At 72.4% G+C, this 457,065-nt stretch carries 391 protein-coding genes, 11 tRNA genes and 6 pseudogenes (1 of these 408 running past the window's edge); 196 read left to right on the forward strand and 212 right to left on the reverse strand.

Annotated features, from left to right (window positions below; translation table 11 throughout):
- The 14 genes from AC4BDD_RS19240 to AC4BDD_RS19305 form a co-directional block, all read left to right on the forward strand.
- A protein-coding gene (locus AC4BDD_RS19240) for a beta-ketoacyl synthase N-terminal-like domain-containing protein (RefSeq protein WP_490686688.1) crosses the window boundary here: on the forward strand, nt 1–391 show its 3' end. 548 nt of this gene lie to the left of the window's left edge; 391 of the gene's 939 nt are visible here — the last part of the coding sequence; its start codon lies beyond the left edge, outside the window; it ends in the stop codon at nt 389–391.
- An 88-nt stretch (nt 392–479) separates the two neighbouring features.
- On the forward strand, nt 480–1,274 hold the full coding sequence (locus tag AC4BDD_RS19245) for an SDR family oxidoreductase (RefSeq protein ID WP_490686689.1): 795 nt from the start codon (nt 480–482) through the stop codon (nt 1,272–1,274).
- 11 nt (nt 1,275–1,285) lie between these two features.
- Nucleotides 1,286–2,227, forward strand: coding sequence for an alpha/beta hydrolase (locus AC4BDD_RS19250; protein WP_490686690.1), 942 nt, complete (start codon nt 1,286–1,288; stop codon nt 2,225–2,227).
- The gene (locus tag AC4BDD_RS19255; RefSeq protein WP_490686691.1) at nt 2,220–2,546 is read left to right on the forward strand and encodes a hypothetical protein; all 327 of its coding nucleotides are present in this window, start codon (nt 2,220–2,222) and stop codon (nt 2,544–2,546) included. Before AC4BDD_RS19250 ends, AC4BDD_RS19255 begins: the two co-directional genes overlap by 8 nt.
- Before the next feature lies 1 nt (nt 2,547).
- A complete protein-coding gene (locus AC4BDD_RS19260; protein WP_490686692.1) occupies nt 2,548–2,955 on the forward strand; it encodes a hypothetical protein in 408 nt (135 codons plus the stop codon).
- A gap of 2 nt (nt 2,956–2,957) precedes the next feature.
- Nucleotides 2,958–3,401, forward strand: a complete 444-nt coding sequence (locus tag AC4BDD_RS19265) for a hypothetical protein (protein WP_490686693.1) — start codon at nt 2,958–2,960, stop codon at nt 3,399–3,401.
- Nucleotides 3,402–3,454: 53 nt separating this feature from the next.
- Nucleotides 3,455–4,615: a beta-ketoacyl synthase N-terminal-like domain-containing protein gene (locus tag AC4BDD_RS19270; protein ID WP_490686694.1), complete on the forward strand. Its 1,161-nt coding sequence runs from the start codon at nt 3,455–3,457 to the stop codon at nt 4,613–4,615.
- Between the two features lie 81 nt (nt 4,616–4,696).
- On the forward strand, nt 4,697–5,629 hold the full coding sequence (locus AC4BDD_RS19275; RefSeq protein WP_490686695.1) for an ACP S-malonyltransferase: 933 nt from the start codon (nt 4,697–4,699) through the stop codon (nt 5,627–5,629).
- 71 nt (nt 5,630–5,700) lie between these two features.
- Nucleotides 5,701–5,955, forward strand: coding sequence for an acyl carrier protein (locus AC4BDD_RS19280; RefSeq protein WP_490686696.1), 255 nt, complete (start codon nt 5,701–5,703; stop codon nt 5,953–5,955).
- A gap of 3 nt (nt 5,956–5,958) precedes the next feature.
- Nucleotides 5,959–6,363, forward strand: a complete 405-nt coding sequence (locus AC4BDD_RS19285; RefSeq protein ID WP_490686697.1) for a 3-hydroxyacyl-ACP dehydratase FabZ family protein — start codon at nt 5,959–5,961, stop codon at nt 6,361–6,363.
- Nucleotides 6,360–6,860: a 3-hydroxyacyl-ACP dehydratase FabZ family protein gene (locus AC4BDD_RS19290; protein ID WP_490686698.1), complete on the forward strand. Its 501-nt coding sequence runs from the start codon at nt 6,360–6,362 to the stop codon at nt 6,858–6,860. The genes AC4BDD_RS19285 and AC4BDD_RS19290 overlap by 4 nt, the downstream gene beginning before the upstream one ends.
- Before the next feature lie 8 nt (nt 6,861–6,868).
- On the forward strand, nt 6,869–7,651 hold the full coding sequence (gene fabG / locus AC4BDD_RS19295) for a 3-oxoacyl-[acyl-carrier-protein] reductase (protein WP_490686699.1): 783 nt from the start codon (nt 6,869–6,871) through the stop codon (nt 7,649–7,651).
- A gap of 82 nt (nt 7,652–7,733) precedes the next feature.
- Entirely contained in the window at nt 7,734–8,666 is a 933-nt protein-coding gene (locus AC4BDD_RS19300) for an alpha/beta hydrolase (protein ID WP_490686700.1), read from the forward strand.
- A gap of 48 nt (nt 8,667–8,714) precedes the next feature.
- Nucleotides 8,715–10,478 carry an acetyl/propionyl/methylcrotonyl-CoA carboxylase subunit alpha gene (locus AC4BDD_RS19305; protein WP_490686701.1) on the forward strand — a complete coding sequence of 588 codons (1,764 nt, stop codon included), beginning with the start codon at nt 8,715–8,717 and terminating at the stop codon, nt 10,476–10,478.
- A gap of 109 nt (nt 10,479–10,587) precedes the next feature.
- Here AC4BDD_RS19305 and AC4BDD_RS19310 read toward each other — a convergent pair whose 3' ends face one another.
- On the reverse strand, nt 10,588–11,541 hold the full coding sequence (locus tag AC4BDD_RS19310) for an alpha/beta hydrolase (protein WP_490686702.1): 954 nt from the start codon (nt 11,539–11,541) through the stop codon (nt 10,588–10,590).
- Nucleotides 11,542–11,782: 241 nt separating this feature from the next.
- On the opposite strand from AC4BDD_RS19310, the gene AC4BDD_RS19315 reads away from it, so the two are divergent.
- Nucleotides 11,783–12,598 carry a 4'-phosphopantetheinyl transferase family protein gene (locus tag AC4BDD_RS19315; RefSeq protein ID WP_490686703.1) on the forward strand — a complete coding sequence of 272 codons (816 nt, stop codon included), beginning with the start codon at nt 11,783–11,785 and terminating at the stop codon, nt 12,596–12,598.
- 104 nt (nt 12,599–12,702) lie between these two features.
- Here AC4BDD_RS19315 and AC4BDD_RS19320 read toward each other — a convergent pair.
- From AC4BDD_RS19320 to ehuB, 6 genes are all read right to left on the reverse strand, one after another.
- Nucleotides 12,703–12,776 (reverse strand) — tRNA-Lys (locus tag AC4BDD_RS19320).
- Between the two features lie 74 nt (nt 12,777–12,850).
- On the reverse strand, nt 12,851–13,612 hold the full coding sequence (locus AC4BDD_RS19325; protein WP_490686704.1) for an IclR family transcriptional regulator domain-containing protein: 762 nt from the start codon (nt 13,610–13,612) through the stop codon (nt 12,851–12,853).
- A 235-nt stretch (nt 13,613–13,847) separates the two neighbouring features.
- Complete coding sequence (gene ehuA / locus AC4BDD_RS19330) at nt 13,848–14,633, reverse strand: ectoine/hydroxyectoine ABC transporter ATP-binding protein EhuA (RefSeq protein WP_490686705.1); 786 nt, start codon at nt 14,631–14,633, stop codon at nt 13,848–13,850.
- The gene (gene ehuD, locus AC4BDD_RS19335; protein ID WP_490686706.1) at nt 14,623–15,273 is read right to left on the reverse strand and encodes an ectoine/hydroxyectoine ABC transporter permease subunit EhuD; all 651 of its coding nucleotides are present in this window, start codon (nt 15,271–15,273) and stop codon (nt 14,623–14,625) included. The genes ehuA and ehuD overlap by 11 nt, the downstream gene beginning before the upstream one ends.
- Entirely contained in the window at nt 15,270–16,016 is a 747-nt protein-coding gene (ehuC, locus tag AC4BDD_RS19340; RefSeq protein WP_490686707.1) for an ectoine/hydroxyectoine ABC transporter permease subunit EhuC, read from the reverse strand. The genes ehuD and ehuC overlap by 4 nt, the downstream gene beginning before the upstream one ends.
- Nucleotides 16,013–16,921: an ectoine/hydroxyectoine ABC transporter substrate-binding protein EhuB gene (ehuB, locus tag AC4BDD_RS19345; RefSeq protein WP_490686708.1), complete on the reverse strand. Its 909-nt coding sequence runs from the start codon at nt 16,919–16,921 to the stop codon at nt 16,013–16,015. The genes ehuC and ehuB overlap by 4 nt, the downstream gene beginning before the upstream one ends.
- 168 nt (nt 16,922–17,089) lie before the next feature.
- Between ehuB and AC4BDD_RS19350 the strand changes: the two genes are divergently transcribed.
- Nucleotides 17,090–17,614, forward strand: coding sequence for a DUF3830 family protein (locus AC4BDD_RS19350; protein WP_490686709.1), 525 nt, complete (start codon nt 17,090–17,092; stop codon nt 17,612–17,614).
- 96 nt (nt 17,615–17,710) lie between these two features.
- Here AC4BDD_RS19350 and AC4BDD_RS19355 read toward each other — a convergent pair whose 3' ends face one another.
- Both AC4BDD_RS19355 and AC4BDD_RS19360 read right to left on the reverse strand, forming a co-directional pair.
- Complete coding sequence (locus AC4BDD_RS19355) at nt 17,711–19,135, reverse strand: amidase (protein ID WP_490686710.1); 1,425 nt, start codon at nt 19,133–19,135, stop codon at nt 17,711–17,713.
- Nucleotides 19,136–19,188: 53 nt separating this feature from the next.
- Entirely contained in the window at nt 19,189–20,166 is a 978-nt protein-coding gene (locus AC4BDD_RS19360) for a D-2-hydroxyacid dehydrogenase (protein WP_490686711.1), read from the reverse strand.
- 163 nt (nt 20,167–20,329) lie between these two features.
- On the opposite strand from AC4BDD_RS19360, the gene AC4BDD_RS19365 reads away from it, so the two are divergent.
- The 3 genes from AC4BDD_RS19365 (at nt 20,330) to AC4BDD_RS19375 (ending at nt 23,413) form a co-directional block, all read left to right on the forward strand.
- Nucleotides 20,330–21,391, forward strand: a complete 1,062-nt coding sequence (locus tag AC4BDD_RS19365) for a maleate cis-trans isomerase family protein (protein ID WP_490686712.1) — start codon at nt 20,330–20,332, stop codon at nt 21,389–21,391.
- A gap of 31 nt (nt 21,392–21,422) precedes the next feature.
- The gene (locus tag AC4BDD_RS19370) at nt 21,423–22,202 is read left to right on the forward strand and encodes a maleate cis-trans isomerase family protein (protein WP_490686713.1); all 780 of its coding nucleotides are present in this window, start codon (nt 21,423–21,425) and stop codon (nt 22,200–22,202) included.
- 110 nt (nt 22,203–22,312) lie between these two features.
- Nucleotides 22,313–23,413: an LLM class flavin-dependent oxidoreductase gene (locus AC4BDD_RS19375; RefSeq protein WP_490686714.1), complete on the forward strand. Its 1,101-nt coding sequence runs from the start codon at nt 22,313–22,315 to the stop codon at nt 23,411–23,413.
- 74 nt (nt 23,414–23,487) lie between these two features.
- Here AC4BDD_RS19375 and AC4BDD_RS19380 read toward each other — a convergent pair whose 3' ends face one another.
- Both AC4BDD_RS19380 and AC4BDD_RS19385 read right to left on the reverse strand, forming a co-directional pair.
- Nucleotides 23,488–24,264 carry a response regulator transcription factor gene (locus AC4BDD_RS19380; RefSeq protein ID WP_490686715.1) on the reverse strand — a complete coding sequence of 259 codons (777 nt, stop codon included), beginning with the start codon at nt 24,262–24,264 and terminating at the stop codon, nt 23,488–23,490.
- Entirely contained in the window at nt 24,261–25,514 is a 1,254-nt protein-coding gene (locus AC4BDD_RS19385) for a sensor histidine kinase (RefSeq protein ID WP_490686716.1), read from the reverse strand. The genes AC4BDD_RS19380 and AC4BDD_RS19385 overlap by 4 nt, the downstream gene beginning before the upstream one ends.
- Nucleotides 25,515–25,775: 261 nt before the next feature.
- On the opposite strand from AC4BDD_RS19385, the gene AC4BDD_RS19390 reads away from it, so the two are divergent.
- Both AC4BDD_RS19390 and AC4BDD_RS19395 read left to right on the forward strand, forming a co-directional pair.
- Nucleotides 25,776–26,420: a DUF998 domain-containing protein gene (locus tag AC4BDD_RS19390; protein WP_490686717.1), complete on the forward strand. Its 645-nt coding sequence runs from the start codon at nt 25,776–25,778 to the stop codon at nt 26,418–26,420.
- Between the two features lie 107 nt (nt 26,421–26,527).
- Nucleotides 26,528–28,465, forward strand: coding sequence for an Ig-like domain repeat protein (locus AC4BDD_RS19395; protein ID WP_490686718.1), 1,938 nt, complete (start codon nt 26,528–26,530; stop codon nt 28,463–28,465).
- A gap of 93 nt (nt 28,466–28,558) precedes the next feature.
- Here AC4BDD_RS19395 and AC4BDD_RS19400 read toward each other — a convergent pair whose 3' ends face one another.
- Nucleotides 28,559–30,361, reverse strand: a complete 1,803-nt coding sequence (locus AC4BDD_RS19400) for a putative bifunctional diguanylate cyclase/phosphodiesterase (protein WP_490686719.1) — start codon at nt 30,359–30,361, stop codon at nt 28,559–28,561.
- Nucleotides 30,362–30,801: 440 nt separating this feature from the next.
- On the opposite strand from AC4BDD_RS19400, the gene AC4BDD_RS19405 reads away from it, so the two are divergent.
- Both AC4BDD_RS19405 and AC4BDD_RS19410 read left to right on the forward strand, forming a co-directional pair.
- Nucleotides 30,802–31,974 carry a M6 family metalloprotease domain-containing protein gene (locus AC4BDD_RS19405; protein ID WP_490686720.1) on the forward strand — a complete coding sequence of 391 codons (1,173 nt, stop codon included), beginning with the start codon at nt 30,802–30,804 and terminating at the stop codon, nt 31,972–31,974.
- A gap of 417 nt (nt 31,975–32,391) precedes the next feature.
- Entirely contained in the window at nt 32,392–32,997 is a 606-nt protein-coding gene (locus AC4BDD_RS19410) for a response regulator transcription factor (protein ID WP_490686721.1), read from the forward strand.
- A gap of 64 nt (nt 32,998–33,061) precedes the next feature.
- On the opposite strand, the gene AC4BDD_RS19415 is transcribed toward AC4BDD_RS19410, so the two are convergent.
- The 3 genes from AC4BDD_RS19415 to AC4BDD_RS19425 form a co-directional block, all read right to left on the reverse strand.
- A complete protein-coding gene (locus tag AC4BDD_RS19415) occupies nt 33,062–34,312 on the reverse strand; it encodes a sensor histidine kinase (protein WP_490686722.1) in 1,251 nt (416 codons plus the stop codon).
- A 102-nt stretch (nt 34,313–34,414) separates the two neighbouring features.
- Nucleotides 34,415–36,766: a TOMM precursor leader peptide-binding protein gene (locus tag AC4BDD_RS19420; RefSeq protein WP_490686723.1), complete on the reverse strand. Its 2,352-nt coding sequence runs from the start codon at nt 36,764–36,766 to the stop codon at nt 34,415–34,417.
- 17 nt (nt 36,767–36,783) lie between these two features.
- Nucleotides 36,784–36,975 carry a hypothetical protein gene (locus AC4BDD_RS19425; protein WP_490686724.1) on the reverse strand — a complete coding sequence of 64 codons (192 nt, stop codon included), beginning with the start codon at nt 36,973–36,975 and terminating at the stop codon, nt 36,784–36,786.
- 255 nt (nt 36,976–37,230) lie between these two features.
- Here AC4BDD_RS19425 and AC4BDD_RS19430 point away from each other — a divergent pair, with 255 nt between their 5' ends.
- Nucleotides 37,231–38,055, forward strand: a complete 825-nt coding sequence (locus AC4BDD_RS19430) for an AfsR/SARP family transcriptional regulator (RefSeq protein WP_490686725.1) — start codon at nt 37,231–37,233, stop codon at nt 38,053–38,055.
- An 89-nt stretch (nt 38,056–38,144) separates the two neighbouring features.
- Here the strand turns inward: AC4BDD_RS19430 and AC4BDD_RS19435 are convergent.
- The 7 genes from AC4BDD_RS19435 to AC4BDD_RS19465 all read right to left on the reverse strand — a co-directional run bounded on the left by AC4BDD_RS19435 (nt 38,145) and on the right by AC4BDD_RS19465 (nt 45,207).
- Nucleotides 38,145–38,218: transfer RNA gene (locus AC4BDD_RS19435), tRNA-Lys, on the reverse strand.
- 123 nt (nt 38,219–38,341) lie between these two features.
- Nucleotides 38,342–39,019 (reverse strand): bifunctional DNA primase/polymerase, encoded by a 678-nt coding sequence (locus AC4BDD_RS19440; RefSeq protein ID WP_490686726.1) that lies wholly within the window; start codon nt 39,017–39,019, stop codon nt 38,342–38,344.
- Between the two features lie 132 nt (nt 39,020–39,151).
- Nucleotides 39,152–39,517: a DUF8844 domain-containing protein gene (locus AC4BDD_RS19445; RefSeq protein ID WP_490686727.1), complete on the reverse strand. Its 366-nt coding sequence runs from the start codon at nt 39,515–39,517 to the stop codon at nt 39,152–39,154.
- A gap of 93 nt (nt 39,518–39,610) precedes the next feature.
- Nucleotides 39,611–40,963 carry an AAA domain-containing protein gene (locus AC4BDD_RS19450; RefSeq protein ID WP_490686728.1) on the reverse strand — a complete coding sequence of 451 codons (1,353 nt, stop codon included), beginning with the start codon at nt 40,961–40,963 and terminating at the stop codon, nt 39,611–39,613.
- Nucleotides 40,960–42,561: a hypothetical protein gene (locus AC4BDD_RS19455; RefSeq protein ID WP_490686729.1), complete on the reverse strand. Its 1,602-nt coding sequence runs from the start codon at nt 42,559–42,561 to the stop codon at nt 40,960–40,962. Before AC4BDD_RS19455 ends, AC4BDD_RS19450 begins: the two co-directional genes overlap by 4 nt.
- Entirely contained in the window at nt 42,552–44,174 is a 1,623-nt protein-coding gene (locus AC4BDD_RS19460; RefSeq protein WP_490691843.1) for a hypothetical protein, read from the reverse strand. The genes AC4BDD_RS19455 and AC4BDD_RS19460 overlap by 10 nt, the downstream gene beginning before the upstream one ends.
- On the reverse strand, nt 44,155–45,207 hold the full coding sequence (locus AC4BDD_RS19465; protein ID WP_490686730.1) for a phosphatase PAP2 family protein: 1,053 nt from the start codon (nt 45,205–45,207) through the stop codon (nt 44,155–44,157). The genes AC4BDD_RS19460 and AC4BDD_RS19465 overlap by 20 nt, the downstream gene beginning before the upstream one ends.
- 352 nt (nt 45,208–45,559) lie before the next feature.
- Here AC4BDD_RS19465 and AC4BDD_RS19470 point away from each other — a divergent pair, with 352 nt between their 5' ends.
- Nucleotides 45,560–46,153, forward strand: coding sequence for a histidine phosphatase family protein (locus tag AC4BDD_RS19470; protein WP_490686731.1), 594 nt, complete (start codon nt 45,560–45,562; stop codon nt 46,151–46,153).
- A gap of 241 nt (nt 46,154–46,394) precedes the next feature.
- Here the strand turns inward: AC4BDD_RS19470 and AC4BDD_RS19475 are convergent.
- Both AC4BDD_RS19475 and AC4BDD_RS19480 read right to left on the reverse strand, forming a co-directional pair.
- Nucleotides 46,395–47,441, reverse strand: a pseudogene (locus AC4BDD_RS19475) (NsdA family TPR-like regulatory protein); the annotation flags it as partial.
- Nucleotides 47,442–47,942: 501 nt separating this feature from the next.
- Nucleotides 47,943–48,323: pseudogene (locus AC4BDD_RS19480) on the reverse strand (tetratricopeptide repeat protein); the annotation flags it as partial.
- A gap of 305 nt (nt 48,324–48,628) precedes the next feature.
- Here AC4BDD_RS19480 and AC4BDD_RS19485 point away from each other — a divergent pair.
- Together AC4BDD_RS19485 and AC4BDD_RS19490 are read left to right on the forward strand one after the other, a co-directional pair.
- Entirely contained in the window at nt 48,629–49,078 is a 450-nt protein-coding gene (locus AC4BDD_RS19485; protein ID WP_490686732.1) for a hypothetical protein, read from the forward strand.
- Between the two features lie 132 nt (nt 49,079–49,210).
- A complete protein-coding gene (locus tag AC4BDD_RS19490) occupies nt 49,211–50,080 on the forward strand; it encodes a spermidine synthase (RefSeq protein ID WP_490686733.1) in 870 nt (289 codons plus the stop codon).
- Between the two features lie 138 nt (nt 50,081–50,218).
- On the opposite strand, the gene AC4BDD_RS19495 is transcribed toward AC4BDD_RS19490, so the two are convergent.
- The 4 genes from AC4BDD_RS19495 to AC4BDD_RS19510 form a co-directional block, all read right to left on the reverse strand.
- Nucleotides 50,219–51,655 (reverse strand): GH1 family beta-glucosidase, encoded by a 1,437-nt coding sequence (locus AC4BDD_RS19495; protein WP_490686734.1) that lies wholly within the window; start codon nt 51,653–51,655, stop codon nt 50,219–50,221.
- 104 nt (nt 51,656–51,759) lie between these two features.
- Nucleotides 51,760–52,602, reverse strand: coding sequence for a carbohydrate ABC transporter permease (locus tag AC4BDD_RS19500; protein WP_490686735.1), 843 nt, complete (start codon nt 52,600–52,602; stop codon nt 51,760–51,762).
- A 41-nt stretch (nt 52,603–52,643) separates the two neighbouring features.
- On the reverse strand, nt 52,644–53,696 hold the full coding sequence (locus AC4BDD_RS19505; RefSeq protein ID WP_490686736.1) for a carbohydrate ABC transporter permease: 1,053 nt from the start codon (nt 53,694–53,696) through the stop codon (nt 52,644–52,646).
- Nucleotides 53,693–55,039 carry an ABC transporter substrate-binding protein gene (locus AC4BDD_RS19510; RefSeq protein ID WP_490686737.1) on the reverse strand — a complete coding sequence of 449 codons (1,347 nt, stop codon included), beginning with the start codon at nt 55,037–55,039 and terminating at the stop codon, nt 53,693–53,695. The genes AC4BDD_RS19505 and AC4BDD_RS19510 overlap by 4 nt, the downstream gene beginning before the upstream one ends.
- A gap of 318 nt (nt 55,040–55,357) precedes the next feature.
- Between AC4BDD_RS19510 and AC4BDD_RS19515 the strand changes: the two genes are divergently transcribed.
- On the forward strand, nt 55,358–56,416 hold the full coding sequence (locus AC4BDD_RS19515) for a LacI family DNA-binding transcriptional regulator (RefSeq protein WP_490686738.1): 1,059 nt from the start codon (nt 55,358–55,360) through the stop codon (nt 56,414–56,416).
- A gap of 107 nt (nt 56,417–56,523) precedes the next feature.
- Here AC4BDD_RS19515 and AC4BDD_RS19520 read toward each other — a convergent pair whose 3' ends face one another.
- Nucleotides 56,524–58,986 carry a SpoIIE family protein phosphatase gene (locus AC4BDD_RS19520; RefSeq protein WP_490691844.1) on the reverse strand — a complete coding sequence of 821 codons (2,463 nt, stop codon included), beginning with the start codon at nt 58,984–58,986 and terminating at the stop codon, nt 56,524–56,526.
- 322 nt (nt 58,987–59,308) lie between these two features.
- Nucleotides 59,309–59,647, reverse strand: coding sequence for a hypothetical protein (locus AC4BDD_RS19525; RefSeq protein ID WP_490686739.1), 339 nt, complete (start codon nt 59,645–59,647; stop codon nt 59,309–59,311).
- 146 nt (nt 59,648–59,793) lie between these two features.
- Here AC4BDD_RS19525 and AC4BDD_RS19530 point away from each other — a divergent pair, with 146 nt between their 5' ends.
- Nucleotides 59,794–60,522: a hypothetical protein gene (locus AC4BDD_RS19530; protein ID WP_490686740.1), complete on the forward strand. Its 729-nt coding sequence runs from the start codon at nt 59,794–59,796 to the stop codon at nt 60,520–60,522.
- A 128-nt stretch (nt 60,523–60,650) separates the two neighbouring features.
- Here AC4BDD_RS19530 and AC4BDD_RS19535 read toward each other — a convergent pair whose 3' ends face one another.
- The 3 genes from AC4BDD_RS19535 to AC4BDD_RS19545 form a co-directional block, all read right to left on the reverse strand.
- Nucleotides 60,651–61,049, reverse strand: a complete 399-nt coding sequence (locus AC4BDD_RS19535; RefSeq protein ID WP_490686741.1) for a hypothetical protein — start codon at nt 61,047–61,049, stop codon at nt 60,651–60,653.
- A 127-nt stretch (nt 61,050–61,176) separates the two neighbouring features.
- A complete protein-coding gene (locus tag AC4BDD_RS19540; protein WP_490686742.1) occupies nt 61,177–61,839 on the reverse strand; it encodes a response regulator in 663 nt (220 codons plus the stop codon).
- Nucleotides 61,836–62,990 carry a sensor histidine kinase gene (locus AC4BDD_RS19545; RefSeq protein ID WP_490686743.1) on the reverse strand — a complete coding sequence of 385 codons (1,155 nt, stop codon included), beginning with the start codon at nt 62,988–62,990 and terminating at the stop codon, nt 61,836–61,838. Before AC4BDD_RS19545 ends, AC4BDD_RS19540 begins: the two co-directional genes overlap by 4 nt.
- A 286-nt stretch (nt 62,991–63,276) precedes the next feature.
- Between AC4BDD_RS19545 and AC4BDD_RS19550 the strand changes: the two genes are divergently transcribed.
- Nucleotides 63,277–64,740 (forward strand): alpha/beta hydrolase family protein, encoded by a 1,464-nt coding sequence (locus tag AC4BDD_RS19550; RefSeq protein ID WP_490686744.1) that lies wholly within the window; start codon nt 63,277–63,279, stop codon nt 64,738–64,740.
- A 232-nt stretch (nt 64,741–64,972) separates the two neighbouring features.
- Here AC4BDD_RS19550 and AC4BDD_RS19555 read toward each other — a convergent pair.
- The 3 genes from AC4BDD_RS19555 to AC4BDD_RS19565 form a co-directional block, all read right to left on the reverse strand.
- Nucleotides 64,973–65,045, reverse strand: a tRNA-His gene (locus tag AC4BDD_RS19555).
- A 109-nt stretch (nt 65,046–65,154) separates the two neighbouring features.
- Nucleotides 65,155–65,760: an oligoribonuclease gene (orn, locus tag AC4BDD_RS19560; RefSeq protein WP_490686745.1), complete on the reverse strand. Its 606-nt coding sequence runs from the start codon at nt 65,758–65,760 to the stop codon at nt 65,155–65,157.
- Nucleotides 65,761–65,765: 5 nt separating this feature from the next.
- Nucleotides 65,766–67,220 carry a helix-turn-helix domain-containing protein gene (locus AC4BDD_RS19565; RefSeq protein ID WP_490686746.1) on the reverse strand — a complete coding sequence of 485 codons (1,455 nt, stop codon included), beginning with the start codon at nt 67,218–67,220 and terminating at the stop codon, nt 65,766–65,768.
- A gap of 1,105 nt (nt 67,221–68,325) precedes the next feature.
- On the opposite strand from AC4BDD_RS19565, the gene AC4BDD_RS19570 reads away from it, so the two are divergent.
- Nucleotides 68,326–68,847 carry a universal stress protein gene (locus AC4BDD_RS19570; RefSeq protein ID WP_490686747.1) on the forward strand — a complete coding sequence of 174 codons (522 nt, stop codon included), beginning with the start codon at nt 68,326–68,328 and terminating at the stop codon, nt 68,845–68,847.
- 277 nt (nt 68,848–69,124) lie between these two features.
- Here AC4BDD_RS19570 and glmS read toward each other — a convergent pair whose 3' ends face one another.
- The 3 genes from glmS to AC4BDD_RS19585 form a co-directional block, all read right to left on the reverse strand.
- On the reverse strand, nt 69,125–70,939 hold the full coding sequence (gene glmS, locus AC4BDD_RS19575) for a glutamine--fructose-6-phosphate transaminase (isomerizing) (RefSeq protein ID WP_490686748.1): 1,815 nt from the start codon (nt 70,937–70,939) through the stop codon (nt 69,125–69,127).
- 57 nt (nt 70,940–70,996) lie between these two features.
- Nucleotides 70,997–71,278 (reverse strand): hypothetical protein, encoded by a 282-nt coding sequence (locus AC4BDD_RS19580; RefSeq protein ID WP_490686749.1) that lies wholly within the window; start codon nt 71,276–71,278, stop codon nt 70,997–70,999.
- A gap of 65 nt (nt 71,279–71,343) precedes the next feature.
- The gene (locus AC4BDD_RS19585; RefSeq protein WP_490686750.1) at nt 71,344–72,246 is read right to left on the reverse strand and encodes a DUF4429 domain-containing protein; all 903 of its coding nucleotides are present in this window, start codon (nt 72,244–72,246) and stop codon (nt 71,344–71,346) included.
- Nucleotides 72,247–72,447: 201 nt separating this feature from the next.
- Here AC4BDD_RS19585 and AC4BDD_RS19590 point away from each other — a divergent pair, with 201 nt between their 5' ends.
- Nucleotides 72,448–74,133: a beta-N-acetylhexosaminidase gene (locus AC4BDD_RS19590; RefSeq protein ID WP_490686751.1), complete on the forward strand. Its 1,686-nt coding sequence runs from the start codon at nt 72,448–72,450 to the stop codon at nt 74,131–74,133.
- Between the two features lie 202 nt (nt 74,134–74,335).
- Here the strand turns inward: AC4BDD_RS19590 and AC4BDD_RS19595 are convergent, their stop codons facing one another.
- From AC4BDD_RS19595 to AC4BDD_RS19610, 4 genes are read right to left on the reverse strand one after another with little or no spacing between them, the layout of a single operon-like run.
- The gene (locus AC4BDD_RS19595) at nt 74,336–75,496 is read right to left on the reverse strand and encodes an acyl-CoA dehydrogenase family protein (RefSeq protein ID WP_490686752.1); all 1,161 of its coding nucleotides are present in this window, start codon (nt 75,494–75,496) and stop codon (nt 74,336–74,338) included.
- Between the two features lie 5 nt (nt 75,497–75,501).
- Complete coding sequence (locus AC4BDD_RS19600) at nt 75,502–76,443, reverse strand: hydroxymethylglutaryl-CoA lyase (RefSeq protein WP_490686753.1); 942 nt, start codon at nt 76,441–76,443, stop codon at nt 75,502–75,504.
- Nucleotides 76,443–78,521 carry an acetyl/propionyl/methylcrotonyl-CoA carboxylase subunit alpha gene (locus tag AC4BDD_RS19605; RefSeq protein WP_490686754.1) on the reverse strand — a complete coding sequence of 693 codons (2,079 nt, stop codon included), beginning with the start codon at nt 78,519–78,521 and terminating at the stop codon, nt 76,443–76,445. Before AC4BDD_RS19605 ends, AC4BDD_RS19600 begins: the two co-directional genes overlap by 1 nt.
- 14 nt (nt 78,522–78,535) lie before the next feature.
- A complete protein-coding gene (locus AC4BDD_RS19610; RefSeq protein ID WP_490686755.1) occupies nt 78,536–80,179 on the reverse strand; it encodes a carboxyl transferase domain-containing protein in 1,644 nt (547 codons plus the stop codon).
- Between the two features lie 167 nt (nt 80,180–80,346).
- Between AC4BDD_RS19610 and AC4BDD_RS19615 the strand changes: the two genes are divergently transcribed.
- Both AC4BDD_RS19615 and AC4BDD_RS19620 read left to right on the forward strand, forming a co-directional pair.
- Nucleotides 80,347–81,075 (forward strand): SACE_7040 family transcriptional regulator, encoded by a 729-nt coding sequence (locus AC4BDD_RS19615; RefSeq protein ID WP_490686756.1) that lies wholly within the window; start codon nt 80,347–80,349, stop codon nt 81,073–81,075.
- An 83-nt stretch (nt 81,076–81,158) separates the two neighbouring features.
- Nucleotides 81,159–82,316, forward strand: a complete 1,158-nt coding sequence (locus tag AC4BDD_RS19620; RefSeq protein ID WP_490686757.1) for an acyl-CoA dehydrogenase family protein — start codon at nt 81,159–81,161, stop codon at nt 82,314–82,316.
- Between the two features lie 49 nt (nt 82,317–82,365).
- Here AC4BDD_RS19620 and AC4BDD_RS19625 read toward each other — a convergent pair whose 3' ends face one another.
- Nucleotides 82,366–83,175: a phosphatase gene (locus tag AC4BDD_RS19625; RefSeq protein ID WP_490686758.1), complete on the reverse strand. Its 810-nt coding sequence runs from the start codon at nt 83,173–83,175 to the stop codon at nt 82,366–82,368.
- A 145-nt stretch (nt 83,176–83,320) separates the two neighbouring features.
- Between AC4BDD_RS19625 and speB the strand changes: the two genes are divergently transcribed.
- The 6 genes and pseudogenes from speB to AC4BDD_RS19655 all read left to right on the forward strand — a co-directional run bounded on the left by speB (nt 83,321) and on the right by AC4BDD_RS19655 (nt 94,434).
- Nucleotides 83,321–84,310: an agmatinase gene (gene speB / locus AC4BDD_RS19630; RefSeq protein WP_490686759.1), complete on the forward strand. Its 990-nt coding sequence runs from the start codon at nt 83,321–83,323 to the stop codon at nt 84,308–84,310.
- A 204-nt stretch (nt 84,311–84,514) separates the two neighbouring features.
- Nucleotides 84,515–87,268: a discoidin domain-containing protein gene (locus tag AC4BDD_RS19635; protein ID WP_490686760.1), complete on the forward strand. Its 2,754-nt coding sequence runs from the start codon at nt 84,515–84,517 to the stop codon at nt 87,266–87,268.
- A 12-nt stretch (nt 87,269–87,280) separates the two neighbouring features.
- Complete coding sequence (locus tag AC4BDD_RS19640) at nt 87,281–88,267, forward strand: pyridoxal-phosphate dependent enzyme (RefSeq protein WP_490686761.1); 987 nt, start codon at nt 87,281–87,283, stop codon at nt 88,265–88,267.
- A 92-nt stretch (nt 88,268–88,359) separates the two neighbouring features.
- A pseudogene (locus AC4BDD_RS19645) lies at nt 88,360–88,633 on the forward strand (helix-turn-helix domain-containing protein).
- A 184-nt stretch (nt 88,634–88,817) separates the two neighbouring features.
- A complete protein-coding gene (locus AC4BDD_RS19650) occupies nt 88,818–92,801 on the forward strand; it encodes an ABC transporter ATP-binding protein (RefSeq protein WP_490691845.1) in 3,984 nt (1,327 codons plus the stop codon).
- Between the two features lie 208 nt (nt 92,802–93,009).
- Nucleotides 93,010–94,434 (forward strand): S28 family serine protease, encoded by a 1,425-nt coding sequence (locus AC4BDD_RS19655; protein ID WP_490686762.1) that lies wholly within the window; start codon nt 93,010–93,012, stop codon nt 94,432–94,434.
- A gap of 82 nt (nt 94,435–94,516) precedes the next feature.
- Here AC4BDD_RS19655 and AC4BDD_RS19660 read toward each other — a convergent pair whose 3' ends face one another.
- From AC4BDD_RS19660 to AC4BDD_RS19670, 3 genes are all read right to left on the reverse strand, one after another.
- Complete coding sequence (locus AC4BDD_RS19660) at nt 94,517–96,349, reverse strand: glycoside hydrolase family 3 protein (RefSeq protein ID WP_490691846.1); 1,833 nt, start codon at nt 96,347–96,349, stop codon at nt 94,517–94,519.
- 252 nt (nt 96,350–96,601) lie between these two features.
- On the reverse strand, nt 96,602–97,123 hold the full coding sequence (locus AC4BDD_RS19665) for a hypothetical protein (RefSeq protein WP_490686763.1): 522 nt from the start codon (nt 97,121–97,123) through the stop codon (nt 96,602–96,604).
- 255 nt (nt 97,124–97,378) lie between these two features.
- On the reverse strand, nt 97,379–98,311 hold the full coding sequence (locus AC4BDD_RS19670; RefSeq protein WP_490686764.1) for a LysR family transcriptional regulator: 933 nt from the start codon (nt 98,309–98,311) through the stop codon (nt 97,379–97,381).
- Between the two features lie 151 nt (nt 98,312–98,462).
- Between AC4BDD_RS19670 and AC4BDD_RS19675 the strand changes: the two genes are divergently transcribed.
- The gene (locus tag AC4BDD_RS19675) at nt 98,463–99,455 is read left to right on the forward strand and encodes an EamA family transporter (RefSeq protein WP_490686765.1); all 993 of its coding nucleotides are present in this window, start codon (nt 98,463–98,465) and stop codon (nt 99,453–99,455) included.
- On the opposite strand, the pseudogene AC4BDD_RS19680 reads toward AC4BDD_RS19675, so the two are convergent.
- Together AC4BDD_RS19680 and AC4BDD_RS19685 are read right to left on the reverse strand one after the other, a co-directional pair.
- Nucleotides 99,445–100,125, reverse strand: a pseudogene (locus AC4BDD_RS19680) (sugar phosphate isomerase/epimerase family protein); the annotation flags it as partial. The gene AC4BDD_RS19675 and the pseudogene AC4BDD_RS19680 overlap by 11 nt on opposite strands.
- Nucleotides 100,126–100,340: 215 nt before the next feature.
- Entirely contained in the window at nt 100,341–101,522 is a 1,182-nt protein-coding gene (locus tag AC4BDD_RS19685; protein ID WP_490686766.1) for a LacI family DNA-binding transcriptional regulator, read from the reverse strand.
- 275 nt (nt 101,523–101,797) lie between these two features.
- On the opposite strand from AC4BDD_RS19685, the gene AC4BDD_RS19690 reads away from it, so the two are divergent.
- From AC4BDD_RS19690 to AC4BDD_RS19700, 3 genes are all read left to right on the forward strand, one after another.
- Nucleotides 101,798–102,931 (forward strand): Gfo/Idh/MocA family protein, encoded by a 1,134-nt coding sequence (locus AC4BDD_RS19690; RefSeq protein ID WP_490691847.1) that lies wholly within the window; start codon nt 101,798–101,800, stop codon nt 102,929–102,931.
- Between the two features lie 118 nt (nt 102,932–103,049).
- Entirely contained in the window at nt 103,050–104,228 is a 1,179-nt protein-coding gene (locus tag AC4BDD_RS19695; protein ID WP_490686767.1) for a dihydrodipicolinate synthase family protein, read from the forward strand.
- A complete protein-coding gene (locus tag AC4BDD_RS19700) occupies nt 104,228–105,094 on the forward strand; it encodes a sugar phosphate isomerase/epimerase family protein (protein ID WP_490686768.1) in 867 nt (288 codons plus the stop codon). Before AC4BDD_RS19695 ends, AC4BDD_RS19700 begins: the two co-directional genes overlap by 1 nt.
- Nucleotides 105,095–105,253: 159 nt before the next feature.
- On the opposite strand, the gene AC4BDD_RS19705 is transcribed toward AC4BDD_RS19700, so the two are convergent.
- The 4 genes from AC4BDD_RS19705 to AC4BDD_RS19720 form a co-directional block, all read right to left on the reverse strand.
- Nucleotides 105,254–106,000, reverse strand: a complete 747-nt coding sequence (locus tag AC4BDD_RS19705) for a protein-tyrosine phosphatase family protein (protein ID WP_490686769.1) — start codon at nt 105,998–106,000, stop codon at nt 105,254–105,256.
- A 236-nt stretch (nt 106,001–106,236) separates the two neighbouring features.
- Nucleotides 106,237–107,220: a hypothetical protein gene (locus tag AC4BDD_RS19710; protein WP_490686770.1), complete on the reverse strand. Its 984-nt coding sequence runs from the start codon at nt 107,218–107,220 to the stop codon at nt 106,237–106,239.
- Entirely contained in the window at nt 107,217–109,394 is a 2,178-nt protein-coding gene (locus AC4BDD_RS19715; protein WP_490686771.1) for a PEP/pyruvate-binding domain-containing protein, read from the reverse strand. Before AC4BDD_RS19715 ends, AC4BDD_RS19710 begins: the two co-directional genes overlap by 4 nt.
- Nucleotides 109,395–109,898: 504 nt before the next feature.
- Complete coding sequence (locus AC4BDD_RS19720; RefSeq protein WP_490686772.1) at nt 109,899–110,807, reverse strand: ribokinase; 909 nt, start codon at nt 110,805–110,807, stop codon at nt 109,899–109,901.
- A gap of 115 nt (nt 110,808–110,922) precedes the next feature.
- Here AC4BDD_RS19720 and recD2 point away from each other — a divergent pair, with 115 nt between their 5' ends.
- Complete coding sequence (recD2, locus tag AC4BDD_RS19725; RefSeq protein WP_490686773.1) at nt 110,923–113,187, forward strand: SF1B family DNA helicase RecD2; 2,265 nt, start codon at nt 110,923–110,925, stop codon at nt 113,185–113,187.
- 170 nt (nt 113,188–113,357) lie between these two features.
- Entirely contained in the window at nt 113,358–114,647 is a 1,290-nt protein-coding gene (locus AC4BDD_RS19730; RefSeq protein ID WP_490686774.1) for a citrate synthase, read from the forward strand.
- 490 nt (nt 114,648–115,137) lie between these two features.
- Here AC4BDD_RS19730 and AC4BDD_RS19735 read toward each other — a convergent pair whose 3' ends face one another.
- From AC4BDD_RS19735 to AC4BDD_RS19755, 5 genes are all read right to left on the reverse strand, one after another.
- Nucleotides 115,138–115,398, reverse strand: coding sequence for a heavy-metal-associated domain-containing protein (locus tag AC4BDD_RS19735; RefSeq protein WP_490686775.1), 261 nt, complete (start codon nt 115,396–115,398; stop codon nt 115,138–115,140).
- Nucleotides 115,399–115,608: 210 nt separating this feature from the next.
- Nucleotides 115,609–115,806 carry a helix-turn-helix transcriptional regulator gene (locus tag AC4BDD_RS19740; RefSeq protein WP_490686776.1) on the reverse strand — a complete coding sequence of 66 codons (198 nt, stop codon included), beginning with the start codon at nt 115,804–115,806 and terminating at the stop codon, nt 115,609–115,611.
- A gap of 188 nt (nt 115,807–115,994) precedes the next feature.
- Nucleotides 115,995–117,026 carry a Gfo/Idh/MocA family protein gene (locus tag AC4BDD_RS19745; protein ID WP_490686777.1) on the reverse strand — a complete coding sequence of 344 codons (1,032 nt, stop codon included), beginning with the start codon at nt 117,024–117,026 and terminating at the stop codon, nt 115,995–115,997.
- A gap of 87 nt (nt 117,027–117,113) precedes the next feature.
- Nucleotides 117,114–118,133: a Gfo/Idh/MocA family protein gene (locus AC4BDD_RS19750; RefSeq protein ID WP_490686778.1), complete on the reverse strand. Its 1,020-nt coding sequence runs from the start codon at nt 118,131–118,133 to the stop codon at nt 117,114–117,116.
- A 29-nt stretch (nt 118,134–118,162) separates the two neighbouring features.
- Nucleotides 118,163–119,119: a sugar phosphate isomerase/epimerase family protein gene (locus tag AC4BDD_RS19755; protein WP_490686779.1), complete on the reverse strand. Its 957-nt coding sequence runs from the start codon at nt 119,117–119,119 to the stop codon at nt 118,163–118,165.
- 188 nt (nt 119,120–119,307) lie between these two features.
- Here AC4BDD_RS19755 and iolC point away from each other — a divergent pair, with 188 nt between their 5' ends.
- The 6 genes from iolC to AC4BDD_RS19785 all read left to right on the forward strand — a co-directional run bounded on the left by iolC (nt 119,308) and on the right by AC4BDD_RS19785 (nt 126,697).
- Complete coding sequence (gene iolC / locus AC4BDD_RS19760; protein ID WP_490686780.1) at nt 119,308–120,369, forward strand: 5-dehydro-2-deoxygluconokinase; 1,062 nt, start codon at nt 119,308–119,310, stop codon at nt 120,367–120,369.
- The gene (locus AC4BDD_RS19765; protein WP_490686781.1) at nt 120,366–121,253 is read left to right on the forward strand and encodes a Cgl0159 family (beta/alpha)8-fold protein; all 888 of its coding nucleotides are present in this window, start codon (nt 120,366–120,368) and stop codon (nt 121,251–121,253) included. The genes iolC and AC4BDD_RS19765 overlap by 4 nt, the downstream gene beginning before the upstream one ends.
- A gap of 29 nt (nt 121,254–121,282) precedes the next feature.
- Nucleotides 121,283–122,191, forward strand: coding sequence for a 5-deoxy-glucuronate isomerase (gene iolB / locus AC4BDD_RS19770; RefSeq protein ID WP_490686782.1), 909 nt, complete (start codon nt 121,283–121,285; stop codon nt 122,189–122,191).
- On the forward strand, nt 122,188–124,086 hold the full coding sequence (iolD, locus tag AC4BDD_RS19775) for a 3D-(3,5/4)-trihydroxycyclohexane-1,2-dione acylhydrolase (decyclizing) (RefSeq protein WP_490686783.1): 1,899 nt from the start codon (nt 122,188–122,190) through the stop codon (nt 124,084–124,086). The genes iolB and iolD overlap by 4 nt, the downstream gene beginning before the upstream one ends.
- A gap of 19 nt (nt 124,087–124,105) precedes the next feature.
- Nucleotides 124,106–125,611, forward strand: coding sequence for a CoA-acylating methylmalonate-semialdehyde dehydrogenase (locus tag AC4BDD_RS19780; protein WP_490686784.1), 1,506 nt, complete (start codon nt 124,106–124,108; stop codon nt 125,609–125,611).
- A gap of 192 nt (nt 125,612–125,803) precedes the next feature.
- Nucleotides 125,804–126,697 (forward strand): LysR family transcriptional regulator, encoded by an 894-nt coding sequence (locus tag AC4BDD_RS19785; RefSeq protein WP_490686785.1) that lies wholly within the window; start codon nt 125,804–125,806, stop codon nt 126,695–126,697.
- Nucleotides 126,698–126,774: 77 nt separating this feature from the next.
- On the opposite strand, the gene crcB (AC4BDD_RS19790) is transcribed toward AC4BDD_RS19785, so the two are convergent.
- From crcB (AC4BDD_RS19790) to AC4BDD_RS19820, 7 genes are all read right to left on the reverse strand, one after another.
- A complete protein-coding gene (gene crcB / locus AC4BDD_RS19790) occupies nt 126,775–127,149 on the reverse strand; it encodes a fluoride efflux transporter CrcB (protein WP_490686786.1) in 375 nt (124 codons plus the stop codon).
- Nucleotides 127,146–127,505 carry a DUF190 domain-containing protein gene (locus AC4BDD_RS19795; RefSeq protein ID WP_490686787.1) on the reverse strand — a complete coding sequence of 120 codons (360 nt, stop codon included), beginning with the start codon at nt 127,503–127,505 and terminating at the stop codon, nt 127,146–127,148. Before AC4BDD_RS19795 ends, crcB (AC4BDD_RS19790) begins: the two co-directional genes overlap by 4 nt.
- Entirely contained in the window at nt 127,502–127,906 is a 405-nt protein-coding gene (gene crcB / locus AC4BDD_RS19800) for a fluoride efflux transporter CrcB (protein WP_490686788.1), read from the reverse strand. Before crcB (AC4BDD_RS19800) ends, AC4BDD_RS19795 begins: the two co-directional genes overlap by 4 nt.
- 21 nt (nt 127,907–127,927) lie before the next feature.
- Nucleotides 127,928–129,010, reverse strand: coding sequence for a polyprenyl synthetase family protein (locus AC4BDD_RS19805; protein ID WP_490686789.1), 1,083 nt, complete (start codon nt 129,008–129,010; stop codon nt 127,928–127,930).
- A gap of 227 nt (nt 129,011–129,237) precedes the next feature.
- On the reverse strand, nt 129,238–129,984 hold the full coding sequence (locus AC4BDD_RS19810; RefSeq protein WP_490691848.1) for a succinate dehydrogenase/fumarate reductase iron-sulfur subunit: 747 nt from the start codon (nt 129,982–129,984) through the stop codon (nt 129,238–129,240).
- Between the two features lie 35 nt (nt 129,985–130,019).
- Entirely contained in the window at nt 130,020–131,969 is a 1,950-nt protein-coding gene (locus tag AC4BDD_RS19815; RefSeq protein WP_490686790.1) for a fumarate reductase/succinate dehydrogenase flavoprotein subunit, read from the reverse strand.
- 2 nt (nt 131,970–131,971) lie between these two features.
- Nucleotides 131,972–132,679 carry a succinate dehydrogenase gene (locus tag AC4BDD_RS19820; protein ID WP_490686791.1) on the reverse strand — a complete coding sequence of 236 codons (708 nt, stop codon included), beginning with the start codon at nt 132,677–132,679 and terminating at the stop codon, nt 131,972–131,974.
- A gap of 349 nt (nt 132,680–133,028) precedes the next feature.
- Here AC4BDD_RS19820 and AC4BDD_RS19825 point away from each other — a divergent pair, with 349 nt between their 5' ends.
- The 3 genes from AC4BDD_RS19825 (at nt 133,029) to AC4BDD_RS19835 (ending at nt 137,333) form a co-directional block, all read left to right on the forward strand.
- Nucleotides 133,029–133,454, forward strand: coding sequence for a hypothetical protein (locus tag AC4BDD_RS19825; RefSeq protein ID WP_490686792.1), 426 nt, complete (start codon nt 133,029–133,031; stop codon nt 133,452–133,454).
- Between the two features lie 79 nt (nt 133,455–133,533).
- Nucleotides 133,534–135,909, forward strand: coding sequence for an FAD/NAD(P)-binding protein (locus AC4BDD_RS19830; RefSeq protein WP_490686793.1), 2,376 nt, complete (start codon nt 133,534–133,536; stop codon nt 135,907–135,909).
- Nucleotides 135,906–137,333, forward strand: a complete 1,428-nt coding sequence (locus AC4BDD_RS19835; RefSeq protein WP_490686794.1) for a nitrosuccinate lyase — start codon at nt 135,906–135,908, stop codon at nt 137,331–137,333. The genes AC4BDD_RS19830 and AC4BDD_RS19835 overlap by 4 nt, the downstream gene beginning before the upstream one ends.
- 71 nt (nt 137,334–137,404) lie before the next feature.
- On the opposite strand, the gene AC4BDD_RS19840 is transcribed toward AC4BDD_RS19835, so the two are convergent.
- The 42 genes from AC4BDD_RS19840 to AC4BDD_RS20045 form a co-directional block, all read right to left on the reverse strand.
- Entirely contained in the window at nt 137,405–138,517 is a 1,113-nt protein-coding gene (locus tag AC4BDD_RS19840) for a tetratricopeptide repeat protein (protein WP_490691849.1), read from the reverse strand.
- Nucleotides 138,518–138,522: 5 nt separating this feature from the next.
- Nucleotides 138,523–139,911, reverse strand: coding sequence for an ATP-binding protein (locus tag AC4BDD_RS19845; RefSeq protein ID WP_490686795.1), 1,389 nt, complete (start codon nt 139,909–139,911; stop codon nt 138,523–138,525).
- Nucleotides 139,912–140,177: 266 nt separating this feature from the next.
- Complete coding sequence (locus AC4BDD_RS19850; protein WP_490686796.1) at nt 140,178–140,624, reverse strand: hypothetical protein; 447 nt, start codon at nt 140,622–140,624, stop codon at nt 140,178–140,180.
- 1,568 nt (nt 140,625–142,192) lie between these two features.
- The gene (locus AC4BDD_RS19855) at nt 142,193–143,317 is read right to left on the reverse strand and encodes a methyltransferase domain-containing protein (RefSeq protein WP_490686797.1); all 1,125 of its coding nucleotides are present in this window, start codon (nt 143,315–143,317) and stop codon (nt 142,193–142,195) included.
- Complete coding sequence (gene tgmB / locus AC4BDD_RS19860) at nt 143,314–144,279, reverse strand: ATP-grasp ribosomal peptide maturase (protein WP_490686798.1); 966 nt, start codon at nt 144,277–144,279, stop codon at nt 143,314–143,316. The genes AC4BDD_RS19855 and tgmB overlap by 4 nt, the downstream gene beginning before the upstream one ends.
- A 39-nt stretch (nt 144,280–144,318) precedes the next feature.
- A complete protein-coding gene (gene tgmA / locus AC4BDD_RS19865; protein WP_490686799.1) occupies nt 144,319–144,633 on the reverse strand; it encodes a putative ATP-grasp-modified RiPP in 315 nt (104 codons plus the stop codon).
- Nucleotides 144,634–144,842: 209 nt separating this feature from the next.
- Nucleotides 144,843–145,328, reverse strand: a complete 486-nt coding sequence (locus tag AC4BDD_RS19870) for a hypothetical protein (RefSeq protein ID WP_490686800.1) — start codon at nt 145,326–145,328, stop codon at nt 144,843–144,845.
- Nucleotides 145,325–145,765 carry a hypothetical protein gene (locus AC4BDD_RS19875; protein WP_490686801.1) on the reverse strand — a complete coding sequence of 147 codons (441 nt, stop codon included), beginning with the start codon at nt 145,763–145,765 and terminating at the stop codon, nt 145,325–145,327. Before AC4BDD_RS19875 ends, AC4BDD_RS19870 begins: the two co-directional genes overlap by 4 nt.
- A gap of 55 nt (nt 145,766–145,820) precedes the next feature.
- A complete protein-coding gene (locus tag AC4BDD_RS19880) occupies nt 145,821–147,050 on the reverse strand; it encodes a helix-turn-helix domain-containing protein (protein ID WP_490686802.1) in 1,230 nt (409 codons plus the stop codon).
- 192 nt (nt 147,051–147,242) lie between these two features.
- A complete protein-coding gene (locus AC4BDD_RS19885; RefSeq protein ID WP_490686803.1) occupies nt 147,243–147,494 on the reverse strand; it encodes a hypothetical protein in 252 nt (83 codons plus the stop codon).
- The gene (locus tag AC4BDD_RS19890; RefSeq protein ID WP_490686804.1) at nt 147,491–147,724 is read right to left on the reverse strand and encodes a hypothetical protein; all 234 of its coding nucleotides are present in this window, start codon (nt 147,722–147,724) and stop codon (nt 147,491–147,493) included. Before AC4BDD_RS19890 ends, AC4BDD_RS19885 begins: the two co-directional genes overlap by 4 nt.
- A gap of 29 nt (nt 147,725–147,753) precedes the next feature.
- The gene (locus AC4BDD_RS19895; protein ID WP_490686805.1) at nt 147,754–148,509 is read right to left on the reverse strand and encodes a CHAP domain-containing protein; all 756 of its coding nucleotides are present in this window, start codon (nt 148,507–148,509) and stop codon (nt 147,754–147,756) included.
- Entirely contained in the window at nt 148,506–148,688 is a 183-nt protein-coding gene (locus AC4BDD_RS19900; protein ID WP_490686806.1) for a hypothetical protein, read from the reverse strand. Before AC4BDD_RS19900 ends, AC4BDD_RS19895 begins: the two co-directional genes overlap by 4 nt.
- A gap of 72 nt (nt 148,689–148,760) precedes the next feature.
- A complete protein-coding gene (locus AC4BDD_RS19905; protein ID WP_490686807.1) occupies nt 148,761–151,289 on the reverse strand; it encodes a right-handed parallel beta-helix repeat-containing protein in 2,529 nt (842 codons plus the stop codon).
- 12 nt (nt 151,290–151,301) lie between these two features.
- The gene (locus tag AC4BDD_RS19910; RefSeq protein WP_490686808.1) at nt 151,302–151,925 is read right to left on the reverse strand and encodes a hypothetical protein; all 624 of its coding nucleotides are present in this window, start codon (nt 151,923–151,925) and stop codon (nt 151,302–151,304) included.
- 12 nt (nt 151,926–151,937) lie between these two features.
- Nucleotides 151,938–152,867, reverse strand: coding sequence for a hypothetical protein (locus AC4BDD_RS19915; RefSeq protein WP_490686809.1), 930 nt, complete (start codon nt 152,865–152,867; stop codon nt 151,938–151,940).
- On the reverse strand, nt 152,864–154,012 hold the full coding sequence (locus AC4BDD_RS19920; protein ID WP_490686810.1) for a phage tail protein: 1,149 nt from the start codon (nt 154,010–154,012) through the stop codon (nt 152,864–152,866). The genes AC4BDD_RS19915 and AC4BDD_RS19920 overlap by 4 nt, the downstream gene beginning before the upstream one ends.
- A complete protein-coding gene (locus tag AC4BDD_RS19925; RefSeq protein WP_490686811.1) occupies nt 154,012–154,902 on the reverse strand; it encodes a hypothetical protein in 891 nt (296 codons plus the stop codon). The genes AC4BDD_RS19920 and AC4BDD_RS19925 overlap by 1 nt, the downstream gene beginning before the upstream one ends.
- 7 nt (nt 154,903–154,909) lie before the next feature.
- Entirely contained in the window at nt 154,910–159,235 is a 4,326-nt protein-coding gene (locus AC4BDD_RS19930; protein WP_490691850.1) for a phage tail tape measure protein, read from the reverse strand.
- 2 nt (nt 159,236–159,237) lie between these two features.
- The gene (locus AC4BDD_RS19935) at nt 159,238–159,645 is read right to left on the reverse strand and encodes a hypothetical protein (protein ID WP_490686812.1); all 408 of its coding nucleotides are present in this window, start codon (nt 159,643–159,645) and stop codon (nt 159,238–159,240) included.
- Between the two features lie 35 nt (nt 159,646–159,680).
- Nucleotides 159,681–160,004: a hypothetical protein gene (locus tag AC4BDD_RS19940; protein WP_490686813.1), complete on the reverse strand. Its 324-nt coding sequence runs from the start codon at nt 160,002–160,004 to the stop codon at nt 159,681–159,683.
- A 101-nt stretch (nt 160,005–160,105) separates the two neighbouring features.
- Nucleotides 160,106–160,750: a phage tail tube protein gene (locus AC4BDD_RS19945; protein WP_490686814.1), complete on the reverse strand. Its 645-nt coding sequence runs from the start codon at nt 160,748–160,750 to the stop codon at nt 160,106–160,108.
- A 78-nt stretch (nt 160,751–160,828) separates the two neighbouring features.
- Complete coding sequence (locus AC4BDD_RS19950) at nt 160,829–161,233, reverse strand: hypothetical protein (protein ID WP_490686815.1); 405 nt, start codon at nt 161,231–161,233, stop codon at nt 160,829–160,831.
- The gene (locus tag AC4BDD_RS19955; RefSeq protein ID WP_490691851.1) at nt 161,233–161,502 is read right to left on the reverse strand and encodes a hypothetical protein; all 270 of its coding nucleotides are present in this window, start codon (nt 161,500–161,502) and stop codon (nt 161,233–161,235) included. The genes AC4BDD_RS19950 and AC4BDD_RS19955 overlap by 1 nt, the downstream gene beginning before the upstream one ends.
- Before the next feature lie 2 nt (nt 161,503–161,504).
- Nucleotides 161,505–161,858, reverse strand: coding sequence for a hypothetical protein (locus AC4BDD_RS19960; protein ID WP_490686816.1), 354 nt, complete (start codon nt 161,856–161,858; stop codon nt 161,505–161,507).
- Nucleotides 161,855–162,271: a hypothetical protein gene (locus tag AC4BDD_RS19965; protein ID WP_490686817.1), complete on the reverse strand. Its 417-nt coding sequence runs from the start codon at nt 162,269–162,271 to the stop codon at nt 161,855–161,857. The genes AC4BDD_RS19960 and AC4BDD_RS19965 overlap by 4 nt, the downstream gene beginning before the upstream one ends.
- 4 nt (nt 162,272–162,275) lie before the next feature.
- Nucleotides 162,276–162,608, reverse strand: coding sequence for a hypothetical protein (locus AC4BDD_RS19970; RefSeq protein ID WP_490686818.1), 333 nt, complete (start codon nt 162,606–162,608; stop codon nt 162,276–162,278).
- Nucleotides 162,609–162,622: 14 nt separating this feature from the next.
- On the reverse strand, nt 162,623–163,657 hold the full coding sequence (locus AC4BDD_RS19975) for a major capsid protein (protein ID WP_490686819.1): 1,035 nt from the start codon (nt 163,655–163,657) through the stop codon (nt 162,623–162,625).
- A gap of 16 nt (nt 163,658–163,673) precedes the next feature.
- On the reverse strand, nt 163,674–164,063 hold the full coding sequence (locus AC4BDD_RS19980; protein ID WP_490686820.1) for a head decoration protein: 390 nt from the start codon (nt 164,061–164,063) through the stop codon (nt 163,674–163,676).
- Nucleotides 164,064–164,080: 17 nt separating this feature from the next.
- A complete protein-coding gene (locus AC4BDD_RS19985) occupies nt 164,081–164,815 on the reverse strand; it encodes a hypothetical protein (protein WP_490686821.1) in 735 nt (244 codons plus the stop codon).
- Nucleotides 164,816–164,867: 52 nt separating this feature from the next.
- The gene (locus AC4BDD_RS19990; RefSeq protein WP_490686822.1) at nt 164,868–165,689 is read right to left on the reverse strand and encodes a hypothetical protein; all 822 of its coding nucleotides are present in this window, start codon (nt 165,687–165,689) and stop codon (nt 164,868–164,870) included.
- The gene (locus tag AC4BDD_RS19995) at nt 165,686–167,110 is read right to left on the reverse strand and encodes a phage portal protein (RefSeq protein WP_490686823.1); all 1,425 of its coding nucleotides are present in this window, start codon (nt 167,108–167,110) and stop codon (nt 165,686–165,688) included. The genes AC4BDD_RS19990 and AC4BDD_RS19995 overlap by 4 nt, the downstream gene beginning before the upstream one ends.
- A 19-nt stretch (nt 167,111–167,129) precedes the next feature.
- Nucleotides 167,130–168,821, reverse strand: coding sequence for a Terminase (locus AC4BDD_RS20000; RefSeq protein WP_490686824.1), 1,692 nt, complete (start codon nt 168,819–168,821; stop codon nt 167,130–167,132).
- Nucleotides 168,811–169,323, reverse strand: coding sequence for a phage terminase small subunit (locus tag AC4BDD_RS20005; RefSeq protein ID WP_490686825.1), 513 nt, complete (start codon nt 169,321–169,323; stop codon nt 168,811–168,813). Before AC4BDD_RS20005 ends, AC4BDD_RS20000 begins: the two co-directional genes overlap by 11 nt.
- 53 nt (nt 169,324–169,376) lie before the next feature.
- Complete coding sequence (locus AC4BDD_RS20010) at nt 169,377–169,955, reverse strand: bifunctional DNA primase/polymerase (protein ID WP_490686826.1); 579 nt, start codon at nt 169,953–169,955, stop codon at nt 169,377–169,379.
- 249 nt (nt 169,956–170,204) lie between these two features.
- The gene (locus AC4BDD_RS20015; protein ID WP_490686827.1) at nt 170,205–170,768 is read right to left on the reverse strand and encodes a hypothetical protein; all 564 of its coding nucleotides are present in this window, start codon (nt 170,766–170,768) and stop codon (nt 170,205–170,207) included.
- Nucleotides 170,769–170,854: 86 nt separating this feature from the next.
- Nucleotides 170,855–171,151, reverse strand: a complete 297-nt coding sequence (locus AC4BDD_RS20020; RefSeq protein WP_490686828.1) for an HNH endonuclease — start codon at nt 171,149–171,151, stop codon at nt 170,855–170,857.
- Nucleotides 171,148–171,312: a hypothetical protein gene (locus AC4BDD_RS20025; RefSeq protein WP_490686829.1), complete on the reverse strand. Its 165-nt coding sequence runs from the start codon at nt 171,310–171,312 to the stop codon at nt 171,148–171,150. Before AC4BDD_RS20025 ends, AC4BDD_RS20020 begins: the two co-directional genes overlap by 4 nt.
- Nucleotides 171,309–171,668, reverse strand: a complete 360-nt coding sequence (locus AC4BDD_RS20030) for a hypothetical protein (RefSeq protein ID WP_490686830.1) — start codon at nt 171,666–171,668, stop codon at nt 171,309–171,311. Before AC4BDD_RS20030 ends, AC4BDD_RS20025 begins: the two co-directional genes overlap by 4 nt.
- A gap of 807 nt (nt 171,669–172,475) precedes the next feature.
- A complete protein-coding gene (locus tag AC4BDD_RS20035; RefSeq protein ID WP_490686831.1) occupies nt 172,476–173,048 on the reverse strand; it encodes a hypothetical protein in 573 nt (190 codons plus the stop codon).
- 201 nt (nt 173,049–173,249) lie between these two features.
- Nucleotides 173,250–174,488 carry a DUF2637 domain-containing protein gene (locus AC4BDD_RS20040; protein WP_490686832.1) on the reverse strand — a complete coding sequence of 413 codons (1,239 nt, stop codon included), beginning with the start codon at nt 174,486–174,488 and terminating at the stop codon, nt 173,250–173,252.
- An 87-nt stretch (nt 174,489–174,575) separates the two neighbouring features.
- The gene (locus AC4BDD_RS20045) at nt 174,576–176,105 is read right to left on the reverse strand and encodes a hypothetical protein (protein ID WP_490686833.1); all 1,530 of its coding nucleotides are present in this window, start codon (nt 176,103–176,105) and stop codon (nt 174,576–174,578) included.
- 85 nt (nt 176,106–176,190) lie between these two features.
- On the opposite strand from AC4BDD_RS20045, the gene AC4BDD_RS20050 reads away from it, so the two are divergent.
- A complete protein-coding gene (locus tag AC4BDD_RS20050; RefSeq protein WP_490686834.1) occupies nt 176,191–176,412 on the forward strand; it encodes a prevent-host-death family protein in 222 nt (73 codons plus the stop codon).
- Nucleotides 176,413–176,476: 64 nt separating this feature from the next.
- Here the strand turns inward: AC4BDD_RS20050 and AC4BDD_RS20055 are convergent, their stop codons facing one another.
- The 20 genes and pseudogenes from AC4BDD_RS20055 to AC4BDD_RS20150 all read right to left on the reverse strand — a co-directional run.
- The gene (locus tag AC4BDD_RS20055; protein ID WP_490686835.1) at nt 176,477–177,415 is read right to left on the reverse strand and encodes a hypothetical protein; all 939 of its coding nucleotides are present in this window, start codon (nt 177,413–177,415) and stop codon (nt 176,477–176,479) included.
- Nucleotides 177,416–177,511: 96 nt separating this feature from the next.
- Entirely contained in the window at nt 177,512–177,649 is a 138-nt protein-coding gene (locus tag AC4BDD_RS20060) for a hypothetical protein (protein WP_490686836.1), read from the reverse strand.
- Nucleotides 177,650–177,904: 255 nt separating this feature from the next.
- Entirely contained in the window at nt 177,905–178,153 is a 249-nt protein-coding gene (locus AC4BDD_RS20065; protein WP_490686837.1) for a hypothetical protein, read from the reverse strand.
- Nucleotides 178,150–178,611 carry a hypothetical protein gene (locus tag AC4BDD_RS20070; RefSeq protein ID WP_490686838.1) on the reverse strand — a complete coding sequence of 154 codons (462 nt, stop codon included), beginning with the start codon at nt 178,609–178,611 and terminating at the stop codon, nt 178,150–178,152. Before AC4BDD_RS20070 ends, AC4BDD_RS20065 begins: the two co-directional genes overlap by 4 nt.
- Nucleotides 178,612–178,625: 14 nt before the next feature.
- The gene (locus AC4BDD_RS20075; protein WP_490686839.1) at nt 178,626–178,862 is read right to left on the reverse strand and encodes a hypothetical protein; all 237 of its coding nucleotides are present in this window, start codon (nt 178,860–178,862) and stop codon (nt 178,626–178,628) included.
- Nucleotides 178,862–179,476 (reverse strand): zinc finger domain-containing protein, encoded by a 615-nt coding sequence (locus AC4BDD_RS20080; protein WP_490686840.1) that lies wholly within the window; start codon nt 179,474–179,476, stop codon nt 178,862–178,864. Before AC4BDD_RS20080 ends, AC4BDD_RS20075 begins: the two co-directional genes overlap by 1 nt.
- Before the next feature lie 2 nt (nt 179,477–179,478).
- Complete coding sequence (locus AC4BDD_RS20085; RefSeq protein ID WP_490686841.1) at nt 179,479–180,423, reverse strand: hypothetical protein; 945 nt, start codon at nt 180,421–180,423, stop codon at nt 179,479–179,481.
- Nucleotides 180,424–180,432: 9 nt separating this feature from the next.
- Nucleotides 180,433–180,723 carry a hypothetical protein gene (locus AC4BDD_RS20090; RefSeq protein WP_490686842.1) on the reverse strand — a complete coding sequence of 97 codons (291 nt, stop codon included), beginning with the start codon at nt 180,721–180,723 and terminating at the stop codon, nt 180,433–180,435.
- 59 nt (nt 180,724–180,782) lie between these two features.
- A complete protein-coding gene (locus AC4BDD_RS20095; RefSeq protein WP_490686843.1) occupies nt 180,783–181,217 on the reverse strand; it encodes a hypothetical protein in 435 nt (144 codons plus the stop codon).
- 5 nt (nt 181,218–181,222) lie between these two features.
- Entirely contained in the window at nt 181,223–181,477 is a 255-nt protein-coding gene (locus AC4BDD_RS20100) for a hypothetical protein (protein WP_490686844.1), read from the reverse strand.
- Nucleotides 181,478–181,485: 8 nt separating this feature from the next.
- Nucleotides 181,486–182,097, reverse strand: a complete 612-nt coding sequence (locus tag AC4BDD_RS20105; RefSeq protein ID WP_490686845.1) for a hypothetical protein — start codon at nt 182,095–182,097, stop codon at nt 181,486–181,488.
- Complete coding sequence (locus AC4BDD_RS20110; RefSeq protein ID WP_490686846.1) at nt 182,094–182,555, reverse strand: phiSA1p31-related protein; 462 nt, start codon at nt 182,553–182,555, stop codon at nt 182,094–182,096. Before AC4BDD_RS20110 ends, AC4BDD_RS20105 begins: the two co-directional genes overlap by 4 nt.
- Nucleotides 182,552–183,355 (reverse strand): exonuclease domain-containing protein, encoded by an 804-nt coding sequence (locus AC4BDD_RS20115; RefSeq protein WP_490686847.1) that lies wholly within the window; start codon nt 183,353–183,355, stop codon nt 182,552–182,554. The genes AC4BDD_RS20110 and AC4BDD_RS20115 overlap by 4 nt, the downstream gene beginning before the upstream one ends.
- The gene (locus AC4BDD_RS20120) at nt 183,352–184,425 is read right to left on the reverse strand and encodes a recombination directionality factor (RefSeq protein ID WP_490686848.1); all 1,074 of its coding nucleotides are present in this window, start codon (nt 184,423–184,425) and stop codon (nt 183,352–183,354) included. Before AC4BDD_RS20120 ends, AC4BDD_RS20115 begins: the two co-directional genes overlap by 4 nt.
- Nucleotides 184,426–184,427: 2 nt before the next feature.
- Nucleotides 184,428–185,258 (reverse strand): hypothetical protein, encoded by an 831-nt coding sequence (locus AC4BDD_RS20125; RefSeq protein ID WP_490686849.1) that lies wholly within the window; start codon nt 185,256–185,258, stop codon nt 184,428–184,430.
- Between the two features lie 37 nt (nt 185,259–185,295).
- Entirely contained in the window at nt 185,296–185,664 is a 369-nt protein-coding gene (locus tag AC4BDD_RS20130; protein WP_490686850.1) for a hypothetical protein, read from the reverse strand.
- The gene (locus AC4BDD_RS20135) at nt 185,657–186,169 is read right to left on the reverse strand and encodes a hypothetical protein (protein ID WP_490686851.1); all 513 of its coding nucleotides are present in this window, start codon (nt 186,167–186,169) and stop codon (nt 185,657–185,659) included. Before AC4BDD_RS20135 ends, AC4BDD_RS20130 begins: the two co-directional genes overlap by 8 nt.
- The gene (locus AC4BDD_RS20140; protein WP_490686852.1) at nt 186,166–186,519 is read right to left on the reverse strand and encodes a hypothetical protein; all 354 of its coding nucleotides are present in this window, start codon (nt 186,517–186,519) and stop codon (nt 186,166–186,168) included. Before AC4BDD_RS20140 ends, AC4BDD_RS20135 begins: the two co-directional genes overlap by 4 nt.
- Before the next feature lie 94 nt (nt 186,520–186,613).
- Nucleotides 186,614–186,952 (reverse strand): hypothetical protein, encoded by a 339-nt coding sequence (locus AC4BDD_RS20145; RefSeq protein WP_490686853.1) that lies wholly within the window; start codon nt 186,950–186,952, stop codon nt 186,614–186,616.
- 124 nt (nt 186,953–187,076) lie between these two features.
- Nucleotides 187,077–187,229, reverse strand: a pseudogene (locus tag AC4BDD_RS20150) (helix-turn-helix domain-containing protein); the annotation flags it as partial.
- A gap of 252 nt (nt 187,230–187,481) precedes the next feature.
- On the opposite strand from AC4BDD_RS20150, the gene AC4BDD_RS20155 reads away from it, so the two are divergent.
- On the forward strand, nt 187,482–187,874 hold the full coding sequence (locus AC4BDD_RS20155) for a hypothetical protein (protein WP_490686854.1): 393 nt from the start codon (nt 187,482–187,484) through the stop codon (nt 187,872–187,874).
- Nucleotides 187,875–188,304: 430 nt separating this feature from the next.
- On the opposite strand, the gene AC4BDD_RS20160 is transcribed toward AC4BDD_RS20155, so the two are convergent.
- Complete coding sequence (locus AC4BDD_RS20160) at nt 188,305–189,276, reverse strand: tyrosine-type recombinase/integrase (RefSeq protein WP_490686855.1); 972 nt, start codon at nt 189,274–189,276, stop codon at nt 188,305–188,307.
- A 113-nt stretch (nt 189,277–189,389) separates the two neighbouring features.
- Nucleotides 189,390–189,462: transfer RNA gene (locus AC4BDD_RS20165), tRNA-Arg, on the reverse strand.
- Between the two features lie 390 nt (nt 189,463–189,852).
- Here AC4BDD_RS20165 and AC4BDD_RS20170 point away from each other — a divergent pair.
- The 7 genes and pseudogenes from AC4BDD_RS20170 to AC4BDD_RS20200 all read left to right on the forward strand — a co-directional run bounded on the left by AC4BDD_RS20170 (nt 189,853) and on the right by AC4BDD_RS20200 (nt 199,415).
- A complete protein-coding gene (locus AC4BDD_RS20170; RefSeq protein WP_490691852.1) occupies nt 189,853–191,466 on the forward strand; it encodes a dynamin family protein in 1,614 nt (537 codons plus the stop codon).
- Between the two features lie 230 nt (nt 191,467–191,696).
- Nucleotides 191,697–193,685, forward strand: coding sequence for a GTPase (locus AC4BDD_RS20175; RefSeq protein ID WP_490691853.1), 1,989 nt, complete (start codon nt 191,697–191,699; stop codon nt 193,683–193,685).
- A 260-nt stretch (nt 193,686–193,945) separates the two neighbouring features.
- Complete coding sequence (locus AC4BDD_RS20180) at nt 193,946–194,398, forward strand: single-stranded DNA-binding protein (protein ID WP_490686856.1); 453 nt, start codon at nt 193,946–193,948, stop codon at nt 194,396–194,398.
- Between the two features lie 202 nt (nt 194,399–194,600).
- The gene (locus AC4BDD_RS20185) at nt 194,601–195,998 is read left to right on the forward strand and encodes a Cys-Gln thioester bond-forming surface protein (RefSeq protein ID WP_490686857.1); all 1,398 of its coding nucleotides are present in this window, start codon (nt 194,601–194,603) and stop codon (nt 195,996–195,998) included.
- A gap of 335 nt (nt 195,999–196,333) precedes the next feature.
- Nucleotides 196,334–197,998 carry an energy-dependent translational throttle protein EttA gene (ettA, locus tag AC4BDD_RS20190; RefSeq protein ID WP_490686858.1) on the forward strand — a complete coding sequence of 555 codons (1,665 nt, stop codon included), beginning with the start codon at nt 196,334–196,336 and terminating at the stop codon, nt 197,996–197,998.
- Nucleotides 197,999–198,000: 2 nt separating this feature from the next.
- A pseudogene (locus AC4BDD_RS20195) lies at nt 198,001–198,423 on the forward strand (acyl-CoA thioesterase); the annotation flags it as partial.
- A gap of 158 nt (nt 198,424–198,581) precedes the next feature.
- On the forward strand, nt 198,582–199,415 hold the full coding sequence (locus AC4BDD_RS20200) for a DUF8010 domain-containing protein (protein WP_490686859.1): 834 nt from the start codon (nt 198,582–198,584) through the stop codon (nt 199,413–199,415).
- A 27-nt stretch (nt 199,416–199,442) separates the two neighbouring features.
- On the opposite strand, the gene AC4BDD_RS20205 is transcribed toward AC4BDD_RS20200, so the two are convergent.
- The 12 genes from AC4BDD_RS20205 to AC4BDD_RS20260 all read right to left on the reverse strand — a co-directional run bounded on the left by AC4BDD_RS20205 (nt 199,443) and on the right by AC4BDD_RS20260 (nt 216,360).
- Nucleotides 199,443–199,847 (reverse strand): globin, encoded by a 405-nt coding sequence (locus AC4BDD_RS20205; RefSeq protein ID WP_490686860.1) that lies wholly within the window; start codon nt 199,845–199,847, stop codon nt 199,443–199,445.
- A gap of 158 nt (nt 199,848–200,005) precedes the next feature.
- Nucleotides 200,006–201,364 carry an FHA domain-containing protein gene (locus tag AC4BDD_RS20210; protein ID WP_490686861.1) on the reverse strand — a complete coding sequence of 453 codons (1,359 nt, stop codon included), beginning with the start codon at nt 201,362–201,364 and terminating at the stop codon, nt 200,006–200,008.
- A 53-nt stretch (nt 201,365–201,417) separates the two neighbouring features.
- Nucleotides 201,418–202,737 carry a vWA domain-containing protein gene (locus AC4BDD_RS20215; protein WP_490686862.1) on the reverse strand — a complete coding sequence of 440 codons (1,320 nt, stop codon included), beginning with the start codon at nt 202,735–202,737 and terminating at the stop codon, nt 201,418–201,420.
- A 119-nt stretch (nt 202,738–202,856) separates the two neighbouring features.
- Complete coding sequence (locus tag AC4BDD_RS20220; protein ID WP_490686863.1) at nt 202,857–204,260, reverse strand: PP2C family protein-serine/threonine phosphatase; 1,404 nt, start codon at nt 204,258–204,260, stop codon at nt 202,857–202,859.
- 3 nt (nt 204,261–204,263) lie between these two features.
- Nucleotides 204,264–207,053: a serine/threonine-protein kinase gene (locus AC4BDD_RS20225; protein WP_490686864.1), complete on the reverse strand. Its 2,790-nt coding sequence runs from the start codon at nt 207,051–207,053 to the stop codon at nt 204,264–204,266.
- On the reverse strand, nt 207,050–208,381 hold the full coding sequence (locus AC4BDD_RS20230; protein ID WP_490686865.1) for a coiled-coil domain-containing protein: 1,332 nt from the start codon (nt 208,379–208,381) through the stop codon (nt 207,050–207,052). Before AC4BDD_RS20230 ends, AC4BDD_RS20225 begins: the two co-directional genes overlap by 4 nt.
- Nucleotides 208,382–208,555: 174 nt before the next feature.
- Nucleotides 208,556–209,557 (reverse strand): glutamate ABC transporter substrate-binding protein, encoded by a 1,002-nt coding sequence (locus tag AC4BDD_RS20235; protein WP_490686866.1) that lies wholly within the window; start codon nt 209,555–209,557, stop codon nt 208,556–208,558.
- Between the two features lie 23 nt (nt 209,558–209,580).
- Nucleotides 209,581–211,014 (reverse strand): GlnX family signal transduction membrane protein, encoded by a 1,434-nt coding sequence (locus AC4BDD_RS20240; protein WP_490691854.1) that lies wholly within the window; start codon nt 211,012–211,014, stop codon nt 209,581–209,583.
- 511 nt (nt 211,015–211,525) lie between these two features.
- Nucleotides 211,526–212,542: an N-acetylglucosamine kinase gene (locus tag AC4BDD_RS20245; protein WP_490691855.1), complete on the reverse strand. Its 1,017-nt coding sequence runs from the start codon at nt 212,540–212,542 to the stop codon at nt 211,526–211,528.
- Between the two features lie 47 nt (nt 212,543–212,589).
- Complete coding sequence (locus AC4BDD_RS20250; RefSeq protein ID WP_490686867.1) at nt 212,590–213,852, reverse strand: 6-phospho-beta-glucosidase; 1,263 nt, start codon at nt 213,850–213,852, stop codon at nt 212,590–212,592.
- 70 nt (nt 213,853–213,922) lie between these two features.
- Nucleotides 213,923–215,128: an ROK family transcriptional regulator gene (locus tag AC4BDD_RS20255; protein ID WP_490686868.1), complete on the reverse strand. Its 1,206-nt coding sequence runs from the start codon at nt 215,126–215,128 to the stop codon at nt 213,923–213,925.
- 173 nt (nt 215,129–215,301) lie between these two features.
- Complete coding sequence (locus AC4BDD_RS20260; RefSeq protein ID WP_490686869.1) at nt 215,302–216,360, reverse strand: mechanosensitive ion channel family protein; 1,059 nt, start codon at nt 216,358–216,360, stop codon at nt 215,302–215,304.
- 331 nt (nt 216,361–216,691) lie between these two features.
- On the opposite strand from AC4BDD_RS20260, the gene AC4BDD_RS20265 reads away from it, so the two are divergent.
- A complete protein-coding gene (locus AC4BDD_RS20265; protein ID WP_490686870.1) occupies nt 216,692–217,228 on the forward strand; it encodes an HNH endonuclease in 537 nt (178 codons plus the stop codon).
- Nucleotides 217,229–217,345: 117 nt separating this feature from the next.
- On the opposite strand, the gene AC4BDD_RS20270 is transcribed toward AC4BDD_RS20265, so the two are convergent.
- On the reverse strand, nt 217,346–220,072 hold the full coding sequence (locus tag AC4BDD_RS20270) for a glycoside hydrolase family 84 protein (protein WP_490686871.1): 2,727 nt from the start codon (nt 220,070–220,072) through the stop codon (nt 217,346–217,348).
- A gap of 394 nt (nt 220,073–220,466) precedes the next feature.
- Between AC4BDD_RS20270 and AC4BDD_RS20275 the strand changes: the two genes are divergently transcribed.
- The 4 genes from AC4BDD_RS20275 to AC4BDD_RS20290 all read left to right on the forward strand — a co-directional run bounded on the left by AC4BDD_RS20275 (nt 220,467) and on the right by AC4BDD_RS20290 (nt 225,128).
- A complete protein-coding gene (locus AC4BDD_RS20275) occupies nt 220,467–220,796 on the forward strand; it encodes a hypothetical protein (protein ID WP_490686872.1) in 330 nt (109 codons plus the stop codon).
- Between the two features lie 25 nt (nt 220,797–220,821).
- On the forward strand, nt 220,822–223,320 hold the full coding sequence (gene malQ, locus AC4BDD_RS20280; protein WP_490686873.1) for a 4-alpha-glucanotransferase: 2,499 nt from the start codon (nt 220,822–220,824) through the stop codon (nt 223,318–223,320).
- Nucleotides 223,321–223,465: 145 nt separating this feature from the next.
- The gene (locus AC4BDD_RS20285; RefSeq protein WP_490686874.1) at nt 223,466–223,696 is read left to right on the forward strand and encodes a hypothetical protein; all 231 of its coding nucleotides are present in this window, start codon (nt 223,466–223,468) and stop codon (nt 223,694–223,696) included.
- 457 nt (nt 223,697–224,153) lie between these two features.
- Nucleotides 224,154–225,128, forward strand: coding sequence for an acyl-ACP desaturase (locus tag AC4BDD_RS20290; protein WP_490686875.1), 975 nt, complete (start codon nt 224,154–224,156; stop codon nt 225,126–225,128).
- A gap of 95 nt (nt 225,129–225,223) precedes the next feature.
- On the opposite strand, the gene pepN (AC4BDD_RS20295) is transcribed toward AC4BDD_RS20290, so the two are convergent.
- The 3 genes from pepN (AC4BDD_RS20295) to AC4BDD_RS20305 all read right to left on the reverse strand — a co-directional run bounded on the left by pepN (AC4BDD_RS20295) (nt 225,224) and on the right by AC4BDD_RS20305 (nt 232,593).
- A complete protein-coding gene (pepN, locus tag AC4BDD_RS20295) occupies nt 225,224–227,785 on the reverse strand; it encodes an aminopeptidase N (protein WP_490686876.1) in 2,562 nt (853 codons plus the stop codon).
- Nucleotides 227,786–228,019: 234 nt separating this feature from the next.
- The gene (locus AC4BDD_RS20300) at nt 228,020–229,045 is read right to left on the reverse strand and encodes an aspartate-semialdehyde dehydrogenase (protein WP_490686877.1); all 1,026 of its coding nucleotides are present in this window, start codon (nt 229,043–229,045) and stop codon (nt 228,020–228,022) included.
- A gap of 233 nt (nt 229,046–229,278) precedes the next feature.
- The gene (locus AC4BDD_RS20305) at nt 229,279–232,593 is read right to left on the reverse strand and encodes a S8 family serine peptidase (protein ID WP_490686878.1); all 3,315 of its coding nucleotides are present in this window, start codon (nt 232,591–232,593) and stop codon (nt 229,279–229,281) included.
- Nucleotides 232,594–233,112: 519 nt separating this feature from the next.
- On the opposite strand from AC4BDD_RS20305, the gene AC4BDD_RS20310 reads away from it, so the two are divergent.
- A complete protein-coding gene (locus AC4BDD_RS20310) occupies nt 233,113–234,834 on the forward strand; it encodes a TIGR03767 family metallophosphoesterase (protein ID WP_490686879.1) in 1,722 nt (573 codons plus the stop codon).
- Nucleotides 234,835–234,907: 73 nt separating this feature from the next.
- On the opposite strand, the gene AC4BDD_RS20315 is transcribed toward AC4BDD_RS20310, so the two are convergent.
- Both AC4BDD_RS20315 and pepN (AC4BDD_RS20320) read right to left on the reverse strand, forming a co-directional pair.
- Nucleotides 234,908–236,107, reverse strand: a complete 1,200-nt coding sequence (locus AC4BDD_RS20315) for a hypothetical protein (RefSeq protein WP_490686880.1) — start codon at nt 236,105–236,107, stop codon at nt 234,908–234,910.
- A gap of 166 nt (nt 236,108–236,273) precedes the next feature.
- Nucleotides 236,274–238,904, reverse strand: coding sequence for an aminopeptidase N (pepN, locus tag AC4BDD_RS20320; RefSeq protein WP_490686881.1), 2,631 nt, complete (start codon nt 238,902–238,904; stop codon nt 236,274–236,276).
- A 261-nt stretch (nt 238,905–239,165) separates the two neighbouring features.
- Between pepN (AC4BDD_RS20320) and AC4BDD_RS20325 the strand changes: the two genes are divergently transcribed.
- Nucleotides 239,166–239,738: a mycothiol-dependent nitroreductase Rv2466c family protein gene (locus tag AC4BDD_RS20325; protein WP_490691856.1), complete on the forward strand. Its 573-nt coding sequence runs from the start codon at nt 239,166–239,168 to the stop codon at nt 239,736–239,738.
- Between the two features lie 203 nt (nt 239,739–239,941).
- On the opposite strand, the gene AC4BDD_RS20330 is transcribed toward AC4BDD_RS20325, so the two are convergent.
- The 3 genes from AC4BDD_RS20330 to AC4BDD_RS20340 all read right to left on the reverse strand — a co-directional run bounded on the left by AC4BDD_RS20330 (nt 239,942) and on the right by AC4BDD_RS20340 (nt 243,783).
- Complete coding sequence (locus tag AC4BDD_RS20330) at nt 239,942–240,583, reverse strand: superoxide dismutase (RefSeq protein WP_490686882.1); 642 nt, start codon at nt 240,581–240,583, stop codon at nt 239,942–239,944.
- A gap of 189 nt (nt 240,584–240,772) precedes the next feature.
- Nucleotides 240,773–242,203 carry an amino acid permease gene (locus AC4BDD_RS20335; protein ID WP_490686883.1) on the reverse strand — a complete coding sequence of 477 codons (1,431 nt, stop codon included), beginning with the start codon at nt 242,201–242,203 and terminating at the stop codon, nt 240,773–240,775.
- A 170-nt stretch (nt 242,204–242,373) separates the two neighbouring features.
- A complete protein-coding gene (locus AC4BDD_RS20340) occupies nt 242,374–243,783 on the reverse strand; it encodes an amino acid permease (RefSeq protein ID WP_490686884.1) in 1,410 nt (469 codons plus the stop codon).
- 413 nt (nt 243,784–244,196) lie between these two features.
- Here AC4BDD_RS20340 and AC4BDD_RS20345 point away from each other — a divergent pair, with 413 nt between their 5' ends.
- On the forward strand, nt 244,197–244,796 hold the full coding sequence (locus AC4BDD_RS20345; RefSeq protein ID WP_490686885.1) for a biotin transporter BioY: 600 nt from the start codon (nt 244,197–244,199) through the stop codon (nt 244,794–244,796).
- 81 nt (nt 244,797–244,877) lie between these two features.
- Here AC4BDD_RS20345 and AC4BDD_RS20350 read toward each other — a convergent pair whose 3' ends face one another.
- On the reverse strand, nt 244,878–246,341 hold the full coding sequence (locus AC4BDD_RS20350) for an amino acid permease (RefSeq protein WP_490686886.1): 1,464 nt from the start codon (nt 246,339–246,341) through the stop codon (nt 244,878–244,880).
- A 226-nt stretch (nt 246,342–246,567) separates the two neighbouring features.
- On the opposite strand from AC4BDD_RS20350, the gene AC4BDD_RS20355 reads away from it, so the two are divergent.
- Together AC4BDD_RS20355 and AC4BDD_RS20360 are read left to right on the forward strand one after the other, a co-directional pair.
- Entirely contained in the window at nt 246,568–247,056 is a 489-nt protein-coding gene (locus AC4BDD_RS20355) for a ribose-5-phosphate isomerase (RefSeq protein ID WP_490686887.1), read from the forward strand.
- 19 nt (nt 247,057–247,075) lie between these two features.
- Nucleotides 247,076–247,885: an Fpg/Nei family DNA glycosylase gene (locus tag AC4BDD_RS20360; protein WP_490686888.1), complete on the forward strand. Its 810-nt coding sequence runs from the start codon at nt 247,076–247,078 to the stop codon at nt 247,883–247,885.
- A gap of 41 nt (nt 247,886–247,926) precedes the next feature.
- On the opposite strand, the gene AC4BDD_RS20365 is transcribed toward AC4BDD_RS20360, so the two are convergent.
- On the reverse strand, nt 247,927–249,162 hold the full coding sequence (locus AC4BDD_RS20365) for a GNAT family N-acetyltransferase (RefSeq protein WP_490686889.1): 1,236 nt from the start codon (nt 249,160–249,162) through the stop codon (nt 247,927–247,929).
- Nucleotides 249,163–249,290: 128 nt separating this feature from the next.
- Here AC4BDD_RS20365 and AC4BDD_RS20370 point away from each other — a divergent pair, with 128 nt between their 5' ends.
- Complete coding sequence (locus AC4BDD_RS20370; RefSeq protein WP_490686890.1) at nt 249,291–250,430, forward strand: PP2C family protein-serine/threonine phosphatase; 1,140 nt, start codon at nt 249,291–249,293, stop codon at nt 250,428–250,430.
- A gap of 99 nt (nt 250,431–250,529) precedes the next feature.
- Here the strand turns inward: AC4BDD_RS20370 and AC4BDD_RS20375 are convergent, their stop codons facing one another.
- Nucleotides 250,530–251,720, reverse strand: a complete 1,191-nt coding sequence (locus AC4BDD_RS20375; protein WP_490686891.1) for an acyltransferase family protein — start codon at nt 251,718–251,720, stop codon at nt 250,530–250,532.
- Between the two features lie 576 nt (nt 251,721–252,296).
- Between AC4BDD_RS20375 and AC4BDD_RS20380 the strand changes: the two genes are divergently transcribed.
- Nucleotides 252,297–252,491 carry a hypothetical protein gene (locus AC4BDD_RS20380; protein ID WP_490686892.1) on the forward strand — a complete coding sequence of 65 codons (195 nt, stop codon included), beginning with the start codon at nt 252,297–252,299 and terminating at the stop codon, nt 252,489–252,491.
- Nucleotides 252,492–252,659: 168 nt separating this feature from the next.
- Here AC4BDD_RS20380 and AC4BDD_RS20385 read toward each other — a convergent pair.
- Nucleotides 252,660–252,733 (reverse strand) — tRNA-Gly (locus tag AC4BDD_RS20385).
- 173 nt (nt 252,734–252,906) lie between these two features.
- On the opposite strand from AC4BDD_RS20385, the gene AC4BDD_RS20390 reads away from it, so the two are divergent.
- The 5 genes from AC4BDD_RS20390 (at nt 252,907) to clpX (ending at nt 257,662) form a co-directional block, all read left to right on the forward strand.
- A tRNA-Pro gene (locus tag AC4BDD_RS20390) sits at nt 252,907–252,983 on the forward strand.
- A gap of 173 nt (nt 252,984–253,156) precedes the next feature.
- Nucleotides 253,157–254,560, forward strand: coding sequence for a trigger factor (tig, locus tag AC4BDD_RS20395; RefSeq protein ID WP_490686893.1), 1,404 nt, complete (start codon nt 253,157–253,159; stop codon nt 254,558–254,560).
- 298 nt (nt 254,561–254,858) lie between these two features.
- A complete protein-coding gene (locus AC4BDD_RS20400; protein WP_490691857.1) occupies nt 254,859–255,461 on the forward strand; it encodes an ATP-dependent Clp protease proteolytic subunit in 603 nt (200 codons plus the stop codon).
- Nucleotides 255,462–255,522: 61 nt separating this feature from the next.
- Entirely contained in the window at nt 255,523–256,200 is a 678-nt protein-coding gene (locus tag AC4BDD_RS20405) for an ATP-dependent Clp protease proteolytic subunit (RefSeq protein ID WP_490691858.1), read from the forward strand.
- Between the two features lie 178 nt (nt 256,201–256,378).
- The gene (gene clpX, locus AC4BDD_RS20410) at nt 256,379–257,662 is read left to right on the forward strand and encodes an ATP-dependent Clp protease ATP-binding subunit ClpX (protein WP_490686894.1); all 1,284 of its coding nucleotides are present in this window, start codon (nt 256,379–256,381) and stop codon (nt 257,660–257,662) included.
- Between the two features lie 751 nt (nt 257,663–258,413).
- On the opposite strand, the gene AC4BDD_RS20415 is transcribed toward clpX, so the two are convergent.
- The 3 genes from AC4BDD_RS20415 to AC4BDD_RS20425 all read right to left on the reverse strand — a co-directional run bounded on the left by AC4BDD_RS20415 (nt 258,414) and on the right by AC4BDD_RS20425 (nt 261,520).
- Nucleotides 258,414–259,409, reverse strand: a complete 996-nt coding sequence (locus tag AC4BDD_RS20415) for a hypothetical protein (RefSeq protein WP_490686895.1) — start codon at nt 259,407–259,409, stop codon at nt 258,414–258,416.
- A gap of 39 nt (nt 259,410–259,448) precedes the next feature.
- Entirely contained in the window at nt 259,449–260,477 is a 1,029-nt protein-coding gene (locus tag AC4BDD_RS20420; RefSeq protein WP_490686896.1) for a hypothetical protein, read from the reverse strand.
- Between the two features lie 65 nt (nt 260,478–260,542).
- The gene (locus AC4BDD_RS20425; protein WP_490686897.1) at nt 260,543–261,520 is read right to left on the reverse strand and encodes a hypothetical protein; all 978 of its coding nucleotides are present in this window, start codon (nt 261,518–261,520) and stop codon (nt 260,543–260,545) included.
- Nucleotides 261,521–261,674: 154 nt separating this feature from the next.
- Between AC4BDD_RS20425 and AC4BDD_RS20430 the strand changes: the two genes are divergently transcribed.
- The 19 genes from AC4BDD_RS20430 (at nt 261,675) to obgE (ending at nt 287,314) form a co-directional block, all read left to right on the forward strand.
- Nucleotides 261,675–264,308, forward strand: coding sequence for a valine--tRNA ligase (locus AC4BDD_RS20430; protein WP_490686898.1), 2,634 nt, complete (start codon nt 261,675–261,677; stop codon nt 264,306–264,308).
- 126 nt (nt 264,309–264,434) lie between these two features.
- Nucleotides 264,435–265,949 carry a bifunctional tetrahydrofolate synthase/dihydrofolate synthase gene (gene folC / locus AC4BDD_RS20435; RefSeq protein ID WP_490686899.1) on the forward strand — a complete coding sequence of 505 codons (1,515 nt, stop codon included), beginning with the start codon at nt 264,435–264,437 and terminating at the stop codon, nt 265,947–265,949.
- Nucleotide 265,950: 1 nt separating this feature from the next.
- Entirely contained in the window at nt 265,951–266,295 is a 345-nt protein-coding gene (locus AC4BDD_RS20440) for a DUF4233 domain-containing protein (protein ID WP_490686900.1), read from the forward strand.
- A gap of 161 nt (nt 266,296–266,456) precedes the next feature.
- Entirely contained in the window at nt 266,457–266,870 is a 414-nt protein-coding gene (gene ndk, locus AC4BDD_RS20445) for a nucleoside-diphosphate kinase (protein ID WP_490686901.1), read from the forward strand.
- A gap of 285 nt (nt 266,871–267,155) precedes the next feature.
- Nucleotides 267,156–268,175 (forward strand): rod shape-determining protein, encoded by a 1,020-nt coding sequence (locus tag AC4BDD_RS20450; RefSeq protein ID WP_490691859.1) that lies wholly within the window; start codon nt 267,156–267,158, stop codon nt 268,173–268,175.
- 133 nt (nt 268,176–268,308) lie between these two features.
- The gene (gene mreC, locus AC4BDD_RS20455; protein ID WP_490686902.1) at nt 268,309–269,253 is read left to right on the forward strand and encodes a rod shape-determining protein MreC; all 945 of its coding nucleotides are present in this window, start codon (nt 268,309–268,311) and stop codon (nt 269,251–269,253) included.
- Between the two features lie 6 nt (nt 269,254–269,259).
- Nucleotides 269,260–269,961 carry a rod shape-determining protein MreD gene (gene mreD, locus AC4BDD_RS20460; RefSeq protein WP_490691860.1) on the forward strand — a complete coding sequence of 234 codons (702 nt, stop codon included), beginning with the start codon at nt 269,260–269,262 and terminating at the stop codon, nt 269,959–269,961.
- A gap of 43 nt (nt 269,962–270,004) precedes the next feature.
- Entirely contained in the window at nt 270,005–272,143 is a 2,139-nt protein-coding gene (mrdA, locus tag AC4BDD_RS20465) for a penicillin-binding protein 2 (protein ID WP_490686903.1), read from the forward strand.
- Complete coding sequence (gene rodA, locus AC4BDD_RS20470) at nt 272,140–273,342, forward strand: rod shape-determining protein RodA (protein WP_490686904.1); 1,203 nt, start codon at nt 272,140–272,142, stop codon at nt 273,340–273,342. Before mrdA ends, rodA begins: the two co-directional genes overlap by 4 nt.
- A gap of 194 nt (nt 273,343–273,536) precedes the next feature.
- The gene (locus AC4BDD_RS20475) at nt 273,537–274,187 is read left to right on the forward strand and encodes a hypothetical protein (RefSeq protein ID WP_490686905.1); all 651 of its coding nucleotides are present in this window, start codon (nt 273,537–273,539) and stop codon (nt 274,185–274,187) included.
- Nucleotides 274,188–274,213: 26 nt separating this feature from the next.
- On the forward strand, nt 274,214–275,158 hold the full coding sequence (locus AC4BDD_RS20480; RefSeq protein ID WP_490686906.1) for a hypothetical protein: 945 nt from the start codon (nt 274,214–274,216) through the stop codon (nt 275,156–275,158).
- 105 nt (nt 275,159–275,263) lie between these two features.
- A complete protein-coding gene (locus AC4BDD_RS20485) occupies nt 275,264–276,949 on the forward strand; it encodes a CYTH and CHAD domain-containing protein (RefSeq protein WP_490686907.1) in 1,686 nt (561 codons plus the stop codon).
- A gap of 73 nt (nt 276,950–277,022) precedes the next feature.
- On the forward strand, nt 277,023–278,945 hold the full coding sequence (locus AC4BDD_RS20490) for a TIGR03960 family B12-binding radical SAM protein (protein ID WP_490686908.1): 1,923 nt from the start codon (nt 277,023–277,025) through the stop codon (nt 278,943–278,945).
- Between the two features lie 193 nt (nt 278,946–279,138).
- Nucleotides 279,139–279,822: a hypothetical protein gene (locus AC4BDD_RS20495; protein ID WP_490686909.1), complete on the forward strand. Its 684-nt coding sequence runs from the start codon at nt 279,139–279,141 to the stop codon at nt 279,820–279,822.
- Nucleotides 279,823–279,960: 138 nt separating this feature from the next.
- Nucleotides 279,961–280,743 carry a TIGR03936 family radical SAM-associated protein gene (locus AC4BDD_RS20500; RefSeq protein ID WP_490686910.1) on the forward strand — a complete coding sequence of 261 codons (783 nt, stop codon included), beginning with the start codon at nt 279,961–279,963 and terminating at the stop codon, nt 280,741–280,743.
- Nucleotides 280,744–280,965: 222 nt separating this feature from the next.
- Complete coding sequence (locus AC4BDD_RS20505) at nt 280,966–284,793, forward strand: Rne/Rng family ribonuclease (protein ID WP_490686911.1); 3,828 nt, start codon at nt 280,966–280,968, stop codon at nt 284,791–284,793.
- Between the two features lie 362 nt (nt 284,794–285,155).
- Entirely contained in the window at nt 285,156–285,476 is a 321-nt protein-coding gene (rplU, locus tag AC4BDD_RS20510) for a 50S ribosomal protein L21 (RefSeq protein ID WP_144383587.1), read from the forward strand.
- A gap of 14 nt (nt 285,477–285,490) precedes the next feature.
- Nucleotides 285,491–285,745, forward strand: a complete 255-nt coding sequence (gene rpmA / locus AC4BDD_RS20515) for a 50S ribosomal protein L27 (protein WP_490686912.1) — start codon at nt 285,491–285,493, stop codon at nt 285,743–285,745.
- A gap of 132 nt (nt 285,746–285,877) precedes the next feature.
- Nucleotides 285,878–287,314, forward strand: a complete 1,437-nt coding sequence (gene obgE / locus AC4BDD_RS20520; protein ID WP_490686913.1) for a GTPase ObgE — start codon at nt 285,878–285,880, stop codon at nt 287,312–287,314.
- A 94-nt stretch (nt 287,315–287,408) separates the two neighbouring features.
- On the opposite strand, the gene AC4BDD_RS20525 is transcribed toward obgE, so the two are convergent.
- A complete protein-coding gene (locus AC4BDD_RS20525; RefSeq protein WP_490686914.1) occupies nt 287,409–289,487 on the reverse strand; it encodes a hypothetical protein in 2,079 nt (692 codons plus the stop codon).
- Nucleotides 289,488–289,890: 403 nt separating this feature from the next.
- Between AC4BDD_RS20525 and proB the strand changes: the two genes are divergently transcribed.
- The 5 genes from proB (at nt 289,891) to AC4BDD_RS20550 (ending at nt 295,156) form a co-directional block, all read left to right on the forward strand.
- Nucleotides 289,891–291,033, forward strand: coding sequence for a glutamate 5-kinase (proB, locus tag AC4BDD_RS20530; protein ID WP_490691861.1), 1,143 nt, complete (start codon nt 289,891–289,893; stop codon nt 291,031–291,033).
- A 250-nt stretch (nt 291,034–291,283) separates the two neighbouring features.
- A complete protein-coding gene (locus tag AC4BDD_RS20535; protein WP_490686915.1) occupies nt 291,284–291,808 on the forward strand; it encodes a DUF8830 family protein in 525 nt (174 codons plus the stop codon).
- Nucleotides 291,809–291,985: 177 nt separating this feature from the next.
- Nucleotides 291,986–293,284 (forward strand): glutamate-5-semialdehyde dehydrogenase, encoded by a 1,299-nt coding sequence (locus AC4BDD_RS20540; RefSeq protein WP_490686916.1) that lies wholly within the window; start codon nt 291,986–291,988, stop codon nt 293,282–293,284.
- 127 nt (nt 293,285–293,411) lie between these two features.
- A complete protein-coding gene (locus AC4BDD_RS20545) occupies nt 293,412–294,023 on the forward strand; it encodes an SCO2584 family spore wall biosynthesis protein (RefSeq protein ID WP_490686917.1) in 612 nt (203 codons plus the stop codon).
- 53 nt (nt 294,024–294,076) lie between these two features.
- Nucleotides 294,077–295,156, forward strand: a complete 1,080-nt coding sequence (locus AC4BDD_RS20550; protein ID WP_490686918.1) for an SCO2583 family membrane protein — start codon at nt 294,077–294,079, stop codon at nt 295,154–295,156.
- A 46-nt stretch (nt 295,157–295,202) separates the two neighbouring features.
- Here the strand turns inward: AC4BDD_RS20550 and AC4BDD_RS20555 are convergent, their stop codons facing one another.
- Nucleotides 295,203–296,360 carry a M48 family metallopeptidase gene (locus tag AC4BDD_RS20555; protein WP_490686919.1) on the reverse strand — a complete coding sequence of 386 codons (1,158 nt, stop codon included), beginning with the start codon at nt 296,358–296,360 and terminating at the stop codon, nt 295,203–295,205.
- Between the two features lie 92 nt (nt 296,361–296,452).
- On the opposite strand from AC4BDD_RS20555, the gene AC4BDD_RS20560 reads away from it, so the two are divergent.
- The 7 genes from AC4BDD_RS20560 to AC4BDD_RS20590 all read left to right on the forward strand — a co-directional run bounded on the left by AC4BDD_RS20560 (nt 296,453) and on the right by AC4BDD_RS20590 (nt 301,008).
- A complete protein-coding gene (locus AC4BDD_RS20560) occupies nt 296,453–296,608 on the forward strand; it encodes a hypothetical protein (RefSeq protein ID WP_490686920.1) in 156 nt (51 codons plus the stop codon).
- A gap of 164 nt (nt 296,609–296,772) precedes the next feature.
- Entirely contained in the window at nt 296,773–296,937 is a 165-nt protein-coding gene (locus AC4BDD_RS20565; RefSeq protein ID WP_490686921.1) for a hypothetical protein, read from the forward strand.
- A 62-nt stretch (nt 296,938–296,999) separates the two neighbouring features.
- On the forward strand, nt 297,000–297,611 hold the full coding sequence (gene nadD / locus AC4BDD_RS20570; protein ID WP_490686922.1) for a nicotinate-nucleotide adenylyltransferase: 612 nt from the start codon (nt 297,000–297,002) through the stop codon (nt 297,609–297,611).
- Nucleotides 297,612–297,621: 10 nt separating this feature from the next.
- Nucleotides 297,622–299,505, forward strand: coding sequence for an LCP family protein (locus tag AC4BDD_RS20575; RefSeq protein ID WP_490686923.1), 1,884 nt, complete (start codon nt 297,622–297,624; stop codon nt 299,503–299,505).
- A 183-nt stretch (nt 299,506–299,688) separates the two neighbouring features.
- Nucleotides 299,689–300,129 carry a ribosome silencing factor gene (rsfS, locus tag AC4BDD_RS20580; protein ID WP_490686924.1) on the forward strand — a complete coding sequence of 147 codons (441 nt, stop codon included), beginning with the start codon at nt 299,689–299,691 and terminating at the stop codon, nt 300,127–300,129.
- On the forward strand, nt 300,126–300,779 hold the full coding sequence (locus AC4BDD_RS20585; protein ID WP_490691862.1) for a histidine phosphatase family protein: 654 nt from the start codon (nt 300,126–300,128) through the stop codon (nt 300,777–300,779). Before rsfS ends, AC4BDD_RS20585 begins: the two co-directional genes overlap by 4 nt.
- 156 nt (nt 300,780–300,935) lie before the next feature.
- Nucleotides 300,936–301,008: transfer RNA gene (locus AC4BDD_RS20590), tRNA-Ala, on the forward strand.
- A gap of 102 nt (nt 301,009–301,110) precedes the next feature.
- On the opposite strand, the gene AC4BDD_RS20595 is transcribed toward AC4BDD_RS20590, so the two are convergent.
- Complete coding sequence (locus AC4BDD_RS20595) at nt 301,111–302,088, reverse strand: helix-turn-helix transcriptional regulator (RefSeq protein WP_490686925.1); 978 nt, start codon at nt 302,086–302,088, stop codon at nt 301,111–301,113.
- A gap of 94 nt (nt 302,089–302,182) precedes the next feature.
- On the opposite strand from AC4BDD_RS20595, the gene AC4BDD_RS20600 reads away from it, so the two are divergent.
- From AC4BDD_RS20600 to AC4BDD_RS20640, 9 genes are all read left to right on the forward strand, one after another.
- The gene (locus AC4BDD_RS20600) at nt 302,183–303,676 is read left to right on the forward strand and encodes an MFS transporter (protein ID WP_490686926.1); all 1,494 of its coding nucleotides are present in this window, start codon (nt 302,183–302,185) and stop codon (nt 303,674–303,676) included.
- A 129-nt stretch (nt 303,677–303,805) separates the two neighbouring features.
- Entirely contained in the window at nt 303,806–304,039 is a 234-nt protein-coding gene (locus tag AC4BDD_RS20605; protein ID WP_352137407.1) for a hypothetical protein, read from the forward strand.
- A gap of 102 nt (nt 304,040–304,141) precedes the next feature.
- Nucleotides 304,142–304,214, forward strand: a tRNA-Ala gene (locus AC4BDD_RS20610).
- Between the two features lie 246 nt (nt 304,215–304,460).
- The gene (gene leuS / locus AC4BDD_RS20615; RefSeq protein ID WP_490686927.1) at nt 304,461–307,349 is read left to right on the forward strand and encodes a leucine--tRNA ligase; all 2,889 of its coding nucleotides are present in this window, start codon (nt 304,461–304,463) and stop codon (nt 307,347–307,349) included.
- A 304-nt stretch (nt 307,350–307,653) separates the two neighbouring features.
- Nucleotides 307,654–308,403 (forward strand): hypothetical protein, encoded by a 750-nt coding sequence (locus tag AC4BDD_RS20620; RefSeq protein WP_490686928.1) that lies wholly within the window; start codon nt 307,654–307,656, stop codon nt 308,401–308,403.
- A gap of 103 nt (nt 308,404–308,506) precedes the next feature.
- On the forward strand, nt 308,507–309,352 hold the full coding sequence (locus AC4BDD_RS20625; RefSeq protein WP_490686929.1) for a DegV family protein: 846 nt from the start codon (nt 308,507–308,509) through the stop codon (nt 309,350–309,352).
- A 275-nt stretch (nt 309,353–309,627) separates the two neighbouring features.
- Nucleotides 309,628–310,479, forward strand: coding sequence for a ComEA family DNA-binding protein (locus AC4BDD_RS20630; RefSeq protein ID WP_490686930.1), 852 nt, complete (start codon nt 309,628–309,630; stop codon nt 310,477–310,479).
- A complete protein-coding gene (locus AC4BDD_RS20635) occupies nt 310,476–313,169 on the forward strand; it encodes a ComEC/Rec2 family competence protein (RefSeq protein ID WP_490686931.1) in 2,694 nt (897 codons plus the stop codon). Before AC4BDD_RS20630 ends, AC4BDD_RS20635 begins: the two co-directional genes overlap by 4 nt.
- A gap of 75 nt (nt 313,170–313,244) precedes the next feature.
- Nucleotides 313,245–314,036 (forward strand): arylamine N-acetyltransferase family protein, encoded by a 792-nt coding sequence (locus AC4BDD_RS20640; protein ID WP_490686932.1) that lies wholly within the window; start codon nt 313,245–313,247, stop codon nt 314,034–314,036.
- A gap of 45 nt (nt 314,037–314,081) precedes the next feature.
- Here the strand turns inward: AC4BDD_RS20640 and AC4BDD_RS20645 are convergent, their stop codons facing one another.
- Complete coding sequence (locus tag AC4BDD_RS20645) at nt 314,082–314,330, reverse strand: hypothetical protein (protein ID WP_490686933.1); 249 nt, start codon at nt 314,328–314,330, stop codon at nt 314,082–314,084.
- A 143-nt stretch (nt 314,331–314,473) separates the two neighbouring features.
- Here AC4BDD_RS20645 and holA point away from each other — a divergent pair, with 143 nt between their 5' ends.
- The gene (holA, locus tag AC4BDD_RS20650; protein WP_490686934.1) at nt 314,474–315,466 is read left to right on the forward strand and encodes a DNA polymerase III subunit delta; all 993 of its coding nucleotides are present in this window, start codon (nt 314,474–314,476) and stop codon (nt 315,464–315,466) included.
- A gap of 79 nt (nt 315,467–315,545) precedes the next feature.
- On the opposite strand, the gene AC4BDD_RS20655 is transcribed toward holA, so the two are convergent.
- Both AC4BDD_RS20655 and rpsT read right to left on the reverse strand, forming a co-directional pair.
- A complete protein-coding gene (locus tag AC4BDD_RS20655) occupies nt 315,546–316,628 on the reverse strand; it encodes a hypothetical protein (RefSeq protein WP_490686935.1) in 1,083 nt (360 codons plus the stop codon).
- A gap of 317 nt (nt 316,629–316,945) precedes the next feature.
- Complete coding sequence (gene rpsT / locus AC4BDD_RS20660; protein ID WP_490686936.1) at nt 316,946–317,212, reverse strand: 30S ribosomal protein S20; 267 nt, start codon at nt 317,210–317,212, stop codon at nt 316,946–316,948.
- 222 nt (nt 317,213–317,434) lie between these two features.
- Here rpsT and lepA point away from each other — a divergent pair, with 222 nt between their 5' ends.
- The 3 genes from lepA to hemW all read left to right on the forward strand — a co-directional run bounded on the left by lepA (nt 317,435) and on the right by hemW (nt 322,737).
- Nucleotides 317,435–319,303, forward strand: coding sequence for a translation elongation factor 4 (gene lepA, locus AC4BDD_RS20665; protein ID WP_490686937.1), 1,869 nt, complete (start codon nt 317,435–317,437; stop codon nt 319,301–319,303).
- Nucleotides 319,304–319,522: 219 nt separating this feature from the next.
- Nucleotides 319,523–321,409 (forward strand): AMP-dependent synthetase/ligase, encoded by a 1,887-nt coding sequence (locus AC4BDD_RS20670; RefSeq protein ID WP_490686938.1) that lies wholly within the window; start codon nt 319,523–319,525, stop codon nt 321,407–321,409.
- Nucleotides 321,410–321,504: 95 nt separating this feature from the next.
- Nucleotides 321,505–322,737, forward strand: a complete 1,233-nt coding sequence (hemW, locus tag AC4BDD_RS20675) for a radical SAM family heme chaperone HemW (RefSeq protein WP_490686939.1) — start codon at nt 321,505–321,507, stop codon at nt 322,735–322,737.
- Between the two features lie 135 nt (nt 322,738–322,872).
- Here the strand turns inward: hemW and AC4BDD_RS20680 are convergent, their stop codons facing one another.
- Nucleotides 322,873–323,694: a DUF3097 domain-containing protein gene (locus AC4BDD_RS20680; protein WP_490686940.1), complete on the reverse strand. Its 822-nt coding sequence runs from the start codon at nt 323,692–323,694 to the stop codon at nt 322,873–322,875.
- A 33-nt stretch (nt 323,695–323,727) separates the two neighbouring features.
- A complete protein-coding gene (locus AC4BDD_RS20685) occupies nt 323,728–324,474 on the reverse strand; it encodes an MBL fold metallo-hydrolase (RefSeq protein WP_490691863.1) in 747 nt (248 codons plus the stop codon).
- A 224-nt stretch (nt 324,475–324,698) separates the two neighbouring features.
- Here AC4BDD_RS20685 and hrcA point away from each other — a divergent pair, with 224 nt between their 5' ends.
- From hrcA to AC4BDD_RS20720, 7 genes are all read left to right on the forward strand, one after another.
- Nucleotides 324,699–325,715 carry a heat-inducible transcriptional repressor HrcA gene (hrcA, locus tag AC4BDD_RS20690; RefSeq protein WP_490686941.1) on the forward strand — a complete coding sequence of 339 codons (1,017 nt, stop codon included), beginning with the start codon at nt 324,699–324,701 and terminating at the stop codon, nt 325,713–325,715.
- Nucleotides 325,716–326,852 carry a molecular chaperone DnaJ gene (gene dnaJ, locus AC4BDD_RS20695; RefSeq protein ID WP_490686942.1) on the forward strand — a complete coding sequence of 379 codons (1,137 nt, stop codon included), beginning with the start codon at nt 325,716–325,718 and terminating at the stop codon, nt 326,850–326,852. It abuts the gene before it with no gap.
- A 176-nt stretch (nt 326,853–327,028) separates the two neighbouring features.
- A complete protein-coding gene (locus AC4BDD_RS20700; RefSeq protein ID WP_490686943.1) occupies nt 327,029–328,117 on the forward strand; it encodes a nitronate monooxygenase in 1,089 nt (362 codons plus the stop codon).
- Complete coding sequence (locus tag AC4BDD_RS20705; RefSeq protein WP_490686944.1) at nt 328,114–328,857, forward strand: 16S rRNA (uracil(1498)-N(3))-methyltransferase; 744 nt, start codon at nt 328,114–328,116, stop codon at nt 328,855–328,857. The genes AC4BDD_RS20700 and AC4BDD_RS20705 overlap by 4 nt, the downstream gene beginning before the upstream one ends.
- Before the next feature lie 145 nt (nt 328,858–329,002).
- A complete protein-coding gene (locus AC4BDD_RS20710) occupies nt 329,003–329,455 on the forward strand; it encodes a hypothetical protein (RefSeq protein ID WP_490686945.1) in 453 nt (150 codons plus the stop codon).
- A 186-nt stretch (nt 329,456–329,641) separates the two neighbouring features.
- Complete coding sequence (locus AC4BDD_RS20715) at nt 329,642–330,001, forward strand: histidine triad nucleotide-binding protein (RefSeq protein WP_490686946.1); 360 nt, start codon at nt 329,642–329,644, stop codon at nt 329,999–330,001.
- A gap of 5 nt (nt 330,002–330,006) precedes the next feature.
- Entirely contained in the window at nt 330,007–330,945 is a 939-nt protein-coding gene (locus tag AC4BDD_RS20720; RefSeq protein ID WP_490686947.1) for a ribonuclease Z, read from the forward strand.
- Here AC4BDD_RS20720 and AC4BDD_RS20725 read toward each other — a convergent pair.
- Complete coding sequence (locus AC4BDD_RS20725; RefSeq protein WP_490686948.1) at nt 330,893–331,372, reverse strand: ATP-binding protein; 480 nt, start codon at nt 331,370–331,372, stop codon at nt 330,893–330,895. The genes AC4BDD_RS20720 and AC4BDD_RS20725 overlap by 53 nt on opposite strands.
- Nucleotides 331,373–331,738: 366 nt before the next feature.
- Here AC4BDD_RS20725 and AC4BDD_RS20730 point away from each other — a divergent pair, with 366 nt between their 5' ends.
- The 7 genes from AC4BDD_RS20730 to era all read left to right on the forward strand — a co-directional run bounded on the left by AC4BDD_RS20730 (nt 331,739) and on the right by era (nt 338,528).
- Nucleotides 331,739–332,899, forward strand: a complete 1,161-nt coding sequence (locus tag AC4BDD_RS20730) for a carbohydrate kinase family protein (protein ID WP_490691864.1) — start codon at nt 331,739–331,741, stop codon at nt 332,897–332,899.
- A 152-nt stretch (nt 332,900–333,051) separates the two neighbouring features.
- On the forward strand, nt 333,052–334,059 hold the full coding sequence (locus AC4BDD_RS20735; RefSeq protein ID WP_490686949.1) for a PhoH family protein: 1,008 nt from the start codon (nt 333,052–333,054) through the stop codon (nt 334,057–334,059).
- Between the two features lie 10 nt (nt 334,060–334,069).
- Nucleotides 334,070–334,567 carry an rRNA maturation RNase YbeY gene (gene ybeY, locus AC4BDD_RS20740; protein ID WP_490686950.1) on the forward strand — a complete coding sequence of 166 codons (498 nt, stop codon included), beginning with the start codon at nt 334,070–334,072 and terminating at the stop codon, nt 334,565–334,567.
- The gene (locus AC4BDD_RS20745) at nt 334,564–335,856 is read left to right on the forward strand and encodes a hemolysin family protein (protein WP_490686951.1); all 1,293 of its coding nucleotides are present in this window, start codon (nt 334,564–334,566) and stop codon (nt 335,854–335,856) included. The genes ybeY and AC4BDD_RS20745 overlap by 4 nt, the downstream gene beginning before the upstream one ends.
- Nucleotides 335,857–335,976: 120 nt before the next feature.
- The gene (locus AC4BDD_RS20750; protein ID WP_490691865.1) at nt 335,977–336,339 is read left to right on the forward strand and encodes a cytidine deaminase; all 363 of its coding nucleotides are present in this window, start codon (nt 335,977–335,979) and stop codon (nt 336,337–336,339) included.
- A gap of 222 nt (nt 336,340–336,561) precedes the next feature.
- On the forward strand, nt 336,562–337,497 hold the full coding sequence (locus AC4BDD_RS20755) for an aldo/keto reductase (protein WP_490691866.1): 936 nt from the start codon (nt 336,562–336,564) through the stop codon (nt 337,495–337,497).
- Nucleotides 337,498–337,586: 89 nt separating this feature from the next.
- Nucleotides 337,587–338,528 (forward strand): GTPase Era, encoded by a 942-nt coding sequence (gene era, locus AC4BDD_RS20760; RefSeq protein ID WP_490686952.1) that lies wholly within the window; start codon nt 337,587–337,589, stop codon nt 338,526–338,528.
- A 44-nt stretch (nt 338,529–338,572) separates the two neighbouring features.
- Here the strand turns inward: era and AC4BDD_RS20765 are convergent, their stop codons facing one another.
- Nucleotides 338,573–338,842 (reverse strand): protealysin inhibitor emfourin, encoded by a 270-nt coding sequence (locus AC4BDD_RS20765; protein ID WP_490686953.1) that lies wholly within the window; start codon nt 338,840–338,842, stop codon nt 338,573–338,575.
- Nucleotides 338,843–338,909: 67 nt separating this feature from the next.
- Nucleotides 338,910–339,974, reverse strand: a complete 1,065-nt coding sequence (locus AC4BDD_RS20770) for a M4 family metallopeptidase (protein WP_490686954.1) — start codon at nt 339,972–339,974, stop codon at nt 338,910–338,912.
- 287 nt (nt 339,975–340,261) lie between these two features.
- Between AC4BDD_RS20770 and leuA the strand changes: the two genes are divergently transcribed.
- The 5 genes from leuA to AC4BDD_RS20795 all read left to right on the forward strand — a co-directional run bounded on the left by leuA (nt 340,262) and on the right by AC4BDD_RS20795 (nt 347,582).
- Nucleotides 340,262–342,049, forward strand: a complete 1,788-nt coding sequence (gene leuA, locus AC4BDD_RS20775; RefSeq protein WP_490686955.1) for a 2-isopropylmalate synthase — start codon at nt 340,262–340,264, stop codon at nt 342,047–342,049.
- Nucleotides 342,050–342,280: 231 nt separating this feature from the next.
- Complete coding sequence (locus AC4BDD_RS20780) at nt 342,281–342,991, forward strand: TerB family tellurite resistance protein (protein ID WP_490691867.1); 711 nt, start codon at nt 342,281–342,283, stop codon at nt 342,989–342,991.
- A 159-nt stretch (nt 342,992–343,150) separates the two neighbouring features.
- The gene (locus AC4BDD_RS20785) at nt 343,151–345,247 is read left to right on the forward strand and encodes an MMPL family transporter (protein WP_490686956.1); all 2,097 of its coding nucleotides are present in this window, start codon (nt 343,151–343,153) and stop codon (nt 345,245–345,247) included.
- Between the two features lie 53 nt (nt 345,248–345,300).
- Nucleotides 345,301–346,845, forward strand: coding sequence for a sensor histidine kinase (locus AC4BDD_RS20790; protein ID WP_490686957.1), 1,545 nt, complete (start codon nt 345,301–345,303; stop codon nt 346,843–346,845).
- Nucleotides 346,842–347,582, forward strand: coding sequence for a response regulator (locus AC4BDD_RS20795; RefSeq protein ID WP_490686958.1), 741 nt, complete (start codon nt 346,842–346,844; stop codon nt 347,580–347,582). Before AC4BDD_RS20790 ends, AC4BDD_RS20795 begins: the two co-directional genes overlap by 4 nt.
- Here AC4BDD_RS20795 and AC4BDD_RS20800 read toward each other — a convergent pair.
- Nucleotides 347,527–347,895, reverse strand: a complete 369-nt coding sequence (locus AC4BDD_RS20800) for a hypothetical protein (protein WP_490686959.1) — start codon at nt 347,893–347,895, stop codon at nt 347,527–347,529. The two genes, AC4BDD_RS20795 and AC4BDD_RS20800, sit on opposite strands and share 56 nt — an antisense overlap.
- 96 nt (nt 347,896–347,991) lie before the next feature.
- Nucleotides 347,992–349,071 carry a glycoside hydrolase family 18 protein gene (locus AC4BDD_RS20805; RefSeq protein ID WP_490686960.1) on the reverse strand — a complete coding sequence of 360 codons (1,080 nt, stop codon included), beginning with the start codon at nt 349,069–349,071 and terminating at the stop codon, nt 347,992–347,994.
- A gap of 199 nt (nt 349,072–349,270) precedes the next feature.
- Between AC4BDD_RS20805 and AC4BDD_RS20810 the strand changes: the two genes are divergently transcribed.
- Nucleotides 349,271–352,285 (forward strand): NACHT domain-containing protein, encoded by a 3,015-nt coding sequence (locus AC4BDD_RS20810; protein WP_490686961.1) that lies wholly within the window; start codon nt 349,271–349,273, stop codon nt 352,283–352,285.
- A gap of 18 nt (nt 352,286–352,303) precedes the next feature.
- Here AC4BDD_RS20810 and AC4BDD_RS20815 read toward each other — a convergent pair whose 3' ends face one another.
- Together AC4BDD_RS20815 and AC4BDD_RS20820 are read right to left on the reverse strand one after the other, a co-directional pair.
- On the reverse strand, nt 352,304–353,260 hold the full coding sequence (locus AC4BDD_RS20815; protein ID WP_490686962.1) for an SDR family NAD(P)-dependent oxidoreductase: 957 nt from the start codon (nt 353,258–353,260) through the stop codon (nt 352,304–352,306).
- Between the two features lie 43 nt (nt 353,261–353,303).
- On the reverse strand, nt 353,304–353,816 hold the full coding sequence (locus AC4BDD_RS20820; RefSeq protein ID WP_490686963.1) for an ATP-binding protein: 513 nt from the start codon (nt 353,814–353,816) through the stop codon (nt 353,304–353,306).
- Between the two features lie 92 nt (nt 353,817–353,908).
- Between AC4BDD_RS20820 and AC4BDD_RS20825 the strand changes: the two genes are divergently transcribed.
- The 4 genes from AC4BDD_RS20825 (at nt 353,909) to AC4BDD_RS20840 (ending at nt 356,702) form a co-directional block, all read left to right on the forward strand.
- Nucleotides 353,909–354,760 carry a helix-turn-helix domain-containing protein gene (locus tag AC4BDD_RS20825; protein ID WP_490686964.1) on the forward strand — a complete coding sequence of 284 codons (852 nt, stop codon included), beginning with the start codon at nt 353,909–353,911 and terminating at the stop codon, nt 354,758–354,760.
- Between the two features lie 11 nt (nt 354,761–354,771).
- Nucleotides 354,772–355,041, forward strand: a complete 270-nt coding sequence (locus tag AC4BDD_RS20830; RefSeq protein ID WP_490686965.1) for a DUF397 domain-containing protein — start codon at nt 354,772–354,774, stop codon at nt 355,039–355,041.
- Nucleotides 355,042–355,045: 4 nt separating this feature from the next.
- Entirely contained in the window at nt 355,046–355,792 is a 747-nt protein-coding gene (gene recO, locus AC4BDD_RS20835; RefSeq protein ID WP_490686966.1) for a DNA repair protein RecO, read from the forward strand.
- 64 nt (nt 355,793–355,856) lie between these two features.
- Complete coding sequence (locus AC4BDD_RS20840) at nt 355,857–356,702, forward strand: isoprenyl transferase (protein ID WP_490686967.1); 846 nt, start codon at nt 355,857–355,859, stop codon at nt 356,700–356,702.
- Nucleotides 356,703–356,790: 88 nt separating this feature from the next.
- Here AC4BDD_RS20840 and AC4BDD_RS20845 read toward each other — a convergent pair whose 3' ends face one another.
- The 4 genes from AC4BDD_RS20845 to AC4BDD_RS20860 form a co-directional block, all read right to left on the reverse strand.
- The gene (locus AC4BDD_RS20845) at nt 356,791–357,216 is read right to left on the reverse strand and encodes a Fur family transcriptional regulator (RefSeq protein ID WP_490686968.1); all 426 of its coding nucleotides are present in this window, start codon (nt 357,214–357,216) and stop codon (nt 356,791–356,793) included.
- 107 nt (nt 357,217–357,323) lie between these two features.
- On the reverse strand, nt 357,324–358,226 hold the full coding sequence (locus AC4BDD_RS20850) for a metal ABC transporter permease (protein ID WP_490686969.1): 903 nt from the start codon (nt 358,224–358,226) through the stop codon (nt 357,324–357,326).
- Nucleotides 358,226–358,993, reverse strand: coding sequence for a metal ABC transporter ATP-binding protein (locus AC4BDD_RS20855; protein WP_490686970.1), 768 nt, complete (start codon nt 358,991–358,993; stop codon nt 358,226–358,228). The genes AC4BDD_RS20850 and AC4BDD_RS20855 overlap by 1 nt, the downstream gene beginning before the upstream one ends.
- Before the next feature lie 49 nt (nt 358,994–359,042).
- A complete protein-coding gene (locus tag AC4BDD_RS20860; RefSeq protein ID WP_490686971.1) occupies nt 359,043–360,026 on the reverse strand; it encodes a metal ABC transporter substrate-binding protein in 984 nt (327 codons plus the stop codon).
- Between the two features lie 140 nt (nt 360,027–360,166).
- Between AC4BDD_RS20860 and AC4BDD_RS20865 the strand changes: the two genes are divergently transcribed.
- Nucleotides 360,167–361,549 carry a glycine--tRNA ligase gene (locus AC4BDD_RS20865; RefSeq protein ID WP_490686972.1) on the forward strand — a complete coding sequence of 461 codons (1,383 nt, stop codon included), beginning with the start codon at nt 360,167–360,169 and terminating at the stop codon, nt 361,547–361,549.
- A 252-nt stretch (nt 361,550–361,801) separates the two neighbouring features.
- Here the strand turns inward: AC4BDD_RS20865 and AC4BDD_RS20870 are convergent, their stop codons facing one another.
- The 3 genes from AC4BDD_RS20870 to AC4BDD_RS20880 form a co-directional block, all read right to left on the reverse strand.
- Nucleotides 361,802–362,476 carry a TetR/AcrR family transcriptional regulator gene (locus AC4BDD_RS20870; RefSeq protein WP_490686973.1) on the reverse strand — a complete coding sequence of 225 codons (675 nt, stop codon included), beginning with the start codon at nt 362,474–362,476 and terminating at the stop codon, nt 361,802–361,804.
- 8 nt (nt 362,477–362,484) lie between these two features.
- Nucleotides 362,485–363,504, reverse strand: coding sequence for an aldo/keto reductase (locus AC4BDD_RS20875; RefSeq protein ID WP_490686974.1), 1,020 nt, complete (start codon nt 363,502–363,504; stop codon nt 362,485–362,487).
- 129 nt (nt 363,505–363,633) lie between these two features.
- A complete protein-coding gene (locus AC4BDD_RS20880) occupies nt 363,634–365,226 on the reverse strand; it encodes an MFS transporter (RefSeq protein ID WP_490686975.1) in 1,593 nt (530 codons plus the stop codon).
- Nucleotides 365,227–365,327: 101 nt separating this feature from the next.
- On the opposite strand from AC4BDD_RS20880, the gene AC4BDD_RS20885 reads away from it, so the two are divergent.
- Nucleotides 365,328–366,173, forward strand: a complete 846-nt coding sequence (locus AC4BDD_RS20885) for a helix-turn-helix transcriptional regulator (RefSeq protein WP_490686976.1) — start codon at nt 365,328–365,330, stop codon at nt 366,171–366,173.
- 132 nt (nt 366,174–366,305) lie between these two features.
- Here AC4BDD_RS20885 and AC4BDD_RS20890 read toward each other — a convergent pair whose 3' ends face one another.
- Complete coding sequence (locus AC4BDD_RS20890; RefSeq protein ID WP_490686977.1) at nt 366,306–367,766, reverse strand: MFS transporter; 1,461 nt, start codon at nt 367,764–367,766, stop codon at nt 366,306–366,308.
- A 166-nt stretch (nt 367,767–367,932) separates the two neighbouring features.
- Here AC4BDD_RS20890 and dusB point away from each other — a divergent pair, with 166 nt between their 5' ends.
- The 7 genes from dusB to AC4BDD_RS20925 all read left to right on the forward strand — a co-directional run bounded on the left by dusB (nt 367,933) and on the right by AC4BDD_RS20925 (nt 382,008).
- Nucleotides 367,933–369,069, forward strand: a complete 1,137-nt coding sequence (dusB, locus tag AC4BDD_RS20895; protein WP_490686978.1) for a tRNA dihydrouridine synthase DusB — start codon at nt 367,933–367,935, stop codon at nt 369,067–369,069.
- 112 nt (nt 369,070–369,181) lie between these two features.
- A complete protein-coding gene (locus AC4BDD_RS20900; protein WP_490686979.1) occupies nt 369,182–370,552 on the forward strand; it encodes a hypothetical protein in 1,371 nt (456 codons plus the stop codon).
- Nucleotides 370,549–372,789 (forward strand): VMAP-C domain-containing protein, encoded by a 2,241-nt coding sequence (locus AC4BDD_RS20905; RefSeq protein WP_490686980.1) that lies wholly within the window; start codon nt 370,549–370,551, stop codon nt 372,787–372,789. Before AC4BDD_RS20900 ends, AC4BDD_RS20905 begins: the two co-directional genes overlap by 4 nt.
- A gap of 13 nt (nt 372,790–372,802) precedes the next feature.
- Nucleotides 372,803–373,777 (forward strand): AAA family ATPase, encoded by a 975-nt coding sequence (locus tag AC4BDD_RS20910; protein WP_490686981.1) that lies wholly within the window; start codon nt 372,803–372,805, stop codon nt 373,775–373,777.
- On the forward strand, nt 373,777–377,325 hold the full coding sequence (locus tag AC4BDD_RS20915; protein ID WP_490686982.1) for an SAV_2336 N-terminal domain-related protein: 3,549 nt from the start codon (nt 373,777–373,779) through the stop codon (nt 377,323–377,325). Before AC4BDD_RS20910 ends, AC4BDD_RS20915 begins: the two co-directional genes overlap by 1 nt.
- Nucleotides 377,326–377,748: 423 nt before the next feature.
- The gene (gene ppdK / locus AC4BDD_RS20920; protein WP_490686983.1) at nt 377,749–380,463 is read left to right on the forward strand and encodes a pyruvate, phosphate dikinase; all 2,715 of its coding nucleotides are present in this window, start codon (nt 377,749–377,751) and stop codon (nt 380,461–380,463) included.
- 447 nt (nt 380,464–380,910) lie between these two features.
- A complete protein-coding gene (locus tag AC4BDD_RS20925; protein ID WP_490686984.1) occupies nt 380,911–382,008 on the forward strand; it encodes an ArsR/SmtB family transcription factor in 1,098 nt (365 codons plus the stop codon).
- Here the strand turns inward: AC4BDD_RS20925 and AC4BDD_RS20930 are convergent.
- From AC4BDD_RS20930 to AC4BDD_RS20960, 7 genes are all read right to left on the reverse strand, one after another.
- Nucleotides 381,974–383,134, reverse strand: a complete 1,161-nt coding sequence (locus AC4BDD_RS20930) for an alkaline phosphatase PhoX (RefSeq protein ID WP_490686985.1) — start codon at nt 383,132–383,134, stop codon at nt 381,974–381,976. The two genes, AC4BDD_RS20925 and AC4BDD_RS20930, sit on opposite strands and share 35 nt — an antisense overlap.
- Nucleotides 383,135–383,338: 204 nt before the next feature.
- The gene (locus AC4BDD_RS20935; protein WP_490691868.1) at nt 383,339–384,175 is read right to left on the reverse strand and encodes a carbohydrate ABC transporter permease; all 837 of its coding nucleotides are present in this window, start codon (nt 384,173–384,175) and stop codon (nt 383,339–383,341) included.
- Between the two features lie 30 nt (nt 384,176–384,205).
- Nucleotides 384,206–385,117, reverse strand: a complete 912-nt coding sequence (locus AC4BDD_RS20940) for a carbohydrate ABC transporter permease (protein WP_490686986.1) — start codon at nt 385,115–385,117, stop codon at nt 384,206–384,208.
- On the reverse strand, nt 385,117–386,373 hold the full coding sequence (locus tag AC4BDD_RS20945) for an ABC transporter substrate-binding protein (protein ID WP_490686987.1): 1,257 nt from the start codon (nt 386,371–386,373) through the stop codon (nt 385,117–385,119). The genes AC4BDD_RS20940 and AC4BDD_RS20945 overlap by 1 nt, the downstream gene beginning before the upstream one ends.
- Before the next feature lie 139 nt (nt 386,374–386,512).
- Nucleotides 386,513–386,899, reverse strand: coding sequence for a nitrite reductase small subunit NirD (gene nirD / locus AC4BDD_RS20950; RefSeq protein WP_490686988.1), 387 nt, complete (start codon nt 386,897–386,899; stop codon nt 386,513–386,515).
- Nucleotides 386,896–389,571 (reverse strand): nitrite reductase large subunit NirB, encoded by a 2,676-nt coding sequence (nirB, locus tag AC4BDD_RS20955; protein ID WP_490691869.1) that lies wholly within the window; start codon nt 389,569–389,571, stop codon nt 386,896–386,898. The genes nirD and nirB overlap by 4 nt, the downstream gene beginning before the upstream one ends.
- 13 nt (nt 389,572–389,584) lie before the next feature.
- The gene (locus AC4BDD_RS20960; RefSeq protein WP_490686989.1) at nt 389,585–391,141 is read right to left on the reverse strand and encodes an NAD(P)/FAD-dependent oxidoreductase; all 1,557 of its coding nucleotides are present in this window, start codon (nt 391,139–391,141) and stop codon (nt 389,585–389,587) included.
- Between the two features lie 172 nt (nt 391,142–391,313).
- Here AC4BDD_RS20960 and AC4BDD_RS20965 point away from each other — a divergent pair, with 172 nt between their 5' ends.
- From AC4BDD_RS20965 to AC4BDD_RS21000, 8 genes are all read left to right on the forward strand, one after another.
- On the forward strand, nt 391,314–392,102 hold the full coding sequence (locus AC4BDD_RS20965) for a TSUP family transporter (RefSeq protein ID WP_490686990.1): 789 nt from the start codon (nt 391,314–391,316) through the stop codon (nt 392,100–392,102).
- A gap of 88 nt (nt 392,103–392,190) precedes the next feature.
- Nucleotides 392,191–392,715: a GNAT family N-acetyltransferase gene (locus AC4BDD_RS20970; RefSeq protein ID WP_490686991.1), complete on the forward strand. Its 525-nt coding sequence runs from the start codon at nt 392,191–392,193 to the stop codon at nt 392,713–392,715.
- Nucleotides 392,716–392,810: 95 nt separating this feature from the next.
- Nucleotides 392,811–393,020: a hypothetical protein gene (locus AC4BDD_RS20975; RefSeq protein ID WP_490686992.1), complete on the forward strand. Its 210-nt coding sequence runs from the start codon at nt 392,811–392,813 to the stop codon at nt 393,018–393,020.
- On the forward strand, nt 393,013–393,540 hold the full coding sequence (locus tag AC4BDD_RS20980) for a DUF6879 family protein (protein WP_490686993.1): 528 nt from the start codon (nt 393,013–393,015) through the stop codon (nt 393,538–393,540). Before AC4BDD_RS20975 ends, AC4BDD_RS20980 begins: the two co-directional genes overlap by 8 nt.
- A 29-nt stretch (nt 393,541–393,569) precedes the next feature.
- Entirely contained in the window at nt 393,570–394,418 is an 849-nt protein-coding gene (locus AC4BDD_RS20985) for a helix-turn-helix domain-containing protein (protein ID WP_490686994.1), read from the forward strand.
- A 19-nt stretch (nt 394,419–394,437) separates the two neighbouring features.
- On the forward strand, nt 394,438–395,043 hold the full coding sequence (locus tag AC4BDD_RS20990; protein WP_490686995.1) for a DUF5753 domain-containing protein: 606 nt from the start codon (nt 394,438–394,440) through the stop codon (nt 395,041–395,043).
- 118 nt (nt 395,044–395,161) lie between these two features.
- Nucleotides 395,162–395,404: a DUF397 domain-containing protein gene (locus tag AC4BDD_RS20995; protein ID WP_490686996.1), complete on the forward strand. Its 243-nt coding sequence runs from the start codon at nt 395,162–395,164 to the stop codon at nt 395,402–395,404.
- Between the two features lies 1 nt (nt 395,405).
- Nucleotides 395,406–395,795, forward strand: coding sequence for a hypothetical protein (locus AC4BDD_RS21000; RefSeq protein WP_490686997.1), 390 nt, complete (start codon nt 395,406–395,408; stop codon nt 395,793–395,795).
- Between the two features lie 55 nt (nt 395,796–395,850).
- Here the strand turns inward: AC4BDD_RS21000 and AC4BDD_RS21005 are convergent, their stop codons facing one another.
- Complete coding sequence (locus AC4BDD_RS21005) at nt 395,851–396,039, reverse strand: DUF397 domain-containing protein (protein WP_490686998.1); 189 nt, start codon at nt 396,037–396,039, stop codon at nt 395,851–395,853.
- Nucleotides 396,040–396,042: 3 nt separating this feature from the next.
- Nucleotides 396,043–396,894, reverse strand: a complete 852-nt coding sequence (locus AC4BDD_RS21010; protein WP_490686999.1) for a helix-turn-helix domain-containing protein — start codon at nt 396,892–396,894, stop codon at nt 396,043–396,045.
- A 190-nt stretch (nt 396,895–397,084) separates the two neighbouring features.
- Here AC4BDD_RS21010 and AC4BDD_RS21015 point away from each other — a divergent pair, with 190 nt between their 5' ends.
- Both AC4BDD_RS21015 and AC4BDD_RS21020 read left to right on the forward strand, forming a co-directional pair.
- Nucleotides 397,085–397,498 carry an ATP-binding protein gene (locus AC4BDD_RS21015; RefSeq protein WP_490687000.1) on the forward strand — a complete coding sequence of 138 codons (414 nt, stop codon included), beginning with the start codon at nt 397,085–397,087 and terminating at the stop codon, nt 397,496–397,498.
- 100 nt (nt 397,499–397,598) lie between these two features.
- A complete protein-coding gene (locus AC4BDD_RS21020; protein ID WP_490691870.1) occupies nt 397,599–398,519 on the forward strand; it encodes a hypothetical protein in 921 nt (306 codons plus the stop codon).
- A 105-nt stretch (nt 398,520–398,624) separates the two neighbouring features.
- Here AC4BDD_RS21020 and AC4BDD_RS21025 read toward each other — a convergent pair whose 3' ends face one another.
- The gene (locus tag AC4BDD_RS21025; RefSeq protein ID WP_490687001.1) at nt 398,625–399,560 is read right to left on the reverse strand and encodes a LysR family transcriptional regulator; all 936 of its coding nucleotides are present in this window, start codon (nt 399,558–399,560) and stop codon (nt 398,625–398,627) included.
- A gap of 92 nt (nt 399,561–399,652) precedes the next feature.
- Between AC4BDD_RS21025 and AC4BDD_RS21030 the strand changes: the two genes are divergently transcribed.
- A complete protein-coding gene (locus tag AC4BDD_RS21030) occupies nt 399,653–401,362 on the forward strand; it encodes an AMP-binding protein (protein ID WP_490687002.1) in 1,710 nt (569 codons plus the stop codon).
- On the opposite strand, the gene AC4BDD_RS21035 is transcribed toward AC4BDD_RS21030, so the two are convergent.
- On the reverse strand, nt 401,346–401,690 hold the full coding sequence (locus AC4BDD_RS21035; RefSeq protein ID WP_490687003.1) for a cupin domain-containing protein: 345 nt from the start codon (nt 401,688–401,690) through the stop codon (nt 401,346–401,348). The two genes, AC4BDD_RS21030 and AC4BDD_RS21035, sit on opposite strands and share 17 nt — an antisense overlap.
- 132 nt (nt 401,691–401,822) lie before the next feature.
- Here AC4BDD_RS21035 and cutA point away from each other — a divergent pair, with 132 nt between their 5' ends.
- Nucleotides 401,823–402,146, forward strand: coding sequence for a divalent-cation tolerance protein CutA (gene cutA, locus AC4BDD_RS21040; RefSeq protein ID WP_490687004.1), 324 nt, complete (start codon nt 401,823–401,825; stop codon nt 402,144–402,146).
- A gap of 127 nt (nt 402,147–402,273) precedes the next feature.
- Here cutA and AC4BDD_RS21045 read toward each other — a convergent pair whose 3' ends face one another.
- A complete protein-coding gene (locus AC4BDD_RS21045) occupies nt 402,274–402,855 on the reverse strand; it encodes an RICIN domain-containing protein (protein WP_490687005.1) in 582 nt (193 codons plus the stop codon).
- Nucleotides 402,856–403,542: 687 nt separating this feature from the next.
- Here AC4BDD_RS21045 and AC4BDD_RS21050 point away from each other — a divergent pair.
- Nucleotides 403,543–404,712, forward strand: coding sequence for a serine hydrolase domain-containing protein (locus AC4BDD_RS21050; RefSeq protein WP_490687006.1), 1,170 nt, complete (start codon nt 403,543–403,545; stop codon nt 404,710–404,712).
- Here the strand turns inward: AC4BDD_RS21050 and AC4BDD_RS21055 are convergent.
- Complete coding sequence (locus AC4BDD_RS21055) at nt 404,707–407,067, reverse strand: molybdopterin oxidoreductase family protein (RefSeq protein WP_490687007.1); 2,361 nt, start codon at nt 407,065–407,067, stop codon at nt 404,707–404,709. The genes AC4BDD_RS21050 and AC4BDD_RS21055 overlap by 6 nt on opposite strands.
- A 160-nt stretch (nt 407,068–407,227) precedes the next feature.
- On the opposite strand from AC4BDD_RS21055, the gene AC4BDD_RS21060 reads away from it, so the two are divergent.
- From AC4BDD_RS21060 to AC4BDD_RS21080, 5 genes are all read left to right on the forward strand, one after another.
- Entirely contained in the window at nt 407,228–408,034 is an 807-nt protein-coding gene (locus tag AC4BDD_RS21060) for a sirohydrochlorin chelatase (RefSeq protein WP_490687008.1), read from the forward strand.
- Nucleotides 408,035–408,092: 58 nt separating this feature from the next.
- Entirely contained in the window at nt 408,093–409,472 is a 1,380-nt protein-coding gene (locus AC4BDD_RS21065; RefSeq protein WP_490691871.1) for a deoxyguanosinetriphosphate triphosphohydrolase, read from the forward strand.
- 447 nt (nt 409,473–409,919) lie between these two features.
- Nucleotides 409,920–411,182 carry an NAD(P)/FAD-dependent oxidoreductase gene (locus AC4BDD_RS21070; RefSeq protein ID WP_490687009.1) on the forward strand — a complete coding sequence of 421 codons (1,263 nt, stop codon included), beginning with the start codon at nt 409,920–409,922 and terminating at the stop codon, nt 411,180–411,182.
- A gap of 139 nt (nt 411,183–411,321) precedes the next feature.
- Complete coding sequence (gene dnaG, locus AC4BDD_RS21075; RefSeq protein ID WP_490687010.1) at nt 411,322–413,253, forward strand: DNA primase; 1,932 nt, start codon at nt 411,322–411,324, stop codon at nt 413,251–413,253.
- A gap of 152 nt (nt 413,254–413,405) precedes the next feature.
- Nucleotides 413,406–414,713 (forward strand): RNA polymerase sigma factor, encoded by a 1,308-nt coding sequence (locus AC4BDD_RS21080; protein WP_490687011.1) that lies wholly within the window; start codon nt 413,406–413,408, stop codon nt 414,711–414,713.
- A gap of 68 nt (nt 414,714–414,781) precedes the next feature.
- On the opposite strand, the gene AC4BDD_RS21085 is transcribed toward AC4BDD_RS21080, so the two are convergent.
- The 3 genes from AC4BDD_RS21085 to AC4BDD_RS21095 form a co-directional block, all read right to left on the reverse strand.
- The gene (locus AC4BDD_RS21085; RefSeq protein ID WP_490691872.1) at nt 414,782–415,603 is read right to left on the reverse strand and encodes a pentapeptide repeat-containing protein; all 822 of its coding nucleotides are present in this window, start codon (nt 415,601–415,603) and stop codon (nt 414,782–414,784) included.
- 468 nt (nt 415,604–416,071) lie between these two features.
- Complete coding sequence (locus AC4BDD_RS21090) at nt 416,072–417,514, reverse strand: FGGY family carbohydrate kinase (RefSeq protein WP_490687012.1); 1,443 nt, start codon at nt 417,512–417,514, stop codon at nt 416,072–416,074.
- A gap of 115 nt (nt 417,515–417,629) precedes the next feature.
- Complete coding sequence (locus tag AC4BDD_RS21095) at nt 417,630–417,917, reverse strand: YtxH domain-containing protein (protein WP_490687013.1); 288 nt, start codon at nt 417,915–417,917, stop codon at nt 417,630–417,632.
- A gap of 245 nt (nt 417,918–418,162) precedes the next feature.
- Here AC4BDD_RS21095 and AC4BDD_RS21100 point away from each other — a divergent pair.
- From AC4BDD_RS21100 to AC4BDD_RS21115, 4 genes are all read left to right on the forward strand, one after another.
- Nucleotides 418,163–418,235 (forward strand) — tRNA-Asn (locus AC4BDD_RS21100).
- A 5-nt stretch (nt 418,236–418,240) separates the two neighbouring features.
- Nucleotides 418,241–418,313 (forward strand) — tRNA-Asn (locus AC4BDD_RS21105).
- Between the two features lie 177 nt (nt 418,314–418,490).
- A tRNA-Ile gene (locus AC4BDD_RS21110) sits at nt 418,491–418,567 on the forward strand.
- Between the two features lie 231 nt (nt 418,568–418,798).
- On the forward strand, nt 418,799–419,950 hold the full coding sequence (locus tag AC4BDD_RS21115) for a glycine amidinotransferase (protein ID WP_490687014.1): 1,152 nt from the start codon (nt 418,799–418,801) through the stop codon (nt 419,948–419,950).
- Here AC4BDD_RS21115 and AC4BDD_RS21120 read toward each other — a convergent pair.
- On the reverse strand, nt 419,938–423,174 hold the full coding sequence (locus tag AC4BDD_RS21120; RefSeq protein WP_490687015.1) for an AfsR/SARP family transcriptional regulator: 3,237 nt from the start codon (nt 423,172–423,174) through the stop codon (nt 419,938–419,940). The genes AC4BDD_RS21115 and AC4BDD_RS21120 overlap by 13 nt on opposite strands.
- Before the next feature lie 190 nt (nt 423,175–423,364).
- On the opposite strand from AC4BDD_RS21120, the gene AC4BDD_RS21125 reads away from it, so the two are divergent.
- Entirely contained in the window at nt 423,365–424,183 is an 819-nt protein-coding gene (locus AC4BDD_RS21125; RefSeq protein ID WP_490691873.1) for an NAD(P)-dependent oxidoreductase, read from the forward strand.
- Here the strand turns inward: AC4BDD_RS21125 and AC4BDD_RS21130 are convergent.
- Nucleotides 424,180–424,437: a hypothetical protein gene (locus AC4BDD_RS21130; RefSeq protein ID WP_490687016.1), complete on the reverse strand. Its 258-nt coding sequence runs from the start codon at nt 424,435–424,437 to the stop codon at nt 424,180–424,182. The two genes, AC4BDD_RS21125 and AC4BDD_RS21130, sit on opposite strands and share 4 nt — an antisense overlap.
- A 232-nt stretch (nt 424,438–424,669) precedes the next feature.
- Here AC4BDD_RS21130 and AC4BDD_RS21135 point away from each other — a divergent pair, with 232 nt between their 5' ends.
- From AC4BDD_RS21135 to AC4BDD_RS21150, 4 genes are all read left to right on the forward strand, one after another.
- Nucleotides 424,670–425,197 (forward strand): calcium-binding protein, encoded by a 528-nt coding sequence (locus tag AC4BDD_RS21135; protein WP_490687017.1) that lies wholly within the window; start codon nt 424,670–424,672, stop codon nt 425,195–425,197.
- A 199-nt stretch (nt 425,198–425,396) separates the two neighbouring features.
- The gene (locus tag AC4BDD_RS21140; RefSeq protein WP_490687018.1) at nt 425,397–425,792 is read left to right on the forward strand and encodes a TOBE domain-containing protein; all 396 of its coding nucleotides are present in this window, start codon (nt 425,397–425,399) and stop codon (nt 425,790–425,792) included.
- A 28-nt stretch (nt 425,793–425,820) separates the two neighbouring features.
- The gene (modA, locus tag AC4BDD_RS21145; RefSeq protein ID WP_490687019.1) at nt 425,821–426,630 is read left to right on the forward strand and encodes a molybdate ABC transporter substrate-binding protein; all 810 of its coding nucleotides are present in this window, start codon (nt 425,821–425,823) and stop codon (nt 426,628–426,630) included.
- Between the two features lie 128 nt (nt 426,631–426,758).
- Nucleotides 426,759–428,900 carry an ABC transporter permease gene (locus tag AC4BDD_RS21150; protein ID WP_490687020.1) on the forward strand — a complete coding sequence of 714 codons (2,142 nt, stop codon included), beginning with the start codon at nt 426,759–426,761 and terminating at the stop codon, nt 428,898–428,900.
- Between the two features lie 178 nt (nt 428,901–429,078).
- On the opposite strand, the gene AC4BDD_RS21155 is transcribed toward AC4BDD_RS21150, so the two are convergent.
- Entirely contained in the window at nt 429,079–429,405 is a 327-nt protein-coding gene (locus AC4BDD_RS21155) for a chaplin (protein WP_490687021.1), read from the reverse strand.
- A gap of 254 nt (nt 429,406–429,659) precedes the next feature.
- Between AC4BDD_RS21155 and AC4BDD_RS21160 the strand changes: the two genes are divergently transcribed.
- The 3 genes from AC4BDD_RS21160 (at nt 429,660) to AC4BDD_RS21170 (ending at nt 432,164) form a co-directional block, all read left to right on the forward strand.
- Nucleotides 429,660–431,090 carry a S8 family peptidase gene (locus AC4BDD_RS21160; protein WP_490687022.1) on the forward strand — a complete coding sequence of 477 codons (1,431 nt, stop codon included), beginning with the start codon at nt 429,660–429,662 and terminating at the stop codon, nt 431,088–431,090.
- 105 nt (nt 431,091–431,195) lie between these two features.
- Nucleotides 431,196–431,576, forward strand: a complete 381-nt coding sequence (gene trxA / locus AC4BDD_RS21165) for a thioredoxin (RefSeq protein ID WP_490687023.1) — start codon at nt 431,196–431,198, stop codon at nt 431,574–431,576.
- Between the two features lie 162 nt (nt 431,577–431,738).
- Nucleotides 431,739–432,164, forward strand: coding sequence for an OsmC family protein (locus AC4BDD_RS21170; protein ID WP_490687024.1), 426 nt, complete (start codon nt 431,739–431,741; stop codon nt 432,162–432,164).
- Here AC4BDD_RS21170 and AC4BDD_RS21175 read toward each other — a convergent pair.
- The 9 genes from AC4BDD_RS21175 to pgfA form a co-directional block, all read right to left on the reverse strand.
- Nucleotides 432,145–432,783: a hypothetical protein gene (locus AC4BDD_RS21175; RefSeq protein ID WP_490687025.1), complete on the reverse strand. Its 639-nt coding sequence runs from the start codon at nt 432,781–432,783 to the stop codon at nt 432,145–432,147. The two genes, AC4BDD_RS21170 and AC4BDD_RS21175, sit on opposite strands and share 20 nt — an antisense overlap.
- A complete protein-coding gene (locus tag AC4BDD_RS21180) occupies nt 432,780–433,016 on the reverse strand; it encodes a Trm112 family protein (protein ID WP_490687026.1) in 237 nt (78 codons plus the stop codon). Before AC4BDD_RS21180 ends, AC4BDD_RS21175 begins: the two co-directional genes overlap by 4 nt.
- Nucleotides 433,013–434,140, reverse strand: a complete 1,128-nt coding sequence (locus AC4BDD_RS21185; RefSeq protein WP_490687027.1) for a hypothetical protein — start codon at nt 434,138–434,140, stop codon at nt 433,013–433,015. The genes AC4BDD_RS21180 and AC4BDD_RS21185 overlap by 4 nt, the downstream gene beginning before the upstream one ends.
- 2 nt (nt 434,141–434,142) lie before the next feature.
- A complete protein-coding gene (locus AC4BDD_RS21190; protein WP_490687028.1) occupies nt 434,143–434,994 on the reverse strand; it encodes a class I SAM-dependent methyltransferase in 852 nt (283 codons plus the stop codon).
- Nucleotides 434,991–436,382: a condensation protein gene (locus AC4BDD_RS21195; protein WP_490687029.1), complete on the reverse strand. Its 1,392-nt coding sequence runs from the start codon at nt 436,380–436,382 to the stop codon at nt 434,991–434,993. The genes AC4BDD_RS21190 and AC4BDD_RS21195 overlap by 4 nt, the downstream gene beginning before the upstream one ends.
- Before the next feature lie 643 nt (nt 436,383–437,025).
- Nucleotides 437,026–441,687: an alpha-(1->3)-arabinofuranosyltransferase domain-containing protein gene (locus tag AC4BDD_RS21200; protein ID WP_490687030.1), complete on the reverse strand. Its 4,662-nt coding sequence runs from the start codon at nt 441,685–441,687 to the stop codon at nt 437,026–437,028.
- The gene (locus AC4BDD_RS21205) at nt 441,684–442,409 is read right to left on the reverse strand and encodes a class I SAM-dependent methyltransferase (RefSeq protein WP_490687031.1); all 726 of its coding nucleotides are present in this window, start codon (nt 442,407–442,409) and stop codon (nt 441,684–441,686) included. The genes AC4BDD_RS21200 and AC4BDD_RS21205 overlap by 4 nt, the downstream gene beginning before the upstream one ends.
- A gap of 3 nt (nt 442,410–442,412) precedes the next feature.
- Entirely contained in the window at nt 442,413–443,807 is a 1,395-nt protein-coding gene (locus tag AC4BDD_RS21210) for a glycosyltransferase family 4 protein (protein WP_490687032.1), read from the reverse strand.
- A 165-nt stretch (nt 443,808–443,972) separates the two neighbouring features.
- On the reverse strand, nt 443,973–444,926 hold the full coding sequence (gene pgfA / locus AC4BDD_RS21215; RefSeq protein ID WP_490687033.1) for a cell envelope lipid trafficking protein PgfA: 954 nt from the start codon (nt 444,924–444,926) through the stop codon (nt 443,973–443,975).
- 237 nt (nt 444,927–445,163) lie between these two features.
- On the opposite strand from pgfA, the gene AC4BDD_RS21220 reads away from it, so the two are divergent.
- The 3 genes from AC4BDD_RS21220 to AC4BDD_RS21230 all read left to right on the forward strand — a co-directional run bounded on the left by AC4BDD_RS21220 (nt 445,164) and on the right by AC4BDD_RS21230 (nt 447,397).
- On the forward strand, nt 445,164–445,325 hold the full coding sequence (locus AC4BDD_RS21220) for a hypothetical protein (protein ID WP_490687034.1): 162 nt from the start codon (nt 445,164–445,166) through the stop codon (nt 445,323–445,325).
- 2 nt (nt 445,326–445,327) lie between these two features.
- On the forward strand, nt 445,328–446,602 hold the full coding sequence (locus AC4BDD_RS21225) for a PucR-like N-terminal domain-containing protein (protein ID WP_490687035.1): 1,275 nt from the start codon (nt 445,328–445,330) through the stop codon (nt 446,600–446,602).
- A gap of 69 nt (nt 446,603–446,671) precedes the next feature.
- Complete coding sequence (locus AC4BDD_RS21230; RefSeq protein WP_490687036.1) at nt 446,672–447,397, forward strand: SCO2400 family protein; 726 nt, start codon at nt 446,672–446,674, stop codon at nt 447,395–447,397.
- Nucleotides 447,398–447,478: 81 nt separating this feature from the next.
- Here AC4BDD_RS21230 and AC4BDD_RS21235 read toward each other — a convergent pair whose 3' ends face one another.
- On the reverse strand, nt 447,479–447,904 hold the full coding sequence (locus AC4BDD_RS21235) for a MarR family winged helix-turn-helix transcriptional regulator (RefSeq protein ID WP_490687037.1): 426 nt from the start codon (nt 447,902–447,904) through the stop codon (nt 447,479–447,481).
- Nucleotides 447,905–447,991: 87 nt separating this feature from the next.
- Here AC4BDD_RS21235 and AC4BDD_RS21240 point away from each other — a divergent pair, with 87 nt between their 5' ends.
- The 3 genes from AC4BDD_RS21240 (at nt 447,992) to AC4BDD_RS21250 (ending at nt 450,211) form a co-directional block, all read left to right on the forward strand.
- Complete coding sequence (locus AC4BDD_RS21240; protein ID WP_490687038.1) at nt 447,992–449,011, forward strand: NADP-dependent oxidoreductase; 1,020 nt, start codon at nt 447,992–447,994, stop codon at nt 449,009–449,011.
- Nucleotides 449,012–449,092: 81 nt separating this feature from the next.
- Complete coding sequence (locus AC4BDD_RS21245) at nt 449,093–449,920, forward strand: EI24 domain-containing protein (protein ID WP_490687039.1); 828 nt, start codon at nt 449,093–449,095, stop codon at nt 449,918–449,920.
- 84 nt (nt 449,921–450,004) lie between these two features.
- On the forward strand, nt 450,005–450,211 hold the full coding sequence (locus tag AC4BDD_RS21250) for a hypothetical protein (protein ID WP_490687040.1): 207 nt from the start codon (nt 450,005–450,007) through the stop codon (nt 450,209–450,211).
- A gap of 115 nt (nt 450,212–450,326) precedes the next feature.
- Here the strand turns inward: AC4BDD_RS21250 and AC4BDD_RS21255 are convergent, their stop codons facing one another.
- A complete protein-coding gene (locus tag AC4BDD_RS21255; RefSeq protein WP_490687041.1) occupies nt 450,327–451,058 on the reverse strand; it encodes a carbon-nitrogen hydrolase family protein in 732 nt (243 codons plus the stop codon).
- Nucleotides 451,055–452,368: a pyroglutamyl-peptidase I gene (locus AC4BDD_RS21260; protein ID WP_490687042.1), complete on the reverse strand. Its 1,314-nt coding sequence runs from the start codon at nt 452,366–452,368 to the stop codon at nt 451,055–451,057. The genes AC4BDD_RS21255 and AC4BDD_RS21260 overlap by 4 nt, the downstream gene beginning before the upstream one ends.
- A 297-nt stretch (nt 452,369–452,665) precedes the next feature.
- Between AC4BDD_RS21260 and AC4BDD_RS21265 the strand changes: the two genes are divergently transcribed.
- On the forward strand, nt 452,666–453,070 hold the full coding sequence (locus AC4BDD_RS21265; protein WP_490687043.1) for a hypothetical protein: 405 nt from the start codon (nt 452,666–452,668) through the stop codon (nt 453,068–453,070).
- A 215-nt stretch (nt 453,071–453,285) separates the two neighbouring features.
- Complete coding sequence (locus tag AC4BDD_RS21270; protein WP_490687044.1) at nt 453,286–455,880, forward strand: beta-glucosidase family protein; 2,595 nt, start codon at nt 453,286–453,288, stop codon at nt 455,878–455,880.
- Here AC4BDD_RS21270 and AC4BDD_RS21275 read toward each other — a convergent pair.
- The gene (locus AC4BDD_RS21275; protein ID WP_490687045.1) at nt 455,855–456,916 is read right to left on the reverse strand and encodes an SGNH/GDSL hydrolase family protein; all 1,062 of its coding nucleotides are present in this window, start codon (nt 456,914–456,916) and stop codon (nt 455,855–455,857) included. The two genes, AC4BDD_RS21270 and AC4BDD_RS21275, sit on opposite strands and share 26 nt — an antisense overlap.
- Nucleotides 456,917–457,065: the final 149 nt, after the last annotated feature.

The raw sequence follows: 457,065 nt of genomic DNA on the forward strand, positions 1-457,065 counted from the left end.
GGAGCGCGCCGCCGCGGTCACCGCGCGCGGCGACCGGGCGCTGGGGCGGATCGCGGTGCGCTCCGGCTTCCTGCCGCCGCGGCTGGCCGCCGCCGGCGACGGGCCGCGGCGCGCCGCCGCGCGGATCGAGGACGCGGTGGCGGCGCTCGGCCACCCGAAGGGCGGCCGACTCCCCGTCACCGCCGTGCTCGACGACTCCCCGGTGGGCCGGGCCGTCGCCGCGGCGCTGGGCGACCGGGCCGAACTGGTGCCGGCCGGCGCGGGCTGCCTCACCCCGCTGCTGCGCGCCGCGGCCGGGCTGAGTGATCCGAGCGCCCCGCCCGCGCTGGTGGTGACCGCCGCGGCCGAGGGAAACATCGCGGTGTGCCTGACGACCGGAGCCGAGCGGTGAGGCGGATGACCCGAGGCGTGAGGCGGATGACCCGAGGCGTGAGGCGGATGACCCGAGGGGTGAACGAGATGGCCGAGGGAGGAGCGAGATGACCACATCACTCGACGGCAGCTGGGCCCTCATCCTGGGCGCCTCCAGCGGAATGGGCCTGGCCACCGCCCGGGAGCTGGGCCGGCAGGGCGTCCATATCGTCGGGGTGCACTTCGACACCGCCGAGGGACAGGAGAAGGCCGCGGTCGCGGCCGAGGAGATCCGCGCCGGTGGCGTCCAGGCGCACTTCTTCAACGCCAACGCCGCCGCCCGGCGCACCCGGGACGAACTCGTGCCCGCCATCGCCGAACTCACCGGCGACCAGGGCGTCAGGATCTTCCTGCACTCGCTGGCCTTCGGCACGCTGCTGCCCTTCCTGCCCGCCGAGGACGGCCCCGCGATGGAAGCGCGCCAGCTGAACATGACGCTCGACGTCATGGCCCACTCCCTCGTCTACTGGACGCAGGACCTGGCCGCCGCCGGACTGCTCCGGCGCGGTTCCAAGATCTACGCGATGACCAGTTCCGGCGACTCCCGGGTCATGACCAGCTACGGGGCGGTCTCCGCCGCCAAATCCGCGCTGGAGTCCCATGTCCGGCAACTGGCCGTCGAACTCGCTCCCACCGGCGTCGCGGTCAACGCGCTGCGCGCCGGGGTGACCGCCACCCCCTCCCTCGCCCGCATCCCGGAGAGCCCCCAGCTCATCGAGCAGGCGATCCGGATCAACCCGCACCGGAGGCTGACCCGCCCCGAGGACGTCGCCGAAGCCATCACCCTGCTCTCCCGCACCGACTCCTCCTGGATCACCGGCAATGTGATCGGAGTCGACGGCGGCGAGCACCTGACGGCCTAAAAGGACATGTGATGACCCTGCCGCCCCCCGTCCTGCCGCTGGCCGCCGTCGGTCAGGGGATCCGGGACGCGCACCGGCTGTTCCACCCCCCGGTGCCCACCGGGCCCTCCCGCACCCCGGCCGGCAAGCGGCTGCCGGTGCGCGCGTGGACAGTCACCGCCTCGATGGACGCCATCCCGCTGCACGCCTGGGTGGTGCCCGGCAGGGGGCCGCACACCGTCATCGCCTGCCACGGCATCGGCCGCACCAAGTCGATGACGCTGGGCCATGTCGAGCTGTTCCACCGGGCCGGCCACCATGTCGTCGCCTACGACATGCGCAACCACGGGGAGAGCGGCACCGACCGCGCGGCCAGCCGGATGGCGGACCGCTTCACCAGCGACCTGCGGGACGTGCTGCGGGCGGTCGCCGACGACCCGCGGGTGGGCAGCGGCCGGATCGCGGTGCTCGGCTGCTCGCTGTCCACCTGGCCCGCGCTGCGCGTCCTGGCGCACTCCGAGGTGCCGGTGGCCGCGGTGATCTGCGACAGCGGCCCGGCCTACGACGTGGTCGGCGGACTGGGCCACTACGCGACGCTGCGCCGGGGCGCGCTGCCCGAACAGTTCCGCGAGGGCGTGGCGTTCGCCGTCTACCGGCGCGCCTTCCAGCGATGCGCCATGAGCATGCTCGACCTCGGCCCCTGGCCACCGGACCTGACCGGAGTGCCCACCCGGCTGATGTTCATCGGCAGCGCGGCCGACACCGTGGTCGCCGCCGACCAGGTCCGGCGAGTCGCCGAGCACTATCCGCGGGCCCGCTACTGGCAGGCGCCGGACGCGGTGCACCTGAGCGCGCTGCGGCTGGCCCCGGAGGAGTACCGCGGCCGCGTACTGGGGTTCCTGGCCGAGGCGTTCGGCACCGAAGCCCCCGAGGACACCCGCACCCGCCCGGCGGAGACGATCGGCTGTGACTGAACACCTCCTCATCGAAAGCGGTGGACCCGCCTCCGGTCCCGCCTGCGAGCGCTTCCTGCGCGACGCGGCGCGGCTCGCCTCCGGCGGCCACCCGGTGGTGCTGGTCCTCATCGAGAACGGCGTGGCCGCGGCCCTCCCGGACGCCTCGCCCGCACTGACCGAGCTGCGGGAGAGCGGCGGCCGGCTGTGGGTCGACGCCTTCTCGCTGACCCAACGGGCCCTGGAGCCCGCCGATCTGACCCCCGAGGCACGGCTGGTGGAGATGGACGACGTGGCCGCCAAACTGCTGGAGCCGGCGGTGCGGGCGGTGTGGCACTGAGATGCCCGGACCCATCCCGCACACCGACATCCTGATGATGGTCTTCGGTGCCCCGCACCAGAACGAGCACGTGATGTCCGCACTCCGGCTCTCCACGGCGCTCCTGGAGCGCGGCGCCCGGGTGCAGATCTGGACCTGCGGCGACGCCACCGGGCTCACCTGGGCCGGACTCGGCGACAGCAAGCCGCGCAACCCCGGCGACTGGGACCGCGACTACCCCTCCCTGCCCCGGATCGTCAGCGGGCTGATCGCCGACCATCCGGACCGTCTGTACTGGTACGTCTGCCGGGCCTGCTCCGACGACCGGGGCACCGCCGACCAGATCCCGCAGGTCCGCCGCCGCTCGCCGTACCGCTTCGCCGAGCACGTCCTCGCCGCCGACAAGACCCTCTCCCTGGGGGTGTGCTGACCATGGCCGACCCGACACCCGCACCGGTCCCGGCCCCCGCCCAGGCCCCGTCCGCCGCCGCCGAGCGCTGGCTGGTGGTGGTGGACCGCGCCTACCGGGGAGCGGTCGAATCGCAGTACGGCGACGGGCTGTACTTCGTCCAGGACCTGCACCGGCGCAGCGGCGGCTGCGATCTGGCGCTGCGCGGGCTGGCCGTCGGCTACGCGCTGCGCACCGGCTTCGAGCCATCGGTACGCATCGGCAGCCGCACCCTCGACACACTCCCCGACCCCCGGGCCGCGGTCCGCGGCATGCTGGCCGACGGCATGACGGTCATGGTCGACGCGGAGGACCTGGCCGCCCTGGGCCGCACCGCCGCGGATCGGCTGCTGGACGGCGTACGCGTCGTCCACGGCGACGACCTGGCGGCGAGCTGGCCCGACTACACCCAGGTGTGGTTCATGTGACCCCGCCGCCCGCCCCCGACACCCCCGCCGCCCGGACAGGAGCCCATCCGACCATGGCCACTGCCACCGCCACCGGCGGCCCGCTGATCTCCGCCTGGGCCGCCGTCTCCCCCTGGGGGCTGCGCGGCGCGGACTTCGCCGAGGGACTGGCCTCCGGCCGCCGCACCGAGTCGCCGGTGGATCCCGGCGAGTGGGCCGTGCCGCAGCGCACCGCCTGCCTGGTCCCGGAGTTCGCCGTCAAGGAGCTCCTGGGCCGCAAGGGCACCCGCACGATGGACCGGGCCACCGGCCTGGCGGTCACCACCCTGCGGCAGCTGCTCACCGCGGACGCGCCGGACGACACGCCAGGCGGCGGCACCGCCGGCGCGGCCGGTGGCAGGCCCGCCGCCGGGCGGCTGGCGGGGGTCGGCGAGGACACCGGCCTGGCACTCGGCACCAGCACCGGCAGCGCCCAGAGCAGCATGGACCTGACCCGCGAGTCGCTGGTCAACTCCCGGCCGTTCTTCGTCGATCCGGCCCGGGTCCCCAACTCGGTGATGAACTGCGCCACCGGCCAGTCCGCCATCTGGCACCGGCTCAAGGGCCCCAACGCCACCATCGCCGGCGGCCGGGCCGCCGGGCTGCTCGCCCTGCGGTACGCCCTGCGGCTGACCCGGGCCGGCCGTGCCGACACCGTGCTGTGCGGCGCGGTCGAGGAGTTCTCCGCCGCCCGCGCCTGGCTGGACTGGCACTCCCGCCCGGCCGGCCAGGAGGCCGCGGTGCTCGGTGAGGGGGCGGCCTTCTGGCTCATGGAGCCGGCCGGGACGGCCCGGGCGGCCGGGCGCCCCGGCCTGGCCGAGGTCGCGGGGCTGGAGTTCGGCTTCGCCACCGGCCCGGAGATGACCCGGCCGGTCCTCGCCGAGGTCCTGACCCGCCTGCTGGCGGGCGCCGGAGCCGGGCCCGCGGACATCGCGCTGGTCGCCGACTCCCGGGCCCCGGGCGCCGAGGGCGAGGCCGAGCGCGCCGCACTGGCGGACGTCCTCGCCGCCCACCGGCCGCGCCCGGTGGCGCCCGCCGAGTCCATCGGGGACACCTGCGCGGCCTCCGCGGCGTTCCAGGTCACCGCGGTGCTCGCGCTCGCCCAGCGCGGCACCGTGGCACCGGGCAGCCTCGCCCTGGTCACCTCGGCCGACCGGGACGGCGTCGTCGGCGCCGCCCTGCTCCGTACCCGGTGAGGGCTCGAGGTGGCGTGGTCACTGTGAACGGGAACCGCACGCTCACGCGGGTAACCGCGACACGACCGAGGAGTCGATGAGATGACGACCAACGTCCGCACGGCGCTGGTGTTTCCCGGGCAGGGGTCCCAGAAGCAGGGCATGGGGGAGACCTGGCGGGAGACCGGGTCCTGGTCCCTGGTACGGGAAGTGTCGGAGCACACCGGCATCGACGTCGCCGAGCTGCTCCTCAAGGCCGACGACGCCACCCTCAAGCGCACCGACCTGGCGCAGATCGCCGTGTTCACCACCGAGGTTCTCGCCTACCGCGAGGCCCACGCCGCCGGGGTGCTGGGCGAGGTGACCGCCTGCGCCGGGCACAGCCTGGGAGAGTACACCGCGCTGTACGCCGCCGGGGCGGTGGAGCTGGCCGACGCCGCGCGGCTGGTCGCCGCCCGGGGCCGGGCCATGCGGCAGGCCGCCGAGCGGTCCCCGGGCACCATGGCCGCGGTGGTCCGGATGGACGCCGCCACCGCGGAGGAACTCGCCGCCACGGTGCGGGAGTCCGGGCAGCGCGTCTGGCTCGCCAACCTCAACGCGCCCGGCGCGGTGGTCGTCTCCGGCACGGCCGAGGGCGTGGACGCGCTCGCCGAGCTGGTGCCCGGCGCGGGCGGCAAGGTGATCCGCATCCCGGTCGGCGGCGCCTTCCACAGCCCGCTGATGGAGGAGGCCGCCACCGAGCTGGAGACCGCGCTGAAGGAGGTGGCCTTCGCCCCGGCGCACACCACCGTGGTGGCGAACGTCGACGCCCGCCCGTACACCGGCGGCGAGGTGTGGCCCGGCCTCGAACTGCGCCAGCTCACCAGCCCGGTGCGCTGGGAACACAGCGTGCGCACCCTCGCCGGGGAGCTGGGCTGCACCCGCTTCGTCGAGCTGGGCCCCGGCCGCCAGCTGACCGGCATGATCCGCCGGATCGCCCCGGAGGTGAAGGCCGTCGCCGTCGAGGGACCGGCGGCCCTCGCCGAGCTCACCTGAGCCAAGCACCACCGGCACAACACCGCCCAGCGGCCGTCCGGCCGCTGGGCACAACGGAAAAGGAGACCCCCATGTCCGACTCCAGCGCCGTCCTGGACCTCGAGGATCTGCGCACCCTGGTGGCCGACGTCCTCGATGTCGACGAGGAGGACCTGACCGACGACGCCGAGTTCGTGGCGGACCTCGGAGTCGACTCGCTGATGGCGCTGGAGGTGATGGTCGTCCTGGAGAAGAAGTACGGGATCAAGCTCGGCGAGGAGGAGCTGAAGAAGATCACCTGCCTGCGGGCGGCGTACGAGCTGATCGCCGAGAAGCTGGAGAAGTGACCGATGCCGATCACGCGCAGCACCCCGGTGGACGGTGTCCCCGAGGTCGTCGATCCGGGCGCCGGGGACGGACCGGCCAGGACCGTCGTCGTCATCGCACCCTCGGAGCGGGTGTTCGCCGGCCACTACCCGGGATTCCCGATCTTCCCCGGCGTCTGCCTGGTCGAGTACGTGCAGCACAGCGCCCTGGCCACGCTGCCGGACACCGACGGCTCCTGGTCGCTGGCGGCGATCGAGTCGACCCGCTTCGTCAGCCCGGTCTTCCCCGGTGACACCATCACCACCGAGCTGACCTGGTCGAAGGTGCCGGAGGATCCGACCGCCTGGCGCTGCCGGGCGGTCGCCTCCTCCGAGCGCGGCAAGGCCGCTCAGCTGCGGCTCCGCTTCGAGGCACGGAGGCCCCGTTGACCGTCCTGGGACCCCACGACTTCAAGCGGATGGTGCCGCACCGCTATCCCATGCTGCTGATCGACCGGATCATCGAGCTGGTGCCGGGGGAGCGGGCCCGCGGGCTGAAGGCCATCACCCTCAACGAGCCCTGGTACGCGAACGTCCCGGACGACGCGCCCGCCGAGGACTACCACTACCCGTGGACCGTGCTCACCGAGTCCTGGGGCCATGTGGCCGGGATGCTCGTCGGCTGGGGGAACCCCAACCCGGACGCCCGGGCCGGCCGGGCGATGCTGCTGGGCGGCATGGCCGAGGTGGAATTCCACCGCCCGGCCGTCCCCGGCGACGTGGTGGAACACCGGGTGCGGGTGGCCCGCGTCGTCGGCGACACCTACATCTTCGAGGGCGAGAGCGTCATCGGGGACGAACCGGTGATGACGATCGGCCGCATGGTGACCGCGATGCGCCCGGCCGCGGAGCTGACCGGGGCCGCCCCGGACGGACAGGCGAAGTGAGGACCGACATGACCCAGACCCCCGATGAGAAGGCCCCCGAAACGCAGCGCCCGGAGGCGCCCCGCCGCGTCGCGCTGGTCTCCGGCGGCTCCCGCGGCATCGGCCGGGCCACCGTACTCCGGCTGGCGAAGGACGGGTTCGACGTGGCTTTCTGCCACTCCTCCAGCCCGGAGGCCGCCCGGTCGCTGGAGAAGGAGGCGGCCCAGCTGGGCGGCGGCAGGGTGATCGGCCGGCAGGCCGATGTCGCGGACGCCGACTCGGTGCGCGAGCTGGTCGCCTTCGTCCAGCAGGAGCTGGGCGACATCGAGGTCGCGGTGACCTCCGCCGGGATCACCCGGGACAATCCGCTGCTGCTGATGAAGGACGAGGACTGGCGGCAGGTCCTGGACGTCAACCTCAGCGGCACCTACCACGTCTGCCGCTCGGTGATCTTCGAGATGATGAAGCGGAAGTCCGGCTGCATCGTCAACATCTCCTCGGTGGCCGGGGTGCACGGCCACGCGACGCAGACCAACTACGCCGCGTCCAAGGCGGGCATCATCGGCTTCACCAAGTCCCTGGCGAAAGAGGGCGGCCGCTACAACATCCGGGCCAATGTGGTCGCCCCCGGCTTCATCGAGACCGATATGACCGCCGACCTCTCGGAGAAGGTCAGAAAGGAAGCGGAGAAGGGAATCCCGCTCCGCCGGTTCGGCCGCCCCGAGGAGGTCGCCGACATGGTGGCGTATCTGGTGCGCGCCGACTACGTCACCGGCGCGGTCTTCCAGATCGACGGCGGCATCATCGTCTGAGGACCGGACCTCCTGCCCGCGCCGCGCCGTGAACCGTACCCCCGTCTTCGATGGTCGCCCTTCCACCTCCCGGAGGACGCAGATGCCCGAGCCGCACACGGCTCAGCCTGCCACGCTCGGAAACCGGATCCTGTCGGTCGCCGCGCTGCCGCTGGCGCCGCTGTACGGAGCGTTGCTGGCGTATCTCGCCTACCACCCCAGGCGCAGCGCGGAGCGAGGGCATCCACGGGAGTACGGACTGCCCAGCACCGAGCTGAAGATCCCCTTCCAGCGCCGGAAGTACATCCACGCCTGGCTGTGTCCGGGTGCCACCGACCGGGTGGTCGTGGTCGGCCACAGCCTGGGGCTCAGCAAGGTGCGCGCCCTGGAGCACGCGAAGTTCCTGCACGACGCCGGATACACCGTCTGTCTCTTCGACCACCGCAACCACGGGGAGAGCAGCCAGGATCCGGCCTGGCGGGGCCTGGGCGACCGGTTCGCCGGCGACATCGTCTCCGTCGTCGGCCACCTGCGCACCGCCGGTGGCTACGGCGCCGCGCGCTTCGCCGTCTACGGCTTCTCCTTCTCCTGCTTCTCGTCGATCTGGGCGCTCAACCAGGCGGGTTTCGAGGTCGACGCGGTGGTCTGCGACAGCGGCCCGGGCCACGATGTGGCACCGCTGCTGCGGAACTTCCTGGAGGCCGAGTCGCTGCCGCTGCCCGGCTGGCTGCGCGGCGAGCCCTCCCGGTCGGTGGTGACCGGGGTGCTGTGCGCGCTCGGCCCGGCGATGGCCCGGGCCTCGCACGACCAGTGGCCGCCACCGGCCACCGGCGCCTTCGCCAAGGTGCCGCTGCTGTTGCTGTCCGGCGAACTCGACCCGGTGGTCCCACCGTCCTCGGTCGACGCGTTCGCCGAGCGTTTCCCGCAGGCGGAGACGCATGTACTGCCGGGCGCCGGGCATCTGCTGGGGCTCAGGACCGACCCTGAGGCATACGCGAGTGTCGTCCTGGACTTCCTCAAGCGTGCACTGCGGTAATGCATCGACCCGGCCAGGATGGTTCCAATCGGAAAAGGAAGTGGGAGCATGCGTAAGGTGCTCATCGCCAACCGTGGCGAAATCGCTGTCCGCGTTGCCCGTGCTTGTCGGGATGCGGGGATCGCGAGTGTGGCGGTGTACGCCGATCCGGACCGGGACGCGGTGCATGTACGCGCGGCCGACGAAGCTTACGCGTTGGGTGGTGACACCCCGGCGGCGAGTTATCTGGATATCGCGAAGGTGCTGGCCGCGGCGGCGGAGTCGGGGGCGGACGCGATCCACCCTGGTTACGGCTTTCTTTCCGAGAACGCGGAGTTCGCGCAGGCGGTGCTGGACGCGGGGCTGATCTGGATCGGTCCGCCGCCGCAGGCGATCCGGGATCTGGGTGACAAGGTCGCGGCCCGGCATATCGCGCAGCGGGCCGGTGCTCCGCTGGTGGCCGGTACTCCGGATCCGGTGGCGGGTGCGGAGGAGGTGGTGGCCTTCGCCAAGGAGCATGGTCTGCCGATCGCGATCAAGGCGGCTTTTGGTGGTGGTGGGCGTGGTCTGAAGGTGGCCCGCACCCTGGAGGAGGTCCCGGAGCTGTATGACTCCGCGGTGCGGGAGGCGGTGGCCGCCTTCGGCCGGGGTGAGTGCTTCGTGGAGCGCTACCTGGACAAGCCGCGGCATGTGGAGACCCAGTGCCTGGCCGACAGCCACGGCAATGTGGTGGTGGTCTCCACCCGTGACTGCTCGCTGCAGCGCCGGCACCAAAAGCTCGTCGAGGAGGCCCCCGCGCCGTTTTTGTCGCCCGAGCAGAACGCGGAGCTGTATGCGGCGTCGAAGGCGATTTTGAAGGAAGCCGGTTACGTCGGTGCCGGGACGGTGGAGTTCCTGGTCGGTATGGACGGCACGATCTCCTTCCTGGAGGTCAACACCCGCCTTCAGGTGGAGCACCCGGTCACCGAGGAAGTCACCGGCATCGATCTGGTGCGGGAGATGTTCCGGATCGCCGACGGCGAGGAGCTGGGCTATGACGACCCGCCGGTGCGCGGGCACTCGTTTGAGTTCCGGATCAATGGTGAGGACCCGGGCCGGAACTTCCTGCCCGCCCCCGGCACCGTGACCGTGTTCAACCCGCCGACGGGTCCGGGTGTGCGGCTGGACGCAGGGGTGGAGTCGGGGTCGGTGATCGGTCCGGCGTGGGACTCGCTGCTGGCCAAGCTGATCATCACCGGTGCCACTCGTGAGCAGGCGTTGCAGCGGGCCGCGCGGGCGCTGGGCGAGTTCCAGGTGGAGGGCATGGCCACCGCCATCCCCTTCCATCGTGCCGTGGTCACCGATCCCGCCTTCGCCCCCACCGACGGCAGTGCGTTCACCGTGCACACGCGGTGGATCGAGACCGAGTTCGTCAACGACATCCCCGCCTTCGTCGCCCCCGCGACCGATGAGGCCGAGCCGGATGTGCGGGAGACGGTGGTTGTGGAGGTGGGGGGCAAGCGGCTGGAGGTGTCGCTGCCCGCCTCGCTCGGTGTGGTCTCGGCCGGGGCCGCGGCCGCTGCCGGGGGGAAGAAGCCGAAGCGGAAGGCGGCGAAGAAGTCGGGGTCGGCCGCGTCGGGTGATGCGCTGGCCTCGCCGATGCAGGGCACGATCGTGAAGGTCGCGGTCGAGGAGGGTCAGGTCGTCGCGGAAGGCGAGCTGATCGTGGTCCTGGAAGCGATGAAGATGGAACAGCCGCTCAACGCCCACCGGGCCGGGACCGTCAAGGGCCTTGCCGCCGAGGTCGGCGCGTCCATCACCTCCGGCGCCGTCATCTGCGAAATCAAGGACTGATCGGGATCGAGGACTGATCGGGATCAAGGACTGAGCCTGATCAAGGTCGAGAGCCGTACGGCCTCCTCCGCACCACGGGGGCAGGGGAGGCCCGGCACGACCGTCCGTCTCAGTTCTTGAGCGTGCGCCGGAGGAAGTCCAGCACGGTGTCGGCGTACCGCTCGGGGTGCTGCTTGATCCCCAGCAGGTGCCCGGTGTCCGGAAGTTCCCGCACCTCGGCCCTGGGATACCGCTCCGCCAGCGCCCGCACCTCGTCCGCTGGGACGATCACGTCCTGCTCGCCGGTCAGGAAGAGCATCGGCGTGGTCGCGTACGCACCCGAGGCGGGCGGCGGCCAGTCCGCCTTGAGCATCGCGACGGCGGTGGAGGAGAAGACCTTGCCGACCACCCTGCCGGAGATCCCGCCGCGCAGCGCACGCGGCACCGGCAGCCCGTCGGCGTCGACGAAGTTGCGGAGCAGCGCCCCGAGATCGTCCGCCGGGCCGCTGTCCAGGACGACCGCGTCGATCGGGCACTCGGCCGCCCGGCGCAGCATGTAGAAGGCCGGGAAGGTGGAGATGGAGAAGCCGTAGACCGCGAACCGCGCCGCGGCGTGCTCCGGCTGCCGCCGCATGTACCCGATCACGGCGAGCAGGTCGTCGGTGTGCCGCTCGCTGACGTTCCAGAAGGTGCGGTCGGTGAGGCTCTTGCCGTGGTTGCGCTGGTCGAAGAGGGCGACCGTGTAGCCCGCCTCGTTCAGCAGCCGGGCCTGGCCCAGGCTCGCGGACTTGCTCAGCCCGAGCCCGTGGCCCATCACCACCACCCGCTCCGGGTCCCCGGGGCACAGCCAGAGGTGAAGACCCTGGCCCCGGCGCCCGCCGGTCGTCTCCACCACCACCTCGGAGCTGGTGAGGCCCAGGTCGGCAGGGGTCTTGTGATGCCTCTTGCGGGGCGGGTGGTAGGCCAGGTAGGCGAGGGCCGCGCCGTAGAGGGGGGCCAGCGGGAGGGCCGCCAGCGAGGCCACCGAGCTCCCAGGGCCCCGGGATGAGGTGTCCGCCGACTGCCCCGTACGATCCGTCGCCATGTGCTGGGCCCCTCCCGAACAGGTTGAGCGAGACGTGCGCGATCGTAGTGGGACGGTCACGCGGCCGTACCGGACCCGGCGGGAACGTGGCCTAATTCACCGCCCCGATTCACCGCATGGGATTCAGCGCGGTTGCAGGGCGGAGGGAAGGCGACCGCCGTGGGACCCCTGTTCCCGGCACCCCCTAAGCTCACCGGGGACGTGAGGGGAATCGGTGCCGGACGGGCGGGGGAGCGGAATCATGCCATGGAACACACCGGCGGCCGCCGCTGCCGCCTCCGGCCCCGGGTCCTGGGGCCCGGCGTCACCGCTGCCCGGCCCCGGGGATCGGCCCGCCGCCGGTGAGGTCGCCGTCTGGCTGCTGCGGATCCCCGAGTCGGCGGCTGCCGCCACCGCCCTCGCCGGAATGCTGGACGCCGAGGAGAGCCGGCGCGTCGCCCGGCTGCGGGACGACACCGCCCGCGAGCGCTACCTCACCTCTCATGTGGGCTTGCGGACGCTGCTCGGCGGATACCTGGGGACGGACCCCGCCGAGATCGCCTTCGCCCGGGAGCGGTGCGGGATGCCGGAGTGCGACGAGCCGCACGGCCGCCCCGCCGTCCTCGGCCACCCGGAGCTGCACTTCTCCATGTCGCACGCCGGGGACGCCGCGCTCTACGCGGTGGCCCGCAGCACCGTGGGCGCGGACATCGAGACGCTTCAGGCCCGGCGCGGTGGGGTGGACCTGACCGGTCAGCTGCACCCCGATGAGCAGGCGGCCATCGCCGCGCTCCCCGCCGGGCTGCGCGAGACGGCGTTCCTGAGCTGCTGGGTGCGGAAGGAGGCCTATCTCAAGGGGATCGGGACGGGGCTGCCCGGCGGCATCGGCACTCACCACGTCGGCCTCGCCGAAGGTCTGGCGCCGGCCGGTCCGCCCGGCCCGGAAGGCTGGTCGCTCCTCGATGTGGACGCGCCCGACGGCTACCGGGCCGCGGTGGCGGTCCGTACCGGCGCGGTCACCGCCGCCCGGCCGGTGGTCATGCTCGCTCGGCTGCGGCTGGCCGCCCCGGCGTGCTGACCGGCCCGGAGCACCGGGCCGTCCCAGCGGTCCCGGGCCGGAAATCCTGGACATACGACAGCGGGCGTTCCCGGAAGACCGGGAACGCCCGCTGTGCTGTGAGGTGCGCCGCCAGGGACTCGAACCCCGGACCCGCTGATTAAGAGTCAGCTGCTCTAACCAACTGAGCTAGCGGCGCCCGCCGACGTTTCCGCCTGAGCGGCTGTCGTCGAGGTAAATACTACCTGGTCCCGAGCGGTGCTCCTGACCGGATCAGATCGCCAGCGACAGCAGCACCGGTCCGGCCTCGCGATTGAGGGTGTGCGCCGCCTTGCGGAGCCGGTGGGCGTGCTCGAGCGGGAGCAACAGGGCCAGGCAGCCCACCGAGGAGCCCGCGGTGATCGGCACCGCGGCACAGACCGTGCCCACCGCGTACTCCTGGAGATCGAGCACCGGCACGGTGGCGGGTTGGCTGTCCAGCTTGTTGAAGAGCACCCTGGCGTTGGTCGTGGTCCGCGAGGTCAGCCGGACGATCTTGTGTCGCGAGAGGTGATCGCGCCGCCCGTTGTGATCGAGCTGGGTGAGCAGACACTTGCCCGCCGCCATGGCGTGCGCGGCGGACCGGAAGTCCACCCACTCGTTGACCTTGGGCGTGCGGGGACTGTCCGCGTACTGGGTGACCTTGATCTCGCCGTCGATGTAGCGGGTGAGGTACACCGCCGCGCCGATCGAGTCCCGCAGCGAGCCCAGGTTCTGCTGGAGCTTCTTCTGCAGGGCCACCTCGCGGTCGGGTCCGGCCGTGCCGAGCAGCAGCAGGGAGTCGCCGACCACGTAGGAGCCGTCCGACTGCTGCTCCACATAGCCTTCGCGGCGCAGCATCCGGAGCAGGTCGGCGAGGTGGCCCGCCGGCAGTCCGGTGCGGCGGGCGATCTGGGCATCGGTCACCCCGCCGGTGTTCGCGGACACCATTTCCAGCACGCGCAACGCGTACGGCACCGAGCGGAACGGCGCGATCGACTCTGGCTTCAGCGCCACGGTTTCCCCCTCAGAGGTTGCTACCGCTTGCGTCGTCATCGGGGCAGCACGCATGGCAGAGCTGACGCGCTCACCACTCCGGGCTGCCCGGCGTCTACCACGGTAGCGGCCAATCGGGTCATCGGGAGCGGGTGTTGGACATATTGGGGACCCGTTCCGGGCCGATAACCAGGGACGCGTACCTCTGGCATATGCCCCTGGTATAAGACCGGGTCTGGGACGGCCGATGGTCCGTCTACAACACCGCACTCAGGAACTCCCGAGTACGCTCGTGTTCCGGCTCGGAGAAGATCTTTTCCGCCGAACCGGACTCGATCACCCGGCCCCCGTCGAACATCAGAACCTCGTCCGAGATGTCCCGGGCGAAATTCATTTCGTGCGTCACACACAGCATCGTGATGTCCGTCGAACGGGCGATGTCGCGCAGCAGATCCAGCACCCCGGCCACCAGTTCCGGGTCGAGCGCGGAGGTCACCTCGTCCAGCAGCAGCACCTTGGGCCGCATCGCCAGCGCGCGGGCGATGGCCACCCGCTGCTGCTGCCCGCCCGACAGGCGGGTCGGGTAGTCGTTGCACTTGGCGCCCAGGCCCACCAGCTCCAGCAGCTCCCGGGCGCGCTCCTCGGCCTCGTCCTGGCTCATGCCCAGCACGTTCACCGGGGCCTCGGTCACATTCCGCAGCACCCGCATGTTCGGGAAGAGGTTGAACTGCTGGAAGACCATGCCGATCTTCTTGCGGACCTCGCGGGTGTGCTTCTCGCGCGCCGGGACGAGCTTGCCGCCCTTCTCCTGGTGGGTCAGCAGGTCGCCGTCGACCGCGATCGTGCCCTGGTCCGGCTTGATCAGCGTCATCAGCAGCCGCAGGATCGTGGTCTTGCCCGAGCCGGACGGGCCGATCAGCGTCACGTGCTTGCCGGCGGACACCGAGAAGCACAGGTCGTCCAGGACCGTGGTGCCGCCGAAGCGCTTGGTGACCTTGTCGAAGCGGATGAGTTCGTTCTCGGTGCGGATGTCAGTGGGCAAGACGACGCTCCAGGGCTCGCAGCAGGAAGGATGCCGGGCAGGCGATGAGGATGAAGGCGATGCCGACCATGGTGTAGGGCTCGATGTACTGGAAGGAGGACGCTCCCTCGGAGCGCGCCTCCTGCAGCATGTCGACCACGCCGATGAGCGCGAGCAGCGGAGAGTCCTTGAGCATCGCGATGACGTAGTTGCCCAGGGCGGGCACGACGCGGCGGACCGCCTGCGGCAGGATCACCGCCAGCCAGGTGCGGCGGCGGGTCAGGCTCAGCGCGGTGGCCGCCTCCCACTGCCCCTGCGGCACGGCGTCGATTCCGGCCCGGTACACCTCGGCGGTGTACGTCGAGTAGTGCAGGCCGAGCGCGACCACCCCGGTGGTGAGCGCGGAGAAGGTGATGTCCCACTCCGGCAGCACGTAGTAGAAGAAGAACAGCTGCACCAGCAGCGGGGTGTTGCGGATGAACTCGACCACCGCGGTCACCGGCCAGCGCACCAGGCGGGTCGGCGAGCGGAAGGCCATCGCCCACACCAGGCCCAGCGCGAAGGAGAGCGCCGAGCCGAGCGCGGTCGCCTCCAGCGTGATCAGCAGCCCGTCCAGCAGATGGGGAAGGAAGTCACGGGCGACATCCCAGTGCCAGTTCACTGCGCACCTCCGGGGAAGGCCATGTTCGAGGCCTGGGCGGTCTCCTGGGCGGCCGGGAGTTTGCGGGTCACTCCGGGCGTGCGCCGCGGCGGCTCCTGCCCGACGGCCGCCTTCGCCCGGCGCTCCAGCAGCCGCATCAGCCGGGTGAGGACGAAGGCCAGCACGAAGTACAGGCCGAGCACGATCGCGTAGATCTCCAGGCTCTCGCCCGTCGCCAGCCGGGACAGCTGGGCGGCGAAGGTGATGTCCGCGACGCTCACCGCCGAGACCAGCGCGGTGCCCTTCAGCAGCTCGATCAGCAGATTGTTGAACGGCGGGATCATCTCGGGCACGGCCTGCGGCAGGATGACCCGCCGCATGCGCTGCGCGGGGGTGAAGCTCAGGGCGATGGCCGCCTCACGCTGCCCCGGGGCGACCGCCGCGATCGCGCCGCGCACGATCTCCGATCCGTACGCGCCGTAGGTCAGCCCCAGGGCCAGCACCGCCGCCCACATCGGGAGGAGCTGCATCTCGAATCCCAGCGGCATCACGTAGAAGAGCCAGAACATCAGCACCAGCGCCGAAGTGCCGCGGAAGATCTCCACATAGCAGCCGGTGAGGAAACGGACGATCCACAGCCGCGAGGTCCGCGCGATGCCGATCGCGAAGGCCACCACGGTCGCGAAGACCGCGCTGTAAAGGGTCAGCTGGATGGTGATCCAGATACCCGGAAGAAGCCAGTGTTGCCACAGTCCGGCGGTCATCGCCCGCACAACTCCTCGGCGGTCAGATCGGTCATCTCTGCCTCGGTGAAACCGAAAGGCCGCACGATGCGCAGCAGCTCGCCGCTCTTCTTCATCTTGTGCAGCTCGACGTTGAACGCGTCGCGCAGATTCGTGTCCTCGCGCCGGAAGGCGAAACCGCCGGCGCCGATATCCGGCTTTCCGTCCAGCATGGGCTGGAAGGGTTCGGTCGCCTCCGCCTTCCGGCTGCCGGTCTGCTTGACGACGTTGTGCACCGTCACGGTCGTGCCGGCGAACACGTCGACCCGGCCCTGCTCCACCGCGAGCAGCCCGGCCAGCTGGTCGGGCAGGACCGCGATGTCGTCTTCCTTGATCCCGGCGTTCACCGCGTAGCCGATCTCGGCATAGGCCGTGCCGCTGGCCATCTTGGCCCCACTGGCGAGGATGTCCTCGTAGCGGTGGAGCTTCTTGGGATTCCCCTTGGCCACGATGAAGGCGTCGAGCATCTTGTAGTCCGGATCGGAGAAGATCACCTGCTGGCAGCGCTCCCGGTTGATGTACATCCCGGCTGACACCACGTCGAACTGCTGCGCCCGCAGCCCGGGAATCAGGGAGGCGAATTCGGTCGGCACGGGCTGCACGTGGTCCACGCCCAGTCGCTTGAAGATGACCTTGGCGATCTCCGGCGCCTCGCCGGTGAACTCTCCGTCCTTGTCGATGTACCCGAAGGGAATCTCACCCGCGATTCCCAGCCGGACCGTGCCCTGCGACCGCAGCCGCTCCAGCAGGTTTCCCCCGTCCTTGGCATCTGCGCTGGAAACCCGGCTGCAACCGGCCGCGCCCAGCACCCCCAACGCCGCGCCGCTCGCCAGCAGCGACCGGCGGCGCATCATGATTCCGCTGTCTTTACCTCGTGGTGGAGCCATGGGCGCGCGGCTACCCGACTTCCCGGAAGATATGCAGATCCTTTTCAGCCCCGGACTTCGCTGTCGACCGGGCGGCCCCGGGTAGAAGGTGATGAAACGACGGAAACAACCGACCCGGGGAACGAGCCGGGAAACGGCCCGGAACGGCCCCGGAACGGGAGGTATGCGATGGAATCCGCAAGCGGCCGGACGCAGGCCCGGCGCCATGTCGAGATCTCGCTCGACAAGCGCGACGTGAGCTGCACCGCGGTGCTGCTGGAGGACCGCGCGCCGATCACCTGCGAGGCGGTGTGGCAGGCGCTGCCGCTGAGCGGGGACGTCTACCACGCGAAATACGCCCGGAACGAGATCTACACACTGCTGCCGCCGTTCGCCCCGCAGGAGCCGCCGCTGGAGAATCCCACCGTCACCCCGATCCCCGGCGACCTGTGCTATTTCACCTTCTCCGACACCCAGTTGGGCACCGCCTCGCACGGCTACGCGTCACACGCCGAGCACCGGAGCAGGCGGCAGACCATCGACCTCGCGCTCTTCTACGAGCGGAACAACCTGCTGATCAACGGCGACACCGGCTGGGTGCCGGGCATCGTCTGGGGAGCGGTCGTCGAGGGCCTGGACCGGATGGCCGCCGCCTGCCAGGACCTATGGCGCGCCGGCGCCCTCGGCGAAACCATGAGCTTTCGCCGCGCCTGAGCCCCCACCTCCCGCTTTGTCCTCAATCGCCGGACGGGCTGGATTTTCCAGCCCCTCCGGCGATTGAGGAGCGGGGTCCGGGGCAGAGCCCCGGGGTCAAGGCATCGGCAGCGGCACCGCGTCCGCGACCCCCGCCTCGTACAACGCGTGCGCCACCCGCAAGACCACCCCATCCGCATGCCGCGCCCCCACCAGCTGCACCCCGATCGGCAGCCCCGTGCCGTCCACCCCGCACGGCACGGTCGCCGCCGGCTGCTGGGTCAGGTTGAACGGATAGGTGAACGGCGTCCACCCCGTCCACCGGGCGAGCCCGGACCCCGCCGGCACCTCGGCCCCGGCCTCGAAAGCGGTGATCGGCAGGGTGGGGGTGACCAACAGGTCGTACGTCGCGTGGAGGCGCCCCATCGCCCGGCCGAGCGCCACCCGGACGTCCACGGCCGCAAGGTAGTCCAGTGCGCTGAACGCCGCGCCCCGCGCGCAGATCTCCCGCAGCCCCGGGTCCAGCAGCTCCCGGTCCCGCGGCGCCAGCGGCTGCACCAGCCGTGCCGCCCCGCTGAACCACAGCACGTGGAACGCCTCCACCGGGTCCTCGATCCCGGCGTCGACCTCCTCCACGCGGGCTCCCAGACCGGCCAGCAGCTCCACCGCCGCCCGCACCGCCGACGCCACCTCGGGCCGCACCGTGGCGGACCGGACCGGCGCCGGGCTGAACGCGACGCGCAGTCCGGCCACGCCCGCACCACCCGCCGCCACCGCCGACCGGAAGCCCCCCGCCACCGGCGGCAGCTGCGACCAGTCGCGCCAGTCCGGACCGGTGATCACATCCATCAGCAGGGCGGCGTCCGCCGCGTCCCGCGTCATCGGCCCCACATGGGCGAGCGTCCCGAACGGGCTGGCCGGATAGTGCGGCACCCGCCCGTAGGTGGGCTTCAGCCCGAAGATCCCGCAGAACGACGCGGGGATGCGGACCGAGCCACCGCCGTCCGTGCCAAGACTCAGCGGACCGGCGCCCAGCGCCACCGCCGCCGCGCTGCCCCCGCTGGAGCCGCCCGCGGTGCGCCGCGGATCGTGGGGATTGCCGGTCACCCCGGTCAGCGGGCAGTCCGTGACACCCTTCCAGCCGAACTCCGGAGTGGTCGTCTTCGCCACGAACACCGCGCCGCTCTCCCGCAGCCGGGCCACCGACGGCGCGTCCTCGTCCCAGGCCGCGCCCTGGGCCCGCACCGTGCGGGAGCCGCGCAGCGTCGGCGCGCCGCGCGTCAGCAGCACGTCCTTCACCGTGACCGGAACCCCGTCCAGCGGCCCGGCGGGCTCGCCGCGCCGCCACCGCGCCGCGGACCGCTCCGCCTGGCCTACGGCCTCCTCGGCCATCACCCGGGTGAAGGCGTTGACCGCCGGCCGGGTGCGTTCGATGGTCGCGATCCGGTCCAGTACGGCGCGGGTCGCCTCCACGGGGGAGAGCGCGCCGGAGGCGTAGTGGTCCAGGAGCTGTGTCGCCGTCAGGTCCGCGGGGTCGGTCACGGGGCCTCCCATCGGTGTCCATGCGTGTTCGGCGGGCAAACCGCCCGCAGAGGTCAGTCCACGGGCACGTACCCGAGCCGTTTGTCGACCACGTTGAACAGCGGTTCGCCCGCCGCCCAGCGGTCGTAGTTGTCCTGGAACTGCGCGGCCAGCTCGTCCCGCCAGCCGACCGTGTCGCCGCTCATGTGCGGGGAGATCAGCAGGCCGGGCACGTCCCACAGCGGGTCGCTCGCGGCCAGCGGCTCGGACGGGAAGACGTCCAGCGCCGCTCCGGCCAGCCGCCGCCCCACCAGGGCCGCCACCAGGTCGCCCTGGACCACCAGCGGGCCGCGCCCGACATTGACGAACCGGGCGGACGGCTTCATCAGGGCGAACGTCTCCCGGTCGAACATGCCCCGGGTCCGCTCGGTCAGCGGCGCCGCGCACACCACCCAGTCGGCGTCCGGCAGCAGTCCGGGCAGCCGGTCCGCGCCGTGCACCCCGGGGCGCTCGGTCCGCCCCACCAGTTCGGTGCGGACGCGAAGGGCGGACAGCGCGGTGCCGATCGCCTGGCCGATGGGGCCGGCGCCGACGATCACCGCGCGGGTGCCGGCCAGCCGGAGTGTCTCCCGGTGCCGCCAGCGGCGCTGCCGCTGGAGCTCCCAAGTGCCGGGGAAATCCTTGGCCATGGCCAGCACCAGCCCGGTCACATACTCCGCGATCGGTTGTTCGAATACGCCTCGGGCGTTGGTCACCACCGTCTCCGAGGCGGCCAGCTCCGGGCACATCAGCCGGTCGACCCCGGCGCTGGCGGTGTGCACCCAGCGCGGCCGGGGTCCACCGCCGGGCCACGCGGCGCGTACCGCGTCGGAGGTGAAGTCCCAGACCAGCAGGGCATCGGCGGCGGGCAGCAGCTCGGGCAGCGACTGCTCGTCGCAGACCAGCACCCGGGCCCGGCCGGCGAGCCGGTCGAGCCGGGCGGGCGGATCGTCCCCGAAGACGACGACGGTGCTCATCGACGTGGGCGCCATCGGCATGGGCGTCATCGACATGGGCGGTAAACCGTTTCGACGAGTGCCGGAGATGTGAGGATTGACCACGCTAGGCACCGGAAACTACCGTCGTCAACAACGGCATCTGTCCCGACGTCCCGGCGCTCGAACCGGCTTAAGTCTCAGGTCATTCGTTCAGCCCTCCGTCGTATTGGGGCCCGACATGGACGTCTCGTTTCTCGGTGGTCCGCAGCCGCAGCGCGGGGTGGGCGTGGTCGCGCCCTTCGACTTCGCCCTCGACCGCGAGTTGTGGCGCTGGGTGCCCGACGACGTCTCGCTCCATCTGACCCGTACGCCCTTCGTGCCGGTCGAGGTGAGTCTCGATCTGGCCCGGCTGGTCAGCGAGCACGAGACGTTGCGCGACGCCGTGCGGGCGCTGAGCGCGGTCGCCCCGGAGGTGGTGGCGTACGCCTGCACCTCGGGCAGCTTCGTCGGCGGGCCGGCCGGGGAGCGCGCGATATGCGCGGCGATGGGCCAGGCGGGTGAGGTGCCCGCGCTGACCACCTCGGGCGCGCTGCTTCAGGCCCTGGACGAGATCGGCGCCGGGCGGATAGCCGTGGTCACGCCGTACACCAGGTCGGTGACCGACGCGTTGGAGGAGTACCTCGGCGAGGCGGGGGTCGAGGTCACCGGCCGCGCCTACCTCGGGCTGACCCGGCACATCTGGAAGGTGCCCTACCGCGATGTGGTCGACATGGCCCGGCAGGCGGTGGTCGGGGCCGCCGACGCGCTCTTCATCAGCTGCACCAACCTGCCGACGTACGACGTGATCCCGCAGTTGGAGGCGGAGCTGCGGATGCCGGTGCTCTCCGCCAACCAGGTGACCGTCTGGTCCGCGCTGCGGGTGATCGGCGCCTGTGCCGTCGGCCCGTACCAGGCGCTGCTCGACCTGGCCGCGCGATCCGGCCCGGCGGGCATGGCGGCCGCGGCCCCGGACCGCCCCGCGGCGCCCGGCCCGGTCGCGGGTCCGCTGGCCGGCGCCGGGCTGGGCGCGGACCCCGATCCGGTCGCCGGGCCCGGACCGGTCCTGGATCCGGTGGCCGGCCCCGGGCTGGGCGCCGGCCTCGGCCCGGTCGTCGGCCCCGACGCGGCGCTCGGTCCGGTCGTCGGCCACGAAGCGGCGCTCGGCCCCGAGGCGGCGCTCGCGGGGCCGCCGGCCCCGGCCGAACCGGAGCCGGGGGAGGGCTGGGACGGCCACGACGCGGGCGCGCCGCCGCCCGTGTGAACCCCGTATGCGACCGAGAGCGAGGCCATGGATGACGGAACCGAACACCGGGCCGACGTGGGCGGAAGGGGAGACGGCCGGTTGCCTCGGCGGGGACGCCGTCGGGTTCCTCTACCCGGGCCACTCCGCCGAGGACGACTACCCGCGGCTGGAGGCGCTGCTGGGCGGCAGGGTCCGGCTGCCGCTGGTGCACACCGACATCGGCGAGGACGCCCACCGGGTCGACGCCCTGCTGGAGATGGGCTCGGCCGCGCGGCTGGCAGCCGGGGTCGCGGAGCTGACCTCCGGCGGCGTGGGCGCCGTGGTGTGGGCCTGCACCAGCGCCAGCTTCGTCTTCGGCTGGGAGGGAGCGCACGCCCAGGTCAGGGAGGTGGCCGCGACGGCCGGACTGCCCGCCTCCAGCACCTCCTTCGCCTTCGTCCACGCGCTGCGCGCCCTCGGCCTGACCCGGGTGGCCGTCGCCGCGACCTACCCCGAGGACGTCGCCGGGCACTTCACCGCCTTTCTGAAGGCGGCGGGCGCGGAGGTCGTCGCCACCCGCGGCAGCGGCGTCATCACCGCGGCGGAGGTCGGCACCTGGGGCCGCGAGGAGGTGCTGCGGCTGGCCCGCGGCGGCGACCACCCCGCGGCCCAGGCGGTGCTGCTGCCGGACACCGCCCTGCACACCGCCGCCTGGCTCGGTGATCTCGAAGCGGCACTCGGCAAACCCGTCCTGACGGCCAACCAGGTCACGGTCTGGGAGGGGCTGCGCCTGCTGGACCGGCTGGATCTCCCGCCCGCCCGCTCCGACCTGGGTGTCCTCTTCCGCTGATCCGCCGCGCGCCGGGAATAACCGGAGAAACTCTCCGGTTGGGCCGGTGAGACGCGAAAGGCATGCGGGTACCGGGGCGTACGCGCGAGGACGCAGGGAGGCGGGCCACCGTGGCCGACCAGCAGGACGACACCATCCGGGCCAATCCCACCGGCAGCGCACCCGTGCCGCTGTCGGTGCTGGACCTGGCCGTGGTCGGCGCCGGGCTGACCGCCACCCAGGCGCTGCGGACCACCACCGAGCTGGCCAAGCTCGCCGAGCGGCGCGGATTCCACCGGTTCTGGGTCGCCGAGCACCACTCGATGCCCGGTGTCGCCAGCTCCTCGCCCGCCGTGATCCTCGCCCACCTCGCCGCGCACACCGACCGGATCCGGCTCGGCTCCGGCGGGGTGATGCTGCCCAACCACGCGCCGCTGGTGATCGCGGAGCAGTTCGGCACCCTGCAGGCCCTGGCGCCCGGCCGGGTGGACCTGGGCCTGGGCCGGGCGCCCGGCACGGACGGCGCGACCGCTGCCGCGCTGCGCCGCACCCAGACGCTGAACGAAGGCGCGGACGACTTTCCCGAGCAGCTCGCGGAGCTCACCCGGTTCCTGGACGACGACTTCCCCGACGGCCACCCCTACGCCCGGATCCACGCCGTGCCCGGCCCGGTCCAGGGCAAGGTGCCCGGCGGCGTGCAGTCCGCCGACCGCCCGTCGGTGTGGCTGCTCGGCTCCAGCGGCTTCAGCGCCCGGCTCGCGGGCCTGCTCGGGCTGCCGTTCTCCTTCGCCCACCACTTCTCCGCCGCGAACACCGTCCCCGCCCTCGATCTCTACCGGCAGAGCTTCCGGCCGTCGGCGGTGCTCGACCGGCCGTACGCCTCCATCGGCGTCTCCGCGTTCGCCGCCGAGGACGAGCGGGAGGCCCACCGCCAGGTGCTCACCGGGGCGCTGTCCATGCTCCGGCTGCGCACCGGCAGGCCCGGCCTGATACCGACCCCGGAGGAGGCCGAGCGGTACGACTTCAGCACCGTCGAGCGGGACTTCGTCGACAGCTGGCTGGCGAACGTCGAGTACGGCACCCCGGACGCGGTCCGTGACGGACTGAACGACCTGGTCAAGCGCACCGGCGTGGACGAGCTGAAGATCACCACGACCGGCCACGGCCGTGCGGCGCGGCTGCGCTCCTACGAGCTGATCGCCGACGCGTACGACTTCCCCGCGGGCGGCTAGGGGGCGTCCGGCAGCGGTCGGGAACCGTCGGCCGCAGCGGTCACGAACCGCCGACCGCTGCCGCGCGGCCGCGGCTACCAGTCCTCCGCCCCGGAGCCCACCAAGCCCGCCTCGTACGCCAGCACGACCGCCTGGGTGCGGTTGTTCGCGCCGAGCTTGGTCAGCACGTTGCCGACGTGCGTCTTCACCGTCTCCAGGCTGACCCGCAGCCGGGTGGCGGTCTGCTGGTTGGACAGGCCCTTCGCCATCAGCCGCAGGACCTCGGTCTCGCGGCCGGTGAGCCCGGCCGCACCACCGGTGGCGGCGTCGCGCGGCACGGGCCGGCCGGCGGCAAGCCGGCGGACGGCGTCCGGGAAGAGCACGGAGTCACCGGAGGCCACCAGGCGGATGGCGTGGGCGATCTGCTGGGACGGGGCCCGCTTGCGGATGAACCCGCTGGCGCCTGCCCGCAGGGCGTCATAGACGTGTTCGTCGTTCTCGAAGGTGGTGATCACGATGACCTTCGGCGGATCGGGCAGCGCGGACCGGAGCCGCCGGGTCGCCTCGATGCCGTCCATCCGCGGCATCCGCACGTCCATCAGGACGACGTCCGGGCGCAGCCGCTGGACCAGGGGGAGCACGTCGGCGCCGTCGGCGGCCTCGCCGACCACGTCCAGGTCGGGCTTGGCCGACAGCAGGGCGCGCAGCCCGGTACGGGTGAGCTCCTCGTCGTCCGCGATGAGGACGGTGACGACGGGCTCGGCGGCCGGGGCCGGCCGGCCGGGATCGGCGGCCGCTATCCGGCCGGGATCGGCGACCGGGGTCGTCCGGCTCGGGTCGGCGGCCGGGGCTGTCCCGCTGGAGGAGCTCATGGCGCCGACCGTAGCGGTATCCGTGCCGACAGCCGCCAGCACCTGCGGCCCTGGTCGTCGGCGGGCCCCGCGGACACCTCGCCGCGCAGCAGCCGTACCCGCTCGCATATCCCGGTCAGCCCGTGACCGCCCTCCCGGCCGGGCCGGAAGGTCACGGTGGCCTCGATCGGATTGAGGAGTTCCACCTCCAGCCAGCCGTCCGCCACGACGACCCGCAGGCTGATCCCGGCCTTCCCGCTGTGCCGCAGGGCGTTGGTCAGGCCCTCCTGGACGATCCGGTACGCCTCCCGCGACACGGTGGCCGGTACCCGCGCGAGGTCTCCGATGGTCTCGACGCTCAGCTCGGCACCGGCCTGCCGGACTCGCTCCACCAGGGGGCCGAGGTGGTCGAGGGTGTGCTGCGGTGTGGTGGGCGACCGGCCTTCCCGCAGCACGCCGAGCACATGGTCCAGGTCGTCCATGGCGGCGCGGGACGTCTCCTCGATGCTGTTGAGCGCGCGCCGGGCCGCCTCCGGATCGCTGTCCATCAACTCCCCCGCGACGGCGGCCTGGATGGTGGCTGCCGTCAGGGTGTGCCCGATGGAGTCGTGCAACTCCTGGGCCAGCCGGTTGCGCTGGGCCAGCCGATCCCGCTGCTCCTCCGCGGCGGCGAGCCGCTCGGCGGTACGGAGGCCGAGCAGGGAAGGGGCGAGCAGCCGCATCGCCGCCGCGCCGCCGAGGGTGGCGTACCCCGCGAGCAGCAGGCATCCGGCGGAGACGACAGCCGCCCACAGGCCCTGCCACCCGTGCTCCACCCGCAGGTCGCCCCCGAAACTCGCCACCGGGCCACCGCCGCTCAGCCAGACCGAGGGGAACACCACGGCCGCGAAGACCGAGAGGAGAGTCACCGCGGTCACCGCCGCGCCGACCGCCGCGTGGGCGGCCAGGTACGCCGATGTCCGGAGCCGGTCCGTCCAGGGGGAGACCGGGGTTTCCGGCGGGGCGGAAAGACCGGTCTCCAGCAGCCGGTTGGCCAGCCGTACGGATGCCTGACGCGCCGCGCGCGGGGCGCCCATGGCCACCAGAACCGCGCACACGGCGACCCCGAAGCCCACCGCACGCAGCGCCGCCGGCCACTTCGGCGGCGCCGCGACGACCGCGAGAACCAGGGGCGGCAGGCTCAGGGCCGCGCCGAGAAACGCGTATATCCCACCCCGGTACGCGGTTCTGCCGGACAGCGGCCGAATCAGCGGCCGGATCAATGTGCTCACGGACCGCACCGTACCTGCGGGTCCGCGCGGCGCACCTCCCCCGAAGGAGCCAGAGGGGATGCCGCATACGGGGGAGGCGATTTCCCCCGGGACAGCGATGTGCGGGCCCGTCCTCGCCTGCGAACGTCATGGCCACGGAAGTGACCCGATTCGCCGTTCCGGAAGGCCAGCGTGAACTCCAGCGTGAACTCCAAAATCCTGGAATCCCGACCCGCTTCGCACCCCGCGTCGCGCTCTGAAAACCGCCGCACATCCCTTGCCGTGAGAATCGGTGCGGCCGCATGGCTGGTCGGCTCCGTCCAGTTCCTCGTCGTCCAACTGGTCGTCCAGTCCGGCTGGCGAACGCCCTACAGCTGGGCCGAGAACAACATCAGCGACCTGGGCAACGTCCACTGCCAGACCTGGGACACCTCCCGCCCCCGCTATGTGTGCTCGCCTCTGCACGACGCCATGAACACCTCCTTCGTCGTCCATGGGGTACTGCTCCTCGCCGGCACCCTGCTGACCGCGACATGCTGGGGCCGTGGACGGATATCCGTGAGTGCCCGGATTCTCTTCGCCATCAATTCCGGCGGCTGGGTCGTGGTGGGTCTGGTCCCCGCGGATGTCAACGAGGACCTTCATGTCATGGGCGCGCTTCTCATCATGGGACTGGGGAATTTCGGGCTCATCTGGGCCGGATTCACTCCGCGGGCTTCGCTCTTCGGCGCGATGCGCGCGCTGACCCTCTGCACGGCGGCCACCGCGGTGGCCGCCGCGTGGATGTTCTTCGGCCGGCACGATCCGGGCATCGGGCTGGGCGGCTTGGAACGGATCGCGGCCTTCGCCCCCGGCGCGTGGGCGCTCGTCATGGGGCTCGCCATACTCCGCGCGCTCCGGCCCGGCATGCCTTACTCTGCCCGATAGCAGCCGCGCCCCGCGTGTCACCGCATCTCGGCGGTCACCCCCGGGCGTTGCGCGGCGCTCTCATCTCCCGGCCATCCACCGGGTTTCCTTGTGGGGGTAACAGCACTGTGCGCACGCGCAGCATCTCGACCGCGACAGCGCTCGCGGTCCTCTTCAGCTCGGCGGCGCTGACCGTCGCCGCGGCCGGATCCGCCTCGGCCGCTTCCACCGCCGTCGCCTCACCCGGCGGCATCGTCGCGGACGGCGCCCTGCAGCGGGTCTTCGTCGGCGACCGAACGGCCGGGAAGATCCTGGCCGCCGACTACTCCGGCGACCTCGTCGACTCGGTGAGCGGCATCAGCGGGGTCTCCGGCCTGGCCCTCTCCGACGACGGCGCCACCCTGTACGCGGCCGCCGAGGGCAGCCACGAGATCGTGGCCCTCGACGCGGCCACGCTCGACGTCAAGGCCCGCTACGCCGTCGCCACCGATGAGGGGCCGCGCCACATCGCCTTCGCCGGCGGCAAGGTGTGGTTCTCCTACGGCGACCAGTGGGACGGTGACCTGGGCTCCATCGACCCGGCGGGCGGCGCCGAGGCGGTGACGCTCAAGCAGTTCCCGGAGGGGCACTCGGGCATCTGGGACCCGGCGCTCCTCGACACCGCCCCCTCCGCGCCCGGTCTGCTGGCCGTCGGTGAGACCGGCCTGTCCACGGACTCGATGGCCGTTCTCGACGTCACCGGCCCCACACCGCGGTTCCTCGCCTGGCACGGCGGCGACTACTCGCTGAACGACGGGATCGGGGACATCGACCTCGTCCCCGGCGCCCCCCAGGTGCTGGTCAACGGTACGGACCGGGACGCGTACGCGGACGGGAAGTTCACCGCCGCCGGCGCCTACCCCTCCGGGCAGCGCGCCGACATCGCGCCGAACGGACTCGTCGCCCAGGCAGGAGGCGGCAAGGTGGCGGTCTACCGGCCCGGCGCCGCCCGGCCGCTCCGCACCTACGACACCGGTGCGTCCGGCACGGCCGCCGCGCTGACCTGGGCACCGGACTCCTCACGGGTCTTCGCGCTCGTGGGGGCCGACGGCGGATACACCCTCAAGGCGCTCACCGGCCCGACGCTGAACGTCCCGAGCCTGACGGTGAACGCCCCGCAGACCGCCCAGCGCGGCAGGCCGCTCACCGTGACCGGGAAGCTCTCGGCGACGGTCCCGCTGCCGAGCGGCGTCTCGTTGCGGGTCACCCGTACCGACCTGGAGAGCCCCGGCGGCAAGGCGCTGGCCGATGCCGTGGTGCAGGCGGACGGCTCGTACTCCTTCACCGACACCCCGCCGGCCGGCGGCAACGTCACGTACCAGGTCTCCTACGCGGGCGACGCCGAGCACGCGGCGGTCAGCGCGTCCGGCAAGGTCACGGTCTCCCGTACGGCGCCGGCACTGACCCTGAACAACAACGGCAAGGTCTACGACTACGGCGCCGATGTCTCCTTCACCGCGCACCTCGGCTCTACGTACAAGAACCGCACGGTCGAGATCTGGGCGAACCCCTACGGCGGCGACAAGCCCGACAAGCTGCTGAAGACCGGGACGGTCAACTCCCGTGGCGACATCTCCGCGACGGTGGACATGCGGCGGGACACCGTCGTCACCGCGGTCTTCAAGGGGGACTCCCGCACCGCGCCCAAGACGGTGAAGTCCACGGCACGCGCCCGGGTCCGTATCTCCACCGCCGTCTCCCGGCACTACCGGACGGCCAGGATCGGCTCCACGACCTACTACTGGTTCCACAAGAGCACCGACCCGGTGCTCACCACGACCATGACCTATCACCAGGGCCGTGAGCAGCGCTTCGACGTGCAGGTCCACGCGGGCGGCGCCTGGCGTTCGACCGGCTCGCAGTACTTCCCGCTCGGCGCGGACGGGAAGTCGGCCATCCGGCTGGAGGCGCCGGGGCAGTCCGGCGTCAAGGCGCGGATCCGCTCGGTGTACGTCGACGGGTCCTCCGGCGACAACGTGAACACGACGACGTACGGCGGCTGGAAGTACCTGTACTTCTCCAACTGAGCGACGTCCGGCGTCCGGCAGCGACAGGCAACCGTCGACCGCCGCGGTCGGCAGCCACCGACCGCGGCGGTCATGGACCGCCGGCCGCAGTGGTCAGGAGCCACCCACCGCCGCCGCACAGCCGCCGATCATCGCCGAGATGTACTGCGCGGGCACCGGCCGGGAGTAGAACCACCCCTGGCCGGTGTCGCAGCCGATCCGGGCCAGCCGCTCCGCCTGCTCGGGGCTCTCCACGCCCTCCGCGGTGACCGTCAGGCCGAGCCGGTGCGCCAGGTCCACCAGTGCCTCGACGATCGTCTGGTCGGCCGGGTTGGGCTGCTCCTCCGCCCGGAAGCCCCGCACGAACGAGCCGTCCAGCTTGAGCGTGGAGACCGGCAGCCGGCTGAGGTAGGCCAGGTTGGAGTAGCCGGTGCCGAAGTCGTCGATGGCGATGGCCACCCCCATGTCGCTGAGCTGCTGCAACGCCTCCAGCGGCCGGCCGGCCGAGCCCATCACCGCCGACTCGGTGAGCTCCAGCTGGAGCAGTCGCGGCGGCAGGCCGGTGCGGGCGAGGATCGCGGCGACATCGGCCACCAGGTCCGAGTCCCACACCTGCCGGACCGCCACGTTGACGCTCACCACCAGCGGCGTCCGGGGGTGTTCCAGCTGCCAGCGGCGACCCTGGCGGCAGGCGGTCTCCAGCACCCAGCGGCCCAGCGGCACGATGGCGCCGTTCTCCTCGGCCAGCGGGATGAACCGGTTCGGTGACAACCTGCCGAAACGCGGATGCTGCCAGCGCACCAGCGCCTCCACGCCCCGGACGACGCCGTCGACCAGCCCGACCAGCGGCTGGTAGTCGAGGACGAACTCCTCCCGCTCGACCGCCGGGCGCAGCGTGCTGGACAGCGCCTGACGGGTCATGCGGTGCGCGTTGCGCTCGGGGTCGAACAGCGTCCAGCGCGCCCTGCCGTCCGCCTTGGCCCAGTACAGCGTGGTGTCGGCGGCCTGCATCAGCCAGGTGGCGTGGGTCTCGGCGGCGGGCCGCTCCACCACCCCGATGCTCGCGGAGACCGAGAGCCGCTGGCCGCCCACCTCGAACGGCTGCTGGAGCGAGAGGAGGACGCACCGGGCCAGCTCGCACAGCTGCTCGGTGCCCCGGGAGTTCTCCACCAGCAGCGCGAACTCGTCGCCGCCCAGTCGCGCCACCAGATGGCCGCCGGGGGTGGCGCACTCGGTCAGCCGCTGGGCGACCGCGACCAGCAGCCGGTCGCCGACCCGGTGGCCGAGGGTGTCGTTGACCGCCTTGAAGCCGTCCAGGTCGAGGTAGCACAGTCCGATGCGTCCGGTGGAGCCCTCCGGGGCGCGGGCCGCCTCCTCCAGCGCGGCGGCCAGCCGCTCGAAGAACAGGCCGCGGTTGGGCAGCAGGGTCACCGGGTCGTGCATCTGCAGATGCCGCAGCCGGGCGTGCAGCTCCCGCTGCTCGCTGATGTCCACCGCGGTCAGCAGCACACTGCCGCAGCCGGGCACCGGCTCGATGCCGATCTCCGCCCACCGGGGCTCGCCGTCGGCCGGTTTCAGACAGCGGGTGCAGCGCAGCCCGGGCCGGTCGCCCCGCAGCACCTCGCGGTACTGCTCCCACAGCTCCGGATCACCGCGCAGATCGGTGAGGTCGGCGACGCTGCGCGCGGTGAGCAGCGCCGGATCGGTGCCCAGCAGGGCGCCGAGCGCCGCGTTGGCGTCGAGGACCAGGCCGTCGTGCCCGACGACGGCCATGGCCAGGCCGGCGGCGTGGAACGCCGCGCGATAGTCGCCGGGGGTCGCCCCACCACCTGCGGTACGGGTCTCGGGATGACGCCCCGGATACGTCGGCGGCGTGGTGCGGGGCGTGCGACCCTGGCCGTCAGGGGATCCGCTCACCGTTCGCTCCCGCGTGGTGTTCGTGTCGTACAGGTCCTCTGCATATCTCACACCGGGCTTCGGGCGGACGGTGAAGTGCCACCCGAGGAGGGAATTCCCGCTGGAAATGCGGCGATCATAGAGGCATTTACTCCAGGCGTTCCAGCAACGAATCCGGGGCCCTTGGGGTCGCGATCATATGTCTGGCCATTTCTGCTCAGCTCTGCACGGACTCATTGTGTCGATGACCGACTGTGACCGTCAGTTACGTACCCGGAAGCCGGCCATTTCACTCGACCGGCTCAGCGGAACAGGGCGCGCCACCCCATTTCAGCCCACGGTGGTGAGGGTGACCCGAACCTGTCCGGGAGGTCGTTGTGGTGCGTCGGCAGGTACCCGTGCGAGTCGACCGGCCGTCCAGGCTGCGGCGTGCCGGGGCCCAGCTCACCTCGCTCACGGCGATGATCGCGACCACCGTGATTACCGGGCCCGCCGAGGCCATCGGCGCGGGCGGCCCGTGCGCCCTGCCCCGGGCCGAGGTCCACCACTCCGAGGGGCTGGACACCTGGAACGGCGGCTACCCCCGGCCCACGCGGTCGCTCAACGCCCTGATGGTCTTCCTGTCCTTCCCGGACTCCAAGCCCTACACCAGCCCCTCCGAGCTGGTCGCGGACCACTTCCCGGCCACCTCGGACTTCTTCCGCCGCGCCTCCTACGGCCAGTTCGACCTGCGCGTCCACCCCGTCGAGCGGTGGATCCCCATGCCGCACGACTCCACCTCGTACGCCATACGGCGCGACTGGGACGCGAGCCGCCGCACCGCCTACCTCCGCGACGCCGTCGCCGCCGCGGACCCCAGCGTCGACTTCGCCCGCTACGACGTCGTCTATCTGGTCGCCGACCCCGACGCCCCCGGAATCGACGCCGACGCGACCAAGGTCGTCAACTTCGACGAGCCGCTGCGGGCCGATGACGCAGAGCTGCGCCGCCTGGTCACGGTCTTCGAGAACCACCCGCCCGACCAGCACGTTCTCGCCCATGAGACCGGGCACGTCTTCGATCTGCCGGACCTCTACCACCGGCCCACGGACGGCAGCGGTGACTGGGACACCCGGGTCGGCGACTGGGACCTGATGGGCAGCCAGTTCGGCATGGCTCCGGACCCCCTCGGCTGGCACAAGTGGAAGCTCGGCTGGCTCGGCGAACGCCAGGTCGGGTGTGTCAGCGAGCCCGGCACCACCCTGCACACCGTCGAGCCCGTCGGCGCGCCCCTGACCCCCGGGGTGCCCGGCACCGACACCCGCACCCGCCTGGTCGTGGTCCGCACCGGCCCCCACCGGGCGCTGGCCATCGAGGCACGCGGCCGTTACGGCAACGACGCCGGGCTGTGCGCCGAGGGAGTGCTGGTCTACCGGGTGCGCAGCGACGTCGCCTCCGGTGACGGCCCGGTGGAGGTGCTCGACGCCCACCCGCACAGCGAGGGCTGCCCGGACGAGTCGGTCTACCCCAAGCTCGCGGACGCCCCGCTCGGCGCCGGCGAGAGCCTGACCATCGAACCGGACGGGGCGCGGGTCCAGGTGCGCGGCCGCACCACGGGCGGATCCTGGACCGTCCAGGTCACCCGCGAGGGTTAGGGGCCGGAGGTCATCACCAGGGCAGTGCCGGGCGAAGCGCGTACCCGCGATTACGCCGGGCGCGTGGCCCCGGCCCGGGCGGGCCGGCCGACCTCGCTTACGCCCCGCGCATCGGCCCGCATCGGTCGAATGGCCCGCACCGCTCCATCAGCCCGAACGAATTCCATATGGTCGAACGCGCATTCCTCAACTTGGCGGGTTTCGGCTGGCCTGAAACCATCAGCATGGCTGATTCGCTGAGGGCGTGCTGGAGCGGTCAAGAGGATTTGGGAATAATCGTATGCGAGATGGAAGGCAGGGGTACTGACGTCTTCCCGGGGGAGAACCGCCGGACCGAATCCGGTCGGAAGCACTGACCGATGAGCCGGTTCGGAAAGTCGGTGTGCGGCGAACCAGAGCGACGTCCGGGGGGCAGATGTGGTCAGGGTTCTCATTGCCGAGGACATGCGGATGTTGCGCCAGGCGCTGGTCGCCCTGCTGGAGCTCGAACCGGATATCGACGTCGTCGCCGAGGTCGCCAATGGCTCGGACATCCTGCCGCGCGCCCGCGAACTTCGGCCGGATGTCGCCGTCCTCGACATCGACCTGCCGGGCATGGACGGCCTGACCGCGGCCGCCGCCCTGCACACCGCGGTGCCCGAATGCCGCACCATGATGCTGACCAGCCTGGGGAGGCCCGGGAATCTGCGCCGGGCGCTGGCCGCCCGGGTCTCCGGCTTCCTGCTCAAGGACAGCAGTCCGGACACGCTCAGCGACGCGATCCGGGCGGTGGCCAAGGGAGAGCGGGTGATGGACCCGCAACTGGTGCTGGCGGCCCTGGACGACGAGCCGCAGCCGCTGACCCCGCGCGAGCGGGAGGTGCTGCTGCTCGCCTCGGAAGGAGAGGGAGCGACGCAGATCGCCGCCCGGCTCTACCTCTCGGCGGGCACCGTGCGGAACTACCTGACCTCCGTGGTGACGAAGCTCAACGCACGCAACCGGGTGGACGCCATCCGGATCGCCCGCGAGGCCGGCTGGCTCTGACGCCGCACCGCCGCGTCAGGCGGTGACCGCCGAAGCCGGGGCAGGCAGCGGACGTCGAAATCGGTCAGGCGGTGACCGCCGGGCCGAGCTCGTCCTCCGCGCCCCGGTCGCCGCCGTCCCCGTCCGCCTCCTCGGTCAGCTCCAACTCCGCGGAGAGCTCGAACCAGCCGTCCGCCGGGCGCACCCCGGCCCGCACCCGCCCGCCGAGCTTGCCCACCCGCACGCCGAGATTGCCCAGCCCGCTGCCGCCGTCCGCGCCACCCTGGACGTCCGTGCCCAGGATCGCGGAGTGCTTGCCCACCCCGTCATTGGCCAGCACCAGCCGCACGGTGCCGCCGGTGCGCAGCCCCTCGATGGTGCAGTGCTCCGCCTTGCTGTGCCGCAGCACATTGGTCAGCCCCTCCCGCAGGACGGTGGCCAGCACGGTGTCCACCAGCCCCGGCAGCTCCCCGCACTCCAGCCGGGTCGTGGTACGGACGCCGACGGCGGCCAGCATCGACTGCGCGGTGCCCACCTCGGCCGACAGCGACATCCGGCGGTAGCCGCGGGCCACCGACCGCACGTCCGCCAGCGCCTGCCGGGAGGTCTCCAGGATCTCGGTCAGCTCCTGCTGAGCCCGGGAGTCCTGCCGGGGCACCAACCGGTGGACCAGTTCACACTTGAGGGTGATGGTGGAGAGGCTGTAACCGAGCAGATCATGGACATCGCGGGCGAATCGCAAACGCTCCTGGGCGATGGCCAGCCGGGCCAGCTCGGCGCGTGAGCGGTAGACCTCCGAGACCAGCCCGGTGAGCCGCGAGAGCCCGAAGACCACCAGGCCGGTGAGGGCGGTGGAGACCGTGGTGTACGCGACCTCGCCCCAGCCGAAGCCGACATGGAAGAGCAGCGCGTCGGTGCAGACCAGTACCGAGCCGAATGCCAGCCAGGACAGCGGCGTCCGCAGGACCAGCAGCGTCGAGCCCGCGAGGAAGCCCGGCATGCCCAGCCAGGCGTGCTTGAAGACGACGAACGGCAGGAAGGTCAGCACCGCCTGGAGGGCCAGCGTCCAGTGCCGGGCGCGGCTCACCCGTGGTGCGAGTCCCGGGAAGGAGTGGGCCAGTTGGAGGGCGAGCAGCACGGTGAGCGAGGGCACCAGGGCGAGAGCCAGCAGCGCCGCGTCGAGCGCCCCCGGGGAATGGTGCGCGTCGGCCACATAGACGATCGCGACACTGAAGTAACCGAGGAGCACAGCCACGGTGATGACCACGGCGATACGCGGTGCGAGGTCGTTCCGATGCCTCTCCGCGTCGCGCCCGGCCTCGTCGGGCAAGGGCATGCCCTGCACTGATCCTCCGGATACTCGGGCCGTATGAGGTAGCTTGCCCGAGAGTATCCGAATCTCTACCGGCCCGGAGCGGGATTCGACCGATGCCCGCCTTCACAGGAAGAGCGGAAGCGGATTGAGGTCCTCATAGCGTGTGGGGGTGGCAAGTCGCCGCAGACTCACCGGAGTTTCGAAGAGACGGCCCGGCGCGAAGCGGGCCCAGTGCGGGCGCAGTCCCGGGACGAAGACCTTCACCACCGGCAGCCCGACATCGGGCCGCGTCTGGTCCAGCACCAGCATCTCCATACCCTGCCGACGCACCAACTCCACCACCGCCGCCACCCGTTCGACCGGATCGCTGCCGGCCGGCAGCCCGAAGCGTGCCCCGCCGGGTGCCGCCTCGGCCGCCGGATCAGCGGTCAGATAGGGCTGGTTGGCGACGGTCGCGGTAGTGAACCAGCGCAGCGCCTCCGGATCCATGCCCTCGTATTCCATGCCGTCGTATCCCGCGCCCTGCGCCCCCCGCCCGCCCGGGCCGGTGACGCGGATTTCGGCCAGTGGCGGCAGCATCTGGTTGAGCTCGGTGAGCGCGCGGCGCAGCGCGGTACGCCGGTCGAAATGCGCACCGAAACCCAGCGTGATGTCCTCGGAGGGCCGGTCGACGCGGCGGGAGAGGGCGGCGACGACCGGGATGCCGAAGTCCGTGGTGAGGTCCAGCGCCCACACCTCCCGGCCCAACTCGGCGTGCACACACCGCAGCCGGTCGATCCAGGCCCGATCGCCCCCGTCGCCGGGCTCGCCGCCGTCACCGGATTCGCGGCCGTCGCCGGGCTCGCCGTCGAGCGACAGGCCGGGCTGCCGGGTGCGGTTGTACCACCACAGGGCGACCGCGTCCCGCTCCACCAGCTCCAGAAACCCGCGCAGCACGGCGTCGGCCGTGGCGCGCCCCGCGGCGGCCCCATGGGAGGTGGCCAGGCAGTAGCGGCGGCCCGGCGGCTGCGGCACGTCGTAGTAGAGCAGGGCCGTCGGCATCAGCCGATGCCGCTCCCCGGTGAGCGACCAGACCGGGGTCCAGTCGATCTCGGCGTCCTCGTCGAAGGGGTCGCACACCCGGTGCTGAGCCGAGTGTCGCGCGTTCCAGTGGTCCCGCTCCTCGAACTGCCGGGCCGCGTACAGCTGCACCTCGTCCGGGTGTACGGCCGCGTCGGGCCCGAGGTCGCGGTAGCGGGCGCGCTGCCGCGGCTCGTCCCCCTGGTGGTATCCGCTGTGGTGCTCCAGCGCCTCGTACAGGGCGCTGGCCCGGGCCTGCTCGGCGGTGACGCCCTTGCCGTGCGCGGCGGCGCGCAGCCCGGCCCGTACCCCGTCCAGGCCCGGCGGGCCGGGGGCCGGGCGGTAGCGGGCGTGGAAGCAGTTGAGGAACTCCGGGCCGCGCGGATCCCGTCGGATTTCGGCCACCAGACCCGTCACCCGGCTCACCAGGTGCGCGTAGTCATCCGGGGCCGGGGCCGGGGCCGGGGCCGGGGCCGGGGTCGGGGCCGGGGACGCGACTGGAGATGCGACTGGAGATGCGGGCGGGGCCGGTGCCAGGGACAGCGGCGCGCGCACCCGCTCGGCAACGAGACCGGGGTCACCGCACCGCGCGCACTGCGGACGGCGGCGCACCGGATGCCGCTCGCCGGCCGGGTCCAGCGGGTCCAGCGTCCACAGCTCACCCTGCGCCGGGTGCCGGTGCCCGGCCAGCCAGCCGGCCGCTTGCACCGCGGCGAGGTGCAGGGCGGCGGCGCGGCTCGCGGGCAGCGCGGCGGTGGGCCGCGGCAGCGGCCCGGAGCGGCCCAGCCGGCGGACGAGATGGGCCTCGGCCCGGCGCCCGCGCCGCAGCCGTTCGGCCAGACAGGACCAGCACGGCCCGTCCGGCGCGCCCAGGAAGGGGCCGATCCAGAGCTCGGTGCCGACCGGTTTGACGGGCAGCCAGCGCCGTCCCGCCGCCCGGTGCGCGGCGTCCAACGCGCCCAGTCCCGGGTCGAGGTAGTCATCGCAGGCCACCAGCGTGAGGGGGGCCGCTGCCGGCTCACCGGCGGCGCGCACCCCGGCGGCCAGCAGGGCGTGCCGCACCTCGGCCGGGTCGGTGGAACCCAGGGCGACAAAGGCGGCGGCGTCCGGTGCGGGGCCCGGCCCCAACCCCGCCAGCGACCAGTACGCGTCCCCGGCGCCCGGCGGGCCGTCGGCCTCGTGCACCAGGCCGGCCGCCCGCAGTTGTTCGACGATCCGGCCGCACTCCCGGGCGGACACGGCCGGGGCCGCGTCGGCCAGAATCCGCTCCAGATCCCTGGAGCCGTCCAGGAGCGGCGCCAGAGCGGCGATCGAGCGGCCGTGCAGCGCGGTGACGCCTCGCTCCGACACCAGGTAGACGGCCTCGCCCGGCACCGCCTCGACCCTCACATGCGGCGCGAAGCGCAGCGTCCCCATGCGTCAGCGGTGATCCGTCAACGACCGGCGGCGGTGCAGATGCAGATACCCGCGGGGAGGACCGGCCAGTACCGCTCGGTGAGATCCTCGATCAGGAGACCACCGGTTTCCGTGGACGCATCGAGTGCGGGCGCGCCGGCCGGCCCCTCGTCGCCGGCCGTCTCCGGGGCGGCCAGATCGGGCTGCGGGACTGCGATGGCGCTGTTCATAGGGGGTTCTCCTCGACGTGCAAGGCGGTCGTGGCAAGGAGTCTGCTGCGACGAACGCACGGCAGACCAGTGACCCTTTCATCACCAGGGTGTGAGCTTGTCACGGTGGCCGCCACCCAGGATTCATGCCCAGGACAGGAACATGGCACTGGTCCGGAACCGCACCCCCGCGCGAGGCTCGTAAATGCCTCAATGGCAAGTCCGCGGCCAAGGGGCATCCGACGGATGTGTGACGGGTGACGGAGGTACGGATCCATGGACATCAAGCTGTTGGGCCCGCTCAGTGTCGAGGCGTGCGGACACTCGATCGTGCCCAGCGCCGGCAAGCCGCGGCAGATCCTGGCACTGCTGTCCATCTACGCCAACCAGATACTGCCGGTTCCCACCCTGATGGAGGAGATCTGGGGCAGCGCGATGCCGCGGAGCGCGCTGACCACCCTGCAGACGTACATCCTCCAGCTCCGCCGCCGGCTGGCCGCCGCCTACGGACCACAGGCCCCGGACGCGTCCAAGGCCGTGCTCGCCACCCGCTACGGCGGATATCTGCTGGAGGCCGAGCCCGGCGCGATGGACGTGCACGAGTACGACCGGCTGGTCGCCGCGGGGAACGACGCGCTGGACGCCGGCGACGACGAGGAGGCGTCGCTGCTGTTCCGCGAGGCGCTGGCGGTCTGGCGCGGCCCGGCGCTGGTGGACGTGCGGGTCGGGCCGATCCTGGAGATCGAGGTGGCCCGGCTGGAGGAGAGCCGGCTGGGCGTGCTGGAGCACCGGATCGAGGCGGACCTGCGGCTGGGCCGGCATGCCTCGCTGCTGACCGAGCTGACCGAGCTGACCGCCCGGCACCCGCTCCACGAGGGACTCCACGCCCAGTACATGGCCGCGCTCTACCGGGCCGGGCGCCCATGGCAGGCCCTGGAGGTCTACCAGGGGCTGCGCGGCCGGCTGGTGGAGGATCTCGGGCTGGAGCCCTCGCCGCGGCTGCAGAAGCTCCAGCAGGCCGTGCTCGCCTCGGACCCGGCGCTCGACTTCGATCTGGGCAGCGGCTGGCGGCGTCCGGTGCTGGACCTCTTCGCCGCCTGACGCCGGGCCCTGTGAGGCAGGTGCCCCTATGAGGCTGGTTCCCCCATGAGAGAAGGCCCCCACCGAAGTGGGGGCCTTCTCTTTGTCTGTGCGCCGCCAGGGACTCGAACCCCGGACCCGCTGATTAAGAGTCAGCTGCTCTAACCAACTGAGCTAGCGGCGCCTGCTGACGTAGAAGACCTTAGCACCCGGATCCGGCGGAACGAAAATCCATACGCCCCACCCGCCGGCGCACCCCCGCCTCAGCCCCGGCTCGCCCTCACCCGAGGCCCGGCTCAGCCCTGCCTCAGCGCGGTGACAGCGCGGTTTCCCTGGTCACGGCGGTGTGCGGGGCGGTCGCCGAGCCACTGCGAGCGGCCCGCACGCAGGCCCACAGGAGCACGTCGGCGCCCGGCAGCCAGGGGTCGCGGACATCCGGGGCGACCAGCCAGCGGGAGCCGGGCGCGGCCTCGGATCCGGCGTCGAGGGGATCCGGCGCGGCGCCCAGGCCGAGCCCCGGGGCGGCGGGAAGGGCGGGGCTCTCGCCGGGCGCGGCCTCGGGCCGGCGGGACCGGGGCTCTGGCCGGACGGCGTCCGGGGGAGGGACGGTCACCGCGTCGCCCGTCCCATGGCACAGCAGCGGCGGAGCGGCCGATCCCCACTCCTCCCAGCGCAGCAGGGCGGGCAGCCGCTGAGCGGTGCCGGGCGCGGCGAACATCAGCACCCGGCCCCGCTGCGTCGCCACCGGGCCGGTCCCCGGGCCGTCGGCCCACAGGCGGCTCACCATGCGGCGGCCGAAGACCCCGGGAGCGCTGATGACGTCGAAGACGGTGCCGCACGGCAGCACGACGGAGGTGCCGGGGCACTCCGCCCACAGGGCCCGCACACTGCGCGGGAAGGGGCTGGCCGAGGCCAGCCAGGCGGCTCCGGCGGTGGTGACGTGCGCGGGGGTGCGGTGGGGAGATTCCCGAGGCCATCTGTTCATGACCTCAGATGTAGCGCTGGGTGAATTTCCGGTTGCGCTGAATGATGAAAGCGGGGGCAGAGTCGGGCGGGATGGAGTATCTTGCCCCGAACCGGCGCGGGTGCTCGGCGCGCGTCACCCCGCCCGCAGGGGTCAGTCCGGCTGGTCGTCCGCGCGCAGCAGCTCGCGGCCGAACTCCACCATCTTCTTGGCGTAGTCCTCCGTCCAGTCCGCGCTCTCCGCGATCAGCGCCGGCGGCAGCCGGTCGAAGCGGCCCGGGTCGGCGAGTTGGGCGGCGGCCATCGCCTGGTACTCCATCGCCCGGTCGGTGGCGGCGCGGAAGGCCAGGGCCAGCTCGGTGGAGCGGGCCAGCAGCTCGCGCGGATCCTCGATCGACTCCAGATCGAAGAAGTGCTCGGGGTCCGAGGCGGCCTCGGCGGGTTCGAAGAGCAGCGGTGCGGGTTTCAGCCGTCGCTCGGGGCTGGTGCGCGGGCGTGGAGCCGAATGCGGCTCGGACATCTACGTACCTCCTGTTGGTCTGCCGCATTCCATTGTCCCGCCGTGCGCAAGTGGCCCCGGCATCTGCCGGATCGGCGCGTAGCCTCTCCCGGTTCAGGGCTTCCAAGGGACCCGGTGTTCGGCCAGCTGGGCGAGGACGGCGTGGTGTGCCTCCCAGCCATCGGGGAACTTCACCGTCACGCCCAACCGCACCGGCTCGGTCGACGGATGCTCGTCCAGCAGCTCGGCCACCCCGGCCCGGCAGACCACCACACAGGCGTGGCGGTGCCGGGAGGCGAGGACGCACAGCCTGCCGGTCTCCAGGTGGAACGCCGTGGCGTCCGGCCGCCCGGACAGCGGATGCAGCACCACCGTCACGTCGAACTCGCGGCCCTGGAGGCGGTTGGCCGTGTCCACCGTCACCCCCGTCACACCCAGCTCGGCCAGCGCGGCGCGCACGGCCGCCGCCTGGTCCCGGTGCGCGGTGCCGACCGCGATCCGGTCCCCGGTCACCGGCACCGGGCCGGACGACCGCTCGCTGATCGCCACCCCGCCCCGGTCCAGCAGCCGCCGCACCACCAGGGCCACCGCCCGCACCGCCTCCGGGTCGGTGCGCGGCGTGTGGCGCGGCGGCAGCTCCAGCAGCCCCCAGCCGGACTCCGCCGCCTCGTCCAGCACCCGGTCCGGCCCCGAGCCGTCCGACGGCACTGCGAAGGACAGCCGCCGGTCACCGGGGCCGGTGCCGCTGCGGAAGGGCGTGTACGGATAGAAGGCGCCGGAGACCAGGGGCGCCGCCGAGGCGGGCAGCCGCCAGGACACCGGCAGCCGGTGCTGGGGAAGCTGCGGATTGTGGGCGAGCAGGGTGGAGACCGCGCTCGCCGACGGGTCGTACGACAGGCCCGCCCACTGCTCGGTGCCCACCACGCTGAACGGGTCCAGCTGCCCCGGATCCCCGACGAACAGGGCCCGCTCGAAGAGCCCCGCGACGGCGAGCAGCGCGTCCGAACGCATCTGGTACGCCTCGTCGACGATCGCGTGGCTCCAGGGCTCGACGTCCCGCACGTGCGCCCACTTGGCCGCCGTGGAGATCACCACGTCCAGCCCGGCGAGATCGGCCACCTTCGCGGACTTCACCACCTCGGGATGCCGGTCGAGCACCGGATCGTAGGGGCGCGTGTCACTGCTGTGCAGCCGGCCGATCGGCAACCGCGGATCCTCCCGGGCCAGCCGGTCCACCAGGTCGTCCACCTGGGCGTTGGTCTGCGCGACCACCATCAGCGGCCGCCCGGCGGCGGCCAGCTCCCGGGCGGCCCGCACCACCAGCGTCGACTTGCCCGCGCCGGGCGGGGAGTCGACGACCACGCCGCGGTGCGCGCCGTGCAGCGTGTCGCGCAGGATGGCGTCGGTGGCGCGCGCCGCGGCCGCGCCGGGATCGAACACCGGGGGCCGCTCGGCGTGGCACGTCACAGCAGGTCCTCCTCGGTGACGGGGTCGGGGGTGCTCGCGGCGACCCCGGCGGAGACGGCCGGGGGCCCGCCGTGCGTCCAGGGCGTACGGTCCGGGTCGGGCAGCTGCGGGCCGCCGCGCGGCGCGTGCTCGAACAGCGTCCAGCACACCTGGTCGCCCTCGACCGGAACCGAGCCCGGGTCCGGGTTCCTGCCCCGGCCCATGCCGCCGGTCAGCCGCACCACCAGGCCGCCGCCGGGCGCGTACCCGGCGAACTCGGCGGTCTGCGTCCGCCCGTCCGGCAGCGCCCGGTACAGCTTGGCCTCCTCGGTGAGCTGCGGCTGGTCCTCGGTGATCACCGTGATCAGCGGCCGCGGCCGGGGCACTTTCGCCTCCGACCAGGCCATCACCACCTCGCCGACCTTCCCCGCGAACGCCTCGCCGGCCAGCCGCCGCCCCGCCATCACCAGCGGGTCGTCCAGCGCCTGCTCCGCGTCCAGCTGGGCCTGCGCGGTCTCCCGGGCCATCAGCTTCCCAGCCGCCGTCACGGCGTCGTCCCACTTGGGCTGCGGCGGCTCACCGGCCCGGACGCGATCCCGGTGCCCGGTGTACGACCAGCGGTCACGGGTCCAGCGGCCGGCCACCCGGGAACCCACCGGGAGGGCCGACAGCAGGTCCACCGCCCGCCACACCATCTCCCAGGTCGGGCGCAGCTGCGAGGCGACCAGCCCGCGCAGCTCCTCCTCGGCCTGCCGCAGCCGCACCGGCGCGCCGGGCACGCCGGCGGCCACGGCGGCCCGCGCCGCGTCGTACGCCTTCATCGCCGGAGCCAGCCGGGTGTTGTCGAACACCGGGTCGGTGGCGGGCCCGGCCGGCGGGCACTCCAGCAGCCCGTCCGGGCCGCGTCGCAGCTCGGCCCGGAGCGCGGCCTCGGCACCGGACACGCCCTCCTGGGGAGTGGCTGGGGGAGGGTCGATCCAGCCCAGCAGCGCCCCCAGGTGCTGGTCCTCCAGGGCGCTCTGCCCGGTCGCCCAGTGCAGGCCCAGCAGCTCGGTCAGCGAAAGCAGCAGCGAGGAGCCCGGCACCCGGGACCGCTCGCCGTAATGCGTCAGCCAGCGGCCCAGCAGCGGCACCCGAGGGGGTGCGGGGTGCGGGGTGTCCGGATCCTGCTCGGCGGTCCGGCGGAACCGCATCGAGCGGCCCAGCAGCCGGACGAACTCCGCGCCCGCGCCGCTGGGCACCAGCAGCTGCGGGGCGTCGGCGCAGAGCTCGACCTGGACCGTGACCTTCTTCCCGGTCTCCGGATCGGTCTCCTTGCGCTCCACCGGCTCGACCTCGTCGGCGTACCCCTCGAGGTACGGCAGCATCTCCTCCGCCAGGTCGGCGAGGAAGGCCGAGCGCAGATCCCGGTCGCGCGGCTGCGCCACGACGAGCAGCCGGGGCGCGGTCCGCTCGGTGCCGACCAGCGCCCCCAGCGGGGCGCCGACCTCGCCGGCGGTGGTGAGCGGGACGAACACCATCGGGCGGGCGGACAGATGCCGGTGCCGGACCGTGGCCGCGGGCTGGGCGCGGCCCTCCCGGACGGCTTCCATCCGGGCGAGGGTGGTGATCAGCGACATGGCGACTCCCGCGGGGCGGGAACGGCAGCCTCTTGAGGGACCTGCTCCCGCTGAGCTTCCTGGTCCCGCTGAGCCTCCTGGTTCGGCTGAGCTGCCTGATCCGGGCCGGCCGTCTGGCTGGGGGCGACGGCGGCCTCTTCGGGCGCGTGGGCGGTCTCGGGGGCGGTAGTCGCGGGGGCGGGGGCGCTAGTCGCGGTCGCGGGTGCGGCGTCGGCGCAGGCCGCGGCTCCGGAGGCGGCGGCTCCGGCGGCGGCCAGCGCTTCGGCGCGCAGGGCGGCGGCCCGCCGGAGGGCCTGGGCGGCGGGCGAGTCACCGGGGTCGGGGAGGGGTGGGTCGCCGGGGCCGGGCGGGCCGGGCGTGTCGCCGTGGGCGGCGGCCAGCACGTCCTCCACCGTCGTGAGCCCGCCCAGCTCACCGCGCACGCCGCGTCCCAGCACCTCCACAGAACCGGCCGCGCGGGCCTGGGTCCGGCAGTGGTACGCCAGCTCGCAGGCGGCCAGGCACTCAGGCGCGTACGCCGCTTCCACCGCGTCGACCGCGTCCCTCAACTCGTCGGCCGGGCGGGTGACGGTGCGACCGTCGTCCGAGAGCCGCAGGTCGAAGGTGAGGTGTTCGGGCAGTGCCCGGGCGATCTCCTCGACCCGGGTGAGCCGGGCCAGCTGGCGCCGGGTGACGGACAGCTGCTTGCGGACGTCCACCAGTTCGGCGGTCGGCAGATTGGAGAAGTCCTTCGGACACACCAGCAGCACCCGGTGACGCACCCGCCCGCCGGCACCGGAGCCGGAGCCGGAACCGGAACCGGACACAGGGGTAGAAACGGAACCGGCATCGGGGGCGGGGGCAGGAGCGGCACCGGCATCGGCACCGGCGGCCGGGGCATCCGTAGCGTCGTCCGCCGCGCCGGCCGCCCGGCCGTCCGCCGTGACGATCCGCATCGCCACCCGCTCCAGCGCCAGCACGTACACCGCCGCCTGCCGGGCCGCCGCACCCACCTTGGCGGGGTCGGCCGCGCCGTCCACCACCGGGAACGACTTGATCTCCACCACGGTCCAGCCGCCGTCCGGGTGCACCACCACCGCGTCCGGTTCCAGGAAGGCGGGGGACCCGGCGACGTCCAGGCTCACCATGGGGTGGTCCAGCAGCGTCCACTGCCCGGACTCGGCAGCGGCGGCGGTCGCCTCGCGCAGGGCGAGTGCGGTGCGGGCGGTGCGGCCCTCGGGGCCGACCGCGGTCAGATCGGGGGTGCGGACCTGGCCCGGGACGGGCGCGGGCAGTCCGCTCGCCGCGCCGCCGAGGCGCTCGTGGAGCAGCCGCAGGAGCTCGCCGCCGCCGTCCGCTTTGGCCCGGGCTTCGAAGGTGTGGCCCCGCTGGTGGGCGAAGTGCGACTGTCCGAAGGTCGCGGGTGAACCCAGCGCCCGGGCCAGCGCGCGCTTGTCGATCCCGGCGCCGTCCAGCAGGGTGCGGCGGCGGCAGCCCGGGTTCGCGGCGAGCGCCGCGAGCGCCCGGGCGTCCAGCGGCTTCGGCGGTACGGCCGGGCCGCGCAGCTCGGCGAGGTTTCGCCGGGCTCTCGGCCCAGCCTCAGATGCTCGCGGCTCAGCTCGAGCGGGAGAAATCCCGGCTGGCGGCGGTGTCGTCGGCCAGGTCGGCGCTGCCGACCCGCTCGGTGCCGGCGTCGCCGCGCTCGCCGTCCGTGCCCCTGCCGGCGCCGTGCTGCCGGGGGATGGGTGTCCGTTCACGCGCCGCAGTCTCGCATCCGGCACCGACAGCCGGGGCGCTCTCACCGCTTTCCGGGGCGGATCCGTCGCCGGTCGGGACCGCGCCCGTGGCTCCGGCCGCCGTGCCCGCCGCCGCGTTCGCCGGCTGCGGCTGGGCCCCACCGCGGAAGCGGGCGACCGCCCGGTCCAGGGTGCGCAGCGCGGGCCGGGCCAGCAGGTAGCCGATGCCCATGACGGCGGCGCCGGCCACCGCGTCCAGGAAGTAGTGGTTGGCGGTGCCCATCACCACGAGCGCGATGCTCAGCGGGTAGGCCACCGCGAGGACCTTCGTCCACTTCGACCGCCCGTACCGCCAGAGCGCCACCCCGCACCACAGCGCCCAGCCCACGTGGAGGCTCGGCATGGCCGCGTACTGGTTGGTGAAGCCGCCCATCCCGCGCGGCGCGCTCGCCTCGCCGCCCCACCAGCCGTACGAGCCGTACTGCGCCATCGTGTCGACGAAGCCGTGGCTCGCGTCCAGCAGCCGGGGCGGGCAGGTCGGCATCAGGGTGAAGCCGATCAGGCCCATCAGCGTGGAGAGCAGCAGCCAGGTGCGCATCACGCGGTAGTTCGCCGGGCGGCGCCGCCACAGCCACACCAGGATCAGCGGGGTGAGCAGGTAGTGCAGCGAGGCGTACGCGAAGTCCGCGGGTATCCCGATCGAGGCGTGCTCGGTGAAGACGCGGTTGAGCGGCGTCTCGAAGTCGACGTTGAGGCTCTGCTCGAGGTGGAGTATGCCCAGGCCGTGATCGACGGCGGTGGACACGTCGCCGCGGGCCAGCAGGCGGCCGGCCGAGTAGGCGCCGTAGACCAGAGCGATCAGCGGCAGCTCGGTCCACCAACGTGGCCGAGCGCCCTTCGATGCTCCGGTGAGGGGCACTGTGTGGGGCATCCGGACGCTCTCCAAAGAATCAGGCGGGCCACAGTTGACGCGCACCAAACCGTACGGCGTAGGCGGTGCGCCATGCGCACCGCCCCCGAGATGCGCCCGCGTGCGGCACCTCGTGACCAGGGGGCATACCCCCCGGAAACGGCACGATTCCTCGCTTCCGAAGCTTCCTCGGCAGAGCCGGCCGTGTGAGGAGAGACGCCGGTTCCGGCCCCCGGGTTGCCTCTCGATCAGGTGAGCGATGATGGAGGAGCGGCGGAAACGGGACCTGCCGCGCACCCCACCCGGGACTGAACCGGAATCCGGACCTGGTCCGAAGCGGAACCCAGCCCCCGAATCAGGCGAAAGGCCACTCATGGCACCGCGCATCCTGCTGGCCCGGCATGGCCAGACGCAGTGGTCGCTGGCCGGTAAGCACACCGGCCGGACCGATATTCCGCTCCTGGACGAGGGGCGGCGCGGCGCCAAGCTGCTGGGTGAGCGGCTGCACCGTGCGCCGTGGGCTGGGCTGCCGGACGTCGAGGTGCGCACCAGCCCGCTGGTCCGGGCCAAGGAGACCAGCGAGCTGGCGGGCTTCGGGGACCGCGCGCAGGACTGGGACGCGCTCATGGAGTGGGACTACGGGGCGTATGAAGGCATGACCCCGGACGAGATCAAGGCCACCCGCCCCGGCTGGCTCATATGGCGGGACGGCGTGCCGGAGGGCGAGACGCTGGCGCAGCTCTCCGCGCGGGCGGACACCGTGGTCGAGTGGGCGCGCTCCGCCGATCGCGACGTGCTGGTCTTCGCGCACGGCCACATCCTGCGCACGCTGGCGGCCCGCTGGCTCGGCCTCGACGCGTCCTTCGCGGCGCGGCTGCGGCTGGATCCCACCTCGCTGTCGATCCTGGGCTGGGCGTACGGCGACCCGGCCGTCGAACGCTGGAACGACACCGGCCACCTCGCCTGATCCGCACCGGGCCGCCCGCCGTCCGCAGGGGGCCCGTCGTCCGTACCGGGCCCGTCGTCCGTACCGGGCCCGCTGTTCGTACAGGGCTTGCCGTCCGCACCGGGCCCGCAGTCCGCACGGGGCCTGCCGTCCGGACTGGGTCGCCTGCAGTCCGCACGGGGCCCGCCATCCGCACTGGGCCCGCTGCCCGCACCGGACCCGCCGTCCGCGCCCGGTCCGCCCTCTGGGCCGGGCCCGGCCCTCAGACCGGGCGCTCGTAGGACACATGGCCTTGGCCGCGGAGCGGCGCATGGCCGCCGAGGGACGCGTGGCGGGCGAGGAAGTCGGCGACGGCGGCGTTGCGCCGGTGCGGGCGCAGCGCACGCGCCGCGCCGTCGAGCATCGCCCGGATCCGTCCTGACCGCACCTGGCCCAGCAGATCGAGGGCCCGGCCGCCCGCCGCGGCCGCTTCGTCGGGCCGCCCGCAGCCCGCGAGATCACCGGCCAGCTCCGCGGTGAACAGCGCGATGTTGCGGGTGAAGTGCTGGTCTTGCAGGGCCACCGCGCGGCGGGCGTGCTCGGCCGCGCGCTGCCACTCGCCCAGCGCCGCCCAGCACTGCGCCTCCAGCCCCGCCAGCTCGGCCTCTCCGTAGAAGGTCATCCACTCCGGGTCGGCCGGTGCCGGGCCGCGGCCGAAGAGGGTGTGCGCCCGGCGGAGCGCGTGTTCGCAGGCCGCACGGTCCGCGAGACCGGCCCAGCCGCCGGCTTCTCGCAGCGCCAGCAGGGACAGCAGCCGGGGTGAGTCCAGCCGCCGGGCGGCGCCCTGGGCGGCCTGCGCGGCACGCACCGCCTCCCTGGGCCGCCCGGCGTCCCGGGCGAGGAACGCCATGTTGCAGAAGGCGTGCGCCTCCAGCGCCCGGTCGTCCGCGACCCGTGCGGTGGCCAGGGCCTCGGCGTAATAGGAGCGGGCGTCCTCGAAGCGGCCGGAATCGTGTGCCAGCCAGCCCACCGAGATGGCGAGTTCGCCGGCGCCGGAGTGCAGCCGGTCGCTCACCACCTGCCGGTGGGCGCCGGCGTCGAGCAGGGCATAGGCGGCACGCAGTGGCTGGGCGGAGCGGGTGTACAGCCCGTCCGCGCCGAACCGGTCGTCGAACAGCCGGATACGGCGGACCGCCTCTTCGACGGCGGCGGCCTCCGGCTCGCCGACGCGACGGGGACCGCGGGTCGGTCCACCGTCCCAGGACGGGGCGGCCACGGCGGCCGGGCCGCCGGTCATGAACGCGCGACGCAGCACGTCGCTCTCCTTGCACAGATCTGAGGGGCACGCGCCGCCAGGACACGGCCCGGATGAGCATGAGACGGGTGAAGACGGGCCCCAGGGACCAGGGGCGGTGGGATGGGGGACGACGGGACTGGAGGCAGAGGGGTCGGGGGCGGAAGGACGAGGCGCGGAGGGACAGGGGGCGGTGTGCCCCGGGACGGAGGGGCTCGGGGCGGAGGGGCTCGGGACGGACGGGCCGGGCTGGTACGGGATGGAGAGCCGGACGAGCGAGGTGTCCAGCGGCCCGGGCGCCCGGCCCGCGGCCCGGCCCGACCCCCGGCCGGTCCCGAGCCCGGGCGCCGGGCCCGGCCCCGAAGCGGCACCCGGCCCGCACCCAGGCCCGGGACCCGGCCCGCCCGCCCCGGGGCCCGACCGCGGTACGGAAGCCGGAGTGGCACCCGGCCCCGTACTCAGGCCCGGCCCCGTACCGACCCCCAGGCCCAGGCCCGGCTCGTCACCAGAGCCCGGTCGCGTGCCCAGCCCCGGCCGGGGATCCGGATCCGGTGGTGGCGCGGGCTCCGCCGCCGCGTCCGGCCCGGCGACGGCGGCGGGTGCGGCCGGTGGCCGGCGCCCGCCCGCGCGCGCCGCGGCGCCCCGCACCTCCTCGCGTGGCGCGAAGCCGAGGTCGGTCAGCGACCGGCCGGGAAACATATGGCGGAAGACCCGCTCATAGGCGTAGTTGGGGCAGCGGATCGCACCGGACTCCACCCGCCCGATGTAGCGGGCGTCGCAGGAGACCTGTTCCCCGATCTCGCGGGCGGCCCGCCGGACGGCCGCGGCGAACTCCGCCGCGGAGAGCGGCCCACGCAGCATTCGGAAGACCGTGTTGGGGCGTTGCGCCCCCGACGAAGACCCGGGCACCGGCGTCATGGCCAGCCCTCTCCCTGCGGTGATGCTGCGGTGATGCCGTCTCGGTACCGATCGGTACCGATCGATGCCGGCTCGACGACGTGGCGCGCCGACGCCCCCTCGCACCGGTGCCGCCGCGTATCGGCGGACATGAACCGTACCGTCCATCTCCCTTTCAATACCGGCAGTTTGGCTACAAAACCGGATATCTCGCCCCTGATCTGCCATGAACTGCCACCCTTTGTGGCGGCATTGCGCCGTAGCCGTTGACATGGTTGGGCGTTGAACACTTCGACGTACCTGGCACGGCGGAGGAGGGGTTTCCCTTGGTGAAGGCCGGAGTGCACAGCGGTGGTCCGCGGGCAGCGGATCGGTATCCGCCCGACAGGGAGTGCGGTGATCTTCCGGACGGCGGCGGACTCGTCAAGCGATGCGATCTGGTCACGGTGCCCGCCCGCCAGGGCCTGGAGGCGGTGGACATCCTGCGGCTGCGGGTCGGCGTCGGCCCGGTGCTGCACGACGGCAGCTGCGACACCCTCGGCTTCCTGGTGCCGCCCGGCACCGCGGACGGCTGGGACATGCCCGGTAGCGCGTGTACGCAGACCTTCGGGCGCGAGACCGCCACCGGCGGCTTCTCCACCGAGCCGCCGGTGGTCGGCACCGGCTGGCTGGTCCCGCCGGACGCCGCCGTCACCGAGGCCACCGACCCCCAGGTGCTGCGGGAGGCGCTGGGCGAGGCGGCCCGCACCATCGAGGCCGTCGACCGCTGCCAGTGAGCCGCATCCCGTCAGTGATCAGCCATCCCCGCCAGCCAGGCGCCCACCAGTCAGGCGCACATCCGCCAGGCATCCATCGGCCAGGAACCCGCCGGACGGAGACCATCCGCCGCCGCGGGCGATACTGGAACGATGGCGAAGGACAGGCGGAAGAGCGGGCGCGGGCGTGCCCCCGAGCCGGTGGCGGCACCGGTCGGCGGCGGGCGTGCCGAGCTGGTGCCCGACCGCGACCGCCCGCGCGGCTGGACGCTCCTGCTGGACGGCGCCCCCCAGTCGCATGTGGACCTGGACGATCCGTCCTACCTCGACTTCGAGTACCAGCGCAGGCTCGGGCACATCGCGGATCTCGCGGCCCCGCCCGGCCGGCCGGTCCACGCCGTCCACCTGGGCGGCGGGGCCTTCACCCTCGCGCGATACATCGCGGCCACCCGGCCCCGCTCCACCCAGCAGGTCGTCGAAGTGGACACCGCGCTCATCGAGTTCGTACGGACCCATCTGCCGCTGGACCGCGGCTGGCGGATCCGGGTGCGCGGCGATGACGCCCGGGCCGGGCTGGCCAAGGTGCCGGACGGCTGGGCCGATCTGATCATCGCCGACGTCTTCAGCGGGGCCCGCACCCCGGCCCACCTCACCAGCGCCGAGTTCGCCGGACAGGTGCGGCGCGCGCTGCGCCCCGGCGGGCTGTACGCCGCCAACATCGCCGACGGCGCGCCGCTGGCCCACCTCCGGGCGCAGATCGCCACGGTCCGCACCGTCTTCCCCGAGCTGTGCCTGATCGCCGACCCGGCGGTGCTGCGCGGCCGGCGCTTCGGGAACGCCGTGCTCCTCGCCTCCGACCAGCCGCTGCCGGTCGCCGAGCTGACCCGGCGGGCCGCCGGTGACCCGCACCCCGCCCGCGCCGAACACGGCCGCGCGCTGACCGACTTCACCGGCGGCGCGACCCCGGTGACGGACGCGACCGCGGTGGCGTCCCCGGCGCCCCCGCCCGACGCCTTCCACTGACCTGCCCCCACCGCGCCCACCGCCCGCACCGCCCGCACCGCCGGTGCCGGCCGGGCCCCCGCCCGCGCCGCCCGGCCGGATCCGGCATCCCACGGCCGCCCGAGGACCCCGGCCGCCGGCCGGCCGGCCCGCGCGGCCTCAGGACGGCTCGGGCGGCAGCACGCCGGTCCGGGCCACCCGGGCGTACCAGGCGGCACTCGACTTGGGGATACGGGCCTGGGTGGCGTAGTCGACGTAGACCGCGCCGAACCGCTTGCTGTAGCCGTAGGCCCACTCGAAGTTGTCCGTCAGCGACCACAGGAAATAGCCGCGCAGATCCGCGCCGTCGCCGATGGCGCGGTGCGCGGCCGCCAGATGCGACCGCAGATAGGAGATCCGCCGCGGATCGTCGACCACCCCGTCCCCGTCCGGCTTGTCGTCGCAGGCCGCGCCGTTCTCGGTGATGTACAGCGGCAGGCCCGGCGCCTCCCGGGTGTAGCGCATCAGCAGCTCGTACAGGCCCGACGGGTCGATCGTCCAGCCCATCTCGGTCTGCTCGCCCGGCGCCTGGTGGAACATCACGTCCTCCGCGCCCGGCCAGGGAGAGGCCGCGCTCGCGCCATGACCGTCCCGGCGCGGCGCGGGGCGGCCGGAGGCGGCCGACACCAGCGACGGCGTGTAGTAGTTGATCCCCAGCGCGTCCAGCGGCTGCCCGATGGCGGCCAGGTCCGTGTCCCGGACGAAGGACCAGTCGGTGAGGTGGGCGGTGTCCCGCAGCAGGTCCTCCGGGTAGCCGCCGCGCAGCAGCGGCCCGGTGAAGACCCGGTTCGCCAGCGCGTCGATCCGCCGCCGCGCCTCCAGGTCCCCCGGCTCGCCGGTACGCGCCCTGACCACCGCGGGGTTGAGGCTGATGGACACCCGGGCCCTGCTCGGCAGCACGGCCCGCAGCGCCTGGACGCCCAGTCCGTGGGCGAGGTTGAGGTGGTGGGCGGCGCGCAGCGCGGCCACCGGGTCGGTGCGCCCCGGGGCGTGCACCCCGGACCCGTACCCCAGGAAGGCGCTGCACCACGGCTCGTTGAGCGTGGTCCACATCCGGACCCGGTCCCCCAGCGCCTCACCGACGATCCCGGCGTACTCCGCGAACCGCCGGGCGGTCTCCCGCTCCGGCCAACCGCCCGGCGCGCCCGCCGCCGTCTCCCCGCCGGGGCCGGACTCCAGCTCCTGCGGCAGGTCCCAGTGGTAGAGGGTCACCACCGGCTCGATGGAGTGCGCCAGCAGTTCGTCCACCAGCGCGCGGTAGAAGTCGAGCCCGCGCCGCGCGGCCGGGCCGCGCCCGGTGGGCTGGACGCGCGGCCAGGAGACGGAGAAGCGGTAGGCGCCCAGGCCCAGGCCGGCCATCAGCCGCACATCGTCGCGGAACCGGTGGTAGTGGTCGATGGCGATGTCGCCGGTGTCGCCGCCGAGCACCCTGCCGGGTGTGCGGGCGAAGGTGTCCCAGATGGAGGGGGTGCGGCCGTCCTGCCGCGTCGCGCCCTCCACCTGGTACGCGGAGGAGGCCGCGCCCCAGAGGAAGTCCGGCGGAAACGAAAGGGTCATCGAAGCGCTCCCGAGGGGTGAGGGAAAGCGGGGGTGAGGAGGAAGGCGAGGGGTGGGAGAAGGGTGAAGGGAGTGGGGAGTCAGGGACCGGGAAGGCGGGGCGGTCAGCCCTTGACGGCGCCCTGCATGATCCCGCCGACGATCTGCCTGCCGAAGAGGACGAAGGCGAGGAGCAGCGGCAGGGTGCCCAGCAGCGCGCCCGCCATGATCACCGACTGGTCGGGGATATAGCCGCGGCCCAGCCCGGTCAGCGCGACCTGCACGGTCGGATTCCCGGTCTGGGTCAGCGCGATGATCGGCCAGAAGAAGTCGTTCCACGCCTGGACGAAGGTGAGCATGCCCAGCACGGCCATGGCGGGCCGGGCCGCCGGGAAGACGATGTGCCAGACGATCCGTATGCTGCTCGCCCCGTCCATCCGGGCCGCCTCGATCAGCTCGCCGGGCAGCGCCTGCGAGAGGTACTGCCGCATGAAGAACACCCCGAAGGCGCTCACCAGGGTGGGCAGGATGACGGCCTGCAGCCGGTCGCTCCACCCCAGCCGGGCGACCGTCATGTAGAGCGGCACGACGCTGAGCTGGGGCGGCACCATCATGGTGCCGATGGTGAGGGCCAGCAGCGCGCGCCGGCCGCGGAAACGCAGCTTGGCGAAGGCGAACCCGGCGATGGTGGAGAACAGCACGGTGCCGGCCGCGACGATCCCGGCCACGATGGTGGTGTTCAGCAGGGCCGCGCCCATGTTCGCGTCGGTCCAGGCCCGCTCCATGTTGGTGAGGAGATTGCCGCCGAACCAGAACGGCGGAGGGGTCTGGGCCAGCCGGCCGTTGTCACGGGAGGCCGCGACGGCCGTCCAGACCAGCGGGAAGAGCGAGACGATCGTGAACACGATGAGCACCGCATAGGTGGCCTTGCCGCCGTGCAGCTGCCTGCCGGCACGTCGAGCGGACATGAGCCTTCCCCTCTTTCCCTCGCATGTGGTGTGCGTTTCCCTCACCCGCTCCTGCGCAGCCGGCGGACGACCACCGCGTTGACCGCGGCGATCAGCAGCAGAATCAGGAACATGGCCCAGGCGATGGCGGCGGCCCGGCCCAGGTGGAGGTTGATCCAGCCCTGCTCGTACAGGTAGAGGCCGAGCGTCTGGTACTGGTGGTCCGCCCCGCCGGTCGCGCCCGCGCTGCCGCTGAAGAGCAGCGGCTCGCCGAACAGCTGCGTCGCCCCGATCGTCGAGACGACCACCGTGAAGAGGATGGTCGGCCGCAGCGAGGGGATGGTGACGTGGCGGAACTGCTGCCACCGCGAGGCGCCGTCCAGCGCCGCCGACTCGTACAGATCGTGCGGCACGGCCTGCATCGCGGCCAGGTAGATCAGCGCGTTGTAGCCCGTCCAGCGCCAGATCACGATGGTGGAGACGGCGATCCGTGAGCTCCAGGTGCCGTTCTGCCAGTCCACGGCGTCCAGCCCCACACCCTCCAGCGCCCAGTTGACCATGCCGTAGTCGCGGCCGTAGAGCAGCACGAAGACCAGCGTCGCGGCGGCGACCGAGGTGGCGTACGGGGTCAGGATCGCCACCCGGAAGAACATCGAGCCGCGCAGCCGGTAGTTGAGCAGATGCGCGATCCCGAGCGCCATCAGCAGCTGCGGGACGGTGGAGAGCACCCCGATGGTGAGGGTGTTGTGCAACGCGTCCCAGAAGAACTCGTCGTCCCACAGCCGCCGGTAGTTGCGCAGCCCGACCCACTCCATGTGGGTGGGGTCGGTGAGTTCCACCCGGTGCAGCGACGCCCAGCCGGTGTAGAGCAGGGGAAAGAGCCCGAAGACGGCGAAGAAGAGGAAGAAGGGCGTGACGAAGGCGTACGGAGACCACCGCACGTCCCGCCGGTAGCGGCGGCTGCGCCGCTCCTGGGCCGCCGTCCGCCCGCCGCTCCCGGAGCGCCGCCCGGTCGCCGGGGCCGGGTCGGGCGTGGGCGCGGGTGCGGGTGGCGGAGAGGCCGGGGCCGGAGTCGGGGCGGGTGGCGGGGGCGGGGGCGTCCCGTGCGCGGTCACTGGTCCAGGGCGTTGTCGATGGTGCGGGTCGCGGCCTTCCAGCCCTCCTCGGGTGACTTGCCCTGCTGCTCGACCTGGAGCACGCCGATGTCGACGATGTTCTGACCGATCAGCAGGTCCTTCGGGCCCAGGACCTGCGCCGGGACTCCGCGCGCCGCCGCCGCGAAGATCTTCCCCGTGGGCGCGTCGCCGAAGTAGGGATGCCGGGCGCCCGCGACCTGCGGAAGCCGGTAGGCCGCCTGCGAGCTGGGGAAACTCGCCTGCCGCGCGAAGAGTTCGGCCTGCTGCTCGGGCGCGGTCAGCCAGGCGGCGAGCCGTGCGGCCTCCTCCCGGTGCTTGCCGGCCCTCGGCACGGTGAGGAAGGAGCCTCCCCAGTTGCCGGGCCTCGGGGCCGCGGCCACGTCCCACTGGTCCGCGGCGCCCTGCCCGGCCTTCTCCTTGATGTAGCCCAGCATCCAGGGCGGGCAGGAGACGGTGGCGAACCTGCCGTTGGCGAACGCCTGGTCCCAGGACTTCTGGAACTGCTGGAGCCGGGCGGTCAGCTTGCCGGTGGAGGCGTCCATGGCACGGTCCCATGCCTCCTTGACGGCCGGGCTGTCCTTGTAGATCAGCTCGCCGCCCGCGTCGTAGTAGCGCTCGCGGCTGCCGGCGATCACCGCGTTGTAGACCCCGGCCGCCGAGTCGGTGAAGGAGGTGCCCTCCGGTGCACGCCGCCGGTACCGCTCGCCGGTCTCCAGGTACTTCCGCCAGTCGCCCGCCCACAGCCGGCCCACCCGATCACGGTCGGTCGGCAGCCCGGCCTTGGCGAACAGGTCCTTGCGGTAGCAGATCGCCATCGGGCCGATGTCCGTGCCCAGGCCCACGGTGGCGCCGTCCCGGGTGGAGGCCTGCGCCCACTTCCAGGGGAGGAAGTCCTCCTTCCGCACCCCCGGTGCCTTCGAGAGGTCGACGAGCCGGTCCGCCTGGGTGGCGGTGACCTCGGCGATGTTCGCCACCTCGACGGCCTGGATGTCGGCGAGTCCGCTGCCGGTGCCGAGATGGGTGAGCAGCTGCGGGTAGTAGTTCTCGTTCCGCTCGATCGACGTCTCCTTGATGGCGATGTCGGGGTGGAGCTTCATGTACCGGTCGTACAGGCCGGCCTGTTTGTAGCCGAAGACGCCGAAGACGCCGACGGTGATGACGGTCTTTCCCCTGGTGTCGGCATTGCCGGAGCCACCCGCGGGGCTGTCGCCGCCGTCGTCGGCGCAGCCGCCGAGCAGACCGGCGCCCAGCGCGGTGACGGCCACGGCGGCCAGTGCCCGGTGCGTCGCCCGGCTTCGGAACGTGCCAGAACTCCTGCGCATATGTCCTCCTTGCCCGCCTATGTGCCACTCCCGGCAAAAATAAGGGCAGCTCAGGTGGTTTGCCGTGCATCGGCTCGACCGGCGGACGTACGGGTTGTGTCAGCAAGAGACGTGCGGGTCGTGTCAGCAAGAGGTGCGGTCAGCAGCGCTATGGGAGCGCTCTCATCTGTGACGGGTTGAAGACTTGCCCGTCCTCCCGGGGGTGTCAAGGGCGGCGACACGACAACTTCCGGTTACCGCACTGCTGTTGAATGGGCCGGCAGCGATCACGCCCCCGGGCGCGACGGCATCGCTGGTACGGACGGCTGGAGGCGGAAGATGGCAGCAACCCGGCCGCGGCGCGGTGGCCGCGGCAGACCCACTCTGGAAGAGGTCGCGGCCCGGGCGGGCGTCGGCCGAGGCACCGTCTCCCGCGTGATCAACGGCTCGCCGCGGGTCAGCGAACGGACCCGCGCCGCGGTGGAAGGCGCCATCGACGAGCTGGGCTATGTGCCCAACCGCGCCGCACGCGCCCTCGCCGGGAACCGCACCGACGCGATCGCCCTGGTCATCCCCGAGCCCGAGACCCGGCTCTTCGCCGAGCCCTACTTCTCCGACATCATCCGCGGGGTGGGCACCGAGCTCGCCGACACCGACCTCCAGCTGCTGCTCACCCTCATCCGTACGCCCAAGGAGCGGCAGCGGCTGTCCGACTACCTCTCCGCGCACCGGGTGGACGGCGTGCTGGTGGTGTCCGTCCACGCCGACGACCCCCTGCCCGACCTGCTGGAACGCATCGAGATGCCGGCCGTCCTCGGCGGCCGCCGATCGGCCGGCGAGACCGTGCCGTACGTGGACTCGGACAACACCGGCGGGGCGTGCGCCGCGGTGGCACACCTCCTCGCGCGCGGCCGGCGGACCATCGCCACCATCACCGGACCGCCGGACATGTACGTCGCCCAGTGCCGCCTGGACGGCTACCGCGAGGCGCTCCGGGCGGCCGACCGGGAGGCCGACCCGGGGCTCGCCGAGACCGGGGACTTCACCGAGGAGGGCGGCCGCCGGGCCATGCGCACGCTGCTGGAGCGCAGGCCCGCCCTCGACGCGGTCTTCGCGGCCTCGGACGTGATGGCCGCGGGCGCCCGCCAGGTGCTCCGGGACGCCGGCCGCCGGGTCCCGGAGGACGTCGCGCTCGTCGGCTTCGACGACTCGGTGATCGCCCGGCACATGGACCCGCCGCTGACCAGCGTCCGGCAGCCGACCGAGGAGATGGGACAGGTCATGGCCCGGGCCCTGCTGGAGCAGATCGAAGCCGGCCGGGGGCCCCGCGAGCGCGGCACGCCCCTCCACCGCCGGCTGGTGCTCCCCACCGAGCTGGTGTGCCGCGAGTCGTCCTGACCCGCGGAACCCGCGGTGGTCGGCGGTGGTCGTGCCGCGGGTACCGCGCCCCACGCGGGCATGCCCCGGATCCCGCGCCCCGGGCAGGCGGGCCCCGGGCCCGTGGCTCACACCACCGCCGGGTGCCGCCCGTCCGCCTCCGCCCCGGGCAGGTCCTGCTCCGCCCAGATGAGCTTGCCGCCCGGTGTGTAGCGGGTGCCCCAGCGCCGGGTCAGCTGGGCCACCAGGAACAGCCCGCGGCCGCCCTCGTCCGTGGTGCGGGCATGCCGCAGCCGCGGCGAGGTGTTGCTGGCGTCGGACACCTCGCAGATCAGCACCGCCTGCCGGATCAGCCGCAGCCGGATGGGCCCGGCGGCGTGCCGGATGGCGTTGGTCACCAGCTCGCTCACCACCAGCTCGGTGGTCATCGCCAGCTCATCCAGCCCCCACTGGGCGAGCTGACGGTTGGTCATCGCCCGGGCGCTGCTGACCACGGCCGGATCGGACGGCAGGTCCCAGGAGACGATCCGGTCCGCCGCCAGCCCCTGGGTGCGGGCCACCAGCAGCGCCACGTCGTCCTCCGGCGGACCGGGCAGCAGCGCGTCGACCACCGCCGTGCACACCTCCTCCAGCGGCAGCTCGGGCTGTGCCAGCGCATGGCTGAAGCGGCGCAGCCGCGCGTCCACGTCCTCGGCGGTGGAGGAGATCAGTCCGTCGGTGTAGAGCGCGACCAGGCTGCCCTCGGGCAGCTCCAGCTCGGCGCACTCGAAGGGCAGCGCGCCCAGCCCGAGCGGCGGACCCGCGGGAATGCCGGGGAAGCTCACCGTTCCGCCGGGGTCGACGATCGCGGGCGCCGGGTGCCCGGCCCGGGACACGGTCAGCCGCCGGGTGACCGGGTCGTAGATCGCGTACAGGCAGGTGGCGCCCAGGACGGCGGTGGCGACGGACTCGTCCTGTTCCTCCTCGGTCAGCCGGATGACCAGGTCGTCGAGGTGGGCCAGCAGCTCGTCGGGCGGCAGGTCCATGTCGGCGAGGGTGTGCACGGCCGTACGCAGCCGCCCCATCGTCGCCGCCGCCGTGATGCCGTGCCCGACCACGTCCCCGACCACCAGCGCGACCCGGGCCCCGGACAGCGGGATCACATCGAACCAGTCGCCGCCCACCCCGCCCTGGATGTCGGTGGGCAGATAGCGGGTGGCCACCTCCAGCGCCATCCCGCCGGTCAGCTTGTGCGGGAGCAGACTCCGCTGGAGGGCCAGGGCCGCGGCGTGCTCACGGGTGTAGCGGCGGGCGTTGTCCACGCACACCGCGGCCCGCGCGACCAGCTCCTGCGTCAGCAGCAGGTCGTCCTCCTCGAACGGCGCCGGGCTCCGCGACCGTACGAAGGTCACCACGCCCAGCACCGTGCCGCGGGCCCGCAGCGGCACCCACAGGCCCGAGTGCATGCCGAACTCGCGGACGGTCTCCTGGCGCGCCGGGTCCTCCTTGAGCCAGGTGGGGCTGGGCCACTGCGGGTCGATCCGCCCCAGGTGGGACCTGCCGTCGGCGACACACTGCTCGTACGGTGCCGCTTGGGGTGCGGAGATCGGGTCGCCGATCGCCACCACCGACTCCGGACACCCCTCGTGGATCGACAGCTGGGCCGCCCGGCGCAGCTGCCCGCGGACCCCGGCGGGACCGGCGGCCGGCTCGTCTCCGCGGAGCACCGCCTCCAGGAGATCGACGGTGACGAAGTCGGCGATCCGCGGCACCGCCACCTCGGCGACCTCCCTGGCGGTGCGCAAGACGTCCAGGGTGCTGCCGATCCGGGCCCCGGCCTCGTTCAGCAGGGCCAGCCGGGCTTGCGCCTGCCAGCGGTCGGTGACGTCCATGATCAGGTAGTAGACGCCCATCACCTGCCCGTCGGCGTCCTCCAGCCGGAAGAAGGAGGCGGAGTAGGCGCGCTCCTGGTGCGGGGCGGCGAGCGTCCAGCCCTGGTACTCGTAGTCGATCACGGGTTCGCCGGTGGCCAGCACCCGGCGCATCATCGCCTCCAGCGCCTCGGTGTCCAGCCCCGGCAGGGCGGCGGCCATCCGGCGCCCCAGCCGCTTCTCCCGCGGCACTCCGCTGAACCGCTCCAGGGTGTCGTTGAGCCAGACGTAGCGCAGTTCCGGGGTGAGGACGGCCATGCCGAGCGGTGAGCGGGTCAGGAATCCCTCCAGCACAGAGCCGCTGACCGCCCAGGACGGCGTGCTGGCCAGGTCGATGGCGGAGATCAGCCAGCGTTCGCGGCCCTCCGCGTCGGCGACGGCGGAGACCCGCAGCCCCAGCTCCACCCGCCGGCCGTCCTGGTGCCGGGCCGCCACCAGGCCCGCCCAGCACTCGCCGTTCCGGCACTGCGCGGCGACGGACGCGGCCCGCGCGGCGTCCTCCGCCGAGGCCAGCAGCGTCCTGGCGGGCTTCCCCAGCACCTCGCCGGCCCGGTAGCCGAGCAGCTTTTCGGCGGCGGAGGTCCAGCCGACGACGGCGCCCGCGCCGTCGATCATCACCCAGACGGCCGGCGCCATGTCGAACGGCGCGTGCATCGACTCTACGTACCCGGGCCCGCCCATCACGGAGTCCTGTTCCTGCCCCCCCGCTGCCTTCATGCTAGGGGGTCTCCGATGGGTCTGCGCGGCGTCGCGGCCCTCCCCCGGCCAAGGCTGGGTGGGGGTACCCTCCGGCGAAGCCAGGGGAGTGCCCCCGGGCGCCCGCGCTCGCGGCGCTGTCGTCACCCACCCCCGGGCGCATCCCACTCACGTAAGAGGCACAACCGCCAGGAGCCCCCTACGCCCGGGTCCTCGCATCAGCCGCCCGGACCCGCGCCCCGCTCCCTGTCTCCCGGCGACCGCCGCCCCGCCCGGCCCGGACGGAGCAGCGGCGGATGACGCGGGATCAGCTCTCCGACGGCACCGCCACATCCACCGTGGCGGCTACATACAGCGCGCCGTCCTCCTCGCTGACCTCGTAGCCGATGTCCACCTTGCGGACCACCAGCGGCCCGTGTCCGTGCAGGTGCACCGTCTGGCCGACGGCCGGCACCGGCACCGGGCTCTGCGCGCCGAACCGGGCGATGGTGCCGGCGCCCTTGCCGTCGTGGTCGTAGACGAACTCGATGTCATAGCGCGCCGGTCCGGTCGGCCTCCCGAGGTCCAGCCGGTCCAGCTCGCCGCGGGTGGCCTCCTTCTCGGCCTCGGCGATTTCGGAGATCACGTGGGGCAGCTCAATGCTCATGACCTTCATCCTGCCAAACACTCCGGCCACGACCCGGCTCCGTGGGACTTTGTGGGTCAGGGACGAGTGGCCCACCGCTCCCTGAAGACCGGTCACCTCGGCGAGATGGGGGCCGACGACCGATCGCCTCGGCGACACTGGGGAGCATGTACGTCCACCGGAACCCGCCCCCGTCCGTCTACGGCCGCCTCCGTGTCGAGCGGCGCGACCTCGCGCCCGCCCGCTGGCTGGAGCAGCGCCCCCTCGGCGCCGACGGATTCGGCACGGTCGCGGCGGTGTGCGCCCCCGGCTTCGAGGCGTACGCGCGGATCCTCCACCCGGCCCGGCTCGGCGAGGAGCCGGTGCGCTGGGACCGGGCGGCCACCGCGTACGGCCGGACGGTGTCCGCGCGGACGCGCTGGCACGAGCTGATCGGCGCGGAGGACCGCTTCCTCCACCGCAACGACGACACCCCGGCCGTCCCCGGCGTCTGGGACGAGCACCCGGTCGAAGGCCCGACCCCCGCCGACGTGGCCCGCACCCTGATACCCGTGCTGTCCCGGCACACCCGCACCGCTGACCGCTGCTGGTACGGGCTCTGGGAGGGCTACGGCCACTACGACTGGGACGGCCTCCCCGTCTTCCACACGCCGGGCCGTGACGAGATCCTGCTCTCCGGCCCCCTCGGCGACGCGGACTCGCCCGCGCACGACCCCGGCGAGGAGTGGCTGGAGATCCCCGACCTGTGGTGGCCGCAGGATCGCGCGTGGTGCGTGGGCGGCGACGTCGACCTGGTGAGCACCTACGTCGGCGGCTCGGCGGCCTGCATCGCGGACCTCCTTACAACCCCCGGCCTGGAGGCGTACGAGGTCGCCGAAACGTCCCCGGTCGACTGACCCGCCCCCGGACGGCGGCCGTCTGGACGGCCACCTTGGCTGTCAACGCCTCGGTTCGAGGCCGGAAGGCGAGGAACAAGCTGATGGCCTGCCGCGTGTCCACGCGGCAGGCCGTCAGTTCAGAAACCTCAGAGCTCGTTGTAGAGGTCGCACGAGGTCCAGTCACCCGGTTGGCTCACGGGCACCTCGCACTGAGCCATCCGGTACTCCGGTCTGCCGTCCGGGGTGTCGTACCGAACGCCGTAGACGATGACGACCCCCTTCCACCAATAGCCGGGGAACGAGGTCCACGTGTCGGGGCTCGGCGTGTAACCGGTGCAATCGAAGTCACCGTTCTGGTTGCCACCGCACACCGAGATCTGATCCGAGTAGTGGGTGGCGATGGAGACCTGCTGGCCATTGCTGCCCGCGGACGCCGGGCCCGCGCCCGCTATCAGGCCGCCAGTGGCAAGCACCAGGCCTGCGGCGGCCATGCCTGCCTTACGTGGTGCTCCCGAGGTGACAGCACTGCTCTTGAGTCCGAGCAAGGGGTTCCTCCCGTGCATAGTGCGCAATCATGATCTTGAACGCCCTCATTCTGCACCGACTGCCCCATCGGGGCCCGGGGTTTTCGCAGGCCGCGGTCTGGCCGCTGTTCCGAGCCCTCGGCCGGCGTCAGGCCGGGGGGAGCAGGCGGTTCTCGTGGGCGAAGACCACGGCCTGGATCCGGTCGCGGAGTTCCAGCTTGAGCAGGATCCGCCCCAGATGGGACTTCACCGTCGCCTCCGCGAGGTACAGCGCGGCCGCGATCTCGGCGTTGGACAGGCCGCGACCGACCTCGACGAGCACCTCGCGCTCCCGGGCGCTGAGCCGGTCCAGCCGCTCGTCGCGGACGGCGGTGCCCCCGTCGGCCAAGTGCGGACGGAAGTCCTCCAGCAGGCGCCGGGTGATCCGCGGGGAGAGCACCGCGTCGCCCGCCGCGACGTTGCGGATCGCGGTGAGCAGCTCCTCGGGCCGGGTGTTCTTCAGCAGGAAGCCCGAGGCCCCGGCGCCGAGCGCGGCGAAGGCGTACGCGTCCAGGTCGAAGGTGGTCAGGATCAGCACCCTGCTCCCCGGGGAGACCTCGACGACCTGCCGGGTTGCCTCGATCCCGTCCGTCCCGGGCATCCGGACGTCCATCAGGACGACGTCGGGCCGCAGCTCCCGGGCGAGGCGGACGGCCTGGGCGCCGTCCGCGGCCTCGCCGACCGGCGCCATGTCGGGCTGGGCCCGAAGGACCGTGCCGAAGGCCATCCGGAGCAGCGCCTCGTCGTCGGCGATCACGATGCGGATCGTCATACGGCGCCCGTCCCGCCGCTGCCCAGCAGGAGCCGGGTCCGCACACCCCAGCCGCCGCTCGGAAGCGGTCCGGCCCGCAGCGTCCCCCCGTAGGCGGCCGCACGCTCGCGCATGCCGGGGATGCCGTGGCCGGACGGCACGGCGGCGGGAAGCGCCGGCCGGGGACCGCTGTCGGTGACCTCCACGCCGACGCTCCCGGCCGAGCACTCGACCAGGACCGTCGCGCGGGTGCCGGCGGGGGCGTGCTTGAGGGTGTTGGTCAACGCTTCCTGCACCAGGCGGTAGACGGTGAGTTGTGCGGTGGCCGGCACATGGGCGTGGCCGCCGCGGACCTCCAGGCCGGTCGGCAGCCCGGCGGCGGCCATCTGGTCGGCGAGCGCCTCCAACTGGGCGATGCCGGGCAGCGGGTGGCGCTCGGCGTCCGGCTCGTCGGCCCGCAGGACGCCCAACGAGCGCCGCATGTCGGTGAGGGCCTGCCGGCCCGTCTCGGAGATCTGCAGCATCGCGGCGGTGGCCCGGTCCGGGGACCTGTGCTGCGCGTAGACGGCGGCGTCGGTGAGCGCGACCATGACGGACAGGTTGTGGGTGACGATGTCGTGCATCTCGCGGGTGATCCGGGCCCGTTCCTCGGCGACGGCCAGCAGCGCCTGCTGCTCCTGGTGCAGCGCCAGCCGTTCGGCCCGCTCCTGCACGGCGGCGAGGTAGGCCCGGCCGGTCCGCACGTTCACCCCGAGGACGGCGGCGGCGACCACCGTCGCGGAGAGCGCGACGAACGGGGTCAGGAACGCGCCGTTCGGTGCCCAGCGCAGGCAGGCCAGCACGGCCCCGCCCTCCACGACGGCGGCGGCGAGCAGCGTGCCGCGCCGGCCCGTGTGCGCGGCCGCCGTGTACAGGGCCACCAGCAGGGCGATGTCCGCAGGCAGTTGGACGTCCGCCAGCCACTGGACGAAGGCCGCGGCCACCACGGCGGCGAACACCGCGAGCGGGGCCCGGCGCCGGCACACCAGGGGCAGCGCCAGGGCGGCGGTGAGCGCCGCCGCCACCGGCAGCTCCCGGGCCGGGTACGTGGTCACGACGTTGAGCAGGAGCAGCGCCGGCAGTACGGAGTCCCACACCAGGGGCGGTACCCGGTCCCGGTGGCGCACCGTCACACCTCTCCGCCGATCGGTCGTCGCGGCGGCCCGGCCGGGGCCGCCACCGCGTACAGCCGCAGCCTAGGCCGCGGGTCCGCGCCGCACATGAGCCCGGCGTCGGAGCGCACCAGGCAGGGGTACGACCACAGGAGGAGACCCGCCACCTCCCGCGGTCGCAGGCCGGCCGCCGGTCCGGGGCGCCCGGTTGCCACTCCGGTCGCACCGCGGCCCTCCCCGGTTGCCACCCCGGTCGCGGTCGGCGGCGATCCCGGGCCGATGCGGCGGCGCGGGCCCGGCGCCGAGCATGAGCCGGGTGACCGAAACCATCCCGGGGCTGTACCTGTCCCTTCCGGAAGTCCTCGTCCTGCTGGGCGCCGTCGCGCTGCTGGTGGCGCGCTGGCTCCCCCCGGCCGCCCGCCGGCCCGGCACCCTCGCGGCCGGGGCGGTCCTCCTACCGTCGGCGATCGTGCTGGGCATCGTGGGGATCCGCTGGCAGATGCTGCCGGTCCTGGCCGGCGCCGCCGTCACCTCGGCGTTCGCCCTCCCGTCCCTGCTGCGGCGCCGTACCGGCCGACCGGCGCGGCGGGCCCCCTGGTGGCTGGCCCTGCCGGGATCGCTGGCCTGCGCCGGCCTGATCGCCGCCGGCCCGGTGGCCGCCTGGGCCTTCCCCGTGCCCGTCTTCCCCGAGCCGACGGGCGACTTCGCGGTCGGCACCCGGGTGGTGCAGTGGACCGACCCGCACCGCCCCGTGAGCTTCACCGCCGATCCGGACGACCGGCGCACGGTCGTGGTCCAGCTCTGGTACCCGGCGCGGAAGAGCCCTGCGGGCGTCCCCCGGGCCCAGTACCTGGGACGCACCAAGGACGAGGCGCGCACCGTCTCCGAGGCCCTCGCCGACGGGGTCGGCCTGCCCGGCTTCCTGGTCGACGGCGTCCCGAGGGCCCGCAGCCGCGCGGTCTTCGACGCCCCGGTGGCCGGCGGGGGAGAGCGGTTCCCGGTCGTCCTCTTCTCCCCGGGATCGGGCGGGGTGCGGACTCAGAACACCGCCTGGGCCGAGGAACTGGCCAGCCACGGCTACCTGGTCGCCGCCCTCGACCACCCGTACGACTCCACCGTCGTCGTCCTCGCCGACGGCCGCACGATCCGCGCCACCACCGCCTCCACCGGGGACCGCGACAGGGACGAGGAGCTGGCCGCCGGCTGGACCGCAGTCCGGGCCGCCGACCTCGGCTTCGTCCTCACCCGACTGGAGCGCCTGGACCGCGGGAAGACCGCCGACCCGCTGACCGGACGCCTGGACACCGGCCGCGCCGCGGTGGCCGGCCACTCCCTGGGCGGAGCCGCCGCACTGCAGGCGGCCCGGCAGGACCGCCGGTTCGCCGCCGTCGTCGACCTGGACGGCTACCCCCACGGCCCCACCTCGCCCGACCTCGAGCAGCCGGCGCTCGCGCTCACCCAGGAGATCACCGCCGCGACCGACCCGCGCTACCTGCCCCGCCTCACCGACGCCCTCGAGCACACCACCGCGACGAGCTACCGGCTCACCATCCCCGGCGCCGCGCACCTCACCTTCATGGACGGCCCGCTCTACCTGCCGCCGGTGCCCTCGATCGTCGGCACCCTGGGCCGCGCCAAGAGCCCCCGCATCGTCGCCGCGGCCACCCTCGCCTTCCTGGACGCCACCCTCCGAGGCCGCCCCGGCGACTTGACCGCCACCCTCCGGGCCTACGGCACGGTCTCGTCATCACCGGCTCGGGCAGGCGGATGACAGCGGTGGTGCGGCGGGTCGTGCTCCGAGATCAGCTTGATGGCTGTGAAGGTGTCGGAGGCTCATATGCGAGCAACGGTTGGGGACACCGTCCATGTCCGTTCACGTCCGTGGGTCTGGCAGATCGACAGGGCGAGATCGTCATCAGGCGGAACGGGTAGTTCTCGCGGAGGTCCCTAACAATCAAGGCCCCTGGCCGGGTTTCCCCGAGCCAGGGGCCTTGATCATTCAGGGTGAGTAACGGGACTCGAACCCGCGACATCCTGGACCACAACCAGGTGCTCTACCAGCTGAGCTATACCCACCATGACCGGTGCTTTTGTGGTTCTCCGTACCGGCCGAGAAAAAGTGTACAGGGTCCGCGGGGGTGCTCGCTCCCGGCTTTGCGGGTGCCGGGAGCGAGCCTGGTCACTCCTACTGCTGCGCGGGCAGCACGTGCTTCGCCGCGATGGCCTTGGCGGTGTCCGAGTCCGGGCCGGGGTGCGGGACGAAGACCGCCTCCCGGTAGTAGCGGAGCTCGGCGATGGATTCCCGGATGTCGGCCAGGGCCCGGTGGTTGCCGTTCTTCTCGGGACTGTTGAAGTAGGCCCGCGGGTACCAGCGGCGGGCCAGCTCCTTGATCGAGGACACGTCCACGATCCGGTAGTGGAGGTAGCTCTCCAGCGTCGGCATGTCGCGCAGCAGGAAGCCGCGGTCGGTGCCGACGGAGTTTCCGCACAGCGGAGCCTTCCCGGGCTCGGAGACGTACTCGCGGATGTACGACAGGACCCGCTGCTGGGCATCCTCCAGCGTGGTCCCGTTGTCCAGTTCCGCGAGCAGCCCGGAGGCGGTGTGCATCTCGCGCACCACCTCGGGCATGGTCACCAGCGCCTCGGCCGGCGGGCGGATCACGATGTCCACGCCGTCACCGAGAATGTTCAGCTCCGAGTCGGTGACGAGCGCGGCCACCTCGATGAGCGCGTCATCCGACAGCGAGAGCCCGGTCATCTCGCAGTCGATCCACACCATGCGATCGTTCATACGTCTCACCCTACGGGGCGTTCCCGCTGGCCGGGCAGGGTCGGACGTCCCGGGCCCCGGCCGGCGGCCTGCTCGGGGAGCCGGGGGGCGTAGGCGTCGGAGTCCGGTTTGCCCGGCTCGCCGCCACCGTAGCCGCCTCCGCCGCCCGGATGGCCGCCGCTGCCCGCATAGCCCCCGCCGGGACCGTAGCCCCCGCCTGGGCCGTGCTGACTGTGATGGCCCGGGTGCCCGGAGTGACCGCCGTTGCCGCCGTGCCCTCCGTGGCCGCTGTGGCCGGGCGCGGGGGGTCCCGCCGGGGAGCCGGGCGACGGCGCCGGGTGGTGGGCCGCCAGGTGCGGGTGGCCCGGATGGGACAGCGGTCCGCCCGGGCGCCGCAGTGCCTGCGAGGGCTCCACGGCGCGCTGCTCCGCCGACTCGGCCCGCTCCGACCGGTCCACTCCGCTCTGCGGCCGGCGCGCCCGGTACGCCGCCCGGTAGGCGGCCGGGGAGGACCCCAGCTGCCGCCGGAAGTGGCCGCGCAGGGCGACCGGCGACCGGAAGCCGCAGCGCCCGGCGACCTCGTCGACCGAGTAGTCGGAGGTCTCCAGGAGCCGCTGCGCCTGCAGCACTCGCTGGGTGATCAGCCACTGGAGTGGAGCGCTCCCAGTGAGCGAACGGAACCGCCGGTCGAAGGTGCGGCGGCTCATATAGGCGCGGGCGGCCAGTGCCTCGACGTCGAACTGCTCATGGAGATGTTCGAGCGCCCAGGCGACGACCTCGGCCAGCGGGTCCGCGCCGATCTCTTCTGGTAAAGACCTGTCGAGGTAGCGCTCCTGTCCTCCGGAGCGGCGCGGCGGCACCACCAGGCGGCGGGCCAGTGCCCCCGCCGCGTCGGCGCCGTGGTCGGTCCGCACCACATGGAGGCACAGGTCGATCCCGGCGGCGGTGCCCGCCGAGGTCAGCACGTCGCCGTCGTCGACGAACAGCTCCCGCGGGTCCACATGGACCGAGGGATACCGCTTGGCGAGCGTCGGTGCGTACATCCAGTGGGTGGTCGCCGGCCGGCCGTCCAGCAGGCCGGCCGCCGCCAGCACGAAGGCCCCCGTGCACAGTCCGACGATGCGCGCGCCCTCCTCGTGGGCACGGCGCAGCGCGTCCAGCGCGGCGGCCGGTGGTGGCTGGGTGATGGAACGCCAGGCGGGGACGACGACGGTACCGGCTCGGGAGAGTGCCTCCAGGCCGTACGGTGCGGTCAGTTCCAGTCCGCCGGTCGTTCGCAATGGCACATCCTCGCCCGCGCACACGAGCAATCGGTATCGCGGGACGCCGGCGTCCTGTCGATCGATACCGAAGACGGAGAGCGGGATGGAGCTCTCGAATATAGGGCCGCCGCTGAAGAGCAGCACCGCGACGATTTCTCGTCGGCGGCGCCCGGAGAGCTTGCGCGAGGTCTCCGGTACGGTTGTGGAGTCCTGGCTCATGGAACTAAGCCCCCCTCGGTGGTCGCGTCCTCTCGGTCCTGCACGTTTCCCCTAGGTCCTGAACGGTTCCCCCGCCGGTCATCGCCAAGATCGAATCTACTGTGTCGCGTGTGGTCGCCGTGACCAGTTCACCACCCACTCCCAAGTCGATAAGACAACTTGGCGCGAAGCATTCGATCACGAAGCGTTGCACTCGGAGCGCCAGCTGGGAAGTGCGCCTAGGCCCGATGCCCACTCCGCGTAGGGGGTCCGCGCCGCCCTGACCCCTTTCTCCGCTGGTCGGAAGGGGGTTGGGCGTGCTGTTTGCCAAGGAAAGAAGTGCTGCGCGAAGTTGGCCGAAAAGAAGTGGAAGCACGGGGGTGGGAAGACGTTTTGGGCGGCGCGCGCCGACCGTTCACGCGGGCGCCGGAGCGTCTCCGTGCGCCCCGGATCGCGGCCCCGCCGTCCGCCGGTGACGGTCACTCGCTCCCGCCCTCGGGTCGGGCCGGGCCGGACCCGCAATCCGGTGCGCTGACCTGTTTCTGAGCGCATGGCGCGGCTCTCGGCGCCCGCTCCGAGGGCCAGCCGGGCGGTGTCGGCCCAGCCACCCCCGTCCGGGCCTCCCAGGGCCCTCTGTGGCGCCTCCCGGGGCCTACGGAGGGTTCCCGGGGGTGCACGCACCGCGACGGGTCGTGCGGGGTCGCCGAGCGCCCGTGGGTCGGGTTCCGGCCCCCGTCTCAGGGCCCGCGAGGCCGCGTCCATCCGGGTGACACCGGTCCGGCGGCGGAGTCGGCCGGCAGGGGTCCATCCGCTGGGATCGGTCACTCGTCCCTCGCCCGACCGCCACTCGCTGTAGACCGGTGGGCCACTTGAAGGCATTGCGCTACGGCCCGCCCTCCGGCATGCTCCGGGGAACGCCCTGGGTGGTCCGCCGCCGGGGCGGACTCTGGGCAGGCGAGGACTGGGGCCGTACCCTTAGGGGTAGGGGCTTGGAAAGATGAATCCCGGACGGATTTCGTCCGTTCGATTCGACTCCGCCAAGCCGCCCGAGCCACCCAGCCGACGACAACTCCAACCAGAGCCCACGCCGATCCCTCCGCACGAGGACTTGTCTGCCGAGACACCGATGGCCGGTCACGAATTCCCCGAACCCGCGGACCGCAGGAGGGTCGCCGATCATGAGGCGCACCCCGAAGCGGCGGAAGAATCACGTCATTCCTGCGATCCGGCGTTCCAGCACGGCGTCGTCGTCGGATTCGACGGTTCCACTTCGAGTGAACGTGCGCTCGCGTACGCCATCGGGATGGCCCGGCGGTCCGGCTCCGGTCTGATCATCGTGCATGTGGCCAACCGGCTGCCGACCACCGTCTGGGCGGGCTGCGAGCCCCCCGTCTTCGTGGACGTGCCCGACCACCGCACCGAGGTGCTGGGCCTGGAACTCGCCTGCGCCGACCACCTGTCCGAGGTGCCGTGGATCCTGGTCGAGCGCGGCGGGGACATCTGCCATGAGCTGGAGGAGGTCGGCCGGGAGTACGCGGCCGACGCCATCGTGGTCGGCTCCACCCACGGGCTGGTCGGCCGCATCTTCGGCTCTGTGGCGGGCCGGCTGGCGCGCCGCGCGCAGCGTCCCGTCGTCGTCATTCCCTGACTCCGGCTCGCCTGACTCCGAGCCGCAACCCGCCGTCCCCGTACGGGAGATGGGGCTGCCCGAGCGCGCTCAGGTCGACAAATCTACTTGCGCGTAGAGGTGGATTGCGCCCTGGTGACGGGTACACAGGGAACACCTTCGCGTGCCGCCGTCCGGGTGTGACGGACGCCGGGCAGGCGGCTCACCGCCGGCGTAAGGGCGACGCCGGCACCAGGGGAGGCGGGGCCCCGCGTGCGTGGTGGCACACGCAGGGCCCCGCCTCCCGTATGGTCCGGTGCTACTCCACCGTCACCGACTTGGCGAGGTTGCGGGGCTTGTCGATGTCCCGGCCGAGCGCCAGCGCGGTGTGGTAGGCGAGCAGCTGGAGCGGGATGCCCATCAGGATCGGGTCCAGCTCGGTCTCGTTCTTCGGTACCACGATCGTGTGGTCCGCCTTCTCCTGCTCCCGGTGCGCGACCGCCAGGATCCGACCGCTGCGCGCCTTGATCTCCTCCAGCGCCGCGCGGTTCTTCTCCAGCAGGTCGTCGTCGGGGACGATCGCCACGGTCGGCAGCGCCGGCTCGATCAGCGCGAGCGGGCCGTGCTTGAGCTCCGAGGCCGGGTACGCCTCGGCGTGGATGTAGGAGATCTCCTTCAGCTTCAGGGAAGCCTCCAGGGCGACCGGGTAGCCGCGGACCCGACCGATGAACATCATGCTCTTTGCATTCGCGTATTCCTGCGCGAGCTTCTCGATCTCCGGCTCCAGCGCCATGATCTCGGAGATCTGCTCCGGCAGCTTCCGCAGACCCGCGATGAGCCGCTTGCCGTCCGCCACCGACAGGTCCCGTATGCGGCCGAGGTGCAGGGCCAGCAGGGCGAAGGCGACCACCGTGTTGGTGAAGCACTTGGTGGAGACCACGCAGACCTCCGGGCCGGCGTGGACGTACACGCCGCCGTCGGTCTCGCGGGCGATCGCGGAGCCGACCACGTTGACCACGCCGAGCACCCGCGCGCCCTTGCGCTTGAGCTCCTGCACCGCGGCGAGCACGTCGTAGGTCTCACCGGACTGGGAGACCGCGACGTAGAGCGTGTCGGGGTCCACCACCGGGTTGCGGTAGCGGAACTCGGAGGCCGGCTCGGCGTCGGCGGGGATGCGGGCCAGCTCCTCGATCAGACCGGCGCCGATGAGGCCGGCGTGGTAGGAGGTGCCGCAGCCCAGGATCTTCACCCGGCGCACCCCGCGCGCCTCGCGGGCGTCCAGGTTGAGCCCGCCCAGTCGGACGGTGGAGAAGCGGTCGTCGATCCGGCCGCGCAGCACGCGGTCGACGGCGTCCGCCTGCTCGCTGATCTCCTTGTGCATGTACGTGTCGTGGCCGCCCATGTCGTACGACTCGGCCTCCCACTCCACGGTGGTCGGCGTGGCGGAGGTGCGGGAGCCCTCGGTGGTGTACGTGCGGAAGTCGTCGGCCTTGAGGGTGGCCATCTCGCCGTCGTCCAGGGTGACCACCTGGCGGGTGTGGCTGACCAGGGCGGCGACGTCGGAGGCGACGAACATCTCCTTCTCGCCGATGCCCAGCACCACGGGCGAGCCGTTGCGGGCGACGACGATGCGGTCCGGGAAGTCGGCGTGCAGCACGGCGATGCCGTAGGTGCCCTCGACCAGGGCGAGCGCGGCGCGGACCTTCTCCTCCAGGGTCTCGGCCTGCGAGCGGCCGATGAGGTGGGCCAGCACCTCGGAGTCGGTGTCGGATACCAGCTCCACGCCGTCGGCGGCGAGCTTGGCGCGCAGGTCGGAGGCGTTGTCGATGATGCCGTTGTGGACGATCGCGACGTTGCCGTCCGCGTCCTGGTGCGGGTGGGCGTTGATGTCGTTGGGCGCGCCGTGGGTGGCCCAGCGGGTGTGCGCGATGCCGGTGGTGCCCGCGAAGCGCTTGGGCAGCTTGCTCTCCACCTCGCGGACCCGGCCCTTGGCCTTGGCGGTCTTCAGTCCGCCCGACTTGCCGTGGATCGCGATGCCCGCGGAGTCGTACCCGCGGTACTCCAGCCGCTGCAGCCCCTCCAGCAGCAGCGGGGCGACATCACGTTTCCCGATATATCCGACGATCCCGCACATGTTCTCTGTCCCTCCCGGATGGTTCGTGAATGCTCGGCCATGGGCTCAGCCGTGGACTCAGCCGTAGACGATGCGGCGCAGCTGCCGGAGCGAGAGCTCGGGCGGCGCCACGGCGCGGTGCGGCAGCTCGGCCGCGATCCGCTCGAAGATCTCGGTGTTGGTCAGCCCGCCGGACTGCAGGTCGCGGTGGCGGCGGCGGACGAACTCCTCGGTCGTCTCGTCGAAGTACGCCAGCACGTCCAGCACCACCCGGGCGGCCTCGCCGCGATTGAGCGGCGTGCTGCGCACCAGGTGGTCGAGGAGGTCCTCGTGGGGTGACGGTGTACGGCGTTCGAGCACCCGTAGATACTGAGGGGAAACGCAGAGTTTCGCAAGAATCCTGCCCGATATCGGGCAGGCGGCCGTTAGAAGCGGCGGAGTACGGCCTGCTTGGCCGCAGTGAACTCCTCCTCAGTGAGCACTCCGGCCTGCCGCAGCTCGCCGAGCTCCCGCAGTCTGCGCAGCAGCGCGTCATGATCATCGGCCTCGGCGGCCGGACCGGCCGTCCCGGGCGTCCCGGCGGGGCTCGCGCCGGACGCCGGCGCCGGAGCGGCGGGCTCCGCGGGGGCCGCCGGATGCGGCATCCGGGCGATGACGGCGGCGGCCACCAGCGCCATCAGCGGGTCCTTCCGGAAGCCGTACAGCTCCACGGCGTGCGGGTCGTACTTCGGCGGCGCCTTGGTCGACGCCGCGGCGACGACGAAGCGCAGATAGCCGTTCTCCAGGCCCATGGCCGGCAGCCACTCCACCGCGTCGAGATCGCCGAGTGCGATGGTGCGGGTCCCGGCGGACTTCTTGGACTCCTCGGTCTTCCAGTTCCACTCCAGCCGGATCCGCTCGCCGTCGAAGGAGGCGGTGCCGTCGCCCGCCGAGGCCGACAGCGGGACACCGGGGCCCGGCAGCAGAAAGCGGTCGCAGGGGTCGCTGGGCACCTGCTCCAGCAGGAGCGCGTTGCGCACCTCGTCCACGAAGTACTCGGCCACTCCGGTGCGGTCCGGCTCCACGCTCAGCTGGTACGGATCGGCGGCGTCCGGCAGCTTCCCCCGGCTCGCCAGCAGCAGCGGGTCGGCGCCCTCGCGCAGTCGCAGACGCAGCCGGCCGGCCTTCCGGCCCGGCTCGTAGGCGATGCCGGCCAACGCCTGGAGCGGCACGGAGACTTCGCCGAGCGTCTGGCGCGCCAGGTGCACACCCTTGTCGCGGCCGGGCACGATCCGCACCGCGTCGCCCTCGAAGGTCCACGTCCCGTCGCGCTGGATGATTTCCGCCATGGAGTGAATTCTGGCAGGCAAATGGGCGGCTAAGTGCCCGTCAGCCAGCCCGAACCTTGATCGCCGGGGGGCCGCGCGGTACCCAAGGGGATGGACCGGTCATTTCATCCTCTTGTCGTCCACATCCTCAAGCGGATGGCCGACCGCACCGTCCACGCCTTCTTCCCTCACCCCCCACGCAGCTCGTTGAAGGGACCATCCGTGAGACGACGACGCAGCGCTCGGCATCTCCCCCCACGACCATCGACCCGCCCCTTCCGGCTGCTCGGCGCCCTGCTGCTGGCCGCCACCGCCGCCGGCACCGGAACGGGCACCGGAACCACCGCTCTGGCCTCCCCCCAGGCACAGCCCCAGGCGCCCACACAGGCCCGCCCGCCAGTGCCACGGGCCGCGACCGACCCGCTGCGCCGGGTCGTGCCCGCGCCCGCCACCGTGACCAGCGGCAGGGCGGGGTACACCATCGGCAAGGACACCCGCATCCGGGTGCCCGGCGGTTCGGCCGAGGCCCGGCAGGTCGGCGACTATCTGGCGGGCCTGCTGCGCCCGTCCACCGGATACGGACTGCCGGTCACGACCGCTGCGGGCATCAACGGCATCCGGCTGAGCCTGGCCGCCTCCGGGCCCGAGGCCCAGGGGCTCGGCGCCGAGGGCTACCGGCTGGAGGCGGACGCGCAGGGGGTGACCCTCACCGCCCGCGCGCCGGCCGGGCTCTTCCACGGCGTGCAGACGCTCCGTCAACTCCTGCCCGCCACCGTCGAACGCCGCTCCGCGCAGCCCGGGCCGTGGCAGGTACCCGGCGGCACCATCGTGGACAGCCCGCGCTACGCCTACCGCGGCGCGATGCTGGACGTCGCCCGGCACTTCTTCACCGTTCCGCAGGTCAAGCGCTATATCGATCAGCTCGCCCTGTACAAGATCAACAAGCTCCATCTGCACCTCTCCGACGACCAGGGCTGGCGGATCGCCATCGACTCCTGGCCCCGGCTGGCCATCCACGGCGGCAGCCGCCAGGTCGGCGGCAAGGCGGGCGGCCACTACACCAAGGCCGACTACCGCGAGCTCGTGCGCTACGCGCAGAGCCGCTTCATCACCGTGGTGCCCGAGATCGACATGCCGGGGCACTCCAACGCGGCCCTCGCCTCCTACCCGAAGCTCAACTGCGACGGTGTCGCCCCGCCGCTGTACGTCGGCACCAAGGTCGGCTTCAGCTCACTGTGTGCGCGCAAGGAGGTGACGTACGACTTCGTGGACGATGTGATCCGCGAGCTGGCGGAGATGACCCCCGGCCCGTATCTGCACATCGGCGGCGATGAGGCGCACGCCACCAGCCGCGCGGACTACGCCGCCTTCATGAGCCGGGTGCAGCCGGTCGTCGCCAAGTACGGCAAGACGGTGATCGGCTGGCACCAGCTGACCTCGGCCCGGCCGGCGAGGGGCGCGGTCGCGCAGTACTGGGGGCAGGACGGCAAGGAGAAGGCGGTCCTGAGCGCCGCCAAGGCGGGCACCAGGATGATTCTCTCCCCGGCCAACCGCGCCTACCTGGACATGAAATACACCAGGGGGACCGGGCTGGGCGCGATGTGGGCCGGCATGGTCGAGGTGAAGCAGTCCTACGACTGGAACCCCGGCGGCTATCTCGCCGGCGCCCCGGCCAACGCGGTCCTCGGCGTCGAGGCGCCGCTGTGGACCGAGACCGTCTCGACCAGCGCGAACATCGAGTACATGGCCTTCCCCAGGCTCCCGGGCATCGCCGAACTCGGCTGGTCCCCGGCCGCCCGGCACGACTGGAACGTCTACCGGCAGCGGCTCGGCGCCCAGGGGCCGCGCTGGACGGCCATGGGCATCAACTACTACCGCTCGCCCCAGGTGCCCTGGGCCAAGCCCTGACCCCAGGACGGTGCCGAACGGGGGACCGTGCTGAACGCAGGACGGTGCCAAGCGGGGGACCGCGCTGAAGGGGGACCGCGCTGAGCGGGGGATGCGGGGCCCGTCCGGCGTCCGAGGATCTCGGACGCCGGACGGGCCCGCGGCTCTGCCGCCTGGCGGCGTCCAGCTCCCTACAGGCCCAGCTGCCTACAGGCCCAGCTCCCTACAGGCCCAGCTCCCGGGCGATCAGCATCCGCTGCACCTCGCTGGTGCCCTCGCCGATCTCCAGGATCTTGGAGTCGCGCCACATCCGGGCGACCGGATACTCGTTCATGAAGCCGTATCCGCCGTGGATCTGGGTGGCCTCGCGGGCATTGGTCACCGCGATCTCCGAGGAGTACAGCTTGGCGAGCGCCGCCTCCTTCTTGAACGGCTCGCCGTGCACCAGCCGGGAGGCCGCGTCGCGCCAGGCCAGGCGCGAGGTGTGGGCGCGCATCTCCATGTCGGCGATCTTGAACTGTATGGCCTGGTTGGAGCCGATCGGGCGTCCGAACGCCTCCCGCGTCCTGGCATACGCCACGGACTCGTCGACGCAGCCCTGGGCGAGCCCGGTCGCCAGCGCGGCGATCGCGATACGGCCCTCGTCGAGGATGCGCAGGAACTGCGCATAGCCGCGGCCCTCCTCGCCGAGGAGGTTGGCGGCCGGGACGCGGCAGTCGGTGAAGGACAGCTCGCGGGTGTCCGAGGCGTTCCACCCGACCTTGGAGTACGGGGCGGCGACGGTGAACCCGGGGGTGCCGGACGGGACGATGATCGAGGAGATCAGCGGGCGGCCGTCCTCCTTGCGGCCGGTCACCGCGGTGACGGTGACCAGCCCGGTGATGTCGGTGCCGGAGTTGGTGATGAAGCACTTTGTTCCGTTGATCACCCACTCGCCGGTGGCCTCGTCGAGGCGGGCCGTGGTGCGGGTGCCGCCCGCGTCCGAACCGCACTCCGGCTCGGTGAGGCCGAAGGCGCCGAGCATCTCGCCGGAGCAGAGCTTCGGCAGCCACTCCTCCTTCTGCGCCTCGGTGCCGAAGTGCAGGATCGGCATGGCGCCCAGGGAGACGCCTGCCTCCAGGGTGATGGCGACCGAGGAGTCGACGCGGGCCAGCTCCTCCAGGGCGATGCCGAGGGCGAGGTAGTCGCCGCCCATGCCGCCGTACTCCTCGGGGAAGGGCAGCCCGAACAGACCCATCCGGCCCATCTCGCGGACGATCTCGTAAGGGAACTGGTGGTTCTCGTAGAAGTCGCCGATCTTCGGGGCGACGACCTCGTGGGCGAACTCCTCGACCGTGCGGCGGAGTTCCTCGTGTTCAGTGGTGAGGCGGTGGTCCAGGGGCATCGGGGTCACTCCTTGTGGGAGAGGGCGCGGACGGTCCGGGATGGGCTGGGTCGGCCCAGGCGGTCGGCCATCCACACGCTGGTGGCGGTGAGAAGGCCGAGGTCGACCCCGGTTTCTATGCCGAGGCCGTCGAGCATCCACACGAGGTCTTCGGTGGCGAGGTTGCCGGTGGCGCTCTTGGCGTACGGGCAGCCGCCGAGGCCACCGGCCGAGGCGTCCACGGTCGTCACCCCGTGTTCCAGTGCTGCCAGGGTGTTGGCCAGTGCCTGGCCGTAGGTGTCGTGGAAGTGCACCGCGAGCCGGTCGGTGGGCAGGCCCGCCTCGTTCAGCCGGGTGAGCAGCTGGCGCACATGGCCGGGGGTGGCCACGCCGATGGTGTCGCCGAGGCTGAGCTCGTCGCAGCCCAGCTCCATCAGCCGGCCGGCGACGGAGACGACCTGCGGGACGGGGACGGCCCCCTCCCAGGGGTCGCCGAAGCACATGGACAGGTAGCCGCGCACATGCAGCCCGGCCTCGCGGGCGCGGTCGACGACCGGCTCGAACATCGCCAGCGACTGCTCGACGGTGCGGTTGAGATTGCGCTGGGCGAAGGTCTCGGTCGCACTGCCGAACACGGCGATCCGGCGGACGCCCAGCGCGATCGCCCGGTCCAGCCCGCGGGCGTTGGGCACCAGCACGGGCAGCTCGGCGTCCAGGCCGTCCAGCAGCGGCATCAGCTGCTCAGCGTCGGCCAGCTGGGGCACCCACTCGGGGCGGACGAAACTCGTCGCCTCGATGGTGGTCAGCCCGGCCCGGGACAGCCGCCGGATGAACTCGGCCTTCACCTCCACGGGGACGACCGTCTTCTCGTTCTGCAGGCCGTCCCGGGCGCCCACCTCGTGGATCCGCACCCGGGCCGGCAGGCCGGTGCCCGGCACGGCCATGGGAAGTCCGTCGGGCAGGGACATCACGCCTCCTCCTCGCTGTCGTGCGGGGTGACCACGGCCAGCACCTGGTCCATGGCGACGGTGCTGCCCGCGGTCACGTCCAGCTCGGTGACGGTGCCGTCGTGCGGGGCGGAGATCAGGTGCTCCATCTTCATCGCCTCGACCACCAGCAGCCCCTGTCCCGCGCTGACCTGGTCGCCCACGGCCGCCTTGACCAGCGTCACGGTGCCCGGCATCGGTGCGGTCAGCGCCCCGGCATGGCCCGCGGCGCCACCGCCGCGCAGCGCGGCCTCGACCGGATCGTGGTCGGCCACCCGCCAGGCGTCGCCGTCCCGGCCCAGCCAGGAGCCCTCCGGGCCCTGGGCGGTGGTGAAGTGGTGCGTGACGCCGCCCCACTCGATCGTCGTCCGGCCCGAGGCGGGGGACAGCAGCCGGGCGGCTGTGCCGGCGGCCCGGTCCGCCGGGCCGTCACCGCCCGCGTCCGGGCGCTCGATGCGGACCTGGGCCTGCCGCGCCCGGCCGCGCACCCGGACCGTCACCGGCTCATGGCCGGGCACTCGCAGATGGTGCACCGTCCATGCGGGCTCCCCTATCCGCCAGCCGGTCGGCACCGAGAACGGGTCGACCCAGCCGCCCGGCCCCGCGGGCTCCGGCTCCAGGGCGGCCTGACGCAGCAGGGCGGCCGCGGCGTAGACCTCGTCGGGGACGGTGGCCGGCACCAGGCTCGCCGCGTCGCGGTCGACCAGCCCGGTGTCCAGGTCGCCGGAGACGACAGCGGGGTGGGCGAGCAGCCGGCGCAGAAAGCCGATGTTGGTGTCGACGCCGAGGACGGTGGTCCGGGCCAGGGCGCCGCTCAGCCGCCGCAGCGCGGTGGCGCGGTCCGGCCCGTAGGCGATGACCTTGGACAGCATCGGGTCGTAGGAGGTGCCGACCTCGGTGCCCTGGAGCAGCCCGGAGTCGGTGCGCACGCCCTCGGTGTCCTTCGCGGACGGCTCGTGCAGCATCCGCACCGGGCCGCTGGAGGGCAGGAAGTCCACCCGCTCGCCGTTCCCGGCGACCCGGGCGGTCTCGGCGCAGACCCGGGCCTCGACGGCGTGTCCGGTGAGGGTGATGTCCTGCTGCCGGAAGGGCAGGGGCTCGCCGGCCGCCACGCGCAGCTGCCACTCGACGAGATCCAGGCCGGTGATGAACTCGGTGACCGGGTGCTCGACCTGGAGCCGGGTGTTCATCTCCATGAAGTAGTACGAGGAGGGGTCGCCGCCGGGGACGATGAACTCCACCGTGCCGGCGCCGCTGTACCCGCAGGAGCGGGCGGCCTGGACGGCGGCCTCGCCCATCGCGCCGCGGATGGCCTCGTCCAGCAGGACGCTCGGCGCCTCCTCGATGATCTTCTGGTGCCGGCGCTGCAGGGAGCACTCGCGCTCGCCGAGGTGGACGGCATTGCCGTGGCCGTCGGCGAGGACCTGGATCTCGATGTGGCGGGGGCGGTCGATCCAGCGCTCGACGAGCAGGGTGTCGTCGCCGAAGGAGCCGCGCGCCTCGCGCCGGGCGGCGGCGATCTCCTCGGCGAGCAGCGCCTCGGCCCGGACCAGCCGCATGCCCTTGCCGCCGCCGCCCGCGGAGGGCTTCAGCAGCACCGGCATGCCGATCTCGCGGGCGGCCTCGGTCAGCTGGGCGTCCGTCAGCCCACTGCCCGAGGAGCCGGGGACGACCGGGACGCCCGCGGCGCGCACGGTCTCCTTGGCGCGGATCTTGTCGCCCATCAGCTCGATCGCCGAGGCGGGCGGGCCGATGAAGACGAGACCGGCGTCCGCGCAGGAACGGGCGAAGGCGGCGTTCTCCGCGAGGAAGCCGTAACCGGGGTGGACGGCCTGGGCGCCGGTGCGGGCGGCGGCGTCCAGCAGCCGCTCGATGGACAGATAGCTCTCGGTGGCGGCGGCGGGGCCGATCCGCACGGCGGTGTCGGCCTCGCGCACATGGCGGGCGTCGGCGTCCGCGTCGCTGAAGACGGCGACCGAGCGCACCCCCAGCGCGCGCAGCGTGCGGATCACACGGACCGCGATCTCGCCTCGGTTGGCGACCAGAACGGTGTCGAACATCGTCCTTCTCCCCGTCACATCCGGAAGACGCCGTAGCCGGGCGCCGCAGGGTCTTTTTCGGGCAGCGGGGCGTTGGCGCAGGCGGTGAGCGCCAGCCCCAGCACCGTCCGGGTCTCCAGCGGGTCGATCACGCCGTCGTCCCACAGCCGGGCGGTGGCGTAGTACGCGTTCCCCTGGGTGTCGTACTGCTCGCGGATGGGGGCCCGGAAGGCGGCCTCGTCCTCCGCGCTCCACTCCTCGCCGCGCGCTTCCAGCTGATCGCGCTTGACGGTGGCGAGCACCGAGGCGGCCTGCTCGCCGCCCATCACCGAGATCTTGGCGTTCGGCCACATCCACAGGAAGCGGGGGGAGTAGGCCCGCCCGCACATGGAGTAGTTGCCGGCGCCGTACGAGCCGCCGATCACCACGGTCAGCTTGGGCACCCGGGTGCAGGCCACCGCCGTCACCATCTTGGCGCCGTGCTTGGCGATGCCGCCCGCCTCGTAGCTGCGGCCGACCATGAAGCCGGAGATGTTCTGCAGGAAGACCAGCGGGATGCCGCGCTGGTCGCACAGCTCGATGAAGTGCGCGCCCTTCTGGGCCGACTCGGAGAAGAGAATGCCGTTGTTGGCGACGATGCCCACGGGGTGGCCCTGGATCCGCGCGAACCCGGTCACCAGCGTCGTCCCGAACTCGGCCTTGAACTCCGCGAACCGCGAGCCGTCGACCACGCGCGCGATGACCTCGCGGACGTCGTAGGGGGTGCGGGAGTCGACCGGGACCGCGCCGTACAGCCCGGAGGGGTCGACGGCGGGCTCCTCGGCCGCCCTCACCTGCCACGGCAGCTGCCCGCGCTGCGCGAGCGAGGGGGGGAGCGTGGAGACGATGGAGCGGACGATGCGCAGCGCGTGCGCGTCGTCCTCGGCGAGATGGTCGGTCACGCCGGAGACCTTGGAGTGCACCTCGCCGCCGCCGAGCTCCTCGGCCGTGACGACCTCACCGGTGGCGGCCTTCACCAGCGGGGGCCCGCCCAGGAAGATCGTGCCCTGCTCGCGCACGATGACGGCCTCGTCGCTCATCGCCGGAACATAGGCGCCGCCCGCGGTGCATGAACCGAGCACCGCCGCCACCTGCGGGATCCCCGCGCCGGACATCCGCGCCTGGTTGTAGAAGATGCGGCCGAAGTGCTCCCGGTCGGGGAAGACCTCGTCCTGCATGGGCAGGAACGCGCCGCCGGAGTCGACGAGGTAGAGGCATGGCAGGCGATTCTCCAGGGCCACTTCCTGGGCGCGCAGATGCTTCTTCACCGTCATCGGGTAGTAGGTGCCGCCCTTGACCGTGGCGTCATTGGCGACCACGACCACCTCGCGGCCCGCGACTCGCCCGATCCCGGCGATCACTCCGGCCGCCGGGGCCTGGTCGCCGTACATCCCGTCGGCCGCCAGCGGCGCCAGCTCCAGGAACGGTGAGCCGGGATCCAGCAGCGTGTCGACCCGGTCGCGCGGCAGCAGCTTGCCGCGCGCGGTGTGCCGGGCGCGCGCCTTCTCGCCGCCGCCCAGCCGCGCCAGCCCGAGCTTCTCGCACAGCTGCTTCACCAGCTCGCGGTGCGCCGCCTCATTGACGCGCCAGGCGTCGGACGCCGGATCGGCGCTGGTGTGCAGCACCGGTGCCTGCTCCATGGCTACGAGCCCCCTTGCTCGGTCCCACCGGACCGCCGAGGCGCCGACGCGCCGATGCCCCGAGGTCCTCGGGGGCGGCGCCGCGCCCAGCCAGTCTTGTTAATGAGCGTTAACCTGCCGTGACATCACGTTAACGCTCATTAACGCCGCTGTCTAGAATCAATTTCATGAGCACGCACGCGCCCGCCGAGACCCGTCGTGAACAGATCCTCCGGGAGGCCGCCCGACTCTTCGCGGAGCGCGGCTTCCACGGCGTCGGAGTCGACGAGATAGGTGCCGCGGTCGGCATCAGCGGCCCCGGCCTCTACCGGCACTTCGCCGGCAAGGACGCCATGCTCGCCGAGCTGCTGGTGGGGATCAGCGGACGGCTGCTGACGGGCGGCAAGCGCCGGGTCTCCGAGGCCGCCGTGGCCGGTCAGGGGCCCGCCGCCTTGCTGGACTCCCTCATCGAGGGGCACATCGACTTCGCGCTCGACGACCGCCCGCTGATCACCCTGCACGACCGGGAGCTGGACCGGCTCCGGGAGAGCGACCGCAAGCTGGTGCGCCAGCTCCAGCGGCAGTACGTGGAGCTGTGGGTCGAGGTGGTGCGCCAGGTCTACCCGGGGCTCGCCGAGTGCCCGGCGCGGGCCGCCGTGCACGCCGTGTTCGGGCTGCTCAACTCCACCCCCCACCTGGGACGGCCCGGCGCGCTCCAGGGGCGTGAGGCCACCGCCGACCTGCTGCACCGGCTGGCGCTGGGGGCGTTCGGCGCGGCGGCCGGGGTCCCGGAGTGGGGCGACGGCGCCGCCGACGGCTCCGGGCACGCCGACGGCTCCGGGCGCGGTGACGGCTCCGGGCAGGGCGACGGCGGCTCCGCGGGCGGCTCCGCGCGCGGCTCTGGACACGCCGACTGACCGACGGGTAGCTTTCCCCGGGAGTCAGCTGAGCAAGCGCTTAGCCAGCAGGCGGTCGGGTCCAGCCCAGCGAGGAGTCAGCCATGCGTCGGACCGTGTTCAACGAGGACCACGAGGCGTTCCGCGAGACCATCCGCGACTTCATCGCGGCCGAGGTCGTGCCGTACTACGACGAGTGGCGGGAGGCCGGTCAGGCACCCCGCGACTTCTACCGGAAACTGGGTGAGCTGGGCGTCTTCGGGATCGAGGTGCCCGAGGAGTACGGCGGCGCGGGGGAGCGCAGCTTCAAGTTCAACGCCGTGATCACCGAGGAGATCGCGCGCGCCGGCGTCAGCTTCGGCGGCAGCGGCGTGCACACCGGGCTCTGCCTGCCGTACCTCCTCAAGTACGCGACCGAGGAGCAGAAGCGGCGCTGGCTGCCGCCCTTCGTCAGCGGCGAGATGATGACCGCCATCGCCATGACCGAGCCCGGCACCGGCTCCGACCTGGCCGGCATGAAGACCACCGCCAAGCTCTCCGACGACGGCACCCACTACGTCCTCAACGGCGCCAAGACCTTCATCACCGGGGGCGTGCTCGCCGACCGGGTGCTGGTGTGCGCCCGCACCGCGCCCGCCACCCCCGACAACCGCCGCGGCGGCATATCCATCCTGGTGGTGGACACCACGAGCGAGGGCTACGCGGTCGGCCGCAAGCTGGAGAAGCTGGGTCTGAAGACCTCCGACACCGCCGAGCTGTCCTTCACCGACGTGAAGGTGCCGGTGGAGGACCTGCTGGGCGAAGAGGGCAGGGCGTTCGAGTACCTCACGCACAACCTGCCGCAGGAGCGCCTCGGCATCGCGGTCGGGGCCTACGCCCAGGCGGCCGCTGCCGTGGAGTTCGCCAAGGCGTACGTCCGGGACCGCACCGTCTTCGGTCAGGCGGTGGCGTCCTTCCAGAACACGAAGTTCGCCCTGGCCGACTGCAAGGCCGAGGTGGACGCGATGCAGGCGGTCGTGGACCGGGCGCTGGACGCGCACGACGCCGGTGAGCTGACCGCCGCCGACGCCGCCTCCGCCAAGCTCTTCACCACCGAGCGGGCCGCCGTCGTCATCGACCGGTGCCTCCAGCTGCACGGCGGCTACGGCTACATGATGGAGTACCCCATCGCCCGGCTGTACGCGGACACCAGGGTCACCCGGATCTACGGCGGCACCAGCGAGGTCATGCGCTCCATCATCGCCAAGTCGATGGGGCTGTGAGCCACCTCACCGGCGCCCCGCGCCGCATGTACAACGGACGATGTCAGGGTCAGAAGCCCGTGGTGAGGCCGGCCGCCTCCAGCAGGTAGCCGGTCATCGGGTCGTAGAACCGCGGGTTGGTGACGTGGTCGTCCAGCGGCACCACCACCGACAGCGTGCCCTCCGCCTCGCCGAGGAAGAGCGCCGGATCGTTGCAGTCCGCGTAGCCGACGGCATCGATCCCGCGCTGGCCCGCGCAGCCCGCCCAGCCGTGGTCGGCGACGACCAGGTCCGGCAGCGGCCGGCCCTCGCGCAGCAGCCCGTCCAGGATCGCCGCCATCGGGGCGGGGGAGTGGGTGTGCCACAGCGTGGCGCCGCGCTCCAGCACCGCCACGTCGGCGAACTGGAAGACATAGCCCTCGTCGGCGGTCAGCCCGCCGGGGATCTCCACGATCTCGCAGCCCGCGGCCCGCAGCGCCGCGGCCGTGGCGCGGTGCACGTCCAGCAGGCCGCCGGGGTGCCCGGTGGCGAACAGCACCCGCTGCCGCGCCTCGGCCGCCTTGCGCAGCACCGCCGCCATCCGGTCCAGGGCGCCGACGGTCAGCTCCGGGTCGATGGTGTCCTGCCCGGTGCGGTGCCCGGGGTCGTCGACCACGCCGCAGCGCTCCGCCATCACGGCCAGGACGTCCTGCTCATCGGCCCAGCGGTCGCCCAGCTCCAGGCCCAGCCAGTAGTGCCGATCACCGTTGGCCAGCGCCCGGTAGTGCGAGAGGTTGTTGTCCCGGGGAGTGGCGACATCACCCGCGATGCGGGTGCGGACGAGGTGGTCGATCAGCTCGGCGCGGCTCGGGGCAGGGCTCGGTATCGGCATGAGGCCCATTGTCTCCCCTGCGGCAAGGAAATGGACGTGGTGTCCAAATAGCCGTGCTTGGTCCTCGGGAACGTACATGTGCGGATTCCGTGCCGCTGCTTACGCTCGTATGCCGTAATCCCTGAACCCGCACCCGCCGAGAGGCAGCAGCCGCATGAGCACGGACGCCCGTCAGCCCGGTCAGCCCGCCGGCCCCGTTGGGCCTGTCGATTCCTCCCGTATACCGCGCTACGCGGGGCCCGCGACCTTCGCCCGGCTGCCGCGCCTGGACGAGGTCGGCGGCGCCGCTGACGTCGCGGTCGTCGGCGTGCCCTTCGACACCGGGGTCTCCTACCGGCCGGGCGCCCGCTTCGGCGGCAACGCCATCCGTGAGGCCTCCCGGCTGCTGCGCCCGTACAACCCGGCGCAGGACGCCTCTCCCTTCGCGCTGGCGCAGGTCGCCGACGCCGGTGACATCGCCGCGAACCCGTTCAACATCAACGAGGCCGTGGAGACCATCGAGGCGGCCACGGACGACCTGCTGGGCACCGGTGCCCGGCTGATGACCCTCGGTGGCGACCACACCATCGCGCTGCCGATCCTGCGCTCGGTGGCCCGCAAGCACGGTCCGGTCGCGCTGCTCCACTTCGACGCGCACCTGGACACCTGGGACACCTACTTCGGCGCGGAGTACACCCACGGCACGCCGTTCCGGCGCGCGGTGGAGGAGGGCATCCTCGACACCTCGGCGCTCAGCCACGTCGGCACCCGCGGCCCGCTCTACGGCAAGCAGGACCTGGACGACGACGCCAAGATGGGCTTCGGCATCGTCACCTCCGCCGACGTGATGCGGCGCGGCGTGGACGAGGTGGCCGACCAGCTCCGCCAGCGCATCGGCGACCGGCCGCTGTACATCTCCATCGACATCGACGTGCTGGACCCGGCGCACGCCCCCGGCACCGGCACCCCCGAGGCCGGCGGCCTCACCTCCCGCGAGCTGCTGGAGATCCTGCGCGGGCTGGCGTCCTGCAACCTCGTCTCGGCCGACGTGGTGGAGGTCGCCCCGGCGTACGACCACGCCGAGATGACCTGCGTCGCCGCCTCCCACACGGCGTACGAGTTGACCACCATCATGGCCCGTCAGATCGCCGCCGCACGTGGCTGAGACGCCCGGTGGGGCAGCGGCTCACCGGCCCGGACCGCCGAGTCGCCACGGGCGCTGACGTCACCGGCCCCGGGCGCTGAGCGCGCGGCCATCTGACCGTTGAGCCAAGAGAGTTCATCATCTGAACACACCGCATCGTCCATTGACGCGGTGTGTTCATCTCTTTATGGTCGCCTAGACCCCCGGCGATCACTGAGGAGAGCGATGAGGCACTCCCGGAACCTCTCACGGCCGCGCCGCCCCGCACGGCTGCTGGCGCCACTCCTCGCGGGCGCTCTCGCCGCGGCGGTCCCCCCGGTGTCGGCCGCCACCGGGCATCGGACCGCGCAGGCCGGCGCGGGCAGCGGCTCCGGCGCACCCTGCGCGGACGCCGCCCCCGGCCCCTGGGCGCCGACCGCCACCCGGATCGATCCCAAGGACAGCCACCACGCCTTCGTCGGCAACGGCTACCTCGGTCAGCGGGTGCCGCCCAACGGCGCCGGATACGCCGAGTCGGACGCCAAGACCGGCTGGCCGCTCTTCACCCCCCGCTACGACGGCTCGCTGGTCTCCGGGCTGTACGCGCACACCCCCGAGATCACCGAGAACCGGCAGGTCATCGCGGCTCTGCCGACCTGGACCACGCTCGATGTGCGCACCGGCGGCGAGGGCGCCGAGACCTTCGGGGCCGGCACCGGAGCAGGCCGGATCTCGCACTACCGGCAGACCCAGTTCCTGCGCTGCGGGCTGGTGCGCACCTCCCTCACCTGGACCGCCGCCGACGGTCGGGCCACCGACCTGGTCTACGAGGTGCTCACCGACCGCAACGCCGCACACACCGGCGCCGTACGGCTGCGGATGACCCCGCACTGGAGCGGCCACGCCACCGTCACCGGCGCCCTCGACGGCCGCGGCGCGCGACGGCTGACCCAGACCGGCGGCGGGGTGCGGCCGGGCGACCGGACCGTGGACGTCACCTTCCGCACACAGGGCACGAACACCGCCGGAGCGGTCGCCTCCACCCTGCGCCACGGCCCCGAGGTGCGTACAGAAGCCGAACGCCAAGAGCTTGCCGGCAAGGGGAGGTTGACCGCGCACCAGGCGCTGACCTTCCCGGTCGAGCGCGGCCGTTCCTACGAGATCACCAAATACGTCGGCGTGGACACCGCCCTCACCTCACGCGACCCGCGCGCCACCGCCACCGACGCCTCCCAGCGGGCCGCCCGGCGCGGCTGGGACCAGCTGCTCGCCGAGCACACCGCCGCCTGGCGGCAACTGTGGCGCGCCGACATCGAGGTGCCCGGGGCGCCCGGACTCCAGGCGTGGCTGCGCGCGGCGCAGTACGGGCTGCTGGCCAACACCCGCGCCGGAGCCCGCAACAGCATCGCGCCCACCGGGCTGACCAGTGACAACTACGCCGGGCTGGTCTTCTGGGACGCCGAGACGTGGATGTTCCCCGGGCTGCTGGCCGCCCACCCCGACCTCGCCCGGACCGTCGTCGAATACCGCTACCGGACCCAGACGGCCGCCCGCGCCAACGCCCGCCGACTCGGCTACCAGGGGCTCTTCTACCCCTGGAACAGCGCCAGCCGCGGCGATCTGCCCACCGAGTGCCACAGCGTCGACCCGCCGCACTGCCGCACCCAGATCCACCTGCAGAGCGACATCGCGCTGGCCGTCTGGCAGTACTACCTGGCCACCGGCGACATCGACTGGCTGCGCCGGCGCGGCTGGCCGGTGCTCAAGGGCATCGCGGAGTTCTGGACCTCGCGGGTCAGCCGCAACGCCGACGGCAGCTACTCCGTCAAGGACGTGGCCGGGCCCGACGAGTACAGCAACGGCGTCGACGACGGGGTGTTCACCAACGCCGGCGCGGCCACCACGCTGCGCCACGCCACCCGCGTCGCCCGGCTGCTGGGCGAGCAGGCCCCGGCCCACTGGGACCGGATCGCCCGCTCGCTGCGCATCCCCTACGACGCGAAGCGCCAGGTCTTCCAGCAGTACGCGGGCTACCAGGGCTCGTTGATCAAGCAGGCGGACACGGTCCTGCTGATGTATCCGCTGGAGTGGCCGATGGCCCGTCAGGCCGCCGTCAACACCCTGGACTACTACGCCGCGCGCACCGACCCCGACGGCCCGGCCATGACCGACTCGGTGCACGCCATCGACGCCGCGGCCATCGGCGAGCCCGGCTGCTCGACGTACACCTATCTGGAGCGCTCCATCCGGCCGTTCGCCCGCGGCCCCTTCCACCTGTTCTCGGAGGCCCGGGGCGACGTGGCGGGGGCGGCGGACCCGCTCGCGGGCTCCCCGGCACAGGACTTCCTCACCGGCAAGGGCGGCTTCCTCCAGGTCTTCACCCACGGTCTGACCGGGCTGCGGCTGCGCGAGGACCGGGTGGAGCTCGACCCGATGCTGCCGCCGCAGCTGCCGCACGGGGTCACCCTGCGGGGCCTGCGCTGGCAGGGCCGCACCTTCGAGATCGCGCTCGGCGCACACGAGACGGCGGTGCGGCTGACTGCCGGGGAACCCTTCCGGATCCAGACCCCGCAGGGCGAACGGGTGGTCAGCGCGGAGGCTCCGGCCGTGCTCAAGACCCGCCGTCCGGACCTGGAGCCCACCACGAACCTCGCCCGCTGCACCTCGGCGAAGGCCGATTCCGAGGAGCCGGGGATGTACGCGGGCGCCGCGCTGGACGGCAGTACCGCCACCGCCTGGGTGCCCGACGGGGTGCGCGGCAGCCTCACCGCCGACCTCGGCGCGGTGCGGTCGGTCTCCTCCGTCACCCCGGTGTGGACCACGGTGCGGCCCGCCGACTACCAGGTGCGCGTCTCGGTGGACGGCAGGCAGTGGACCACGCCGCCCACGCCGCGCACCGCCGCCGCCAAGGCGCGCTACGTCAGGGTGACGCTGCGGTCGGCGGACGACAAGAAGCGGGCCGGTGTGGCGGAACTGGTGGTGCGCCGGGCCGGGCCTTGATAACGCTCTGCCATGACCAGCCCAAGGATCACCCTCGACGATGTCCACGCGGCCGCGGCCAGGATCCGCGGCGTCGCGCACCGTACCCCGGTGCTGACCTCCCGGATCCTGGACGAGCGCGTCGGCGCCCGGACCTTCCTCAAGTGCGAGAACTTCCAGCGGGTGGGCGCCTTCAAGTTCCGCGGCGCCTACAACGCCATCGCGCAGCTGACGCCCGGCCGGCTGCGGCGCGGGGTGGCGGCCTACTCCTCCGGCAACCACGCCCAGGCGGTGGCGCTGGCGGCCCGCATCCTCGGCACCTCGGCGACCATTCTGATGCCGGAGGACGCCCCCGAGGCCAAGCGGGCCGCGACGCTCGGCTACGGCGCCCAGGTGATGAGCTACGACCGCTACACCGGCGACCGGGCGGCGATCGGCACCAAGCTGGCCGCCGACCGGGGGCTGACGCTCATCCCGCCGTACGACGACCCGCAGGTCATGGCCGGCCAGGGCACGGTCGGCCTGGAGTTGATGGAGGAGGTCGAGGGGCTCGGCGCGCTGATCGCCCCGGTCGGCGGGGGCGGCCTGATGGCGGGCTGTGCCACCGCGGTGCGGGGCCTGGACCCGGCGATCCGCACCATCGGCGTCGAGCCGCAGGCGGGTGACGACTACAAGCGGTCGCTGGAGGCCGGGCACCGGGTGCGGATTCCGGTGCCGCGCACCATCGACGACGGGCAGGCACTGGAGATGCCCGGGGAGCTGACGTTCGCCGTCAACCAGCGGCTGCTGGACGAGGTGGTGCTCGTCAGCGACGAGGAGATCCGCACCGCGATGGCGGTGGCCTTCACCTACCTCAAGATCGTCATCGAGCCCAGTGGGGCCACCGGGCTGGCGGCGCTGCTGGCGGGCCGGATCAAGGACCTGCCGCCCCGGGTGGGGGTGGTGATCTCCGGCGGCAACGTCGACCTGGCGCGCTTCACCCGGCTGCTGGGCGAGGGCGCCCAGGAGGGCGAGGGTTAGCGGGGGCGAGGGCCGGCGGGGCGCCGATGGTCAGCGGGCGCATCGCCGGCGTCACGGGAGTGTGAGCACCCGGGCGCCGTCGTCCGGCCCCGCTGGAACGCGAACGCGGCCGCTACCTGGGCATCCTGTTGCGGCAGGCGCGCGGCGAGCGCAGCATGGCAACGGTCGCCCCGGCGGCCGGCATCTCCGCCGAGACCCTCCGCAAGATCGAGACCGGTCGGGCCCCGACAACCCGCCTTCTTCACCGTCTCGGCGCTGGCCTCCGCCCTCGGGCTCGCCTTGGACGACGTGGCTGCGCGCTGTGCCGCGATCACGGTCGTGCCGGACGAGGACTCCGCGAGCGGGGCCGAGGCGCGCGTCGCCTGACCCACGCCGCCGGCCTCGCTCCGGGCGGCCCCCGGGGCCATGGACCTGGGTCCCGACTCCGACCATCGACCGAGTTTTGTTGCCGCAGGATGAAATCCGAACACCCGCGCGTTGCAGCATCCGGTGGCATGAGCCGCGGGGTGGAGCCGAGGGACCAGGAGGTCACGGGGTGGCAAGCGCGTCGATGGGGGACGGGGAGCAGCAGGGCTGGGTGAGGAGGCTGACCCGGTACTGCTGGCGGTACCGGCGCAATGTGCTGCTCTCGCTGGGCGCCTCGCTCGCCGGAATGGCGGTCATGGCCCTGGTGCCGCTGATCCCGAAGCTGATCATCGACGACGTGATCGTCGATCAGGAGCGGTCGATCACCCCCTGGGCCACCCTGCTGATCGTCGCCGCGGTCGCGGTGTACGTCCTCACCTACATCCGGCGCTTCTACGGCGGCCGGCTCGCGCTCGACGTCCAGCACGACCTGCGCACCGAGATGTACCAGGCGATCACCCGGCTGGACGGCAGACGTCAGGACGAGCTCAGCACCGGCCAGGTCGTCGGCCGGGGCACCAGCGATCTCCAGCTCATACAGGGCCTGCTCTTCATGGTCCCGATGATGATCGGCAACGTCCTGCTCTTCGTCATCTCGCTGATCGTGATGGCGATCCTCTCGCCACTGCTCACCCTCGTGGTGGTGGCCGTCGCCCCGGCCCTGTGGATCCTCGCCGGCCGCAGCCGGACCCGGCTCTTCCCCGCCACCTGGTACGCCCAGGGGCAGGCCGCCGCGGTGGCCGGCGTCGTGGACGGCGCGGTCACCGGCGTGCGGGTGGTCAAGGGATTCGGGCAGGAGGCCCAGGAGACCGGCAAGCTGCGCGCCGCCGGCCGCGAGCTGTTCGCCGCCCGGCTGCGCACCGTCCGCCTCAACTCCCGCTACACCCCCGCCCTCCAGGCCGTGCCCGCGCTCGGCCAGGTCGCCATGCTGGCCCTCGGCGGCTGGATGGCCAGTCGCGGGCAGGTCACGCTCGGCACCTTCGTCGCCTTCTCCACCTACCTCGCCCAGCTCGTCGGCCCGGTCCGGATGCTCACCATGATGCTGACCATGGGCCAGCAGGCCCGGGCCGGCGTCGAGCGGGTCTTCGAGCTGATCGACACCGAGCCCGCCATCAGCGAGCGGCCGGACGCCCATGAGCTGCCCGCCGACGCCCCCGCGACCGTCGAGTTCGACCATGTCAGCTTCGGGTACGACCCCGAGCACCCGGTGCTGGACGACGTCTCGCTGCGCATCGAGCCGGGGGAGACGCTGGCCGTGGTGGGCGCCTCCGGAAGCGGCAAGTCGACCCTCTCGTTGCTGCTGCCCCGCTTCTACGACGCGACCGGCGGTGCGGTGCGGATCGGCGGCCACGATGTGCGCGATCTGACCTACGCCTCGCTGCGCGCGGCCATCGGGCTGGTGCCGGAGAGCAGCTTCCTCTTCTCCGACACCGTCCGCGCCAACATCGCCTACGGCGCGCCGGACGCCACCGAGGAGCAGATACGGGCGGCGGCCCGCGCCGCCCAGGCCGATTCCTTCATCACCGAGCTGCCCGACGGCTACGACACCGAGGTCGGCGAGCAGGGGCTCACCCTCTCCGGCGGCCAGCGCCAGCGCATCGCTCTGGCCCGGGCCATCCTCACCGACCCCCGGCTGCTGGTGCTGGACGACGCCACCTCGGCGGTGGACGCGCGGGTCGAGCACGAGATCCATGAGGCGCTGCGCGGCGTCATGGCCGGCCGCACCACCCTGCTCATCGCCCACCGGCTCTCCACCCTCGCCCTCGCCGACCGGATCGCGGTGCTCGACGGCGGGCGGGTGGCCGACGTCGGCACCCATGACGAGCTGCGGGCCCGCTGCGCTCTGTACCGCAGGCTGCTCACCGACCCGGACGAGCTGAGCGGGATCACCCGTGACCCGGCCGGTCTCGCCGGCGGTCTCGACGGCGGCCCCGGCGGGTCCCCGGACGGCGACGGCCGTGCCGATCGGGACCTGGACCTCGATTTCGAGCTGGAGCTGGACGTCGAGGCCGAGGCCGAGATCGACTACGAGCCGGTCAACGCGCGGCGCCGGGTCGCCGACGGCGTCACGCCGGAGTTGTGGCAGCGCGCCGGCGACAAGGACCGCGGCCGCCACGGCGCGGGCGGCCCCGGCACGGCCCCCGCCGCCCCCGCCGCCACGGCGGCCGCCGCCGGGCAGCCCGGCGGAATGGCGGGCGCGCTGGCCGGCATGCCGGCCACCCCCGACCTGCTGGCCAAGGTGGCCGCACTGCCGCCGGCCACCGACACCCCCGACATCGACGAGGAGGCAGCGCAGCGGCCGGAGAAGGCGTACGGCCTGCGGCAGTTGCTGCGCGGCTTCGGGGTGCCGCTGCTGTTCGCCCTGCTGCTGGTGGCCGCCGACGCGATCGCCGGACTGCTGCTGCCGGTGCTGATCCGGCACGGGATCGACGAGGGGGTGCAGCGCGCCGCGCTCGGCGCCGTGTGGGCCGCCTCCGGCCTCGCGCTGCTGGTGGTGCTGGGCCAGTGGGCCGCCCAGATCGGGGAGACCCGGCTGACCGGGCGCACCGGTGAGCGCGTGCTGTACTCGCTCCGCGTCAAGATCTTCGCGCAGCTCCAGCGGCTCGGCCTCGACTACTACGAGCGCGAGCTGACCGGCAAGGTCATGACCCGCATGACCACCGACGTGGACGCCCTGTCCACCTTCCTGCAGACCGGCCTGGTCACCGCCGTGGTCAGCCTGCTGAGCTTCGCCGGCATCCTGGTCGCCCTCTTCGTCATCGACGTGCAGCTGGCGCTGGTGGTCTTCGCGACCCTGCCCCCGCTGATACTCGGCACGATCTTCTTCCGGCGGCAGAGCGTCAAGGCGTACGAGCTGGCCCGGGAGCGGATCAGCGGGGTCAACGGCGACCTCCAGGAGAGCGTCGCGGGCCTGCGGATCGTGCAGGCGTTCCGGCGCGAGGACACCGGCCGCCGCCGCTTCGCCGAGCGCAGCGACGACTACCGGCAGGCCCGGGTGCACGGCCAGTGGCTGATATCGGTCTACTTCCCCTTCGTGCAGCTGCTGTCCTCGGTGGCCGCCGCCGCGGTGCTGATCGTCGGCGCACACCGGGTCGGCGACTCCACCCTCACCACCGGCGCCCTGGTCGCCTACCTCCTCTACATCGACCTGTTCTTCGCGCCCGTGCAGCAGCTCTCCCAGGTCTTCGACGGCTACCAGCAGGCCTCCGTCTCGCTGCGCCGCATCCAGGAGCTGCTGCGCGAGCCGACGACCACACCGGCCGCCGAGTCGCCCCGCGAGGTGAAGGAGCTGCGCGGGGAGATCGTCTTCGAGGACGTGCACTTCCGGTACGGCGGTGCCGGCGCCGCCGATGCCACGAGTGCCGGTGCCGCCGGTGCGGAAGGCGGCGTCGGTGCCGAAAGCGTCGAGGCGGCTGCCGGGAGCGCCGAGGTGGCCGCGCTCAGCGGCATAGACCTGCGCATACCCGCGGGCCAGACGGTGGCGTTCGTCGGCGAGACCGGAGCGGGCAAGTCCACCCTGGTCAAGCTGGTCGCCCGCTTCTACGACCCGACCTCCGGGTCGGTCCGGGTGGACGGCACGGACCTGCGCGAGCTCGACATGACCGGCTACCGGCACCGGCTCGGGGTGGTCCCGCAGGAGTCGTACCTCTTCCCCGGCACGGTCCGCGACGCCATCGCCTACGGGCGGCCGGACGCGACCGACGCCGAGGTGGAGGCGGCCGCCCGCGCGGTCGGCGCGCACGCCATGGTGGCGTCGCTGGACGGCGGCTATCTGCACGAGGTGGCCGAGCGCGGGCGCAACCTCTCCGCCGGGCAGCGGCAGTTGATCGCGCTGGCCCGCGCCGAGCTGGTGAACCCGGACATCCTGCTGCTCGACGAGGCCACCGCCGCCCTGGACCTGGCAACCGAGGCACTGGTCAACCAGGCGACCGACCGGCTGGCGGGCAGGCGCACCACCCTGGTCGTCGCGCACCGGCTGACCACGGCCGCCCGCGCGGACCGGGTGGTGGTGCTGGACCACGGCCGGGTCGTGGAGGACGGCACCCACGAGTCGCTGGTGGCGAGCGACGGCCGGTACGCCGAGCTGTGGCGGACGTTCACCGGCGAGGCCGAGCCCGCGGTGGTCTGAGCGGCCGCGGCCGCGAGGTGCTCAAGCCCGGCCCGCAAACCCGGTTCCCGAGCGCGGCCCTTGAGCGGCGCCCGCCACCGCCCTGACGAGCGGGGCGGGCCGGGCGGGCGGCAACTCTCCGTGTCCGCAAGGGTGCCAATCAGGTCTGGCGGGCCGGGTGTGACTTGGGTAGGTTCGCCGCGACCTTTGCGAACCCAGGGGAGGGCGTATGCGCAAGGCGCTCAGATGGCTGCTGTCGCTGGTGGTGCTCATAGGCACCGTCAGCGTCGGCGCCGCGTCGGCAACAGGAGCGGCGACCGCCGCCGAGCCGGACATCAAGGACAGGCTCCTCTCCATCAAGGGGATGACCTTCGTCGAGGAGAAGCCGTATCAGGGGTACCGCTTCTTCGTCTTCACCTACAAGCAGCCGATCGACCACCGGCACCCGTCCAAGGGCACCTTCGAGCAGCGGATCACGCTGCTCCACAAGGCCACGGACCGGCCGACGGTGTTCTTCACCTCCGGCTACAACCTCAAGACCACCCCGCGCCGCAGCGAGCCGACGCAGATCATCGACGGCAACCAGCTCTCGATGGAGTACCGGTTCTTCACTCCGTCCCGGCCGCAGCCCGCGGACTGGTCGAAGCTCGACATCTGGCAGGCGGCCAGTGACCAGCACCGCCTCTACAAGGCCCTCAAGCCGATCTACGGCAAGAACTGGCTGGCCACCGGCGGCAGCAAGGGCGGCATGACCGCCACCTACTTCCGCCGCTTCTACCCGAACGACATGGACGGCACCGTCGCCTACGTCGCGCCCAACGACGTGGTGAACAAGGAGGACTCGGCCTACGACCGGTTCTTCTCCCACGTCGGCACCCCGGAGTGCCGCGCCAAGCTGAACGCCGTGCAGCGTGAGGCCCTGGTGCGCCGCGACGAGATCGTGGCCCGCTACCAGAAGTGGGCCGACGAGGAGAAGCAGACCTTCGAGGTCGTCGGCAGCGCCGACAAGGCGTACGAGAACGTCGTCCTGGACCTGGTGTGGGCCTTCTGGCAGTACAGCCTGGAGAAGGACTGCGCCTCCGTGCCCGCGCCGACCGTCTCCACCGACGAGCTGTACACCTTCATCGACAACATCTCCGGCTTCTCGGCCTACACCGACCAGGGCCTGGAGACCTACACGCCGTACTACTACCAGGCGGGCACCCAGCTGGGCTCTCCCACCTTCGAGACCCCGCACCTGGACGGGCTGCTGCGCTACCCGGGGATCTACGACCCGCGCAGCTACGTGCCGCGTTCCATCCCGATGAAGTTCCACCCGTCCGCCATGCGTGACGTGGACCGCTGGGTCCGGCACAACGCCGAGCAGATGATGTTCGTCTACGGGGAGAACGACCCGTGGGGCGCGGAGCAGTTCCGCCTGGGCAAGGGCGCCGAGGACAGCTACGTCTACAGCGCTCCGGGCGCCAACCACGGTGCCAACGTCGCCGGTCTGATCGCCGGCGAGAAGGAGAAGGCCACGGCCGACATCCTCAAGTGGGCCGGTGTCGCCCCGGCGGCGGTGCGGGACGGCGAGAAGCCGGCCAAGCCGCTGGCCAGGTACGACTCCAAGCTGGACAAGCGGGAGATCGAGCGCGAGCCGCTGCTGCGGCCGTAGCCTTCCGATCGACCGGCGGTCTCCGGACGGGCTCACCCGAGCCCGTCCGGAGACCTTTTTCACGCCACTCCGCAGAGCCCGTTCAGTACGTCAGTCCGTGTCCGACCGGGTAGAGCACGCGGGCCGGGTCATCGGCGCTTGGGACGGAGACCGGCAGTCTGCCGCGCGGACGGGTCCGCCCGGCGATGACCCGGGCGGCGGCCCGCATCTCCACATCCGTCCAGGAGTAGCAGGCCAGGGAGGCCGCGAGCCCGGCCCCGGTCAACTGGGCGATGTCGTACGGGTTGCGCAGCGCGAGATGGATCACCGGTACGCCGGTCGCGGTGAGCGCGGCGACCAGGGCGCGCTGGCTGGAGGCACGGCCCACGTTGTACGTCGCCACGATCACCGCGTCCCGCGTGCGGGCCGCCGCGACCGCCGCCTCGATCCGCTCCGGTGCCGGATCCGGCTTGCCGCCGGTGCCGGTGGACAGCGCCTCGGCGGTGAAGCCGAGCTCGGTGAGGGCGCGGGCGAGCACGGCGGTCGGTGGACCGCCGGTGCCCGAGGGCGCGGCCGGATCCACGCCGACCACGAGCAGCTCGCGGTGGCGGCGGCGGGAGAGCGGCAGCACCTCCCCGTCATGGGCGATCAGCGTCGTGGTGTGGCCGGCGATCCGGTCGGCGGCGGCGCGGTGCGAGCGGGTCCCGACGACCCGGTCCACCTCCTCGTCCGTGGTGTACGCGTCGGCGAACAGCCCGCGGCGCGCCTTCAGTTCCAGGATGCGCAGGATCGATTCGTCCAGTCGCGCCTCGCTGATCTCGCCGCTCTCCACCGCCGCGCGCAGGCCCTGCCAGGCGGTCGGCAGGTCCGGCGGGTTCAGCAACTGGTCGGCGCCCGCCTTGACGGCGAGCACCGGCACCCGGTCGTCGCCGTACTTCTCCCGGACCCCGGCCATGCCGAGCGAGTCGGTGACCACCACGCCGTCGAAGCCGAGTTCGCCGCGGAGCACCCCGGTGAGGATCGGCCGGGACAGGGTGGCCGGGTCGTCGACCGGGTCCAGGGCGGGGAAGAGCAGATGCGCGGTCATGATCGCTTCGATGCCGGCATCGATGGCGGCCAGGAACGGCGGAGCGTCCAGCCGTTCCCACTCCTGCCGTGAGTGGGTGATCAGCGGCAGCCCGACATGGCTGTCGACGGAGGTGTCGCCATGGCCGGGGAAGTGCTTGGCGGTCGCCGCCACCCCGCCACTGCGGTAGCCCTCCACCTGCGCCGCGACCAGCTCGGCGACGGCCCGCGGATCGGCGCCGAAGGACCGTACGCCGATCACCGGGTTGGCCGGGTTGACGTTGACGTCGGCCACCGGCGCGTAGTTCTGCCGGATGCCCAGCGCGGCCAGCTCCCGCCCGGCCACCCGGGCCGCGGCGCGCGCGTCGGAGACGCTGCCCCCGGCGCCCAGGGCCATCGCGCCGGGGAAGAGGGTGGCGGGTGCGCCGACCCGGGCGACGATGCCGTGTTCCTGGTCGGTCGAGATGAGCAGCGGCAGCGGTGTGGGCTGGGCGAGCCCGGCGCGCTGGATGCCGTTGGAAAGCCCGGCGATCTGGTGCGGGTCGCGGGTGTTGTGCGCCCAGGCGAAGTAGATGATGCCGCCCACGTGGTACCGGGCGATGAGCTCGGCGGCGTTGGCGACCCCCATCTCCTTGCGGTTGGACTCGACATCGGCGGGGTCGGGCTCGGTGGCGGAGTGTCCGTACACCCGCATCACGAAGAGCTGCCCGATCTTCTCCGGCAGGGTCATCCGGGCGATCAGTGCCCGGAGCTGCTCGCGACTGGGGCAACCGCGCCCGGCGTCGTCCCGGTCGGCGGCCCGGGCGGTGCCCTGCCCGGCGCCGTGGACGAGGGCGGCCCCGGCGGTGGCCGCCGCGGTCGCGGTGAGCACAGCCCGCCGGGTGGGTGGGCGGGAGGCAAGCCGCGTGGGCGGGTCGGCGGCGGGCCGCGCGGACGGGTGCGATGCGGGCTGCGCGGGCGGGTGGGCCGCGGGCTGCGTGGGTGGGTGGGAGGCGGGATCGTGCACCGTGCGCTCCTTCCGGAAAGGGGCAGGCTCATGGCGCGCGTCGAGCGGACGGCGGCGCCGCTCAGCCGGTGCCATGGCAATGCTCATGACACGGCATAGGCGCAGAGCCCCGGCGGGTCAATGGGCGAAGCGCGGCTGCTCCGGCATCCGTTGGCTCGGCACCGTGAAGACCGCCACGGCGTGGAAGGGCGCGAAGCACTCCGGCGGCGGGGGCTGGTGCTCCCCGGCGACCAGGCGAAGCGTGTCGCCCGAGCGGTGCAGCGTCGCGGACGGCCACTTCGCACATCCGGTCGTCACCGACCAGCCGACCAGGGTGAACCGGGAGAAGTCGGTGGCGTCCGCGCGCTCGTTGATCTTGACGCCGGCCGCCCCGAACCGCTTCGCGAAGGCGGCCAGTTGCGTGCGGTTCCGGATCACCTGGCGCACGTCCGGCACCGCGCCGGTGCCGGAGTCGAAGGAAGCGAGCCCGGTGTCGATCCGGCCGCCCTGCGAGGCGGGCGCGGAGTCGTCGGTGCCGGTGCCGGTGCCGGTGCCGGACGGTCGGCTGCCGGGCGAGTCGGCGTCGGCGGGCTGCTGCCCCTGACCGCAGGCGGCGAGCAGCGTGGCCAGCAGCAGGCTGGGCAGGGCGATCCGCGCCACCGCGCGAAGGGCGGTGCGCGTACGAGCGCGGGTGCGGGTGCGGGCGCGGTCGTGAGGCGTCGGGCGAGCTCGGCTGGTCGGCACACCGCTGGGACGTCCGGCGGCCCGGCCCGGTTCCGTATCGGGGCACATGCGCCCATGGTGCGCCGCGCGCCTCGCCCCCGCCCGCCGCCGCGCCGCGTGGCCCGGCCGGCCCCGCGGTCGCCGTAGCCATCCCAACCGTCCCCCAGTCGTAGCCGTAGCCGCGCGAGGGTGTCAGCCGTCGCGGTGGGGCCAGTGCCGCTGGAGGGTCCGGACCGTCTCGGTGATCGCCGGGCGGCGGGCCGCGCCCGGGCGCCACAGGGCGTACAGCCGCCGCACCGGAGTCGGCTCCAGTGGGATGGCGACCACCCCCGCCGGTATCGGGCCGCGGCCGAGCCGGGGGACCAGGGCGATGCCGAGCCCAGCGGCCACCAGCGCGATCTGCGACTGGTACTCGGCCACCTGGTAGGCGAGGTCCGGCTCCTGGCCGCAGGCGCGCAGGGTCCGGATCAGCCAGTCGTGGCAGACCGAACCGGGCGGTTGGCAGATCCACCGCTGGGCGGCCAGGTCGGCGCGGTCCAGGGTGGTGCGGGCGGCCAGCGGGTGACCGGCCGGGACGAGAACGTCCGAGGGGTCGTCGCCGATCACCGCCCGCTCCACGCCCTCCGGTGCGGGCAGCGGCGAGATGTCCCAGTCATGGGTGACCGCGACGTCGATCACCCCGCGCGCCACCAGGTCGGGCGACAGATGCGGGTCGACCTCCACCAGCCGGGCGTCCAGCGCGTCCGGCCCGGGGCCCGACCGGGGCCGCCCCCAGCGGTCGGTCAGCTCCGCCAGGACGGACGGCAGCAGCCCGCGCGCCGCCGAGGCGAAGGCGCCTATCACCAGCCGGCCGGTCGGCAGCCCGCGGCGCTCCTCCAGGGCGGTCTCGGCCCGCTCCACCATGGCCAGCAACTCCTCGGCGGTCTGCGCCAGTTGCGCGGCCGCGTCGGTCAGCGCCACCCCGCGGCCCCGCCGCTCCAGCAGCTTGGTGCGGGTCTCCCGTTCCAGCTTGGCGATCTGCTGGGAGACCGCGGACGGGGTGTAGCCGAGCGCGACCGCGGCGGCGCTGACCGAACCGTGCACGGCGACCGCGTGCAGCGCCCGCAGCCGGGACAGGTCCAGCATGCTCCACTCCTCACCCGCGGCCCGTTCGCGCGCGGGAGTCCCGCGCTCCGGACACCGCCGCCCGATGACCCGTTCTTGTAGCGTTGCTGCATCCAATCATGAAGAGATCCGCGCTGGTGCTTCACGGTCCAGGGCCGGGATCGTGAAGTCCATGCGACCCGTCCATCTCCTCCTCGCCGTCCTCACCACCGCCATCTGGGGTGTCAACTTCGTCGTCATCGAAGTCGGACTCGACCACTTCCCGCCGCTCCTCTTCTGCGCCCTGCGCTTCCTGGCCGCGGCGCTGCCCGCGGTCTTCTTCGTCGGCCGGCCGCAGGTCGCCTGGCGGTGGATCCTCGGCGTGGGAGTGGCGCTCGGCGTCGCCAAGTTCGGGCTGCTCTTCATCGGCATGCGGCAGGGCATGCCCGCCGGGCTCTCCTCGCTGGTGCTCCAGATCCAGGCGGTCTTCACCGCGCTCGCCGCCGCCCTGGTCCTCGGCGAGCGCCCCACCCGGGTGCGGCTGCTGGGCATGGCCGTGGCGCTCGCCGGCATCGCGGTGGCCGCCGTCGACGAAGGCGCCTCCGGGCCGGTCCTCGGCTTCACCCTGTGCGTGGCCGCCGCGGCGTGCTGGGGAGTGTCCAACGTGCTCACCCGGCGTGCCGCCCCGCCCGACGCGCTGCGCTTCATGGTCTGGGTGAGCGTGGTGCCGGTGCTGCCACTGCTGGTCCTCTCGCTGATCTTCGAGGGGCCGGCCGCCGACCGGGCCGCGCTCGCCTCCCTGGACTGGGGCGGGACCGGCGCCATCCTCTACGTCGCCTGGGTCACCACCCTGCTCGGCTTCGGGATCTGGGGCCATCTGCTGCGCACCTACGATGCCTCGGTCGTCGCCCCGTTCTCCCTGCTCGTCCCGGTCTTCGGGATGTCCTCGGCGGCGCTGCTGCTGGACGAGGCGATCAGCCCGCTGCGCTGGCTGGCCGCCGCGCTGCTGGTCGGCGGGGTGGCCCTCACCTCGCTGCCCGGGGCCTCGGTCGTCAGGCGGCGTCGGCGAGCAGCCGCATCAGATGCTCCCGCCCCGGACCGAGGAGCTCCGGCAGCGGAGCCGCCTCGGGGTGCCAGCGCCGCTCGTACTCCCAGCACAGCCAGCCTTCCCAGCCCGCGCGGCTGAGCAGTTCCACGCACTCGCCGAGCGGCAGCACCCCCGCTCCCAGTGGCAACGGACGCGTGTCCTCCGCGGAGGCGATGTCCTTGACCTGCACATGGCCCGCCTCCAGATGGGGGGCGAGCGCGGCGAAGGTGTCGGCCGGCTCCTCGCCGCCCAGCCAGGGGTGCATCACGTCCCAGATCGCCCCCGCCCCGCCGCCCGGAACGGCGTTCAGGACCCGGGCCGTGGCGGCGCCGGTGCGGTGCGAGTCATGGGTCTCCAGCAGCAGCCGCACGCCCCGGTCGGCGGCGTGCGGCGCGGCCGCCGCCAGCCGCAGGGCCGCCGCCGCGTCGGCCTCGGCGCCGGGCTTCTCCCCGGCGCCGGGGAAGACCCGCACCGCGGGCGCGCCCAGATCTCCGGCGAGGTCGGCCAGCTCCCGCAGCCCGGCCAGGACCGGCTCGTCCGGGCCCGCCTCGGCCACCCGCACGTACCCGGCGACGGCGAGGATCTCCACCCCGGCGTCGGCGAACCTGGCGGCCACCTCGGCCCGTTCGGCCGCCGCCAGCCCCGGATGCACCGGTTCCTCGGGGTGGGCGCGCAGCTCCACGCCGTGGTAGCCGTGCCCGACCGCGAGCCGGACCACCTCCGGCATGGGCAGCCCGGGCACGCCGAGCGTCGAAAAGGCCAACTTCATCAGGCACCTCGCTGAGCGGACGGTGGCTCCCCGGGCCACCTCCGCGGACTCCGCCCCGGGCGGTGCCGTGAGGAGGGCCCAGGCCGGACGTTAGGCAGCCGGGGCGTCGATCAGCCCCCGCGGCGCGGGCGGCGCGCCCTTCGGCTCACCCGCTTGGGCGCAGGGGGCGGCCGGTGGGTCTTGGCCGGCGTCGCGGAGACCGACCGGACACCCCCTTAACCCGCGCCGCCGGGACGCGGCGGAGCGGTGGAGGACCGGGCCATCAACTCGGTGCGGATCATCGCCACGCCGCCCGGCGGCAGCGGCTCCCGGCCGAGCGCCAGCCGCCCCGCCCGCGCACCGGCCTCGTGCAGCGGCAGCCGTACGGTCGTCAGCGCCGGGACCGCGTCGGCGCTGAACGGCAGGTCGTCGAAGCCGGCCACCGAGACGTCCTGCGGAATGCGAAGCCCTTGATCGCGCAGGGCCGCGCAGACCCCCAGCGCGATGGTGTCGTTGGCGGCCACCACGGCGGTCAGGTCCGGGTCGCGGCGCAGCAGTTCCAGCGCGGCGTCATAGCCCGACGAGCGGTCGTAGGAGGCGAAGACGGTCAGCCGATCGGCCTCCGCGCGCACCGCGCCCCCGCCGGGCCCCGCGCCCCCACCGGCCGGGACCGCGCCGCCGGAGGCGATCGCCGCGCCGCGGGCGTCCGCGCCCTCCGGGCCGCCGGCATCCCGGTACGCGACCGAGCCGCCCGCGGTCCGCGCGGCCAGGGCGGCGCGGTGGCCCTCCAGCCGATGCCGGGTGGTGGTGCGCTCGGCCGGGCCCGCCACATAGCCGATCCGCCGGTGGCCGAGGGCCAGCACATGCTCGGTCAGCCGCCGGGCGCCGCCCCGGTTGTCGAAGGTGAGGGTCACCGCGCCCGGCACCGGTGGCCGCCCGCACAGCACCACCCGGGTGCCGGTCGCGGTGAGCCGGGCGACCTTCGCGGCGACCGCGGCGGCGTGCGCCGGGTCCTCCACCGCCCCGCCGGTGATGACGACGGCGGCCGCGCGCTGGCGCTGGAGCAGCGTGAGGTAGGTGAGTTCGCGTGCCGGTGCCCCGGCGGTGCTGCATATGACGGCCAGCTTCTCGCCCGCCCGGCCCGGCACCCCGCCCCGGCCCATCTCGCCCTGCACCGCGCCCGCCAGGATGCCGAAGAAGGGGTCCGCGATGTCGTTGACGAGGACGCCGACCAGGTCCGAGCTGGCGGCCGCCAGAGCGCTGGCCGGGCCGTTGACCACGTACTCCAGTTCGTCGACCGCGCGCAGCACCCGCGCCCGGGTCGACTCCGCCACCGGGTAGTTGCCGCTCAGCACGCGCGACACCGTCGCCGCCGAAACCCGAGCCCGTGCCGCCACATCGGCCAGGGTCACTGCCATGGGTCCTCCACTGGTGAGCGACGTGGGCGTGGCGGCGGTCCGGACGCGTGCGGCGCGGGCCGCACCGGAACACCCCGGACACGCCGGGCGTGATGGGCGTACATGCTCTCACCCGGCGGTGCGGCGGCAAGAGGCCGTGCGCCGGATGCCTTGTCCGGCGGGCGGCGCGGCGACTAGCGTCGACGGGCTGAAAGCGCTTACTGACTTACCGGGGCCACCAACGGCATGCCGAAGCAGGAGGAAGCGACGTGAGGCGCAGACGAGTGCGGATCGCCATGAACGGCGTGACCGGCCGCATGGGTTACCGGCAGCACCTGGTCCGTTCGCTGCTCGCCATCCGGGAGGACGGCGGCCTCGATCTCGGCGACGGCAGCGTGCTGTGGCCCGAACCGCTGCTGGTCGGCCGGCGCGCCGCCGCGCTGCGCGCCATCGCCGAACGCCACGGCCTGGACCCGGAGGCCGATGTCGCCACCGACCTGGACGCGGTGCTGGCCGACCCCGGGGTGGACCTCTACTTCGACGCGCAGATCACCGCCGCCCGCGAACCGGCCCTGGCCAAGGCCATCGCGGCCGGCAAGGACGTCTACACCGAGAAGCCCACCGCGGACGGCCTGGCCGGGGCGCTGGAGCTGGCCCGGCAGGCGGACGCGGCCGGGGTGCGGCACGGGGTCGTGCAGGACAAGCTGTTCCTGCCGGGCCTGCGCAAGCTGAAGCGGCTGATCGACGGCGGATTCTTCGGCCGGATCCTCTCGGTGCGCGGGGAGTTCGGCTACTGGGTCTTCGAAGGCGACTGGCAGCCGGCGCAGCGCCCCTCGTGGAACTACCGCGCGGCGGACGGCGGCGGGATCGCGCTCGACATGCTGCCGCACTGGGAGTACCTGCTGCATGAGCTGTTCGGCCCCGTCCGGACCGTCCAGGCGCAGGTCACCACGCATCTCCCGCGCCGCTGGGACGAGCGGGGCGACGCCTACCAGGCCACCGCCGACGACGCGGTCTACGCGACCTTCCGACTGGACGGGGGGATCGTCGCGCAGATCAACTCCTCCTGGGCGGTACGGGTGCACCGCGACGAACTGGTGGAGTTCCAGGTGGACGGGACCGAGGGCTCGGCCGTCGCCGGGCTGCGCCGGTGCCGGGTGCAGCACCGTTCCGTCACGCCCCGGCCGGTGTGGGACCCGGATCTGCCGGTGACCGAGGACTTCCGCGGACAGTGGCAGGAGGTGCCGGACAACGGCGCCCTGGGCAACGTGTTCCGCGCGCAGTGGGAGTTGTTCCTGCGCCATGTGGCGCTCGGCGAGCCCTGGCGCTGGGACCTGCTGGCCGGCGCGCGCGGGGTCCAACTGGCCGAGCTGGGCCTCGCGTCGTCCGCGGGCGGGAGCCGGCTGGACGTCCCGGAGCTGACGCTGTGAACGGCGGCACCGGCGGCACCGGCGGCACCGGCGGTATCGGTGCCGTCGGGGGTCCCGGCGGCGTCGGCGGTCCTGGCGGCCTGAAAGGCACGCGTTCCGGCCGGGCGGGGGAGGGGCGGTGAGCGGCGCGACGACGACCCTGCGACTCCCCGACCCGGGCGGGCTGTTGCGCGGATACCGGCCCCGCTCCGAGCCGGTGCTGCCCGCCCCGGGCGCCGCCCCGCTCGCCTCCCGTGCCGTCTTCGCGGCGGCGCACGTGGTGGCCGACCCGTTCGCCGACACCACCGCGGACGGGCCCGCCGCCGTCGACTGGGACGCCACCCTCGCCTTCCGCCGCCATCTGTGGTCGTACGGGCTGGGCGTCGCGGAGGCGATGGACACCGCGCAGCGCGGCATGGGCCTGGACTGGGCGGGCGCGGCCGAGCTGATCCGCCGCTCGGCGGCCGAGGCGGCGGCCGTAGGCGGCCGGATCGTCTGCGGGGTGGGCACCGATCAGCTGACCGGGCCCGGGCCGGTGCCGCTCGCCGAGGTGCGCACGGCCTACGAGGAGCAGCTCGCGCTGGCCGAGGCGGTGGGCGCGCGGCCGGTGCTGCTGGCATCCCGGGCACTGGCCGCCGCCGCGCGCGGCCCCGAGGACTACCTGGAGCTCTACGACGGGCTGCTGCGGCAGGTGAGCGGCCCGGTCGTGCTGCACTGGCTCGGCCCGATGTTCGACCCGGCGCTGGCCGGCTACTGGGGCGGCGCGGACCTCGACGCCGCCACCGAGAGCTTCCTGGAGGTCATCGCCGCGCGCCCGGCCATGGTGGACGGCGTGAAGGTCTCGCTGCTCGACGCCGAGCGGGAGATCGCCCTCCGCCGCCGCCTCCCCGAGGGCGTCCGCTGCTACACCGGTGACGACTTCCACTACCCGGAGCTGATCGCCGGGGACGGGCGCGGCTTCAGCCACGCCCTGCTCGGGGTCTTCGACCCACTGGGGCCGATCGCCGCCCAGGCGGTGCGGATCCTGGACACCGGGGACGTCCCAGGCTTCCGGGCGCTGCTCGACCCGACCGTGCCCCTGGCCCGGCATCTCTTCCAGGCCCCCACGCGCTTCTACAAGACGGGCGTGGTGTTCCTGGCCTGGCTGGCCGGGCACCAGGACCACTTCACCATGGTCGGCGGCCTCCAGTCGGCGCGCTCGCTGCCGCATCTGGCGCGCGCCTACGAACTGGCCGACCGGATCGGGCTCTTCCCGGACCCGGCGCGTGCCGCGGCCCGGATGCGGCAGCTGCTGGCCCTGCACGGAGTGGAGACGTGATGACCGGACCCGCGGCGCACCCGCCCGACGCCGGGGCGGCGGAGCTCGCCCGGCTCAGCATCAACCAGCAGACCGTGCGCCAGTGGTCGCTGCCGCAGCTCGTCGCCGGGTGCGCCCGGGCCGGGGTGCCCGCGGTCGGGCTGTGGCGGGAGCCGGTGCGGGAGTTCGGGGTCGCGGCCGCCGCCCGGCTGGTGCGGGACGCCGGGCTGGCCGTCTCCAGCCTGTGCCGGGGCGGGTTCCTCACCGCCACCGACCCGGCGGAGCGGGCCGCCGCCCTGGCCGACAACCGGGCGGCGGTCGACGAGGCCGCCACCCTGGGCACCGGCACCCTGGTGCTGGTCTCCGGCGGCCTCCCGGCCGGCAGCCGCGACCTGGCCGGGGCCCGGGAACGGGTCGCCGACGCGCTGGCCGAGCTCGCCCCGTACGCCGCCGGGCGGGGCGTGCGGCTGGCCGTGGAGCCGCTGCACCCGATGTACGCGGCCGACCGCTGCGTGGTCTCCACCCTCGACCAGGCACTCGATCTCGCCGAGCGCTTCCCCGCCGGCCAGGTCGGGGTGGTGGTGGACAGCTACCACCTGTGGTGGGACGACCGGCTGCCCGGACAGCTCGGCCGGGCGGGCGCGCAGGGCCGGATCGCCGTCTGCCAGCTGGCCGACTGGGTGACCCCGCTGCCCGAGGGCGTCCTGCTGGGGCGCGGGCAGCTCGGCGACGGCTCGATCGATCTGCGCGGTTTCCGGGAGCGGGTGGAGGCGGCCGGCTACGACGGGCCGGTCGAGGTGGAGATCTTCAACCCGCGGCTGTGGGCCCGGGACGGCGCCGAGGTGCTGGCGGAGGTGACCGCCCGCTACCGGGCCCAGGTTCGCTGAGCCGCCCTGGATTGGGGGGCTGAGGCCCTGGGTTCGGCGGGAGGTAGGGCAAAGGGCCCCGACGACGGCTGTCGTCGGGGCCCTTTCGCGGGTCGCACCCGGAGGCGGGACGCGCCTGGCAGGCTCCGGCCGTGGCCGGGTCCCTGCCGCCGGTCACGGTCAGAAGTACGACATGATCCGGCGCGGGGCGTCGACCAGGCGGCTGACCGCCTGCACCGGCGCCGGCGGCTGGTCCGCGTGCTCGCGGTCGAGGTTGAACGCGTAGTAGATCTGCTCGATCGACGGCGGGCCGACGGCGAGGTTGCTGCGGACCGCGTCCGGGCCGCTCTTCTCACCGGTACGCACCAGGTAGGCGGCGGCCATCGAGCCGGTACGGCCCACGCCGGCGCCGCAGTGCACGTACACCGGTCCGTCGGCCGTGCGGACGACGTCCAGGAAGCGCTGGACCTGCTGCGGAGTCGGGGTCTGCCCGTCACGGATGGGGAGCCGGACGACCTTCAGGCCGGCCCGCTCCGGGGCGGCGAGCTGGGAGGCCGACAGGTCCTCGGCGCGCAGGTCCACCACGGTGGAGAACTTCTTCTCCGCCAGCGCCGCGTATCCGGCCGCGGAGGGCGCGGAACCGCGCCACAGCCGGTGCTCGCTGTCGACGGGCTGGAAGTGGTTGATGCCGGAGACGGTGACGGTACCGGTCGGCGGGGGAGTCTTGCTGCCCACCCACTGGGAGGCCACCAGGATGCCCAGGGCACCGACGGCCCAGAGGGCCAGATAGCCGATCGCGGTGAAACCGAGGACACGGAGCCCCAGGCGGAGCCGGCGGCGGCCCTTGCTCGGGGCGGGAGCGGTGTCGGTGACGGGGGTGAAGGGGGACCGGCTGCTGCGCCGGAGGAGCGGCGGGGAGACTGCCATGAAGTGTGGCCCGGGGGGGTCGGGGACAAGACGCCACGCGAGAAGCTGCGCGGAAATGGGATATTAGCCCGAATTCTCGCTTTTGGAAGTGACCTGCGTCTCACCGGAAGCCTGCCGGCCGCCCGCCCGGCCCTTGTCCGGCACCCGCCCGGAAGCCTGCCGGTCGCCCGCCCGGCACCCGCCCGCAACGCTCCTGGCACCCGCCCGGACCCCTCCCGGCACCCTCCGCGTCCGCGTCAGTCGGCTTCCGGATCGGTCTGCCCGATGCTGATGACCTCGAAGTGGGTGCGGTCCACCCCGGTGTCCTCCAGGCAGCCGCGCAGCCGCAGCCGGTCGTGGTCGGTCAGCGCCGGGTGGATCACCCCGGCGTACAGGCCGTCGCCCAGCTCGCCCAGGGTGGCGTGGCGGAGCAGCACCGAGGTGGAGTCCCGGCAGCGCTCCCACACCTGGTGGGCCGCGAAATCGGCCCGCTCCGGCGACGACTCGTTCCGCAGCACGACCTTCACCAGCACCGAGGTCGCCGCCGCCTGGCTCTCCTTCTCCGTCCTGGTCTGGGTGAGGTCGGCCAGTCCGACCACGCCGGCGCTCAGCAGTCCGACCACGGTGAGGGCCACCGCGCCGACCGCCCACGGGCTGCGCCCTTGTCCCAGCGGGGGCCCGTCCTCCAGCTCGGGCCCGCCGTCCCCGGCGTCCACCGGGGGCGCGGCGAGCGGCGCCAGCCGCCCTGCCAGCCGGTGCTCGGCGGCCGGCCGCACCGTGGACTCGGCGATCTTCTGCACCACCCACGCCAGGCCGGTGAGCAGCACTCCGGTGACCATCAGCACCGGCACGAACACATGGGTCCGCTCCACCCGCGGCTCGTCGGCCTCGTTCAGCCAGCGGAATCGCGGCCGGCCCGGCCCGGTGGGATGTCCGTCGACCGTCCCCCAGCCCCTTCCCGCGGACTCCGTCCGGGAGTACCCCAGGTGGGGTGTCGCCGGCCGCAGCCGGGCCAGCACATCCGCCCTGCGGCGGTCGTCGGCCATGCCGCGGTCGATGCGCTGCTCGAGCCGGGAGATCCGGCCGAGCACGGCCAGCCCGAGCAGCAGCACCTCGACGACGAGCAGCAGCACGCCGCAGAGGATCGCCCGCTGCCACTGCCAGCGGTAGAGGTAGATCACCACGTACGAGGCCGCGCCGATGGCGGCGGCGCCGCCGAACAGGAACGCCAGATGTCTCACCGGTCCACCTCCCGCCGCCGTTCGGCCGCGCGGCCGCCGTCCCGCTGCCGCCCGACCGCGTCCCCCGCCTCCCTTGTCCGCCCCGCGTGTCCGCCGCCGGGCCCGTCCGCGGCCGCCTGATCGGCGCCCGGTCCCGGGGGTTCGCCGCCCGGCTCGCCGTCGACCTCGCCGGTGGTCCCGTCCAGGGTGAGGTGCGAACCGGGCGGGAACCGCCGCACCGCGTCCCGCACCCCGACCACCGCGGGCAGCCGGAACTCGCGGGCCAGCACCGCCAGGTGGGAGAGCGGGCTGCCGTTCTGCGCGACCAGCCCCGCGACCGTGGGCAGCAGCGGGGCCAGGGCCGGGTCGAGGCTGCGCACCACCAGCACCGCGTCCGGCGGCCGCGTCCCGGACCCGTCCCAGGCCACCCCCCGGGCCCGGCCGGCGGAGACGCCCTGACCGGTCCCGTCCGCCGGGTGCCCGGTGCGCTCGGGGACGACCGTGCCGCCGTCCGCGAGCCGGAAGGCGTCCGGAAGCGGCGCGGACGCGGTCCGGGCCAGCCGTTCGCCGAGGTCGGTGGGGAGCGGCTGGTGCCGCAGCGCGGCCACCAGCTCCGGCCAGCGCAGCAGGGCCACCCGGTCCGGCTCCGCCAGCCCGCCGTTGAGCACCAGCCGGCGGGCCGCCTCCCGGACCAGCCGGGCCTGGAGCTCCTGCACCCAGCGGATCCGCAGCCGCAGCCCCTCGCGCACCGGCAGCGCGGCGACGCCCCTGCCGAGCCCGGTGCCGCCGCCCGGGTCCGCCGGCCCGTCCGGCAGCCGAGGCGGGCTGCTCAGGCTCGGCGGGACGAGTGCGAGCACCACCGGCGCGGAGGCGATGACCTCCGTGTCCGTCAGGCCACGCTCCCGGCCGTCCAGCAGCGCGGCGAGCGCGTCACCGGCCGCAGTGCCGCCGCCCGGCTCGTGCAGCAGCGCGCCCGCCAGCGCCTCCTGGGCGTGCAGCGCCACCAGGACCGCACGGCCCCAGCGCAGCAGCGCGATCAGCTCGGAACGGTCCAGCGCGCCAGGGGCCGGAGTCTCGGCGAGCCGGCGGTCCACGTCGGCGAGCAGATCGAGGGCCAGGTCGGGCAGCACCGAGCGCAGCCGTCCCACCCGCCAGGCGGCGGCCAGCCTGCGGGCCCCGGGCAGCGGGTTGAGCACCGCCAGGAAGCGGTGCCGGGGCGGCACGGCGCCGAGCAGCTCCAGGTCGGCGGCCGGCCGCCCGCCGACCGTCACCACCACCGGCGCACCACGCAGCCTGCGCCGCGGCACCGTCGCCCCGATGTCCAGCGCCGCGGCCAGCCCGCGCGACATCGGCGCCACCCACAGGTCCTCCTCCAGCGGCTGGAGGGCGTCCGGCAGGGTCTCGGCGACCGGGCCCGGCCCCAGCAGCCGGGCGCCGCGCGCCGGGCGGGCGGCCATCGCGGTGATCGGGCGGCTCTGCAGCAGCCACAGGCGCCCGTCGTGGTCGAAGGCGAACTCGATGTCCTGCGGTCCGCCGAAGAGCTGCCGGGCGCGCCGGGCCAGCCGCGCCAGCCGGTGCAGCTCGCCGCGGTCCAGCACCTGCTCGGTGCCCTGGTCGGCAGGCTCGGTGCGCAGCAGCCTGCCGTGCCGGGTGACGTGGTAGTCGGTGCCGGACCGCTCGCCGCTGACCAGGGTGTCCGGGCCGCCCAGGACCGCGCTGACCAGCATCCGGTCGTCCCGGCCCTCGATCGGGTCGGCGCCGAACAGCACCCCGCCGCTGCGCGCCTCCAGCATGACCTGGACCAGCACGGCCATCGCGTCGGGAGACCGGCTGCCCGGGCGCCTGGCGGAGTCCAGCACGGTGCGCACCGCCGCCTGGAATGCCTCCCGGCCGCGGACGTCGAGCACGGAGGTGAACTGCCCCGCCATGGAGGAGTCCTGAGTGTCCTCCTGGGACGAGGAGGAGCGGACGACCAGGGCGCGCGTTCCGTCCGCGGACAGCTCACGCCAGGCCCGTTCCACGGCCGGGGAGTCGGGTTCGGCGCCGTAGGGGATGACGAATCCGGGGAGCACCGGCAGTCCGGCGTTGGCGGCGCGGGCCAGGTGCGCCGCTTTGGCACCCGCCGATCCCGGGCGCTGGGCCTCGGGCTGCTCCAGCGTCACGGTCTGCGGGGCGCGTTCCTCGATCGTCGTCATGACATCCTCCCGCTTCCAGCCGCCAACAGGGGGGACGCGCGGGACCTGCCCGACGCCTGACAGCGGGACACAGGACGGGGGCGAGCCGGGCCGGCGGGTGAGGCCGGCACGGGACTCTCCACCCGTTGAAAATGGTCGCACCCGGTTCGCGGTAAGGCCAGGTCGCGGACGGTTGCCGGCCGTCACGCAGGGAGTTGGGCCTCCTCGACGCCTCAACGTTGAGTAAAGGATCAATAACCCTGCGGACTCGTGCAACCCTTCCGCGGCGACGCGTGTCGTATCAGGCACCAGGCTTTCCGGGGGTGGATCCGGGGGGATTTCGATGGAAAGCCTTGGGGGGAGAAACAGGGGGGCAACACGAGGGGCCCGGTCTTCTTCACCGGGCCCCTCGAAGCGCGTCCGGCTGCCCGCGGCCGTACGTCAAGAATCGGCAAAAGGTTCATAACGGTCGATGTGACTCAGAGCGGGCGGGCGTGCCGGGAGCGGCTCGGCCGGCCAGTCAGCTCACCCGCCGGGCAGCTCCTCGGCGGTGGGGTAGGACGCCTGGGCGCCGGCCCGGGTCACCGCCGCCGCGCCCACCCGCACCGCGAACCGCACAGCCGTTTCCAGATCGTCCCCGGCCCCCAGCCGGCTCCCCAGCGCCCCGGTGAACGCGTCGCCCGCGCCGGTGGTGTCCACCGCCGTCACCCGCGGACTGGGCACCAGCACCGTGCCGCCGGGGCCCGCGACCAGCGCGCCCGCCGCGCCCAGGGTCACCACCACCGAACGCGGCCCCCGGGCGAGCAGCGCCTTCGCCCACACCGCGGGGTCGGCGGCGCCGCCCGCCGGATCGCCGTCCAGCAGCACCCGCGCCTCGTGCTCGTTGACCACCAGCGGATCGCAGGCGGCCAGCACCGGGGCGGGCAGCGGCGCGGGCGGGGAGGGGTTGAGTACCACCCGGGTGCCGGGGCCCACCGTCCGCACCACCTCCGCGACCGTGGCCGGCGGGATCTCCAGCTGGAGCGAGACCACCCGGGCCGCCGCCAGCAGGGGTCCGGCGGCCCGGACGTCCTCGGCCGTGAGGTGGGCGTTGGCGCCCGGCGAGACGACGATGCTGTTGTCCCCGGAGCGGTCCACCGTGATCAGCGCGACGCCGGTGGGCGCCCCGCCCACCAGCACGCCCCGGGTGTCCACGCCCGCCCCGCGCAGCGACTCCAGCAGCAGCCGGCCGTGCGCGTCGTCGCCGACCCGCGCCAGCAGCGCCGTGCGCGCGCCCAACCGGGCCGCGGCGACCGCCTGGTTGGCACCCTTGCCGCCGGGGTGGATCGCCAGATCGGAGCCGAGGACGGTCTCCCCGGCGGCCGGCCGGCGGTCCACCCCCACCACCAGATCGGCGTTGGCCGAGCCCACGACCAGCAGGTCGACGTCGTACATCGGATCCGCCCCTCTCTGAAGCTCTCATGCCGCGCCCCGCGGGCTGTCCACAGGCTGCCCCAAGGCTTTTCCACAGGCCCGCGCGGGTGTCACATCCCGCCGGTACGGTCGGACCATGCTCAAACTCGCGGTGGTGGAAGGGGTCCTGGAGCGGATCACCTACGCCAATGAGGAGAACGGCTACACCGTCGCCCGTGTCGACACCGGCCGGGGCTCCTCGGAGCTGCTCACCGTCGTCGGCTCGCTGCTCGGCGCGCAGCCGGGCGAGTCGCTGCGCATGGAGGGCCGCTGGGGCTCCCACCCGAATTACGGCAAGCAGTTCACCGTGGAGAACTACACCACCGTGCTCCCCGCCACCGTGCAGGGCATCCGCCGCTATCTCGGCTCGGGGCTGATCAAGGGCATCGGGCCCCGGATCGCCGACCGGATCACCGAGCACTTCGGCGTCGACACCCTCGACGTCATCGAGCGCGAGCCGGAGCGGCTGGTCGAGGTGCCCGGGCTCGGCCCCAAGCGGACCAGGCTGATCGGCGCGGCCTGGGAGGAGCAGAAGGCCATCAAGGAGGTGATGGTCTTCCTCCAGGGTGTCGGCGTCTCCACCTCCATCGCGGTGCGGATCTACAAGAAGTACGGCGACGCCTCCATCTCCGTGGTGAAGAACGAGCCCTACCGGCTCGCCGCCGATGTCTGGGGCATCGGCTTCCTGACCGCCGACAAGATCGCCCAGTCGGTGGGCATTCCGCACGACAGCCCGGAGCGGGTCAAGTCCGGCCTGCAGTACGCGCTCTCCCAGTCCACCGACAGCGGCCACTGCTACCTGCCCGAAGAGCAGCTGATCGCGGACGCGGTCAAGCTGCTCCAGGTGGACACCGGCCTGGTCATCGACTGTCTCGGCGAGCTGGCCGAGGACCCCGAGGGGGTGGTCCGCGAGCAGCTGCCCGCGGCGGAGGGCCAGGAGCCGGTCACCGCGGTCTACCTGGTGCCGTTCCACCGCGCGGAGGTCTCGCTCGCCGGGCAGCTGCTGCGGCTGCTGCGCACCGAGGAGGACCGGATGCCGGCCTTCGGGGAGGTGGACTGGGAGAAGGCCCTGGCCTGGCTGGCCCGGCGGACCGGCGCGGATCTCGCCCCCGAGCAGCGGGACGCGGTCAGGCTCGCGCTCACCGAGAAGGTCGCGGTGCTCACCGGCGGGCCCGGCTGCGGCAAGTCCTTCACGGTCCGCTCGGTGGTGGAGCTGGCCCGTGCCAAGAAGGCCAAGGTGGTGCTGGCGGCCCCCACCGGCCGGGCGGCCAAGCGGCTCTCGGAGCTGACCGGAGCGGACGCCTCCACGGTGCACCGGCTGCTGGAGCTCAAGCCCGGCGGTGACGCGGCGTATGACCGGGATCGCCCGCTGGACGCCGATCTGGTGGTGGTGGACGAGGCGTCCATGCTGGATCTGCTGCTCGCCAACAAGCTGGCCAAGGCGGTTCCGCCGGGCGCGCATCTGCTGCTGGTCGGGGATGTGGATCAGCTGCCCTCGGTGGGCGCCGGCGAGGTGCTGCGCGATCTGCTGGCCGCAGGCGGGGCCGCGGGTACCGCGTCGGACAGGGGTGGTGGTCGGGCGGCGGGTGGGACAGTGCCGTCGGTGCGGCTGACCAGGATCTTCCGGCAGGCCCAGCAGTCCGGGGTGGTCACCAACGCGCACCGCATCAATTCCGGGGTGCCGCCGCTCACCCAGGGGCTGGCGGACTTCTTCCTCTTCGTCGAGGAGGACACCGAGGAGGCCGGGCGGCTCACGGTCGACGTGGCGGCCCGCCGGATCCCCGCGAAGTTCGGTCTGGACCCGCGCCGGGACGTCCAGGTGCTGGCTCCGATGCACCGGGGCCCGGCGGGGGCCGGGGCGCTCAACGGCCTGCTCCAGCAGGCCATCACGCCCGGCCGGCCGGAGTTGCCGGAGCGGCGGTTCGGCGGCCGGGTCTTCCGTGTTGGCGACAAAGTCACCCAGATCAGAAACAATTATGAAAAAGGCGCCAATGGCGTGTTCAACGGCACGGTCGGCGTCGTCACCGCCCTGGACAACGACGAGCAGCGGCTGACCGTGCTGACGGACGAGGACGAGGAGGTGGGGTACGACTTCGACGAGCTGGACGAGCTGGCCCACGCCTATGCGGTGACCATCCATCGGTCGCAGGGCAGCGAGTATCCGGCCGTGGTGATCCCGGTGACCACCGGAGCCTGGATGATGCTCCAGCGCAATCTGCTGTATACGGCAGTGACCCGGGCCAAGCGCCTGGTGGTGCTGGTCGGGTCGCGGCGGGCGCTCGGGCAGGCGGTGCGGACCGTCTCCGCGGGGCGCCGCTGCACCGCGTTGGCTCACCGGGTCGGCGGCGGTGTGCGTTGCTGACGGGTTTCCGAACAGTGACGAAGGGGGCAGGATGGGCATGATGGGCGGCACTGAGTGCCGCCTACCGGCCCTTCGGCCGACCCCGAGTGCACGTTCATCGACCAAATGGGGGAAGGTAGGGGGAGTCAGGGCACCTCGAAGAAGAGAACCAGACGTCGGTGAGGGATGACGTGAGTGACAACTCTGTAGTACTGCGGTACGGGGACGGCGAATACACCTACCCGGTGGTCGACAGCACTGTCGGCGACAAGGGCTTCGATATCGGTAAGCTCCGCGCCCAGACCGGTCTGGTGACCCTGGACTCGGGTTATGGCAACACCGCCGCGTACAAATCCGCGATCACCTATCTCGACGGTGAGGCGGGCATTCTGCGCTACCGGGGCTACCCGATCGAGCAGCTGGCCGAGCGCAGCACCTTCCTGGAGACGGCCTTCCTGCTGATCAACGGTGAGCTGCCGACCGTCGACCAGCTGGCGACCTTCCGTGAGGAGATCACCACCCACACGCTGCTGCACGAGGACGTCAAGCGCTTCTACGACGGCTTCCCGCGTGACGCGCACCCGATGGCGATGCTGTCCTCCGTGGTCAGCGCGCTGTCGACGTTCTACCAGGACAGCCACAACCCGTTCGACGAGAAGCAGCGCCACCTCTCCACGGTCCGGCTGCTGGCCAAGCTGCCCACCATTGCCGCTTACGCGTACAAGAAGTCGGTCGGCCACCCGTTCGTCTACCCGCGCAACGACCTGGGCTACGTGGAGAACTTCCTCCGCATGACCTTCTCGGTGCCCGCCGCCGAGTACGGCCTGGACCCGGTCGTGGTCAGCGCCCTGGACAAGCTGCTGATCCTGCACGCGGACCACGAGCAGAACTGCTCGACCTCGACGGTCCGTCTGGTCGGCTCCTCGCAGGCGAACATGTTCGCCTCCGTCTCCGCGGGCATCAGCGCCCTGTGGGGCCCGCTGCACGGCGGCGCCAACCAGAGCGTGCTGGAGATGCTGGAGCGCATCCAGGCCGAGGGCGGCGACGTCGACTCCTTCATCCGCAAGGTGAAGAACAAGGAAGACGGCGTGAAGCTCATGGGCTTCGGGCACCGCGTCTACAAGAACTTCGACCCCCGGGCGAAGATCATCAAGTCGGCGGCGCACGATGTCCTCTCCGCGCTCGGCAAGAGCGACGAGCTGCTCGACATCGCGCTCAAGCTCGAAGAGCACGCGCTGGCGGACGACTACTTCGTGGAGCGCAAGCTCTACCCGAACGTCGACTTCTACACCGGCCTGATCTACCGGGCGATGGGCTTCCCGACCGAGATGTTCACCGTGCTCTTCGCGCTCGGCCGGCTGCCCGGCTGGATCGCCCAGTGGCACGAGATGATCAAGGAGCCGGGCTCGCGCATCGGTCGTCCGCGCCAGATCTACACCGGTGTCGTCGAGCGGGACTTCGTCCCGGTCGAGGAGCGCTGACCGCTGCCCGACGGGCCCTGACGCCGCACCACAGGGCCTCGTCGGCGTCCTCAGGCGCCGACGGCCCTGACGCGCGACACGAGAAAGCGCCCCGCTTCCGATCCCCCCACGGGTCGGAGCGGGGCGCTTCCCGTTCCCCGGTACGGATTCCCCCCACGGGATCCGGCCGGGTGTCCATCGGCCGTGGATCGCTCCACGGTCGCGACCTGCCGGGACGCGTACGTACGGGAGGGCCGCTCAAAGCTCCCCGGGTACGTGCCCCGGCCACGCGTGGCTGGAAACGTCCCCCAAGACGTGTCAGCCGCAGGGTTAGACTCTCGACCCCCCTCAATGGTTACGTTGACTTGGGTGTGATCTGCGTCTCTTGCCATATGAGACGTAAAAGGGCAAGAGCCACGATCTGGAGATCCAGTCACCGGTGTAGGGGTGTTGCGCGGCTTATGGGGACCTGGTGAAGCTGTGAGGGGGATGTGAAGAAACGCGGCCGCGATCAGGCGCGGCCGGTCAGCTCGTATCCGGCCTCGTCCACGGCGGCGCGGACGGCCTCGTCGTCCAGCGGGGCGGCCGAGACGACGGTGACCTTGCCGGTGGCGGCGACGGCCGCCACGGAGCTGACCCCGGCGATGGCGGAGATCTCCTCGGAGACCGCGCCCTCGCAGTGACCGCAGGTCATCCCGGTCACCTGGTAGACGGTGGTCACGGAGCCCGCCTCGGTGCCGGCAGCTGCGTCGGTGTTCGCCTGGGAGGTCATGACTTCTCCTGTGTGAGTGGGTAAGCGCTGACGCGCCGGAGGCCGGGTAGGGCCCCGGGGTGCTCCGGCGCTGCCAACTGTATACCCCCAGGGGGTATGAATCCACTGTTGGCGCCGTGTCCGTCGCGCCAGGTGTGTCCATGGCCGTTCGTGGACGGATGCGCGGACGGGGCGCGCGGACGGGTCGCGCGGACGGTCATGCGCGGACGGTCATTCTCGGCGGGAGCGGTTGCCGGGGCGGCGGGCCACCCAGGCCCGGATGGTGTCCGCGAACCAGAAGGGTTTGCCCCGCTCGACCGTGTCGGGTGGCGGCAGGTGCCCGTGTTTGCGATAGGAGCGCACGGTGTCGGTCTGCACACCGATGTGTGCGGCGATCTCCTTGTAGGACCAGAGCTTCCGGTCGGTCATCCCTCGCGCCTTTCCTGCAGGCGCCGCGGACCTGGCCCGGTGGAACGGGTAGTCAGGCGCCGCGGCGCGACCGCTGAGCTGATCACACAGCCTGTCCCCGTTCGGCGGCACATTGCGGGTGGATACGGGCGGTTGTCGCATGCTTGTAACAGAAGATCCGCATCAGCATGACTTTGTTTCGGATGTGTTCAGCGAGGTGACGGATCCGCCATGCGGTCGGTGATCTCGGCCAGCGGCACCACCCGGTGCTCCCGCCGGGACAGCTCGCACGCCTCGGCGACCGCCAGCGCGCTGAGCGCTTCCGCGCCCGGGCAGGGGTTGGGGGCCTGGCCGCGGGCGGCGGCCACGAAGGCGGCCAGCTCCGCCCGGTAGGCCCCTTCGAAGCGGTCCCAGAAGCCGGTCCAGGGGCGAGCGGGCGGCGCCGGGCCGCCCGGTTCGGCCGAGGTGAAGGGCGTCCGCTCGCCCAGCCCGACCACGAACTGGTCGCGCTCCCCGGCCAGTTCCATCCGCACGTCGTATCCGGCCCCGTTGCAGCGGGTCGCGGTCGCGCTGACCAGGGCGCCGTCGTCCAGGGTCAGCAGGGCGGCGGCGGTGTCCACGTCGCCCGCCTCGCGGAAGACGTCCGCACCGCCGTCCGCCCCGCGGGCGAAGACCTCCACCACCTCGCGGCCGGTCAGCCAGCGCACCGCGTCGAAGTCGTGCACCAGGCAGTCCCGGATCAGCCCGCCGGAGAGCGCCAGGAAGGCCGCCGGCGGGGGAGCGGCGTCCGAGGTCACCGTCCGGATGGTGTGGACGCGCCCGAGCCGGCCCGACCGGTAGGCCGCCCGGGCCGCCAGGTAGCCGGCGTCGAACCGCCGCTGGAAGCCCATCTGCAGCAGGGTGCCGGCCGCCTCGACCTCGGCGAGCGCCCGCAGCGTGCCGGGCAGGTCCGGCGCGATGGGCTTCTCGCAGTAGGCCGGGAGCCCGGCCCGCGCGGTGCGGGTGATCAGCTCCGCGTGCGAGGTGGTCGTGGTGGCGATCACCACCGCGTCCACCCCGGCCGCGAACACCGCGTCCACCGACTCGGCGGCCCGGGCCCGGCCGCCGATCCGGCCGGCCAGTCCGGCGGCCCGCGCGGGGTCCGCGTCGCCGATCAGCACCTCCCCGACCCCGTCGGTCTCCGCCAGGACGCGGGCGTGGAAGGAGCCGATCCGGCCCGCGCCGAGAAACCCGATACGCATGCGCACTCCCCGACTCCGTCGGCCTCCGGGCCGGCCCCGGCGGCTCGCCCGCCGTTCGCGACAGGGTCGCCGCCGGTCGCGGCAGGTCTACAGGTAGAGGGCCGGGCGCTCGATCAGCTCCACCGGGGCCCGCTCCCCGGTGGCCTGGGCCCGCACGCCCGCCTCGCAGACCGCGGCCGCGGCGTAGCCGTCCCAGGCACTCGGGCCCTCCACCGCACCGGCGCGGGTGGCGTTCACCCAGCCCTGCACCTGGCGGTCGTACGCCTCCCGGAAGCGGGTCACGAAGTCCGGTGCGATCTCGCCGCCCCACCTCCCGGCGCGGTTGACCAGCATCCCGTGCACGTCGCCGACCCGCGCGGTGCCGCGCTCGCAGACCACCTCGGCCTGCACCTGATAGCCGAATCCGCAGGTGGCGAAGATCTCCACGTCCACCAGCACGCCGCCGTCGGTCTCGAAGATCACCAGCTGCGGGTCGCCGATCCCCTCCGGGGCGTGCCCGGTCGGCCGCGGCCGCAGCACGGTCACCGCGGTGATCTCCTGCTCCAGCAGCCAGCGGGACTGGTCCATCTCGTGCACCACCGAGTCGTTGATGAGCATCGACTCGGTGAAGAAGGACGGCACCGAGGCGTTGCGGTGGCGGCAGTGCAGCAGCAGCGGGCGGCCCAGCTCCCCGCCGGTCAGCAGCGACTTCAGCCGGGCGAACTCGGGGTCGTACCGGCGCATGAAGCCCACCTGCACGCGCCGGTGGCCCAGCCGCTGCTCGGCCTCCAGCACCCGCAGGGCGGAGGCCGCGTCCGGGGTGAGCGGCTTCTCGCACAGCACCGGAAGGTCGTGCCGGAACGCCTCCAGCAGCGCCTCCTCGTGGGCCGGGCCAGGGCTGGCGATCAGCACCGCGTCCACCTCCGAGGAGGCCATGGCGGCGGCCGGATCGGTGTAGGCCGCGCAGCCCTCGATGGAGTCGGCCACGGATTTGGCCCGCTCGGCGTCGATGTCCACCACCGCGGCGACCCGCGCCCCGCTGGTCACCTCGTGGATGCGGCGTGCGTGGTCGGCGCCCATCCGGCCGGTCCCGATCACGGCGACGCCGAGCGTGCCCTGCTGCGTCATGGGTGTGTCTCCTCGTGCTTGGCCGTGCCTCAGGCGCCGCAGGCGCGCAGGTAACGCCGGGTGCGCCGGGCGATGGGGAAGGGCTGGTCGGGCGGGCAGGGGTACATGTCCTGCTCGACGATCGCGAACAGGTCGACGTCCAGCCGCTGGGCGGCCGCCAGCACCGGCTCCAGGGCCGGGACGCCCTTCGGCGGCTCGCACATCACCCCGCGCCGGACCGCGGGCCCGAACGGCACCTCGTCCCGGACCACCTCGGCGAGGATCCCCGGATCGACCTGCTTGAGGTGGAGGTAGCCCAGCCGCTCGCCGTAGGTCTCGATCAGCTTGACGCTGTCGCCGCCGCAGTAGGCGTAGTGCCCGGTGTCCAGGCAGAGGCCGACCAGCGCGGGGTCGGTGGCGTCCAGGAAGCGGGCCACGTTCTCCTCGGTGTCGATGTGGGTGTCGGCGTGCGGGTGGACGACGATCTCCAGCCCGAACCGCTCGCGCACCTCCCGGCCCAGCCGCTCCATCCCGCCGGCCAGCGCGCGCCACTGCTCGGCGGTCAGCCGGGGGCTCTCGATCAGTTCCGCAGTCTTGTCGTCCCGCCAGAAGGAGGGGATGACGACCAGATGGCGGGCGCCCATCGCCTGGGTGAGGGTCGCGACCTCGGCCACATGGGCCCAGGTGGCGTCCCAGACCGCGGGTCCGCGGTGCAGGGCGGTGAAGACGGTGCCGGCCGAGACGGTGAGGCCGCGCCGCGCGGTCTCCTCGGTGAGCCGGGCCGGGTCGGTCGGCAGATAGCCGTAGGGGCCCAGCTCGATCCACGCGTAACCCGCCTGCGACACCTCGTCGAGGAACCGCTGCCAGGGGACCTGATGTGGGTCGTCGGCGAACCACACCCCCCAGGAGTCGGGGGCGGACCCGATCCGGATGCGGTCCAGCGCGGGTGCGGGGGAGGCGGCGGCAGCCGGGGAGGTGTCGGCGGTCGGGGAGGTGTCGGCAGTCATGGAAGCGGGGCTCCTCTCGCCGGTCTTTTCGGCAGCTTCACCGCCCGGGCGGGCGGCCGTCAAGAGTAAGTCAGGACATACGGACGTAATGACGCGGATGAGGGAAGCGGCATGTGTCCGAATGTAAGGACAAAACCTTGACAGCGGGCGTCGGCATGTTTAGAAGGGTGCTTCAGGAAGGGGTGCGCATGACTGAGCCGTACGACCTGATCACCATGGGCCGGATCGGGGTGGACATCTACCCGCTCCAGACCGGCGTGCCCCTGGCGCGGGTCGAGACCTTCGGGAAGTTCCTCGGCGGCTCGCCCACCAACGTGGCGGTCGCCGCCGCCCGGCTGGGACGCCGCACCGCGGTGATCAGCCGCACCGGATCCGACCCGTTCGGCGACTACCTCTGCCAGGAGCTGCGCGGCTTCGACGTCGACGACCGCTGGGTCACGCCGGTGCCCGCGTACCCCACCCCGGTCACCTTCTGCGAGATCTTCCCGCCGGACGACTTCCCCCTCTACTTCTACCGGCAGCCCAAGGCACCGGACCTGGAGATCCACCCCGGCGAACTCGACCTCGGCGCCATCCGCGCCGCGCGGATCTTCTGGATGACCGGGACCGGACTCTGCCAGGAGCCCAGCCGGGCCGCGACCCTGGCCGCACTCCGGGCGCGCGCCAAGGCCGGGCCCACGGTCTTCGACCTCGACTGGCGTCCCATGTTCTGGCAGGACCCCGACCAGGCGCGCCCGCACTACGCCGAGGCCCTGCGGTACGCCACCGTCGCCGTCGGCAATGTGGAGGAGTGCGAGATCGCCACCGGGCTGCGGGAACCGGCGGCCTGCGCCCAGGCCCTGCTGGACGCGGGCGTGGAGCTGGCCGTCGTCAAGCAGGGGCCCAGGGGCGTGCTCGCGGTGCACCGCGACGGGAGCAGCGCCGAGGTCCCGCCCGTCCCCGTCGAGGTGGTCAACGGGCTGGGCGCCGGCGACGCGTTCGGCGGCTCGCTCTGCCACGGGCTGCTCGCGGGCTGGGAGCTGGAGCGGGTCATGCGGCACGCCAACGCCGCGGGCGCCATCGTCGCCGCCCGGCTCGCCTGCTCCTCGGCGATGCCCACCGGCCAGGAGGTGGCCGCCGTCCTGGCGGGCGGCCCGATCAGCGCGCAGCAGCCACCCCGCGCCCCGGGCCCGGCCGCCGCTCAGGGCCCGGCGCGCACCCGGGATCCGGCCCCCGCGCGGGCCCCGATCAGGGCGGAGGGGCGGCCGTGAGCCTCACCATCCGGGACCTCACCACGGTGCGCGCCCGACACCCCGAAGCGATCGCCGAGGCCGCGGCCCGGCGGGTCCGCCGCCCCCTCGTCGGCGAGAGCGGCCGGCTGATGATCATCGCTGCCGACCATCCGGCGCGCGGCGCGCTCGCTGTCGGCGACCACCAGCTGGCCATGGCCAACCGCGCCGAGTTGCTGGAGCGGCTGTGCCGGGCGCTGGCCCGCCCCGGCGTCGACGGGGTGCTCGCCACCGCCGACATACTGGAGGACCTGCTGCTGCTCGGCGCCCTGGAGGGCAAGGTCGCGGTCGGCTCGATGAACCGCGGCGGACTCGCCGGAGCCTCCTTCGAGCTCGACGACCGCTTCACCGGCTACCGGCCCCAGGACCTCGCCCGGCTGCGGTTCGACGCGGGGAAGGTGCTGCTGCGCATCGACTACGCCGACGCCGGCTCGCTGAGCACCATGGCCTCCACCGCCCATGCCATCGACGAGATGGCCGAACGCGCGCTGCCCGTATTCGTCGAGCCGTTCATCACCCGCCACCGCGCGGGCCGGGCGGTCAACGACCTCAGTGCCGAGGCCGTCACCCGGTCCATCGCCATCGCCTCCGGGCTCGCCGGAACCTCCGCCTACACCTGGCTGAAGGTGCCGGTCACCCACGACGCCGCCGACATGGCCGCCGTGATGGAGACCTCCACCCTGCCCGCGGTGCTGCTCGGCGGCGAGGTGGGCAGCACCGCGCGCGATCAGGAACTCGCCTACGAGAAGTGGCGCAAGGCGCTGCGGCTGCCCACCGTGCAGGGCCTGGTCGTCGGCCGCTCGCTGCTCTACCCGGCGTACGGCACCGTCGAGACGGCCGTGGACACCGCCGTCGGTCTGCTCTAACCGGACCCGACCAGGGAAGACTCACCCCCATGACCTCCAGCAACTCGAAGACATCCGACTTCCATCTGCCGGCGGGCAAGGCGGCGGCCGGTCCGTACGCCGTGGACATCGACCCCGCACGGGCCGGCTGGGGCTACTCGTCGCTGCGCGTCCTTTCGCTCCCGCCCGGTGGCTCGCACTCGCTGGCCACCGGCGACAGCGAATGGATCGTGCTGCCGCTCTCCGGCGGCTACAGCGTCCAGACCGACGAGGAGATCTTCGAACTCCACGGCCGCGAGGACGTCTTCGGCGGCGTCACCGACTTCGTGTACCTGCCGCGCGACGGCCACGCCCGGATCACCAGCGGCGCCGGCGGCCGGGTCGCCCTGGCCGGGGCCCGCTGCGAGCGGCGGCTGCCCGCCCGGTACGCACCGGCCTCGGCCGTCCCCGTCGAACTGCGCGGCACCGGCAACTGCTCCCGCCAGGTCAACAACTTCGCCGCGGCCGGGACCTTCGAGTGCGACCGGCTCATCGCCGTCGAAGTCCTCACCCCCGGCGGCAACTGGTCCTCCTATCCGCCGCACAAGCACGACGAGTGCCGCCCGGGGGAGGAGTCCGAGCTGGAGGAGATCTACTACTTCGAGATCGCCGAGGCGCACGGCACCGAGGGCGTCGGCTACCAGCGCGTGACGCCCTCCGGCCCTGGCAGGGGAACGGACGTGCTCGCCGAGGTGCGCACCGGCGACGCCGTGCTGATCCCCGACGGCTGGCACGGCCCGTCCATCGCCGCCCCCGGCCACACCATGTACTACCTCAACGTCATGGCCGGGCCGGGAGCGGAGCGCCAGTGGCTGATCCGCGACCACCCCGACCACACCTGGATCCGCGCCACCTGGCCCGACCAGCCCGTCGACCCCCGCCTGCCGCTGTACCAGGCCCCGACCGAAGAGGTGCGATGACCCCCGCGACGACCCCCGCGAAGACCCGCCGGCTCACCGTCGCCCAGGCCCTGGTGGAGTTCCTCGGCCGGCAGTACACCGAGCGGGACGGGCGGCGGCACCGGCTGATCACCGCCTGCTGGGGCATCTTCGGCCACGGCAACGTGGCGGGCCTGGGCCAGGCGCTGCTGGAGTCCGGCCCCGACACCCTGCCCTTCCTCCAGGGCCGCAACGAACAGGCCATGGTGCACGCCGCCGTCGGCCACGCCCGCCACCGCGACCGGCTCTCCGCGCAGGCCGTCACCACCTCCATCGGGCCCGGCGCCACCAACCTCGTCACCGGCGCCGCGCTCGCCACCGTCAACCACCTGCCGGTGCTGCTGCTGCCCGGCGACATCTTCGCCACCCGCCCCGCCGACCCGGTGCTCCAGCAGCTGGAGGTCCCCTACGCCGGCGATGTCTCGGTCAACGACTGCCTGCGCCCGGTCTCCCGCTACTTCGACCGGATCACCCGGCCCGAGGCGCTGATCCCCGCCGCCCTCCAGGCGATGCGCGTGCTCGCCGACCCGGCCGACACCGGCGCGGTCACCCTCGCCCTGCCGCAGGACGTCCAGGCCGAGGCGTTCGACTGGCCGGCGGAGTTCTTCGCCGAGCGGGTGTGGCAGGTACGCCGCCCCGCGCCCGACCCCGCCGCGCTCGCGGAGGCCGCGCGCGCCATCCGCGCCGCCCGCCGGCCGCTGATCATCGCGGGCGGCGGCGTTCACCACAGCGAGGCCGAGGACGCGCTGCGCGCCCTCGCCGACGCCACCGGCATCCCGGTCGCCGCCACCCAGGCCGGCAAGGGCTCGCTCCGCCACGACCACCCGGCCGACGTCGGCGGCATCGGCCACACCGGCACCGCCACCGCCGACGAACTGGCCCGCACCGCGGACCTGGTCATCGGCGTCGGCACCCGCTACACCGACTTCACCACCGCCTCCGCGACCCTCTTCGCCGAGCCCGCGGTGCGCTTCGTCAACCTCAACATCGCCCCCTTCGACGCGCACAAGCTCAGCGCCACCGCCCTGGTCGCCGACGCCCGCGCCGGACTCACCGCGCTCACCGAAGCCCTGACCGGATATCAGGTCGACGCCGTCTACCGGGCCGGCTACCAGGCCGGCAAGCGGCGCTGGGAGAGCCTGGTGGACGCCGCCTACGCGGCCGACGACGCCTCCGCGCGCCCCAGCCAGAGCCAGGTCCTCGGCGCCCTGGACGCGGTGGTCGGGGATGACGACGTGATCATCAACGCGGCCGGCTCCCTCCCCGGTGACCTGCACAAACTCTGGCGCGCCCGGTCCCGGCGGCAGTACCACCTGGAGTACGGCTACTCCTGCATGGGGTACGAGATCCCGGCCGCCGTCGGGGTCAAGCTCGCCGCCCCCGAGGCGGAAGTCTGGGCGCTGGTCGGCGACGGCACGTATCTGATGATGCCCACCGAGATCGTCACCGCGGTCCAGGAGGGCCTGGCCATCAAGGTGGTGCTGCTGCAGAACCACGGCTACGCCTCCATCGGCGGGCTCTCCGAGCAGACCGGGGCCGAGCGCTTCGGCACCGCCTACCGCTTCCGGGCCGCCGACGGCTCCTACACCGGGGAGCCGCTGCCGGTGGACCTGGCGGCCAACGCCGCCTCGCTGGGCATGGACGTCCTGCGCGCCGCCACCGTCGGCGAGCTGCGGACCGCGCTCGCCGCCGCCCGCGCCTCCGACCGCCCCACATGTGTCTATGTGGAGACCAAAACAGCCGACACAGTGCCGGGCGCGCCACCGGCTCAGGCGTGGTGGGATGTGCCCGTCGCCAAGGCCGCGACCCGCCCGGCCGCCGTCAAGGCCCGTGAGGAGTACGACCGGCAGGCCGGCGCCCGCCGCCGTCACCTGTGACCGACAGAGAGGCCCACTCATGAAGACCGTCAACCACTGGATCGGTGGCAAGCACACCGAGGGCGCGTCCGGTCAGTACGGGCCGGTCTACAACCCGGCGACCGGCGCGCAGGACACCCGGGTCGCGCTGGCCTCGGTGGACGAGGTGGACGCCGCCGTCGCCGCGGCCAGGGAGGCGCACCGCACCTGGGGCACGGTGTCGCTGGCCAAGCGCACCGCCGTGCTCTTCAAGTACCGCGAGCTGCTGGACGCGCACCGGGACGAGATCGCCGCGCTGATCACCGCCGAGCACGGCAAGGTGCACTCCGACGCGCTCGGCGAGGTGGCCCGCGGCCTGGAGATCGTGGAGCTGGCCTGCGGCATCCCGCAGAAGCTCAAGGGCGAGCTGTCCGTCGAGGTGGCCGGCGGGGTGGACGTCGCCTCGATCCGCCAGCCGCTCGGCGTGGTGGCCGGCATCACCCCGTTCAACTTCCCGGCCATGGTGCCGATGTGGATGTTCCCGGTCGCCATCGCCTGCGGCAACACCTTCGTCCTCAAGCCCAGCGAGAAGGACCCCTCGGCCGCCATCCGGCTGGCCGAGCTGGCCGCCGAGGCGGGCCTGCCGGACGGTGTGCTCAATGTCGTCAACGGAGACAAGGTCGCCGTCGACCGCCTGCTGGAGCACCCGGACGTCGCCGCGGTCAGCTTCGTCGGCTCCACCCCGATCGCCCGGTACATCCAGACCAAGGCGGTCGAGCACGGCAAGCGCGTGCAGGCCCTCGGCGGCGCCAAGAACCACATGCTGGTGCTGCCCGACGCCGACCTGGACGTCGCCGCGGACAACGCCATCAACGCGGCCTACGGCTCGGCCGGCGAGCGCTGCATGGCGGTGTCGGTGGTGGTCGCGGTCGGCGAGATCGGCGACGACCTGGTGAAGAAGATCGCCGAGCGGGCGGCCAAGCTGCGCATCGGCCCCGGCACCGACCCGGCCTCCGAGATGGGCCCGCTGATCACCCGGGCCCACCGCGACAAGGTCGCCTCCTATGTGCACGGCGCCGCCGCCCAGGGCGCCGAGGTCGTCGTGGACGGCACCGGCTACACGGTGGAGGGTCACCCGGAGTGCGCGGACGGCTTCTTCATCGGCGTCTCGCTGCTCGACCGGGTGGACACCGACTCCGACGCCTACCGCGACGAGATCTTCGGCCCGGTGCTGTGCGTGGTCCGCGCCGAGACGTACGACGAGGCCATCGAGCTGATCAACAGCTCCAGGTGGGGCAACGGCACCGCGATCTTCACCCGGGACGGCGGCGCCGCCCGCCGCTTCCAGCTGGAGGTCGAGGCGGGCATGGTCGGCGTCAACGTCCCGATCCCGGTCCCGGTGGGCTACCACTCCTTCGGCGGCTGGAAGGACTCGCTCTTCGGCGACCACCACATCTACGGCAACGACGGCGTGCACTTCTACACCCGGGGCAAGGTCGTCACCAGCCGCTGGCCGGACCCCAGCGACGGCGGCGGCATCAACCTGGGCTTCCCCCGCAACCACTGAGCCCTGACCGCTCCTCTTCGACCCTCTCCCTCCCCCCGAAGCGACCCCCGTCCGGCCCCCGCCGGGCGGGGGTCGCTCGCCTCACGGCGACCGTCCGGCCGATGCCGGCCGGCCGTCATGCTCAGGACACGCCATCGATACGCCAGGGACATCAAAGCGCGCATATCGATAGAGGCTGGCTATCCTGCCTCGGTGCAACTGCATCAGCTCCGCTATTTCACCGCCGTCGCGGACACCCGGCACTTCACCCGCGCCGCCGAGCTGCTGCATGTCGCCCAGCCCTCCCTCTCCCAGCAGATCCGCACCCTGGAGCGGGAGCTGGGCGCGGACCTCTTCCACCGCGCCCGGGGCAACATCACACTGACCGACGCCGGCGAGGCGCTGCTCCCGCTGGCCCGCCAGATCCTCGCCGACACCGAGACCGCGCATCGCGAGGTCCAGGAGGTGGCCCAGCTGCGGCGTGGCCGGGTCCGGCTGGGGGCGCCGCCCAGCCTGTGCGCCAGCCTGGTCCCCGACGTACTGCGGGCCTTCCACGACCGCTACCCCGGCGTGGAGCTGCTCATCGACGAGGGCGGCTCGCAGGACCTGGTCCGCACCCTGACCGCCGGCGGCCTGGACCTCGCGCTCATCATCACCCCGCTGGCGGGCGGCGCCCCCGCGCTGGCCACCACCGAACTCCTCGGTGAGGACCTGGTCGTGGTCTCCGCGCCCAGCGCACCGCCCCCGGTGCGGCGCGCCCGGATCCGGATCACCGATCTGCGCGACCAGCCGATCGTGATGTTCCGGCGCGGCTACGACCTGCGGGAATTCACCACCACCGCCTGCCAGTCGGCCGGTTTCGAGCCGGTCTTCACGGTGGAGGGCGGCGAGATGGACGCGGTGCTGGGCTTCGTACGCGCCGGACTCGGGCTCGCCGTGGTGCCCGGCATGGTGGCCGCCCGCTCCGGGCTCCGGGTCACCCCGTTCGCGGCCGACGAGGGCATGCGGCGCACCATCGCCGTGGCGCACCGCAAGGACGTCGCCCCGACCCGGGCGGCCCGGGAGCTGCGGAAGGTGCTGCTGGGCCACCTCGGCGCGGGCGACTGAACCGCCGCCGCACGCCTTCGCTCACCGCCGCCTTCACGCGCCTCCCCGATCGGCCGGGGCCCGGCCAGGCGGGCCGGTCAGCCCCAGATCGCGTCGGCCAGCGCCACGCCGCCGAACGCCGCGCCCAGGCCCGCCGCCACGCTGCCCAGCGCGTTCGCCACCCCGAGGAGACCGGCCCCGTCCTCGGCCAGCCGCAGCGTCTCGTAGGAGAAGGTGGAGTAGGTGGTCAACGCCCCGCACAGCCCGGTGCCGAGCAGCAGCTGAAGCCGGGAGGAGGCCGCGCCCGCGCTCGCCGCGCCGGTCAGCACGCCGAGGACCAGGCAGCCCACCACATTGACCAGGAACGTCCCCCAGGGGAAGACGGAGTCGTGCCGGCGCTGCACGGCCCGGTCGGTGAGATATCGCAGCGGCGCCCCGACCATCCCGCCGGCCATGACCAGCAGCCAGTTCACCGGCCGCCCTCGGACTCAGGCACCGGCAGGACCACCTCGACCTCTTCCAGCGTGACCAGTCCGCCGTCCAGGATCTCCGTCAGCTCCGCGAGGAAGGACCGTACCCGCTCCCCGGCGTCCACGATCACCACCGCCACCGGCAGGTCCTCGCTCAGCGACAGCAGCCGTGAGGTGTGGATCCGGGAAGAGGCCCCGAAGCCCTCGATGCCCCGGAAGACGGACGCGCCCGCCAGCCCGGCCCGGTGAGCCCGGTGCACGATCTCGGTGTACAGCGGCCGGTGGTGCCACTGGTCGCTCTCCTCGACGACCACCGTCAGCCGCAGCGCCCGCGTGGGGACCTGCCGGCCCGCCGTCATGACCGCCGCCCCGCGACCAGGCGCCGAGTGGCGCTCGCCGCCAGCCACACCGCCGCCAGCGCCGCGGCCAGGGTGGTGGCGAGGTAGAGCAGCCCGGTGGCTGCCTGGCCCCGGTCGGCCAGCCGCTGGACGTCCACCGCGTAGGTGGAGAAGGTGGTGAAGCCGCCGAGGACGCCGGTGCCGAGGAAGGGGCGCACCAGCGGGTGGGCGGAGCCGGTCTCGGCGATCAGCACCAGCAGGACGCCGATCGCCGCGCATCCGGCGGCGTTGACCGCCAGGGTGGTCCAGGGGAAGGCGCCCGGCGCCGTCGGCCACAGCCGCCCCGCCGCGTACCGTGCCACAGCGCCCGCGCCGCCGCCGATCGCCACCGCGATCACCACCTGTGTCTGCGCCGTCCTCATGCCATCCTCGCCGCGGCGGGGCTACTTGTCGCGGTGGACCGCGGCCTCGGCCATCTCGTGCAGCTGGGCCGCCCACTTTGGGGCAAGCGCGGAGTCCACCGCTTCACCGGCGGCCTTCAGCCGCTCGGTGATCACTGCCTCGACCCGGTCGCGGATCCCGGTGCGGATCAGCAGCGCGTGCAGCTCGTCCGGGTCGGTGCCCGGCAGGTCGTCACCGACCAGGGCGCGCACCTCGGGCTCGTCGCTCAGCGCGAAGGACATCAGCAGCGTCATCTTGTGCTGCTTGAAGTCCAGCCGGGCCGGCTTCCCGGTGACCTCGGCGCTGCCGAAGGCGTCCAGCAGGTCGTCGCGGAGCTGGAACGCCTCGCCGACCGCCAGCCCGTACGCCTCGAAGGCCGCCTGGAGCTCCGGGCTGCCGCCGGCCAGCGCGGCGCCGAGCGCCAGCGGCCGGGAGACCGTGTAGCGGCCGGACTTGAACAGCGCGATCCAGCGGGCGAGGGCGACGTCCGGCTGGAAGCGGGCCGCGGCGCGGACATCGAGGAACTGCCCCACCATCAGCTCGGTGGACAGCTCACCCCAGATCCGCCGGCCCGCCTCGGAGCACCCGGCCAGCAGCCGCTCCGCGTAGACCAGCGCGAGGTTGCCGGCCAGCACCGCGACGCTCTCGCCGTACCGCCTCGCCTCGCCGTGCCAGCCCCGCTCGGTGTGCAGCGTGGCGTGCCGGATGTGCGCGGTCGGCTCGTTGCGGCGCAGCTCGGAAGCGTCGAAGACATCGTCGTGCAGCAGCGCCGAGGTGTGCAGCAGCTCCAGCGCGGCGGCCGCGTCCACGGCCATCGCGGAATCCGGGTCGCCGCCCGCCGCCAGATACGCGGCGATGCAGAAGGAGGGGCGCAGCCGCTTGCCGCCGCTGGCCACCATCGTGGCCACGCAGTCCACCAGCTCCACCGCGTCCGGGTTCAGCCCGGCCCACACCTTCCGCTCCTCGGCGAGGAAGTCGGCGAGCCGCGCCTCCACCCGGACCAGCATGGCGGCCCGCTGTTCGCTCGGGGCGCCCGCGGCCACGCCCGCGGCGGTGGCGGTCGGCCGGTGCTCGGTGTCGATCAACGCACACTCCCTGGCATGGAGAAGGCGACGCCCGCTCGGCGTCGGCGCCCCGGAACCCGGTGCTGGATCTTTAGGCCCCGGGATGACGCCGACCAGCATAAGCCGTCCGTGACCAGCCGCTGACTCAAGATCACTGGAGCCGGCCGGCGCGCCTCGCCATGCCACGACACCGGGTCCGCCCCTCCTCGAAGACCAAGGGGCGGACCCGGTGGGGAGACGAGCAGCGGTCAGCGCTTGACCTTCACGGTGGCCCGCAGGAACTCCTTGTTCATCGAGGTGATGGAGGACAGCGGAATGCCCTTGGGGCACGCCGTGGCGCACTCACCGGTGAGGGTGCAGCCGCCGAAGCCCTCCGCGTCCATCTGCGCGACCATGTCCAGCACCCGGGTCTCCCGCTCCGGGGCACCCTGCGGCAGCACGTTGAGATGGTTGATCTTCGCCGAGGTGAAGAGCATCGCCGCCCCGTTGGGGCAGGCCGCCACACACGCGCCGCAGCCGATGCACTCGGCGTGCTCGAAGGCGAAGTCCGCGTCCGGCTTGGGCACCGGCGTGGCGTGCGCCTCGGGCGCCGAGCCGGTGGGCGCGGAGATGTAACCGCCCGCCTGGATGATCCGGTCGAACGCGGTCCGGTCGACCACCAGGTCCTTGATCACCGGGAACGCGGAGGCCCGCCACGGCTCGACGTCGATGGTGTCGCCGTCCTTGAAGGACCGCATGTGGAGCTGGCAGGTCGTGGTGCGCTCCGGGCCGTGCGCGTCGCCGTTGATGACCAGGCTGCACGCGCCGCAGATGCCCTCACGGCAGTCGTGGTCGAAGGCGACCGGGTCCTCGCCCTTGAGGATGAGCTCCTCGTTGAGGGTGTCGAGCATCTCCAGGAAGGACATGTCCGGAGAGATGCCGTCGACCTCGTAGACGGCCATGGCGCCGGGTGCGTCGGCGTTGCTCTGCCGCCAGACGCGTACGTTGATGGACATCGGGGGTACGGGGGTCGCCCCCCGGGAGACTGCAGTCATGCGTAGCTCCGCTGAGTGGGGTGGACGTACTCGAAGATCAGCTGCTCCTTGTGGAGCACGGGGGCGTCGCCGGTGCCGGTGAACTCCCAGGCGGCCGCGTACGAGAACTCCTCGTCCTTGCGGGCCGCCTCGCCCTCCGGCGTCTGGGACTCCTCGCGGAAGTGCCCGCCGCAGGACTCGCTGCGGTGCAGCGCGTCGAGGCACATCAGCTCGGCGAGCTCCAGGTAGTCCACGATCCGGTTGGCCTTCTCCAGCGACTGGTTGAACTCCTCGCCGGTGCCCGGCACCTTGATCCGGCGCCAGAACTCCTCGCGGATCTGCGGGATCCGCTCCAGCGCCTTGCGCAAGCCCTCATCGGTGCGCGCCATACCGCAGAACTCCCACACCAGCTCGCCGATCTCCCGGTGGAAGGAGTCGGGGGTGCGGTCGCCGTCGACCGCGAGCAGCCTGGCCAGGCGCTCCTCGGTCTCGCGCAGCGCCTCGACGGCCGCCGGGTGGGAGGCGTCGACCTCGTCCTTGCGCGGATGGCGCGCCAGGTAGTCGTTGATCGTGGACGGCAGCACGAAGTAGCCGTCGGCCAGGCCCTGCATCAGCGCGGAGGCGCCGAGCCGGTTCGCGCCGTGATCGGAGAAGTTGGCCTCGCCGATGGCGAACAGGCCGGGGATGGTGGTCTGGAGGTCGTAGTCGACCCACAGCCCGCCCATCGTGTAGTGGATCGCCGGGTAGATGCGCATCGGCACCTCGTACGGGTTCTCCGCCGTGATGCGCTCGTACATGTCGAAGAGGTTGCCGTACTTCTCGGCGACCTTCTCCTTGCCCATCCGCCGGATGGCGTCGGCGAAGTCCAGGTAGACGCCCTGACCGCCGGGGCCCACGCCCCGCCCCTCGTCGCAGACGTTCTTCGCGGCGCGGGAGGCGATGTCCCGGGGCACCAGGTTGCCGAACGAGGGGTAGATGCGCTCCAGGTAGTAGTCGCGCTCGTCCTCCGGGATCTGCGCCGGCGGCCGGGTGTCGCCCTTGGCCTTGGGCACCCAGATCCGCCCGTCGTTGCGCAGCGACTCACTCATCAGCGTCAGCTTCGACTGGTGGTCGCCGGAGCGCGGGATGCAGGTCGGGTGGATCTGCGTGAAGCAGGGGTTGGCGAAGTACGCGCCCCGACGGTGCGCCCGCCATATCGCGGTCGCGTTGGAGTTCATGGCGTTGGTCGACAGGTAGAAGACGTTGCCGTAGCCGCCGCTGGCCAGCACCACGGCGTCCGCGAAGTACGTGGAGATCTGGCCGGTGACCAGGTCCCGGGCCACGATGCCGCGGGCCCGCCCGTCCACGACGATCAGATCCAGCATCTCGGTGCGCGCGTGCAGCTCCACATTGCCCGCCGCGATCTGCCGGGACAGCGCCTGGTAGGCGCCGAGCAGCAGCTGCTGGCCCGTCTGGCCCCGGGCGTAGAAGGTGCGGGAGACCTGGACGCCACCGAAGGACCGGGTGTCCAGCAGGCCGCCGTACTCACGGGCGAACGGCACACCCTGCGCCACGCACTGGTCGATGATCTCGACCGAGATCTGCGCCAGCCGGTGCACGTTGGACTCGCGGGCGCGGAAGTCGCCGCCCTTGACGGTGTCGTAGAAGAGGCGGTGGATCGAGTCGCCGTCGTTGCGGTAGTTCTTCGCGGCGTTGATACCGCCCTGCGCGGCGATGGAGTGGGCCCGGCGCGGGGAGTCCTGGTAGCAGAACTGCACGACGTGGTAGCCCTGCTCGGCCAGCGTGGCGCCGGCCGCGCCGCCGGCCAGACCGGTGCCCACCACGATCACGGTGTGCTTGCGGCGGTTGGCCGGGTTGACCAGCTTGGCCTCGAAGCGCCGGGTGTCCCAGCGCTCGTGGATCGGCCCGGCGGGGGCCTTGGTGTCGGCGATCGGCGCGCCGGTGGTGTAGTCGGGGTACGCGGTCATGGTCAGTCAACCAATCCGGTCATGACGCCCACGGGGACGGAGATGAAGCCCGCGGTCAGCACCAGCGCGAGCAGGTTGGCGATGGCCTTCAGGGCGCGGTCACGGCTCCGGCTGCCGGCGCCCAGGGTCTGGGCGGCGCTCCAGAAGCCGTGCCGGACGTGCAGGCCCACGGCGAGCATGGCCGTGATGTAGATGACGTTGCCGTACCAGGTGGAGAAGGTGTCCACCACGTTCTCGTACGGGTGGCCCTCCTGGAAGCCGCCGCTGTGCACGTCGCCCGTGGTCAGGTCCAGCACGTGCCAGATGACGAACAGCGCCAGGATCACCCCGCCCCAGCGCATGGTGCGGGTCGCGTAGCTGGCGCGCGCCTTGTTGTGGACGTACTTCTGCGGCCGGGCCTTGATGTCTCGCTTGCTCAGCTGGTACGCGGAGACGGCGTGCAGGACCACGGCGGCGAGCAGCACCACGCGGACCATCCACAGGGCCCACTTGTAGTGCAGGAAGGGCTCGCCCATGGTGCGCAGCCAGTGCCCGTACTCGTTGAACTCCCCGGCTCCGAAGAAGATCTTGAGGTTCCCCAGCACGTGGGCGCAGAGATACCCCAGCATGATCAGGCCGCTGACGGCCATCACAGCCTTCTTGCCGACGGTCGAGTCCCAGAAATTACGCACCATCGACGGCCGTCGGTCCGTCCGCGTTGCCAATGCCATGAACACGACGGTAGAGCCGGGATTATCAAAAGATCCAAGATATGAAACGGATCATCTCGATAGTCAGCCCCTATCGTCGCGGCTCGGCGCCCGTGCGGTGGGCGTGGCCACGGCGGGGTCGAGGCCGGTGCGCGGGCGGTGCGCGGCCGGTGTGCGGGCAGCCACCGGTGCCTTGGCTCGACTCGCAGTCGAGCACACGCAGGCATACCTGTAATCACGACATCGGGGTCAGGCATATGACATGCCGCGACCCCGTGTCCCCCGGCTTCGTGACACGAAACGTCCGATATCGCACGGCGCGACCCGCACGGCGAGTGACGACGACCACTGAACGACGAGGACAGGAAGCATGATGAACTCTCCGGACGCCGACGGCCGCGTCCTGCACGCGATGCGGGCGGCCGGCCGGCTGGGCCCCGACCGATTGCCCGAGGGACTGCCCGACCAACTGACCGATGGACTGACCGACGACGGACTGCCCGACCGGCAGGTCGCAGGCGCGCCGGGCGTCCCCACCCCGCGCGCCGAGCCGCGCCACCCCCGCCCGGCGCGCGCGCCGCGCGGGGAGGCGCACGCGCTCACCCCCGAGGGCGCCGAGCGCGCCACCGCACTGCTGACCGGCGGACCGGCGCGGCTCAACGGCCCCGGGCGCGCCGCCCTGGCCGAGGTGCTCGCCACCCTCGAAGCCCACGACAGCGCGCTGAAGCGGCTGGTGACCGGCGGTCAGACCGGCACCCAGGACACGGTGGGCGGGCAGGGGCTCCACCACCCCTGACCCCCGTCCTGGCTCAGGCGACCCCCACCCGGCAGCGGCGCCGGGCACCGTGAACCTGGATGGCGGAGGCACACATCTCATGATCAGTAGTCATAAGGCGATATGCGTCATCGGCGCAGGACCCCGGGGCCTATCCGTACTGGAGCGGCTGTGCGCGAACGAGCGGGCGGGCGGAGCACACTCCGCGGTGACGGTCCATATGGTGGATCCGTGCGAGCCGGGAGCGGGCGCCGTATGGCGCCCCGATCAGTCCCGCCATCTGCTGATGAACACCGTGGCATCGCAGATCACCGCCTTCACCGACCACAGCTGCTCGATCGAGGGCCCCATCGAGCCGGGACCGAGCCTGTACGAATGGGCCGCCGGCCTGACCGGCCCGGGCGCCGAGACCTCTGACGACGCGACCCCGTGCGCCTTCGACGACCAGACCCTGGCCGAGGCGCGAGCACTGGGCCCCGACACCTACCCCACCCGCGCCCTGTACGGGACGTACCTGAGCGCGATGTTCCAGCGGGTGGTGAGCCGGGCGCCGCGGCACGTCACCGTGGAGGTGCACCGGACGCGCGCCGTCGCCCTCACGGACGGTCCGAGCAACCCGGGCGGCCAGGGCCGGCGGACCGGACAGGGCATGCCCCGGACCGTGCTGGACCCGACCGACCTCAAGGGCCTGGACGACCTGGACGACCTCAGCGACCTGCCGCAGAGCGTGTGGCTGGAGGACGGCAGCTGGCTCTGCGACCTCGACGCCGTCGTCCTGGCGCAGGGCCATGTGCCGGTCCGGCCGCTGCCGCGCGAGCAGCTGACGGCCCATCTGGCCCGGATCCACGGCCTCACCTACATCAGCCCGGCGAGCCCCGCCGATCTGGACCTGAGCGGCATCCGGCCGGGCGAGCCGGTGCTGCTGCGCGGTCTCGGCCTGAGCTTCTTCGACTTCATGGTGCTGCTGACGGCCGGTCGGGGCGGCACGTTCGTCCGCGAGGACCGAGAAGACGGAGCAGGGCGAGAAGGCGGAGAAGCGCGAGAAGGGGCGGAAGGGGCAGGGGAGGGGGAGGGCCGGCTGGTGTACCGGCCCTCGGGCCAGGAGCCGAAGCTGTACGCGACCTCCCGCCGCGGCATCCCGTACCACGCGCGGGGCAAGAACGAGAAGGGCGTCTCCGAGCGGCACCAACCCCGGCTGCTCACCCCGGAGCTCATCGACGAGCTGCGGGAGCGCACCGAGAAGGGCGAACCGGTCCGCTTCCTGGAGGAGCTGTGGCCGCTGATCGCCGCCGAGGTGGAGAGCGTCTACTACGCCACCTGGCTGCGCGCCCGCGGCCTGGACACCGGACGGCCGGAGTTCGCCGAGCGCTATGTGACCGCCGCGGACGCCACCGGGCGGCAGGCGCTGCTGGACGAGTACGGCATCGACCCCGCCGAGCGGTGGGACTGGGAGCGGCTCTCCCGGCCGTACGCCGGGCGGGAGTTCGCCGACCGGGAGGAGTTCCGGGCCTGGCTGCTGGAGTACCTCGCCCGGGACGTCGAAGAGGCCGATGCCGGTAACGTCAGCGGCCCGTTGAAGGCCGCCCTGGACGTCCTCCGCGACCTGCGCAACGAGATACGGCTGGTGGTCGACCACTCCGGCCTGGAGGGCGGCTCCTACCGGGACGAGCTCTCTGGCTGGTACACCCCGCTCAACGCCTACCTCTCCATTGGTCCGCCCGCCTCCCGCATCGAGGAGATGATCGCGCTCATCGAGGCCGGCGTCCTGGAACTGACCGGCCCCGGAACGGAGATCCGCGTCGATACCGGCGAAGGTCCCGAAGACGGCACCGATTCCGGCCAGATCCTGGGCACGCCCCCCGGAACCGCGCCGGCCACGGCCGCCGGCACGGGCTCGGCCGCCGGCACGGCCACGGCCGCCGGTGACGGGCTCGGCTCCGGCGACAGGCGGGGCTCCGGCGCGGCTGCCGGGACCGGCGGCGGGCCGGGCTCGGGCCCGGGCACGGGGGCCGGCCCCCGTGCCGGCGACGGGCGCCGCCGTCCGGCGTTCGTGGCCCGGTCCAGCACGGTGCCCGGCCCGCCCATCCGCTGCACCGCACTCATCGAGGCGCGGCTGCACGAGCCGGACCTGCGCCGCGCGGCCGACCCGCTGCTGCTGCAGATGCTGAGCACCGGCCAGGCCTCCCTCTACCGCATACCGGAAGCGGACGGCACGAGCTACGAGACCGGCGGTCTCGCCGTCACCGGCCGTCCCTACCGGATCGTGGACGCGCGGGGCCACGCCCATCCGCGCCGCTTCGCCTACGGCGTGCCGACCGAGTCGGTGCACTGGGTGACCGCGGCCGGTACCCGCCCCGGCGTCGACTCGGTCACCACCGGGGACTCGGACGCCATCGCCCGGGCGGTCCTCGATCTGCCGCCCCGCACCGGCGCCCTGGCCGGCTCGCCAACCGTCTCCCTGGGAGTGATCGTATGACCGACCGCGTCGGAAACCCCGGAGCCGGCGCCCCGGTGGACGCCGGCCTGCTCTCACCTGTCCGGGCCGGCACCCCCGTCGAGCGGGTGGTCGACGACACCGCGTGGCTGCAGGCGATGCTCGACGCCGAGGCCGCGCTGGCCCGGGCGCAGGCGGGCCTGGGAACCCTGCCGCCGCGGGCCGCCGAGACCATCACGGCCGCCGCGCGGGCCGAGCGGCTCGACCTGACCGTCCTGGCGGTGGCCGCCCGGGAGTCGGCCAACCCGGTGGTGGCGATGGTGCGGATGCTCACCGAGGTGGTGGCGGAGGACGACCCGCAGGCGGCGGAGTACGTGCACCGCGGCTCCACCAGCCAGGACATCTTCGACACCGCCGCGATGCTGGTCTCCGCCCGGGCGCTGCGACTGATCCGCGCGGACCTGGCCGCCACGGCGGCCGCCCTCGCGGCGCTCGCCGCCGAGCACCGCGACACCGTGATGGTGGGCCGCACCCTCGCCCTGCACGCGGTGCCGACCACCTTCGGCCTGAAGGCCGCGGGCTGGCGGCAGTTGGTGCTGGACGCCGAGGCGCGGCTGGCGCGGGTGGCGGAGACCGGGCTGCCGGTCTCCCTCGGCGGCGCGGCCGGCACCCTCGCCGGGTACCTGGAGTACGCCCGGATCGACGCCCCCGGCTCGGACGCCGACCCGCTCGCCGACTACCCGACCCGGCTGGCCGAGGCGTTCGCCGCCGAGACCGGCCTGGCCCGGCCTGCCCTGCCCTGGCACGCGCTGCGCACCCCGATCGCCGACCTCGCCGCGGCGCTGGCCTTCACCGCCGGAGCCCTCGGCAAGATCGCGGTTGATGTGCAGACCCTGGCCAGGACCGAGATCGGGGAGCTCGCCGAGCCCGCGGTCGCCGGACGGGGCAGCTCCTCCGCCATGCCGCACAAACGCAATCCGGTCCTGGCGACCCTCATCCGCAGCGCGGCCCTCCAGGTCCCGGCCCTGGCCGGGAGCCTGACCCAGCTGCTGGTCACCGAGGACGAGCGGTCGGCCGGCACCTGGCACGCCGAGTGGCAGCCGCTGCGCGAATGCCTGCGTCTGACCGGCGGCGCCGCGCACACCATGGTGGAACTCGCCGCCGGGTTGGAGGTGCGGCCCGAGCGGATGCGCGGCAACCTGGCCCTCACCGGCAGCCAGATCGTGTCGGAGCGGATCACCGCCGTACTCGCCCCCCGGCTGGGCAAACTCACCGCCAAGCGGGTGCTCACCGAGGCATCGCTGAGGACCGAACAGACCGGCAAACCGCTGGCCGAGACCCTCTCCGAAGCCCCCGAGGCGGCAGGAGCCTTCACCGCCGAGGAACTCTCCGCCCTCTGCGATCCGGCCCACTACACCGGTGCCGCCCGGACGCTGGTCGACCAGGCGACAAGCGTCCGCCCCTGACGTGGCCGACCCTGGCCGTCTGCCGGACAGCGCGGGACAGCCCTGGGAACCCCCGGGGCTGTCCGCCGCGCCTACCGCCTCGTTTTCCGGTCGAACAACACCGTCGCCAGTGTGGGCGCCATGCCCGCCCAGAACAGCACCTGCGGAACGGTGCGCTCCGTCCAGGGCACCTGCGAGATCAGCAGGGCGCAGCACATGGCCCAGGCCGCCTGGGCGAGCACGATGCGGGCCCAGCGGTCGCGACGCACCAGCGACCACACGTTGAGCCGCACTCCGGTGCGCAGCTTCCGGTAGCGGCGCCAGGCGCCGAAGGCCCACAGCGCCGACATGGGGACGAGGGCCCACAGGCGCTGCCCCAGGGACACCGGCAGATCTCGCTGCGTCTCCCCCTCGACGGCGAAGAGGTCGATCATGACCCCGGCGGCCGCCACGCAGATCAGGGCCAGCCAGCGGATGCCGCGCAGCAGCCGGTAGGTGGCCTGGTCGAGGTCGCGCCGCAGCTCCCGGCTGTCGGGGTCGGCGGCGAGCGCGTCCGCGTACAGCTCGGCGGCCTCCGCGGCCCGGACGCCGGGGGCGTCGGCCGCCTTCTTGGTGTACCGGGCCAGGGCGGCCGGGTGGTTGGGGTCGAGTCGGAGGATGGAGCGGTCCAGCATGTCGGCGACGGTCCGGTTGCCGGCCAGGTCGGCGATCATCCACGCCACCTCGTACGCCACCAGCTCCTCGGGGCCCAGCCGCAGCGCCTCCTGGACGATGTCGGCCGGCTCCCGCAGGAGGTGGTCGAGGACATGGCGGTTCATCTGGCCGCCGTTGGCCTGGCCGTGGCGCACCAGGCGGGCGCGGCAGACGAGGTCGGCGAGGATCGCGTAGCCGTACCAGTCGTCGGGGTACAGCCGCACCAGTTCCCGCAGGGTCGCCTCCGCCTCCTCGAACCGGCCGCCCACGTGGCGCAGCGAGCGCCCGCGCAGGATGAGCGCCTGCCGGTCCTCGGGGTCCAGCTTGAGCGCCGTGTCGGCGGCGTCGAGCGCCTCCGGGTAGCGGTCGGCGTTGAAGTGGCAGCGGGCCAGCGCGCCCCAGGCGCGGACCTCGTCCGGCTCCTCGGCCAGACGCTGCCCGAGCATGGCCGCGGCCTCGTCGTACCGGCCCAGATCGATGAGCGCGTGAGCCCGCTCCACGGCCGCGGACATCGTGCTCACAGCTTCCGCTTCTTCTTCAGGTAGGTCACGAGGTCGTCGTACATCCCGCCCTCGTTGGCGAACATGGCCACATTGCGGGCGGCGGCGAACCACGGCTCGGTGGACGGCACGATCGTCTTCGCCGCGGCCAGCAGGTCCCTCATGCCGATCATGCGGACGGTGCCGGTGCGCGCCGAGTCCAGCAGGGCCATCTCGGCCGCGGACTCGCACACATGGGCCAGGTCGGCCCCCGAGAGGCCGTCGGTGACCTTGGCGAGCTTGGCCAGGTCGACGTTCTCGATGGGGCGGTCCCGCAGGTGGTAGCGGAGGATGGCCTCCCGCGCGGGGGCGTCCGGCGGCAGCACCAGGAGGGTGCGGTCCAGACGGCCGGGGCGGCGCAGGGCGATGTCCACGTCCCAGGGCACGTTGGTGGCCGCCAGGACGAAGACGCCCTCGTTGGCCGCCGCGTCGATGCCGTCCAGCTCGGTCAGCAACTGGTTGACGGTGTTGCGCATGCCGCTGCTCTGGGTGCGGCTGCGCTTGCCGCCGAGCGCGTCCAGTTCGTCGAGGAAGACCACGCAGGGTGCCTGGCGGCGGGCGGTGGCGAAGATCTCGTGCATGTTGCGCTCGGAGTTGCCGATCCACATGTCCAGCACGTCGTTGACCGACACCGACAGGAAGCTCGCGCCGAGTTCACCGGCGACGGCCCGGGCGATGAAGGTCTTGCCGCAGCCGGGCGGCCCGTACAGCAGCAGTCCGCCGCGCAGGCTCTTGCCGTACAGCCGGCGCAGTTCCGGGTTGCGCATCGGCGCCAGGAACGCGGCCTCCAGGCGGTCCTTGACCTCCCGCATACCGCCGACGTCCGCCAGCCGCACGGTGCCGGGCGCGTCCACCTCCCAGGCGGCGGCCTCCCCCGGATCCCCGCTGCCGTCCACGGTGAGCGGGGCCTCCACGTACCGCGGCGGAACGACATCGCCGACCTGGTTCTCGGCGGCCTGCCAGTCGAAGCCGGCGCGTGGAGCGTGAGGCGGTGCCTCAGCACCCGTGCATTCGGCGCCCGGGGCTTCAGCGGCCGGGGACTCGGCGGCCGGGGATCCAGTGCCCGGGGACTGGATCCCCGTGGGTTCGGCGGCCGGCGCCGTGCTCGGCTGCCGGGGCTGCGACGGGGCCTCCGTCGGCGCCCCTGTCGACGCCCCCGCCGGTGCCGTCATCGCACGGACCATCAGCTCCCGCGCCCCCGCGTCACCGGGCGCGTGCTGGAGGGCGGCGGCCACCTCCGCGACGGCCGCGTCCTGCCGCCCCTCCTTGAGAAGGAGTTCCGCCAGGTGCAGCCGCAAGGGCACGTCACCGGGGGCCGCCGCGACGGCGGTACGCAAGCTCTGTATCAGGGGCGGGTCCTCCGACATGGGCCACACTGTACGGAGGTGATGATCGCGACCGGCCGTCACCCCTTGTGCCCGGCGCCCTCCGGCGCTCCCGCCCCCACCGCGGCCGACCCGGCCCTCACACCGGCTCCACGCCGAAGCCCGCCAGTCCGCCCTGACCGGCAAAGACCGCACGCCGCCGCAACTGGTCGGTCCGCCCCGCCCTCGGTACGGGCTGGGCGCCGGTCACCACGAACGCCGACGGGCCCGGTGCCGACCTGCTCGGCGCCGGACCCGCCGGAGAGCGCCTATTCCTCGTTGAGCGGTCGTACGAACTCCAGGGTCCACGTCTCCTGGAACTCCGGCTTGGGCGGTACGAGTTCGAGCTGTGCGCCGCGGTGTCCGGCGCGCAGAGCGAGCCCCTTGTCCGACAGGAGCTTGAGCCCGCCGATGACGCGTTCGAAGGTGAACCTTGCCCATTCGGGGCGCGGAATGCTGTTGACCCAGAGCTTGTCCTCGTGGGTCACAAGTCCGGCCTCTTCGTGCGCGGCGAGGCGGATCACATAGGGCGCCCCCGGCTCGGGTTCCGCCGGCTCGATGATCCATTCCTGTTCGATCGGGAGGGGGTTGAGACGGTCGGTGATGACCGGGGCGCCGTACTTGAGGGCGTGCTCAGTGGCCGTCAGTAGGGACGATGGGCCGATGATGTGGGCGTGGATCTTGTAGATGCCAGGCTTTACCGGGATCGGAGGCACGTGTGGGGATTCCTCTCTCGCGGTCCACTTTCACCGACGGCAGGGCGCCATCAGCGCATGTCCCACCATGAGGGCGTGCTCCGCCCCAGGAAAGGTGCAGATAAGGCCAAGCCCAGTCTGACCAGGACTAATCGTCGATACTTGCGAATCTCGGACGGAATGCCGGGAAGGTTGCATCCGGGGCGCCGCGTATGGCTGTGCCAGCGGCGCACGAAGGGGTGCCGGGGCACAGCGGCGAAGGTCTCGGCCCACTGGGCGGTGTGCCCGGCCCGGCCCTTACACCGGCTCTACGCCGCCCCCGCTAACGTGCCTCTGGCCAGCAAAAAAGCCCTTCCCGAAGGAAGGGCTGGGTGGTGCGCCCCCGGCAGGACTCGAACCTGCGGCCAAGCGCTTAGAAGGTGTGCGAGGTTAAGCGATGTGCTGACCTGCGTCTTTGCTGGTCGCGCCGGACCAATCTAAGGAAAGGCGCTTGGTCTATTTCTCCGCCGGATTTGACGCGATCCCGACCCCAGAATAGGGGACGCCCCGGACGCCCACTTTCAGGGCGCCGGGGCGGCCGGGACGCGGCCCCGCCATCTGGACGGAGCGGAAACCTCGCGCGTGAGGAGAGCCTGCCGCGCCCCGCTCGTGAACCGTTACCGATGAGTAGGAAACTGGTTCACCACTGACATGACGGATGCGGGGCAGGGAATGTGACCGAGCTCGGCCGGACACGGCTCGTCGTCGCGGCGCGGGCCGCCGGGGACGGTGGCAGCACAGTGCCCCCGGTGGGTGTGACGTCCCTTGCCGAGGGCACTGCGGTCTGTGGTGCGGTGGGTCAGCCGTGCCTCGTCATGGCCATCTCCCTGGAGAGCGGGCGAAGGGAGAGGGAAGGTGCGGCGGACATTCGGCGAGTTGTGGAAGGGAGCAGGTGGGTGCGTGCTGGGGGAGTCTCGTTCCGAGTGATCAGGCGCTCGTCTTCGGGGAGGAGGCCTTCCACCGCGAGCGTGAGGCGGAACATGTGGCACTGAGCCTCGCCGTCGTTCCTTGCGCGGGCGTTGAGCTGCCAGAGCGCATAGTCAATCGCTGTCGCGAGCCGGTGGCCCCCCGCGCCCTCTGACAGGCTGCGCAGTGTGGCCTGTGCTGGCGAGAGCAGTGCGACCAGGTGGGCTCGTAGTCGGGTCGAGATTTCGGCCACTGCTGCGGGGCTGGGCGCGTCGCCGAACATGTCGCGGGCGGCTCGCACGTCGGCGGTGATCTGCTCTGTGTTGGCGATGTAGGGGCGGGCGAGGCTGGTTTCCTCTCCGGCGAGAGGTTCGCTTCGCGCGCGTACGTGGTCGGCCAGGGGGCGGCGGGCGTATGCCGGGCACGGGGGGAGTACGGGCTTTGGTGCTGGCGGTGGCGGTGGACTGATCCAGTTGCGGGCGTGCCGGTAGGCGGTGTGCAGGGTTCGGCGTAATCCGGGTGTTAACCAGATGTGGAGGCAGGCGATAAGGTCGCGCATGCTGTCAGTTCCTTGATTCAGCTGGTGGCGTTCTGCCTCGGCGACCGTGGGCGCGGTCGCCGAGGCGTTTGTATGTGGGGCCTCGCTATGCGGGGAGGGCCCAGCGGTGGCCGTCGTCGAGCTGTAGCGAGTGGCGCCGGCTGGGGTGGACGGTGAGGGTGTAGGCGTCGGCGCCGGGTGTGCCGGCTTCGGCCCAGTGGGTGAGCAGAGGGGCGCGCTCGTCCCAGAGAGCGCGGGGACCACCGGCTTCGAGGCGGGCGCCCCCGTCGTCGCGAGGGGTGATCCGTGCCCAGGAGCCCGAGGCGGCGTGCGCGAGGCCGTGTACCTGCCGGCCGTTGTCGTCGGCGAGGGTGAGCTCGACGACATCGGGCTGAATGAGCGAGCCGAGGAACTGAGGCATCTCCGCTGTGAGGTCGACAGGCAGGTCGATCTCACGGGAGGGGCCGACGGCGGTCGCCAGTTGTCCGGCGTAGCTGCGGGCGGGCGTAGTGACGGTGATGGGGTTGGGCCTGGCGGTCATGAAGGCGGCGAGGGTGGGCAGGAAGCGGCCGGCGGCGCGGTGGTCGTCGTCGACGGTGAGGGCGACGAGTCCGCAGCCCACGTTGGCGACGATGCTCCCGCCAGGGTGTACCTGCGCGGTCCATGCTCGGGGGATGCGACCGACGCCGCATGTGGCGATCAGCGCGGCGAACGGGCAGTGACCGGGGCACCCGAGGGCACCGTCGCCGGCCATGAGGGTGGGGGTGTATCCGGCGGCGGTGAGGCGGGTGCGGGCGGCTTCGACGAGGTTGGGGTCGACGTCGAGGGAGACGACGCGGCCGGGGCCGTAGCGGTGTGCGAGGACGGCGGCGTTGTAGCCGGTGCCGGTCCCGACTTCGAGCACGGGACCCTCGTCGAGGGGCGCGAGCGCTTCCAGCATGATCGCCATCATGGTCGGGCGGGTTGACGAGCTGGTCGTCGTGCCGTGCGCGTCGTGCTGCGTGAGCAGCGAGGCGTCGCCGTAGACGGCGTCGAGGTATCCAGGATCACCGGCGCGGTAGGTGGTGCGGATGCCGTCGGCGGTGCGCACGGTGAATTCGGGCACGAACATCTCGCGCGGGACGTTGGCGAACGCTGCGTGCCATTCGGGGGAGCGCAGGGCGCCCTCGGCGGCGAGCTGGTCGACCATGCGGCGGCGTAGCTGCTCGGCCGATGCGGTGGCGGTGGTCATCGGTCACTTCCTTCGAGTAGATCAGCGAGGGCGCGTGCGATGGGGTCGCGCAGTTCGGGGATGAATCCGAACTGTCCGTTCGGGTTGACGTCGACGAGGTACCAGCCGCCGTCGTCCTGGTTAACGAGGAAGTCGCACGCGGCGTAGTGCAGCCCGAGCTCGCCGAGGAGTCCGTACATGCCGTCGGCGATCTGCTCGGGGACTGTGCAGGGCCGGTAGGTGAGGCTGTCGTAGTCGGTCCGGAAGTCGATGCGGGCGGCTTCCGAGCCGGCGTGGATCTCGGCGGCGAACATGCGGTCGTCGACGGCGGTCAGCCGCACCTCGTATGCCTTGGGGATCCACTGCTGGAATTGGTGCGCGGTGAGGCTCACCGACTCGTCGATGTCGTCGGCGCGTACCTGCGTGGTCCACAGGGCGTACGGGTTGCCGGAGTAGGCGGTGGGTCCGCCCGGGCCCAGGGATTTGTACGCGGCCGTCTTGCCCGGCAGGCTGTCGATGAACGCGCGCGCCTGTGCCGGGTCGTTGGTGATGAGGGTCTGCGGAACGGTCAGCCCATAGCGGCTGGCGGTGGTCAGGGCGACCGGGGCAAGGGCCGCATAGGCGTTGCGATGGGGATGGTTGACCCATGTGCAGTCGAGCGAGGTGAGCAGTCCTCCCAGGCCGGCGCGGGCCTCGGACTGGGCCCATGCTGCGTCGTCGGCGGAGAGGGCTGGGGCGAGCTTGTGCGCGGACGGGCGCCGGTAGTAGACGGCGTGCACGTCGCCTAAGTTCAGGTCCTGGTGCCGCCCGCGCAGAACGCCCTCCCACGTATCGCGGCGGGGGTCGGTGCGGGCGCCGATGGTGAGGTGCTCGGGGAAGTCCCCGGGGTCGAGCCGCACCAGGGGCACGGCGCGCTCGTTGAGTTCTCCGATCACCAGGTCGGCGACCGCGTCATTGGCGCGGGTCAGCACCAGGACCGTCACGGGTTACCTACTTCCTGTCGGTGTTCGGTTGCTCGTCGGTCAGTCGGTGTCGTTGTCGGTGTCGGTCGCGAGCTGGTTGTCTTCCTTGGTCGTCGACTTCGTCGTGAACGCCGACTTCATCGACGGGGCGTGGATGAACGGGGTGCCGTCCGCGGTGACGTTGATCTGCCGCTCGGGGCAGAGGGTCAGGGCCGGGCCGATGTCCTTGGGGTCGGCGGTGACGGGAACGGCGCGGGTCAGTCCGAAGGGGCGGACAGCGGAGACTGCGGGGCGCAGCTTGGCGTCGTCGACGGGATGTGGGAACACGGGCGGGGCCAGGGTGCCGGGTCCGGCGAGGGTGATGTTTGCAGCCATGGCTGGTGTTCTCCTTCTTCGTGATGGTGGTCTCACTCGCAGTCCGCCCGCGGTGATCAGATGCGGGCGGGGTGGTGCCACCCGTCCCCGCGATGCGCGAGGACGGGAGTCAGAGAGCGGTGCGCCATATGAGCCGCGCGCCGGGCGGGTTACGCTCGAAACTCAGCGGGTCGGCCCGGGGTCTGCCTTACTCCGGGGCGGCCTGCCTCTTACGCCGGGACGACACTCCCGTGCGTGGCGTATGTCGTTCCCCAGGCCATGTCGCCGCGGACGAAACAGCGCCGCAGATGCGTGTCGAGCTGTTGTTGTCCAGTCGTGTCGCAGATCGGTTCGAACAGGACGCAGATGCGGATGGGCCCGCCGGCCTCTGCCAGTTGGATCCATGAATCAGCCGTGGGCAGGCACAGCACGTATTCCTCGTCGCCGTAGTTGAGCCACGCCTCGCGGCGCAACAGGCGGATGCGGCTACCGATCATGGGCGGGTCGACGTCGGGGGGCCCGAGGCGAAGGGCTTCGGCGAAGTCGCGCATTCCGGCCCGGATGCCCTTGGGGGACTCGTGTCTCAGACGGGCCGGCACGTGGTGGGCGAGGACCTGGGCCACGCTGTACGCCGGGGTCTGGTGCACCCCTGTGGCGAGTCGGATGCCGGCGACGAATCCCGGGCCAGGCGGCACCTGGGCGGTTCGCGACGTCACGTGTCCTCACCCGCCAGGGCCTGCTTCCGACGCGCAATGATCTGTCCGAGTTGCAGGTGATACAGCTCAACTTGCCCGGGGGTGAGGATGAGCAGCGACTCGGACGTTCCCCCATCCTCATGGTGAACCGTGATCGGCAGGCCAGTCTGTTCTGCCCGGTGGTCGTAGATCGCATCCCATTTCTGGGGCGTGACGTGCGTGACGGGTACGGGCACGGGGCGCAGGGTGGTCCCGTCGGATCTGGCTCGCCAGTCCTGCCCGCCGCCCGGCGGACGTAGGTGATACGACATCGAGCTGTCGCTCGGCAGGGCCACGACGACCCCAATCTGCCTGCCTTTGGCGAGATCGAGGGCGAGGTCGCCGAGCCGTGGGTGAAACGGGGCGTTCGAGCCTAACTCGGCGCCCAGGGAGCGTAGTTGCGAGTTCTCTTCGGCCATGCATCGAAGCTAGGAGGAAGTCAGCAGCCGAATATGAACCGGAGGAATACCACCCTTATCCGTCGAGGTGAAAGCGGTCTGACATGCGGCGCAGCTTCTCGCGGGTGGTCGCTCGCTCGGCGTACACGATGCTACGCAGGGTTGACCTGGCGATGGGATGGTTGCGGATGAGCTGGGGCGCGATGCGCTCGGCCGTCTCCAGTTCCTTCAGCGCCATGTCGCGGTTGCCGTCCCACAGCCAGGCTCGGGCGAGGTCCATGTGGTGATGCCCCTGCCTGGAGTTGGGCAAGGAGGTCACCAGGGCCTTGGGGACACGTCGGCTTATGCCGAGGGCCTTCCGCTGCTCGCGCATCTCCAGAGCGACGCTGACAGCGTGAATCACGACGTTGCCGGGTGAGAAGGTGAGGGAGTGGCGGTCGTACACCGGCGGGCCGGCATACTCGACCAACCGGTCGGCGGCGGTTTTGGCGTGCCGAATGCGGTCCCTGGCTTCCGATCGACGTCCGCCCCGCGCTGCCGATACCGCCGCGCGTAGTTGCAACGATCCCCAGACGCGGACGGCGAGCGGCTCGCCCCGGTCGTATTCCTGCTGCACGCTCTTGATGGCCTTGTCCGATAGGGCGATGGCGTCGTCCCAATCTGCGGTCGCCCACATGTCCCAGACGCGCATCCAGTCGGAGACGGCCGGCATGAGGGGATCACCCGATTGCTGTGCAGACCAGGCGGCCCGCTCGCAGGACATGGCGACGAGTTCGGGGTGCCCGAGGGCGTGTGCGGCGGTGTGCGCGAACTTGCAGCACACGGTGTAGATGGCAAACGCCTCTTCCCGTTCGTGCCCGGTGGACACTTCGGCGAGGGCGCGAGCCTCGCGGAACAGGTCGGGAAGCACCGCAATGATCGCCACATTGGCCGCGGCATCGCGTAGGCGGTGCAGACGGGTGGTCTCCTGCCAGAGTTGGGAGGCTGGTCGTGGAGTGCCGTTGAAGACGGGCGCGAGGTCGTAACGGCGCAGCTCGCGCATGATGGACGCTGCGGCGACCTGCCACTGATTCTCTGCCGGCGAGCTGTTGTACGGGCGTCCGATTAGGTCGTTGGGATGTACGTGCAGCTCCGAAGCAAGCAGATTGAGCAGGCCGACACGGTCAAGCTCGATGTGTCCCCGCTCCATCTTGGAGACCCACCCCTGCGTTTTGCCAAGGGCGGTGGCGAGGTCGGCCTGCGTCATTCCGAGGCGGAGACGGGCACGACGCACGCGGCGGCCGATCTTCTCGGCTTCATCCAGCATCAGCGCACCCCCATCTTCTGTGAGGCTCCGGCAGTCATGTGGGGGCGAGGCATCGGTGCTCCATCCGTTGGGCTTCCACTCATGAAGGTACCGAGGAGGCGCGCCGGGTGTGGAGTGATACCGGTCAGGAAACATCCCGCACACGACAAAGGCGCCCCCACCCGGCCGTGTGGCCGTGTGGGGGCGCTGGTCTCACTGGGTGTACTGCCATAGGGATAGGGCAAGGCTGAACACAGCGACCAGAGCGGCCACTGAGGGAAGCGGCCACCGGGACCGTTCGATGTTGTCGAGGCGCTGCTCGTGATCCTCCAGCCGACGGTCGGTCTGGTCCGAGCGCTGCACCAAGAGTGCCAGCTGGCCATCGATGCGGGCCAGACCGACGTCTACCGAGCGGCGCAGCTCGGCCAGCTCCAGCGCGACGGTCTGGTGGTCCGGCGGCGTCACCCGTCGGCCCCCGAGGCTGGGTCGGTTTGTGCGGGCAGGGTCGAGGCGGTGCCCCGGCGGCCGAGCCGCCCGGCGACCCACCCCTTCGCCGCGGCGAGCACGAGCGCCAGGGGCGCGGCCCACCACATCGACACGTCGGCGAGATCGGCGATCAGCACGGCGAGGGCGCCCTCGGCGCCGGTCCATACTGCCCGCTCGGCCACGTCGAACCTGAGCTTGCTTCCGTACATCGGGTGATCTCTCTTCCTGGTGGTCGCGCTCAGGCGACGGTGAACCCGTGTCGGGTGCCGAGCTTCGACAGCGAGCTCTTGCCGGGGATGCCGTCGGCGTCGGCGCCGGTGAACGCGCCGCCGGCCTTCGAGCGCTGCCACCGGGCGTATGCCTCGACCGTCTTGCTCCCGAAACTGCCGTCGACCCAGCGGGCGGCGAGCAGCCCCTCGGCGACGAGTGCGCGCTCGACGACCATGACTGAGGTCTTGTGGGTGGTGGCGCCCTGCGGGGCGGCCGGGTCGCGCTTCGCCGCGGCGGCGACGTCGGCGAGCTTTACCCGTGTGCCGGTGGGCTGCTTGTACTTCGGTCGGCCGTACCCGGCGATCGTGTCGGCGTGCCGGACGCGCCGGGCGCACGAGTCGAGGGTGTTGCCCTCGATCGTGAACACGTTGCTGCCCGAGACACCGGTGACGATCCCTATGTGGTCGATCTTCGCGATCTCGTTCGTGCCCGCCCAGTCGAAGAACACGATGTCACCGCGGCGGATCCCGGCGACGTCGGTGTGCCACTGACCGGCCGTCTTGAAGCGCTGCGCGTGCCAGACGGTGTACGCGAAGTCGGTGCCGAAGCACACCGACTGGAACTCGCCCGCAGACCGGGCCCAGAAGGTCACGGCCATGTCGCACCATGCGGCATTGGCGAAATAGGCGCCGTTCCGCTCGGCGTAGGAGCGGGTGATGTAGTTCGGCCGGCCCGTCAGCCCGAGGCTCCGCTCGGCGGCCGCGACCATCCCTTCGAGGCTCATGCGAGATCACCCCCGGAAACCTCGCGGTAGACGCCGGCCATGTCCGCCGGGCCGAACTCCGCTTCGAGCAGCGTCGTCTCGTTGGTGACGGTCGGGCCGTTGCCGGTGTCGACGAGATGCTCGTGCTGCGCGTCCTGGTCGGTCGAGTCGCCCTCGACCGGCCGTGCCTGCTTACTCATGGGTGAGCCCTCCTTCGGGCATGAGAAAAGCCCCGGCCGGACGGCGCGGGGCGAGCTGTGTGCGGGCCGGTGCTACGCGGCGACGCGCTGCATATGGGCGGCTGCCGCCGTTGCGGTGTTGCTGGCGGCGGCAGCCGACCATTGCGCGGTGACGACGAGGTTCTGCTGCACGGTGCTGTCGCGGGTCACCGTGCCGTCGGTGATCTCGGTCGCGCCCTGCCCGGCCGTGCTCGTCAGGTGGTGAGTCAAGGCAGCGGTAGCCGCCCACGTGCCGGACGCCCCGGCGGTGACGGCGTGCAGGGTGCCCTCGACACGCCACCCGCGGCCGGTGATTCCCGAGCTGGTCGTGATGGCGGCGAAGGCGGCGAGGACGGTGCCGGAGATGCCGCCTAGCCGCACGCGGATGGTCAGGTTCGGGGTGCCGGTGGTCGACGCCGATCCGTGCGCTGCAAACCGGTACGCAGCCTGAGCTGTGGCGTCGCCGCCGGGGATCGCGAAGGTGGCGAGCGCTGTCTCGACGGTGGTGTTCGCCGCGGTGGCGGTCGTGCCCGCCCCTGTCAGAGACGAGAGCCGATCCTGCGCCGTGGTCGCTGGTGCGGTGCTGTCGTCGCCGAGCGGGCCGGTCGTGCCGGATCCGGCGAGGTCGTTACCGAACCGGCGGATGTTGGTGCAGGTGCTCGTGATGCTGAGCCCGAACGCCGCTTCGTTGCCGGACCCGTTCGGCCGCACGGTGTTGCCTGCGATCGTGATGCGGTCCGCTGAGCTGGACACCCGGATGCCGTAGCTTCCGGCTGCTGCGCGGCTCGGGCTTCGGATGATGTTGTTCAGCACGCTGACCTCGGCGCTGGCGAGGACGTGCACGCCGTTGACCCCGGCGTCGCGGACCGTGTTGCCGTCGATCAGGATGCCGGTCCCGGTGTCGCAACTGATCCCGGATCCTCCGGGGCCGATGACGCGGTTGCTGGACACCACGCCGCCGGCTACCTGCTCTTGGCTGATGCCGGTTCCGCCTGCGCCACGGATCGTGTTCCCGGTGACGGTGTACTGCTCAGCGTGCTCCAGCCGGATTCCGCTCTGTCCCCCGCCGACGGTCTCGATCACGTTGCCGGTGACGGTGACACCGGTGAGCTTTCCGGCCGGCTCGCCACGGACCTGGATCGCCTCGTCATAGCCGGTCAGGTCCCGGAATGTGTTTCCGGTGACGGTGGCACCCTTGGTCTCTTGGCTGGCGCCGGTCTGGACGCCGGCCGCGTTGGTGGTGGCGTTCGCGTCGGTGGTGTCGTTCGTCCACAGCCGGACGCCGGCACCCTGCCCGGTGACGGTGCAGCTCTCAACGACCGCGTCCTGCCAGGCATACGCACCGATCGCGTACTGCGCGCCGCCTTCGACTGTGCAGCCGACCACCTTGATCCGCTTGTGCCACCGGTCGATGGTCGCGGAGTGCGAGCCGAACCCCCGCGGCCACGCGGTCGCGCCAGCGGTGCCGGACGGGCCGACGTAGCAGCCCCTGATCGTGATGTCCTCACACGGCGTGTGGTCGTACGGCCCGAATCCGCCGAAGACGCTCGCAGCCTTGGCGAGGTCAATCTGCACCGCTTCGGAGAAGGTGCGGCCGCCGGGGTCGATGTAACCGCGGAAGGCACAGGAGTCGACGAGTGCGTTCTTCGTGCTGTTGAGCTCGATCCCGTGGAAGCCCGGGACGTCGCGCACCTCAAGATCACGGATCGTGACGTTGCGGGCGTGGCCGATGCTGATGCACATCGCGCTCGCCGTCAGACCCGCGGCGGTCCCGCGCATGTCCCACACGCCGCCCTCGACCGTGATGTTCCCGTGCCCGGTGTACCCGCCGTATGTCTGGTCGGCGTCGCCGTTGAGCAGCAGCGTCGCGGCGGCCGCGCGCACGAACACCGCCCCGGGCATGAGCGTCAGCCGGATGTTGCGGCGGATCCGCAACGGCAGGGTGGCGAGCCGGTATGTGCCGGGCGGCACCAGCACCCAGCCGCCGCCCGCGGCGAACGCCGCGTCGAGCGCTGCCTGCACGGCGGGCGCGTCGTCCTGGACGCCGTCGCCTGCCGCGCCCACCACGCGCGGGTTGTACAGCCTCATTCCGGCGAGGGACAGTGACGCCGGGGCGAAGAGTCCGCCGACGGTCATGTCGCCGGTGACGGCGAGTTCGTCGACCGTGGCGCCGCCGGTGACGGCGAGCCCGTCCTCGACGGTCAGCCCGCCGGCCGCCGTGAGCGGCCCGGCGACCGTGCCGCCGTCGGCCCGCGAGAGGGAGCCGAGCGCCGCGGCGAGCGCTTCCTGCGCGAGCTCGCGGCCGGCCCCGTACCAGCGGACCGGGGTGCCGCCGGGCCCGTTGTACTCGAACTCGATCGCGGGCACGCCGCACTTGAAGGGCCGGATCGCGCCCGGCTGCGGCGACGTCGCCGGGTTGCTGCGCAGCTCGCCTATCGGGGTGACTCCGTCGATCTCGTACAGCGCGGTGACGAGCTGCCCAGTCCCGGCCACGCGGACGAGCAGCGGGAAGTCGGGGACGACGTCGCCGGTCGCCGTGGTCAGTACGTCGGCGGGGGTGCCACCGAAGGTGTAGAGCGCCATCGGGAACCCCTGTCAGTCGAGCCAGTAGTCGCCGGAGATGTTGACCCAGGGCGTGCCGCCGGATACCGCGCCGTCTTGCGACCACCACAGGATCGCGCCGGGGTCGCCGAGCGAGCTCGCGGTGCCGACGTCGAGCACTTCGAGCTTGCCGACGCCGATCACCACGTCGCCCGCGAGCGACGAGGTCGCGGCGTACGTAGCGATCTGCGTCTGCGGGATGCAGTCGGCCGGGACCTTGGCGATCGCGGTGCCCTGATTGGGAATCACGGTCCCGTCGGTGCGCTCCAGCCGGCCGCGCAGCCACACCCGCTTGCCGATGCGGCGCACCTGCGGGGCGTAGGCGCCACCCTGGTAGCCGGTGAGCGGCTCGACCGGCCGCCACGCCGGTTCGGGCTCGTAGACGGTGGCCCACGTGTTCGTGGTCGCGCTCGTCTTGATCCACAGCGCGCCGTTCGCGGCGGTCACGATGGTGTGCAGCGGCGCGGCCGCGTAGGTCGCGTCGCGCTCGGCCTGGTCGGCGACGTGCTGCACGAGGTGCGGGTCGATGTCCTCGGCCATGGCGGCGAGCGCGCCGGGTCCGGCCGGGGCGTCCCCGCCGCCCGGGATCGTGATCTTGGCGTAGCCGAACTCTGCCATCCGGCAGCCTCCTTACGAGAACGTGATCGTGATCGAGCCGCCAGTGAAGCTCGCGTAATCGCGGCTGCCGCGGGCGTAGATCGCGAGCCCTTTGCGGTTGCCGCTGGCGAGCTTCGTGCGCCAGTCGGCGGGCAGTGTCGCGACGCCTTGCGCGCCCACGCTGAGCGAGAGCAGCTCTTCGGGACCCTCGTCGAGGTGGAGGGACGACGGGGGCGAGGTGTGGTCGTGCAGGTACAGGTGCATCGGGCGGCGGGCGTTGGCGCCGGCCCCGCGGCGCCGGGTGAAGGCGACGGTCATCTTCGCGACCGTCTTGCCCGCGCATGCATCGGCGATCTTGTTGCCGTAGAACCAGCCGCCCCGCAGGTTCCCGCCACCGGTGTAGTCCCCTTGAAAGGGGTAGTCCCGGTAGTCGTCGCGGCGCCCGTTGCGCCACGATCCCGAGCTGTTCGCCGCGACCGTTACGGGCTTCGGTGCCCGGCCGGGCGGGGCATCCGGCGACGGGTCGGTCTCGCTCACGAGCTGCCCGTACAGCTCGACCTTGCCCTCGGCGCCCTTACGGAGAAACAGGGTCTGCACCTGCTGCCAACCCGAGCCGGACGGCGCCGCGGTGCCCCATGTCGCCGCGCGCAGCACCTGCTCGTCGAGCGCGACTTCCTTCGCCAGCGCCCGTATCGACGCCTCGTCGGTCGCCCCGGGGTCGTCGCCGAGCCGCCACATCACCACCGGGCGGGCGCCGGGCCGGACGGCGACCCAGTCGCCCACCTTGCGGTTGCGGTAGCTGTCGACGCACGGCACGTCGGTGACCAGCGCCCCGGCGAGCATCAGATTCACGCCCGCGTCGGTGATGTCGATCACCTCGGCGGAAACCGTGCCACCGCTGCTGCCTGCGCCGGCCATCGCGCGGGCGAGGTCTTCGCCGAGCCGGCGCGCTGCCTCGGTCATGTGGTGAACCTCCGCGTGGTCGTCCTGGTCGTGCAGGTCATCGACACCGCGCCAAGGTCGTACGGGCACGAGTCGATGATGTGCCGCTGCCACTCGCCCGGCCGCACCTCGACGTCGACGACGTCGCCGGGTTCGAGTCCGGGGTGACAGACGCTGGTGAACGAGAGCGAGCTCTGTACGCCGAGCGAATCGGCGAGCTTCGCCCGGCCGACGGTGTCTGCCTGCGCCACGTTGGTGATGAGCGGGGACGCGTACCGTTCGACCCGCAGCCGGACGGCGAGCCCGAGGCGCTGCGGGGCGAGCGGGTCTTCGACGGGGTCTGGCCCGGCGTAGGTGAGCGAGCCGGGGTCGTCGTCCCACACGTAGACGGGGCCGACCGCGGGCGCCCCGTCGCCGCCGTCGCCCGAGATCGTCCACAGGTTCACGAGCCCGTCGGCTGACTGTTCCTCGGCCGGCTTCACCATGGCGAGCCCGTACGGCACCCGCCAGACGACCGGGTCGGAAAGGGTCGGCACCGGGGCCACGGTGACGACGCCGCGGGCGTCGACATAGATCTCGCCGCCGAGCGCCGCGGCGATCCCGGTCTTCGCGCCCGAGCTGTCGCTGCCTGAGCTGAGCGCCTGCCATCGGTCCTGATCGACGACGAACCGCGGCACGGTGGTGCCCGGGTCGATTCCGGTGCGCCACGAGATCGGTGCGGCCGGCAGCGCCTCGCCGACCAGGACCGGCACGATCGCGGCGGCGGTGTCCGGGCCGATGGTGCGCGGCGTCGGGAACGCGGCGGAGCGGATCGCGTCTTCGAGCCCGAGCAGCTCGCACTCGACGCCGAGCCGGGTGCGCCGGGCCCGGTCGACGACGTAGGCGCCGGCCGGGACCCACTCGACGTCCATGCGCGGGCCCGCGATGCCTTGCCAGAGACGCACCTGCGTCGCCTCGGTGTTGATGCCGTCGCGCCCGTACGGCACGTCGACGAGCTCGGCCGACCCGCTGTACCGGCACTCGGCGTTGCGGTCCGGTGAGACCCGGGCGTCGCCGCACAGCGCCGGGTGCCAGGTGCGGCCGCCGTCGTTGGACCATTCCGCGCGCCGCGGCCGCCGTGCCGCGCGGTGCAGCGCCTCGAACGCGGCCGCCGATACCGGCAGCACTACACGACACCGTTCGTGGACAGCGACGCCCACGAGCTGTAGCTCGCGGCCACGGCGTTCCAGTCGGCGAACTGCTCGGCCACCGTGTCCCATGACCACGCCGGCAGGCGCATCGGCTGCCCGGCGGTCGCCGGCTGGGCGATCGGCTCGATCGTGAACGTGAACCGGTACCCCTCGGACGATCCGAGCTTGCCGGTCGGGGTCGGCCCGGTGATGTCGCCGGGCACGAAGTAGGCGTCAGGGGTGAGGTACCCCGGACGCACCTGCGCGAGCAGCACCCCCGAACGCAGCAACTTCCGGGCCCGCTCGACCCGGTCGGGCGGCACGTCGATCGTGACCTGCACCGCCTCGGCGCCGTGCGTGTCGTACGCGACCGCCCGGTACGGCGATCCGGCGACCTCGGCCGTGTCCTGCCGCCCGGCCGCCGTCGCCCCGGGCCACTCGACGACCATGCACCGAGTCGACAGCCCCGGCTCGTCGAGCGACTTGAGCCACAGGTCGTCGTCGGCACCCGGCGCCGGCGCCGGAACCATGACCGACAGGGACGACGACGGGCCGGTGCTGCCGTCGGCGTAGACCGGGGTGGCGGTGTAGACGACGGCGACGCCGAGCGGCGCCTCATGGTCGTACGCCGTGCCGGCACCCTCGATCGCCCACGCCGGGTCGGCGCTGCGCACCGGGACGGGCGCGGCCGGGCCCGGGTCCTGCCGCGCGATGCGGACGCGCCGCACGGTCGCCGCGCCGGGCAGGGCTGTGCCCGCGGTGTAGTCCACCGACAGCACGACGCCCGCCCATGGCTCGTCGACGATAGCGGCGACCCAGCCGTCGGGCGAGGTGACCCGCGCGGGCGGTGTCACCGGTGGCGCGCTCGGGTCGACGATCATCGGCATCCGGTGCTCACCTTCCCTTCACTCCGGCCCGGCTGCGCTGCCGGGCCGTGGTCAGCCCGGCGTCGACCCGGGCGTCGACGTAGGCGTCGAGCTGCGTGCCGTCCGCCAGCACGAGCGCGATCTGCTGCCCGTCCTGGAGCCCGACCGGGGCGCCGGCCGGGCCGGAGGTGACCGGGACCGGGACCGCGGCGGCCGCCATGCGCACCGCGGCGCGGTCGATCTGCGGGAGGGTGGAGACCATCCCGCCGACGAGCCCGGCGCCGACCTGGGCGCCGACCTCCCCGGTCACCCGCGACGGGGATTTGATCTTGAGCTCGCGTTTGATCGCTTTCACGAGCCCGGCGCCGAGCTTGTTCATCTGCTTTTGCAGCTCGGCCTCTTGCGCCTTGAGCCCGGTGAGGAACCCGCGGCCGGCCTGCGACCCGGCGTCGTACATCGCGTCGGCCATCGTCCGGCCGTACCGGTCCGAGAGCTTCGCGCCGCTCTTCGCCAACGCGTTGAGCTCTTTGATCTGCCCGGAGTTCGCACCCGAGACGAGCCGGGCGAGGTCGCTGTCGGGCCCGGCCGCGACGAGCTGCTGAATCAGGCGCTGATCGACTCCCTTCTTCTGCGCCGTCTTGATCTGCGACTCGAACGTCGCGACGCTCGCCTGCCGCGTCTTGAGCCCGCCGATCAGGTCGCCGACCGACGTCGGGCTGCTGATGTTCGACAAGCTCATGTAGTCGCCCGCGGACTTCTTCTGATCCGCGTACGCCTGCCGCGCCACGGCGAGCCGGCCGCTCACGCTGTCGCGCCGCTTGGCGAGCGCCTGCAACTTCGCCGAAGCCGCGAGGGTCTGCACTGCGAGCTTCCGGCCGGCGCCGCCGGTCTTCCGCAGGTCGTCGGCGAGTGACCGCGCCGCCTGCGAGATGTCGGCGGCCGCCCCGGTGAGCGACTTCGAGAACGAGGTCAGATCACCCGGGATGTCTCGTCGTGCCGCCCTCGCAGCCTTCGCATTGCTGGTGCCCTTGGCGAACCCGCGCAGGCCGTGCCCGGCGGCCATACGCAGCGACGTCGGACTGTCCCACACGACCGACCGGCCCGAGCCGAACCGTACGAGCTCGGGACCCTCCTCGCCGACCCACGCGATCTCGCCCGGCCGCGGCCGACCGCCATCCGCGTACCCGCCGGGGCGGTTGTACGCCCGGGACAATGAGCCGTACGTCGCGAGCGCATACCGCATCGAGGCGTAGAGGTTGGCGAGCGGGTCCCAGACGCCGCGCCCCCGCAGCTTGCCCGCGTAGGCGCTGAACGTCGGGTCGATGACCTGCATCAACCCCTTCGAGGGCGTGCCTCGGCGGGCGTTGATGTCCCAATTGTTGATGGCGCGCGGGTTGCCGCCGCTCTCCTGGTTCATCCGGCGCAGGACGACCGGCAGCAGCGACGCCGGCTGTCCCACCATGTTGAGCGCCTGCAAGACCACCGGCGTCCAACGCTTCACACCCGAACCGCCGATGTTCGCCGCGATCTTGGCAAGTCCGCTCGTGCCTCGGGTGAGGAACGACGACGCCGCGTCGACGAGCTTGTCTTTCAGCCCTGAGAGCATCTTCAACGGCAGTTTGGCCAGGACCCGCGCCCACTTCGACGAACCGATCTCCTTGATCTTGCTGCGGACGAACCCCGTCGCTTTCTCCCACATCTTCGAGGGCTCCGACACCAGACCGGCGCCGTCCATGATGACCCCGCCGATCTTCTTCGCCTTGTCGCCGACCCATCCCGTGATGTCGCCGAGAATTCCACCGTCGGCCATCAGCTGCGTGCCCGCCGCCCGCCACAGTGACCGTGCTCGTCCGCGGTACTTCGGATCCGTCGGGATCACGTACTCGGGATGGCGCGGGTTGCCCTCGCCTACGATCGCCGTCGGGCGGTTGACCTTCATCGGCTCGGCGGGGCCCCAGGGCCCGACTGTGCCGCCGGCCGCCAGCAGCTTCGGCGCCGCCGGCAGCTTGTCGAGCCCGACGAATCCCGCGACCTTGTCCCAAACCGCCTTGATGCCCTTGGTGTAGACCCATTCGATAATGAAGTTCACGGGCTCCGCGGCGATCTTCTGCACCTGCCCCCATGCCTTGTCGATCGCCTCCTTCGCCGTGTCGAAGGCGCCGCCGAAGAGCCCGAGAGCTTGCTTCCCACTGTCGAGCGCCGGTTTCAGCGCCTTGGCGTACAGCCACGACGCAGTCGCCCCGATGCCCTCCAACGCCGGCTTGATGACGCTGCGATACACCCAGGAACCCGCCGCGCCCAGCGCGCGCAGCGATGCCCCGCCGAGCTGCATGGCCGGCTTGATGGCGCTCTCGTACAGCCACGTCGCGACAGCGCCGATCCCCCGGAACGCAGGGGACAGTGCGCTTCGCCACAGCCACGAACCGGCGGCACCCAGCGCGCGCAGACTCGCCACGCCGCCGCTGGCCACCGGCCGCAGCCCCGACTCGTACAGCCACAGCGCAACCGAGCCGATCCCCCGGAACGCGGGAGCGATCGCGGCCGACCACAGCCAGGACGCGACAGCGCCGAACGCCCGGAACGCGATCACGATCGGCGCGACCACAGCGGTCACCACGATCGCGACCAGCACCTTCGCCGCGATGCCGATCGCCGAGAACACAGGCGACAGGACCGTCGACCACAGCCACGACGCCGCGGAACCGACAGCCCGCAGCCCGGTCATCAGGTAGCCGAGGCCCGGTTTCAGCGCGGAGTTCCACAGCACGTCCCATCCGGCTTTGATCCCTGACCAGGTGGCCTGAACGATCTTCCGGAAGCGGTCGGACTTGTTGTAGGCGATGACGAGCAGCGTTGCCAGCGCCGCAACACCCGTGAGGATCAGGCCGATCGGGTTCGCACGCATGGCCGCGTTCGCGAGGCCCTGCGCAACGGCGAACCCGCGCGTCGCGGCGGTCGCCGCCAGGGTCACACCGCGGTAGACCGAGAACACCGCGATCGTCGCGCCGGTTGCGATCGCCGAGGCACCCATCGTGAGCGTGAGCCCGGCGACAGCGACGCCGAGCGGGATGAGCCACGCCCCGTACTCCTTCACCCACCGGACACCGCTGGCGAGCGCCTCGCCCGTGCCCTTGACCGCGGGCACCAGGACGTCAACGAGTGTGCCGCCGGCGGTGCGCGCGGGTGGCAGCACGTACCGGTTGAGGAACCCGCCCAGCCGAAGGAGCGCTGGTAGCGCGTACTTGTCGGAGAAGGTGGCCAGACCTTGTAGCGCTTGCCGCTTGAACACCTCGATCGGTCTCGTCGCGGTGTTGTGCAGGGTCTTGCCCATCTTGTCGGCCGCGCCGCCGACTCGCCCGAGCGCGCCTTCGGCCTTGCTCGGGTCGAGCGCGAACAGGCTTTTCTGCAAGTCTTCGGCCTGCGTGCCGAAGAGCAGAATCGCCGTCTGCGACCGCTTCGCCGGATCCTCGATCGCGCGCAGCCGGTCGAGGATGGTGTCGAGCGCTCTCGCGGCGCCGGGCCCGCCCTTGGCGAACGTGGTCGCCATCTTGTCGGCCGACAGACCGATCGCGTCGAACCCTTCCTTAGTGGTGTCGCTGCCGTCCTTCGCCCGGATGGCGAATTCCTTGAGCGCGTCCGCGACGATGTCCGCGTCGCGCGCGCCCGCGGCGAGCCCCTGCGTCAGCAGCCCGACCGACTGCTTCCCGGTCAATCCGAGGTCGCGAAATTGCGTGCTGTACTCATTCAGGGTGTCGAGGAGATCGCCGGCCTTGTCGGCGCCGAGCTGGAACCCCCGCGTGATGAGGTCGAACGCCTCGCGGGCGTCCTTCACCATCCCGGTACGAATGAGCTGACCGGCCGCGCGCGCGGAGTCGGATACGTCGACCTCGAAGGTCTCGGCAAGATTGAGTGCCGCCTTCGACAGCCCGGCGAGTGCACGCTTCGGCGCGGCGAGCGAGGCGACACCGTTCTGCGCCAGCGCCCGCAACGAGTCGTTGACCTGATCGATCGACTCGCCGTAGCCGGCCGCGTAGACCTTCCCGGCGACCTTGCCGAGCCGCGCCGATTCCTTCTCGCTGAGGCCGAGCTGCGCGCTGAGCTTCGCGTTCGCCTTGTCCTGCTCCACAGCCTTGACGAACCCGGCGGCGAAAAGCGCCCCGGCACCAGCGGCGACTGCGGCGACCCCGCCCTTCACGGCGCCGCCGACCCCGCTGAGGAAGCCCCGACCGGAGTGCCGCCCCGCCGCCTGCCCTGCCTGGGCGGCCGGGCCGTTCATCTGCTGGGTGATCATGCGGCCGAACCCGCGCATCTCCGGGACGACCGAGACGTACCCGACGCCGACCTCGACCGACATGGTCATCCCCCCTTCACCTGGGTGACGATGTGCTCGTAGGCGGCACGCGCCTTGGTGCGCTTCGCCTCTTCATCAGCGGCGGTGTCCTCGGGCAGCGGGTCGCCCGGCCGCCACGACGGCGCCGGCCATGAGATCGGCGACGTCTTCGGGGCGCGGTTGGCGTTGATGAACGCGACGAGCAGCAGCTCGACGAGGTCACGCGTGTCCGCGGCGGCGTAGTCCGCGTGCGTCCAGTGGTGCCCGGCCGCAGCACGACCGGTCGCCGAGTCGGGCGGCAACGCCTCGACCAGGACGCGCAGCTTGCGCAGGGAGATCTCGCCCCGCCAGTAGGCGGCGAGAGGGTCGCCGCCGTAGTACCTGATCAGGTCCGCCTCGACGGCCTCGGGGTGATCGCCGAGGACGTCGAGCACGGTGTACGTGTAGGTCTCCGGCTCAGCGCCGGCACCTACCTCTTCGTAGGGCGGTGCCTGGCGACCGTGTCCTGCATATCGGTCCGGGCCGCGACGTAGACGAGCATCAGCGAGTTGCCGTCGCCACCGCTGTTGACGAAGTCTGACCACTGGTCGCCGAGCAGCACGCGCGCCTTCGCGTCGTCGCCCTCGGCCGCGTCGATCTCCTTCGCGAGGTCGTCCGGGGTGAACAGCGGGTGCGGGAACGTCCACACCTTCCCGTCGTCGGTCTCGACCTCGACGAGCTCGCCGCCGACCGCCTCGACGTACGACGCCTTGACAGCGGACAGCCTGTACCGCGCCTTACCGGGCTTGCTCATGATCTTGCCTCTCTCCGGGTGAGCAGTGGGTGAGCATGCGCCAGGGCGAGGGACGGTCGGGGCCCACCCAGAACCGCCGTCCCCCGCCCGATCAGGGGGCGTTACGGGGTGGTGTCGAAGGCGCGCCATCCGGGCCCATCGATCCACGTCCGGCACGAGGTGTTGAGCGTCGTGTCCTTGTACGCGGTGAACGTGGTGGGGCGCTGCGTCTCGGTGGCCCGGTTCCACGCCTCGTCGTCCTTGCTGGTGAGCCGGGCCCGCGGGAAGAACCGCACGATGTAGATCTCGGCGCCGGCGTCGTTGTAGTCCAGACCGATGAACAGCAATCTGCGGAACGGGTTCTTCGGGATCGCCGGCCGGTCCCATGTCCACGCGGCGCCGATCTCCGGCAGCGCTCCCGTGCCGGACAGGGGCAGCCCCTCGTACAGAGCGACCGTCGCCGCGTTCGTCTCCTGCGCCACCCACTGCGCCGAGAGCACGTCGGACTCGACGTCACTGCGGGTCGGCTCGACCGACTGCGACGAGGTTACGTCGGCCATGGACAGATCGGACGTGTACGTCACGCCGTCGTCGGTGGTGTAGCCGACCGGAACGTACCCGGCCGGCAGCGCGGCGAGGCTGCCGTCGGCGGCACTCAGCGGCGCCGTGACCGCGCCGGCGGTCATGTCGGCGGCGAACACCGCGTTCGAGAGCTGCTTTCGGATCAGCTCGTTGCGGAGTCCCGAGATCGAATCGAAGGTCACCATCTGCTCGTACCTCTCATGGAATTGCCCCCGGGCCGGGGTGCGGGCGGGGGCGCGCTGTCAGGGTGGGTGAGCCTGTGCTCAGGGGGCGAGGCTCGTGCCCCGCAGCGAGAGCTCGACGGCGAGCGCGTACCGCGGCGAGCTCGTCGCCGGGTCGGGCAGCTGGTTCGGCCCGCCGACCTCGGCGACGTCGTACGCGGCCGCGCCCCGCCATCCGGGGAGGGCGGCGAGCAGCGCGCGGGCGAGCTGCATGAGGTCGTGTGCGGCTTCCTCCGTCGGGCCCCAGCAGTGAACGTCCAGCCGGGGCCGGTCGGTCACCCGGTCGCGCTGCGTACCGCCGACGCGCTCGATCCGCACGAACTCGTCGGGGCGTGGCGACGGGACGCGGGTGCCGACCGGGACCGGGCGCCCGCGTGCTGCCAGGGACGACCGCAGGTAGTCGGCGACGAGCGCCGCGGCGTCGGGGAAGACGATCGGTGGCGGCATCAGTCGCCGCCCCGCGCCCCGTCGAGTCCGCGCAGCAGCGCCCGGCGGGATACCTCTGGGTCGCTGGTGGAGTAGTCGCCGATGACTGCGCCGCGCACCCGCTTGTCGCCGGTTTCGACGTCGATGCGGAACTGCCCGTCGGCCTCGGACGCTGCGGCAGCGGCCCGTTCGATGTCGCGGGTCGTGCGCTCGATCAGCGCCCGCGTCTCCGGGGCGGTGAGGAACGTCGCGATGTTCTGCCGGTTGGGACGGAACGCCGGGCGTGCCATGGTCACCCCTCCACTGTCTTGAGCCTGATCTCGTAGTGGTGCAGCTCGGCCGGCTCGTATGCCGGGCCCGGTGGCCCGATCACCTCGAAGTGCAGCCCCTGCCAGTGCACGCGGGCCTCGCCGCGCACCGTGAGCGGTCCCCCGTCGGTGTCGGCCGGGTTGCAGAGCATGAGCCACTCGCCGATCTGCGCCGAGCGCTGGTGGGTGTCCTCGGCGCCGGTGGTCTGCTGCATCCACGCGCGTACTGCGGTGTGCGTTGAGGTCGTCCAGTCGTCGACCTGGTTGCCGTACCGGTCCGTTGTCCGGCCCGGCTGCTCGACGTCGACTAGGTGCGGCAGTAGGTCGTCGGGGATCACCAGACACCGCCCGGCCAGCAGCCGGCCGGCGGGTCCGGCCGCCAGCCGGGCAGCCCGTCGTCGCGCAGCCCGATCGAGTAGGCCGCGTCGGCGCCGGGGTCGTCGAGCGTCTCCGGCTGCAACTGGGCTTTCTCGTCGTCGGTGAGGTAGAGCCCGCCGTCCTCGCCGAGGGTCTCGGCGTACTGCCCGATGCTCCTCTGCCTGTAGCCGCCGGGGTTCGCCATGACCCGGCGGGTCACCGCGACGGCGATCGCTGTAAGTGTGCCGGGGTCCGGCTGGTACCCGGCAGGGATGTGCCGTCGCATGAGCGCCGATGCGTCGTCGAGGTACGCCTCGACCTGCGCCCGCTTCGCGCCGGTCAGGGTGACGGCGGCGCGCGCCTCGTAGTCTGCGACCGTCGCGAACGCCGCCATCCCCTCACTCCTCTCGGTCGATGACGCCGGCCGCCTCGCATGCCGCGATGACGTCCTCGCGGGTCGAGTCCTGGTCGACGTCGATGCCCCGGCGCTCGGCGAACTCCCGCCAGGCCTCGACGCCCGAGCCGCGGCCGGAGCGCGGCGGCGGCTCGGCGCCCGTGGTCTGGTCGCCGCCGCTGTCGTCCGGCGCCGTCGCCTGCGTGTCGCGCCACGCCTTCGGGTTGGTGATCTGCCGGATCGCCCACGCTGGTACCGCGTCGCCGGGGCCGAACGCGCGCGGCCGGCCCTGGAGATCGCGAACGTGCACGGTCGCGACGAGCTGCTGCTCGCTCATGCGGCTCACTCCTCTCAGGCGACGTCCGCGCAGAACGTCAGATCGGGGTTGGCCAGCACCGGCAGACCGATCGCGGCCGCCTTCGTCCACAGCGTCGGCGGGTCTTTCTCGGCATAGACGCCCGAGACGATGCCTGGCTCTTCGCCGTCCTCGATCCCGAAATCGCCGTCGAGTGACTCGGCGGTCGTGCCCCACAGCGTCGCGCCGAGGTCGGTCGACTCCGGGTCGGACGGGTCGCCCGGCGAGGGCAGCAGCAGAACCCGGTCGTCGGGGATGATGCGGGTCGCGGCGCCGCCGACGCGCACCTGCGCCTCGTAGGTGGTGATCGGCGGCAGACCGTAGGCGCGCAGCACGCTGTTGATCTGGTCGGTGCTGACGACGGACGGCTGCGAGACGCCGCCGGCGTAGACCAGGGCGCGCAGCTCGTCGTTCCGCATCATCAGCGCGACGACCCGGTCGCTCGTGAGGATCGCGCCGGGCATCTCCCCGTTGGTGGTGACGTATGTCTGCTTCCACGCCATGAGATCGGCGAGGATCTCGGCGGCCGCGTTCGTCCATGCGGTCGCGGCGACGACGGTATGCGACGCCTTCCGCCCGAAGTCGACAGTCGCGACGATGCCGTTCTCGGCGAGTTCGAGCTTGCCCTTGTACAGCGCCTCGCCGCGGGCGAGCTCCATACGCGCGGACACCGCCCGCGTCATGCGCAGCGCGTCGCGCATCAGAGCGTTGCGCACCTGCCCGTCGAGGCGCCGCTGCCGTAGCCGGTCGTACTCGCCGAGCCTGATCTTGCGGGAGATCGGCGGCAGCTCACCGGAGACCCGGGCGATCCCGGGCCGCGCGGCGATCGGCGACTCGGCGTCGTAGCTGCGGAACGTGGCAGCCTCGACGAGCCCCTCGCCGCCGCGAGTGAACCTGTACTCCAAGTCGTCGATCTCGTTGTTCGGCAGCCACCGGGCCAGCGAGAACCGGTTCGCCGCGCGGTCGGCCTCGCCGGCGCGCACGTAGCCGGTGAGCTCGGCGGGGGTGATGTAGTCGTTGTTGATCAGCACGGGTTACTCACCCCTCTCAGAAGTACGTGATCCGGCCGGCGACGTCGGTCTTCGCCGCGGCGTCGACGGGTCGGGGCAGCTTGGCCTCGACGACGGCGCCGTGCCAGAAGAGCGCGCCCTGCGGGTCGATCGTGTTGACGGTCGGCGCGGGCACCGCGGTGAACAGGTGCCCGACGAGGGTCTCGCGCCCGTCGCTGGCGGTGTTGTCGTAGGGCCCGTAGAGCCCGGTCGCGGTGATGCGGCCGAGCGGCAGCCCGCTCGGGAAGTGCCCGTTCGGGTAGTGGGTGGCAGGCGTGAACGCCGAGGTGTCGAGCGTGATCGTGCGCGCGGTGTTGGTGCCGTGCGCGGACGCGAGCCACGACTGATCGTCTTGACCGAAGGTCTCGGTCGTCTGTGTGAGGTTCATCGGGGAGACTCCCGGTGTCAGGTGTTGGTCTTGTTGCCGTGCCGCTCGGCCCACAGGTCCCGGCCGGCGGCGACGCTGCCGCGGCGGCTGTCCTTCGAGCGGCCGCCCCGCGCGCCCTGGTCGAACCCGCGCCGGTCGCGGCCGCCGCGGCGCGTGTCGCGCCCGTCGTCGCCGTCGTCGTGGTCGTCGTCCGTGCCGGATGCCTTCGGGGCGAGGCGCTTCACGAGCTCGGCGAGCCCGTCCTCGTCGACCTCGCCGTCGTCGTCGACGTACCGGCCGAGTTGGACGTCGTCGGCGACCTCGGCGGCGTTCGGGATCAGGCCCTTCGCCGCGGCGAGGAACGCCTGCCGCGCGAGCTTCGAGCCGGTCTTCGACCGCTCCTCGGCGAGCGCCTTCGCGACCGCCTCGTCGATCTTCCGCTCTTGTTCAGGCATGCCCTCGCGCTTGAGCCGGGCAGCCTCGCGCGCGGCCGCGGCGTTCTCCTTGGCGCGGGTCTCGTGCTTGCGCGCCTGCGCCTTCCACTTCTCGGCCTCGGCCTTCCAGTCCTTACCGTCGTCGACCTCGCCCTTGTCGGGCGGGTCGCCGTCGTCGTCCTGGTCGCCGTGGTCGCCCTGGTCGTCGTCGCTGTCGTCCTCGGCGCCGCCGAGGATCGGCCAGATCGGTTGCATCCCGTCCTCGCCGGGGCGCGGCTTGCGCCAGCCGAGGGCGAGCTGCCCGGTACGGGCGTGACGGGGCAGAGTGCGCGTGCGCATGGGGGTGTCTCCCGTGTCGGGTGTGGGTGAGCAGTGGTGCGCCGTGTCGGCGTCAGTCCGTGCCCTGGTCGTCTCTGTCTGGGACGTCCTTCGGGCCGGTGAACTCGTGTCGGCGGACCGCCAGGAGCGGGCCGATCTCGCCGTGCTCGCGGGTGATGATCACCTCGCGGTAATCCGGCTTGCGGCCGCCGCGGTCCGACTCGCCCAGGTCCCGGGCGATCGCGTCGTGCGCCTCGTTCAGCAACCGCTCGTCGATGATCTGCCCCGGGTCCCGGTCGCCCGGCAGCGGCTCGGGGCGGCAGTGGCAGCCGGGGTGAATCGGCATGAGCTTCTCGACCCGGTACCGCTGAGTCGAGGCGATGACGCACAGCGCGCAGTTCTTCGAGCCGGACAGTCGGCGCCGGAAGAACTTCGCTCCGCTACGCCGCATCGTCTGCCGGGCGGCGTGCGTGCGGGCGAGCTGCATGTCGGTCTCGGTGATACTGCGCAGCCGGACCCGGCCGGCTGCGACCGCCTCGGTCATGTCCCTGCCTTCGGCCAGCGCCGACCAGACCGAGACGAACGGCCGGGCGTAGACCTCGGCCGGCGGTGTGCCGCGCAGCGCCTCGTCGAGCTGGACGCCGACCGGCGCGGCCGCGCCGCCGAGCATGTCGGCGACCATGCTTGCGAGGTAGGCGTCGGTGAGCGCGCCGATCTGCTGCTGCGCGCCGAGCACGACCGGCAGCACCTGATCGACGAACAGTGCGGCGTCGGCGTCGCGGTAGCTTCCGAGCGAGTCGAAGGCGTCCAGTACGAAGCGCAGCAGCCGCTCGCGCAGCCGGGTGTCGACCGCGTCGTACTGCTGGGTGAGCGCTGCCTGCGTCGCCTCGCTCACGGCGCCGCACCGGTGCCTGGGTCGGCCGGTACCGGTTGCCCGGTGCCGGGCTGCGGCGCCTGCGGCAGCAGGGAGGCGCCGAGCAGCGCATCGGCTGCGGCGCCCGCGGTGATGCGCCGCACGCGCTGCGGTGACTCGCCCATGTCTTCGGCGAGCACGCCGAGCGGGTAGCCGATCCCCTTCTTCTTCACCGCGGCGTCGGCCATCACGGCGGGGTTGAGCTGTCGCGGGTCCTGCCAGCGCACCTCAGCCTCGGTGAAGTCGCGCTCGACGCCGGCCTGCCGCGCGCACAGGGTGAAGACGTCTTCGAGCGCCTCGCCGAAGAACGACATGTGCTCGCCCACCTTCGCCAGATGCAGCACGTCGAGCGCCTGCACGGTGTCCGCCGAGATGTTGATCAGGTCGGTCGCGAAGTAGTAGGCGGGGGTGACGCTGATCAACAGAAGGTTCCGGATATCCGCCTCGTGCTCTTTCAGGAACCCGCTCAGGTCGGTCGCGTCGAGCTGCCCGAAACGGGTCTGCTCGCCCTCGCTAGCCCACACGGCCGATGGCGAGGGAACGAAGGGCTGCTCGACGACTTCGAGCCCGCTGATCGGATCGACCCGTTTGCGGAACTTGTGACCGGTCACGTACTTCTGTCGGAATGCGGAGTAGCGTGCCGCGGTCATCCGGTTGAGCACGCCCAGGTTCAGCCGGTCCTGAATGTCGATCACGCCCGCGAACTCCGGCTCGGGATCCTCGCCGAGCTCGGGCCGACAGGGGAAGTCGACGAGCGGCACGGTACCGAGGTCGTGCTGCTGCTCGCCGCCATCCTGCTCCCAAGCCTGCCGTCCCCAGGGCAGCCGGCCCGGCCCGCGCTCGCGGGTGCGGTACCGCACGAGGACGTCGGGCAGGTAGACCGTCGCCCGGCCGACCCGCTCGACCTCGTCGTACCACGCTTTGAGCCCGGCTCGGCGCTCGCCGGTCGCCGGGTCGTGCTCGACGATGCACTCGCGCGGTGTCTCAGCGGTGATGAGCGGTGACGGGGCGCCGTTCGGCTCGGCTCGGGACGGGTGCGGGCCGACGAGCATGTACCCGACCGACTGCGACAGGGCGGTGCGGAACACCTGCTTCTGCCGGCTGTCGAGTCGGTTGATCTGCCACCACCGGGCGGCGTCGTCATCCGGGTTCCCGTCGCCGTCGGTGATCCCCAGTGCCCGCAGCCGGTGCACAGGCGCGCTCGCCACCATCCCCATGAAGTTGGTACGGCTCTTGCGCTGGAAGTCCCGGAACGCCTCGCCCACGTTGCGTGGAAGCTCGGGCAGCGGGTGCCGACCGCGGTAGTAGTCCCACCACGTGTCGAGGTCCCGCTGCCGGTCGCGCATCTGGCGCCCGAGACGCAGCAGCCACCAGTCGGGCGAGTCGACCTCGTCGCTCAGCATGTCGCCCCCTCTCGGGCTGTCAGAACGTGAACCCGCCCATGGGCTCAGCCGCTTCGGCGAGCCCCTTCGCGACCGCCTGCGACCGCGCCTCGAATGCGAGGATGCTCGCGACCGCGGCGTCGATCTTGCGTGGCGAGTCGGGGTGTTCCTTCGCGATCTGGATGCCGGTGCGTCCCTCGCGGCGGCGGGCATTGAGGAAGTGCCGGGTCAGCGCGTACGAGCCGTCGTACGTCACCTCGCGTTCGAGGATGGCGTCGAGTAGGCGCTGCGTCGCTCGGACGATCTGAATCGCGCGGCCGCCGGTCATCCACCATTCGACGGGGTGATCGCGGGTGGCCTTGACCGGCAGGCTCGCGCCGTACCGCGCTTCCCACCCGGTCACGTGCTCCTGCCACTTCGCCGGGTCGGCGAAGAACCCGACCACCTGCCAGCGATCGAAGGCGCTCTCGACCGCGGCGAGCACCCCGGCCTTCGGCACCTCCCAGTTCTCACCCGCGGCGCCGGCCGGCTGCTCCCACACACCGATCTCGAAGAGGTGCCCGTCGGACACGCGGCAGCCGATCAGCGCCGTCGCGTCCGTCACCTTCCGCGAGCGCTTCCGCGAGCCGTCGAACCCGAGCGTGATCACGTCGCCGTCGGCGACGACCTTGTCGAGGTCGCTCACGGCGATCAGCTCAGGCTCGGCGAGCCACGCGTCGGCGGCCGCCTCGGCGAGGTTGAAGAAGTACCGGCGTGAGTCGCTCGGCGAGTTCCGCGGGTCGAAGATCTCATCGACGATCCGGTCGAGGTCCATCACCGCGGCGAAGTCGCCGTAGCTCTCGACGAGCGCGGCGCGCACCGCAGCCTCGTCGGTGAGGTCGACGCCCTCGGGCGCCTGCCGGTGGTCGAAGAGCAGCCGCTCGCGCCTCGTCTTCCCCTCGCGGATCAGCTTCGCGAGCGTGTGCGTCTCCTCGGCGACGGACCCCTCGCCGGGCGCGTACATCGTCGACGTCTCCAGCGACCAGGGCGAGGCGCCCCTGCGCTTCGCCATGTTGCGGCGCACCGTCGCGTACATGCGGCGCAGCTCGGGCAGCACGTACAGGTGCGTCTCGTCGAAGACGACGAAGCTCTCTTTCCCGCCGTCCTTCGCGGCGTTGGACGCGGTCGACGGGACGATCTCGCCGCCGTCCGGCAGGATGACGCGGGTCACGCCCGCGGCGTCGCCGGGCAGATCCTCGCCGAGCGGCCCGTCGGTCAGGTTGAACAGAACGTTGTCGTAGGTGTTGCCCGCCTGCCCCTCTTCGGTGGCCAGGCACCGAATGAACGGGTAGGTGACCGGTCGGCCCATGGGCTCGCCGGGCTGGTACTCGTACTCGAAGTCGCGCCACCGATAGACCTCGCCGCCCTCGGCCCATCCGGCGAATCGGCATGGGCCGAATGCCTCGAAGAGCACGAAGCGGCCGGCCGTGCCGCTCTTGTCGCGCCCCTTCGCCCGGGAGAAGAACGCCGAGTCGTATAGCCGGCGCCCGGCCCTGTCGAGGGCGTAGGCGTCGACCGTCAGTGCGGCGAGCTCGTCGTCGAGCGGGATGCCGTCGGGGGCGTCGGGGTCGAGCGGCCGGCCCTGGATGTCGCCGGGCCCGTGCACGCAGAAGTGCTCTTTCCACGCGAGGGCGAGCCATCCGAGCGAGCGGTGCCGGTCGTGGTTCCGGGCGCGAACGAGCTCACGGGGCATCGGTCAGCCGGCGGCGCCGGTCGGCGAGCCGGGTCACCGGGCGCGGGTCGGCGGCCGCGGCCGCCGCGGTCGGCTGCTCGTCGTCCTGGTCGACGTTGTCCTTGGCTGGCACGTACCGGATGCGCAGATCTCGCCGGGCGTCGACGGTCGTGCCGAGCACGCGCTCGCGCTGTCGCAGCTCGCCCGCGAGCCGGACGTCGCCGGCGAACACCGCGTCGGCGACGAGCGCGGTCGTCACTGCGTACTGCCAGTCGGCGTCAGACCAGAGCACGCAGTGCGGCATCGCGGCGATCCGGTCCCACCATGCCCGGGTGAGCTGCTGCAACGGCTGCATCTCGGAGCACCGGCCGAGCTCGCGTTCGGTCCACTCCACTCGGCGGGTGTCGGGCAGCTCGGGCCGCCGCCCCTGGTAGGGCTCGTCGGCCACGGTCGTCCACTCGTGCACCGCGGCGACGCGGTTGCGCTTCGGCCCGTCCTTCGGTTTCCGCCCGGTGACAGCCATCGGTCTACCTCCCGTGTCGGGGTGTGCCGCAGCGCCCCCGTGTCGGGCGGCAGCTACAGCAGTTGCTGAATGACGGCGGACAGATCGCCCAGCCTGCGGGGCGTGTCGCCCCACGTGTCGCCAGTGACCGCGATGTACCGGCCGGTGCCGTACAGCTCGACCGTGCCGGGCCCGACGCTGATGCGCCGGCCGCGCGGCAGCTCGCCGAATCCCCAGATGTGCAGCCCGTCGCCGGACACCGAGCGCTCGACCCATGTCGGGCCGGCCTCGTCGAGGATGCGCTGCGCCCAGGGGGCAACGCGGTCGCCGTACAGGCAGTGGTCGAGGTCGAGCACGACGACGCCGTCGCCGTCGAGGACGAACCCGAGCCCGGCGCCGACCGTCGAGCGGGCGGCGTCGCGGTAGCGCGACCAGGCTGCGGGGTCGGTGCTCGACGCCTCGCTGCCGTCGACCGCGATCGGCACCTTCCGGGCGGTCCGGCGGATCCAGCGAGGGCGGCTCGTGAGCTCGTCGGGCAGGGTGCGGCGGGCACGATGCGCCGCGACGCGGCAGCGCGGCGAGCAGTACCTCGCGTGGCGCCGCGCGGTGATGCGCAGTGCCCCGTCGCAGTGCTCGCAGCACGGTGTCGTCATGCCCACCATGATACCGCAGATGTAACGCTTTCAGCGCTCTGACCTGCGGATACTGTACCCATTGAATGGGGTCGAGGGGGTGAGAGGCGCTGTGCGGCGCCCACCCGCCGCGCCGTCAAATCACCCTCCCCGCCCCCTGCCCGCCCGCCAGCGGGCAGCCAGGGGGCGCCATGGCCCGAAAATCTGGGGTTTCATACGCGCTGGCAGCCGCAGCACCTCCCGGGGCTCCGACGGGGGCAGGGAGGGGAGTCACCCCCCACCCGACGGGGATTCGAAAAAGAGGGATGCGCAGGGCGAGACCAGGAACCATGCGCCCAGACCCTTGCCGACGTCGGGCAGGGAGAGCGCGAACGCCACGATCATGCTGAGGAAGAGCACTCGGCAGCGCGCCCGCTGGTCGAGATCTCCAGGTGTCCAAACGGAGTCGCGGAGATTCCTGATCTTCGATTCCAGTGTCGCGCTCTCGGAGACGCTGTCGCTGCTCAGACCTTGGATGGATTGAGTCGCCGCCTGACTGATCCCAAAGGGGCTTGGCCGTACGACGTGATTGGGCAGCTCGGCCAACATGAACGCTTCGAAGGCTCGTTGCGCGTGCGCGTGAACGTACACCTCGATCTGCCTGAGTGCGCCCTTGTGCGTGAGGCGACGCCACGCGTCGAGTAGCGACTCACCAACGGAAGCGACGTCCTGCATCTCTCGGGGACTCATGTGGTCGGCGTTGAGTTGGCGCGTCCAAAGATCGTCCAGAGTCAGTAGGTTGAACGCTCCAATGAGCCAACCCTGCGCCGTTGCATCCCCGTGCAAGCCGTTCACCTTGGCACTCCCGCCGTCGCGCTCCCGCCTACTACGGAACATGTGGGCGGGAGACCCGGCTACCGGGGGTCGGCCGTACGGGGGTATCAGATCAGCCCGGGATGGCGCTCGACCGGCCGCCAGCGGGTGACGCGCGGGACGGCGTTGCCTTCGCGGCTGCTCTTGATCGCGTGGTGGTCGGTGCACAGCGCTTGCAGGTTCTCGGGCCGGTGGTCGTTGCCGGGTCGGATGTGGTCGACCTGGTTCGCCCATCGGCCGCACACCTCGCCGTGCTCGCGCCATCGGCAGCGGTGTTCGTCGCGGTCGAGGACGAGGGCGCGGAGTGTCGGCCAGTTGCCGGGCAGTTCGGATCGGCGGTTGCTGCCTGCCCATCGCCCGGTCACGTGTCGCCTGTCGTCGGGTCGAGGTAGTCGGCGACCGCGCGCAGGAAGCGGGCGAGTGCCGGTCGTACGTCGGGCCCGTCGAGGTCGAGTTCGCCGATCTCGCGCTCGGGTCCGTCGCCGACTCGGATGCGGACGGGCATGGTCACGATCGTCTGCGTCATGTCTCGTCGTCCTCCTCGTCGAGTTCGGTGTCGTCGTCCTGGTCGGCTCGCTCGATGGTGGAGTCGAGGGCGACTCGGTCGAGGTCGAGCTGCCTGCCGAACCCGAAGCGCCGGGCGGCTGGCTTGGCGTCGAGGGCGGTGAGCAGCCGGCGGGCGGTGCGTTCGATCTGCCGGAGTAGGGCGGGGTCGTCGATGAGGCGTACGCGTATGGGTGGGTGACCCTTCGGCAGGGGCGGGCGCGAGGGTGGGGAACGCGAATGCCCCCCGGGTGGTGTGAGCCGGGGGGCATTGGATGTTGGTGTCCGGGCATGGCGGACTTGCCGACAAGGGTGCGACACGTGGTCGCTGATCGTCAAGTGGCGGGCGTTCAGAGAGAGTCGAGCTCGTGCGTGTGCGTGGTGCTGCTGGTACGTGCTGCTCTCTCAGCCACCCCCGTCTTATGGAGTGGAGTGGAGTGGTGCACGCGCGCGCGAGGTCGCCGGGGAGTCCCCCGGGGACAGAAGAGGTTGACCTGCGACAACTCCCATAGATCACGAACGATTCGCGACTGAATCGGCGCCGAATCATCAATGATTGCTGAGCGAAATCGTCGCTGAACGCTCGCGGTTCCTTGGCATCGTCGCCCCCCTGCCGCGGCAGGGTGACCGGGCTGAGCGGCGCTGCCCTCGAAGGTAGACCGCTGCGCGGCGGGGACATCGGTCCAGCCGGGGCGCCGTGGGGCTAGGTCGGCCAGTCTCCCGCCTGTTCGGCCGTCTCGATCTTCGAGGCGATCTCTTGCGCGAGTCGCTCATAGGATTCGGTCAATTCGCGGGGGATGGTGATTGCATGGATACTTAGATCGCGCACCAGGTCCTGTATTTTTCCAGTCAGCTTTTGATTAGTTACAATCACCCCTTCAATGGTTCTATGAATGGGGGATCGACTAAGGGACTCGACTGCGGATTGGATTCGCGCTATAGTGCCAAAATGTACTGGGTCTCGGCCAAGTTCAAGATCTACAGCCCATGTAATCTTTTCCCCGTGTACGACTAGATCTGGTTGAGTGTCGCCGACGATGGGTCGAGCCTCCGCCTTGATCCCTGCATGAGACAGCTTGTCGACTGCGCTTCTCGTCGTGGAGGACACGAGGCTTTCATAGGTGGGTCGCCTGCTGGGCATTGGCATCAAATCCTCGGCGTGCTCCACACAATCTTGGTGGCGCGCGCATCTTTGATGATCAAAACTAGGCTCACGGCTCCAGCGATCCAGGCGGGAACCTGAACCGCAGCCGTGCTGGCGCCGAAGATTACGATCATGATGGCTGCGATGGCGACAAGGATGGGAACAATCCTTGGGATGTCCTTTGATATTGCCGCTTTTGCGCCTATGTTTCCTATCGCGTAAGGCATCCCATATTTGTCTTCAAGTTTGGCACTCGACAGCTTTGGCTTATAGTTCTTCAATGTTGAGTTAATGCCGTCCCATGTGCTTTGCGTGACATGGTATGGCTCTCCTCTGAGGTGGCAGACCATGACCATAAGCTGAGTCTGGGATTGATGAAAGAAAATCACCGCACGGTCATTGAGCTTGCACCCGTAAAGCACGCTACCCTTCATCTCGGCTGGCAACTTCGCCGCTTTGATGGCCTCCGTGGTGGCGTCAGTGCCAGGTCGGGAATAATTGTGTTCGAGCAGGGACTTCAGGGTGTCTGGGTGCAACCCGCTGTGATCAATTGTCAATTGAGCATTGGCTTCCATCCTGCCCTCCGATGGAATTACCCGGACCGCAACATCTACGCTCGCAGTACTTCGGCCAGTTGTCGGCACTACTGCCAGGATGCCTCGGCAAGTTCTCCGCAGCGATCGCAGGCAGTCATTTGAGCAGCGCCGCTGAGCAGCGCCGCGACGCCCGCTGTAGAGAGCGAAGAATGCGGCTGCGATCACAGCGGGCCCGCGCGGTCAGAGGTAGGGGCCGGTCGACCGGCGGTCGAGGGTCTGCTCGGCCGGGGCCTTCGGCTTCGGCTTGCGGTCGCGCGAGAGCACGGTGCGCACGTAGCTGTCGGTCGTGTTGACCCCGTGCCGGTGGAGGTGCGTGGCGACCTGCTTCGAGCTCAGTCCGGGCAGTGTCTGTTGCACGAGACGCACGGCATCGGCCTTCGAGCCGGCCCCGGCGAGGGCGTCGTCGACGATGCGCTCGGTGCGACGCTGCTCGTCGAGGCCGGGCTGCCGCTTGGACCCCGCGGGGGGCCCGTCGGGCGCGGGCGTGGCCTCGGCGTCCTGTTCGGGCGGCGGTGTCGGGCCCGCTGCTGCGGTGATCGCCTCGGGCTGCTTCACGGTGATCACGAGGTGATGCGGGGCGGGTGCCTGACTGTGCTGCGGGCCCGCATCGGCCCGGGTGAGGGTGACCTCGGCGGGCCGGGGCAGGCGGTCGAGGACGATCGCGACGTCGAGCTCGGTTACCTCCTGCCCGTACTGCCGCAGCACCTCGGCGAGCTGCGCCGGGGTGAGCTCGGGCCGCGCCTCGCGGATGATTCGGATCGCCTTGGTCGGCGGCAGGTCGGCCAGCTCGGACGCGAGCAGCTCGCCCGGCTCACGCGCGGCCGCCGCCGGGGCGAGGTCGCTCTCGGCCGACTTGCCGGTGACGTGCTCGACGGCGCGCTGCTTGGTCGCGTCCCAGGCTTGTTCGCTGGCGAGCAGCCACCCGAGCCACCCGAAGACGGGCAGGCGCATCGGCCGCTCGCCGCGGGCGATCCGGTGCCGGGCGCGGGTCGCGCTCCATGAGAGGTCGGCGAGCAGCAGCAGTGCGCCAGTGGGTGCGGCGAAGAGCAGCGTCGCGCCCATACCGCCGTTGATGTGCACCGCGTGCAGCCGGTTCAGGTACATGGAGATCGCGGCGAGTAGCAGCGTCGCGAGGCGGGGCCCGAACGCCGAGCGGTTCTCGCGCACTGCCTCGCTCGCGAGGTACAGGCAGGCGATCGCGGTGCCGTCGAAGCACGCGGCGACCAGCACGGCGAGACCCTTCGGGACGCCGTACATGTCGTGCGCGACGACGTACAGCGACCACGCCACGATGCCCGCGGCGGCCGGCGCGATGATTGCGATCCCGATGCGCCACCCGAGCCGGGTGCGCCACCGGGGCGGGGTCTTGCTGGGGCCTTCGGGATTTAGGGCCGGGTGTGCCCGGCTGCGATTCGTCACGGATTCTGTTCCTGTCGCTTTGCGGCTGCGGGGGCGGGATCTGTCGCCCCGGCCGGTGTTTGGGGCACCGGCCGGGGCAGCTTTGTGTCAGCCTTCGTCGGGCTCGGCGAAGCACTCCTCGCAGGTGTCGGCCGCCTGTTCCTCGTGACCCGGGCACACGATCTTGACGACGTACTGCGTGGCGCCGTCGTCCTCGGCGGAGTAGTCCAACGCGTCGTTCGCAGCCTCGACGGCGCAGTCGAGCGCTACGAGCGGCCCCTCGTCGCCGAACACTCCGTAGGAGTGGCCGAACTCGCAGGGGATCAGCAGGGTCGCGCCGGGGCGGAGGGTACGGCCGTGCGGGCACTTCGCGTTCGGCGCCGGCGCGGTGGGCGACTCGCCCGGCCCAGTGACGCCCGCGGCCGCGCGCACCACGGCGTCGACCCGGTCGATCACGTTGACCGCCGGCGGTTCCGGCTGCTCAACGATACGAAGGCTCTCGGTGTACACGGCGTCGACGCCGCGCTCGTTGCTCACGGTCGTCGACCGGCGGTTGATCGTCCACGGCTGCCGGTCGACGCGCACCTCGATACGCCTCGGGTGCGTGCTCGCGATGACCGCCTCGACGAGCGCGCCGGGCTTGATCTCCTCATGTGCGGCGGGGCGTTCTGGGGCGAGCAGCACCTCGTCAGGGGCGACGACCGGCCAGTCGCGCGGGGCGTCGTCGGTCGTCACCGTCTCCAGCAGGATGCGGTCGCCGTGGTCCAGTGCGCGCAGGACCTTGACCGGCCGGCCGCCGTCCGTGAGCCATCCGATCCGATCGCGGAGTGCCACCTCGACCGGGTCGCCGGTGCAGCCGACGCACAGCACGTGTCCGCGCGGGGTGGCGGTCGTCTCGACGAGCGGGGCGCCACAGCGGCCGAAGGCGACGTAGCCGGCTGCCACGGGCACGCCGGCGTTGGGGTCGACGACGCATGCGCTCGCCCAGTGCCCGGCGTTGCCGTACGCGACGGGGGTCTTCTCGATCCGCCCGTGCTCCCAGTTCGGGCCCGCGATGTATTCGAGGTCGCCGATCAGCTTCCAGCCGTGGACTTCCAGCGTGGTGCGGCTGTTGCGGTCACCGCGGTAGGGCAGGAAGAAGCGCTCGATCGGGTCGGCGAGCCCACGCTGAAAGATCGTGTAGCGGTCCTGGAAGACGCGCGGCCGGGCCTGGATGTGGCGTTCGATCTGCACGTAGAACTCGGCCGGCTCGGCGGACGGCGCCGGCTCGGTGAGGGCATCGACCTTCGCGCCCCACTCGGCGACTTCGGTCGCAAGTTCGTCGATCTCGGCGCCCAGTGCGCGGAAGTCGGCGAGCAGTTCGTCGGCGTCGGCGTTCTGCCGCTTGAGATCGGCGGCGAGTTCGTCGAGCCGGCTCGACTGCTCGTTCTTCGGCGTCTCGATCACCGCGGCGACGGCGGCCGCCCGGGTGTCTTGACCGCGGACGACGGCCGTGCGCTGCTTGCCCTCGATCAGGTCGACGTTCCAGGCGCCGGCGCCGGACGCGAAGCGATTCGCCTCGTACGTCTGGCCGTTGTGCTCGAAGCGGTAGGCGGGGTGTCCCTCGGTGGCGATCTTGGTGAACTTCGGCATCTGCATTGGTGGCCCTCCCGGGTTCCTTGATGCGTCTTAATGTACAACAAGCCTTTATGTACATCAAGCCTGGTTGGTTAAAGTAGACGCCATGGACACGAACGACGCTGATCACGCGATTGCCGAAGCGCGGGCGAACTTGAGCGAGCTGCTCGCCTCGGTTCGCCTGCTACGGCGTACGAAGTTCCTGACGAGCCGAGGGAAGCGGCAGGCAGCGCTCATCCCTGCCGACCTCGGCGAGCTGATTGAGAAGGCGGGCGGGCCGGAGGCGGCGACCGCGATCCTGTCGCAGCACGTCACGCCCCCCAAGTAGCCGGCCTACCGCTTCCCTTCGAGCGCCGCTGTCGCCCGCTGCGGGGGCACCGGCGCTCTCGTCATCACGCGGCGGCGCCGCTTCCCCTTGCCGCCGCACGCTGCCGCCGCCGGGCCGCGGCCCGCTTCCGGCGGCGCTCCGCCGCGCCGAGCGCCGCTTCGAGCGCGGCGAGCTCGTGCGGCGCTGCCCAGGTGCGACGCCCGTCGACCACCGGCACCGGCGCGCGGCAGTCGAGCCCCTTCTCGCAGGTCACACTCGCCGCATCACTGCCGATGCGGTGCATCGTGAGCGCGGCGCCGCACCACGGGCACGGCCGGTCGTCCGGCATCCGGTCGTGCCGCTGCTCGGCGCCGATGGTGCGCTCGACCCGCCGCGCCGCCACCCGGGCCACAGCCGCAATGCGTACGCGCTGCTGCCCGTTGATCGGGTCGCAGATGCCGGGCTCGTCGAGCCACCGGGCGAGCAGCCACTCGGCCGCCCGCAGCGTGGTGCGGCCGGTGCGGGTGTAGTGCCAGCGCCGCGGGTCGGCGGCGTCGACCTCGACCAGGGCGAGCCGACGCTGCCGGTCGGCGGGCGACCACGTCCGGTCGGGCGCGCTGATGATCGGGCGCTGCACCTCGGCGGCGATCTCGTCGGCGAGCTCGCACAGCGCCGTCTCGATCGCGGTGCAGGTGTCGAGGACGTGCAGGCGCACGGGGGCAGGCTGCTCGGCGAGCTGCGTCGCGCCGCGGTCTTCGCGGATGGGGTGCGCGCGGCCTTCGCCGACGTAGTTGCACAGCGCGCAGCCGTACGCCACCCGGCCGTGCTCGTCGGTCCGGGTAACGAGGCGCTGCGGGTGAGACAGGGCGAGGGGCAGCTCGTCGGCGTCGCCGAGCTGGTTGTCGGTCCCCATGGCGGGTGGCCACACGTCCGGCGTCGTGCTGTCGAGCAGCGCGCGAAGGTGCGGCCAGTAGGCGGCGACGAGGCGAAGGTCCTCGGCTGCGGTGCGGGCGGTGTGCGGCATGTCGGGCGCTCCTGGTGGTGCGTCGGGGCGTATGGTGATCACACCGCGCGGGGCGCCCCGGACATCTGGCCGGATGGGGGGCGCCCCTTCGTCGTGCTACGGGTGGGCGAGCTCGCTGCCGATGGCGCGCGCGGCCGCGTGGACGAGCTCGTTGTGCGGGCCGAGTTCGTCGGCCCGGTACCGGTCGACCGCGCCCCGGATTGCTGACCGGCGCGGGAGCGCCCCCGTCGCCATTTCAGGCGCGGTCGAGCGCGTCGAGCACAGCGCGTGCTGTCCGCGCAGCGCCTTCCTTGATCAACAGTCGGCGCGAGTGCGTTCCGACTGCGTCTCTCGGTGCGAGCGTCAGTACGAGCTCGCAGACCGCCCGAACGAGCGCTTCCTTGGCTCTCAACCGCTTCAGTTCGGCATGGATGCACCGGCCGGGGCACAAGCGCATCTCGGCGCATTCGGGCCCGCACTTCGTCTCGCCAAGGGCAGTGAATATGTCCGTCATTGGTTCCTCACAATGGTGCGGGCGGGCAGTTCGAAGGTGTCGAGCGGCGGAAGGTTCACGAGGCGGCGGTGCGGGTCGATGACCGGTGGTCGCCGATTGGCCGGTCGGCCGTAGTCGGCGAGCAGCACGAGCTCGGGCTCGCCGTCTTCCTGGTCGCCGAAGAGCTCGGCGAGTTCGTCGTCGTTGAGCTCGTTGAGCTCGTTGAGGTCGTCGAAGGTGGCGGAGTGGTACTCGGCGGCGCTCACCTGGGGTTGCCTTCGCCGTCCAGCGGCCGCAGCCACGGCCGGATGGCGGCGAGGATCGCCTCAACCCGGCCGTCGGTTCGCGGCGCGAAACAGCGGCAGACCGTCAGCCGCTCGCACTTCGGGCACGGCACGGACTTGTTGAGCGCGATCTCGACGACTCGGCGCAGCCGGGCCGACTCGGCCTCGGCCGTGACCGCCGCCAGCGTCCGCCCGCGAACGGGCACCGTGGCGGGCATCTGCTCGGCGTACTCAGCGAGCAGCGAACCGGCGAGGCGCATCCCGGACCGGCGGAATACCGAGTTGTCGCTGTAGTTGTTCGGGTCGAGCTGCTCGGCCGCGACGTCGATCGCGCGGTGCCAGGCGCGGCCCAGCTCGCGCCGGTAGGCGAGGACGAGTCGGCGCCGGGCCTCGTCGGAGTCGGCGTTGATGACGCTCATCAAGTCGTCGTGCACGGTCATGGTGGTGCCCCTTTTCAGTGGCGGGTGGGCGTTCGGGCGTGCGCGGGGGTCCTGGGCTGCGCGGGGGCGTCGTTGGTGCTCTCCGGGGTGCACAGCGGCCCCGAGGCGATGTGCCAGCCCAGCGAGCGCAGTTCGCGGACGGCGAGCCGGCCGAGCGCTTCGGGGCAGGCGTTCGGGTTCTCGCGGGCGACGGCGGCGATCACCGCGGCCACGGCGTCAGGTACCTGCGATCGCTCGGTGCGGGGGAACATCACGCGCTCACCTGCCCGTCGGCGGTCGCGGCGGCGTGTGCGTCCTGTCGGCTGGCGTGCGTGCCGCGCAGGACGCGGCCGCGGTGCAGGGTCTTGCATGGCCGGTGCGTGGACGCGCCGCACGCCGGGCACCGCACGGCGAGTTCGGGCGGTCCGGCGGGGCGGTCCTTGGGGTAGATCGCGGCCTTCGCCGCGAGGTAGCCGGGGTTCGCTGGGGCCGGGTCGATGGCTCGGCCGACGCCGCCCAGCAGCGCGCGGACCGGGGCGGGCGGCTCGGCGCCGGTGACGACTGCCTGTCGTCCGGAGCGCAGCGCGTGCACGTAGGCGTCGACGTTGTCCGGGTCGACGTCTGGTGCGCGCCGCTCGGCGTGCCGCGCCATCCGGTCGCGGGCGACTGTGCGCCATCGGGCGGTGATGTCCTTCGGCATGACCGGATAGGCGCTCTCGGCGTAGTGCCTGCCGACCGCCTCGCCGGCGAACTCGTATGGCACGTTGATCAGCGCGGCTGCCCAGAGCCGGACCTGCGCGAGCTGCTCGGCCTGGTCCGTCTTCACGACCCGGTCGTCGACGAGGCTGATCTCGGCGAGCAGCTTGATCACTTCTCGGGTGTCCATCGTCAGACCTCCCCGGTCTGCATGAGCAGCGCGAGTCCCTCGCGCTGCTGCTGGCCCTTGCTCTGCTGCGAGCTGCCGCCTGGGGCGAACGGGACGACGACGCCCCCGGCCCCGCCCGGCTCGATGCGCTCGCGCTCGGCCCATTGCTGCCAGCGGCCGCCCCATGCGGCGGCGCGGGTGCCGTCGTCGAGTTGCCTGCGGACGAACTTGCGCGTCACTGCTGCGAGCTGCGGCTGCGTGAGCTGCTCGCGGCCTGCGGCGGTGCGGGCGAGCTGCGCGGCGGCGACGTCGTCCTCGCTGGGCTGCCAGTCGGCGGGGATCAGAGAGAGGGGCGGCTCGTGCGCGCGCCCGCTACTACCTGCACCGTGCTCTCTCTCAGTAACCCCCCTCTTAGGGAATGGAGTGGAGTGGAGTGGTTCGCGCCCGCGTGAGGTCCCGAGGGAGTCCCCCGGGGACGGGTCCGACTGACCTGCGGCTTCGTCAGAATCCGGCGGAGGAAACGAAGGCGAATCGTCGCCGATTCCGCTCGGATCCGGCTGCGAATCGTCGTCGAAGAGTGGGGGATTCGGCGTCGGTCCGGGCTGCGGTCGGGCGCCGGCGGCGCGCTGCTGACGCTTCTTCTCGGCAGCGCGGGCGCGCTTCTGCTGCACCTCGGCGCGCGAGGGGTTGCCGCTCTCGCGGTAGTCGTGCATGTAGTAGTCGCCCGGTCGCGGCTGGGGGCAGCGGGGACAGGTGTGCCCGTTCTCGTGCCACAGTCCGACTGCGAGCAACTTCTTGATCTGCGGGCCGGTGCCGTACATGGTGGCTACCTGGCCCGGCACGTGCCCGTCGGTGAGGTGCTGCGCCACATACGAGCCGATGCGGACCCACAACCCGACGGCCGCGTTGGTCGCCCGCACGAGCTTCGGGTGCGAGTGCGCGCCGTCGTCGACGACGAAGAAAGGCATCGGGTCTCCCTAGAGCGTGAGCTGCCCGTGCGGGACGGGCGTTGTGCGGTTCCTGCGCGGCGCCGGTGCGGCGGTGGGCCGTGCGGGGGCGGTGCATGCGTGGTCGATCACGTGCGGGTGAGGGCAGTCGGGGCGGTGCGTGCCGTCCAGCCACCGAAGGTCGAGCCCGCCGCCGACCGTGCGCAGGCACCAGTCGAGGCGGTTCGGCTCGCGCAGCGCGGCGGCCGCGGCCGGGCTCATCGGCTCGGCGTCGGCGGTGACGTCCAGCGCCGCACGCCGGCCGACGAGCTGCCGCAGCACCGTTCCGCCACAGCGGGGGCAGCGCGTGCGCCGCGCCCCGCCGCCGCTGCCTGCCCGTGTCATCCGTGCGACTCGGCCCGTCCGCGGCGGCGCCGTGTCTGGTGCGCCTCGTACTGCGCCTCAGTGGGGTGCTCGGCGAGCGCCTCGGCGACGGTGGCCTCGACGTCATGCGCGCCGGGGCCGAGCTCGTCGAGCGTGTCGTTCATCTTCCGGCGGCGCATCATCGCGCGCATGACCTCGGCGACCTGTGCCGCCTGCCGGTCGTCGACGGCGATCTCGGCGAGCGTGACCCTGAGCTTCACCTGCGGGTCTTTGTCCTCGCCTTCGGCGTGACCGACGTAGCTCTTCGCGGTGAGCTGCACGATCCCGAACACGCTGGTGCCCGGCCGCTCGAAGAGCCCGCGGCGCATCTCGGCCGGTATCGCGGCGTGCAGCATCGCGGCACCCGAGTCGAGCTTCACCTCGACCTCGGCGTCTTTGTCGATCTTGGGCATGGGGTTCACTTCCTTCGCTTCGCGGGCGGGTGCTCCCGCCGGTGCTTGCGCTGGGCTGCCGCCTCGCGCACGGCGGGGATGGGGCAGTCGGTGAGTTGGTGGCGGTCGAAGCGGGCGACGAGCGCGGTCACCTCGTCGCCGGTGACGCCCTCGGCGTGTCCGCAGGGGCAGTTGAAATCGGCGATCGCGAGTGCGTGCGGCCCGTCCAGCCGGACCCGCAGCCCGAACCCGGGGTTCGGGCCACAGATCGTCGGCGTCACGGCAGCGCTCACGCCGGGTGCCGCCCGTAGCGCTGCCGGTAGGCACCCGGCCACTTGCCCTTCGTCAGCCGGTCGCGCTGCACCTTCGGCAGCTCGAACAGCGGGAGCCCGCACCAGTCGTGGCCGGCCGCGCGCAGCCACCACGCGTCGCACTGGTCGCCGCCCGGGTCGTCGGGGAACTCAGCGCCCGCGGCGAGGAACGCGGCTGCCGCCATGCGGCTCTTGTCGGCGCTGCCGTGGTCGCAGGCGTAGCTCTTGAGCGTCGCCGGGGCGATCAGCGCGTACGGCACACGGGCCTCGACGAGCTCGGCTCGCACGACCCCGTGCACCATGGCCGTGATCCCGGCCGCCATCGCGTGCTTCGGCAGGTCTTCGAGCACGGCGAGGTGCGGCCGGTGCTCGGCGAGGTCGTCGCGGACGTCCGACCGGATGTGCAGCAGCCGGCGGTCGCCGTCCTTCGCCCGGGTCTTGATCCGGTACGTCGTGCCGTCCGGCAGCGCGACCCCGGTGCTCGTCAGCGAGAGGTCGAGCCCGATCACCCGGAGTCCCGGCACGGTGAGGGCGTCGGCGAGCGGCGACGGGGCGCCCGGGGCGACCAGCCCGGGGACGGTGGTCGTCATGCCGCACCGACGGGAAGCGGGGCGATCGGGCCGTACAGCGCTCGGACGACGTCGAGCGGCTCGTGCTCGCTGCTGTCGGCGGTGCGCATCATCGGCGTGCCGACGCGGTCGAGCATGCCCGTCCAGCGCCACGCCCGGTCGGTGACGTCCCCCCACGTGAGGGACAGGTCCCACCGGTGCCCGCGCCCGTCGGTCCACACCGCCCGGTCGACGTCGAGGACACCGTGCCGCCCGTCGAGCGGCTCGTCGACTCCATCGTGCTGCGGCTCGGCCTCGGCGCCCGGCGTGCAGGGGTACGGCGGGTGCGCGGCGATGAGCTGGTCGGCGATGCTGCGCAGCACGGCGGCCGCGGCCGCGTCGCACATGCGCGGGTCGATCACCTCGACTTCGCCGGTCGTGCGCATGGTGACGACGAGGGCGTACTCGTCGAGGTCGAAGAGTCTGATCTTGGGGGTCATGCGGTCTCACCCACCCAGGGACGGAGCGGCCACGACCGGTCGACGACGGCGGTCGGGTCCGACTTGCGGAAGTAGGCTTCGAGCCCGGCCGCCTGTTCGCTGGCGAGCCGGATTTGCAGGTGATGCAGCGCTTCGAGGTCAAGCCCGGCGAAGTCGGCGAAGCGCTGCCGCCGGTCGGCGCGAATGTGCTCGGGCCAGTGCTCGGGCGGGGTGTGGGCGAGCCACCCGATCCGGTAGGCGATCCGGGCTGCCTGCAACGCGTCGTACTCGCAGCCGTGCGCGCCCTTGTCGTCCCACGTGAACCCGTAGACGCCGGCGAGGGTCTTGAGCACGCGCGCGCCCTGGTCCTTCGAGACCCGGCGCCGGTATGGCAGCGCGTGAGTGTCGAGCACCCGTGTGTCGATCACGGGCCACAGCACGTCGTCGACGACCCGGTCGAGCAGCGTCGGCAGCTCGTACCGGCGGCACTCGCGATCGAGCAGCGTGAGGTCGTAGACGACGTTGTGCCCGACGATCGGCACGCCCTGCCTGATCTGGATCGTCAGCGTTCGGGCGACTTCTTCGACGACCTTTGCCGCGGGTGCACCGTGCGCTCGGGCGTACTCGGTCGTGATCCCGTGCACCGTGGCCGCCTCGGCGGGAATCTCGACGCCCGGGTCGGCCAGCCACGACGCCGGCTCGGTGCCATTCGAGCTGCCGAGCCCGATCACGGCTGCTGTCACGATGCGGTCGGCCTCGACGTCGACGCCGGTCGTCTCAAGGTCGAAGGCGCACATGCGCCAGAGGTGCCAGTGCGTCACCGGGCACCCCCGCCCGGCTGTGCGACCTCGGGCCACGCGGCCGCCGGGTACGCCGTCGGCGGCTCGCTGCCGTCCTCGACGATCTCGGCCTCGTACGCGCCGTCGTCGTCCGGACCGTCCTCGTCCGGACCGTCCTCGTCGTCCTGGTCGCCGATCTCGCCCGTGTGCGGGTCGACGCCCCGCGCGATGTCCGTCGCGATCTTCTTGAGCTGGTCGAGCAGCTCGGGCGAGCCGTGCCCGGCGGTGTCCGCCCGGCGCCACAGCGCCTGTACCTCGCCCTTGGTCCGGCACTTCCGTGCCTCGTCGAGGTAGTCGGGGCGCGGCGCCTCGATCGCGGGCCGGTCGACCAGCGTGCCGGGATCCAGGGCGGCCGCCGTCGACAGCGGCCCGGCGAGGGCGTGCCGCAGCTTCGGCAGCGACGGCACGACCTTGACGACCGGGAACTGTTTCGTCTTGCCGTTCCGCACGGCCGTGTGCTGCTCGATCCACATGCGGACGGGCATCAACGACTGCCCGCCGGTGGCCCGCAGCACGGTGTCGATCCCGCCTGCCATGGCATCGGCCGCGTAGTAGCTCTTGGATTCCAGCCGGTAGACGCCGAGGTCGGGCAGGTCCGGCAGCATGACGTTGATGCGGCTGGTCGGGCGGCAGACCTCCCGTGGGGACCGCAGGTGCCAGTCGTCGCCGTACTGCGCCAGGCACAGGCACGGGCGTCGGCTGAGCTGCTCGGTCTCGCCGTCGCAGCGCCGGGCACAGCCGCCGCCCGACCACATCTCGTACGCCTGCGACAGCGGGTCGCCGGCGGGCAGGATCGCCTGAAGTTCGGTCGCCTCGGTGATGACGCGGTACTGCGCGATGGTCTGGTTCTGCGGCGTCCACTGCTCGACGCTGCCGCCATACACCTCGGCCGCCCGCACCATGTACTCGCGGGAGTGCGACGAGAGCACGAACGTCTTGCTCTTGACGGGGATCGGCCGCTTGTCGGGGTCGGAGTTCGGCCGGCTGTAGCCGGTGCGGATCCGGCCGAGCTCAGCCGCCTGCCGCTTCATGGTGACGATTCGCGAGCCCATGATCAGGCCGCCTTTCGGATCAGCCGACCCGCATGCGCGGGCGGCATGACGACGGGGTAGTCGGCGGGGGCGCCGTGCAGGTACGCCGTCGTCCGCAGCGCGCCCAGGAAGGCGCGGAAGACGGGGCGGCCGCTCGGCAGCTCGACGAGGGCGTGCGAGCGGGGCCGCAGGTTGAGCACGCCGGTCCGGTGCGGCCGCAGCGCGGGCACCTCGGAGTCGTCCGCCAGCAGCGCGACCTCGGCATGCCGGTAGGCGGCGAGCTGAAAGGCTTGCTCGGGGTAGACGCTGGTCGCAGGGCGCTTCGCGCTCGTCTTGTAGTCGATCAACCAGAGCTGCCAGCGCCCGAAACGGCCGGTCGGCAACCACACCCACAAGTCGCCGGTCCCGGCGTACCCGTGCTTCCGGTTGAGCACGGTCGTCTCGATGGCCTCGACGTCCCGCTCGAAGTCGATCCGCCAGAGACGGAACCACCGTGCGAGCTGCTGCGCGTACGGCTCGACCTCGGGGTCGGCCGGGTACGGCGTGCCGAGCACGATCGCCGTCGCCCGATGGTGCACGCGGGTGCCCAGGTTCGCCGCGCGGTCCCGGTGGCGATTCGGCTGCGCGACGAGCTCGCGGCGCAACGCCGTCCGCTCGGCGCGGGCGCGGCGCGCGACCGAGATCGGGTTCGTGATCACGTAGTCGGCGACGAGTCCGGCGCCCCAGGGCACCAGGGCGGGTTTCGCAACGGCCGTGCTGATGACGTTGGTTACCGAGATCAGGTCGGTTCCGCCGGCGGGGTCGGTGTAGAACCGACCCCGCTCGGTCGCCACGGCGTGACGAGGATCAGTCATCGCGTACCGCCGTCGCGGTCGGCACCGCTTCTGGAACTCACGCGGCATCACGCTCCGGGGCGGCTCGCCCGGCGCCCGGCAGGTTCTCGCCCCGCTCCCGCAGTCGATCGGCCAGCCGCAGCACCTGCACCCCATAGACAGGCACACGCGTGCCGACACGGTCCGTCAGATCGGCGACGAGCTGCTCGAAGAGAAGCTCGGCCGGGCGCTGCACCGTGTGCCGGTCGGCCGGCTGCGCCTCGTTGATCTCGTCGAGGCGCTCGGCGAACTCGTCGCCGAGCAGCAGCTCGACGGCGTCGTGCATCACCGACTGCACGAACGGCTCGATGCCGAGGGTCACGCCCGCCGAAATCGGCTCGACGGTGATGCGGAACGGCCCTTCGGCCGTCGTCGTCTGCTTATCCACGTTGACCGCCCTTCGAAGCGGACCGGGGCAGCCGGTCGCCGAGCAGCGCGGGGACACCAACGCCGACGATCCGGGCGCGGACCCCGCGGTACGTGAAGCGGGCAGTCATGACGGTGCCGGTGCTGTGCGACTGCGCGTCGTCGATCCCGAGCGAGAGCGTCCAGTGCTTCCAGTCGGTGAGCGATCGCGGCTGGACGACGAAGCGGACTTCGCCACCGGCCGCGGTTACGGACGGCTCGCCGGGCATCTCGACGACCTCGGTGCGGGCGGTCTCGGCCGCGGCCTTCGCCCTGCGGCACTCGGCGAGCGCGGCGAGGGCGGCCGGGCTCGGCGCCGGGCGGTTCCGGCCCGGGACGGCGAACGGGTCGGCTGCCGACGGGTGGGTGAGCAGCGCGGCGTCGTCGAGCGCCTGCGCAACTTCGAGGGCGATGTCGGCCGACGTGCCGTGCACGAGCGCGTGCGCGATGACCTGCGCCGCCCGGTCGATGTTCGGGTTCCGGCTCATGCGGTGACCGCCTGCCGGACGGCGACGAGCACCTCGTCGCCGTCGACGACGACGGCGTGCACCAGGACCGTGACCGTCGAGCCGTCGTTGCGGGCGGGCGTCGTGGTGTGCAGCGTCCACAGCGCCGCGCCGTCCGTGCTGGGGCCGCGCCGCACGTCGCCGCCGAGGGCGAACACCCACGCGCCAAGGTCGTCGACGTCGGTCACGGTGATGTGCACCGCGTCGGGCCGCGGGACGGTGGTCGGGGCGGGCAGGGAGAGACGGTTGAGCATCGCCTCGACGGCGATCCGGTTGTCGCTCTTCCTGGCGAAGTCCTTCATCGAGGGGTGTTCGATAGGCTGAGCACTCACGGCTCTCGCCTCACTTTCTGACGGTTGGTGGGGTGCGAGCCGACAGGGGTCGCTCCGGATGCCGGTCCGGGTCGGCCCCGACTCGCGTCAGGGACTACGCCGCGATTGCGCCGCTGTTCTTGGTGGCCTGGTACTGAGCGAGCTCGTCGAGCTGCTGCCGCCGGCGGGCGGTCTTCGCGTTCTCGCGCTTGATCCGCCGCGCCTGCGCCGACTTGAGGGAGAGCTCGGTGTAGTGCGCCTTGCGCAGCGACTCGGCAACCGCCTCGATCTGCGCTTCACTCGCGTTCGGGTGCAACTCGCGCGCCTTCGCCAGGAACCGTGTGTAGTGGCTGGCGCGTCGGGCGGGGGCGGTGCGGGCCGACCGGTCCGTCGTGCTCGCCCAGCTCTTGTGAGCTGCGAGCCTCATGCGCATCGATCGCTCGGTCGCGTTCATGCTGCTCTCCTCCGATCTGGTTGCCCTCGCCCGTGGGCGTGGGCAGTGGCTGAAAAAAGAGCGCGCGCTCATGTACTTCGAGTGCAGCGCATATGCGCTTAGCAATGTCGGGCGTCACGGTCGCGCGTTCACCCGACAACAGGGCGCCGATCTTGCTCTTCGAGGTGCCTGTCTGATCCGCAAGCTCCCGAATGGTCATCTGCCTGCCCTTTGGTGCCCAGCGCATCAGTAGCCGCAGCAGATCGCTGTCGGTCAGACGGAGCCGGGCAGGGTTCATCAGGGCGCCTCCGAGGTGCTGTCCACGATCGTGGACACCCTCACTAAAGCACACCGCTCATGCGCTGTCCACGATCGTGGGCAGGTAACTGTCGCGGCACTTTTGCGCCGGAGTTCGCCCCTGACGGTCCACTGCCGCCCTCGATCGTGGACAATGTCACGCGGGGCCCGGAAGGTTGTGCCCCTGATCAGCGAATTTCCCTACACACCCCCACGGGGGGCGTGGACCACATATGTTCGGAGAGGCGGGAGGATGCCTGAGCAGCGCGACGCACTCACCGAACTTGTGCAGCAACAGGTCGGGGCGGGGAAGCGGCGGAGTACTCGCGAGTTCGCCGCCGTCGCCGTGGACCCTGATACCGGGTGGGCGCCGAGTAAGAGCATGATTGCGAAGATCGTCGCCGGGCAGAACTACGTCATCACGCCGGCGCTCGTCTCGGCCCTCGCGGCCGGCCTCGAACTGCCCCGCGAGGTCGTCGCCGCCGCGGCGCATCTCCAGGCGATCGGCTATACAGCCGAGGAGCTCAAGGGCGGCGCCCCAGCGACGGTGCTGCGAGCCCTCGCGGTCGAGCCCGGCTCGGATGCAAAGGCTCGGGCTGTGGCGGAACGCTGGGCCGCCGAGGAAGACCGTGCTGCCGGAGCGTGACAACCCTTGGTCTGATCCAATTCTTCACGAAATTATTACAACCAACCGGTAACCCATCGCTACGCGTGTGAGCGCTGTGGCAACACGGGCATCGGGCGTATGGTGGCCTGACCTCGCGCGTTTCGAACGCAAGTGCGATCCGGGCTGTCCGGAGAGCCACGCGGGTCAGGGGGTCTGTTGACGCATGTTCGAGTCGAATCGGTCGACCTCGACGAGGGAACGCCCGTGATGTACCGGGATTGTGGGACGCACATCAGGCTCGCTCATGATCCTCGGCAGATCGACGAGGCTGCGGCGCTCGCACTGCTGTGTGTGCAAGTGCCGCATCTCGCGGGCCACCTTGAAGTAGAGCGGCGAACTGCCTAGCCGCCGCGGCGGCGTGAGTGCCTAACCCCCCACCAACGCCGCCGCATGACGCCCTGGTGCCGGCTCAGTCGAGCCGGTCGCCGGGGCTCAGTCGTGCATGGGCTGCCCGCGCCCGCTCTGCGCCGGCCGACGCCGCGTACCGCGAGAGCATCTGGCGGGACGACCATCCGGTGATCCGCATGAGGTCGTCCTCGTTGCCTCCGTTGACCTTCCATAGGTGCGCGAAGGTGTGCCGGAACTGATGCGGGTGAATGTGGTCGATCCCCGCTTCCTTGCAGCGTCGTTCGACCATGGTGCCGACACCCCAAATGGTGAGCCGATGCATCTTTTTACGGTCGCCCCACCACAGCCACATGTCGTCGGTCAGTGGCTTGCCCTTGTGCTTCGCCGCTGCCCGCAGGTACCGGTCGAAGGCGGTCGCCGTCGCCCGCCCGAACGGCACGCTGCGAACCTTGTTCTTCTTGCCGAGGACCTGCAAGACCATCAGATCGAGGTCAAGGTCGGCGACTCGCCTGTCGGTGGCTTCCGAGAGTCGCACCCCTGTGTCGAGGAACAGCATCAACAGGGCAGTGTCGCGCCGGTCGGCGTACGTCTTGCCCTTGCAGGCCGCGAACAGCCTCTTGAGGTCTTTCTCGGGGATGACGGACACCTCCTTCTCGGTGACCGTCGGCGGCTTCATGGTGCGCATGGGCGAGCGGTCGAGCTCCTCCTCGTCGACCATCCAATTGAACATGGTCTTTATCGCCCGAAAGTGGTTGTGCGCGTTGCTCGCGCTGGTGCGCTCCATGGTCGCTGTGATGTACGCCTCAACGTGCTCACGGTGAATCTCGTCGAGGTCGGTCGGCGCCGGCCTGCCCTCGTTGCCGTCCTGGTCGGCTGCCGGGCGGTAACCGTCCTCGGCGTCGAGCAAGAACGCGGCGAACTTGCTCGCGGCGTTCCGGTAGATCCGGATGGTGTTGTCGGACTTGTTCTGTGCCCTCAGCGACCGCAGCCAGGACGTGACCATGGGGCCGAGGTTGTACCGGTTCTCGTCCATGGGAGAACCATGGTGCCCACGATCGTGGACAGTCAAGGCGCTTGCTCTAAGAGCGATGTGCTTCCGGACATGAAAGAGCCTCACCGGCGTTTCCGCTGGTGAGGCATTGTTTGCGCCCCCGGCAGGACTCGAACCTGCGGCCAAGCGCTTAGAAGGCGCCTGCTCTATCCACTGAGCTACGGGGGCCGGTGGGTGGTGGCCGTGACCGCTGAATGCCCCCGGTCGTCTGCGGTTCCGCGCCGTGCGGGCCGTAGTGCCGTGGCCGGGTTCGGCGGATCCGTGACCTTGCCGGGGACAAGAATAGGGGTCCGTACACCTCGTCCCGGTTGCTTCACCTCCGTGGCACGTTGTGGAGGTTCGGTGAAGCGGTCCTGATAATCGCAGGCAGGTACGAATCCTGCATCGTTTTTCACCCCTCTAGGGGCGGGTGTTGTGTAGTCGTTATGCCTGGGACTCTCTCGTTCCTGCCCCTGGTGCCCTGCCTGCGGTGATCCGGGCGGGTCGCATTCGCCGCGTGTGGGCCCCCATACGCTTCAAAACGCCACCAAAATTGTGCATTCTGCACACGTGGCGATCTTGGACGTACGGCCCCGACTGCTCGACACGCTGTCCGCACTGCGCGACCGCGTCGACGCCGCACGTTTTCCACTCCCCCTGCCCGACGCTGCCCGCGCCCGCCGGAACCGGGCCGAGCTCCTCGCCCAGCTCGACGACTACCTCGTGCCCCGGCTGCGCAACCCGGAGGCACCGCTGCTGGCGGTCATCGGCGGCTCGACGGGGGCGGGCAAGTCCACCCTCGTCAATTCCCTCGTCGGGCGGCGTGTCACCGAGGCCGGGGTGCTGCGGCCCACCACACGGGTCCCGGTGCTGGTCTGCCACCCCGACGATCACCACTGGTTCTCCGGGCAGCGGGTGCTGCCCGAACTCGCCCGGGTCTGGGTGCCCGCGCAGACCGACGCGAACGACGATGTGTACCCCGACGATCACCCGGCGGACGCCGGCCAGCGGCAGATCCGGATCGAGAGCGACAAGGCGCTGCCGCGTGGGCTGGCGCTGCTCGACGCCCCCGACATCGACTCGCTCGTCGCACACAACCGCGAACTCGCCGCCGAGCTGATCTGCGCGGCCGACATCTGGATCCTGGTCACCACAGCCACCCGCTACGCCGACGCCGTGCCCTGGCATCTGCTGCGCACCGCCAAGGAGTACGACGCGACCCTGGTCACCGTCCTGGACCGGGTGCCGCACCAGGTCGCCGCCGAGGTCTCACGCCAGTACGCCGCCCTGCTCACCGCCGCCGGACTCGGCGACGTACCCCGCTTCACCATCCCCGAGCTGCCCGAATCCGCGGGCGGCGGCTCCGGCTTGCTGCCCGCCACCGCCGTCGCCGCGCTGCGGAGCTGGCTCGCCCAGTGCGCCGGGGACCCCCGGGTGCGGGCTACCGCGGCGGAGCGCACCGCCGTCGGAATGATCACCTCCCTGCGCTCCCGGATGCCCGCCCTCGCCTCGGCCGCCGCCGCCCAGTACGCCGCGGCGGTCCGCCTGGTGCAGCGGGTGGAGGACGCCTACGGGGCGGCGGCCGAATGCGTGCGGCGGGAGTTCGACTCCGGCGCGGCGCTCGCCGGCGGTGCACTCACCCACTGGCACGGATATCCGGCCGACAGCACAGCCGACGAACTGCTCACCGCCCTGACCGACGCCCTGGCCACGCTGCTGCGCAGCGCGGCCGCCGCCGCCGATGAGCAGATCGCGCGCGCGGGCGGCCGGGACCCCGTCGCCCGGGCCGGACTCGCCCCGCGCGATGCGGCCGGGGCCGCCGAACGCATCGGCGTGGTGGCCCGCCGCTGGCGGCGCTGTGTGGAGGAGCTGGCCGAGGAAGAGGTGCGGGAGGCCCGCGCGGCGGACCGGGGCGGTGCTCTCGCCCCGGAGGCGATCGCCGCCCTGCTGGCCGCCGCCCTGCTCGGCGGCCGCCGGGCCCGCTCGGCGGGCGAGACCCTCGCCGAGACGCTCGGCGTGCATGGCGCGCTGCGGCTGCGTGACCGGGGCGGGCAGCTCCTCGGCGACTGCCTGGGGCAGGCGCTGGAGGCCGAACGGGACCGCCGGCTCGGGCCGCTCGACGCCCTCGAGATCACCCCTGAGCACCAGGTCCGGCTGATCGCCGCGCTGTCCGTACTGCAGAAGGAGAGGTGACCCTCGTGACGGCCATGGGTCCGCGCCCGGGTGACCGGCTGCCCGGAGACGACCTGTCCGGCGATCGGGCTCCGCACGACTGCCTGCCCGGTGGCCTGGCCCCCGAGGAACGGGCCGGGATGACCGAAGGCTCCCTGGGCGGCGGGGCCGGGGAGCAGAGCAGGGACGAGACGGCCGAGACGACGGAGGGTCCGCTGCCGGGGTATGGGGGAGCGCCCTACGGCGGGGAGATGCTCGGCACCGACGCGGTCGGCGGGGACACACTCGGGCGCGGGGCGCCGCACGACGGACCGTCGGGGCCCCTGGGCGCCGCCGACCCGCCTGGTGTGGCGGAGGGAGTGGACGCGGGCAACACGGCGGGCGTGCCCCGGACCCGGCTCGGCGACGATCCCGCCGCGTCCCTCCCCCAGGCGGCGCCGCATGGCTGGGACGACGGCCTGATCGCCCGGCGTGCCACGCCCCCTGCCGTTGTCGAAGCGGACGGTGGCGGCCCGCCGACGACCACCGCACCGAACGATTCCGACGACAGCGAGCCGAGGGCCCCCGGCTGGGCCCGAACCCAAGGCCGCCCGGACGCGGCCCCGCCCGGGCCGGGCAGCCACCACCACCACTGGGGCGAGCTGGACGGAGGCGGAAGCGCCTTCGGCGTCTACGACCCGCACCCCCGCGCGGCCGGCACCACCAAGACGCTGCGGCCCCGCCTGGACGCGCTGCGCGAACTGGTCGGGCTCTCCCGCAGCCGCCTGGACCGCCGGGCGCTCGCCGAGGCGGGGCGGGTGCTCGACGAGGCGGCGGCGCGCGGCCGCTACTCGCTGGGCCACACCGTGGTCGCCCTCGCCGGAGCCACCGGCAGCGGCAAGTCCACGCTGTTCAACGCGCTGGCCCAGGCGCCGCTGTCCGAGGCGGGCGTCCGGCGGCCGACCACGGCCGAGCCGCTCGCCTGCACCTGGACCGACCACGCCGACGGGCTGCTCGACCGGCTCGGCATCGCCCCGCACGCCCGGCTCCGCCCCGCCGACCCCTACGACGCGGGGCTGCGCGGACTCGTCCTCCTCGATCTTCCCGACCACGACTCGGCGGCGAGCGGACACCGCGAGCGGGTCGACCGGCTGCTCGGACTGGTCGACGCGGTGGTGTGGGTGCTGGACCCGGAGAAATACGCGGACGCCGTGCTGCACGAGCGCTATCTGCGCCCGCTGGCCGGCTACGCCGAGGTGACCTTCGTCGTGCTCAACCAGGTCGACCGGCTGCCCGGCGACGCCGCCGATCAAGTCCTGGACGATCTGCGGCGACTGCTGGACGAGGACGGCCTCGCCCTCGGCGAGCACGGTGAACCCGGTGCGACGGTCCTGCCGGTGTCCGCCCTGACCGGCCGGGGCATGGGCGAACTGCGCGAGACACTCGGACGGTTCGTCGGCGAGTGCGCTGCCGCGGAGCGCCGGCTGACCGCCGATGTGGACGGGGCCACCGAGCGGCTGCGCCCCGCGTACGTGGCGGACGGGGGCCGGGCCGGACTCACCGAGCAGGCGCGCAACGACTTCGAGGACCGGCTGGCCGACGCGGCCGGGGCGGCGGCGGTGGGCCGGACCGCGGAGCGCGTCTGGCTTCGCGAGGCGGGCCGCGCCTGCGGAAGGCCATGGCCGCGCCGGCGCTCGGAGGCCAAGGAACCGGGCGGCGTGGCCACCGAACCCGTCGCGGCCCGGCCGGCGGTGGACGAGGCGGTCCGCGCCCTCGCCGACGAGGCGGCCACCGGGTTGCCCGCGCCCTGGGCGCAGGCCGTGCGTGAGGCGGCGCGCCGCGGCGCCAAGGGTCTGCCGGAAGCCGTCGATGAGGCGATGGGCGCCGCGGCCCCCAGCGGGCGGCTCGCCCGCCCGACCTGGTGGACGGTGGCGGCCTCGCTCCAAGTGGCGCTGCTGGTCGTCCAGGTGGTGGCGGTCGGCTGGCTGCTGACCTCGGTGACCGGTGTCTTCGGCGGGGCGTGGTGGCTGCCCGCGCTGCTGCTCGCGGCGGGCGTGGCGGGCGGCCCGGCCCTGGCCTGGGGCTGTGCGCTGGCGGCACGCGGACCCGCCCGCGCATACGGGGAGACGGTGGAACGGCGGCTGCGGGACGCGGTCGCCGGCTGCGGGCGGGCGCGTGTGCTGGAGCCGGTGGCGGCGGAGCTCCTGCGCTACCGCGAGGTGCGGGAGAAGTACGCCGTCGCGGCGGGCGGAGTGAGCTGACGGGAAGTCGGTCATACCTTCGCAACGCCGGCATCGGCGCGATGGTGATGGCCGGCCCTGCGTACTCCCCTGATCGTGCGGCCGAGTTGTCCACAACCGCGCCCTTGTCCACAGGTCCCCGCGAGGTGTGGCGGACGTCGGCACCATGAGGCGCATCAGGACGTCGGCGCATCGCGAGGACGGCAGTGCACCGCGAGGACGTCGGCGCACCCGCAAGGACGTCGGTGCGCCGCAGGAGAAATGAAACGGGGGGCGGTCCGGTGAACGAGACCTTGGTGACGGTGGTGGGAAATGTGGCGACCCGGCCGGATTTCCGGGAGACGGCGTCCGGTTCGGCAGTGGCGCGCTTCCGGATCGCGGTGACCGCGCGTCGCTGGGATCGGGCGCGCGAATCGTGGGTCGACGGACCGACGAGTTTCTACACGGTTTGTGCGTGGCGGAATCTGGCGGCGAATGTCGCGGCCTCGGTGACCATCGGTGAACCCCTGGTGGTGCACGGGAGGTTGCGGGTCCGGGAGGAGCGGCGTGACGTGCCCGAATCCCGTGGCGCGCCGGAGCCGAGCGGTGCGAAGACCGGCGAGGGGGCGGGCGCTCGCTGGGTCTCGGCGGAGATCGACGCGGTGGCGGTGGGCCATGACCTCGCGCGCGGCACGGCGGCGTTTCGGCGGGTTTCCCAGGCCAAACCGCAGCTGACCGGGGCAACCGCCCCATGATGACCGGAGATTTATCGATAACGTCAGGTCACGGATCGGTTCTGGCGATAACGATTCCGATTCGGATCGGTTAGCCGCTCGTCTGCGTGGGGACCGGCTGGTTCTTTCTCCCTAGGATCCCTGAGTGCCAACGGGGCTTATGGAGTTTTGAGTTCGCCGGCGAGGCACAACCGACGACCTGTGCTCGCCCGAAGGGGAAATCATGATCGCTTCAAGGAGGCGGGGCGCTGCCCGCCTTGCTGCCGCCGTCTTCGCCTCCGGGCTGGCCGCGGCGGGCGCGATAGCCGTGGCGGGGCCGGCCATGGCGGACGACGCGGCGCCCGACCAGGGCGGTGCCACGGCCACGCTGACCGGCCTCAAGGTCTTCGACCAGGCGGTCATCCACAACGACGGCGGGGACCAGGAGGTCGGTGCCGGTCTCTTCGAGATGGCGGTCGACAACGGCGGCACCATCCAGACCTACTGCATCGACATCCACAACCCCACACAGAACAAGGCCAAGTACCAGGAGAAGCCCTGGGACGCGACCTCGCTGCACAACAACGCCGACGCGGGCAAGATCCGCTGGATCCTGCAGAACTCCTACCCGCAGGTGAACGACCTGTCGGCGCTCGCCGCCAAGGCCGGGTCCGGGACGCTCACCGAGAAGACCGCCGCCGCCGGCACCCAGGTCGCCATCTGGCGCTTCTCCGACAAGGCGAACGTCGAGGCCGTCGACCCCGCGGCCGAGAAGCTCGCCGACTACCTCCAGAAGAGCGCCCGGAGCCTGGAGGAGCCCAAGGCGTCGCTGAGCCTCACCCCGCCGGCCGTCTCCGGCAAGTCGGGGGAGCGGCTCGGACCGATCACCGTCCACACCAACGCCGGCAGCGTCGCGGTGACCCCGGCGGGCGACTCCGCCGCCTCCGGCGTCAAGGTCGTCGACAAGAAGGGCAAGCCGGTCACCAGCGCGGTCGACGGCAGCGAGCTCTACTTCGACGTCCCGGCCGGCACCCCGGACGGCGCCACCTCGCTGACCGCACAGGCCGCCACCAAGGTCCCGGTGGGTCGCGCGTTCGCCAGCGAGACCAAGAGCCAGACCCAGATCCTGGCCGGATCCAGCGAGAGCACCGTCTCCGCCGTCGCCACCGCGAACTGGGCGAAGCGCGGTCCCATACCCGCCCTGTCCGCCGAGAAGAACTGCGCCAAGGGCGGCGTGGACATCACCGCCACCAACAAGGGCGACGAGGCCTTCACCTTCGAGCTGGCCGGCACCCGGCACACCGTCGAGGCCGGCAAGTCCGAGACGATCACCGTCCCGGTGAAGGAGGACCAGGCGTACGAGTTCACCATCACCGGGCCGAACGGCTTCGAGAAGACCTTCTCCGGTGTCCTGGACTGCAAGACCTCCAGCAGCGGCGGCGGCAGCGACACCCCCTCGAACCAGCCCAGCCCGGCCTCGGTCGGCGGCACCACCGGCGGTGAGACCGACGGCGGCGACCTCGCCGAGACCGGCAGCAGCAACAACACTCCGCTGATCGCGGGCATCGCGGTGGCGCTCGTCGCCGTCGGCGGCGGCGCGGTCTTCTTCCTCCGGAAGAAGAAGACGACCGCCGGCGAGTGACCGCCCGGTGACCGTCTGAGACGGTGAGGCCCAGCGGCCCCGGAGTGCCATCGGCGCCCCGGGGCCGCGGTGCGCGGTGCTCGCCGAAGTGCAGGGCGAGGATCCGGTCGCCCATCACCGCTGGGCCGTCCCTGGGCCGCGGAAGGCCGCTCACGGGTGACCGATGTTGACGGACAGCGACGAGACGTTGATCGGCCAGCCGCAGGTCAGAGCTGAGGGCCGGTGCGCTGAGCTACTCGTTTCCGTCGCGGGCTTGTCGTACGGCAAGATGGGGTGTATCTGCCCTCGCGCGGCTCGGCCGCGCATCGACACCTACAGATGCCGGACGGTTTCTCTTGGCTGAGTACATCTACACCATGCGCAAGACGCGCAAGGCGCACGGTGACAAGGTGATCCTCGACGACGTGACGCTGAGCTTCCTGCCCGGCGCCAAGATCGGTGTCGTGGGCCCCAACGGCGCCGGTAAGTCCACGGTGCTGAAGATCATGGCCGGTCTTGAGCAGCCGTCGAACGGTGACGCCTTCCTGTCGCCCGGCTACAGCGTCGGCATCCTGCTCCAGGAGCCGCCGCTGGACGAGTCCAAGACCGTTCTGGAGAACGTCGAGGACGGCGTCGCCGAGATCAAGGGCAAGCTCAACCGGTTCAACGAGATCGCCGAGCTGATGGCGACCGACTACTCCGACGCGCTGCTCGAGGAGATGGGCAAGCTCCAGGAGGACCTGGACCACGCCAATGCCTGGGACCTGGACGCGCAGCTGGAGCAGGCCATGGACGCCCTGGGCTGCCCGCCCGGCGACTGGCCGGTGATCAACCTCTCCGGTGGTGAGAAGCGCCGCGTCGCGCTCTGCAAGCTGCTGCTGGAGGCCCCCGACCTGCTGCTGCTCGACGAGCCCACCAACCACCTGGACGCCGAGTCCGTCCAGTGGCTGGAGCAGCACCTCGCCAAGTACGCCGGCACCGTCGTCGCGATCACCCACGACCGCTACTTCCTCGACAACGTCGCCGAGTGGATCCTGGAGCTCGACCGCGGCCGCGCCCACCCGTACGAGGGCAACTACTCCACCTACCTGGAGAACAAGGCCGCCCGCCTCAAGGTGGAGGGCCAGAAGGACGCCAAGCGCCAGAAGCGCCTGAAGGAAGAGCTGGAGTGGGTCCGCTCCAACGCCAAGGGACGGCAGGCCAAGTCCAAGGCCCGTCTGGCCCGGTACGAGGAGATGGCCGCGGAGGCCGAGAAGACCCGGAAGCTGGACTTCGAGGAGATCCAGATCCCGCCGGGCCCGCGCCTGGGCAACGTCGTGGTCGAGGTCAACAACCTCTCCAAGGCGTTCGGCGAGAAGGTCCTCATCGACGACCTGTCCTTCACCCTGCCGCGCAACGGCATCGTCGGCGTCATCGGCCCGAACGGCGCCGGCAAGACCACGCTGTTCAAGATGCTCCAGGGCCTTGAGCAGCCGGACGCCGGTGACATCAAGGTGGGCGACACGGTCAAGATCTCCTACGTCGACCAGTCCCGCGCCAACATCGACCCGAAGAAGACGCTGTGGGCCGTCGTCTCCGACGAGCTGGACTACATCAACGTCGGCCAGGTCGAGATGCCCTCGCGCGCCTACGTCTCGGCGTTCGGCTTCAAGGGCCCGGACCAGCAGAAGCCGGCCGGGGTGCTCTCCGGCGGTGAGCGCAACCGCCTCAACCTGGCGCTCACCCTCAAGCAGGGCGGCAACCTGCTCCTCCTCGACGAGCCGACCAACGACCTCGACGTGGAGACGCTGTCCTCGCTGGAGAACGCGCTGCTGGACTTCCCCGGCTGCGCCGTGGTCGTCTCCCACGACCGCTGGTTCCTGGACCGCGTGGCCACCCACATCCTCGCCTACGAGGGCGAGTCCAAGTGGTTCTGGTTCGAGGGCAACTTCGAGTCGTACGAGAAGAACAAGATCGAGCGTCTCGGTGCGGACGCGGCCCGTCCGCACCGCGCCACGTACAAGAAGCTCACCCGGGGCTGATCATGGCCCGCCATCTCTACTCCTGCCCCCTGCGCTGGGCCGACATGGACGCGTTCGGCCATGTGAACAACGTGGTCTACCTCCGCTACCTGGAGGAGGCGCGCGTCGACTTCATGTGGCGGCTGGCACCCGGGGGCGGCAGTGACGCCTTCACGGGCGGGGTCGTGGTGGCCCGGCACGAGATCGACTACCTCAAGCCGCTCGTCCACCGGCACGCGCCGGTGACGATCGAGACCTGGGTGACGAAGATCGGCTCGGCCTTCACGACTCTGGCCTACGAGGTCAAGGACGAGGACGCGGTGTACGCCCGGGCGTCCACCGTCATCGTCCCCTACGACCTTCAGCAGGGCCGCCCGCGGCGTATCACGTCCGAGGAGCAGGGATTCCTGCGGGAGTATCTGGAGCCGGCCGAGTCCGCCAAGGCGGGCCGGTCGGCCCGGTCGGCCAAGCCGGTCCCGGCGGCCGGTGCCGCCGAGGCGACCGGCGAGGCGTCCGGCGCCGCCGAGGAGGCCGCCGCGGCCGGTGGCACGGCCGTCGGCCGGCAGGACCGGCAGGACCGGGAGCCGGAAGGGGCCGTCGTCTGATGACGGCCCCCGAGCTCCACTTCGCCGACGACCGGGAGGCGGCCGACCTGGCCGCCTTCCTGGCGCGGTTGATCCACTACGACCGGGCGGCCGCGGTGCGGCTCCAGGCCGGCGCCGCGCCCGCGCCGCATACGGGCGGGGTGCTCGCGGTCTTCGGCCGCCCGCCGTCCTTCGAGGTGCTCGCCATCCGCACCGCCCGGCTGACCGACCCGGTCGCGGAGCTGGACGTCACGGTTTCCGCCGGCCAGTTCGCGGACGCGCTGGACACGGCGCGGGCCCAGCGCTCCGGCAGCCTGCCGGGTGCGCTGAGCGTCGTCGTGCCCGACAGTGTCACCGGCCCGCCGTGGGCCGGGGTGCTGCCGCCGCGCGGCGGCTGGCGCCCGGTCGAGGGCTTGCCCGACACGGCGGCCATGCGTGCGGCGGTGGCCTCCGCGGTCGCGGAGTTCCGGGCCAGGGACGAGCAGCTCCCCGAAGAGCGCCGAACCCGCGCGGAGCGCGACCGGATCGGCCGCGAGATCTGGTCCCGCACCCTGGGCGAGACGGGACTGCCGCTGCGTGCGGTGCACGCGGCGCAGTCGCTGGGCTTCCTCGGGCCGGTGCGGGTCCGGGCCGGTGTCGGAGCCGGTGCCGGTGTCCGCTCGGGCGCCGCACTGACGACGGGCGCCCACGGAGCAGCGACGACCGCGGTCGTCCAGGCGATCGAAGGGCGCGGTGCCGCGCAGCGGCAGATCGCGTTGCTGGCGGCCAGGGGCTGGCTGCGGCTGCGCACGCCGTACGGCTCCGTCGCGGTCCGTACCGGTGGGCTGTCGGCCCTGCCGGTCAGCCCGGCCTGACGGCTGTCTGCTCCGGCGTTCCCGGCGTCAGTCCGGGGTGTTGATCATGGATGCCGCGGCGTAGGTGAGGTAGTTCCACAGCTGCTTCTCGTGCTCGGGAGCGAGCCCGAGCTCCCGCACGGCGTCGTGCATGTGGCGCAGCCATGCGTCGTGTGCGGCGCGGTTCACGGTGAAAGGCGCGTGGCGCATCCGCAGCCGGGGGTGGCCACGGCCCTCGCTGTAGGTGCGGGGGCCGCCCCAGTACTGGATCAGGAAGAGGACGAGCCGCTCCTCGGCCGGGCCCAGATCCTCCTCCGGGTACATGGGCCGCAGCAGCGGATCCTCCGCGACCCCCTGGTAGAAGCGGTGGACCAGGCGCCGGAAGGTCTCCTCGCCGCCCACCTGCTCGTAGAAGGTCTGCTCCTGAAGCGTGCCGCGCGGAATCTCCATCACCCCTCCATGTTCTCAGATGGCCGACCGAGGACCGGAGTCCTAAGACCTGGCCGGAAGCCGCACTGCCGTCGCGGAGGGAACGGCAGTGCGGCCAAGCGCTTGGAAGGCGCTTGGCCGCTTCGTCTCTCATCGGGCCAGTCGGCCAGCCGGCCAGCCGGTCAGCCGCGTCGCACCGTGATGGTCGTCCAGGCTCCGACGTGGACGCGGTCGCCGTCTTGGAGCGGGACCGGGACGTAAGGCTGGATCGGCTCCTCGGCGCCGTTGATGGTCGTGCCGTTCGTCGAGTCCTGGTCGACGACGGCCCAGCCGCCGTCCGGCTGCTGCACGAGCACCGCGTGCTGGTGCGAGACGCCCGGGTCCTCCGGCTGACGGGCCAGGTCGATGTCGGGGGACTCGCCGGTGCTGTTCCGGCGGCGGCCGATGGTGATCTGGGGGCCGTTGAGCGGCAGCTGCTGCTCGGGGGAGTACGCCGGGAGGTTGAGCCCCGCGGCCTCCGGGCCGCTGCGGTGCATCATCGCCATGAAGTACTCGCGGTCCGGCGCGATCACCGCGACCCAGCCCGCGGGCGCCGGGGCCGGAGCCCCCGCGCCGGGCGGGAACTGTCCGGGCTGCTGGTGCTGCGCCTGGGCGCCCGGGAAGTCGTCGTTCCCGAACGGTGCTCCTCCGGGGCCCGGCTGCGGCTGGTACGGACCGGGGCCCTGACCGGGGCCCGGAATCGGACCGTGACCCTGCCCCTGACCGTGGCCCTGCCCTTGACTGTGGCCCGGGACCTGACCCTGGCCCTGACCGGGACCCTGACCGTGGCCCGGCACCGGGCCGGGGCCGTGGCCCGGCGTCGGGAAGGCCGGGGCGGGGGCGGCCGGCGGTGCCGCCGGGCCCGGGGCGGCGGACGCGGGGGCGCCGCCGGGCGGGGGCAGCGTCCAGTCGTCCTCACCGTTGAACGCCTGGCCGTGGCCCGGACCCTGACCCTGCCCGGGGCCCTGACCAGGGCCGGGCATCTGGCCGGGACCGGGGCCCTGACCCTGACCGGGGCCGGGCATCTGTCCGGGCATCTGGCCGGCGCCGGGCCCGGGGAGCTGGCCGGGGTACGGGCCGCCGGCGTGCGGACCGGCGTGCGGCTGCCGGCCGGCGTGCTGGCCGGGGTATTCGCCGCCCTGCGGGGCGTGGGGCTGAGGGTGCGCGGGCGTCAGCGACGGCGGCCGGAAGCCGCCCGGCGCGGGCGGGGAGTACGCCGTGGGGGAGTGCGTGAGGAAGTTGTAGCGGCACTCCTCGCAGAAGGGGGCCTGCGCCTCGCGGGGCGTACGGCACTGCGGGCACAGCTCCGCCGGGAAGGCGGCGTCCGACTGCTGCTGCGGGGCGGGGTAGCCGTAACCGCCGGGGTTCTGCGGCGCGCCCGGCATGGGCATCGGCGGCGGTACAGCGGCTCCGGGGGGCACGGCCGTCCCCGACATGCGGTGGCCGCACACCTCGCACCAGTCGTCGGCCGCCGACTGGTGGCCGTTCGGGCAGGTCGCCATGTCGGTGATTCCCCCTCTTGTACCGCTTGTGATTGTTGTTTGCTGCTCTACTGCTACTTCTTGACGCGAACTGTCTTGGTGGAACGGGTTTCGAGGGTCATCTCGTCCGCCTCCGCGACCTTCGCCTTAAGTCGCACAGTACCTGTCGCAGCATCGACCACGTCCACCACCTTCGAAAGCAGTTTCGCGGTGTCCTCGTTCCCGGAGGCGGAGGCGAGCTGCACGGCGCGGCCCAGTTTCGCCGTCGCACCGTGCCAGTCACCCGATTTGCGAGCATCCAGGCCCTGCTGGATCACCTGAGCCAGCTCGGCCTGCCCGGTGTAGTGCGCCACCTGAGGGTTGATCGAGGTGGAAGCGGACATGTCGTCGGTCCACACGGCGCGCACCAGCCCCTGCGCGAGGGTGGTCGGGGAGCCCCCGTCGGGGTTGGGCAGCACCAGCGCGGCCCGGGCCGCGAGCATCTCCTGCCCGACTCCCGCCGCGGGCACCCGTACGCAGACGTGGTAGTCGCGGGACTCGTCGCCCCAGGAGCCCGTCGGGTAGTCGCCCGCCCGCGCGCTCACCCCGGTGCGCCGGCCGGTCAGGTCCTCGACCGTGGGCGCGACCTGCTTGACGAACAGCACCTCGGCGCCCTGCGGGGTCCACAGCCGCAGCGCGACGTCCGCGACCTCCTTGCCCATCGCGGTCTCCATCATCCGTGTGAAGTCCGCGGCCAGGCCGGACGGATCGGCCACGATGTCGGCGGTGCCCAGCAGCGCGGAGGCGATGCCGGTGACCTCCTTGACCTCCCAGTCGGTGCCGACCCCGCGCGCGTCGCAGGTGAAGCGGCCCGCGCAGGCGTCCAACGCGGCCCGCAGCGCCTCGGGGCTCTCGTGCTCGTTGCGTCCGTCGGTGAGCAGGATGCCGTGCCGGATGGCGACGTCGGAGGTGGCCAGCAGCTGGTCGGCCAGGTGCAGCCAGGTGCCGATCGCGGTGCCGCCGCCCGGGGTCAGCCCGCGCAGCGCGTCCTTCGCCTGCGCCCGGGTGACCGGATCGGCGATCGCCAGCCCCCCGTTTCCGGGGAAGACCTCGACCGCCTTGTGGGTGCCGGCGACGACCGCGAAGGCGACGCCGTCGCGCACCGTGTCGATCGCGGCGGCCGTCGCGTCCCGCGCGTTCCGCATCTTGGTGGGCGGGTAGTCCATGGAACCGGAGCAGTCCACCATGATCACCACGGCGGCGGTGGGGCCCAGGGGCAGTCCGCCGGTCGTGCCGCCGCCGGTGGAAGTCACCGTGACGATCGCGTTCACCTCGCGACCGTCCTCGGGCAGGTACTCGTTCTGGTAGATATCGACCGAAAACTGCGGCACGTTCGACTTGAAGAAGTTGGCCATCTGATCCGCTCCTTGGCACTCCGCGTGAATGGTGAGCACAGAAAACGTGCGCGCGGAGCCGCGCTCCGCCCGCGACAGCGCCGCGGCGAACCGGCGCGTCGTCCCCCCTCGGGCTCTCTTCAGGCCGATACTGCCCCGCCCGGCGGTGCCGGGAACGGCAGAACGGCCACTGTTACGTTGTCGTGCCCGCCGCCGTGGAGCGCGTAGTCCACCAGGACCTGGGCGCTGTGCAGGGGACGGGACCGGGCGTCCGGCGGCACCACCGTCGCCATTTCCTCCGCGGACTCGGCGTAGTTCCACAGACCGTCGGTGCACACCACGACGACGCCGGGCCGGTCGGGCTTGAACGACGCGGTGTGCGGGTCCAGTTCGTAGGCGTCCGCGCCCAGCCAGCCGGTGATGGCGTGCGCCCGCTCGTCGGCGTACGCCTCCTCCTCGGACATCAGGCCGGCCGCGACCATCTGGGCGGCCCAGGAGTCGTCCTCGGTGAGCCGGGCGGAGGGCGCGGTGCGGTCGTCGGGCACCCAGTAGGCACGGCTGTCGCCGACCCAGCCGACGGTCAGGATGCCGCCCGCGACCACCGCGCTGACGATGGTGCACGCCGGCGCGTTCTCCTGGCGCCGCTGGTCGTGCGGGGTGGGGGCGGGGGCGGGCTCCAGGGCCAGCTGGTTGACCGCCTCGGCGGCGGCCAGGATGGCGTCCCGCATGGCCTGCTGGGGGTGTGCGCCCCGTGGCAGCGCCCCGACCAGCAGCGCGTCCGCGGTGGCGGCGGCCGCGGCGGAGGCGTCGTCCGGCCGGGTCGCCGAGGACACCCCGTCGCAGACCACCGCGACGGCGGCCGCCGAGCCGTCCGGCAGGGCGGCGGCGGACACCGCGAACGCGTCCTCGTTGCGGTGGTGCCGCAGCCCGCGGTCGCTGGCCGCCGCGACCCCGGTCAGCTCGGTCTCCATGTGGTCGCGGGCCCGGGGCTGGGCGTGGCCGCAGTTCTCGCAGTAACCGTCCTGGTCGATGGTGCCCGCCCGGCATGCCGCGCACTGGCGTCCGGCGCCGGTCCCGGTGTTCACGGCGGCGGCGGTCGCGCCGCCCGGCGGCGTGCCGGGGGCCGCCGGGGCCCCTGAGGCCGCTGGGGCCCCTGGGGTCTCCTGGTGCGGCGCCGACGGGGACCCGGTGGCTTCGCCGCCCTCGGCGGGCTCGGCGAACGCCGCGGTGCGCGGGTCGGCCGACCCGGGGTCCACCGACGCGGGGTCGGCCGGCGCGGTGCCGGCGGGCGGTCGGGGCGCGGCCAGCGGATAGTCCTCCGGCTCCTCGGACGGCTCCACCGGCGGCTCCCCGTACGACGCGGACGGCTCCCCGTAGGCCGCGGAGGGCGCGCCGGCCGGCGGCGCCGCGGCGGGCTGTGCCGGGGGCGACGCGGCCGAGGACACATCCGCGCCGCAACCGCCGCAGAAGTTGTCACCCGACTCCAGCGGTTCGGCACAGCTCGGGCAGGCGGTCAGCTGAGGCAGCTGCGGCATCTGAGACATCGATCACACCCACGTCCTGGGGCGGAAACGGTTGGCCCGCTCCACCAGTTCGATCCGCTCCTCGCCGCGCTGCGCGAGCCTGGCGAGTGTCCGGTACGAGCGTTCCAGCCCGAAGCGCAGCCCACGCTCGTCCAGGCTGCTGCCGAGGAGTACGGGCGCGCCGCCCGCGGCGCCGGTGGGCGCGCCGGGCGCCGGTGCGCCGTCGCCGCCCGCGAGCACCCAGTCCAGCGCGTTGCCCAGCACCTCCGTGCTCAGCCGCTCGCGCCGCACCGGGTCGAGGCCGAACTCCCGCAGCCGCTCGACCTGCTGGGCCGCGGCGGTGAGGTCGGCCAGCGCGGCATCGCGTGCGGAGCCGCTCGCCCAGCCCTGGGACGCCGCCGGCGCGCCCTGCCGCAGCCGGGCCCGCACCGCGGCGACCCGGGCCGCCGTGTAGTGGATCGAGGACTCCGGCACGGATTCCAGGGTCCGCACCGCGCCGGCGCGGTCCGCGGAGCACAGCTGGACCCGGGCGAGGCCGAATGCGGCGCTGACATAGCTGGGGTCGGTCATCCACACCAGCCGGTAGTACTCGAGCGCGTTGTCGTACTGGCCCAGGACCTCGGCGCACACCGCGAGTGCCAGCTTCGGGGCGGGCTCGCCGGGGAACGCGTCGTAGACCGCGTCGAAGGAGACCGCGGCGGTCGCGTGATCGCCGGTGGCCAGCGCGTGCAGCCCCCTGTACCAGACGATCCGCCAGTCATCTGGGTACGCCGCCTCCAGCGCGGCCAGTTCGTCCGCCGTCGCCCGCTCCTCGCCCAGCTCCAGCCGGGCCCGCACGCGCCGCAGCCGCAGCTCGGCGGAGTCGGTCGGCGCGGCCTGCAGGGCGGCGTACAGCTCGGCGGGCGCGGAGGAGACCAGCAGGCCGGCGAGGAAACCGGCGTTGGGGTCGCCGGGGTCGACCAGCGGCACCGGCAGCGCCAGCGCGGTCTGCCGGGCGTCCAGCGGCCGGACGGCGCGCACGGCCCCGGCCGGTGCCTCAGCCGTGACGGGCGCCTGGGCCGGCGTCTGGGCCGGGGCCGGTGCCTCGGCCGTGACCGGTGCCTGGGCCGGCGCACGGCGCGTGGTGCGGGTGCCCAGGAGGGAGGGGTCGGTGGTCGGCTCGGCGAAGAGCTCGGTGTCCACCACCCGTGGCTCCGGGCCGAAGAGCGTGGACAGCGCCGGCCGTGGGCGGCCGGTCTGCAGCGCGACGACCTCCCGCAGTACCCCTGTCAGCTGCTCCGACATCTCCTCGGCGGAGGCGAACCGGCGCCCCGGGTCCGGGTCGGTGGCCCGGACCAGCAGCCGGTAGAAGGACTCGTACTCGCGGAAGACGGGGATGTTCTCCGGATCCGGCAGGCTGTCCACGAAGACGTTGGTGTAGCCCTGGAAATCGAAGGTGAGCACCGCCAGGGTCCGCGCCACCGTGTACAGATCGGAGGCGACGGACGGGCCGATCTCGGCAACCTCCGGGGCCTGGTAGCCGACCGTGCCGTAGATGGCGCTGTCCTCGTCGTCCATCCGCCGGACCGCGCCCATGTCGATCAGCTTGAGCTGGTCCTGCTGCTGGATGGCGTTGTCGACCTTGAAGTCGCAGTAGAGCAGATTGCGGCTGTGCAGGTGGCCGAGGGCTTCCAAAGCCTCGATGCCGTACGCGCAGGCCTGCTCGACCGGCAGCGGATCGCGCCTGCCGGTCGCGGTGCGCCGCTCGTTGGCGATCTCCTTGAGCGACTTGCCGCCGACGTACTCCATCACGATGTAGCCGTCGAGGCTGCCCGTGCGCTGGTCGAGATGCTCGACGAAGTTGTAGATCCGGACGATGTTGGAGTGCTCGATCTCGGCCAGGAAGCGGCGCTCGGAGACCGCGACCGCCAGCGCGTCCTCGTCACCGGTGTCCAGCAGGCCCTTGAGGACCACCCAGCGGTCCGAGACCGCGCGGTCTATGGCCAGGTAGATCCAGCCCAGCCCGCCGTGCGCCAGGCAGCCGGCCACCTCGTACTGGCCGTGCACCACGTCGCCAGGGCTCAGCTTCGGCACGAAGGAGTACGGGTGGCCGCACTTGGTGCAGAACCCCTCGGTGCGGCCCGGTCGGCCGCTCCGCGAGCGCCCCACCGGGGCCCCGCAGTCGCCCTTGCTGCAGAAGCGCTTCCGCTCCGGCACCTCGGGGTTGGCGAGCACCGCCGTGTGCGGATCCGGACGCGGCACCTCCGGGATGCTGACCAGCCCCGCCCCCAGCCGGTTGCGCCCGGACGAGGACGTGGAGGAGCGGGAGCTGCGCACCGACACCGAGGCGGTGGACGAGCGGCCGGACACCGACCGCGACAGCCGGCCGGAGACCGAACGCCGCGACGAGCGCGAGCTGCGCGAACGCGCCGAGCCGGTGGAGGTCGAGCCGCTGTGCCCGGAGGTGCCGCTGGGCCCGGAGGTGCCGAACGTGCCGGAAGCCCCGGGTCCGCCCAGTGGTCCGGAGCTGCCCGGCGGTCCGAAGGCACCGGATGTGCCGGAACTGCCCGGCGGCCCGAAGGCGCCGAGTGCGCCGGACGCGACCGGGGCGGCGGACGCGACCGGGGTGGCCGACGGCCCGCCGCCGCGCGCGGCCGAGGTCAGACCGGTGGGCGGCGAGCTGACCAGTCCGATGGGCGACACCACCGGGGCCAGCCCGCAGTTGTCGCAGTACAGCTCGCCGCGGCCCACGTCCTCGTAACTGCCGCCGCAGCCGGGCCGCTGACACGGCTGGTGCGGCTGTTGCGGCTGGTGTGGCTGAGTCGGTGTGCTCACTGTGTCCCCCCGGTCTCCCGGTCCTCCGGCTCCGCCTGGCGCGGGACCAGTGCCTCGGCCACGGCCTGCTGGTAGCGGACCACCGCCGCCTCGGCGGCGCGCAGATCGCAGGGCGCGCTCCACAGCATCCGGCGGGCCACGTCGTACCGCTCCATCAGCAGCAGGTCCTCCGCCATCCCGTGCCGGGCGACCTTGGCCTTGTACGCGTCGAGCCGGCCGCGCAGCTCCGCGCGGACCGCCAGCGGCGCGGTGACCGCGGTCAGCGACTCGCGGGCGCGCAGCAACTCGTCCTCGGCCCGCTGCTCCAGGCTCTCCAGCAGCGGGGAGAGCCGGTGCCACTGGGCACGCCTGCGGTACTCGGCGGCCGTGGCCAACTGCTCGTGCAGCGCGGTCGGCGGGCCGCTGACCGCGGGCACCTCGGACGCCGCGATCTTCGCCAGCACCTCGCCGCGCGCCTGGCGGGCCTCGGTGAGCGTGGCGTCGGCCCGCGACAGCACGTCCCGCAGCCGGATCAGCCGCTGCTCGGCGTCCTGCCGCACGTCGAGCACCGCCTCGATCTCGCGCCGTACGTCCTCCAGGGCGCGGGCCGCGGTGTCGTAGCGGCCGGTGTCCGGGCGGCCGCCGCCCGGCGCGGAGCTGCCGCCGGAGGGGATCCAGAAGGCCAGCGGGTCGCAGACCACCTCGGCGCGCAGCGCGGTCAGTTCGGCGGTGATCTGCTCCAGATCGTCGCCCGAGGGGTGCTCGCCGGGGCGCACCCCGACCGAGTGCGCCAGCGAGCGAGTGCGCCGCAGCTCGGCGGAGAGCATGTCGATACGGGCGGGCAGCGCGGACCACACGGCGTCGGCGGTCACTATCACGTCCAGCGCCTCGGCGTACCAGCGGTTCATCCGCCCGACCAGCTCGGCCAGCGTCAACTCCTCGCTGAGCAGGGCGGAACCGTCCAGTGTGCCGCTGCTGGGCAGGGTGACCGCGGTGCCGGTCAGCACTTCACCGAGCTCGGCCAACTCGCCCTGGGTGGGCCAGCGGTGGCGGGCGCGCACCTCACGGGCGGTGTGCAGGGCTTCGGTATAGGCGTCGAAGTACGTCCACAGCAGCGCGATGGCCTGCTCCGTGGTGGCCCAGCGGTCCTTGGTGATGCCGGTCAGCTCGGCGCCTTCCAGGAGCCGGCGGCCGGCGTGGTCCTGGAGGGCGAGCAGCGAGGACTCTATCGCCTCGTGCTCGGCGCCCAGCCGCGCCAGGGCACGGTCGACTTCCTCGCGGCTCATGGCCTGCGCGGCGCCCCCTCGGGGGTTCCCCGCGGAGCTGGGGAAGGGTCCCGCGGCCCCCATCGATCACCTCTTTCGCGTACGTGCGTGCCGTGCCTGTCGTGCTGGTCGTGCGTGCCGTGCTGGTCGTACCTGTCGTGCGTGCCTTGCCGGGTCGTGCGTGCCGTGCCCGCTGTGGCGCGGGCCGGGCGCTCGGTGCCTGTGATGCATGATGCCCGTGCTGCGACCGGTGCGGTGTCAGTCCTTGTACATCGGTTGCGGCAGCGTGGGGTTCTCCTCTCCGAGATCCTCGGCCAGCCACTTGTCGTAGGCGGTCATCCAGCGGCTGTTCCGGCCGCCCCCGCGGTAGTCGTCCAGCACCTTGTTGACCCGGCGCACCAGGTCATCATCGCTCTTGTTCATCGCCACGCCGTACAACTCGGTGGTGAACGGAGAGCCCTTGAGCTCCATGGCGGGGTCCTGGGCCACCTGGCCGGCGGCGAGCGCGTTGTCGGTGATCACCGCGTCCACCTCACCCAGTTGGAGCCTGACCAGGCAGTCGAGCTGATTGGCCACCGGCGGGACGGGCCGGGCGCCGTGGCTGTCCTTCTCCAGCGCGGCCTCGGCGGTCGAACCGCCCGCCGTGCACACCCGCTTGCCGCGCAGCGAGTCGTCGAAGCCGGTGATCTTCGACCCCTTGGCGGCCAGTACCTGCTGCCCGGCCTGGAAGTAGGCGGTGGAGAAGGCGACGTCCTTGATCCGGTCGCAGTTGATCGTCATGGTGCGGACCACGACGTCGACCTTGCCGTCCTTGAGCGCCTCGATCCGCCGGCTGGTGGGGATCGCGCGGTACACCACCGCCTCCGGGTCGCCGAGGATGTCGTCGGCGATGGCGCGCACCAGGTCGATGTCGAAGCCGGTGAGCTTTCCGGTGGCCGGGTCGCGGTAGCCCCAGTTGAAGCTGTTCTGGTCGACGCCCGCGACGAGCTTCCCGCGCGCCTTGATCCGCCGGACGGCGTCACCGCTCGCCCCGGACGGGCGCAGGCTGGCCTGCGGGTCGTCGCAGGTCTCGGCCGACACGTCGGTGTCGCCCTGGACCCTGAGATCCGCGTGGCGTCCGCCGCCGTCGCCGTCCGGGCCGCCACCGGTCCCGCCGCTGTGGACGGCGGAGGGCAGCAGGACCGTCGCGCCGACCGCCAGCGCGGCAGCGGCGGCGACCATGCTCGACCGCATCGACCGCATCGATCCCATCGACCGCATGGATCGCATCCTCGTGCTCCCCCTCACCGGTACTCCGACAGCCTGCGCCCGATGCCCAGCACCGCGCCCGCGGCGCCCAGCACGGCCAGCGCGCCCGCACCCACGGCCAGCCCGGTGAACGCGCCGCGCCCGTCGTCCGCGGCCTGCCGGAACTCGCGCTGCTCGTGGCCGAGGGCCTGGGACAGCGCCTTGTCCACCCGGTCGAAGGACTCGCCGGTGCTGCCCTTGCCGCCGATCACCATCTCCAGCGCCTTGTCGTACTCACCGTTGTCGTCGGTGGCCCGGGCGCTGGTGTGACGCCGCTGCCACTCGCGGACGCTGCGCAGGGCGTCGGCCACCGGGTCCCGGCCCTCGGCGTCGTCGGCCAGCGCCGCCGCCCGGCCCAGGTCGCTGTCCGGCGCGGCGGCCGAGCCGCCCGGTGCCTGGCCCTTCCCGTCGACCAGCTTGGCCATCTGCTCCTGGTAGCCGACCTCGTAGGCGTCCTTGCCCTTGTCCGGGCCGTGGGTGACCACGTCCGCGCCGCGTGCCACCAAGGCCAGGTTCTCGTCGCCGCGGGCCCGCAGTGCGTGGATCTGGGCCTGGTTGAGCACCCGCAGCGACTTCGCCCCGTGGTCGTAGGAGTCGTTCAGCTGGGCGCGGGCCACGCTGTGCCCGACCGCCAGCCAGAGCAGCACCACGGCGCAGGACGTGGTCGCGAACAGCAGCCCGAGGTTGAACACCCGGTTGGTGCGCAGGAAGTCGCGGCGCTGTGCCCAGCCGAGGGCTCCGAGGGCGACGACGCCGGCGCCCAGCGCCAACCACGGCCAGGACTTCGCGTCCTGGTAGTCCTCGCCGAGCCGGGCGGTCTGGGTGTCGTACAGCTCGCGGGCGGCGGGCAGCAGCGATTCGGCCATCGTCTCGTTGGCGTACCGCAGATAGGCGCCCCCCAGCGGCAGCCCCTGCCGGTTGTTGGCGCGCGCGGCCTCCACCAGACCGGTGTAGATCGGGAGTTTCTCGTTGAGTTCGGTGATCTGGGCCCGGGCGGCGGCCGAGCCGCCGGTGTTGGCCGCGGCCTTGGCCAGCCGTGACGAAGCGGTCGCGATGTCCCGCTCGTAGCGCTCGCGCACCGCCCGCGGCTCCTGCCCGCCGGCGAGGAATCCACTGGCGGCGGTGGTGTCGGCGTCGGCCAGCGAGCGGTAGATGCTCGCGGCGTCCGCGCTCAGCGGCTGGCTGTGCCGGACCACGTCGTCCGCGGACGCCTGCCGCCCGGACACCTGCCACGCCGTCACCGCGCCGAAGACCACCACCAGCACCGCCAGTACGGCGCCGATGATGCGCAGCCGGCCCGGCTCGGTCACCGCGGCGGCGCGCAGCCGGTCCAGACCCTCCCGCCACGCGGTCTGCCGCGGAGGGGTGGCGGGGGTCTCCGGAGCGCCGGGGACCGCAGGGGCACCGGGAGCCGCCGGGGTGCCGGGGATCGCCCGAGCGCTGGGGGAGCCGGTCGCCTCCGTCCCGGCCACCGGGGCCGCGGACCCGGGGAGCCCTGCCGCCGGGAGGCCGGTCGCGCCGGGGAGAGCGGTCGCCGCGGGGCCCGCCGTGCCCAGGGCGGCGGCGCCAGGGACGTCCGGCCGGCTCGGCACACCCGCCGCACCTGACGGGATCGGCTGCCCACTCCCGGGCGGCACGGGTCCGCCCATGGTCGGCGGCTGTGACACGGGACCCTCCCCCTCATTGGCTTGCGGTTGTCCGCCCGGCAAGGCAGGGGACGGGACCGGGCAGCAGTATGGCCGCACCTTCCGGCGATCTCACTGTTACCGCCGGGATCTTGTTCGGATCGCGATCTTTCGACGGCGTGCCGCCGGCCCCCTACCTGACATCACGCGCTTCCGCCGTGTTCGGTTCCCGTACGAGCCTGAGCCGGCTCATGGCACTGTCCGGCCTGCCGGGCCGGCGCCACCGCGGGGCGGGCGCCGGCCCGGCCGATGGTGTTCAGCCGGTGGCGTAGTGGGCGCGCAGCCTGGCGTACGAGGCGCCTGGCGCGCTCACCTGATCGAGTGCCAGCAGTGCCGCGCCCAGCACCGGTGGGGCGGTGACCACGCGTGGCCGCGCCGCGGGCGCGCGGGCCGCGAGCCGGGCGCGGACCGCGTCGTCGAGCAGCGGGTGCTGGGCCGCCAGCACCCCGCCGCCCAGCACCACGGGGACCTCCTCGTCCAGCAGCTCCAGCCTGGTCAGGGCGGCCGTGGCCATCGCCACCACCTCCTCGGCCTGCCGCGCGACCACCGCGCGGGCGACCGGATCGCCCGCCTCGGCGACCGCGAAGAGCACCGGGGCGAGCTCATGACGGCGCTCCGCCGCGAGACGCCCCAGATGCAGCGCCTCGATCAGGGCCGGCATATCGGCGAGATGGAAGTGCGCGGGCAGCGCCCGGGCCAGCGCGGTCGGCTCGCCGCGCCCGTCCGCCGCGCGCGCCGCCCACCACAGCGCCTCCTCGGCCAGATACGCCCCACCGCCCCAGTCGCCGGAGATCCGGCCGACGGCCGGGAAGCGGGCGGTGCGCCCGTCGGCCGCGCGTCCCACGCAGTTGATGCCCGCGCCGCACACCACCGCGACCCCCACCGGCTCCGCCCGGTCGCTCACCCCGGCGCGCAGCAGTGCGAAGGTGTCGTTGGCCACGGTGAGGGCGGAGCCCCAGCCGCGCGCGGCCAGCAGCTCGGTCAACCGCCGCTCCTCGACCGGCAGATCGGCGTTGGCCAGGCAGGCGTACACCTGCCGCACCGGTGGCACGGCCGGGCCGCCGCCTCCGGGCCCGGTGGTCACCACCGCGGTCACCGCCGCGCTCACCACCCGGGCCAGCTCCGCGACCGCGCGCTCCGCGCCCACCACCGGCGGCCGGAAACCCCGGCCGCGGGCGGTGCCGAGCACCGCTCCGTCCACGCCCACCAGGGCCACGTCCGTCTTGCTGTTTCCCGCGTCGATCGCCAGCACGGCGCTCGCCGGGCGCGGCACGCCGCCGGGCGCGACCGCCTCGGAGGGCTGCGCCGGGGACGGGGTGCTCAGGCCCACGCCAGGTGCTCCCGGTTGTGCGCGATGAGCTCGTCGGTCAGCTTGTCGGCGTACGCGGTCTGGCCGATGAGGGGATGGGACAGCAGTGCCTGGAACACCCGCTCCCGGCCACCCTTCAACGCCGCCTCCAAGGCCAGGTGTTCATACGCGCTGACGCCGGCGACGAGCCCGGCGAACAGCGGCTCCAGCGCACGCAGCGGCAGCGGCCGCGCGCCGTCCGCGCCGACCGCCGCGGGGACCTCGATGACCGCGTCGTCGGGGAGGAACGGCAGCGTGCCGTGGTTGAAGGTGTTGACCACCTGCACCTCGCCGGTGTCCGTCAGCAGCGCCGAGGTCAGGTCGACCGCCGCCTCCGAGTAGAAGGCGCCGCCCCGCTTGCCGAGCAGCTCGGGTTTGCGGTCCAGCGCCGGATCCGCGTACAGCTCCAGCAGCCGCCGCTCGATGGCCGCGACCTCGGCCGCCCGGGAGGCCCCCGCCGCCAGCTCCCGCACCACCTCGTCGTGCTGGTAGTAGTAGCGCAGGTAGTAGGAGGGGATGACGCCGAGCCGGTCCAGCAGCGCGCGCGGCATCCGCAGATCGGCCGCCACCCGGTCACCGTGCTCGGCCAGCAGTCGGGGCAGCACGTCCGGCCCGTCCGGCCCGCCCAGCCGGACCCCGCGTTCCCAGGTGAGGTGGTTGAGCCCCACGTGGTCCAGGGCGATCTCCCGCGGGGCGACGCCCAGCAGCGCGGCGAACTTGCGCTGGAGACCGATCGCCACATTGCACAAACCCACCGCGCGGTGCCCGGCCGTGAGCAGGGCACGGGTGACGATGCCCACCGGATTGGTGAAGTCCACGATCCATGCGCCGGGGTTGCGGCGCCGCACCCGCTCGGCGATGTCCAGGACCACCGGAACGGTGCGCAGCGCCTTGGCCAGTCCGCCCGCGCCGGTGGTCTCCTGTCCCACGCAGCCGCACTCCAGCGGCCAGGTCTCGTCCTGCCGCCGGGCCTCCTGGCCGCCGACGCGCAGCTGGAGCAGCACCGCGTCGGCGCCGTCCGCGCCCTCGTCCAGGTCGGCGGTCCAGGTGATGCGCCCCGGATGACCCTGGGCGGCGAAGATCCGGCGGGCCAGTGGGCCGATCAGCTCCAGTCGGTCCCGCGCCGGGTCGACGAGGGTGAGTTCGGTCAGTGGCAGGACCTCGAGCAGCCGCGCGAATCCGTCGATGAGTTCCGGGGTGTAGGTGGAGCCGCCACCCACGACTGCGAGCTTCAACCCTCTCCTCCTTCTCTGCCGCTCCTGTACTCCTGTCCGGTGGCGCCTTCGCTGACGGGCCTGCCGGCGGTCAGCTGGTGTCGAAGACGGAGTCGCGGGCGGCGGCGAGGGCGGTGAGCAGCGCGCCGAGGAGGATCGGGGACCCTTCGACGGTGCTCAGCCGCAACTGAGGCCGGGGCAGCGCGAGCCCGGTCATCTCGGCCTCGACGAGCCCGCGCAGCCGCTCGCCCCCGCCCTGCGGCACCTCCCCGCAGAGCACCACCAGCTCCGGGTCGACCACGGCGACGACCGCGGCCAGTCCGGTGGCCAGCCGGCGGGCCAGCTCGCCGAGCACCTCGTCGCCGGCGCCGGGGGTGCGCAGCGCCGCGGCGAGCGCCTGGGCCGCGGTGGGGGCGTCGATGCCGTGCGCGGCGGCGAGCTCCACCACGGCGGGGGAGCCGACCAGCTTCTGGAATCCACCGCCCCCGTCCGGCCGGGCGGCGGTGTCCGGCCCGCCGCGCGCCAGCGGAGCGCCCGGCAGCGGCATGTAGCCGATCTCGCCCGCGCCGCCGGTGGCGCCGCGCAGCGGAGTGCCGTCGAGCACGACGGCCGCGCCGACCCCCTCGTCCGCCCAGACCAGCACGAAGTCGTCGAAGTCCTGGGCGGTGCCGTGGTGCTGCTCGGCGACGGCGGCGAGATTGACGTCGTTCTCGATCGTCAGCGGTGTGCCGAGCGCTTCGGCCAGCTCCGCTTGGAGCGTCGGGGAGTGCCAGCCGGGCAGGTGCGGCGCGTAAGCCAGCGCCCCGGTCCGCGGATCCAGCGCGCCGGGGGTACCGATGACGGTGTGCCGGACATCGGCGAGGTCGAGCCCGGCCGCCGACAGCGCGCCGCCCATCGCCTCGGCGGCGAGCTCGGTGGCCCCGCGGCGGCGCGGGCCGTCGAGGGTCTCGGCCACCACCCGGTGCTCGGCCAGCACCCGGCCGGTGATGTCGGCGACGGCGACGGTGATCGCCTCCCGGTCGACGGCGAGCGCGGCGACGTGGGCGGCGGCCGGATCGATCTCGTACAGCCGGGCGTTGGGGCCGGGCCGCCCGGTGGCGGTCCCGGTGGCCCGCACCAGTCCGGCGGCCTCCAGCCTGGCCAGTAGCTGGGAGGCGGTGGGCTTGGAGAGCCCGGTCAGCTCGCCGAGCCGGGTGCGGGTCAGTGGCCCGTGCGCGACCAGGAGGTCAAGCGCCGCCCGGTCGTTCATGGCCCGCAGCACGCGCGGCGTCCCGGGTGTGCCTGCCGCCCCGGCCATGACGACCTCCGCCGCGTCTGTTAGGAAACTTTCCTATCTCTGCGGACGCTACGGCCGGGGCCGCCCTGGGTCAAGGGATGCGCAAGGCGCCGACGACGTCCCGCAGCGCACAGGTCTCCGGGTGGTCGGCGCCGAACGTCTCCCCGCTGATGCCCAGGGCGCGCTCCGCCGCGCTACTTCTGCGGCGGCGGGGCCTGGGCCGACAGCGGAGACGCCGCCTGGGCCTGCGGCGACGCTTCATTGGCCAGCGCGGACGGGGCGGCGACGGCCGCGGTCGGGTCCGGGACGGGCTCGCTCTCCAGGTCCGGCTCCGGCGGACGGCCGACCAGGCGGATGCCCTCCGCGTCCAGGGCCTGCTTGATCCGCCAGCGCAGCTCCCGCTGCACCCCGAGGGCCTTGCCTGGCATCGTCTTGGCCGCGACCTTGACGATCACCGAGTCGAGGTAGACCGCGTCCAGGCCGAGGACCTCGACCGGCTCCCAGAGCCGCTCGTTCCACGGCTCCTCCTTGGCCATGCTCTCGCCGACCGACGTGATCACCGCGCGCACCCGGTGCAGATCCTCGTCGGCCCGCACCTGGACGTCGACCGAGGCGGTGGACCAGCCCTGGCTGAGGTTGCCGATCCGCTTGACCTCGCCGTTGCGCACGTACCAGATCTCGCCGTCCGCGCCGCGCAGCTTGGTCACCCGCAGGCCGACCTCGATGACATCGCCGGAGGCCACCCCCGCGTCGATGGAGTCGCCGACCCCGTACTGGTCCTCCAGGATCATGAACACGCCGGAGAGGAAGTCGGTGACCAGGTTGCGGGCGCCGAAGCCGATCGCCACACCGGCCACACCGGCGCTGGCCAGCAGCGGGGCCAGGTTGATCTTCAGGACGGAGAGGATCATGAGCCCCGCGGTGCCCAGGATGAGGAACGAGGCCACGCTGCGCAGCACCGAGCCGATGGCCTCGGAGCGCTGCCGCCGCCGCTCGGCGTTGACCAGCAGCCCGCCGAGCGCGGTGCCGTCCACCGCCTGGGCGGTGCGGTTCATCCGGTCGATCAGCTTGGTGATCGACCGGCGCACCACGGTCCGCAGGGCGAACGCGAGCACCAGGATCAGCAGGATGCGCAGCCCGATGCCGAGCCAGGTCGACCAGTTCTCCTCGACCCAGCCCGCGGCGGTGGCGGCGCTCTCGTCGAGAGTCGGCTGGCGCGAGGTGCCAGGACGGGGCGTCGAGTCTGCGGCCATGGCAGCGGACCGGAACACAGCAAGAACCCTTCGGTTGCGTCAGTGCCCGTACGGGACCGGGGGCACCCCCGGACGGGATCCGGGGGAAGACGAGCGGTCTGCCCGGCGCAAGGAGCGGACGAGCAGATTCACCACATTAACGGGACGCGGGGGATGCCCCGCTGCTGTGTTCGAGAGATAACCCCTTCATTGCAGGGGATGAACAGGATGTGGTTGAAAACACTCCCATGCCGTTACCCGGTGGTGGTGGCGCGCCGACCAGGGATGCGGGGAAACTAAGGGGAGATCGTCCCGGCGCGAGCCACGCGCCGCCGGCGTATTAGGAGGCACCGTGCCGCACGTCCTGGTCCTCAACGCGTCGTACGAGCCGCTCGGCGTCGTACCGCTCCGCCGCGCGCTCATCCTCGTCCTCAACGACAAGGCCATCAGCCTTGAGGACTCAGGCGCCCTCATGCACAGCGCAACCCACGTGATACCCGCCCCGAGCGTCGTCAGACTCAAGCGCTTCGTGCGGGTCCCCTTCCGCGGCCCCGTCCCGCTCACCCGCCGCGCCCTGTTCGCCCGTGACGGCGGCCGGTGCGCGTACTGCGGTGGCGTCGCAACCAGCGTCGATCACGTCATCCCGCGCAGCCGCGGCGGTCAGCACACCTGGGAGAACGTGGTGGCGGCCTGCCGCCGCTGCAACCACGTCAAGGCCGACCGGCATGTCGCCGAGATCGGCTGGCGGCTGCGCCATCAACCCGCGCCGCCCTCCGGGCTCGCCTGGCGCATCATCGGCACCGGGCATAGGGACCCGCGCTGGCTGCCATACCTGCGGCCGTACGGCGCGGACGACGCGATGGCCCGGATCGACGGCATCTCTGCCTAGGACCGGGCCATTGTCGTACCCGGCCCCGGCCGGGCACCGCCGACTCGGGGCCGCGCGGCGCCGACCGCGCCGCGCGGCCCCGGGTGCGCGTGCCTGGCCGGCCCCGGCCGTAGTGGGTCAGTCGCGGGCCGGAGCGCTCGCGCGCACGACCAGGACCGCCTCCTGGGATCCGAAGCGCACCGGCACCCGGTAGTCGCCCGGCCGGCTGCCGGCCGGCACCGAGATCCTGATCCGGGTCGTGGCGACCCCGCCGCGCGGGGCCGTGACCTCCTCCGGGGCGCTCACGCGGACGCCCTTGGGGGCGTGCACGGCGAGCTCGCCGCGCACATCACCGGGGCGGCGGGCGGTGACCTTGATCGTCACCGCGACCGCCTCGCCACCGATCTCCGCGTCCGCCACGCTCCGCGACAGCCGCAGCTCGGCCGCCGGGGTGTCGGCGAACCACGGGGTCAGCTCGTGCACCTCCGGCTCCTCGGCGGACGCCGAGCCCGTGCCGTCGGAGGCATCGGAGGCATCGGAGGCGGGGGTCCAGCGCAGCCGTATCGCGTCCGCGCGTATGCCCTTGCCCCTCGCCTGGCTCCAGCCGCTGCCGGAGACGGGGCCCAGCCTGCGCCAGCCCGCCCCGGGCACGTGTGCCTCGATGGTGCCGCTCCGGCCGGGGGCGCGATCGGTGAGCGCGGTGACGGCGGTGAGCGGCCGGGCACTGTCGAAGCGCAGCGTCACCGGGGTCGTCGAGGCCACGGTGGTGCGTGCGTCGCCGTCGGCCGCCGCCCGCTGCCCCTCGCCGGTCCGCGGCGGCTTCCCGGCCGCACCGTCCAGGCCCGACCAGGCGTCGGCCCGGTCCAGGGCGGTGGCCAGGAAGGGGGTGAGCACGCCCTTGCCGACGGTGGCCGGGCTGGCGGCTATCTCCTTGCGGAGCGTCTGCAGCGCCTGCCGGTGCTGCCAGGCCGCCGCCCCGTCGCCGCGCGCCTGCGCGGTGAGCATGTCGACCGCCCGCAGGCCCGCGGATCCGTACCGGCCCAGCTGGTCGAGCCAGGGGCCCACTTCGCCGCCCAGCGTCTCCTCCAGCAGGCCGGGGGCGTCGCGCATCGTGCGGAAGGCGGCGCGGAGCCGGTCGGCGGCCGTCTTCAGCGCCGCCGCGTCGGTCCCGGAGTGCGCGGTGAGGAAGGCGTCGATGAGCGGCCGCAGGTATTCCGACTCTCCCGCGCCCTCGCCCTTGGCGTTGTCGGGGCCGCCGAGCACGGAGGAGGCGTTGTTGGCGGCCAGGGCGCGCAGCGCGGCGCGCGTGCCCCGGTCCGGCCCGGCCAGGTCGTCGATGGCCGCCCGCCAGGACTCCCGGGGCCGGTAGCCGCGCGGATTCCAGGCGAAGTCCGCCGCGGTGAAGAGCGGGATACGGGAGACCACCGGCTGCTCCATGGCGTTGGCGAGCAGCGCGCTGGAGCCGCCGGCCACGGCCGGATCGCGGCCGACGTACGGGCCGAGGAATATGCGGTCCTGGGCGTAGTCGTTGACCGGGTAGTTGTCCATGGTGACCAGCGGGTGGCCGAAGGCGTCGCGCGCGTCGGCGAGTTCGCCGCCGGTGATGGTGCGCGGCACCACACCGACGCCCGTCCAGGCCACCTCGACCCGGCGGTCCAGCGCGTCGCTCAGCGCGCTGCGGTACTCGGTCCGCCCGTCCTGGTAGTACTCCGTGGGCAGCAGCGACAGCGCGGGCGCGTCGGGGTGGCGGCGCGCCAGGTGGTCGGCGAGCGCGTTGGCGATCCGGGCCTGCGCGGCGGCCGCGGAGCGCGGACCCGTGCCGATCGTCAGCCGGTCCGCGGTGCAGTGCCACTCGGAGTAGCTGACGTCCTGGAACTGCAGTTGGAAGCCGCGGAAGCCCAGCGCCCACATGGCGTCCAGCTTCCGGGTGAGCACCTTGAGGTGGCTGCTGGAGGAGAAGCAGAAGTCCTGGCCGGGGGAGACGGCCCACACCGCGGTGACATGGTTGCGGCGCGCCCGGTCGGTGAACGCGCGGAACGCCTCGCGCTGCCCGGCCGGGTAGGGGTCGCGCCAGCGGGCCTGCCGGTAGGGATCGTCTCCCGGCGCGTACAGATAGCGGTTCTGCTTCGTCCGCCCCATGAAGTCCAACTGCTCCAGCCGCCGCGCCTGCGTCCACGGCTCGCCGTAGAAGCCCTCGGTGAGGCCGCGGACGGGCGCGCCCGGCCAGTCGCGGATGGTCACCGACGGGAAGCGGTAGCGGTCGTCGCGGCGGGAGCCGTCCGGCCCGGCTTCCGGCGCCTTCAGCAGCTGACGGAGCGTCTGGACGGCGTGGAACAGCCCGTCCTGGCCGACGCCCGCCATCGCCACCGTCGGTACCCCGTCCACCGTGCCGGTCGCCAGCCGGTAGCCGCCGGCCGGCAGATCGCCGCGCTCGGAGGCGCGCAGGGCGCGCAGTGCGGACTCCGCGTCGCGCCCCTGGACGTGCACCACCAGGCCGGGCGCGGGCGCCGTGCCACTCGGCGCGGGCGCGGTCACCTCGGTCACGGTGCGCGCCCCGGCGTCACGCAGCAGAGCGCGCAACGCGTCCAGGGCGTAAGGGTCGGCGTCCGCGTCGGCGATGAGCGTGACCTCCTCGCTCACCGCCAGATCGGTGCCGTGCGAGCGCAGCGACTGCGGGCGCGGCCACACCGGCGGCACCCCGTCGGCGTCCGTCCGGTCCGGCGCCGAGGTGCCGGGGAGGTACGGGTCGGTGGGCGCGGCGGCCGCGCCCGGGGCGCCGCCGAGCAGCCCGCCGATGACCGCTGCGGCGAGCGCGGTGGCGCCGGCGGCCTTCGGCCTGTTCCCCCAGATCCCGCGGAACTGCACGACCCACCCCTCGTTCCTGGCCGGGGATGGTTCGGTCGAGTGTCCGACCGACGGGGCCCCGGCCGCCGTCGCGATCAGGACCGTTCGTCCTGCCGATTCTCGCGCCGATCGGCGATGAGCCCACCACCAGGCCGGTGAGGGTGTCAACGGGAGTGACCGAAGTGCCGGTAATGCGATCGCGGTCGCGGGGCGACGCGGCATTCGCCTCCGCAAGTCTGCCGCCCGGACGTCCGTTTCGCCCGTACGCTTTCGTTCCGCTGGTCCGGGCAGGCCGTCACATCTCCTGCGTGCGCCGACTGTGACCTGGGGCACGTTCCCGGCCCGGCCACGTCTGTGACCGCGCCCAGTGGGTAGGGCTGCCTTGACCCACTGCCGAGACCCCACGGAGGTCCGTGTGGCCGCGTCCGCTCAGCTCCTGCTCTCCGCGCTGTCCAAACCGGAGGCGCTGTCCAAACGTCCGGCACCCCCGGTGCCGGACCAGACCCCGGCCGGCGGCACCGCGGCCGAACCCGACCTGCTCGCCGGGGTCTCCGACCCCGACTCCGGGCTGGAGGGCGCCGGTTCCGCTTCCGGCGCGCTGACCCCGCTCACCAGCGAGCCGCCGCTCGCCGATGCCGCCCCGCTGACGAGCGAGCCGCCGCTCGCCACCGAACTGCCGCTGACCAGCGAGCCGACCGCCGCCGTGCTGGGCACGGGCGCGGGTGCGGAGCCGATGGATTTCTGAGCCGATGACGTTCTGAGGAGTCCCGATGGGCAGAGCGCGCCTCGCGGAGCTGCATGGTGTCGCCACGTCCTACGAGCCGGAACCGGGCCGCATCGTCCCGGTGCCCGAGGACACCGTCGTGGCCGTGCTCGCCGCGCTGGGGGTCGACGCGTCGACGCCCCGTTCGGTGCGGGCCGCCCTGGAGCTCCACGCGCACGGGGAGAGCGGCCGGCTGCTGCCGCCCACCGTCGTCGTACGCCCCGGCCGTCAGCCGGACCTCCACCTGCCGCCGGGCACCGTGCTGCACGTGGAGACCGAGGACGGCCGGACCCGCGAGTGGGGCCTGGAGGCGGGCCACCCACCGAGCGCCGCCGGCACGCCGGACCGCCGCCGCACGCCAGGCCCGCCGGAGCGCCCTCGCATGTCGGGTACGCCGGAGCGCCCTCGCGTGTCGAAGGGTGACGCCCCAGGACCGGTGAGCCGGCCCGTCGCGGCGCGCGCACCGGAGCAGGGGCACGCCGGCCTGCCGTTCGGCCACCACCTGCTGCGCGCCTACGCCCCGGACGGCCGTTCCGCCCACGCCTCCCTCATCGTCGCCCCGGACCGGATGCCCGTCCCCAGCGGCCGGACCCACGGGTTCCTGGTCCAGCTCTACTCCTTGCTGTCCGCCCGCTCCTGGGGCATGGGCGACCTCGGCGACCTCGCCGACCTGGCGGCCTGGTCCGGCAGGACACTGGGCTCGGGATTCGTGCAGGTCAACCCGTTGCACGCGGCCGTCCCCGGCACCCCGGCCGCCCCCACCGACCCCTCGCCCTACCGCCCCTCCTCGCGCCGCTTCCCCGACCCGGTCTACCTGCGGGTCGCCGACGTCCCGGAGTACGCCCAGCTGAGCGGGGTCGCCCGGGAGCGCGCCGACGCCATCCTCCAGGAGGCCGAAGGCTTGCGCCGGGGCGTGCTGGAGCAGGGCGCGCTGATCGACCGCGACCGGGTGTGGGCGCTCAAGAGCGAGGCGCTGCGGCTGGTGCGGGCGGTGCCGATGAGCCCTGGCCGCCGCGCCGCCTACTGCGACTTCCTCGCCGAACGCGGCCGTCCGCTCGACGACCACGCCACCTGGTGCGCACTGGCCGAGGCGCACGGCCCCGACTGGCGCGCCTGGCCCGCGGAGCTGCGCGACCCGCGCTCGCCCCGGACCGTCCGGGCCCGTGGCGAACACCTCGACCGGGTCGACTTCCACTGCTGGCTCGCCTGGCTGATCGACGCCCAGCTGGCCGCCGCGCAGCGCGCCGCGCTCGACGCCGGAATGGGCATCGGGCTGGTCCACGACCTCGCCGTCGGTGTGCACCCGTCGGGCGCCGACACCTGGTCCCAGCAGCACACCTTCGCCGCCGGGATGTCGATCGGCGCCCCGCCGGACGCGTTCAACGCGCGCGGCCAGGACTGGGGGCTGCCTCCGTGGCGGCCGGACGCCCTGGCCGCGACCGGCTACGCCCCCTACCGTGACCTGCTCAGCGGCCTGCTGCGGCACGCGGGAGCGCTGCGTATCGACCACGTGATGGGCCTGTTCCGGCTGTGGTGGGTGCCGGAGGGCCGCGAGCCGACCGAGGGCGCCTACGTCCGCTACGACGCGGAGGCGATGCTCGCCGTGCTGGCCCTGGAGGCGCACCGGGCCGGTGCGGTGGTCATCGGCGAGGACCTGGGCACGGTCGAACCGGGCGTCCGGGAGACCCTGGCCGGACGCGGGGTGCTGGGCACCTCGGTGCTCTGGTTCGAACGCGACTACGCGGCGACAAAGCCGGTGGCGGGACGGGCGGCGGCCCCGGTGGCGGCCGGCGCCGATGCGACGGAGCCAGGCGCGGGCCTGGGGCGGGCGGCGGCCGCCGAGGAGCCGGGCACGGGGGTGCCCGCCGCGGTCACCGGCTCCGCCCCCGAGACACCGGTGCTTGCCGTGGATCCCGGCCCGGCGGCGCTCGCCGTGGGTGCCGGTCCGGAGACAGGGGTGGTCGCCGCGGATCCCGCCCCGGGGGCGGAGGCGGTCATGGCCGGGAGCACGGCCCGGGCGCTGCCGCTGCCGCCCGGGGCGTGGCGGGCGGCCTGCCTGGCGACCGTGACCACGCACGATCTGCCGAGCACCGCGGCCCGGCTCACCGGCGAGCATGTGGAGCTGCGGTACCGGCTGGGTCTGCTCACCCGGCCGCTCGGCGAGGAGCAGGCGCGGGACGCGGTCGAGGTCGCCGAGTGGCTGGCCCTGCTGGGACGACTGGGGATGCTGCCCGAGGGGCCCGGCCGCGAGGAGGCGGCCGTCAAGGCGCTGCACCGGTTCCTGGCCCGGACCCCGGCCCGGATGGTGGGGGTGTGGCTGCCGGACACCGTCGGTGACCGGCGCCCGCAGAACCTGCCCGGCACCTGGGGGGACCAGTACCCCAACTGGCGGCTGCCGATCGCGGACACGCGGGGACGGCCGGTGACCCTGGAGGACCTGGCCGCCTCGCCCCGGCTGCACGCGCTGATGGCCGAGGTACGAGCGGGGCTGGCGGCCCACGGCTGAGCCGGGGGCCTGCTCCCGGGCTGCCCCGGGCCGGGTGGCCGCTCCCGCCTCGCCGACGGTGGACGGCCCGCCCTGCAAGCGGCCCGTATGCCCGTTCGGGCACCCCGGCCGCGCGGCTCCATCGGGGGTTCGCTACTTTGGGAACGTGGTCAACAAGAACGCCCTGCGCGCCGGTGCCGTGTCCGCCGGAACGACGCTGATGCTGCTGATGTCGTCCTCCGCGTTCGCGGTCACCCCCGATGACGGAGACGACCCGGGTCCGGGCCTGAGCGTGGTCGAGACGCTCGGCCTCTATGTCGCGCTGCCCATCGTTTCCTTCCTGGTGATCGCCGGACTGGTGATGGTGGGTGACCGCTCCCGCAAGCAGAGCCACTGAACGGCACTGCTTGAGCTGTTGAGCTGACCGAACGCTGATCGAGGGCGTCTTCCGGCCATAGGGCCGGTGGGCGCCCTCGCGGCGTTTTGCACCCGGCCCCGCACAAGGGCTGCGCCCGGTCCCGCACAGGGCTGCGCCCGGTCCCGCGCAGGGCTGCGCCCGGTCCCGCACAGGGCCGGTACCGGTGTGCGGTTGGACACCTTCCCCGACGGTGAAATCGCCCGTCGCCACTCCCGCCGCACCCTCACCCGCCGAGGGCTTACCCAACTCCAGGGCCGCTGTGACCGATTGACCTGCCGAGCGGACACCGCTCCGGGGGCGGTACGGCCGCGCCCGGACCAGAGCGGACAGGCCGGTCATCGTCGATGACCGGCCTTTTATTTTCACTTTAACCTACGGTGTCGTAACCTACGGGGCCGTAAGTCCGCCCGCTGCTCGACGTCCCCAGGAGCTCGCTGTGACCCTCGCCCCCTCCCGCCACCACGGCCGCGCCGTGTGGAGTGACAGCCAGCTGCTGTACGCCCTCGAAGAGGTGGTCGAGGGCGAACTCAACCGGCATCTGAAGATCGCCAAGGAGTGGATGCCGCACGAGTACGTGCCGTGGAGCGACGGGCGCAACTTCGACGGTGTGATGGGCGGCGAGGCGTGGGCCCCCGAGCAGTCCAAGGTCAGCGACATCGGCCGGACCGCCCTGGTGGTCAATCTGCTCACCGAGGACAATCTGCCCAGCTACCACCACGAGATCGCCACCCTCTTCGGCCGCGACGGCGCCTGGGGCACCTGGGTGCACCGCTGGACCGCCGAGGAGGGCCGGCACGGCATCGTGATGCGCGACTACCTGCTCACCAGCCGCGCGGTCGACCCGGTGGCGCTGGAGCGGTTCCGGATGCAGCACATGTCCGAGGGCTTCGAGTCCGACAACCGGCACAGCATGCTGCACTCGGTGGCCTATGTGGCCTTCCAGGAGCTGGCCACCCGCATCTCGCACCGCAACACCGGCCAGCACTCGGGCGACCCGGTGTGCGACCGGATGCTCGCCCGTATCGCCGCGGACGAGAACCTGCACATGATCTTCTACCGCAACCTGCTGGGGAAGTCCTTCGAGCTGGCGCCGGACCAGACGATGTGCGCGGTCCGCGATGTGGTCGTCAACTTCCGGATGCCCGGACACGGCATCCCCGGCTTCGAGCGCGCCGCCGCGCAGATGGCCATCGGCGGGATCTACAACCTGCGCATCCACCACGACGACGTGCTCCAGCCCGTGCTGCGCTTCCTGAAGGTCCTGGAGATCTCCGGACTCGGCCCCGAAGGGCTTCAGGCGCAGGAGGAGCTGGGTCTGTTCATGGGCGGTCTGGACGACCAGGCGGTGAAGTTCGACGAGCGCCGCCAGGCGCTGCTGGCCCGGCGCGCGGCGCGCGCCGGGCAGAGCTAGAAGGAACGCCGGACGGGCTGGAGTGAACCAGCCCGTCCTGGGGTCCCCCGGACGGAGTCCGGGGGCACGGATCGGGGCGGAGCCCCGAAGAAGGATCAGCCGGCGTCGGCCGCCTGCGCCTTCAGCGCCCGCTCGACCCCCGACCGCGACTCCGAGACCAGCCGCCGCAGTGCCGCGTTCGGCTCGGCCGCCGCCAGCCAGGCGTCGGTGGCGTCCAGCGTGGCCTGCGAGACCTGGAGCGAGGGGTAGAGGCCGACCGCGACCTGCTGCGCCATCTCGTGGCTGCGGGAGCCCCACACGTCCTTGACCGCCGCGAAGAACTTCTCGGCGTACGGGGCCAGCAGCTCGCGCTGGTCGCTCTGGACGAAGCCGTGGATGACGGCCTCCTGGAGGGCGTTGGGCAGCTTGTCCGACTCGACGACCGAGGCCCACGCCGCGGCCTTCGCCTCGGCGGTCGGCCGTGCGGCCCGCGCGGTGGCCGCGTGCCGCTCGCCCGCCGCGGTCCTGTCCCGCTCGTACTCCGCGGCGATCGCGTCCTCGTCCAGGCGGCCGACCGCGGCCAGCCGCTCCACGAACGCCCAGCGCAGTTCGGTGTCGACGGCCAGACCGTCGATGGTCTCGGTGCCCTCCAGCAGCCCCTGGAGCAGGTCCAGCTGCTCGGGGGTGCGGGCGGTGGCGGCAAACGCCCGCGCCCACGCCAGCTGGTGGTCGCCGGACGGCGCGGCGGCGCGCAGCTGCTCCAGCGTCGCCTCGGTCCACCTGGCCAGGCCCGTCCCGCGCCACTCGGGGGCGGCGTACAGGTCCAGGGCCAGCTTGACCTGGCGGTGCAGCGACTGCACCACGCCGATGTCGGACTCCTTGGCGATGCCGGAGAGCACCAGGTCCAGGTAGTCGCGGGTGGCCAGTTCGCCGTCGCGGGTCATGTCCCAGGCGGAGGCCCAGCACAGCGCGCGCGGCAGCGACTCGGTGAAGTCCCCCAGGTGCGCGGTGACCGTCTTCAGCGACTCCTCGTCCAGCCGCACCTTGGCGTACGACAGGTCGTCGTCGTTGAGCAGCACGACCGCCGGGCGCCGCTTGCCAGTGATCGCGGGCACCTCGGTCAGCTCGCCGTCGACGTCCAGCTCGATCCGGTCGGTGCGGACCAGCTTGGAGTCCCGCAGGTCGTACAGGCCGATCGCGATCCGGTGCGGGCGCAGCACCGGCTCGCCCTTGGCGCCGGCCGGCAGTGCCGGGGCCTCCTGCCGCACCGCGAAGGCGGTGATGACCCCGTCCGCGTCGGCCTCGATCTCCGGGCGGAGGATGTTGATGCCGGCCGTCTCCAGCCACTTCTTCGACCAGGTCTTCAGGTCGCGGCCGCTGGTCTCCTCCAGCGCGCCCAGCAGGTCCGACAGCCGGGTGTTGCCGTAGGCGTGCCGCTTGAAGTACGCCTGCACGCCCTGGAAGAACTCGTCCATCCCGACGTAGGCCACCAGCTGCTTGAGCACGCTGGCGCCCTTGGCGTAGGTGATGCCGTCGAAGTTGACCAGGACGTCGTCCAGGTCACGGATCTCGGCCATGATCGGGTGGGTGGACGGCAGCTGGTCCTGCCGGTAGGCCCAGGTCTTCATGGAGTTGGCGAAGGTGGTCCAGGAGTGCGGCCACCTGCTGCCCGGCGCGTACGCCTGGCAGGCGATGGAGGTGTAGGTGGCGAACGACTCGTTCAGCCACAGGTCGTTCCACCACTCCATGGTGACCAGGTCGCCGAACCACATGTGGGCCAGCTCGTGGAGGATGGTCTCGGCCCGCACCTCGTAGGCCGCGTCCGTCACCTTGGACCGGAAGACGTACTGGTCGCGAATGGTCACCGCGCCCGCGTTCTCCATCGCGCCGGCGTTGAACTCCGGCACGAAGAGCTGGTCGTACTTGGCGAACGGGTAGGCGTAGTCGAACTTCTCCTGGAACCAGTCGAAGCCCTGCCGGGTCACCTCGAAGATCGCGTCCGCGTCGAGGAACTCGGCCAGCGACGGGCGGCAGTAGATGCCGAGCGGCACCGAGACGCCGTCCTTCTCGTAGCTGCTGTGCACCGAGTGGTAGGGGCCGACGATCAGCGCGGTGATGTAGGTGGAGATGCGCGGGGTCGGCTCGAAGTGCCAGACGTTGTCCTTGGGCTCCGGGGTCGGCGAGTTGGAGATCACCGTCCAGCCCTCGGGCGCCTTCACGGTGAACTGGAACGTGGCCTTCAGGTCCGGCTGCTCAAAGGAGGCGAACACCCGCCGCGCGTCCGGCACCTCGAACTGCGTGTAGAGGTACGCCTGATCGTCGACCGGGTCGACGAAGCGGTGCAGGCCCTCGCCGGTGTTGGTGTAGGCGCAAGCCGCGACGACCGTGAGCTCATTGGCGCCGGCCAGCAGCCCCGGCAGGGTGATGCGCGAGTCGGCGAAGACATCGGCCACGTCCAGCGTCTCGCCGTTGAGCCGGACCTCGTGCACGGTGGGGGCGACCAGGTCGATGAAGGTCTCCGCCCCGGCCTCGGTGCTCTGGAAGCGCACCGTCGTCTCGGAGCGGAAGGTGCCCCCTTCCTGCGCGCCGCTCAGATCGAGGTCGATCTCGTACGCGTCCACGGTGAGCAGGCGCGCCCTGCGCTGGGCCTCTTCACGGGTCAGATTCGTGCCAGGCACCCGGTCATCTCCTCGGTATGTGACGTTTCTGGTCATCCTTCCACGACCAGGGGCGCCGGCGCCGGTGGGTAATGACGGTGCGGGGCGGAGGTCGAGGGGGCAGGGCGGGAGGGGCCGGGCCGCGCGCGGGGGCGGAGGTTGAGGGGGGCGGACGTCGAGGGGTAGCGCGAGGGGGCGGGCACCGTAGGTGCCCGCCCCCTCAACGCCGGTCAGCCCAGCCCGACCCAGTTCGGGTCAGCTGAGCTCGGCCGCGACCAGCTCCGCGAGCTGCACCGCGTTGAGCGCCGCGCCCTTGCGGAGGTTGTCGCCGGAGAGGAAGATCGCCAGCCCGTTGTCCACGGTCTCGTCGACCCGGATCCGGCCCACGTAGCTGACGTCCTTGCCGGCGGCCTGGAGCGGGGTGGGGATCTCGGAGACCTCCACGCCCGGCGCGTCCGCCAGCAGCTCATAGGCGCGCGCCACGCTGATCGGGCGCTCGAAGCGGACGTTGACCTGGAGGGAGTGGCCGGAGAAGACCGGCACCCGGACGCAGGTGCCGGAGACCTTGAGCTCCGGGATCTCCAGGATCTTGCGCGACTCGTTGCGGAGCTTCTGCTCCTCGTCGGTCTCGAAGGAGCCGTCGTCGACGATGTTGCCCGCCAGCGGCAGCACGTTGAAGGCGATCGGGCGCTTGTAGACGCCGGGCTCGGGGAACTCCACCGCCTCACCGTCGAAGGTGAGCTGGTCGGCGGCTTCGCTGACCTTGCACGCCTGGGTGTGCAGCTCGGCCACACCGGCCAGCCCGGAGCCGGAAACCGCCTGGTAGGTGGTGGCGACCATCGCGGTCAGCCCCGCCTCCAGGTGCAGCGGCTTGAGCACCGGCATGGCGGCCATGGTGGTGCAGTTGGGGTTGGCGATGATGCCCTTGGGGCGGTCCTTGATCGCGTGCGGGTTGACCTCGGAGACGACCAGCGGCACCTCGGGGTCGCGTCGCCAGGCCGAGGAGTTGTCGATCACCACGGCGCCCTGGCCGGCGACCTTCTCGGCCAGCGCCTTGGAGGTGGCGCCACCGGCGGAGAAGAGCACGATGTCGAGACCGGAGTAGTCGGCCGTGGCCGCGTCCTCGACGGTGATGTCCGCGCCCTTCCAGTCCAGGGTGGAGCCCGCCGAGCGCGCCGAGGCGAACAGCCGCAGCTCGGTGACCGGGAAGTCGCGCTCCGCGAGGATCTTGCGCATGACCGTGCCGACCTGACCGGTGGCTCCGACGATTCCAATCCTCACGGTGTCTCCCTTATGCCTTTTCGTCCGTTTTCCTGCGCTCTGGCGAGGTGGGCGCTGTGCCCATGATGCGTATGTCCCCGGTCGCCTTGTCCAATCCATTCCACTCCACGGGCAAGGCGTGGGGTGCCCCACGGGCGAGGGCGGGTGCTCCACGAGCAAGGGGCGGGTGTCCGAAGACACCCGCCCCTGCCACGCAGCGGATCCGGTCCGTCACACGACGGTCGCGGAACCGGTTACGAAACGACCTTCTCGATCTTCACGCTGCCGCCGCCGGTGACCGTCCCGGCCGCGTTGACCAGCTGTACCTGGCCGAAGAAGGTGCGGCCCTCAGGCGCCGCGCCCGCCACCTCGACCTTGGCCGCGACCTGCGCCGACGCGCCGTTCGCCAGGTTCACGGACTGGGCGTCGTCCACCGAGACCGTGCCGAGCGAGGGGGCGAAGTAGACATCGCGGTAGTCGTACTCCGTGGTGCCCGCCGGCACGGCGTAGCCGACGACCTCGATGGTGTACGTGCCGGCCTTCGGCTTGGTCAGGCTGACGGCCTCGTCCGAGTCACCGTCCGCCGAGGAGCCCACGACCTTGCCGTCCAGCAGGACGTTCAGGTCCAGGTCGGCCTTGGTGTCGGAGACACCGCCGATGGCGACGTCCAGCCGCGAGACGTCCGCGCCGATGGTGAGGGTGCTGGAGTGGGTCTCACCCTCCTTGATCGACGGGCGAGCGGTCTTGGACGAACCCAGCTCGCCACCCTTGAGCTTGCCCCGCTCGATCGCGGCGAAGCCGTTGGTGACCTTCCACTGGACCGGGGCCGGGGTGCCGACCTTGGCCTCGGGAACGGTCTGCACCTCGGGGTCGAAGGTGGTGCCCAGCGCCGTGGCGGTCAGGGTGTAGGCGTTGTCCAGCAGCGGCGAGGTGCGGCGCGACTCGACCTCGAACTCCCACACACCCGGCATCGGGTCGGCGTACGACCGCAGGTCCGGGCGGCAGGTGTTCGCCGGGTTCGGGTAGTTCGGGTAGCAGTTCGGCGTGGAGGTCGGGTCGACCGGGACGCCGTAGGGGTTGATCGCGATCCACCGGGTCTGGCTGCCCGTGGACAGGCCGCTCATCGCGACCTGGAGGGACTTGGCGCCCTTCGGCACGGACACGAAGTAGTGCTTGCTGCTGTTGCGCTGCACCGTGCCGGACGCGCCGTAGGCGAAGTGCGGCTTGCCGAGCGACTTGGCGACCACGACGGTGTTGAGGATCTGCTTGTCGACGCCCACCGTGCTCGCGTCGTCCACCGTCAGGATCGCGGTGTGGATGCCGGCGGCGCGGGTCTTCGCGGTGACCTTGACGGTGACCGGCTGGTCCAGCGGCAGGCTGACCGAGCTCTTGGCCAGGGTGAAGGTGCCGTCGTTGTCCCGCAGCGCCAGCTTGTGCTTCAGCGCGCCCTCCGGGCCGCTGGTGCGGGTGAGGGTGACGTCGTACGTCCGCGACTCGTTGGTCTTCAGACCACCCTCGCGGTCGTAGACGCCGGTGCCGAAGCCCGGGGTCTTCAGGTGGTCCGACAGCGCGGTCTTCACCGGCGCCTTGACCGTGTACTCGTGGGCGGTGGCCCCGTCGCGGATCGCCTTCCAGGCGCCCACGATGTTGATCAGGCCGGAGCCCTCCTCGTGCGCCTGCGCACCCTTGATGTGCTTGGCGGTGCTGGTCAGCGCGGTGCGCAGATCGGCCGGCTCCAGGTCGATGTGCTTGAGCTTGGCGGCCGACAGCAGCAGCGCGGTGGCACCGGCGGCCTGCGGGGAGGCCATCGAGGTGCCCTGGAGCATGCTGTAGCCGGGCGGCAGCTGGTAGCCGGCCTCGGCGACCGGGCTGCCGGGCAGCCAGGTCTGGGTGGTGTTGATCGACGCGCCGGGGGCGGAGATCACCGGGGCGAAGCCGCCGTCCTCACGCGGTCCGCGGGAGGAGAAGGGCATCACCGAGTACGGGGTGGTGACCTCGGAGCCGTAGTTGGCGGCCCAGGTCTCCTTGGAGATCGTCGCGCCGACGCTCAGCACCTTGTCGGCGAGCGCGGGGTCGCCGATGGTGTTGGTGCCGGGGCCGCTGTTGCCGGCCGAGATGACCAGCTGCACGCCGTAGGTGTCGATGAGCCGGGTGTACAGCTCGGCGCGGGCGTTGTTGCCGTCGTTGAGCGCCGGCAGGCCGCCGATCGACATGTTGACGATGTCGACGTGGCGGTTGACCACCAGGTCGATCATGCCCTCGGTGAGCGCGACGTTGGTGCAGCCGCCGGTCCAGGTGCAGGCGCGCGAGGAGACCAGCTTGGCGCCGGGCGCCGCGCCGTTCATCTTGCCGCCGAAGAGGCTGTTGGCGGCGGTGATGCCCGCGACGTGGGTGCCGTGCTCGGACTCGATGACACCGATGTTGACGAAGTCGGCCTTCTTGCCGACGTTGCTGCCGCCCAGCGGGTCCAGGGGGACGTCCTTGCGGATCTCCACCACGAACGGGACGCGCTCGGCGATCGGCGTCTGCGGGTCGTCCTTGCCGAAGTAGCCGACCTGGAAGCCGTCCTTGTACGGCTTCATCGCCTCGTCGTCGGTGAAGTCGCCGTCGTTGTCCAGGTCCACCCGGACGGTGCCCTTGGCGGCGTCGTACAGCAGGGCCCAGGAGTCGGTGGTGTCGCCGTCCCGGTTGAGGTCGCCCTTGGCGTCGCCGCCGGTCGTCGCGCTCTCCCGGAAGAGGCTGACGGAGTACGAGCCGGCCGGGGCGGTGTAGGTGCGCCCGTTGAAGGTGAAGGCGGGGCCGGAGGCGGGGGTGACCATCGGCCGCCAGGTGCCGTCCTGGTCGGTGATCGGGTCGGTGGCGGTGACCCAGTCGACGATCTTGCGCTCGCCGGTGGTGGTCTTCTGCAGCGCCGGGTGGGCGATGTCCACGCCGGAGTCGAGGATGCCGATCGTCACGCCGCGGCCGTCGGCCTTGGGGTGGGCGTCGACGAAGTCCACCGCGCCGGTCTCGAAGGCCGGCTGGTACGGGTTCTTCGCCGGGGTGTCCGCGTCGGGCGCCGGGTAGCTGCCCGATTCCGCGGTCCGGGCGCCCTTGGCGCGGTCCGCGCCCGGGGTCGGGTCCGGCAGCTGGATCTCCTGGCGGAGGTCGATGCCGTGCACGGAGGAGAGCTTCTCCGCCTTGGCGATCGCGGCGTCCGCCTTGGCCGTGGGAACGGTGGCGCGGACGTAGCCGAGCTTGTCGTAGGTGCGGCCCACTGCCGCGCCCTTGACCGCGTCGAGCTGCTCGGCGACCTGCTCGGTGGCGCCGGGCGCGGTGGCGATCATCATCGTGATGTTCTTGTCGCCGTCCGCCTTGGCCTCGGCGAGCAGGCCGGCGTCGGTGGCGCCGAGCTTGTCGGACGCGGACTTCGGCGCGCTGTTCGGGGCCGGGGTGGGGGTGTCACCCTGCGGAGCGGCGAGAGCGGGGACGGGTCCTGCGGCCGCGAGGGCGGCCACCAGGCCCGCGCCTATCGCGATGCGGGCCGCGCGTCTCGCGCCGCGTATGGATCTCTCGTCAGGTGAGGACATGGGCATCCTTGTTCGGAATTCGGTGCCGTCGGTCCGTTCACCTTTGTGGAAGTCACGGCCTTTTGGGGAGAGTTGCCCGAGCCTGATTCCCCTGATGGCACATTTCCGCCATGCGCCATCGAGAACAAAGCGGCAACAACCGGGGCAAGTCCCTTGACAGTCCGGCGCGCCCGCCGAGCGGCCCGCCGCGCACTCGGCCGCACTCGTCCGCGCCCGGCGACCGGTCCGCCGGGCAGCCGGCACTCCCCGCCGACGCGATCCCCGGCCACCGGTCCGCCGCCGGGCGGTGCGCCCTCCGGCGGGTGGCCCTACCCCGGCCGGTGAACACCGGGTGAGCGCCGCTGGACCATCCGCCCAGGCGTCGGTGACACCCCGCCGACCCGCCGCTGCCTGTGCGGATCTCGGCGCTCCGCGTTGCCGCGGCGTTCACGCGGTGGCCACCCCTGATGCCAACGATCCCTGGTGACAGGCAGTTCCGCCGCCCGGCCGCAACCGCGTTCGCACTCGGGGAGATCGCGTATGTCCCGCATTCGGTCCGCCGCCCACGCCCTCGACCGCCGTACGTTCGTCGCCGCCGCGACCGCCGCCGGGGCCGCCACCGGACTCGGCGTCGCCCTCGGCCCCTCCGGCGGCGCGGCGAACGCCCGCCCGGCCGCCGCCCCGCACCCGGTGCAGAAGGTGAGCACCGTCCCCACCGGGCCCTCCCCGGCCGGCACCACCCTCCAGTCCGTCGCCGCCCCGCGCACCACCGGGGCCTTCCGGCGTCTGGGGGACGGTCCCGGCTGGCGCCGGGTGGTACGCACCGACCTGGCCCAGGCCAAGGGCGGCCGGGAGCGCCGCCGCACCGCGCTCGCCGCCTTCGTGCAGCTCACCGATCTGCACCTGACGGATGTGCAGCATCCACTGCGCTATGAGTTCCTGCGCTCCGGGCAGGTCGGGGCCTGGCGGCCGCACGAGGCCCTGTCGGCGGCCGGAGTGGTCTCGCTCGTCGAGCGGATCAACCGGCTGCGCGGGGGGCCCGCCACCGGCGCCCCGCTCACCTTCGCGATGACCACCGGCGACAACACCGACAACAACTCATCTCTGGAACTCGACTGGTTCCTGACCGCGATGAGCGGCGGCCGGATCACCCCCAACTCCGGCGACCCGCGCCACTACGAAGGCGTCCAGAACAGCGGGATCAAGCACTTCTGGCACCCGGAGAGCAGCCTGCGCGACGCCGACAAGCAGGCCGGCTTCCCGCGCATCGACGGCTATCTGCGCGCGGCGCTGCGCAGCGTCGACAGCCCCGGCCTGCACCTGCCGTGGTACTCCACCATCGGCAACCACGACGGGCTCTCCGGCGGGGTCTACGCCTTCGACCGCGGCTACCTCGGCGAACTGGCGACCGGCAGCCGGAAGTTGCAGATCATCCCGGCCGCCGAGGCGGAGCGGATCTACCAGGGCGAGCGGGAGGGCGCCGACCCCAAGGGCAAGGTGATGAAGGAGCTGCTGCGGGCGCACGCCCGGGACATGCGCACCGTCACAGCCGACGAGCGACGGGCACCCTTCACCCTGCGGGAGTACCTTCAGGCCCATCTCGACCCGCGGCACACCGGCTCCGGGCCCGCGGGCCACGGTTACACCCGGGCCAACGTCGAGCAGGGCACCCTGTACTACGCGTTCCGGATCTCCGACGACACCATCGGCATCAGCCTGGACTCCACCGACCCGGGCGGCCACTACACCGGCTCCATAGGCACCGCTCAGCTGCGCTGGCTGGAGCGGACGCTGAAGGCGCACCGGGACGACCACGTGCTGGTCTTCAGCCACCACTACAGCCGGAGCATGAAGAACCTCAACCGCGACCCGGCCCGCCCGGACGAGACCCGGCACACCGGCGCCGAGCTGGTCGACCTCTTCCAGCGGCACCCGCAGGTGCTGGCCTGGATCAACGGCCACAGCCACAAGAACGAGATCACCCCGCGCGGCAGCTTCTGGGAGATCACCACCGCCTCGCACATCGACTTCCCGCAGCTGGCCCGGGTCATCGAGGTCGTGGACAACCACGACGGGACGCTCTCGCTCTTCACCACCCTCATCGAGTCCGCCGCACCGCACCGCACCGACTTCGCCGATCTGTCCCCGACCGGTCTCGCCGCGCTCTACCGCGAGCTGTCCTTCAACGCCCCCGGCGCCCGGGGCACGCTCGCCGGCCAGGCCGACGACCGGAACACCGAGCTGCTGCTCCGCAAGCGCTGACACCGGGCCGTACGCGCCGACGCCGGGCCGCGCGCGGCGGCCGGGGCCGGTCCGCCACGCGGATCCTCCGTGCTCATCGCGGCACCACGATGACGTATCCGGCCGGCTCCAGGTCGTCCGAGGCCATCAGCGCGGTACGGATCACCGCGGCCTGGTCCGCGGGAGCCTGCCGCAGCCGCTCCGGGGTGACCTGCACGACGGTGATGCCCAGGCGCGCCAGCTGCTCGTGCTTGCGCGCGATCCGCGGCGGCGGGACCTCCGCACCGGGCCGGTCCGGCCGCATGACCAGCTCCAGGGCCACCGCCTGGTCGGGCCAGTAGGCGTCCACACCGCCCAGCCGCGGGCCGCCCGGCAGCCGCAGCGCCACGTTCCACAGGGGCTGCGGCAGCCGGTAGGCACGCACCATGTCGTACAGCCGGCCCTCGGCGACCGCCCGCCCCTCGGCGAGCACCGGCTCCACCGCGTTCGCCACCTGCGGCCGGGTCAGCAGCCGGCTCCGGCCCAGCTCCCGCACGATCGCCGCCGCCTCGCAGTGCGCGCCGCGCACCGCCTCGGTCAGCAGCTCGCGCACCGCCGCGCCGTCGGCCATCCGGCCGACCGCGTCGGCCAGCGCGCGGGCGACCGGGGCGGTGGGCACCCCGGCGATGTTCTCGGGCTCGGGCAGGGCGTGGCCGCGGACCACCCGGACGAATCCGGTGGAGCGCAGCCGCCGGGTGCGGGGCACCAGCACATCCACCTGGTCCAGGGAGGACAGCGGGGGAGCGGAGGAGAAGTGGTGCAGCGCGAGTGCGGCCAGGCCGGTGATCATCGCCGGACCGTAGGGCCGATACGGGGCGGCTGGGGTGGGGGACGGTGGTGCGGGGGCCGCTGATGTCGGCGCGGCGGGGGCCGGCGGTGCGGGAAGGGTGGGAGCCGGGGAGGTGGGCAGGGCGTGGGCCGGTGGGGTGCCGGGGTCCCTGCGGACCGAGATCGTGCGCGCGGGCGGTACCCGGTCCGCCGGCGCGGCGGTCCGGCCGAGGGTGTAGAGGAGCGCGGCGTGCATCAGCTCCTCACCGGTCGGCGGGCCGGGGTGGAGCAGATGGATCCCTGGCAGCAGCTGCTGCCAGGGACCACCGGGGCGGCAGCGTGCGGCGATGGTCGCGGGCGAGATGCCCCGCGCGCGCAGCTGTCGGGTGGTCAGCACCCGGCGCCGGACGTCGGAGAGGTGCTGGACGGCGCAGGGCGGGAACGGGATGGGGGTCTCCCCGCCGGGGGCAGCGGAAGCGTGGTTCATGCTCCCGCCATTCCCGTGCCCGCTCCGCCCGCTAACCGCTGTTACGAGCTCGTCGACAAACCAGGACAACACCGTCCTAAAGTACGGGCGTTCGAATGCCGAATAGCCTCGCTCGCCGAAAGGTGCCCAAGGCTGCTGACCGGCACGCCTTCTTCGGTCGCTCCGGTCAGCGCTCGGCCCTGGCGTCGCACTCCTGTGCGCGCAGCGCGCGCGCCAGATCGTCGCGCGCCTCCATGACCAGCCGGCGCAGCGCGGGCGGGGCGTCCGGGTGCCCGGCCAGCCAGGCGTCGGTCGCCGCCAGCGTCTCGGCGTCGTCCTGGAGGGCGGGGAAGAGCCCACGCACGATCGCCATCGCGATCTCGATCGACCGCTGCTGCCACACCTCCTCGATCGCGGCGAAGTACCGCGGGCCGTACGGCGCCAGCAGCTCCCGCTGGCCGGACTGGGCGAAGCCGGAGATGGTCGCTTCCACCAGGGCGTTCGACAGGGCATCGGACTCCACGACCGCTGCCCAGGCCTCCGCCTTGACCTCTGTCGAGGGCCGGGCGGCCAGGCAGCGCGTCTGGTGCCGCTTGCCGGAGGCCGTGTCGTCGCGGGCCAGCTCGGCGGCGATCACCGACTCGTCCACCGCGCCGTGCGCGGCCAGCGGCTCCAGGAAGGTCCAGCGCAGCTCCTGGTCCACGTCCAGCCCGTCGATCCGGGCCGTGCCCTCCAGCAGGCCGCGCAGCAGCTGGAGCTCGCTCTCCGCGGTCGCGGTCTGCGCGAAGAACCGCGCCCAGGCCAGCTGGTGGCCGCTGCCCGGCTCGGCGAGCCGCAGCTCGCGCAGCGCGCCCTCGCCCACCTCCGCGCCGGCCCGCTCGCGCCATTCGGGGGCGGTGTAGTGGACCAGTGCGGTGTACGCCCACGCCTGGACCATCTGCAGCACCCCGATGTCGCTCTCCGCCCCGGAGAAGCGCAGCACCAGATCGAGGTAGTCACGGGCGGGCATCAGCCCGTCCCGGGTGAGGTTCCACAGGGCCGACCAGGACAGGGCGCGCGCCAGCGGGTCGGTCAGGTCGCCCAGGTGCTTGCGCAGGGTGGCCAGCGATTCGGCGTCGAAGCGCACCTTGCAGTAGGTCAGGTCCTCGTCGTTGACCAGGATCAGCTCGGGACGCTCGGCACCGATCAGCTCCGGCACCTCGGTGCGCGGCCCGGTGACGTCGATCTCGGCGCGGGCGTACCGCACCAGCGCGCCGTCGGACGCCTGCCTGCGGTAGAGGCCGACCGCGACCCGGTGCGGCCGCAGTGTCGGATCGGCCGCGGACCCGGCCGGCTGGTGCGGGGTGTCGGCCGCCTCCTGGAAGACGGACAGCTCGGTGACGCGGCCGGCGGAGTCATAGGTCGCCTGCGGGGTGAGCACATTGACCCCGGCGGTCTCCAGCCAGGCCCGGGACCAGGCCGTCATGTCCCGGCCGGAGGTCTCCTCCAGCACCGACAGCAGGTCGGTCAGCCGGGTGTTCCCGTAGGCGTGGGCCTTGAAGTAGCGTCGGGCGCCCTCCAGGAAGGCGTCCCGGCCGACATAGGCCACCAGCTGCTTGAGCACGCTGGCGCCCTTGGCGTAGGTGATGCCGTCGAAGTTGAGCTTGGCGTCCTCCAGGTCCCGGATGTCCGCGGTGACCGGGTGGGTGGACGGCAGCTGATCGGCGCGGTACGCCCATGCCTTGCGGCGGTTGGCGAAGGTGATCCAGCCATCGGTGAAGCGGGTGGCCTCCACCATCGAGAAGGAGCCCATGAAGTCCGCGAAGGACTCCTTGAGCCACAGGTCGTCCCACCACTCCATGGTGACCAGGTCGCCGAACCACATGTGCGCCATCTCGTGCAGGATGACGTTGGCCCGGTGCTCGTACGCGGCCTGGGTCACCTTGCCGCGGAAGATGAACTCCTCACGGAAGGTCACACACCCGGGGTTCTCCATCGCACCGAGGTTGTACTCCGGCACGAACGCCTGGTCGTACTTCCCGAAGGGGTACGGGAAGTCGAAGTGGTCGTGGAAGAAGTCCAGGCCCTGCTTGGTGACGGTGAAGATGTCGTCCGCGTCGAAGTGCTTGGCCAGCGAGGCCCGGCAGAGCGCGGCCAGCGGGATGTCGAGGACCGTGCCCCCGTCGAAGGTGCGGCGGTAGTGGTCCCGCGCCACGTGGTACGGGCCGGCGACGACGGCCGTGATGTACGTCGAGATCGGCTTGGTCTCCACGAAACTCCAGGTCGCCGCCCCCTCCCCGGCCGGCGCCGGCTCTTCCGCCCGCTCCCCGTTGCTCAGCACGGTCCACTCCTGGGGGGCGGTCACCGTGAAGGTGAAGGGCGCCTTGAGGTCCGGCTGCTCGAAGTTGGCGAAGACCCGGCGGGCGTCGGCCGGTTCGTACTGGGTGTAGAGGTAGACCTGGCCGTCCTCGGGGTCGATGAAGCGGTGCAGACCCTCACCCGTCCGGCTGTACGCGCACTGCGCGTCCACCACCAGGACGTTCTCCGCGGCCAGCTGGTCGAGCGCGATGCGGGTGCCGTCGAACACCTGCGCAGGGTCCAGCTCCCGGCCGTTGAGCACCACCGAGCCGACGCGGGGGGCGAGCAGATCCACGAACGTCGCCGCGCCCGGCTCGGCCGCGCGGAAGCGGATCGTCGTCCTCGACCGGAACGTCCGCGGCCCGGTGCCCTCGTCCGGGCCGACCGCCGACCGCAGATCGAGCGCCACGTCGTAGGCGTCCACGGTCAGCAGGCGGGCCCGCTCACGGGCCTCATCACGGGAAAGATTGGCACCGGGCACGACGCGGCTCCTCGTCACTGTCTCGAAGGTCGGACGTCAGGAATCATTTCACGCTGCGTTACGGACAGTCATCGGGGAAATCCCGGACAGTCATATGGGGGACGGGTGGGGGAATGGAGGTGACGGCGATGGCGTTCCCCCTCACGAAGCACGCAGCCTGACCGCCCCTGAGGAGCGACTGTGACCGACATCGAGACCGCGGCCGAGACCGCCCGGACCCCAGCCGACTTCTGGTTCGACCCGCTGTGTCCCTGGGCCTGGATGACCTCCCGCTGGATGCTCGAGGTGGAGAAGGTGCGCCCGGTCGAGGTCCGCTGGCATGTGATGAGCCTCGCCGTGCTCAACGAGGACAAGCTCGACGAGCTGCCCGAGGGCTACCGGGAGCTGCTCCGCACCGCCTGGGGGCCGGTCCGGGTCTGCATAGCCGCCGAGAAGAAGCACGGCAGCCAGGTGCTCGGCCCGCTCTACACCGCCCTGGGCACCCGCTTCCACAACCAGGGCCTGGAGCGCAGTCACGAGACGATCGTCGCCGCCCTGGAGGAGGCCGGCCTGCCCGCCGACCTCGCGGACGCCGCGCACTCCGACGCCTTCGACGCCGAGCTGCGCGCCTCGCACAAGGCGGGCATCGACCTGGTCGGCCAGGATGTCGGCACCCCGGTCATCGCGGTGCCCGGCGCGGACGGGGAGCAGATCGCCTTCTTCGGGCCGGTCGTCACCCCGGCGCCCAAGGGCGAGGAAGCCGCCCGGCTGTGGGACGGCACCCTGATGGTCGCCTCCGTCCCCGGCTTCTTCGAGATCAAGCGGACCCGGACCGCCGAGCCCAGCTTCGACTGACGTAAGAAGGTGCGTCGGCCCCGGCTTCCGGGTTCTCGATCCCGTCCGGCGCACGCACGAGCACAAGACCGGGAAGGGCCCCGCACGCATCGGACGTGCGGGGCCCTTCGCTCCGCCTGCCACGTGAAGGGTGAGAAGACGATCACGAGCAGGACGCCATGAGTGACCCGCGCCCACCGGCGCGGGTCACTTCGGTCAAGGGGTCAGGGCGCGAGCAGCAGCACGTCGGCGCGCTCCTTGGCCGCCGCGTACCGCTTCGCCACGTCCTGCCAGTTGACCACCCGCCACATGGCCTCGATGAAGTCCACCTTCTGGTTCTTGTACTGCAGGTAGAAGGCGTGCTCCCAGGCGTCGAAGACCAGGATCGGGACCGAGCCCTGGCCGACGTTGCCCTGGTGGTCGTAGACCTGCTCCACGATCAGCCGGCCGGAGACCGGCTCGTAGGCCAGTACGCCCCAGCCGGAGCCCTGCGTGGTGGCGGACGCCTTGGACAGCTGGCTCTTGAACGCGGCGAACGACCCGAAGCTCTCCGCGATCGCGTCGGCCAGCTCGCCGACACCGTCCTTCTCCAGGGGCTCGCCGCCGCCGTCGCCGGACATGTTCTGCCAGTAGATGCTGTGCAGGATGTGCCCGGACAGGTGGAAGGCCAGGTTCTTCTGCAGTCCGTTGACCGCACCCCACGCGTCCTTCTCCCGGGCCTCCGCGAGCTGCTCCAGGGTGTCGTTCGCACCCTTGACATAGGCCGCGTGGTGCTTGTCGTGGTGCAGCTCGATGATCTCGGGGCTGATGACCGGAGCCAGCGCCGAGTAGTCGTACGGAAGTTCAGGAAGTGTGTAGATGGCCATACCGACCCCTCCGAGCCCTTATTGCAATCAACTTGCAAGTGCACGCTATCAGCAGAAGTGATCTCCGCCGGGAAGCGGGAGCGGAACTCAAGGCCAAAGACCGAAGGCGGGGCGGGTCCTTGGATGTAGGACCCGCCCCGCCTCACGAGGTGGTGTGCGCTGTCGTCAGCGCGTCGGCTTGAGCGACCGTCAGCGCTGCGGCTGCTTGCCGGCGGCCTTCTGCCGGATCAGGCCGATGATGACCAGGGCCACCGCCAGGCCGGAGGAGTAGATCAGCTGCTCCCGGGTGTCGTCCTGGCGGGCCATCAGGGCCAGGAAGGTCAGCACGCCGGCCAGCGCAACCCAGGTCAGGTACGGGAAGGCCCACATCCGCACGACCAGCTTCTCGGGCGCCTCGCGCTCCAGGCGCTTGCGCATCTGGAGCTGGGAGACCGCGATGAAGCCCCAGACGATGAGCACCACGGCGCCGATCATGTTGGCCACCCACACGAACACCTTGTCCGGCGACCAGTAGTTCAGCAGCACGGTGACGAAGCCGAAGACACAGGAGGCGGCCACCGCCAGGCGCGGCACCCCGCCGCTGACCTTGCCGAGGAAGGCGGGGCCCTGGCCGCGGGCGACCAGCGAGTACGCCATCCGGGACGAGCCGTAGATGTTGGCGTTCATCGCGGACAGCAGCGCGGCCAGCACCACGAACTTCATGATGTCGCCGGCCGCCGGCACGTCCAGGACGTTCAGCACCGAGACGTACGGGCCGTCCGCGACGACCTTCTTGTCGTCCCACGGGATCAGCATCACGATGACGAGCATCGAGCCGATGTAGAACAGCGCGATCCGCCACATCGCGGTGCGCACCGCGTTCGCCACGCCCTTGACCGGGTTCTCCGACTCGGCCGCGGCGATGGTCACGGTCTCCAGACCGCCGTAGGCGATCACCGAGGCGACCAGACCGACCACCAGGCCGTCGACGCCGTTGGGCATGAAGCCGCCGTGGCCGGTGAGATTGTCCGTGCCCGGCGCGTCCGTGCCCGGCAGCACGCCGAAGATGGCCAGCGCGCCCAGGATGAGGAAGAGGCTGATCGCGGCCACCTTCAGCGCGGCGAACCAGAACTCGAACTCACCGAAGTTCTTCACCGACGCCAGGTTGGCGGCGAGGAAGACGATCATGAAGGCCAGCACCCACATCCAGGACTCGGTGTCCGGGAACCAGCCGGTCATGATGCCGGCCGCGCCGAGCGCCTCGACGCCGACCGCGAAGGTCAGCAGCGTCCAGTACATCCAGCCGGCCGCGAAGCCGGCCCACGAGCCGAGCGCCCGCTCCGCGTAGACCGAGAAGGACCCGGTCGCGGGGTTGGCCGCGGACATCTCGCCGAGCATCCGCATGACCAGCATCACCAGCAGGCCGGAGAGCGCGTAGGCCAGGACGATCGAGGGTCCGGCGGCGGCGATACCGAGACCGGAACTCACGAACAGTCCGGCGCCGATCACACCGCCCAGGGCGATCATCGACAGGTGGCGCTGCTTCAGGCCGTGGGACAGGGGGGTGCCGGTGCCCTGAGGGGTCGTGCCGGTGGTCTCGGCATCGCGCTCTGGCGCGGCGGACGCAGGTGTCCGGTTCATAGATCTTTGTGTCCATTACGTGAGAGCGGAGCGGTCCTGAGCGCCCTCAGTGTGGGGTGCGTGTCCGCTCAGGACAACACTTCTGGCAGTGCTGTCTGAATATCGGACGCGGAAATCACGCTCCGTACCCGACCGATCGTCAGGTTGGCAGAAAAGAAACGGGTGGCCGATCAGCCCGCGCGGGACCGCAGTTCGCGCAGACCGGCCACGAGCAGCACCGCGCCGGTCGCGCCCGCCGACCACAGCACCTGCGGACGGGCGGCGTCATGGTCGAGCATGAGCACCAGCACGGCCCCGATGCCGGCCAGGGAGACCCAGGTCAGCCAGGGGAAACCCCACATCCGCAGGACCAGTTTCTCCGGCGCCTCGCGCTCCAGCCGACGGCGCAGCCGCAGTTGCGAGACGGCGATCAGGGCCCAGACGAAGAGCAGTACCGCGCCTACGGCGTTGAGCAGATACGCGAAGATCGAATCCGGCCACTTGAGATTGAGCAGGACCGAAACGAAACCGAACGCGACCGAGGCCAGTACCGCCAGGCGCGGCACCCCGCCCGGAGAGACCGCCAGCAGGGCGCGCGGCGCCTCTCCGCGCTCCGCCAGCGAGAAGAGCATGCGGGAGGAGCCGTAGAGGTTGGCGTTGAGCGCGGACAGCAGCGCGACGAACACCACGATGTTCATGATCTGCCCGGCCTGCGGTACCCCGAGGTGGTCCAGCACCGCGACATACGGGCTCTCCCCCGGCTTCATCGACGACCAGGGCAGCAGGGTGACGATGACCAGCATCGAGCCGATGTAGAAGAAGAGGATGCGCCACATGGCACTGCGCACCGCCCGGCCCACCGCGCGGGCCGGATCGTCGGACTCCGCGGCGGCGATGGTGAGGACCTCCAGGCCACCGAAGGCGAAGACCACCGCGAGCACCCCGGAGACCACGCCGCTCCAGCCGCCCGGCAGGAAGCCGCCCTGCCCGGTGAGATTGGCCAGCCCCACCGGATCGCCCGCGTAGGTGCCGGAGGCCGGCAGCAGGCCGAGGATCGCGAGCAGGCCCAGGCCCAGGAAGAGCACGATCGCGGTGACCTTCAGCGCGGCGAACCAGAACTCGAACTCCCCGAAGTTCTTCACCGCGGCCAGGTTGGCCAGGGTGAAGACCACCATGAACAGCAGCACCCAGCTCCACTGCGGGACCGACGGCAGCCAGCCGTGCGCGATCCGCGCCGCCCCGGTCGCCTCCACCGCGAGCACCACCACCAGCATGAACCAGTAGAGCCAGCCGACGCTGAAACCGGCCCAGCGGCCCAGCGCCCGCTCCGCGTGCACCGAGAAGGCCCCCGAGGCGGGCATCGCCGCGGACATCTCGCCCAGCATCCGCATCACCAGCGCGGCGAGCGCGCCCGCCAGCAGATACGAGACGACGATCCCGGGCCCGGCCACCGCTATCCCCGCGCCCGAGCCCACGAACAGCCCGGCGCCGATCACCCCGCCCAGGCCCAGCATCGTCAGGTGGCGCTGCTTGAGCCCGCCGCCCAGCGGTTCGGTGGCGGGCTCGGTCGAGAGCGTTTCCGCGGAGGGTGCGTGGTGCATGGGTGGTGCTCGTTCACTCTCGGGTAGCTGTGCCCGGCCTCAAGCGCGCGCGTACCGGCGCCGCGCCCGAGGGCTTTGGGGGGACTCCACAGTCTCCCCATGGGGAGCCTTGATGCGCAAAACCACCGGCCAGTGGCGGTGCGATCGTGAGAAGTCTCACGTGACCTGCTGGAATAGCCGCCAGGTTGGGGCTGTGAGTGCCTCGGTGATGAGGCGAACACACCAAGTCGGCCGCCCCGCCTTTGTGGTCTGTCAACGGTGATCAGTAGATCGCTGCCGGGTTAACGTCGCCGTGTCCCACAGCGCTTCAGGCATCGCTTGAGTCATCGCGCGTCTCATGGCGTGCGCCCTGACGCATGACGCCGTGTCATGGCGCTGCCGGTCCCATGTCAGCCTCACCCCGGGGAGAACCGATGAGCTCCGCCTCTGTCCCAGCCCACCGCACCGGAACGGTCCTGGCCGACCTGCTGTTCCCCGCCCACCGGGTGCTCGCCCGCGACGCCGCGCTGGTGGTCGGTGGCGCCGTGCTGACCGGCCTGGCAGCGCAGATCTCGGTGCCGGTGCCCGGCTCCCCGGTGCCGGTGACCGGCCAGACCTTCGCCGCGCTGCTGGTGGGCACCTCGCTGGGCGCGGGCCGCGGTTTCCTCTCCCTCGTCCTCTACACCCTGGCCGGGATGGCGGGCATGCCGTGGTTCGCCGAGGGCGAGTCCGGCGCCATGATGCCGTCCTTCGGCTATGTGCTGGGCATGCTGCTGGCGGCCACCGTGGTCGGCTCGCTGGCCCGCCGCGGGGGCGACCGCGGGGTGCTGCGGACCGCCGGCACGATGGTGCTCGGGTCCGCGATCATCTACGCAGTCGGCGTGCCGTACCTGGCGGTGGCCGCGGACCTCTCGCTGAGCGAGGCGGTGGCCGCCGGGCTCACGCCGTTCCTGCTCGGGGACGCGCTGAAGGCGGCGCTGGCGATGGGCGCGCTGCCCACCGCCTGGAAGCTGCTGGGCCGCCGGGAGGGCTGAGCCCCCCTGCGCACCCCGCGCACCCCGCGCATACGGCAGGGGCCGTCAGCACACGCTGACGGCCCCTGTGCGTTTCGCGGGTCAGAGGGTCTTGCTCTCCGCCGCGTCGACCGGCTCGTGGCCGGCCTTCTTGCTCAGCAGCTCACGGCCGAACGCGATGGCGAGCACCACCACGGCGACCAGCACCGACAGGCTCACGACCTCGCGGTTGGCGTCGTCGAAGAACATGTAGCCGATCACGAAGGTGATCATCGCGATGGTCGCCCAGGTGAGGTACGGGAAGAGCCACATGCGGACGATCAGCTTCTCCGGGGTCTCCCGCAGGATGATCTTGCGCATCCGCAGCTGGGTGATGCAGATCACCAGCCAGACGAAGAGCGCGACCGCACCCGAGGAGTTCAGCAGGAACTGGAAGACCGTGTCCGGCCACTGGTAGTTGAACCAGACGGCGATGAAGCCGAAGACGACCGAGCCGAGGATGGCGGCCATCGGGACGCCGCGGCTGTTGGTCTTGGCGAAGACCTTCGGCGCGTCACCGCGCTGGCCGAGCGAGAAGGCCATCCGGGAGGCGGTGTACAGGCCGGAGTTCAGGCAGGACAGCACGGCGGTCAACACGATGACCTGCATGATCGTGCCGGAGTGCGGGATGCCGATCGAGTTCAGCGAGGCGACGTACGAGCCGTCCTTGGTGATCGCCTTGTCGTTCCACGGCAGCAGGGTCAGCACCACGAAGATCGAGCCGAGGTAGAAGACCGCGATCCGCCAGATCACGCTGTTGGTGGCCTGGGTGACCGCGCGCTGCGGGTCCTCCGACTCGCCGGCCGCCAGGGTGACGATCTCACTGCCCATGAAGGAGAACACGACCATCAGCACACCGGTGAGGATGGCCCCGGCGCCGTTGGGCATGAAGCCACCGGCGTCGGTGAGGTGGGACAGACCCGCGCCCTCGTTGTCCGAACCCGGCAGCACGCCGAAGACGGCCAGACCACCGACGATCACGAACGCGGCGATCGCGACGACCTTGATACCGGCGAACCAGAACTCGAATTCACCGTAGGAGGAGACCGAGACCAGGTTGGTCGCGGTGAGCACCACCATGACGATCAGCGCCCAGCCCCACTGCGGGACGCCGGGCATCCACTTCTCCAGGATCTCCGCACCCGCGGTGGCCTCGACGGCGAGCACCACGACCCAGAAGAACCAGTAGAGCCAGCCGATGGTGAAGCCGGCCCAGCGGCCCAGCGCCCGGTCCGCGTACGCGGAGAAGGAGCCGGAAGTCGGGTTGGCGGCCGCCATCTCACCGAGCATCCGCATGACGAACACCACCATCGCGCCGACGAGGGCGTACGACAGCAGAATCGCGGGGCCGGCCTTGGCGATGCCGGCGCTGGAGCCGACGAAGAGGCCGGCGCCGATCACGCCGCCGATGGCGATCATGGACAGGTGGCGGTTCTTGAGCCCTGCCTTGAGGCCGTCCGGTCCGGGCGCCTGACCGGGGTCACCGGAAGGTGTGCCCACCGAAGTGGTCACGGGCTGTGCGCTCATGGGGCACATTCCTTTGCACTGGGGTCTTGAGCGACGCCAGTGAATCTCAGGAGAAGGAATAGATGAACCTTTGAATCCGGATCGTTACTTGAGGTTCTCATGAGGTTCGTTGGTCATCAAGGAATTCCGGGGTATCCGGAATAGCAAATTCCCCTGGTGGAGGGGCCCGTCCAGCGCCGAACCACCCGGCGCGCCCGAGCCGCGATAGACATGTCACACTCGTCCCATGCGCGTGTACCTCGGCTCCGATCATGCCGGTTTCGAACTGAAGAACCACCTCGTCGAGTGGCTCAAGGACAACGGGCACGAGCCCGTCGACTGCGGTCCGCACATCTATGACGCCCAGGACGACTACCCGCCGTTCTGCCTCCGTGCGGCCGAGCGGACCGCCGCCGACCCGGCCAGCCTCGGCATCGTGATCGGCGGCTCGGGCAACGGCGAGCAGATCGCCGCCAACAAGGTCAAGGGTGTGCGCGCCGCGCTCGCCTGGAGCGAGCAGACCGCCGCGCTCGGCCGCGAGCACAACAACGCCAACGTGATCAGCATCGGCGGCCGCATGCACACCCAGGAAGAGGCGACCAAGTTCGTCGAGGTCTTCCTGAAGACCCCCTACTCGGGCGACGAGCGGCACACCCGCCGCATCGACATGCTCAGCGCCTACGAGACCACCGGCGACCTGCCGCCCATCCCGGCCCACCACCCGCAGCAGGACTGACGCGCCGGAAGCAGGGCCGATGCCGGAAGGGCACACCATCCACCGACTGGCCGCCGACCACTTCGAGAGTTTCGGCGGCCGGTCCGTGCGCGTCACCAGTCCGCAGGGCAAGTTCTCCGACGGCGCCGCGCTCGTCGACGGCCAGGTGCTCCAGGCCGCGGAAGCGCACGGCAAGCACCTCTTCCTCGGCTTCCCCGCCGCCGGCTGGATCCACGTCCACCTGGGCCTGTTCGGGAAGTACGGCTTCGGGGACGCGCCCGCGCCACCACCGACCGACACCGTGCGGTTGCGCCTGGCCACCCCCGAGGCGTACGCCGATCTGCGCGGCCCCACCACCTGCGCGCTGATCACCGACGCCGAGAAGACGGCGATACACCAGCGGCTGGGCCCCGACCCGCTGCGCCCCGCCGACGACGGGGAGGGCGCCTGGGCCAGGATCTCCCGCAGCCGGACCTCGATCGCCGCGCTGCTCATGGACCAGAAGGTGATCGCGGGCGTGGGCAACGTCTACCGCGCCGAGGTGCTCTTCCGGCACGGGATCGACCCCTACCGGCCCGGCCGCGAGCTGACCCGCGCCGAGTGGGACGCCATCTGGGCCGACCTGGTGCTGCTGATGCGCGAGGGCGTGGCGAACAACCGGATCGACACGGTCCGCCCTGAGCACACCCCCGAGGCGATGGGCCGGCCGCCGCGCGTGGACGACCACGGCGGCGAGGTCTACGTCTACCGCCGGGCCCAGCGGCCCTGCCATGTCTGCGGCGGCGAGGTCCGCACCGCCGGCCTCGCCGCCCGCAACCTCTTCTGGTGCCCGGAGTGCCAGAAGCGCTGACGCCTGCCCGCACCGTGATCACCGGGTGATGGCCCCGCGGGTCAGAAGCTGTGCGGCAGCCAGGGGGCCACATCGCCGCCGAAGGCCGCCGACGCCTGCGCCAGCGCACCCGGCCGCAGCTCGGTCACCCGGCCGGCGCCGGCCAGCGCGGAGAGCCGGACCCCGCCCAGATACGCCGCGCCCAGCTCCCGGACGCCCAGCCGCAGATCGGCCGCGGCCCCTGCCACCGCCCGCTCGCACACCGCGCCCGCGGCGTCGCCGGTCAGCCGCCACCGCCCGGCGTTCCACGGACAGAAGGAGTCCTCCACCTCCAGCACCAGGTCCACCGGGGCCGCGTAGCTCCGGGCCGCCAGCGCGGCAGCGACGTCGACCAGCCGGAGATGGAGCGCGTCGCGCACCCCCACCCGGCACCGCCGAATGTCCGAAACCGCATGCATCCAGGGGGCGTCGACCGGGCAGCTTCGCACCTTCAGCGTGGATGTGAGGTCGATGTCGAAGAGAAAACGGAAGAGCGCGCCGTACGACGCCGGATCCAGCGCCTCCAGATCGCGCAGCACCACCGTGCCCTTCGCCCCCGCCGCGTCCCAGTCCGGATGGACCGCGTAGCGCGCGTATCCGGTCACCTCGCCGCCCGTCTCGGCCAGCACGCACAGCAGCTCCGAGGCACCGTGCCGGTCCGACGCCGGATCCAGCACCGGCAGCCGGTCCCAGCCCGGGGCGCGCGCCAGCATCGCCGGCCGGCTCCCCACCCGCCGCTCGTACACCGCCTCGCACACCTTCCGCGCGGCCTGAGGCCCGGCCATCCGCAGCCGCACCGCGTCGGTGCCCGCCGGCACCGCGAGCCGCACCCGGCTGGTGTCGATCTCGGCGCTGACCGCCTGGGTGGCGATGCCGTAGCCGAACCGGCCGTATATCTGCGGCTCGGAGGCGGTCAGCCCGGCCAGCGGCTCGCCCGCCGACCGCACATCGGCCAGCTGTCGCTCCATCATCGAACGCAGCACCCCGCGACGCCGGTGCGTCGGCTTCACCCCGACCATCGTCACCCCGGCCGTCTCCACCAGCGCTCCGCCCGGCACCGTCATCCGGAAGCTGAACGCCCCCGCGGCCCCGACGATCTCCTCCCCGTCCCAGGCCGCGATCGACCGCTCGACCTCGGTGAGATCGCGCCACAGCGCCTGCTCCTCCGGGGATTCCGGAACACCGCCGAAGGCGAGGTCCAGCATCCCGTACCACTCATCCCAGTCGGCCGGCCGCAGCGCCCGCAGTTGAGTCGTCATGGGCTCATCCCTACCAGCGGCCCCTAGGACAGGCGAACGTATTTCGCTTCCGCTTTCCCCTCTTGTCGGGCGGTCCCGAGGACCGCGAATCGACGCGCGTCCAAATGGGTGGGTAGGGTCCCGATGCAATGGCTGGCGGAGGTGCGGACACGCTGACGGCCCGGATGCGCAAGGCGATGCACCGGGTCCGCACCGGCGTGCGCAAGGCCGGAGTCGACCAGTTCCGCGGCGACGGCTCGGACTGGCTGGCCCTGGCCACCCTGCTGCTCGCCATCCCGGCCATCGCGATGGGCACCATCGCCCAGCCCGACTGGTGCTCGCCCGCCGCCCTGGTGCTGCCGATCGTGGCGGGCGGACTGCTGCTGCGGCCCGCCAGCCTGCTCGCCCTGTACGCGGCGGCGGCCGCGGCGCTGATCGTGGAGTCCGCCGTCATCGGCCCCTACCCCGACGGACCGGACCGGGTCACCCCCGGCACCATCCTGGTGGTGGCCGCGGTCGGCTTCTTCGGACTGCTGATCGCGCAGTTCCGCAGCCGGGTGGGCGTGCCCTGGAGGCGCGGCGGCACCATGCTCTTCGACCTGCGCGAACGCATCCGGGTGCAGAGCAAGCTGCCCCGCCTGCCGCGCGGCTGGCACCGCGAGATGGCGCTCCGCCCGGCCGGCGGCCAGTCCTTCTCCGGCGACTTCGTGGTGGCCGCCCGGACCAACGGCGGCCGCACCCTGGAGGTCGTCCTCACCGACGTCTCCGGCAAGGGCATGGACGCCGCCTCGCGCGCCCTGCTGCTCTCCGGGGCCTTCGGCGGACTGCTGGGCTCGCTGCCCCCGCACGGCTTCCTCCCGGCCGCCAACGGCTACCTGCTGCGCCAGGACTGGGACGAGGGCTTCGCCACCTCCGTCCATCTCGTCCTGGACCTCGACAGCGGCGACTACGAGCTGCTGTCGGCGGGCCACCTGCCGGCGCTCCAGCTGAACGCGGGCAGCGGAAAGTGGGAGGAGAAGGCGGCGGACGGGCCGCTGCTCGGCGTCTACGACGGGGCCCACTTCGACCCGGTCAAGGGCACCCTGCGCCCCGGCGACGTGCTGATGCTCTTCACCGACGGCCTGGTGGAGACCTCCGACCGCGACATCACCGAGGGCATGGACCGGCTCACCGGCGAGGCCGACCGCTATGTCTCGCCCGGCTTCCACGGCGCGGCCTGGCATCTGATCGAAGCGGTCGCCAAGGACGTCAACGACGACCGGGCGCTGCTGCTGATCTGCCGCGACTGAGCCCGCCGGGCCGATAGACGAAGCCTCGTCGGGCAGATGTGACGAAGCCCCGCCGGCCGCCCGGCGGGGCTTCGTCGCGGGTGGACCAGGCGGCGCCGGTCAGCGGGTCGCGCGGTGCCGGGCCTGCTCGGCCGGGTCCTTCCGGAAGGCCCACTCCATCTTCGGCTCCATCGCCCAGCGGAACGCTCGCTGCACCGGTGGTGTGCACAGCGCGGTGACGACCACGGCGGCGGCGACCGTGACGGTGATCTCACCCAGCGGGGTGTGCAGCCACGGGTACTCGTCGAACCAGCCCCAGAAGCGCGAGCCCTTGGCGAGGAAGCCGTGCAGCAGATAGCCGTAGAGCGTGCCGGCGCCCAGCGTGGTGAACCACATGTGCCGTCGCGGGACCCAGGAGAGGAAGGAGACCACCAGCACCATCGAGCAGAGGAACATCGCCGTGGTCATCACCGGGCCGGTCCACGGCGGGGCGCCCAGCTCCTGCACGCTGTCGCGGTGGTAGAACCACGCGGAGTTCATCCGGGGCGCGGCCCAGTAGGCGACCACCACGGCGCAGGCGAAGGCGGGCACGGACAGCAGCCGCACCTCGCGGCGGCGCATCAGCTGGAAGTGCTCGGGCTTCATCGACAGGCCGATCACGAAGAACGGCAGGAACTGCAGCACCCGCTGGAGATCGAGGTCGTCGCCGATGTCGGGCGAGACCGAGGCCAGCGCGGCGACGGCCAGGGAGAGCGGGATGGGCCAGCGGACCAGCTTCCAGATCGGCGTGGTCATCCGCCACACGAAGAGCGCGACGAGGAACCAGGTGAGGTACCAGGGGTCGAGCAGGCTGAAGTCGTACGTCGGGTCCTCGTCCGCCCACCGCTTGAAGAAGGTGTACGCCACCTCGAACAGCAGATACGGCACCGCGACGCCGGTGATCAGCCGCTTCAGCCGGTCCGGGCGCATGTCGAAACTGCGCGAGAAGTAGCCGGAGATGAGGATGAACGCCGGCATGTGGAAGGTGTAGACGGTCATGTAGAGCGCCTCGGCGGCGCGGCTGCCGTCGGTCAGCGGCTCCCAGGAGTGCCCCATGGCGACCAGCACGATCGCGAGGTACTTCGCATTGTCGAAGAACGCGTCGCGCTGCTTGGCCGGCTTCGCTCCACCGGCGGCGGCCTGCCCGGCCGCGCCCGGGGCGTCGTGCTGCCGGGGTGGGCCGCCGTGCGCGGCCCGGTCCGCCACGGGCGGCTCCTGGGCGGGCGGGAGCGGTGACCTCTGGTAGCCGTGGGGGCTGAGTGAGTTCGTCACCGGCCCTCCCATCCGGAACCAGCGGAAAGCACCGTGGACCGCACTGCGCGTCGGGAGACGAGGGCACCGTGGAACATCTGAGGCACGATAGCGGCGAAACCACTATTGAGTAAAACCCCGTTGAGCTTGTCTTTGCTTATCGGGCGATTTTCATGCGGCCACGTTGATATATCGAGCCGATCTGTCTGGTCTGTACGATTTCATCCCGCTTAAACGGGGCATATGCCCCGCAAGCGGCTCTGGTGAAATGTCCAAATCAATGGTGTTTTGGGGTCACGCGCGAGGATCTCGCAACGAATTCGTGAATTCCCTTCACGGACCCTGGAGGCGGCCCGGGAATTCGACTCCGTACACGTCCCCTAATGGTGTTCGGCGTCACTTCCGGGCGGTCGTCGTGTCACTCGATCGAGGTGCGCCCGCGGTGTTGATCGATGGCTGTCGATCGCCCACTCGCCCCCGATGCGGGGCGAGTTGATGGCACGATGGACCCCGCGGGGGGTGTGCGGGGAATGTGTGCCCCCCGGGCCGGTAATGACGTGTGAGACGTGTGGCGACCGCGAGGGCGAGTGATCAGTTGTGGCCATTTCCCTGTCCCTGGTGCTGCTGGTCGGCATCATCCTTGTGCTGATGATCCGAAACGGCCAGGTCAAGTGGGGTCCGGCGCTGGTCGCCGCGCTCTTCGGATTCCTGCTCGCCTCCACCGACATGGCGCCTGACATCCAGGAGTTCCTGGACGGCGTCGCGGACGCCATCGCGGACATCAACCCCTGATCCCGGGCCCGCCCGCGCCGCCGGGCGGGCGCCGCCGCGTCGCGAAAGCAAACGATCGAACGCGGCTTTCGGGCCGCAGCGGGTGAACGCCGGCGGGAGAACCGGGTCAACCCCGGTGAACGCCAACGGCCCGGTCCGGGGAATCCCCCTGACCGGGCCGTGAGCCTGTGGAGCGGGCGACGGGAATCGAACCCGCGTAGCCAGTTTGGAAGACTGGGGCTCTACCATTGAGCTACGCCCGCGCGCGTCGGCCGATCGTCCGCACAGCGGCGGTGGCGCATCGGCACGCACTGCATCGTAGCGGGTCCGCGGCGTCCGGCGCACACCGCGCCCTCACCGAGCCGACCCTGGGGCGCCCACGTGGAAATGCGGCGGCCGGAGCGTCCCCGGCCATGTACCCTACGTGTCGCACCGACGGGGTGTGGCGCAGCTTGGTAGCGCGTCCGCTTTGGGAGCGGAAGGTCGTCGGTTCGAATCCGGCCACCCCGACCATCATCACCGGCATCAATCCGGCTCGGTCCCACAAGATCGCGTTGTGGGCGCGATCCTCCTTGCGGTTACTATGCAAACTGCGCGTCTGTGTCTCTCTACCGGGCGCGATCCGCTGAGGCGCTGAACCCAGCGCCGGCAGAAACCGAGAAGTCAGCCCCCAAGGAGACCGAACCGTGAAGAGCGCCGTGGAGACCCTGAACCCGACTCGGGTTCGGCTCACTGTCGAGGTGCCCTTCGAGGAGCTCAAGCCCAGCCTCGACGCGGCGTACAAGAAGATCAACCAGCAGGTCACCGTCCCGGGTTTCCGCAAGGGCAAGATCCCGGCCCGCGTCATCGACCAGCGGTTCGGTCGCGGCGCCGTGCTGGAGGAGGCCGTCAACGACGCGCTCCCGAAGTTCTACACCGAGGCCGTCAACGAGGGTGAGCTCAACCCGCTCGGCCAGCCCGAGGTGGACATCACCGAGCTCAAGGACAACGAGCTGCTGACCTTCACCGCCGAGGTGGACGTCCGCCCGGCCATCGAGATCCCGGACTACTCCGGCATCGAGGTCACCGTCGACGCCGTCGAGATCTCGGACGAGGACGTCGAGAAGGCCGTCGAGGCGCTGCGTGAGCGCTTCGCCACCACCTCCGCCGTCGAGCGCGAGGCCGCCGAGGGCGACGTCGTCGTCATCGACCTGGAGGCCAAGGTCGACGGCGAGGTCCTGGAGGACGGCGTCGCCAAGGGCGTCAGCTACACCATCGGCTCCGGTGAGCTGCTGGACGGCATCGACGAGGCCGTCACCGGGCTCGCCGCCGGTGGCACCGCCACCTTCACCTCCGAGCTCAAGGGCGGCTCCGCCCAGGGCAAGGAGGCCGAGGTCAAGGTCGACGTCACCGAGGTCAAGGCCCGCGAGCTGCCCGAGCTGGACGACGACTTCGCCCAGCTGGCCAGCGAGTTCGACACGCTGGACGAGCTGAAGGCCGACAGCCGTGAGCGCCTGGAGCGGTCGCGCAAGTTCGAGCAGGCCACCCAGGCCCAGGAGAAGGTGCTGGACGCCCTCCTGGAGCTGGCCGAGGTCCCGATCCCCGAGAAGCTCCTCGCGGACGAGATCCAGACCCGCAAGCACAACCTGGAGCACCACCAGCTCGGTCAGATGGGCCTGAACCTGGAGGGTTACCTCAAGATCCAGGGCAAGACCGCCGAGGAGTTCGACGCCGAGCTCAAGGCGCAGGCCGAGAAGGGCATCAAGACCCAGTTCATCCTCGACGAACTGGTCAACAAGGAGAAGCTGTCGGTCGGCCAGGAGGAGCTCACCGAGCACCTGATGCGCCGTGCCCAGTCCTCCGGCATGTCCCCGGACCAGTTCGCCCAGGCCGTCGTCGAGGGTGGCCAGGTGCCGATGCTCGTCGGCGAGGTCGCCCGCGGCAAGGCGCTGGCCGTCGTCGTCGAGGCCGCCAAGGTCACCGACAGCAACGGTGAGGTCGTCGACCTCGAGGACGAGGACGAGTCCGAGGCCGCCGAGATCGTCGCCGAGACCGAGGGTGCCGAGGCCGCTGCCGCCGACGAGGAGTCGGCGGAGAAGTCCGAGAGCTGATCCAAGCCCTCGCCCCGCCCTCACACGGCTCGCACGGGCCCGGACGCCATCACGCGTCCGGGCCCGTTCGCGATCCCGGGGGCGCCCACCGCCGAAGCGTGACCGTGGGAGACGGGGGGCCGACCCTGCGCTCAGAGCGAACAGTTCCTGATGCGGGATGGCGCCCGCCCACCAGCGCGTTAGGGTCCGTAGATACGAGGGCAGGGGAGTCCCCGTAAAGCCCCGGTAGAAGCCCGACGAAGATGCTGAGACGGCGCGTCGCCGTCAGAGACGAGCAGGTGGACACGTGACGATTCCGATGCCTTCCGCCGCCAGCGAGACCAACCTCGGTGGCCTCGGCGACCAGGTGTACAACCGACTGCTCAACGAGCGGATCATCTTCCTGGGCCAGCCGGTCGACGACGACATCGCCAACAAGATCACCGCGCAGCTGCTGCTGCTCGCCGCGGACCCGGAAAAGGACATCTTCCTTTACATCAACTCCCCGGGCGGCTCGATCTCGGCAGGCATGGCGATCTACGACACCATGCAGTACATCAAGAACGACGTGGTCACCATCGCCATGGGGCTGGCGGCCTCGATGGGCCAGTTCCTGCTGAGCGCGGGTACCCCGGGCAAGCGCTTCGCGCTGCCGAACGCCGAGATCCTGATCCACCAGCCCTCCGCGGGCCTGGCGGGTTCCGCCTCGGACATCAAGATCCACGCAGAGCGGCTGCTGCACACCAAGAAGCGGATGGCGGAGCTCACCGCCTTCCACACCGGCCAGACGGTCGAGCAGATCACCAAGGACTCCGACCGCGACCGCTGGTTCTCCGCCGAGGAGGCCAAGGAGTACGGCCTGATCGACGACGTCATGAGCACGGCCACCGGAGTGCCGGGCGGCGGCGGCACCGGCGCCTGAGCCCATGCCGCAGCGCAGCCAACCTCAGCCCACTGCTCAGACCAGGACGGTGAACCCCCAGATGATCAACTTCCCCGGCGGCGGCCTCCAGACCCCTCCGCAGACCCTCTACACCGGCCCCACGGCCGAGTCGCGGTACGTCGTCCCGCGCTTCGTGGAGCGCACCTCCCAGGGCATCCGCGAGTACGACCCGTACGCCAAGCTCTTCGAAGAGCGCGTGATCTTCCTCGGCGTGCAGATCGACGACGCCTCGGCCAACGACGTCATGGCGCAGCTGCTCTGCCTGGAGTCGATGGACCCCGACCGCGACATCTCGATCTACATCAACTCCCCGGGCGGCTCGTTCACCGCGCTGACCGCCATCTACGACACGATGCAGTTCGTCAAGCCCGACATCCAGACGGTCTGCATGGGCCAGGCGGCCTCCGCCGCGGCCGTGCTGCTCGCCGCCGGCACGCCCGGCAAGCGGATGGCGCTGCCCAACGCCCGCGTGCTGATCCACCAGCCGTACAGCGAGACCGGCCGCGGCCAGGTCTCCGACCTGGAGATCGCGGCCAACGAGATCCTGCGGATGCGCTCGCAGCTGGAGGAGATGCTGGCCAAGCACTCCACCACGCCGATCGAGAAGATCCGTGACGACATCGAGCGGGACAAGATCCTCACCGCTGAGGAGTCCCTGGCGTACGGACTGGTCGACCAGATCGTGTCGACCCGCAAGACCTCCGTCGGCCTGGGCTGACACCCCGGCGAGGTACCCCCTTGGACCGAGTCGGTCCAAGGGGGGCCCGCATACCGGGCCCGGCAAGGTACCTTCATAGGGGCTGGGCACCTGCCCCCAGGCGAAGAAGCAGCAAAGCGCAGCGCAAGCACCCGGGTCCGTTGAGCGAAGCGGATCCCAGGCGAAGGGGAAGCACCTCGTGGCACGCATCGGTGACGGCGGCGACCTGCTCAAGTGCTCGTTCTGCGGAAAGAGCCAGAAGCAGGTGAAGAAGCTCATCGCAGGCCCGGGTGTGTACATCTGCGACGAGTGCATCGATCTCTGCAACGAGATCATCGAGGAAGAGCTCGCCGAGACCTCCGAGGTGCGCTGGGAGGAGCTCCCCAAACCCCGCGAGATCTACGAGTTCCTCGAGGGGTACGTGGTCGGCCAGGAGGCAGCCAAGAAGGCGCTGTCGGTCGCGGTCTACAACCACTACAAGCGGGTGCAGGCCGGGGAGAACGGCAGCCACAAGGACGACGGCATCGAGCTGGCCAAGTCCAACATCCTGCTGCTCGGCCCCACCGGCTCCGGCAAGACGCTGCTCGCCCAGACCCTCGCCCGGATGCTCAACGTCCCCTTCGCCATCGCCGATGCCACCGCCCTCACCGAGGCCGGATACGTCGGTGAGGACGTCGAGAACATCCTGCTCAAGCTGATCCAGGCCGCCGACTACGACGTCAAGAAGGCCGAGACCGGCATCATCTACATCGACGAGATCGACAAGGTCGCCCGCAAGAGCGAGAACCCGTCGATCACCCGGGACGTCTCCGGCGAGGGCGTCCAGCAGGCCCTGCTGAAGATCCTCGAAGGCACCACCGCCTCGGTTCCGCCGCAGGGCGGGCGGAAGCACCCGCACCAGGAGTTCATCCAGATCGACACCACCAACGTGCTGTTCATCGTGGGTGGTGCGTTCGCCGGTCTGGAGAAGATCATCGAGTCGCGGGCCGGCGCCAAGGGCATCGGCTTCGGCGCCACCATCCGCTCCAAGCGCGAGATCGAGGCCAGTGACCAGTTCCAGGAGGTCATGCCGGAGGACCTGGTGAAGTTCGGGATGATCCCGGAGTTCATCGGCCGGCTGCCCGTCATCACCTCGGTTCACAACCTCGACCGCGAGGCGCTCCTGCAGATCCTCGTCGAGCCGCGGAACGCCCTGGTCAAGCAGTACCAGCGGCTCTTCGAACTCGACGGCGTGGAGCTGGACTTCGACCGTCCCGCCCTGGAGGCCATCGCCGACCAGGCGATCCTGCGCGGCACCGGCGCGCGTGGCCTGCGCGCCATCATGGAAGAGGTGCTGATGTCGGTGATGTACGAGGTGCCGTCCCGCAAGGACGTGGCCCGTGTCGTCATCACCGCCGACGTCGTCCACGCAGGCGTCAACCCGACGCTGGTGCCCCGCACGCGCGGCGGCGAGCCGGGGGAGCGGCACGAGAAGAGCGCCTGAGCCCGCGGAGGTTCATGCGGACCCGCAGACGGAAGGGGGCGCCCGGCAACTGCCGGGCGCCCCCTTCCGTCTGCGGGTGCGATGCTGCCTGCCAGCGATTTCCGGGCGCTCATGTCACGCTCTGGTCAATCCTCCGGCTGGTTCCGATGTCGTTTGATGGCTGTAAGCACCCTGATAACGGAGGATTGCAGAATGGTAATGTTGATCTTGCTTTGCCCGCCGTAGTCCGACCTCTTTGTGGCCCTTGGCTCGAATGAACCTCGGTGCCACTCGCGGGCAGGCTCATTGATGACACATCAGGTCTATCGGGGAAGGCTGTTCATGCTTCGAGTAAGTCGCCGGGTGGCGGCAAGCGCCGGGCTCATGGTTGCCGCGGGTGTAGTCCCGATCGTCGTAGCTGCTCCGGCTGAGGCTCGTGCCAGCCACTGTCGGGGGTACATTGCCGCGCAGGGTTACAACACTGGCCCGAAGGTGAGCGGGGCGTGCGCAGCGGGCGAACGAAGCGGCGGTGTGGGCGGTGCTGTGAACTGGGTGGCTTGCATTGAAGGGCTGAAGTCCGCCGGCGTCTCTAGCGACGATGCCAGCGAAGCCTGTCGTCGTGCCCAGGCTCGATGATCAGCTGCTGAGCAGGGTCTAGCGGCATCATTTGAGATTGGTGCCATTTTCCCACCCCCGGCTGCTCTGACCTTGCCGTCAGAGCAGCCGGGGGTGGCCGTCTTCCCACACTCGGCCTTCCCCGCTTGTGGGGCCTTTACTGGGGCACCCGGATCTCCTTGCGGAGGTCGGCGGCGTTCTTGGCGGCTTCCGGGATGGTCGGAGCGCCCAGCGGCTTGACGAAGGTGATGGCAGCCACCGTGCTGTGGTCCGCCCAGGCACACATGGGGAACGACGAAGCCATACCGGGCTGGGGTTGCTTGGCCTTGATGACCTGGCATTTCATGACCGCACCGTCCAGCCCGTCAGGTGACTGAGCTTCCGGGCTGCCGACCAGCTCGGCGTCCTTGTCGCCTACCGACTGCTCCTGGATCTCCTTGAAGAACGCGTCCAGGGCCTTTTGCGGGTCGGAGATTGGGCCGTACGCACCGAAGAGGCTGAGGAACTTCGCGCTGGCGATCTGGGAGGAGTCCGGCTTCGAGCCGGAGAGGTCTAGCGTCGAGTACTCGGCCTTGACCCCGGTGCCGCTGCCCTTCATGCCGAGCTTCCGCAGATCGGAGGAGGACAGCGGCTCGGTGCCGGAATCGTTGCCCTGGAGCTTGTACTCGGTCAGCACCGTCTGCGGGGTGGCCAGTTTGTGCGGGCCGTCGTTCTTGAGGCCGCTGCCGCCCGTCCCGCCGTTACCGCCGGGGACGGTGACCTTCGGGTCGTCCTTGGCCTTGCCGCCCTTCTTGCCGTCGTCGTCACCGCCGGTGAGCAGGACCACGCCGGTGACGATCGCACCGACGACCACGACCGCCGCGGAGACCACGGCTATGGTCTTGGTCTTGTTGCCGCCGCCCTGCGGCGGGACCGGGGGCTGCGGCTGGCCGTACGGCCCCGGCTGCTGCGGCTGACCGTAGGGACCCGGCTGCCCCGGCTGCTGCCCGTAGGGGCCGGACTGCGGCGCCTGGGGCTGGGCATACGGGTTGGGCTGACCCGCGGGTGCCTGCGGCGGGTAGCCGTAGCCTGGCTGACCGGCCGCGCCACCCTGGCCGTAGGGGCCGGGCTGCTGCGGCTGCTGCCCGTAGGGGCCGGGCTGGTTGTAGCTCATGTCAGTCCTCGTGTCTGTCGGTGTCTTGTGGCTGTCGGGTCAGCCCGCGACCCGGATCTCCTTGCGGACGTCCGCGGTGGTCTTGGCGGCTTCCGGAATGGACGGGGAGCTCATCGGCTGCGCCATCATGACCGCGGCCACCGTGCTGTGGTCGGCCCACAGGCACACGGGGATGGACGAGGGGGCGCCCGGCTCCGGATTCTTGGGCTTGGCTTCCTGGCACTTCATCACGGCACCGTCGAGGCCCTCGGGGGACTGCTCCTCCGGGCTGCCGACCAGCTCGATGTCCTCGTCGTCCAGCGACTTCTGCCGCATGAACGTGAAGAAGGTGTCCAGGGTCTTCTGCGGGTCGCTGATCTCGCCGTAAGCGCCGAAGACGTACATGAACTTCGAGGAGGCCAGCTGCGAGGGGTCTGGTGTGGAGGTGCTGGTGTCGATGGTGGAGTACTCGCCCTGGATCCCGGTGCCGGGGGCCTTCATGCCCATCCGCGTCAGGTCGGTGGAGTCCAGCTGCTTGGTGTCGCTGTCGCCGAGCTTGTACTCGGTCAGCACCACCGGCGGGGTGGTCAGCTTGTGCGGGCCGTCGTTCTTGAGCCCGCTGCCGCCGTTGCCGCCGGTTCCGCCGTTGTTCCCGCCGGGGACGGTGATCTTTCCGCCGTTGCCGCCGGTGTTCTTCTTGTCGTCGTCATCGCCGCCGGTGAACATCAGGACGCCGCCGATGATCGCACCGACCGCGACCAGGGCACCGATGGCCATGGCTATGTTCTTGTTCTTCTTGCCGCCGCCCTGCGGGGGCATCGGCGGCTGCGGCTGGCCGTAGGGCCCCGGCTGCTGGCCGTACGGGCCGGGCTGCGGCGGCTGCTGGGGCTGGGCGTACGGGTTGGGCTGGCCCGCCGGCGGCTGCTGCGGGTAGCCGTAGCCGGGCTGGCCGGCGGGGGCCTGTGGGGGGTAGCCGTAGCCGGGCTGACCGGCCGCGCCGCCGGGGCCGTACGGACCGGGCTGCTGGGGCTGTCCGTACGGTCCCGGCTGCTGCGGCTGGCCGTAGGGACCCGGCTGCTGGTAACTCATGTGTGCGTCCTCAACTCTTGTCGCTGCTTCTCGTCGGTGCTGCTGGTCGCCGGTCGGCGCTGCTGTCAGTCGATCTCGACACGGGTGTCGTGGCGCACTTTCGCCGTGAGAGCGGCGGCGTCCTCCAGTGACATGCCGTCGCCCAGAACCGAGGTGGTCGGGTCCGCCATCAGCGTGACGCCCACGGTGCTCTCATCGCCCCAGACGCACGCGGGTGCGTCCATGGATCCCTGATCCGACGTGAACTTCATGGCCTGGCACTTCAGCACGTCCCCGTCGAAGCCCTCCGGCGAGAAGTCCTCGGCGGCGCCCTGCTTCTCGGCGTTGCCGCCGTCCTCCAGCGACTTGACGATGACCGCCAGGGCGAGCCTGGCGCCCTGCTCGGGGTCGGTGACGTCGCCCCAGACCCCGGTGAACTTCATCCGCCGGGTGCCCGAGGACTGGTAGTCGGCCGTCACCAGGTGGGGGTTCTTGACGACGTCCGCCTGCCGCAGCTGCTCCTTGTCGGCGTCGGTCAGGTTCTGGTCCGCCTCGGAGAGGTCCTTGTCGCCCGAGCCCTTGCCCTGCCGCTCGTACTGCGCGGCGACCGTCTGCGGCGTGGTGAGCCGGTAGGGGCCGTCGCCGTCGCCGCCGAAGAGGAAGACCGCGGCCACGGTGGCCAGCGCGGCCAGCCCGGCGACCGCCCCGATGGCCACCCCGAGCTTCTTCCCCCGTCCGGTGCGGCCCGGGGGCTGCTGACCGGGAAAGCCGGGGCCGGGCCGCGGGGACCCGTAAGGGCCCGGCTGGGCGTACGGGCCCTGCTGGGGGGACGCCCAGTAGCCGGGCTGCGGAGCGTATCCGCCCGGCGCCTGCGCATACGGGCCCGGCTGCGGCTGGTATCCGCCCGGCTGGGCCTGGCCGCCGGGCGGCGGCGCCTGCTGCGGGTACCCGTAACCCGGCTGCTGGGCATAGGGGTTGGGTGCCGATGGCTGCTGACCCACGCCATACGGACCCGGCCGGCCCCCGTAGGGACCGGGCTGCGGCGGCGGCTGGGAGTAGCTCATCGGGCCTTCCTTCGGTGCGTCGTCAGAGCGTCTTCGTTGCGTCTTCGATGCGCGCGACAGTTGCGCAACATCCTTCCTGACGCCCGACACTCCCTTGAGCCGGGGGCGGCAACGGGTTCGTAACGGAGTGCCGTGGGCCCGTAGACTGGCGGTCGTGACCGAGAACTCATCGCAGAGCCCCCAGAGCGGGCCGAACAGCAACCCCGAACTGCCGACTCAGTACACGCCGGCCGATGTAGAGGGGCAGCTGTACGAGCGCTGGGTAGAGCGCGGTTACTTCGAGGCGGACGCGAAGAGCGACAAGGAGCCCTTCACCGTCGTCATCCCGCCGCCCAATGTCACCGGCTCCCTCCACCTGGGTCACGCCTTCGAGCACACCCTTATCGATGCCCTGACGCGGCGGAAGCGCATGCAGGGTTTCGAGACGCTGTGGCAGCCCGGCATGGACCACGCCGGCATCGCCACCCAGAACGTCGTCGAGCGCGAGCTGGCCAAGGAGGGCGTCTCCCGCCACGACCTGGGCCGGGAGGCGTTCGTCGAGCGGGTCTGGCGGTGGAAGGCCGAGTCCGGCGGGCAGATCTCCGGCCAGATGCGCCGGCTGGGTGACGGTGTCGCCTGGTCGCGGGAGCGCTTCACCATGGACGAGGGCCTGTCCAAGGCCGTCCAGACGATCTTCAAGAAGCTCTACGACGACGAGCTGATCTACCGCGCCGAGCGCATCATCAACTGGTGCCCGCGCTGTCTGACCGCCATCTCCGACATCGAGGTGGAGTACGACGACCAGGACGGCGAGCTGGTCTCCATCCGGTACGGCGAGGGCGAGCAGTCCATCGTGGTCGCCACCACCCGCGCCGAGACGATGCTCGGTGACACCGCGGTCGCGGTGCACCCCGAGGACGAGCGGTACCGGCACCTGATCGGCACCGAGATCGAGCTGCCGCTCACCGGCCGCCGCATCCCGATCGTCGCCGACGGCCACGTCGACCCGGAGTTCGGCACCGGCGCGGTCAAGGTCACCCCGGCCCACGACCCCAACGACTTCGCCATCGGCCAGCGGCACGGCCTGCCGAACCTCACCGTGATGGACGAGCACGCGGTGATCACCGCGCACGGCCCGTTCCAGGGCCTGGACCGGCTGGAGGCGCGCAGCGCCATCGTCGGCGCGCTGCGCGCCGAGGGCCGGATCGTCGCCGAGAAGCGGCCGTACACCCACTCGGTCGGCCACTGCTCGCGCTGCAAGACCACCATCGAGCCGCGACTGTCGATGCAGTGGTGGGTCAAGACCGCTCCGCTGGCCAAGGCGGCGGGCGACGCCGTCCGCGACGGGCGGGTCAAGATCCACCCCGAGGAGATGTCCAAGCGGTACTTCGACTGGGTCGACAACCTCCACGACTGGTGCATCTCCCGCCAGCTGTGGTGGGGCCACCGCATTCCGGTCTGGTACGGCCCGGACGGCCAGATGGTGTGCGTCGGACCGGACGAGGAGCCGCCGGCGGGCGAGGGCTGGCACCAGGAGACGGACGTCCTGGACACGTGGTTCTCCTCCGGCCTGTGGCCGTTCTCCACCCTCGGCTGGCCCGAGCGCACCGAGAGCGTCGAGAAGTTCTACCCGAATTCGGTCCTGGTCACCGGCTACGACATCCTCTTCTTCTGGGTCGTGCGGATGATGATGTTCGGGCTGTACGCGATGGACGGCACCCCGCCGTTCCACACCATCGCGCTGCACGGCATGGTGCGCGACCAGTTCGGCAAGAAGATGTCGAAGTCCTTCGGGAACGCGGTCAACCCGCTGGACTGGATGGACAAGTACGGCTCCGACGCCGTCCGCTTCACCCTGGCCCGCGGCGCCAACCCCGGCGTCGACGTGCCGATCGGTGAGGACTGGGTCCAGGGCTCCCGGAACTTCGCCAACAAGATCTGGAACGCCACCCGCTTCGCGCTGATGAACGGCGCCACGGTGGAGGGCGAACTGCCGCCCGCGCAGGAGCTGTCGGCCGCCGACCGCTGGATCCTCTCCCGGCTGAACACCGTCGTCGCCGAGGTGGACGCCTACTACGACGACTACCAGTTCGCCAAGCTCTCCGACACCCTCTTCCACTTCGCCTGGGACGAGGTCTTCGACTGGTACGTCGAGCTGTCGAAGACCACCTTCGCCAAGGGCGGGGCGGCGGCGGACGCCTCGCGGCGGGTGCTCGGCGAGGTCCTGGACACCACGCTGCGGCTGCTGCACCCGGTGGTCCCGTTCGTCACCGAGGCGCTGTGGACGGCGCTCACCGGCCAGGAGTCGGTCGTCATCGCCGCCTGGCCGACCGACAGCGGCTTCCGCGACCCGGCCGCCGAGCGGGAGATCGGGACCGTTCAGCAGCTGGTGACCGAGGTCCGCCGGTTCCGCTCCGACCAGGGCCTGCAGCCCGGCCAGAAGGTCCCTGCCCGGCTGGACCTGGGCGGCACGGCGCTCGGCTCGCACGAGGACGCGATCCGCTCGCTGCTGCGGCTCCAGCCGGCCGGCGAGGGCTTCACCGCCACCGCCTCGCTGCCGGTCGCGGGCGCGACCGTCTCCCTGGACCTGTCCGGGGCGATCGACGTGGCCGCCGAGCGCAAGCGTCTGGCGAAGGACCTGGCGGCCGCGGAGAAGGACCTCGCGCAGACCACCGCCAAGCTCGGAAACGACGCCTTCCTGGCCAAGGCCCCCGACCAGGTGGTGGAGAAGATCCGTACCCGCAAGGCGGCGGCCGAGGCCGATATCGCCCGGATCACCGCGCAGTTGGCCGCTCTCCCGCAGGGCTGAGCGGCACGGCCCGCCTGACGCTCCCGTTCGCGGACCCGCCGGGTCCGCAGCGGGAGCGTCTCGCGTCACGGGTTCGTCGCGGGTTCGTCTCCGGTTCTGTCGGAGCCGCCTCGTAGACTGGGCACCGTGAGCGAGCCCCCACAGCACGAGCCCGAGCCGTCCGCCTCCGACGAATTCGACGAGATCGTCGACGCCGAGACGGAGCGCGACCCCGATCTCGCGGTGATCGAGGCCGGCAGCCGCACCCTGCGCACCCAGGCACCGCCGCCGCAGGCGGACGTCCCCTCCCGCCCGGAGGACCCGGAGACCGACCGCGCGCTGCGCGAGGTCGAGGCAGAGCTCGCCGGGCGCTGGGGCGAGACCAAGCTGGACCCGTCGGTGCGGCGCATCGAGGCGCTGATGGACGTCCTCGGCTCCCCGCAGCGCGCCTACCCTTCGATCCACATCACCGGCACGAACGGCAAGACCAGCACCGCCCGCATGATCGAGGCGCTGCTGGCCGGATTCGACCTGCGGACCGGCCGGTACACCAGCCCGCACGTGCAGTCGGTGACCGAGCGGATCAGCCTGGACGGAGCCCCGATCTCCGCCGAGCGGTTCATCGAGACGTACCAGGACATCAAGCCGTACGTCGAGATGGTCGACGCCCAGCAGGATTTCCGGCTCTCCTTCTTCGAGGTGCTGACCGCCATGGCGTACGCGGCGTTCGCCGACGCGCCGGTGGACATCGCCGTCGTCGAGGTGGGCATGGGCGGCACCTGGGACGCCACCAACGTGATCGACGCGGGCGTCGCGGTGGTCACGCCGATAGCGCTGGACCACACCGACCGGCTGGGCACCACCCCGGAGCAGATCGCGGGCGAGAAGGCCGGGATCATCAAGAAGGACGCCACCGTGGTGCTCGCCCAGCAGCCGGTGGACGCCGCGTCGGTGCTGCTCAAGCGGGCGGTCGAGGTGGACGCCACGGTCGCCAGGGAGGGCATGGAGTTCGGTGTGCTCAGCCGGGAGGTGGCGGTCGGCGGCCAGCTGCTGACGCTGCGCGGGCTGGGCGGCGAGTATCCGGAGGTCTTCCTCCCGCTGCACGGCGCGCACCAGGCGCACAACGCGGCGGTGGCGCTCGCCGCGGTCGAGGCGTTCTTCGGCATCGGCTCGCAGCACGCCCGCACCCTCGACATCGACACCGTCCGCCGGGCCTTCGCGACCGTCACCTCGCCGGGCCGGCTGGAGGTCGTCCGCCGCAGCCCCACCGTGCTGCTGGACGCCGCGCACAACCCCGCGGGCGCGCAGGCGACGGCCGAGGCGATCACCGAGGCATTCGGCTTCAGCCGCCTGGTCGGCGTGGTCGGGACCAGCGAGGACAAGGACGTCCGGGGGCTGCTGGAGGCGTTCGAGCCGATCTTCGCCGAGGTGGTGGTGACCCAGAACTCCACCCACCGCGCGATGGACGCGGACACCCTGGCGGGCATCGCGGTCGAGGTGTTCGGCGCCGAGCGGGTCCAGGTCGAGCCGCGGCTTGACGACGCCCTGGAGGCGGCGATCACCCTGGCCGAGGAGGAGTCCGAGTTCTCCGGGGCGGGCGTGCTCGTCACCGGCTCGGTGATCACGGTCGGCGAGGCCCGGCTGCTGCTGGGAAGGGGCTGAGATGCGCACGCTCTGCGCGAGCACTCTGATCGGTGAATTCTTCGTGATCGGCTTCGCCGGGCTGGTCGCGATGAACACCGCCGATCTGTCCACGGGCACGGTGTGGACGTTCAGCGGCATAGCCATGCTGCTGTGTCTGCTGCTGAGCGGGATGCTCTCCCGGCCGGGCGCGGTGCAGATCGGCTGGGCGCTCCAGGGGGCGCTGATCCTGAGCGGCTTGGTGCTGCCGACGATGTTCTTCCTGGGCGCGGTCTTCGCGGGTCTGTGGTGGGCCTCGGTGCACTTCGGGCGCAAGGTCGACGAGGCCAAGGCGCGGTTCGCCGCGCAGGCGGCCGAGTCGTCCTAGCCTTCGGGCGCGGCTCCGGACGCCGGACCGGGTGCGGATGCCGGCGCGGAGGCGGGTCCGGCACGGCCGGGCGGTGAAAGACCGTGCCGGGTTCGGAGCGGTCATCCGGCCCCTGTAGCCTCGGGCGCACTGCACCGTCTGCCCTGCATAGGAGCCGCATCATGACCCAGCGCACCCTCGTCCTCCTCAAGCCCGACGCGGTCAAGCGGGGCTTGGTCGGCGAGATCATCGGCCGGATCGAGCGCAAGGCGAACTGGTCCATCACCGCGCTGGAGCTGCGTACCCTCGACCGCGCCACGCTGGAGCAGCACTACGCCGAGCACGTGGGCCGCCCGTTCTACGAGCCGCTGGTGGCCTTCATGTCCTCCGGGTCCGTGGTCGCACTGGTCGTCGAGGGCGAACGCGTGATCGAGGGCGTCCGGGCGCTGGCCGGGCCGACCGACCCGATCGCGGCGGCCCCCGGCTCCATCCGTGGCGACTTCGGCACCATCGTGCGGGAGAACCTGATCCACGCCTCGGACTCGGAGGAGTCCGCGCAGCGGGAGATCAAGATTTTCTTCCCCGGCCTGGCCTGACGCCCCGTCACCTCCAGACCCCTCCGGCCGGGGGCGGCCGAAAATATTCGGTCGCCCCTTGGCATATGCGACCCGATCGGGGGAACGCGACACCCCGACACGACGTCTCCATTGAGGGGGCGGGGGCGTGTTCCGCCGACAATGGCGGAGGACCCTCGCGTCGTGCTCCAACGACCGAGACTACGATGAAAGCTTCCGCGCTCCTCGGTGCGCACCCATCCTGCCGACCTCGAGTAAGCATTCGCTCCAGTAGGGAAGGCCAGACGTATCCTTATGGGGAACAACATGTCGTTCATCGGCCGTGACATGGCTGTCGACCTCGGGACCGCCAACACGCTGGTGTACGTCAGGGGCCGCGGGATCGTCCTCAACGAGCCGTCAGTCGTCGCCATCAACACCAACACGGGCGGAATCCTGGCCGTGGGCGCCGAGGCGAAGAAGATGATCGGCCGGACTCCTGGCAACATCGTCGCTGTCCGTCCGCTCAAGGACGGGGTGATCGCCGACTTCGAGATCACCGAGCGGATGCTCCGCTACTTCATCCTGAAGATCCACAAGCGACGGTATCTCGCCCGCCCGCGGGTCGTCGTCTGCGTGCCTTCCGGTATCACCGGTGTCGAGCGCCGTGCCGTCATCGAGGCGTCCACCCAGGCGGGCGCCCGCCAGGTGCACATCATCGAGGAGCCCATGGCGGCCGCCATCGGCTCGGGGCTGCCGGTCCACGAGGCCACCGGCAACATGGTCGTGGACATCGGCGGCGGCACCACCGAGGTCGCGGTGATCTCCCTCGGCGGAATCGTCACGGCACAGTCGATCCGCGTCGCCGGCGACGAGCTGGACAACGCGATCATCCAGCACGTCAAGAAGGAGTACAGCCTCCTGCTGGGCGAGCGCACCGCCGAGAACATCAAGATCACCATCGGCTCGGCCTACGAGACCGAGAACGAGGAGCACACCGAGATCCGCGGCCGCGACCTGGTCAGCGGCCTGCCCAAGACCGTGGTGATCTCCGCCGCCGAGGTCCGCAAGGCGATGGAGGAGCCGGTCAACTCCATCGTCGACGCGGTGAAGACCACCCTCGACAAGTGCCCGCCCGAGCTGTCCGGCGACGTCATGGACCGCGGCATCGTGCTCACCGGCGGTGGCGCGCTGCTCCGCGGCCTCGACGAGCGCCTGCGCGCGGAGACCGGGATGCCCATCCACATCGCCGAGGACCCGCTGGACTCGGTGGCGTTGGGCTCCGGCAAGTGTGTCGAGGAGTTCGAGGCACTCCAGCAGGTGCTGGACGCCCAGCCCCGCAGGTGATCGTGGGGCGCCCCCGCAGGTGACCGCGGAGGCGCGACGCGTTCCGTCGCCCGGGCGTCGCTCCGGCCGCCCGGCGGAACGCTGATATACAGGCATAAGGTCCGACTCCTACGAGGAAGGCACGTCGCCGCACGTGAGGGACACACGAGAGAGCCGCTTGCTCCTGGTGCTGCTGGTCGCCGTCGCGTTCGCCCTGATCACGGTGGACCTCCGGGGCGGCGAGGAATCGCCCCTCGATGGCGCCCGCCGGACCGCCGCCTCGGTCTTCGGTCCCGTGGAGGAGAGCGTGGCCGGCGTCGTCGACCCGGTCGGCAACGCCGTCGCCGCCGTACGGGAGTCCGACGACCGGCACGACCGGATCAGCGACCTCGAACGCGAGAACGCGGAGCTCAAACAGCGGTTGGGCAGCGACGACCGGGCCCGGTCCCGCGCCGCCGAGTTCGACAAGCTGCTGAAGACCGCGGGCACCGGGCAGTACGGCATCACCGGCGCCGAGGTCATCGCCATCGGCTCCACCCAGGGCTTCTCCTGGACCGTCACCATCGACGCCGGCAGCGAGGACGGCATCCGCCGCGACATGACCGTCATCAACGGCGACGGGCTGGTCGGCCGGATCACCACGGTGGGCCACTCCACCTCCACCGTGCTGCTCGCCAACGACCCCGACTTCACCGTCGGCACCCGGATGGAGAAGACCGGCGAGATCGGCTTCGCCAACGGCCAGGGCGACCGCCCGCTGCGGATCCAGCTCCTCAACGGCAAGGCCAAGGTGAAGAAGGGGGACCGGCTGGTCACCTTCGGCTCGCGCGGCGACCGTCCGTTCGTGCCCGGCGTCCCGGTCGGCGAGGTCGTCCGGGTCGACCCCTCCGACGGCGGCCTGACCCGCACCGTGCAGGTCCGCCCGTACGTCGGCTTCACCAAGCTCGACATCGTCGGCGTCGTCACCCAGCCGCCGCGGGAGAACCCGCGCGACTCGGTGCTGCCGCCCCGGCCGGCCAAACCGAAGCCCAAGCCGAAGCCGAAGCCGAAGGTCACCGCCACGGCCACCCCGCCCGCGAGTGCCGCCACCAGGAGCTGACCGATGCTGCGCCTCAACCGGATCCTGCTGTCGACCGTCCTCGTGGTCTTCGCCCTCATCGCGCAGGTCTGCGTGCTGGCCCGGCTCAATCTGCCCGGCGCCGTCCCCGACCTGCTGCTGCTGGTCGTCCTCGGCCTCGCCCTGATCTACGGTCACACCGCCGGCGCCCTGATCGGCTTCGGCGCCGGTCTGCTCGCCGACTTCGCGCCGCCCGCGGACCACGCCGCCGGACGCTACGCCCTGGTGCTCTGCGTCATCGGCTACCTCGCGGGCCTGGTCAAGCCGGAGACCGGCCAGCTCCGCTCGGCCACCGGCCCGATGCTGGTGGTCGTCAGCGCCGCGATCGGCTCCACCCTGCTCTACGCCGGCGTCGGCGCGCTGGTCGGCGACTCCGCCGCCCGCGATGTGGGCCTGGCCAAGCTGGTGTTCACCGCCGCCCTGTACGACCTGCTGCTGGCCCCGTTCACGGTGCCGGTGATCATGGCGCTGGCCCGGCGCACCGACCGCGACCCGCGGGTGGACACCCCCGGCGGCTCCTCGGGCGGCGGCGCGGACTCGTACAACTGGCTCACCTCCGCCGGCGGGGCGCGCGGCGGCCGGCTGGGCAAGGCGGCCAGGATCGGCAAGCAGCGCGGCGGCCTGCTGACCAAGCCGGGCAAGGGCAGAACGGGCAAGGCGGGACGCATCAAGGGGGTCAAGGGGCTGTGACCCTTCAGGCCATCGACGACGGCACCGAGGGAGGCACCGCACCATGAGCAATATCCCCGAGACCGGGCGGACCACGCGGGTGACCGTCCGCCTCGTCGCCATCCAGATCCTGGTCTTCTCCCTCCTGCTCACCCTCGGCGGACGCCTCTGGTACCTCCAGATCCGCAACGGCGACGAGTACAGCGACGAGGCCGCCAGCAACCACGTCCAGCAGGTCATCCAGCCCGCCACCCGCGGCTCGATACTGGACGCGCGCGGCATCCCGCTGGCCGACAACGAGACCCGCCTGGTGGTCTCCGCCAGCCGCACCGAGCTGATGAAGATGCCGGACGACGGCAAGGCCGTCCTCACCCGGCTCGCGGGCGTGCTCGACATGAAACCCCAGGACGTGATGGCCAAGGTGCGGCTGTGCGACGCGCAGACCCCGCAGCCCTGCTGGAACGGCTCGCCCTACCAGCCCATCCCGATCACCGACGAGGCCACCACCCAGCAGGCCCTGCAGATCCGCGAGCGCGCCGAGGACTTCCCCGCCATCAGCGCCGAGCCCATCCCGGTGCGCCGCTACGCCGCGCCGGCCGAGTCCAACGCCGCGCAGGTGCTGGGCTACCTCTCGCCCGTCACCGACGACGAGATCAAGGACGCCGAGGACAGCCAGTCCCCGCTGCTGCGCTCGGACCAGATCGGCCGCTCCGGCCTGGAGCGCGCCTACGACGCCCAGCTGCGCGGCAAGGCGGGCGTCACCCGCTACGAGGTCGACAACCTGGGCCGGGTCATCGGCCAGCGGGAGAGCGACAAGGCCGAGCCCGGCGCCAACCTCGTCACCAGCATCGACGCCCGTGTGCAGGCGGTCGCCGAGAAGGAGCTGGCGCTGGCGATGAAGGAGGCCCGCAAGCAGCACGACCGCAACACCGGCACCAACTACAAGGCGGACGCCGGCGCGGTCGTGGTGATGGAGGCCAAGACCGGCCGGGTCGTGGCGATGGCGTCCAACCCGACCTACGACCCCAACGCCTGGGTCGGCGGCATCTCCGGCAAGGACTACAAGCAGCTCACCGGCAAGGGTTCCAACTACCCGCTGCTGAACCGCGCCATCCAGGGGCAGGCCGCGCCCGGCTCGATCTTCAAGGTCATCCCGACCACCGCGGCGGTCAACGCGGGCTACTCCTTCGAGGGCCCCTACCCCTGCCCCAGCTCGTACAGCATCGGCGGCCAGGTCTTCAAGAACTTCGAGTCCGCCGGCCACGGCAGCATCAGCCTCGGCCGGGCGCTGGAGGTCTCCTGCGACACCGTCTACTACGGCCTGGCGCACAAGGAGTGGCAGAAGGACGGCGGCACCACCCCCAAGAAGAACCCCGCCGACTGGTTCTACAAGACCGCTCACCAGTTCGGCCTGGGCAAGGAGACCGGCATCGACCTGCCCAACGAGGTCACCGGCCGGGTGCCCGACCGGCAGTGGAAGAAGGACTACTGGAAGGCCAACCAGAAGTCCTGGTGCAAGGACGGCAAGAAGGACGGCGACTACGCGCAGAAGATCGCCTACGAGAACTGCCTCGAAGGCATGAAGATGCGCGCCGGTGACTCCGTCAACTACTCCATCGGCCAGGGCGACACCCTCGTCACCCCGATCCAGATGGCCACCATCTACGCGGCCATCAGCAACGGCGGCACGCTCTACGACCCGACCGTCGGCAAGGCGATCGTCAGCGCGGACGGCAAGAAGGTCCAGGCGATCAAGCCCAAGGCGCACGGCCGGCTGCCGATGGACCCCAAGACGCGGAAGAAGATAGACGCCGCGCTCGCGGGAGTGGCCACCCGGGGCACCGCCGCCTGGCGGTTCGTCGGCTGGCCGCAGAAGCAGATCCCGATGCACGCCAAGACCGGTACCGCCGAGGTCTACGGCAAGCAGACCACCTCGTGGTTCGCGACGTACACCAAGGACTACACGATCGTCATGACGATCTCCCAGGGTGGTACGGGCTCCGGCGCCTCCGGCCCGGCCGTCCGCAACATCTACAACGCGCTGTACGGAGTCTCCAAGGACGGCAAGATCAACCGGAAGAAGGCGCTGCTGCCCCGGCCGCAGACCAAGCTGCCCCGGATCGACTCCGACGGCACCATCGAGGCCCAGCCCGTCGGCAGGATCTACAAGGCCGTCGGCCTGGGCGGAGGGGCGCCGCAATGACCGCGACCTCCACCGGCTACCCGATCCGGCGCTACGCACCCGAGCGCGGCACCTGGGGCAAGCTGATGGCGCGCGACTCCATCGTGCGCCGGCTCGACTGGATAATGATCCTCGCCGCGCTCGCGCTGTCCGGCATCGGCGCGGTGCTGGTCTACTCCGCGACCCGCAACCGCACCGAGCTCAACCAGGGCGATCCGTACTACTTCCTCGTCCGGCACGCCCTGAACACCGGCATCGGCATCGCGCTCGCGGTCGCCACCGTCTGGCTCGGCCACCGCACCCTGCGCGGCGCCGTGCCCTTCCTGTACGCGCTGTCGGTGCTGCTGGTGCTCGCGGTGCTCACGCCGCTGGGCTCCACCATCAACGGCGCGCACGCCTGGATCGTGATCGGCGGCGGGTTCTCCCTGCAACCCTCCGAGTTCGCGAAGATCACGATCATTCTGGGCATGGCGATGCTGCTGGCCGCGCGGGTGGACGCGGGCGACCGGGAGAATCCCGACCACCGCACCGTCATGCAGGCGCTCGCCCTCGCCGGGGTGCCCATCGCGGTCGTGCTGATGATGCCCGACCTCGGGTCCGTGATGGTCATGGCGATGATCATCCTCGCGGTGCTGCTGAGCTCCGGCGCCTCCAACCGCTGGGTCGCCGGGCTCATCGGGTCCGCCGTCGTCGGCGCGATCCTCATCTGGCAGCTCGGTGTCCTCGACCAGTACCAGATCGACCGCTTCGCCGCCTTCGCCAATCCGGCCCTCGACCCGGCCGGTGTCGGTTACAACACCAACCAGGCGCGCATCGCCATCGGGTCCGGTGGCCTGACCGGGAAGGGCCTCTTCCACGGCACCCAGACCACCGGCCAGTTCGTCCCCGAGCAGCAGACGGACTTCGTCTTCACGGTCGCCGGCGAGGAGCTGGGCTTCCTCGGCGCCGGCCTGATCATCGTGCTGATCGGCGTGGTGATGTGGCGCGCCTGCCGGATCGCGCGCGAGACGACCGAGCTGTACGGCACGATCGTGGCGGCCGGAATCATCGCCTGGTTCGCCTTCCAGTCCTTCGAGAACATCGGCATGACGCTCGGCATCATGCCGGTGGCCGGACTCCCGCTGCCCTTCGTCTCCTACGGCGGTTCGTCGATGTTCGCCGTCTGGATAGCGGTGGGGCTGCTTCAGTCGATCAAGGTGCAGCGGCCGATAGCGGCCTGAGAATGACGGTGTGAGGGGCGCCCCGGTGGAAATGACCACCGGGGCGCCCCTCGATGTTTTCCGTTCTCTGTTGTCCGAGTGGCTGAATCTGTAGGCTCAAAGCGATTGCCGCGCGGGGGCGTTGACCATCACCACTCCAAATTCACTGACCGCCTCCCGCCCGGGTCGGACAAGTGAACTGGAGCTGTTGCACGATGAAGAAGCGCGCTGCCTGTGCGGTTTCCGCGGCTCTCGCCGCGACACTCCTCCTCGGTGCGTGCGGTGGCGGCGGCGACGGCGGCTCGGACGACATCGAAGGGGCCGAGCGGAACGCGAAGCATTCCGCTCCGGCCTCACCGACGCCCGCTCCCACAACGGAACCAGGCGCTCCGGAATTCGATTTCCCCAAGGACGTCACGGTGGAGATCGAGCCCCAAGCGGCGGGCGGCAAGGCTAAGGACGCGGTGCTCCGCGATCACGGATACGCACTGCGGGCCATCAACCTGGCAGCCGCCGAACAAGACCCCGAACTGCCCCTTTTGCAGAAGTATCTGACCGGGCAGGCCGCCTCCGGATGGGCAAGCGGAGTCAGGGAATACAAGAAGCGCGGAAAGACCGTCACCGGCACCGTCCGCTATTACCAGCGCACGGTAAAGGTCACGGACGAATCGACCGCTGGTGTGACGTACTGCGAGGACCAGCGCCATTTCTACGACAAGGACGCGAAAACCCAGAAGGTGGAGAAGACGACGCCCAGCGCGAAGAGCTTTGTCTACCACGTGTCCTTCATGCGGAAGAACGGGGACGGAACATGGCAGATGGAGAGGGATCAGGCCACCCGAGGAGCCGGCTCATGCGCCCGGTGACGTCACGTCGGGCCACGGTGGCCGCAATGGCCGCGGCGCTGTGCGTGATCACGATGAGCGCGCCGGCCCACGCGGACAGCGACTTCGGCCAGGGGCCGGCGACCGGCGGGCCCAGCGACCAGATCGGCTCGAAGGTGTCCTTCACGATGAGCCGGCCGGGCGCGAGCGGCAAGCCGCTGGCCCCGGTGAACTCCGACTGGTCGCCGCCCGCCTGCTGGTACGAGCCCAAGTACACCCCGGAGGAACTCCAGGAGTACCTGGCCGGCCACGACTACGGCTCCGGCAGCGCAGGCCACTCGGACGGCGTCAAGTACGGCGAGGACAACTTCCACAAGGGCGACAAGGGCGCCTGGTACGAGATGGTCGGAAACCTGGACTCCGACCCGGAGGGGTACGGCGAGTGCGCCATGGCACGCGACCCGTACCTGTGGGTCGGCCCCGACGACCCGCCGCCCCCGGGCACCCCGGTGATCGACCCGGAGATCCTCGCCGGGCTCGCCTATGAAAGGACCCGGCTGCCCGCCCCGCCCGTGGAGCTGAGCCCCGCGGCCGACGGCCAGGTCGTCAACCTCAAAACGTATGTGCGCTTCGGCCAGGACCTGGACCGGGTCTGGGTGACCGCCCAGCTCAACCAGCTCGGCGTCAACGTGGCCGCGACCACCGTCGCCACCCCGGTCAAGCTCCACATCGAGGCCGGTACGCCCTACGCCGACCCGGGCTCCTGCACCTACACCCTGGCCAGGAAGGGCGGCGGCTACTCCGTCGACACCAAGGACGCGGAGTGCAACATCACCTACCGCAAGTCCTCCGGCGACGGGACCTACCCGCTCAAGGCGTCCATCACCTGGAAGGTCACCTGGACCGACTCCGCCGACCCCGACGGACCGGCCCGGCAGCCCGGCATGCCCGACGGAGAGAGCACCTTCGAGCAGGACGTGACGGTCAGGGAAGTGCAGTCGATCAACCGCTGATCGGCACCCGCTGACCAGGCGCCCGCCGCGCACCACCGCCCGCCGGACGCGAGCGGGGGTGCGCGGCCCTCGCCGCCGCCCGCCTCGGCGCGTACATTTCCGAACATGGCGCGCACCGTGCGAGAGATCGAACGGAAATATGAGGCCATCGAGGGCGGGGAACCGCCCACGCTGACCGGCCTGTCCGCCCTGACCGGGATCCCCGGCGTCGCCGCCGTGACCGACCGCGGCACGGTCGACCTCGACGCCACCTACTACGACACCGCGGACCTCCGGCTCGCCGCCGACGGCGTCACGCTGCGCCGCCGCACCGGCGGCGCCGACGAGGGATGGCACCTCAAACTGCCGGCCGGGCCCGGCGGCGGCTCCCGCGCCCGCCCCGGCGGCGACGTCGTCCGCGATGAGATCCACGCCCCGCTCTCCGACGAGGTGCCCCGCGACCTCGCCTCCCTGGCGCGGTCCCGCACCCGCGACGCCGCCCTGGCGCCGCTGATCCGGCTGCGCACCCGGCGGGACGTGCGCCACCTCACCGACGCGGACGGCGAGCGGCTCGCGGAGATCTCCGTGGACCAGGTCACCGCCTTGCGCCTCGCCTCTGAGGAGGGCGCGACCTTCCAGTGGACCGAGGTCGAGGTCGAACTGGCCGAGGGCGGCCCGGCCACCCTGCTCGACGACATCGAGGGCCACCTCACCGCGGCCATGGGCGTGCGCCCCGCCGCGGCCGCCTCCAAACTCGCCCGCGCCCTGGCCGGCACCGAGCGGACAACCGAGCGGAAACCGGGAGAGCCCGGACGCAAACCGGGCAGGAAGCCGGATAAGCCGGAGCGGAAACCGGGCAGGAAGCCGGGGAAGCGGAAGAAGGGCCAGGCGGGCGGCGGGGGAGGCGAGCAGACCGCCGGCGAGGTGGCCCTGGCGTACGCCCGGCAGCAGATCGCCGCGATCGTCGCCCTCGACCCGGCCGTCCGGCTCGACACCCCGGACGCCGTGCACCGGATGCGGGTCGCCACCCGGCGGCTGCGCAGCGCCCTGCGCTCGTACCCCAGACTGCTCGACCGGGCCGTCACCGATCCGCTCGGCTCCGAGCTGAAGTGGCTCGCCGCCGAGCTGGGGGTGGACCGCGACCGGGAGGTGCTGGCGGCCCGGCTGGAAGCCGCGCTGGAGGAGGTGCCCAGGACGCTGCGGCTGGGGCCGGTCCGCGCCCGGCTGCGCATCTGGTCCCACGCCCAGCGGCGCGGCTCGCGGACCCGGCTGATCGCCGTGCTGGACGGGAGGCGCTATCTGCGGCTGCTCGACGCCCTCGACGTGCTGCGCACCGAGCCCCCGGAGCAGGCCACCGGGCCCGGGGGAGTCCCGCTGCTGCGGCCCGCGGCCGCCCGGCCGCCCGGGCGCGAGATCCGCAAGGCGGTGCTGCGCGACTTCGACCGGCTCGCCGCCCGCGTCGACACCGCGCTCGCCACCCCCGCCGGAAGCGACCGCGATCTCGCCCTGCACGACGCGCGCAAGGCGGCCAAGCGGGCGCGCTATGCCGCCGAGGCGGCACAGCTGTGGCTCGGCGAACCGGCCGCACGGCTGGCCGGCCGGATCACCGAGATCCAGCAGCTGCTCGGTGATCACCAGGACAGCGTGATGGCCCGCAAGGCGCTGCGTGACATCGCGGTGCAGGCGCATGCCGCGGGCGAGAGCGCCTTCACCTTCGGGCTGCTGTACGGGCGCGAGGAGGCGCGCGCGGCGACGGACGAGCGCGCCCTGCCGGAGCTGTGGGCGAAGGTCGCCGACGCGGAGTCGCTGTGATCGCCGTGCCTGGGGCCTACTCCGTTGCGGTTACGCTTGAGAGTCACCCCTTGCCCGCTCATGAAGGTTCGAGATGTCCGAGTCGGTCTTCCCACAGCTCGAGGCCCTGCTCCCGCACGTGCAGAAGCCGATCCAGTACGTCGGTGGTGAACTCAACTCCACGGTCAAGCCCTGGCACGAATGCGACGTCCGCTGGGCGCTCATGTACCCGGACGCGTACGAGGTCGGTCTGCCCAACCAGGGCGTCATGATCCTCTACGAGGTCCTCAACGAGCGCGAGGGCGTCCTCGCCGAGCGCACCTACAGCGTCTGGCCGGACCTCGAGGAGCTGATGCGCGAGCACAGCGTCCCGCAGTTCACCGTGGACAGCCACCGCCCGGTCCGCGACTTCGACGTGTTCGGCCTGAGCTTCTCCACCGAGCTCGGCTACACCAACATGCTCACCGCGCTCGACCTCGCCGGCATCCCGCTCAACGCCGCGGACCGCACCCTGGACCACCCGATCGTCCTCGCCGGCGGCCACGCGGCCTTCAACCCCGAGCCGATCGCGGACTTCATCGACGCCGCGGTCATCGGCGACGGTGAGCAGGCGGTGCTGGAGATCACCGACATCATCCGCGCCTGGAAGGCCGAGGGCCGCCCTGGCGGTCGCGAGGAGCTGCTGTTCCGGCTGGCCAAGACCGGCTCGGTGTACATCCCCGGCTTCTACGACGTCGAGTACCTCCCGGACGGCCGCATCGGCCGCGTCGTGCCGAACAAGTCCGGCGTCCCGTGGCGGGTGTCCAAGCACACCGTGATGGACCTCGACGAGTGGCCGTACCCCAAGCAGCCGCTGGTCCCGCTCGCGGAGACCGTCCACGAGCGGATGTCGGTGGAGATCTTCCGCGGCTGCACCCGCGGCTGCCGCTTCTGCCAGGCCGGCATGATCACGCGCCCGGTGCGGGAGCGAAGCATCACCGGCATCGGCGAGATGGTCGAGAAGGGTCTGAAGGCGACCGGCTTCGAGGAGGTCGGCCTGCTCTCGCTCTCCTCCGCGGACCACACCGAGATCGGCGACATCGCCAAGGGGCTGGCCGACCGGTACGAGGAGGACAAGATCGGCCTGTCCCTCCCGTCCACCCGCGTCGACGCTTTCAACATCGACCTGGCCAACGAGCTGACCCGCAACGGCCGCCGGTCCGGCCTCACCTTCGCCCCCGAGGGCGGCTCCGAGCGCATCCGCAAGGTCATCAACAAGATGGTCTCGGAAGAGGACCTCATCCGGACCGTCGCCACCGCCTACGGCAACGGCTGGCGCCAGGTGAAGCTGTACTTCATGTGCGGCCTGCCCACCGAGACCGACGACGACGTCCTGCAGATCGCCGACATGGCGACCAAGGTCATCGCCAAGGGCCGCGAGGTGTCGAGGTCCAACGACATCCGCTGCACGGTGTCCATCGGCGGCTTCGTGCCCAAGCCGCACACCCCCTTCCAGTGGGCGCCGCAGCTGTCCGCCGAGGAGACCGACGCCCGGCTGGAGAAGCTGCGCGACAAGATCCGCGGCGACAAGAAGTACGGCCGCTCCATCGGCTTCCGCTACCACGACGGCAAGCCGGGCATCGTCGAGGGCCTGCTCTCCCGCGGCGACCGGCGCGTCGGCGCGGTCATCCGCGCCGTCTACGAGGACGGCGGCCGTTTCGACGGCTGGCGCGAGCACTTCTCCTACGACCGCTGGATGGAGTGCGCCGCCAAGACGCTGCCCGACTTCGGCGTGGACGTCGACTGGTACACCACCCGCGAGCGGAGCTACGAGGAGGTCCTGCCCTGGGACCACCTGGACTCCGGTCTCGACAAGGACTGGCTGTGGGAGGACTGGCAGGACGCCCTCGACGAGACCGAGGTCGAGGACTGCCGCTGGACCCCGTGCTTCGACTGTGGCGTCTGCCCGCAAATGGACACCAGTATCCAAATCGGCCCGACGGGCAAGAAGCTGCTGCCGCTCACGGTCGTCAAGTAACCAGCCATTCGGGATGAGCGGGCCACCCGGCCCGCTCGGAGCCGCACCGGCCCCGGCAGCACCCGCTGCCGGGGCCGTCTCCATGAGCCCGGCGACCGGCCGATACGCTGCGCGGATGCACGGGTACACGTCAAATACGCCCCACCGACCGGAGCCGGGGGGAGGGTGTCTCGTCCAGGCCATCCGGCTCCCGGTGCGGATCCTGGCTCTGATCATCGTCGTCCCCATCCGGCTCGTCTGGGACGTCCTGGTGGCCTGCGCCAAGGCCGTGTACCGCTGGATCCTCACCCCTCTGGGACGGGCGATCGCCTGGCTCTGGAGGATCTTCGTCGTCACCCCGCTGCGGGCGCTCGGCGCCGTGCTCGCCTGGCTCGGCCACTATCTGATCGTGGTGCCGGCGCGCTGGCTCCACCGGGTGCTGCTCTCGCCGATCGGACGCGGCATCGCCTGGCTGTGCCGGTACCTGTTCGTCGTGCCGGCCGTCGCTTTCTACCGCTATGTGCTCACCCCCATCGGCCGCGCCATCGCCTGGGTGGCGCGCGGCATCTGGGTGGCCGTCAGCTTCTTCGTCCGCTACACCCTGATCATGCCGCTGGTCCTGCTGTGGCGGTATGTGCTGGGGCCCGTCCTCCGCGCGATCGGCGTGGTGTTCGGCGCCGCCTGGCGGGCCGCCGGCCATGTCAGCCGCTTCCTGTGGACCTGCGTCAGCACGCTGTTCCGCTGGGTCTTCGTCGTTCCCGTCGGCTGGGTCTGGAAGACCCTGGTCCGCCCCGTCCTCCACGGCATCCGTGACCATCTGTGGCGGCCGGTGGCCGCCGCCGTGCGGCAGGCGTCCCGGGAGGTCCGCCAGGCGCTCTTCGGCGCTCCGCGCCGCTGAGCATCGTCCCTGGTCAGGCCCCGGAGGGAACCCGAGCCCGGCGTGGCACGTACTCTTGGTAGCAGTACGACGGCACTCACGAAGGACTGAACGACACTGGGCAAGCGACAGCCCGAAGGCCCACCGCCCGCACCCGCGGTGCAGCGCATCCGACTGCGCTACACCAAGCGCGGCCGCCTCCGGTTCACCAGCCACCGCGACTTCCAGCGCGCCTTCGAGCGGGCGCTGCGCCGCGCCGAGGTACCCATGGCGTACTCGGCCGGCTTCACCCCGCACCCGAAGGTGTCGTACGCCAATGCCGCACCCACCGGCACCGGCAGCGAGGCCGAGTACCTGGAGATCCAGCTCACCGAGGCGCGGGAGCCGCGGACGCTGTGTGCGCTGCTCGACGAATCGCTGCCCGACGGACTCGACATCGTCGAGGCCGTCGAGGCCCGCACCTCCGGGCTCGCCGACCGGCTCCAGGCATCCGTCTGGGAGATCCGGCTCGACGGGGTCGAGACGGAGCAGGCCGAGAAGGCCGTCGCGGCCTTCCTGGCGGCCGAGACCGTCGAGGTCCAGCGCCGCACGAAAAACGGGTTGCGGAGCTTCGACACCCGAGGTGCGGTGGCCCGGCTCGAAGCGCTGGCGGAGACAGCCGATAGGCCCGGCGACGGTGCCTGTGCGATACTGCGGCTGGTTGTTCGGCATGTGACACCTGCCGTGCGACCCGACGACGTCCTGTCCGGCCTCCGCGCAACGGCCGACCTGGCGCCGCCGGTCCCCGCAGCGGTGACCAGGCTGGCGCAGGGGCTGCTCGATGAGGAGACCGGCACGGTGACCGACCCGCTCGCGCCCGACCGCGAGGCAGTCATGGCCGCCCCACCCACGGCCGCCGCGACTGACCTCCCGCCAGCGAAGGCGCCGGAAGGTTCCGCGTAAGGACCGTCGTCGACGCGCCGCCGAAGCACCAGGGAGCCACCCGGGTCCGGCAGGCGCATGGACCAGGAGACTTTCGCCGGTACCGCACAAGACGGCTCCGGCGAGCGAGACGACAGCTCCCGTGCGGCGCCCGCGCCCCGGACAGCGGTTACCGCGCTCATCACGCGGCCCCTGACCGGAAACAGGCCCGGCGCCCGGGAGCGTGACGGGAGAACCGCCCGCATGCTCGAATCAATTGAGCCGACCGAACCGCAGGACCGGAAGGAAACGGGGGAGCCGGCCGCGCCCAGCGCCGCCGCTTCCGCCGCCGGGTCCGACAACAACAGCCCCAGCGACACCCTGCCGCCGCGCCGCCGTCGCCGCGTGGCGTCCCGCCCGGCTGGCCCGCCGACCGGTGCCGCCGCCAAGGGCAAGGGCAAGGCCAAGGCCAAGGCCCCGGCCGTAGAGGCCGCCGAGGCTGTCGAGCCCACCGAGGCCGTCGAAGCCATCGAGGCCGAGGCCGAAGAGACCGAGATCGAGCCGCCTGCCGCCGCTGCCGAGCCGGAGGCGAAGCCGGTGCGTACGCGTCGTCGGGCGACGCGCAAGGCGACCGCTCCGGCGGGTGCGCCCGCGCCTGCCGAGGCCGCGGTCGAGACCCCGGCTGAGCCGGAGTCCGCTCCGGCGGAGGCCGCTGCGCCGGTTGCCGCTGAGGCTGTGGCTGCCGAGCCCGAGGCGAAGCCGGTGCGTGCCCGTCGTCGGGCGACGCGCAAGGCGACCGCTCCGGCGGGTGCGCCCGCGCCTGCCGAGGCCGCGGTCGAGACCCCGGCTGAGCCGGAGTCCGCTCCGGCGGAGGCCGCTGCGCCGGTTGCCGCTGAGGCTGTGGCTGCCGAGCCCGAGGCGAAGCCGGTGCGTGCCCGTCGTCGGGCGACGCGCAAGGCGACCGCCCCCGCCGGTCCGCCCGCCCCCGCCGAGACCCCGGCCGAGCCGGTGCCCGCCGTCGCGGAGCCGGGGCCCACCGCCGAGGCGCCCGCCCCGCCGGTCATCCCCGCACCCGAGGCCGAGCCGGAGACCCCGCGCCGCACCCGCCGCCGGGCGACCCGGAAGGCCACCGCCGCCGCCACCGCCGCTCCGGAGACCGCCGAGGCCGCGCAGCCCGCCGCCGAGCAGGCCCCCGCACCCGCACGGGCCGCCGAGCGCGCCGAGGCCGAGCCGGAGGCACCGGCCCGTAGCCGCCGCCGCGCCGTCCGGCCGCCGACCGCCGTGTTCCAGGCGCCGGTCTTCGCCGAGCCCATGTTCCAGACGCCGGACAGCGTCGCGGCCGCTGCCGCGGCTGCCGCCGCCGAGGGCATTGCGGAGGCGGAGGCCGAGGCCGAGGAAGAGGAGCCGCTGCGCCCCGCGCCGCGCCGTCGCCGTCGCCGTCGTGGTGAGCCGGCCGAGGAGCTCCCGGTCGAGACCGCCGAGCCGGTGGAGGCCGAAGAGGCCGAGGAAGCGGAGGAAGCCGAGGAGGCCGCCGAGCTGGCCGAGGACGAGACGGGCGAGCGCCCGTCGCGCCGCCGCCGCCGGGGTGGCCGTCGCCGCCGCCGCGGTGAGGCCGCCGAGGGCGAGGCGGAGGCCGCCGAGGAGGAGACCGCCGAGGCCGAGGCAGAGGCCGAGGACGAGGAGCCGGGCGCCGAGGAGGAAGCCGCCATCGGCGCGGGCTCCAGCAGCAGCCGTCGCCGTCGTCGCCGTCGCCGCCGCAGCGGTGAGGCCGTCGAGGCCGAGGCGGGCGAGGAGGAGGGCGTGCGCACGGTCGTCAAGATCCGTGAGCCGCGCCCGAAGGCCGAGCCGTCCGACGAGGTGCAGTCCATCAAGGGCTCGACCCGCCTGGAGGCGAAGAAGCAGCGCCGCCGGGAGGGACGCGAGCAGGGCCGCCGCCGGGTTCCGATCATCACCGAGGCGGAGTTCCTGGCGCGCCGCGAGGCCGTCGAGCGCGTGATGGTGGTCCGCCAGAGCGGCGAGCGCACCCAGATCGGCGTGCTGGAGGACAACGTCCTCGTCGAGCACTTCGTCAACAAGGAGCAGGCCACCTCGTACGTCGGCAACGTCTACCTGGGCAAGGTCCAGAACGTGCTGCCGTCGATGGAGGCCGCCTTCGTCGACATCGGCAAGGGCCGCAACGCCGTGCTGTACGCGGGCGAGGTGAACTTCGAGGCGCTGGGCCTGGCCAACGGCCCGAGGCGGATCGAGACCGCCCTGAAGTCCGGCCAGTCCGTGCTCGTCCAGGTCACCAAGGACCCGATCGGCCACAAGGGCGCCCGGCTGACCAGCCAGGTCTCCCTCCCCGGCCGCTACCTGGTCTACGTGCCCGAGGGCTCGATGACCGGCATCAGCCGCAAGCTGCCGGACACCGAGCGGGCGCGGCTGAAGCAGATCCTCAAGAAGATCGTCCCCGAGGACGCGGGTGTGATCGTCCGCACCGCGGCGGAGGGCGCGAGCGAGGAGGAGCTGGCCCGCGACGTCAGCCGCCTCCAGGCGCAGTGGGAGGAGATCCAGAAGAAGGCGAAGAGCGGCAACGCCCCGTCGCTGCTCTACGGCGAGCCGGACATGACCGTCCGGGTCGTCCGCGACATCTTCAACGAGGACTTCTCCAAGGTCATCGTCAGCGGTGACGACGCCTGGGAGACCATCCACGGCTACGTCTCGCACGTCGCGCCGGACCTCGCGGACCGGCTGCATAAGTGGACCTCGGACGTCGACGTCTTCGCGACCTACCGCATCGACGAGCAGCTGATGAAGGCGCTGGACCGCAAGGTCTGGCTGCCCAGCGGCGGTTCGCTGGTCATCGACCGGACCGAGGCGATGGTCGTGGTCGACGTCAACACCGGCAAGTTCACCGGCCAGGGCGGCAACCTGGAGGAGACGGTCACCAGGAACAACCTGGAGGCGGCCGAGGAGATCGTGCGCCAGCTGCGGCTGCGCGACCTCGGCGGCATCATCGTGATCGACTTCATCGACATGGTGCTGGAGTCCAACCGGGACCTGGTGCTCCGCCGTCTGCTGGAGTGCCTGGGCCGTGACCGCACGAAGCACCAGGTCGCCGAGGTCACCTCGCTGGGCCTGGTCCAGATGACCCGCAAGCGGGTGGGCCAGGGGCTGCTGGAGTCCTTCTCCGAGAGCTGCGTGCACTGCAACGGCCGCGGCGTCCTGGTCCACATGGACCAGCCGTCGACGGTCGGCGGGGGCGGCAAGCGCAAGAAGAAGCGCGGCACGGCGCAGGCCGAGGCCGAGCCGGCTCTGGAAGCGGTGGCCGAGACCGCGGCGGAGGCGGTGGCGGAGGTCGCCGCCGAGGCGGCCGAGGCTGCCGCGGAGACCGTGGCGGAGGTGGCCGCCGAGGTCGCCGCGCCCGCCGCCCTGCCCGAGCCGGCGTTCGCCCCGGACGAGGAGCTGTACAGCAGCGCCGCCGAGGCCGAGGCTGCCGTCGGCCGGGGCCGTACCCGCCGTCGGGCGACCCGGAAGGCGTCCGCCCCGGCGGGCTCCCCGAAGGCCGCCCGGCCGGAGCCGGTCGTCGTGGTGCCCGCGGAGGTACCGGCCGAGGCGCCCGCGCCGGTCCAGGCCGAGGCAGCCGCCCCGGCGGAGGCCCCCGTGGCCGCCGAGCCGGTCGCGGTGCCGGAGCCGGAAGCGGCGCCCGCGCCCCGCGCCCGTCGCCGGGTGACCCGGAAGGTGTCCGCCCCGGCGGGCCCGCCGGCGGGTGCCGAGGAGGCGGCCGTGGTGGTCGTCAGCGCCCCCGCGGCGCAGCCGGAGCCCGAGGCGGCGGTCGCGGCCGCGGCGGAGGCCGTCGCAGAGGCCGAGACCGAGGCTGAGGCAGCGGTCGAGGCGGCGCCGGCGAAGAAGACGGCCCGGAAGGCCGCCACCAAGAAGGCACCGGCGAAGAAGGCCACCGCCAAGAAGACCGCGGCGAAGAAGACCGTGGCCAAGAAGGCGACGGCCAAGAAGACGGCAGCGAAGAAGACGACGGCGAAGAAGGCCGCCGCCAAGAAGACCGTCGCGGCGGAGCCCACGCTCTCGTCCGTGTCGGCCTCCACGGAGGGCTGACCGGCCCGGCGTCCCACCGCTCACCCGCCCGCCCCGGCACCAGTTGCCGGGGCGGGCGCCGTGCGTTCCGGCCCCGTCCGGAGCCGTGCGTTCCGGCCCCGTCCGGAACCGTCCGGGCCGGACGTCGGCCGACCCGTTCGCGGGGAGCGGCTCGGGGGAGAGCCCCGGTTTGACCCTCTGGGGCCGGGCCCGTAATCTTGACCGTCGGCGTCTGTACGCCGCACCTCTGAGCAAATCCCTCCCGCTTCGCCGGGAGAGGCCGCTCGTCCTCACGGATGCGTCGGATCCGGGGCTTATCAGCCCCCCGGTCCTGGTGAGCGGCTGGCATCAGAGGTTCCGTTTCGAGCGAGAGAGAGTTCCGCGTGTACGCGATCGTGCGCACCGGCGGCCGCCAGCAGAAGGTGTCCGTTGGCGACGTCATTGAGGTTGACCGCATTTCCACCAGCAAGGTCGGCGACACCGTCGAGCTCTCGACGCTGCTGGTCGTCGACGGCGACTCGGTCACCAGTGACCCGTGGGTCCTGGCCGGCGTGAAGGTCCAGGCCGAGGTCGTGGACCACCACAAGGGCGACAAGATCCGCATCCAGAAGTACAAGAACAAGACCGGCTACAAGAAGCGGATCGGCCACCGCCAGCTGCACACCGCGCTGAAGATCACCGGCATCGACGCTCCGGCGAAGTAAGGGACTGAGGAGACATGGCACACAAGAAGGGCGCATCGTCCACTCGGAACGGTCGCGACTCCAACGCTCAGCGGCTCGGCGTGAAGCGCTTCGGCGGTCAGACCGTCCTCGCCGGTGAGATCCTGGTCCGCCAGCGCGGCACCCACTTCCACCCGGGCACGGGCGTCGGCCGTGGCGGCGACGACACGCTGTTCGCGCTGCAGGCCGGTGCCGTGCAGTTCGGCACCCACCGTGGCCGCAAGGTCGTGAACATCGTTCCGGTCGCCTGATTTCTCTCAGGCGCTCGTAGAGCGGTTTCTGCGGAGGCGGACCTCACTTCCCGTGCCGGGAAGCGGGTCCGCCTTTCGCGTGTTGCACAACAGACAATCCCGTATGTATCTCGCTCATCTGGAGGCACAACCATGACGACCTTCGTGGACCGCGTCGAGCTGCACGTCGCCGCGGGTAACGGAGGCCACGGCTGCGCCTCCGTGCACCGCGAGAAGTTCAAGCCCCTCGGCGGCCCGGACGGCGGAAACGGCGGCCGGGGAGGTGACGTGATCCTGGTCGTCGACCAGTCCGTCACCACGCTCCTCGACTACCACCACAGCCCGCACCGCAAGGCCACCAACGGCAAGCCCGGCGAGGGCGGCAACCGCTCCGGCAAGGACGGCACGGACCTGGTCCTGCCCGTCCCGGACGGCACCGTCGTCCTGGACAAGCAGGGCAACGTCCTCGCCGACCTCGTCGGCCAGGGCACCAGCTTCATCGCCGCCGAGGGCGGCCGCGGCGGTCTGGGCAACGCGGCCCTCGCCTCCGCGCGCCGCAAGGCCCCCGGCTTCGCGCTGCTGGGCGTGCCCGGCCAGAGCGGGGACATCGTCCTGGAGCTGAAGACCGTCGCGGACGTGGCGCTGGTGGGCTACCCGAGCGCCGGCAAGTCCTCGCTGATCTCGGTGCTCTCGGCCGCCAAGCCGAAGATCGCCGACTACCCGTTCACCACGCTGGTCCCCAACCTCGGGGTGGTGACGGCCGGTGCCACCGTCTACACCATCGCCGACGTGCCGGGCCTGATCCCCGGCGCCAGCCAGGGCAAGGGGCTGGGCCTGGAGTTCCTGCGCCACGTCGAGCGCTGCTCGGTGCTGGTGCACGTCCTGGACACCGCGACCCTGGAGTCCGAGCGGGACCCGCTCTCCGACCTGGACGTCATCGAGGAGGAGCTGGCGGCGTACGGCGGCCTGGACGACCGGCCGCGGCTGGTCGTCCTCAACAAGGTCGACATCCCCGACGGCAAGGACCTCGCGGACATCATCCGGCCCGAGCTGGAGGCCCGCGGCTTCGAGATCTTCGAGGTGTCGGCCGTCTCCCGCACGGGCCTGAAGGAGCTGTCCTTCGCGCTGGCGAAGATCGTCGCCGAGGCGCGGGCCGCCAAGCCGGTCGAGGAGGCGACCCGGATCGTCATCCGCCCCAAGGCGGTGGACGACGCGGGCTTCACCGTGACGCGCGAGGAGGACGGCCTGTTCCGGGTGCGCGGCGAGAAGCCGGAGCGCTGGGTGCGGCAGACCGACTTCAACAACGACGAGGCCGTGGGCTACCTCGCCGACCGCCTCAACCGCCTCGGTGTCGAGGAGGCGCTGATGAAGGCCGGTGCCAAGGCCGGCGACGGTGTCGCCATCGGCTCCGAGGACGACGCCGTCGTCTTCGACTGGGAGCCGACCATGGCGGCCGGTGCGGAGATGCTCGGCCGGCGTGGCGAGGACCACCGCTTCGAGGCGCCGCGGCCCGCCGTCCAGCGCCGCCGCGACCGCGATGCGGAGCGGGACGACGCGGACCGCGAGTACGACGAGTTCCGTCCGTTCTAAAGGGTTCGCCGGCTAAAGGATTCGCCGGACAGACGAAAGCCGGGCGGGCTGGTGAGAACCAGCCCGCCCGGCTTCTGCGTATCCGGACGGAGACTCAGGCCGAGACCGACTCCTCCGCGCCGGCCTCCATCTCCATCTCCTCCGCCGCGTCCGTCGCCTCCCGCTGCGAGGGCAGCTCGGCGGCCAGACGGGTGGCCATCCGGGCCTGCCGCTCGTCCGCCTCGGCGGCCAGCGCGAGCGCGGCCTGGTTGAAGCGGACCATCGACGGCGGGTCGGACGGGCCGAGCAGGTGCTCCTTCAGCTCGGCGCGGGCGTCGGCCAGGGTGTCCTTCTCCGGCCGCCGGACCGACTCCAGCAGCGCGGGGACGCCCTCGGCGCCGGGGCTGAGGATGGTGGCGGCGCGCACCGTCGGGAAGCCCGCCTTGAAGTCCTCCTCCGACATGCCGCTGGTGTTCGCCACGGCGTACGGCTTCTCGCTGCTCAGGTAGTCCGATACCACGCTGGAGACATCGCTGATCAGCAGGTCGGCCTGGTTGAAGCAGCTGAAGATCGCCGGACGCGGGCCGGTGATGATCTGGTGCTCCCACTCCGGCAGAGAGGCCCAGAAGGCGTTCTCCCAGGCGATGGTGGCCTGGTCGACGCGCGCGGCGCGCCCGTCCTCCGGGCGGCCCTGGAGCAGCATCCGCTCGATCTCGTCCGCGCCGGGACGGAAGGCGGTCGTGGTCAGGCCGGTCAGCTCCTCGGTGCGGCGGGCCAGCTCGGCGGCCGCCTCCGGGCCCGGCCGGGCGCCACTGCGCTGGGCGTTGGCCGCGGCGATCATCGCCTTGATGCGCTCGTTGGCGGCGCCGGCCTGCGGCACCACGGATCCGGTCATCGGGTGTGGCTTGTAGACCAGGCGCACCGAGGGGTCGGCCAGCAGGGCGCGGACGATGTTCTCGCCCGCGAGCATCACCGAGGTGTTGCCCGGGTTGCCGTCCCAGCCCTCCCAGGTCGGCGCGTACAGCACGGTGGTGTACTGGGCGGTCGGCGCGCCCGAGTAGGGGCGGATCGGGGCGAGCTGCGGGCGGCCCACCTCCACCACGTCGCGGTCGTCGACGCCGATGTCGGCCTGCTGGTAGCGGTCGCGCGCGGCCGGCCCGGCCACCCACACCTCGTCGTACGCCTTGGCGTACGGGTTGCAGCTGGAGAGCTTGTCGCTCTCGCCGTGGTTGATGAAGGCGTGCTTGATCGAGGGGATGCGCAGCACCTGGGAGGTCTTGCCGGAGTTGGCCGGGTGCAGCAGCACCTTCAGCGCGGAGTGCTCCAGCCGCATCAGGTTGGCGACCTTGGGCAGGCAGACGATCGGAATGTCGGTCGCGTCGATCTTCTGCACCATGAAGCGCTCACGGAGCACGATGATCGGGTTGCCGTCCAGGGCGGCGAGCGTGGAGAGCCACATGTTCGCCTGGTACGCGGAAGTGGTGCCGCCGGAGAAGTACATGCCCACCGTCGGCTGGTACTCGGCCAGCCACTTGTCGAGCCACTCCAGCGCCTTCTGCTCGTTCACCGAGCGCTTGCGCGGCAGCAGCCAGGTGGCCAGGTGGGCCGTGCCGCCGATGCCGACGAGCACCGCGACCGTCAGGCCCGCAACGCCCCACCAGCCGTTCTCGGTGGCCATGGTGACCAGCACACCGGTGGTGGCCGGGACGGCCAGACGCAGCAGCCGGCGGCCGTGCTGGCGGGCGAACAGCCGCGGCGGCGCGGCGGTCAGGCGCAGCGAGGAGGCGTCGATGTTGCGGGTCACGAACGGCAGCTGGCGGGTGCGGCGGACCATCACCGCGGCCGCCTGGCAGGCGAAGTGCGCGAGGTAGAAGAGCAGCAGGCCGACGACGATGGGCGCGTGCTCCCGCGTCGGGTCGATGCCGTCGATGCGCAGCAGTCCGACCAGGATGAGCATGTCGCGGATCAGCTGCCGCACCATGACGTCGAAGCGGATCTTGCCCAGCAGCGAGAGCAGGCCGGGCTGCTTGTGCTGGAGATACAGATCGAGGGCGAGGCCACCCGCCGAGGCGGCGATGAGCAGGGGGACGTTCGGCAGTACGGCACCGATGAGCTGAGTGGTGAAGAACACCACCATCGCGATCAGCGCCGCCAGCTGCACGGCTCGGCGGGAGGAGGGTCCGGCAGAGGGCACGGGGTGGGCTCCTGGCAGGAGAAGCGGCGGAATGGGGGTCTTTCGATGTGGGTTGGCCAGGTGTTCCCCGCGCAGACGTCTGGACGACGCCCGGGTTTGCGGAGCAGGCCGACCACTGACCGTATGCCGCGGCCGGGGCCGGTGACAATCTCTGGTGACGCCAATCACCCCAGACTCGGACAGAACGCAGCGGCGTCCGCGGGACGGAATGCGGCGGCGCCGGTACCGGCCCCTGACGTAGATTGCGAGGTGCGGACCGGGAACGCCCCCGGTCCGGCGGAACCGGGGGGCGCCCCCTCGGTGCCGGTGGACGACGGCACGGACAAGGGCAGGGGACGGCGTGGCAGCGCAGGACGGGACCGGGAGTCCCTCCGGACAGGAACCGGGGCAGACACGGGACGAGGTGACCGCGGCCCGCCGGATCGTGGTCAAGATCGGCTCGTCCTCTCTGACCACCGCCGCCGGCGGGCTGGACGCGGACCGGGTCGACGCCCTCGTCGACGTCCTCGCCAAGGTGCTGGACGGGCGCGGCGGGCAGGAGGGCGCCGGGGAGGGCGACCGGCCGGAGAAGGAGATCGTGCTGGTCTCCTCCGGAGCCATCGCCGCCGGACTCGCCCCGCTCGGGCTGGACCGGCGCCCCCGCGACCTGGCCCGCCAGCAGGCCGCCGCCAGTGTCGGCCAGGGCCTGCTGGTCGCCCGCTACACCGCGTCCTTCGCCCGCTACGGCCGCCGGGTCGGCCAGATCCTGCTGACCACCGACGACACCAGCCGCCGCGCCCACTACCGCAACGCCACCCGCACCCTGGACCAGCTGCTGGCCATGGGCGCGGTGCCGATCGTCAACGAGAACGACACCGTCGCCACCGACGAGATCCGGTTCGGCGACAACGACCGGCTGGCCGCGCTGGTGGCGCACCTGGTCCGCGCGGACCTGCTGGTGCTGCTCTCCGACGTCGACGGCCTCTACGACGGGGACCCCAGCATCCCCGGCACCTCCCGGATCGCCGAGGTCACCGGCCCGCACGACCTGGAGGGCATCACGATCGGCAGCGCCGGCCGGGCCGGGGTCGGCACCGGCGGCATGGTCACCAAGGTCGAGGCCGCCCGGATCGCCGCCGCGGCCGGCATCCCGGTGGTGCTCACCGCCGCCAGCCACGCCGCCGACGCCCTGCTGGGCCGCCCCACCGGCACCTACTTCCACCGCACCGGCCGCCGCTCCCGCGACCGGCTGCTGTGGCTGGCGCACGCCTCCGCGCCGCGCGGCGCGCTCACCCTGGACGACGGCGCGGTGCGCGCCGTGGTCGAGCGGGGTGGCTCGCTGCTGCCGGCGGGCATCGCCGCCGTCGAGGGCGACTTCACCGCCGGTGACCCGGTGGAGCTGCGGGACGCGACGGGGCGGGCCGTGGCGCGCGGCCTGGTCAGCTTCGACGCCAAGGAGATCCCCCGGCTGCTGGGCCGGTCCACCCGCGAGCTGGCCAAGGAGCTCGGCGCCGCGTACGAGCGCGAGGTGGTGCACCGCGACGACCTCGTGGTGCTGCGCCGCTGAGCGTCCGGTCCGTCGCCGAGCGTCCGGGGCTGGTCCGTCGCCGAGCGTCCGGGGCGCCCCCGTCACACCCGCGTGTCACCCCGTCCCCCTGACGAGCGTCAGCGCGGGAGAGAAAACACGACAAGTCCAGCTTTGCAAGCGGGACCTTCCGTAAAACCGCCCCGCGCCCGCCCGGGGACTGGTCAACTTTGTTGCGGACGGAGTCGCCCACACGGCTTCGTTTCAAAACGCGAGCAACGGGAGGCCGCCGGTGAGACGAGGGCGTCCAGGGGCGCAGCCGCGAGGCGGGAACACCTCCGCCCAGGCCCGCAGGGGCGCGGGGGAGGAGCGCACCCTGACGAGTGTGGCGACGCACGACACAGCCGGCGCGGGCGACCGGCCGGAGGGCGTCGCGCCCGGGACGGCCCAGGGTCCGTCGGGCGTCCCCCAGGGGCTCTCCCGGCTGTGGCACGTCACCCTCAGCGTCTCGGGGGCCGAGGCGCCGCTGCCGGAGGTCCGGCGGGCCCTGGAGCAGCTCGCCCACGACCATCCGTTCCTGCTGACCAGCCGCTATGCCAACGACCACGCCGAGATCCGGTACTGGGAGGAGGCCCGCGACCTGCATGACGCGGCCGCGGTCGCGCTGCGGCTGTGGGGCGAGCACCGGTCCACCGCCCAGCTGCCGCCGTGGGAGATCGTGGGGCTGGAGGTCATCGACCGGGAGACCTACCACCAGCGGATAGCGGAGGGGTACGGCCCGCCGCCCGCGTCCCCGGTCGGCGTGCACCCCTTCTGACCGCCTCGACCGCCTGCCCTTCCCGGCGCCGGCCTTCCCCCACCGGCAACCCCTCGCCCCGCTTTCGGCTCGCGAAGCGCCGTCTTCCCCTTCCGGCCCTTCCGAATGCCGACCCTTCCGTCTCGGAAAGCGGAATACCGGTCGGTCACCCTCGCTCGGCTCAGTAGGCTTTCGGACATGACCAGCGCACCGACCTCGCCCCTCGCCAACCCCTGGCCCAAGTCTCCGGTCCACCAGGCCGCCTACCGGGCCCGCGCTGCGGCCACCGACCTGGCGCCGCTGCCCCGCGCCGCCAAGGACGATGCCCTGCTGGCGATCGCCGACGCGCTGGAGGTGCGCACCAAGGAGATCGTCGAGGCCAACGCGGTGGACGTGGAGCGGGCGCGCGAGGCCGGCACCAGGGAGTCGATCATCGACCGGCTGACCCTCACCCCGGAGCGGGTGCGGGCCATCGCCTCGGACGTCCGCGACGTGGTGGCGCTGCCCGACCCGGTCGGCGAGGTGGTGCGCGGCTCGACCCTGCCCAACGGCATCGACCTGCGCCAGGTCCGGGTGCCGCTCGGCGTCGTCGGCATCATCTACGAGGCCCGGCCCAATGTGACCGTGGACGCCGCGGCGCTCTGCCTGAAGTCGGGCAACGCGGTCCTGCTGCGCGGCTCCTCGTCCGCCTACGCCTCCAACACCGCCCTGGTGAAGGTGATCCGCGACGCGGTCGGCGGCGCCGGGCTGCCCGCCGACGCCGTGCAGCTGGTGCCCGGCGAGAGCCGCGACTCGGTGCGCGAGCTGATGCGCGCCCGCGGCCTGGTCGACGTGCTGATCCCGCGCGGCGGCGCCTCGCTGATCCGCACCGTGGTCGAGGAGTCCACCGTCCCGGTGATCGAGACCGGCACCGGAAACTGCCATGTGTACGTGGACGCGCAGGCCGATCTCGACATGGCCGTCGAGATCCTGGTCAACTCCAAGGCACAGCGGCCGAGCGTGTGCAACGCCGCGGAGACCCTGCTGGTGCACCAGGACATCGCCGACCGCTTCCTGCCGCGCGCGCTGGCGGCGCTGGCCGCGGCCGGGGTGACGGTGCACGCCGACGAGCGGGTGCTGGCCGCCGCGCAGGGCTCCGAGGCCACCGTGGTCCCGGCGGTCGTCGAGGACTGGGAGACCGAGTACCTCAGCTACGACATCGCGGCGGCGGTGGTGGACTCGCTGGACGCGGCCGTCGCGCACATCCGGCTGTGGTCCTCCGGTCACACCGAGGCGATCGTCACCACCTCGCAGGCGGCCGCCCGCCGGTTCACCCAGTTGGTCGATTCCACCACGGTCGCGGTCAACGCCTCGACCCGCTTCACCGACGGCGGTCAGTTCGGCTTCGGCGCCGAGATCGGCATCTCCACCCAGAAGCTGCACGCCCGCGGGCCGATGGGCCTGCCCGAGCTGACGTCCACCAAGTACATCGTCACCGGCGACGGCCACACCCGCTGACGCCGGCCGGCCCCGCCTCAAGTCCCCGCCGAGGCCCGCCGGAGTCCGGTGCGCCGCCGGTTGCGCTGTCCGATCCGCGGCGGAATCCGCCCTGCCCAAACGGACCGCTCAGGTCTACTCTGATGGGGTGCCGGACGACGTGGGGGGCAGGCCGTTCCCGGACGGCGACGAGCCCGACGACCGCAGCCACGGGGAAGCGGAGGACGCCTTCGCCTCCGTGGTCTTCGACGAGGACTTCGTAAGGTCGGCCGAGATCCACGAGCCGACCGCGATCGAGCGCATGCTGGCCGCCGCCCAGGCGCGCGCCGAGGCGGAGGCCGCCCGCCGCCGCACCGGCGCGGGCCACGCGGACGACGAGCCGTACGAGGACGGATTCGGCCCCGAAGCCGAATTCGGCTACGACCCCCACGAGGACCGGGGGCGCGACGGGCGCTTCGGCCCGCACGAGGACGGCTACGACCCCTACGGGACCTATGACGGCTCCGAGCGGCCCTACCGCAGCCATGTGCGATGGCACCGCCCGGTCGCCTGGCTGCTCGCCGTGCTGATGGGCATCGGCGTGGTCGCGCTCGCCTTCGCCGCGGTCTACCGCGGCGCCTCCGGCGGCCGCCAGGATCCCGCGCCGCCGCCCGCCACCAGCGGCGTCGACAGCCCTCCCGCCGACCGCAAGGGCTCGCTGCCCTCCGGGCGGACCGAATCCCGCGTCCCCGCGGCCTCCGCCGCCCCGGACGCGTCGTGAAGTTGTCACCGGCGCGCCCTTTACCCGGGCCTTAGGGGACCTACCCTGGTGATATGGCCGGGCCTGGAGACCCTCCCGAGGGGACACCCGAGGGCGTTCCCGGAGGAAGCGACGACGAATACCGATCCGTCGTCTTCGACGAGTCGTTCGTGAGAGCTGCCCGGCTCCAGGAATTCTCCGCCCAGGAGCGCATGGGGGAGCACGCCCGCGCGGTACGCAGCCGGCACGTCTGGGGCCGGCTGAACCTCTCCCGGCAGGCCCTCCTGCTCGTCCTGCTGATCGCCGTCGCCTTCGCCACCGCCGTCTACATGGGCATCCGGCACCCCTACCAGCCGGCCCCGCGCGCCGCCGCCGATCCGCTGCGCAGCAGCGTGGTCCCGCTGGCCCCGAGCGAGCCGGTGCCCGGCGGCCGGGCCGCCGACCTCTTCGTGCACAGCCCGGCAGCGGAGTACCGCACCGGCGCCGCGGGGGTCACCCTGCCGGGCGCCCGGAGCACCGAGAACTTCTCCCAGAGCGAGGTGATGGCCGCGCTGACCACGGCGAAGGAGTACGTCGTCGCCTCGGCCATCGACCACGAGGTGATCTCCGGCGGCTCCACCCGGCCGGTGCGGCTGCTGCTCGACCCCGGCCAGCTCGACCAGTTCGACCGCAGCTTCAAGCACCCGGCCGACGACGGGCGGCACGCGGCCACCGGCTGGCTGATCCGCTTCGACCCCACCCGGGTGACGCCGGTGGACGACGAGCCGGTCCGGGTCCGGGGCAGCCTGACGGTGGTCGAGCGCGCCGCCGGCACCCTGGAGATCACCGCCGATCACACCTTCGTGTACGCCGTCCGGCCGGCCGGCGACCCCAGCGCGGACGGTGCCTCGCTCTTCACCGTGCGCCGTGAGGCGCGCTTCCAGCTCGACAGCGAGGACGTCCGTGATCGCCACGTGGAGCTGGTGTACAGCTCGCTCAAGGTGGGCCCGCAGACGTGCGCCACGGACAGCGCCGGCTACCTGCGGCCGCTGCTGGCCGGGCAGAGCGCCCGGAACGACGGACCGGCCGGCACCGACCCGTACGCCACCGGTCGGCCCTCCGACGCGCTGTGCGGAGTGCTGTCCCCCGACGCCCAGCCGAAGCTGCCCTCGTGATCGAAACGTGCCTGACCGGACGCGATCAGGCGTTGATCAGGTGTGATCAGACCGGTCCCGGAGACCCGCCCTGCGACCCGTCCCCCGGCCTGTCCTGCGACCCGTCGCGCGGCCGGTCCTGCGACGCGTCCCGTGGCCCGTCCCCCGGCCCGTCCTGCGGCTTGTCGCGCCCGCCGCTCCCGGTGAACCGGTCCCGCAGCTTGCCGCCCAGCTCACCGGCGCCGTCCGCCACGTCCCGGACGAACGCCATCAGCGGATCCTTGCTGCCCCGGACCGTGCCGGCGTAGTGGGCGGCGGACTCCCGGAAGGAGTCCGACACCGAGGCGCGCGGGTCCTCCGCACGCTGCGGGTAATGGCCGTCCATGATCCGCTGGTAGTCCCGGCCGGAGGCCCACCGCTTGAGCTCGGCGGCGCGCACCGTGGTGAACGGGTGGCTGCGCGGCAGCATGTTCATGATCTTGAGCACCGAGTCCCGGAGATCGCCCGCGGACTCGTACTCCTCGGCCTGCTCCAGGAAGGCGTCCACGTTCATCTCGTGCAAATGGTGGCCACCCGCCAGCTTCATCAGAGCGCGCATCGACGCCTGCAGATCCTGACCCACCAGCAGCCCGGCCCGGTCCGCCGACAGCTCCGACTTGCGGAACCACTCGCGCAGGGCGGTCACCACCGCCGTCACCGCCACGTTCCCCAGCGGTATCCAGGCGACCTTCAGCGCGAAGTTGGTGAGGAAGAGCAGCACCGTGCGGTAGACCGAGTGCCCGGACAGCGCGTGGCCGACCTCATGGCCGATGACCGCGCGCATCTCCTCCTCGTCCAGCAACTCGACCAGCCCGGTGCTCAGCACGATGATCGGCTCGTCCAGGCCGATGCACATCGCGCTGGGCTGCGGGTTCTGCGTCACGTACATCGCCGGGACCTTCTCCAGGTCCAGGATGTAGCAGGCGTCCCGCAGCATGTCGTTCAGGTGCGCGAACTGCCGCTCGCCGACCCGCACCGAGTCCGACAGGTACAGCAGCCGCAGACTGCGCTCGGGCAGCAGCCCGCTGAGCGCCTTGAAGGCGGTGTCGAAACCGCTCAGCCTGCGCAGCGCCACCAGCGCCGAGCGGTCCGCCGGGTGCTCGTACGCGCGCGACGAGATACCGGGGAACCGGCGCCGGTCGCGGCCTGGCACGTCCTGCCGTCCGTAGGTCGTGCTGTCGCTCATGTCAGACCCCCTCGCATACCGCTGCCCGGATCCGTCCCGCCCCCGGTAACCCCCACCCTAGGCCCACCGGAGGCGGTGGCTACCGTGGAGACATGCCTGACATGACCGGCCTGACCACCGAACTGCTCGCCGTCTCCGCCAAGGACCAGGGGCCGGGCGCGCTGCTGCGCACCGTCCTCGTCGTCGCCATCGTCGGCGTGCCCCTGGTCGCCTGGCTCCTGCTCCGCGGATACCGCAAGCAGGACTAGCGTTCACCGCACGCCGCGCCGGCGAGTACCGCGAGCAGGGCCGGCCGTTCCCCAGCCGTCCCTGGAACGACTGGCGCGAGCCCCGGCGGCGCGGCGCCGATCACCCCGCTTACGATGTGGCAGACGTATTGGCCCGCTCACATCCCGGATTGGTCCTGGCGACGATGACCGCTTACAGCACCGCGCACACCCTGGCCACCCTCGCCTCCGAGGGCGGCGAGCACGGCGGCAACCACGACAGCATCAGCCCGTACATGACCGGCGGTGCCGCCCTGGTCATCCTCTTCCTGCTGCTGTGGATCACCACCCGCTTCAACCGCGACCGCTGACCGGCGCCTCACCACCTCCCGGCCGCGACACCGGGCGAACGGGCCCAGTAGGGTCTGCACGCATGGGAGAGCAGAAACGGTCCGCGAAGCGGCGGCTCGGCGTGATGGGCGGGACATTCGACCCGATCCACCACGGTCACCTGGTCGCCGCCAGCGAGGTGGCCGCGCAGTTCCACCTGGACGAGGTGGTGTTCGTTCCGACCGGGCAGCCGTGGCAGAAGAGCCACAAGAAGGTGTCCCCGGCCGAGGACCGCTATCTGATGACGGTGATCGCCACCGCCTCCAACCCCCAGTTCTCGGTCAGCCGCATCGACATCGACCGCGGCGGCCCCACCTACACCACCGATACGCTGCGCGAGTTGCGCGCGGAGAACGGTGACGCGGATCTGTTCTTCATCACCGGCGCGGACGCGCTCGCCCAGATCCTCACCTGGCGGGACACCGAGGAGCTGTTCTCCCTCGCCCACTTCATCGGGGTGACCCGGCCCGGCCACATACTGGCCGACCCGGGGCTTCCGGAGGGCGGAGTCTCGTTCGTCGAGGTGCCGGCGCTGGCGATCTCGTCCTCCGACTGCCGCGCCCGAGTCGCGGCGGGCGATCCGGTCTGGTATCTGGTGCCGGACGGTGTGGTGCGCTACATCGACAAGCGCGAGCTGTACCGGCACGACTGCTGAAGGGGTACCGGTGAACGACGGACAGGACCCGTACGGGCAGGATCCCGGCCAGGATCCCTACGCACCGCAGGTGTACGGCTACGACGCCTACGGCCGGCCGGTCTACCAGCAGCCGCAGGGCCCTGCCCCGGAGTACGGGTACGACGCGTACGGCCGCCCGGTGCAGCAGCCCGCGCCGTCCCTGCCGCACCAGTACGACCCTTCCGCGACCTACGACTGGGCGGACCCGCACGCGCAGGCTCAGGCCCCGCAGGGGTACCGGGCCCAGCAGGCGCCGCAGGCCCCGCAGGCCCAGCACTCCGCGCAGGCGTACCAGGCCCAGCAGGCCCAGCAGGTCCGCCAGGAGTACGCCCCCGGGTTCACCCCTGACCCCACCCCCGATTTCTCCCCCGACTTCGGCTCGTACGACACCGGGCACCCCCAGTCCGGTGGCGGCGACACCGGTCAGCAGCCCCTCGTCCCCCCGCAGCGCGGACACGAGCCGGGGCCCCGGACGCGCCCCGCGGCCGGGGAGCGCCCGGACGACGGGAACGGCCCCTACCGCACCGAGCAGTTCTCCTTCCTCGAAGAGCCGGACGAGGACTCCGAGGACGTCATCGACTGGTTGAAATTCGCCGAAACCCGAACGGAGCGACGCGACGAGCGCCGTCGCAAGACACGCAATCGGGTGATCGCGCTGATGGTGCTGCTGGTCCTGGCCGCCGCCGGCGGGGTCGGCTACCTGTGGTCGGCGGGCAAGCTCCCCGGCCAGCCCGGCTCCACGGACGAGCAGGCCGGCTCCAGCGGCCCGCAGCAGCGCCACGTCATCGTGCTGCACCTGCACGAGACGGGCGGCGAGGAGACCTCCACCGTGCTGCTCGTCGACAACGAGACCACCAAGAAGGGCACCACGGTCCTGCTGCCCAACGCGCTCGCGGTCGCCACCGACGAAGGCGGCTCCACCACGCTGGGCAAGTCCGTCGAGGACAGCTCGGACGCCACCCGGGAGGCGCTCGGCGCGCTGCTCGGCACCCGGATCGAGGGCACCTGGCGGCTGGACACCCCCTACCTGGAGAACCTCGTCGAGCTGGTCGACGGCATCACCGTCGACCCGGACGTGACCGTGCCGGCGGAGAAGAAGGGCGCCGACCCGCTGGTCGTCCGCGGCAAGGACCGGACGCTGAACGGCCGCGCCGCCGTCGCCTACGCCACCTACCGGGCACCCGCCGAGGCGCAGACCAAGCAGCTGAGCCGCTTCGGCCAGGTGATGCACGCGGTGCTGCGGAAGATGTCCAGCGACGCCGGGGACGCCACCACCACCGTCGAGTCGCTCGCCCAGATCGCCGACCCCTCGCTCAGCGAGCAGGAGCTCGGCGCCTCGCTGGCCAAGCTCGCCGAGCTGGCCAAGACCGGCGCGTACGAGACCACGCCGCTGCCGGTGCAGCAGGACGGCACGCTCAGCCAGGAGGCGACCGACCACGTCGTCAAGGACATCCTCGGCGGCACGGTGAAGAACACCGACCAGGGCTCCACCGCGCGGGTCAGCGTGCGGAACGCCACCGGCAAGCCGGGCGCGGCGAGCGCCGCCCAGGTCGCGCTGGTCAACGGCGGCTTCACCGTCGTCGGCGCCACCGACGCGGGCGACTCGACCGTGCCCGTTACGCGGGTGACCTACACCGACGAGCGGCAGGCGGCGCAGGCCAGGGAGGTCGCCAAGACGCTGGGCCTGCCGGCGGGCGCGGTCCGCAAGGGCAAGGGCGCGGCCAACGCGGACGTGACCGTGGAGCTGGGCCAGGACTACAAGGGCGCGAAGGGGGCCGGCGCGGGCACCGGCTCCCCGGGCGGCACGGACCCGGCCGGGTCGACGGCCGCCGGGGCGACCGCATCCGCGGGAGCCGCGGGATCAGCGGACTGAGCCGAGGCTTCCGCGGGCGGGGCCGCGGCCCACGCGGGCTGAGCTGCGGCTTACGCGGGCGGAGCCGCGGGTTCGGCGGTCCTGGGCAGCGGGGTCCGCGGGCCGGACAAAACGGCTGGCCAAGGTGTCGGTGGGGCGTGAGACCCTTGAGGGAGAAACGACCCCGATCCGAAAGTGCCGCTTGTGACCGCCACGGACCGCTCCATCGAGCTCATCAACGCCGCCGCCCAGGCGGCCGCCGACAAGCTCGCGCACGACATCATCGCGTACGACGTCAGCGACGTTCTCTCGATCACCGACGCCTTCCTGCTGGCCTCGGCGCCCAGCGACCGCCAGGTGAAGGCGATCGTCGACGAGATCGAGGAGCGGCTGGGCAAGGAGCTGGGCGCCAAGCCGGTCCGCCGCGAGGGCGACCGCGAGGCCCGCTGGGTGCTGCTCGACTACGTGGACATCGTGGTCCACGTCCAGCACAGCGAGGAGCGCGTCTTCTACGCGCTGGAGCGGCTCTGGAAGGACTGCCCGCAGCTGGAGCTCCCCGCGGACGCCGTCGCCACCCGCGGCAAGGGCGAGGAGTACGCCCAGAGCCAGGCCGCGGCCGGCGATCTGGGCGGTGAGCTGAGCTGAACGGTGCCAGGGGCGGCCGGGGCCGCCGCATAGTCCTGTGGCGCCACGGTCAGACCTCGTGGAACCTCGAGCGCCGCTTCCAGGGCTCCACGGACATCGAGCTGACCGAGATGGGCCGGGGCCAGGCGCGCCGCGCGGCCCGTCTGCTGGCCGCGCTCAAGCCCGACGCGATCATCGCCTCCGACCTCAAGCGGGCCACCGCGACCGCCGCCGAGCTGTCCGCGCTGACCGGGCTGGAGGTCGCCCAGGACACCGGACTGCGGGAGACCTACGCGGGCCAGTGGCAGGGGTTGACCCACGAGGAGATCATCGAGCGCTTCGGCGAGCAGTACGCCGCCTGGAAGCGCGGTGAGCCGGTGCGGCGCGGCGGCGGCGAACTGGAGACCGAGGTCGCCGAACGGGCGGCACCGGTGGTCCTGCACCACGCCGACAAGCTGCCGGACGGCGGCACGCTCGTCGTGGTCAGCCACGGCGGCACCATCCGCACCACCATCGGGCGGCTGCTCGACCTGGACTCCCGCTCCTGGGAGGCGCTCGGCGGCCTGTCGAACTGCTGCTGGTCGGTGCTGGGCGAGGGAGTCCGCGGCTGGCGCCTGCTGGAGCACAACGCCGGCACCCTCCCGGAGCCGGTGCTCGGCGACGACGACTGAGCGGACCGCGCGCCGCGGCCGGGGCCTCCTCGGCCTCGCCGACCGCCCCGGACACCGCCCGGCGAGGGCGGATTTCCCATTCGGGCAGGTCACAGGCTAAGGTTCTTCTTGTTCGCGGCACGGCGGGGAGAAAAACCCGGCGAGCTGGGGAACAGCGGGGCTATAGCTCAGTTGGTAGAGCGCCTGCATGGCATGCAGGAGGTCAGGAGTTCAATTCTCCTTAGCTCCACAGCCCGCAAAGATCCCGGTCCTCATCGAGGGCCGGGATCTTTCGTTTCCCCGGGCTTTCCCGGGCTTTCCCCGGGCCTTTCCCCGGGCGTCTCCCGGCCGGTCAGCCGACGGTGACCTCCGCCCCCGGGACCCGATCCGGCGGCCGAGGCTGCCGCGCCCGGTCGGCCAGGATCACCGAGAGCGGCCGGACGTGCTCCGGGCAGCCCAGCAGCGGATCCTCGACGGTGCGCAGCTCGGCCATGCGGGCCCGGCTCTCCTCGTCCTGCGGGGTGTAGACGACGATCCGGGTGTCCGGCGCCCCGCTGACCGCCAGCGAGGTCGAGGTGAGCCGCATCTCGCCCACCGAGGGGTGCCTGACGGTCTTGACCCGCGGGCCGGGCGGCGCGACATCGCCGGTCTCCCACAGCCGGCGGAAATCCTCGCTGACCGCGGAGAGCCGCGCGATGAAGGACTCCCAGCAGGGCTCGCCGACATGGCGGCCGTAGGCCCCGCGGAAGGTCGCCACCAGGGTCGGCAGCTCCTCGCGGTAGTTGCGGAACGGGTTGCAGCACTGCGCGTGGGCGAACATCTGCCACAGCACGTTCGGCGCCTCGCCCGCCGCCACGATCGGAAAGAGGTCCCGGTACCCCTGGTTGCAGGCGAGGACGTCGAAGAGGGCGTTGTAGACCACGGCCGGCAGCGGGTCCAGCGCGTCGACGATGCCCCGCACCTCGGCCCCGACGCTGGTCGCGTCCCCCTGGCGGTCCGGGACGTACGGCACCTCGGCGAGGTGGTACAGGTGCTCGCGCTCGGCCGCGTCCAGCCGGAGGGTACGCGCCACCGCGTCCAGCACCTGCACGCTGGCGTTGATCGGGCGGCCCTGCTCCAGCCAGGTGTACCAGGTGACGCCGACTCCGGAGAGCTGGGCGACCTCCTCACGCCGCAGCCCCGGGGTGCGGCGGCGCAGGCCCGGCGGCATTCCCACGTCCGCCGGTGTCACCCGGGCCCGGCGGTTGCGCAGGAAGGTCGCCAGCTCGGGCCTCCTGCGCTGGGTGTTCACGCCCATCGTCGTCCCCCGTAGTCGATCTTCATCGTCCATACTCCCGACGCCGGACGATCGTTGCCAGGTGCTGTCAGTACCAGCATCGAAGGACTCTCGTTACCCGTATCCGATCGTCCGCAGGCTGGTCGGCATGACACACACGCTGCACGCTCACCCCGCATCAGGCGAACGCCTCGCCTCCGTCGCCGAATCCAGTAAAGGCGATGCCACTGACAACCGGCCGGGCCGCCGTGGCGCGCCCCGCCCCGGCTGGGTGCTGGCGATCGTGCTCACCGGGCAGTTCATGGCGCTGCTCGACCTCTTCATCGTCAATGTGGGCGCCCCCGCGATCCGCCAGGACCTGGACGCCTCCGGTGCCGAACTCCAGCTGGTCATCGCCGGGTACACCATCGCGTACGCGGTGCTGCTCATCACCGGCGCCCGCCTCGGCGCCCGGTTCGGCCACCGGCGGGCGTTCCTGACCGGGCTCGCCGGATTCACCTTCTCCTCGCTGGCCTGCGGGCTGGCGCAGAACAGCGGTCAGCTGATCGGTTTCCGGTTCGCCCAGGGCGCCGCGGCGGCGCTGATGCTGCCGCAGGTGCTGAGCCTGATCCAGCGGACCTTCACCGGAGACTCGCGGGCCCGGGCACTGGGCGCCTACTCCGCGGTCCTCGCCTCCGGCGCCGCCGCCGGTCAGATCGCGGGCGGCGTACTGGTCAGCGCGGACCTGTTCGGCACCGGCTGGCGGCCGGTGTTCCTGGTCAACGTGCCGATCGGGCTGGCGCTGCTGGCCATCGGCCCCAGGCTGATGCCGCGCGACCAGGCGCAGGAGGCCGAACGCGCCCGCGACCTGGACCTGCCGGGCCTGGTGCTGCTGGCCTCGGCGGTCATGCTGTTCACCGTGCCGCTGGTGCTCGGCCAGGAGCAGGGCTGGCCGCTGTGGGGCTGGATCGCGATGGCCCTCAGCGCCGCGCTGGGCGCGGTCTTCGCCGGCTACGAGACCCGGCTCGCGCGGCGGGGCGGCGCGCCGCTGATCACCCCGCGCGTGGTGCGCACCCCGGGGGTTCCGCTGGCGATGGTGCGGATCGCCCTGGCGCTGGCGGTCAACGCCGGACTGATGTTCATGCTCACGCTCCACCTGCAGAGCGGACTGGGCTACAGCGCGCTGCGCACCGGACTGACCTTCGTGCCCTACGCGGCGGCGTTCGGCGTGGTCGGACTCAACTGGGGGCGGCTGCCCGCGCGCTGGCAGCCTGTCATGGTGCCCGGCGGATTCGTGCTCGCCGCCGTTTCCTTCATCGGCCTGGCACTGGGCCTGCGTGACGGGGCGGAGGCCGGGATCGGCTGCTACGTGGCGCTGGCCGGCGTCGGCGTAGGGCTCGGCTTCTCCTACAGCCCGGCGCTGACGCGGGCGTTGGCGACGGTGCGGCAGGACGACGCGGCGGACGCCAGCGGGGTGCTGTCGACCTCGGCCCAACTCGGCCTGCTGATCGGGGTCGCGGCCTTCGGCGCCGTCTTCCTGGGCCGGATCGCGGGCCCCGGAGCGGTGGAGTCCGCTGACGCGCTCTGGGTGACCTGCCTCGCGCTTGCCGGTACGACGCTGTGCGGGGCGGCCGCCGGATTGTCGCGGCTGCTCCGCCGCTGACCCGGCGCGTTTCCCATGGCAGAATCGGGACGGCCGGAGGGGGACGGGGCCGATCGGGATGGATGGTGCGATGACTGCGGCGGCGTCTCCCGGCTCGGCACGGCCCGCGGCGCGCGACGGAGCGGAGTGATGGGGGCACACAGCCGGAAGTGCGACTGGTGCGGGAGCGGCACGCCGATCGTCCGGGACATGGAACCGCTCAATCCCGAGTACCAGTACTGGTGCGTGGAGTGCGCGCGGGCGCTGATCATAAAAGGCGACCCGATCGAGACGTACCGCGAGCTCGAGGGGGAGCCGATCTACGGCCGGCTCCTCGACGAGCACTGCACGCTCAAGCGGTTCTACTCCTTCGCGACGGCCTGAGAGAACCGATTTGGCAGAAGGCCGGGCGGTCCGTGTAATGTAGGCCGTGCCGCAGCGGGGAGCCGGAAGGAAACCGAAGGAAACCCAAGCGGTGCAAAGCCTGGGGCTATAGCTCAGTTGGTAGAGCGCCTGCATGGCATGCAGGAGGTCAGGAGTTCAATTCTCCTTAGCTCCACTTCCCAGGAAGCGGGTCGTCCGGATGGACGGCCCGCTTCTCTTTGTCCACAGGTCTGCGCGCCGCCGCTTCGGGTGCTGCGGTAATCTGACCCCATGCGTGCCGTACGCCTTCTGCTTAGCGGGCCGCGCTGATCAGTACCGGCCGGTGACACACCAGGTCGGCATCGGCGCGGCGTCCCCTCCTGTGCGAGGGGATTTTTCGTTTCCCCCGCTGACAGAGACGATCGATGGAGCTTAGAGGACGATGAGCGAGACCCACAGTGCCGCCGAGGTGGCCGCGCCGCACCGCTACACGGCCGCCCTGGCCGCCGACATCGAGGCCCGCTGGCAGGACTTCTGGGACGCCCACGGCACCTACGAGGCGCCCAATCCGAGTGGTGAGCTGGCGGGCGACCCGGCGACCGTCGCCCTCCCCAAGAAGTTCGTCATGGACATGTTCCCCTACCCCTCGGGTGCGGGACTCCACGTCGGCCACCCGCTGGGCTACATCGCCACCGACGTCTACGCCCGGTTCCACCGCATGACCGGCCACAACGTGCTGCACACCCTGGGCTTCGACGCCTTCGGCCTGCCCGCCGAGCAGTACGCCGTGCAGACCGGCACCCACCCGCGGGTGTCCACCGAGGCCAACATCGTCAACATGAAGGCACAGCTGCGCCGGCTGGGCCTGGGCCACGACAAGCGCCGCTCGTTCGCCACGATCGACCCGGACTACTACAAGTGGACCCAGTGGATCTTCCTGCAGATCTTCAACAGCTGGTACGACGAGAAGGCCGCCAAGGCCCGGCCGATCGCCGAACTCGTCGAGCAGTTCACCTCCGGTGAGCGCGCCACCCCCGACGGGCGCCCCTGGAGCGAGCTGAGCGCGGCGGAGCGCGACGAGGTGCTGGGCGGCTACCGTCTGGCCTACGCCTCGGACGCGCCGGTCAACTGGTGCCCGGGCCTGGGCACCGTGCTGGCCAACGAGGAGGTCACCGCCGAGGGCCGCTCCGAGCGCGGCAACTTCCCCGTCTTCAAGGCCAAGCTGCGCCAGTGGAACATGCGGATCACCGCCTACGCCGACCGGCTGCTGTCCGACCTGGACGCGCTGGACTGGCCGGAGGCCATCAAGCTCCAGCAGCGCAACTGGATCGGCCGCTCCGAGGGCGCGCGGGTCGACTTCCCCGTGCACGGCGCGCACGGCGAGGGCGACAAGAAGATCACCATCTTCACCACCCGCCAGGACACGCTGTTCGGCGCCACCTACATGGTGCTGGCCCCCGAGCACCCGCTGGTCGACACCATCACCCCGGACACCTGGCCCGAGTCCACCCACGAGGTGTGGACCCAGGGTCACGCCACCCCGGCCGAGGCCATCGCCGAGTACCGCAAGTTCGCCGCGTCCAAGTCCGACGTCGAGCGCCAGGCCGACGCCAAGGAGAAGACCGGCGTCTTCACCGGCGCCTTCGCCGTCAACCCGGTCAGCGGCGACCCGGTGCCGGTCTTCATCGCCGACTACGTCCTGATGGGCTACGGCACCGGCGCGATCATGGCCGTCCCGGCGCACGACAGCCGTGACTTCGCCTTCGCCCGCGCCTTCGAGCTGCCGATGCGCTGCGTCGTGGAGCCGAGCGACGACCGCGGCACCGACCCGGCCGTCTGGGAGGACTCCTTCGACTCCTACGAGGCGAAGATCATCAATTCCTCGGGCGACACCGTCTCGCTGGACGGCCTGGTCGTCACCGAGGCCAAGGTGAAGATGACCGAGTGGCTGCGCGCCCAGGGCATCGGCGAGGGCACGGTCAACTTCCGGCTGCGCGACTGGCTGTTCAGCCGCCAGCGCTACTGGGGCGAGCCCTTCCCGATCGTCTACGACGAGGACGGCATCGCCCACCCGCTGCCCGAGTCGATGCTGCCGCTGGAGCTGCCCGAGGTCGAGGACTACTCCCCGCGCACCTTCGACCCGGACGACGCCGACACCTCGCCGGAGACCCCGCTCTCCCGTAACGAGGACTGGGTCAACGTCACCCTGGACCTGGGCGACGGGCGCGGCCCGCGCCGCTTCCGCCGCGAGACCAACACCATGCCCAACTGGGCCGGTTCCTGCTGGTACGAGCTGCGCTACCTGGACCCGCGCAACAGCGAGCGGCTGGTCGACCCGGAGGCCGAGCGCTACTGGATGGGCCCGGGCGAGGGTCGGCCGCACGGCGGCGTCGACCTGTACGTCGGCGGCGCCGAGCACGCCGTGCTGCACCTGCTGTACGCCCGCTTCTGGTCCAAGGTGCTGTTCGACCTGGGGCACGTCTCCTCGGCCGAGCCGTTCCACAAGCTGTACAACCAGGGCATGATCCAGGCGTACGTCTACCGGGACAGCCGCGGCATCGCGGTCCCGGCGGCCGAGGTCGAGGAGCGTGACCACGGCGTCTTCTACTACGAGGGCGGCAAGGTCTCCCGGCTGCTGGGCAAGATGGGCAAGTCCCTGAAGAACGCCGTCACGCCGGACGAGATCTGCGCCGAGTACGGGGCCGACACCCTGCGCCTGTACGAGATGGCGATGGGCCCGCTGGACGTCTCCCGGCCCTGGGACACCCGCGCGGTCATCGGCCAGTACCGGCTGCTCCAGCGGCTGTGGCGGAACGTCGTCGACGAGAACACCGGCGAGGTCACCGTCGTCGACACCGAGCCGGACGAGGCGACGCTGCGCGCCCTGCACAAGGCGATCGACGGCGTGCGCCAGGACATGGCCGGGCTGCGGTTCAACACCGCCATCGCCAAGATCACCGAGCTGAACAACCACGTCACCAAGGTGCGTGAGGTGCCCCGCTCGGTCGCCGAGCAGCTGGTGCTGCTGGTCGCCCCGCTGGCCCCGCACATCGCCGAGGAGCTGTGGCGCCGCCTGGGCCACGACGACTCGGTGGTGTACCAGGACTTCCCGGTCGCCGACCCGGCCTATGTGGTGGACGAGACCGTGACCTGCGTCGTCCAGATCAAGGGCAAGGTCAAGGCGCGCCTGGAGGTCTCCCCGTCGATCGCCGACGAGGAGCTGGAGAAGCTGGCCCTGGCCGACCCGGCAGTGGTGGCGGCGCTGGCCGGCACCGGGGTGCGCAAGGTGATCGTGCGGGCACCGAAGCTGGTGAACATCGTCCCGGCCTGATCCGGGTCGGCCCGGCTTGATCCGGGCCCTCCCGGCTTGCTCCGGGAGAACCCCTAGGGGGTGTCCGGTGGGTCGCCGTGGAGGTAGGAGCGGCGTCTGGTGCCTGTGATCGCAAGGCGGAGGAGGGAGTCCACGCGGAGCGTAGGCGACTGACGACAACGCCGCGAGCGCGGGTGCCAGGCGTCGCGACGCCGCGGAGACCCACCGGACACCCCCTAAGGGCGGTTTGCGGGTTCCACGAGGGACTCGCGGACCGCCCCGGTGCGTTTACGGTGGGGAGGAACGACCCCGCGAAGGAGCGCCCATGGAAGCCATCGAGGCCCTGCTGCTGCTCTTCGTCCTGTTTCTCGCCGCAGGCGTCTACGCGGCCGTGCGGGCCGTGCGGGCGGCCAAGCGCGGCGTGGACCGCACCCTCGCCCAGGCCCGCCGCACGGTCGAGGAGACCAGCCTGCGGGCCAGGAGCCTCGCCCGGCCCGGCCCGGCCGGCGAGCTGGCCCAGCTGCGGCTGTCCGTGCGCACCTCGCTGCGGGCCACCGCGGAGGCGCTGCGCGCCCACGCGGCCGACGACCCCTCGCTCGGTGAATCGCTCGATCTCTTCCGGCGGCTCAGCGCGCACGGCACCGAGCTGGACGAGCAGCTCGGGCGCGCGGAGCGGGAGCCCGACAAGCGGCACACCGCCGCCCGGCTGCCCGAGCTCCGCGAGCGCGCGGAGCGGATACGGCACTCGGCGGACTCCCTGCGCTGGGCGGCCCAGGACCGGGCCCGGCGGTTCGCCGACGAGGATCTCGCGGAGCTGGGCCGCCAGATCGACATGGAGACCGGAGCGCTGCGCCACTGGACCCCGGCGTCCGAGCCGGTGTCCGAGGCGGCGTCCGGAGCGGGGGCCGGCGCCCCGCCGGGGCCGGTGTCCGCCCCCGGGGCGGAGCCTCCGGCCGCGCCGGAGCAGAGCCTCGCGGCGGGGGAGCCGCCCGCCCTGGAAGCCCCGCCGGACCACAGCCGGCAGCCCGGCCACTCATGGCAGCAGGCGGCCCGGCCCCAGCAGGGCCCCAGCTGACCGATCGGCGGTACGGTGTCTGCTGGCAGACCAGCGGAGTCTCGGCTTCCGCGCGGCGGGCCCGCGCTGTCGGGTTCGGGGATCCCCCGATAACCTCCCAGTCATGTCCCGCCATGTCGCGATCGTGACCGATTCCACGGCCTACCTGCCTCCGCAGGTGATGGAGCGGCATCGCATCACCTCCGTTCCCCTCACGGTGGTGCTCGGTGACCGGGCGCTGGAGGAGGGCACCGAGATCTCGGCCCGTTCCGTCGCCCAGGCGCTGCAGAAACGCAAATCCGTCACCACGTCCCGGCCCAACCCGGAGAGGTTCGCCGCCACCTACCGGGCCGTGGCCGAGGCCGGTGCGACCGGAATCGTCTCCCTGCACCTGTCCGCCGAGATCTCCGGGACCTACGACGCCGCCGTGCTCGCGGCCCAGCACGCCCCGGTGCCGGTGCGCGTGGTGGACAGCGGCATGGTCGCGATGGCGCTCGGCTTCTGCGCGCTGGCGGCCGCCGAGACCGCGGAGAGCGGCGGCACTCTGGACGAGGCGGTGGCGGCCGCCGAGAAGCGGGCCGAGGCCACCTCCGCCTATTTCTACGTCGACACCCTCGACTATCTGCGCCGCGGCGGCCGGATCGGCGCCGCCCAGGCCCTGCTCGGCTCGGCGCTCGCGGTCAAGCCGCTGCTGCAACTGGACGGCGGGCGCATCGAGTTGCTGGAGAAGGTGCGGACCGCGTCCAGGGCCATCGCCCGCCTCGAAGAGCTCGTCGTGGAGCGGGCCGCCGCCGGTCCGGTGGACATCGCGGTCCATCATCTGGCCGCGGCGGAGCGGGCGGAGGCGCTGGCGGAGCGGCTGCGGGAACGAGTGCCGGGGCTGGCCGGGCTGCACGTCAGCGAGGTGGGCGCGGTCATCGGAGCGCACACCGGTCCGGGTCTGCTGGGCGCGGTGGTGTCACCGCGTTAGCGGGTGGCACCCCCTTGCTGAAACCCGTGTGGGTGACCGGACTATCCACAACTCGCCGGTTATCCACGGAAACTGAGCGCCCGCTGCGGGATCCGCCCGACCTGCCTACCGTCAGGCACATGAGGCCACGATCACCGTACGTAACCGACCGAACGCCGAGCCCCCGTGGTGTCGGCGGCCGGGTGCCCGGCACGCCTGGCACACCCGGCAGGCCGGCCGAGCGGGCGGCCGCACTCCTCCGGGACGCTGCCCCGGGGCCAGAGCCCGCCCATACCGTGGGCGCGGGTGACGCGGAGGCGTCCGGGCTCCTGCCGCTCGACGCGGAGGCGTCCGAACTCGTGCCGCACGACGTGGAGGCGACCGGCGCGGCTGATCCCGTCCGGCACCGGGAGCGAGTGCGGCTGGCCGTGCGGGAGCGCTTACCGCTGTGGTGGCAGACCAGGTGCGGCGTCGAGCCCAAGACGCTCGCCGCGCTGGTCATCGTCCTGCTCGTCGCAGCGGCCTTCGCGGTGCACCACTTCTGGACCGGGCGGCCGCAGACGGTGAGGGCCCCGGCCGCCGAGCCTCCGCGCCCGACCGCCGCCGGCCCGCCGGCCGGCCCTGCCGATCGAGGCGCCGCGCCCTCCCCGCAGGCGCCGGGCACGGCCGGCCCGCAGGCCGGCGGGGGCGTGCGGACCGTGGTGGTCGACGTGACCGGCAAGGTCCGCGAACCAGGCGTCCACCGTCTCCCGTTCGGGTCCCGGGTCGCGGACGCTATCCGGGCGGCGGGCGGAGCCCGGCCCGGCACCGACATGAGCGGACTCAACCGCGCCCGCGTGCTGGGCGACGGGGAGCAGATCGTCGTCGGCACACCGCCCGGTGCGCCGCCCGCCGGCCCGGGCGGAGCCGGGCCGGGGCCCGGGGTGGCGGCCGCGCCCAGCGGCCCCGGGAGCAGCGGCCCCATCAGCCTCAACTCCGCTACCGCCGAGCAGCTCGACACGCTCCCCGGCGTGGGCCCGGTGCTCGCCCAGCACATCCTGGACTACCGCGCTCAGCATGGAGGCTTCCGGTCCGTCGACGAGCTGCGCGACGTCAACGGCATCGGCAGCCGGCGATTCGCCGACCTGCGCCCGTTGGTCCAGCCATGACTCCCGCCGACACCGCCTCACCACCGTCTTCGCCCCAGTTACCGAATCCGCAGCATCCGCCCGCGCGCTCCCAACCGCGTGTGCGGCCTCGCCCACGGGCTCCGGTCCATGCCGCTGCCGCGTCGCCCCTGGGTGCCTCCGATCCGTCCCGGGAGGGCCCGCTCGATCTGCGGCTTGTGCCGCCCGCGCTGGCGGCCTGGCTCGCGGCGACCATCGCTCTTGGTGCGCCGGCGGATGCCGTGATCACGGCGTGCGTGGTGGCCGTGGTCACCGCGATGGCCTTGCTCGGGTCGGCCCGTCGCCGACGGCAGAGTCCGGGCAGTGGGCGGCGGTGGAGCGGCAGCGGTGTCCAGGTGGCCCTCGCCATGACGCTGCTGTGCGCCGCCGCCGCGGCAGCGGTCGCCGGGCTGCACGCCGCCGAGCTGCGGCGCGGCCCGGTGCCGACGCTGGCCGGGCGGTATGCCGAAGCCACCGTGGAGCTGACGGTCACCGGGGATCCGCGCCGGGCACGCCCGCAGGTACGGGGCGCCGCCCCCGCTCCGGCCATGGTGGTCCTGCCGGCAGAGGTCAACGAGGTCACCGCGTCCGACGGCACGGTGACCCGGGCCGGCGTCCCCGTCCTGGTGACGGTCCGCCCGGATGGAGCGGCCCAGCGGTCCTGGCTCGGCCTGCTGCCGTCCACCCGGCTTCGGGTCTCGGCCCGGCTGGCGCCGCCGACGCGCGAAAGCGACCCCTTCGCCGCCGTCGTGCGGGTGCGGGGCGAAGGGCCGCCCCGGATCACCGGCCCGCCGACACCGCCGCAGCGCGTGGCCGGACGGCTGCGGGCGGGACTGCGCGAGGCCACCGACGGGCTCGGCCCGGACGCCCGGGCACTCCTGCCCGGCCTGGTGGTCGGCGACACCTCCCGGGTGCCGCCGGAGCTGAACGAGGCGTTCCGCGCTACCGATCTCACGCACCTGCTCGCGGTCAGCGGCAGCAACCTCACCTTGGTGCTCGCCCTGCTGATCGGGCCGCCGCACCTCGCCGGACGGGTCGAGCGGCGTGGGCTCGCCGCCAGGCTGGGCCTTCCGTTGCGAACCACCGCCCTGCTCGGGGGCGGCCTCGTCCTCGCCTTCGTCGTGGTGTGCCGACCGGATCCCAGCGTGCTGCGGGCGGCCGCCTGCGGATCGATCACGCTCCTGGCGATCGGCACCGGGCGGCGCCGTTCGCTCCTTCCCGCGCTCGCGGCCGCCGTGCTGGCGCTGCTGCTCTACGACCCCTGGCTGGCCCGCAGTTACGGCTTCCTGCTCTCCGTCCTGGCCACCGGTGCGCTGCTCACCATCGCCCCGGGCTGGAGCGCCGCCCTGTGCCGTCGCGGGGTGCCGCCGCGACTGGCCGAGGTGCTGGCGGCCGCGGCCGCCGCCCAGGCGGTCTGCGCCCCGGTCGTCGCGGTGCTGGCGGCCCAGGTCAGCCTGGTGGCGATGCCGTGCAATCTCCTCGCCGAGTTCGCGATCGGTCCGGCGACCATCCTCGGGTTCGCCGCCCTCGCGACGGCGCCACTCGCGCTCCCGGTCGCCGCGTCCCTGGCCTGGCTGGCGAGCTGGCCGGTCGAATGGGTCGCCCTCGTCGCCCGGACCGGTGCGAGCCTGCCCGGTGCGCAGCTCGGCTGGCCCGGCGGCTGGGGCGGGGGACTGCTGCTCGCGGCGGTCACCGGGGCGGCCGTGCTGCTGGGGCGGCGGCTGCCGCGACATCCATGGCTGTGTGCACTGTGCGCGCTGCTCCTGCTGGTCGCGCTGGTCCGCCCGGCACCGCTGGCCCGAATCGTCACCGGCTGGCCGCCGCCCGACTGGCGGATGGTGGCCTGTGACGTCGGTCAGGGCGATGCGCTGGTGCTGGCCGCGGGAGACGGCACGGCGGTGGTCGTGGACACCGGCCCGGAGCCGCGCGCGGTGGACCGCTGTCTGCGCTCGCTGGGCGTCGACCGGATCCCGCTGCTGGTGCTGACGCATTTTCACGCGGACCACGTCGCCGGGCTGGAAGGGGTGTTACGTGGCCGGGCGGTCGGCGCGATCGAGACCACAGCCCTGAGCGAGCCGCCCGACCAGGCCGGGGCCGTCCGACGCCAGGCCAGGGCGGCGCACATCCCGCTGATCACCGCCACGCCGGGGGAGCGGCGCCGGGTCGGCCCGCTGTCCTGGGAAGTGCTCTGGCCACCCCAGCCGCCTCCGACCGCCGGCCCGCCTCCGGCCACCGGCCCGCCCCCGGCTGTCGGCCCGGATACGGCGGGCCTGCCCCCGGGCGCGACGTCCACCCCGGCCGCGGTGGCGACCGAAGGGCCGAACGACGCGAGCGTCACGCTCCTCGTCCGCACCGCGGGCCTCACCCTGCTCCTCCTCGGCGACCTCGAACCCCCGGCCCAGCAGGCGCTGTCGGCGACCCACCCCACCCTGCCGCGGGTGGATGTCCTCAAGGTCGCCCACCACGGCTCGGCCTACCAGGACCCCGGGCTCATACGCCGGCTGCGGCCCCGGCTGGCGGTCATCTCCTGCGGCACGCGGAACCCCTACGGCCACCCGTCACCCCGCACCGTCGAAGCCCTGCGGGAGCAGGGCGCCGCCGTCGTCCGCACCGACACCGACGGCGCCATCGCGATCACCGGCTCGGGCCCGGGCCTGGGCGCGACCGTCAGAGGAGGAGCCGAAGACTCGTAACCGCCGCCTCGGTCCTGGGGTGTAGGACCTCGGCCGGATGGCGTCGGCTGCCGGTCAGGGGTGAGACTGCGCAGCATGGATCATGATCGAACAGACGCCTACCTCCGCCGGATCGGGGCCGAGCGCCCCTTGGCCCCCGACGCGCGGTCCCTGCGCGAGCTGCACGCCCGGCACCTGGGTGCCATCCCCTTCGAGAACCTCTCCATCCATCTCGGCGAGGAGATCGTGCTCGACCCGGACGCCCTGGTCGACAAGGTGGTCAACAGGCGTCGCGGCGGCTTCTGCTACGAGCTCAACGGAGCCTTCGCCGCACTGCTGACCGCCCTCGGCTACGAGGTGTCCTTGCTGGCGGCCCGGGTCCACGGCCCCGACGGCTATGGTCCGCCCTACGACCACCTGGCCCTGCGGGTGGTGACGTCCGACGGCGGTGTCTGGCTGGCCGATGTGGGCTTCGGCAGGAACAGCCGCCACCCGCTGCGTCTCGCGGACCGCGCCGACCAGACCGATCCCGATGGGGTGTTCCGCATCGCCGACACCCCGGAAGGCGATCTGGAGGTCAGCCGGGACGGCGTGGTCCAGTACCGCATGGAGCAGCGACCGCGCCCGCTGGGCGACTTCGAGGCCACCTGCTGGTGGCACCGCACCTCGCCGAAGTCGCGGTTCACCCAGTCCGTGATCTGCTCACGGCTCACCGACTCCGGCGGCCGCATCACCCTGAGCGGTGAGACGCTGGTGGTCAGCGAGCCCGGGCAGGAGCGTCGTGAGGAGAAGCTGCCGGACGACGCGGCCGTCCTCGCCGCCTACCGCACCCATTTCGGCATCGAGCTGGACCGGGTGCCCCGGGTCGGACACGGCGCCGGCGCCTGAGCGATCCGGGACCCGTGACCGACCGCGGGTCCCGGTCGGGCCGGGTCAGACCGGGTGGTCCTCCAGCCAGCCGTCGTACTCCTCCGCCAGCGCGTTCAGCGCCTCCGCGGCCAGCCGGCCGGCGGGGTCCTCCACGACGACCAGCCACTGCGCGTCCTCGGCGTCGTCCTCGCCGGCCAGCGCGTCCCGCACCAGCAGCGGTTCCTCCGCAGGCGCGAAACGCTCGGTCAGGGCCTCCGCCACCTCCTCGGCGGCGTCGCGGTCGGGCAGCACCAGGACATGTCGTTCACTCACCGGGTCATTGTCCGACAGTGGCGCGAGCCGTCGGCCGTGGGGGAGGGCCGACGGCCGCTGCCAGGGCCCATGGCCGCGGGATGAGCCGGCGGCTCCCGGCGGTCATGGGGTGGTGTCAGTGGCTCGTGGGATGCTGGTCCACGATGGCCAGGAAGAGTACGACCGACGACCCGCTCGCCCCCGTGACCCTCGCCGTGGGCCAGGAGGACCTCCTCCTCGACCGCGCGGTGCAGGAGGTGGTCGCGGCGGCGCGCGCCGCCGACCCCGACACCGATGTCCGCGACCTCGCCCCGGACGCGTTGCAGCCGGGCACCCTCGCCGAGCTGACCAGCCCCTCGCTCTTCGCGGAGCGGAAGGTCGTGGTGGTGCGCAACGCCCAGGACCTGTCCGCCGACACCATCAAGGACGTCAAGGGGTATCTCGGCGCGCCCGCCGAGGAGATCACGCTGGTGCTGCTGCACGCGGGCGGCGCCAAGGGGAAGGGGCTGCTGGACGCGGCCCGCAAGGCGGGGGCGCGCGAGGTCGCCTGCCCCAAGATGACCAAGCCCGCGGATCGGCTGGCGTTCGTCCGCGGGGAGTTCCGGGCCACCGGCCGGTCGGCGACCCCGGAGGCGTGCCAGGCCCTGGTGGACGCCATCGGCAGCGATCTGCGCGAGCTGGCCAGCGCCTGCGCGCAGCTGGTCGCCGATGTCGAGGGCGTCATCGACGAGGCCGTGGTCGCCCGTTATTACACCGGGCGTGCGGAGGCGTCCAGCTTCACGGTCGCGGACCGGGCGGTCGAGGGGCGCGCCGCCGAGGCGCTGGAGGCGCTGCGCTGGGCGGTGGCGACCGGCGTCGCGCCGGTGCTGATCACCAGCGCCCTGGCCCAGGGGGTGCGGGCCATCGGCAAGCTGGCCTCCGCGCCGCGCGGGGCGCGCCCCGCGGACCTGGCACGCGAGCTGGGCATGCCGCCGTGGAAGATCGACCGGGTGCGGCAGCAGATGCGCGGCTGGTCGGCGGACGGGGTGGCCGTCGCACTGCGCGCGGTGGCCGAGGCGGACGCCGGCGTCAAGGGCGGCGGCGACGATCCGGAGTACGCGCTGGAGAAGGCCGTGGTCGCCATCGCCCGCGCCGCCCGAGCCGGCCGCGGCCGCTGACTGCCGGCGCGGGCGCTGACCTGCCGGCCGGTCCTGCCGTCGCTGACCTCCCGGCAGGCCCGCCTCCGCTTCCCGAGCGCTACTGCTTCTGGAGCTTGGCGAGAGTGGCCCGGGCGCTCTTCTTGAGCATGGCCTCGACCTCGGCGGGGGTCGCGGCCTTCTCCTCGTCATCCGAGGAGTCGTAGTCCGAGTCGTAATCGGAGTCGTAGTCCGAGTCGTAGTCGGAGGTGCTGACGTACTCCGACCAGGTCGTGGAGTAGGTCAGCCACCCGTCCCGGACCGCGAGGATCATGTACTCGCCGTCCGACTCCTCGCCGGGCTTGTCGTCCTTGTCGATCTGGGTGACCAGATACGCCTCGTCGCCGAGGTCCGTGACCGCCTTCACCTTGTACTTGGAGCTGGCGGTGTCCTGCTTCTCGTACGCCCGGTAGCGCGCCTCGAACTCGGGCTGCGGGTCGGTCTTCCTGTGGAGCTCGGCGGAGGTGTAGAGCCAGGCCGACGAGTAGCTGTCGCTGGAGTCCTTGCGCTCGAAATCGACATTGCAGTTCATCATGTCGATCGCCTTGTGCTGGAAGCCGTTGTGCTCCGGGTTCTGCTTCTCTTCCTCGTCGTCGTCCGCGTCCGGCACCTCCACCTGGTAGTTGCCGCCGGTGAAGGTGGTGAAGTCGCTCGCCTTGCACAGATCGCTCGTGTAGGAGTATCCGGCGAGCTCGGGATCCTCATCGCCGAAGCCGCCGGTGGCGAAGATCGCGCCCGCCCACACCGCGGAGGCGGCCACCGCTCCGCCCAGGCCCCACAGCCAGCCCCGGCCCTTGCGGCCCCCGGGGCCACCGCCGGCCGGCGGCCCCATGGGGTGCGCGGCGCCCGGACCGTAGCCGGCGGGCGCCATCGGGGCGCCGCCGGGGATGACAGGCGAGCCGCCGGGCGGCGTCAGCGGGACTCCGGGGAGGGTGGGCTGGGCGTACACACCGGGCTGCTGTTGCTGCGCCGGAACCGCGTAGGGATTCGGCTGGCCCGGCGCGGGCTGGTCCTGCGGAGGCGGGGCGTAGGGTGACGGACCCTGGGGTCCCTGCGGCGGCGGGCCCTGCGGGGGCTGACCACCTGGTGGCTGCTGCGGCTGCTGTGCGTACGGGTTGGGCGGCTGGTCCCCCGGTATCGACATGCACGAAGAGTACCCGAGTGCACACAGTATGAAGAGTCCGTGTGGGGACACCGTGACGCCGCTGTGACGCCGCCGAGACGACGAGGACCCCGCGTCCTTCCTGGGGAAAGGAAGGGCGCGGGGTCCTCGTCATGCGTGGTGTGCGCCGCACCCGCGTGGCGAACGCAGGCCGCGTGCGGCGCGATGCGGCTGGAAGCCGCGGGTGGGAGATCCGCTGCGGCGGAGGCTCCCCGGGTGCCGGTCGGAGCGGGTGAGAGGGACCGCTTGTGCCCGTCCCGGCGCGGAGCTCAAGGCCCCGGGTGGTACGAGGGGGTCGTTCAGCCCTTGAGGGTGGCGACCTGGTGGGCCAGCGCCGACTTCTTGTTGGCGGCGGCGTTCTTGTGGATCACGCCCTTGCTGGCGGCCTTGTCGAGCTTCTTGCCGGCCTCGCGGACGGCGACGGTGGCCTTCTCGAGGTCACCGGCGGCCACGGCCTCGCGGGCCTTGCGGATCGCGGTCTTGACCGAGGACTTGACGGCCTTGTTGCGCAGGCGCGCCTTCTCGTTGGTCTTGTTCCGCTTGATCTGAGACTTGATGTTCGCCACGAATGAGCCTTTTCAGGTTCGATTGGATTTCTTGGATCCGGATCGCGCTCTGCCCGTGAGGGCGGAGGTGATCCGGACGGTGAGCCTCGTGTTGAGAGGGCACGAGGCACAGTGGACCAGGCTACCAGCAGGCGCTATGGCCTCCCAAACCGGAGACTGCCGCCCAGTCGTGGGACCATGGGGGGAAACACCACCGAGCCCCGCCTAGACACAGGACGCTGCGTGCCCGCGACCCCTACCCACGTGCCGGAGCCAAGCCGCACCGACCCGGCGCACATCCGCAACTTCTGCATCATCGCGCACATCGACCACGGCAAGTCCACCCTCGCCGACCGGATGCTCCAGCTCACCGGGGTGGTCGAGCAGCGGCAGATGCGCGCGCAGTACCTCGACCGCATGGACATCGAGCGCGAGCGCGGCATCACGATCAAGTCCCAGGCGGTCCGGTTGCCCTGGGCGCCCACCACGGGCGAGGCCGTGGGCACGACCCACATCCTCAACATGATCGACACCCCCGGCCACGTGGACTTCACCTATGAGGTCTCGCGGTCGCTGGCGGCCTGTGAGGGCACCATCCTGCTGGTCGACGCCGCACAGGGCATCGAGGCGCAGACCCTCGCCAACCTCTACCTGGCGATGGAGAACGACCTCACCATCATCCCGGTGCTGAACAAGATCGACCTGCCGGCCGCCCAGCCGGAGAAGTTCTCCGAGGAGCTCGCCGGTCTCATCGGCTGCGACCCGTCCGACGTGCTGCGGGTCTCCGCGAAGACCGGCGTCGGCGTGGACGCGCTGCTGGACCGGGTCGTGGAGCGGGTCCCGGCCCCGGTCGGTGTCGCCGACGCCCCCGCCCGCGCGATGATCTTCGACTCGGTCTATGACTCGTACCGCGGCGTGGTCACCTACGTCCGGGTCGTGGACGGTCAGCTCTCCAAGCGCGAGCGGATCCGGATGATGTCCACCGGAGCCACCCACGAGCTGCTGGAGATCGGCACCAACTCCCCCGAGATGCTGCCCGCGGACGGTCTCGGGGTCGGCGAGGTCGGCTACCTGATCACCGGGGTGAAGGACGTCCGCCAGTCCAAGGTGGGCGACACCATCACCCAGCAGTCGGGCGGCGCCACCGAGGCGCTGGGCGGCTACAAGGACCCCAAGCCGATGGTGTTCTCCGGCCTCTACCCGCTGGACGGCTCCGACTACCCGGACCTGCGCGAGGCGCTGGACAAGCTCCAGCTCAACGACGCGGCCCTGGTCTACGAGCCGGAGACCTCCGCGGCGCTGGGCTTCGGCTTCCGGGTCGGCTTCCTCGGCCTGCTCCACCTGGACGTCATCCGGGAGCGGCTGGAGCGGGAGTTCGGCCTGGACCTGATCGCCACCGCCCCCAACGTGGTCTACCGCGTGCTCATGGAGGACGGCAGCGAGCACACGGTCACCAACCCCAGCGAGTTCCCCGAGGGCAAGATCGCCGAGGTGTACGAGCCGGTGGTGCGCGCCACGATCCTGGCGCCCAGCGAGTTCATCGGCTCGATCATGGAGCTGTGCCAGACCCGCCGGGGCACCCTGCTGGGCATGGACTACCTCTCCGAGGACCGGGTCGAGATCCGCTACACCCTGCCGCTCGCGGAGATCGTCTTCGACTTCTTCGACCAGCTGAAGTCCAAGACCCGCGGCTACGCCTCGCTGGACTACGAGCCCACCGGCGAGCAGACCTCCCAGCTGGTCAAGGTCGACATCCTGCTGCACGGTGACAAGGTCGACGCCTTCTCCGCGATCACCCACAAGGACCAGGCGTACGCGTACGGCGTCCGGCTGGTCGCCAAGCTCCGCGAGCTGATCCCGCGGCAGGCGTTCGAGGTGCCGGTGCAGGCCGCGATCGGCTCCCGGGTGATCGCCCGCGAGACCATCCGCGCCATCCGCAAGGACGTCCTCGCCAAGTGCTACGGCGGTGACATCTCGCGTAAGCGGAAGCTGCTGGAGAAGCAGAAGGAAGGCAAGAAGCGGATGAAGATGGTCGGCTCCGTCGAGGTGCCGCAGGAAGCCTTCATCGCGGTGCTGTCCAGCGACGACTCCGCCGGCAAGGGCAAGAAGTAGCGCGCGACGGCGCGACGGACATCGGCCGGGCCCGGCGCAAGCCGCGGGGCCCGGCCGACGCCGGTCGCCGTCGACGTACGAGGCGGAATCCGCTGGGCCGATCAGAGGTGAACAACCTCGCGCTGAACCCTTACCAACCGCGGACCTGGCCTCTACGCTGATCCCGACTCGAAGGTTACTCACGAGTCATAAGCGCCGAGGCGGGCTCCGGAGGATGCCGTGACCGACACACAGAAGCTGCTCGACGACCGGCCGCCGTCCTTGGCGACCCTCTTCCTCCAGCGGGTCGAGCAGACGCCGGATACCGAGGCGTACCGCTACCCGGTGCCGCCGGCGTCCGGGCAGGGCCCGGACGACTGGAGGTCGCTGAGCTGGAAGGAGACCGCCGACCGGGTCACCGGCATCGCGGCCGGCCTGATCGACCTCGGCGTGCGCCCCGAGGAGCGGGTCGCGATCGCCTCCAGCACCCGGATCGACTGGATCCTCGCCGACCTCGGCGTGCTGTGCGCGGGGGCGGCGACCACCACGGTCTACCCGAGCACCAACGCCGAGGAGACCGCCTTCATCCTCTCCGACTCCGGCAGCCGGGTGCTGATCGCCGAGGACGCGGCCCAGCTCGCCAAGGCCCGCGAGACCCGCGCCGAGCTGCCCGAGCTCGCCCATGTGGTGGTGATGGAGGCCGGGGACGCGCTGCCCGCCGAGGGCGACCCGGAGGGCTGGGTGCTCTCCCTCGCCGACCTGGAGAAGCGCGGCGCGGCCTATCTGGAGGCCCACCCCGGCGCGGTGCAGGAGCGGATGGACGCGCTCCGCGCCGACCAGCTCGCCACCCTGATCTACACCTCCGGCACCACCGGGCGCCCCAAGGGCGTCCGGCTGCCGCACGACGCCTGGTCCTACATGGCCCGCGCGATCCAGGGCACCGGCCTGATCACCGCCGATGACCTGCAGTACCTGTGGCTGCCGCTCTCCCACGTCTTCGGCAAGGTGCTCACCGCGCAGCAGATCGCGCTGGGCCACGCGACGGCGGTGGACGGCCGGGTCGACAAGATCATCGAGAATCTGCCGGTGGTCCGCCCCACCTACATGTGCGCCGTGCCGCGCATCTTCGAGAAGGTCTACAATGGCGTGGCCGCCAAGGCCCGTGCGGGCGGCGCCGCCAAGTACAAGATCTTCCTGTGGGCCGCCGAGGTGGCCCGCGAGTACGCCAAGACCTCCCAGGACAGCTTCCGCCGCACCGGCACCGCCACCGTGCCGCTCGGCCTGCGGACCAAGCACGCCGTCGCCGACAAGCTCGTCTACACCAAGCTGCGCGAGGCGTTCGGCGGCCAGCTGCGCGCCGCCGTCTCCGGTTCGGCCGCCCTCGCCCCCGACATCGGCTTCTTCTTCGCCGGCGCCGGCATCAACATCCTGGAGGCGTACGGCCTCACCGAGTCCAGCGCCGCCAGCTTCCTCAACCCGGAGAACTACCGCACCGGCACGGTCGGCAAGGCGCTGCCCGGCCTGGAGGTACGCATCGCCGACGACGGCGAGATCCTGCTGCGCAGCCCCGGCGTCATGCAGGGGTACCACGGCCTGCCGGAGAAGACGGCCGAGGTGCTGGAGCCGGACGGCTGGTTCCACACAGGAGACATCGGCGAGCTGTCCTCCGACGGCTACCTGCGGATCACCGACCGCAAGAAGGACCTGATCAAGACCTCCGGCGGGAAGTACGTGGCCCCGGCCGAGGTGGAGGGCCAGTTCAAGGCCGTCTGCCCGTTCGTCTCCAACATCCTGGTGCACGGCGCGGACCGCAACTACTGCACCGCGCTGATCGCCCTGGACGAGCCGTCCATCCTCGGCTGGGCCAAGGACCACGGCCTGGAGGGCAAGAGCTACGCCGAGGTGGTGGCCACAAGCGAGGTCCAGGAGCTGATCGACGGCTATGTGCGGGAGCTCAACAGCGGCCTCCAGCGCTGGCAGACGATCAAGAAGTTCCGGCTGCTGCCGCGCGACCTGGACATCGAGCACGGTGAGCTGACGCCCAGCCTCAAGCTGAAGCGGCCGGTCGTGGAGCGCGAGTACAAGGCCCTGATCGACGAGATGTACGACGGCGCCCGCGAGGCGTGACGGCGCGGCCGCCCCGGCCACCGGGGCGGCCCCCGCCGCGGCCCGTCCGGCCGCCGCCGGCGTCGCCGGAGCGCCGATGCCGGACAATGGGAGACATGCCTTCCGTACTGCCCGATGGTGAGCCCGTGCCCGACGACGGGGCGCTGCCCCGCCAAGCGCTCGACGGGGCCTCGGTACGGCCGCTCGGCTTCTACCTCCATGTGCCCTACTGCGCCACCCGCTGCGGCTACTGCGACTTCAACACCTACACGGCGAGCGAGCTGCGCGGCTCCGGCGGCGCCCTCGCCTCGCGCGACAACTACGCCGACACCGTGATCGAGGAGATCCGGCTGGCGCGGAAGGTGCTGGGCGACGACCCCCGCCCGGTCGAGACCGTCTTCGTCGGCGGCGGCACCCCGACCCTGCTGCCCGCGGCAGACCTGTCCCGGATGCTCGCGGCGATCCGGGACGAGTTCGGGCTGGCCGAGGGCGCGGAGGTCACCACCGAGGCCAACCCGGAGTCGGTGGATCCGCGCTACCTCACCGAGCTGCGCGAGGGCGGCTTCAACCGGGTCTCCTTCGGGATGCAGAGCGCGCGGCAGCACGTGCTGCGCGTGCTGGACCGCACCCACACCCCCGGCCGCCCCGAGGCATGCGTCGCCGAGGCGCGGGCGGCCGGCTTCGAGCACGTCAACCTCGACCTGATCTACGGCACGCCGGGGGAGAGCGACGACGACTGGCGGGCCTCGCTGGACGCGGCTCTCGGCGCCGGCCCCGACCACATCTCGGCCTACGCGCTGATCGTCGAGGAGGGCACCCAGCTGGCCCGGCGCATCCGGCGCGGCGAGGTGCCGATGACGGACGACGATGTGCACGCCGACCGGTACCTGATCGCCGAGGAGGCGCTCTCCGCGGCCGGATTCCACTGGTACGAGGTGTCCAACTGGGCCACCTCCGAGCCGGGACGCTGCCGTCACAACGAGCTGTACTGGCGCGGCGCGGACTGGTGGGGCGCGGGCCCCGGCGCGCACAGCCACGTCGGCGGGGTGCGCTGGTGGAACGTCAAGCACCCCGGCGGGTACGCCCAGGCGCTGAGCGAGGGGCGCTCGCCGGGCGCCGGGCGCGAGCTGCTCAAGCCGGAGGACCGGCGGGTGGAGCGGATCCTGCTGGAGCTGCGGCTGGTGGACGGGTGCCCGCTGGAACTGCTCGCCCCGGCCGGCGCGCGGGCCGCCGCGCAGGCGGTGACGGACGGGCTGCTGGAGCCGGAGCCGTACGCGGCGGGGCGGGCGGTGCTGACGTTGCGGGGGCGGTTGCTGGCGGATGCGGTGGTGCGGGACCTGGTGGACTGATGTTGTGCCGGGGCTCCGCCCCGGACCCCGCTCCTCAAACGCCGGACGGGCTGGATTTTCCAGCCCGTCCGGCGTTTGAGGACAAAGCGGGAAGGGGCGGGGTGGGGAACAGAGCGTTCCGGGCGCGTACCGGACTCACGGCGCCGTGACGAAATCGATCAGCTCCTCGACTCGCCCCAGGAGCGCGGGCTCCAGATCGCGGTAACTGCGGACACACCGCAAAATGCGCTGCCAGGCCGCGCCGGTGTTCTCCGGCCAGCCCAGGGCCCGGCAGACGCCCGTCTTCCAGTCCTGGCCGCGCGGCACCGCCGGCCACGCGCGGATGCCCACCGACGACGGCTTCACCGCCTCCCAGATGTCGATGTACGGGTGGCCGACCACCAGCACGTCGGGGCCGGTGACCTCCGCCGCGATGCGGGACTCCTTGGAGCCCGGGACCAGATGGTCCACCAGGACGCCGAGCCGGGCGTCCGGGTCGGGGGCGAAGCCGCGCACGATCGCCGGAAGGTCGTCCACCCCCTCCAGGTACTCCACCACCACACCCTCGACGCGCAGGTCGTCGCCCCAGACCCGCTCCACCAGCTCGGCGTCGTGGCGCCCCTCGACGTAGATGCGGCCCGCGCGGGCGACCCGCGCCCGGGCGCCGGGGACCGCGATCGATCCGGAGGCGGTCAGCCGGGGCCCGGCCGGGGCGGGCGCGCTCGGCCGGACCAGGGTGACCACCTTGCCCTCCAGCAGGAAGCCGCGCGGCTCCATCGGGAAGACCCGGTGCTTGCCGAAGCGGTCCTCCAGGGTGACGGTCGGGCCCTGGGCCGTCTTCTCGCAGCGGATGACCGCCCCGCAGAAGCCGGTACTGATCTCCTCGACCACCAGATCGGTCTCGGCGGGCACCTCGGGCACCGGCGCCTGACGCTTCCACGGCGGGGTCAGATCCGGGCCGTACTCTCTGCTGCGCACCGGCCGACGATACGAAGAAATCCCTGGTGGCGGCTACGACACGCCGAAAGCCGCGGCGAGATCCCGGCGCTGGGCCCGGACGAAACGGGCATCCACCACCGCGCCGTGGCCGGGCACGTACCGCGCGTCCTCCCCGCCGAGCTCCAGCAGCCGGTCCAGCGCGGCCGGCCACCGGCCGGGGACGGCGTCCGGCCCGGCCTGCGGCTCGCCGGACTCCTCGACCAGATCGCCGCAGAACACCACCTCGGGCCGGCCGGGGACCAGCACCGCCAGATCGTGGCCCGAGTGGCCGGGGCCGACATTGGCCAGCAGCACCCGCCGCCCGCCGCCGAGGTCGATGGTGATCTCCCCGGAGACCGCGTGCTGCGGCAGGACGAGGAAGTCGACGGCCTCGGTGGCCGCGTCGGCGTCCGCGCCGTGCCGGATCGCGTCCGCGCGCAGCTCCTCCCGTTCGCGTTCCATCAGCTCGGCCAGGCCCACCGCCCCGTACACCTCGCACCCCGCGAAGGCGGCGGTGCCCAGCACATGGTCGAAGTGCGGATGGGTGAGCGCGATGTGGGTGGGGCGGTGGCCGAAGAGCGCGGTGACCTCGCGGCGGATCTCCGCCCCGTCACGCAGCCTGGAGCCGGTGTCGACCACCAGCACACCGCTCTCGCCCGCGATCGCGCCGACCGTCGCGTCCCAGCCCGGCATCCTGCGCCGCGCCACCCCCCGCGCGAGCCGCTCCCACCGCGCCGTCCCGTCCTCGGCCCCGGGCGCCTGGCCCCCGGTTCCGGGCATGCTGCTGTCGTCCATGGTCTCGACGCTAGTCAATCGGGACGGCGGACGGCGGGCGGACGACCGCCGCCGCGGCGCCCGTTGTCCACAGCGACTGGGACGGCTCTTGCCCCGTCCGTGGCACCCGGCCGTACACTGGCTCAGGAAAGATCTGGCACTCGCGCGGGCTGAGTGCCAGGGGGAAGGTCCAAGGACTCGGACGACTCGGCCGGAGTGGAGGTGCGCGCATGCTGAGTGAACGCAGGCTCGAGGTATTGCGCGCCATCGTCCAGGACTACGTCGGCACCGAGGAGCCCGTCGGTTCCAAGGCGCTCACCGAGCGGCACCGGCTCGGGGTCTCCCCGGCCACCGTGCGGAACGACATGGCGGCCCTGGAGGAAGAGGGGTACATCGCCCAGCCGCACACCAGCGCCGGGCGCATCCCGACCGACAAGGGCTACCGCCTCTTCGTGGACAGGCTCGCGGGCGTCAAGCCGCTGTCCCCGGCCGAGCGCCGCGCCATCCAGAACTTCCTGGACGGCGCCGTCGACCTGGATGACGTGGTGGGTCGCACCGTGCGGCTGCTGGCGCAGCTGACCCGGCAGGTCGCCGTGGTGCAGTATCCGTCGCTGACCCGCTCCACGGTGCGGCATGTGGAGCTGCTGGCGCTGGCCCCCGCCCGAGTGATGCTGGTGCTGATCACCGACACCGGTCGGGTCGAGCAGCGCATGGTGGACTGCCCCTCCCCGGTGGGGGAGACGGCCCTGGCCGATCTGCGCGCCCGGCTCAACAGCCGGGTCGTGGGCCGGCGCTTCGCGGATGTGCCGCAGCTGGTGCAGGACCTGCCGGAGTCGTTCGAAGCGGACGACCGGGGCACGGTCTCGGCCGTGCTGGCGACACTCCTGGAGACCCTGGTCGAGGAGACCGAGGAGCGGCTGATGATCGGCGGCACCGCCAATCTCACCCGCTTCGGGCATGACTTTCCTCTCACCATCCGGCCCGTCCTGGAAGCGCTGGAAGAGCAGGTCGTCCTGCTCAAGCTGCTGGGCGAGGCCAAGGATTCGGCCATGACCGTGCGCATCGGGCATGAGAACGCCCACGAGGGGCTGAACTCCACGTCCGTCGTCGCGGTCGGCTACGGTTCGGGCGACGAGGCGGTCGCCAAACTCGGCGTGGTCGGACCGACCCGCATGGACTACCCCGGAACGATGGGAGCGGTACGCGCAGTGGCACGTTACGTCGGACAGATCCTGGCGGAGTCGTAAGTGGCGACGGACTACTACGCAGTCCTGGGCGTGCGGCGTGATGCCTCGCAGGACGAGATCAAGAAGGCGTTCCGGCGGCTCGCGCGCGAGCTGCACCCGGACGTCAATCCGGATCCGAAGACCCAGGAGCGGTTCAAGGAGATCAACGCCGCCTACGAGGTGCTGTCGGACCCGCAGAAGAAGCAGGTCTACGACCTCGGCGGCGACCCGCTGTCCAGCACGGGCGCGAGCGCCGGCGCGGGCGGCTTCGGGGCGGGCTTCGGAAACTTCTCCGACATCATGGACGCCTTCTTCGGCACCGCCTCGCAGCGCGGACCGCGCTCCAGGACGCGGCGCGGCCAGGACGCCATGATCCGTCTCGATGTCGAGCTGGACGAGGCGGCTTTCGGCACCACCAAGGACATCCAGGTCGACACCGCCGTGGTGTGCACGACCTGCAGCGGCGAGGGCGCGGCGCCGGGCACCTCGGCCCAGACCTGCGACATGTGCCGCGGCCGCGGCGAGGTCTCCCAGGTCACCCGCTCCTTCCTGGGGCAGGTCATGACCTCCCGGCCCTGCCCGCAGTGCCAGGGCTTCGGCACCGTCGTGCCCACCCCGTGCCCGGAGTGCGCCGGCGACGGCCGGGTGCGCTCCCGCCGCAACCTCACGGTCAAGATCCCCGCCGGTGTCGACAACGGCACCCGGATCCAGCTGGCCGGTGAGGGCGAGGTCGGCCCCGGCGGCGGCCCGGCCGGTGATCTGTACGTCGAGATCCACGAGCTGCCGCACCCGGTCTTCCAGCGTCGCGGCGACGACCTGCACTGCACGGTCACCATCCCGATGACGGCGGCGGCCCTGGGCACCAAGGTGCCGCTGGAGACCCTCGACGGCCTGGAGGAGGTCGACATCCGGCCCGGCACCCAGTCCGGCCAGTCGATCCCCCTCCACCAGCGCGGCGTCACCCACCTGCGCGGCGGCGGCCGCGGCGATCTGATCGTGCACGTCGAGGTGCAGACCCCGACGAAGCTCGACCCGGAGCAGGAGGAGCTGCTGCGCCGGCTGGCGAAGTTGCGGGGCGAGGAGCGGCCGATGGGTGAGTTCAAGCCAGGACAGCAGGGCCTGTTCTCGCGCCTGAAGGACGCGTTCAACGGACGGTAGGCGCCCGGTCGAGGTCCCCGGGGTGTTCCCGGGGACGCTGCCGAGCCCGGACAGCAAGGCGTGATCTCGCGCCGGAGGGGCGCGTTCCGCAGGCGGTGGGCAACCTTCGGCCACCCTGGCGGACAGAAGTCCGGCGGCATTACTGGTCGGTGCGGAGAACGTGACACGATGTGTTCATGTCCTCCGCGCTGACCGATCTTTTTCGGTATCCGATCGTGCAGGCCCCCATGGCGGGTGGCGCCTCCTGCCCTCTTCTCGCCGCCGCCGTCTCCGGAGCGGGCGGCCTCGGCTTCCTCGCCGCGGGCTACAAGACGCCGGAGGCGATGTACGAGGAGATCAAACAGCTCCGCGGGCAGAGCGACCGCCCCTTCGGCGTGAACCTCTTCATGCCGCAGCCGGCGATCGCCGACCCCACCGCCGTCGAGGTCTACAGCGAGCAGCTGGCGGGCGAGGCGGCCTGGTACGAGACCCCGCTGGGCGACCCCGACTCGGGCAACGACGACGCGTACGAGGTCAAGCTCGCCATCCTGCTGGATGACCCGGTTCCGGTGGTCTCCTTCACCTTCGGCTGCCCCTCCCGCGCGGTGCTGGAGGCCTTCGCCAGGGTCGGCACCCGGACCGTGGTCACCGTCACCTCGCCCGCCGAGGCGCAGGCCGCCCAGTGGGCGGGGGCCGGCGCGGTCTGTGTCCAGGGCATCGAGGCGGGTGGCCACCAGGGCACCCACCGCGACGACCCGCAGGCCGACGGCACCAGCGCGGGCCTGGGCCTGCTCGCCCTGCTCGGCCTGGTCCGCGAGACGGTGCAGATCCCCGTCATCGCGGCCGGCGGGCTGATGCGCGGCGCGCAGATCGCGGCCGTGCTGGCGGCGGGCGCGAGCGCCGCGCAGCTGGGCACCGCCTTCCTGGTCTGCCCCGAGTCGGCGGCCAACCCGCTCCACAAGCGGGCCATGACCGACCCGCTGTTCGGCCGGACCGAGCTGACCCGGGCCTTCTCCGGCCGCCCGGCCCGCGGCCTGGTCAACCGCTTCATGCGGGAGCACGGCCGGTACGCGCCCGCGGCCTACCCCCAGGTGCACCACCTCACCTCGGGGCTGCGGAAGGCGGCGGCCAAGGCCGGCGACCCCCAGGGCATGGCGCTGTGGGCCGGTCAGGGCCACCGGCTGGCGCGCGAGATGCCCGCCGCCCAGCTCGTCGAGGTGCTCGCCGCCGAGATGGACGCGGCGCTGGGCACGGTGACGTATCCGCGCGGCGGTGTGGTCTCGTGACCGCCCCCGTCTTCGTCGTCGAATCCGTGCCGGATGCCGGGGAGTTCGTCCTGGACGGCCCGGAGGGGCGGCACGCGGTCTCGGTGCGGCGGCTGCGCGCCGGCGAGGAGCTCGTGCTCACTGACGGGCTCGGCACCTGGACGGAAGCTGTGGTGCTGGCCGCCGAGGGCAAGGACCACCTGGTCGTGCGGGCGGCCGGCCGCACCGTCGAGAAGCCGCCGTCGCCCCGGATCACCGTCGTCCAGGCCCTCCCCAAGGGCGACCGGGGCGAGGTGGCCGTGGAGACCATGACCGAGACCGGGGTGGACGCCATCGTGCCGTGGGCCGCGTCCCGCTGCATCACCCAGTGGCGCGGCGACCGGGGTGCCAAGTCGCTGGCCAAATGGCGTGCCACGGCCCGGGAGGCGGGCAAGCAGTCGCGCCGGGTCCGCTTCCCCGAGGTCGCCGAGGCGATGACGACCAAGCAGGTCGCGGCGGTGCTCGCCGGGGCCGACTTCGCCGCCGTGCTGCACGAGGACCGGGAGGCCGGCAGCGCGCCGCTGGCCACCGCCGCGCTCCCGGCCGCCGGTGAGATCGTGCTGGTCGTCGGCCCCGAAGGGGGCGTCTCCCCGGAGGAGTTGGCGGCCTTCGCCGAGGCCGGGGCGGCGCCGTACCGGCTGGGGCCGAGCGTGCTGCGGACGTCCACGGCGGGCACCGCGGCCGCCGCGCTGCTGCTCGGGCGCACCGGCCGCTGGTCCTGACCGCACTCGCGCGAGGCACGGGTCGGCCTGCACCAAGGGCCCGGAACGGCGGCGCCACGCTTCCTCAGCGCCCTTGAGACCAGAGGCGCCTGTGTGGCCGAAGACCGTCTTCCCGAGCCACTGTCGCGGTGAGAGTCTGTCCCCTATGGGGGTATTGAGCCATGTGAAGCGCGGCGCGATGCTGCCGGCGGTCGCCCTGGTCGGGATCACGCTCGCCGGCACCACGGGCTGCGATCCGGACGAGGATCGCGGACTCACGCCGATCGGCGCGGCCTTCACCACGGACAAGGTCGCCACCAAGGCCCTGGAGCGCGGCGGCATCAAGGTGCGCTGGATGTCCTGCACCGGTGACGCCAAGGGCAAGCACGTCGCCGGGTCCTCGCACCCGCCGCTGCGCGAAGTGGACGTGGACTGCCAGGGCAGGGCCGAGAAGGGCGATGCCGACATCACGGTCGACGGCGTGGTGACGTATGTGCGCAAGGGCAAGTGCGTCAAGGGCGATCTGACCGCGAAGGTGGCCGACCGCAGGGTCTTCCGCGCCAAGGTGATCGGCGAGTGCGGCGGCTCGGGCGGCTCCACCGGTCGCGGCTCCTCCTGACGGACACCGGCGCACACCGGCCCGGGCGGAGCACTGGCGCACACCGGCCGGGCGGCGCCGCTGCCCAGCGCGGCCCCGGTGCCCAGCGCGGCCCCTGCGGAGCGGGAGGTACGACGGCGGGCGCGGGCCGCCCGGTAGCATCCCCGGCGTACGCATCCGTAACTGCCGCGACATCAAGGAGCCCCGGTGGCGGGAGAACCGCAGGCGGACTGCCTGTTCTGCAAGATCGTGAAGGGGGAGGTCCCGGCCGACGTGGTCCGGGAGACCGAGACCACCCTCGCCTTCCGCGACATAAACCCGCAGGCGCCCACCCACGTCCTGGTGATCCCCAAGGTTCACCACCCGGACGCCGCCTCGCTGGCGGCGGCCGAGCCGGGCATCGCGGCGGACGTGCTGCGCGAGGCCGGTGAGGTGGCCAAGGCGGACAAGGTCGACGGCACCGGATTCCGCATCGTGTTCAACACCGGCACCGGCGCGGGCCAGACGGTCTTCCACGCGCACGCCCACGTCCTGGGCGGGCGCGGTCTGAACTGGCCCCCCGGATAAGCACCTTGTCCGCACGAGAACTGGTCGTCCTGGGCACCGCCAGCCAGGTCCCGACCCGGCACCGCAACCACAACGGCTATCTGCTGCGCTGGGACGGCCAGGGCATCCTCTTCGACCCGGGCGAGGGCACCCAGCGCCAGATGCTGCGGGCCAAGGTCGCCGCGCACGACATCCACCGGATCTGCGTCACGCACTTCCACGGTGATCACTCACTGGGCCTGGCCGGTGTCATCCAGCGCATCAACCTCGACCGGGTGCCGCACCCGGTCGTCGCCCACTACCCGGCGAGCGGGCAGCGCTTCTTCGACCGGCTGCGGTACGCCACCGCATACCGGGAGACGGCCCGGATCACCGAGGAGCCGGTGGCGGCGAGCGGCGTGCTGGCCCGGACGCCGGGCTTCTCGCTGGAGGCGCGGAAGCTCTCGCACCCCGTCGAGTCCTTCGGCTACCGGTTGGTGGAGCCGGACGGCCGCCGGATGCTCCCCGACCGGCTGGCCGAACACGGCATCGCCGGCCCCGAGATCGGCCGGCTCCAGCGCACCGGCTCGGTGGTCATCGACGGGCGTACGGTCACCCTGGACGAGGTCAGCGAGGAGCGGCCCGGGCAACGCTTCGCGTTCGTGATGGACACCCGGATGTGCGACGCGGTGCACGCGCTCGCCGACGGCTGCGACCTGCTGGTCATCGAGTCGACCTTCCTCGACGAGGACGAGGCGCTCGCCGTCGAGCACGGCCACCTGACGGCCGGCCAGGCGGCCTCGGTGGCGCGCGACGCGGGGGTGCGCCACCTGCTGCTGACGCACTTCTCGCAGCGCTACGACGACCCGGACGACTTCGAACGCCAGGCGCGCGCGGCGGGCTTCGAGGGCGAACTCACCGTCGCCCGGGACCTCATGCGGGTGGCCGTCCCCAAGCGTCTGCCGGTACCTCCTCCTCGCGGCTGACCAGGAAGGAGACCACCTTCCCGGTCGGCACCGGCCTGGAGACCAGCTCCGTCACCATGGCCTGGAGCAGGAACAGCCCGCGGCCGGTCTCTGCGTCCCAGGCCACCTCGGCCGGCACGGCCATCCGCGGGCTGGCGTCCTCCACCATCACCAGCACGCCCTCGTCCCGCTCGGCCAGGGTCAGGGTGCACTTCGCGCCGTGCCCGACGTGCTTGTGGACGTTGGTCAGCAGCTCGCTGATGCCCTGGGCGACGATCTGCCGCACGCGTTTGCCGTGACCCCACTGGCGCAGCCGCTCGTTCGCCTCCCGGCGCACATGCTGGATCTCCTCCGGGTGCGCGGTCACCTCGGTCACGCTGGTCCTCGCCCGGACCTCCTCCGGGGGAACCCGCTGCCCGGAAGCGCAGGGGACGCTGAGATCTGCCATGGGAACCCTTCGCCAGGACCCCGTGCGGAGGGCATCTGATCATGCCGTGTGCACGCAGTGTTCGGGGGATCACAGGGTGGCCCGCAAGGCCGGTGGGGCGCAAGCGTGTTGAGGACACAGCCAGGCGTGTCACCCGCCACACCCCCCGGAACCCGCCACCACGGGGGAGCCGGCCCGGTCCCGCCCCGGCGCGCTCTCGGTGGCTCCTCCCGGCTCCCCCGCTTCCCCTGGCTCTTTGTGGCTCTTCACGGCTCTTCGTGGTGCGGACGGGCCGGGTGGTGGACGATTGAACACGAGCACGGAACGACCGGGGAGCGCACGGTGACGACACACGACGGTGATCAGCCCGCCATCGCGGACCCGCTCATGGATCAGCTCCCGGACCAGCTCCTGGACCCGCTGGCAGCCCTGCGCCGCCCCGGTGACCCGCCCTGGGACGTCCACCTCAGCGGCACGGTCTTCCTGGACATCATCTTCACCGGCCTGGACTCCGCGCCGGTGCGCGGCACCGAGTCCTGGGCCCGCGGCATGGGTTCCAGCCCGGGCGGGGTAGCCAACATGGCCACCGCGCTCGCCCGGCTGGGGCTGCGTACCTCGCTGGCCGCAGCCTTCGGCGACGACGTCTACGGCGACTACTGCTGGGATGCGCTGGAGCGCGGCGAGGGCATCGACCTGTCGCAGTCCCGCACCATCCCCGGCTGGCACTCCCCGGTCACCGTCTCCATGGCGTACGAGGGCGAGCGCACGATGGTCTCGCACGGCCACGAGGCGCCGCTGCCCCTGGGGGCCCCGCCCGGACGGAGTCCAGCGGACAATCCGGCGGTGGGCGACCCGGCGGTCCCGGCCACAGCGGAGGCCAGGGCAGCCATCGCCCTGCTGGTGCCCGGCTGCCGCGAGGAGTGGATCGCGCACGCCGCCCGCGCGGGCTGCCGGATCTTCGCCGACGTCGGCTGGGACGACAGCGGCCGCTGGGACCCGGCCGACCTCGCCGACCTGGAGCACTGCGAGGCCTTCCTCCCCAACGCCACCGAGGCCATGCGCTACACCCGCACCGACTGCCCGCGGGCCGCCGCCCGGGCGCTGGCCGAGAAGGTGCCGCTGGCCGTCGTCACCCTGGGCGCGGAGGGCGCGTACGCGGTGGACGGCCGCACCGGGGAGACCGCCGAGGTGCCCGCGATCGCGGTGGAGGCGCTGGACCCCACCGGCGCCGGGGACGTCTTCGTGGCGGGCTTCGTCACCGGCACCCTCGCCGAGTGGCCGCTCGCCGACAGGCTTGCCTTCGCCGGGCTCACCGCCGCCCTGTCGGTGCAGGAGTTCGGCGGCTCGCTGTCCGCGCCCGGCTGGGCCGAGGTGGCCGCCTGGTGGCAGCACATGAAGTCCTACGCCGGGACGCCCGGGGACACCGCGGCCGGCCAGGACCCCTCGGCGCTGCGCCGCTACGACTTCCTGGACCGGATCGTCCCGGTGGCCCCCCGGCCCTGGCCGCTGCGCCGGGCCGTCCCCACCATCGGCTTCCGGCAGGGCTGAGCACCGACGAGCGGGGCTGAGCACTGCCCGGCAGGCTGAGCACCAAAAAAGCACTCGGGTGTGTCGGTGCACCGTCGTACCCTTGAATCCCGAGGTTTTCGAGCCGCGAGAACCCCGCACGAGGAGGTATGTGCAGGCCCGAGAGCCGGCCCATGACGCAGACACCCACAGGACGGCAGGCGCACGCCCAGTTCACGGTCCCGAGCAAGCACCCGATGGTCACGGTCCTTGGTTCCGGAGACTCGCTGCTGCGCGTCATCGAGACGGCCTTCCCGTCGACCGACATCCACGTACGCGGCAATGAGGTCAGTGCCACCGGGGACGCACGGGAAGTCGCCCTGATCCAGCGCCTCTTCGACGAGATGATGCTGGTGCTCCGTACCGGTCAGCCGATGACGGAGGACGCGGTGGAGCGCTCCATCGCCATGCTGCGCGCGGCGGAGAACGGCGAGCTCGGAGCCCCGGAGAGCCCCGCCGAGGTCCTCACCCAGAACATCCTCTCCAACCGCGGCCGCACCATCCGGCCCAAGACGCTCAACCAGAAGCGGTACGTCGACGCGATCGACAAGCACACGGTCGTCTTCGGCATCGGCCCCGCGGGCACCGGCAAGACCTATCTGGCCATGGCCAAGGCGGTCCAGGCCCTGCAGTCCAAGCAGGTCAACCGGATCATCCTGACCCGGCCGGCGGTCGAGGCGGGCGAGCGGCTGGGCTTCCTGCCCGGCACGCTCTACGAGAAGATCGACCCGTATCTGCGGCCGCTGTACGACGCGCTGCACGACATGCTCGACCCCGACTCCATCCCGCGGCTGATGGCCGCCGGGACCATCGAGGTCGCGCCGCTGGCGTACATGCGCGGCCGGACGCTCAACGACGCGTTCATCATCCTGGACGAGGCGCAGAACACCAACCCCGAGCAGATGAAGATGTTCCTCACCCGGCTCGGCTTCGACTCCAAGATCGTGATCACCGGAGACATCACCCAGATCGACCTTCCGGGCGGTACCAAGAGCGGTCTGCGCCAGGTCCGGGAGATCCTGGACGGCGTCCCCGACGTCCACTTCTCCATGCTCACCAGCACCGACGTGGTCCGGCACAAGCTGGTCGGCCGTATTGTCGACGCGTACGAGCAGTACGACAGCCGCAACGGGAAGCAGTAGTCACAGCACCATGGCGATCGACGTCAACAACGAATCCGGCACCGACATCGACGAGCAGGCGATCCTGGACGTCGCCCGCTACGCCCTGGCCCGGATGCGGATCCATCCGCTCTCCGAGCTCTCGGTCATCGTCGTCGACGCCGACGCCATGGAGCAGCTGCACATCCAGTGGATGGATCTGCCCGGGCCGACCGATGTCATGTCCTTCCCGATGGACGAGCTGCGTCCGCCGGCCAAGGACGACGAGGAGCCCCCGCAGGGGCTCCTCGGCGACATCGTGCTCTGCCCGGAGGTCGCCAAGCGGCAGGGCGAGGAGGCGCCGACCAACCACTCCATGGACGAGGAGCTCCAGCTGCTCACCGTCCACGGCGTCCTCCACCTCCTCGGCTACGACCACGAGGAGCCGGACGAGCGGGCCGAGATGTTCGGGCTGCAGGCGGCGATCGTCGACGGCTGGCGGGCCGAGCGCGGTATCGAGGGCCCGTCCCCGGCGCCCACCACCCGATGACCGGGCAGCTGATCGCGGCGGCCGTCCTGCTGGTGGTCGTCGCCTGGCTGGCCTCCTGCGCCGAGGCCGGCCTGGCCCGCACCACCCGTTTCCGTGCCGAGGAGTCCGTCCGCTCCGGGCGGCGCGGCAGCGCCAAGCTGATGGCGGTCGCCGAGGACCCCACCCGCTACCTCAACGTCGCACTGCTGGTGCGGGTGGCCTGCGAGGTGGCGGCCGGCGCCGTCGTCACCTACGCCTGCGTCCGCGCCTTCGACGAGACCTGGGAGGCGCTGGCCATCGCCATCGGGGTGATGGTCCTGGTCAGCTATGTCGCCGTCGGTGTCTCGCCGCGCACCATCGGCGCCCAGCACCCGCTGAACACCGCGACCGCCGCCGCGTACGTGCTGCTGCCGCTGGCCCGGATCATGGGCCCGATCCCGCAGCTGCTGATCCTCCTGGGCAACGCCCTCACCCCCGGCAAGGGCTTCCGCAAGGGCCCCTTCGCCTCCGAGGCGGAGCTGCGCGCGCTGGTCGACCTCGCCGAGAAGGAATCGCTCATCGAGGACGAGGAGCGCCGCATGGTGCACTCCGTCTTCGAGCTGGGCGACACCCTGGTGCGCGAGGTGATGGTGCCGCGCACCGACCTGGTCGTCATCGAGCGCTACAAGACCATCCGGCAGGCCCTCACCCTGGCGCTGCGCTCCGGCTTCTCGCGGATCCCGGTGACCGGCGAGAACGAGGACGACATCGTCGGCGTGGTCTACCTCAAGGACCTGGTCCGCAAGACCCACATCAACCGGGACGCGGAGGCGGAGCTGGTCTCCACCGCGATGCGCCCGGCGACCTTCGTCCCCGACACCAAGAACGCCGGTGACCTGCTCCGCGAGATGCAGCAGGAGCGCAACCACGTCGCGGTCGTCATCGACGAGTACGGCGGCACGGCCGGCATCGTCACCATCGAGGACATCCTGGAGGAGATCGTCGGCGAGATCACCGACGAGTACGACCGGGAGCTGCCGCCGGTGGAGGAGCTGGGCGAGGACCGCTACCGCGTCACCGCACGGCTGGACGTCGGCGACCTCGGCGAGCTGTACGGGCTGGCGCTGGACGACGAGGACGTGGAGACCGTCGGCGGACTGCTGGCCAAGTTCCTGGGCCGGGTCCCGATCGCCGGCGCGACGGCGGAGATCCCGCTCCCGGAGGACGGGCCGCAGCCGGAGCTGACGGCGCTGCGGCTCACCGCGGAGTCGCCGGCGGGGCGGCGGAACCGGATCGTGACGGTGCTGGTGGAGCCCGTGCGGTCCGAGTGACCCGCTATCGCTTCGTCTTCTCGGGGCTCCGCCCCGAACCCCGCTCCTCAAACTCCCCCAGCTACCGCTGGGAGGTGCCCCCAGGAGGGGCTTGAATTCGGCGGACCGCAGCGGCCGCATATCCTCAGCCCCATGAGCGAAGCAGCCCCGCTGGACCCCGAAGACAGCAAGATCATCACGCTCGCCCGTTCCGCGCGCGCCCGCAACGGCGTGCCGGAGGGCGCGGCCGTCCGTGACGAGACGGGCCGTACCTACGTCGCCGGCACCGTCGCCCTCGACTCGCTCCAGCTGAGCGCCCTGCGCACTGCCGTCGCCATGGCGGTGGCCAGCGGTGCCACCTCGCTGGAGGCCGCCGCCGTGGTCAGCACGGCCGGCGCCCTCGCGGAGGAGGACCGCGCCGCCGTGCGCGACCTGGGCGGCTCCGGCACTCCGGTGCTGCTGGCCGGCCCGGACGGCGCGCTGCGCGCCACCGAATCCGCCTGACGGGCCAGCTGCCCGCCAAGGCGCCCCGGCCGGCGAGACGACCCGTCCATCGATCGGACGGATTTCCGAAAACCGGGACGGGTGCCCGGTTCGGGCGGCAGGCTGATGATCAGCCGGGTGATCACCCGGCTGATCATCAGCCACGAGGAGCCACCCACCGTGACCGCGCTTCCCACCCGCACCCTGGGCGACCTGACCACCTCCGCGATCGGCTTCGGCGCGATGGTGCTGTCACCCGGCGTCTACGGGGAGATCGACGACGACCGCGCCCTGACCGCCCTGCGCTCGGCCCTCGACGAGGGCGCCACCCTGATCGACACCTCCGACGGCTACGGCGAGGACGGCCACAACGAGCGCGTCATCGGCGAGGCCGTGCGCGGCCGCCGCGAGCAGGCCGTCATCGCCACCAAGTTCGGCTTCCGCCTGCCCGAAGGCGTCGAGGGCCACCCCTTCCCCGTCAACTACTCCTTCGAGGAGCTGGCGGTGAACGCCGAACCGCGCCACATCCGCGGTTACGCCGAGACCTCGCTGCGCACCCTGGGCACCGACTACATCGACCTGTACTACCCGCACTTCCCGGACCCGGTCGTCCCCATCGAGGAGACCGCCGGCGCCGTCGCCGATCTGATCAAGGACGGACTCGTCCGCCACCTGGGCCTGTCCAACGTCACCGCCGACCAGCTGCGCCGGGCGCACGCGGTGCACCCGGTGGCCGCCGTGCAGGCCCAGTGGTCGATGTGGACCCCGGTCGACCCCGAGCTGCACGCGGCCGCCCGCGAGCTGGGCGTGGGCGTCGTCGCCTGGTCGCCGCTGGGCAGCGGCTTCCTCACCGGCACCGTCCGGCGCGTCTCGGAGGACGACTTCCGCCGCTTCATCCCCGGCTTCCAGGACGGCAACCTCCAGGCCAACAACGACCGTTTCGCGCCGCTGCGCACCATCGCCGCCGAGCTGGAGCTCACCCCCGGTCAGCTGGCGCTGGCCTGGCTGCTCCGCCAGGACGAGCACGTCGTCCCCATCCCCGGCAGCCGCACCCCGGCGCACATCGCGGAGAACCTCGCGGCGGCCCGCGCCGAGCTGAGCGCCGAGACCCTGGTCCGCATCGACCAGGCGCTGGCCGGTTTCGCCCCCGAGGGCGGCTCCCGGCTCCTCAAGGACTGACCCGGGCCGGCGGGCCGGCCCGCCGCCGCGGGGTGTCCGCCGAGGCGCGCGGGCGGGACCATGGGGAAGCATCGGGGAGAATGGACGCCATGACAGCTCCTGCCTCCACCCCCCAGGGCCCGCACCGCGCGGGCTTCGCGTGCTTCGTCGGCCGCCCCAACGCGGGCAAGTCGACCCTGACCAACGCCCTGGTGGGGACGAAGGTGGCGATCACGTCCAACCGCCCGCAGACCACCCGGCACACCGTGCGCGGCATCGTGCACCGGCCGGACGCCCAGCTCGTGCTGGTCGACACCCCGGGCCTGCACAAGCCGCGCACCCTGCTGGGCGAGCGCCTCAACGACGTCGTGCGGACCACCTGGGCCGAGGTCGACGTGATCGGCTTCTGCCTGCCCGCCGACCAGAAGCTCGGCCCCGGTGACCGCTACATCGCCACCGAGCTGGCCGGGATCAAGAAGACCCCGAAGGTCGCCATCGTCACCAAGACGGACCTGGTCGACTCCAAGCAGCTCGCCGAGCAGCTGATCGCCATCGACCGGCTCGGCAAGGAGCTGGGCATCGAGTGGGCGGAGATCGTCCCCGTCTCGGCGGTGGGGGACAAGCAGGTCGGGCTGCTCGCGGACCTGCTGATCCCGCTGCTGCCGGACAGCCCGCCGCTCTACCCCGAGGGCGACCTCACCGACGAGCCGGAGCAGGTCATGGTCGCCGAGCTGATCCGCGAGGCGGCGCTGGAGGGCGTCCGCGACGAGCTGCCGCACTCCATCGCGGTGGTGGTGGAGGAGATGCTGCCGCGCGAGGACCGCCCCGCCGACCGCCCGCTGCTGGACATCCACGCCAATGTCTACATCGAGCGGCCCAGCCAGAAGGGGATCATCATCGGCCCCAAGGGCAAGCGGCTGAAGGAGGTCGGGACCAAGTCGCGCAAGCACATCGAGGCGCTGCTGGGCACCCCGGTCTTCCTGGACCTGCACGTCAAGGTCGCCAAGGACTGGCAGCGCGACCCCAAGCAACTCCGCAAGCTGGGCTTCTGATTTTTTGTCCTGGGGTCTGGGGCGAAGCCCCAGGAAAAAAATAATTACGCGCCCTCTTTGAGCACCATCCGCACAAGCTCCCGCTGCGCATCGCTCAAACGCGGGTCCGCACAGTGCGCCGTGCGGCTGCCGTCCACCGTGATCTCGTACCGGAAGCCGTCCGGGACGCCGCGCGGGGACGCGCCCTGGTCGGTCTCCAGGGCCTGGTGGGCCAGGGCTTCGACGTGACGGGCGTCGGGCCGGCCCTCGGTGTCCAGCTCGGCCCGCCGCTCGATGCCGGCGAAGCCGCCGGAGCGGATCACGGTGATGCGCATGGCTCCATCCTTACCCGCTCCGGCGGTGTACGCACATGCCGACGGTGTGCGCACATCGCCTCACGCCTCACGCGTTCGTCGGTACCCCGACCCCGGCCCAGGCGTCCGCGACCGCCTTGTGCTCGTCGCCGTCGCCGTAGCGCGCGTGCGCGGCGGCGACGGTCAGCTGCGCGAAGTCGGTGAACTGGGCGTCCGAGGCCAGATCACCGCCGGTCAGCACGTCGTACCAGATCTGGCCGGCCCGCTCCCAGGCGTTGCCGCCCAGCTCGGCGGCGGCGAGGTAGAAGGCGCGGTTGGGGATGCCGGAATTGATGTGCACCCCGCCGTTGTCCTGGCCGGTGTCGACGTAGTCGTCCATGTGGCCGGGCTGCGGGTCCTTGCCCAGCACGTCGTCGTCGTACGCGGTGCCCGGGTCCTTCATCGACCGCAGCGCCACGCCGTGGTCGACCGCGGGGCCCAGCAGCCCGGCGCCGATCAGCCAGTCGGCCTGCTCGGCGGTGTGGCCCAGCGCCCGCTGCTTGATCAGCGAGCCGAAGACGTCCGAGAGGGACTCGTTGAGCGCGCCGGACTGGCCGAAGTACTCCAGGTTGGCGGTGTACTGGGTGACGCCGTGGGTCAGCTCGTGGCCGATGACGTCGACCGGGATGGTGAAGTCCAGGAAGACCTCCCCGTCGCCGTCGCCGAAGACCATCCGCTCGCCGTCCCAGAAGGCGTTGTTGTACTTCTCGCCGTAGTGGACCGTGGCGTCCAGCGGGAGGCCGGCGTCGTCGATGGAGCGGCGCCCGTACGCCTTGAGATAGAGCTCGAAGGTGGCACCCAGCCCCGCGTGGGCGCGGTTGACCGTGGCGTCCTGGGAGGGGCCGTCACCCTCTTCGTGCACCATGCGGCCCGGCAGCCGCTCGTCGCCCGCCGCGTCGTAGATGGTGCGCCGGGGCTTGTCCGAGGTGGCGGGGCCCGCCGGCGTGGCGATGCCGCGCACGGTGGTGATGCGGCGGCGGGTGCGGTGCGCGGCGTCGCGCTCCAGGGTGCGGCGGGCCGGCTCGTGCAGCCTCGGGTCGTCGGAGCGGGACAGCTTGTCGAGGACATGGGGCGGGATGATGGTGCAGAAGACCGGGTTCTGGGTGGCATCCATACGAGGAAATGTGGCATCCGGTCACCGCGCTGTCACTGCCCGCGCTCGCTATTGATTAAATCGAGTGGTAGGTCACCATTCGGCCGTAACCGCGGCGACGTCCCGCATACTGAAACGACCCGACCACCCCTCGGCGCTGTCGGTTATGGTTCTGCACATCATGCGTTATGGGCTGCTTCTCCTTAGCTGCCGCGGCGAGGGCCTGTAGTCGAGGCCGACCCCCTCCCCGCGGAGTCCGGTGTTGCCCACCGTCGGCCGTCGAAGATCTTCGACAGGAGCCACAGCGCATGACCTCGATCTCTGACAACCCCGTCCCGTCCGTCGGCCGGCCCACGCCGATCACGGCCGCGACCGTCGCCCAGCGGCCTTCGGGGATGCCGATCCACAAGTACGGCCGGTACGAGGCCGTCGACATCCCCGACCGCACCTGGCCGAACAACCGCATCACCGTCGCCCCCCGCTGGCTCTCCACCGATCTGCGCGACGGCAACCAGGCGCTGATCGACCCGATGTCCCCGGCCCGCAAGCGCGAGATGTTCGACCTGCTGGTGCGCATGGGCTACAAGGAGATCGAGGTCGGTTTCCCCTCCTCGGGCCAGACCGACTTCGACTTCGTACGGTCGATCATCGAAGAGGACGCGATCCCCGAGGACGTGACCATCTCCGTGCTGACCCAGGCGCGCGAGGAGCTGATCGAGCGAACCGTCGAATCGCTGCGCGGCGCGCACCGGGCCACCGTCCACCTGTACAACGCCACCGCCCCGGTCTTCCGCCGGGTGGTCTTCCGCGGCAGCCGTGAGCAGGTCAGGCAGATCGCGGTGGACGGCACCCGGCTGGTGGTGGAGTACGCCGACAAGATCCTGGGCGACGAGACCATCTTCGGCTACCAGTACAGCCCGGAGATCTTCACCGACACCGAGCTGGACTTCGCGCTGGAGGTCTGCGAGGGCGTGATGGACGTCTGGCAGCCCGAGGCGGGCCGCGAGATCATCCTCAACCTGCCCGCCACCGTGGAGCGCTCCACGCCGTCCACGCACGCCGACCGCTTCGAGTGGATGTCGCGCAACCTGTCCCGGCGCGAGTTCATCTGCCTGTCGGTCCACCCGCACAACGACCGGGGCACCGCCGTCGCCGCCGCCGAGCTGGCCATCATGGCGGGCGCCGACCGGATCGAGGGCTGCCTGTTCGGGCAGGGCGAGCGCACCGGCAACGTCGACCTGGTCACCCTGGGCATGAACCTGTTCAGCCAGGGCGTGGACCCGCAGATCGACTTCTCCCAGATCGACGAGATCCGCCGCACCGCCGAGTACTGCAACCAGATGGAGGTCCACCCGCGCCACCCGTACGCGGGCGACCTGGTCTACACCGCCTTCTCCGGCTCCCACCAGGACGCCATCAAGAAGGGCTTCGAGGCCATGGAGGCCTCGGCGAAGGAGCAGGGCAAGACGGTCGACGAGATCGAGTGGGCCGTGCCCTACCTGCCCATCGACCCCAAGGACGTGGGCCGCTCCTACGAGGCCGTGATCCGGGTCAACTCGCAGTCCGGCAAGGGCGGTATCGCCTATGTCCTGAAGAACGACCACAAGCTGGACCTGCCGCGCCGGATGCAGATCGAGTTCTCCAAGACGATTCAGGCCAAGACCGACGCCGAGGGCGGCGAGGTCACCCCGGCCCAGATCTGGGAGATCTTCCAGGACGAGTACCTGCCGAACCCGGGCGACGCCGCGGCCCGATGGGGCCGCATCCAGCTGCGGACCGGTCAGACCACCACCGACAAGGACGGCACGGACACCCTGACCGTGGACGCGGTCGTGGACGGCGTCGAGACCTCGCTGTCCGGCACCGGCAACGGCCCGATCTCCGCCTTCTTCGACGCCCTGGCCGCGATCGGGGTCGACGCCCGGCTGCTGGACTACCAGGAGCACACGATGAGCGAGGGAGCCAGCGCCCAGGCCGCCTCGTACATCGAGTGCGTCATCGACGGAAAGGTGCTGTGGGGCATCGGCATCGACGCCAATACCACGCGCGCCTCGCTCAAGGCGGTCGTGTCGGCGGTCAACCGGGCGGCCCGCTGATCCCCCTCACCCGTACGGGGCCTCATTCGCCGCGCCCGGCGCGTGAGGCCCCGGTATTGGCCTGTTGTCTCCGCTCGGCGGCCGTACGGGGTACTGACGCCACATCATCGCTGTGGCTAACATCACGTCCACGCGGCGACTTGCCGTGGGGGCGCCCCCGGCGCCCGTAGGGCTACGGGGGAGTGATGGAGGTGCCAGGTGACGCACGCACCAAGCCGACGTGTCCGGGATGTGTGTGTCGTGGGTGTCCGCACCCTGTGGAAGACCGTCGACGACGGTGAGTTCTACTGCACCGCGTGCGGCGGCGACCGCAACTACCGCCGCCGGACGGGCCATCGCCGCATCGTGGTGCTGGGCGTCCCCCTGCTGCCCCGCGGCCAGGTCGCCCCGGTCATCGAGTGCACCGCCTGCCGCGGCCGCTTCGGCACCGAGGCCCTCGACCACCCCACCACGACCCGCTTCTCCGCGATGCTCCGGGACGCCGTGCACACCGTCGCGCTGGCCGTCCTCGCCGCGGGCGGCACCGAGGCCCGCCCGGTGCGGCAGGCCGCGGTCGGCGCGGTGCGCGCCGCCGGATACGCCGACTGCGACGAGGAGCAGCTGCTGACCCTGATCGAGGCGCTCGCCGCGGACACCGGGCGGCTGCCCGGCGCGGCCCCGGAGCAGCGGCGCGGCACGGTCCGGTCCAGGGACGGCCACGGCTGGGAGATGGCGGCCGGCACCTCGCTGGCGATAGAGCTGCACGAGGCGCTGGAGCCGCTGGCCCCGCATCTGGCCCCCGCCGGACGGGAGAACATCCTGCTCCAGGGCGCCCGGATCGCGGTCGCGGACGGCCCGTACCGGCCCGCGGAGCGCGCGGTTCTGGAGACGGTCGGCCGGGCGCTGATGATCTGCCCCGACGACACCGCCCGGCTGCTGGCCACCACCCGTACGCCGTCCTGAGCCGCCCGGTTACTCCCCCGGGAGTAACCGGGCGCGCCGACCGCCCGGCGCAGTAACCGGGATTTCCGCCGCCCGCGCGACGATCCGCGCCCGCGGCGCCGGAAGCCTGGTGGCATGCAGACACCAGCCGAAACCCAAGCCGGCCCGCCCGCACCGCGCATGGGACGCGGGCGCGTCGTGACCTGGGCAGTGACCGCCCTGTGGATCCTGCTGCTCGCCGTCGCGGGGCCCTTCGCGGGCAAGCTCGCCGATGTCCAGCGGGACCGCGCGGTCGACTACCTCCCGGCGAACGCCGATTCCACCCAGGTGGCGAAGATCCAGGACGAGCTGCCGGGCGGCGAGACCACCGAGCTGGTCATCGTCTACCACCGCGACAGCGGGCTGACGGCGGCCGACCGGACCACCGCCGAGCGGCAGATCGCGAAGATCGCCGGAGCCCGTGAACTCACCGGCGGCCGGACCCCCGAGGGCGTGGAGTCCAAGGACCGGACCACCGTGATGTTCCCGCTCTCCAGCAGTGAACCGGGCCATGACGACGAGGCCCGCAAGGACTTCGTCCACGACATCCGCGACCTCGCGACGGGCGAGCGCGGGCTGGAGGTCGAGGTCGGAGGCCCCGGAGCGCTGACCGTCGACGCCAAGGAGGTCTACACCTCGCTCGACGGCCCGCTGCTGTACACCACCGTGGCCGTGGTCGCCGTCCTGCTGATCCTGATCTACCGCAGCCCGCTGCTGTGGCTGGTGCCGCTGCTGGTCGCGGGCATCGCCAACGCCCTGGCCATGGCCGTGACCTACGGGCTCAACCGCGGCTTCGACGTCACCGTCTCCGGCCAGAGCTCCGGCGTGATGACGATCCTGGTCTTCGGCGCCGGCACCGACTACGCGCTGCTGCTCGTCGCCCGCTACCGGGAGGAACTGCGCCGCATCCAGCGCCCGTACGACGCGATGACGGCCGCGCTGCGCGGCTGCGGCCCCGCCATCCTGGCCTCCTCCGGCACCGTCGCCGCCGGACTGCTGTGCCTGCTCGCCGCCGACCTCAACAGCAGCCGGGGCATGGGGCCGATCGCCGCGGTCGGGGTGGTGTGCGCGCTGGCCGCCATGACCACCCTGCTCCCGGCGGTGCTGGTGCTGCTGGGCCGCCGCGTCTTCTGGCCGCTGGTCCCGGCGTACGGCAGCAAGCCCAAGGCCGGCCGGTCGCTGTTCGCGGCGATGGGCAGCTCGGCCGGCCGCCGGCCGGTCGCGGTGCTGGTGGGCGGTGCGCTGCTGCTCGGCGCCCTCGCGCTCGGCGCCTTCGGTCTGCCCGGCGCCCTCAAGCAGGAGGACAGCTTCACCGAGAAGCCGGACTCGGTGACGGCGATGAAGACCCTCGCCGACGCCTACCCGGAGCGCAGCACCCAGGCGATCACGGTGATCGCGCCCACCGACCGGGCCGATGAGGTCATGGCCCGGGCCCGGACCACCGAGGGCGTGGCCCAGGTGGAGCGCGAGCGCGCCGGCGGCGAGTGGACCGAACTGTCGGTGATCGCCCGGGACGCCCCGCAGACGGCGGGCGAGACCGCCACCATCGAGGCCCTGCGGGACCGGCTGGACGGCGAGTTCGACGCCTACGTCGGCGGACCCAGCGCCCAGCAGATGGACCTGGACGAGACCAACGCCCGGGACCGGCTGGTCGTCATCCCGCTCGTCCTCGGCTTCGTCCTGCTGATCCTCATCGCGCTGCTGCGCAGCCTGACCGGCCCGCTGCTGTTGGTCGCCGCGGTGATCGCGGTGTGGGGCGCCTCGCTGGGCATCGGCGGCCTGGTCTTCGGACCGCTCCTCGGCCTGGAGGGCACCGACCCCGGGCTGGCCCTGCTCTCCTTCGTCTTCCTGGTCGCCCTCGGCGTCGACTACGGCATCTTCCTGATGCACCGGATGCGCGAGGAGGCACTCTCCGGCGCCGCGCCGACCACCGCCGCGCTCACCGCGCTGCGCACCACCGGAGGCGTCATCGCCTCGGCGGGCCTGGTGCTGGCCGCGACCTTCGCGGTGCTGCTCTCCATGCCACTGACCCAGATGGTCGAGCTCGGGTTCGTGATCGCCGTCGGCGTGCTGCTCGACACCTTCCTGGTCCGCACCTATCTGGTGACCTCGGCGAGTGTGGCGCTGGGCCGCCGGGTGTGGTGGCCGGGGGCGCTCTCCCGCCCGCGCGCCGAGCACCCGGCGGCGCCGGTCGCGGAGCCCACCGAGGACCGGCCCGATCCGGCTCCGGTCGCCTGACCGTAACGGGGAGCCCGAGGACGGACCAGAACGCGCGAGGGGATGATGGGGCGGTGTCCGAACAGCAGCAGCGGCTCGCCGCCCAACGGTGCGCACCGCCCCATCTCCCGGCGTCTGCCCTGCCCTTGACCGCGAACCCGACGGACAAGCTGTCGGGGAAGTCGACAGCCAAGCTGACGGAGGAACACGGGATGGTGCTGCGCCTGCTGCACGGCCGCCGGCACGGCGCCGCACGCCCCTTCGCCGCCGATCTGGCGCTCGCCGTGTTCGTCCTCGCCGTGCAGACCACCGTGGTCCTCCTGGTCAGCGGTACCGGCGGAGACCGGCCCGACCTCCTCGGCTGGGCGCTGCTCACCGGCGCGGTGCTGCCGCTGCCCTGGCGGCGGCGCGCCCCGCTGCTCACCCTGCTCGCGGTGTTCGCGTTCGTACTGCCGTACCACGCGATCGGTTACCTGCACCTGGCCGGGATCTTCGCCGCCCTGCTCGCCCTCTACACGCTGGCGGCCGCCGGTCCGCCGCTGCGCACCGTGCTGGTCGTCGCCTCCGTCTTCGTCACCGTCGCGGTGCTGATGCTGCTGACCCCGGAGCACGATTCGAGCACCGACAGCGACATGCTGCGCAGCCTGGGCTGGGTGGTGGCGGTCCCGGTGTGCGGCGAGATGATCCGCATCCACCGCCGGTACATCGCCGCGGTCGTCGAGCGCGCCGAACGGGCCGAGCGGACCCGGGAGGAGGAGGCCGCCCGCCGGGTCACAGAGGAGCGGCTGCGCATCGCCCGTGACCTGCACGATCTGCTGGCGCACAGCATCACCCTGATCGGCGTGCAGACGTCGGTGGCCGCGCACGTGCTGATCGCCGACCCGGAGAAGCTCGACCGCGACGCCATCGCCACCGCGCTCGACGGCATCGCCGACACCTGCCGGGACGCCCGCGTCGAACTCCGGACCACGCTGCGGGTGCTGCGCGGAGGGGACGGCTCCGCCGACGGTGCCCCAGACCCGCTGCCCAACCTCGACGGGTTGCCCGACCTGGTCAGGATCGCCCGGTCCGCCGGTGCCGAGGTCGACCTGGCCGTACGACTCGACCCGGCCGGGACGCTCCCCGGGCCCGGCCCCGGCGCTCACACCGGCCCGGCCCCCGGCGCACCCCCGCTCGCTCCACCCGTCACCGCCACCGCACCCGCCCCCGCACCGGTCGCCGTGCCCGCCGCGATCGGTGCCGCCGCCTACCGCATCGTCCAGGAATCCCTGACCAACGCCGTCCGGCACGCCGGTCCGCGAGTGCGGATCCGCGTGGCGGTGCGGATCGAGCGGACCAGGGCCTTCCGGGCGCTGCGGGTCACCGTCACCGACACCGGCCCGGAGACGCTCACGGGTGGCGAAGTGGCCACCACACCCGCGCGGTCCACGCCGCCCACCCTGCCGCCGCACCCCGAACCCGAGGCCCCCTCCGCCGGCGGCTTCGGCATCGTGGGCATGCGGGAACGCGCCCGCACCGTCGGTGGCACTCTGGAGACCGTCGCCCACCCGCAGGGCGGCTTCACCGTCACCGCGGTGCTCCCGCTGGACGGCCGCGCCCCCCAGGAGGAGTCCCGATGACCACCCCGCACCCCGAGTCCCCCTCCCCGATACGGGTGTTGCTCGCCGACGACCAGACGCTGGTCCGTGCCGCCTTCGCGATGCTCGTCGAGTCGGCCCGGGACATGACGGTCGTCGGCCAGGCCGGCACCGGGCGGGAGGCCGTGCTCCAGGCCCGCACCGAGCGGCCCGACCTGATCGTGATGGACATCCGGATGCCCGACCTGGACGGCATCGAGGCCACCCGGCGGATCGCCGCCGACCCGGACCTCGCCGACGTCAGGGTCCTGGTACTCACCACCTACGACACCGACGAGCACATCGTGGAGGCGCTGCGCGCAGGGGCCTCCGGCTTCCTGGTCAAGGACACCCGCCCGGCCGACCTGCTGGACGGCATCCGCACCGTGGCGGCCGGTGAGGCCCTGCTCTCCCCGGGCCCGACCGCCCGCCTCATCTCCCGCGTGCTGCGCCAGCCCACCGCCCCGCCCCTGGCCGCCGTCACCGCCGGCGAGTTGGCCGCGCTCTCCGAGCGCGAGCGGCAGGTCCTCGCCCTCGTCGGGCGCGGCCTGAACAACAGCGAGATCGGCGAGGCGCTGAGCCTGAGCCCGCTGACCGCGAAGACCCACGTCAGCCGCATCATGGGCAAACTGGCCGCCCGCGACCGCGCCCAACTGGTCATCGCCGCCTACGAGTCGGGCCTGGTCACCCCGGCGTCGACGGCAGGGACACCGACGGCAGGCCGACCACCTCTGTCGTGAGCCTCCAGCGCCCGTTCTCGCAGACGTACCCCACGGACTCCTCCCAGCCCGGAGAGCGACGGCCCGCGTCCTCCTCGCAGGGCGCGCCCGCGACCGGCAGGTCCAACGAGGGGAAGACGGTCACCGGCGGCAGGGTCCCGTGGAAGGTGAAGCGGGAGCTGGGAATGACAACCGTGCTCCCGGTGACGGTCGGCCCGGCGACCGTGGTGGCCGGACCGCTGATCACCGTGCGCTGGTCGGAGGTGCCCGACGCGCCGTCGCTACTGCACCCCGCGAGCGCCAGCGCGGCGACCCCGCTCGCGGCCACGGCCACCGCCGCACCGGGGCCTATCAGGCGCCCGAAACGAGCATGATGATCAGGACGGCTGGAACGTCCAGGACGTCTGTGACTGTCGGTCATGCGCGGACCCTACAGCCGCCCCCACCCCTCCCGGTACGCGGCCCAATCGCCCTCGGTCGCCGCGAAGTCGACATACAGCGCCACGCCGAACCGCCGCCGCTCCCGGTCCTCGCGTCCCAGCCCCAGCCGCACGCCGCGGACCGCTGCCCGTACCGTCTCGGCGGACTCGTGGTGGCCGGCGTCGTCCGTGTGGAAGGCGGGCAACCCCATCAGCAGGTCCGTCTCCCGCGGCGCCGCCTCCAGGGCCAGCGCTGTCTGGTGGGCGACGTAGCCGCCGTACAGGCTCTCCCAGGGCATCCCCGTGTCGTACGACATCACCGCGATCTGGTCGACCCGGCGGGCGACCTGGCCGAAGTACTCCTGGGACCAGTATCGCGGCCGGCCGGTGAAGAACCCCTCGACGGCATGCTGCGCGGGCAGCGGGTCGATCTTGTGGGCGGCCACGGAGAGCTGCGCACCGGCGGACCGGGTCCTCTTCCGCACGTCGTCCAGCAAGGACAGATAGTCGCGGTCACCGGTGTGCAGCGGCTCCAGATCGAAGTGCACGCCCTCGAAACCCGCGTCCAGCACCTGCTGGGCCGACGCGGCGACCTGCCGCCGGACCCGCACATCGGACAGCTCCATGCCCTCCGGCCCCTCGGTGGCAAGCACGTCCCCCAGCCACGCCTGCACCCGTACGCCGGGCAACTCCCGGTGCACGGCGCCGATCAGCCAGTCGCTGCCGCGGTAGACGACGGCGGGTAGCGTCCCGTCGTGTTCCAGCGGCCCGGCGTGCACATACAGATCCCGCACACCGGTGCCGCGTATCCGCCGTGCCAGCGCGGCCAGTTCCCGCTCGCCCTTCCGCCCGTCCACCCAGGCGTGCCCGAGCCACACGGCGTCCTTGCCCCGGGTCTGGGTGCCGGGCTCGAGGTCTCCGGCGTACAGCAGCCGCAGCGCGATCCCGGCGGTGATCACCGGCACCAGCAGACTCAGGGCGAGGGCGAGGGCGATGCGCTTGGGCCATCTCAGCCGCGGACTCCGCCAGCGCCGCCCGACCGCCCTACGGGCCTTCCCCAGCTGATGCGTGAGCGCGTGAAAGTCGACCATGCGGTTCAGCATCGGCCATCGTCCCAGGCTTCGCACCGGCGTTGCGAAGTCCGCCGACTCTCCCTGGCCGACCGCCTGTTCCGGACTTCGCCGGCCACGACTGACCGGGGGCTGCCCCTGATCGCCCGACTTCCTGACCGCCCGTCGCCCGCTGCGCTATAACAGGACGCCACACCAGCGAATCGGGGGAGCGTCGGCTGTGGCGGGTGGCAAGGGCGGGGGCTCGGAGTTACTGTCCCGGATCGGCCTGGCGGCGGCCAGTGTGCTGCCGCCCGCGCTGCTGGGCGCGAGATTCTGGTCCTCGATCCGGCAACACCCCGTCGGCGCACTGCTGTTGTTCCTCGGCTACGCCGGGCTGCTCGCCGTCGTCGCCTTCCTGGTCAAGGTGTACGCGAACGTCTCCGACCGCTGGGTGGGCCGGGCCGCCGACGCGGTCGACGGCGGGCTGCGCCGCCGGATCTCCCGCTTCGAGCGGGAGTACCGCGGGTTCGTCCTCAGCCACCACCGCTTCATCGATCTCAAGGGCCTCGCCACCCGGGGCGACTTCACCCCGCGGCTGGAGGAGGTGTTCATCGACGTCAGCCTGGTGCCGAAGCCGACGCACGAGGTGTCCCGCGAATCCCTGGCCGGTGCGCTGCCCGCCGGGACGGCGCCGGTACGCCAGTCCATCCGGGACTTCCTCGGGAAGCCGGCGGGCACCGCGCTCGCGGTGATCGGCGCCCCGGGCACCGGCAAGACCACCATGCTCAAGCACCTGGCGCTGGGCCTGGCCCGCGAGCGCGGCCGGCGGGGCCGCCGGGACCTGCCGGTGCTGCTCCTGCTGCGCGACCACACCGACGCGATCTCCGCCAACCCGGCGATCACCCTGCCCGAGATCATCACTGCCTCCCTGCGCCGCTTCCCGGCCGTCCAGCCGCCCGGCTGGTTCGACCAACGGCTCCGCGAGGGACGCTGCGTGGTGCTGCTGGACGGCCTGGACGAGGTGGCCCGGGAGGAGGACCGGCGCCGGGTCTCCGCTTGGGTGGAGAGCCAGATCGACAGCTACGAGGCGAACGACTTCATCCTCACCTCCCGCCCGCACGGCTATCACTCCGCCCCGGTCAACCGCGCCCGCGTGCTCCAGGTCCGCCGCTTCACCGGCGAGCAGATCTCCCGCTTCGTCCAGGGCTGGTACCGCGCGATCGAGCGGCTGTCCACCGGCGAGGACGACGCGGCTGTCACCGAGCGGGCCGAGGAGGGGGCGCAGGACCTCCTCGAACGCCTCCGCGCCCGCCCGGTCCTGTACGACCTGGCGGCCAACCCGCTGCTCCTCACCATGATCGCCAACGTCCACCGCTACCGGGGCGCCCTGCCGGGCAGCCGCGCCGAGCTGTACGGCGAGATCTGCGAGGTGCTGCTGTGGCGCCGCAGGGAGGCGCAGGGAGCCCCCACCGCGCCGGAGGAGCTGGCCGGGACGAAGAAGGAGATCGTGGTCCGGGAGCTGGCGTACGTGATGATGGCCGACCGCAAGCGGGACATCGAGGCCGCCCGGGCGGAGGAGATCCTGCGGCCGATCCTGCTCCGGGTCGCGGCCACCGTCCCGGTGGAGGATTTCCTCGCCTCCATCGTCGCCAGCGGACTCCTCGTCGAGCGGGAGCGCGGCCTCTTCGCCTTCGCCCACCTGACCCTCCAGGAGCATCTGGCCGCCCGGCACATCAGCCACCGTGGCCTGGTCCAGGTCCTCGCGGACGCGGTGGACGACGACTGGTGGCGCGAGACCACCCTGCTCTACGCCGCCCGCACCGACCCCGCCCCCGTCGTCGACGCCTGCCTGGACTCCGGCTCCATCACCGCCCTCGCCCTCGCCTTCGACTGCGAGGAGGAGGCCGCCGAACTCGACCCGGACACCGCCCGGCGGCTCCGCGACTCGCGCACCGACATGCAGCGTGAAGGCGTGGCGTCCCCCCGCTACCGGCTGCTGACGGCGGTCATGGTGACCCGGGTCCTGCGGGACACCGTCCCGCTGGGGGAGGACACGGTGGTCTGCGCCCGACCGGTACCCCGCAGCCTCTTCCAGTTCTTCGGGGTGGACCGTCGTCTGGGCCTCGGCCCCCAACTGTCCGCGGACAGACCGGAGGGGACCGCCCTCGGTATGACCGGGCGGCAGGCGACGACCTTCGTCGCCTGGGTGAACGAACTCCTCCCCGACGGCTCCGGCTACCGGCTGCCCACCCTGGCGGAGGTCGAGGACCCGGGCTTCCGGCTGGTCGCCCACGCGGGCCGCTATCCGGTCTGGTGCGCTCCACGCGAGAGCAACCCCGCCGGCCCTCCTCGCCTGTGGGTGCCGCGGGGGATGCGGAATCCGTGGTCGCCTGTCGGGGTCAGGCCGACATCGATGAGCTGGCTCGGCCACGGCCGTCAGGACGAAGTCGCCCTGGCCATCGGCCAGCTGGCCCTCGGCAGCGCCCTGGTCCTGTCGGAGGGCCCGATGGTCGTAAGGAGCGCACCACGTCGCACGTCCTACCGGTCCTTCCTCGAAGTGCTGCGCGAGTTCGCCGAAAGCGCCTCCTCACCTGGCGATGTCATCAGCGCCCTGCCCCGGCTGTGCATCCCGGAGGTCGGCAATTTCGGCATCGGCGAATTCGGTCTCGGTGACTTCCTCTCAGGCCGTGTCGAGTCCTACCTTGACGCCTACGATCTCCTGCGCACCGCCGACCGCCTGCCGGACGCCTTCCTCGCCCCGGGCAGGAGCGGTGTCCGCATCGCCGCTTGGACCACCGCGCTCCTGCTCCACCTCCGGTGCGACATGGAGCGGGAAGCCGAGCCGATCGTGTCGTTCGCCGACTATGTGAAGCCGGTCCTTTGGGCCCCTGTCCCGGGGAGTCCGTACATCGCGCGGCTGGACGCGATCACCGACCCCGCCCGCATCAGCCGACGACAGCACGGCGCCTTCCTCGCCAGCCCCGGCATGCTGCTTCCGATCGTGGAGCGACTCTCCGAAGCCGTCGATTCCTCGGTCAGGGCCCTCGCCGAGCAGCCCGGCGCCGTGGCCCCCAGTGACCTGCCCTGTCTCCGGCTGGCGGCCCTCACCCTCTCCGCCGTGGCGGCCAGGCTGCCGGTCCATTCCAGGCTGTCCGACGACTACCTCGCCCTCGCCACCGCCCTCCTGGTCCACGAACAGCGCGCCGACGGCACCCTCACCCCCAACGAGACCCTGGTTCTGGTCCGGGCCTGAGCACGGGGCCCGGGCGGGTCATTCCACCCCGGTCAGTTCGCTGGAGAGGTCCCAGAGCCGGGCCGCGTCGGCCGGGTCGGTGGCCCAGGGCTTGACGCCGCCGATCAGCATGTCGTCGGTGGTGGCGGGCTCGGCGATGTCGCAGTCCTGGCAGTACGCGCCGCCGTGGCCCTCCAGCAGGGGAGAGGTCGCCGCCCACACGGCCGTCGCCGCGCCCTGCGCCGGGGACTTGAAGCCGGTCGCGGGCTCGCCGTCGGCGTTCATCCAGCCCAGCGCGATCTGCTCGTCGCGGGGGATGTGCCGCTGCAAGGGGGTGAGGATGCTGCCCGGGTGGACGGCGAAGGCGCGCGGCCCCTGGTCGGCGCCGAGGGTGTCCAGGTGCCGGGCGAAGAGGGCGTTGGCGGTCTTCGACTGCGCGTACGCCAGCCAGCGGTCATAGCCGGTGCGGAAGTGGAGGTCGTCCCAGCGGATGCCGGAGAGGAAGTGGCCGGAGGACGCCACGGACACCACGCGCGAACCGCGCGCCATGGCCGGGCGCAGCCGGGCCACGAGGGCGAAGTGGCCGAGGTGGTTGATCGCGAAGTGCGCCTCCCAGCCCGGTCCGACGCGGGTCTCCGGGCAGGCCATGATGCCGGCGTTGTTGATGACGATGTCGAGGGTGCGGCCGGTCTCCAGGAAGCGGTCGCAGAAGTCGCGGACGCTGTCGAGGTCGGCCAGGTCGAGGGTGCCCACCTCCGCCCTGGTTATGCCGTGCAGGGCCTGCCGCGCCTGGTCCGGCCTGCGCGCGGGGACGATGACCCGCGCCCCCGCCCGGGCCAGTGCCCGGGTGGCTTCCAGCCCGAGCCCGGAGTAGCCCCCGGTGATCAGCGCCGTCCGGCCTGTCAGATCGATCCCGGCCAGAACGTCATCGGCCGTGCTCCGCGCGTCGAATCCGGAGCCGAGCTTGCGTGGGGTGTGCTGATGCTGTGTGGTCATGAGCGTGACGCTAGGAGCTGGAGTGCGCTCCAGGGCAAGCGCATCAGAGGCTCGGCCGTACGGCCCCCGGCGCGCGCACCTCGAACCAGACCTGCTTGCGGTTGGGGTCCTGGTTGCCGGGGTTGCTGACGCCCCAGGCGTGCGCGAGTTGGTCCATGAGGAGGAGTCCCCGCCCGCCCTCGCCCTCCGGGTCCATCGGCCGTGGGTGCAACGGACGTTCCTTCGGCTCGTTGTCCTTCACGGCGATCCAGGCGGCGCCGTTCTGCACGAAGACGTCGATGTGGATCATGCGGGTACTGGTGGCGTGGCGGTGGACGTTGGTCACGGCCTCTGACACGAGCAACCGTGCGGTGTCAACGAGGGTTTGCTCTCCTTTGGCCCGGAGCAGGGCCGCGATAGCGTCGCGGCACACGCGGGGGCTTGAGGGGTCATTGGGGGCGCTGAGTCGGTAGAGCGGAGCGGTGTTCCTGGTCAAGGACATGGCGATCTCTCCCAACGCGTGGGGTAGTTGGTGCACTGCGCTGTGCGATGACGACGATAGCGGGGTCGGGTGCATGGCTGCATCCGGTTCACCTGAATTGATGCGTCATGTGTTGGGCTCTCGGTAGGGTCGCCGCAACATGGAGTGAGCGAGAGAGGGAGATGTAGATGCCGCAGCGGCCAGCTCCAACTGCTCGACAACGGCGGCTCGGTGCGGAGCTGCGCAAGATGCGTGAGCGCGCCGGGATGAGCGCAGCGCGGGCGGGCCAGGAACTTGGCGCTGAGGGCGCTCGGATCAGCAATATGGAGTCCGGCCGTCTGGGCGTCAGCGCTGAACGCGTTCGCATGCTGGCCGACATCTACTCCTGTGGTGATCACGCATACGTCGATGCTCTCGCAGCGATGGCGACGGAGCGAGTACGGGGGTGGTGGGAGGAGTATCGCGGGAAGGTCACCACTGGGGCACTGGACTTGGCCGAGCTTGAGAACCATGCGCTGGCGCTGCGGAATGTGCAGATCATGTACTTCCCCGGGCTGCTCCAGACTGAGGCGTACGCGAAGGCGGTGTTCGCTGGTGCCGAGCCTTCCCCTACGCCTGCCCAACTGCGGACTCGGCTGTCCTTCCGGCTTCGGCGTCGCGATGTGCTGGACCGGGCCAATCCGCCGCAGTGCACCTTCCTCATCCACGAGACGGCACTGCGGATGCAGTTCGGCGGCCCGGAGGTGTCCCGGGGGCAGCTGGAGCATGTCCTGGAGGAGTCCCAGCGGGAGAACGTGACCGTTCGGGTCATCCCCTTCTCCGCAGGTGGCTTTCCGAACGCTGGGAACTCCACGCTGTACTTCCACGGCCCGGTCCCGCAGCTGGATACGGTGCAACTGGACGTCACAGACGGTTCGGCGTTCCTCGACGCGGAGGTGCGGCTCGCCAACTTCCGAAGAGTCCTGGAACGGATCGAGGAAAGATCCCTCAACCCGAACGACAGCCGCGATTTCCTTCACGCCATCGCACAACAACTCTGAAGGCAGGGGAGATGTCGAACATACGCTGGCGCAAGTCGTCGTACTCCGGAGATGCCGAGAACGCCTGCGTCGAGCTGGGCCGCACCTGGCAGAAGTCCTCCTACTCGGGAGACGGCGAGGACAACCACTGCGTCGAGCTTGCCCACGGCAACGACACGGTCCTCCTCCGGGAGAGCGACGACCCGGAACGGGTCATCGCCACCCGGCCCGCGCAGCTTGGCGCGTTCCTGCGGCGGGCCAAAGCCGGCGGATTCGATCACCTGTCCCGTACGCCACAATGACTTCATGACCCTGTTCCGCGACGACGGCATCGTGCTGCGCACCCAGAAGCTGGGCGAGGCGGACCGGATCATCACGCTGCTCACCCGGGGTCACGGGCGCGTACGCGCCGTGGCCCGAGGGGTGCGCCGCACGAAGTCGAAGTTCGGGGCGCGGCTGGAGCCCTTCTCCCACGTCGACGTGCAGTTCTTCGCACGCGGCAGCGACCTCGTCGGGCGCGGCCTGCCCTTGTGTACGCAGAGCGAGACCATCGCTCCGTACGGCAGCCGGATCGTCACCGACTACGCCCGCTACACCGCGGGCACCGCCATGCTGGAGACGGCCGAGCGGTTCACCGACCACGAGGGCGAGCCCGCCGTCCAGCAGTACCTGCTGCTCGTCGGGGGGCTGCGCACCCTCGCGGCCGGGGAGCACGCCCCGCACCTGGTGCTCGACGCCTTCCTGCTGCGCTCTCTCGCCGTCAACGGCTACGCCCCCAGCTTCGACGACTGCGCTAAGTGCGGCATGCCCGGGCCCAACCGTTTCTTCTCGGTCGGGGCGGGCGGAGTCGTGTGCGGCGACTGCCGGGTGCCCGGTAGCGTCGTACCCTCGGCGGAGACGCTGACGCTGCTCGGCGCGCTGCTCACCGGGGACTGGCGGACCGCGGACGCCTGCGAGGCCCGTCACGCCCGGGAGGGCAGCGGGCTGGTGGCCGCGTATCTGCACTGGCATCTGGAGCGGGGACTGCGCTCGCTCCGGTACGTCGAGAAGTAAGCAGAAGCAGGCAGAAGTGCGCCGAAGGTAAGCGCAGAAGGTAGCAAGGGAGACGGACACCCGCATGGCACGACGCGGAATTCTGGGTCGACAGCGGCGCGAGTACCAGGTGCCGGATCCGCACCCCTCCGGGGCACGGCCGCCGAAGATCCCCGGCGAGCTGGTCCCCAAGCACGTGGCGATCGTCATGGACGGCAACGGCCGCTGGGCCAAGGAGCGCGGGCTGCCGCGCACCGAGGGGCACAAGGTCGGCGCCGAGCAGGTGCTCGACGTGCTCCAGGGCGCGATCGAGATGGGCGTGAAGAACGTCTCGCTCTACGCCTTCTCCACCGAGAACTGGAAGCGCTCGCCGGACGAGGTCCGCTTCCTGATGAACTTCAACCGCGACTTCATCCGCAAGTCCCGGGACCAGCTCGACTCCCTCGGTGTCCGGGTGCGCTGGGCCGGCCGGATGCCCCGGCTGTGGACGTCGGTGGCCAAGGAGCTGCAGGTCGCGCAGGAGCAGACCAAGGGCAACGACGAGCTGACCCTGTACTTCTGCATGAACTACGGCGGACGCGCGGAGATCGCGGACGCGGCGCGGGCGCTGGCGGAGGACGTGAAGGCGGGCCGGCTCGACCCGTCGAAGGTCAGCGAGAAGACCCTGGCGAAGTACCTGTACTACCCGGACATGCCGGATGTGGATCTCTTCCTGCGGCCCTCCGGCGAGCAGCGCACCTCGAACTACCTGATCTGGCAGAGCGCGTACGCGGAGATGGTCTTCCAGGACGTGCTGTGGCCCGACTTCGACCGCCGGGACCTATGGCGGGCCTGCCTGGAGTACGCCTCCCGGGACCGCCGCTTCGGTGGCGCGACGCCCAACGAGGAGCTGCTGAAGAAGGAAGCGGAGCCGACCACGCCGCAGGGCTGAGTGTCGCCGTGAAGAGTCACGGGCCGCGGCCGCCACGCCCCCGAGGCGCGGACGGTCGCGGCCCGTCGCTTTTCCGGTAGCCGCCCGGCTACGGCTTGTCAGGCGCCGGGGCGGAGCACTCCCCGCAGGTGCCGAAGATCTCGATGGTGTGGGCGACGTCCACGAAGCCGTGCTCCGCGGCGATCGAGTCGGCCCACTTCTCCACGGCCGGGCCCTCGACCTCGACCGCCTTGCCGCAGGAGCGGCACACCAGGTGGTGGTGGTGCTCCTCGCTGCTGCACCGGCGGTAGACGGCCTCGCCCTCGGTGGTGCGCAGTACATCGACCTCACCGGCGTCGGCGAGCGACTGCAGGGTGCGGTAGACGGTGGTCAAGCCGACCGAGTCGCCCCGGTGCTTGAGCATGTCGTGGAGCTCTTGCGCGCTGCGGAACTCGTCCACCTCGTCCAGCGCAGCCGCCACTGCCGCGCGCTGCCTGGTGGACCGGCCGCGTACTGGGGGATTCGCGGTCGCCACAGTTGCCTCCTCAAGCTCGCCTGCTCGGTGTCACCCGTCCGCACCCTTGCGTGGTCATTGTGCCAGGCGGCGGGGACGGGGCGGGCTGGAGCGCGAGCAGACCTGGACTACACCTGGACATCGTCCCCGGTGGACCGGCCGGTGGGTACGGCCGAGGGCTCCAGGGTGCAGGACTCCTTCGCGGGAGTGTGGACCCGTGCGCGTTTTCTCGCCAGGGGGGCGGCGAGCGCGGTGATGACGGCGAAGACACCGATGGCCAGGACGACGATGGTCGCGCCGGGCGGCACGTCCTCGTAGTACGAGTAGACGGTGCCGGAGAGGGTGACGCTCACGCCGATGCCGATCGCCAGCGCCAGCGTCATCGCGAAGCCGCGGGTGGCCTGCTGGGCGGCCGCGACCGGGATCACCATCAGCGCGCTGACCAGCAGCAGGCCGACCACGCGCATGGCGACGGTGACGGTGACCGCGGCGGTGACGGCCAGCAGCAGATTGAGGGTCCGCACCGGCAGCCCGGTGACCCGGGCGAACTCCTCGTCCTGGCAGACCGCGAAGAGCTGGCGCCGCAGGCCGATGGTGATCAGCACCACGAAGCCGGCGAGCGCGCTGATCGCGGTGATGTCCTCCGGCGAGACAGTGGTGATCGAACCGAAGAGATAGGTGGTGAGGTTGGCGTTGGAGCCGGTCGGCGAGAGGTTGATCAGCAGCACGCCGCCGGCCATGCCGCCGTAGAAGAGCATCGCCAGCGCCAGATCGCCGCGGGTCTTGCCGTACCAGCGGATCAGCTCCATCACGATCGCGCCGAGCGAGGAGACCGCGACCGCGGTCCACACCGGGTTGGTGCCGGTCAGGAAGCCCAGCGCGACACCGGTCAGGGCGACATGGCCGATGCCGTCACCCATGATCGCCTGGCGCCGCTGCACCAGGTAGATGCCGACGGCGGGGGCGGTGACGCCGATCAGCAGGGCGGCGATCAGTGCCCGCTGCATGAAGGCGTATTGGAGGAATTCCATCAGCTCAGAAGCCCTGTCCGGATCGGTTCGGCGTCGTGCGGGGCGTGCGGGTGCACATGGTCGTGGCCGGGCAGCGCGTGCTGGCCGACCGCCTCCGGCGGCGGGCCGTCGTGCACCACGCAGCCGTCGCGCAGCACCACCGCGCGGTCGATGAGCGGCTCCAGCGGACCCAGCTCGTGCAGCACCAGCAGCACGGTGGCGCCGACGGCCACCTGCTCGCGCAGGGTGGCGGCGAGGATCTCCTGGCTGGCCAGGTCGACGCCGGCCATCGGCTCGTCCATGATCAGCAGTTCCGGTTCGCCGGCCAGCGCGCGGGCGATCAGCACCCGCTGGTGCTGGCCGCCGGAGAGCGCGTTGACCGAGTCCCTGGCGCGGTCGGCGAGCCCCACCAGCTCCAGCGCGCGGTCCACCGCGGCCCGGTCCGCCTTGCCCGGCAGGCCCAGCCTGGTGCGGGCCAGCCGGCCGGCCGAGACGACCTCGCGGACGGTGGCCGGGACGCCGCTGGCCGCGGTGGTGCGCTGCGGTACGTACCCGATGCGGGCCCACTGACGGAAACGGCGCCGCGGGGTGCCGAACAGCTCCAGGGTGCCGCCGGTGAGCGGGACCTGGCCGACGACGGCACGCACCGCGGTGGACTTGCCGGAGCCGTTCGCTCCGAGCAGCGCGACCACTTCGCCGCGGCGCACGGTGAGATCGACGCCACGCAGCACGGGCCTGGAACCGAGCGAAGCGCTCGCTCCGCTCAGGGATATCACCGGCTCCTTCATGTCTGCCGCCTCCATGGTCTGGCTGTGAGCGTCTGGCTGTGGGTCGTCGTCACTTGGCGCCGAGCGCCTGGCGCAGCGCGCTGAGGTTCGCGCGCTGGACGGCGAAGTAGTCATCGCCCTTGGACTTGTCGCTGATGCCCTCGATCGGATCCAGCACCTCGGTCTTCAGGCCCAGGTCGCCCGCCAGGGTCTTGGCCGTCTTGTCGCTGACCAGCGTCTCGAAGAAGACCGTGGAGACCTTGTCCTTCTCGACGATGTCGTGGAGATCCTTGATCCGGGCGGGGCTGGGCTCGGACTCGGGGTCGAGGCCGGAGATGGCCTCCTGGGTCAGGCCGTACCGCTCGGCGAGGTAGCCGAAGGCGGCGTGAGTGGTGACGAAGGTGTCCGAGGCGCGGTTCTTCAGCCCCTTGGTGAACTCGGCGTCGAGCGCCTTGAGCTCCTTCACCAGCGCCGCGGTGTTCTTCTTGTAGTCGGCGGCGTTGTCCGGGTCGGCCTTCGCAAGGGCCTTGCCGACGCCTTCGGCGACCTCGGCGTACTTGACCGGATCCAGCCAGATGTGCGGGTCGGCACCGGCGTGCTCGCCGTGCTCCTCCTCGTGACCTTCCCCGTGGCCGTCTTCCTGGCCCTCTTCGCCGTGGTCGTGGCCGCGGACCTCGGTACCGTGGTCTTCGAGGTGGGTGAAGGAGCTCGCCTCGGCGACGGCCTTCGGGTCGGCCTGGTCGACGGACTCGTCCACCGCCGGCTGGATGCCCTTGAGGTAGACCACCAGCCCGGACTCGCTGAGCTGGGCGGTCTGCTTGGCGGTGAGCGTCAGGTCGTGCGGCTCGACGCCGGGCTTGGTGAGGGTCTTCAGATGGATGTGGTCACCGCCGATGCGCTCGGCGAGGAACGCCATCGGGTAGAACGACGCCGCGACGTTGAGCTTGCCGTCCTCGGCCCGCCCGGACGCCTCGAGGGTGCAGGAAGAGAGCGTGACCATGGCCAAAGCGGTGGCTCCGGCCACGGCGGCGGGTATGAGAGGGCGTACGTTCATGACTCTCATTTTCAACAAAACTGGAAACCATTGTCAACAAGCTGGTCGAGGCCCGTTCTCCACCCATGCGATTTGATCCCAGGGGCCCACGCGCCGGTAACCTGAGGCATTGCTTCGTCGACATCAATGAAGAGAGCACCGTGGCCGCCGACAAGATCGACACAATCGTCAGCCTGAGCAAGCGCCGTGGCTTCGTCTACCCGTGCAGTGAGATCTACGGCGGACAGCGTGCCGCCTGGGATTACGGGCCGCTCGGTGTGGAGCTGAAGGAGAACATCAAGCGGCAGTGGTGGCGCGCCATGGTCACCTCGCGTGACGATGTCGTCGGCCTCGACTCTTCGGTGATCCTGGCGCGCGAGGTCTGGGAGGCGTCCGGCCACGTCGCCACGTTCACCGACCCGCTCACCGAGTGCACCTCCTGCCACAAGCGGTTCCGCGCGGACCACCTGGAGGAGGCGTACGAGGCCAAGCACGGCAAGGCCCCGGCCAACGGCCTCGCCGACGTGAACTGCCCCAACTGCGGCAACAAGGGCCAGTTCACCGAGCCCAAGCAGTTCTCCGGCCTGCTCTCCACGCACCTCGGCCCCACCCAGGACTCCGGCTCGGTCGCCTACCTGCGCCCCGAGACCGCCCAGGGCATCTTCACCAACTTCGCACAGGTCCAGCAGACCTCGCGCCGCAAGCCGCCGTTCGGCATCGCCCAGGTCGGCAAGTCCTTCCGGAACGAGATCACGCCGGGCAACTTCATCTTCCGCACCCGCGAGTTCGAGCAGATGGAGATGGAGTTCTTCTGCAAGCCGGGTGAGGACGAGCACTGGCAGCAGTACTGGATGGACCAGCGCTGGGCCTGGTACACGGGCCTCGGCATGCGCGAGGAGAACATGCGCTGGTACGAGCACCCGAAGGAGAAGCTCTCCCACTACTCCAAGCGCACCGCCGACATCGAGTACCGCTTCTCCTTCGGCGGCTCGGAGTGGGGCGAGCTGGAGGGTGTGGCCAACCGCACCGACTACGACCTCAAGGCGCACTCCGCCGCCTCCGGCCAGGACCTGTCGTACTTCGACCAGGAGGCCGGCGAGCGCTGGACCCCGTTCGTGATCGAGCCGGCGGCCGGTGTCGGCCGCGCGATGCTCGCCTTCATGCTCGACGCGTACGTCGAGGACGAGGCGCCGAACGCCAAGGGCAAGATGGAGAAGCGCACGGTGCTGCGCCTCGACCCGCGTCTGGCCCCGGTCAAGGTCGCGGTGCTCCCGCTGTCCCGCAACCCGGAGCTGTCCCCGAAGGCGAAGGGGCTGGCGGCAGACCTGCGCAAGCACTGGAACATCGAGTTCGACGACGCGGGCGCGATCGGTCGCCGCTACCGCCGCCAGGACGAGATCGGCACGCCGTTCTGTGTCACGGTCGACTTCGACACGCTTGAGGACAACGCGGTCACGGTGCGCGAGCGGGACACGATGAAGCAGGAGCGGGTGTCGCTGGACCAGATCGAGGGGTACCTGGGCGGGCGACTGCTGGGCTGCTGACGCGGCGGTCTGTGCGGGCTGCTGCTCCACGATGACGTCAACCCCGAGGGTGGGGCGTGCGATATGCGCGCCCCACCCTCGGGGTTTTGGCTTGCGGGTTCGTTCCGGCCGGGGCCAGTCGTTGGTCTTCCCCACCCCGCCCTTTCCCGTGCTGGGGCTCTGCCCCAGACCCCGCTCCTCAAGCGCCGGAGGGGCTGGATTTTCCAGCCCGTCCGGCGCTTGAGGACTGGGGGTCCGGGGGCTAGCCCCCGGTCAGGGCGTAAGGCCGCGCAGGAGGAGGTCGCAGACGGCGGCGAACGCCTCGTCGATGCCGGGCGCCGCCCACTCCGCCGCGTAGACCGGATCGTGGAAGCGCCCCGTCGCGTCCCAGATCGCGCGGGCGGTGGCCGCGGGGTCCGAGCCCGGCGCCATCGCGAACTCCCCGCGCTCCACGCCGCCGGCGACGATCGCCGCGATCTGCCCCACCATCGTCTCGATGTGCCGCGCCACCGTGTCGCTGTTCTCGCCGACCAGGGCCATGTACGTCGCGAACAGCTCCGGATCGTCGCCCGCCTTGCGCCGCTTCGCGGCGAACAGCGCCGCCAGCCAGGCCCGCAGGCGCTCGGGCGCCGGGCCCTCGCCGGCGGCTATGCCGGACAGCTCCTCGTGCGCCTGGTCCAGCCACCGGTCGGTGACCGCTTCCCGCAGGGCGGCCTTGGTGCGGAAGTGCCGGTAGACGCTGCCGTGGCTTACCCCGAGCGCCCGCGCCACATCCACCACCGTGGCCTTCGCCGGGCCGTACCGGCGCAGCACCTCCTCGGTGGCCTCGAGGATGCGGTCGGGGGTCAGGGCGTCGGCCCGGGGCTCGGTCCGGGCCTCGGCCCGGGTGCCGGGTCGAGCGTCGGCCCGGGGGGCGGGCCTCGGGTCGCGCCGAGCGTCTGGCGGCATCGGGTCGGCTACTTCCTCTCGCTGTCCAGGTGCGCCATCTGTGCCGCCGGGTAGCGCTCGCCCGCTGCGGCGCCCGCCGGTACGGCCTCCTCGATGGCGGTCAGATCGTCCGCGTCGAGCGTAACGTCCAGCGCGCCGAGCGCCTCGGTCAGCCGGTCCCGGCGGCGGGCGCCGATCAGCGGGACGATGGTCGCGCGGCGCCGGGGGCCCTGGGCCAGCACCCAGGCGATGGCGACCTGCGCGACCGAGACGCCCTTGCCGTCCGCGACCTCGCGGAGCGCGTCGACCAGGTCGAGATTGCGCGCCAGGTTGTCCCCGGTGAACCGCGGGCTCATACCGCGGAAGTCGCCCGCGGCCGGCTTGCGGTCCCGGCTCCAGTGGCCGCTGATCAGACCGCGGGAGAGCACGCCGTACGCGGTGACGGCGACGCCCAACTCGCGGGCGGTGGGCAGGATCTCCGCCTCGATGCCGCGCGAGATCAGCGAGTACTCGATCTGGAGATCGGTGATCGGGGCGACGGCCGCGGCCCGGCGCAGGGTGTCGGCGCCCACCTCGGAGAGGCCGATGTGGCGTACGTAGCCGGCCTTGACCAGCTCGGCGATGGCGCCGACCGTCTCCTCGATCGGCACGTCGGGATCGACGCGGGCGATCCGGTAGATGTCGATGTGGTCGGTGCCCAGCCGCTGGAGGGAGTACGCGGCGAAGTTCTTCACCGCGGCCGGGCGGCCGTCGTAGCCGGACCAGCCGCCGTCCGGGTCGCGCAGCGCCCCGAACTTCACGCTGGTGACGGCCTGTTCGCGGTGGGCCGGCGGGGCGGTGCGCAGGGCTTCGTTGATCAGCAGCTCGTTGTGGCCCATGCCGTAGAAGTCGCCGGTGTCCAGCAGGGTGACGCCGGCCTCCAGGGCGGCGTGGATGGTGGCGATGGATTCGGCCCGGTCGGCCTCGCCGTAGAGGGCGGACATGCCCATGCAGCCGAGGCCGAGGAGGGAGACCTGGGGGCCGGTGGTGCCGAGGGTGCGGTGCAGCACAGGGGACTCCTGGGGAGGGAAGGGGTTTGCGTCCCCTCCAGCATCACCCATGGACTGACAGATTTCAATATCTGTCAGTCCATGGGTGTGAAGACGTGCCCGTTCCGGCTCCGGCTCCGCTTCCGGCGGTCAGCCCACCGCGCGCGGCAGCCGCAGGCTCAGCGCCGCTGTCACCACCACCGCGGCCACCTGCACCCACAGCGCCGTCAGCAGCGCGTCCCGCATGCCCAGCGACGGCTCCAGGGAGAGGAAGAGGGTGCCGAGCGTCGCCACGCCCAGCGCCAGCGCGGACTGCTGGGTGGTGACCAGCACCCCGCTGCCCACCCCGGCCCGCTCGGCCGGTACGTCCGCCAGCACCATCCGGAACAGCAGCGGCAGCTGCAGCCCCTGGCCGAGGCCGGCCACCGCCAGCCCCGGCATCAGCTGCCAGAAGCCCAGGTCCGGCCAGCCGCGGGCCACGGTCACGGCGAGCAGGCTCAGACCCAGCGCCTGGAACACCCCGCCGGCGGTGAACACCCGGCTGCCGAACCGGCCCACCAGGCGCGGCCCGGCCAGCGAGGCCGCGAAGAAGGCGGCCGCCATCGGCACCAGCGCCGTCCCGGCCGCCACCGGCCCGAAGCGCAGGCCCTGCTGGAGGGCGACGGCCATCACGAACATGAAGCCGCCGAAGCCGAGCGAGAAGGGCAGCAGCAGCATCAGCCCGCGCCGCAGACCCGGCAGCGCGAAGAGGCTCGGCGGCACCAGCGGCACCCGGCCGGCCGCGCGCCCGGCCTTCCCGGAACCCGGCGCCGCCTGGCCGGCCCGGGTCGCCCCGTCGGCCGACGCCGCGCGGTCCGCCCCGGCTGCCCGGTCGGCCTGGTCCGCCTGGTCGGCGCGCCGCTCTACGACGAAGAAGGCCGCCGCCGCGAGCGGGAAGAGAGCCAGCGACACCCACGTCCACAGCGGCCAGCCCGCCGCCCGCCCCTCGGTGAGCGGCAGCAGCAGCGTGATCAGCGTGGCCGCGAGCAGCAGGGTGCCCGGCACGTCCACCGGGGCGGGCCGCTCCGACCGGGTGTCCGGAATGGTGCGGGCCGCCAGCACCAGACCCAGCACGGCGACGGGCACATTGACCAGGAAGACGGAGCGCCAGCCCGTCCCCGCGACGTCGGCCGCGACCAGCACGCCGCCCAGGATCTGCCCGGCGATCATGGCGAGCCCGGCGGTGGCGCTGTACATGCTCAGCGCGCGGGCCCGGCGCGGTCCGCTGGTGGAGGCGTGGATGGTGGCGAGCACCTGGGGGAGGAGCAGCGCGGCGGCGGCCCCCTGCGCCACCCGCGCGCCGACCAGCGTCCAGGCGTCCGGCGCCAGTCCGCAGGCCAGCGAGGTCACTCCGAAGGCCGCCATCCCGACGAGGAAGAGCCGGCGGCGGCCGAAGCTGTCGCCGAGCCGTCCGCCGAGGACCAGCAGCACGGCGTAGGTCACGCCGTATCCGGCGACCACCAGCTCCAGTACCGCCGGGCTCGCGTCCAGATCGCGGCCCATCGCGGGCAGCGCGACGTTGACGATGAAGAAGTCGATCAGCGGCAGGGCGGCGCCGAGCAGCAGGACGGCGAGCCCGACCGGGCCGAGGCCGCCGCCCGCGGCGGGCGCTTGGGCCGGCGTCCGCGGGACGGGGCGACCGGGCGGCGGGGTGTGGGAGCGGGCGGGAGCGGGGGCGCGTAGTGGAGTAGGAGTATCGGTCACGGATACGACGATGGCGGCCCACTCAGCCTGGTACCAGAGTGTCTTTATCCTGGTACAGCCAGTACCTGGCATCTGTCTGAGCAGGTAGGCACTCTGGGCACATGAGCATCGCCCTCCAGCAGACCGGGGCCGACGTGCGCCGCGCCGAACTCGCCGCCTTCCTGCGCAGCCGCCGGGAACGCATCACCCCCGAGCAGGTCGGTCTGCCACGCGGCAGACGGCGGCGCACGCCCGGACTGCGCCGCGAGGAGGTCGCCCAGCTCTCCGCCGTCGGCGTCACCTGGTACACCTGGCTGGAGCAGGCACGGGACATCCAGGTCTCCGCGCAGGTGCTGGACGCCATCGCCCGCGCCCTGCTGCTCGACCGGAGTGAACGCGCGCACCTCTTCGCGCTCGCGGAGACGGCCGACCCGGCGCCCGAGACGCGCTGCCCGACGGTGACACCCATGCTGAGGGAGATGCTGGATCAGCTGGAGCCGCTGCCGGCCTGTGTCCAGAACAGCCGGTACGACATCCTCGCCCACAACCGCACCTACGGGCGGCTGCTGTGCGACCTCGACGCCCTGCCGCCCGAGGACCGCAACGTGATGTGGCTGGCCTTCACCAACGCCGACTGGCGGGCGGCCGTGGCCGACCTGCCGGAGGTGAACCGGACGATGGCGGCGAAGTTCCGCGCCTCGATGGCCGAGCACCTCGCCGAACCCGCCTGGAAGGCGCTGCTGGCCCGCCTCCAGGGAGCGTCCGAGGAGTTCCGCGAGGTGTGGGCGCGGCATGAGGTGGTGACACAGCTCTGTCACGCGCGGCACATCCGCAACCCGCATGTGGGGGCGCTGCACTTGCAGCACACGAACCTGTGGCTGGGGCCGGCGGCGGGGCCGCGGTTGGTGACGTATGTTCCGCTGGACGAGGAGTCGCGGCTGCGCCTTCACCGGTTGTGCGAGCTCTGATCTTTTTTACCTGGGGCTCCGCCCCAGACCCCGGTCCTCAAACTCCCCCAGCTAACGCTGGGAGGTGCCCCCAGGACGGGCTGGATTTTCCAGCCCATGCGGGGCGGGGAAGCGGGCGTCCCGGGCCCGGGACTAGACGCGATGGGCCGGGGCCTTGCCCGGGGGAGCGGGTTGCGGGAAGAGCGCGGCCGTGCGGTGGGCCGTCGCCTCCGCCCAGCGGCCTGTCGTCACCGCCCCCAGCACCGTGATCACCACTCCGCAGCCGGCGATGATCCACCAGCCCGGCCGGGCGGCGTCCGTGAAGTCCGCCGGGTCGGTGGGGCCGCCGCGCACCGCCCCCGAAGCCAGCACCGCCCCGATCACCGCCACGCCCAGCGAGAGCCCGACCTGGCGGCTGGTGGAGGCGACGGCGGAGGCCACCCCGGCCTGGGCGCGGGGCATCCCGGAGACCGCGGTGTTGGTGATCGGCGTGTTGACCAGCCCGGAGCCGATGCCGAAGAGCGCGTACGCCGCGAACCGCGGCCCGCTGTGCGTCTGCGCGTCGAAGCCGGCGAACAGCACCCCGGACGCCCCGATGAAGCCGCCGGCGAGCAGCAGCGGCAGCCGTGGCCCGCGACTGGCGACCAGTCGCCCGGAGAGCGGGGCGAAGACCAGGGCCATGCTCGCCATCGGCAGCATCCACACCCCGGCGTGCAGCGCGGACATGCCCCGGACGTCCTGGAGGTAGAGCGTGGTGAGGAAGAGGAAGCCGGCGAGCGCGGCGAAGGCGCTCACCGCGATCACCGTCGCCCCGCTGAACGGCGCGCTGCGGAAGAAGCGCAGCTCCACCAGCGGCTCGGCGCGCCGCCGCTCGTACCCCAGTAGCCCGGCGAGCGCGGCGAGCGCGACGGTGCCGCCCAGCAGGGTCCGAGCCGAGCCCCAGCCCGCCTCCGGTGCCTCGATGATCGTGTACGTCAGCGTGCCCAGCACCGCGATGACGAGCAGCTGGCCCACCGGGTCGGCCCGGCGCGGCTTCGGGGCGCGCGATTCGGGCACGTACCGCGCGGTGAGCACCAGGGCCGCCAGCCCGACCGGCAGATTGATCCAGAAGATGGCGCGCCAGTCGACCGACTCCACCAGCAGCCCGCCGATCAGCGGACCCGCGGCCATGCTCAGGCCGGTGACGGCTCCCCACACACCGATCGCGCGGGCCCGCTCGCGCGGCTCGGTGAAGGTGTTGGTGATGATCGACATCGCCACCGGGTTGAGCATCGAGCCGCCGATCGCCTGCACCATCCGGAAGGCGACCAGGCACTCCAGGTTGGGCGCCAGGCTGCACAGTGCCGAGCCGAGGGTGAAGACCACCAGCCCGGTCTGGAAGACCCGGCGCCGCCCGATCCGGTCGGCGGTGGAGCCGGCCAGCATCAGCAGGGACGCCAGGACCAGGGTGTAGGCGTCGATCGTCCACTGCATGCCGGAAACCGAGGTGTCCAGGTCCTGGCGCATGGCGGGCAGCGCCGTGTTGAGCACGGTGTTGTCGAGGCTGACGAGCAGCAGGCTCGTGCAGCAGATCGCGAGGACGAGCATGCGCCGCCGGTGGCTCAGTTCAGGCATGCCCGCAAGGTAAAACGGACGCCGTCGGTCCGGCTGGAGCCTCGCTGGAGCGGCCATGGACAGGAGGGCTGTGACCGGCATCGCTGAGGGCACCCGCCGGGGTGCGGGACAATGGGAGATCGGCCCGCCCCATCCGCCCCGCAACGTATCCGAGGAAGCCGGTTCCATGACCCTGACGACGCAGCTGCAGATCGGCCCGCACACGGTCCAGCCGCCGGTGGTGCTCGCACCGATGGCCGGGATCACCAACGCGCCGTTCCGCACCCTGTGCCGGGAGTTCTCCGGAGGCAAGGGGCTCTTCGTCAGCGAGATGATCACCACCCGCGCGCTGGTCGAGCGGGACGCCAAGACCATGCGGCTGATCCACTTCGACGACTCGGAGAAGCCCCGCTCCATCCAGCTGTACGGCGTGGACCCGGTGACCGTCGGCAAGGCCGTCCGGATGATCGTGGAGGAGGACCTCGCCGATCACATCGACCTGAACTTCGGCTGCCCGGTCCCCAAGGTGACCCGCAAGGGCGGCGGCTCCGCGCTCCCCTACAAGCGGCACCTGCTCCGCGCCATCCTGCGCGAGGCGGTGACCGGCGCCGGGGAGCTGCCGGTGACGATGAAGATGCGCAAGGGCATCGACGACGACCACATCACCTATCTCGACGCGGGCCGGATCGCGGTCGAGGAGGGCGTCACCGCCATCGCGCTGCACGGGCGCACCGCGGCCCAGCACTACGGCGGCACCGCGGACTGGGACGCCATCGCGCGGCTGAAGGAGGCCGTGCCGGAGATCCCGGTGCTCGGCAACGGCGACATCTGGTCGGCCGACGACGCGGTGCGGATGATGCGCGAGACCGGCTGCGACGGCGTGGTCGTCGGGCGCGGCTGCCTGGGGCGGCCGTGGCTCTTCGGCGACCTGGTCGCCGCCTTCGAGGGCACCGGCCGGGCGGCGGCGCCGACGATGCGGGAGGTGGCGGCGGTGATGCGGCGCCACGCGGAGCTGCTGGCCGAGTGGCTGGAGGACGAGGAGCGGGGCGTCATCGACTTCCGCAAGCACGTCGCCTGGTACACCAAGGGCTTCTCCGTCGGCTCGGAGATGCGCAAGCGCCTGGCCATCGCCTCGTCCCTGGCCGAACTGGACGCTCTGCTGGCCGATCTCGATCTCGACCAGCCCTGGCCGGCCGGGGCGGACGGCCCGCGAGGCCGCACCTCCGGCCGCAACCGGGTCGTCCTGCCGGACGGCTGGCTGGACGACCCGTACGACCGCGCGACGGTCCACGCGGACGCGGAGCTGGACACGTCCGGCGGCTGAACCGCCGCGGCCCCCTTTCCCCCGACCCCCTTGTGCGTACGCACAGTTGATCAACCGTCACCCGAGTAGGATGGTGATCCACGGCACAGGTCAGGGGACGGGCGGGGGATCGGTGACGAGCGTCATATTCGTGCACGGCACAGGGGTCAGGGCGCAGTCGTACGAGAGGACCTTCGGCCGGGTGGCCGCGTCGCTGGGCCGGGTCATGCCCGACGCCCGCGCGGTCCGCTGCTTCTGGGGCGAGGAGCACGGGGCCGCTCTCGCCGAACACTGGGCGTCGGTTCCGGTGCGGGACGCGGACCGCGGGCTCGCCGATGGTGAGGGCGGCCCCGCGGCGCACGACCCCCTCGCGGTCTGGGCCGCACTGGACGCCGATCCGCTGGCCGAACTGCGCGCCTTCGCGGACGCGGCGGGCGAGGAGGGCGGCGGGCGGGTGCGCTTCACGCCCGGCCGCCGCGACCACTGGGACGGCGTCGCTGAGCGCGTCCGCGCCCTCGCCCTGCCGCCGACCGCCCTGGAAGACACCGGCCCCGGCGGCACCACGCGCCCGACCGGCTCCACGGGCCTGGCCGACCCGACCGGCACCACTGGCTCGACCGGCCAGACCGGCTCCACCGGCTCCACGAGCCCGACCGGCTCCACCGGCTCCCTGCGGCAGCTCGCCGAGGACCTGGCCCCGCATCTCGGCGGCGCCGCCGAGAAGGTGGCCGCCGAGATCTCCGCGGCGCTCGCCGGCCGGCCGCCCGCCGACGGCATCGAGCAGGTGGCGGCCCGCGCGGTGTTCGCCCAGGCCGTGCGGATGGCCGAGGCCGCCCAGCAGCTCGATGAGCCGCTGCCGGTGGACGGCGCCGACCGGGACGCCGTCGTCGCCCGGCTCACCGACCGGCTCGGCGGCACCGACCGGGGCCTGAAGGCCGCCGCCGGCCGGCTCGGCGGCCGACTGGCCACCCCGCTGCTGTGGCCGCTGTCCGCGACCGCCGGCCGGTACCGCTCCCGGCTGACCGGGGCGAGCGCCCCCGCGGGCGGCGACATCCTCCGCTACCAGGCCCGCGGCGGCGCGCTGCGGGCCGAGATCGACGCGGCGGTGCGCTCCGCCGCGGCCGCCGGCGGTCCGGTCGTGCTGCTCGCCCACAGCCTGGGCGGCATCGCCTGCGTCGATCTGCTCGCGGCCGGGGCGTACGGCACCGCGGGGCCGCCCCCGCCCTCCGTGGACCTGCTGGTGACGGTCGGCTCCCAGGCGCCCTACCTCTACGAGCTCGACGCGCTCAGCAGCCTGCGCCAGGGCGACCCCCTGCCCGAGACCTTCCCGCGCTGGATCAACGTCTACGACGAGCGCGACCTGCTCGCCTTCGTCGGGGAGAAGGTCTTCCCCGGCCGGGTCACCGATGTCCGGGTGGACACCCGGCAGCCCTTCCCCCGCGCCCACAGCGCCTACTTCGCCCACCACGGCCTGTACGAACTGCTGGCCGCGGAGGCGCCGTGACAGCTGTGGAACACGACTGGTCGCGCACCCACGCCGTGGTGGTGGCGGTCGAGTCCTACCGGGGCTTCCTGGAGCCCCTGGACGGCCCGGCGAACGACGCCATCCGGGTGCTGCGCTGGCTGGCCGGCAAGGGCGTACCGCCGCGCAACGTCCACCTGCTGGCGTCGCCCCTCGACGACAACGCCGAGGCACTCGCCAAGGTCGCACCGCCCTCCTACCGCCCGGCCGACCGGGCCACCGTGCGCGCCGTCTTCCGGGACGAACTGCGCGACCTCGACACCGACTGGCTGTGGATCTACTGGGCCGGCCACGGCATACAGGCCCAGGGCGACCGCTGGAGCCTGCTGTACCCCGAGGCGAGCGACACCGATCTGGTGGGGCTGGACGCGGACAACCTCGTCCACCTGCTGCGCACCGACTGCCTGCCGCGCCGCTCGGTGCACCGGGTGACCATGGTCGTCGACGCCTGCCGGGAGGCACTGACGGCGACGCAGCAGGCGCTGGCCTCCCCACCGGACCGGCTCTGCGAGGATCCGCAGACCACCGAGGACCGCCCGCTCTTCCTGCTGCGGGCCGCACGGCCCGGGGGGATCGCCAAGAACCACAACCGCGCCGGGCTGTTCACCTCCGTCCTCTTCGACCAGCTGGAAGGGGCCGACAGCGGCCGCGGGCTGGATCTCGCCGCGGCCTGGGCCGCGGCCCGCCGCGACTTCGAGCGGCGGCGCGCCGAGCACGGCCTGCACCAGTTCCCGACCGTGTCGGTCAGCGACTGGGACGGCCAGGAGAGCCGCTTCAGCCTCCCCGCGCCGCTGACCGAGGCGCAGCTGATGGCCCGTAAGCAGCTGGTCTTCGAGACCGTCAGGCTTCTCGGCGCCACCACCGGCGCCGGGGTCGCGGCCCGGCTGTGCGAGGAGTTCACCGGCGAGCCGCCGGTCACCACCGCGCCCACGCCCGAGGAGCTGGTCGACTGGGCGCTGCGCATCCCGCACGGAGTCGCCACCCTGCTCCAGGTGCTCGCCGAGCAGCCGCCCGGCCAGATGTCCGGCCAGGCGCCCGGCCAGACACCCGGTCAGTCGGTGTCGCCGGGAGCCTGGGCGGCCTGCCGGACCGTCCAGGGCGGCCAGTGGCTCACCTGCGCCGAGTACGCGACCGTGGTGCGGCTGCTGGACGGACTGGACCGGCGGGGGCTGGCCGAGTTCGCCGCCCAGGCCCGGGAGGAGATCCCCGGGGTGCGGCTGCCGCAGCACGAGGCCGCCGCACTGGTCGACGCGCTGGAGACGCTGCTGGCCGTCCCGCACCGGCTGCCCCAGCTGCTGCGCGCCGTCGAGCGGTTCGCGGCACCCGGCGGGCAGGCCCAGGCCGACCCGCTGCGCGCATGGTCCCGGGGCTGCGCCCGCCGGCTCGGCCTGGAGCCGGTGCTGCTGGACCGGCGCGCCGAGGCCAGGGAGCGGGCGGAGCACCGGGCGGCAGCGGCCGCGGCCGAGGAGGACCTCCGTATCCAGGTCCGGCTCGGCGAGCCCACCGGCAGCCGCCGGCTGCGCACCTTCGCGGTCTGGTCCTCCCGCGGCGCGGACGACTTCGACACGCTCGCCACGGTGGACACCCCCACCACCCTGGAGGAGATCCAGCGCCGGCTCGACCTGCTGCTGGAGGAGCACGCTCCCACCCAGGAGACCCTGGTGGAGGTCTTCGTCGCCGCCACCGACCTGGAGGTGGAGGCGCACCGGTGGCCGCGCCCCGCCTCCGGCCCCTTCGAGCGTTCCCTGGGCACCGACTTCCCCGTGGTGATGCGCTGCGCCGACCTCAGGGCGCGCCAGCGCCACCTGTGGCGGCGGCGCTGGGAGCGGGTCGGCGACGCGGACGTCAAGGACCTGCACTGGCTGCCGCAGGACCTGCCGCTCAAAGCCAGGAACGTCTACGGGGCCCTGCAGACCCGCGAGGACGCCCCCGGCGTGGTGACCTGCGCCCCGGCCGGGGCCCGCGCCGAGGTCTTCGCCGCCTGCCTCTTCGGCGGGGTGCCGGTGCTCGTCTGGCACGGCGGCATCGAACAGGACGCCGAAGAAGCCGAGTTGGAGGGGATGCTCGGCCAGGGAAAGCTCAGTACCCTCCCCGGTCACGTGCGTAGACTGCGGTCGCAGAGCGACGCCTACGACCGTCATCCGGGGAAACACCTGGCCCTGCTCTGGGACGACCCGGGGCGGCCACTGCCGGACCAACCCGACCTGTGGGCACCCTGAGGAGAGCGGACGAATGACACAGGACTGGCGGCTCTTCCACGGCGGCGACACCGCGCCCCACGAGGTGACCTGGCCGGTGGCCCCGCCCTGGCGCCGCTTCGGCACCGACCCCCAGGCCCCCCAGGCGGCGCCCGCCGGGCCGCGGCCGGCGTATCTGATCTCGCCGGAGAACCGCGACATCGTCAACACCGCACTGCATCTGCACCGCCCGCTGCTGGTCACCGGACGCCCCGGCACCGGCAAGTCGACGCTGGCCCACGCGATCGCCCGCGAACTGTGCCTGGGCGACGTACTGCACTGGCCGGTGAACAGCCGCACCGCACTGGCCGACGGACTCTACTGGTACGACGCCGTGGGGCGACTCCGCGACGCCTCCCTGTACCGCCAGGGCGGCGAGGGCGCGCCGGCGGCGGAGCCGGACATCGGTGACTACCTGCGCCTCGGGCCGCTCGGCACCGCCCTGCTGCCCGGCGAGTCGCCACGCGTGCTGCTCGTCGACGAGCTCGACAAGGGCGACCTCGACCTGCCCAACGACCTGCTCACGGTCTTCGAGGACGGCGCCTTCGACATCCCCGAGCTCGCCCGGCTCGCGCAGCCCGAGGCCCGGGTGATGGTCACCGGCAGCCGGGAGAAGGCGCTGGTCAAGGACGCCCGGGTGGCCTGCCGGGTCTTCCCCGTCGTGGTCATCACCAGCAACGGCGAGCGCGACTTCCCGCCGGCCTTCCTGCGCCGCTGCGTCCGCCTGGACCTCAAACAGCCCGACGAGCGGCAGCTCGAGGAGATCGTCACCGCGCACCTGGGCCCGGAGGTCGCCGCCGAGGCCCGCGGTCTGATCGCCGCCTTCCTGGACCTCAGAGACGCCGAGGAGCGGGAGCTGGCGACCGACCAGCTGCTCAACGCCGTCCATCTGCGCGCCTCGGGCGTGACGATCGACATCGACACCCTCCGCGAGACGGTGCTCCGCTCCCTGGACGAGGCGGACGTGTAATGATCCAGCGGCTCCGCACCCTGCTGGAGGACGCCGGGGTGGAGCTGTCTCCGGAGGAGCTGTGTGACGTCCTCTGGCTGGCCGTCACCACCTCCCGCACCCCGGCGGACGGCTCCGGCGACCGCGGACCGGCCGCCCCGCCCGCGCGCCCCGATGCCGCGCACGGCGGTGACGGGGAGGACCCGGCGGCGCGCCCCGGCCGCCTCGGCCCCCCGCCGGACGGCGACGCCGACGGCACCGGCCCGGGCCCTGCCGCGCTGTTCACCTCCAGCGTCCCCCGGGCCGAGGGCGTCCGCCCGGCGCGCCCGGTGGACGTCCGGGGCGTGCGGGCGCTGCCCGCCGCGCGCGGGCTGGCCAGGGCGCTGCGCCCGCTGCGCCGCACCGTGCCCTCCCGCCGCGGCTTCGTGCTGGACGAGGCGGCCACCGCCGACCGCATCGCCGAGAGCGGAGTGGCCGACGTGGTGCTCCGCCCCGAGCGGGAGCGGTGGCTGAGCGTGGCCCTGGTCGTCGACGACGGGCCCTCGATGGTGCTGTGGCAGCGCCTGGCCGCCGAGGTGCGGGGCCTGCTGGAGCGGCAGGGCGCCTTCCGGGCGGTGCGGAGCTACGGGCTGGACAGCGGAGCGGGCCGCGAGGCGTTACTGAGGGCGCGCCCCTTCGCCCCCGGCGCCCCGCCGCGCAGCCCCGGCAGCATCCTGGACCCCTCCGGGCGCACCCTGGTGCTGGTCCTCTCCGACGGGGTGGGCCCCGGGTGGAGCAGCGGCCGGATCCCGCGGATGCTCCGCGGCTGGGCCCGGCGCTCCCCGGTCGCCGTCCTGCAACCGCTCCCCGCCCGGATGTGGCCGGGCCCGGGCATGCCCACCGAGCGGCTCGCGCTGACCGCCGGGCGACCCGCGGCGCCGGGCCGCGAACTGGCCGTCCGGCATCCCCTGCTGCCGCCCGGGCTCATGGCCTACCAGGGGACACCGCTGCCGGTGCTGGAGCTGATGGAGGAGCAGCTCGGGGAGTGGGCCGAGCTGACGGCACACGGCCGCGGCACTCCGCAGCTGCCGGTGCTGCTGCTCGGCGACGAGCCGGACCCGCCCGCCTCGGCCGAGCCTTCCCGCGGCGCCGCCCGCGATCCGGGCCCGCCGGAGCTCAGCGCCCCGGAGCGGCTGCGGCGCTTCCGGGGCACCGCCTCGCCCGAGAGCCAGCGGCTGGCCGGGGCGCTCGCCGCCGTCCATCCGCTCACCCTGCCGGTGATGCGGCTGGTCCACCAGTCGGCCGGCGAACGCGCCGAGCGCTTCCACCCCGCCCAGCTCGCCGAGGTCTTCCTCGGCGGGCTGCTGCGCCGCCGCGACTCCGGCGCGCACCGGGATCCCGACTGCGTGGAGTACGAATTTCATCCGGGCCTGGCGGACCTGCTGCTGGACGCCATCCGGACGCCCGACGCCCTGGACACCGCGGACCAGGTCTCGTCCTACCTGATGCGCCGCCGGGGCACCGGCCCGGAGTTCCGGGCCCGGCTCAGCGACGGCGGCCCGGGCGACGCGACGGTGGCCACCGAGGCGCGCCCGTTCGCCGCCGCCTCCCCGGAGCTGCTGCACCGGCTCGGGCTCTCCGGCACCGACCTGACCGAGAACGGCGCCCCCCGGGAGACCGAGCGCCCTGCCACCGAGCCCACCGAGTCGGCCGCCTCCGGCCCGCCGCGCTCGCACGCCTCGGAGTGGGTGCAGCCGCCGCTGCTCGCGCTGGTGCGCCGCCTCGCGGCGGACGACCGGCTGCCGGAGCCGGTGACCGTGCATCTGGACGCGCTGGTCTCGCAGGCCCACGTACGCGACGAGGAGTCCGGGTGGGCGGGGGTGCGGAACCTCGCTCCGCTGGCCGAGGCGCTGGTCAACGCCGGGTGGCGCGACCACGCCGACGAGCTGCGCGAGGTGATCCGGGCGCAGCTTCCCCGGCTGGCCGCCGCCGAAGACCTGGAATCCCGTAATCTGCGCGGCCATCTCGCGCTCGCGCTGAACCGGCTGGGCGAGCACGACGAGGCCGAGGAGCATCTGCGGGCCATCGTCGGGATCTCCGGCCGGGTGCACGGTCCGGAGCACGACTACACCCTCTTCGCGCGCGGCTACCTCGTCGGCCTGCTCGACGACGCCCGGCGTCCCGCGGCGGGCGAGCTCGAGTGCCGCGAGCTGATCCAGACCTGGGAACGCCGCCGCGACCACGAACACCCGGCCACCGTCCTGAGGCTGCGCGTGGTCCGGGGAAGGCTGCTGCTGGATCTCAACCGGCCCGCCGAGGCCGAGGAGGAGTTCCGCCAGGCGGTGCGCGGCGAGCAGGAACGGCTGGGCGCCACCCACGACCAGACGCTCATCAACCGCGCCTGGCTCGCCACCGCGCTGCAGCGGCAGTCGCGGTACGCCGAGGCGGAGCAGGAGATGCGGGCGGCCGTCGAGGCGGTCCGGGCGGCTCCTTTGGAGGTGGCACCGGAGGCCCACGGCATGCTGACCGTCGAGTTCCGGCTGAGCTACATCCTCAGTGAGGCAGGGCGCCACGAGGAAGCGGAGGCGCTCTGGAGCGAGCTGGCCGCCGAGACGGAGCTGCTGCTGGGCCCGAGCCACTGGCGCACCCTGCACGCCCGCAGCCAGCACGTCTACGCCCTGCGTGACCTCAAGCGGCACCCCGAGGCGGTCGCGGAAGCCGAGGCACTGCTGGAGGCCGTGCGGGCGGTCCGCGGCGACCGGCACATCGAGGTGTTCAACATGCGCCGGGGGCTGGCGCTGCTCCTCGACGACCAGCGGAGGTACCCGGAGGCCGAGGCCGCCTACCGGGCGCTGCTGCGGGAGGAGACCGAGACCCTGGGGCCGGACCACTCCGGCACCCTGACCACGCGGCACAATCTCGCCTGCACCCGGCAGCGGGCCGGCCACACCGAGGAGTCACTGGCCGAATTCGATGCGGTGCTTCAGGCGCGCACGCGCGTCCTCGGGCCGGAGCAGGAGCTGACCCTCAGCACCCGGCACTGGCGCGCCACCACCCTGGAGAAGCTCGGGCGGCTCGCCGAGGCGGAGCCCGAGTACCGGCTGACGCTCCAGGGCCGGGCGCGGGCGCTCGGCGCGGAGCACCCCGACACCCTCAGGACCCGCCGGGACCTGGCCGGCGTCCTCCGCGACCTGGGGCGCCACGAGGAGTCCGCGCGGGAGTTCCGGCTGCTCGCGGAGGGCCGGGCCCGGACCTTCGGCGCCGAGGCGGAGCTGACCCTGGCCGCCTGGCACAGCCTGGGCAACGTCCTGAACCTGATGCACCGGTACGCCGAGGCGGAGGCCCTCAACCGCCGGACACTCGCCGCTCGAATGAGCGTTTTGGGCGCGGAGCACGTGGCGACGCTCTGGACCCGCTACAACCTGGCGGCCAGCCTGCGCGGGCTGGGCCGCCTGGCGGAGGCCGAGGCGGAGTGGCGGGAACTGCTGGCGGTCAGTGAGCGGGTGCTGGGCGAGGAACACTCCTGTTCAGCCAAGACCCGGCAGCGGCTCGCCGAGCTCGGCGAGGAGCGCGGTGTTACACCGGATTGACGGATGCATTTCGCCGCTGTTCCCGGGTCCGGATGGTGGGATCCAGCCATCCCGCAAGGCGTGATCCTCGCCACGCTTGATGCAGGGTTTGCTCATATGAGCGGAATGAGGTCGACTGCACCTCTCGAAGGATGGCACTCAGTGCCACCCTCGGCGCCTTCGGGTCGCCGGGCCGTCGGTGACTCTCTGTAGAGAACGCGCTGGGCTCAGGTTGCGGAATGCGATCTTCCGTTCGACTCTTGAAGGGTCGCTCAGATGAGTGTCGAGTCCGAGTGACTTTCGATCTAGTGGCGGACGGGTGGTTACGACCGCATGACGACCGAGTGGACGTACCCAGACGCCTTCGATCTGGGTATGTTCCTCGCCGTCAGGGCACCCTCCCCCGGCCTTCGTCCGGGGGGACTCCCAGGAGGAGCCGAGTCGATGTCGGAAACCCAAAACCAGCAGAAGTTCGTTTACGACTTCACCGAGGGCAACAAGGATCTGAAGGATCTGCTCGGCGGCAAGGGCGCGAACCTCGCCGAGATGACCAACCTCGGCCTTCCCGTCCCTCCGGGCTTCACCATCACCACGGATGCCTGCCGGGTCTACCTGGACAGCGGCGAGGAGCCCGCCGCGCTGCGCGACGAGGTGAGTGCGCACCTGGCCGCCCTCGAGGCGAAGATGGGCAAGAAGCTCGGCCAGGCCGACGACCCGCTGCTGGTATCCGTCCGCTCCGGCGCGAAGTTCTCCATGCCCGGCATGATGGACACCGTCCTCAACATCGGTCTCTCCGACGAGTCGGTCTCCGGCCTCGCCGCCCAGGCCGGCGACGAGCGCTTCGCCTGGGACTCCTACCGCCGTCTCATCCAGATGTTCGGCAAGACCGTGCTCGGCGTCGACGGCGAACTCTTCGAGGACGCGCTGGAGGACGCCAAGCGCGCCAAGGGCGTCACCGTCGACGTCGACCTGGACGCCTCCGACCTCCAGCAGCTGGTGGCGCGCTTCAAGGAGATCGTCGCCAAGGAGACCGGCCGCGACTTCCCGCAGCAGCCGCGCGAGCAGATGGACCTCGCGGTCCGCGCGGTCTTCGACTCCTGGAACGGCGACCGCGCCAAGCTCTACCGCCGCCAGGAGCGCATCCCCGGTGACCTGGGCACCGCGGTGAACGTCTGCTCCATGGTCTTCGGCAACCTCGGCCCCGACTCCGGCACCGGTGTCGCCTTCACCCGCGACCCCGCCAGCGGCCACCAGGGCGTCTACGGCGACTACCTGCAGAACGCGCAGGGCGAGGACGTCGTCGCCGGTATCCGCAACACCGTGCCGCTCGCCGACCTGGAGTCCATCGACAAGGCGTCGTACGACCAGCTCATGCAGATCATGGAGACGCTGGAGACGCACTACAAGGACCTGTGCGACATCGAGTTCACGATCGAGCGCGGCAAGCTGTGGATGCTCCAGACCCGGGTCGGCAAGCGCACCGCCGGTGCCGCCTTCCGGATCGCCACCCAGCTCGTCGACCAGGGCCTGATCGACGAGGCCGAGGCCCTGCAGCGGGTCAACGGCGCGCAGCTGGCGCAGCTGATGTTCCCGCGCTTCGACGAGAAGGCGGCCCCGGAGAAGATCGGCCGCGGCATCGCCGCCTCGCCCGGCGCGGCGGTCGGCAAGGCCGTCTTCGACTCCTACACCGCGGTGAAGTGGTCGCGCTCGGGCGAGAAGGTCATCCTCATCCGCCGTGAGACCAACCCCGACGACCTCGACGGCATGATCGCGGCCGAGGGCATCCTCACCTCGCGCGGCGGCAAGACCTCGCACGCGGCCGTCGTCGCCCGGGGCATGGGCAAGACCTGTGTCTGTGGCGCCGAGGAGCTGGAGGTCGACACCAAGCGCCGCCGGATGACCACCGCCGACGGCACGGTCATCGAGGAGGGCGACGTCGTCTCCATCGACGGCTCCTCCGGCAAGGTCTACCGCGGTGAGGTACCGGTCGTGCCCTCCCCGGTGGTGGAGTACTTCGAGGGCCGTATGCACGCCGGCGCCGACGACGCCGACGAGCTGGTCAAGGCCGTGCACCGGATCATGGCGTACGCGGACCGGGTCCGCCGCCTGCGGGTGCGGGCCAACGCGGACAACGCCGAGGACGCCGCCCGCGCCCGCCGCTTCGGCGCGCAGGGCATCGGCCTGTGCCGCACCGAGCACATGTTCCTCGGCGAGCGGCGCGAGCTGGTCGAGCGGCTGATCCTGGCCGACACCGAGGACGAGCGCCGCGAGGCCCTTAACGCCCTGATGCCGCTCCAGAAGGGCGACTTCGTCGAGCTCTTCGAGGCCATGGACGGGCTGCCGGTGACCGTCCGGCTGCTGGACCCGCCGCTGCACGAGTTCCTGCCCGACATCACCGACCTGTCGGTGCGCGTCGCGCTCGCCGAGGCCCGCCACGAGCCGCACGAGAACGAGCTGCGGCTGCTCCAGGCCGTGCACCGGCTGCACGAGCAGAACCCGATGCTGGGTCTGCGCGGCGTCCGCCTCGGCCTGGTGATCCCCGGCCTGTTCACCATGCAGGTGCGGGCCATCGCCGAGGCCGCCGCCGATCGACTGGACGCCAAGGGCGACCCGCGCGCGGAGATCATGATTCCGCTGGTCGGCACGGTGCAGGAGCTGGAGATCGTCCGCGAGGAGGCCGAGCAGGTCATCGCCGAGGTCGAGGCCGCCCGCGGCGTCAGCCTCAAGCTGACCCTGGGCACCATGATCGAGCTGCCGCGCGCCGCGCTGACCGCCGGTCAGATCGCGGAGTCCGCCGACTTCTTCTCCTTCGGCACCAACGACCTGACCCAGACGGTGTGGGGCTTCTCCCGCGACGACGTGGAGGCGAGCTTCTTCACCGCCTACCTGGAGAAGGGCATCTTCGGCGTCAGCCCGTTCGAGACGATCGACAAGGACGGTGTCGGCTCGCTGGTGCGCTCCGCCGCCCAGGCCGGCCGCGCCACCCGCCCGGACCTCAAGCTCGGTGTCTGCGGTGAGCACGGCGGCGACCCGGAGTCCGTCCACTTCTTCCACGAGGTGGGCCTGGACTACGTCTCCTGCTCGCCGTTCCGGATCCCGGTGGCGCGACTGGAGGCGGGCCGCGCGGCGGCGGAGTCCCAGGGCAGCGACAGCCGCTGAGCGCGGTAAGGGGTTCCAGGGGCGCGGCCCCTGGCGAACACCACCGGATCCGTCGCGGGGGACCTGAAAACCCTCACCTCTGCGGCGGGTCCGGATTGCAAGGGGGCGGCACTCTGTGCGGAGGTGCCGCCCCCTCTCACTCCCCCCACGGGAGCTGTTGCCGCTCGCATCGGCCCGAGCGGCAACAAAGTGCCCAGCGGCCGGTACGCACTCGTCACCCCCCACGGGAACGAGCATCCGGGTCCTGAGCACCGCTGTTGAATTGCGGACATCCGCCGTCGTCCTTCGGCGTTTACCCGCGCTTTCCTGAGAACAGCTTTCCGGATGCAACACTGTGTGCGCGACCCGTTTCAACTGTGGCCAAAAGGGCGTGGTGACGGACTGTGTTAGTGTGCATACTCATCCGTGATCGGGGGGTGGCCACGGATGTCACTTTGTGGGGGTCTGGTGCTACGTGTTCATTTCAGTGGACTCGATCTGGCGCGGTTGCGGATGGCCGCTCGCCCCGACGCACTGTGGGAAACCGTTCTGAGTTTCCACCGTCTGAGAGACAAACAGGCGGAGCTGGTATACGGGGATTGGCGATCGGAAACGCGCACACGATTGAACGGTGAAGCGCGTCTGCTCGCACCGCTGATTCCTCTCCGCGGTTATTTCCCCGACTTCCTGACACCTGCCGAAGGAATAATCGGGGCGGACGCCGCGATGGAGGCGCTGCGCGCGACTCCCGGCGCCCGCCTGCACGACGAGGTCGGCCGGCTGGTCGGCTCCCGCCAACTGCCCGGCTGGATCCAGGAGCTCGCCCAGGGCGGCGGCCGCGCCTTCGACCGGCTGCTCGGCGCCCTGCGCTCGTACCACAAGGCCGCGGTCGCCCCCTACTGGGCGCACATACAGGCCCGGATCGAGGCCGATCGCGCCACCCGCGGCCGCGCCCTGCTGGACGGCGGAGCGGACGGCCTGCTGGAGTCGCTGCCTTCGATGATGCGCTGGCGCTCGCCGGTGCTGGAGGTCGACTACCCGGTCGACCGGGACCTCTTCCTCGGCGGCCGCGGACTGCTGCTCCTGCCGTCCTTCTTCTGCCGCCGCACTCCGGTGACGTACTTCAACCCCGAGCTGACCCCGGTGCTGGTCTACCCGGTGGAGCACACTCCCTCCAGCGCCCCGCCGCGCCCGCTGCGCCATCCGACCGTGGCGCCGGCCAAGACCGGCTCGCTCAGCAAGCTCGTCGGACAGACCCGCTCCGCGGTGCTCCAGGGCGTCGGCGGCGGGTGCACCACCAGCGAACTCGCCCGCCGCGTCGGGGTGTCGCTGGCCTCCGCCAGCCAGCACGCCAGCGTGCTGCGCGAGGCCGGACTGCTGCTGACCCTGCGCCAGGGCGGCGCGGTCCTGCACACGCTGACTCCGCTGGGCGCCGCCCTGCTGCGGGGCGGCGCGCCGGCGGAGCGCGTGTTCGAGACGACTGCCGGCTACGCCGCCTCGGGTGCGGCGGCGCGCGGCTCATCCGCCGGGCCTACGAACGGAACGGACCCGTCACCTCGTAGGTGATGCCGCCGGACGAACTGCCGGTGGTGCCCCGCTGGCTGGAGAAGTACAGCCGCGTGCCGTCCGGGGAGAACGCCGGACCGGTGATCTCCGAGCTCGACTGGCCGTTGACCCGCAGGAACGGCGCGACGACGTCGTCCGGGGTGATGATGCAGATCTCCATGTTGCCGCCGTCCTCGGCGATGAACAGGTCCCCGGAGGACGATCCGGTGACGTTGTCGACGCCGGTCAGCGGCGCGCTGCCGCCGGTGACCAGCGAGTCGTCATAGGCCAGCTCGAAGGTGCCGGCGGCCAGGTTGAGCTGCCAGACCCGGTTGTCGCCCTTGGTGGTGAACCAGGCGGTGTCGTTGGCGTAGTGGCAGCCCTCGCCGCCGTTGAAGCGCTTGGCCCCGGAGACCTGGTTGCGGGTCGTGGTGGGGGAGCCGTCCGGGTCGGGCACGGTGCCCCAGGTGAAGGAACCGGAGGTGCCGGTACCGGCCTTGAGTACCTGGAGCGTGCCGGAGGACAGGTTGCCCCAGGTGGTCGGTATGAACCGGTAGAAGCAGCCGTCGGACTCGTCCTCGGTCAGGTAGATCACCTTGCGGACCGGGTCGGCCGCGGCGGCCTCGTGCTTGAACTTGCCCAGCGCGTCCCGCCGCACCGCCGCGTTCACGCCGAACGGGTCGGTCTCGTACACCGAGCCCAGGCTGACCTCCTCACAGGAGAGCCAGGTGTTCCACGGGGTCCTGCCGCCGGCGCAGTTCTGCCGGGTGCCGGACAGGATGCGGTACGCGCCGGTGATCGCGCCGGTGGAGCCGAACTTCACGGCACTCACGCCGCCGCCGGGGTTGATCTCGGAGTTGGACACATAGATCCAGCCGGATCCGTCGGCGAAGCAGGCTCCGCCGTCGGGTGCGTTGTGCCAGGTGTACGAGGTGCCGGAGACCTGCTGTCCGGAGCGGGCGATGACCCGGCTGGTGAAGCCGGCGGGCAACTGGATGCCGTTGGCGTCGGCCGTGCCGAGCGCTCCGTAGGGGCCGGGGCCGGGCTGGGCGGGGGCCGCGTAGGCGGCGCCGCGCATCAGGGTGCCGCCGAAGGCTGCGGCCGAGGTGCCGATGACTGCTCCGCGCAGGAAGGTGCGACGTTCCACGGTCACTCCACACTGATGGGGGACTGCCCCGGCACCGGGCGGCACCGAGGTCGCGCGTGCAGGACCATACGAGCGCACAGTTGACGAGACATCAACAAGCGGTGAAGCGGGGTCGGCGGATCCGCTGGTACGGCCACCGGTCGAATTCCCCGACCGGTCGCTTGCCCGGTTCCCCTGCCCGTTGGCTTGCCGGGGGCGCTTCGCTCAGTCGTCGATCCCGGACCGCTCCACTCCGGCCACGATGTAGCGCTGCAACACCAGGAACACCAGCAGCAGCGGGAGGATGGAGACCGCCGCGGCGACGAACAGCTCATGGACGCGGACCGTCTGCGCGGTGGTGAACGTGGAGAGCGCCACCTGCACCGTCCAGGTGTCCCGGTCCTGGCCGATCACCAGCGGCCACAGGAAGGAGTTCCACGCGCCGATGAAGACGATCGTGCCGACCGCGGCGAACACCGGCCGGGAGTTGGGCACCACCACCCGCCAGTAGGTGCGCCAGTACCCCAGACCGTCCACCCGGGCGGCGTCCTCCAGCTCCCGGGGGAAGCCGAGGAAGTACTGCCGGAAGACGAACGCGGCGAACGCGCTGAAGAGAGTCGGCACGATCAGGCCGCGCAGGGTGGAGATCCAGCCCAGCGACGACACCAGCACGAAGCTCGGCACGAAGGTGACCGCGGCCGGCACCATCAGGGCGCCCAGGATCCAGTAGAAGACGGCGTTGGCGTACCGGTACGGGATGCGGGCCAGCCCGTACCCGGCGAGCGAGGCGAGCAGCAGGGTGCCCACGGTGGTGGCCACCGCGATCAGCGAGGAGTTCAGCAGCGCCCGCGCCATCGGCACATCCGGGTCCTGGAACAGCTCGGAGACGTTCGACCACCGCACGTCCTTCGGGAAGAACCTCCAGTCCGGCGCGGTGATGTCCTCCTCACGGGCCAGGCCGTTGCGCACCAGCAGATAGAAGGGGATCAGGAAGAGCAGCGCCAGCGCGATCAGCAGCACCAGCCGCAGCGCCCGCCCCACCCGCACCAGGGCGTCGTGCAGGTCCCCGCCTCCGCGCACCCGGCCCATCCCTCACTCCTCCTTCCGGCCAAGCCCGAACCCGCGGGCCTGGACCACCGTGACCACCGCGATGATCAGCGCCAGGATCACCGCGCCCGCGCTGCCGAGACCGAGGTTCTGCTCCTGCCCCAGCGCCGTGTAGTAGAGGTAGACCAGCGGCGGACGGGCGTAGGGCGGATAGCCGCGCGAGTCCGACAGCAGGTTGTAGAACTCGTCGAACGCCTGGAAGGCGTTGATCACCAGCAGCAGCACCACCGCGACCGAGGTCGCCCGCAGCTGCGGGAAGGTGATGTGCCGGAAGGTCTGCCAGCCCGGCCGCGCCCCGTCCACCGCCGCCGCCTCGTACAGCCGGGGCGGGATGCGCTGGAGCCCGGCCAGGAACAGCACCATGTAGAAGCCGGTCTGCAGCCACAGCCGGACGGTGACCAGCACCAGCCAGTACCAGGGCGGGTCGGTGGTCGACAGCCAGGCGATCTGGTCCGCGCCGAACCAGCCCAGCGCTGTGTTCGCCAGCCCGAACCGCACCCCGTTGAAGATCGACATCTTCCAGATCAGCGCCGCCACCACATACGAGCAGGCCACCGGCAGGAAGAACACCGAGCGGAAGAACGCCTGAGCCCACCGCAGCCGGTTCACCATCAGCGCCAGCGCGAGCGACAGCGCGTAGGTGGCGGGCACGATGAAGGCGGTGAACAGCCCGAAGGTGACCAGGCTGTCGGTGAACGCCTCGTCGCCCAGCATCGCGGTGTAGTTGTCCAGCCCGACGAAGTCCGTCGGCGAGACGGTGTTGTGCGCGTCGAAGAAGGAGAGGTAGACGCTCCAGCCCAGCGGGACATAGGTGAACAGCGTCAGCCCGATCACGAACGGGCCGGTGAACACCCAGAACCACAGCGTCCGGTTCTGCGGGCCCAACAGCCGTCGCATCAGCCCTTCTTCCGCACGCGCCGCAGCTCCGCCTCGGTCTTGCGCACCACCGCCCGCAGCTGGCGCTCCGGATCCGCGCCGTCCTTCACGATGCGGCTGAGCGCGTCCTTGTACGCCGTCTGGCTCGCGGTCGTCCACAGCAGCGGCTGCGCGTAGCCATGGTCGGTGGTGAACCGCACCACCTCGGCCGCCGCCCCCTCACGGAGCTTCGCCGCCTTCTTCGCCAGCGACATCCGCGCCGGGATGTGGAAGCCGTAGGAGAGCGCGAAGTCCTCCTGGAACTCCTTCTTGTCCACCCACAGCCAGCGGATGAACGCCTTCGCCTCCGCCTGCCGCTTGCTGCGCGCGCTGACCGCCGAGCCGTACGCCCCCACCGGCACCGCGGGCTTGCCGTCCGGGCCGTCCGCGGGGAAGGGCAGCACCCCGAAGTCGTCGCCCAGCTCCTCCTTGATCCGCGGCAGCGCCCACAGCCCCGACCACTGCATCGCGGTCAGCCCCTGGAGGAACGCCGACGGGTCCGACCAGTCGCTGGGCGCGCCCAGCAGCAGCGACTTGTCCCGGTGCAGCCGGTGCAGCTTGCCCAGGGTGCGGGCGGCCGCCGGATCGTCGAAGCCGACCTTGCCGTCCTCGGTGATCACCTGCCGGCCCGCCGCGTACAGCGGGGTGGCCATCAGCACACCCGGCCCGCCGTCATTGCCGAGGAACAGCCCCTTGACGTCCTTGGTGGTGAGCTTCCGCGCGGCGTCGACCAGCTCGTCCAGCGTCCTCGGCGGCTCCACCCCGGCATCCGCCAGCAGGCTCCTGCGGTAGTAGAGCAGCTGGGTGTCGATCACCTGCGGGACGGCCCAGATCCTGCCGTCGTGGGTCTTCGGGGCCAGCACCGCCGGGTTGAAGTCGTCCCGCACCCCCGCCAGCAGCTCGGTCAGGTCCACCACCTGGCCGCCCTGGATCTGGTCCAGGGTGGGGCCGTTGACCTCGAAGACGTCCGGCCCGGAGTCGGTGAGCAGCGCGGCAGCCGTCTGCTGGTCGTAGTTGCCCGGCCGCCACTGCACCCGCACATCGGCCTTGGCGTACGCGTCGGCGTACCGCTCCACCGCCCCAGCGGTGCCCGCCTCGCCGTACTGGTGGTACCACTGCTCTATCCGCGGGCCGGAACCGCCGTCCCGGCCGTTGTTCGAGCCGCAGGCGGCGGCCAGCGCTCCGGTCAGCGCGATCGCGGTCCCCGAACCGAGCAGTCCTCTGCGACTGATGGACATGGCGGTGCCCCCCTCGCTGGTATGGCCAGGCCGTGCATCGTACGGCCCAACGATCAACCATGGAGGGGGATTACGACAGAACGGTTGCCGCCAGATGTCGGCCGGCCGGGGCACCGCCGGAAGGGGGCGCCCCCGGCCTTCAGACCGTGCGCACCGTGTACGCCGTGACCGACACCTCGTCCTCGTCCAGGCAGCTTCCGGTCGCCAGGTCGAAGCGCTGCTTCAGCAGCGGCGAGGCGACGAACGCCTGGCCGCCGGCGGATCCGAGCAGCCCGCGCGCCAGCACGTAGGCGCCGGTGAAGGGATCCCGGTTGTCGATCGCGTACGCCTGGCCCGCACGGTCCAGGAACACCGCGATCTGGGTGCCGTCCGGCAGCAGCGCGGCCACTCCGCGCCCCGGGATGAGGTCGGACAGCTCGCACACCGTGAACCATCTCTGGTCCAGCAGCAGCTCCACGCGGAGGGCGGCGGTGTCGGAGGTGCGGGTGTCGGTGCGGGTGTCGGTGGTCTCCGGTGCCACGGTCATCGGCTGGTGGTCCCTTCCAGGATGCGCTCGGTACGGACGGGGATGGACGGGCCGGACAGCAGCGTCAGATCGGGCTTGACCTGCTCGCGCTCCGGCACGAACCGCACGGTGGGATCGGGGGCGTCGGGCGCGTTGACGAAGGAGACGAACCGGCGCAGCCGCTCCGGGTCCTCCAGGGTCGCCGCCCACTCGTCGCGGTAGTTCGCCACGTGGTCGGCCATCAGCGCCTCCAGTTCGGCGCAGAGCCCGAGCGAGTCGTCGACCACCACGTCCCGCACGTGGTCGAGACCGCCCTCGATCCGCTCCAGCCAGGCCGAGGTGCGCTCCAGCCGGTCCGCGGTGCGGATGTAGAACATCAGGAAGCGGTCGATGATCCGCACCAGCTCCTCGTCGTCGAGGTCCTGGGCGAGCAGATCGGCGTGGCGCGGGTCGGCGCCGCCGTTGCCCCCGACGTAGAGGTTCCAGCCGTTGGAGGTGGCGATCACCCCGAAGTCCTTGCCGCGCGCCTCCGCGCACTCCCGCGCGCACCCCGAGACGGCCGACTTCAGCTTGTGCGGGGAGCGCAGGCCCCGGTAGCGCAGCTCCAGGTCGATGGCCATCCGGACCGAGTCCTGCACTCCGTACCGGCACCAGGTCTGGCCCACACAGGACTTCACGGTGCGCAGCGCCTTGCCGTACGCGTGGCCCGACTCGAAGCCGGCGTCCACCAGCCGCGCCCAGATCACCGGCAGCTGATCGACGCGCGCGCCGAACAGGTCGATGCGCTGACCGCCGGTGATCTTGGTGTAGAGCCCGAAGTCCCGCGCGACCTCGCCGATCACGATCAGCTTCTCGGGGGTGATCTCGCCGCCCGGGATGCGCGGCACGATCGAATACGAGCCGTTGCGCTGGAGGTTGGCCAGGTGGTGGTCGTTGGTGTCCTGGAGCGCGGCCTGCTCGCCGTCCAGGACATAGCCGCTGGCGCCCAGCGTCGGGGCGAGCGAGGCGATGATCGAGCCGACGGTCGGCTTGCAGATCTCGCAGCCGTCGCCGCTGCGGGCCTCCTCGCGGCCATGGCTGTCCAGCAGCTGGGCGTAGCTGGTCACCCGCAGAGTACGGACGATCTCGTACAGCTCGGCACGGGTGTAGGAGAAGCAGCCGCAGAGCCCTTTGTCGACACTGACACCACCCGCCTCCAGCTCGTCGTTGACCAGCGTGGTCAGCACCTTGACGCAGGAGCCGCAGCCGGTGCCCGCCTTGGTGCACTTCTTCACCTCGGGCACGGTGGTGCACTGGTGGTCGGTGACCGCGCCGCGGATGGCGCCCTTGGTGACGTTGTGGCAGCTGCAGATCACCGCGTCGTCGGGGAGCGCGCTGGGGCCGAGCGCGACCGGCGCGCCGAGCCCGGCGGGCAGCACCAGCTGCTCGGGGGCGAGCGGCGGCACGCTGCCGGTGAGCGGCCGCAGCACCCCGTAGGACTCCACGTCGCCGACGAGCACCCCGCCCAGCAGCTCGCCGCCGGGGGCCATCACCAGCTTCTTGTAGATGCCGGCGCGGGAGTCGGAGTAGACGACGTCGAGGCAGTCGGGCGCGGTGCCGTGCGCGTCGCCGAAAGAGGCCACGTCCACGCCCAGCAGCTTGAGCTTGGTGGAGGTGTCGGCCCCGGTGAAGCCCTCCCCGGCGCTGCCGCCGGGCGCGTCGGCCTCCTGGGCGCGGGCGATCTCGGCGGCCGCGACCTCGGCCATCTCGTTGCCCGGCGCCACCAGTCCGTACACCCGGCCGTCCGCGGCCAGCGCGCACTCGCCGATCGCGAAGACCGCCGGGTCACTGGTGCGGCACTGCTCGTCGACGGCGATGCCGCCGCGCTCGCCCACGTCCAGACCGCACTCCCGGGCGAGCTGGTCGCGCGGGCGGACACCGGCGGAGAAGACCACCATGTCGGTGTCGACGGTCGAGCCGTCGGAGAGCACCATCCCGGTCACCGCGCCGCCGGCGTCGGTGGTGATCTCCTTGCCACCGACGCCGGTGTGCACGTTCAGGCCCATCTCCTCGACGGTGCGGCGCAGCGCGGCCCCGCCACCGTCGTCGACCTGGATGGCCATCAGCCGGGGGTTGAACTCCACGATGTGCGTGCTCAGTCCGAGACCGTTGAGCGCGCCGGCCGCCTCCAGGCCGAGCAGCCCGCCGCCGACCACCAGCCCGGTGGTCCGGCCCTTGGCGTACTCCTCGATCGCCAGCAGGTCCTCGACGGTGCGGTACACGAAGCAGCCCGCGGCGTCCTTCCCCGGCACCGGCGGCACGAACGGGTACGAGCCGGTGGCCAGCACCAGGGTGTCGTAGGTCAGGGTCAGCCCGGCGCGGGAGGTGACCGTGCGCGCCGCGCGGTCGATGGCCACCGCCGGGTCGCCCAGGTGCAGCTCGATGCCGTGCCGCTCCATGAACCCGTCCTCGACCATGGAGAGTCCCTCGATGGTCTCGCCGGAGAAGTACGAGCTGAGGTGCACCCGGTCATAGGCGGGGCGCGGCTCCTCGCACAGCACCACGACCCGGGCCCGCTCGGTGACCGACCGGTCGACGAGGGCCTCCAGGAAGCGCTGGCCGACCATTCCGTGCCCGACCAGCACGATCGTCGGCCGCGGCGGCTGGGACGGGTCGGCAGACGTCGTCGGCTTCGTCGGCAGTGCCGGCTTCATCGGCTTCGTCATGTCAGGAGCCTCCATCATCGGTGAGCAGGTGGAGCAGTGGAGCGGAGGGCAGCGGCTCGTCGCCCTCCCAGGTACGGGCGAGCGCGCCGACGGTGCCGAGATCGCCGAGAAGGATGCCGCCGACGAGCCGGTCCCCCCGCACGACGACCTTGCGGTAGGAGTTCCGCGTGGCGTCGGCGAGGTGGACGACGTCGTCCCCGGGAGCGGGGACCGGCTCGCCGAACGCGGCGAGGTCGAAGGGGACGGCCGCCGCGGTGCCGGGGCCGTCGACGGGTGCCGCGTCGGGGGTGGCGGTACCCAGGGACGCGAGGGTGAGGCGGGTGAGCGCGCGGGTCCCGGTGTAGCCGATGCGCGCGGCGCCGCCGGTGCCGGTATCAGTGCCGGTGCCGCTGCTGGTGCCCGTGCCCGTGCCCGTGCTCGTGCTCGTGCTCGTGCTCGTGCCGGGAGCGTGCGCGGCTGCCGGGACGCGGGCCGGGGCGGCACCGGCCCGGCCCGCGTCGGCACCGGGCGCCGGCTCGCGGAGCTGTGCCGCGATCACCTGCGCCAGCAGGTCGGCTTGTTCCTGCGCCGGGCCGGCCAGCCCGTAGAGCACGCCGTCGTGCTCGGCGCAGTCGCCGATGGCGTGAATACGCGGGTCGTTGGTGCGCAGCGTGTCGTCGACGACGATGCCGCGCGCGATCGCCAGCCCGGCCGCCTTGGCCAGCCCGACCCGGGGCCGTACCCCGCAGGCGAGCACCACCAGATCGGCGTCGAGGGCGTATCCGTCGGCCAGCTCCACGGCCCGGACCACGGCCCGCGCCTCGGAGCCCCGGCCCGCGGCCGGAGGCTGGTGGCCGCTGCCCGGGTGACCGGCGCGCGCCCCCCGCCCGCGCGCCGGTTCCGGGCGCTCGGACCGCAGCCCGCGCACCCGGCACTCGGTGTGTACCTCCACGCCCAGCGCGGCCATATGGCGGTGCAGCAGCCGGGCCGCCTGCGCGTCCAGCTGGCGTTCCATCAGGTGCTCGCCCTGGTGGGCCAGGACCACCTGGGCGCCGCGCTGGGCCAGTGCGCGGGCCGCCGAGACGCCCAGCAGGCCGCCACCGATCACCACGGCCCGCGCCTCGGGCCGCACCCGCAGCACCGTGTCGAGGGCCAGGCAGTCGTCCATGGTGCGGAAGGCGTGGACGCCGTCCGGCAGTTCCCGGCTGTCCGGCTCGAACAGGCCGCGCAGCGGTGGCAGCACCGGGTTGGAACCGGTGGCCAGCACCAGCGTGTCGTAGGTGACGCGGCGGCCGTCGTCGCAGTGCACGATCCGGGTGTCCCGGTCGATCCGGACCGCGCGCACCCCGCTGAGGTGGTGCGCCGCGGGGGCGGGCAGCGCGATGACCTCCGGCGCGTACCGCCCGGCCAGCACCTCGGCGAGCAGCACCCGGTTGTACGGCGCGTGCGGCTCCTCGCCGATCACGGTCAGCTCCGCCTCCTCCACCGTGGCCAGCTGCTGCGTGAGCCGCGCTCCGGCCATGCCGCCGCCGATCACCACCACCCGGTGGCGGCCGTCCGCTTCCTTCGTCGCCCTCATGCCAGGAAGCGTGCGACGCGCCTGTTTCCCGGCAGCATCACCTCCGTTTCCTGTGGGCAACGCTGCCCTCAGCGCGCCGCACCCCGCGCTGTGAGCCCCCGCCGGAGCGCAGGACCGGCCGCCGCCCGCACGGAAAACCGGCTATGGGCGGGTGGCGTAAGGTCCTAAGGTCATGATCGTGCCTGACATATCCATGACCACCATCGTCCTGCTGTGTCTCGCCGCCGCCGCGGCGGGCTGGATCGACGCCGTGGTGGGCGGCGGCGGTCTCCTCCAGCTGCCCGCCCTGCTGGTCGGCGTCCCGGACATGCCACCCGCCTCGATCCTGGGCACCAACAAGGCGGTCTCGGTCGTCGGCACCTCGGCCGCCGCCGTCACCTACGTCCGCACCGGCATGGTGGACGTCCGCGCCGCGGTCCGCATCGGACTCGCCGCGGCCGGTGGCTCCCTGGCCGGGGCCTTCTTCGCCGCCGGCATAGACAGCGAGATCCTCCGCCCGCTGATCATGGCCGTGCTCCTCTCCGTACTCGCCTTCGTCCTCCTGCGCCCCGCCTTCGGCACGGCCCCCGCCCCCGGCCCGCTGACCCGGCAGCGGATGATCGCCGGGATCCTGGTGGCGGGCCTGGGCATCGGCTTCTACGACGGGCTGATCGGCCCGGGGACCGGTACCTTCCTGGTCATCGCGCTGGTCGCCACCCTCCGGATGAACCTGGTCACCGCCTCGGCCACGGCCAAGGTCGTCAACGTCAGCACCAACCTCGGCGCCCTGATCACCTTCACCGTCCAGGGCAGCGTGATGTGGCGGCTGGCCGCGCTGATGGCCGTCTTCAACTTCGCCGGCGGCATGACCGGCGCCCGCATGGCCCTCAAGCGCGGCAGCGGCTTCGTCCGGGTGGTCCTGGTCGTGGTCGTCGTCTCGCTGGTGTGCAAGCTGGCGTACGACCAGTGGCTGGCGAATTGAAGATCACGCGAGTTTCCACACGTTGGGTTTTGTCCACGCCGGCCATACGAGGTCGAACTCTGTGGTCGAGACGATGAGGAGTCGTTCCATGTCCGATGAGATCACGCTGCGCCCGGTGACCGCCGACGATCTCGACCTGTTCGAGAACGAGTTCAGCGGACCGGAGGGGACCGGCGAGTACCAGTGGTTCGGCTTCGGTTCACCGGTCGGCCTGCGCCGGCAGTTGGCGGAGACCGGGCTGCTCGGCCCCGACGGCGGGGTGCTCTCCGTCGCGGAGGCGGGCCAGACGGTGGGCCGGGTCGAGTGGTTCGCCAGCACCTGGGGACGGCCCGCCACCTCCACCTGCTGGAGCCTGGCGATCGGCCTGGTGCCGGCTGCGCGCGGCCGCGGCATAGGCACCCGGGCCCAGCGGCTGCTGGCCGAGTACCTCTTCGACCACACCAGGGCCGAACGGCTCCAAGCCTGGACGGACCGCGCCAACCTCGCCGAGCAGCGTGCACTGGAGAAGGCGGGCTTCGTCAGGGAGGGCGTGCTGCGCTCCGCGCAGTGGCGCGGCGGCCAGTGGCACGATCAGGTCATCTTCTCACGCGTGCGTCCACGGGCGAGCGGGTGATCTCGGGCGTGCAAGTTCCCGCAAGTTGGTGGCGGTGACGCTGCGTTGTCGGCAAGTCTGGTCTCCGTGATCGCCGAACTGAGCGGGAGGCTCGCATGGCATTGAGGTTCCTCGGTAAGGACCCGGAGTCCCCAAATGGGGAGTCGCCTACGATCTGGGACGACGGCGACAGCTATGTCATCCAAGGGTGGAGGATCGACGACCAGGCGGTTTTGGCCGAGGTGGGGGAGATCCCGGCTCACGAGACGGTGCTGCGGATCCCCAAGCGCATGATGCAGTTCTTCCCGGAGGTCAACGGTGGCTGAGGTTCCGACATTCCGGGAGCTGCTCAGCGACTGTCAGCAGTCCGCGCTCCACCTGGAGATGCGCGACGGTTACATGCGCAGCGATCCCAGTTTCATCGCCTGGCAGAAGGGCGAGTACGGTCCGGAGGAAGCTTCCGACCTGGAGCACCGCCCGTGGCTCCGGTTGATGCAGGAAACCACTGGCCGTGGGGTGGAGGTTCGGAGGGCCAGAATCGTCTCTGAGCCCATCAGCGACTACGTCCGCTTCGAGTACGACGTGACAGTGGGCAATCTGCTGGGCGGGGAGCAGGTCAGGTGGCTGCCCCGACGTCGAGCCACTGACCTGGCGCTGCCCGGGAACGACTTCTGGTTGTTCGATGGCAGCCTCGTCCTGGTCAACCACTTCAATGGGGACGGGGAACTCGCTCCAGACGGCAACAAGGAGATCATCACCGACCCTGCCGTGGCGAAGCTATGCGCCACGGCCTTCGAGGCGGTCTGGGAGCGGGCCATTCCGCACGAGGAGTACCGGCCCGTCTGACAGGACGGTTGATCCAGCACACTGATGGCGTGAACTCGCCGTCTTCCAGTGTTCAGCAAGCCAAACAGGCCCTCGGCCAGCGCCTTCGGGAGATTCGGAAGAACGCCGGTCTCACCGCTCGGGAGCTGGCCGAGCGTGCCGGTTGGTCCGAGTCGAAGTCATCCCGCATCGAGAACGGCAGAACCGCCCCGTCGGAGGAGGACATCCGTGTATGGGCCCTGCACTGCGGAGCGCGAGATCAGACTGCCGACCTGATCGCTACCGCGCGTGGCGTCGAAGGGATGTACGTCGAGTGGCAGCGCCTGGAAACCGCCGGGCTGGCGAGGGTGCAGGATTCAGTTCTGCCGCTCTACCAGCGGACCCGGAACTTCCGTGTCTATGCATCCTGGTTGATTCCTGGGGTGTTGCAGACCGCTGCCTACACGAGGGCTGTCCTGCAAGCAGTGGCCCGGCGTCGCGGTCTGCCGGACGATGTCGAAGACGCGGTGCTGTCTCGGCTCGGACGCCAGCGGGTCATGCACGAGGGAGATCACCGGTTCGCCATCGTGCTGGAAGAGTCCGTGCTGCGGACGGTAATGGGTGGAAGCGACACGATGGCCGCGCAGTTGGGCCACTTGCTCGTGGTGGCATCCTTCCCCAACGTCAGCCTCGGCATCATCCCCTTCGCCGCCGACCGCACAGCGATGCGGCCCACTGAGGACTTCTGGATCTTCGACTGCGAGCTGGTCAACGTGGAGCTTGTGTCCGCCTTCCTGACCATCACGCAACCCCGCGAGATCACCATGTATGCACAGACATTCCGTGCGCTGAGCAATTTCGCTGTCTACGGCCCCCAAGCCCGGTCGCTCATCACCGCAGCCATCGACGCGCTGGAGTGACCCCACAAAGGAGAGCCTTATGCCCGACGAGACCTACGTACCTTGGAGCGCAGTCACCCAGACTGGCCTCGGCGATCTGCAGCAGTCCGGCGTGCCGCAGTACGAGCGCACGCGCCAGTTCCGCGTCTACGAGCCGGGTGTGGTGCCCGGCCTGTTGCAGACCGAGAGCTACGCCACAGCGCTCATGGGTCTGATCATCCCCTTCTATGGCATGCCCGATGACACCGAGGCGGCCGTCGCCGGGCGCCTCCGGCGACAGCGGGTGCTCCATGAAGGCGAGCATGAGTTCCACATCTTGGTGGAGGAGGCCGTCCTGCGGGCACGTATCGGTGGAGCCAAGACCATGGCTGCCCAACTCGACCACCTGCGGGACGCTACGTCGATGCCCCGGGTGCGGTTCGGCGTCATCCCGATGAGCGCCGACCGTGCCATGTGGCCGACGACAGGTTTCTACCTCTTCGACGAGGCGGAGGCGAAGGTCGAACTCCCCGACTCGGAGGTCACGGTAACCACCACCCGAGAGGTCGAGATCTACGCCCGAACCCATGCGGCACTCTCCGCAATGGCCGTCTACGACGCGCACGCCCGTGCACTCATCGAGGACGCCCGCGCCGCACTCGGATGAACCCGTGCAAGTCCCCGCAAGTCGATAGAAACCGCTCCACCGCTCTCCGTACCTTCCTGCTCAACGCGGCACGGCCACCGCATACGGCCGTGCCGCCCGAGCAGGAAGGGGTCATTCCATGCGTGACATCAACCTCTACGAACTCAGCCTCATCGGAGCTGAGTTCAGCCGCCCCACCGCCTGCGGCGGGAACCCGCCGGACGCGCCCGAGACCTGCGTGACCCTCGCTCCGATCCCCGGCGCGAACGGCGCCTACGCGCTGGGCGACAGCAAGCGGCCCGACGCGGACCCGCTCCGCTTCACCGCCGAGGAGTTGCACGCGGCGGGCATCGACCCGGCCCGGTTCGTCCGTTCCGCGTGACGTGCATTTCCACGCCTACTCCTGGGCCGGTCACAAGCCGGACTTCGACCGGGAGCGCGACCGTCGCCCCGAGGGGCCGGGTTTCGCGACATCCGATCTCCCGCCGCTCCAGGTCGCGCACTGGCTGCGCAAGCCGGCCCGGCTGATCCGGGCGACGCACATGCACCCGAAGGAGGCCGCCGACTGGCTGGCGGAACAGATGGGTGAGCACGTCACACGCGGTTCCCTCCACCCACCACTGGAGACCCAGCTCGCCCTGGCGGTGGACACGCTGGGCTGGGGCGGTGACGTGTCCTGGGGCTGCTACGCGGTGGGCACGCGGTTCGTATCGCTGACCGTGGTGTGCTGCCCCAACCGCGCGGATCCGGCTGTCGCCTGCCCGCTGCGGTAGTTGATCGAAGAGGGAGCCCCTTCGCCATCCCGGCGAAGGGGCTCCCTCTTCGCGTCTACGCGAACCGCCCCGCCGCGACGGCCGCCGTGAAGTCCGCCCACGCGGTGGGCTCGAAGCGGAGCACGGGGCCGTGGGGGTCCTTGGAGTCGCGTACGGCTACGGTGTCGGGCACGTTGGTAGCGACCTCGACGCACTCGCGCTCGCCGTTGCTATAGCTGGACTTGTGGTACTCAAAGTCAGGCATGCCTCACAGTTCCTCGCTGATCCGCTTGATGAACGCGTGTGAATCACCCTCGCTGAGGGCCTGCCTGGCGATTGTCTCGAACAGCTCTACGTGCTGTGCAGCCCCTTCTCCGCCCTCGATCCACAGTCGGGTGAAGGGAACCTCCATGTACACCACGTCCATCGCGCCCGGTTCGGCGAACGACATGATGTTGAAGGCCGAGTCCATTTGAGGGTGAGCCCCAGCGCTGAACGGCCGCACCTGCACAGTGACGTTCGGCCTCGCGGCAACGCCCAGCAGGTGGGTCAACTGTTCCTTCATCACCTCGGCGCCGCCCACGAGGTTCCGCAGCGCCGCCTCGAAGATGACGACCCGCAAGGCAAGGGGCGTGGCCTCGGTGAGACGCCGCTGCCGCGCGAGCCGAGCGGAGACGAACTGTTCGTCGCTGTTCAACGCGCGAATATAGGCGGGGGTCTGGAGCAGCCCCGGTACGTACCCGACCTGCCACATGGTGACGGTGGTCGCCGCGCTCTCCAGGGCTACGTACTCGTGCATGTCGCCGAGCCTGGAGAAGTCGTTCCACCAGCCCTTCGCCTTGCGGCGCTCCCGGTCAACCCGCGCCAATTCCAGCAAGCCGCCCACCCTCGCGGGATCGGTCACACCGTACAGCTCGCACAGCACGCGGATGTCCGGGTCCCGTATGGGTACCCAACCGCGCTCCATCTTGGTGACCTTGGCGGTTGATGCGCTGAGGGCCTTGGCCGCTTGCGGCTGCGTCAGGTTCGCTGCGGTGCGGAGCTTGACCAACTCGCCACCCAGGCGGCGCCCCAAGACCGACGATGTGCTGTTGCCTTGCGTTGCCTGACCGACTGTCACCGCGCGGCTCCTCCTCGCTGTTGCCGCAAGTCTGCTGCGATGGCCGGTCCCACGCAACTCGATCGGTGGATATTTATCGGGAAGAGGTTGAAAGGATCTCCGAGGCAGTCCTACGGTCCGTTGCGAACTGGTCGCGCACCGCAAAACGCGCGACCCACACGGCATCCGCTTGCCTACCTGGAGGTACGCAATGGCCCAGCCTCACGAACCCGCCCCGATCCGCTACCTGGACCGCCTCAACTACACGCCGTTCCCCGGCAGCATCCCGATCGCCCGCAAGCGCACCATGCGTCTCGTCGGGGAATGGGGCCACAAGGAGCTCGCCGGGGACGCGACGCTCGTCCTGGTCGAGCTGCTCACCAACGCGCTGCTGCACGGCTCGTTACACCGAGAGCTCATCCGCGTCGAACTCACCCTCACCGCCCGCGTACTGCGCATCGTCGTCGCCGACCCGCGCGGCGAGCGGGTGCCCAGCCCCCGCATCCCCGCCGCAGACGATCAGTTCGGGCGCGGCTTGCTCATCGTCGACAGCCTCGCCGCCCGCTGGGGCGTGCGGCCGTGCACCGGCGGCAAGGAGGTCTGGGCCGAGCTCGACCTTCCGTAGCCGTTTGCCCGTGTTGGCGCGGAACCACCCGCGCGCCCGTTACGTCCGAGCGGCGCGAGACGTGATCCGCAGCCGCATCAGGGGAGAAGCAGGGGTGGGTATGCGCAAGGGCAGGACGAGCGTGCTGGCGGTCGTGGTCCTCGCGGCATCGGCCGCGGTGGCGGGGTGCGACGACGGGAAGAGTGCCGACGGCCTCGTGATCGAGGGGACGCCGGCGGCCAGGCCGTACCGCGGCGCGCTGCACGTGAAGACCCGCGCGGCTGAGGACGACCGACCGGAGAGCCCGCGCCGCGCGTCGGGGGCCGCGGGGCTGGCGCTGGAGTGCACGGGGGAACTCTACGGCGGCGGGGGCAGCGATTCCTGGAGCGAGGGGGACGGGGGAGGGAGTCCGGAGGAGGGCCTGCGGGCGTATTTCGACATCGAGCAGCCCGAGCTGCCCGAGCGGGGCTGGCGGGTGGAGCGCGAGGAGAAGGCGCGCGTGCTCTACTCCTTCGATGTCGGCGAGAAGACCAAGGCCGCGGTGATCGTCGCCAGGGACCAGCCGGGGAGGCCCGGCTGGGGGCCGGAGACCAGCGCCTGGTGCGACCCGGCGGAGTTCCCGGCGAGCTTCACCGACGACCAGCCGTACGAGATCTGGACGGACGCCGATGGACGCCGGGTGCCCGTCTCCAGGCTGAGCAGCGGTGACGGCCCGGAGCACTGCCAGTGGCAGCGGGCGCACTTCCTGGATGTGAGCGGGCGGCTGCTCCAGGATCTGGGCGTGGACGACAAGCGCAAGGACAAGAGCGGGGACGCCAAGGGCGCGATGTACGCCCGCGACCCGGAGAAGAAACTGTCGCCGTCCATGCTCACCTCCCGCTACCGGCGCGACGCGACCCTGCCCGAGGACGCGAAGGCCACCGGATACCGGCGAGGCGACTGGACGCTGTGGCTGGCCGCGGACGGGTCCACGGCGTACGTCCGCACGGCGGACGGTGTCGAGGCATGGCCGAAGGTCAAGGGCGCCATGGTCTGCAAGTGACACCGGCGGGCGCGCCCGCGGTCACGGGCTCCCGCTTGCGGCAGTGTGGCCAGGGCAGCGCGGTTACGGCACCGCGGTCACGGGGGCGCGGCGACGGCGGCGTGGTCACGGCACCGGGGTCACCGGGGCGCGGTCCGGGGTCGGCGCTCCCGTGCCCGCGGTGCGGAAGCCGTCGATCACGAGGTCGCGGAAGCGCCGGGCGGCCGGGGAGAGATAGGCGTCCTCGCGCCAGACCAGGCTGAGCACCCGGACGCAGTCAGGGGCGTCGAGGGAGAGCCAGGCGACGGGAGCATGGTCGGCGGCGGCCGCGCGGCAGAGCTCGGGCAGCACGCCGACCCCGGTGCCCGCGCTGATCAGGTCCTGTACGGCGCCCAGTTCATCGCCCTCGCAGGCGATGGCGGGGCGCAGCCCGGCGTCGGCGAAGAGCCGGTCCAGCACGGCGCGCTGCCAGTAGCCGGGGCGGGTGGTGACGATCGGCTCACCGGCCAGCTCGCTCACCGAAACCCGGTCGCGCCCGGCCAGCGGATGGCCGACCGGTACGGCGAGCAGCACTTCCTCGCGCAGCAATTCGACCTCCCGGAGCGCGGAACCGGTCGTCACCAGGGGCTGGGAGGCCAGACAGAAATCGACCTCGCGGTCCCGCAGCCGGCGGACCATCGCCTCGCCCGTCGACTGGAAGAGATGCAGGTGGGCGGCGGGGTGGGCGGCTCGGAAGCGGGCGATGACCCCGGTGAGCGGCATCAGGGTCTCCGCGGCGACCGTCACCGTCCCGTGGTCGGCACCGGCCGCGTCGGCGAGCTCGCGGCGCGCGTCGTCGAGTTCGCCCAGCGCCCGGTCCACCCGGCGCAGCAACGCGGCGCCGTAGCGGTTCAGCCGGATCCGGCGGCCGGTGCGGTCGAAGAGCGGAACCCCCAGTTCGGCTTCGAGGCGGGCGATGGTCCGGCTCACCGAGGGCTGGGCGACGCGCAGTTGCTGCGCCGCGCGGCTGATGTGCTCATGGCGTGCGACCGCCTGGAAGTAGCGCAGTGCCAGCAGATCCATCGCCCGCCCCCTCCGTTGATAACGCCACGAGCATGATTTCATGGCTGAATTGGTCGTGGAAGGCATCAAAAATCCGGCCTAGCGTCGACTCCATGGCAGATCAATTGATCACACAACAACCCAGCGCAGAGCGGCCGTTCGTGTCGTATGTGCAGCTCATCCTCGACCGGCTCGCCGGTGATCCCGGCCACACGGTGCTGATCGCCGCCGACGGCGGACGGATATCCGCGGGCGCCCTCCACGAGAGCGTCCACGGCATGGCCGCCGAGCTGGCCGACCGGGGCATCCGGCGCGGCAGCAGCGTCGCCATCCTGGCCGGCAACCGGCCGGAGGCGCTGAGCGCGCGGTACGCCGCGAATCTGCTGGGCGCGCGGGTGATCTCCCTCTACGAGGGGATGGCCGCGGAGACGCTGGCGGTCATCGTGGCCAGTGTGGAGACCGAACTGCTGCTGGTGGAGCCGGAGGCGGTCACGACCGCCGAGGCGCTGCTGGCCCATCTGCGCGCCGGCGGCGGCTCTCCCAGGACGCCGCTCCACGCGGACGTCCCGCCCGGAACGCCGCCATCGGCGGGTGGGGAGCCCGGCGGCCGGGTGGCCGAGCCGGTGGTGCTCTCCTTCGGGCCGAGCCCGCTCGCCGAGGACTTCACCGCGTACGCGGCCCGGCACCGGGGGCGGCGGATGGCGAGCGTCGCCCAGCCCGAGGACGACTGGTGCATCCGCTTCACCGGCGGCACCACCGGGATACCGAAGGGCGTCCGGATGGCCCACGGCGCGTACGTGCGGATGCTCCAGGCCCGCGCCGCGCTCCCGGGCACCACCGCCACCGCAACCGCCTCCGACTCCGCCACGGCCGCGCCCTGCTACCTGGCCTGCACCCCGCTCGCCCACCTGGCCGGCCTCGTCGCCGACACCGCGCTGCTCGCCGGCGGCCGGGTGGTGCTGCAACGGGGTTTCGACCCCCACGAGGTGCTCGCCGCGGTCGAACGCGAGCGGATCAACCATCTGTGGCTGCTGCCGCCGCTGCTGTACCAGCTGCTCGACGCGATCGAGAGTCCCCGGGGCGGGAAGGTGCCCGACACCTCCTCCCTCCGCCGGATCAACTACGGCGGCTGCCCCGCCTCACCCGCCCGGCTGCGCCAGGCCGCCCAGCTGCTCGGGCCCGTCCTGCACGGCACCTACGGTCAGACGGAAGCCGGGTGGATCTCCGAGGTGGGGCCGCGGGAACACGCCGTGACCGGGCACGGTGGCCAGATCACCGTCGGGCGCCCGGCGCCCGGAGTGGAGGTCGCGATCCGCGACGAGCACGGCACCCTGCTGCCGCCGGGAGAGGTGGGCGAGATCCAGGTGCGCTCCCGGATGCTGATGAGCGGCTACTGGAAGCAGCCGGACCGCACCGCCGAGGTGATACGGGACGGCTGGGCCCACACCGGCGACGCGGGCTATCTGGACGAGGACGGCTACCTCTTCATCGTCGACCGGCTCAAGGACATGATCATCGTGGTCGGCGGTCATGTGTACCCGGCGGAGCTGGAGGAGCTGCTGCTCACCCACCCGGCCGTGGCGCACTGCGCGGTCTTCGGGGTGCGCCGCGCGGACGCGACCGAGGAGGTGCACGCCGCGATCGTCCCGGGGGCCGCGCGCGTGCCGGACCTCGCCGAGATCAGGGAGTTCGTCACCGAGCACATGGGCCGGATGTACGCCCCCGCCGCGCTGCACGTCCTCGACCACATCCCGCTGACCGCGGTCGGCAAACCCGACCGCAAGCGGCTCGGCGCCGGCGCCGAGCTCACTCACTCGGCGTAGGGCACCCCGTCGTCGCCGTCACCGCCGTCAGCAGCACCACCGAGTCCTGCATCGCCCGCAGCCCGTGCCGCACCGGCGGTATGACCTGCACCTGGCCCGCGATCAGGTCCAGATCGCCCTCGGTCGCGGTCAGCCGCACATGGCCGTGCAGCACCTGGAGGCTGGCGGCCGGAGGCGCGTCGTGCTCGCCGAGCTCGGTACCGGAGGTCAGCGCGATCACGCTCTGCCGCAGCGGGCCGCTGTGCAGGAACAGGTGCGCGCTGCGGCCGTGCGGATCGGTGTGGGCCTGGTCAAGGTGTTGGCGTGCGAGCGCGGTGAGGTCGTCCATGGGCTTGCCTCGATTCAGCGGTACGTCTCAATCGTCACCGGCTAGCGTGGAGCCCGCCAGTCGCGCGGCGGCACCGGCGGGCGGAGCAGTCGTCCGCCCGCGCGGGGAGAGAGGCAGGGAGAGGGCAGCACCATGGCGGATTTCCTGACCGTACTGACCACCACCGACACCCCCGAGAAGGCGGAGGCGCTGGCGCGCGGCGCGGTGGAGGCCCGGGTCGCGGCCTGCGCGCAGATCAGCCAGCCGGTGACCTCGGTCTACCGGTGGCAGGGGGTGGTCGAGGCGGAAGCCGAGTGGCAGGTGCTGTTCAAGACGACCGCCGCCAGGTACGCGGAGCTGGAGGCGCACATCCGGCAGGCGCACGACTACGAGAACCCGGAGATCATCGCCACCGCGGTGACCCATGGCAGTGACGCCTATCTGGCCTGGGTGGTCGAGGAGACCACGATCCGTTAGTCGGCCGCGGCGGACGGGCCGTGGTGGGCGCGCCGCGGTGGACGGGGCGCGGCGGACGGGCCGTGGTGGACGGGCCGTGGCGGACGGCTGCTGCGGCCGGGGGAGCGGCCGCAGCAGCCTGCCTTTCTCAGTGGCCGGCCGTGCCCTGAGTGTTCGAGGACCTGCGCGTGTTGCACTTGGGGTCCTTCTGCCCGCCTTCGGTGTTGAACGTCACGCCGTGGATGTGGCCGGAGACGTCGCCCTCGTCATCCGGAAGGCCGCGGAAGCAGCCGCTGTTCTTCAGATCCTTGTTCTCCGTCCCCAGGAGATGGTCCGGGGTGGAGAACGGGCGGATGTTGTAGGTGCCCTCGCTCGTCGGGTCCAGGAACCACCGCTGGGCGAATGCCTCGGGGCTGTTCTCGTCGCCCGGGCGCGGGTCCTGGAAGAGGACGCCGCCCCTGGGATTCTTGGGGTCGATCGCCATGGCCTTGCCGTCGAAGGCGTTGGTGAACCGGTACAGGGCGTTGCCCTCATCGGTCACGGCGTCGCAGTGGACCTGCCACAGGTGCGGCTTCCGGTCGGCCACCGGGATATCCCGGATGGGCGTGGGAACCAGCTGAAGGTCAATGGCCTTCATGAGGTGGCCGCCCGTCAGCTTGTGGTTGATGATGACGTTCGCCCTTTTCCCGGCGATAGACTGCGCGATGGCATCCAGGGGGTTGTGGTACACGAACCTTCCTTTCTCTGCCGCTTGGGCATGGATTCCGGTGGCGAGTGGTGGCAGAGCCAAGAGGAGGGAAGTCTCATCTCATCTTGGGCTCTGCAATTGATATCCCCGGATATTCATCGGGAAATCGCCAGAGCCGCCAGAGTGAGGTAGTGCGCACAGCGCTTATTCCTATGTAATGAAGACTACGAGCCTTTGCGTGTGCATCCATGTCAAGGGATGGATGCCGGGGTGCGGGAGTCGGCTTGCTGCCCTGACCTGGGACTCTTTGATTCGCGGGCTTGGCGTGCCCGCCTCCTATATGCAGACGGGATCCTGAAAAGGGTCGGGTGGCCGGTTTTTTGGCGGCCTGTGGCGAGCCGAGTTAAGAGGGCCGGGAGAATCGTTTTCCTGGTGGTCGATCAGCCGCTTTCGAGCGCCTTTTCCGAAGGGTTGGGCGAAATGGCAATGCGGCCATTTCTGGCTATTTCAATGAATGTCCGGGAAACGTCGGCGAAGGGTGACTTGGATGTCAGGCCACCATGAAGTCGGTGGAGACGTAAAGTAATTGACGGTCCATCAGTTCCGGTTTCCGGTGTCGCGAGCCGAGTCGGATGTGTCAACCTTCTTCGCGATCACGGCGTACCGCCCCCGCACGCAAGGGAGTTGGACGAGTGAGACGGCACCATCGGTGAGAGAAGGTTGACGCACATGGAGATACGCGCGATAGGGGTAACCCGCGCCGCCCTGGTGGGCGTGACGGCAGCCGCGGCGCTGGGGGCGGCCGTGCTGACCGCGCCCGCCGCCGGTGCGGCGGAGGCGAGCGACACCGGGCACCAAGCCACCCAGGCCGCCATGGACACGGCCGTCAAGCAGGGCGTACCCGGTGTGGTGGGCCAGGCCCGGGACGAGGACGGGGTCTGGAACGGCCATTCCGGGGTGGCCGACCTCACCACGCGGCGCGAGCGTGGAATGCACGACCGGTTCAGAGCGGGCAGCATCACCAAGACGTTCGTGGCGACCGTGCTGCTCCAGCTCCAGGCGGAGGGGAAGGTCGACCTCGACGCGACGGTCGACAGCTATCTGCCGGGCCTGGTCGACGGGAACGGCCACGACGGCAGCAAGATCACCGTGCGCCAGCTGATGAACCACACCAGCGGGATCTTCAACTTCACCGAAGACGCGGCGTTCAAGAAGACGGTCATGGGCATCGACTTCCTGGAGCACCGCTACGACACCTGGACGCCCCAGCAGGTCATCGCCGCCGCCCTGAAGAACCGCCCCTACTTCGAGCCCGGCACCTCCTGGCACTACTCCAACACCAACTACCTCATCGCCGGGCTGATCGTCGAGAAGGTGACCGGCCACCCGTACGCCGCGGAGGTCGAGCGGCGCATCCTGGGGCCGCTGAAGCTGCGGGCCACCAGCTTCCCGGGCACCCGGTCCGACGTCCCCGGGCCCAGCGGCCGGGCGTACTCCACCTTCGAGGAGGACCCGGGGAAGACCTACGACGTCACCGAACTCAACCCGTCCTGGGCCTGGGCGGCGGGCGAGCTGATCACCAACTCCTCCGACCTGGACCGCTTCTACACCGCCCTGCTCCGCGGCAGGCTGCTGCGGCCCGCGCAGCTCGACCAGATGATGACCACCGTCTCCACCGAGGGCGGGCTGCCGCGCCAGCGCTACGGGCTGGGCCTGATCGAGTACGAGACGACCTGCGGAGTGAAGGTGTGGGGCCACTCCGGCGGCATCCACGGCTCCACCTCGCAGGCGTTCAGCACCAAGGACGGGCGCCACTCGGTGGCGCTGAACTTCAACGGCGACTGGACCGGCGGTGGCAAGGCCGTGGTCTCGGCCGAGTTCTGCGGCCCGCAGTCATGAGCCGGCGGCCAGCTCCAGCCGGACCGCGCACACCTTGAACTCCGGCATCCGCGAGGTGGGGTCCAGGGCCGGGTTGGTGACGCTGTTCGCCCGGCCCTCACCCGCCCAGTGGAAGGGCATGAACACCGTGTCCGGGCGGATGTCCCGGCTGATCCGCGCCGGGGCGACCGCCCGGCCCCGGCGCGAGACCACCGCGATCGGATCGCCCTCGGCCGCACCCAGCTTCCCGGCCAGCTGGGGGTGGAGCTGCACGAACGGGCCCGGGGCGGCGGCGTTCAGCTCGGCGACGCGGCGGGTCTGCGCCCCGGACTGGTACTGGGACAACACCCGCCCGGTGGTGAGCAGCACCGGATAGTCGGCGTCCGGCTCCTCGGCGGAGGGGCGGTGGCTGACGGGCACGAAGCGAGCCCGCCCGTCCTTCGTCGCGAACCGGTCCAGGAAGAGGCGGGGGGTGCCGGGGTGGGCAGCCCCGACCGTCTCGGATGCCCCGGCCGCACCGGCCACCTCGGCTGTGCCGGCCACCTCGGGTGCCCCGGCCGCGCCGGCCCGCGCGCCCGGCTGCGGCCCGGCCTCCGGCGCCGGGCCGGGGGCCGGGACCGTACGCGTGCCGGTGTCCGGGCCCGAGTCCGGGCCGGTGTCCGGGCCCGAGTCCGGGCCGGTGTCGGGGCAGGGCCAGAAGACCCCGTCCTCGGCGACGATCCGCTGGTAGGTGATCCCGGAGTAGTCGGCGGGGCCGCCGGCCGTGGCCCGGCGCAGCTCGTCGAAGACCTCCTCCGGGTCGGTGGGGAATCCCTTCTCCACCCCGAGCCGGGCGGCGAGCCCGTTCAGCACCTCCAGATCCGTGCGGACACCCGGCGGCGGCGCCAGCGCGGCGCGGCGCAGCAGGACCCGGCCCTCCAGATTGGTCACCGTCCCGGTCTCCTCAGCCCACTGGGCCACCGGCAGCACCACGTCCGCCAGCTCCGCGGTCTCCGAGAGCACCACGTCCGCGACCGCCAGGAAGTCCAGCGACCTCATCCGCTCCTCCACATGGGCCGCCCGCGGGGCCGAGACCAGCGGGTTGGAACCCATCAGCAGCAGCGACCGGATGCCGCCGTCGCGGGCCTCGCCGCCGAGCGCGTCCAGCAGCTCGTACGCGCTGCGCCCGGGCCCGGGCAGCGAGTCCGGGTCGACCTCCCACACCCCGGCGACATGCGCGCGGGCCGCCGGGTCGGTCAGCTTGCGGTAGCCGGGCAGCTGGTCGGCCTTCTGCCCGTGCTCGCGGCCGCCCTGGCCGTTGCCCTGGCCGGTCAGACAGCCGTACCCGGACAGCGGGCGGCCGGCCCGGCCGGTCGCCAGGCAGAGGTTGATCCAGGCGCCCACCGTGTCCGTGCCCTTGGACTGCTGCTCGGGGCCGCGCGCCGTCAGCACCATCGACGACTCGGCGTCGCAGAACATCCGCACCGCGGCGCGGAGTTCGGGCACCGAGACGCCGGTGATCCGCTCGACCAGCTCGGGCCAGTGCGCCATCGCCGCCGCCCGCGCCTCGGGCCAGCCGGCCGTCCGCTCCGTGATGAACTCCTCGTCCACCCGGCCCTCGGCGACCACCAGGTGCAGCAGGCCCAGCGCGAGCGCGAGATCGGTGCCGGGCCGGGGCGCCAGGTGCAGATCGGCCTGCTCGGCGGTGCGGGTGCGCCGCGGGTCGACCACGATCAGCTTGCCGCCGCGCTCCTTGAGCTCCAGGAAGTAGCGGAGCGCCGGCGGCATGGTCTCGCCCAGGTTGGAGCCGACCAGGATCACGCAGCCGGTGCGGGAGACGTCCTCCAGCGGGAACGGCAGACCCCGGTCAAGACCGAACGCACGCTGGTGCGCGGCCGCTGCCGAGGACATGCAGAACCGGCCGTTGTAGTCGATCTGGGAGGTGCCCAGCACCACCCGCGCGAACTTGCCCAGCGCGTACGCCTTCTCGTTGGTCAGCCCGCCGCCGCCGAAGACCCCGACCGCGTCCGGGCCGTGCCAGGCGCGGGTGCGCACCAGCTCCCGCGCGATGGTGTCCAGGGCCTCCTCCCAGGTGGCCGGTTCGAGTCCGCCGGGGCCAGGGCGTCGTCTTACCAGCGGCTCGGTCAGGCGCACCTGGGAGGAGAGCACGGCGGGCGCGGTGCGGCCCTTGCCGCACAGCGCGCCACGGTTCACCGGGAACGAGGGCCGCTCCACGACCTCCACCACGGGGTCCACCGCCGGGTCCGGCGCCGGGCCGGCCGCCTCGTTCGCTGCCGGGCCCGCCGCGCCCCCGGTACCGTCCGGTCGGCCGGTGCGCAGCGACATCCCGCACTGCAGCGAGCAGTACGGGCAGTGGGTGTCGGTGACCTCGCTCATGCCCGGCAGCGTGCTACACCCGTGTTACGCCCCCCGCCCTCGCGCGTTACATGCCCGGTAAAGGCACCTCAGCGCGCGCCGCCCGGGGCCGTGAAGTCGGTGAAACCACCCGTGACCGCGACGCAACGGCAGGGCAACACGCCGCTGCCAGGCTCCTGCCATGGCAGTCACCAGCCACCGGCTCGGCAACCTCACCCCACGCGGCACCCGGCGTTGGCCCACGCTCGTCGCCGTCGCGCACGGCAGCCGCGACCCGCGCGCCCTGCGCACCGTGAACGCGCTGCTGGACCGGGTCCGGGCGCTCCACCCCGGCCTCGCCGTCCGACTCGGCAACATCGAGATCGACCGGCCGCTCCTTCCCGACACGCTCGCCACCTTGCGCGGCGACGCGGTGCTGGTGCCGCTGCTGCTGTCCCGCGGCTACCACGTCAAACACGACCTGCCGCGCGCCGCGGCCCAGGCCGTCGAAGCCGCGGCCGGCCGGCTGACGGTCCGGATCGCCGCGCCGCTCGGCCCGCACCCGCTGCTCGCCGAGGCCCTGCACGACCGGCTCACCCAGGCCGGGTGGCAAGCCCCCGACCGGCCCGGGGCGGCGGTGGTGCTGGCCGCCGCAGGATCCCGCGATCCGGATTCCGTCGTCGACACCGGCCGGACCGCCGCCCTGCTGGGCGCCCGGCTCGGCGGGGTGCCGGTGCTGCCCGGCTACGCCTCCGCCACCGGCCCCAGGGCGCCCACGGTCGCCGAGGCGGTGCGGGCGCTGGCCGCCCGCGGCCATGCCCGGGTGGCCGTGGCCTCCTGCTTCGCGGCACCCGGCCGCTTCGCGAGCCAGTGCGCGGCCGCCGCCCCCGCCATCGCCGCCGACCCACTGGGCGACCATCCGGCCATGGCCCGTCTGGTGCTCCACCGCTACCAGGAGGCGCTGACCACGGCCCCCGTGGAGCCCAGCGCGGTCGCCGTCGGAGTGTGAATCCCGCTCCGCTGTCACTGCGGGCGGCTACGGTCGGTGTATGAACGGGACACCGCCGATGAACGGGACACCACCGACCACAGCAGACCCGGCCGCCGGCCCCACCGCGTCGCCCGGAGCGCTTCCGGCGCACCTCGCGGAGCGCACCCCGGCAGACTCCGGCGTGCCCGGCTATCACGACGCGGACCTGGAGCGATGGGCTCCCGAGCCGGACAAGCGACCGGGCCGCACCGGCTTCCAGCGGGACCGGGCGCGGGTGCTGCACTCCGCCGCGCTGCGCCGGCTGGCCGGCAAGACCCAGGTGGTCACCCCCGGCACCACCGGCGTCTCCACCTGGGACGCCGCCCCCCGCACCCGGCTGACCCACTCCCTGGAGTGCGCCCAGGTGGGCCGGGAGCTCGGCGACGCCCTCGGCTGCGACCCCGACCTGGTCGAGGTGGCCTGCCTCGCCCACGACCTGGGCCATCCGCCGTTCGGGCACAACGGTGAGCAGGCGCTGGACGAGGTCGCGGCCGGCTGCGGCGGCTTCGAGGGCAACGCCCAGTCGCTGCGCCTCCTCGCCCGGCTGGAGCCGAAACGGTTCATCACCGATCCGGAGACCGGCGAACCCGCCAGCGTCGGCGTCAACCTCACCCGCGCAGCCCTCGACGCCGCCACCAAATACCCGTGGCCGCGTGGCGGGCACCCCACCGACCCGGCGTCCCGGAAGTTCGGTGTGTACGAGGACGACCTGCCGGTCTTCGCCTGGTTCCGGGAAGGCGCCCCGGGCCACCGCACCTGCTTCGAGGCGCAGATCATGGACTGGTCCGACGACGTCGCGTACTCGGTGCACGACGTCGAGGACGGCCTGCACGCCGGCCACCTCGACCCCGCCTGCCTGCTCGCCGAACCCGAGCGGCGCGAGGTCTTCGCCGTCGCCGCCGACCGGTACGCCCCGGGCGCGGCCCCCGACGAACTCGCCGAAGCGCTGGACCGGCTCCTGGACCAGGAGTGGTGGCCGCACGGCTACGACGGAACCGCCGTCGCCCAGGCCCGGCTCAAGGACGCCACCAGCCAGCTCATCGGCCGCTTCTGCCTGGCCGCCGAAGGCGCCACCCGCGCCGCCTACGGATCCGGCCGGCTCACCCGCTACCGCGCCGAACTGGTGGTGCCGCGCGCCACCCGTCTGGAATGCGCCGTCCTCAAGGCCGTGGCCGACCGCTATGTCATGCAGCGCGAGGACCAGGAGCTGATCCGTGCCGAGCAGCGGATCATCATCGCCGAGCTGGGCGAGGCGCTGACCGCCCGCGCGCCGGACGGCCTGGCCCCGCAGTTCCGGACGCTGTTCGCCCGGGCCGCCGACGACGCGGCCCGGCTGCGGGTCGTCGTCGACCAGATCGCCGCCCTCACCGACGCCTCCGCCCGCACCCTGCACGCCCGCCTCACCGGTCCCCGCTGACCCAGCTCACCGGCCCCGGCTGACCCGGCGGCAGCGCCGGCACACTCGGCGGCAGCGCCCGGCCCGGCGCCCGTCAGCCCGCCAGAGCCGAACACCGCCCGAGTCGCTGGCCGGCCCGCCTGCGGCTGCCCGCCCCCGCCGCCTGGCCGCTGCCTGGGCCGCTCGGCCTGGGCCGTCGCCTGGGCCGCTGCCTGGGGCGGACGCCGGACCGGTGGGCTTCGCGCGGGGCACGGCCCGGCTGGCCCGTCCGGCGTACTGCCTCTTCCCGCGAACCGCTCGGTGCGGGACGCTCACCTTGGGACCAGCCGGTCCCCGGGGGCGGCCCGATCGGCCGATCCCCCGGGGACCGGCCGGAACCGCCTGGGATCAGCGCCAGTCCAAGGACCAGTGACCAGTGACCAACAGGCAGCCGGACGCGGACAGCGGCCGGCGGCAAGGAGGCAGCAAGTGGTCGACGCAGACCAGACATTCGTCATCGTCGGAGGCGGCCTGGCGGGAGCGAAAGCCGCCGAGACCCTCCGTGCGGAGGGCTTCACCGGACGGGTGATCCTCATCAGTGACGAGCGCGACCACCCCTACGAGCGGCCCCCGCTGTCCAAGGGCTTCCTGACCGGAAAGGAGGAGCGCGACAGCGTCTTCGTCCACGAACCCGCCTGGTACGCGCAGGCCGACATCGAACTCCACCTCGGCCAGACCGCGGTCCGCCTCGACCGCGCCGCCAAGACCGTCGCCCTCGGCGACGGCACCCGGATCCACTACGACCGGCTGCTGCTGGCCACCGGCGCCGAGCCGCGCCGCCTCGACATCCCCGGCACCGACCTGGCCGGCGTCCATCACCTGCGCCGCCTCGCGCACGCCGAGCGGCTGCGCGGCGTACTGACCTCCCTGGGCCGCGACAACGGCCAGCTGGTGATCGCCGGAGCCGGCTGGATCGGCCTGGAGGTGGCCGCCGCCGCCCGCGGCTACGGCGCCGAGGTGACCATCGTCGAGCCCGCGCCCACCCCGCTGCACACCGTCCTCGGCCCCGAGCTCGGCACCCTCTTCGCCGACCTCCACCGCGACCACGGCGTCCGCTTCCACTTCGGCGCCCGGCTCACCGAGATCACCGGGCAGGACGGCATGGTCCTGGCCGCCCGCACCTCCGACGGCGAGGAGCACCCGGCGCACGGCGTGCTCGCCGCGATCGGCGCCGCTCCGCGCACCGCCCTCGCCGAGGCCGCCGGACTCGACGTCGTGGACCGCCGGCACGGCGGCGGCATCGCGGTGGACGCCTCGCTGCGCACCAGCGATCCGGACATCTTCGCGGCCGGGGACGCCGCGGCCGCCGACCACCCGCTGCTGGACGTGCGGCTCCGCGTCGAGCACTGGGCCAACGCCCTCAACGGCGGGCCCGCCGCCGCCCGCGCCATGCTCGGGCAGGAGGTCAGCTACGACCGGGTGCCCTACTTCTTCTCCGACCAGTACGACGTCGGCATGGAGTACTCCGGATACGCCCCGCCCGGCGCCTACGACCAGGTGGTCTGCCGCGGCGACGTCGGCAAGCGCGAGTTCATCGCCTTCTGGCTGCGCGAGGGCCGGCTGCTGGCCGGGATGAACGTCAACGTCTGGGACGTCACCGACCCCATCCAGCAGCTCATCCGCTCCGGCAACCGGCTCGACCCCGACGCGCTCGCCAACCCCTCGGTGCCGCTGACCTCGCTGATCGCCTGACCTGACCCCCCGACCCGGCCGTCTGACCTGACCCCCGACCTGGCCGCCGGGGATGCCCGCCCGGCTCGGCCGGACGGCCTGATCGGCTTGATCGCACCAGGCCGCCGGGGATGCCCGCGGACCACCGTAGACTTCACACGTGGCAGGCAGGATCAACGATGACGACGTGCGGGCGGTCCGGGACGCGGTCCCGATCGACGCGGTCGTATCCGACTACCTCCAGCTCCGCAACGCCGGCGGCGGCAATCTGAAGGGCCTGTGCCCCTTCCACGACGAGAAGTCCCCGTCCTTCCAGGTCAGCCCCAGCAAGGGGCTGTTCTACTGCTTCGGCTGCCAGGAAGGCGGGGACACCGTCGACTTCGTGATGAAGATCGACCACCTCTCCTTCAGCGAGACCATCGAGCGGCTCGCCGCCCAGGCCGGCATCACCCTGCGCTACGAGCAGGGCAGCGCCACCCCCGGCCGCCAGCAGGGCGAGCGCACCCGCTTCGTCGAGGCGCACAAGGCCGCCGCCGCGTTCTACGTCGAGCAGCTCGACAGCCCCGAGGCCGAGATCGGGCGCCGCTTCCTCGCCGAGCGCGGCTTCGACCAGGCCGCCGCCCAGCACTTCGGCGTCGGATACAGCCCCGCCGGCTGGGACCACCTCGTCCGCCACCTGCGCGGCCGCGGCTTCACCGACAAGGAGCTGATCGTCTCCGGCCTCGCCCAGGAGAGCCGCCGCAACCCGATCGACCGCTTCCGCGGCCGTCTGATGTGGCCCATCCGCGACATCACCGGCGAGGTCGTCGGCTTCGGCGCCCGCAAGCTGCGCGACGACGACAACGGTCCCAAGTACCTCAACACCCCCGAGACCCCGCTCTACAAGAAGTCGCACGTTCTCTACGGCATCGACCTGGCCAAGAAGGAGATCGCCCGGACCAGCCGGGCGGTCGTCGTCGAGGGATACACCGACGTCATGGCCTGCCACCTGGCCGGCGTCACCACCGCCATCGCCACCTGCGGCACCGCCTTCGGCGGCGACCACATCAAGATCCTTCGCCGGCTGCTGATGGACAACTCCGGCGCCGAGGTCGTCTTCACCTTCGACGGCGACGCCGCCGGGCAGAAGGCCGCCCTGCGCGCCTTCGAGGACGACCAGAAGTTCGCCGCCGAGACCTCCATCGCCATCACCCCGGGCGGCATGGACCCCTGCGAGCTGCGCCTGGCGCGCGGCGACGAGGCGGTGCAGTCCCTGGTGGAGGCCCGCACCCCGCTCTTCGCCTTCGCCATCCGGCACGTCGTCGGCCGGCACAACCTCGACACCGCCGAGGGGCGCGCCGCCGCGCTCGACGAGGCCGCGCCGATCGTCGCCAACATCAAGAACAGCTCCATCCAGCACGAGTACGCCGTCACGCTCGCCGGGATGCTGGGCATCCTCGACACCCAGTTCGTGGTCCGGCGCGTCGGCCAGCTCGCCCGCTGGGCGCGCGAGCGCGGTGCCGCCGGGAACGGCGGACCCGGGCCCGGCCAGCGCGGCCGGGGCCGGCACAGCGGCGCACCGCAAGCGCAGGCCGAGCCCGCCGGCCCGCCCGTGCCGCGCGGCCCCGCCCTCAACCTCCGCAGCCCCGCCCTGCTGCGCGAGCGGGAGCTGCTCAAGCTCGCCCTCCAGCGGCCCGAGCTGGTCTCCCCGGCCTTCGACGCCTACGGCGAGGACGAATTCACCGCCGCGCCGTACGCGGCCGTGCGACGCGCCATCCGGGACGCGGGCGGGGTGGGTTACGCCGACGCGGAGTATCTGGCCCGGGTCCGCGAGGCCGCGCCCGACGACACCGTCCGCGCCATGGTCACCGAGCTGGCCGTCGAGCCGCTGCACACCCGGCGGGACCGCGACCCGGACGAGGCGTACGCCGGCGAGCACCTGGTCGCGGTGCGGCTGGCCGCCGTCAACCAGCGGGTCACCGAGGCCCGCGGCGCCCTCCAGCGCCTCGGCCAGCACGGCGACCCCGAGCGGCTCGCCGCCGTGCAGAACGAACTCTGGGTGCTCCAGCAGTACGGCCAGGCCCTCCGCGGCCGAGGTGCCGCCGCCCTCTGAGCAACCCCGGCCCGGTCCGCGGCGACGCTTGGCCGGGTCGGGCCCGCGGCGGCTCAGCACCGGCGAGTAACCGGCCAGTCACCGCCCGCATAACAAAAAGTACTCGCATGCCCCTCGTGGCCGGGCTGTGTCGTACCCCACACTGGGGGACGGTGCCTGAGTCCTCGGAGCGCGGCGGTGTCGGCCCGGTCGGCCCCAGATCCCCCGCAGATCCGCTCACCTTGTACGGGACGGACGGCGGCTCGGCCGCCTCAGCCGTTCCCGAATGTCCTGCCGCCTCAGCAGCGATCATTCTGGAGGTCGCCCACGTGCAGACCCAGATCCGGACCCGCAGCCCCATCGCCGCCGTCGCCGAAGCCGTTCCCGGCGTTCCGCAGCAGGCCCTGGCCCCGCTCCACCCCGAGGCGGTCTCCGAGCCGGCCTCCGAGGCGGACTCCGAGCCGGTCTCCGAGGAGGTTTCCGAGCCGGCCGGCCCGCCCGAGCCGCTCGAGCCGATCGGGCCGGTGGAGCCCGATCCGCCTGAGCCCGCTGTGCGCGTGGACACCAGCGGCCCCTCCGCCGACCTGTTCCGCCAGTATCTGCGCGAGATAGGCCGCATACCGCTGCTGTCCGCCGCCGACGAGGTCGAACTGGCCCGGCGTGTCGAAGCCGGACTCTTCGCCGAGGAGAAGCTCGGCTCCAGCCCGCACCTGGACGACGGACTCGCCCTCGATCTCGACAGGTTGGTGGTCCTGGGCCGTATGGCCAAGCGGCGGCTGATCGAGGCGAACCTGCGGTTGGTGGTCTCCGTCGCCAAGCGGTACGTCGGCCGCGGCCTGACCATGCTCGACCTGGTGCAGGAAGGCAATCTCGGCCTGATCCGGGCCGTGGAGAAGTTCGACTACGCCCGCGGCTACAAGTTCTCCACGTACGCGACCTGGTGGATACGCCAGGCCATGTCGCGGGCGCTGGCCGACCAGGCCCGGACGATCCGGGTCCCGGTCCATGTCGTCGAACTCATCAACCGCGTCGTCCGCGTCCAGCGCCGCATGCTCCAGGAACGCGGCAGTGAGCCGACCGCCGAAGAGGTCGCCGTCCACCTCGACCTGACCCCGGAGCGGGTCACCGAGGTGCTGCGGCTGGCCCAGGAGCCGGTGTCGCTGCACGCCCCGGTGGGCGAGGAGGACGATGTCGCGCTCGGCGATCTCATCGAGGACGGCGACGCCACCTCACCCGTGGAGTCCGCCGCGTTCCTGCTGCTCAGGCAGCATCTGGACGCCGTGCTCTCCACCCTGGGGGAGCGTGAACGCAAGGTGGTGCAGCTCCGGTACGGGTTGGCGGACGGCCGTCCGCGCACCCTGGAGGAGATCGGCCGGATCTTCGGCGTCACCCGGGAACGCATCCGGCAGATCGAGTCCAAGACCCTCAGCAAGCTGCGCGACCACGCCTTCGCCGACCAGCTCCGCGGCTACCTGGACTAGCCCCACCGGGCTCCCGGCGACCCGCTCGGCTTCCCACCGGCCTCCCGGACTCCCGGACTCCCGGCCTCTCAGCCGCGACCGGCGGCCGGCTCCGCGGAGTGCCAGTGGGTGGGATGGGTGAGTGCCGGGGGCAGCTTGGTGGTGGCGTCCCCCTTCGCGGCGTTGAGCTGCGCCTGGGTGAGGAAGATGCTTCCGGTGAGGTCGGCGCCGCGCAGGTCCGCGTCCCGCAGGTCCGCGCCGATCAGATCGGCCGACCGCAGGTCCGCGCGGTGGAGGTCGGCCGCGATCAGGCAGGCCCCGCGCAGACTCGCACCCCGCAGGTCGGCGCCGGCCAGGCGGGCTCCGAGAAGGTCGGCGCCCCGGTGGTTCTTCTTGCGGCCCGGGACACCGGCCCGCACCAGCTCGCTGGCGCGCAGCAGCAGGGCGTTGACCTCCTCCCGGAGCGCCGCCACATCGAGCCCGGCGAGCGATTCGGCGCTGCCCCGGGTGAGGCGGTCGGTCTTCTCCAGCGCGCGGCGGAGGTCGCCGTGGACGGAGCGGGCCGGCCGCAGGGTCAGCGCCTCGGCCAGATACCAGAGCAGCTCGTGGAGTTGCCGCATCACGGGGAAGACGTCGAACATCTGCCGCGCGGTGCCGGGGGCCTGCCGCCAGTCCCGCCCCGCGAAGGTGAGCTGGGAGACCTTCTGCCCCGCGCCGAAGCAGTCGAAGACAGTGCAGCCGGAGAAGCCCCGCTCGCGCAGACGGCTGTGGATGCCGCAGCGGAAATCCGTCCGCAGGTTGCCGCAGGGCTGCCCGGCGGCCTTGTTGACCGCGAAGTCCGACGACGCGGCGAAGGGCAGCGCCACGCAGCACAGCCCGAAGCAGCTCGCGCAGTCGGAGCGCAGCCCCAGATCGTCCGGCCCGAAGTCCCGCTGCCCGTCGCGGCCGCCGCTCCGGCCGTCCTGACCGCCGCCCTGGCCGCTGGAAGCCCCGCGCCCCCGCGAACGCCCACCGCCCCCGTCCACGCGGCCCCCGCGATCCCCGGCCTTCTCCGCGCGGTTGCCGCGATCCCGGGCCTTCTCGGCACGGGCAGCGCGCGGACTGGTGCCGCCGGTGCGGGCCGCACCTGACCCGGCCTTCTCCGCGCGAGTCGCTCGGGTCCCTGCCCCCTCCGGGCGGGTGTCCCGGTCCCGGGCCTTCTCGGACCGGGCCGCGCGGGCACCGGCGTCGCCGGATGGGGCTGGGCGCTTGTGGGCCACGGTGCGTGATCTCCTGCCGCGGGGACGAGCACCGCGAGTCCGCCGTGCTCCGTGTGCTGGACGAATACCCATTGTCCACGACGGCCCGCGCGATGGGCGCTCCACGCGGTGGGCGGCGATCTACGCGGGCGACCCCGCCTGGAACGCCCCCGGGTGTGTCTGCTCGCGCACCGCGATGTACTGCTGGCGCACCGCCTGCCCGACCGGCAGTTCCTCGCCCGCCTCGAAGACCTGGCTGGCCGCCGGCGGCCAGGCCGGCGGCTGCTGCGGCGAGAGCGTGCCCTGCGCGACGCCCAGCGCCCACGCCGCCTGCCGGGCCGCGCCCAGCGCGGCGTACTCCGCCGGCTGCGGAACCACGACCTGCGCGCCCAGCAGCGCCGGGGCGATCGCCCGGACCGCCGGGAGGTCCGCCGAGGGGCCGAGCAGGAAGATCCGCCGCACCTCCACGCCGCGCCCGCGCAGCACGTCCAGCGCGTCCGCCAGACCGCACAGCATGCCCTCGAACGCGGCCCGGGCCAGGTGCTCCGGCTTCATGCTCTCCCGGCGCAGACCGGTCAACGTGCCCGCGGTGTGCGGCAGATGGGGCGTCCGCTCACCTTCCAGATACGGCAGGAAGACCAGGCCCGACGCGCCGGGCGTGGACTTCAGCGCCAGCGCCGACAGCTCTTCGAGATCGCAGCCGAGCATCTCGGCGGTGCCGCGCAGCACGCGCACCGCGTTGAGTGTGTGGACCACGGGCAGGTGCATGCCGGTGGCGTCCGCGTACGAGGTGATGGTGCCGGTCGGGTCGTCCAGCGCCTCGTGGTGCACCGAGAAGACCGAGCCGGAGGCGCCCAGCGACACCACGGCGTCGCCGATCCCGACCCCCAGGCCGAAGGCCGCCGCCATGGTCTCCCCGGTGCCGGCCGAGATCAGCAGCCCCTCCGGGGTGTGGCCGGCCGGCTCGCAGGGGCCGATGACGTCGGGCAGCCGCACCTGGTGGCCGAGTGCCAGCTCGACCAGGTCGGGGCGGTAGGAGCCGGTCGCCGCCGACCAGTAGCCGGTGCCGGACGCCGCGCCCCGGTCGGTGGTACGCCGCGCGGGGCGGCCCAGCAGCTGCCAGACCAGCCAGTCGTGCGGCTGGAGCAGCTCGGCCACCCGGCGTGCCGACTCCGGCTCGTGCCGCGCCAGCCAGCGCAGTTTCGCCACGGCCAGCCCGGCGTGCGGCACCGAGCCCACGGCCTGGGACCACGCGGTGCGCCCGCCGAGCGTGTCGATCAGATCGGCCGCGGACGCCTGGGCGCGCCGGTCGTTGCCGGTCAGCGCGGGACGCACCAGCACCCCGCCCGCGTCCAGGGTCAGCAGGCCCTGCGGCTGCGCGGAGACCCCGATGGCCTGCACACCCTCCAGCAGTCCGCCCTCGGCGGCGTCACCGAGCGAGAGCAGCCACGCCTGCGGATCCACGTCGTTGCCGGTCGCCGGATGCGGCGCGTACCCCTGCTTGAGTACGGCGCCCGTGTCGGTGTCGCAGACGACGATGCGTGTGCTCTCGGACGAACTGTCCAATCCGGCGACTATCCCCATAGCCCCCGATGATGCCCTATTCGGCGCCCCGGTGCCGCGCCGACGACATGCGCCGGAAACGGCACCGGGACGGGACGACGGACCGGGGCCGTCATCGGCCGGATTCCGACCCTGCTCAGGTGTTCGAGGTACCCCAGTCGTCTCCTTCCGGGCCGCGCTGCTCGCGCAGCGAGCGGACCCGGTCGGAGACGGACTCGGGCAGCCGTTCCTCGACCCGGTCGAACGCCTTGGCGGCGGCCTTGCGGCCGCTCAGCGCGGCCGCTTCGGCGGTGTTGCGCACCGCGGGGTTCTGGGCGACCCGCTGCATGCTCTTGCGCAGCTGCTCGTACCGCTCGCGTCCGGCGCGTGCACCGAGCACGTACCCGACAGCCACTCCGGTGATGAACGTCAGCCGGTAGCGCATCGCTCTGCCTGCCCTTCCCGTAGACCATGCCTTGGACCACGCCTGGGATGCACGCCTCGTGCACCGCCGGGACTGTGCTGCCGCCTACCCCGCGGGGGTCTCGCTCACCCGCCGGATGACCCGCAGGTCACGGCCGGGCATACCGATTGGCGGAGCACCCCCCTGCTTGCGCTAATGTATGTGTCGCAGCGAGCGCGCGCCGTCCGGGGCAACCGGAGGTGGCGCGATCGAGGCACACGGAGCAATCCCCTGTAGCTCAATTGGCAGAGCAGCCGGCTGTTAACCGGCAGGTTACTGGTTCGAGTCCAGTCGGGGGAGCTCGGTCCCCTGTAGCTCAATTGGCAGAGCAGCCGGCTGTTAACCGGCAGGTTACTGGTTCGAGTCCAGTCGGGGGAGCAGCAGCCAGAGGAGGACCCCGTTGGGGTCCTTTTTCGTTTCGGACGGAACCGAACCGCGATGATCGAAGTCCTGTAGATGTGCATGGCAGATCACTGCGGCCCACCGGGGCAACAGATCGTATGAGCGGCTATGCTGCGGCAGACGGCGCGTACAGATGTGCGCGACGCGCCGTACGGGGCGGTAGCTCAGCCGGTTAGAGCAGCGGACTCATAATCCGTCGGTCGTGGGTTCGAGTCCCACCCGCCCCACCACAGGCAGTACCGAACTGACCTGCGGAAGCGGGTCCGGCGAGGGTTCCCTCGCTGGGCCCGTTCCCTCTTTTGCTCTCATGGCCGAGACCGCGCCCGAGTGCCCTCCCGGGGAGCTGTTCCCCGCCTGGCCGCCTTCACCCTTCCGGGGTTCTCCCCGAGGCGCCTGCCCTACTTGCCTGACACGCTCGGATACGTGTCACGCAGGTCGCCTTCCGCAGGGAGCCAGCACGCATGCGCCTCCACAGCCACGACGACTTCACCCCGCTGAAGGAGATCATCGTCGGGTCCGCCGCCCACTACCTGGGCCACGAGCGGGACCTGTCGTTCGAGTTGTTCCACTACCGGGAACTGACCGGTTTCCGCTCGGACTGGGCCTACCCCCGTCTCGCTCAGGCCGGCGCCGGTGCCCGCGGGGAGAGCTGGGTGGTCAAGAAGCGGTATGCCGAGGAGCTGCACGAGGACGTCGAGGCCCTGGCCGCCACCCTCGCCTCCCTCGGGGTGACCGTGCACCGGCCGCTGCCACTGCCGCCCGACGCGGCCCGCATCGCGGGTCTGGGCTGGGAGGCCGCGCCCACCCCGGCCCTGAACATCCGCGACAACACGCTGATCCTCGGGGACGAGATCATCGAGATGCCGCCGGCGGTCCGCTCCCGCTACCTGGAGACCCGTCTGCTGACTCCGGTCTTCCGCTCCTACTTCGAGGCCGGCGCGAAGTGGACGACGATGCCGCGCCCCACTCTCACCGACGTGAGCTTCGACCTGGGTTACGCGCGGGACACCGCGGCCACGCCGGGCGGGCCGGCCGAGGCGATCGACGACCCGCGGCCGAGCCCGTACGACGTCGGGTACGAGATGATGCTCGACGGCGCGCAGGTGCTGCGGCTGGGGCGCGACCTGGTCGTCAACGTCGCCCAGGACAACCACGAACAGGGCGTGCGCTGGCTGGAGCGGCACCTCCAGGGCCGCTACCGCGTCCACCGGGTGTGGCGGATGGCGGACAACCACATCGACACGAAGGTGCTCGCCCTCAGGCCGGGGGTCTTCCTCGCCCGGCACGACGGCATCCGCGACCTGATGCCCGAGACTCTGCGCTCCTGGCGGTACATCGTGCCGCCGGAGCCCGACCCGGCTGCCTTCCCCGTCTACGACGACTACGAAGACCTGCTGCTGACCGGCCTCCACATCGACCTCAACGTCCTGTCGGTCGACGAGAACACGGTGCTGGTCAACGAAGAGTGCGCCGGCCTGATCAAGACCCTGGAGGGCGAGAACTTCACCGTGGTGCCCGTCCGGCACCGGCACCGGCGGCTGTTCGGCGGCGGCTTGCACTGCTTCACCCTGGACACGCACCGGGACGGCGGCCTGGAGGACTACCTGTCGTGACCGGCCCCGCCGGCCACGACCTCATCGGCCCGGGACGGTGGCTGTGCGAGGGCCGTCCCCAGCGGGAGGCTCGCGGCTCCCTGCGCGAAGGCCTGGTCGAAGCCTTCCGGGGTCAGGGCGGCCCGGACGGCCTGGGCGACGCGGTCGACGTCGCCGCGTTCGGCGGCGGGCAGCGGGGTGTGGACCGTGTCGCGGGCCGCGGCGGCCGCGCCGAGCAGTCGGGCGGCGTGCGCGTGGGCACCCGCGAGGGCCTCGGCCCCGGCGAGGCCCTCGAAGGCGAGGGCGAGCGCGCGCGGGTCGCCGGTGCGGCCGGCGTGGTCCAGCCCTTCCCTGTGCAGCTTCCGGGCGGTCTCGGCGTCTCCCCGCTGCTCGGCGATGAAGCCGAGCTCGGCCAGGATGAACGCCACCCCGTGGTCGCCTTCCCAGCGGCGGCACCAGTCGAGCCAGGCGCGAAGGTGGGCCTCGGCGTCGTCCAGCCGCCCCTGGCGCCGCGCCACCAGCCCCAGGCCGACCTCGGCGAACTCCTCGCCGCGCTGGTAGGCGTGCGACGCGGCCAGCCGCCTGGCGCGTTCGTGCAGCTCCCGGGCGCGGTCCAGGTCGCCGGTGAGCACGGCGGTGCGGCCGAGTCGCGCCAGCATCCTCGAGGCGTCATTCCACAGTTCGAGGTCGTGGGCGAGCCGATGGCCTTCCTCGCGCAGGCGCCTGGCCGCCCCGTAGTCGCCGGTCATCTCGGCGAGGTCGCCGAGGACGTAGGCGGCGTGCAACCGCCCCCATCCGTCGCCGAGTTCCTCGAAGAGCGCTTTGGCCTGCCGGGCGTCCGCGCGGGCCTGGTCCAGGCTGCCCTGGTAGAGGCGGCCTTCGGCACGGACGGCCAGCGCCGCGGCCGCGCCCCAGCGGTCGCCCAGGGCGTGGAAGCCGGCGTGCGCCCGGTCGGCGAGGTCCAGGGTCACGGTCTGGTCGCCGAAGCCGGTCCTGCCCAGGGCGATGAACCACCGTGCGCGGGCCTGCCCGGCCGGGTCCTCGATGGCGTCGTACAGCCGCAGAGCGGCCTGGCTGTCGGTCTCGCGGGTATCGAGCAGGAGCAGTGACATGCCGGCCCGCCAGGCCCGGGCGGCCGCCTTCCGCTCGGGTGCGCCGCCGGCCGAGAGGGCGAGGTCGAAGGAGCGCCGCGCCTCGGCGAACCGGCCGCGCAGGAACCAGAACCACGCCAGGGCGTTGACCAGCCGCAGCGCCGCGTCGGCCGAGCCGCCGCGCACGGCGTGGTCCAGGGCGGCGCGCACGTTGGCGGCCTCGGCCTCCAGCCGCTCCAGCCACAGCCGCTGTCCGGGGCCCCGGAGCCGGGCGTCGGCGTGCTCGGCGAAGTCGACGTAATAGGTGAGGTGGGCCTCGCGCGTGCGCCGGTCGTCGCCCGCCTCGGCCAGTCGCTCCGCACCGTAGGCCGCCACCGACTCCAACAACCGGTAGCGGCCGTGTGCCTGGATGACCAGGGACCGGTCGACCAGCCGCCCGAGCAGGTCGAGGACGTCGTCGCGGCGCACCTGCCCGCCGGCGCACACCGCCTCGGCGGCCTGGAGCGTGCAGCCGTCGGCGCACACCGACAGGCGGCGCAGCACGATCTGTTCCGGCTCGCCGAGCAGGCCCCAGCTCCAGTCGATGGTGGCGCGCAGGGTGCGCTGCCGGGTCGGGGCGGCGCGCAGGGTCGCGGTGAGCACCCGGAAGCGGTCGTCGAGCCGGGCGGCGAGGTCGGCCACGGGCATGACGCGCAGCCGGGCGGCGGCCATCTCCAGCGCGAGCGGGATGCCGTCCAGGCGACGGCAGATGGTGGCGACCGCCTCCGCGTTGTGCGGCCCGAGGCGGAAGTCGGGGGCGGCGGCGGTGGCGCGGGCGGCGAACAGCCGCACCGCGCTCGCCCGCTCCAGCCGGTCCGGGTCCGGCCCGCCCGGCCCGGGCAGGTCCAAGGGCGCCACGGGCCAGAGGCGTTCGCCGACGACCGCGAGCGGCTCCTGACTGGTGGCCAGCACCCGCAGCTTCGGTGCCGCCCGCAGCAGCCCCGCGGTCAGCTCGGCGACCGGCTCGATCACATGCTCGCAGTTGTCCAGCACCAGCAGCAGGCCCCGGCCCGCGAGGGCGTCGGCGAGCTGGCCAGGCAGGGGGCGTGCGGGGGCGCGCAGGTCGTCCCGCAGACCGAGCACCGCGGCGAGGGCCTCGTGCACCTCGGCGGCGGTACGCGCGGTGGCGAGCTCCACCAGCCAGGCGCCGTCGGGGAGGTCCCCGGCCCGGCGGGCGGCCGCTTCCAGCGCGAGCCGCGTCTTGCCGACCCCGCCGGCCCCGGTCAGCGTCACCAGCCGCTCGGACGCCAGCAGCGCGTCGATCCGCCGCACCTCCTCGGCGCGGCCGATCAGCTCCGTCAGCGGAGCGGGCAGGTTGCCGCCCGGCCGGGCCCCGGGCTCGGGGGCGGGTGCGGCGGGGGTGAGGGAGGCGTCCTGCCGAAGAATCGCCTCGTGCAGCCCGGCCAGCTCACGGCCGGGATCGAGCCCGAGGTCGTCGCGCAGCCGGTCGCGCAACTCGCCCAGGCTCGCCAGCGCCTCGTCCTGCCGGCCCGCGCGGTACAGGGCGCGGACATGCGCGGACCGCAGCCGCTCGCGCAGCGGATGCGCGGCGACGAGCTCGCCCAACTCGCCCGCGAGCAGCGCGTGTTCGCCGAGATCGAGCCGTGCCTCGGCGAGCTCCTCCCAGGCGGCCAGCCGCTGCTCCTCCAGCCGCCGTGCTTCAGCGCGTACGAACCCCTCGTCGGCGTGGTCGGCGAACGCCACCGGGCCCCGCCACAGCCCGGCGGCCTCGCGGAGCAGGCGGGCCCTGGCGCGCGGGTCGCCGGTGACCTGCTGCGCGCGGCGCAGCAGCGCCTCGAAGTGTCCGGCGTCGACCGCGTCGTCGTCCACCCGCAGCAGGTACCCCGGCCGCCGGGACTCGATGAGGTCGCGGCCGCCCGGCTCGGCGTCCTCCAGGGTGCGCCGCAGCAGCGAGACCTTGGAGCGCAGGGTGCGGACGTCGTTCGCCGGGGGCGCGTCGCCCCACAGCGCGTCGATGAGCCGGTCGACCGAGACCGCCTGGCCCCGGTGCACCAGCAGCGCGGTCAGCAGGGTGCGGATCCGGGTCTCGCGCACCCGGACGGGCTGCCCGTCCGACGTCCGCACCTCGAGGGGGCCCAGCACTCCGAATCGCACCCGGTCACGTTACCCACTTTCCTGACCGCAACCTTTCCGGAGACCGACCGGAACCCCGCTCGCGCACAGTCATGCCATGACCAACGCACCGAAGAACGACGCACCGAAGAACGACGCACCGAAGAACGACGCGCTGAACGACAACGAGCTGAACGACAACGCGCCCGTCACCGTCATCGGCCTGGGCCTGATGGGCCAGGCCCTCGCCGCGGCCTTCCTCAACGCGGGCCACCCGACGACCGTGTGGAACCGCACGCCCGGCAAGGCGGAGCAACTGGTCGCCCGGGGAGCGGTGCTCGCGCCGTCCGTGGCCGAGGCCCTGGAGGCGAGCCCCCTGGTCGTCGTCTGCCTCAGCGACGCGGCCGCGGTACGCGAGGCGCTCGGTCCGCACCGGGACCGGCTCGCCGGCCGGACCCTGGTCAACCTGACCTCCGGGACCTCCGAGGAGGCCCGCGAGTTGGCGACGTGGACCGAGGACTACCTGGACGGCGCGATCATGGCGATCCCCGAGGTGATCGGCCGACCGGAGGCGTTCTTGCTGTTCAGCGGGGCGCCGGCAGCCTTCGGGAAGCACCGCGAAAGCCTCAACCGGCTCGGCAGCGCGACCTTCTTCGGAGAGGACGCCGGTCTCGCGTCGCTGTACGACGTGGCGCTGCTCGGTGTCATGTGGGGCGCGCTCAACGCGTTCCTGCACGGGGCCGCGCTGCTGGGCGCGGCCAAGGTCGACGCGGCCACCTTCGCACCGTTCGCCAACCAGTGGCTCACCAGCGTGACCGGGTTCATCAGCGCCTACGCCGACCAGATCGACCGCGGCGCCTACCCGGCCGAGGACGCCACCTTGGAGACCCACCTGGCCACCATCAAGTACCTGGTGCGGGAGAGCGCGTCCGCGGGCGTCGACACCGACTGGCCGGCCCGCATCCAGTCCCTGACCGAGCGCGCCATCGCCGCGGGCCACGCCGGGACCGGCTACGCCAGCCTCATCGAGGTCTTCCGCGGTCGGGCCTAAGCCGCCTCCTGGCCGTGGACTCGCTGGTCCAGCGCGTCGCCGGCCACGCCGATCGCCAGGCCGAGGACGACCATGGCGGCGTAGCCGGCGATCTCGTGTCCGCCGGGGATGAGGAAGCGGACGAAGCCCATGAAGTGGAGCCAGCCGAGCCATTCGTGCAGGAGGCCACTGCCACCGCCGAGGACGAGAACGAAGCAGATCAGGCCCGTCAGTGACGCGAGAGGGGACCGGGACGTGCGGGTGGTCGAGGTCATGGCTCGACGGTAGGCGGGCGGCACTTCGGGGCGGATCGGGCGTGGGGCTGCCGGCGGCTGACCAAAGTCGGCCGTCGGCGGCCCCGGAGTCGTACTTAAGTAGCCGGCTTGAGCAGCCGGCTAGCAGCCGGCATCGAAACCCGGACGGCGTAGCTGAGGGGGCGTCGGGCGCGCGGGCATGGGAGGACTGGACCGAGGGGGTGTCTGCACGGACGAGAGAGAGGCTTAATCGATGCGCTGCATTCTCGCGGCTGGCGCGGTTCTCGCGCTGATGACCGGAGCCGGAGCCGCCTACGCGGCCATGGACGGGACGAGCGCGACGGCGGCGAAGGTGAGACAGGAGGACGCCGGCCCGTCCGCCGTCGATCCGGCCGCGCTGTGCTCCGGCCGGCAAGCGACGATCACCGGAACCGCCGGGAACGACCGCATCAACGGCACCCCGGGACCGGACGTCATCGTCACCGGTGACGGGGACGACGTCGTCAACGGCCAGGGCGGCGACGACCGCATCTGCGGTGGGGCCGGCGCGGACGACCTCTCCGGAGGGCAGGGGAAGGACCGGATCGACGGCGGCGCCGACAACGACTCCCTGTGGGGCACCGAGGGCGAAGACGAGCTGCGGGGCGGCGACGGCAACGACAGCCTGTTCGGCGGCCCGGAGAACGACAACCTCGACGGCGGCCCCGGCGACAACTTCAACAACGGCGGTCCGGGAACGGACGTCTGCGCCAACCCGAGCAAGGGATGGGAGTGCCCCTGACGCTCCCGGCCTCCATCCCGGCGAACCGGCGGCACCCGTGTGGATGCGGGTGCCGCCGCCGTGCGTCCGGGAGGCCGAGCGCGCCGCCCGGGAGCGGACTCGCACCCCTTTGGAGGTTTCTCTGAGCGGCATGGCAATTGCCATGAAGATCGCGGCTCAGGCTTGTAGATGCGGGGATCCAGCTCCTATCGTGCCGCTTATGCAGCAGTACACCATCGGCCAGGCGGCGCGCCTGCTGGGCGTCAGCCCGGACACCGCCCGCCGCTGGGCGGATGCCGGAAAGGTCGCCACCCATCGCGACGAGTCCGGCCGCCGCCTGATCGACGGCCGGGACCTGGCCGCCTTCTCCGTGGAGCTGGCGCAGTCCGGTGCGAGCGGCGACGACATGCCGTACACCTCGGTCCGCAACGCCTTCCCCGGCATCGTGACGGCGATCAAGCTCGGTGACGTGGCGGCGCAGGTGGAGATCCAGGCCGGGCCGCACCGGCTGGTCTCGCTGCTCACCCGGGAGGCGGTCGAAGAGCTCGGCCTCGAGGTCGGCATGCAGGCCACCGCCCGCGTGAAGTCCACCAGCGTGCACATCGACCGTGCCTGAGCCCAGGGCCTGACAGGAGACATCCTTTATGTCCCGCATCCTCCCCGGACGCCGCGCCGCGACCGCGATACTCACCGCCGCGCTCCTCCTCCCGTTCGCCGCCGCCTGCGGGAGCGACGACGGAGGGGACGGAAAGAAGGACAAGGGGGCCAAGGAGGGCGGCTCCGGCTCGGAGGTCGAGCTCACCGTGCTCGCCGCCACCTCGCTCACCGATGTCTTCGAGACCGCGGGCAAGGCGTACGAGGACAAGCACCCGGGCACCAGGGTGACGTTCTCCTTCGCCGGCTCCCAGGAGCTCGCCGCCCAGGTCAGGCAGGGCGTCCCGGCCGACGCGCTGGTCACCGCGGACACCGTGACCATGGACGGGCTGAAGTCCGACACCGGCAAGGCGACCGTCATCGCCAAGAACCGCCTGGTCATCGCCACCGGCGAGGGCAACCCCAGGAAGGTGGACCAACTGGCGGACCTCGGCGACAGCAAGCTGAAGGTGGTCCTCGCCGCGCCCGAGGTCCCGGTCGGCCGGTACAGCAGGAAGGTGCTCGACGCCCAGGACGTCACGGTGAAGCCGGTCTCGGAGGAGCCCAACGTGCGGGCCGTGCTGACCAAGGTCGAGATGGGCGAGGCCGACGCCGGGCTGGTGTACGCCACCGACGCGGGCGCCGCGCCGGACAAGGTCGACGCCGTGAAGATCCCCGACGACCAGAACGCCATCGCCTCCTACCCGGCCGCCACCTTGAAGGAATCGCGGCACGCGGAGGCCGCGGCGGAGTTCGTGAGGTGGCTCGGCGGGGCCCAGGCGCAGCGGATCCTGCGCGAGGCGGGCTTCCAGCAGCCGTAGGCACGCCCGGGGGCCCGCAGGGGCGGTGTCTGTCCGGACCGGGGGGTCGGACAGGCACCGCCGCTGCCGTCGTCCGCCCGGCACGGCCGCCGCGGACGCAGAACCACCAGGAACCGAGGTACGAACCGATGAACCGCATCCGCAGCCGCGCCGGCGTCCCGCGCCCGCGCACCCCGGTCGTCCTCGCCCTGCCTGCGCTGCTCGCCATCGCCTTCCTGCTGCTGCCCCTGATCGGCATCCTGTCCCGGACCTCGTGGGGAGAGCTCGGTGACCACCTGAGCCGCCCCGCGGTGACCGAGGCGCTCCGCCTCTCCCTGGTCGTGTCGTTCTGGGCGCTCGGCCTCTCCCTGCTGCTGGGCGTGCCGCTCGCCTGGCTGCTGGCCCGGGTCCGCTTCCCCGGCAAGGCGCTGGTCCGCTCGCTGGTGCTGCTGCCCATGGTGCTGCCGCCCACCGTGGGCGGCGTCGCGCTGCTGCTCGGCTTCGGCCGGCGCGGGCTGCTGGGGCCCTGGCTGGAGGACACCTTCGGCATCACCCTGCCGTTCCACACCTCCGGCGCGGTGGTGGCGGCGACCTTCGTCGCCATGCCGTTCCTGGTGATCAGCCTGGAGGGCACCCTTGCCGGGCTCCGGCCCAGCTACGAGGAGACCGCGGCCTCGCTGGGCGCCGGGCCGGTGCGGGTGTTCTTCACCGTCACACTGCCCATGGTGGCCCCCGGCCTGATCGCGGGCGCCGCGCTGACCTGGGCCCGCGCGCTGGGCGAGTTCGGCGCCACGATCACCTTCGCGGGCAACCTCCCCGGCACCACCCAGACCCTCCCGCTCCAGGTCTACCTGCTGCTCCAGCAGGAGCCGGAGGCCGCCACCTCGGTGTCGTTGCTGCTGCTGGCCATCGCCACGGTGGTGCTCGTCGCGCTGCGCGGACGCTTCATGGGGGCGGCGAAACAGGGCACCGGCAGGCGCGCGGACCGCGGGCGCGCGCTGCCCGCACCCTCGCCCGGCGGGGGCGCCGCCCAGTGGGAGTTGTTGCCAGGGGAGCGCTCCTCGCCGGAGCCGTTTGCGGAAGGGCCCTCCCCGCAGGAGCCGTTGCCGGAGGAGCTCCCCTCGCGGGAGCCGCTTCCGGGGGAGCCGTCCCAGGAGGCCGGGGTGGCGTCCGCCGCCGGGTCCGCCGCCGGGTCCGGTGCCGGGGCCGGTGCCGGGCCTGAGGCCAGGCTCGATGCGGGGCCCGCGCCGTCCGGCCGCTGGGCCCTGCATGCCGAGGTCACCGGATTCACCCGGCTCGACCTGGACGCCGAGCCCGGCACCACGATCGCCGTCGTCGGCCCCAATGGCGCGGGCAAGACCACGCTGCTGCGCGCCCTGCTCGGCCTCACCGACCGGGCGCGGGCCGGGCTCCGGCTCGGCGACATCCACGTCACCGGGGTGCCGCCGCACCGGCGCGGCGTCGCCTGGGTGCCGCAGGACGGGGCGCTCTTCCCGCACCTGAACGCCCTCGGCAACACCGCGTACGGGCTGCGTGCCCACGGCGTACCGCGCGCCGAGGCCCGCCGCCGTGCCCAGCAGTGGCTGGACCGCCTCGGGGTGGGCCACCTCGCCCACCGCAAGCCCGGCCAGCTCTCCGGCGGCCAGGCGCAGCGCGTGGCGCTGGCCCGCGCCCTCGCCACCCGGCCCCGGCTGTTGCTGCTCGACGAGCCGCTGGCCGCCCTCGACCAGACCACCCGCGCCCGGGTCCGGCACACCCTCCGGAGCCACCTGGGGGGATTCGGCGGAGTCTGTCTGATCGTCACGCACGACCCGGTGGACGCGGTCTCGCTCGCCGACCGGATCCTCGTCCTGGACGACGGCCGCGCGGTGCAGGACGCGCCGCCCGCCGAGGTCACCCGGCATCCCCGCTCGCCGTGGGTCGCCCGGATGCTGGGCCGTAACGCCTGGTCCGGCACGGCGACGGCCGACGGGCTGGAACTCGCCCGCGGCGGCCGGCTGGTGGCCGCCGACCCGCTGCCCGCGGGAACCGCGGGGCTGGCGATCATCGCGCCGGAGGCGGTCTCGCTGCACCGCGACCGCCCCACCGGCAGCCCGCGCAACAACTGGCCCGGCACCGTCCGCGAACTGACCGCCCTGGGCGGCCGGATGCGGGTGGTGGTCGGCTTCGCGGACGTTCCCGATCTGGTCGGCGAGATCACGCCGGGAGCCGCGGCCGAGCTGGACCTCGCCGACGGCGCGGCGGTCTGGGTCAGCGTGAAGGCCACCGAGGTCACCCTGGTGGCCACCTGAGACCTCGCGGCGACCCGAGGACCGGTGCCGTCCGGGACCCACCTCAGAGGAACGGCGAAGTCAGCCTTGAGGAACGGCGAAGCGGCCGACCCACCGGTGGCGGGACGGCCGCTTCGAGGAGCTTTGAGGAGGGTCTGCGGAACCTGAGGACCTAAAGCACTGGAGGGGGAGAGGGGCGTCAGCGGTTGACGCAGACGTTCCCGAAGGCCCAGTTCAGCGCCGCGATGCCGTCGACGGTGTTACCGCACACGTTGATCGGGACGTGGATCGGAACCTGGATGAGGTTGCCGCTGATGGCGCCGGGCGACCTCACGGCCGCGCCCTTGGCGGTGGCGCCGTGGCCGTGACCGTGGCCGTGGCCGTGACGGTGGCTCTGGCTCTGCGAGGTCTTGGGCTTTGCGCGGTGACCCTTGACGCCGTCCGTGGCAGCCGCGCCGCCCGCCGCACCGAGCACGGTGACACCCGCGGTGGCGGTCAGGACAACGGCTTTCGAGAGTCGCTTCACGAGCTCTCCCCTTCATTCGTTTCAGTGGTAGATGCGGTCGTGTGGTGAACGACCGGAGTCCGAATCAGATGCGGAAATGACACCCGTATGGCCCCATGTCCGATGCTGTCGCGGTTGTCCGGAGAACGCGGCCCGGCGGAGCGGGTTGCCCGGGCGCGGCCGGATGGCCTAACAGCTCATGCCGCCGTCCGTGTTCATCGATAGAGAGGAATCGCTGGGACCGTCTCAGCGCCTCATCCGCGAAGGAACGCGTCATGCGCATCTCCTGGCCCCTGGCGGCCACGACCGCCCTGATAGCCGCCGTTCCCCTGGCGGCCGCCACCTCGCTCGCAGCGGCTTCCCCACCGCCCGCCCCGGGCGCCGCCCGTCCCAGTCCCGCACCACTGAATCAGGTGAAAGGCGCGATCCCCGGGCAGTACATCGTCACCCTCGCCGCCGGAGCCAGTCCGACCAGCGTGGCCGGCAAGGCCGGCATCAAGCCGCTGTTCACATACAACCGGGCCCATCTGGGCTTCGCGGCCAAGCTGAGCCCGGCGCAGCTGGACATGGTCCGCAACCAGCCGGGCGTGGAGGCGGTGGAACAGGACGCGACCGTCAACGTCTCGCCGGTCGGCGACAGCATCAGCACCTCCTGGCGTGACACCGGCGCGGCCGCCGACCCCGACCCCGGCAAGAAGCCCGGCAGAAAGCCCGACAGAAAGCCCGGCAAGAAGCCGGACAAGAAGCCCGACCGGCCGGAGAAGCCGGCCCAGCCGGAGAAGCCCGCTCAGCCGGAGAAACCGGCCCAGCCGGAGAAGCCCGCCCTGCCGGAGAAGCCCGACAGGAAGCCGGGCACCAAGCCGGATGACCAGAAGGGGAAGATCCCGTGGGGCCTGACCCGGATCAACAACCATGATCCCGGCGGCATCGGATACTCCGTCGAGGCGACCGGCGCCAAGGTCAACGCGTACATCATCGACAGCGGCATCGAGCTGAAGCACCCGGACTTCCGCGGACGGGCCGCGAGCGGCATCAGCTACATCGACGACGGCCGAGGCGCGGGCGACTGCGCCGGCCACGGCACGCATGTCGCCGGCACCGTCGGCGGCACCCAGTCCGGCGTCGCCAAGCGGGTCCGGCTGGTGTCGGTACGGGTCTTCGACTGCACCGGCGTGACCAGCAACTCCACCGTCATCGCCGCCATCAACTGGGTCGCCGACCACGCCAGGAAGCCCGCCGTGGCCAACCTCTCGATGGGCGGCCCGTACTCGGGCGCGGTCAACCGGGCCATCGAGGGCCTCGCCGACTCCGGGGTGTTCCCGGTCGCCGCCGCGGGCAACGAGGACGCGCAGGCCTGCACCGTGTCCCCGGCCGGTTCGCGCGGCGCGTTCACCGTCGGCGCCGTCGACCGGCACGACCGCAAGGCCGCGTTCAGCAACTACGGCCACTGCGTGGAGATCAACGCCCCTGGCGTGGGCATCCGCTCGGCCTACCTGAACGGCACCTTCCGTGAGCTCAGCGGAACCTCCATGGCCGCTCCGCACGTCACCGGCGTCGCCGCCCTCTACAAGGACGCCAACGGCGACGTGAGCTTCGCGACCCTGTCGGCCTGGCTCCTGGAGAAGGCCACCACCGGCATCGACACCACCCGCAAGGGTTCCCCCAGCGGCACGCCGCCGCTGCTCGTCCACACCGGCGGTCTGTGAGTGGCTCGCGCGCGACGCCGGCTGCCTGAGGAATACTGCCCGGCCACGGTCGGTTGACGTGGCCGGGCAGCCGACCGACCCGACCGGGAAGCAGGGAAGCCAGGCATGAGCACCGTTGAACTCACCACGGACAACTTCGACGAGATCGTCTCGGGCAGCGATTTCGTGCTGATCGACTTCTGGGCGTCCTGGTGCGGACCATGCCGGAAGTTCGGGCCCGTCTTCGAGAAGTCGTCGGAGCGTCACCAGGACCTGGTCTTCGCCAAGGTCGACACCGAGGCGCAGCCCGAGCTCGCCGCCGCCTTCGAGATCAGCTCCATCCCCACCCTGATGATCGTCCGGCAGAACATCGCGGTGTACGCCCAGCCCGGCGCCCTGCCCGAGCAGGCCCTGGAGGACGTGATCGGGCAGGCCCGCGCGCTCGACATGGAGCAGGTGCGCGCCTCGGTCGCCGAGGCCGATGCCCGCAAGCGCGACAGCCGGTGAACCGCCGGGCGGCATAGGCTCGTCGTCGATGTCGATCTCCGGGCGGGTCGCGCCCCATCGCGCGGCCGGCGCCCGGATGATCGACACACCGCACCACCGGACCCGGGGCGGCACGCGCTGCCCGGGCCCACCGCCGTACGTCATCCACAGGAGGCATCGAGCATGGCAACGACGCGCACCGCGCACACCGTCTGGACCGGCAACCTGACCGAGGGGCAGGGCACCGTCAGCTTCGACTCGTCCGGCATCGGGTCCCAGGCGGTCTCCTGGCCGTCCCGCGCCGAGCAGGCGAACGGCAAGACCAGCCCGGAGGAGCTGATCGGGGCGGCGCACTCCAGCTGCTTCTCGATGGCGCTCTCGCACGCCCTCAGCCAGGCCGGCACGCCCCCGACCCAGCTGCGCACCCAGGCGGACGTCACCTTCCAGCCCGGCACCGGGATCACCGGCGTCCACCTGACGGTGGAGGGTCAGGTGCCCGGCCTGGACGAGGACGGCTTCCGCGCCGCCGCCGAGGACGCCAAGAAGAACTGCCCGGTCAGCCAGGCACTCACCGGCACCGAGATCACCCTCACCGCGAAGCTGGCCTGATCTCTCCCGCGTCCACCCGCTGGAGCAGCCCCCAGGTGAACTCCGCCACGCAGGAGCGGAGTTCACCGGCCGCCGCGGCCGCCGGATCGGCCGGCGCGGCGAAGGCAAGCCGCCAGCGGGTGGGCGCGGTGCCCTCCATCGGCCGCACCGGTGCGAAGGCGCGCGCCACCTCGTCCACGGTGCAGGACCAGGGCGTCAGATCCGCCAGCGTGCGCGGCTCGGGCCCGCCGGCGCCCGGGGCGCGCACCAGCCACTCGTTCCACACCCCGCCGCCCGGAGCGAGCAGCACCTCGAAGCGCAGATCCGGCCACAGGTCCACCCGCCAGCACAGCGCCTGGCAGGTCAGATCGCCGATGCGGCGGCTCCCGGTGCTCTCCGGCGGCCCCAGCACCGAGCGGTAGCGGGCGGCCGCGCCGCGGCGCCGGGGCGAACGCTGCATGGCCTGCCAGCGCTTGTTCGCCTCGCGCATCTCGGCGCGGCTGTAGCCCAGTTCGCGCAGCGCGTCCTCGACCAGCTCCGGATGGAAGTCGGCCATTCTGCGCAGCAGTACGAGGATGAAGGGGAAGGGCGCGTCGGCGTCCGGGGCCGGCGGGCCGGCCGCGTCGGTCGTGGGAGTCATGGCTCCCATCGTGACGCAGCGGCCGCGGCGGAGTGCCGCGCCAGCAGCCGGAGGTGTTCCTCCGCGCCGACCTGTTCGCCCGAGGAGGGCAGCAGCTGCGGAATGCCGTCGAGGATCGGGTAGCGCAGCCGCAGCCGCGGGTTGTACAGCGCCTCGTCCGGGTGCAGCAGGGCGAGGGGGCCCTTGTCGAGCGGGCAGGCCAGGATCTTCAGCAGCGGGTCATCGGGTTTCATGGCGTACTTCCTCCGGTACGTCGGGCGGTACCTCGGGCGGCCGGGTGCCGCCGGGGGAGTCCGGCGGCGGCCCGTGGCTTCGGAACGGTCCCGGGGCCGGTGCCGCCGTGCGGCTTGCGGGCGGCAGCCGCCGGGTCGGTGCCGCCGTGCGGCTTGGCGGTGGCGGTCAGGGTGCGCGGGGCCGGGTCCGGTTCCGCGGCGGCGGATCGGGCCCCGGCCGCGGGCTCGGGGTCATGGCGGGGCAGCGTGAGCAGCACGGTCACCGCCAGCGCCGTGCCGCCCAGCCGCAGGACGAGGTGCAGCGGCTCGTGCGGCAGCGGCTCGCCGAAGACCACCGTGCCGCAGGCCACCGTGAACACGCAGGTGATCATCGTGCAGACCGGCACGATCAGCGAGGCCCGGCAGCGCTGCAGCGCGGTCTGCGACAGCACCAGCCCACCGGCGCCGGTGAACAGCAGCAGATACGGGTACGGGGTCTGGGCCAGCCGGGCCGCCGCCGCGCCCAGGCCGGGGATCCCTCCGGACGGAGACCGGGGGAGGGTCGCCAGCACCCCCGACACCCCCTTGATGGCCAGCGAACTCACCCCGTACAGCAGTCCGATGGCCACGCCGTACGCCAGGCCGCTGGTCGGCAGCCGGTGCCGCCGCCGGGCCCGCCGCTCCGCCGCGGCGTACAGCCACACCCCCGCGGCCAGCGCGGGCGCGCACACCGCGAGCAGCACACCGGCGGGCGCGGAGTGGCTGATCGACTCGCCGCCGCGCAGCGAGGCGACGACCATCACCAGCGCACCCAGGATCAGCACGATCCCGCGCCGCTCGCGCCCGCTGGTCCGCTCGCCCAGCACGGCGGAGGAGAGCATCAGCAGCAGCACGAGCCCGGAGACGAACAGGCCCTGCGCGGCGGCGATCGGCAGGGTGCGGTAGACCAGCAGCTGGGCGCCGAAGCCCAGCGCGAGGGCGAGCGCGCCGCCGAGCCACAGCGGGCTGCCGAGCACCAGCCGCACCAGCCGGGCGGGGCTGGTGACGCTCAGCGGCGGCAGCCCGGACAGGGCGCGCTTCTCCAGGACGAAGCCGGTGCTGTAGAGGACGTTGGCCAGCAGCGCGCCCACCACACCCCACAGCACGACTACACCCGCCTCGCGTGCACCAGCAGGATGGAGGCGAGCGACGGAAGCCGGCAGACGGCCCGGTCCAGCCCGCGCAGCGGGCCCGGCACCCCGTGGAACGGCGCCCCGGCCACGGCGGCGACCTCGAACCCGGACGCGGTCAGGAAACCGCGCAACGCCCGGGCGGTGTACAGCCGCAGATGGCCGACGACCTGGCTGCCGGGACGGCCGTGGATGCCGCGCAGGCTCACCTCCGAGAACACCGGCTGCACACCGGCGAGCAGCAGGCCGCGGTTGTACCAGGCCGCCAGGTTGGGGGTGGACAGCAGCAGATGGCCACCGGGACGCAGCACCCGGCGCAGCTCGTCCAGCGCCGCGTCCGGGTCGACCACATGCTCGATGACCTCGCTGAACAGCACCGCGTCCGCGCTGCGGGCGGCGAACGGCAGCCCGCCGTCGGTCAGTTCCCCGCGCACCACGGCCGGCAGCCGGGGCGCCGCGCGGCGCAGCGCGTCCTGCGACCAGTCGACCCCGACGACCCGGTGCCCGTGCAGATAGGGCAGGGCCACGGCCGCGGCCGTGCCGTCGCCGCACCCGATGTCCAGCACCGTGGCCGGGCGGCCGGCTGTCGCCGGACCGAGGGCGCGGGCCAGCATCCGGGCCTGCCGACGGCTGCGTTCCGCACCGGAGGCGACCGGTACGGCCGGGTCCTCGTAGAAGTCCCGCAGACCGGGGGCGGCCCCGGACCGGGCGGCGGGCCGCGGGCCGGACCGGGGGGCGAGCTGCGGACCGGAGCCGGGGGCGGCGGAACGTGGGCCGGCGGAACGGGGGGTGGTGGTCACCGGCTTGGCGGCGGCCTGGCGCTCACTCATGAGCCACCTCCAGCGGCTGGGGGGGTCCCGGCCACGGGATACGGGTCGGCGGGCGCGGTGGCGGCCAGTGCGCGGGTGAAGATCTCCCCCAGTGCCGCGCCCGCCGCGTCGTCGAGCAGCGCGCGCGACCAGCGCAGCGTCAGATGCAGCCGGCCGCCGGTGGAGGCACAGGTGAAGGTGAGGCCGCGCGGCATCCGGGCGGGGGCGGAGAACCAGACCGCGGTGGCCTGGCCGGCGTCGCCGAAGTCCAGCGGGAACGCGACCCGCCCGATGTTGCTGAGCAGGGCCGTCGACGTCCACGGGGCCGCCGCCCGGCGTATGCCCCGGGTCACCGCGGCGCGCAGCCCGACCGGTAGCAGCGGGGCGGTGAGCAGGGTGCCCGCCGGCCCCAGCTGTGCGGCGGGCCTGGCCTTGAGCGCCCGGGTGAGCTCGGCGGTGCGGTGCACCAGGCGGGCCACCGCCGCCGGGTCGGGGTGCTCGGCGGTCAGCAGCTCGGCGTCCGTCCGCTCCTGCGGGCCGAAACCGACCTCGACCAGCCGGGTGCCGTTGCCGATGGGCATCTCGGCCGCGCGCGGCCGGTCGTCGACCGGCATGGTGATCCGCACCGGTGCCGCCGGCCGGTCATGGAGGCGGTTCCAGCGGGCCGCCGTGAGACAGGTGGCGACCAGCAGCTGGTCATTGACGGTCGGCCGGACCGCCATCCCTCCCGCGGACTGCGCCCGCTGGGCTCCCGGACCGGTGTGCGGCGGGCGGGCCGGGACCGGCAGGTCCAGCAGGAGCATGCCGTTGCCCGGCGTGCCTGGGGACGGGGTGTCGGCGGCGATCCGGGCCGGCCGGGAACGGCCTCGTCCGGCGCCGGGCGCGGAGCGGGACGACCGCCGCGCCGGCCCGTCGCCGGTCGCGGCGCGGGCGGGCGGCGGCGCCGGCGGGTTCTCCCGGCCGCTGTACAGCGTGGCAGCGGTGGCGAGGATCCGCAGGCAGGACGGGCCGTCCAGCGCGGTGTGATTGATCGTCAGCAGCAGTACGCAGCCAGGCTCGTCCGGCCGGATCACCTGCTCCAGCCGGACGGGTGGGGAGACCTCGATCGGCGGGCACTGGGCCAGTGCCCGGGCCCTTGCGGCGTCCAGGGCGTCGGCGGCGGGCGGCGGGAAGCTCACCGGGTCCAGGTCCGGACCGTCGGTCAGCTCCCACTCGTACCGCCACCGCCACCAGCTGCCGGGCGCCTGACGCATGAGGATCCGCGGATGGAGCCGCAGCGCCTGGTGGAAGGCGTCACGCAGCCGACCGGGCTCCGGGCGGCCGGGCAGGTGGATCTCGATGTGCACGGTCTCCGGCTCCTGCTCCTGGTAGCAGTGCCGGGACACCTCGTCCACCGTGGGGAACGGCACGCGCGACAGCGGCCGGGCCACGGCCAAACCCCCCGGCCCGGCGGGCTGTACGGGCGGCGGGCCCGGTCTGCCGGAGCGCGCGGGCGAGGACGCCGGGCCCGCGGGGTCTACGGGCGGGCCTCCCGGCGGAGCCGTGGGCGCGGGGACTGAGTCCGGTCCGGCGGGTTGCGCGGGCACCGGTCCGGCGGGGTGGGCGGGCCCGGGCACGCCCGGCCGCGGTGCCCCCGCGCCGGGCACCGTGCCCGCCGCGCGATCGTCGCGGCGGCCCTCGTCGAGCGTGGTCATCGGCGGTTGTCCTTCCCCGTGTCGTGCGGGATGTGCTGCGCGTGCGGTCGCGGACGGTGGTGCGGGCCGGTGGGTGCGGCGGGCGCCCCGCCCCCGGCCCACCCGCTCGGGCCAGCCTGCCCGCCGGGCCCCAATGGCCGGCCCCGGCCTGCCGGTCCGCCGGCCCCGGTTTGCCCGCCCCTCCGGGGCTGTCCGCCGAGCCCCGGCGGCGGCGTGCTGCCGGGTTGCCCGGCGGAGGCAGGTGCTCCGGCGGTGCGGGAGCCGTCCGGGCCTGCGTGCCCGCTCTGCTCGGACCGCCCGCCCTGGCCGGGCGGCATGACCGCCGGGGGGTGGGCCCGACGGTGCTCGTGGAGCGTGGTCATCGGGCGTTGCCCTCCCCTGTGTCGTGCGGGCTTCGCTGGGCGTGGGGGTCCGGCGGCTCCGTGGGGGGCGCTCCGGCGCTCGGCCGGCCGCCCGGGGTGGCGGAACCCGGTGGTGGTCCGCTCGCGCCCGGTGTGCGGTGCGGGAGCGGGGGCGGGGTGGGCGGGGGCTGCCCGCCGAAGGGCGCCGGACCGGCGGTGATGGTGCGGCCGCCGACCGCGCCGGCGCCCGGAGCCGTGGCCGCGCCCGCGCCGGGGCCGGGCCCCGGGCTGCCGGGACGGTCGGCACCCGGACCCACGCTGTCCGCGCCGTCCGATCGGCCCTCCCCGTCGCCGGCCGGGCTTTCGCCGGGTCGGGCTGCCGCGTGGCGGCCGGGGATGCGGGTGGGCACGGTGATGACGGCGGCGGTCAGGGCGATGAGCGCCAGGAGTTGGGCGGCGGGGCTGAAGGCGCCGTCGTCCAGTCCGGCCGGGCGGCCCGCGCCGGTGGCGGCGACGATGCCCGCGGCGGCCATGGCGACCAGCGCGGTCGGCGGCAGCAGCGCGGGGCGCCACCAGGCGACCACGGCGAGCACCGGCACCACGAGCGCCAGCGGACCGGCGACCGCGACCAGCACCGCGGCCAGGGCGGCCGTGCCGAGCACTCCGCCCGGCGCCGGGGGCGCGATCTCCCACTCTTCCCGTGTCGGGGCGCCCGCATGACGCCGGGTCAGGGCCAGCCCCAGCAGCACCACCACGCCCAGCGCACCGCCGATCAGCCCGGCCTGGTACGTCGTGGACGGCTGGTAGCTCAGCCGGACCGTGCCGCCGGCGCCGGCCGGGACCAGGAAGCCCTGCTGCCAGCCGTCGACCCGCACCGGGGTGAGCCGGCGGCCGTCGAGGGTGGCGTGCCAGCCCTTGTTGTGGTTCTCGTAGGTCTGGAGGTAGACCGCCTGGCCCGCGCCGACCCGCACCGTGCGGTCGTCGCCGGACCAGTCGGTGGCCTTGACCGCGCGGTCCGCCGGGGCGGACGCCTGGGCCGTTCCGCGCCGCAGGGTGACGTCGGTCAGCGCCAGCGGGCCCGCGTCGCCCGCTTCCACCCGGTGGCGTCCGGAGCCCAGGTCGAGGGTGCCGTCCTCGGCGTCACCCGCGCACAGCTCGACCGTCACCGGACGGCGCTCGGTCAGATCCCGTACCCGACCGGAGGCCTTGGTGGCGTGCAGGGTGCCGTCCACCGCGAGCGGCGGGCCCTGCCCGCAGGGCAGCGTGAAGCGCGCCCGGGGGTCCGGCGGCGGGGTACGCAGCTCATCCAGCGCGGGGACGTACACCTCGCTGAGGCCGACCGGGAGTTGCAGGTCCTGCCCGGCGAGCGGATTGTGCAGCGACAGCGGCACGGTCTTGCTGATGGTGATGTCCAGCCGGTCGGTGGTGATCGGCTCGAACCTGGCCTGTCCCATCTCGTCGACCCCGGCCGTCGCGGCGCCGTCCGGGGAGTTGATCACGACCTGTTCGGGCCGGGTGGAGATGCCGCCCGCCGCCGCGAACACGATCTCGTCGATCTCCCGCTTCTTCGGCCAGCGCAGGTGCAGCACCGGGCGGTCTCCGGCGATCCACGCGGTGGTCAGGTCGCCGTCCACCAGGTTGCGGGCGCTCAGAGCCGTACCGGCCCGGCTGGTGGAGTCGGCGGTCACCTGGATCCGGGCCCGCTGCTCGGGCGCCACCGTGTCCAGCAGTCGGTCCAGCTCCCGGCCGGGCACGGCCAGCGCCTGGGCCGAGACCGCGTACTCGCCGGAGGAGGCGGTGCGGAACTGGCGGTGCAGGCCCACCTCGGCGGAGACCGGCGACAGGCCGCCGGGGTCGCTGCCGCGGTGCAGCGAGAAGACCGTGGCCGGGGAGTCGCCGCCCTGCGCGTCCGAGGGCAGTGCCAGCAGCCTGGTGACCTGCACCCCGGGGACCGACACCTCGGAGAAGCCGGCACCGGAGAGGCCGGGGCGCGGCTCCTGCGAGCCCACGATGGTGATCTTCAGCCACTTCGCGGGCCCGGCCGGGGCCCGCACCGACTGGGGGCCGCCGCCGGGCTGCAGCGGGCTGTCGACGCTGCCCTGCTCGGTCTCCACCCGCACGGCGGTGGGCGCGGCCCGCAGTCCGTCGCCGGGCAGCGGCGTCAGCTGGAGGGAGGCGGGCATCGTCACGGTCTCGGTGAAGTCGGCGCGCAGCCACTGCCCGACCGGCCGCCCCGCGCTGCCCTCGGCCCACGCGGTGTCCGGGTTGCCGTCGAAGGCGTTCACCGGGTCGTACTGCGGCAGATGGAACAGCCAGGTGCCGCTGCTGGAGGCGGTCACCCGGGCGGCGCCGCGCAGCACCGCCGTCGTCTGGTGGCCGCTCCCGGACACCGGCAGGATCTGCTTCGGCGCCGCTCCCGGATTCTGCAGACTGCCCGGGTGGTTCCGCTCGTCGGCGGTGTAGGTGTACGAGGTGTTGGCGTTGACCAGGCCGAAGCGGGTGTCGGCGCGGCGCAGCCCGTCCGCGACGAACTGCACCGGCGGGGTGTCGATCCCGGGATGGGCGTCCCCGGTGAGCACGGTCGGACGGTTCCGCAGCGTGGGGTCGGCCGACAGCTGGAGCAGCGCCTCCGGTCCGCCGCTGACCTGCGCGGTGGCCGCCACCGCCCGGACCCCGACCGGCCCCGGACGCGCGCTGTCCACCGGCCGGTAGATCTCCACCGCCTGCCGGCGCGGGAAGAGCCCCTGCACCTGCACCGGGGTGTCGTCGGGTATCCGGCCGCCGGTCAGCAGAGGGCCGAAACCGGTCACCTTGCGGTAGCCGGACGCCTCCAGGGTGGCCGCCACGGTCTGCGGCGGCACATAGCCCAGCTGATCGGGGTCGAGGTCGTTGCGCAGCACCACCTCGTACAGACCGGCCCGGGCCAGGAAGTCCCGCAGCCCCGGCACCTCGGCGCCGGTCATCAGCGCCTGCTCCACGGCGTCCATCGTCCGGCGTGACCCGGGGGTGCCGAACGGTACGTAATCGCGTTGCGCCCAGCGGGAGTCGGCGAGGACGTCGAGCGGCTGGTCGATCGGATCGCCCCAGGTGTACAGGCCGTGCGCGGTGGCCGGGACGACCAGGGCGCGGCTGCCCGCGGAATTCCTCTCCAGCCAGTCCGCGGCCCGCTCCCAGTGCCCGGGGAGCTTCTTGAACGCCCCCGGCTGGAGCGCGGTTCCGTTGAGGTACGGCAGGGCCAGGCCGGGCAGCAGGAGCAGTCCGGCCAGTGCGGGCACCAGCCACCGCCCGGCCCCGGCCAGCCGGCCGGGCACCGGCCCCCGGCCGGATGCCGGCTCCGCGCCCGGCCCGTGACCGGATGCCGGCTCCGCGCCCGGCCCGCGACCGGATCCCTGCCCGGCGCTCGGCCCGCGGCCGGACCCCGGCGCGGCCTCGCGCGCGGGCGCGGGTCGGCCGCCCGGCAGCGGGCGCGCGGCCGCCACCGCGGTCAGATGGGCGATGCCGAAGGCGAGGGCGAGCGCCAGCCCCGGCTGGAACTTGTAGATGTTCCGGAAGGGCTTGAGCCAGCCGTTCAGCCACTCCTGCACGGTGCCGTGGAAGGGCGCGCCCAGCGCGCCCCCGTACCCGGCGAGCGTGATCAGCGTGACCGCCAGCACCGTCAGCAGCAGCCAGCGGCGCTCCGGCAGATCGCGCCGGGCGAGCCCGGCCAGGCCGAGCGCCGCCGCGCCCGCCGACCCCAGCACGGCGAGGGTGTAGGTCGCCGCGGTCCAGCCGCCGGGCAGCCAGGCGTCGCCGAAGTTGAGGTACGCAACCCAGTTGCCGGTGCCGCGCAGCAGCTCGGTCGCCGACATCGTCGCGGTGGTGGTGTCGGCCTGCTCGACGTACGGCATGAAGTCCTCGCCGTAGGTGCCCAACAGCAGCAGCGGCACCACCCACCAGGCGGTCGCCAGCACCACGCCCGGCAGCCACCAGCCCAGCAGCGCCCGCCGCCGCTTCCCCGCCGGCCGGCTGAGCAGGTACAGGCCCACCGGCAGCAGCGAGGCGAGCGTGGAGGCGGCGTTCACCCCGCCCATGAACGGGATCAGCAGCGCGGAGCGGGCCGCGGCCACCCGCGCACTGGTGGCCGGGTTGGTCAGCGGCAGCAGCACCCAGGGCAGCAGCGCCCCGGGCAGCGCGGCCGCCGAGGTGGAGCCCACCACGATGGAGAAGGTCGGCCACAGCGCGTATCCGGCCGCGGCGAGCAGCCGGGTGGCGGGCGAGCCGACGCGCAGCCGCTCGGCCAGCCGCAGCGCGCCCCAGAAGGCGGTGGTCACCACGATCGACAGCCAGAGCCGCTCGGCCAGCCACACCGGCAGGTGCACCACGTCGGCGAGCGCGTAGTACGGCAGCATCGGGAAGGCGTAGCCGATGTACTGGTCCGCGATGCCGCCGAATCCGGCCCGGTCGTGCCATAAGTGGGTGAGGTCGCCCAGGAAGCCGAACGGATCGAGCGCCACCCCGAGCTTGGTGTCGAAGGTCATCTTGCCGGGGGAGGGTGCGAGGAAGGCCACCAGCGTCAGCGCGAAGAAGCCGAACAGCCAGCGCCGCCCCCGGGGCCGCCCGGGATCCGGACGCCGGGCCTCCGGAGCGGCGCTCGATGCCGGGGGAGTTGCCGGCGGAGGGGAGTGGAGCACCTGGGTCATGGCGACCGCCTCAGGATCAGCAGGAGGTTCCACGTGGCGACTTCACGCAGTCCGGGCACCCGGGTGACGGCCTCGGCGAGGAACGGCCAGTACCGGGAGCGGGCGCAGACCACCGACACGTCGTCGCGGCCGCGCACCTGCCGCAGCGTGGGCCCGATGTGGACGGGGAAGAGGTTCTCGCCGACGGTGTGCTTGGGCCGGCGGCCGGTGCGCCGCTGGTAGCGCTGCCGCGCCCGGCGGGCGCCCAGGTAGTGCCAGGGCGCGGTCTCATGGCCGCCCCAGGGCGAGAGCCAGTTGGTGAACGAGAGGTAGATCAGCCCGCCGGGCCGGGTCACCCGCACCATCTCACTGAGGAAGGTCTGCGGATCGGCCACGTGCTCCAGGACGTTGGAGGAGAAGCAGACGTCGGCGACGCCGTCCGCCAGCGGCAGCAGATAGCCGTCGGCGACGACCGCCCCGGCCGGTGTGCGGCCGCGGGCGCCCAACTCCCGGATATCGGGCTCGAAGAGGTAGCTGTGCGCGCCGCGTCGTCGGAACTCCTCGGTGAAGTGCCCGCTGCCGCCGCCGATGTCGACGACCAGCCGGCCGCGCAGCGGCTCGTACCGCTCCACCTGCCGTACGGCGTCCCGGGCCAGCAGCCCGTAGCAGTGCTCCGGGTCGGTCTGCTCGCGCAGGAAGGCACGGAACAGCGCCACCGACCGCCGCACCGATGGGTCGCGCATGGCCTACCGCCCGGGTCCCGGCCCCGGCGCGGAGGACGCCGAAGCCGCCGAAACCGGGGATGCCGAGGCCGCCGAGACCGGGGGCGCCGAAGCCGAAGCCGGGGGTGCCGAAGCCGGGGGTCCTGAAGGCGCGGTGGCCGGACGCGGGCCGGAGAAGGCGGCGAACGCCTCGGCCGCCACCTCCTCGAAGCCCCGGACCGTGCCGCTCCAGCGGAAGTTCTCGGCGCGGCGGCGGGCCGCCGCCCCCATCGCCTCCCGCCGCGTCCCGCTGAGGGCCAGCGCGCACCAGGCGGCGGCGAAGGAGCTCTCGCCGCGCGCCAGTACGCCGGTGACACCGTCCGCCACGGAGTCCCGCAGGCCGGGAATGTCGAAGCCGATCGCCGGGGTGCCCCGGATCGCGGCCTCCATCACCACCAGCCCCCACCCCTCGACCAGCGAGGGGTGGAGCAACAGCCAGGACTGGCAGAGCAGGCGGTGCTTTTCCTCCTCGGACACACGCCCGGCGAAGGTGACGCCCGGCCCGGCCATCGCCTCCAGCCGGGAGCGCTCGGGACCGTCGCCGACGATCACCAACCGCCCGCCGGTGACCGGCCGGACCCGCTCCCACAGCCGCAGCAGCAGGTCGATCCGCTTGTACTCCACCAGCCGGCCCATGGCGGTGAAGAGCGGCTCGGGGGCCTTGGGCAGCAGCCTGCCCGGCTCCGCCACGCCGTTGTGCACGATCCGGATCCGGTCCTGCGGTACGCCCAGCGTGCGCAGCGCCGCGGCGGTGGAGCCGGAGACCGCCACCATCAGGTTGCCGCGGTGCGTGCCGGCCAGCGCCCAGTGCTCCAGGCGTCTGCCGAGCCGCGCGGCGGGTGCCGGCAGCCGCATCCCCCACAGCTCCGTGTGCACGTGGTTGACCAGGCAGAGGGTGGGCCCGCGGTGCCACAGCGGCGCCAGGTACGGCATGCCGTTGCTGACCTCGACCAGCAGATCGCAGTCGCCGACCTGCCGGGCGAACGCGCGGCGCGCCCGCAGATAGTGATCGGCGTCGCCGCCCACCGACACCACGCGGTAGCCCCGGTGGGTGGCCGGTCCGCCGCACAGCAGGGTGACCTGGTGGCCGTGGGCGGTGAGCCCGTCGGCGATCCGGTCGATCAGTAACTCGGAGCCGCCGGCAGCCGGATTGCCCAGGTCGCGCCGGGCCAGGAAGACGATCCGGCGCGGCACCGGGGTCGCCGGCCGCGCCGGGGGCGCGGCGGCCGCGGCCGGGCCGGCCGCCGAAAGGAGCTGCGAGGCGCTGGGGATCTGCGCGCAGGACGCGGCCTGCGTCAGGGCGGGTGCGGGGAGTTCAGGGCGAATGGTGGGGGGTTGAGGGCGGGTGGTGGGGGGTGAGGTCTTCACGTGCTGGGGCATGAGCGCTCCAACTCGTCTCGGGGGAGGGAGAGCGGGGGGAGCGGACCGGGGGGTGCGTGCGTGCTCGTGAGGTGTGCTCAAGTTTTCGCCGAAGCGTTCGACTCCGGCTACTCACCGAGGTGACAATTTCCGGGCCGCCAGGGACGGGCGATTCATCACCCGAGTTCAGCCGCGGGCCCGGCGCGGCCGGCCGCGTACCAGCGTCACGGCACCGGCCGCGGTGAGGAAACCGCCGGTCACAGCGGCGATCAGCGGCACGGTCCGGCCCACGAGGTCCAGTTGGTCGTTGTCATCCTTGGCCAGGTCCACCTGCTCCCGCTGGGTGGCCACGGTGAATTCCAGGCTCTTGCCGTGCAGCAGCGTGACCCGGTCGCCGCCCTTGCCGCCGGGGGCGCGCAGCGCCAGCCGGGGCGAGATCGTCGCGTTGATGATCCGGCCGGTGCGCTGGTCGGCGACGAGTTCGATGCGCTCGTTGGAGTACCACTCCTCGGCCTGCACCTGGCCCTGCCGGGCGCGGCCCACCAGCCGTCCGGGCACCTGCCGGGAGCCGACCTCGGTGGGCCGCACACTGCCGGTGAAGCGGTAGCCCCGGTGGCCCTGTACCTCCGTGGTCCCGGCGAACCGGAGCGGCACCGTGGCGCCCAGCGTGCTGTCCCACCAGCGGTAGGTGCGCTTGTGGAGGTCGAAGGGGAACTTCAGGTACGCCTCGCCCTGGAAGGGCCGCGGGGACTCGCCGCAGCAGTGCTCGGGGGCGTTGGTACGCCGGTCGGTGACCCACCGTTCGGTGGTCCACTGGAGGGACTTGCGCGGATCCTTCAGCGGCAGGCTCTTGGGGGTGTCGATGGTCGTGGACACGTCCCACACGGCGGTGTTCCGGTCGCTGTCCCGCACATCGCCCAGCACATGGCGGGTGATGGTGAGCCGCTGGCCGGACCGCTCCTTGACCGCGTCGGCGTCGAAGTAGCTGCCCTGCCCGGTGAAGACCGTCGTGACGTCGGTGTCGATGGGGGTGCGCTTGGCGCGCGGTTCGACGTACCAGGCCAGCATCGGCGCCAGAACCAGCAGGAATATGCCAAAACCGAAGATGATCAGATGCAGCGGAGATACCGAACGGCGCATGGCATGCACTCCGTCCCGTGGGGAGTCTGGGAATTCTCGGTCAGGGCGGCCAGGACGCCGGTCGGAAAACGGCCTGGTGGCCGTGGCGGATTCGCACCGACCGGCCCTACTGACGAGTTATCTGTTTGGGCCGGGACCGTAGGCAAAGGGTTGACTTAGTGTCAATGCCCCCCGCATCCTGACCGTGAATCCGGACCGGGGCCGGTGCGTAGCCAGATGGAAGGGGCTCAACGCGCCATGCCCAGACTTCTCGTCGCGGCACTGACCGCGGTCCTCGCCGCCGGGCTCGCCGTGGCCGCCGCCGTCGGAATCGTCGCCCTGCTGAACGCCCCGCCCGATCAGCCCAACGTCCCCCTGGTCACCTTTCCCACGGCCGGGACGGCGCCGGGGGAGCGTTAGCGGTGGCCCCCCTGGGCTCGGCATGGGCCGGCGTCCCCGCGCGGCTCAAGCGGGCCTTCGCCGAGGAGTTCATCGCCGGTATCCCGGCGCTGGCGGAGGACATCCTGCGCGAGATCCGCCGCGAGTACCCAAGGCTTCCCGCCATCCCCGACGAGCACGGCGTGCCCATGGCGCTGGTCGCCATCCGGGGCGCGCTGGAGCACTTCATCGAGCAGATCACCTCGGACTCGGGGCGCGCAGCCCGGATCCACCCGCCCACCCTCTTCCAGCAGTTCGGCCGTGGCCAGGTCCAGCACGGCCGGAGCCTGGACTCGCTCCAGGGCATGTACCGGATGGGCGTACGGCTGGCCTGGCGCCGGATCGCCGAGCTCGGCCAGCGGATGGAGATCCCGGCGCCCGCGATGTACGAGCTGGCCGAGACGGGGTTCGAGTACCTGGACGGCCTGGTCGCCGAGTCCATGCTCGGCTACGCCGAGGCCGCCGCCCGCGAGGCCGGGGAACGGCTGCGGCTCCAGCGCCGCCTGCTTCAGGTGCTGCTCGGCGAACGCCACCGGCAGGACCCGGACGCGCTCGCCGAGCGGGCCGCCCGGATCGGGTGGCCGCTGCCGGAGCGCGTCGCGGTGGCCGTGCTGCGCCGGCCCGCCCGGCTGGGCCCCGCCCAGGAGGCGCTGCCGCCCCCCGTCGCGGAGGGCGTCCTTCTGGACATGGAACGCGAGCAGCCGCGCATGGTCGTCCCCGAACCGGAGGCCCCCGGGCGGCCGGAGCTGCTCCGCCGGGCGACGGCGGGCTGGACCGGCGCCCTCGGCCCGGCGGTGCCGCTCGCCGACGCGGCCACCTCGCTGCGCTGGGCCACCGTCGCGGTCGGGCTGATGGAGCGCGGGCTGCTGCCCGGCGACGAGCTGCTGGACTGCGCCGAACACACTGAGGCACTGGTCCTGCTGCCGCCCCAGGAGCTGATCGACGCCCTCGCCCGGCGGCGGCTGGCGCCGCTGGCCCGGTGCGGCCCCGCCCACCGCCGGCACCTCGCGGAGACCCTGCTGGCCTGGCTGGAGACGCGCGGCGGAGCCCCGGAGGTGGCCGCCCTGCTGGGGGTGCACCCGCAGACGGTCCGCTACCGGCTGCGGCAGATCCGTGAGCTGTGGGGGGACGAGGTGACGGACCCCGACACCCGGTTCGAGCTGGAGCTGGTCCTCCGCGCCCAGCGGCTGCGCGGCGGCCTCGGACCGGACGCCACCGGCCCCGAGTGCCCCGGCGAACCCGGCCCTGGGGCCCTGTGAGGTCTGCACACGATCCTCACACGGAGCGGTATCTGGCCTACCCGGGGGTCACATAATCTGCCCCGCGAGATGGATAGGGATTACTGCTCGCCATGCCACCGGTACCTCAACGGTGCGCTGTCCTGCCCGGGGTGCGGAGCCCCCGCCCAGGACCATTCGGCGTCGTCCGCCCGGCCCGGTGCCGGGGCCGAGGAACCACCGACCGGTGACACCTCGACGCGCGCGTCCCGGCGCAAGGCGTCCCACGGCAAGCCGCGCCGGCCGGCCGGTCGGGCCCGCCGGGCCAGGCGCGGGCGCGGCCGCCGGGTGGTCATCCTCGCCTCGGTGCTCGGTCCGATCCTGGCCGCCGTGTTCGTCGCCGACCTGTCCACCGAGGGCGGCCTCTTCCACGAGCGTGAGACCACCGACGACCGCCAGTCGGTCGCCGAGCGCGGCTACCAGGACCCGGACGAGCCGGGACCCGGCGCCCCGAGTGCCGGACCATCCGCCGCGCCGAGCCACGGCACCATGCCCGGGGACGAGCGCCCGGCGGACGAGGACGAGAAGAAGGGCAAGAAGAAGAAACGGGACAAGGACCGGTCGGAGGCCACTCCATCCCCGGGAGCGAGCGCCTCGCCCTCCGGTGCCCCGCGGCCCACCGCCACCTCCCCGGCCCCCGGCGGCGACCCCACCCAGCCCAGCGACCCGGGCCCCTCGTCCCCCGCCCCCGATCCGTCCACGGCCCAGCCCACCTCCGACCCGACCCCCGAGCCCACCAGCTCCCAGCCGACCTGCCGCTGGTGGGTGCTCTGCTGACCCCGGGCTCGTGCCGGACCCGCGTGCGCATGGCAACCCCGGCATCCGCCTGCGCTACGGCAACCCCGGCGTCCGCCTGCGCTACGGCAGCTCCAGCATCCGCTTGAGCAGATCGCGCAGCGCCCCGCGCTCCCCCTCCGAAAGCGCCGCGAGCGGCTCCCGCGCGAAGTTCAGCGACCCGCGCAGCTGAGCGGCGGTCCGCAGCCCCTCCTCCGTCGCCGCCGCGAGCTTGACCCGCCGGTCCGCCGGATCCGGGCGGCGCTCCACCAGCCCGCGGGCCTCCAGCCGGTCCACGATCCCGGTGACGTTCGACGGCTCGCACTTGAGCTGCTCGGCGATCCGCCGCATCGGCGCGGGCTCGCGGGCGAGCAGCGACAGCAGCCGTGCCTGGGCGCCGGTGAGCGCGTACCCGGCGGCCGCCTCCTCGTACTCCTCGTGGTAGCGCGCCACGATGGCGCCGATCAGCTCGACGACCTCAAGGGTCAGGGGGTCGGTGCGTGGCGTCATGCGACCCAGCCTACCCAATTACTTGACTTCCTTAAATATCGATGCCAATGATTGTTTCAGTACCTGAAGCTTTAGGAGGCACCCGCCATGACCGCCACCCCCGCCACCAGCCGCGAATGGCACCTGATCGCCCGCCCCGAGGGCTGGCCCAAGCCGTCGGACTTCGCGCTCCGCGAGGTGCCCGTCGCCCAGCCCGGCCCCGGCCAGATCCTCGTCCGCAACCTCCACATGTCGGTGGACCCCTACATGCGCGGCCGGATGAACGACGTCAAGTCCTACATCCCGCCGTTCCGGCTGGACCAGCCGATGGACGGCGGCGCGGTCGGTGAGGTCATCGCCTCCGAGGCGGAGGGGATCGCGGTGGGCGACCACGTCCTGCACGGACTCGGGTGGCGTGAGTACGCCGTGCTGGACGCCGGGCACGCCGTCAAGGTCGACCCGGACGCGGCCCCGCTCTCCGCGTACCTCGGCGTGCTCGGCATGACCGGCCTCACCGCCTACGCCGGTCTGCTGGAGGTCGCCTCCTTCAAGGAGGGCGACGCGGTCTTCGTCTCCGGCGCGGCCGGCGCGGTCGGCAGCCAGGTCGGCCAGATCGCCAGGCTCAAGGGTGCCTCGCGGGTGATCGGCAGCGCCGGGTCGGACGAGAAGGTCCGGCTGCTCATCGACGAGTACGGCTTCGACGCCGCCTTCAACTACAAGAACGGCCCGGTGGCCGACCAGCTCAAGGAAGCCGCCCCGGACGGCATCGACGTCTACTTCGACAACGTCGGCGGCGAGCACCTGGAGGCGGCGATCGGTCGGCTCAACGTCCACGGCCGGATCACCGTCTGCGGGATGATCGCGCAGTACAACGAGACCGAGCCGCCGGCCGCGCCGCGCAACCTCGCGCTCGTCATCGGCAAGCGGCTGCGCATCCAGGGCATGCTGGTCAACGACCACCGGGCGCTCCAGCAGCAGTTCATGACCGAGGTCAGCGGCTGGATCCGCGAGGGCGGGCTGCGCTACCGGGAGACGTTCGTGGAGGGCATCGAGAACGGCGTGGACGCCTTCCTCGGCATGCTGCGCGGCGCCAACACCGGAAAGATGGTCGTCAGCCTCGACGACTGAACCCGGCGGCCGACCCCCGGCGACCGACCCTTCCTGGTCCGCCGGGAGGTACCCCCTGGAGGGTCCCCTAAGCTGCGGGCCATGCGTGATCTTGCCGCCGGTTTCGGCTATCTGGTGAAGGGGCAGCGCTGGGTCACCCGGCACGGACGGTGGTGGGGGTTCGGGATGATTCCCGCCCTCATCACCCTCCTCGGGTACCTCGCGGCGCTGGTGGCCCTGGTGTGGTGGACCGACGACATCATCGCCTGGGCCACCCCCTTCGCCGACGACTGGGCCACCCCCTGGCTCGGCCTCTTCCGGGGCGCGCTCGCCCTCCTCCTGGTCGGCACCTGTCTGCTGCTGGCCGTGATCACCTTCACCGCGGTCACCCTGCTGGTGGGCCAGCCCTTCTACGAGTCGCTCTCCGAGGAGGTGGACCGCTCGGTGGGCGGCACCGCGCCCGAGTCCGGGCTGCCGCTGTGGAAGGAGCTGTGGCTCTCGGCGCGGGAGAGCCTCGCCGTGGTGATCCGGGCCGCGGTGTGGGGTGTGCTGCTCTTCGCGCTGGGGTTCGTGCCGTTCGTCGGCCAGACGGTGATCCCCGCCCTCGGCTTCTGCGTCTCCGGCTTCTTCCTCGCCGAGGAACTGACCGCGGTGGCGCTGGCCCGGCGCGGCGTCCCGCTGAAGGCGCGGCTGCGGATGCTGCGCGGGCGCCGGCTGCTCACCCTCGGTTTCGGGGTCCCGCTGGCGCTGCTCTTCCTGATCCCGTTCGTCGCGGTGCTGGTGATGCCCGGCGCGGTGGCCGGGGCGACTCTCCTGGTACGTGACTTGACGGGCGAGGACGAGGCGGCGGCCGCCGCCCAGGGCTCAGCTGACCCAAGCCGGCTGACGGATCGTTTTTCCCATCCCGCGCAGGGGCGAAATAACGCATAGCGGCGCACGCGCGGTGTATCAATGAGGTGCCATTCACCGGGGAAGTGAATTCCCTCGGTAATCCACAAGGAAGATCGTCACATCATGCACCGTATTGCTACAGCCGCCGCCGTCGGAGCCGCCGCGCTCCTCGGTGGCTTCGCAACGCCCGCCAGCGCCGATGGCGGTCAGGTCGCCGGTTCATTCATTCAGAAAAGCATGGAAGACCACTATGAGGTTCTTCCGGTCTCGGTGCCTCTCACCGGAATTCTGACCAAAGCGAATCTGAACAAGGCGACCACGGAGAAGTAATTCCGGTGGGGCGCTGCCTGAAGCGGACGGCGCCGGACGGGCCGGCAATACCGATATGCGGCTTCGCCGCGTTGCCGGCCCGTCCGGCGCCGACGTGTCTTCCCGGCGCCACCGCTCAGGACGGGCCCAGGGGCAGTTCGACCAGCACCAGGCCCGCCCCGCTGGACGGGCCCTCGGCCAGCAGGCCGCCGTCCGGGCCCCACGCCGCGCTGCGCCCGCAGCCCGTCAAGCTCCCCGTCACACCACCGGGGTTGGCCAGTACGACATACAGACCGCCCAGCTTGGCCAGCGCCGGGTAGTGCGGCTCGCCGCGCGCCACATCGGTCTCCAGGTCGTGCACCGCGCTCGACAGGTACACCGCGCAGCCGTCCGCGCCGGCTCGCTCGGCCACGTCGGGGAAGCGCGAGTCGTAGCAGATGGCCAGGGCGAAGGGGACGCCGTGGAGGGTGAAACGGCCGTCCCGGTCGCCGGGGACGAAGACGTCGTTCTCCTCACCGGACAGGTGCAGCTTGTCGTAGGCGGTGAGCAGTTCGCCGTCCGGGCCGAACACCAGCGAGGTGATGGTGAGCGTCCGCCCCTCGCGCACCGCGCAGTTGACCACCGCCGCGACGCCCGCCGCCCGGCAGGCCGCCGCCACCGGTGCCAGGCGCGCGTCATCGGTGGTGACGGCCAGCCGCTCGGGGTCGGCCGCGATCGCGGACGGGTCGTAGCCGGTGAGGCACAGCTCGGGGAAGACCACGAGATGGGCCCCGCGCGCGGCCGCCCCCTCGATCTGTCCCGCGATCGATGCCGCGTTGGCCGTCACGTCCAACGGCAGGGGAGTGCATTGCGCTGCTGCGAGGATCATGAGGCCAGTGTGCCCGTCGCGACGCACAGCACCTCACGCACCTGGGCGATGATCGCCAGCCGGTTGCGGACGAAGTCGGGATCGGTGACCTGACCGGTGGCCGGGTCGGTGTTGTCCGGCCCGAACTTCAGCACCGGGGTGTGCAGGTGGCCGCCGGGCGCGTCCAGCCCGACCGCGTCGCGCAGCAGGGTGGCCCGGTAGGCGATCTCGTTGGAGAGGTAGTCGCCGCCACCTCCCGCGCGCGCCGTGGAGCCCTCGGTCGGCCCGTCCGGCCTGACCACCGGCTCCGTCCCGCCCGCCGGAATCTCGGTGACCGCCGTGTTGTCGTAGACCGGGAAGGGACCGGTGTCCGCGGCGGTGATCGTCCGGTACGGCAGGGTGGTCCTCGTCCACTGCGGTTGCGGCTCGGTGCTGGGCACCCCGGGCGGCACCGGCACCGTCTCGGTCCGCGACACCCGGAGGTTGTCCGGGTAGCCGCCGCGCCAGGCACCGTTGGTGCGCTCCACGTCGAACCGCCCCACCCGCCCCTGGCTGATCGTCATGAACAGATCGGCCCGCCGGGGCCCGGAACGGAAGCGGGGGAGCAGGGTCCGCTCGACCGTGCCGTCCGCGAAGTCCGCCCAGCGGACCGGGAAGACCGCGGCCTCGATCCGCGCCGGCCCGGCCGCGGTGTGGATCACGGTGCCGTCCAGCGCCAGCGCCGCGGCCCCCGAGGGGTTGCTGCGGCGGATGTCCGCGTCGAGCTGGAAGGGGTCGAAGCCGGTCACCACGATCCGCTTGAACCGCTTGCCCGCAGGCAGGTCCAGGGAGTCCTGGCCACGCGAGGAGCGCTCCAGGGCGGCGAGCAGCCGAGCCCTGCGCGCCTCGCTCAGCGGGAAGGACGGCCGCCACTGGGCCAGCGCGCGGGTCATGCCCAGCCGGGCCCAGTACAGCGGCCGGTCGTCGTCCCGACTCAGCTCCTCCTCCGGGCCCTGCGGTCCGCGTCCCTGCGCCCGGTCCACCGCCCGCTCCCACAGCCGCGCGCCGTGCCGGCCGACCACCCGCTCGGCCTGCCGGAGCGAGTCCGCGCCCGCCAGCGCGCGGGCGAAGTCCGGCGCGACCGTGTCGAATCCGCCGCGCCGCAGGATCTCCTGGGGCACGGCCTGGTCCAGCCGCTGCTCCTCCACGGTCGGCGCGGTGTCGGAGGCGGTGGCCCGCGAGGCGGCGGGTGCCTGCCCTGCCGCGGCCGGGGCGGCCAGGACGGTCAGCGGGCCGGTCGCGGTGAGCAGGGCGGCGGCCAGTACGGCGAGCCGGTGGGGTATCCGTGGCATGCCAAGTCCTTCCGGAGTGTTGATCGCATCGCGGGACCGGGACGGCAGTATTCCGGCTGACGCGGCCGCGGCACAGACCGACTTCGCCTTCTCGTCGCCCCCGGACTTCGTCCGCGGCCGATCTCGCTCCGCTCGCGTCCGGAATGGCGGTTGTCGTACTGCCGGGCGCCGGTGGGCCGTTCGCCCCGCTGACACGCCACCTGGCGAGTGACAGTCCGGCCCCCGCACCCGCGGGGCCGGTATTCACATGTCCGTATGAGACCCCCACACGCAGGCATACCTCTGGAGGCACGCGCGATGCGCATCCGCTATCCCGCCGTGGTTGTTCTCGGCGCCGCCCTGCTGGCGATGGCCACGCCCGGTCTGTCGGCAGCAGCCGTCCCCGCGGCCGCGGGCAATCCCACCGCCGGCTACGACTGTTCCGACGGGGCCGTGACACAGCCCGCGCCCCTCGTCTTCGGCCCCAAGAAGTCCCGCCACGCCATCGGCGGCACCGTCCTGTACTGCAGTGACGAGGAGACCTCCCGCAAGCAGCAGAAGGACGGCACCATGGTGCTGCCGAACGGCACGAAGAGGCCGCCGCAGCCCCCCGCCGACGAGGACGGTCCGGGGCTGCGCCTCAACGAGGACACCTTCATTCCGATCCCGCTGCGCGTGCCCGAGCGGAACGGATCCCTCAACGCTTCCCTGCGCGGCTCGTAGGAGTCCCGACCGGTCAACTCCGCTCCGAAACGGTCGGGCAACCCAACGGCACCGGCAGCCCCGCGCTGCCGGTGCCGTTGGCATTCGCGTTGGCATGCGCGTTGGCGTCGGCGTCGGCATGCGCGTTGGCACCAGGCCCGTCCCGCATCTGTCGGACCGTCAGTCGACGGGTCAGGATGGACCGACCGTGCTGACCTCGACGAGGGGGTACGACTGTGACCGATGGTGCGCTCGACAAGGCCCGGCCCCAGCCCCGTATCAGCGACGACGAGATCGCGGCGGTCGTGGAGGCCGGCCTGTCCAAGCTCGATCTGGACACCAAGACCCGGCTCCTCTCCGGACAGGACATGTGGTCGCTGCCCGCCGTCCCGGAGATCGGACTGGCTTCCCTGGTCATGTCGGACGGGCCGATCGGCGTGCGCGGGGTCCGCTGGACCGCCGACGACCCCTCCGTCGCGCTGCCGAGCCCGACCGCGCTGGCCGCGACCTGGGACCGGGACCTGGCCCGCCGTGCCGGGCTGCTCCTGGCCCAGGAGGCCCGGCGCAAGGGCGTACACGTGCTGCTGGCGCCCACTGTCAACCTGCACCGCTCCCCGCTGGGCGGGCGCCACTTCGAGGCGTACAGCGAGGACCCCCTCCTGACCGGGGAGATCGGCGCGGCGTACGTCACCGGGGTCCAGCAAGGCGGCGTGGGCACGACCGTCAAGCACTTCGTCGCCAACGACGCCGAGACCGAGCGCTTCACCGTGGACAACCGGGTCGGCGCACGCGCGCTGCGCGAGCTGTACCTGGCCCCCTTCGAGACCATCGTCAAACGGGCCCGCCCCTGGGGGGTGATGGCCGCCTACAACGCGGTCAACGGCACCACCATGACCGAGCACCGGGCGCTCCAGCGGGATGTCCTGCGCGGGGAGTGGGGCTTCGACGGTGTCGTCGTCTCCGACTGGCTGGCCGCCCGGGACACCGCGCGAGCGCTGCTCGGCGGCCTCGACGTGGCGATGCCCGGCCCGCGCTCGGTGTACGGACCGGCGCTCGCCGCCGCGGTGCGGTCCGGGCAGGTCCCCGAGTCCGCTGTGGACGAGGCGGTGCGGCGGGTGCTGCGGCTCGCCGCCCGCACCGGCGCGCTGGCCGGCGCCCGCGGCCCCGCCGCCACCGACGGCGCCGGGCATCCGGCCATCGACGGCGCGGCCCTGGCGCGCGAGATCGCCTGCCGCTCCTTCGTCCTGCTGCGCAACGAGCGCCAGGCGCTGCCGATCGACCCCGGCACGGTGCGGTCTGTCGCGCTCATCGGCGGCGCCGCGCGGGAGGCCCGGGTGCTCGGCGGCGGCTCGGCCCAGGTGTTCCCGCCACACGTGGTCTCGCCCCTGGAGGGCTTGCGCGCCGCGCTGCCGGAGTCCGTCGCGCTCCACCACGCCACCGGCGCCGAGCCCTCCGGTGAACTCGGCGTGGCCGGTGCCGGATTCGAACTGCGCGCCGTGGTGCGCGACCGGGACGGCCACGTCCTGGGCGAACGGCGACTGCCCGGGGGCGAGTTGCGCTGGCTGGGCGGCGACCTGCCGGACGGCGTGGCCTTCGAGACGCTGCACACCATCGAGATCACCGGCGCCTTCACCCCGCGCGTCGGCGGTCCGCACGCCTTCGGCACCAAGGGCCTGGGCGACTTCCGGCTCACCGTCGACGGGGCGGTGCTCTACGACTGGCGGCGGCCCATGCCGTCGGCGGCACCGGGCAGCGGCGCCGACGACCCCTTCGAGGCGTTCTTCGGCTCCCCGGTGCCGCGCGGCCATGCCGAACTGACCGCCGGCCGGCCCGTCCCGGTCACCCTGAGCTGTGTCGTGGCCCGGATCGAGGACGCGCCGGTCAGGGCCGTCGGCTTCGCGCTCACGCACCGCGAGCCCGAGCGGGACCCGGACGAGCTGATCGAGGAAGCCGTCGCGGCCGCGGCGGCGGCCGATGCCGCGGTGGTCGTGGTCGCCACCACCGAGCGGGTGGAGAGCGAGGGGTTCGACCGGACCGACCTGAGGCTGCCCGGCCGCCAGGACGAGCTGGCCGCCCGGGTCGCCGCGGCCAATCCCCGTACCGTCGTGGTCGTCAACTCCGGCTCACCCGTGGAGATGCCGTGGCGCGACCGGGCGGCGGCGGTGCTGCTCAGCTGGTTCCCGGGCCAGGAGGCGGGCGCGGCGCTGGCCGATGTGCTCCTGGGCGCGGCAGAGCCCGGCGGCCGGCTGCCCACCACCTGGCCCGCCCGGCTGGCGGACGCCCCGGTCCGCCGAGTCGCACCGGAGAGCGGCCGACTCGACTACGACGAGGGGGTGTTCATCGGCTACCGGGCCTGGGAGCGGGCGGGCAGGACGCCCGCGTACTGCTTCGGCCACGGCCTGGGCTACACCGACTGGACCTACGAGAGCGCCGAGTTCGCTCCGCCGGACGACGACGGCTGCCTGGGCACGGTCACCGTCCGGATCCGTAACACCGGCACCCGCCCCGGCCGCGAGGTCGTACAGCTCTACCTCGCGGTGCCGGCCGGCGCCGGGCCGGAGCGGCCGGCACGCGCGCTGGCCGGCTTCGCCGCGGTCCACGCCCGGCCCGGCGAATCCGTCGAGGCGGCCATCCCGGTGCCGCGCCGCGCCGCCGAGTTCTGGGACGAGAGCCAACGCCCGACCGGCCGCTGGCGTTTGCTCCCCGGCCCCTACCGGGCCGAGGTGGGCCGCAGCGTCGCCGACCGCCGCCTCGCGCTCACCCTCACCCTCCCGGACCCCGCCCCCGGCGCCACGCCCGTTGACGTCAGGCCGTCGACTCCTTCCGGGTGATTTCGCGGTACGCGATGTCCGCCAGTACCCGCTGTCCCTCCTTGTTCGGGTGGAACCAGTCCCATTTGCTCAACTGGGCGGTGGTGAAGCGGTAGTTGTGCACCGCCTCGTCATACCGGCACAGACGGTCCCGCGCGCAGACGTCCTTGAGCACGGTGTTGTACGCGACGACGCGGTCCGCGACCTGACGGCGTCGTTCCACGGCGGCCGGGTTGGTGGAGTCGGCGTCTTTCAGCATCGAAGGGCAGATCCCCAGCCGCCAGATCGTCTTCCCCAGCGGGTTCTTCCGGCCCTGAGACCACAGCCGCTCCAGGTCGGGAACGCTCGCCACATAGATCTGGGTCCGGGGCAGCGAGCGGCGCAGCGAGGCCAGGGACGCGGTGAAGTCGGCGCGGAAGTCGGTGACCGGAGTCATGTCGTCCACCGAAGGCCGGCAGGCGTCGTTGGCCCCGATGAGCACCGTGACCAGGTCCGGCTTGTGCGCCACCGCCTGCCGCAGCTGCCCGGGCAGGTCCGACATCAGCGCCCCGGTCTCGGCGAAGTTCCAGCTCTTCCCGCCCTTCCCGGCGCCCTCGGTGGTGGCGGGCGGCAGCAGCCGGCGGGCCAGGCTGTCCACCTCGGTACCGGTCGACCAGGAAGCCTCGGGGCAGTCGGAGAGGACCGAACAGGCGTCGAAGCCACGGCTGATGGAGTCGCCGACGGAGGCGATGGAGGCGGGCTGGGTGTTCCACGCCGGCCCGGGCCGGCCGGCCGGGCGCTCCGGGGCCCGCTGCCCCTGCTCCGCGTGGTCGCCGTCGGAGCCGCTGCTGCAACCGGCCAGCAGCGCGGCGGCGGACAGCAGCGCCACCGCGGCGCGCGCACCGGCCGGAGCCCTGCTGACCAGGACGGCCGGGGTGCGCGCGGTCGGCTGCCCGGTGGCGGACGTGGCGGCCGTGGTGGTCGTGGCGGCCGCGGTCGTCCGGGTGGTGGCGGTCGTGGTCCTGGTGCCCGTCGTGGTCGGATATCGGCGCTTGGCGCGCCGGCCTGAGCCCCGCATGGCTGTTCCCCCTCCGACTGATGGGTGATATCTATCCAGGACCGACGGTACGTCACTCCGCCCTGTACGCCGCGCGGTAGCTTTTCCTCGTGCCAGTTGGGTCCCCGGTCCAGCGGGGGGTGTCGTCCGACGCCGAAGCATCACAACGC

The organism is Streptomyces sp. JLBT605, from assembly GCF_058215555.1.

Bases quoted from the DNA above. Each gene is read 5' to 3' on its own strand.
- AC4BDD_RS19245 (WP_490686689.1), top strand. From the start codon at position 480: ATGACCACATCACTCGACGGCAGCTGGGCCCTCATCCTGGGCGCCTCC.
- AC4BDD_RS19250 (WP_490686690.1), top strand. From the start codon at position 1,286: ATGACCCTGCCGCCCCCCGTCCTGCCGCTGGCCGCCGTCGGTCAGGGG.
- AC4BDD_RS19260 (WP_490686692.1), top strand. From the start codon at position 2,548: ATGCCCGGACCCATCCCGCACACCGACATCCTGATGATGGTCTTCGGT.
- AC4BDD_RS19265 (WP_490686693.1), top strand. From the start codon at position 2,958: ATGGCCGACCCGACACCCGCACCGGTCCCGGCCCCCGCCCAGGCCCCG.
- AC4BDD_RS19270 (WP_490686694.1), top strand. From the start codon at position 3,455: ATGGCCACTGCCACCGCCACCGGCGGCCCGCTGATCTCCGCCTGGGCC.
- AC4BDD_RS19275 (WP_490686695.1), top strand. From the start codon at position 4,697: ATGACGACCAACGTCCGCACGGCGCTGGTGTTTCCCGGGCAGGGGTCC.
- AC4BDD_RS19280 (WP_490686696.1), top strand. From the start codon at position 5,701: ATGTCCGACTCCAGCGCCGTCCTGGACCTCGAGGATCTGCGCACCCTG.
- AC4BDD_RS19285 (WP_490686697.1), top strand. From the start codon at position 5,959: ATGCCGATCACGCGCAGCACCCCGGTGGACGGTGTCCCCGAGGTCGTC.
- fabG (WP_490686699.1), top strand. From the start codon at position 6,869: ATGACCCAGACCCCCGATGAGAAGGCCCCCGAAACGCAGCGCCCGGAG.
- AC4BDD_RS19300 (WP_490686700.1), top strand. From the start codon at position 7,734: ATGCCCGAGCCGCACACGGCTCAGCCTGCCACGCTCGGAAACCGGATC.
- AC4BDD_RS19305 (WP_490686701.1), top strand. From the start codon at position 8,715: ATGCGTAAGGTGCTCATCGCCAACCGTGGCGAAATCGCTGTCCGCGTT.
- AC4BDD_RS19310 (WP_490686702.1), bottom strand. From the start codon at position 11,541: ATGGCGACGGATCGTACGGGGCAGTCGGCGGACACCTCATCCCGGGGC.
- AC4BDD_RS19315 (WP_490686703.1), top strand. From the start codon at position 11,783: ATGCCATGGAACACACCGGCGGCCGCCGCTGCCGCCTCCGGCCCCGGG.
- ehuC (WP_490686707.1), bottom strand. From the start codon at position 16,016: ATGACCGCCGGACTGTGGCAACACTGGCTTCTTCCGGGTATCTGGATC.
- ehuB (WP_490686708.1), bottom strand. From the start codon at position 16,921: ATGGCTCCACCACGAGGTAAAGACAGCGGAATCATGATGCGCCGCCGG.
- AC4BDD_RS19350 (WP_490686709.1), top strand. From the start codon at position 17,090: ATGGAATCCGCAAGCGGCCGGACGCAGGCCCGGCGCCATGTCGAGATC.
- AC4BDD_RS19360 (WP_490686711.1), bottom strand. From the start codon at position 20,166: ATGTCGATGACGCCCATGCCGATGGCGCCCACGTCGATGAGCACCGTC.
- AC4BDD_RS19365 (WP_490686712.1), top strand. From the start codon at position 20,330: ATGGACGTCTCGTTTCTCGGTGGTCCGCAGCCGCAGCGCGGGGTGGGC.
- AC4BDD_RS19370 (WP_490686713.1), top strand. From the start codon at position 21,423: ATGACGGAACCGAACACCGGGCCGACGTGGGCGGAAGGGGAGACGGCC.
- AC4BDD_RS19380 (WP_490686715.1), bottom strand. From the start codon at position 24,264: ATGAGCTCCTCCAGCGGGACAGCCCCGGCCGCCGACCCGAGCCGGACG.
- AC4BDD_RS19405 (WP_490686720.1), top strand. From the start codon at position 30,802: ATGATCGCGACCACCGTGATTACCGGGCCCGCCGAGGCCATCGGCGCG.
- AC4BDD_RS19415 (WP_490686722.1), bottom strand. From the start codon at position 34,312: ATGCCCTTGCCCGACGAGGCCGGGCGCGACGCGGAGAGGCATCGGAAC.
- AC4BDD_RS19420 (WP_490686723.1), bottom strand. From the start codon at position 36,766: ATGGGGACGCTGCGCTTCGCGCCGCATGTGAGGGTCGAGGCGGTGCCG.
- AC4BDD_RS19425 (WP_490686724.1), bottom strand. From the start codon at position 36,975: ATGAACAGCGCCATCGCAGTCCCGCAGCCCGATCTGGCCGCCCCGGAG.
- AC4BDD_RS19430 (WP_490686725.1), top strand. From the start codon at position 37,231: ATGGACATCAAGCTGTTGGGCCCGCTCAGTGTCGAGGCGTGCGGACAC.
- AC4BDD_RS19440 (WP_490686726.1), bottom strand. From the start codon at position 39,019: ATGAACAGATGGCCTCGGGAATCTCCCCACCGCACCCCCGCGCACGTC.
- AC4BDD_RS19445 (WP_490686727.1), bottom strand. From the start codon at position 39,517: ATGTCCGAGCCGCATTCGGCTCCACGCCCGCGCACCAGCCCCGAGCGA.
- AC4BDD_RS19455 (WP_490686729.1), bottom strand. From the start codon at position 42,561: ATGTCGCTGATCACCACCCTCGCCCGGATGGAAGCCGTCCGGGAGGGC.
- AC4BDD_RS19465 (WP_490686730.1), bottom strand. From the start codon at position 45,207: ATGCCCCACACAGTGCCCCTCACCGGAGCATCGAAGGGCGCTCGGCCA.
- AC4BDD_RS19470 (WP_490686731.1), top strand. From the start codon at position 45,560: ATGGCACCGCGCATCCTGCTGGCCCGGCATGGCCAGACGCAGTGGTCG.
- AC4BDD_RS19490 (WP_490686733.1), top strand. From the start codon at position 49,211: ATGGCGAAGGACAGGCGGAAGAGCGGGCGCGGGCGTGCCCCCGAGCCG.
- AC4BDD_RS19495 (WP_490686734.1), bottom strand. From the start codon at position 51,655: ATGACCCTTTCGTTTCCGCCGGACTTCCTCTGGGGCGCGGCCTCCTCC.
- AC4BDD_RS19500 (WP_490686735.1), bottom strand. From the start codon at position 52,602: ATGTCCGCTCGACGTGCCGGCAGGCAGCTGCACGGCGGCAAGGCCACC.
- AC4BDD_RS19510 (WP_490686737.1), bottom strand. From the start codon at position 55,039: ATGCGCAGGAGTTCTGGCACGTTCCGAAGCCGGGCGACGCACCGGGCA.
- AC4BDD_RS19515 (WP_490686738.1), top strand. From the start codon at position 55,358: ATGGCAGCAACCCGGCCGCGGCGCGGTGGCCGCGGCAGACCCACTCTG.
- AC4BDD_RS19520 (WP_490691844.1), bottom strand. From the start codon at position 58,986: ATGGGCGGGCCCGGGTACGTAGAGTCGATGCACGCGCCGTTCGACATG.
- AC4BDD_RS19525 (WP_490686739.1), bottom strand. From the start codon at position 59,647: ATGAGCATTGAGCTGCCCCACGTGATCTCCGAAATCGCCGAGGCCGAG.
- AC4BDD_RS19530 (WP_490686740.1), top strand. From the start codon at position 59,794: ATGTACGTCCACCGGAACCCGCCCCCGTCCGTCTACGGCCGCCTCCGT.
- AC4BDD_RS19540 (WP_490686742.1), bottom strand. From the start codon at position 61,839: ATGACGATCCGCATCGTGATCGCCGACGACGAGGCGCTGCTCCGGATG.
- AC4BDD_RS19550 (WP_490686744.1), top strand. From the start codon at position 63,277: ATGAGCCGGGTGACCGAAACCATCCCGGGGCTGTACCTGTCCCTTCCG.
- orn (WP_490686745.1), bottom strand. From the start codon at position 65,760: ATGAACGATCGCATGGTGTGGATCGACTGCGAGATGACCGGGCTCTCG.
- AC4BDD_RS19565 (WP_490686746.1), bottom strand. From the start codon at position 67,220: ATGAGCCAGGACTCCACAACCGTACCGGAGACCTCGCGCAAGCTCTCC.
- AC4BDD_RS19570 (WP_490686747.1), top strand. From the start codon at position 68,326: ATGGCCGGTCACGAATTCCCCGAACCCGCGGACCGCAGGAGGGTCGCC.
- glmS (WP_490686748.1), bottom strand. From the start codon at position 70,939: ATGTGCGGGATCGTCGGATATATCGGGAAACGTGATGTCGCCCCGCTG.
- AC4BDD_RS19585 (WP_490686750.1), bottom strand. From the start codon at position 72,246: ATGGCGGAAATCATCCAGCGCGACGGGACGTGGACCTTCGAGGGCGAC.
- AC4BDD_RS19595 (WP_490686752.1), bottom strand. From the start codon at position 75,496: ATGCCCCTGGACCACCGCCTCACCACTGAACACGAGGAACTCCGCCGC.
- AC4BDD_RS19600 (WP_490686753.1), bottom strand. From the start codon at position 76,443: ATGTCCCTGCCCGACGGACTTCCCATGGCCGTGCCGGGCACCGGCCTG.
- AC4BDD_RS19605 (WP_490686754.1), bottom strand. From the start codon at position 78,521: ATGTTCGACACCGTTCTGGTCGCCAACCGAGGCGAGATCGCGGTCCGT.
- AC4BDD_RS19610 (WP_490686755.1), bottom strand. From the start codon at position 80,179: ATGGAGCAGGCACCGGTGCTGCACACCAGCGCCGATCCGGCGTCCGAC.
- AC4BDD_RS19615 (WP_490686756.1), top strand. From the start codon at position 80,347: ATGAGCACGCACGCGCCCGCCGAGACCCGTCGTGAACAGATCCTCCGG.
- AC4BDD_RS19620 (WP_490686757.1), top strand. From the start codon at position 81,159: ATGCGTCGGACCGTGTTCAACGAGGACCACGAGGCGTTCCGCGAGACC.
- AC4BDD_RS19625 (WP_490686758.1), bottom strand. From the start codon at position 83,175: ATGGGCCTCATGCCGATACCGAGCCCTGCCCCGAGCCGCGCCGAGCTG.
- speB (WP_490686759.1), top strand. From the start codon at position 83,321: ATGAGCACGGACGCCCGTCAGCCCGGTCAGCCCGCCGGCCCCGTTGGG.
- AC4BDD_RS19635 (WP_490686760.1), top strand. From the start codon at position 84,515: ATGAGGCACTCCCGGAACCTCTCACGGCCGCGCCGCCCCGCACGGCTG.
- AC4BDD_RS19640 (WP_490686761.1), top strand. From the start codon at position 87,281: ATGACCAGCCCAAGGATCACCCTCGACGATGTCCACGCGGCCGCGGCC.
- AC4BDD_RS19650 (WP_490691845.1), top strand. From the start codon at position 88,818: ATGGGGGACGGGGAGCAGCAGGGCTGGGTGAGGAGGCTGACCCGGTAC.
- AC4BDD_RS19655 (WP_490686762.1), top strand. From the start codon at position 93,010: ATGCGCAAGGCGCTCAGATGGCTGCTGTCGCTGGTGGTGCTCATAGGC.
- AC4BDD_RS19670 (WP_490686764.1), bottom strand. From the start codon at position 98,311: ATGCTGGACCTGTCCCGGCTGCGGGCGCTGCACGCGGTCGCCGTGCAC.
- AC4BDD_RS19675 (WP_490686765.1), top strand. From the start codon at position 98,463: ATGCGACCCGTCCATCTCCTCCTCGCCGTCCTCACCACCGCCATCTGG.
- AC4BDD_RS19685 (WP_490686766.1), bottom strand. From the start codon at position 101,522: ATGGCAGTGACCCTGGCCGATGTGGCGGCACGGGCTCGGGTTTCGGCG.
- AC4BDD_RS19690 (WP_490691847.1), top strand. From the start codon at position 101,798: ATGAACGGCGTGACCGGCCGCATGGGTTACCGGCAGCACCTGGTCCGT.
- AC4BDD_RS19700 (WP_490686768.1), top strand. From the start codon at position 104,228: ATGACCGGACCCGCGGCGCACCCGCCCGACGCCGGGGCGGCGGAGCTC.
- AC4BDD_RS19705 (WP_490686769.1), bottom strand. From the start codon at position 106,000: ATGGCAGTCTCCCCGCCGCTCCTCCGGCGCAGCAGCCGGTCCCCCTTC.
- AC4BDD_RS19715 (WP_490686771.1), bottom strand. From the start codon at position 109,394: ATGACGACGATCGAGGAACGCGCCCCGCAGACCGTGACGCTGGAGCAG.
- AC4BDD_RS19720 (WP_490686772.1), bottom strand. From the start codon at position 110,807: ATGTACGACGTCGACCTGCTGGTCGTGGGCTCGGCCAACGCCGATCTG.
- recD2 (WP_490686773.1), top strand. From the start codon at position 110,923: ATGCTCAAACTCGCGGTGGTGGAAGGGGTCCTGGAGCGGATCACCTAC.
- AC4BDD_RS19735 (WP_490686775.1), bottom strand. From the start codon at position 115,398: ATGACCTCCCAGGCGAACACCGACGCAGCTGCCGGCACCGAGGCGGGC.
- AC4BDD_RS19740 (WP_490686776.1), bottom strand. From the start codon at position 115,806: ATGACCGACCGGAAGCTCTGGTCCTACAAGGAGATCGCCGCACACATC.
- AC4BDD_RS19745 (WP_490686777.1), bottom strand. From the start codon at position 117,026: ATGCGTATCGGGTTTCTCGGCGCGGGCCGGATCGGCTCCTTCCACGCC.
- AC4BDD_RS19750 (WP_490686778.1), bottom strand. From the start codon at position 118,133: ATGACGCAGCAGGGCACGCTCGGCGTCGCCGTGATCGGGACCGGCCGG.
- AC4BDD_RS19755 (WP_490686779.1), bottom strand. From the start codon at position 119,119: ATGACTGCCGACACCTCCCCGACCGCCGACACCTCCCCGGCTGCCGCC.
- iolC (WP_490686780.1), top strand. From the start codon at position 119,308: ATGACTGAGCCGTACGACCTGATCACCATGGGCCGGATCGGGGTGGAC.
- iolB (WP_490686782.1), top strand. From the start codon at position 121,283: ATGACCTCCAGCAACTCGAAGACATCCGACTTCCATCTGCCGGCGGGC.
- iolD (WP_490686783.1), top strand. From the start codon at position 122,188: ATGACCCCCGCGACGACCCCCGCGAAGACCCGCCGGCTCACCGTCGCC.
- AC4BDD_RS19780 (WP_490686784.1), top strand. From the start codon at position 124,106: ATGAAGACCGTCAACCACTGGATCGGTGGCAAGCACACCGAGGGCGCG.
- AC4BDD_RS19795 (WP_490686787.1), bottom strand. From the start codon at position 127,505: ATGACGGCGGGCCGGCAGGTCCCCACGCGGGCGCTGCGGCTGACGGTG.
- crcB (WP_490686788.1), bottom strand. From the start codon at position 127,906: ATGAGGACGGCGCAGACACAGGTGGTGATCGCGGTGGCGATCGGCGGC.
- AC4BDD_RS19810 (WP_490691848.1), bottom strand. From the start codon at position 129,984: ATGTCCATCAACGTACGCGTCTGGCGGCAGAGCAACGCCGACGCACCC.
- AC4BDD_RS19815 (WP_490686790.1), bottom strand. From the start codon at position 131,969: ATGACCGCGTACCCCGACTACACCACCGGCGCGCCGATCGCCGACACC.
- AC4BDD_RS19820 (WP_490686791.1), bottom strand. From the start codon at position 132,679: ATGGCATTGGCAACGCGGACGGACCGACGGCCGTCGATGGTGCGTAAT.
- AC4BDD_RS19825 (WP_490686792.1), top strand. From the start codon at position 133,029: ATGATGAACTCTCCGGACGCCGACGGCCGCGTCCTGCACGCGATGCGG.
- AC4BDD_RS19830 (WP_490686793.1), top strand. From the start codon at position 133,534: ATGATCAGTAGTCATAAGGCGATATGCGTCATCGGCGCAGGACCCCGG.
- AC4BDD_RS19835 (WP_490686794.1), top strand. From the start codon at position 135,906: ATGACCGACCGCGTCGGAAACCCCGGAGCCGGCGCCCCGGTGGACGCC.
- AC4BDD_RS19840 (WP_490691849.1), bottom strand. From the start codon at position 138,517: ATGTCCGCGGCCGTGGAGCGGGCTCACGCGCTCATCGATCTGGGCCGG.
- AC4BDD_RS19845 (WP_490686795.1), bottom strand. From the start codon at position 139,911: ATGTCGGAGGACCCGCCCCTGATACAGAGCTTGCGTACCGCCGTCGCG.
- AC4BDD_RS19855 (WP_490686797.1), bottom strand. From the start codon at position 143,317: ATGACCACCGCCACCGCATCGGCCGAGCAGCTACGCCGCCGCATGGTC.
- tgmA (WP_490686799.1), bottom strand. From the start codon at position 144,633: ATGGCTGCAAACATCACCCTCGCCGGACCCGGCACCCTGGCCCCGCCC.
- AC4BDD_RS19875 (WP_490686801.1), bottom strand. From the start codon at position 145,765: ATGGCCGAAGAGAACTCGCAACTACGCTCCCTGGGCGCCGAGTTAGGC.
- AC4BDD_RS19880 (WP_490686802.1), bottom strand. From the start codon at position 147,050: ATGCTGGATGAAGCCGAGAAGATCGGCCGCCGCGTGCGTCGTGCCCGT.
- AC4BDD_RS19890 (WP_490686804.1), bottom strand. From the start codon at position 147,724: ATGTACGGAAGCAAGCTCAGGTTCGACGTGGCCGAGCGGGCAGTATGG.
- AC4BDD_RS19895 (WP_490686805.1), bottom strand. From the start codon at position 148,509: ATGAGCCTCGAAGGGATGGTCGCGGCCGCCGAGCGGAGCCTCGGGCTG.
- AC4BDD_RS19900 (WP_490686806.1), bottom strand. From the start codon at position 148,688: ATGAGTAAGCAGGCACGGCCGGTCGAGGGCGACTCGACCGACCAGGAC.
- AC4BDD_RS19905 (WP_490686807.1), bottom strand. From the start codon at position 151,289: ATGGCGCTCTACACCTTCGGTGGCACCCCCGCCGACGTACTGACCACG.
- AC4BDD_RS19910 (WP_490686808.1), bottom strand. From the start codon at position 151,925: ATGGCAGAGTTCGGCTACGCCAAGATCACGATCCCGGGCGGCGGGGAC.
- AC4BDD_RS19915 (WP_490686809.1), bottom strand. From the start codon at position 152,867: ATGACCGAGGCAGCGCGCCGGCTCGGCGAAGACCTCGCCCGCGCGATG.
- AC4BDD_RS19925 (WP_490686811.1), bottom strand. From the start codon at position 154,902: ATGCCGATGATCGTCGACCCGAGCGCGCCACCGGTGACACCGCCCGCG.
- AC4BDD_RS19930 (WP_490691850.1), bottom strand. From the start codon at position 159,235: ATGTCGGTCGAGGTCGGCGTCGGGTACGTCTCGGTCGTCCCGGAGATG.
- AC4BDD_RS19940 (WP_490686813.1), bottom strand. From the start codon at position 160,004: ATGAGCAAGCCCGGTAAGGCGCGGTACAGGCTGTCCGCTGTCAAGGCG.
- AC4BDD_RS19945 (WP_490686814.1), bottom strand. From the start codon at position 160,750: ATGGTGACCTTCGATTCGATCTCGGGACTCCGCAACGAGCTGATCCGA.
- AC4BDD_RS19950 (WP_490686815.1), bottom strand. From the start codon at position 161,233: ATGCCGCCACCGATCGTCTTCCCCGACGCCGCGGCGCTCGTCGCCGAC.
- AC4BDD_RS19955 (WP_490691851.1), bottom strand. From the start codon at position 161,502: ATGGCACGCCCGGCGTTCCGTCCCAACCGGCAGAACATCGCGACGTTC.
- AC4BDD_RS19965 (WP_490686817.1), bottom strand. From the start codon at position 162,271: ATGGCGGCGTTCGCGACGGTCGCAGACTACGAGGCGCGCGCCGCCGTC.
- AC4BDD_RS19970 (WP_490686818.1), bottom strand. From the start codon at position 162,608: ATGAGCGAGCAGCAGCTCGTCGCGACCGTGCACGTTCGCGATCTCCAG.
- AC4BDD_RS19980 (WP_490686820.1), bottom strand. From the start codon at position 164,063: ATGAACCTCACACAGACGACCGAGACCTTCGGTCAAGACGATCAGTCG.
- AC4BDD_RS19985 (WP_490686821.1), bottom strand. From the start codon at position 164,815: ATGCGCACGCGCACTCTGCCCCGTCACGCCCGTACCGGGCAGCTCGCC.
- AC4BDD_RS19995 (WP_490686823.1), bottom strand. From the start codon at position 167,110: ATGCTGAGCGACGAGGTCGACTCGCCCGACTGGTGGCTGCTGCGTCTC.
- AC4BDD_RS20000 (WP_490686824.1), bottom strand. From the start codon at position 168,821: ATGCCCCGTGAGCTCGTTCGCGCCCGGAACCACGACCGGCACCGCTCG.
- AC4BDD_RS20005 (WP_490686825.1), bottom strand. From the start codon at position 169,323: ATGGCTGTCACCGGGCGGAAACCGAAGGACGGGCCGAAGCGCAACCGC.
- AC4BDD_RS20010 (WP_490686826.1), bottom strand. From the start codon at position 169,955: ATGACGACACCGTGCTGCGAGCACTGCGACGGGGCACTGCGCATCACC.
- AC4BDD_RS20025 (WP_490686829.1), bottom strand. From the start codon at position 171,312: ATGACGCAGACGATCGTGACCATGCCCGTCCGCATCCGAGTCGGCGAC.
- AC4BDD_RS20035 (WP_490686831.1), bottom strand. From the start codon at position 173,048: ATGGAAGCCAATGCTCAATTGACAATTGATCACAGCGGGTTGCACCCA.
- AC4BDD_RS20045 (WP_490686833.1), bottom strand. From the start codon at position 176,105: ATGCAGATGCCGAAGTTCACCAAGATCGCCACCGAGGGACACCCCGCC.
- AC4BDD_RS20050 (WP_490686834.1), top strand. From the start codon at position 176,191: ATGGACACGAACGACGCTGATCACGCGATTGCCGAAGCGCGGGCGAAC.
- AC4BDD_RS20055 (WP_490686835.1), bottom strand. From the start codon at position 177,415: ATGCCGCACACCGCCCGCACCGCAGCCGAGGACCTTCGCCTCGTCGCC.
- AC4BDD_RS20060 (WP_490686836.1), bottom strand. From the start codon at position 177,649: ATGGCGACGGGGGCGCTCCCGCGCCGGTCAGCAATCCGGGGCGCGGTC.
- AC4BDD_RS20070 (WP_490686838.1), bottom strand. From the start codon at position 178,611: ATGACCGTGCACGACGACTTGATGAGCGTCATCAACGCCGACTCCGAC.
- AC4BDD_RS20075 (WP_490686839.1), bottom strand. From the start codon at position 178,862: ATGTTCCCCCGCACCGAGCGATCGCAGGTACCTGACGCCGTGGCCGCG.
- AC4BDD_RS20080 (WP_490686840.1), bottom strand. From the start codon at position 179,476: ATGGACACCCGAGAAGTGATCAAGCTGCTCGCCGAGATCAGCCTCGTC.
- AC4BDD_RS20085 (WP_490686841.1), bottom strand. From the start codon at position 180,423: ATGCCTTTCTTCGTCGTCGACGACGGCGCGCACTCGCACCCGAAGCTC.
- AC4BDD_RS20095 (WP_490686843.1), bottom strand. From the start codon at position 181,217: ATGCCCAAGATCGACAAAGACGCCGAGGTCGAGGTGAAGCTCGACTCG.
- AC4BDD_RS20105 (WP_490686845.1), bottom strand. From the start codon at position 182,097: ATGACGACCACCGTCCCCGGGCTGGTCGCCCCGGGCGCCCCGTCGCCG.
- AC4BDD_RS20110 (WP_490686846.1), bottom strand. From the start codon at position 182,555: ATGACCCCCAAGATCAGACTCTTCGACCTCGACGAGTACGCCCTCGTC.
- AC4BDD_RS20120 (WP_490686848.1), bottom strand. From the start codon at position 184,425: ATGGGCTCGCGAATCGTCACCATGAAGCGGCAGGCGGCTGAGCTCGGC.
- AC4BDD_RS20125 (WP_490686849.1), bottom strand. From the start codon at position 185,258: ATGACTGATCCTCGTCACGCCGTGGCGACCGAGCGGGGTCGGTTCTAC.
- AC4BDD_RS20135 (WP_490686851.1), bottom strand. From the start codon at position 186,169: ATGAGCCGGAACCCGAACATCGACCGGGCGGCGCAGGTCATCGCGCAC.
- AC4BDD_RS20145 (WP_490686853.1), bottom strand. From the start codon at position 186,952: ATGAACGCGACCGAGCGATCGATGCGCATGAGGCTCGCAGCTCACAAG.
- AC4BDD_RS20155 (WP_490686854.1), top strand. From the start codon at position 187,482: ATGCCTGAGCAGCGCGACGCACTCACCGAACTTGTGCAGCAACAGGTC.
- AC4BDD_RS20160 (WP_490686855.1), bottom strand. From the start codon at position 189,276: ATGGACGAGAACCGGTACAACCTCGGCCCCATGGTCACGTCCTGGCTG.
- AC4BDD_RS20175 (WP_490691853.1), top strand. From the start codon at position 191,697: ATGCTCGGCACCGACGCGGTCGGCGGGGACACACTCGGGCGCGGGGCG.
- AC4BDD_RS20185 (WP_490686857.1), top strand. From the start codon at position 194,601: ATGATCGCTTCAAGGAGGCGGGGCGCTGCCCGCCTTGCTGCCGCCGTC.
- AC4BDD_RS20200 (WP_490686859.1), top strand. From the start codon at position 198,582: ATGACGGCCCCCGAGCTCCACTTCGCCGACGACCGGGAGGCGGCCGAC.
- AC4BDD_RS20210 (WP_490686861.1), bottom strand. From the start codon at position 201,364: ATGGCGACCTGCCCGAACGGCCACCAGTCGGCGGCCGACGACTGGTGC.
- AC4BDD_RS20215 (WP_490686862.1), bottom strand. From the start codon at position 202,737: ATGGCCAACTTCTTCAAGTCGAACGTGCCGCAGTTTTCGGTCGATATC.
- AC4BDD_RS20220 (WP_490686863.1), bottom strand. From the start codon at position 204,260: ATGTCTCAGATGCCGCAGCTGCCTCAGCTGACCGCCTGCCCGAGCTGT.
- AC4BDD_RS20230 (WP_490686865.1), bottom strand. From the start codon at position 208,381: ATGGGGGCCGCGGGACCCTTCCCCAGCTCCGCGGGGAACCCCCGAGGG.
- AC4BDD_RS20235 (WP_490686866.1), bottom strand. From the start codon at position 209,557: ATGCGGTCGATGGGATCGATGCGGTCGATGCGGTCGAGCATGGTCGCC.
- AC4BDD_RS20255 (WP_490686868.1), bottom strand. From the start codon at position 215,128: ATGGCCGGGGCGGCAGGCACACCCGGGACGCCGCGCGTGCTGCGGGCC.
- AC4BDD_RS20260 (WP_490686869.1), bottom strand. From the start codon at position 216,360: ATGGCCGCAGACTCGACGCCCCGTCCTGGCACCTCGCGCCAGCCGACT.
- malQ (WP_490686873.1), top strand. From the start codon at position 220,822: ATGGGCAGAGCGCGCCTCGCGGAGCTGCATGGTGTCGCCACGTCCTAC.
- AC4BDD_RS20305 (WP_490686878.1), bottom strand. From the start codon at position 232,593: ATGTCCTCACCTGACGAGAGATCCATACGCGGCGCGAGACGCGCGGCC.
- AC4BDD_RS20310 (WP_490686879.1), top strand. From the start codon at position 233,113: ATGTCCCGCATTCGGTCCGCCGCCCACGCCCTCGACCGCCGTACGTTC.
- AC4BDD_RS20315 (WP_490686880.1), bottom strand. From the start codon at position 236,107: ATGAACCACGCTTCCGCTGCCCCCGGCGGGGAGACCCCCATCCCGTTC.
- AC4BDD_RS20325 (WP_490691856.1), top strand. From the start codon at position 239,166: ATGACCTCCCGCTGGATGCTCGAGGTGGAGAAGGTGCGCCCGGTCGAG.
- AC4BDD_RS20330 (WP_490686882.1), bottom strand. From the start codon at position 240,583: ATGGCCATCTACACACTTCCTGAACTTCCGTACGACTACTCGGCGCTG.
- AC4BDD_RS20335 (WP_490686883.1), bottom strand. From the start codon at position 242,203: ATGAACCGGACACCTGCGTCCGCCGCGCCAGAGCGCGATGCCGAGACC.
- AC4BDD_RS20340 (WP_490686884.1), bottom strand. From the start codon at position 243,783: ATGCACCACGCACCCTCCGCGGAAACGCTCTCGACCGAGCCCGCCACC.
- AC4BDD_RS20345 (WP_490686885.1), top strand. From the start codon at position 244,197: ATGAGCTCCGCCTCTGTCCCAGCCCACCGCACCGGAACGGTCCTGGCC.
- AC4BDD_RS20350 (WP_490686886.1), bottom strand. From the start codon at position 246,341: ATGAGCGCACAGCCCGTGACCACTTCGGTGGGCACACCTTCCGGTGAC.
- AC4BDD_RS20355 (WP_490686887.1), top strand. From the start codon at position 246,568: ATGCGCGTGTACCTCGGCTCCGATCATGCCGGTTTCGAACTGAAGAAC.
- AC4BDD_RS20360 (WP_490686888.1), top strand. From the start codon at position 247,076: ATGCCGGAAGGGCACACCATCCACCGACTGGCCGCCGACCACTTCGAG.
- AC4BDD_RS20365 (WP_490686889.1), bottom strand. From the start codon at position 249,162: ATGACGACTCAACTGCGGGCGCTGCGGCCGGCCGACTGGGATGAGTGG.
- AC4BDD_RS20370 (WP_490686890.1), top strand. From the start codon at position 249,291: ATGGCTGGCGGAGGTGCGGACACGCTGACGGCCCGGATGCGCAAGGCG.
- AC4BDD_RS20400 (WP_490691857.1), top strand. From the start codon at position 254,859: ATGCCTTCCGCCGCCAGCGAGACCAACCTCGGTGGCCTCGGCGACCAG.
- AC4BDD_RS20405 (WP_490691858.1), top strand. From the start codon at position 255,523: ATGATCAACTTCCCCGGCGGCGGCCTCCAGACCCCTCCGCAGACCCTC.
- AC4BDD_RS20415 (WP_490686895.1), bottom strand. From the start codon at position 259,409: ATGAGCTACAACCAGCCCGGCCCCTACGGGCAGCAGCCGCAGCAGCCC.
- AC4BDD_RS20420 (WP_490686896.1), bottom strand. From the start codon at position 260,477: ATGAGTTACCAGCAGCCGGGTCCCTACGGCCAGCCGCAGCAGCCGGGA.
- AC4BDD_RS20425 (WP_490686897.1), bottom strand. From the start codon at position 261,520: ATGAGCTACTCCCAGCCGCCGCCGCAGCCCGGTCCCTACGGGGGCCGG.
- AC4BDD_RS20440 (WP_490686900.1), top strand. From the start codon at position 265,951: ATGCGCACGCTCTGCGCGAGCACTCTGATCGGTGAATTCTTCGTGATC.
- ndk (WP_490686901.1), top strand. From the start codon at position 266,457: ATGACCCAGCGCACCCTCGTCCTCCTCAAGCCCGACGCGGTCAAGCGG.
- AC4BDD_RS20450 (WP_490691859.1), top strand. From the start codon at position 267,156: ATGTCGTTCATCGGCCGTGACATGGCTGTCGACCTCGGGACCGCCAAC.
- mrdA (WP_490686903.1), top strand. From the start codon at position 270,005: ATGAGCAATATCCCCGAGACCGGGCGGACCACGCGGGTGACCGTCCGC.
- rodA (WP_490686904.1), top strand. From the start codon at position 272,140: ATGACCGCGACCTCCACCGGCTACCCGATCCGGCGCTACGCACCCGAG.
- AC4BDD_RS20475 (WP_490686905.1), top strand. From the start codon at position 273,537: ATGAAGAAGCGCGCTGCCTGTGCGGTTTCCGCGGCTCTCGCCGCGACA.
- AC4BDD_RS20480 (WP_490686906.1), top strand. From the start codon at position 274,214: ATGGCCGCGGCGCTGTGCGTGATCACGATGAGCGCGCCGGCCCACGCG.
- AC4BDD_RS20485 (WP_490686907.1), top strand. From the start codon at position 275,264: ATGGCGCGCACCGTGCGAGAGATCGAACGGAAATATGAGGCCATCGAG.
- AC4BDD_RS20490 (WP_490686908.1), top strand. From the start codon at position 277,023: ATGTCCGAGTCGGTCTTCCCACAGCTCGAGGCCCTGCTCCCGCACGTG.
- AC4BDD_RS20505 (WP_490686911.1), top strand. From the start codon at position 280,966: ATGCTCGAATCAATTGAGCCGACCGAACCGCAGGACCGGAAGGAAACG.
- rpmA (WP_490686912.1), top strand. From the start codon at position 285,491: ATGGCACACAAGAAGGGCGCATCGTCCACTCGGAACGGTCGCGACTCC.
- obgE (WP_490686913.1), top strand. From the start codon at position 285,878: ATGACGACCTTCGTGGACCGCGTCGAGCTGCACGTCGCCGCGGGTAAC.
- AC4BDD_RS20540 (WP_490686916.1), top strand. From the start codon at position 291,986: ATGACCAGCGCACCGACCTCGCCCCTCGCCAACCCCTGGCCCAAGTCT.
- AC4BDD_RS20550 (WP_490686918.1), top strand. From the start codon at position 294,077: ATGGCCGGGCCTGGAGACCCTCCCGAGGGGACACCCGAGGGCGTTCCC.
- AC4BDD_RS20555 (WP_490686919.1), bottom strand. From the start codon at position 296,360: ATGAGCGACAGCACGACCTACGGACGGCAGGACGTGCCAGGCCGCGAC.
- AC4BDD_RS20560 (WP_490686920.1), top strand. From the start codon at position 296,453: ATGCCTGACATGACCGGCCTGACCACCGAACTGCTCGCCGTCTCCGCC.
- AC4BDD_RS20565 (WP_490686921.1), top strand. From the start codon at position 296,773: ATGACCGCTTACAGCACCGCGCACACCCTGGCCACCCTCGCCTCCGAG.
- nadD (WP_490686922.1), top strand. From the start codon at position 297,000: ATGGGAGAGCAGAAACGGTCCGCGAAGCGGCGGCTCGGCGTGATGGGC.
- AC4BDD_RS20595 (WP_490686925.1), bottom strand. From the start codon at position 302,088: ATGGACGATGAAGATCGACTACGGGGGACGACGATGGGCGTGAACACC.
- AC4BDD_RS20600 (WP_490686926.1), top strand. From the start codon at position 302,183: ATGACACACACGCTGCACGCTCACCCCGCATCAGGCGAACGCCTCGCC.
- AC4BDD_RS20605 (WP_352137407.1), top strand. From the start codon at position 303,806: ATGGGGGCACACAGCCGGAAGTGCGACTGGTGCGGGAGCGGCACGCCG.
- leuS (WP_490686927.1), top strand. From the start codon at position 304,461: ATGAGCGAGACCCACAGTGCCGCCGAGGTGGCCGCGCCGCACCGCTAC.
- AC4BDD_RS20620 (WP_490686928.1), top strand. From the start codon at position 307,654: ATGGAAGCCATCGAGGCCCTGCTGCTGCTCTTCGTCCTGTTTCTCGCC.
- AC4BDD_RS20625 (WP_490686929.1), top strand. From the start codon at position 308,507: ATGTCCCGCCATGTCGCGATCGTGACCGATTCCACGGCCTACCTGCCT.
- AC4BDD_RS20635 (WP_490686931.1), top strand. From the start codon at position 310,476: ATGACTCCCGCCGACACCGCCTCACCACCGTCTTCGCCCCAGTTACCG.
- AC4BDD_RS20640 (WP_490686932.1), top strand. From the start codon at position 313,245: ATGGATCATGATCGAACAGACGCCTACCTCCGCCGGATCGGGGCCGAG.
- holA (WP_490686934.1), top strand. From the start codon at position 314,474: ATGGCCAGGAAGAGTACGACCGACGACCCGCTCGCCCCCGTGACCCTC.
- AC4BDD_RS20655 (WP_490686935.1), bottom strand. From the start codon at position 316,628: ATGTCGATACCGGGGGACCAGCCGCCCAACCCGTACGCACAGCAGCCG.
- hemW (WP_490686939.1), top strand. From the start codon at position 321,505: ATGCCTTCCGTACTGCCCGATGGTGAGCCCGTGCCCGACGACGGGGCG.
- AC4BDD_RS20685 (WP_490691863.1), bottom strand. From the start codon at position 324,474: ATGCCCGGAACCGGGGGCCAGGCGCCCGGGGCCGAGGACGGGACGGCG.
- hrcA (WP_490686941.1), top strand. From the start codon at position 324,699: ATGCTGAGTGAACGCAGGCTCGAGGTATTGCGCGCCATCGTCCAGGAC.
- AC4BDD_RS20700 (WP_490686943.1), top strand. From the start codon at position 327,029: ATGTCCTCCGCGCTGACCGATCTTTTTCGGTATCCGATCGTGCAGGCC.
- AC4BDD_RS20710 (WP_490686945.1), top strand. From the start codon at position 329,003: ATGGGGGTATTGAGCCATGTGAAGCGCGGCGCGATGCTGCCGGCGGTC.
- AC4BDD_RS20725 (WP_490686948.1), bottom strand. From the start codon at position 331,372: ATGGCAGATCTCAGCGTCCCCTGCGCTTCCGGGCAGCGGGTTCCCCCG.
- AC4BDD_RS20730 (WP_490691864.1), top strand. From the start codon at position 331,739: ATGGATCAGCTCCCGGACCAGCTCCTGGACCCGCTGGCAGCCCTGCGC.
- AC4BDD_RS20735 (WP_490686949.1), top strand. From the start codon at position 333,052: ATGACGCAGACACCCACAGGACGGCAGGCGCACGCCCAGTTCACGGTC.
- ybeY (WP_490686950.1), top strand. From the start codon at position 334,070: ATGGCGATCGACGTCAACAACGAATCCGGCACCGACATCGACGAGCAG.
- AC4BDD_RS20745 (WP_490686951.1), top strand. From the start codon at position 334,564: ATGACCGGGCAGCTGATCGCGGCGGCCGTCCTGCTGGTGGTCGTCGCC.
- AC4BDD_RS20755 (WP_490691866.1), top strand. From the start codon at position 336,562: ATGGTGCTGTCACCCGGCGTCTACGGGGAGATCGACGACGACCGCGCC.
- era (WP_490686952.1), top strand. From the start codon at position 337,587: ATGACAGCTCCTGCCTCCACCCCCCAGGGCCCGCACCGCGCGGGCTTC.
- AC4BDD_RS20765 (WP_490686953.1), bottom strand. From the start codon at position 338,842: ATGCGCATCACCGTGATCCGCTCCGGCGGCTTCGCCGGCATCGAGCGG.
- AC4BDD_RS20770 (WP_490686954.1), bottom strand. From the start codon at position 339,974: ATGGATGCCACCCAGAACCCGGTCTTCTGCACCATCATCCCGCCCCAT.
- leuA (WP_490686955.1), top strand. From the start codon at position 340,262: ATGACCTCGATCTCTGACAACCCCGTCCCGTCCGTCGGCCGGCCCACG.
- AC4BDD_RS20785 (WP_490686956.1), top strand. From the start codon at position 343,151: ATGGGACGCGGGCGCGTCGTGACCTGGGCAGTGACCGCCCTGTGGATC.
- AC4BDD_RS20795 (WP_490686958.1), top strand. From the start codon at position 346,842: ATGACCACCCCGCACCCCGAGTCCCCCTCCCCGATACGGGTGTTGCTC.
- AC4BDD_RS20805 (WP_490686960.1), bottom strand. From the start codon at position 349,071: ATGGTCGACTTTCACGCGCTCACGCATCAGCTGGGGAAGGCCCGTAGG.
- AC4BDD_RS20815 (WP_490686962.1), bottom strand. From the start codon at position 353,260: ATGACCACACAGCATCAGCACACCCCACGCAAGCTCGGCTCCGGATTC.
- AC4BDD_RS20820 (WP_490686963.1), bottom strand. From the start codon at position 353,816: ATGCACCCGACCCCGCTATCGTCGTCATCGCACAGCGCAGTGCACCAA.
- AC4BDD_RS20825 (WP_490686964.1), top strand. From the start codon at position 353,909: ATGCCGCAGCGGCCAGCTCCAACTGCTCGACAACGGCGGCTCGGTGCG.
- AC4BDD_RS20830 (WP_490686965.1), top strand. From the start codon at position 354,772: ATGTCGAACATACGCTGGCGCAAGTCGTCGTACTCCGGAGATGCCGAG.
- recO (WP_490686966.1), top strand. From the start codon at position 355,046: ATGACCCTGTTCCGCGACGACGGCATCGTGCTGCGCACCCAGAAGCTG.
- AC4BDD_RS20840 (WP_490686967.1), top strand. From the start codon at position 355,857: ATGGCACGACGCGGAATTCTGGGTCGACAGCGGCGCGAGTACCAGGTG.
- AC4BDD_RS20850 (WP_490686969.1), bottom strand. From the start codon at position 358,226: ATGGAATTCCTCCAATACGCCTTCATGCAGCGGGCACTGATCGCCGCC.
- AC4BDD_RS20855 (WP_490686970.1), bottom strand. From the start codon at position 358,993: ATGAAGGAGCCGGTGATATCCCTGAGCGGAGCGAGCGCTTCGCTCGGT.
- AC4BDD_RS20860 (WP_490686971.1), bottom strand. From the start codon at position 360,026: ATGAACGTACGCCCTCTCATACCCGCCGCCGTGGCCGGAGCCACCGCT.
- AC4BDD_RS20870 (WP_490686973.1), bottom strand. From the start codon at position 362,476: ATGCCGCCAGACGCTCGGCGCGACCCGAGGCCCGCCCCCCGGGCCGAC.
- AC4BDD_RS20885 (WP_490686976.1), top strand. From the start codon at position 365,328: ATGAGCATCGCCCTCCAGCAGACCGGGGCCGACGTGCGCCGCGCCGAA.
- AC4BDD_RS20890 (WP_490686977.1), bottom strand. From the start codon at position 367,766: ATGCCTGAACTGAGCCACCGGCGGCGCATGCTCGTCCTCGCGATCTGC.
- dusB (WP_490686978.1), top strand. From the start codon at position 367,933: ATGACCCTGACGACGCAGCTGCAGATCGGCCCGCACACGGTCCAGCCG.
- AC4BDD_RS20910 (WP_490686981.1), top strand. From the start codon at position 372,803: ATGACACAGGACTGGCGGCTCTTCCACGGCGGCGACACCGCGCCCCAC.
- AC4BDD_RS20915 (WP_490686982.1), top strand. From the start codon at position 373,777: ATGATCCAGCGGCTCCGCACCCTGCTGGAGGACGCCGGGGTGGAGCTG.
- ppdK (WP_490686983.1), top strand. From the start codon at position 377,749: ATGTCGGAAACCCAAAACCAGCAGAAGTTCGTTTACGACTTCACCGAG.
- AC4BDD_RS20940 (WP_490686986.1), bottom strand. From the start codon at position 385,117: ATGCGACGGCTGTTGGGCCCGCAGAACCGGACGCTGTGGTTCTGGGTG.
- AC4BDD_RS20945 (WP_490686987.1), bottom strand. From the start codon at position 386,373: ATGTCCATCAGTCGCAGAGGACTGCTCGGTTCGGGGACCGCGATCGCG.
- nirD (WP_490686988.1), bottom strand. From the start codon at position 386,899: ATGACCGTGGCACCGGAGACCACCGACACCCGCACCGACACCCGCACC.
- nirB (WP_490691869.1), bottom strand. From the start codon at position 389,571: ATGAAGCCGGCACTGCCGACGAAGCCGACGACGTCTGCCGACCCGTCC.
- AC4BDD_RS20960 (WP_490686989.1), bottom strand. From the start codon at position 391,141: ATGAGGGCGACGAAGGAAGCGGACGGCCGCCACCGGGTGGTGGTGATC.
- AC4BDD_RS20965 (WP_490686990.1), top strand. From the start codon at position 391,314: ATGATCGTGCCTGACATATCCATGACCACCATCGTCCTGCTGTGTCTC.
- AC4BDD_RS20970 (WP_490686991.1), top strand. From the start codon at position 392,191: ATGTCCGATGAGATCACGCTGCGCCCGGTGACCGCCGACGATCTCGAC.
- AC4BDD_RS20975 (WP_490686992.1), top strand. From the start codon at position 392,811: ATGGCATTGAGGTTCCTCGGTAAGGACCCGGAGTCCCCAAATGGGGAG.
- AC4BDD_RS20990 (WP_490686995.1), top strand. From the start codon at position 394,438: ATGCCCGACGAGACCTACGTACCTTGGAGCGCAGTCACCCAGACTGGC.
- AC4BDD_RS20995 (WP_490686996.1), top strand. From the start codon at position 395,162: ATGCGTGACATCAACCTCTACGAACTCAGCCTCATCGGAGCTGAGTTC.
- AC4BDD_RS21005 (WP_490686998.1), bottom strand. From the start codon at position 396,039: ATGCCTGACTTTGAGTACCACAAGTCCAGCTATAGCAACGGCGAGCGC.
- AC4BDD_RS21015 (WP_490687000.1), top strand. From the start codon at position 397,085: ATGGCCCAGCCTCACGAACCCGCCCCGATCCGCTACCTGGACCGCCTC.
- AC4BDD_RS21020 (WP_490691870.1), top strand. From the start codon at position 397,599: ATGCGCAAGGGCAGGACGAGCGTGCTGGCGGTCGTGGTCCTCGCGGCA.
- AC4BDD_RS21025 (WP_490687001.1), bottom strand. From the start codon at position 399,560: ATGGATCTGCTGGCACTGCGCTACTTCCAGGCGGTCGCACGCCATGAG.
- AC4BDD_RS21030 (WP_490687002.1), top strand. From the start codon at position 399,653: ATGGCAGATCAATTGATCACACAACAACCCAGCGCAGAGCGGCCGTTC.
- AC4BDD_RS21035 (WP_490687003.1), bottom strand. From the start codon at position 401,690: ATGGACGACCTCACCGCGCTCGCACGCCAACACCTTGACCAGGCCCAC.
- cutA (WP_490687004.1), top strand. From the start codon at position 401,823: ATGGCGGATTTCCTGACCGTACTGACCACCACCGACACCCCCGAGAAG.
- AC4BDD_RS21050 (WP_490687006.1), top strand. From the start codon at position 403,543: ATGGAGATACGCGCGATAGGGGTAACCCGCGCCGCCCTGGTGGGCGTG.
- AC4BDD_RS21055 (WP_490687007.1), bottom strand. From the start codon at position 407,067: ATGAGCGAGGTCACCGACACCCACTGCCCGTACTGCTCGCTGCAGTGC.
- AC4BDD_RS21060 (WP_490687008.1), top strand. From the start codon at position 407,228: ATGGCAGTCACCAGCCACCGGCTCGGCAACCTCACCCCACGCGGCACC.
- AC4BDD_RS21065 (WP_490691871.1), top strand. From the start codon at position 408,093: ATGAACGGGACACCACCGACCACAGCAGACCCGGCCGCCGGCCCCACC.
- AC4BDD_RS21090 (WP_490687012.1), bottom strand. From the start codon at position 417,514: ATGGGGATAGTCGCCGGATTGGACAGTTCGTCCGAGAGCACACGCATC.
- AC4BDD_RS21095 (WP_490687013.1), bottom strand. From the start codon at position 417,917: ATGCGCTACCGGCTGACGTTCATCACCGGAGTGGCTGTCGGGTACGTG.
- AC4BDD_RS21115 (WP_490687014.1), top strand. From the start codon at position 418,799: ATGCGCCTCCACAGCCACGACGACTTCACCCCGCTGAAGGAGATCATC.
- AC4BDD_RS21125 (WP_490691873.1), top strand. From the start codon at position 423,365: ATGGGCCAGGCCCTCGCCGCGGCCTTCCTCAACGCGGGCCACCCGACG.
- AC4BDD_RS21130 (WP_490687016.1), bottom strand. From the start codon at position 424,437: ATGACCTCGACCACCCGCACGTCCCGGTCCCCTCTCGCGTCACTGACG.
- AC4BDD_RS21135 (WP_490687017.1), top strand. From the start codon at position 424,670: ATGCGCTGCATTCTCGCGGCTGGCGCGGTTCTCGCGCTGATGACCGGA.
- AC4BDD_RS21140 (WP_490687018.1), top strand. From the start codon at position 425,397: ATGCAGCAGTACACCATCGGCCAGGCGGCGCGCCTGCTGGGCGTCAGC.
- modA (WP_490687019.1), top strand. From the start codon at position 425,821: ATGTCCCGCATCCTCCCCGGACGCCGCGCCGCGACCGCGATACTCACC.
- AC4BDD_RS21150 (WP_490687020.1), top strand. From the start codon at position 426,759: ATGAACCGCATCCGCAGCCGCGCCGGCGTCCCGCGCCCGCGCACCCCG.
- AC4BDD_RS21160 (WP_490687022.1), top strand. From the start codon at position 429,660: ATGCGCATCTCCTGGCCCCTGGCGGCCACGACCGCCCTGATAGCCGCC.
- trxA (WP_490687023.1), top strand. From the start codon at position 431,196: ATGAGCACCGTTGAACTCACCACGGACAACTTCGACGAGATCGTCTCG.
- AC4BDD_RS21170 (WP_490687024.1), top strand. From the start codon at position 431,739: ATGGCAACGACGCGCACCGCGCACACCGTCTGGACCGGCAACCTGACC.
- AC4BDD_RS21175 (WP_490687025.1), bottom strand. From the start codon at position 432,783: ATGACTCCCACGACCGACGCGGCCGGCCCGCCGGCCCCGGACGCCGAC.
- AC4BDD_RS21180 (WP_490687026.1), bottom strand. From the start codon at position 433,016: ATGAAACCCGATGACCCGCTGCTGAAGATCCTGGCCTGCCCGCTCGAC.
- AC4BDD_RS21190 (WP_490687028.1), bottom strand. From the start codon at position 434,994: ATGAGTGAGCGCCAGGCCGCCGCCAAGCCGGTGACCACCACCCCCCGT.
- AC4BDD_RS21200 (WP_490687030.1), bottom strand. From the start codon at position 441,687: ATGACCCAGGTGCTCCACTCCCCTCCGCCGGCAACTCCCCCGGCATCG.
- AC4BDD_RS21205 (WP_490687031.1), bottom strand. From the start codon at position 442,409: ATGCGCGACCCATCGGTGCGGCGGTCGGTGGCGCTGTTCCGTGCCTTC.
- AC4BDD_RS21210 (WP_490687032.1), bottom strand. From the start codon at position 443,807: ATGCCCCAGCACGTGAAGACCTCACCCCCCACCACCCGCCCTCAACCC.
- pgfA (WP_490687033.1), bottom strand. From the start codon at position 444,926: ATGCGCCGTTCGGTATCTCCGCTGCATCTGATCATCTTCGGTTTTGGC.
- AC4BDD_RS21220 (WP_490687034.1), top strand. From the start codon at position 445,164: ATGCCCAGACTTCTCGTCGCGGCACTGACCGCGGTCCTCGCCGCCGGG.
- AC4BDD_RS21230 (WP_490687036.1), top strand. From the start codon at position 446,672: ATGGATAGGGATTACTGCTCGCCATGCCACCGGTACCTCAACGGTGCG.
- AC4BDD_RS21235 (WP_490687037.1), bottom strand. From the start codon at position 447,904: ATGACGCCACGCACCGACCCCCTGACCCTTGAGGTCGTCGAGCTGATC.
- AC4BDD_RS21240 (WP_490687038.1), top strand. From the start codon at position 447,992: ATGACCGCCACCCCCGCCACCAGCCGCGAATGGCACCTGATCGCCCGC.
- AC4BDD_RS21245 (WP_490687039.1), top strand. From the start codon at position 449,093: ATGCGTGATCTTGCCGCCGGTTTCGGCTATCTGGTGAAGGGGCAGCGC.
- AC4BDD_RS21250 (WP_490687040.1), top strand. From the start codon at position 450,005: ATGCACCGTATTGCTACAGCCGCCGCCGTCGGAGCCGCCGCGCTCCTC.
- AC4BDD_RS21255 (WP_490687041.1), bottom strand. From the start codon at position 451,058: ATGATCCTCGCAGCAGCGCAATGCACTCCCCTGCCGTTGGACGTGACG.
- AC4BDD_RS21260 (WP_490687042.1), bottom strand. From the start codon at position 452,368: ATGCCACGGATACCCCACCGGCTCGCCGTACTGGCCGCCGCCCTGCTC.
- AC4BDD_RS21265 (WP_490687043.1), top strand. From the start codon at position 452,666: ATGCGCATCCGCTATCCCGCCGTGGTTGTTCTCGGCGCCGCCCTGCTG.
- AC4BDD_RS21275 (WP_490687045.1), bottom strand. From the start codon at position 456,916: ATGCGGGGCTCAGGCCGGCGCGCCAAGCGCCGATATCCGACCACGACG.